General features: G+C 56.7%; 418 protein-coding genes and 2 pseudogenes (2 of these 420 running past the window's edge). 212 read left to right on the forward strand and 208 right to left on the reverse strand.

The window, feature by feature from the left end; genetic code table 11:
* Positions 1-761, forward strand: partial view of a Kdo(2)-lipid IV(A) acyltransferase gene (locus UR504_RS00260; RefSeq protein WP_274239464.1) — the 3' portion only. 241 nt of this gene lie to the left of the window's left edge; 761 of the gene's 1,002 nt are visible here — the last part of the coding sequence; its start codon lies off the left edge, out of view; its stop codon occupies positions 759-761.
* A gap of 44 nt (positions 762-805) precedes the next feature.
* Here the strand turns inward: UR504_RS00260 and UR504_RS00265 are convergent, their stop codons facing one another.
* Together UR504_RS00265 and UR504_RS00270 are read right to left on the reverse strand one after the other, a co-directional pair.
* On the reverse strand, positions 806-2,491 hold the full coding sequence (locus UR504_RS00265) for an NAD-dependent malic enzyme (protein WP_271367979.1): 1,686 nt from the start codon (positions 2,489-2,491) through the stop codon (positions 806-808).
* A gap of 32 nt (positions 2,492-2,523) precedes the next feature.
* Complete coding sequence (locus UR504_RS00270) at positions 2,524-3,471, reverse strand: AEC family transporter (RefSeq protein WP_302235439.1); 948 nt, start codon at positions 3,469-3,471, stop codon at positions 2,524-2,526.
* 406 nt (positions 3,472-3,877) lie between these two features.
* Between UR504_RS00270 and UR504_RS00275 the strand changes: the two genes are divergently transcribed.
* Both UR504_RS00275 and UR504_RS00280 read left to right on the forward strand, forming a co-directional pair.
* Positions 3,878-5,209, forward strand: coding sequence for a 2-hydroxycarboxylate transporter family protein (locus UR504_RS00275; RefSeq protein ID WP_302235440.1), 1,332 nt, complete (start codon positions 3,878-3,880; stop codon positions 5,207-5,209).
* A 121-nt stretch (positions 5,210-5,330) separates the two neighbouring features.
* Positions 5,331-5,972 carry a DNA-binding protein gene (locus tag UR504_RS00280; protein WP_302235441.1) on the forward strand — a complete coding sequence of 214 codons (642 nt, stop codon included), beginning with the start codon at positions 5,331-5,333 and terminating at the stop codon, positions 5,970-5,972.
* Here UR504_RS00280 and UR504_RS00285 read toward each other — a convergent pair.
* A complete protein-coding gene (locus tag UR504_RS00285) occupies positions 5,965-6,264 on the reverse strand; it encodes an ArsR/SmtB family transcription factor (RefSeq protein ID WP_149366980.1) in 300 nt (99 codons plus the stop codon). The two genes, UR504_RS00280 and UR504_RS00285, sit on opposite strands and share 8 nt — an antisense overlap.
* Before the next feature lie 160 nt (positions 6,265-6,424).
* Here UR504_RS00285 and fusA point away from each other — a divergent pair, with 160 nt between their 5' ends.
* Positions 6,425-8,524, forward strand: coding sequence for an elongation factor G (gene fusA, locus UR504_RS00290; RefSeq protein ID WP_127731047.1), 2,100 nt, complete (start codon positions 6,425-6,427; stop codon positions 8,522-8,524).
* A gap of 35 nt (positions 8,525-8,559) precedes the next feature.
* Here the strand turns inward: fusA and UR504_RS00295 are convergent, their stop codons facing one another.
* Entirely contained in the window at positions 8,560-9,132 is a 573-nt protein-coding gene (locus UR504_RS00295) for a flavin reductase family protein (RefSeq protein WP_127731045.1), read from the reverse strand.
* 108 nt (positions 9,133-9,240) lie between these two features.
* Between UR504_RS00295 and nhoA the strand changes: the two genes are divergently transcribed.
* Positions 9,241-10,086 carry an N-hydroxyarylamine O-acetyltransferase gene (gene nhoA / locus UR504_RS00300; RefSeq protein WP_302235442.1) on the forward strand — a complete coding sequence of 282 codons (846 nt, stop codon included), beginning with the start codon at positions 9,241-9,243 and terminating at the stop codon, positions 10,084-10,086.
* Positions 10,087-10,120: 34 nt separating this feature from the next.
* Here nhoA and UR504_RS00305 read toward each other — a convergent pair whose 3' ends face one another.
* The gene (locus UR504_RS00305) at positions 10,121-10,714 is read right to left on the reverse strand and encodes a TetR family transcriptional regulator (protein ID WP_115875218.1); all 594 of its coding nucleotides are present in this window, start codon (positions 10,712-10,714) and stop codon (positions 10,121-10,123) included.
* Between the two features lie 116 nt (positions 10,715-10,830).
* On the opposite strand from UR504_RS00305, the gene UR504_RS00310 reads away from it, so the two are divergent.
* Positions 10,831-12,318, forward strand: coding sequence for an MFS transporter (locus UR504_RS00310; protein ID WP_302235443.1), 1,488 nt, complete (start codon positions 10,831-10,833; stop codon positions 12,316-12,318).
* Positions 12,319-12,407: 89 nt separating this feature from the next.
* Positions 12,408-14,291 (forward strand): annotated as a pseudogene (locus UR504_RS00315) (potassium transporter Kup).
* A gap of 16 nt (positions 14,292-14,307) precedes the next feature.
* Here the strand turns inward: UR504_RS00315 and UR504_RS00320 are convergent.
* From UR504_RS00320 to UR504_RS00350, 7 genes are read right to left on the reverse strand one after another with little or no spacing between them, the layout of a single operon-like run.
* Positions 14,308-15,534 (reverse strand): Zn-dependent hydrolase, encoded by a 1,227-nt coding sequence (locus UR504_RS00320; protein ID WP_320739130.1) that lies wholly within the window; start codon positions 15,532-15,534, stop codon positions 14,308-14,310.
* A complete protein-coding gene (locus UR504_RS00325; protein WP_249575988.1) occupies positions 15,531-16,013 on the reverse strand; it encodes an L-2-amino-thiazoline-4-carboxylic acid hydrolase in 483 nt (160 codons plus the stop codon). Before UR504_RS00325 ends, UR504_RS00320 begins: the two co-directional genes overlap by 4 nt.
* Before the next feature lie 17 nt (positions 16,014-16,030).
* Positions 16,031-17,188: a branched-chain amino acid ABC transporter substrate-binding protein gene (locus UR504_RS00330; protein WP_302235445.1), complete on the reverse strand. Its 1,158-nt coding sequence runs from the start codon at positions 17,186-17,188 to the stop codon at positions 16,031-16,033.
* 28 nt (positions 17,189-17,216) lie between these two features.
* Positions 17,217-17,936 carry an ABC transporter ATP-binding protein gene (locus UR504_RS00335; protein WP_302235446.1) on the reverse strand — a complete coding sequence of 240 codons (720 nt, stop codon included), beginning with the start codon at positions 17,934-17,936 and terminating at the stop codon, positions 17,217-17,219.
* The gene (locus tag UR504_RS00340; RefSeq protein WP_302235447.1) at positions 17,929-18,696 is read right to left on the reverse strand and encodes an ABC transporter ATP-binding protein; all 768 of its coding nucleotides are present in this window, start codon (positions 18,694-18,696) and stop codon (positions 17,929-17,931) included. The genes UR504_RS00335 and UR504_RS00340 overlap by 8 nt, the downstream gene beginning before the upstream one ends.
* Entirely contained in the window at positions 18,693-19,799 is a 1,107-nt protein-coding gene (locus tag UR504_RS00345) for a branched-chain amino acid ABC transporter permease (RefSeq protein WP_302235448.1), read from the reverse strand. Before UR504_RS00345 ends, UR504_RS00340 begins: the two co-directional genes overlap by 4 nt.
* An 8-nt stretch (positions 19,800-19,807) precedes the next feature.
* Entirely contained in the window at positions 19,808-20,758 is a 951-nt protein-coding gene (locus UR504_RS00350) for a branched-chain amino acid ABC transporter permease (protein WP_302235449.1), read from the reverse strand.
* Positions 20,759-20,928: 170 nt separating this feature from the next.
* Here UR504_RS00350 and UR504_RS00355 point away from each other — a divergent pair, with 170 nt between their 5' ends.
* Positions 20,929-21,873, forward strand: a complete 945-nt coding sequence (locus UR504_RS00355) for a LysR substrate-binding domain-containing protein (protein ID WP_115875199.1) — start codon at positions 20,929-20,931, stop codon at positions 21,871-21,873.
* Positions 21,874-21,926: 53 nt separating this feature from the next.
* Here the strand turns inward: UR504_RS00355 and UR504_RS00360 are convergent, their stop codons facing one another.
* Both UR504_RS00360 and yddG read right to left on the reverse strand, forming a co-directional pair.
* Positions 21,927-23,036 (reverse strand): porin OmpC, encoded by a 1,110-nt coding sequence (locus tag UR504_RS00360; protein WP_115875197.1) that lies wholly within the window; start codon positions 23,034-23,036, stop codon positions 21,927-21,929.
* A gap of 630 nt (positions 23,037-23,666) precedes the next feature.
* Positions 23,667-24,545 (reverse strand): aromatic amino acid DMT transporter YddG, encoded by an 879-nt coding sequence (yddG, locus tag UR504_RS00365; RefSeq protein ID WP_115875195.1) that lies wholly within the window; start codon positions 24,543-24,545, stop codon positions 23,667-23,669.
* Positions 24,546-24,766: 221 nt separating this feature from the next.
* Here yddG and fdnG point away from each other — a divergent pair, with 221 nt between their 5' ends.
* The 3 genes from fdnG to fdnI are packed head-to-tail and all read left to right on the forward strand — an operon-like array spanning position 24,767 to position 29,359.
* Entirely contained in the window at positions 24,767-27,814 is a 3,048-nt protein-coding gene (gene fdnG / locus UR504_RS00370) for a formate dehydrogenase-N subunit alpha (RefSeq protein ID WP_302235450.1), read from the forward strand.
* 11 nt (positions 27,815-27,825) lie between these two features.
* Positions 27,826-28,710, forward strand: coding sequence for a formate dehydrogenase subunit beta (fdxH, locus tag UR504_RS00375; protein ID WP_302235451.1), 885 nt, complete (start codon positions 27,826-27,828; stop codon positions 28,708-28,710).
* Entirely contained in the window at positions 28,703-29,359 is a 657-nt protein-coding gene (gene fdnI / locus UR504_RS00380; RefSeq protein WP_302235452.1) for a formate dehydrogenase-N subunit gamma, read from the forward strand. The genes fdxH and fdnI overlap by 8 nt, the downstream gene beginning before the upstream one ends.
* 58 nt (positions 29,360-29,417) lie before the next feature.
* Here fdnI and ppk2 read toward each other — a convergent pair whose 3' ends face one another.
* Entirely contained in the window at positions 29,418-30,236 is an 819-nt protein-coding gene (gene ppk2 / locus UR504_RS00385) for a polyphosphate kinase 2 (protein WP_302235453.1), read from the reverse strand.
* 338 nt (positions 30,237-30,574) lie between these two features.
* Here ppk2 and UR504_RS00390 point away from each other — a divergent pair, with 338 nt between their 5' ends.
* Both UR504_RS00390 and araJ read left to right on the forward strand, forming a co-directional pair.
* Entirely contained in the window at positions 30,575-31,081 is a 507-nt protein-coding gene (locus UR504_RS00390; RefSeq protein ID WP_302235454.1) for a YbjP/YqhG family protein, read from the forward strand.
* A 188-nt stretch (positions 31,082-31,269) separates the two neighbouring features.
* Positions 31,270-32,445, forward strand: coding sequence for an MFS transporter AraJ (araJ, locus tag UR504_RS00395; RefSeq protein ID WP_302235455.1), 1,176 nt, complete (start codon positions 31,270-31,272; stop codon positions 32,443-32,445).
* A 6-nt stretch (positions 32,446-32,451) separates the two neighbouring features.
* On the opposite strand, the gene UR504_RS00400 is transcribed toward araJ, so the two are convergent.
* From UR504_RS00400 to UR504_RS00455, 12 genes are all read right to left on the reverse strand, one after another.
* Complete coding sequence (locus tag UR504_RS00400) at positions 32,452-33,543, reverse strand: alkylhydroperoxidase domain protein (RefSeq protein WP_320739131.1); 1,092 nt, start codon at positions 33,541-33,543, stop codon at positions 32,452-32,454.
* 10 nt (positions 33,544-33,553) lie between these two features.
* A complete protein-coding gene (locus UR504_RS00405; RefSeq protein ID WP_302235457.1) occupies positions 33,554-34,543 on the reverse strand; it encodes a putative FMN-dependent luciferase-like monooxygenase in 990 nt (329 codons plus the stop codon).
* Complete coding sequence (locus tag UR504_RS00410) at positions 34,540-36,147, reverse strand: ABC transporter ATP-binding protein (protein WP_320739132.1); 1,608 nt, start codon at positions 36,145-36,147, stop codon at positions 34,540-34,542. The genes UR504_RS00405 and UR504_RS00410 overlap by 4 nt, the downstream gene beginning before the upstream one ends.
* Complete coding sequence (locus tag UR504_RS00415; RefSeq protein WP_302235459.1) at positions 36,144-36,995, reverse strand: ABC transporter permease; 852 nt, start codon at positions 36,993-36,995, stop codon at positions 36,144-36,146. The genes UR504_RS00410 and UR504_RS00415 overlap by 4 nt, the downstream gene beginning before the upstream one ends.
* The gene (locus UR504_RS00420) at positions 36,992-37,936 is read right to left on the reverse strand and encodes an ABC transporter permease (RefSeq protein WP_302235460.1); all 945 of its coding nucleotides are present in this window, start codon (positions 37,934-37,936) and stop codon (positions 36,992-36,994) included. The genes UR504_RS00415 and UR504_RS00420 overlap by 4 nt, the downstream gene beginning before the upstream one ends.
* 10 nt (positions 37,937-37,946) lie before the next feature.
* Positions 37,947-39,566 (reverse strand): TIGR04028 family ABC transporter substrate-binding protein, encoded by a 1,620-nt coding sequence (locus UR504_RS00425; protein ID WP_302235461.1) that lies wholly within the window; start codon positions 39,564-39,566, stop codon positions 37,947-37,949.
* Between the two features lie 150 nt (positions 39,567-39,716).
* On the reverse strand, positions 39,717-40,727 hold the full coding sequence (gene adhP / locus UR504_RS00430; RefSeq protein WP_115875167.1) for an alcohol dehydrogenase AdhP: 1,011 nt from the start codon (positions 40,725-40,727) through the stop codon (positions 39,717-39,719).
* A gap of 198 nt (positions 40,728-40,925) precedes the next feature.
* Complete coding sequence (locus tag UR504_RS00435) at positions 40,926-42,638, reverse strand: ABC-F family ATP-binding cassette domain-containing protein (protein ID WP_320739133.1); 1,713 nt, start codon at positions 42,636-42,638, stop codon at positions 40,926-40,928.
* 382 nt (positions 42,639-43,020) lie between these two features.
* The gene (locus UR504_RS00440) at positions 43,021-44,718 is read right to left on the reverse strand and encodes an NAD-dependent malic enzyme (RefSeq protein ID WP_023335794.1); all 1,698 of its coding nucleotides are present in this window, start codon (positions 44,716-44,718) and stop codon (positions 43,021-43,023) included.
* Between the two features lie 176 nt (positions 44,719-44,894).
* Positions 44,895-45,032, reverse strand: a complete 138-nt coding sequence (sra, locus tag UR504_RS00445) for a stationary-phase-induced ribosome-associated protein (protein ID WP_008501714.1) — start codon at positions 45,030-45,032, stop codon at positions 44,895-44,897.
* Positions 45,033-45,127: 95 nt separating this feature from the next.
* A complete protein-coding gene (gene bdm, locus UR504_RS00450; RefSeq protein WP_013096534.1) occupies positions 45,128-45,343 on the reverse strand; it encodes a biofilm-dependent modulation protein in 216 nt (71 codons plus the stop codon).
* A gap of 232 nt (positions 45,344-45,575) precedes the next feature.
* On the reverse strand, positions 45,576-46,427 hold the full coding sequence (locus tag UR504_RS00455) for a Vmh family MBL fold metallo-hydrolase (protein WP_271367940.1): 852 nt from the start codon (positions 46,425-46,427) through the stop codon (positions 45,576-45,578).
* Between the two features lie 110 nt (positions 46,428-46,537).
* On the opposite strand from UR504_RS00455, the gene UR504_RS00460 reads away from it, so the two are divergent.
* Positions 46,538-47,413 (forward strand): LysR family transcriptional regulator, encoded by an 876-nt coding sequence (locus UR504_RS00460; protein WP_302235513.1) that lies wholly within the window; start codon positions 46,538-46,540, stop codon positions 47,411-47,413.
* 19 nt (positions 47,414-47,432) lie between these two features.
* On the opposite strand, the gene UR504_RS00465 is transcribed toward UR504_RS00460, so the two are convergent.
* On the reverse strand, positions 47,433-48,392 hold the full coding sequence (locus tag UR504_RS00465; RefSeq protein ID WP_302235514.1) for a hypothetical protein: 960 nt from the start codon (positions 48,390-48,392) through the stop codon (positions 47,433-47,435).
* Between the two features lie 115 nt (positions 48,393-48,507).
* Here UR504_RS00465 and UR504_RS00470 point away from each other — a divergent pair, with 115 nt between their 5' ends.
* Positions 48,508-48,936, forward strand: coding sequence for an OsmC family protein (locus UR504_RS00470; RefSeq protein WP_302235515.1), 429 nt, complete (start codon positions 48,508-48,510; stop codon positions 48,934-48,936).
* A 23-nt stretch (positions 48,937-48,959) separates the two neighbouring features.
* Here UR504_RS00470 and UR504_RS00475 read toward each other — a convergent pair whose 3' ends face one another.
* Positions 48,960-49,865 (reverse strand): LysR family transcriptional regulator, encoded by a 906-nt coding sequence (locus UR504_RS00475; RefSeq protein WP_302235516.1) that lies wholly within the window; start codon positions 49,863-49,865, stop codon positions 48,960-48,962.
* A gap of 115 nt (positions 49,866-49,980) precedes the next feature.
* Here UR504_RS00475 and UR504_RS00480 point away from each other — a divergent pair, with 115 nt between their 5' ends.
* The gene (locus UR504_RS00480) at positions 49,981-50,730 is read left to right on the forward strand and encodes an SDR family NAD(P)-dependent oxidoreductase (RefSeq protein ID WP_008501706.1); all 750 of its coding nucleotides are present in this window, start codon (positions 49,981-49,983) and stop codon (positions 50,728-50,730) included.
* Here UR504_RS00480 and UR504_RS00485 read toward each other — a convergent pair.
* Genes UR504_RS00485 through UR504_RS00515 form a run of 7 tightly spaced genes read right to left on the reverse strand, consistent with a single transcriptional unit; the run spans position 50,727 to position 57,560 of the window.
* Positions 50,727-51,656, reverse strand: coding sequence for an ABC transporter ATP-binding protein (locus UR504_RS00485; protein WP_302235517.1), 930 nt, complete (start codon positions 51,654-51,656; stop codon positions 50,727-50,729). The two genes, UR504_RS00480 and UR504_RS00485, sit on opposite strands and share 4 nt — an antisense overlap.
* Positions 51,649-52,635, reverse strand: a complete 987-nt coding sequence (locus tag UR504_RS00490) for an ABC transporter ATP-binding protein (RefSeq protein ID WP_302235518.1) — start codon at positions 52,633-52,635, stop codon at positions 51,649-51,651. Before UR504_RS00490 ends, UR504_RS00485 begins: the two co-directional genes overlap by 8 nt.
* Entirely contained in the window at positions 52,635-53,528 is an 894-nt protein-coding gene (ddpC, locus tag UR504_RS00495) for a D,D-dipeptide ABC transporter permease (RefSeq protein WP_302235519.1), read from the reverse strand. The genes UR504_RS00490 and ddpC overlap by 1 nt, the downstream gene beginning before the upstream one ends.
* Positions 53,525-54,547 (reverse strand): ABC transporter permease, encoded by a 1,023-nt coding sequence (locus UR504_RS00500; protein ID WP_008501701.1) that lies wholly within the window; start codon positions 54,545-54,547, stop codon positions 53,525-53,527. The genes ddpC and UR504_RS00500 overlap by 4 nt, the downstream gene beginning before the upstream one ends.
* Before the next feature lie 22 nt (positions 54,548-54,569).
* A complete protein-coding gene (locus UR504_RS00505) occupies positions 54,570-56,102 on the reverse strand; it encodes an ABC transporter substrate-binding protein (RefSeq protein WP_302235520.1) in 1,533 nt (510 codons plus the stop codon).
* Positions 56,103-56,117: 15 nt separating this feature from the next.
* Complete coding sequence (ddpX, locus tag UR504_RS00510) at positions 56,118-56,693, reverse strand: D-alanyl-D-alanine dipeptidase (RefSeq protein WP_111963605.1); 576 nt, start codon at positions 56,691-56,693, stop codon at positions 56,118-56,120.
* Between the two features lie 12 nt (positions 56,694-56,705).
* The gene (locus tag UR504_RS00515) at positions 56,706-57,560 is read right to left on the reverse strand and encodes a MurR/RpiR family transcriptional regulator (protein ID WP_302235521.1); all 855 of its coding nucleotides are present in this window, start codon (positions 57,558-57,560) and stop codon (positions 56,706-56,708) included.
* Between the two features lie 266 nt (positions 57,561-57,826).
* On the opposite strand from UR504_RS00515, the gene UR504_RS00520 reads away from it, so the two are divergent.
* The 15 genes from UR504_RS00520 to dsbG all read left to right on the forward strand — a co-directional run bounded on the left by UR504_RS00520 (position 57,827) and on the right by dsbG (position 74,525).
* Positions 57,827-59,308, forward strand: a complete 1,482-nt coding sequence (locus UR504_RS00520) for an alpha/beta hydrolase (RefSeq protein WP_302235522.1) — start codon at positions 57,827-57,829, stop codon at positions 59,306-59,308.
* A 94-nt stretch (positions 59,309-59,402) separates the two neighbouring features.
* A complete protein-coding gene (locus UR504_RS00525; protein WP_302235523.1) occupies positions 59,403-60,614 on the forward strand; it encodes a diguanylate phosphodiesterase in 1,212 nt (403 codons plus the stop codon).
* An 88-nt stretch (positions 60,615-60,702) separates the two neighbouring features.
* A complete protein-coding gene (locus UR504_RS00530) occupies positions 60,703-61,593 on the forward strand; it encodes an aminoimidazole riboside kinase (RefSeq protein WP_111963601.1) in 891 nt (296 codons plus the stop codon).
* A gap of 173 nt (positions 61,594-61,766) precedes the next feature.
* A complete protein-coding gene (locus UR504_RS00535; protein WP_149366951.1) occupies positions 61,767-63,284 on the forward strand; it encodes a carbohydrate porin in 1,518 nt (505 codons plus the stop codon).
* Between the two features lie 66 nt (positions 63,285-63,350).
* Positions 63,351-64,721 (forward strand): sucrose-specific PTS transporter subunit IIBC, encoded by a 1,371-nt coding sequence (locus UR504_RS00540; RefSeq protein WP_023619263.1) that lies wholly within the window; start codon positions 63,351-63,353, stop codon positions 64,719-64,721.
* Complete coding sequence (locus UR504_RS00545) at positions 64,721-66,127, forward strand: sucrose-6-phosphate hydrolase (protein ID WP_320739136.1); 1,407 nt, start codon at positions 64,721-64,723, stop codon at positions 66,125-66,127. Before UR504_RS00540 ends, UR504_RS00545 begins: the two co-directional genes overlap by 1 nt.
* Positions 66,128-66,155: 28 nt before the next feature.
* A complete protein-coding gene (locus UR504_RS00550) occupies positions 66,156-67,172 on the forward strand; it encodes a LacI family DNA-binding transcriptional regulator (protein ID WP_136194898.1) in 1,017 nt (338 codons plus the stop codon).
* Positions 67,173-67,261: 89 nt separating this feature from the next.
* Complete coding sequence (locus tag UR504_RS00555) at positions 67,262-68,812, forward strand: methyl-accepting chemotaxis protein (protein WP_302235525.1); 1,551 nt, start codon at positions 67,262-67,264, stop codon at positions 68,810-68,812.
* A gap of 117 nt (positions 68,813-68,929) precedes the next feature.
* On the forward strand, positions 68,930-69,442 hold the full coding sequence (locus tag UR504_RS00560; RefSeq protein ID WP_271367917.1) for an AAA family ATPase: 513 nt from the start codon (positions 68,930-68,932) through the stop codon (positions 69,440-69,442).
* Between the two features lie 149 nt (positions 69,443-69,591).
* Positions 69,592-70,011, forward strand: a complete 420-nt coding sequence (locus tag UR504_RS00565) for a hypothetical protein (RefSeq protein WP_023327517.1) — start codon at positions 69,592-69,594, stop codon at positions 70,009-70,011.
* Positions 70,012-70,016: 5 nt separating this feature from the next.
* Positions 70,017-70,577 (forward strand): RNA polymerase sigma factor, encoded by a 561-nt coding sequence (locus tag UR504_RS00570; protein WP_271368229.1) that lies wholly within the window; start codon positions 70,017-70,019, stop codon positions 70,575-70,577.
* An 87-nt stretch (positions 70,578-70,664) separates the two neighbouring features.
* On the forward strand, positions 70,665-71,033 hold the full coding sequence (locus tag UR504_RS00575; protein WP_111963594.1) for a hypothetical protein: 369 nt from the start codon (positions 70,665-70,667) through the stop codon (positions 71,031-71,033).
* A 48-nt stretch (positions 71,034-71,081) separates the two neighbouring features.
* Complete coding sequence (locus UR504_RS00580) at positions 71,082-73,106, forward strand: protein-disulfide reductase DsbD family protein (RefSeq protein ID WP_302235526.1); 2,025 nt, start codon at positions 71,082-71,084, stop codon at positions 73,104-73,106.
* A gap of 7 nt (positions 73,107-73,113) precedes the next feature.
* Complete coding sequence (locus UR504_RS00585; RefSeq protein ID WP_115875118.1) at positions 73,114-73,725, forward strand: DsbA family protein; 612 nt, start codon at positions 73,114-73,116, stop codon at positions 73,723-73,725.
* Positions 73,726-73,766: 41 nt separating this feature from the next.
* Positions 73,767-74,525, forward strand: coding sequence for a thiol:disulfide interchange protein DsbG (gene dsbG, locus UR504_RS00590; RefSeq protein WP_320739137.1), 759 nt, complete (start codon positions 73,767-73,769; stop codon positions 74,523-74,525).
* Between the two features lie 39 nt (positions 74,526-74,564).
* On the opposite strand, the gene UR504_RS00595 is transcribed toward dsbG, so the two are convergent.
* The 9 genes from UR504_RS00595 to UR504_RS00635 form a co-directional block, all read right to left on the reverse strand.
* The gene (locus UR504_RS00595) at positions 74,565-75,857 is read right to left on the reverse strand and encodes a glycoside hydrolase family 10 protein (protein WP_302235528.1); all 1,293 of its coding nucleotides are present in this window, start codon (positions 75,855-75,857) and stop codon (positions 74,565-74,567) included.
* Between the two features lie 7 nt (positions 75,858-75,864).
* The gene (locus tag UR504_RS00600) at positions 75,865-76,152 is read right to left on the reverse strand and encodes a VF530 family protein (protein WP_302235529.1); all 288 of its coding nucleotides are present in this window, start codon (positions 76,150-76,152) and stop codon (positions 75,865-75,867) included.
* Between the two features lie 94 nt (positions 76,153-76,246).
* On the reverse strand, positions 76,247-78,421 hold the full coding sequence (locus UR504_RS00605) for a glycoside hydrolase family 2 protein (protein ID WP_320739139.1): 2,175 nt from the start codon (positions 78,419-78,421) through the stop codon (positions 76,247-76,249).
* On the reverse strand, positions 78,418-81,084 hold the full coding sequence (locus UR504_RS00610; RefSeq protein ID WP_320739141.1) for a response regulator: 2,667 nt from the start codon (positions 81,082-81,084) through the stop codon (positions 78,418-78,420). Before UR504_RS00610 ends, UR504_RS00605 begins: the two co-directional genes overlap by 4 nt.
* 10 nt (positions 81,085-81,094) lie before the next feature.
* Positions 81,095-81,520: a globin gene (locus UR504_RS00615; RefSeq protein WP_008501676.1), complete on the reverse strand. Its 426-nt coding sequence runs from the start codon at positions 81,518-81,520 to the stop codon at positions 81,095-81,097.
* Positions 81,517-82,911, reverse strand: coding sequence for a DUF3131 domain-containing protein (locus tag UR504_RS00620; protein WP_320739143.1), 1,395 nt, complete (start codon positions 82,909-82,911; stop codon positions 81,517-81,519). Before UR504_RS00620 ends, UR504_RS00615 begins: the two co-directional genes overlap by 4 nt.
* Complete coding sequence (locus tag UR504_RS00625; RefSeq protein ID WP_127730957.1) at positions 82,896-84,443, reverse strand: DUF3131 domain-containing protein; 1,548 nt, start codon at positions 84,441-84,443, stop codon at positions 82,896-82,898. Before UR504_RS00625 ends, UR504_RS00620 begins: the two co-directional genes overlap by 16 nt.
* Complete coding sequence (locus UR504_RS00630; RefSeq protein ID WP_320739144.1) at positions 84,440-85,759, reverse strand: DUF3131 domain-containing protein; 1,320 nt, start codon at positions 85,757-85,759, stop codon at positions 84,440-84,442. The genes UR504_RS00625 and UR504_RS00630 overlap by 4 nt, the downstream gene beginning before the upstream one ends.
* On the reverse strand, positions 85,756-87,573 hold the full coding sequence (locus UR504_RS00635; RefSeq protein ID WP_302235534.1) for a glycosyltransferase: 1,818 nt from the start codon (positions 87,571-87,573) through the stop codon (positions 85,756-85,758). Before UR504_RS00635 ends, UR504_RS00630 begins: the two co-directional genes overlap by 4 nt.
* A gap of 280 nt (positions 87,574-87,853) precedes the next feature.
* On the opposite strand from UR504_RS00635, the gene opgC reads away from it, so the two are divergent.
* Genes opgC through UR504_RS00660 form a run of 5 tightly spaced genes read left to right on the forward strand, consistent with a single transcriptional unit; the run spans position 87,854 to position 91,960 of the window.
* On the forward strand, positions 87,854-89,071 hold the full coding sequence (gene opgC, locus UR504_RS00640) for an OpgC domain-containing protein (protein WP_302235535.1): 1,218 nt from the start codon (positions 87,854-87,856) through the stop codon (positions 89,069-89,071).
* 11 nt (positions 89,072-89,082) lie between these two features.
* On the forward strand, positions 89,083-89,982 hold the full coding sequence (locus tag UR504_RS00645; RefSeq protein WP_115876070.1) for a hypothetical protein: 900 nt from the start codon (positions 89,083-89,085) through the stop codon (positions 89,980-89,982).
* Positions 89,983-89,991: 9 nt separating this feature from the next.
* Complete coding sequence (locus tag UR504_RS00650; RefSeq protein WP_302235536.1) at positions 89,992-91,206, forward strand: PP2C family protein-serine/threonine phosphatase; 1,215 nt, start codon at positions 89,992-89,994, stop codon at positions 91,204-91,206.
* Positions 91,196-91,534 (forward strand): STAS domain-containing protein, encoded by a 339-nt coding sequence (locus UR504_RS00655; protein WP_023292380.1) that lies wholly within the window; start codon positions 91,196-91,198, stop codon positions 91,532-91,534. Before UR504_RS00650 ends, UR504_RS00655 begins: the two co-directional genes overlap by 11 nt.
* Complete coding sequence (locus tag UR504_RS00660) at positions 91,535-91,960, forward strand: ATP-binding protein (protein WP_115875096.1); 426 nt, start codon at positions 91,535-91,537, stop codon at positions 91,958-91,960.
* A gap of 25 nt (positions 91,961-91,985) precedes the next feature.
* Here UR504_RS00660 and UR504_RS00665 read toward each other — a convergent pair whose 3' ends face one another.
* Positions 91,986-93,476 carry a UbiD family decarboxylase gene (locus UR504_RS00665; protein WP_302235537.1) on the reverse strand — a complete coding sequence of 497 codons (1,491 nt, stop codon included), beginning with the start codon at positions 93,474-93,476 and terminating at the stop codon, positions 91,986-91,988.
* A gap of 112 nt (positions 93,477-93,588) precedes the next feature.
* Here UR504_RS00665 and UR504_RS00670 point away from each other — a divergent pair, with 112 nt between their 5' ends.
* A complete protein-coding gene (locus UR504_RS00670) occupies positions 93,589-94,473 on the forward strand; it encodes a LysR substrate-binding domain-containing protein (RefSeq protein WP_271367893.1) in 885 nt (294 codons plus the stop codon).
* Here the strand turns inward: UR504_RS00670 and UR504_RS00675 are convergent.
* From UR504_RS00675 to UR504_RS00690, 4 genes are all read right to left on the reverse strand, one after another.
* Entirely contained in the window at positions 94,464-95,375 is a 912-nt protein-coding gene (locus UR504_RS00675; protein ID WP_302235538.1) for a LysR family transcriptional regulator, read from the reverse strand. The two genes, UR504_RS00670 and UR504_RS00675, sit on opposite strands and share 10 nt — an antisense overlap.
* Before the next feature lies 1 nt (position 95,376).
* Positions 95,377-96,363, reverse strand: coding sequence for an MBL fold metallo-hydrolase (locus UR504_RS00680; protein WP_271367891.1), 987 nt, complete (start codon positions 96,361-96,363; stop codon positions 95,377-95,379).
* A 141-nt stretch (positions 96,364-96,504) separates the two neighbouring features.
* Positions 96,505-97,254 carry a 5'-nucleotidase, lipoprotein e(P4) family gene (locus tag UR504_RS00685; RefSeq protein WP_414464874.1) on the reverse strand — a complete coding sequence of 250 codons (750 nt, stop codon included), beginning with the start codon at positions 97,252-97,254 and terminating at the stop codon, positions 96,505-96,507.
* 99 nt (positions 97,255-97,353) lie between these two features.
* Positions 97,354-97,881, reverse strand: coding sequence for a GNAT family N-acetyltransferase (locus UR504_RS00690; protein ID WP_111963574.1), 528 nt, complete (start codon positions 97,879-97,881; stop codon positions 97,354-97,356).
* A gap of 132 nt (positions 97,882-98,013) precedes the next feature.
* Between UR504_RS00690 and treZ the strand changes: the two genes are divergently transcribed.
* The 3 genes from treZ to glgX are packed head-to-tail and all read left to right on the forward strand — an operon-like array spanning position 98,014 to position 104,357.
* The gene (treZ, locus tag UR504_RS00695) at positions 98,014-99,801 is read left to right on the forward strand and encodes a malto-oligosyltrehalose trehalohydrolase (RefSeq protein WP_302235540.1); all 1,788 of its coding nucleotides are present in this window, start codon (positions 98,014-98,016) and stop codon (positions 99,799-99,801) included.
* Positions 99,798-102,266 carry a malto-oligosyltrehalose synthase gene (treY, locus tag UR504_RS00700; protein ID WP_302235541.1) on the forward strand — a complete coding sequence of 823 codons (2,469 nt, stop codon included), beginning with the start codon at positions 99,798-99,800 and terminating at the stop codon, positions 102,264-102,266. Before treZ ends, treY begins: the two co-directional genes overlap by 4 nt.
* 15 nt (positions 102,267-102,281) lie before the next feature.
* The gene (gene glgX / locus UR504_RS00705) at positions 102,282-104,357 is read left to right on the forward strand and encodes a glycogen debranching protein GlgX (RefSeq protein WP_302235542.1); all 2,076 of its coding nucleotides are present in this window, start codon (positions 102,282-102,284) and stop codon (positions 104,355-104,357) included.
* On the opposite strand, the gene UR504_RS00710 is transcribed toward glgX, so the two are convergent.
* On the reverse strand, positions 104,358-104,903 hold the full coding sequence (locus UR504_RS00710; RefSeq protein WP_024908533.1) for a winged helix DNA-binding protein: 546 nt from the start codon (positions 104,901-104,903) through the stop codon (positions 104,358-104,360). It abuts the gene before it with no gap.
* A gap of 200 nt (positions 104,904-105,103) precedes the next feature.
* Between UR504_RS00710 and UR504_RS00715 the strand changes: the two genes are divergently transcribed.
* From UR504_RS00715 to UR504_RS00740, 6 genes are all read left to right on the forward strand, one after another.
* On the forward strand, positions 105,104-105,826 hold the full coding sequence (locus UR504_RS00715) for a DUF969 domain-containing protein (protein ID WP_023327494.1): 723 nt from the start codon (positions 105,104-105,106) through the stop codon (positions 105,824-105,826).
* Positions 105,823-106,809: a DUF979 domain-containing protein gene (locus tag UR504_RS00720; RefSeq protein WP_302235543.1), complete on the forward strand. Its 987-nt coding sequence runs from the start codon at positions 105,823-105,825 to the stop codon at positions 106,807-106,809. Before UR504_RS00715 ends, UR504_RS00720 begins: the two co-directional genes overlap by 4 nt.
* 9 nt (positions 106,810-106,818) lie before the next feature.
* Positions 106,819-107,814 (forward strand): DUF2891 domain-containing protein, encoded by a 996-nt coding sequence (locus UR504_RS00725; protein WP_302235544.1) that lies wholly within the window; start codon positions 106,819-106,821, stop codon positions 107,812-107,814.
* 92 nt (positions 107,815-107,906) lie between these two features.
* On the forward strand, positions 107,907-108,092 hold the full coding sequence (locus UR504_RS00730) for a polymorphic toxin type 44 domain-containing protein (RefSeq protein WP_302235552.1): 186 nt from the start codon (positions 107,907-107,909) through the stop codon (positions 108,090-108,092).
* A 73-nt stretch (positions 108,093-108,165) separates the two neighbouring features.
* Positions 108,166-108,600, forward strand: a complete 435-nt coding sequence (locus UR504_RS00735; RefSeq protein WP_111963567.1) for a hypothetical protein — start codon at positions 108,166-108,168, stop codon at positions 108,598-108,600.
* Positions 108,601-108,621: 21 nt separating this feature from the next.
* Positions 108,622-109,107, forward strand: a complete 486-nt coding sequence (locus tag UR504_RS00740; RefSeq protein WP_045354100.1) for an Hcp family type VI secretion system effector — start codon at positions 108,622-108,624, stop codon at positions 109,105-109,107.
* Positions 109,108-109,145: 38 nt separating this feature from the next.
* Here the strand turns inward: UR504_RS00740 and UR504_RS00745 are convergent, their stop codons facing one another.
* Complete coding sequence (locus UR504_RS00745) at positions 109,146-110,549, reverse strand: MFS transporter (protein ID WP_302235018.1); 1,404 nt, start codon at positions 110,547-110,549, stop codon at positions 109,146-109,148.
* A 117-nt stretch (positions 110,550-110,666) separates the two neighbouring features.
* On the opposite strand from UR504_RS00745, the gene UR504_RS00750 reads away from it, so the two are divergent.
* Positions 110,667-111,572, forward strand: a complete 906-nt coding sequence (locus UR504_RS00750) for a LysR family transcriptional regulator (protein WP_127730920.1) — start codon at positions 110,667-110,669, stop codon at positions 111,570-111,572.
* A 4-nt stretch (positions 111,573-111,576) separates the two neighbouring features.
* Here UR504_RS00750 and UR504_RS00755 read toward each other — a convergent pair whose 3' ends face one another.
* Both UR504_RS00755 and UR504_RS00760 read right to left on the reverse strand, forming a co-directional pair.
* Positions 111,577-113,031, reverse strand: coding sequence for a Cu(+)/Ag(+) sensor histidine kinase (locus tag UR504_RS00755; RefSeq protein WP_302235017.1), 1,455 nt, complete (start codon positions 113,029-113,031; stop codon positions 111,577-111,579).
* Positions 113,021-113,704, reverse strand: coding sequence for a copper/silver response regulator transcription factor (locus UR504_RS00760; protein ID WP_127730916.1), 684 nt, complete (start codon positions 113,702-113,704; stop codon positions 113,021-113,023). The genes UR504_RS00755 and UR504_RS00760 overlap by 11 nt, the downstream gene beginning before the upstream one ends.
* 162 nt (positions 113,705-113,866) lie before the next feature.
* Here UR504_RS00760 and UR504_RS00765 point away from each other — a divergent pair, with 162 nt between their 5' ends.
* From UR504_RS00765 to yjjJ, 5 genes are read left to right on the forward strand one after another with little or no spacing between them, the layout of a single operon-like run.
* Positions 113,867-115,252, forward strand: a complete 1,386-nt coding sequence (locus tag UR504_RS00765; protein ID WP_302235014.1) for an efflux transporter outer membrane subunit — start codon at positions 113,867-113,869, stop codon at positions 115,250-115,252.
* Positions 115,253-115,280: 28 nt separating this feature from the next.
* Entirely contained in the window at positions 115,281-115,619 is a 339-nt protein-coding gene (cusF, locus tag UR504_RS00770) for a cation efflux system protein CusF (RefSeq protein WP_302235013.1), read from the forward strand.
* 11 nt (positions 115,620-115,630) lie between these two features.
* The gene (locus tag UR504_RS00775; protein WP_302235012.1) at positions 115,631-116,881 is read left to right on the forward strand and encodes an efflux RND transporter periplasmic adaptor subunit; all 1,251 of its coding nucleotides are present in this window, start codon (positions 115,631-115,633) and stop codon (positions 116,879-116,881) included.
* Between the two features lie 10 nt (positions 116,882-116,891).
* A complete protein-coding gene (silA, locus tag UR504_RS00780) occupies positions 116,892-120,068 on the forward strand; it encodes a Cu(+)/Ag(+) efflux RND transporter permease subunit SilA (RefSeq protein WP_302235046.1) in 3,177 nt (1,058 codons plus the stop codon).
* A 44-nt stretch (positions 120,069-120,112) separates the two neighbouring features.
* A complete protein-coding gene (gene yjjJ / locus UR504_RS00785) occupies positions 120,113-121,417 on the forward strand; it encodes a type II toxin-antitoxin system HipA family toxin YjjJ (protein ID WP_320739151.1) in 1,305 nt (434 codons plus the stop codon).
* A gap of 476 nt (positions 121,418-121,893) precedes the next feature.
* Here the strand turns inward: yjjJ and UR504_RS00790 are convergent, their stop codons facing one another.
* Positions 121,894-122,802, reverse strand: a complete 909-nt coding sequence (locus UR504_RS00790) for a LysR family transcriptional regulator (RefSeq protein WP_320739152.1) — start codon at positions 122,800-122,802, stop codon at positions 121,894-121,896.
* A 94-nt stretch (positions 122,803-122,896) separates the two neighbouring features.
* Between UR504_RS00790 and UR504_RS00795 the strand changes: the two genes are divergently transcribed.
* The 4 genes from UR504_RS00795 to UR504_RS00810 all read left to right on the forward strand — a co-directional run bounded on the left by UR504_RS00795 (position 122,897) and on the right by UR504_RS00810 (position 125,351).
* On the forward strand, positions 122,897-123,859 hold the full coding sequence (locus UR504_RS00795; RefSeq protein WP_320739154.1) for an NAD(P)H-binding protein: 963 nt from the start codon (positions 122,897-122,899) through the stop codon (positions 123,857-123,859).
* 70 nt (positions 123,860-123,929) lie between these two features.
* A complete protein-coding gene (locus UR504_RS00800) occupies positions 123,930-124,373 on the forward strand; it encodes a PACE efflux transporter (protein ID WP_115875069.1) in 444 nt (147 codons plus the stop codon).
* A gap of 94 nt (positions 124,374-124,467) precedes the next feature.
* A complete protein-coding gene (locus UR504_RS00805; protein WP_115875068.1) occupies positions 124,468-124,839 on the forward strand; it encodes a VOC family protein in 372 nt (123 codons plus the stop codon).
* Between the two features lie 149 nt (positions 124,840-124,988).
* Positions 124,989-125,351: a DUF4406 domain-containing protein gene (locus tag UR504_RS00810; protein WP_115875067.1), complete on the forward strand. Its 363-nt coding sequence runs from the start codon at positions 124,989-124,991 to the stop codon at positions 125,349-125,351.
* 38 nt (positions 125,352-125,389) lie between these two features.
* Here the strand turns inward: UR504_RS00810 and UR504_RS00815 are convergent, their stop codons facing one another.
* Complete coding sequence (locus tag UR504_RS00815; RefSeq protein ID WP_302235044.1) at positions 125,390-126,163, reverse strand: DeoR/GlpR family DNA-binding transcription regulator; 774 nt, start codon at positions 126,161-126,163, stop codon at positions 125,390-125,392.
* Between the two features lie 86 nt (positions 126,164-126,249).
* On the opposite strand from UR504_RS00815, the gene UR504_RS00820 reads away from it, so the two are divergent.
* Positions 126,250-126,834: a GDP-mannose pyrophosphatase gene (locus tag UR504_RS00820; RefSeq protein ID WP_127730894.1), complete on the forward strand. Its 585-nt coding sequence runs from the start codon at positions 126,250-126,252 to the stop codon at positions 126,832-126,834.
* 305 nt (positions 126,835-127,139) lie between these two features.
* Positions 127,140-127,832 carry a helix-turn-helix transcriptional regulator gene (locus tag UR504_RS00825; protein WP_127730892.1) on the forward strand — a complete coding sequence of 231 codons (693 nt, stop codon included), beginning with the start codon at positions 127,140-127,142 and terminating at the stop codon, positions 127,830-127,832.
* A gap of 14 nt (positions 127,833-127,846) precedes the next feature.
* Here UR504_RS00825 and UR504_RS00830 read toward each other — a convergent pair whose 3' ends face one another.
* Positions 127,847-128,485, reverse strand: a complete 639-nt coding sequence (locus tag UR504_RS00830) for an acyl-homoserine-lactone synthase (protein ID WP_127730890.1) — start codon at positions 128,483-128,485, stop codon at positions 127,847-127,849.
* Between the two features lie 436 nt (positions 128,486-128,921).
* Between UR504_RS00830 and tam the strand changes: the two genes are divergently transcribed.
* On the forward strand, positions 128,922-129,680 hold the full coding sequence (gene tam / locus UR504_RS00835; protein WP_111964735.1) for a trans-aconitate 2-methyltransferase: 759 nt from the start codon (positions 128,922-128,924) through the stop codon (positions 129,678-129,680).
* Positions 129,681-129,685: 5 nt separating this feature from the next.
* Here the strand turns inward: tam and UR504_RS00840 are convergent, their stop codons facing one another.
* The 8 genes from UR504_RS00840 to UR504_RS00875 form a co-directional block, all read right to left on the reverse strand.
* Positions 129,686-130,876, reverse strand: a complete 1,191-nt coding sequence (locus UR504_RS00840) for a cytochrome c biogenesis protein/redoxin (protein WP_302235006.1) — start codon at positions 130,874-130,876, stop codon at positions 129,686-129,688.
* A 137-nt stretch (positions 130,877-131,013) separates the two neighbouring features.
* Positions 131,014-132,315: an ATP-binding protein gene (locus UR504_RS00845; RefSeq protein WP_320739155.1), complete on the reverse strand. Its 1,302-nt coding sequence runs from the start codon at positions 132,313-132,315 to the stop codon at positions 131,014-131,016.
* Positions 132,315-133,052 (reverse strand): response regulator, encoded by a 738-nt coding sequence (locus UR504_RS00850; RefSeq protein ID WP_274243159.1) that lies wholly within the window; start codon positions 133,050-133,052, stop codon positions 132,315-132,317. Before UR504_RS00850 ends, UR504_RS00845 begins: the two co-directional genes overlap by 1 nt.
* A 44-nt stretch (positions 133,053-133,096) precedes the next feature.
* Positions 133,097-134,092: an alpha/beta fold hydrolase gene (locus UR504_RS00855; protein ID WP_274243157.1), complete on the reverse strand. Its 996-nt coding sequence runs from the start codon at positions 134,090-134,092 to the stop codon at positions 133,097-133,099.
* Between the two features lie 145 nt (positions 134,093-134,237).
* The gene (locus UR504_RS00860) at positions 134,238-134,678 is read right to left on the reverse strand and encodes a GNAT family N-acetyltransferase (RefSeq protein WP_302235001.1); all 441 of its coding nucleotides are present in this window, start codon (positions 134,676-134,678) and stop codon (positions 134,238-134,240) included.
* Between the two features lie 12 nt (positions 134,679-134,690).
* Complete coding sequence (locus UR504_RS00865; RefSeq protein ID WP_288461606.1) at positions 134,691-135,161, reverse strand: GNAT family N-acetyltransferase; 471 nt, start codon at positions 135,159-135,161, stop codon at positions 134,691-134,693.
* A gap of 11 nt (positions 135,162-135,172) precedes the next feature.
* Positions 135,173-135,760: a hypothetical protein gene (locus tag UR504_RS00870; RefSeq protein WP_302234998.1), complete on the reverse strand. Its 588-nt coding sequence runs from the start codon at positions 135,758-135,760 to the stop codon at positions 135,173-135,175.
* A complete protein-coding gene (locus tag UR504_RS00875) occupies positions 135,760-136,722 on the reverse strand; it encodes a hypothetical protein (RefSeq protein WP_032674783.1) in 963 nt (320 codons plus the stop codon). Before UR504_RS00875 ends, UR504_RS00870 begins: the two co-directional genes overlap by 1 nt.
* A 176-nt stretch (positions 136,723-136,898) precedes the next feature.
* On the opposite strand from UR504_RS00875, the gene UR504_RS00880 reads away from it, so the two are divergent.
* The gene (locus UR504_RS00880; protein WP_115875058.1) at positions 136,899-137,447 is read left to right on the forward strand and encodes a GNAT family N-acetyltransferase; all 549 of its coding nucleotides are present in this window, start codon (positions 136,899-136,901) and stop codon (positions 137,445-137,447) included.
* Here the strand turns inward: UR504_RS00880 and UR504_RS00885 are convergent.
* From UR504_RS00885 to sad, 9 genes are all read right to left on the reverse strand, one after another.
* Positions 137,435-138,349 (reverse strand): bestrophin family protein, encoded by a 915-nt coding sequence (locus UR504_RS00885; RefSeq protein WP_111964594.1) that lies wholly within the window; start codon positions 138,347-138,349, stop codon positions 137,435-137,437. The genes UR504_RS00880 and UR504_RS00885 overlap by 13 nt on opposite strands.
* A gap of 201 nt (positions 138,350-138,550) precedes the next feature.
* Positions 138,551-140,002, reverse strand: a complete 1,452-nt coding sequence (locus tag UR504_RS00890; RefSeq protein ID WP_302234991.1) for a tagaturonate reductase — start codon at positions 140,000-140,002, stop codon at positions 138,551-138,553.
* A gap of 117 nt (positions 140,003-140,119) precedes the next feature.
* Positions 140,120-140,647, reverse strand: coding sequence for a GNAT family N-acetyltransferase (locus UR504_RS00895; protein WP_111964596.1), 528 nt, complete (start codon positions 140,645-140,647; stop codon positions 140,120-140,122).
* Between the two features lie 82 nt (positions 140,648-140,729).
* Positions 140,730-141,695, reverse strand: coding sequence for a sensor domain-containing diguanylate cyclase (locus UR504_RS00900; RefSeq protein WP_302234989.1), 966 nt, complete (start codon positions 141,693-141,695; stop codon positions 140,730-140,732).
* Positions 141,696-141,814: 119 nt separating this feature from the next.
* Positions 141,815-143,254 (reverse strand): diguanylate cyclase, encoded by a 1,440-nt coding sequence (locus UR504_RS00905; protein ID WP_274243138.1) that lies wholly within the window; start codon positions 143,252-143,254, stop codon positions 141,815-141,817.
* Positions 143,255-143,367: 113 nt separating this feature from the next.
* Positions 143,368-143,724: a DUF4186 domain-containing protein gene (locus UR504_RS00910; protein WP_302234987.1), complete on the reverse strand. Its 357-nt coding sequence runs from the start codon at positions 143,722-143,724 to the stop codon at positions 143,368-143,370.
* Positions 143,724-144,650: a glutaminase B gene (gene glsB, locus UR504_RS00915; RefSeq protein ID WP_111964600.1), complete on the reverse strand. Its 927-nt coding sequence runs from the start codon at positions 144,648-144,650 to the stop codon at positions 143,724-143,726. The genes UR504_RS00910 and glsB overlap by 1 nt, the downstream gene beginning before the upstream one ends.
* A 62-nt stretch (positions 144,651-144,712) precedes the next feature.
* Entirely contained in the window at positions 144,713-146,302 is a 1,590-nt protein-coding gene (locus tag UR504_RS00920; protein ID WP_271367870.1) for a methyl-accepting chemotaxis protein, read from the reverse strand.
* A gap of 111 nt (positions 146,303-146,413) precedes the next feature.
* A complete protein-coding gene (gene sad, locus UR504_RS00925; RefSeq protein ID WP_302234984.1) occupies positions 146,414-147,802 on the reverse strand; it encodes a succinate-semialdehyde dehydrogenase in 1,389 nt (462 codons plus the stop codon).
* 98 nt (positions 147,803-147,900) lie between these two features.
* Here sad and ptrR point away from each other — a divergent pair, with 98 nt between their 5' ends.
* Entirely contained in the window at positions 147,901-148,779 is an 879-nt protein-coding gene (ptrR, locus tag UR504_RS00930; RefSeq protein WP_127730867.1) for a putrescine utilization regulator PtrR, read from the forward strand.
* Here ptrR and UR504_RS00935 read toward each other — a convergent pair.
* From UR504_RS00935 to UR504_RS00945, 3 genes are all read right to left on the reverse strand, one after another.
* Positions 148,733-149,215, reverse strand: coding sequence for a GNAT family N-acetyltransferase (locus UR504_RS00935; RefSeq protein WP_111964604.1), 483 nt, complete (start codon positions 149,213-149,215; stop codon positions 148,733-148,735). The two genes, ptrR and UR504_RS00935, sit on opposite strands and share 47 nt — an antisense overlap.
* 91 nt (positions 149,216-149,306) lie before the next feature.
* A complete protein-coding gene (locus tag UR504_RS00940; RefSeq protein ID WP_111964605.1) occupies positions 149,307-150,098 on the reverse strand; it encodes a PhzF family phenazine biosynthesis protein in 792 nt (263 codons plus the stop codon).
* A 27-nt stretch (positions 150,099-150,125) separates the two neighbouring features.
* The gene (locus UR504_RS00945) at positions 150,126-150,914 is read right to left on the reverse strand and encodes a PhzF family phenazine biosynthesis protein (RefSeq protein WP_302234980.1); all 789 of its coding nucleotides are present in this window, start codon (positions 150,912-150,914) and stop codon (positions 150,126-150,128) included.
* A gap of 177 nt (positions 150,915-151,091) precedes the next feature.
* Between UR504_RS00945 and UR504_RS00950 the strand changes: the two genes are divergently transcribed.
* Positions 151,092-152,288, forward strand: coding sequence for a sugar transporter (locus tag UR504_RS00950; protein WP_302234978.1), 1,197 nt, complete (start codon positions 151,092-151,094; stop codon positions 152,286-152,288).
* Positions 152,289-152,332: 44 nt separating this feature from the next.
* On the opposite strand, the gene UR504_RS00955 is transcribed toward UR504_RS00950, so the two are convergent.
* A complete protein-coding gene (locus UR504_RS00955; RefSeq protein WP_302234977.1) occupies positions 152,333-152,998 on the reverse strand; it encodes a MarC family NAAT transporter in 666 nt (221 codons plus the stop codon).
* Positions 152,999-153,253: 255 nt separating this feature from the next.
* Between UR504_RS00955 and marR the strand changes: the two genes are divergently transcribed.
* The 3 genes from marR to marB are packed head-to-tail and all read left to right on the forward strand — an operon-like array spanning position 153,254 to position 154,342.
* Positions 153,254-153,688 carry a multiple antibiotic resistance transcriptional regulator MarR gene (gene marR / locus UR504_RS00960; protein ID WP_111964608.1) on the forward strand — a complete coding sequence of 145 codons (435 nt, stop codon included), beginning with the start codon at positions 153,254-153,256 and terminating at the stop codon, positions 153,686-153,688.
* 21 nt (positions 153,689-153,709) lie between these two features.
* Positions 153,710-154,090, forward strand: a complete 381-nt coding sequence (gene marA, locus UR504_RS00965; protein ID WP_008502237.1) for an MDR efflux pump AcrAB transcriptional activator MarA — start codon at positions 153,710-153,712, stop codon at positions 154,088-154,090.
* A 33-nt stretch (positions 154,091-154,123) separates the two neighbouring features.
* On the forward strand, positions 154,124-154,342 hold the full coding sequence (gene marB, locus UR504_RS00970; RefSeq protein ID WP_302234975.1) for a multiple antibiotic resistance protein MarB: 219 nt from the start codon (positions 154,124-154,126) through the stop codon (positions 154,340-154,342).
* A gap of 32 nt (positions 154,343-154,374) precedes the next feature.
* Here marB and eamA read toward each other — a convergent pair whose 3' ends face one another.
* Positions 154,375-155,280, reverse strand: a complete 906-nt coding sequence (eamA, locus tag UR504_RS00975) for an O-acetylserine/cysteine exporter (RefSeq protein WP_302234973.1) — start codon at positions 155,278-155,280, stop codon at positions 154,375-154,377.
* Between the two features lie 194 nt (positions 155,281-155,474).
* On the opposite strand from eamA, the gene ydeE reads away from it, so the two are divergent.
* On the forward strand, positions 155,475-156,668 hold the full coding sequence (gene ydeE, locus UR504_RS00980; protein ID WP_127730855.1) for an efflux MFS transporter YdeE: 1,194 nt from the start codon (positions 155,475-155,477) through the stop codon (positions 156,666-156,668).
* A gap of 46 nt (positions 156,669-156,714) precedes the next feature.
* Here ydeE and zinT read toward each other — a convergent pair whose 3' ends face one another.
* From zinT to UR504_RS01020, 8 genes are all read right to left on the reverse strand, one after another.
* On the reverse strand, positions 156,715-157,356 hold the full coding sequence (gene zinT / locus UR504_RS00985; RefSeq protein WP_271367864.1) for a metal-binding protein ZinT: 642 nt from the start codon (positions 157,354-157,356) through the stop codon (positions 156,715-156,717).
* 52 nt (positions 157,357-157,408) lie between these two features.
* Positions 157,409-158,107, reverse strand: coding sequence for an urea ABC transporter ATP-binding subunit UrtE (gene urtE / locus UR504_RS00990; protein ID WP_111964612.1), 699 nt, complete (start codon positions 158,105-158,107; stop codon positions 157,409-157,411).
* A gap of 9 nt (positions 158,108-158,116) precedes the next feature.
* Complete coding sequence (gene urtD / locus UR504_RS00995) at positions 158,117-158,914, reverse strand: urea ABC transporter ATP-binding protein UrtD (protein ID WP_302234968.1); 798 nt, start codon at positions 158,912-158,914, stop codon at positions 158,117-158,119.
* Positions 158,914-159,987 (reverse strand): urea ABC transporter permease subunit UrtC, encoded by a 1,074-nt coding sequence (gene urtC, locus UR504_RS01000; RefSeq protein ID WP_115875044.1) that lies wholly within the window; start codon positions 159,985-159,987, stop codon positions 158,914-158,916. Before urtC ends, urtD begins: the two co-directional genes overlap by 1 nt.
* Positions 159,987-161,561, reverse strand: a complete 1,575-nt coding sequence (gene urtB / locus UR504_RS01005) for an urea ABC transporter permease subunit UrtB (RefSeq protein ID WP_302234966.1) — start codon at positions 161,559-161,561, stop codon at positions 159,987-159,989. The genes urtC and urtB overlap by 1 nt, the downstream gene beginning before the upstream one ends.
* 24 nt (positions 161,562-161,585) lie before the next feature.
* On the reverse strand, positions 161,586-162,857 hold the full coding sequence (urtA, locus tag UR504_RS01010) for an urea ABC transporter substrate-binding protein (protein ID WP_047958573.1): 1,272 nt from the start codon (positions 162,855-162,857) through the stop codon (positions 161,586-161,588).
* A 203-nt stretch (positions 162,858-163,060) separates the two neighbouring features.
* Complete coding sequence (locus UR504_RS01015) at positions 163,061-164,164, reverse strand: cobalamin-independent methionine synthase II family protein (protein ID WP_127730846.1); 1,104 nt, start codon at positions 164,162-164,164, stop codon at positions 163,061-163,063.
* A 156-nt stretch (positions 164,165-164,320) separates the two neighbouring features.
* The gene (locus UR504_RS01020) at positions 164,321-164,734 is read right to left on the reverse strand and encodes a rhodanese-like domain-containing protein (RefSeq protein ID WP_127730844.1); all 414 of its coding nucleotides are present in this window, start codon (positions 164,732-164,734) and stop codon (positions 164,321-164,323) included.
* 73 nt (positions 164,735-164,807) lie between these two features.
* On the opposite strand from UR504_RS01020, the gene ftrA reads away from it, so the two are divergent.
* Both ftrA and UR504_RS01030 read left to right on the forward strand, forming a co-directional pair.
* A complete protein-coding gene (ftrA, locus tag UR504_RS01025) occupies positions 164,808-165,815 on the forward strand; it encodes a transcriptional regulator FtrA (protein WP_133294401.1) in 1,008 nt (335 codons plus the stop codon).
* Positions 165,816-165,855: 40 nt separating this feature from the next.
* Positions 165,856-166,392 (forward strand): dihydrofolate reductase family protein, encoded by a 537-nt coding sequence (locus tag UR504_RS01030; RefSeq protein WP_136194852.1) that lies wholly within the window; start codon positions 165,856-165,858, stop codon positions 166,390-166,392.
* 163 nt (positions 166,393-166,555) lie between these two features.
* On the opposite strand, the gene UR504_RS01035 is transcribed toward UR504_RS01030, so the two are convergent.
* Complete coding sequence (locus tag UR504_RS01035) at positions 166,556-166,918, reverse strand: hypothetical protein (RefSeq protein ID WP_274243106.1); 363 nt, start codon at positions 166,916-166,918, stop codon at positions 166,556-166,558.
* 244 nt (positions 166,919-167,162) lie between these two features.
* Between UR504_RS01035 and UR504_RS01040 the strand changes: the two genes are divergently transcribed.
* Positions 167,163-167,393 (forward strand): DUF2554 family protein, encoded by a 231-nt coding sequence (locus UR504_RS01040; RefSeq protein WP_115876065.1) that lies wholly within the window; start codon positions 167,163-167,165, stop codon positions 167,391-167,393.
* Here the strand turns inward: UR504_RS01040 and UR504_RS01045 are convergent, their stop codons facing one another.
* Both UR504_RS01045 and UR504_RS01050 read right to left on the reverse strand, forming a co-directional pair.
* Positions 167,394-169,358, reverse strand: a complete 1,965-nt coding sequence (locus UR504_RS01045; protein WP_252092916.1) for a peptidase U32 family protein — start codon at positions 169,356-169,358, stop codon at positions 167,394-167,396. It abuts the gene before it with no gap.
* A gap of 80 nt (positions 169,359-169,438) precedes the next feature.
* Positions 169,439-169,966, reverse strand: coding sequence for a helix-turn-helix domain-containing protein (locus UR504_RS01050; protein WP_111964622.1), 528 nt, complete (start codon positions 169,964-169,966; stop codon positions 169,439-169,441).
* 92 nt (positions 169,967-170,058) lie between these two features.
* On the opposite strand from UR504_RS01050, the gene UR504_RS01055 reads away from it, so the two are divergent.
* Entirely contained in the window at positions 170,059-171,225 is a 1,167-nt protein-coding gene (locus UR504_RS01055) for a benzoate/H(+) symporter BenE family transporter (protein ID WP_320739168.1), read from the forward strand.
* Here the strand turns inward: UR504_RS01055 and UR504_RS01060 are convergent.
* Complete coding sequence (locus tag UR504_RS01060) at positions 171,205-172,077, reverse strand: helix-turn-helix transcriptional regulator (RefSeq protein ID WP_271367854.1); 873 nt, start codon at positions 172,075-172,077, stop codon at positions 171,205-171,207. The genes UR504_RS01055 and UR504_RS01060 overlap by 21 nt on opposite strands.
* Before the next feature lie 173 nt (positions 172,078-172,250).
* Between UR504_RS01060 and UR504_RS01065 the strand changes: the two genes are divergently transcribed.
* Positions 172,251-173,147, forward strand: coding sequence for a DMT family transporter (locus tag UR504_RS01065; protein ID WP_320739169.1), 897 nt, complete (start codon positions 172,251-172,253; stop codon positions 173,145-173,147).
* A gap of 34 nt (positions 173,148-173,181) precedes the next feature.
* On the opposite strand, the gene UR504_RS01070 is transcribed toward UR504_RS01065, so the two are convergent.
* The gene (locus UR504_RS01070) at positions 173,182-173,856 is read right to left on the reverse strand and encodes a DUF3313 domain-containing protein (protein WP_111964626.1); all 675 of its coding nucleotides are present in this window, start codon (positions 173,854-173,856) and stop codon (positions 173,182-173,184) included.
* A 135-nt stretch (positions 173,857-173,991) separates the two neighbouring features.
* A complete protein-coding gene (locus UR504_RS01075) occupies positions 173,992-175,587 on the reverse strand; it encodes an ABC transporter substrate-binding protein (RefSeq protein ID WP_320739511.1) in 1,596 nt (531 codons plus the stop codon).
* A 111-nt stretch (positions 175,588-175,698) separates the two neighbouring features.
* Here UR504_RS01075 and pepT point away from each other — a divergent pair, with 111 nt between their 5' ends.
* Entirely contained in the window at positions 175,699-176,928 is a 1,230-nt protein-coding gene (pepT, locus tag UR504_RS01080; RefSeq protein WP_149366883.1) for a peptidase T, read from the forward strand.
* Here the strand turns inward: pepT and tehB are convergent.
* Positions 176,925-177,518 (reverse strand): tellurite resistance methyltransferase TehB, encoded by a 594-nt coding sequence (gene tehB, locus UR504_RS01085; protein WP_111964629.1) that lies wholly within the window; start codon positions 177,516-177,518, stop codon positions 176,925-176,927. The two genes, pepT and tehB, sit on opposite strands and share 4 nt — an antisense overlap.
* A gap of 133 nt (positions 177,519-177,651) precedes the next feature.
* On the opposite strand from tehB, the gene ydcK reads away from it, so the two are divergent.
* Positions 177,652-178,632 (forward strand): YdcK family protein, encoded by a 981-nt coding sequence (ydcK, locus tag UR504_RS01090; RefSeq protein WP_320739170.1) that lies wholly within the window; start codon positions 177,652-177,654, stop codon positions 178,630-178,632.
* Here the strand turns inward: ydcK and rimL are convergent.
* The 4 genes from rimL to UR504_RS01110 form a co-directional block, all read right to left on the reverse strand.
* Positions 178,627-179,175: a 50S ribosomal protein L7/L12-serine acetyltransferase gene (gene rimL, locus UR504_RS01095; RefSeq protein ID WP_249576076.1), complete on the reverse strand. Its 549-nt coding sequence runs from the start codon at positions 179,173-179,175 to the stop codon at positions 178,627-178,629. The two genes, ydcK and rimL, sit on opposite strands and share 6 nt — an antisense overlap.
* A 45-nt stretch (positions 179,176-179,220) precedes the next feature.
* The gene (locus tag UR504_RS01100; RefSeq protein WP_127730822.1) at positions 179,221-180,876 is read right to left on the reverse strand and encodes a glucan biosynthesis protein D; all 1,656 of its coding nucleotides are present in this window, start codon (positions 180,874-180,876) and stop codon (positions 179,221-179,223) included.
* Between the two features lie 242 nt (positions 180,877-181,118).
* Complete coding sequence (locus tag UR504_RS01105) at positions 181,119-181,892, reverse strand: transporter substrate-binding domain-containing protein (RefSeq protein WP_021242531.1); 774 nt, start codon at positions 181,890-181,892, stop codon at positions 181,119-181,121.
* An 11-nt stretch (positions 181,893-181,903) separates the two neighbouring features.
* Entirely contained in the window at positions 181,904-183,073 is a 1,170-nt protein-coding gene (locus UR504_RS01110; RefSeq protein WP_274243099.1) for a pyridoxal phosphate-dependent aminotransferase, read from the reverse strand.
* Positions 183,074-183,187: 114 nt separating this feature from the next.
* Between UR504_RS01110 and UR504_RS01115 the strand changes: the two genes are divergently transcribed.
* Positions 183,188-184,030, forward strand: coding sequence for a LysR family transcriptional regulator (locus tag UR504_RS01115; protein WP_320739172.1), 843 nt, complete (start codon positions 183,188-183,190; stop codon positions 184,028-184,030).
* Here UR504_RS01115 and UR504_RS01120 read toward each other — a convergent pair.
* Together UR504_RS01120 and UR504_RS01125 are read right to left on the reverse strand one after the other, a co-directional pair.
* Positions 184,017-185,522, reverse strand: a complete 1,506-nt coding sequence (locus UR504_RS01120) for a carboxylesterase/lipase family protein (RefSeq protein WP_320739173.1) — start codon at positions 185,520-185,522, stop codon at positions 184,017-184,019. The two genes, UR504_RS01115 and UR504_RS01120, sit on opposite strands and share 14 nt — an antisense overlap.
* Positions 185,523-185,565: 43 nt before the next feature.
* A complete protein-coding gene (locus UR504_RS01125; protein WP_320739174.1) occupies positions 185,566-186,909 on the reverse strand; it encodes a VOC family protein in 1,344 nt (447 codons plus the stop codon).
* A gap of 528 nt (positions 186,910-187,437) precedes the next feature.
* Between UR504_RS01125 and UR504_RS01130 the strand changes: the two genes are divergently transcribed.
* The 8 genes from UR504_RS01130 to UR504_RS01165 all read left to right on the forward strand — a co-directional run bounded on the left by UR504_RS01130 (position 187,438) and on the right by UR504_RS01165 (position 193,976).
* A complete protein-coding gene (locus tag UR504_RS01130) occupies positions 187,438-187,623 on the forward strand; it encodes a general stress protein (RefSeq protein ID WP_004150795.1) in 186 nt (61 codons plus the stop codon).
* Positions 187,624-187,717: 94 nt separating this feature from the next.
* Positions 187,718-188,212: a ferritin-like domain-containing protein gene (locus UR504_RS01135; RefSeq protein WP_320739176.1), complete on the forward strand. Its 495-nt coding sequence runs from the start codon at positions 187,718-187,720 to the stop codon at positions 188,210-188,212.
* 23 nt (positions 188,213-188,235) lie between these two features.
* Positions 188,236-188,439: a hypothetical protein gene (locus UR504_RS01140; protein ID WP_111964639.1), complete on the forward strand. Its 204-nt coding sequence runs from the start codon at positions 188,236-188,238 to the stop codon at positions 188,437-188,439.
* A gap of 25 nt (positions 188,440-188,464) precedes the next feature.
* Complete coding sequence (locus UR504_RS01145) at positions 188,465-188,971, forward strand: ferritin-like domain-containing protein (protein WP_014883791.1); 507 nt, start codon at positions 188,465-188,467, stop codon at positions 188,969-188,971.
* A gap of 17 nt (positions 188,972-188,988) precedes the next feature.
* Positions 188,989-189,861 carry a manganese catalase family protein gene (locus tag UR504_RS01150; RefSeq protein ID WP_008502274.1) on the forward strand — a complete coding sequence of 291 codons (873 nt, stop codon included), beginning with the start codon at positions 188,989-188,991 and terminating at the stop codon, positions 189,859-189,861.
* A gap of 67 nt (positions 189,862-189,928) precedes the next feature.
* Positions 189,929-191,332, forward strand: a complete 1,404-nt coding sequence (locus UR504_RS01155) for a cytochrome ubiquinol oxidase subunit I (protein ID WP_143345098.1) — start codon at positions 189,929-189,931, stop codon at positions 191,330-191,332.
* The gene (cydB, locus tag UR504_RS01160; RefSeq protein ID WP_320739180.1) at positions 191,332-192,342 is read left to right on the forward strand and encodes a cytochrome d ubiquinol oxidase subunit II; all 1,011 of its coding nucleotides are present in this window, start codon (positions 191,332-191,334) and stop codon (positions 192,340-192,342) included. Before UR504_RS01155 ends, cydB begins: the two co-directional genes overlap by 1 nt.
* An 8-nt stretch (positions 192,343-192,350) precedes the next feature.
* Entirely contained in the window at positions 192,351-193,976 is a 1,626-nt protein-coding gene (locus UR504_RS01165) for an alpha-amylase family protein (protein WP_320739182.1), read from the forward strand.
* Here the strand turns inward: UR504_RS01165 and UR504_RS01170 are convergent, their stop codons facing one another.
* The 4 genes from UR504_RS01170 to UR504_RS01185 are packed head-to-tail and all read right to left on the reverse strand — an operon-like array spanning position 193,977 to position 196,470.
* Positions 193,977-194,963, reverse strand: coding sequence for an SDR family oxidoreductase (locus UR504_RS01170; protein WP_320739184.1), 987 nt, complete (start codon positions 194,961-194,963; stop codon positions 193,977-193,979).
* A 17-nt stretch (positions 194,964-194,980) separates the two neighbouring features.
* The gene (locus UR504_RS01175; RefSeq protein WP_133294380.1) at positions 194,981-195,499 is read right to left on the reverse strand and encodes a 2-oxo-tetronate isomerase; all 519 of its coding nucleotides are present in this window, start codon (positions 195,497-195,499) and stop codon (positions 194,981-194,983) included.
* Positions 195,500-195,510: 11 nt separating this feature from the next.
* Complete coding sequence (locus tag UR504_RS01180) at positions 195,511-195,957, reverse strand: DUF421 domain-containing protein (protein ID WP_127730802.1); 447 nt, start codon at positions 195,955-195,957, stop codon at positions 195,511-195,513.
* Between the two features lie 9 nt (positions 195,958-195,966).
* Positions 195,967-196,470 (reverse strand): hypothetical protein, encoded by a 504-nt coding sequence (locus UR504_RS01185; protein ID WP_127730800.1) that lies wholly within the window; start codon positions 196,468-196,470, stop codon positions 195,967-195,969.
* A gap of 138 nt (positions 196,471-196,608) precedes the next feature.
* Here UR504_RS01185 and UR504_RS01190 point away from each other — a divergent pair, with 138 nt between their 5' ends.
* The 4 genes from UR504_RS01190 to UR504_RS01205 all read left to right on the forward strand — a co-directional run bounded on the left by UR504_RS01190 (position 196,609) and on the right by UR504_RS01205 (position 201,689).
* On the forward strand, positions 196,609-196,998 hold the full coding sequence (locus UR504_RS01190; protein WP_045910503.1) for a YdeI family stress tolerance OB fold protein: 390 nt from the start codon (positions 196,609-196,611) through the stop codon (positions 196,996-196,998).
* 64 nt (positions 196,999-197,062) lie between these two features.
* On the forward strand, positions 197,063-197,947 hold the full coding sequence (locus UR504_RS01195; RefSeq protein WP_021242539.1) for an SDR family oxidoreductase: 885 nt from the start codon (positions 197,063-197,065) through the stop codon (positions 197,945-197,947).
* Between the two features lie 180 nt (positions 197,948-198,127).
* A complete protein-coding gene (locus UR504_RS01200) occupies positions 198,128-199,051 on the forward strand; it encodes a LysR substrate-binding domain-containing protein (RefSeq protein WP_302234947.1) in 924 nt (307 codons plus the stop codon).
* A gap of 256 nt (positions 199,052-199,307) precedes the next feature.
* Positions 199,308-201,689, forward strand: a complete 2,382-nt coding sequence (locus UR504_RS01205; protein ID WP_320739187.1) for a glucose/quinate/shikimate family membrane-bound PQQ-dependent dehydrogenase — start codon at positions 199,308-199,310, stop codon at positions 201,687-201,689.
* Between the two features lie 103 nt (positions 201,690-201,792).
* On the opposite strand, the gene UR504_RS01210 is transcribed toward UR504_RS01205, so the two are convergent.
* The 6 genes from UR504_RS01210 to UR504_RS01235 all read right to left on the reverse strand — a co-directional run bounded on the left by UR504_RS01210 (position 201,793) and on the right by UR504_RS01235 (position 208,587).
* Entirely contained in the window at positions 201,793-203,487 is a 1,695-nt protein-coding gene (locus UR504_RS01210; RefSeq protein WP_320739189.1) for a methyl-accepting chemotaxis protein, read from the reverse strand.
* A gap of 160 nt (positions 203,488-203,647) precedes the next feature.
* Positions 203,648-204,766: an S-(hydroxymethyl)glutathione dehydrogenase/class III alcohol dehydrogenase gene (locus UR504_RS01215; protein ID WP_021242543.1), complete on the reverse strand. Its 1,119-nt coding sequence runs from the start codon at positions 204,764-204,766 to the stop codon at positions 203,648-203,650.
* Between the two features lie 30 nt (positions 204,767-204,796).
* On the reverse strand, positions 204,797-205,072 hold the full coding sequence (locus tag UR504_RS01220; RefSeq protein WP_021242544.1) for a metal/formaldehyde-sensitive transcriptional repressor: 276 nt from the start codon (positions 205,070-205,072) through the stop codon (positions 204,797-204,799).
* A gap of 100 nt (positions 205,073-205,172) precedes the next feature.
* Positions 205,173-205,943 (reverse strand): SDR family NAD(P)-dependent oxidoreductase, encoded by a 771-nt coding sequence (locus UR504_RS01225; protein ID WP_136194840.1) that lies wholly within the window; start codon positions 205,941-205,943, stop codon positions 205,173-205,175.
* Between the two features lie 55 nt (positions 205,944-205,998).
* Positions 205,999-207,150 (reverse strand): arabinose transporter, encoded by a 1,152-nt coding sequence (locus UR504_RS01230; RefSeq protein ID WP_302234945.1) that lies wholly within the window; start codon positions 207,148-207,150, stop codon positions 205,999-206,001.
* A 114-nt stretch (positions 207,151-207,264) separates the two neighbouring features.
* Complete coding sequence (locus tag UR504_RS01235) at positions 207,265-208,587, reverse strand: amidohydrolase family protein (RefSeq protein WP_302234944.1); 1,323 nt, start codon at positions 208,585-208,587, stop codon at positions 207,265-207,267.
* 169 nt (positions 208,588-208,756) lie between these two features.
* Between UR504_RS01235 and UR504_RS01240 the strand changes: the two genes are divergently transcribed.
* Positions 208,757-209,662: a LysR family transcriptional regulator gene (locus UR504_RS01240; protein ID WP_223582211.1), complete on the forward strand. Its 906-nt coding sequence runs from the start codon at positions 208,757-208,759 to the stop codon at positions 209,660-209,662.
* Here UR504_RS01240 and UR504_RS01245 read toward each other — a convergent pair.
* Positions 209,575-210,546, reverse strand: coding sequence for a LysR family transcriptional regulator (locus UR504_RS01245; RefSeq protein ID WP_320739192.1), 972 nt, complete (start codon positions 210,544-210,546; stop codon positions 209,575-209,577). The two genes, UR504_RS01240 and UR504_RS01245, sit on opposite strands and share 88 nt — an antisense overlap.
* A 90-nt stretch (positions 210,547-210,636) precedes the next feature.
* On the opposite strand from UR504_RS01245, the gene UR504_RS01250 reads away from it, so the two are divergent.
* The 3 genes from UR504_RS01250 to UR504_RS01260 all read left to right on the forward strand — a co-directional run bounded on the left by UR504_RS01250 (position 210,637) and on the right by UR504_RS01260 (position 212,298).
* Positions 210,637-211,113 carry a GNAT family N-acetyltransferase gene (locus UR504_RS01250; RefSeq protein ID WP_111964655.1) on the forward strand — a complete coding sequence of 159 codons (477 nt, stop codon included), beginning with the start codon at positions 210,637-210,639 and terminating at the stop codon, positions 211,111-211,113.
* A gap of 124 nt (positions 211,114-211,237) precedes the next feature.
* On the forward strand, positions 211,238-211,906 hold the full coding sequence (locus UR504_RS01255; RefSeq protein WP_008502293.1) for an epoxyqueuosine reductase QueH: 669 nt from the start codon (positions 211,238-211,240) through the stop codon (positions 211,904-211,906).
* Between the two features lie 119 nt (positions 211,907-212,025).
* The gene (locus tag UR504_RS01260; protein ID WP_023311651.1) at positions 212,026-212,298 is read left to right on the forward strand and encodes a DUF883 family protein; all 273 of its coding nucleotides are present in this window, start codon (positions 212,026-212,028) and stop codon (positions 212,296-212,298) included.
* A 29-nt stretch (positions 212,299-212,327) separates the two neighbouring features.
* On the opposite strand, the gene UR504_RS01265 is transcribed toward UR504_RS01260, so the two are convergent.
* Positions 212,328-213,791 (reverse strand): EAL domain-containing protein, encoded by a 1,464-nt coding sequence (locus tag UR504_RS01265; RefSeq protein WP_115875016.1) that lies wholly within the window; start codon positions 213,789-213,791, stop codon positions 212,328-212,330.
* Between the two features lie 276 nt (positions 213,792-214,067).
* Here UR504_RS01265 and UR504_RS01270 point away from each other — a divergent pair, with 276 nt between their 5' ends.
* Positions 214,068-214,952: a MarR family transcriptional regulator gene (locus UR504_RS01270; protein WP_320739193.1), complete on the forward strand. Its 885-nt coding sequence runs from the start codon at positions 214,068-214,070 to the stop codon at positions 214,950-214,952.
* A gap of 35 nt (positions 214,953-214,987) precedes the next feature.
* On the opposite strand, the gene UR504_RS01275 is transcribed toward UR504_RS01270, so the two are convergent.
* The 4 genes from UR504_RS01275 to UR504_RS01290 all read right to left on the reverse strand — a co-directional run bounded on the left by UR504_RS01275 (position 214,988) and on the right by UR504_RS01290 (position 237,982).
* Positions 214,988-216,163, reverse strand: a complete 1,176-nt coding sequence (locus UR504_RS01275) for an HlyD family type I secretion periplasmic adaptor subunit (protein WP_115875014.1) — start codon at positions 216,161-216,163, stop codon at positions 214,988-214,990.
* Positions 216,160-218,340 (reverse strand): type I secretion system permease/ATPase, encoded by a 2,181-nt coding sequence (locus UR504_RS01280; protein ID WP_320739195.1) that lies wholly within the window; start codon positions 218,338-218,340, stop codon positions 216,160-216,162. The genes UR504_RS01275 and UR504_RS01280 overlap by 4 nt, the downstream gene beginning before the upstream one ends.
* Positions 218,341-218,517: 177 nt before the next feature.
* Entirely contained in the window at positions 218,518-236,523 is an 18,006-nt protein-coding gene (locus tag UR504_RS01285; RefSeq protein WP_320739197.1) for an Ig-like domain-containing protein, read from the reverse strand.
* A gap of 121 nt (positions 236,524-236,644) precedes the next feature.
* Positions 236,645-237,982: a TolC family outer membrane protein gene (locus tag UR504_RS01290; protein WP_320739198.1), complete on the reverse strand. Its 1,338-nt coding sequence runs from the start codon at positions 237,980-237,982 to the stop codon at positions 236,645-236,647.
* A 740-nt stretch (positions 237,983-238,722) separates the two neighbouring features.
* On the opposite strand from UR504_RS01290, the gene UR504_RS01295 reads away from it, so the two are divergent.
* Together UR504_RS01295 and UR504_RS01300 are read left to right on the forward strand one after the other, a co-directional pair.
* A complete protein-coding gene (locus UR504_RS01295; RefSeq protein WP_115875010.1) occupies positions 238,723-239,466 on the forward strand; it encodes a DeoR/GlpR family DNA-binding transcription regulator in 744 nt (247 codons plus the stop codon).
* Positions 239,467-239,479: 13 nt separating this feature from the next.
* A complete protein-coding gene (locus UR504_RS01300; RefSeq protein ID WP_320739200.1) occupies positions 239,480-240,547 on the forward strand; it encodes an oxidoreductase in 1,068 nt (355 codons plus the stop codon).
* Positions 240,548-240,591: 44 nt separating this feature from the next.
* Here the strand turns inward: UR504_RS01300 and cybB are convergent, their stop codons facing one another.
* Complete coding sequence (gene cybB, locus UR504_RS01305; protein WP_115875008.1) at positions 240,592-241,122, reverse strand: cytochrome b561; 531 nt, start codon at positions 241,120-241,122, stop codon at positions 240,592-240,594.
* 189 nt (positions 241,123-241,311) lie between these two features.
* Between cybB and gap the strand changes: the two genes are divergently transcribed.
* The gene (gene gap, locus UR504_RS01310; RefSeq protein WP_023311641.1) at positions 241,312-242,313 is read left to right on the forward strand and encodes a type I glyceraldehyde-3-phosphate dehydrogenase; all 1,002 of its coding nucleotides are present in this window, start codon (positions 241,312-241,314) and stop codon (positions 242,311-242,313) included.
* Positions 242,314-242,368: 55 nt separating this feature from the next.
* On the opposite strand, the gene UR504_RS01315 is transcribed toward gap, so the two are convergent.
* Entirely contained in the window at positions 242,369-243,163 is a 795-nt protein-coding gene (locus UR504_RS01315; protein WP_274243086.1) for a YdcF family protein, read from the reverse strand.
* A gap of 328 nt (positions 243,164-243,491) precedes the next feature.
* Here UR504_RS01315 and UR504_RS01320 point away from each other — a divergent pair, with 328 nt between their 5' ends.
* The 5 genes from UR504_RS01320 (at position 243,492) to UR504_RS01340 (ending at position 249,838) form a co-directional block, all read left to right on the forward strand.
* Positions 243,492-244,811, forward strand: coding sequence for an MFS transporter (locus UR504_RS01320; protein ID WP_274243085.1), 1,320 nt, complete (start codon positions 243,492-243,494; stop codon positions 244,809-244,811).
* A 158-nt stretch (positions 244,812-244,969) separates the two neighbouring features.
* On the forward strand, positions 244,970-246,622 hold the full coding sequence (locus UR504_RS01325; protein WP_320739202.1) for an MFS transporter: 1,653 nt from the start codon (positions 244,970-244,972) through the stop codon (positions 246,620-246,622).
* Between the two features lie 22 nt (positions 246,623-246,644).
* The gene (locus tag UR504_RS01330) at positions 246,645-247,724 is read left to right on the forward strand and encodes an HlyD family secretion protein (protein ID WP_239632472.1); all 1,080 of its coding nucleotides are present in this window, start codon (positions 246,645-246,647) and stop codon (positions 247,722-247,724) included.
* A complete protein-coding gene (locus tag UR504_RS01335; protein ID WP_320739204.1) occupies positions 247,724-249,103 on the forward strand; it encodes an efflux transporter outer membrane subunit in 1,380 nt (459 codons plus the stop codon). Before UR504_RS01330 ends, UR504_RS01335 begins: the two co-directional genes overlap by 1 nt.
* A gap of 75 nt (positions 249,104-249,178) precedes the next feature.
* Complete coding sequence (locus UR504_RS01340; RefSeq protein ID WP_271367830.1) at positions 249,179-249,838, forward strand: O-methyltransferase; 660 nt, start codon at positions 249,179-249,181, stop codon at positions 249,836-249,838.
* A gap of 69 nt (positions 249,839-249,907) precedes the next feature.
* Here the strand turns inward: UR504_RS01340 and hrpA are convergent, their stop codons facing one another.
* Positions 249,908-253,810, reverse strand: a complete 3,903-nt coding sequence (gene hrpA / locus UR504_RS01345; protein WP_320739205.1) for an ATP-dependent RNA helicase HrpA — start codon at positions 253,808-253,810, stop codon at positions 249,908-249,910.
* 205 nt (positions 253,811-254,015) lie between these two features.
* On the opposite strand from hrpA, the gene azoR reads away from it, so the two are divergent.
* Positions 254,016-254,621: an FMN-dependent NADH-azoreductase gene (gene azoR / locus UR504_RS01350; protein WP_008502313.1), complete on the forward strand. Its 606-nt coding sequence runs from the start codon at positions 254,016-254,018 to the stop codon at positions 254,619-254,621.
* 90 nt (positions 254,622-254,711) lie between these two features.
* The gene (locus UR504_RS01355) at positions 254,712-255,398 is read left to right on the forward strand and encodes an RluA family pseudouridine synthase (protein WP_271367828.1); all 687 of its coding nucleotides are present in this window, start codon (positions 254,712-254,714) and stop codon (positions 255,396-255,398) included.
* Between the two features lie 7 nt (positions 255,399-255,405).
* On the opposite strand, the gene UR504_RS01360 is transcribed toward UR504_RS01355, so the two are convergent.
* Positions 255,406-255,945, reverse strand: a complete 540-nt coding sequence (locus tag UR504_RS01360; protein WP_115875000.1) for a DUF2058 domain-containing protein — start codon at positions 255,943-255,945, stop codon at positions 255,406-255,408.
* A 141-nt stretch (positions 255,946-256,086) separates the two neighbouring features.
* Here UR504_RS01360 and UR504_RS01365 point away from each other — a divergent pair, with 141 nt between their 5' ends.
* From UR504_RS01365 to UR504_RS01375, 3 genes are all read left to right on the forward strand, one after another.
* The gene (locus tag UR504_RS01365) at positions 256,087-256,563 is read left to right on the forward strand and encodes a GNAT family N-acetyltransferase (protein WP_127730749.1); all 477 of its coding nucleotides are present in this window, start codon (positions 256,087-256,089) and stop codon (positions 256,561-256,563) included.
* A 123-nt stretch (positions 256,564-256,686) separates the two neighbouring features.
* Positions 256,687-257,661 carry a DUF1852 domain-containing protein gene (locus tag UR504_RS01370; protein ID WP_320739207.1) on the forward strand — a complete coding sequence of 325 codons (975 nt, stop codon included), beginning with the start codon at positions 256,687-256,689 and terminating at the stop codon, positions 257,659-257,661.
* 23 nt (positions 257,662-257,684) lie between these two features.
* Positions 257,685-258,713 carry a methionine synthase gene (locus UR504_RS01375; protein WP_111964677.1) on the forward strand — a complete coding sequence of 343 codons (1,029 nt, stop codon included), beginning with the start codon at positions 257,685-257,687 and terminating at the stop codon, positions 258,711-258,713.
* A 4-nt stretch (positions 258,714-258,717) separates the two neighbouring features.
* Here the strand turns inward: UR504_RS01375 and UR504_RS01380 are convergent, their stop codons facing one another.
* Positions 258,718-259,650 (reverse strand): LysR family transcriptional regulator, encoded by a 933-nt coding sequence (locus UR504_RS01380; RefSeq protein WP_274243076.1) that lies wholly within the window; start codon positions 259,648-259,650, stop codon positions 258,718-258,720.
* Between the two features lie 95 nt (positions 259,651-259,745).
* Between UR504_RS01380 and UR504_RS01385 the strand changes: the two genes are divergently transcribed.
* Both UR504_RS01385 and UR504_RS01390 read left to right on the forward strand, forming a co-directional pair.
* Entirely contained in the window at positions 259,746-260,180 is a 435-nt protein-coding gene (locus tag UR504_RS01385) for a DMT family transporter (RefSeq protein WP_143345074.1), read from the forward strand.
* 3 nt (positions 260,181-260,183) lie between these two features.
* Positions 260,184-260,642, forward strand: coding sequence for a DMT family transporter (locus tag UR504_RS01390; RefSeq protein WP_115874995.1), 459 nt, complete (start codon positions 260,184-260,186; stop codon positions 260,640-260,642).
* Between the two features lie 2 nt (positions 260,643-260,644).
* Here the strand turns inward: UR504_RS01390 and UR504_RS01395 are convergent, their stop codons facing one another.
* Genes UR504_RS01395 through UR504_RS01430 form a run of 8 tightly spaced genes read right to left on the reverse strand, consistent with a single transcriptional unit; the run spans position 260,645 to position 266,516 of the window.
* Positions 260,645-261,172 (reverse strand): DUF3833 domain-containing protein, encoded by a 528-nt coding sequence (locus UR504_RS01395; protein ID WP_274243075.1) that lies wholly within the window; start codon positions 261,170-261,172, stop codon positions 260,645-260,647.
* Positions 261,169-261,690 carry a hypothetical protein gene (locus UR504_RS01400; RefSeq protein ID WP_274243074.1) on the reverse strand — a complete coding sequence of 174 codons (522 nt, stop codon included), beginning with the start codon at positions 261,688-261,690 and terminating at the stop codon, positions 261,169-261,171. Before UR504_RS01400 ends, UR504_RS01395 begins: the two co-directional genes overlap by 4 nt.
* Positions 261,687-262,172, reverse strand: a complete 486-nt coding sequence (locus UR504_RS01405) for a DUF2878 domain-containing protein (RefSeq protein WP_111966720.1) — start codon at positions 262,170-262,172, stop codon at positions 261,687-261,689. Before UR504_RS01405 ends, UR504_RS01400 begins: the two co-directional genes overlap by 4 nt.
* Positions 262,169-263,389: a cyclopropane-fatty-acyl-phospholipid synthase family protein gene (locus UR504_RS01410; protein WP_320739211.1), complete on the reverse strand. Its 1,221-nt coding sequence runs from the start codon at positions 263,387-263,389 to the stop codon at positions 262,169-262,171. The genes UR504_RS01405 and UR504_RS01410 overlap by 4 nt, the downstream gene beginning before the upstream one ends.
* Positions 263,386-264,108, reverse strand: coding sequence for a DUF1365 domain-containing protein (locus UR504_RS01415; RefSeq protein WP_320739213.1), 723 nt, complete (start codon positions 264,106-264,108; stop codon positions 263,386-263,388). The genes UR504_RS01410 and UR504_RS01415 overlap by 4 nt, the downstream gene beginning before the upstream one ends.
* A gap of 1 nt (position 264,109) precedes the next feature.
* Positions 264,110-265,369 carry an NAD(P)/FAD-dependent oxidoreductase gene (locus tag UR504_RS01420; protein WP_302234911.1) on the reverse strand — a complete coding sequence of 420 codons (1,260 nt, stop codon included), beginning with the start codon at positions 265,367-265,369 and terminating at the stop codon, positions 264,110-264,112.
* Complete coding sequence (locus UR504_RS01425; protein ID WP_127730732.1) at positions 265,366-266,085, reverse strand: SDR family NAD(P)-dependent oxidoreductase; 720 nt, start codon at positions 266,083-266,085, stop codon at positions 265,366-265,368. Before UR504_RS01425 ends, UR504_RS01420 begins: the two co-directional genes overlap by 4 nt.
* The gene (locus UR504_RS01430; RefSeq protein ID WP_127730730.1) at positions 266,082-266,516 is read right to left on the reverse strand and encodes a nuclear transport factor 2 family protein; all 435 of its coding nucleotides are present in this window, start codon (positions 266,514-266,516) and stop codon (positions 266,082-266,084) included. The genes UR504_RS01425 and UR504_RS01430 overlap by 4 nt, the downstream gene beginning before the upstream one ends.
* A gap of 257 nt (positions 266,517-266,773) precedes the next feature.
* On the opposite strand from UR504_RS01430, the gene UR504_RS01435 reads away from it, so the two are divergent.
* Both UR504_RS01435 and UR504_RS01440 read left to right on the forward strand, forming a co-directional pair.
* On the forward strand, positions 266,774-266,971 hold the full coding sequence (locus UR504_RS01435) for a hypothetical protein (protein ID WP_023311615.1): 198 nt from the start codon (positions 266,774-266,776) through the stop codon (positions 266,969-266,971).
* A 1-nt stretch (position 266,972) separates the two neighbouring features.
* The gene (locus UR504_RS01440) at positions 266,973-267,761 is read left to right on the forward strand and encodes a hypothetical protein (RefSeq protein ID WP_115874987.1); all 789 of its coding nucleotides are present in this window, start codon (positions 266,973-266,975) and stop codon (positions 267,759-267,761) included.
* Between the two features lie 67 nt (positions 267,762-267,828).
* Here UR504_RS01440 and UR504_RS01445 read toward each other — a convergent pair whose 3' ends face one another.
* Both UR504_RS01445 and UR504_RS01450 read right to left on the reverse strand, forming a co-directional pair.
* The gene (locus UR504_RS01445; RefSeq protein ID WP_127730728.1) at positions 267,829-268,230 is read right to left on the reverse strand and encodes a VOC family protein; all 402 of its coding nucleotides are present in this window, start codon (positions 268,228-268,230) and stop codon (positions 267,829-267,831) included.
* 69 nt (positions 268,231-268,299) lie between these two features.
* Positions 268,300-268,638 carry a winged helix-turn-helix transcriptional regulator gene (locus UR504_RS01450; RefSeq protein WP_115874985.1) on the reverse strand — a complete coding sequence of 113 codons (339 nt, stop codon included), beginning with the start codon at positions 268,636-268,638 and terminating at the stop codon, positions 268,300-268,302.
* Between the two features lie 90 nt (positions 268,639-268,728).
* Here UR504_RS01450 and UR504_RS01455 point away from each other — a divergent pair, with 90 nt between their 5' ends.
* Positions 268,729-269,508 carry an SDR family oxidoreductase gene (locus UR504_RS01455; RefSeq protein ID WP_049121983.1) on the forward strand — a complete coding sequence of 260 codons (780 nt, stop codon included), beginning with the start codon at positions 268,729-268,731 and terminating at the stop codon, positions 269,506-269,508.
* A gap of 49 nt (positions 269,509-269,557) precedes the next feature.
* Here the strand turns inward: UR504_RS01455 and UR504_RS01460 are convergent, their stop codons facing one another.
* Positions 269,558-270,136: a TetR/AcrR family transcriptional regulator gene (locus UR504_RS01460; protein ID WP_302234910.1), complete on the reverse strand. Its 579-nt coding sequence runs from the start codon at positions 270,134-270,136 to the stop codon at positions 269,558-269,560.
* Between the two features lie 103 nt (positions 270,137-270,239).
* Here UR504_RS01460 and UR504_RS01465 point away from each other — a divergent pair, with 103 nt between their 5' ends.
* Complete coding sequence (locus tag UR504_RS01465; RefSeq protein WP_111964691.1) at positions 270,240-270,707, forward strand: DUF1348 family protein; 468 nt, start codon at positions 270,240-270,242, stop codon at positions 270,705-270,707.
* A gap of 39 nt (positions 270,708-270,746) precedes the next feature.
* On the opposite strand, the gene UR504_RS01470 is transcribed toward UR504_RS01465, so the two are convergent.
* The 3 genes from UR504_RS01470 to UR504_RS01480 form a co-directional block, all read right to left on the reverse strand.
* The gene (locus UR504_RS01470; RefSeq protein ID WP_302234908.1) at positions 270,747-271,286 is read right to left on the reverse strand and encodes an ester cyclase; all 540 of its coding nucleotides are present in this window, start codon (positions 271,284-271,286) and stop codon (positions 270,747-270,749) included.
* A 65-nt stretch (positions 271,287-271,351) separates the two neighbouring features.
* On the reverse strand, positions 271,352-272,071 hold the full coding sequence (locus UR504_RS01475; RefSeq protein ID WP_302234907.1) for an SDR family oxidoreductase: 720 nt from the start codon (positions 272,069-272,071) through the stop codon (positions 271,352-271,354).
* The gene (locus UR504_RS01480) at positions 272,068-273,183 is read right to left on the reverse strand and encodes an alkene reductase (protein ID WP_302234906.1); all 1,116 of its coding nucleotides are present in this window, start codon (positions 273,181-273,183) and stop codon (positions 272,068-272,070) included. Before UR504_RS01480 ends, UR504_RS01475 begins: the two co-directional genes overlap by 4 nt.
* A gap of 99 nt (positions 273,184-273,282) precedes the next feature.
* Here UR504_RS01480 and UR504_RS01485 point away from each other — a divergent pair, with 99 nt between their 5' ends.
* From UR504_RS01485 to UR504_RS01515, 7 genes are all read left to right on the forward strand, one after another.
* On the forward strand, positions 273,283-274,194 hold the full coding sequence (locus UR504_RS01485) for a LysR family transcriptional regulator (protein WP_136194814.1): 912 nt from the start codon (positions 273,283-273,285) through the stop codon (positions 274,192-274,194).
* Positions 274,195-274,326: 132 nt separating this feature from the next.
* The gene (locus tag UR504_RS01490) at positions 274,327-274,941 is read left to right on the forward strand and encodes a TetR/AcrR family transcriptional regulator (protein WP_127730714.1); all 615 of its coding nucleotides are present in this window, start codon (positions 274,327-274,329) and stop codon (positions 274,939-274,941) included.
* 74 nt (positions 274,942-275,015) lie between these two features.
* Entirely contained in the window at positions 275,016-276,125 is a 1,110-nt protein-coding gene (locus tag UR504_RS01495; protein WP_302234904.1) for an efflux RND transporter periplasmic adaptor subunit, read from the forward strand.
* Positions 276,122-279,211 carry an efflux RND transporter permease subunit gene (locus UR504_RS01500; RefSeq protein WP_320739220.1) on the forward strand — a complete coding sequence of 1,030 codons (3,090 nt, stop codon included), beginning with the start codon at positions 276,122-276,124 and terminating at the stop codon, positions 279,209-279,211. Before UR504_RS01495 ends, UR504_RS01500 begins: the two co-directional genes overlap by 4 nt.
* A gap of 34 nt (positions 279,212-279,245) precedes the next feature.
* Positions 279,246-279,839 carry a TetR/AcrR family transcriptional regulator gene (locus tag UR504_RS01505; RefSeq protein WP_111964699.1) on the forward strand — a complete coding sequence of 198 codons (594 nt, stop codon included), beginning with the start codon at positions 279,246-279,248 and terminating at the stop codon, positions 279,837-279,839.
* 74 nt (positions 279,840-279,913) lie between these two features.
* A complete protein-coding gene (locus UR504_RS01510) occupies positions 279,914-280,513 on the forward strand; it encodes an NAD(P)H-dependent oxidoreductase (RefSeq protein WP_320739221.1) in 600 nt (199 codons plus the stop codon).
* 299 nt (positions 280,514-280,812) lie between these two features.
* Positions 280,813-281,355, forward strand: a complete 543-nt coding sequence (locus tag UR504_RS01515; RefSeq protein WP_274243064.1) for a cysteine hydrolase family protein — start codon at positions 280,813-280,815, stop codon at positions 281,353-281,355.
* A 65-nt stretch (positions 281,356-281,420) separates the two neighbouring features.
* Here the strand turns inward: UR504_RS01515 and UR504_RS01520 are convergent, their stop codons facing one another.
* Both UR504_RS01520 and UR504_RS01525 read right to left on the reverse strand, forming a co-directional pair.
* Positions 281,421-281,897 carry a WbuC family cupin fold metalloprotein gene (locus UR504_RS01520; protein WP_274243063.1) on the reverse strand — a complete coding sequence of 159 codons (477 nt, stop codon included), beginning with the start codon at positions 281,895-281,897 and terminating at the stop codon, positions 281,421-281,423.
* Between the two features lie 136 nt (positions 281,898-282,033).
* On the reverse strand, positions 282,034-282,819 hold the full coding sequence (locus UR504_RS01525; protein ID WP_320717839.1) for a phosphotransferase family protein: 786 nt from the start codon (positions 282,817-282,819) through the stop codon (positions 282,034-282,036).
* A gap of 183 nt (positions 282,820-283,002) precedes the next feature.
* Between UR504_RS01525 and UR504_RS01530 the strand changes: the two genes are divergently transcribed.
* Positions 283,003-283,473, forward strand: coding sequence for a hypothetical protein (locus tag UR504_RS01530; protein WP_136194807.1), 471 nt, complete (start codon positions 283,003-283,005; stop codon positions 283,471-283,473).
* A 47-nt stretch (positions 283,474-283,520) separates the two neighbouring features.
* Here the strand turns inward: UR504_RS01530 and UR504_RS01535 are convergent, their stop codons facing one another.
* Both UR504_RS01535 and UR504_RS01540 read right to left on the reverse strand, forming a co-directional pair.
* On the reverse strand, positions 283,521-284,444 hold the full coding sequence (locus tag UR504_RS01535; RefSeq protein WP_111964705.1) for a LysR substrate-binding domain-containing protein: 924 nt from the start codon (positions 284,442-284,444) through the stop codon (positions 283,521-283,523).
* Between the two features lie 24 nt (positions 284,445-284,468).
* Positions 284,469-285,005, reverse strand: a complete 537-nt coding sequence (locus UR504_RS01540; protein ID WP_320739223.1) for a MarR family transcriptional regulator — start codon at positions 285,003-285,005, stop codon at positions 284,469-284,471.
* A gap of 133 nt (positions 285,006-285,138) precedes the next feature.
* Between UR504_RS01540 and UR504_RS01545 the strand changes: the two genes are divergently transcribed.
* The 3 genes from UR504_RS01545 (at position 285,139) to UR504_RS01555 (ending at position 289,013) form a co-directional block, all read left to right on the forward strand.
* Positions 285,139-286,296, forward strand: a complete 1,158-nt coding sequence (locus UR504_RS01545) for an MFS transporter (RefSeq protein WP_302234892.1) — start codon at positions 285,139-285,141, stop codon at positions 286,294-286,296.
* 82 nt (positions 286,297-286,378) lie between these two features.
* Positions 286,379-286,816: a VOC family protein gene (locus UR504_RS01550; protein ID WP_271367812.1), complete on the forward strand. Its 438-nt coding sequence runs from the start codon at positions 286,379-286,381 to the stop codon at positions 286,814-286,816.
* A gap of 376 nt (positions 286,817-287,192) precedes the next feature.
* A complete protein-coding gene (locus UR504_RS01555; protein ID WP_302234891.1) occupies positions 287,193-289,013 on the forward strand; it encodes an ATP-dependent nuclease in 1,821 nt (606 codons plus the stop codon).
* Positions 289,014-289,334: 321 nt separating this feature from the next.
* Here the strand turns inward: UR504_RS01555 and UR504_RS01560 are convergent, their stop codons facing one another.
* Positions 289,335-289,817 carry a glutathione peroxidase gene (locus UR504_RS01560; protein ID WP_274243058.1) on the reverse strand — a complete coding sequence of 161 codons (483 nt, stop codon included), beginning with the start codon at positions 289,815-289,817 and terminating at the stop codon, positions 289,335-289,337.
* 137 nt (positions 289,818-289,954) lie between these two features.
* On the opposite strand from UR504_RS01560, the gene UR504_RS01565 reads away from it, so the two are divergent.
* Positions 289,955-291,196: a serine hydrolase domain-containing protein gene (locus UR504_RS01565; protein ID WP_302234889.1), complete on the forward strand. Its 1,242-nt coding sequence runs from the start codon at positions 289,955-289,957 to the stop codon at positions 291,194-291,196.
* Positions 291,197-291,206: 10 nt separating this feature from the next.
* Here the strand turns inward: UR504_RS01565 and UR504_RS01570 are convergent, their stop codons facing one another.
* From UR504_RS01570 to paaA, 14 genes are all read right to left on the reverse strand, one after another.
* Complete coding sequence (locus UR504_RS01570) at positions 291,207-291,956, reverse strand: SDR family oxidoreductase (protein ID WP_302234888.1); 750 nt, start codon at positions 291,954-291,956, stop codon at positions 291,207-291,209.
* Positions 291,957-292,058: 102 nt separating this feature from the next.
* Positions 292,059-292,655 carry a phenylacetic acid degradation protein PaaY gene (paaY, locus tag UR504_RS01575; protein ID WP_025757959.1) on the reverse strand — a complete coding sequence of 199 codons (597 nt, stop codon included), beginning with the start codon at positions 292,653-292,655 and terminating at the stop codon, positions 292,059-292,061.
* Between the two features lie 9 nt (positions 292,656-292,664).
* Positions 292,665-293,600, reverse strand: a complete 936-nt coding sequence (paaX, locus tag UR504_RS01580; RefSeq protein ID WP_320739226.1) for a phenylacetic acid degradation operon negative regulatory protein PaaX — start codon at positions 293,598-293,600, stop codon at positions 292,665-292,667.
* A gap of 102 nt (positions 293,601-293,702) precedes the next feature.
* Positions 293,703-295,019: a phenylacetate--CoA ligase PaaK gene (paaK, locus tag UR504_RS01585; RefSeq protein ID WP_136194799.1), complete on the reverse strand. Its 1,317-nt coding sequence runs from the start codon at positions 295,017-295,019 to the stop codon at positions 293,703-293,705.
* A gap of 27 nt (positions 295,020-295,046) precedes the next feature.
* Complete coding sequence (pcaF, locus tag UR504_RS01590) at positions 295,047-296,252, reverse strand: 3-oxoadipyl-CoA thiolase (RefSeq protein ID WP_320739228.1); 1,206 nt, start codon at positions 296,250-296,252, stop codon at positions 295,047-295,049.
* Positions 296,252-296,674 (reverse strand): hydroxyphenylacetyl-CoA thioesterase PaaI, encoded by a 423-nt coding sequence (gene paaI / locus UR504_RS01595; protein WP_115874962.1) that lies wholly within the window; start codon positions 296,672-296,674, stop codon positions 296,252-296,254. The genes pcaF and paaI overlap by 1 nt, the downstream gene beginning before the upstream one ends.
* Positions 296,664-298,088: a 3-hydroxyacyl-CoA dehydrogenase PaaH gene (gene paaH / locus UR504_RS01600; protein ID WP_320739230.1), complete on the reverse strand. Its 1,425-nt coding sequence runs from the start codon at positions 298,086-298,088 to the stop codon at positions 296,664-296,666. The genes paaI and paaH overlap by 11 nt, the downstream gene beginning before the upstream one ends.
* 1 nt (position 298,089) lies before the next feature.
* Positions 298,090-298,878, reverse strand: a complete 789-nt coding sequence (gene paaG / locus UR504_RS01605; RefSeq protein WP_320739513.1) for a 2-(1,2-epoxy-1,2-dihydrophenyl)acetyl-CoA isomerase PaaG — start codon at positions 298,876-298,878, stop codon at positions 298,090-298,092.
* Entirely contained in the window at positions 298,878-299,645 is a 768-nt protein-coding gene (paaF, locus tag UR504_RS01610) for a 2,3-dehydroadipyl-CoA hydratase PaaF (protein ID WP_320739232.1), read from the reverse strand. Before paaF ends, paaG begins: the two co-directional genes overlap by 1 nt.
* Entirely contained in the window at positions 299,642-300,712 is a 1,071-nt protein-coding gene (gene paaE, locus UR504_RS01615; protein WP_274243051.1) for a 1,2-phenylacetyl-CoA epoxidase subunit PaaE, read from the reverse strand. Before paaE ends, paaF begins: the two co-directional genes overlap by 4 nt.
* 7 nt (positions 300,713-300,719) lie before the next feature.
* Positions 300,720-301,217 carry a 1,2-phenylacetyl-CoA epoxidase subunit PaaD gene (paaD, locus tag UR504_RS01620; protein ID WP_274243050.1) on the reverse strand — a complete coding sequence of 166 codons (498 nt, stop codon included), beginning with the start codon at positions 301,215-301,217 and terminating at the stop codon, positions 300,720-300,722.
* Positions 301,218-301,228: 11 nt separating this feature from the next.
* On the reverse strand, positions 301,229-301,975 hold the full coding sequence (gene paaC, locus UR504_RS01625; RefSeq protein WP_320739234.1) for a 1,2-phenylacetyl-CoA epoxidase subunit PaaC: 747 nt from the start codon (positions 301,973-301,975) through the stop codon (positions 301,229-301,231).
* Between the two features lie 8 nt (positions 301,976-301,983).
* Positions 301,984-302,271, reverse strand: coding sequence for a 1,2-phenylacetyl-CoA epoxidase subunit PaaB (gene paaB, locus UR504_RS01630; protein ID WP_003857353.1), 288 nt, complete (start codon positions 302,269-302,271; stop codon positions 301,984-301,986).
* Between the two features lie 12 nt (positions 302,272-302,283).
* A complete protein-coding gene (gene paaA, locus UR504_RS01635; protein ID WP_320739235.1) occupies positions 302,284-303,213 on the reverse strand; it encodes a 1,2-phenylacetyl-CoA epoxidase subunit PaaA in 930 nt (309 codons plus the stop codon).
* A gap of 282 nt (positions 303,214-303,495) precedes the next feature.
* Here paaA and paaZ point away from each other — a divergent pair, with 282 nt between their 5' ends.
* The 3 genes from paaZ to UR504_RS01650 all read left to right on the forward strand — a co-directional run bounded on the left by paaZ (position 303,496) and on the right by UR504_RS01650 (position 309,635).
* Entirely contained in the window at positions 303,496-305,538 is a 2,043-nt protein-coding gene (paaZ, locus tag UR504_RS01640) for a phenylacetic acid degradation bifunctional protein PaaZ (RefSeq protein ID WP_320717823.1), read from the forward strand.
* Positions 305,539-306,136: 598 nt separating this feature from the next.
* Positions 306,137-308,410, forward strand: a complete 2,274-nt coding sequence (gene tynA / locus UR504_RS01645; RefSeq protein WP_320739237.1) for a primary-amine oxidase — start codon at positions 306,137-306,139, stop codon at positions 308,408-308,410.
* Positions 308,411-308,528: 118 nt separating this feature from the next.
* Positions 308,529-309,635 carry a GGDEF domain-containing protein gene (locus UR504_RS01650; protein WP_302234874.1) on the forward strand — a complete coding sequence of 369 codons (1,107 nt, stop codon included), beginning with the start codon at positions 308,529-308,531 and terminating at the stop codon, positions 309,633-309,635.
* A 39-nt stretch (positions 309,636-309,674) separates the two neighbouring features.
* Here the strand turns inward: UR504_RS01650 and UR504_RS01655 are convergent, their stop codons facing one another.
* A complete protein-coding gene (locus UR504_RS01655) occupies positions 309,675-311,174 on the reverse strand; it encodes an aldehyde dehydrogenase family protein (RefSeq protein ID WP_302234873.1) in 1,500 nt (499 codons plus the stop codon).
* 241 nt (positions 311,175-311,415) lie between these two features.
* Here UR504_RS01655 and feaR point away from each other — a divergent pair, with 241 nt between their 5' ends.
* Complete coding sequence (gene feaR / locus UR504_RS01660) at positions 311,416-312,324, forward strand: transcriptional regulator FeaR (RefSeq protein ID WP_320739515.1); 909 nt, start codon at positions 311,416-311,418, stop codon at positions 312,322-312,324.
* Here the strand turns inward: feaR and UR504_RS01665 are convergent, their stop codons facing one another.
* The 3 genes from UR504_RS01665 to UR504_RS01675 are packed head-to-tail and all read right to left on the reverse strand — an operon-like array spanning position 312,325 to position 315,477.
* On the reverse strand, positions 312,325-312,642 hold the full coding sequence (locus tag UR504_RS01665; RefSeq protein ID WP_302234872.1) for a YdbL family protein: 318 nt from the start codon (positions 312,640-312,642) through the stop codon (positions 312,325-312,327). It lies immediately after the preceding gene.
* A 7-nt stretch (positions 312,643-312,649) separates the two neighbouring features.
* Positions 312,650-312,841: a YnbE family lipoprotein gene (locus UR504_RS01670; protein ID WP_014169918.1), complete on the reverse strand. Its 192-nt coding sequence runs from the start codon at positions 312,839-312,841 to the stop codon at positions 312,650-312,652.
* Entirely contained in the window at positions 312,838-315,477 is a 2,640-nt protein-coding gene (locus UR504_RS01675) for a YdbH family protein (protein ID WP_302234871.1), read from the reverse strand. The genes UR504_RS01670 and UR504_RS01675 overlap by 4 nt, the downstream gene beginning before the upstream one ends.
* A gap of 210 nt (positions 315,478-315,687) precedes the next feature.
* Here UR504_RS01675 and UR504_RS01680 point away from each other — a divergent pair, with 210 nt between their 5' ends.
* Positions 315,688-316,677, forward strand: coding sequence for a 2-hydroxyacid dehydrogenase (locus tag UR504_RS01680; RefSeq protein ID WP_127730659.1), 990 nt, complete (start codon positions 315,688-315,690; stop codon positions 316,675-316,677).
* A gap of 19 nt (positions 316,678-316,696) precedes the next feature.
* Here UR504_RS01680 and UR504_RS01685 read toward each other — a convergent pair whose 3' ends face one another.
* Positions 316,697-317,905, reverse strand: a complete 1,209-nt coding sequence (locus tag UR504_RS01685) for an MFS transporter (protein ID WP_302234870.1) — start codon at positions 317,903-317,905, stop codon at positions 316,697-316,699.
* A gap of 456 nt (positions 317,906-318,361) precedes the next feature.
* Here UR504_RS01685 and UR504_RS01690 point away from each other — a divergent pair, with 456 nt between their 5' ends.
* Positions 318,362-319,033: an MgtC family protein gene (locus UR504_RS01690; protein WP_115874943.1), complete on the forward strand. Its 672-nt coding sequence runs from the start codon at positions 318,362-318,364 to the stop codon at positions 319,031-319,033.
* A gap of 60 nt (positions 319,034-319,093) precedes the next feature.
* On the opposite strand, the gene UR504_RS01695 is transcribed toward UR504_RS01690, so the two are convergent.
* Both UR504_RS01695 and dcp read right to left on the reverse strand, forming a co-directional pair.
* Positions 319,094-321,676, reverse strand: coding sequence for an EAL domain-containing protein (locus tag UR504_RS01695; RefSeq protein ID WP_302234868.1), 2,583 nt, complete (start codon positions 321,674-321,676; stop codon positions 319,094-319,096).
* Positions 321,677-321,991: 315 nt separating this feature from the next.
* Positions 321,992-324,025, reverse strand: coding sequence for a peptidyl-dipeptidase Dcp (dcp, locus tag UR504_RS01700; RefSeq protein WP_302234866.1), 2,034 nt, complete (start codon positions 324,023-324,025; stop codon positions 321,992-321,994).
* A gap of 142 nt (positions 324,026-324,167) precedes the next feature.
* Between dcp and ydfG the strand changes: the two genes are divergently transcribed.
* Positions 324,168-324,914 (forward strand): bifunctional NADP-dependent 3-hydroxy acid dehydrogenase/3-hydroxypropionate dehydrogenase YdfG, encoded by a 747-nt coding sequence (gene ydfG / locus UR504_RS01705; RefSeq protein WP_023292548.1) that lies wholly within the window; start codon positions 324,168-324,170, stop codon positions 324,912-324,914.
* 91 nt (positions 324,915-325,005) lie between these two features.
* Positions 325,006-325,692 (forward strand): GntR family transcriptional regulator, encoded by a 687-nt coding sequence (locus UR504_RS01710; protein WP_014883681.1) that lies wholly within the window; start codon positions 325,006-325,008, stop codon positions 325,690-325,692.
* A 33-nt stretch (positions 325,693-325,725) separates the two neighbouring features.
* Here the strand turns inward: UR504_RS01710 and UR504_RS01715 are convergent, their stop codons facing one another.
* Positions 325,726-326,157 carry a universal stress protein gene (locus UR504_RS01715; protein ID WP_111965759.1) on the reverse strand — a complete coding sequence of 144 codons (432 nt, stop codon included), beginning with the start codon at positions 326,155-326,157 and terminating at the stop codon, positions 325,726-325,728.
* 287 nt (positions 326,158-326,444) lie between these two features.
* On the opposite strand from UR504_RS01715, the gene ydfZ reads away from it, so the two are divergent.
* Positions 326,445-326,648, forward strand: a complete 204-nt coding sequence (ydfZ, locus tag UR504_RS01720) for a putative selenium delivery protein YdfZ (RefSeq protein WP_014883679.1) — start codon at positions 326,445-326,447, stop codon at positions 326,646-326,648.
* A 43-nt stretch (positions 326,649-326,691) separates the two neighbouring features.
* On the opposite strand, the gene UR504_RS01725 is transcribed toward ydfZ, so the two are convergent.
* From UR504_RS01725 to UR504_RS01745, 5 genes are all read right to left on the reverse strand, one after another.
* A complete protein-coding gene (locus tag UR504_RS01725) occupies positions 326,692-328,155 on the reverse strand; it encodes a mannitol dehydrogenase family protein (protein ID WP_320739242.1) in 1,464 nt (487 codons plus the stop codon).
* Between the two features lie 220 nt (positions 328,156-328,375).
* Positions 328,376-329,743, reverse strand: a complete 1,368-nt coding sequence (locus tag UR504_RS01730) for an MFS transporter (RefSeq protein WP_127730647.1) — start codon at positions 329,741-329,743, stop codon at positions 328,376-328,378.
* Between the two features lie 72 nt (positions 329,744-329,815).
* The gene (locus UR504_RS01735) at positions 329,816-330,835 is read right to left on the reverse strand and encodes a Zn-dependent oxidoreductase (RefSeq protein WP_320739244.1); all 1,020 of its coding nucleotides are present in this window, start codon (positions 330,833-330,835) and stop codon (positions 329,816-329,818) included.
* 14 nt (positions 330,836-330,849) lie between these two features.
* Positions 330,850-332,064 carry a D-mannonate dehydratase ManD gene (gene manD / locus UR504_RS01740; protein ID WP_320739246.1) on the reverse strand — a complete coding sequence of 405 codons (1,215 nt, stop codon included), beginning with the start codon at positions 332,062-332,064 and terminating at the stop codon, positions 330,850-330,852.
* A 111-nt stretch (positions 332,065-332,175) separates the two neighbouring features.
* Positions 332,176-332,502 carry a YnfA family protein gene (locus UR504_RS01745; protein ID WP_320739248.1) on the reverse strand — a complete coding sequence of 109 codons (327 nt, stop codon included), beginning with the start codon at positions 332,500-332,502 and terminating at the stop codon, positions 332,176-332,178.
* A gap of 152 nt (positions 332,503-332,654) precedes the next feature.
* On the opposite strand from UR504_RS01745, the gene UR504_RS01750 reads away from it, so the two are divergent.
* Together UR504_RS01750 and speG are read left to right on the forward strand one after the other, a co-directional pair.
* On the forward strand, positions 332,655-332,993 hold the full coding sequence (locus UR504_RS01750) for a DUF1283 family protein (protein WP_008502414.1): 339 nt from the start codon (positions 332,655-332,657) through the stop codon (positions 332,991-332,993).
* Entirely contained in the window at positions 332,993-333,553 is a 561-nt protein-coding gene (gene speG / locus UR504_RS01755; protein ID WP_048030664.1) for a spermidine N1-acetyltransferase, read from the forward strand. Before UR504_RS01750 ends, speG begins: the two co-directional genes overlap by 1 nt.
* Before the next feature lie 17 nt (positions 333,554-333,570).
* On the opposite strand, the gene UR504_RS01760 is transcribed toward speG, so the two are convergent.
* A complete protein-coding gene (locus tag UR504_RS01760) occupies positions 333,571-334,281 on the reverse strand; it encodes a YnfC family lipoprotein (RefSeq protein WP_320739250.1) in 711 nt (236 codons plus the stop codon).
* Positions 334,282-334,344: 63 nt separating this feature from the next.
* On the opposite strand from UR504_RS01760, the gene UR504_RS01765 reads away from it, so the two are divergent.
* From UR504_RS01765 to UR504_RS01790, 6 genes are all read left to right on the forward strand, one after another.
* Positions 334,345-335,133, forward strand: a complete 789-nt coding sequence (locus UR504_RS01765) for a hypothetical protein (protein WP_320739253.1) — start codon at positions 334,345-334,347, stop codon at positions 335,131-335,133.
* Between the two features lie 131 nt (positions 335,134-335,264).
* Entirely contained in the window at positions 335,265-335,534 is a 270-nt protein-coding gene (locus UR504_RS01770; protein ID WP_021241220.1) for a DUF1161 domain-containing protein, read from the forward strand.
* Positions 335,535-335,665: 131 nt separating this feature from the next.
* Positions 335,666-338,104 (forward strand): selenate/tellurate reductase subunit YnfE, encoded by a 2,439-nt coding sequence (gene ynfE / locus UR504_RS01775; protein ID WP_320739255.1) that lies wholly within the window; start codon positions 335,666-335,668, stop codon positions 338,102-338,104.
* Positions 338,105-338,197: 93 nt separating this feature from the next.
* Complete coding sequence (dmsD, locus tag UR504_RS01780) at positions 338,198-338,812, forward strand: Tat proofreading chaperone DmsD (RefSeq protein WP_302234855.1); 615 nt, start codon at positions 338,198-338,200, stop codon at positions 338,810-338,812.
* A gap of 155 nt (positions 338,813-338,967) precedes the next feature.
* The gene (locus UR504_RS01785; protein WP_249577030.1) at positions 338,968-339,537 is read left to right on the forward strand and encodes a hypothetical protein; all 570 of its coding nucleotides are present in this window, start codon (positions 338,968-338,970) and stop codon (positions 339,535-339,537) included.
* Positions 339,538-339,789: 252 nt separating this feature from the next.
* Positions 339,790-340,014, forward strand: a complete 225-nt coding sequence (locus tag UR504_RS01790; protein ID WP_111965748.1) for a hypothetical protein — start codon at positions 339,790-339,792, stop codon at positions 340,012-340,014.
* 126 nt (positions 340,015-340,140) lie between these two features.
* On the opposite strand, the gene UR504_RS01795 is transcribed toward UR504_RS01790, so the two are convergent.
* The gene (locus tag UR504_RS01795) at positions 340,141-341,877 is read right to left on the reverse strand and encodes a SulP family inorganic anion transporter (RefSeq protein ID WP_111965747.1); all 1,737 of its coding nucleotides are present in this window, start codon (positions 341,875-341,877) and stop codon (positions 340,141-340,143) included.
* Between the two features lie 479 nt (positions 341,878-342,356).
* On the reverse strand, positions 342,357-342,782 hold the full coding sequence (locus UR504_RS01800; RefSeq protein ID WP_302234854.1) for a VOC family protein: 426 nt from the start codon (positions 342,780-342,782) through the stop codon (positions 342,357-342,359).
* Between the two features lie 257 nt (positions 342,783-343,039).
* Here UR504_RS01800 and UR504_RS01805 point away from each other — a divergent pair, with 257 nt between their 5' ends.
* Complete coding sequence (locus UR504_RS01805; RefSeq protein WP_223582071.1) at positions 343,040-343,588, forward strand: hypothetical protein; 549 nt, start codon at positions 343,040-343,042, stop codon at positions 343,586-343,588.
* A gap of 107 nt (positions 343,589-343,695) precedes the next feature.
* Here the strand turns inward: UR504_RS01805 and UR504_RS01810 are convergent, their stop codons facing one another.
* Entirely contained in the window at positions 343,696-344,532 is an 837-nt protein-coding gene (locus UR504_RS01810) for a MipA/OmpV family protein (RefSeq protein ID WP_302234853.1), read from the reverse strand.
* Between the two features lie 203 nt (positions 344,533-344,735).
* Between UR504_RS01810 and UR504_RS01815 the strand changes: the two genes are divergently transcribed.
* The 3 genes from UR504_RS01815 (at position 344,736) to UR504_RS01825 (ending at position 347,418) form a co-directional block, all read left to right on the forward strand.
* Positions 344,736-345,413: a response regulator transcription factor gene (locus tag UR504_RS01815; RefSeq protein ID WP_111965744.1), complete on the forward strand. Its 678-nt coding sequence runs from the start codon at positions 344,736-344,738 to the stop codon at positions 345,411-345,413.
* Positions 345,413-346,801 (forward strand): sensor histidine kinase, encoded by a 1,389-nt coding sequence (locus UR504_RS01820; protein WP_136194777.1) that lies wholly within the window; start codon positions 345,413-345,415, stop codon positions 346,799-346,801. The genes UR504_RS01815 and UR504_RS01820 overlap by 1 nt, the downstream gene beginning before the upstream one ends.
* A gap of 137 nt (positions 346,802-346,938) precedes the next feature.
* The gene (locus UR504_RS01825; RefSeq protein ID WP_029739386.1) at positions 346,939-347,418 is read left to right on the forward strand and encodes an RrF2 family transcriptional regulator; all 480 of its coding nucleotides are present in this window, start codon (positions 346,939-346,941) and stop codon (positions 347,416-347,418) included.
* Between the two features lie 67 nt (positions 347,419-347,485).
* Here the strand turns inward: UR504_RS01825 and oqxB are convergent, their stop codons facing one another.
* Positions 347,486-350,641, reverse strand: a complete 3,156-nt coding sequence (gene oqxB / locus UR504_RS01830) for a multidrug efflux RND transporter permease subunit OqxB (RefSeq protein WP_111965742.1) — start codon at positions 350,639-350,641, stop codon at positions 347,486-347,488.
* Between the two features lie 24 nt (positions 350,642-350,665).
* Positions 350,666-351,841 carry an efflux RND transporter periplasmic adaptor subunit gene (locus UR504_RS01835; RefSeq protein ID WP_302234851.1) on the reverse strand — a complete coding sequence of 392 codons (1,176 nt, stop codon included), beginning with the start codon at positions 351,839-351,841 and terminating at the stop codon, positions 350,666-350,668.
* Positions 351,842-352,178: 337 nt separating this feature from the next.
* Here UR504_RS01835 and UR504_RS01840 point away from each other — a divergent pair, with 337 nt between their 5' ends.
* The 3 genes from UR504_RS01840 to asd all read left to right on the forward strand — a co-directional run bounded on the left by UR504_RS01840 (position 352,179) and on the right by asd (position 354,344).
* Positions 352,179-352,532: a helix-turn-helix domain-containing protein gene (locus UR504_RS01840; RefSeq protein WP_115874926.1), complete on the forward strand. Its 354-nt coding sequence runs from the start codon at positions 352,179-352,181 to the stop codon at positions 352,530-352,532.
* Positions 352,533-352,602: 70 nt separating this feature from the next.
* On the forward strand, positions 352,603-352,920 hold the full coding sequence (locus tag UR504_RS01845) for a YebG family protein (protein ID WP_274243028.1): 318 nt from the start codon (positions 352,603-352,605) through the stop codon (positions 352,918-352,920).
* A gap of 305 nt (positions 352,921-353,225) precedes the next feature.
* Entirely contained in the window at positions 353,226-354,344 is a 1,119-nt protein-coding gene (asd, locus tag UR504_RS01850) for an aspartate-semialdehyde dehydrogenase (RefSeq protein WP_302234849.1), read from the forward strand.
* Between the two features lie 54 nt (positions 354,345-354,398).
* Here asd and UR504_RS01855 read toward each other — a convergent pair whose 3' ends face one another.
* Positions 354,399-354,959, reverse strand: a complete 561-nt coding sequence (locus tag UR504_RS01855; protein ID WP_252092830.1) for a TetR/AcrR family transcriptional regulator — start codon at positions 354,957-354,959, stop codon at positions 354,399-354,401.
* Between the two features lie 9 nt (positions 354,960-354,968).
* On the opposite strand from UR504_RS01855, the gene UR504_RS01860 reads away from it, so the two are divergent.
* The 8 genes from UR504_RS01860 to clcB all read left to right on the forward strand — a co-directional run bounded on the left by UR504_RS01860 (position 354,969) and on the right by clcB (position 362,308).
* Entirely contained in the window at positions 354,969-355,523 is a 555-nt protein-coding gene (locus UR504_RS01860) for a VOC family protein (protein WP_274243027.1), read from the forward strand.
* Positions 355,524-355,666: 143 nt separating this feature from the next.
* Positions 355,667-356,290 carry a glutathione S-transferase family protein gene (locus UR504_RS01865; RefSeq protein ID WP_045910392.1) on the forward strand — a complete coding sequence of 208 codons (624 nt, stop codon included), beginning with the start codon at positions 355,667-355,669 and terminating at the stop codon, positions 356,288-356,290.
* 158 nt (positions 356,291-356,448) lie between these two features.
* Complete coding sequence (locus UR504_RS01870) at positions 356,449-357,186, forward strand: YoaK family protein (RefSeq protein WP_274243024.1); 738 nt, start codon at positions 356,449-356,451, stop codon at positions 357,184-357,186.
* Between the two features lie 276 nt (positions 357,187-357,462).
* Complete coding sequence (gene osmY, locus UR504_RS01875) at positions 357,463-358,173, forward strand: osmoprotectant ABC transporter permease OsmY (protein WP_302234846.1); 711 nt, start codon at positions 357,463-357,465, stop codon at positions 358,171-358,173.
* Positions 358,174-358,191: 18 nt separating this feature from the next.
* On the forward strand, positions 358,192-359,091 hold the full coding sequence (gene osmX, locus UR504_RS01880; protein WP_274243020.1) for an osmoprotectant ABC transporter substrate-binding protein OsmX: 900 nt from the start codon (positions 358,192-358,194) through the stop codon (positions 359,089-359,091).
* An 8-nt stretch (positions 359,092-359,099) separates the two neighbouring features.
* The gene (gene osmW / locus UR504_RS01885; protein WP_274243018.1) at positions 359,100-359,747 is read left to right on the forward strand and encodes an osmoprotectant ABC transporter permease OsmW; all 648 of its coding nucleotides are present in this window, start codon (positions 359,100-359,102) and stop codon (positions 359,745-359,747) included.
* Entirely contained in the window at positions 359,747-360,895 is a 1,149-nt protein-coding gene (gene osmV / locus UR504_RS01890; RefSeq protein WP_149366791.1) for an osmoprotectant ABC transporter ATP-binding protein OsmV, read from the forward strand. Before osmW ends, osmV begins: the two co-directional genes overlap by 1 nt.
* Positions 360,896-360,997: 102 nt before the next feature.
* A complete protein-coding gene (clcB, locus tag UR504_RS01895) occupies positions 360,998-362,308 on the forward strand; it encodes a voltage-gated ClC-type chloride channel ClcB (protein WP_115874917.1) in 1,311 nt (436 codons plus the stop codon).
* Here the strand turns inward: clcB and bioD are convergent.
* The 3 genes from bioD to UR504_RS01910 form a co-directional block, all read right to left on the reverse strand.
* Positions 362,243-362,938 carry a dethiobiotin synthase gene (gene bioD / locus UR504_RS01900; RefSeq protein ID WP_115874916.1) on the reverse strand — a complete coding sequence of 232 codons (696 nt, stop codon included), beginning with the start codon at positions 362,936-362,938 and terminating at the stop codon, positions 362,243-362,245. The genes clcB and bioD overlap by 66 nt on opposite strands.
* A gap of 130 nt (positions 362,939-363,068) precedes the next feature.
* The gene (gene mlc / locus UR504_RS01905; protein WP_111965729.1) at positions 363,069-364,289 is read right to left on the reverse strand and encodes a sugar metabolism global transcriptional regulator Mlc; all 1,221 of its coding nucleotides are present in this window, start codon (positions 364,287-364,289) and stop codon (positions 363,069-363,071) included.
* 94 nt (positions 364,290-364,383) lie between these two features.
* Entirely contained in the window at positions 364,384-365,316 is a 933-nt protein-coding gene (locus tag UR504_RS01910) for a LysR family transcriptional regulator (protein ID WP_127730601.1), read from the reverse strand.
* Between the two features lie 121 nt (positions 365,317-365,437).
* Between UR504_RS01910 and UR504_RS01915 the strand changes: the two genes are divergently transcribed.
* Positions 365,438-366,691 (forward strand): MFS transporter, encoded by a 1,254-nt coding sequence (locus tag UR504_RS01915; RefSeq protein ID WP_111965727.1) that lies wholly within the window; start codon positions 365,438-365,440, stop codon positions 366,689-366,691.
* Positions 366,692-366,766: 75 nt separating this feature from the next.
* On the opposite strand, the gene UR504_RS01920 is transcribed toward UR504_RS01915, so the two are convergent.
* Positions 366,767-368,158 carry an APC family permease gene (locus UR504_RS01920; RefSeq protein WP_045284883.1) on the reverse strand — a complete coding sequence of 464 codons (1,392 nt, stop codon included), beginning with the start codon at positions 368,156-368,158 and terminating at the stop codon, positions 366,767-366,769.
* A gap of 356 nt (positions 368,159-368,514) precedes the next feature.
* Positions 368,515-369,933, reverse strand: coding sequence for a glutamine synthetase family protein (locus tag UR504_RS01925; RefSeq protein ID WP_048956333.1), 1,419 nt, complete (start codon positions 369,931-369,933; stop codon positions 368,515-368,517).
* A 214-nt stretch (positions 369,934-370,147) separates the two neighbouring features.
* Here UR504_RS01925 and puuD point away from each other — a divergent pair, with 214 nt between their 5' ends.
* From puuD to UR504_RS01965, 8 genes are all read left to right on the forward strand, one after another.
* Positions 370,148-370,912, forward strand: a complete 765-nt coding sequence (gene puuD, locus UR504_RS01930) for a gamma-glutamyl-gamma-aminobutyrate hydrolase (RefSeq protein ID WP_320739263.1) — start codon at positions 370,148-370,150, stop codon at positions 370,910-370,912.
* A gap of 25 nt (positions 370,913-370,937) precedes the next feature.
* Complete coding sequence (puuR, locus tag UR504_RS01935) at positions 370,938-371,495, forward strand: HTH-type transcriptional regulator PuuR (protein WP_008502454.1); 558 nt, start codon at positions 370,938-370,940, stop codon at positions 371,493-371,495.
* 153 nt (positions 371,496-371,648) lie between these two features.
* A complete protein-coding gene (gene puuC, locus UR504_RS01940) occupies positions 371,649-373,142 on the forward strand; it encodes an aldehyde dehydrogenase PuuC (RefSeq protein WP_320739265.1) in 1,494 nt (497 codons plus the stop codon).
* The gene (locus tag UR504_RS01945; RefSeq protein WP_274243007.1) at positions 373,139-374,419 is read left to right on the forward strand and encodes an NAD(P)/FAD-dependent oxidoreductase; all 1,281 of its coding nucleotides are present in this window, start codon (positions 373,139-373,141) and stop codon (positions 374,417-374,419) included. Before puuC ends, UR504_RS01945 begins: the two co-directional genes overlap by 4 nt.
* A 25-nt stretch (positions 374,420-374,444) precedes the next feature.
* Positions 374,445-375,716, forward strand: coding sequence for a 4-aminobutyrate transaminase (gene puuE / locus UR504_RS01950; protein ID WP_320739266.1), 1,272 nt, complete (start codon positions 374,445-374,447; stop codon positions 375,714-375,716).
* 151 nt (positions 375,717-375,867) lie between these two features.
* Positions 375,868-377,355: a carboxypeptidase M32 gene (locus tag UR504_RS01955; protein WP_302234841.1), complete on the forward strand. Its 1,488-nt coding sequence runs from the start codon at positions 375,868-375,870 to the stop codon at positions 377,353-377,355.
* Positions 377,356-377,585: 230 nt separating this feature from the next.
* A complete protein-coding gene (gene asr, locus UR504_RS01960; protein ID WP_032668244.1) occupies positions 377,586-377,960 on the forward strand; it encodes an acid resistance repetitive basic protein Asr in 375 nt (124 codons plus the stop codon).
* Positions 377,961-378,239: 279 nt separating this feature from the next.
* The gene (locus UR504_RS01965; protein ID WP_127730589.1) at positions 378,240-379,061 is read left to right on the forward strand and encodes a trypsin-like serine peptidase; all 822 of its coding nucleotides are present in this window, start codon (positions 378,240-378,242) and stop codon (positions 379,059-379,061) included.
* A gap of 1 nt (position 379,062) precedes the next feature.
* Here UR504_RS01965 and UR504_RS01970 read toward each other — a convergent pair whose 3' ends face one another.
* The 3 genes from UR504_RS01970 to mdtJ form a co-directional block, all read right to left on the reverse strand.
* Complete coding sequence (locus tag UR504_RS01970; RefSeq protein WP_302234837.1) at positions 379,063-381,225, reverse strand: bifunctional diguanylate cyclase/phosphodiesterase; 2,163 nt, start codon at positions 381,223-381,225, stop codon at positions 379,063-379,065.
* Between the two features lie 83 nt (positions 381,226-381,308).
* Positions 381,309-381,638 (reverse strand): multidrug/spermidine efflux SMR transporter subunit MdtI, encoded by a 330-nt coding sequence (mdtI, locus tag UR504_RS01975; RefSeq protein WP_045910373.1) that lies wholly within the window; start codon positions 381,636-381,638, stop codon positions 381,309-381,311.
* A complete protein-coding gene (gene mdtJ, locus UR504_RS01980; protein WP_029739354.1) occupies positions 381,625-381,987 on the reverse strand; it encodes a multidrug/spermidine efflux SMR transporter subunit MdtJ in 363 nt (120 codons plus the stop codon). The genes mdtI and mdtJ overlap by 14 nt, the downstream gene beginning before the upstream one ends.
* Positions 381,988-382,408: 421 nt before the next feature.
* Between mdtJ and UR504_RS01985 the strand changes: the two genes are divergently transcribed.
* Positions 382,409-383,443, forward strand: coding sequence for an AI-2E family transporter (locus UR504_RS01985; protein WP_111965717.1), 1,035 nt, complete (start codon positions 382,409-382,411; stop codon positions 383,441-383,443).
* 3 nt (positions 383,444-383,446) lie between these two features.
* Here UR504_RS01985 and UR504_RS01990 read toward each other — a convergent pair whose 3' ends face one another.
* On the reverse strand, positions 383,447-384,394 hold the full coding sequence (locus tag UR504_RS01990; RefSeq protein ID WP_320739268.1) for a zinc-dependent alcohol dehydrogenase family protein: 948 nt from the start codon (positions 384,392-384,394) through the stop codon (positions 383,447-383,449).
* Between the two features lie 25 nt (positions 384,395-384,419).
* Positions 384,420-385,445, reverse strand: a complete 1,026-nt coding sequence (locus tag UR504_RS01995) for an LLM class flavin-dependent oxidoreductase (protein ID WP_274242998.1) — start codon at positions 385,443-385,445, stop codon at positions 384,420-384,422.
* 178 nt (positions 385,446-385,623) lie between these two features.
* Here UR504_RS01995 and yajD point away from each other — a divergent pair, with 178 nt between their 5' ends.
* On the forward strand, positions 385,624-385,971 hold the full coding sequence (gene yajD, locus UR504_RS02000; RefSeq protein ID WP_023617218.1) for an HNH nuclease YajD: 348 nt from the start codon (positions 385,624-385,626) through the stop codon (positions 385,969-385,971).
* Between the two features lie 37 nt (positions 385,972-386,008).
* On the opposite strand, the gene UR504_RS02005 is transcribed toward yajD, so the two are convergent.
* Positions 386,009-386,794, reverse strand: coding sequence for a MipA/OmpV family protein (locus UR504_RS02005; protein WP_274242997.1), 786 nt, complete (start codon positions 386,792-386,794; stop codon positions 386,009-386,011).
* A gap of 123 nt (positions 386,795-386,917) precedes the next feature.
* Between UR504_RS02005 and UR504_RS02010 the strand changes: the two genes are divergently transcribed.
* The 4 genes from UR504_RS02010 to UR504_RS02025 all read left to right on the forward strand — a co-directional run bounded on the left by UR504_RS02010 (position 386,918) and on the right by UR504_RS02025 (position 393,107).
* A complete protein-coding gene (locus UR504_RS02010; RefSeq protein WP_127730582.1) occupies positions 386,918-387,613 on the forward strand; it encodes a response regulator in 696 nt (231 codons plus the stop codon).
* The gene (locus tag UR504_RS02015; protein WP_320739269.1) at positions 387,610-388,806 is read left to right on the forward strand and encodes a sensor histidine kinase; all 1,197 of its coding nucleotides are present in this window, start codon (positions 387,610-387,612) and stop codon (positions 388,804-388,806) included. Before UR504_RS02010 ends, UR504_RS02015 begins: the two co-directional genes overlap by 4 nt.
* Positions 388,807-388,884: 78 nt before the next feature.
* A complete protein-coding gene (locus UR504_RS02020; protein WP_320739271.1) occupies positions 388,885-390,033 on the forward strand; it encodes an efflux RND transporter periplasmic adaptor subunit in 1,149 nt (382 codons plus the stop codon).
* Complete coding sequence (locus UR504_RS02025; protein WP_320739272.1) at positions 390,030-393,107, forward strand: efflux RND transporter permease subunit; 3,078 nt, start codon at positions 390,030-390,032, stop codon at positions 393,105-393,107. Before UR504_RS02020 ends, UR504_RS02025 begins: the two co-directional genes overlap by 4 nt.
* Positions 393,108-393,129: 22 nt before the next feature.
* On the opposite strand, the gene UR504_RS02030 is transcribed toward UR504_RS02025, so the two are convergent.
* Positions 393,130-393,897: an arylamine N-acetyltransferase family protein gene (locus UR504_RS02030; protein WP_111965710.1), complete on the reverse strand. Its 768-nt coding sequence runs from the start codon at positions 393,895-393,897 to the stop codon at positions 393,130-393,132.
* A 96-nt stretch (positions 393,898-393,993) separates the two neighbouring features.
* Here UR504_RS02030 and UR504_RS02035 point away from each other — a divergent pair, with 96 nt between their 5' ends.
* A complete protein-coding gene (locus UR504_RS02035; protein WP_320739273.1) occupies positions 393,994-395,448 on the forward strand; it encodes a PLP-dependent aminotransferase family protein in 1,455 nt (484 codons plus the stop codon).
* On the opposite strand, the gene UR504_RS02040 is transcribed toward UR504_RS02035, so the two are convergent.
* Complete coding sequence (locus UR504_RS02040; RefSeq protein ID WP_115876059.1) at positions 395,420-396,304, reverse strand: LysR family transcriptional regulator; 885 nt, start codon at positions 396,302-396,304, stop codon at positions 395,420-395,422. The two genes, UR504_RS02035 and UR504_RS02040, sit on opposite strands and share 29 nt — an antisense overlap.
* 135 nt (positions 396,305-396,439) lie before the next feature.
* On the opposite strand from UR504_RS02040, the gene UR504_RS02045 reads away from it, so the two are divergent.
* Complete coding sequence (locus UR504_RS02045; protein ID WP_320739275.1) at positions 396,440-397,420, forward strand: nitronate monooxygenase; 981 nt, start codon at positions 396,440-396,442, stop codon at positions 397,418-397,420.
* A 40-nt stretch (positions 397,421-397,460) separates the two neighbouring features.
* On the opposite strand, the gene UR504_RS02050 is transcribed toward UR504_RS02045, so the two are convergent.
* Positions 397,461-398,516: an SDR family oxidoreductase gene (locus tag UR504_RS02050; protein WP_320739276.1), complete on the reverse strand. Its 1,056-nt coding sequence runs from the start codon at positions 398,514-398,516 to the stop codon at positions 397,461-397,463.
* Between the two features lie 97 nt (positions 398,517-398,613).
* On the opposite strand from UR504_RS02050, the gene UR504_RS02055 reads away from it, so the two are divergent.
* A complete protein-coding gene (locus tag UR504_RS02055) occupies positions 398,614-399,501 on the forward strand; it encodes a LysR family transcriptional regulator (RefSeq protein ID WP_274242981.1) in 888 nt (295 codons plus the stop codon).
* An 82-nt stretch (positions 399,502-399,583) separates the two neighbouring features.
* Complete coding sequence (locus tag UR504_RS02060; RefSeq protein ID WP_274242979.1) at positions 399,584-399,853, forward strand: hypothetical protein; 270 nt, start codon at positions 399,584-399,586, stop codon at positions 399,851-399,853.
* 12 nt (positions 399,854-399,865) lie between these two features.
* Here the strand turns inward: UR504_RS02060 and umuC are convergent, their stop codons facing one another.
* The 3 genes from umuC to UR504_RS02075 all read right to left on the reverse strand — a co-directional run bounded on the left by umuC (position 399,866) and on the right by UR504_RS02075 (position 402,572).
* Positions 399,866-401,128 carry a translesion error-prone DNA polymerase V subunit UmuC gene (umuC, locus tag UR504_RS02065; protein ID WP_320739277.1) on the reverse strand — a complete coding sequence of 421 codons (1,263 nt, stop codon included), beginning with the start codon at positions 401,126-401,128 and terminating at the stop codon, positions 399,866-399,868.
* Positions 401,112-401,546: a translesion error-prone DNA polymerase V autoproteolytic subunit gene (gene umuD, locus UR504_RS02070; RefSeq protein WP_115874894.1), complete on the reverse strand. Its 435-nt coding sequence runs from the start codon at positions 401,544-401,546 to the stop codon at positions 401,112-401,114. The genes umuC and umuD overlap by 17 nt, the downstream gene beginning before the upstream one ends.
* 159 nt (positions 401,547-401,705) lie before the next feature.
* Positions 401,706-402,572 carry an aldo/keto reductase family oxidoreductase gene (locus tag UR504_RS02075; protein ID WP_274242976.1) on the reverse strand — a complete coding sequence of 289 codons (867 nt, stop codon included), beginning with the start codon at positions 402,570-402,572 and terminating at the stop codon, positions 401,706-401,708.
* 144 nt (positions 402,573-402,716) lie between these two features.
* Here UR504_RS02075 and tcp point away from each other — a divergent pair, with 144 nt between their 5' ends.
* Complete coding sequence (gene tcp / locus UR504_RS02080; protein WP_320739280.1) at positions 402,717-404,378, forward strand: methyl-accepting chemotaxis citrate transducer; 1,662 nt, start codon at positions 402,717-402,719, stop codon at positions 404,376-404,378.
* Positions 404,379-404,405: 27 nt separating this feature from the next.
* Here the strand turns inward: tcp and smrA are convergent, their stop codons facing one another.
* A complete protein-coding gene (gene smrA / locus UR504_RS02085) occupies positions 404,406-404,969 on the reverse strand; it encodes a DNA endonuclease SmrA (protein WP_320739281.1) in 564 nt (187 codons plus the stop codon).
* Between the two features lie 355 nt (positions 404,970-405,324).
* Positions 405,325-406,236, reverse strand: coding sequence for a LysR family transcriptional regulator (locus UR504_RS02090; protein ID WP_111965698.1), 912 nt, complete (start codon positions 406,234-406,236; stop codon positions 405,325-405,327).
* Positions 406,237-406,411: 175 nt separating this feature from the next.
* Here UR504_RS02090 and UR504_RS02095 point away from each other — a divergent pair, with 175 nt between their 5' ends.
* The 8 genes and pseudogenes from UR504_RS02095 to UR504_RS02130 all read left to right on the forward strand — a co-directional run bounded on the left by UR504_RS02095 (position 406,412) and on the right by UR504_RS02130 (position 414,100).
* Positions 406,412-407,722, forward strand: coding sequence for a M20 family metallo-hydrolase (locus UR504_RS02095; protein ID WP_320739282.1), 1,311 nt, complete (start codon positions 406,412-406,414; stop codon positions 407,720-407,722).
* Positions 407,722-409,167, forward strand: coding sequence for a M20 family metallopeptidase (locus UR504_RS02100; protein WP_320739283.1), 1,446 nt, complete (start codon positions 407,722-407,724; stop codon positions 409,165-409,167). The genes UR504_RS02095 and UR504_RS02100 overlap by 1 nt, the downstream gene beginning before the upstream one ends.
* A gap of 41 nt (positions 409,168-409,208) precedes the next feature.
* Complete coding sequence (gene abgT, locus UR504_RS02105) at positions 409,209-410,735, forward strand: p-aminobenzoyl-glutamate transporter (protein ID WP_223582000.1); 1,527 nt, start codon at positions 409,209-409,211, stop codon at positions 410,733-410,735.
* A gap of 10 nt (positions 410,736-410,745) precedes the next feature.
* On the forward strand, positions 410,746-411,261 hold the full coding sequence (gene ogt, locus UR504_RS02110; RefSeq protein WP_115874888.1) for a methylated-DNA--[protein]-cysteine S-methyltransferase: 516 nt from the start codon (positions 410,746-410,748) through the stop codon (positions 411,259-411,261).
* 183 nt (positions 411,262-411,444) lie between these two features.
* The gene (fnr, locus tag UR504_RS02115; protein ID WP_006174991.1) at positions 411,445-412,197 is read left to right on the forward strand and encodes a fumarate/nitrate reduction transcriptional regulator Fnr; all 753 of its coding nucleotides are present in this window, start codon (positions 411,445-411,447) and stop codon (positions 412,195-412,197) included.
* Positions 412,198-412,343: 146 nt separating this feature from the next.
* Positions 412,344-412,526: a hypothetical protein gene (locus tag UR504_RS02120; protein ID WP_014883604.1), complete on the forward strand. Its 183-nt coding sequence runs from the start codon at positions 412,344-412,346 to the stop codon at positions 412,524-412,526.
* Positions 412,527-412,846: 320 nt separating this feature from the next.
* Positions 412,847-413,518: pseudogene (locus UR504_RS02125) on the forward strand (SOS response-associated peptidase).
* Positions 413,519-413,794: 276 nt separating this feature from the next.
* A complete protein-coding gene (locus UR504_RS02130; protein WP_111965693.1) occupies positions 413,795-414,100 on the forward strand; it encodes a transposase in 306 nt (101 codons plus the stop codon).
* A 431-nt stretch (positions 414,101-414,531) separates the two neighbouring features.
* On the opposite strand, the gene UR504_RS02135 is transcribed toward UR504_RS02130, so the two are convergent.
* Positions 414,532-414,870 carry a hypothetical protein gene (locus UR504_RS02135; protein ID WP_320739285.1) on the reverse strand — a complete coding sequence of 113 codons (339 nt, stop codon included), beginning with the start codon at positions 414,868-414,870 and terminating at the stop codon, positions 414,532-414,534.
* Between the two features lie 819 nt (positions 414,871-415,689).
* On the opposite strand from UR504_RS02135, the gene uspE reads away from it, so the two are divergent.
* Positions 415,690-416,640, forward strand: a complete 951-nt coding sequence (gene uspE / locus UR504_RS02140; protein ID WP_032640084.1) for a universal stress protein UspE — start codon at positions 415,690-415,692, stop codon at positions 416,638-416,640.
* A 64-nt stretch (positions 416,641-416,704) separates the two neighbouring features.
* Here uspE and pntB read toward each other — a convergent pair whose 3' ends face one another.
* Together pntB and pntA are read right to left on the reverse strand one after the other, a co-directional pair.
* A complete protein-coding gene (gene pntB / locus UR504_RS02145; RefSeq protein WP_032668239.1) occupies positions 416,705-418,093 on the reverse strand; it encodes a Re/Si-specific NAD(P)(+) transhydrogenase subunit beta in 1,389 nt (462 codons plus the stop codon).
* Positions 418,094-418,103: 10 nt separating this feature from the next.
* A complete protein-coding gene (gene pntA / locus UR504_RS02150; protein WP_115874887.1) occupies positions 418,104-419,633 on the reverse strand; it encodes a Re/Si-specific NAD(P)(+) transhydrogenase subunit alpha in 1,530 nt (509 codons plus the stop codon).
* A 535-nt stretch (positions 419,634-420,168) separates the two neighbouring features.
* Between pntA and ydgH the strand changes: the two genes are divergently transcribed.
* The 7 genes from ydgH to tus all read left to right on the forward strand — a co-directional run bounded on the left by ydgH (position 420,169) and on the right by tus (position 427,146).
* Positions 420,169-421,113 carry a DUF1471 family protein YdgH gene (gene ydgH / locus UR504_RS02155; RefSeq protein ID WP_111965689.1) on the forward strand — a complete coding sequence of 315 codons (945 nt, stop codon included), beginning with the start codon at positions 420,169-420,171 and terminating at the stop codon, positions 421,111-421,113.
* A gap of 186 nt (positions 421,114-421,299) precedes the next feature.
* Complete coding sequence (locus tag UR504_RS02160) at positions 421,300-422,682, forward strand: amino acid permease (RefSeq protein WP_302234814.1); 1,383 nt, start codon at positions 421,300-421,302, stop codon at positions 422,680-422,682.
* Positions 422,683-422,721: 39 nt separating this feature from the next.
* A complete protein-coding gene (folM, locus tag UR504_RS02165; RefSeq protein WP_111965687.1) occupies positions 422,722-423,444 on the forward strand; it encodes a dihydromonapterin reductase in 723 nt (240 codons plus the stop codon).
* Positions 423,445-423,554: 110 nt separating this feature from the next.
* Complete coding sequence (rstA, locus tag UR504_RS02170) at positions 423,555-424,271, forward strand: two-component system response regulator RstA (protein ID WP_302234813.1); 717 nt, start codon at positions 423,555-423,557, stop codon at positions 424,269-424,271.
* 237 nt (positions 424,272-424,508) lie between these two features.
* Complete coding sequence (locus UR504_RS02175) at positions 424,509-424,769, forward strand: hypothetical protein (RefSeq protein ID WP_302234812.1); 261 nt, start codon at positions 424,509-424,511, stop codon at positions 424,767-424,769.
* A gap of 75 nt (positions 424,770-424,844) precedes the next feature.
* Positions 424,845-426,143 (forward strand): two-component system sensor histidine kinase RstB, encoded by a 1,299-nt coding sequence (gene rstB, locus UR504_RS02180; protein WP_045910344.1) that lies wholly within the window; start codon positions 424,845-424,847, stop codon positions 426,141-426,143.
* Between the two features lie 73 nt (positions 426,144-426,216).
* On the forward strand, positions 426,217-427,146 hold the full coding sequence (gene tus, locus UR504_RS02185) for a DNA replication terminus site-binding protein (protein ID WP_302234811.1): 930 nt from the start codon (positions 426,217-426,219) through the stop codon (positions 427,144-427,146).
* Here the strand turns inward: tus and fumC are convergent, their stop codons facing one another.
* Together fumC and fumA are read right to left on the reverse strand one after the other, a co-directional pair.
* Entirely contained in the window at positions 427,147-428,541 is a 1,395-nt protein-coding gene (gene fumC, locus UR504_RS02190) for a class II fumarate hydratase (protein WP_302234810.1), read from the reverse strand.
* Positions 428,542-428,723: 182 nt separating this feature from the next.
* Positions 428,724-430,370: a class I fumarate hydratase FumA gene (fumA, locus tag UR504_RS02195; RefSeq protein WP_024909338.1), complete on the reverse strand. Its 1,647-nt coding sequence runs from the start codon at positions 430,368-430,370 to the stop codon at positions 428,724-428,726.
* A gap of 199 nt (positions 430,371-430,569) precedes the next feature.
* Here fumA and manA point away from each other — a divergent pair, with 199 nt between their 5' ends.
* Both manA and UR504_RS02205 read left to right on the forward strand, forming a co-directional pair.
* The gene (gene manA, locus UR504_RS02200; protein ID WP_302234809.1) at positions 430,570-431,745 is read left to right on the forward strand and encodes a mannose-6-phosphate isomerase; all 1,176 of its coding nucleotides are present in this window, start codon (positions 430,570-430,572) and stop codon (positions 431,743-431,745) included.
* 99 nt (positions 431,746-431,844) lie between these two features.
* Positions 431,845-433,377: a YdgA family protein gene (locus UR504_RS02205; RefSeq protein ID WP_149366763.1), complete on the forward strand. Its 1,533-nt coding sequence runs from the start codon at positions 431,845-431,847 to the stop codon at positions 433,375-433,377.
* Positions 433,378-433,415: 38 nt separating this feature from the next.
* Here UR504_RS02205 and UR504_RS02210 read toward each other — a convergent pair whose 3' ends face one another.
* Positions 433,416-434,270 (reverse strand): alpha/beta fold hydrolase, encoded by an 855-nt coding sequence (locus UR504_RS02210; protein ID WP_302234808.1) that lies wholly within the window; start codon positions 434,268-434,270, stop codon positions 433,416-433,418.
* A gap of 15 nt (positions 434,271-434,285) precedes the next feature.
* Positions 434,286-435,266: an MBL fold metallo-hydrolase gene (locus UR504_RS02215; protein WP_302234807.1), complete on the reverse strand. Its 981-nt coding sequence runs from the start codon at positions 435,264-435,266 to the stop codon at positions 434,286-434,288.
* Positions 435,267-435,374: 108 nt separating this feature from the next.
* Between UR504_RS02215 and UR504_RS02220 the strand changes: the two genes are divergently transcribed.
* Complete coding sequence (locus UR504_RS02220; protein ID WP_302234806.1) at positions 435,375-436,271, forward strand: LysR family transcriptional regulator; 897 nt, start codon at positions 435,375-435,377, stop codon at positions 436,269-436,271.
* 2 nt (positions 436,272-436,273) lie between these two features.
* On the opposite strand, the gene UR504_RS02225 is transcribed toward UR504_RS02220, so the two are convergent.
* On the reverse strand, positions 436,274-437,302 hold the full coding sequence (locus UR504_RS02225; protein WP_320739288.1) for a Mal regulon transcriptional regulator MalI: 1,029 nt from the start codon (positions 437,300-437,302) through the stop codon (positions 436,274-436,276).
* A gap of 178 nt (positions 437,303-437,480) precedes the next feature.
* Here UR504_RS02225 and malX point away from each other — a divergent pair, with 178 nt between their 5' ends.
* From malX to add, 3 genes are all read left to right on the forward strand, one after another.
* Complete coding sequence (malX, locus tag UR504_RS02230) at positions 437,481-439,073, forward strand: maltose/glucose-specific PTS transporter subunit IIBC (RefSeq protein WP_133294255.1); 1,593 nt, start codon at positions 437,481-437,483, stop codon at positions 439,071-439,073.
* 48 nt (positions 439,074-439,121) lie between these two features.
* Positions 439,122-440,294, forward strand: coding sequence for a MalY/PatB family protein (locus UR504_RS02235; protein WP_302234804.1), 1,173 nt, complete (start codon positions 439,122-439,124; stop codon positions 440,292-440,294).
* A 96-nt stretch (positions 440,295-440,390) separates the two neighbouring features.
* Positions 440,391-441,392 (forward strand): adenosine deaminase, encoded by a 1,002-nt coding sequence (add, locus tag UR504_RS02240; RefSeq protein WP_115874874.1) that lies wholly within the window; start codon positions 440,391-440,393, stop codon positions 441,390-441,392.
* Between the two features lie 52 nt (positions 441,393-441,444).
* Here add and UR504_RS02245 read toward each other — a convergent pair whose 3' ends face one another.
* Positions 441,445-442,485, reverse strand: coding sequence for an oxidoreductase (locus UR504_RS02245; RefSeq protein ID WP_111965672.1), 1,041 nt, complete (start codon positions 442,483-442,485; stop codon positions 441,445-441,447).
* A gap of 243 nt (positions 442,486-442,728) precedes the next feature.
* Between UR504_RS02245 and blr the strand changes: the two genes are divergently transcribed.
* From blr to gstA, 12 genes are all read left to right on the forward strand, one after another.
* A complete protein-coding gene (blr, locus tag UR504_RS02250; protein WP_168112406.1) occupies positions 442,729-442,854 on the forward strand; it encodes a division septum protein Blr in 126 nt (41 codons plus the stop codon).
* 231 nt (positions 442,855-443,085) lie between these two features.
* Positions 443,086-443,301, forward strand: coding sequence for a transcription modulator YdgT (ydgT, locus tag UR504_RS02255; protein WP_013096896.1), 216 nt, complete (start codon positions 443,086-443,088; stop codon positions 443,299-443,301).
* A gap of 86 nt (positions 443,302-443,387) precedes the next feature.
* A complete protein-coding gene (locus UR504_RS02260; protein ID WP_115874872.1) occupies positions 443,388-443,828 on the forward strand; it encodes a DUF2569 domain-containing protein in 441 nt (146 codons plus the stop codon).
* Positions 443,829-443,904: 76 nt separating this feature from the next.
* Complete coding sequence (gene rsxA, locus UR504_RS02265; protein ID WP_063438368.1) at positions 443,905-444,486, forward strand: electron transport complex subunit RsxA; 582 nt, start codon at positions 443,905-443,907, stop codon at positions 444,484-444,486.
* The gene (rsxB, locus tag UR504_RS02270) at positions 444,486-445,064 is read left to right on the forward strand and encodes an electron transport complex subunit RsxB (RefSeq protein ID WP_320739292.1); all 579 of its coding nucleotides are present in this window, start codon (positions 444,486-444,488) and stop codon (positions 445,062-445,064) included. Before rsxA ends, rsxB begins: the two co-directional genes overlap by 1 nt.
* Positions 445,057-447,078 (forward strand): electron transport complex subunit RsxC, encoded by a 2,022-nt coding sequence (gene rsxC / locus UR504_RS02275; RefSeq protein ID WP_302234803.1) that lies wholly within the window; start codon positions 445,057-445,059, stop codon positions 447,076-447,078. The genes rsxB and rsxC overlap by 8 nt, the downstream gene beginning before the upstream one ends.
* Positions 447,079-448,131 (forward strand): electron transport complex subunit RsxD, encoded by a 1,053-nt coding sequence (rsxD, locus tag UR504_RS02280; RefSeq protein WP_302234802.1) that lies wholly within the window; start codon positions 447,079-447,081, stop codon positions 448,129-448,131.
* A 10-nt stretch (positions 448,132-448,141) separates the two neighbouring features.
* A complete protein-coding gene (rsxG, locus tag UR504_RS02285; RefSeq protein WP_302234801.1) occupies positions 448,142-448,762 on the forward strand; it encodes an electron transport complex subunit RsxG in 621 nt (206 codons plus the stop codon).
* 2 nt (positions 448,763-448,764) lie between these two features.
* Complete coding sequence (locus UR504_RS02290) at positions 448,765-449,451, forward strand: electron transport complex subunit E (protein WP_023617347.1); 687 nt, start codon at positions 448,765-448,767, stop codon at positions 449,449-449,451.
* Positions 449,448-450,083 (forward strand): endonuclease III, encoded by a 636-nt coding sequence (gene nth, locus UR504_RS02295; protein ID WP_008500570.1) that lies wholly within the window; start codon positions 449,448-449,450, stop codon positions 450,081-450,083. The genes UR504_RS02290 and nth overlap by 4 nt, the downstream gene beginning before the upstream one ends.
* Before the next feature lie 591 nt (positions 450,084-450,674).
* Entirely contained in the window at positions 450,675-452,183 is a 1,509-nt protein-coding gene (gene dtpA / locus UR504_RS02300; RefSeq protein ID WP_302234800.1) for a dipeptide/tripeptide permease DtpA, read from the forward strand.
* Positions 452,184-452,288: 105 nt separating this feature from the next.
* Positions 452,289-452,894, forward strand: coding sequence for a glutathione transferase GstA (gene gstA / locus UR504_RS02305; RefSeq protein WP_223581976.1), 606 nt, complete (start codon positions 452,289-452,291; stop codon positions 452,892-452,894).
* Between the two features lie 87 nt (positions 452,895-452,981).
* On the opposite strand, the gene pdxY is transcribed toward gstA, so the two are convergent.
* The 5 genes from pdxY to anmK all read right to left on the reverse strand — a co-directional run bounded on the left by pdxY (position 452,982) and on the right by anmK (position 457,565).
* The gene (gene pdxY / locus UR504_RS02310; RefSeq protein ID WP_271367738.1) at positions 452,982-453,842 is read right to left on the reverse strand and encodes a pyridoxal kinase PdxY; all 861 of its coding nucleotides are present in this window, start codon (positions 453,840-453,842) and stop codon (positions 452,982-452,984) included.
* Positions 453,843-453,908: 66 nt separating this feature from the next.
* Positions 453,909-455,183 (reverse strand): tyrosine--tRNA ligase, encoded by a 1,275-nt coding sequence (gene tyrS / locus UR504_RS02315; RefSeq protein ID WP_080327312.1) that lies wholly within the window; start codon positions 455,181-455,183, stop codon positions 453,909-453,911.
* A 126-nt stretch (positions 455,184-455,309) separates the two neighbouring features.
* Entirely contained in the window at positions 455,310-455,966 is a 657-nt protein-coding gene (gene pdxH, locus UR504_RS02320) for a pyridoxamine 5'-phosphate oxidase (RefSeq protein ID WP_302234798.1), read from the reverse strand.
* A gap of 57 nt (positions 455,967-456,023) precedes the next feature.
* Entirely contained in the window at positions 456,024-456,347 is a 324-nt protein-coding gene (gene mliC / locus UR504_RS02325; protein ID WP_023335447.1) for a C-type lysozyme inhibitor, read from the reverse strand.
* A 93-nt stretch (positions 456,348-456,440) separates the two neighbouring features.
* Positions 456,441-457,565: an anhydro-N-acetylmuramic acid kinase gene (gene anmK, locus UR504_RS02330; RefSeq protein WP_111965663.1), complete on the reverse strand. Its 1,125-nt coding sequence runs from the start codon at positions 457,563-457,565 to the stop codon at positions 456,441-456,443.
* 254 nt (positions 457,566-457,819) lie between these two features.
* Between anmK and slyB the strand changes: the two genes are divergently transcribed.
* On the forward strand, positions 457,820-458,287 hold the full coding sequence (gene slyB, locus UR504_RS02335; RefSeq protein WP_047348789.1) for an outer membrane lipoprotein SlyB: 468 nt from the start codon (positions 457,820-457,822) through the stop codon (positions 458,285-458,287).
* Positions 458,288-458,484: 197 nt separating this feature from the next.
* Positions 458,485-459,846 (forward strand): GGDEF domain-containing protein, encoded by a 1,362-nt coding sequence (locus UR504_RS02340; protein ID WP_302234797.1) that lies wholly within the window; start codon positions 458,485-458,487, stop codon positions 459,844-459,846.
* Between the two features lie 35 nt (positions 459,847-459,881).
* Here the strand turns inward: UR504_RS02340 and slyA are convergent, their stop codons facing one another.
* Positions 459,882-460,322 (reverse strand): transcriptional regulator SlyA, encoded by a 441-nt coding sequence (slyA, locus tag UR504_RS02345; RefSeq protein WP_111965661.1) that lies wholly within the window; start codon positions 460,320-460,322, stop codon positions 459,882-459,884.
* Positions 460,323-460,508: 186 nt separating this feature from the next.
* Between slyA and UR504_RS02350 the strand changes: the two genes are divergently transcribed.
* Both UR504_RS02350 and UR504_RS02355 read left to right on the forward strand, forming a co-directional pair.
* Entirely contained in the window at positions 460,509-460,745 is a 237-nt protein-coding gene (locus UR504_RS02350) for a DUF1656 domain-containing protein (RefSeq protein WP_111965660.1), read from the forward strand.
* A gap of 2 nt (positions 460,746-460,747) precedes the next feature.
* Positions 460,748-461,373, forward strand: partial view of an HlyD family secretion protein gene (locus UR504_RS02355; protein ID WP_302234796.1) — the 5' portion only. 235 nt of this gene lie beyond the right edge of the window; the window shows 626 of its 861 coding nt (coding positions 1-626); the start codon lies at positions 460,748-460,750; the stop codon falls past the right edge of the window.

Genomic DNA, 461,373 nt, shown 5'->3' on the forward strand with positions numbered 1-461,373 from the left:
GTAATTTTGAATCGGTAGGAATGGGGGTAATCGAAACCGGGATGGCGTGGTTCTGGCCTGCATGGCGAGTGCGGAAATGCTTTACCGTAACGGGTTATGAGCACATGGAGAAAGCCAGAGCGCAAGGAAAGGGCGTGGTGCTGGTGGGAATGCATTTTCTGACGCTTGAGCTGGGCGCGCGGATATTTGGCATGCTTAACCCCGGTATCGGGGTTTATCGTCCTAATAATAATGCCCTGCTGGACTGGCTTCAGACGCGCGGGCGCCTGCGCTCCAACAAAACCATGCTCGATCGCCATGATTTAAAGGGCATGATCCGTTCGCTGAAGCAGAATGAAATTTTGTGGTACGCCCCGGACCACGACTATGGCAAAACCAACAGCGTGTTTGTGCCGTTCTTCGCGGTGCCGGATGCCGCGACGACGGCGGGCAGCTATATGCTGGTCAAAAGCGCTAACCCTGCCGTCATACCCTTTGTGCCGCGGCGCAGGGCGAATGGCACCGGCTACGAGCTGATTATTCTGGAAGATATCAGTGAGGCGTTGCAGGGCGGCGATAAAGAAGCCGTGGCGACGCAGATGAACAAGGCAATTGAGCAGGCCGTACGCATGGCGCCTGAACAATATATGTGGCTGCACCGTCGCTTCAAAACGCGACCTGAAGGTGTACCTGACCGTTATGCTCGCCAGAAACTGGCGGCTACACGGGGTGATATTCTCTCCGCCAGCGAATTTTCTGACCGCTCAGGCGTACAGCACTAAACCCTCAGCGATGCCCTCACCCTGCGGTGAGGGCATGACCAGCGCTACAGCGCAGAACGGCGGTACGGCGCATAGTCTGCCTGCCACCAGGTCTTCTCAATGCGCGCCATCAGGGTTTCATCATCTAAAGACGGCGCCACGCCTTGTTCAATGGCGGCCCGGGCGACGGCGACGGCAATCTGGCGTGAAACCGTTTCAATCTGATCTACCGGCGGCAGCAGTCCGCCTCTTTCCGTGGTCACCAGTGGAGACTGTGCGGCCAGGCTGCGGCTTGCTGCCATCAGCATCTCTTCTGTCACCCGGCACGCGTTGCAGGCCAGCACGCCAAGCCCCAGACCAGGGAAAATATAGGCGTTGTTACACTGGGCGATCTCGTAGTGCGTATTCTCCCAGAATACCGGAGCGAACGGGCTGCCGGTGGCCACCAGCGCGGCACCCTGTGTCCAGGCGATAAGATCCTGCGGCTGGGCTTCCGCCCGCGAGGTCGGGTTCGAGAGCGGCATGATGATGGGGCGCGGACAATGGCGATGCATCTCTTTGACGATCTCTTCGCTGAACAGCCCAGGCTGGCCTGAAACGCCGATCATCACCGTGGGATGCGCGTTCTTCACCACGTCCAGAAGGGAAATATTCTTCGCGTCCACCTGCCAGCTGCAAACGGCATCGCGCGCGGTAAGCAGGTTTTTCTGGAAATCGAGCAGGTTTGTCATGTCGTCGGTCAGCAGGCCGAAGCGATCGACCATAAAGATCCGGCTGCGGGCTTCGGACTCGGCCAGGCCGTCGTCCACCATCAGCGCCACAATTTTTTCAGCGATCCCGCACCCGGCAGAGCCGCTGCCCAAAAAGACCACGCGCTGATCGCGAATGCGCGTACCCGCGGCATGGGCCGCAGCCATCAGCGTACCGGCGGTGACGGCTGCCGTGCCCTGGATGTCATCATTGAAACAGCACAGCTGGTTGCGGTAGCGCTGGAGAAGTCGCGTGGCGTTTTTCTGCGCAAAGTCTTCAAACTGCAGGAGAACGTTGGGCCAGCGCGCTTTAACGGTGCTGACAAACATATCCATAAACTCAGCGTACTGGTCGTCGCTGATGCGCGGGTGGCGCCAGCCCATGTACATCGGGTCGTCGAGGTGTTGCTGATTATTGGTGCCGACATCCAGCATAATCGGAAGGGTAGAGGCCGGGTGGATCCCTCCGCAGGCGGTATAAAGCGACAGCTTGCCAATTGGAATGCCCATCCCGCCGATACCCTGATCGCCAAGCCCTAAAATACGTTCCCCGTCCGTTACCACTATCACGCGAACGTCGTTACGCGAAAAGCTTTGCAGCATCTCATCAATACGATGGCGGTTAGGCCATGAAATAAACAGGCCGCGCGCGCGTCGATAAATCGTGGAGAAATGCTCGCAGGCTTCACCGACCGTCGGGGTATAGATAATCGGTAACGTCTCTTTCAGATGCGAACGCAAGAGGTTATAAAAGAGAGTTTCATTGGTGTCCTGAATATTTCGCAGGTAAACATGACGCGAAATATCGCTTTTAAAATGGCAGAACTGCACCCAGGCGCGCTCGGTTTGCTCTTCAATGGTTTCAACGTTATGCGGCAATAATCCATGCAGATTAAAATTATCACGCTCTTCTTTAATAAATGCGAGGCCTTTATTTAGTAGCGGGTTTTCCAGCAATACGGCACCGTTATAGGGGGTGTACAGAACTTCTTTCCGGGACATGGTTAACTCCTGAATTTTTTTAACAAAACAGATTAAGAGATTAAATAAATCATGATGCCTTCGGTCACGACCCCGATGGCCGTGCCAATTAATATGGAAGAGGATGCGGTATCAATATAGGTATCGCTGCGCAACGCAAACATCCCCGCCGCAATCGCGGAAGGTGTTGCGCCAATAATTACGACCTGCTGTAGTAAGGTATGGCTCAGGCCAAAGGCGAGCCCGGCGGCGGCCATCATTGCTGGCTGAATTAAGTTTTTAATACTGATATTGGTAAATGTCTGCACGTTCAGTTTTGGACGTTCGCCGTAAAACAGCAGGCCGAGGGCAAACAGGGACAGTCCGCCTGAAACTTTGCCAACCATCTCAATAGGCATGCTGAGAATAGCAGGGATTTGCACGCCGGCCAGGCTGAGCAATACGCCGGAGACCGGGATCCAGACGATAGGGTTGCGTGCCGCTTTGATGAGGTTTTGCACGATCATCGCGCCCGGATGCAGCGCCTCCAGGCCATCATGACCGCTTTTATCACCCATACGAATCAGGACGATAGTCAGGGGGATCATGATAACGCTGGTAATAATATTGCCGATCAGCACGCCGATAAATCCTTCCGGCCCAATCAATACCGCCAGAACCGGTGCGCCAAAGTAGGCCATATCAGGAAAGGCGCAAACCAGAGACTGAATGGCGCTGGTTTTGATATCGTGGTGAAAAACGTAGCGTGAAATAAATAAGGTCAGCAAATACGATCCCATTAAACCGACCACCAAAACGGCCATAAAGGTCAGGTTCTTAATTTTATTTGGATCGGTATGCAATGCACCAATAAAAAGATGAAAAGGAAGGGCGAAACGAATCACCACGGTTGCCATGACGTTTGCATCTTCACGCCGGGAATATCCCAACTTTCCACTTAGCCATCCAAGTAACATAATAAAGACGAGTGGAAACAGTGACTGTAATAGTAATGAAGGCATAGTATTTCCTGTAGGGTATTTTATGTGTTTTATTGCAGCGCTAATCTAGCGCTTAGAAAGCAGGGCAGGAGTGACAAGGGTCACACTCTCTCTGGTTTAATTAATTTCAAAAAGATTGCATTAGTTGAATAACTAATGCTTTCGTCAAATATTGATAAGGCGCAAGAAAGCGATGCTGGTCATCATAAATAACTTTAGTTACTTAATGATGAATTAAGTTATTTAAAGATAAAGGGCCGTATTGTTCACATTTCTCCCGGCAGGCTCGTGATAATTTCATATTGAGCCTGGTTTAAGAAAAGGCCATCTAAGTCATTATTTATATTTAAAAACATTTATTCGTATCAGGAATAGCTCCAGTTTATTCCTTTCTCTGTATATCCGAACACAATTTTCAGGTGATTATATGAAAGATAATCCTGTACCGACTTCTGAGCTGTCTACCTCGCGTTTCGCCTTTGGGCTCAACAATACCGAGGTGGGCACGGTCCCGTTGATGCTGTTCGTCGGGATTGCCGCCATTGTGGCGACGTCCGCCTGGGCAGGGCTGCTGCCGAAAAATATGATTGGCGGACTGGCGGTCATCATGACCCTTGGTTTTGCGTTTGCCAAAGTGGGGCGTCAAATCCCGGTACTGAAAGATATCGGCGGCCCGGCGATCCTGTGCCTGATGGTCCCCTCCGTGCTGGTCTATTTTGGCGTATTCGGGAAACATACCCTTGATACCGTGCATCTGCTGATGAAAGAGGCGAACCTGCTCTATTTCGTCATCGCCTGCCTGGTGGTCGGCAGTATTCTGGGGATGAACCGGGTGCTGCTGATCCAGGGCATGATGCGCATGTTTGTTCCGCTGGTGGCGGGGACATTGATGGCCGTGCTGAGCGGCCTCATTGTGGGCTCACTGTTTGGTTATACGCCTTACCACACCTTCTTCTTCATCATTGTGCCCATCATTGGCGGCGGGATCGGCGAGGGGATTTTGCCGCTGTCCCTGGCCTATTCGGCAATACTGGGGCAGACGCCGGACGTCTACGTTGCGCAGCTGGCTCCCGCTGCGGTCGTTGGGAATATCTTCGCCATTATTTGTGCGGGCTCGCTGGCGCGACTCGGCGCGAAACGTCCTGCGCTTTCGGGAAATGGCATGCTCACGCGGAGTAAAGACGACGCCAGCCTGTTTGCCGGGGCGCAAAGCACGCAGCAGACGGATTTTCATCTGATGGGCGGCGGGTTACTGATGGTGTGCGCGTTTTTCATCGTCGGCGGACTGTTTGAAAAACTGGTGCACATTCCCGGCCCGGTGCTGATGATCCTGATTGCCGTTCTGTGTAAATACTTCAGGGTGATCCCGGCCTCAATGGAGCAGGGCGCGCACAGCTGCTATAAATTCGTTTCGGCTGCGCTGGTCTGGCCGCTGATGATCGGCCTCGGGATGCTATACGTGCCGCTTGAGAGCGTGGTGTCGGTATTCTCGGTGGGATACGTGGTGGTATGCGGTTCGGTTGTGATTGCGATGGCGCTGAGCGGCTACGTTATTGCGTCGCGTCTGAATATGTATCCTGTGGAAGCGGCCATTGTGACCTGCTGCCACAGCGGGCTGGGCGGAACGGGGGACGTGGCCATTTTGTCCGCGTCTAACCGGATGTCGCTCATGCCGTTCGCGCAGATCGCCACCCGCATCGGCGGCGCGTCGACGGTGATTTTCGCCACGCTTCTGATGGGCTGGATTATGGCGCACTGATCCGAAACGTCAGGATACTGAATCGCAACGACATTTACAGAGTGTCGCTGCGGTTCAGTCCTTTATAAAACTCACCGCGCTGTATAGAATTACCGCAGCCACAGCGACGGGATACCACACGATGACCGGAAGAGTTGATTATCAGATTGAAAAATATCTCCTGACCGAAGCCGCCGAACCGGAGCGCCTGACGCGCCAGTGGGCGGAGGTGCTGGAGGAGTGCCGTGAGCAACAGTCCGGTGCGGAGGATCGTCTGCGTCTCGCGCTGCTTAATGTGGATTATGTCACCAGCTTCGAGCTGCCGTTCAGGCTGCTCCTCACCCGCGCGCCCCAGCTGATTGACGCTGTCAGAAAAGAGCTTCAGCTCAGTCAGAAAAATGTTCTGTTTAACGGCAAGCGCTTTGGCTGCGTCTATAGCCTTAAAAGGGATCTGGACGGCATACCTGACGAGTTTACCTATCAGCTGAAGACGCGGATCCAGCGCAGTGACGCTACGGGCGCGACGGAAGCGTCTTACCGACAAATTGCCCAGCAGGTGAAAGCGCCAAAAGAACGCCTCAAGCTGGCGCTGGACAACGGGCTGTCTGTAACCGCGCTTGACGGGCTTTTCTGGTTTGGCATTCAGCGCATCGCGGCCGATGTACAACGGATACGCAAAACAGGGATGCGGATAGTGACGTCCAACGCCGAGGTGTTCGATACGCTGACCAAAACAACCCGGCAGGTCCCGGTCTATCGCCTGGAAGGGACTCAAATTACTTAACCTGCAGCAGGATCGCCATCAGTCCCGGAAAGCGGGTATCCAGATCGTCTCGTCGCAATGAAATCATGTTTTCGCGTCCCTGCGGACGCTGCCAGATGACCCCGCTGTCGCGCAGTACGCGCCAGTGATGGGTCATCGTGGACTTCACCACATCTTCCGGGCGCAGCGCGTTACAGCTCAGTTCGCTGCCGTCGGCCAGCCGGCGAATTATCGCAAGCCGGAGCGGGTTGCCGAGGGCAAACAGCACATTTTCCAGCAGTATTTGTTCAGTTTCAGGGTGGTTAGGGATCATCGTTTTCCTGCGTATGGCGTCAGATTGAGCTATATCAACAATAGGTCAACCCTTAAAAAATAGTTCGATAATACTCGTACAATAGGACTATTATAGCAAACGAACGAATGCACGACCATCCTGGTCGTCACAGACAAGTCATAAGACTTAAGGAAATATCATGCCCCGACCCATCCCTCTCGAACGTTATCGCAACATCGGTATCTCCGCGCATATCGATGCCGGTAAAACCACTACCACTGAGCGCATCCTGTTTTATACCGGGATGAGCCACAAGCTGGGTGAAGTACACGATGGCGCGGCAACCACAGACTGGATGGCGCAGGAGCAAGAGCGCGGGATCACGATCACCTCGGCGGCCGTCAGCTGCTTCTGGCCGGGTATGGACAGAGGATATGAACCGCACCGGATCAACATCATCGACACCCCGGGGCACGTGGATTTCACCATTGAAGTGGAACGTTCCATGCGCGTGCTCGACGGCGCCGTGATGGTGTATGACTCCGTGGGCGGCGTGCAGCCGCAGTCGGAAACCGTCTGGCGTCAGGCCAATAAATATCACGTTCCGCGTCTGGCCTTCGTTAACAAAATGGACCGTCCGGGTGCCGATTTCTTCCGCGTCGTGCGGATGATGCAGGAACGCCTGAAGGCCAATCCGGTGCCGATTGTCATCCCGGTAGGCGCAGAAGATCGTTTCACCGGCGTGGTGGATCTCATCAAGATGCGCACTATTCTGTGGGACGATGCGACGCAGGGCATGGTGTTTACCTATGCGCCCGTGCCGGACGATTTAGTCAGCACCGCCCAGGAGTGGCGTGAAAAAATGGTCTCTGCGGCAGCGGAAGCCAGCGATGAACTGATGGACAAATACCTGGAAACGGGCGACCTGTCGGAAGCGGAAATCATCAAAGGGCTGCGTATTCGCACTATCTCGGGCGAAATCCAGCCGATGCTGTGCGGCAGCGCGTTCAAAAATAAAGGCGTGCAGCGCATGCTCGATGCGGTGATTGAGCTTATGCCGTCGCCGCTGGACGTGCCTGCTATTGATGGCGTGGATGAAAAAGGGCAGCACGCGGAGCGTCATCCGAGCGATGATGAGCCGTTCTCGGCCCTGGCGTTCAAGCTGATGAGCGACCCGTACGTTGGTCAGCTGACCTTTATCCGCGTGTACTCGGGCGTGCTGCGTAAAGGCGACGCGGTGTATAACCCGGTGAAAGGGAAGAAAGAGCGTATCGGGCGTATCGTGCTGATGCATGCCAACGATCGTCACGAGGTGGACGAACTGCGCGCGGGGGATATCGCGGCCTGCGTGGGGCTGAAAGACGTGACCACCGGTGACACGCTCACCGATCCGAACGCCGTCATTACGCTTGAGCGCATGGAGTTCCCGGATCCGGTGATTTCGCTGGCGATTGAGCCGAAAACCAAAGGCGATCAGGAGAAAATGGGGATCGCGCTGCAGCGTCTGGCGGCGGAAGATCCGTCTTTCCGCCTGCATACTGACGAAGAGTCCGGCCAGACCATTATCTCCGGGATGGGTGAGCTACATCTTGAGATCATCGTCGACCGCATGAAGCGTGAGTTTGGCGTCGAGGCGAACATTGGTCGTCCGCAGGTAACCTACCGCGAAACCCTGCGTAAAACGGTGAAGGATATCGAAGGCAAATTTGTCCGTCAGTCCGGCGGCAAAGGGCAGTACGGCCATGTGGTGCTGAGCCTGGAGCCGCTGGAGCCTGGAAGTGGTTTTAAATTTGAAGATGCCACCAAGGGCGGCGTGGTTCCGCGCGAGTATATTCCGTCCGTTGAGAAAGGGCTGCGGGAAGCGATGAACAGCGGCGTGCTGGCCGGCTATCCGGTTGTAGACGTCAAAGCGACGCTGACGTTTGGCTCGTATCATGACGTTGACTCCTCGGAGATGGCGTTCCGCATGGCGGCGATCCTCGGCTTTAAAGAGGGCGCCCGCAGGGCGGACCCGGTGATCCTTGAGCCGATCATGCATGTGGAGGTGGAAACGCCGGAAGAGTACGCCGGTAACATCATGGGCGATCTCTCTTCCCGTCGCGGTATGGTGCAGGGGATGGCGGAGCAGTACGGCAGCCAGATTATTCGCGCTGACGTGCCGCTGGCCGAGATGTTTGGCTATGCCACGACATTGCGCTCGATGTCCCAGGGACGCGCGACGTATACGATGGAGTTCCATCATTTTGCGGAAGCCCCGCGGAATGTTGCGGATGAGATTATTGCGCGTCGTGCGAAGTAATACGGTCACCCTCTCCCAACAGGGGGAGGGTTTTCTCAATCCAGCGCCTTCACCATCTTCCCGCTCGCCACAAACGTCCCGGCCCCAAGATGATGCAGGGTATTCAGCTTATCCCCGTCAAACTGCCAGCGTCCGGCGACAAACGCGCGTTCATCAGCTGCCGCTGAAACCACTTCACCAAACAGCGTATCGTATTTTTCTGCCGCGGAGGTGACGGGTAGTAACCGACACTCCATCCACGCCAGACATTTTTCTTCAATCATCGGCAGGCCAAGCTCAGGACCGTTCACCACCGGGATCCCGTAGCAGTTGAATTTGTCTTCATCGCGCCCGCTGACGCTACCGACCGCGTATGTCCAGTTGGCCGCCGCCACGCCGGGGATGACGATGCCAAACTTCCCGCTGCGCTCGATCAGCTCGCGTGACCAGGTACTTTTATCCACGACGATCGCGATGCGCGGCGGTTCAAACTCAACGGGCATTGACCATGCGGCGGCCATCACGTTACGTCTGTCGAGGCTTTCATCCCGACTGGTGATAAGCACAGTAGGGCCGTGGTTCAGCAGACGGCTGGCATGACGTAATTCAACAGGGCGAAAGTGGCTCATAGGATCTCCTCATCTACACCGATGATTATGGCGAAAAAGCACGTAAATCAAAGTGAGTGGGTAAAATTAGTTTATAAACAGAACATCACAATCAAAGGAAACTGATGCATGTCCCCATTCCTGACCGCCTTTTTCGCCCGCATCGGCTGGACGCAGCCGACACGGGTGGATATCGATACCCTGCGCGCGCTGCATTTACATCACAACTGTGCGATCCCTTTTGAGAATATCGATGTCGTTCTGCCGCGCGAAATCCAGCTTGACGATCGGTGCCTCGTTGACAAGCTGGTCACCGCACATCGCGGAGGCTACTGCTTTGAGCAAAACGGCCTGTTCGAGCGCGTATTGCGTGAGGTCGGATTTACGGTGCGCAGCGTGCTGGGACGCGTGGTATTAGCGAGTCCGCCGCAAATGCCGCCGCGCACGCATCGCCTGCTGCTGGTTGAGCTTAACGGTGAGCGCTGGATAGCCGATGTCGGGTTTGGCGGCCAGACGCTGACGGCGCCGATTCGCCTGCTCGCTAATGAAGAACAGGAGACGCCGCACGGGCTGTACCGTCTGCTGAGCGAGGGCAACGACTGGGTGCTGCAGTTCCGTCACCACGAGCACTGGCAGTCGATGTACCAGTTTGACCTGACGACGCAGTATTTCAGCGATTACGTGATGGGGAATTTCTGGTCGGCGCACTGGCCGCAGTCGCATTTCCGTCATCATCTGTTGATGTGTCGCCATCTGCCGGACGGCGGCAAGCTGACGCTGACCAACTTCAACTTTACCCACTGGCAGAATGGCCATGTGGAGGAGCAGATCCATTTGCCGGATGCCGAGGCGCTTTACCAGTTGATGCAGGAACGCTTTGGACTGGGCGTTGACGATGCAAAACACGGATTTTCCCTGGCGGAGCTAACGGCGGTAATGGCGGGCTTTGATACACATCCTCAGGCCGGGAAATAATGCGCAAAGAGGGGGCTGTTGGCCCCCGACAACTTCACTTCTGAGACGGGGGAGTAAATAACTCGAGGGTGATTAATTTATCCAGATGATTGTTAAACGCGGTTTCATCCATTTCGGGCATGTTTAAGATATACATCCCGTCAAGACCGCATACCAGGCCAATCAAGCGCCAGGCGATATTTTCTGCCCGATCGCCAGGACGAAATACCCCGGCCTCCGTTCCCGCGCCGATCAGCGCCACCGTTTCCTGATGCCACATTTCCATGGTCATCACATAGGCGCCTTTGATATCGGCATCGCGGCTGGCCAGGATCTGCGCTTCGCGCCACAGGCGAATATAGGGCTCGAACCTGCCGTCATCGCTGCCGAGCATGGCATGAAGCTGCTCCCGCCATCCCGCCTGTTTACCCGCGACATCCGCATCTAACAGCTCGCGAATTAACCGTACGAAGGCCAGCGATTTTAGCTCTCCGCCAGAGGTAAAATGATGGTGAACCTGTCCGGTCGCAACCCCGGCTTCAGCCGCAACGCGGCGTACCGTCATTGCCGCCAGTCCTTCGGCCAGCGCCACGCGCATGGCGGCCTGTAAGATGGCTTCGCGCCGTTCATCCTTGCTCAGATATCGCATCGTTACTCACTCTCAATGGGAACGAAACGAGTGTAACAAAAAGCTGGACACGCGTTCAACTTTACGTAGGATCGCAATCTGGACATGTGTCCAGGTTTAAACTGAAAAGGAAATTTATGTTTCGTCAGTGGTTAGCGTTAGTGATTATCGTGCTGGTGTATATCCCGGTCGCGATTGACGCGACGGTGCTGCACGTGGCGGCGCCAACATTGAGCATGACGCTGGGCGCCAGCGGTAACGAATTATTGTGGATCATCGATATCTACTCGCTGGTGATGGCGGGTATGGTGCTGCCGATGGGCGCCCTGGGGGATCGGATTGGTTTTAAACGACTGCTAATGATTGGCAGCACGCTGTTTGGCCTGTCGTCGCTGGCGGCAGCGTTTGCCCCTTCAGCAGGATGGCTGATCGCGGCGCGCGCCTCGCTGGCGATCGGTGCTGCAATGATCATTCCTGCCACCCTGGCGGGGATCCGCACGCTGTTTACCGACGCGAAAGATCGCAACATCGCGCTCGGCGTCTGGGCGGCGGTCGGTTCCGGCGGGGCGGCGTTTGGCCCGCTGATCGGCGGTATGCTGCTGGAGCATTTTTACTGGGGATCGGTGTTTTTAATCAACGTGCCGATTGTGCTGGTGGTGGTTTCGCTGGCCGCGCGTTTTGTCCCTCCTCAGCAGGGACGCCCGGAGCAGCCGCTGAATATCAGCCATGCCATCATGCTGATCGTGGCGATTTTGCTACTGGTCTACAGCGCCAAAACCGCGCTAAAAGGCGCGCTGTCGCCGTGGCTGGTAGCTTCCGCGCTGGTGACCGGCTCGGTGCTGCTGTTTATCTTCGTGCGTATTCAGCTGCGCGCCCGCGTGCCGATGATCGACATGCGCCTGTTCTGTCACCGCATCATTCTGAGCGGCGTGGTGATGGCGATGACCGCCATGATTGCCCTGGTCGGGTTTGAGCTGCTGATGGCCCAGGAGCTGCAGTTTGTTCACGGCTTTACGCCGTTTGAAGCGGGCATGTTTATGCTGCCGGTGATGGTCGCCAGCGGGTTCAGCGGGCCGATCGCGGGCGTGCTGGTTGGGCGTTTGGGGCTACGCATCGTCGCGGCCGGCGGCATGGGGCTCAGCGCCGTCAGTTTTATCGGCCTGTCGACGCTCGACTTCAGCACGCAGCAGTGGCAGGCGTGGGGGCTGATGGTGCTGCTCGGCTTCAGTGCCGCCAGCGCGCTGCTGGCTTCGACCTCGGCAATTATGGCTGCCGCGCCGAAGGAGAAAGCCGCCGCAGCGGGGGCGATTGAAACCATGTCCTATGAGCTGGGGGCCGGGTTGGGGATTGCCATTTTTGGTCTGCTGTTGACCCGCAGCTTCTCGGCGTCGATTGAGCTGCCGCAGGGGCTGAACGCCTCACTCGTCGACAAAGCCTCGTCATCGATTGGTGAAGCAATGAAGGTGGCGCAGAACCTGACGCCGTCTTTGGCTGAGCCAGTGATTGAGGCGGCGAAAAGCGCGTTTATTACCTCCCACAGCGTGGCGCTGGGCAGCGCGGGCGGAATGCTGCTGTTGCTGGCAGTGGGGATCTGGTTTAGCCTGGCGAAGGTCAATCCGCAGTAAACAGCGCAGTAAAACAGGGCGAGCGGTTGGCGCGGGCGGGGCTGATGGGCTATGTTTTTTACAGGATTATCTGACTCTTGCTGGAAAATATGAGCTCTCGCCACAGCAGTGATGCGTCCCAACCGCTTTCCCGGTTAACCCTGCTTGCGGGGGGCGCGCTGGGCGTCGTTTTTGGTGATATCGGTACCAGCCCGCTTTATACCTTCCGGACGGTGCTTTCGCTCTCAGAGCATGACCCTACGCCAGGCGTCATCCTGGGCCTGCTCTCTCTTATTACCTGGACGCTTATCCTGGTAACGTCCATCAAGTATGCCGCCTTCGCCATGCGAATTGATAATCATGGTGAGGGGGGCATTATGGCCCTGATGTCGCTTCTGGTGGAAAAAGGCAAAGGCGGTCGCTGGGTCATTTTTGCTGCCCTCATCGGCGCCGCGTTAATTTACGGAGATGGCGCGATAACCCCAGCCATCTCCGTGCTTTCCGCTCTGGAAGGGCTGGAGATGGTCATTCCGGAGTCCCAGCCGTACATATTACCCCTGACGGTGGCGGTGTTACTGGCGCTGTTCCTGATCCAGCCTTTTGGTACCGCCCGCATAGGGAAGATATTTGGCCCGGTAATGGCGCTGTGGTTTCTGGCGATTGCGGTCCTGGGCGTGCGGGGGATTGTTCAGCACCCCTCGGTATTGCTGGCTCTCAATCCTGCGTACGGCATCGCGTTTTTGTTTTCGAACGGGTACACCAGTTTCCTGGTCCTGGGCGGCGTATTTCTCTGCGTGACGGGGGCCGAGGCGCTGTATGCCGACATGGGGCATTTTGGTAAAAAGCCCATCTGGCTTGCCTGGTACGGCATCGTCTTTCCTTCGCTGCTGCTCAACTATGCTGGTCAGTCAGCGCTGATTCTGGCCGGTGCCGACAGCAAACAAAATCTATTCTATACGCTCTGTCCGCCAGCCCTGCAGGTACCGCTCATCATTCTTGCCGCGCTGGCGACGATCATCGCCAGTCAGGCGATTATTACCGGCGCTTTTTCCATGACGCGTCAGGCGATTCAGCTCGGCTGGCTACCTCGATTACGCATCAAGCAGACGGCGGCAGAAAGCTACGGTCAAATTTATATCGGGATAATCAACTGGCTGCTGATGGTAGTAACCATCGGGCTGGTGGTGTTCTTTAAATCCTCAGATAAGCTTGCCGCGGCGTACGGCATTGCCGTGTCATTAACCATGCTGATGACTACGGGGCTGTTGTTTGTGGCGATGCGGGAAGTGTGGCGCTGGAGCCTGGCCAGCAGCGCGGTTATTGCCCTCTGTTTTCTGGTAATTGATGCCACATTCTTATTTGCCAATCTGATTAAGGTCCTGGAGGGCGGCTATATACCGCTGCTGATGGCCGCAGCTATTTGTACGGTGATGCTGATTTGGCACCGCGGCGTTAAGGCGGTATCCGCATCGGTGGGCGAGAAGGGCGTCAGCGTGGATGCGTTCTTTGCCCAGCTTCAGCAAAAGACGGTGCCCAGAGTGGCGGGATCTGCCGTCTTTTTGACCCGCACGCAGAACAATATCCCGCCGGTAATGCGCTGGCACGTCGCGCGAAACCGGGCGCTACAGCAGGACGTGTTGTCGCTGACCATTGATATTCTCAACGTTCCCTACGTCGGGGAAGAGCAGCGTATCAGGGTGGAATAGCGCGCGCCGGGCTACTGGCACGGCGTTGCACAGTATGGCTTTATGGAACACCCGGACATCCCGCGTTTGTTGCAGGGCGTCAGCGAGATTAACGCGCTTTTCGCCACCGATGACGCCACCTGGTATGTCGGGCATGAAACCATTGTGGCAGGCGAAGGCGGGTCCGGTATGGCGGCCTGGCAACGGCACATATTTGCCTTCATGAAGCGCAACTGCACGCACGTCATCAACCACTACCATCTTCCCAGCGATCGGGTGGTTGAAATTAGCCGACGCGTTGCCGTCTAGTGTCGCTCGCGCCGTTCTAGCTCTCCTGGGCCGCGGACAGGACGCTATGCAGCAGCACGTTCGCCCCTTTCTCGGACCACTCAGGGAGGATCCTCTCCGCTTCGTTATGGCTGACGCCTTTCACGCAGGGGATAAAGATCATGCTGGCGGGCGCAATTTTGCTGACATAGCAGGCGTCGTGTCCTGCACCGGAGACCATCGGTTTCGACGAATAGCCCAGTTCTGCCACGGCCTTCTCCGAACGCGCCAGGCATTCGGCATCAAACGCGATGGGCGCGTAGTCAAAAATGCGTTCAACGGTAGCCGCCACGCCGCGCAGGCTCAGGCTTTCAGCCACCTTATGCAGCGCCGCCTCCATGGCTTCCAGCGCCGTTCGCACCGGATGGCGAAACTCCACGCTGCATACCACGCGAGACGGCACGACGTTGCGCGAGTTTGGCGTAACCTGCGCCATACCGATCGTCGCACGTCCGTCCGGCGCATGCCGATAGCCGATATCTTCCACCTTCAACGCCAGCTCGGCGAAGGCGGTCAGCGCGTCGCGGCGGCTGTGCATCGGCGTCGTTCCTGCATGGGCGGCAAATCCGTCCAGCGTCAGAGTAAACCAGCGCTGGCCCATGGCCGCGCGGACGAGCCCGATATCCAGACCTTCGTCTTCCAGAATCGGGCCCTGTTCGATGTGCAGCTCGTAGCAGGCGTGAACCGGAAACGCGCGGGCAGGGGCTTCACCCCAGTAGCCGATGTTATCCAGGGCTTCACCTACGGTGATACCGTCGATATCCGCGCGGGCATGGGCGTAGGCTTCGCTAAATTGCCCCGTCCAGACACCTGATGAGAGCATGGCTGGCGCAAAGCGCGCGCCTTCTTCGTTAGTCCAGTTCACCAGCACAACGTCACGCTCGGTCTCAACGTTATTATCGTTAAGGGTTCGCAGCAGCTCCAGCCCGGCCAGCACGCCGTAAACACCGTCGTAGTTCCCTCCCAGCGGCTGGGTATCCACGTGCGAACCGGTCATGACTGGGGCAAGCTGCGGTTTTTTCCCGGCGCGACGGATAAACATATTGCCCATGCTGTCGACGTCACAGGTAAAACCGGCATCCAGCGCCCAGTCGCGCAGCAGGTTGCGCGCAATACGATCTTCCTCGCTCAATGCCAGACGGGTGACGCCACCGGCGGGCGTGCCGCCGATCTGCGCCATCATCTCAAGCGTTGACCACAGCCTTTCGGCGTTGACGCGGATCATGTCTTGTCCTTAGTGCTGCGGTAGCGGAAATCACAGCACGCGCCGCCCTGCATAATGGTGGTGGTGCGGGTTAGCTCTACGTCGGGCGCATAGCCAACGATAAATTTTTCATCGCGCGCGCAGGAGAGCAGGTGACCAATCTCGCCCAGCCCCATCTCGTGATACATCTCCGCGTAGCGACAGCGGGTGACGTTGTAGTTGTACTGCTGGTCGTCGGCGTCGATCACCTTGACCTCCAGGGCATTATCTTTCTCCCACAGATACTGCAGGGCGATAAAGCTTTTTACGTCCGCGCCGTTGGGTTCTTTGCTGGCAAACGCTTTGCCTGCGTCAATTGCGGCCTGCTCAATAGCCTCGCCAATCACCGCCTGGGCGCGGGCTTTCCCTATCTCGCGCACCAGGATTTCATAAATTGGCTTAATAATTTCGGCTTCAATTTTGCGGCGGGCGAGAATGCCCAGCTCGTTATTATCACTCATCACATTGCCTCGCTGCGTTACTTCGCTTTTGTGCCACCCAGCACGGTCTGCGGCTGCCATTTGCCGTCGACAACCTTATAGACCGTGAACGACGGCGATTTCAGGTTACCTTCTTTATCAAATGCGATCTGTCCGGTGACGCCGGAATAGCTGATGGCGCGCAGGGCTGGCAGATAGTCTGAGGGCTCAACGGAGTTTGCTTTTTCCATTGCCGCAACCAGCACGCGGGTAGCGTCATAGGCGAACGGGGCGTGCAGTTCGATATGAGTGTGGTAGCGGGACTGATAGGCCTGTTCGAATGCCTTTCCACCCGGCATCTGGTCAACGGGCAGGCCCGGCTCCAGTGCCACAACGCCTTCGCCTTCTTTCTGTGCCAGCTGCAGGAACGTCTGGCTGACGAATCCGCCTGCGCCCATCAGCGTGGCGTTCATGCCCAGCTGTTTGATGCGACGGGCCAGCGGTGCGGCCTGGCTGTCGACGCCGCCGAAGAAGATCAGATCGGCGTTTTTACTGCGGATGGCGGTCAGCACGGCGCTGAAATCGACCGTTTTGTCATCCACGTACTGACGATCGACAATTTTCACGCCCTGCGCTTCAAGCGATTTTATAAACTGGTCTGCCAGACCCTGACCGAATGCGGTACGGTCATCGATCACCGCAATCCGTTTGGCTTTCAGGGTATTTACCGCGTACTGGCCGGCGAGCTGGCCGCCGTCATCGTCGTGGCCCATCACGCGGAAGCTGGTGTCAAAACCCTGTTTGGTATAGGCGTGACCTGTCGCGACCGGTGCCACCTGGGCGATGCCCGCATCGTGATAAACGCGGGCCGCTGGAATGCTGGTGCCGGTGTTCCAGTGACCGACCACGCCCGCCACGCCGCTGTCCACCAGACGCTGTGCGACGGCTACGGCGGTGCGCGGGTCAGACTGATCGTCTTCGGACTGCAGCTTGAAGGTCACCGCTTTGCCGCCGATGGTCGGGTGCTGCTTGTTAATGTCGTCAATTGCCAGCTGCGCGCCGTTCTCCAGATCTTTACCGATACGGGCAGACGGGCCGGTCAGCGGCCCCGCCAGACCGATGAGCACGGTTTCACCGTCGGCGGCCCACGCGGACGTGGAGGCAAAACTACCGAGCAGAATAGCGGCGCTGAGCGCACTGATTTTTACTGTTTTCATGGTATTTCCCTGATGTTGGCTGGTGTGGTTAAACGGGCATTTCGCCCAAATAAATCTGTGCAATCTGGTCGTCGTTAAGCAGCGCTTTCGATTCGCCATGATGAACAATGCTGCCGCTGTCCATCACCCACGCGCTGTCGGTCACTTCCAGCGCGAGCCGGGCGTTTTGTTCGATGAGCAGCAGGGCGACGCCGCGCTCGCGCAGCCCGGCGATGACGGCAAAAATGTTCTCGACCATCTTCGGGGCAAGGCCCATCGACGGTTCGTCGAGGATCAGCAGGCGCGGGCGGCTGAGCAGGGCGCGGTTAAGGGCCAGCAGCTGTTGCTCACCGCCGGACAGCAGGCCGGCAAGCTGATGCTGGCGTTCGCCAAGGCGCGGGAAGCGCTCGAACACCTCGTTCATCTCACGCTTGACGGTGACAGTGTCACGCCTGAGCCAGGCGCCCATCTGCAGGTTTTCCAGTACCGTCATGCGGGAGAAGATCCCGCGGCCTTCCGGGACCATCACCAGTCCGTCGCGAAGCAGGGCCTCCGGGCTCTGTTTACGCACCGCTTTACCGCTGAATTCAATACTGCCGCTAAAACTTTCCAGCCCGGTAATGGCGCGTACGGTGGAGCTTTTCCCCGCGCCGTTCGCACCGATCAGCGTAGCCTGTTCGCCCTCGCGCAGGGTAAAGGAGACATCGCGTACGGCCTGAATGCCGCCGTAATGCACGTCCAGACGTTCTACCTTAAGTAATTCAGACATGAGCGTGACCTCCAAGCCAGGCGGCGATCACTGCCGGGTCGCGCCGCACGCTCTCCGGCGTGCCGCTGGCAAGCGTTTTGCCGTAATCAAGGACCGTCAGGCGGTCGCTGATGCCCATCACCAGCTTGACGTCATGTTCAATCATCAGCAGGGTTTTGCCGTCATCGCGGATGCGGATGAGCAGTTCGCCGAGCGCCACTTTTTCCGCCGCGTTCATCCCGGCGGCGGGCTCGTCCAGCGCCAGCAGCAGCGGATCCGTTGCCAGCGCGCGGGCGATCTCAAGGCGACGCTGATGACCATAGGCCAGATCGCAGGCGCGATAGTGGGCGAACTGCGCAATGCCGGTGTACTCCAGCCAGTGCCAGGCCAGTTCGCGGGTCTGCTTTTCTTCCTCGCGAGCGTGTTTGTGGCGGCTCAGCGCGGCCCACAGACCGTTACGGGTGCGCACGTGGCGGCCCACCATCACGTTTTCCAGCACCGACATCTCGTTGAAGAGGCGAACGTTCTGGAAGGTGCGCGCAATTCCTGCGGCGGTGACTTTCTCAATGTGCTTTGGAAAATAGGGCTTATCGGCAATGGAAAATTCGCCGCTGTCCGCCGGATAAAGCCCGGTGATCAGGTTAAAACAGGTGGTTTTTCCCGCCCCGTTAGGACCAATCAGGCCGTAGATCTCGCCCTTGTTCACGGTAATGGAAACGTCATCCACGGCGGTAAGGCCGCCGAAGCGTTTTGTCATGTTGCGTACGGTTAACAGGCTCATGCTTTCGCCTCCTTGTGGTGTACCGGCCAGATCCCGGACGGACGCACCAGCATCACCAGCACCAGTGCCAGACCATAAAACAGCTGACGCAGCACTTCCGGGTCAATCAGCACCGTACCGAACAGCGCCTGCTGAACCGGCGCTGCCTGGCTGCGCAGCAGTTCCGGCAGGGCGGTAAGCAGTACCGCGCCGAGGATCACCCCCGGAATGTGCCCCATACCGCCCAGCACCACCATCGCCAGTACGGCAATGGATTCCTGTAACGTGAAGGATTCCGGGGAGACAAATCCCTGAAACGCGCCGAAAAGCGCACCCGCTACGCCGCCAAAGGAGGCCCCCATCGCAAAGGCGAGCAGCTTATAGTTACGCACGTTGATGCCCATCGCGCGGGCTACATCTTCATCCTCGCGGATAGCGTGCCAGGCGCGACCAATACGGGAATGCTGCAGGCGCAGGCAGACAAAAATAATTGCCACAATCACCAGCATCAGCAGGTAGTACCACAGCCACAGGGCGGGTACTTTGAAACCAAACCAGTGGTAGACGCCGCTAAACTTCAGGCCGAACAGGTTCAGCGTATCCACTCCGGTTATGCCCTTTGCGCCGTTGGTGATGTTCACGGGACGGTCTAGGTTGCGCATCAGGATGCGGATAATTTCGCCGAAGCCAAGGGTCACTATCGCCAGGTAGTCTCCGCGTAGCTTCAGCGTGGGCGCTCCAAGTAAAATGCCGCAGACGGCCGCGACGAGCGCAGCCAAAGGAATAATCAGCAGATATGACGTGTGCAGCCCGTCCGGGAACCAGACGCCAAGAACAGGAAACACCTCCAGCAGGTGTGGGGAGGCCATCAGCGCAGCGAGATAAGCGCCAACCGCGTAAAAGGCGATAAAGCCCATGTCCAGCAGGCCGGTATAGCCCACCACAATATTGAGCCCCAGAGCCAGCATGATGTAGAGCAGGGCGAAGTCGATAACGCGCACCCAGTAGTTGCCGCCAAGCTGCGTGGCCACCACGGGAGCAACCAGCAGCGCGAGGCAGAACAGGCTCATGCCTGACCAGAATTTGCGCGTCGTCGCCGGAGTCTGGAGTTGAAGTGTTGTCATGGTATTCCTTACGCCCTTTGCGCCACGCGCTCGCCCAGCAGGCCAGCCGGACGGAAGACCAGCACCAGAATCAGCACCATAAAGGCAAAGACATCCTGATAGTTGCTGCCAAATACGCCGTGGGTCAGTTCACCCAGGTAGCCCGCGCCCAGCGCTTCGATAATGCCGAGCAGTATCCCGCCGATCATGGCGCCACGAATGTTGCCAATGCCCCCCAGCACGGCGGCGGTAAAGGCCTTGATCCCGGGCAAAAAGCCCATCGAGAAGCTGGCGTTGCCGTAGTTGCTCGCCATCATTACGCCTGCCAGCGCGGCGAACACGCCGCCAATGGTAAACGTCAGGGTGATAATGGCGTTTGGGTTAACCCCCATCAGCGTGGCCACGCGCGGGTTTTCCGCCACGGCGCGCATGCCGCGCCCCAGACGGGTGTATTCCACCAGCAGCCACAGCCCGGTCATCACAGCCAGCGCCAGCGCCACGGTGACAATTCCGGTAACGGTCACGATGGCGGGCGGGTGCGCTTCGCTGCCGGACGTGACGGCGATAGGGTCCATCGGCAGGATCTGCGGGAACATCAGCGGGTTGCGCGTCCAGATAATCATCGCCACGGTTTGCAGCAGGACGGAGACGCCGATACCCGAGATCAGTGGCGCCAGGCGCGGTGCGTTGCGCAGTCGACGGTAGGCAAAGCGTTCAACGGCCATTGCCAGCACGGCGCAAACGGCCATGGCAATCACCAGGGCAACGCCAAGCTGCAACAGCAGCGGCATGTGTGGAAAGGTGGTATTCAGGGCGTTTATGGCGGAGAGCGTGGTGAGCGCACCGACCATCAGAATATCGCCGTGAGCAAAGTTAATAATGCGCAAGATGCCATACACCATGGTATAGCCCAGCGCGATCAGCGCGTAGATGCTGCCCAGCATCACACCGTTGATCAGTTGTTGTATGAGTGTATCCAACGTCCGTACCCGCAAAGTGCTCGTTCTGCGGCTACCATCCAATAAATGAATTAAATTGTAAAATACGCATCTATTATTTCTTATGATAAATAAATATTGTTTTATCTCTATGATTTATATGAAAATAGTTAATGCCTGCTTTTGGGTGAAAAGCCTAAAGAAATCAACATATGAATAAAACAGAACAATTGGCGAGCCTGGCGGCGTATGCAGAAAGCCGACTGGCAAACGATCCGCCGCTTCGGGCCGTACGTGCGTTCGAGGCCATCGCCCGGCTGGGCAGCGTCACGCTGGCCGCGCAGGAGCTGGACATCTCTCCGTCGGCCGTTAGCCATCAGCTCAGGGTGCTTGAAGGGTATCTGCAAATGCCGCTCACGGAGCGTCAGGGGCGCAGGCTGGTGCTGAGCCAGCACGGGCGGGAATACTACCGCTCTATCCGCGCGGCGTTTAACGTGTTGCGCCAGGCAACGGAGCACCTGGCGGAGCAGGCGCAAACGCGTCAGGTCACCATCAGCCTGATCCCACTTTTTGGTATGGGGTGGTTTATCCCACGTTTGCCTGCGTTTATGCGCGCCAATCCGCAAACAGAGATCAACGTGGTGTATGCCAACCATCGTAACTATCTGAGCGACGCGTCGGATATGTCGATTCGTTTTGGCAACGGGCAGTGGGCGGGCTATCAAAGCGAAAAGCTGATTTCCGGTCAGATGGTCCCGGTGTGCAGCCGCGCGTTTTTGCGCATTCATGGCCATATCGACACGCCCGAGCAACTGCTGCAAATGCCGCTGCTGCACGATGAGGAGCGCACCACATGGGCGCAGTGGTTTGTACAGCAGGGGGTGAAGCGCCCCGTGCGCCGCAGCGGTCCGATGTTTGAGGACGGTCTGCTGACGCTGGCGGGCGTTCAGGCTGGTCTGGGGTGTGCGTTAATGCGTGAGCCGCTGATTGCGCCTTATCTTGAGAGCGGCGAACTGGTGAAGATATTTGACCTGCCGATTGATGACGGGCGCGACTATTATCTCTGCGTGCGTACTGACTCAGAGATGACTGAAGACGGCAAGCTGCTGCAAAACTGGCTGCGTCGGGCGGCGGGTGGGGAGTCGTCTGGCGGGTAAAAGAGGGAGATAAAAAAGCCAGCTTGTGCAGCTGGCTTTTGTACAGACAAGATTTAGAACTGGTAGGTCAGACCCAGCGCAACGATGTTGTCGGTACCGATGCCTGCCTGGCGAGTGAACTGGTTATCGTCGAGCAGGTTGATTTTGTAATCCACGTAGGTGGACATGTTTTTGTTAAAATAGTAGGTCGTGCCAACATCGATGTATTTAACCAGATCCTGGTCGCCGAAGTTTTCGATGTCTTTACCTTTAGACTGCAGGTAGGCGATGGATGGGCGCAGGCCAAAGTCGAACTGATACTGAGCCACAACTTCGAAGTTTTGCGCCTTGTTTGCAAAGCCGTAGATGTCGCTGCGATTACCGTTAGAGGTACCGAAGCGGGTTGCGTTATAGGTCTGAGAGTACTGTGCCGCGAGGTAAATGTTGTTCGCGTCGTATTTCACACCACCACTGTATACTTCTGCGCGGTCGCCTTCACCGTATACGCCAGCCGCATTCTGGTCAGCGGTACGACGGGAAGAGGACATTGCACCACCTACGCTGAAGCCTTCGCCCAGATCGTAAGTCAGGGACGCGCCGTAGCCGTCACCGTTCTGGTTCAGCAGGCTGCGGCCGCTGGTGTTTTCACCGCTTACGCTGCCGTTTTTGCCCTGGTACTGCAGAGCAAAGTTCAGGCCGTCAACCAGACCAAAGAAGTCCTGGTTACGGTAGGTCGCAACGCCGTTAGCACGAGACTGCAGGAAGTTGTCGGCACCGTAGGTGTCACCGCCGAATTCTGGCAGAACGTCGGTCCAGGAAGTCACGTCGTAAATTACGCCGTAGTTACGACCGTAATCAAAGGAGCCTGCTTCCGCGAACTTCAGACCTGCAAACGCCACACGGGTCCAGGACTGGTTGTCGCCTTCGTCTTTGTTACCCTGAATCTGGTATTCCCACTGGCCGTAGCCGGACAGCCGATCGTTAACCTGGGTTTCGCCCTTGAAGCCGATACGCATGTAGGTTTTATCGCCATCTGCGCCAGCGTCATCAGAGAAATAGTGCAGACCTGTTACTTTACCGTACAGATCCAGCTTGTTACCGTCTTTGTTGTAAATTTCGGCAGCATTAACAACGCCTGCTGCCAGCATGGAAGTGACTGCCACTGCAACTAATTTAAGTTTCATCTTAAATATTCCTTATAATTTTTTTCAGTATTTCCTGAACCACTGTGAACGATTTCTAAACGAGGCTGTTCGTCAATGGCATGCTATTTTTAAGAATCTCGTAGTCTTATTTCAATAATAAGTTTCAAAATATTAGAGATAATTTCAATTAGTGTGATCTCGATCGTGCGAAAAGGCGATTATTCAAACAATATGGCCGGAATTTATACGATTAATGGTTATTTAGTCAGTGGGATTATTGCTTTTAAGATAATTTCTGATGGTTTTAGTCTATTGTGTTAAATTTCGCAATTTCCGAGGGTTTGGTGGGGGCGATATCGCCTGTTTCTCCTTAAAAACAATGGGTTGATTTAATTTTCCAACGTCTATTTCGTATATTTCATTAAAACGGCCAGGGCTGAATTATTGCAGGTAATGCTATCCAGAGCGTTAATGTTTATTACTGACTAATTTCACTTGGTTGTCAGTTTATGTCAGCTCGCTTCAGGTAACTTTACAGAAGGCGCTCAATATAAACCGAACTTAAACAGACGCTCTATTATTATGATAAATATTCTGAGGAGCGATCATATTTTAAATTTATGTTAATTATGTTGCCGGGTTGAAATTAACCCGGCCGCTGGAGAGGCGCTATTGTCTTGTTGCGTACCAGCAGAGCAACGACCCGGCGCAGACCATTAGCGCCCCTTGCCAGAACGAGAATGAAAGGGGGGAGCTTAGCACCGCGGCGGCAAGCGCGGCAGAGAGCACAGGGGTAAAATAGGATACGGCAGCCAGAACCGTGACGTTCCCGTGCAGGATGCCAATATTCCATGCGGCGTAACCAAACCCAAGCGCGATCCCGCACATGACGAGCTTCACCACCACCGGAAGCGTGAACACCATCTCGGGCTGATCGCTCAGAAAATATTTTACCCACAGGCTCAGCGCGGTCAGCAAAACAAACAGGGTAATACCGTTTTGTCCTTTCGCAAATTTGCTGGTGACGGTGCAATAGGCGGCCCAGATAAAGGCCCCGGCAAACGCCAGCGCGTAGCTCAGAGGGCTGGAAACGACATTGCGGGTTATTTCCTCAAGGTGTAATCCTTCTTCGCCGCCCAATACCCAGCAGACGCCCAGCAGCGAAATGACCAGGCCGGGGAGCACCCACAGGGTAGACTTTTGCCCGTTGAACAAAATCGCAAATACGATCGTCAGGCTTGGCCAAAGGTAATTCACCATACCCACTTCAATCGCCTGAGCGCGCGTTGCGGCATAGCCCAGCGACAGCGCCAGACATATTTCGTAGCTGACAAATAAAACGCTGCCGGCAATAAGATAGCGGAGTGAAAACCGCCTGAGATCAGGAAATCCTACCGTCACCAAACACAGTAATCCGCTGAGGGTGTAGATCATCGCCGCACCGCCTACCGGCCCAAGCCCCTCACTCACGCTGCGAATAAGGCCGACCATGGTGCTCCATAACAATATCGCCGCCAGCCCAATAAGCGTTGCTCTCTTTCTGTCCATTACTTCGTCATCGCAATAAAAATCAGAGGGAAAATGTATCGCAATCATCCTGATGCTGTCGTGAATTATTCTCTTAAACCGTTAATCAAAAAGGGGTAATGAAATGTTCCGGGGTTGACTATTAAGGGGGGGAAGGCAGATGACCTTGATTTGACGCAAAAAAATCAGGGGCTTTGCTGTTAGTTTGCGGCGCGAAATGTTTTCAGATAACGAGGACAACAATGGACGTCAGCCGCAGACAATTTTTTAAAATCTGCGCGGGCGGTATGGCCGGAACAACGGCAGCCATGCTGGGATTTGCCCCCAAAATGGCGCTGGCTCAGGCACGCAACTATAAGCTGCTGCGCGCGAAAGAGATCCGTAACACCTGCACATACTGCTCCGTGGGTTGTGGGCTTTTAATGTATAGCCTGGGCGATGGTGCGAAGAACGCCAGAGAAGCGATTTACCACATTGAAGGGGATCCGGATCATCCGGTGAGCCGCGGGGCGTTATGCCCGAAAGGGGCGGGGCTGCTGGACTACGTTCACAGCGAAAACCGCCTGCGCTACCCGGAATACCGCGCGCCGGGTTCTGATAAATGGCAGCGTATCTCCTGGGATGAGGCCTTCTCCCGTATAGCAGCGTTAATGAAAGCCGACCGCGATGCCAACTTTATTGAAAAGAACGCGCAGGGCGTAACGGTCAACCGCTGGCTTTCCACCGGGATGCTGTGTGCCTCTGCGGCCAGTAATGAAACCGGCATGCTGACGCAAAAGTTTGTGCGCTCTCTCGGCATGCTGGCGGTAGACAACCAGGCGCGCGTCTGACACGGACCAACGGTAGCAAGTCTTGCTCCAACATTTGGTCGCGGTGCGATGACCAACCACTGGGTTGATATCAAAAACGCGAATGTCGTGGTGGTGATGGGCGGTAACGCCGCTGAAGCCCATCCGGTGGGGTTCCGCTGGGCGATGGAAGCGAAAAACAACAACGATGCGACGCTTATCGTCGTCGATCCGCGCTTTACGCGTACGGCATCGGTGGCCGATATCTATGCGCCGATCCGCTCCGGTACGGACATTACGTTCCTGTCCGGCGTGCTGCTGTACCTGATCGAAAACAACAAAATCAACGTGGAATACGTTAAGCACTACACCAACGCGAACCTGCTGGTGCGGGATGATTTTGCCTTCGATGGCGGGCTGTTTAGCGGCTATGACGCCGAAAAACGCCAGTACGATAAAACGTCCTGGAACTATCAGTTCGATGAAAACGGCTATGCGATGCGCGATGAAACGCTCACACATCCGCGCTGCGTGTGGAACCTGCTGAAGCAGCACGTCTCCCGCTATACGCCGGACGTCGTGGAGAACATCTGCGGCACGCCGAAAGCGGACTTCCTGAAGGTGTGTGAAGTGCTGGCCTCCACCAGCGCCGCCGACAGAACTACCACGTTCCTGTACGCGCTGGGCTGGACGCAGCACACCGTGGGCGCGCAGAACATCCGCACCATGGCGATGATCCAGCTGCTGCTCGGCAATATGGGGATGGCCGGTGGCGGCGTGAACGCGCTGCGCGGTCATTCCAATATTCAGGGCTTAACCGACCTCGGCCTGCTCTCGACCAGCCTGCCGGGCTACCTGACGCTACCGTCTGAAAAGCAGACGGATCTGCAAACGTATCTTGAGGCCAATACGCCAAAAGCGACGCTGCCGGATCAGGTGAACTACTGGAGCAACTATCCGAAGTTCTACGTCAGCCTGATGAAATCCTTCTACGGCGATGCGGCGCAGAAAGAGAACGACTGGGGCTTTGAGTGGCTGCCGAAGTGGGATCAGGCTTATGACGTCATCAAGTATTTCAACATGATGGATAAGGGCGACGTCACGGGGTATATCTGCCAGGGCTTTAACCCGGTAGCCTCCTTCCCGGACAAGAACAAAGTCGTTCGCAGCCTGAGCAAGCTGAAGTACATGGTCGTTATCGATCCGCTGGTGACCGAGACCTCCACCTTCTGGCAGAACCACGGGGAATCAAACGATGTCGATCCGGCGTCGATTCAGACCGAAGTGTTCCGCCTGCCGTCCACCTGCTTTGCGGAAGAGGACGGCTCTATTGCCAACTCTGGCCGCTGGCTGCAGTGGCACTGGAAAGGGCAGGACGCGCCGGGCGAAGCGCGTAACGACGGCGAGATCCTCGCCGGGATTTACCACCGCCTGCGCGAGATGTACCGCACCGAAGGCGGTAAAGGCGCGGAGCCGCTGCTGAAGATGAGCTGGAGCTACAAGCAGCCCGATCGTCCTGAGTCAGAGGAAGTCGCCAAAGAGAATAACGGCGTGGCGCTGGCGGATCTGTATGACCCGAGCGGCAACCTGGTGGCGAAAAAAGGCCAGCTGCTGAACAGCTTTGCGCTGCTGCGCGATGACGGCACCACGGCATCGTCCTGCTGGATCTACACCGGCAGCTGGACGGAGCAGGGTAACCAGATGGCCAACCGCGACAATGCCGACCCGTCAGGTCTGGGCAACACCCTGGGCTGGGCATGGGCGTGGCCGCTGAATCGTCGCGTGCTGTACAACCGTGCATCGGCGGATATTAACGGCAAGCCGTGGGATCCGAAACGCATGCTGATCCAGTGGAACGGGGCGAAATGGACGGGGAATGATATCCCTGACTACAACACCGCCGCGCCGGGCAGCAGCACCGGGCCGTTTATCATGCAGCCGGAAGGGCTGGGACGCCTGTTTGCGCTCAACAAGCTGGCGGAAGGGCCGTTCCCGGAGCATTACGAGCCGATGGAAACGCCACTGGGGACCAACCCGCTGCACCCGAACGTGGTCTCCAGCCCGGTGGTGCGTATCTACGAAGACGACGCGCTGCGTCTCGGCAAAAAGGACAAATTCCCGTACGTGGGAACGACCTACCGCCTGACCGAGCATTTCCATACCTGGACCAAGCACGCGCGGCTTAACGCCATCGCGCAGCCGGAACAGTTTGTGGAGATAAGCGAGACGCTGGCGAAGGCGAAAGGCATTGCCAACGGCGATCGCGTGAAGGTGAGCAGCAAGCGCGGCTTTATCCGCGCGGTGGCGGTGGTCACCCGCCGCCTGCAGTCGCTGAACGTGCACGGCCAGCAGGTGGAAACCGTCGGTATCCCGCTGCACTGGGGCTTTGAAGGCGTGGCGCAGAAAGGCTACATCGCCAATACCCTGACGCCAAACGTTGGGGATTCCAACTCGCAAACGCCGGAGTACAAGGCGTTTCTGGTCAACATCGAGAAAGCGTAAGGAGCGATTCAATGGCGATGGAAACACAAGACGTTATCAAACGCTCCGCGACTAACCCGATAACGCCCGCGCCCCGCGCGCGGGACTACAAGGCAGAGGTCGCCAAGCTTATCGACGTCTCCTCCTGCGTGGGCTGTAAGGCCTGCCAGGTGGCGTGCTCGGAGTGGAACGACATCCGCGACGAGGTGGGGCACTGCGTTGGGGTCTACGACAATCCGGCGGATCTGAGCGCCAAATCCTGGACGGTGATGCGCTTTAGCGAAACCGACCAGAACGGCAGGCTGGAGTGGCTCATCCGCAAAGACGGCTGCATGCACTGTGAAGACCCGGGCTGCCTGAAGGCGTGCCCGTCTGCCGGCGCGATTATTCAGTACGCCAACGGGATAGTCGATTTCCAGCAGGACAACTGCATCGGCTGCGGGTACTGCATTGCGGGGTGTCCGTTTAATGTCCCGCGCCTCAATAAAGAGGATAACCGGGTATACAAATGCACCCTGTGCGTGGACCGCGTCAGCGTCGGGCAGGAGCCTGCCTGCGTGAAGACCTGTCCGACCGGGGCTATCCACTTCGGCACCAAAAAAGAGATGCTGGACGTGGCGCAGGCGCGGGTCGACAAGCTGAAAGCGCGCGGCTACGAGAATGCGGGCATTTATAACCCGCAGGGCGTGGGCGGTACGCACGTGATGTATGTGCTGCACCATAGCGACCAGCCCGAGCTGTACCACAACTTGCCGAAGGATCCGGCGATCGATACCTCCATTAACCTGTGGAAAGGGGCGCTCAAGCCGCTCTCCGCGGCGGGCTTTATCGCCACCTTCGCCGGGCTGATTTATCACTACATCGGTATCGGGCCAAACAAAGAGGTGGACGAGGACGAGGAGGAACATCATGAGTAAGTCGAAAATGATAGTGCGCACCAAATTTGTCGATCGCGCCTGTCACTGGACAATAGTTATCTGCTTCTTCCTGGTGGCGGTATCGGGAATTTCGTTCTTCTTCCCGACGCTGCAGTGGCTTACCGAAACCTTCGGTACGCCGCAGATGGGGCGCATTCTGCACCCGTTCTTCGGCGTGCTGATTTTCGTGGTGCTGATGTTTATGTTCGTGCGCTTCGTCCACCACAACATCCCGGACAAGCAGGATATCCCGTGGGTGAAAGGGATCGTCGAAGTCCTGAAGGGCAACGAGCACAAAGTCGCGAAGGTGGGGAAATACAATGCCGGGCAAAAGATGATGTTCTGGACCATCATGAGCATGGTTTTTGTGCTGCTGGTGACCGGGGTAATCATCTGGCGACCGTATTTTGCGCATTATTTCCCGATTCAGGTGGTGCGCTACGCGCTGCTGATCCACGCCACGTCTGCCATCATTCTGATTCATGCCATCCTGATCCACATGTATATGGCGTTCTGGGTAAAAGGGTCAATCAAAGGGATGATTGAAGGGAAGGTTAGCCGCCGCTGGGCGCAGAAACACCATCCGCGCTGGTATCGTGATGTGGAACGGCTGGAAGCGAAACAGGAAAGTACGGAAGGGATTAAGTAAAACCTGCGCCGTCGGCTTTGCCCGGCGGCGCTGCGCTTGCGCGGGCCTACTCTTTAAATCAGAACCTCTCTTCCACATAGCGGAACGGGTATTTCGTGGGTTTGACTTTGCCGATTTTGCGCTTCGGTAAATCCACCTTGTCGATGTGAATTTCTTTATACGGTATCTGCGAAAGCAGATGCGAAATAATATTCAGGCGCACGCGTTTTTTATCTTCAGAGCGTGCCACAAACCACGGCGCCCAGGCGGTATCGGTGGCTTCAAACATGGCGTCGCGCGCAAGGGTATACTCATCCCACAGGTTAAAGGATTTAATATCCATCGGTGATAGCTTCCAGATTTTACGACCATCGTTAATACGGTCGCGCAGGCGCCGCTCCTGCTCTTTCGGCGTCACCTCCAGCCAGTACTTCAGCAGGATAATTCCGGCATCGACCATCGCTTTTTCCATAACCGGCGCGCCGTCCAAAAATTTCTCTGCCTGTTCTTCCGTGCAGAACCCCATCACCCGTTCCACGCCCGCGCGGTTATACCAGCTGCGATCGAAGATCACGATTTCGCCAGCCGAAGGCAGATGCGGCACATAGCGCTGGAAGTAGAGCTGGCTTTTTTCCTTTTCCGTCGGGGCAGGGAGCGCAACAACGCGAAACACGCGCGGGCTGACGCGCTCGGTGATCGCTTTAATGGTACCGCCTTTGCCGGCACCGTCGCGACCTTCAAAAACAATACACACTTTTAACCCTTTGGCGACGACCCACTGCTGGAGCTTAACCAGTTCAACGTGCAGGCGGCGGAGCTCTTTTTCATACTCTTTGGTCTTAAGCGGTGCATTCGTTACGACATCAACAGCGACAGGGGCTTTCTTTTTGCTTCCCATGATTGTCATCCTCAGGTTGTCCGGCGTGGAAAAAGCGAGGCCGCACTATGAAGTGTAATCCACCTGATATTAAACGTATTGTTTTTAGGTAATTAATGTCACGACACTTTTTTAAGCAGATACAGAGGTATTAACGAAGGTGCTTAGCACCTGTTTCCCTATGCAGATGCAATAAAATCAGCACATTTAATCCCACGCTCTATATGTGGTTAATGTGATAATTTCATTCTTATTTACTTAAAGGAACTAAGAATGAGTTGGAATAAAGACGCTGCGGTTTCTTATCTCCTTCACACGCTCTGGGGTGCTCTCATAGTGAATGTGCTGAGGATGCACTGATGAAAAGAATATTTTTATCATTCGTTATGTTGCTGGTGGGATGTAGTTCGGCTGCCAATCTAGAACGTAGCGCACAAGACGCTACTGAATCATTTTATAAATCCTATCTTTCCGTATTCGGCAGCGATGAAGCCAGGCCTTATGCTGCCGATGAACTGCACAAATATATTTCTGCTGATACTATTGCTCGTATCAATGCTATTCAGGAAATCTCTGAACAAGAGTTAATAGAGTCTGACTATTTTACGTATACACAAGATTACTCCCGTGAATGGATACCTGCGTTACGAGTGGAAAACGCCAGACCATTTTTAAACGGTGAAGCAGTCCAGGTTTTTGAAGGGGCGGGTAACGGGAGAAGCATTCACCTGGAGGTATTTCTTCGTCGTGAAGATGATGCATGGAAAATTTACCGCGTTCGTGACGTAACGAACAATCACGAGCACCCAATTTTCAATGCTGGCGCGATTACACGCGCTAAAGCAGCGGCAGAAAGCACACCGTAAAAGCCAGACCTTAAACCCTTTAAAGCCCTGACGCCTGCCGGGGCTTTTTGTTTTCCATTGCCCCGTGTCGCGGTTGGAGAAAACTCCTGAATTAATGGATTAACCTGTCAGCCATCTGATTTGAACTGGCTCACCATACAAGATTATTCAATAATGCCCGCTGCGAGTGATTAACCCGTGGTTGAGGTATGAAAAAGACAATATTTTCGTTGGCGCTTGGTACATTTGGCCTGGGCATGGCCGAATTTGGCATTATGGGCGTGTTAACCGAGCTGGCGCATGACACCGGTATTTCGATTCCCTCCGCCGGGAATATGATCTCGTTTTACGCCTTCGGCGTGGTGATTGGCGCCCCGATTGTGGCGCTATTCTCAGGCAGGTTCTCGTTAAAAACTACGCTGCTGTTTCTGGTTGCCCTGTGCGCGGTCGGGAACGCTCTGTTTACGTTTTCTACGTCATATTTCTGGCTGGCGGCCGGGCGCCTGATTTCCGGTTTCCCGCACGGCGCCATTTTCGGCGTCGGGGCGATTATTCTTTCTAAAATCGCGCCGCCGGGTAAGGTGACGGTCGCGGTGGCCGGGATGATCGCCGGAATGACCGTCGCCAACCTGGTGGGTGTGCCGCTCGGCACCTGGCTGGGGCATCAGTTCAGCTGGCGTTATACCTTTTTCCTGATAGCCCTGTTCGATGCGCTGGTGATCCTCTCGGTGCTGATCTGGGTGCCGAACATCCGCGACACATCGGAAATTAAATTAACCGAGCAGTTCCACTTTCTGAAAAAACCAGAACCCTGGCTGATTTTTGCCGCCACCATGTTTGGCAATGCCGGTGTGTTCGCGTGGTTCAGCTTCGTTAAGCCGTTTATGGTCAACGTCTCCGGTTTTTCAGAAGGGGTGATGACGGCCATCATGATGCTAATGGGGCTTGGCATGGTGTTGGGCAATTTGCTGAGCGGCAAGCTCTCGGGACGCTTTAGCCCGCTGCGCATTGCGGCGACCACCGACATGGTGATTGTCGCCTCGCTGCTGTTGCTTTTCGCCTGTGGCGAACTGAAAACGGCCTCGCTGGTCATGGGTTTTATCTGCTGTGCCGGGCTGTTTGCGCTCTCTGCGCCGCTACAAATTCTGCTTCTGCAAAATGCGAAGGGTGGTGAGATGCTGGGTGCCGCGGGCGGGCAGATGGCGTTTAATCTCGGCAGCGCGATCGGGGCATATTTTGGCGGGATGATGATTACCCTCGGCTTTAGCTGGCGCTACGTCACGCTGCCTGCGGCGATACTCTCGTTCTCGGCCATGAGCGCGCTGTTGATCTACGGTTACCTGCGGGCCAGACGGGCTCAGGCTAACGCTCGCGCGCTAGCCTGATCGAATTCAGGCAAGCCAGGGCTCGCCCAGGGTCAGCATCAGGCGGTTGGCCCAGGCGAAGAACGCGGCGGACTGCACCAGGTCAAGCTGGGCTAAGGTGTCCAGCCCCTCTTTTTCAAGCGCGGCAAGGTGCAGCGGCGTGGCGGCAGGCGGAGTAACCGACAGCGCCGCCGCAAAATTTATCTCCGCCTGCCAGCGCGCAGATTGTCCCTCGCTCAGGGATTGTCCTGGACGCACGGCCAGCAGGGCCTCTACCGCAGCGTCATCCTTTGACAGCTGGCTGGCTTTCCGCGCATGGACAGATGCGCAGTAGATGCAGCCGTTAATTTTACTGGCGACCGTTGCGGCCAGCTCGCGCTCGGCGCGCGGCAATCCTCCCGGCGTATAAAAAATCCCTTTATCCGTTAGCGTGCGCTGTTCAAGCACCGGCAGGTTGCGGCCCAGCAGGCGGAAATAGTCGGAATCGGTGTGGCCAAACTTCGCCAGGATCGCAACCTCGTCATCACGAAAATCCGCCAGCGGTTTGGCGGCGATCCACGGTTCCCAGCCCAGTTCCTGCTGGGTGAAGGCGACGGGAGCCGCCTTGCCGGTGGCCGTGGTTGCGGTCGTGTGCCAGACGCCTGCCGCCACCGGGGCATCGCTTGTGGCGACTGGCCTGTCGTTCAGCAGCCGCAGCCCGGCAATCAGTCGGCTCTGGAAGCTGACAAAGGCGATCAGCTGCGCCAGGGTCACGATATCTTCTTTGCTCCATCCCGCCTGGGTCAGCGCCTTTAACGATGCGGGCGAAGCTTCAACGGGTGAGAAGGTCAGCAGGCGCGCGAAGTTCAGCGCCGGGGTCAGACGGTCGGAGGTCGGGTCCGCCAGGCCAAACCCCGCATAGTGCGCGGCCAGCGCCTCCGCGTTGTGCCACCTCGCGACTTTTGCCGCGACGGCGAAGCGCTCGTCCAGCGCAAAAACGCTGTCCTGCTGGGTAAATAAGATTTCGTAGCTGCCCTGCGCGTGTCTCGTGGCGGCGTCCCGCGTGGCGCGCGCCTCTGCCAGAGGGGAACCGGGTTTAATTTCCGCCAGCTCGGCGAGAATGTCGTGACTTAATGACATAGGTGTCTCCTCAAAGGATGTGGGGGGCAATATGTTCGGCGATCAGTTCGATAGAGCGCAGCGTGTCGCGATGGGTGGGCTCGACCGAATGGACCTGGAATGAGATGTCCGTGGCGCGCTGGAGAACGGAATCGGCCTGCAGCGAACGCAGCACCGTCTCGGGCGAACCGATGTGGGCGTCGAACTGGCGACGAAAATCTGTGACGGTGTCACCTTTAACCGCGTGCCCGGCGGCGCGATGCTGCTGGGCCTGTTTCGTGAGGCCCGGCGTCGCAACTTTCAGCGCATAGTCATCGCTGTCGGCGACGAACGCGGTACGGGAAGCCAGAATGCGCGGTGCGATGCCCGCGGGCAGCGCCTCAAGGTAGGCATCCACAATCGGGTTCTGGATCGCGTCGAGCGTTAAATCCAACTGGTCTGCCGGGCGCGGCTGCGTGCGGGAGAGCATCAAACCGTGTCCAGCCCGCGCGGCGCGAACGGCGCCGTCGACGGAAAAGGTGGCAATCCAGATCCGGTCAGCCAGCTGTGGCGCTGGCGGGTAAAGGTGGTTATCCGGATGGGTGAGCGAATCCCCGCGCCAGGCGCTCTGGATCACATGTAGATGGTCAGCAAAGGCCGCGCCGCGCTGTTCGAACGTCAGTCCGAACGGCAGGAAAGAGGTCGGCGTGCCGCCCGAACCAAAACCGACTTCGAGACGTCCATCGGCGAGTAAATCCAGCACCGCGGCATCTTCTGCGACGCGCAGCGGGTTTTCCATCGGCAGGGTAATGATGGCCGTGCCGAGTCGAATGGTTTCGGTATGCGCCGCAACGTGTGCCAGAAACAGCAGCGGTGACGGCAGACCGCCTTCACTTTCATGGAAGTGGTGCTGAGCAATCCAGGCGCTGTCAAAACCGTGGCGTTCGGCGTGGCGGATCTGTTCGGTTGCCAGACGATAGCGCTCCTTCGGCGTGGCGTCGTCAAGCAGGCGGGTGAAAAATCCCAGGCGTTTTCGCGTCATGCGAACTCCTCCGTAGCGGGTGAAAAATGGGGAATGGCAGCAATCAGCTCGCGGGTATAGTCGTTTTGTGGCGACGTGAATAAGGTTTCGACGTCACCGTGTTCGACCACCTGACCGCTGCGCAACACCGTGACGCTGTGGGCGATCCGGCGAACGGTGGAGAGATCGTGCGTGATGAACAGGTAGGTTAATCCCAGCTGCTGCTGCAGCTGCTGAAGCAGTGCCAGGATCTGCGCCTGCACGGTGACGTCCAGCGCGGAGGTGGCTTCGTCCAGCACCAGAATAGTCGGCTCCAGAATCAGCGCCCGGGCGATGGCCACGCGCTGGCGCTGACCGCCTGATAGCTCCCTGGCGGTGCGGGTCAGGAGTTCGGTAGGCAGGGCAACCCGCTGCGCCACGATTTCCACCCGGACCTTTCGCTCAGCCTTCGCGAGGCGGGAAAAGTTCTTCAGGGGCTCTTCGATGATGTCAAACAGCGTCTGACGCGGATCGAGAGAGGCGAACGGGTTCTGGTAAACAAACTGGATCTTCTGGCGCAGCTGACGACGGGCCTCGCGGCTGAGCGCGGTGGCATCAATGTCATCAATAATGACCTGTCCGCTGTCGGCCTGTTCAAAACCCAGCAAAATACGGGCGAGGGTGGTTTTCCCGGAGCCGGATTCACCGACCAGCGCGTGCGTGCTGCCGCGTCTGACGTCAAACGTCACCCGATCCAGCGCCTGAAGCTGATGATCTTTGCCCAGCGAGAACCGTTTGCTGATGGCGCGGGCGCGAATGGCCGGTGACGCGAGCGGCAGGTCGGCTACCGGGGCGATGGTCAGGCGCTGGCCCTGGAGATCGCTCAGCAGCTGGCGGGTGTAGGCGTGCTGCGGCGTGCGAACGATGTCGGCGGTGTCGCCGTGCTCCTGAACCTCACCATGGCGAAAAACCAGCAGCCTGTCCGCGCGCTGAGCGGCCAGCGCCAGATCGTGGGTGACAAACAGAACGGCAGTACCCGATTCCCGGCGCAGGATATCCAGCAGATCAAGAATGCGTTTTTGCACCGTCACGTCCAGCGCGCTGGTGGGCTCATCGGCAATGATGACGTCCGGACGCAGCGCTATCGCGATGGCAATCAACACGCGCTGTTTCATTCCGCCGGAGAGCTGGTGCGGATACTGCGTCATGCGCTGTTCGGGGTGGCTCAGGCCGACCTTTGTCAGCAGGGCAAGCACCAGCTCGTCGCGTTGGGCGCGAGTCACCTTCTGGTGCAGCTGAATAATTTCCCCGACCTGACCACCGATCGTCTTCACCGGGTTGAGTGAATTACCCGGATCCTGCGGAACCAGGCTGATTCGCGCCCCGCGCAGGGTATCGAGACGCTTCGCTGACCACCGGCTAATCTCCTCGCCGTTGAGCACGATTTTCCCCGCATCGCGACGGGCGTTATCCGCCAGCAGGCCAATGATCGCCTGTGCCGTGGTCGTTTTGCCGGATCCGGATTCGCCGACAAACGCCAGCATTTCCCCTCGCCTGAGGGTGAAGCTGACGTTATGCACCACCTCGCGCCACTGGCGCGCGGTACGGTAGCTGATGGTCAGGTTTTCTACCGAGAGTACGGTCATTTCAGGCCTCCGCTGAACTGCTGGCTGATACGGTTGGTGGCAAGCACGACGGCGATGACGACCACGCCGGGGAAGGTGGTTAGCCACCAGGCGGTAGAGAGATAGTTACGGCCTTCGGCGATCAATAAGCCCCATTCCGGCACGGGCGGCGGGGTGCCGTAGCCGAGAAAGCTCAGCGTGGAGAGGGCCAGAATGGCCTGACCAAACTGCAGCGTGGCAAAGGCGAGAACGGCGGTTAAGGCGTTGGGCAGGATGTGTCGCCACAGCACCGCCAGGAACGTCCCGCCGCTGCCGAACGCCGCCTCGACGTAATCCGTATGGCGGATGCGCACCACTTCACCGCGCGCGAGGCGGGCGAAGCTGGCAATGGAGGCCACGCCGACGGCAATGGCGGCGTTAACGGTGCCAAACCCGAGCAGAATAATGACCGTCAGCGAGAGCAGCAGAGACGGAATGGACAACAGCACGTCGACAAAACGCATAAGGAAAGACTCGACGCGTCCGGCGAACGCCCCGGCGACAACCCCCAGACCTGTGCCGACCACCAGCCCCATCGTGACGGCAGCGAGCGCCGCGCTCAGGGAGTGGGATGCACCGTACACAATACGGGTGTAAACATCGCGGCCAAGCTGATCGGTGCCGAGCCAGTGTCCCGCCTGCGGCGCAAGACGTTGCGCTCCGGCGATGCCCTCAATCGGGCTGTAGTGGGTTAACAGGCCGGGCGCCACGGCGGCGAAAATCGCAATGATAATTACCGCCCATGCCAGCCACAGTCCGGGCTGCCACGCGACGCCCTGCCAGCCGGGAACGCGTTTTCGCGCGGCGGCAGCGTAATCGACCAGGCTCATGATGCACCTCCGGTAACGGTTTGCAGACGGGGATCCAGCAGCGGCATAAGCAGGTCCACCAGCAGGTTGATCAGGACAAAGCCGAGGGCGGAAATCATCACTACCGCCTGAAGTACGGCAATATCCTGGTTATTCACCGCCTGCTGGGTCAGCTGCCCGAGCCCGCTGCGGCCAAAAACGGTTTCGGTGATCAGCGCCCCGGCAATCAGCTCGCCCAGCAGCAGCCCGGCAATGTTCAGGACAGGCAGCAGGGCGTTGCGGGTCACGTGACGCCACAGCACGGCGGTTTCACTCAGCCCTTTGGCCCGGGCTACCGCAACAAACGGCTGCGTCGCCACCTGGTCGAGGCTGCGCATCAGGATTTGTGCCAGCGGGGCGGAGATCGGGATCGCGACGGTCACGATCGGCAGGATCAGCCCCTGCAGCGGCGTCGGGTTAATGACCGGGATCAGCCGCAGCTGGAAAGAAAAGAGCTGGATGAGGGCAATCCCCAGCCAGAACGTCGGTAAGGAGATAAACAGGACCGGCAGAGACTGGAGGGTATTACTCAGCCAGCGCAGACCCGGCAGACGCGACGCAAAGGCCAGCGCAAACGCCAGCAGAACCGCGATTAAAAAGGCGGGCAGGGCGAGGCTCAGGGTATCCGGCAGATTGCTGGCAATCAGCTCGCTGACCGGCGCCCCGGCCTGTAACGAATAGCCGAAATCCCCGCGCAGCATCGCCAGCAGCGTATGGCCGTATTGCTGCCACAGCGGGCTGTCCGCGCCGTAGGCCACGCGCATCTCCTCAATTTGCGCCGGGCTTAAGCCCAGGTCCGGGTTCTGAAATTTAATCAGCACCGCGTCGCCCGGCAGCACCTGGAGCAACACGAACGAGAGGGTAAAGGCGACCCACAGTACCAGCAGCCCGTGCCCAAAGCGTTGAAGAAGTGCGTGGCGCATCGTCAGCTCCTCAGTGTTTCTCAATCCACGCGCCGTAGAACGACGGGCGGCCGACCGCTTCAAAATTGACGCCTTTTAGCCAAGGCGCACCGGCAAAGACCTGCGGCTCCTCGAAAATTGGAATGACGTAGGCGTTATCCAGCAGGTAGCGCTGGGCGTCGCCGGTCAGCTGCAGGCGTTTTTGCGGATCGACCTCTGAGGAGATATTTACCAGCAGCGCATTCAGCTTGTCGTCACGGAAGCTTTTGACCTTGTCGCTGGAACCGCCTTTTTGCAGCAGCGCGTCGCGGTTAGCGGGGTAGAACATGCTTTTCACCACGTCAGGATCGGCGCGTCCCACTTCGGAGACGGTTAACGGGGTTTTCAGCGGATCAAGGTTATCCAGCGTGCGGCTGCCAGCGTCACCAGCTTTCACGCTCAGCGCCACGCCCACCTGGCGCCACTGCTGGGCAACCAGCTGCAGCACCTCTTTGTTTTGCGGCTGCGGCAGGGATTCGTACACCGTCAGCGCCAGCCGTTGCCCGTCTTTGGCGCGGATCCCGTCGCTGCCCGCTTTCCAGCCCGCCTCGTCCAGCAGCTGGTTGGCTTTAGCCGGGTCAAAGGTCAATTTATCGCTGAGATCGACAAAGCCGGCTGCAGAATCGGCAATCACCGACTTCGCCTGCGGATAGTTGGCCGAGAAGAGGGTCTCGACCACCTGTTTTGCGTTGGTGGCATGCAGCAGCGCCTGGCGGACGCGAATATCGGAGACCAGCGGGTTATCCGGGCGGAAGCTAATGCTGTCGTTCACCCCGCGGGTCGGGGCGGCGTAGATTTTATAGCCCTGATCGGTCGCCTGCTTTTCGTCATACGCCTGGACCTGGCGAATAAAGTCGGCCTGACCGGCCAGCAGGGCGCCGACGCGCACGCTGTCTTCCTGGGTCACGATAAACTTGATGCCGTCCAGATTGGCCGGCCCCTGCTGCGTCAGGTTTTTCGGTCCCCACTGGTAGTCCTTACGCGCTTCCAGCGTCACTTCGCGACCCAGCTTCTCGTCCTTCACCACAAACGGGCCGGAGCCAATGATATGCCGGGCGTCACCCAGCTCTTCAAAGTTGCGCTTCAGCGTGCTGAGCGAGACCAGGCCCGAGCCAATCGTGGCGGTGCCCTGCAGGAATCCCGGCGACGGTTTTTTGAAGTAGAACTTCACGGTCAGCGGGTCGACCACTTCGCTGCGATCGTAGTTATTGATCACTTCTGACACCGGAAGACGCTGCGCTTTGTTACCTAAGCCGTAGGTATCAAAGTTCTTCGCTACGGCGTTGGCGTCCAGCGGCGTGCCGTCGGAGAAGGTGATGCCGGGACGCAGCTTAAATGTGTATTCGGTTTTATCGGCGTTGGTGGTCCAGCTTTCGGCTACCCAGGGCTCCACCTGTAACGTTTTCGGGTTCTGCCACGTCAGTTTGTCGGTGATCTGGTTCAGAATGCCGCCGTTCGGGTAGAAGCCGCCGGCAGGCGGGTAAAGGTTGGTATGCGCCTGTTGCTCCAGATAAATCAGCGTGCCGCCTTTGACGGGCGCATCTGCTGCCCACGCTGCGGTGGTCGTCAGAATCAACGCCGTCAGCAGCGGCAGACGAAATGGGGTTTGCATGGTGAATTCCTTTGTTATCTTCTTGTTAGCGTCGGATTCATCATCGGGCGCGGGGGAAAACAAGGGAACAAAGGAATTAAGATAAGGATTGCCGGAAAATGGCTATAAAAAAACCGCCCCTGTCAGGAGCGGTAATTGAACGGTGGGTGATTATGAACGCAGGTCAATCACCATACGGCCACGGATCTGGCCCTGTTCCATCTCTTTAAAGATGGCGTTGATGTCCTCGATAGGACGCATCGTGACTTTCGGCACGACCTTGCCTTCAGCGGCGAACTGGAACGCTTCCTGCAGATCCTGACGGGTGCCAACCAGCGAACCCACCACCTGAATACCGTCCAGCACCAGACGCGGAATATCCAGGCTCATCGCTTCCGGCGGCAGGCCAACCGCGACCACGCGGCCACCGGCACGTACGGCATCTACCGCCGAGTTGAAGGCGGCTTTTGCGACGGCAGTGACGACTGCAGCATGCGCGCCGCCGGTTTTCTCCTGCACAATTTTAGCGGCATCTTCGCTGCGGGAGTTGATGGTGAGATCCGCACCCATGCTGGCCGCCAGCTTCAGCTGTTCGTCGTTAACGTCAAGGGCGATGACTTTGGCGTTAAAGACGTTTTTGGCGTACTGCAGCGCGAGGTTGCCCAGACCGCCCAGACCGTAAATCGCAATCCACTGGCCTGGTTTGATTTCGGATACCTTCACCGCTTTGTAGGTGGTGACACCGGCGCAGGTAATGCTGCTGGCCGCCGCCGAATCCAGACCGTCCGGCACTTTTACCGCATAATCCGCGGTGACGATGCACTCTTCCGCCATGCCGCCGTCAACGGAGTAACCGGCGTTTTTCACGTCACGGCACAGGGTTTCGTTGCCGGTATTACAATATTCGCAGTGCCCGCAGCCTTCAAAGAACCAGGCCACGCTTGCGCGGTCGCCGACTTTCAGCGATTTCACGCCTGGGCCGACTTCTTTTACGATACCAATCCCTTCATGGCCCAGGATAACCCCGGTTTTATCGCCAAAATCACCGTTCTTCACGTGGAGGTCGGTATGGCATACGCCACAGCACTCCATCTTCAGCAGAGCTTCCCCGTGCTTTAGCGGGCGCAAGGTTTTTTCGGTGACATTAACCTGATGATCCTGAGTGACAACAGCAGCCTTCATGTGTATCTCCTTGTTCATGATGAGTATCTGCATAGCAGGTGTAATACTCCTCAAGGATTAGTGGTTTGGCGCTGTAATGCAAGGCAACGGCAACATAATGTCATTATTTAATCCATTTTCAGAATAAGAATACGGCGTTCCTCTAATAATTTAGGGGGAAAATACTGGCCCGGCGAGAGAGACTCGCCGGGCGCAGACTTACAGCTGTGCTTCTATCTCCTTAATCTCTTTACGCCATTGAGCCTGCAGCTGCGGCTTTTGATGCTTAGGCTTACGCGCCAGATCGTCTTCCAGCAGCGTTTCCAGTGCGACCAGCCGTTCGAGCAGATCGTCATACGGCGAGGATTGAACCGCCGAAGCGGTGATAGCAGGTGCGGTGGATGTCACCAGCCCCGCGCTTTCACGCAGACGCTCAAAGACCGCTTCTGCATCGTGCCACTCGCTCAGCTTTTCCTCTTCAATCAGCCAGAAACGGTTGCAGCTTTGGCTAATTAACTGTCGGTCATGGCTGACCAGCAGAACGCCGCCTTCAAACTGCTGAAGGGTTTGCGCCAGCGCCTCTTTGCCTTCCATGTCAAGGTGGTTAGTTGGCTCATCCAGCATCAGCAGGCTGTAGCGGGCAAGCGTCAGGCCCACGAACAGCAGGCGCGAACGCTCGCCGCCGCTGAGCGTGCTGACTTTCTGCCCGTGGCGGGACCACGGGAACCCGGCGCTTATCAGGGCCATTTTGCGATTCTGCGGATCCGGTGCGAAAGGCTCCAGCGCGTCGAGAAGCGTGGCGTTGTCTGCAAGCTGATGAAGCGTCTTGTCGTAGTAGCCAGGCGACACGCGCGGATGGATTTTCAGCCCGCTTTCCGCCGGTTCATCCGTAAAATGTCGCCAGATAAGCTTCATCAGTGACGATTTGCCGCAGCCGTTACGACCAACAATCGCCACGCGATCGCCGCTTTTCAGCCGCGCCGTTTCGATGTTAAACAGCGGCGGTAGCCCAGGCGCGGGCGGGACGCCGAGGTTTTCCATCTCCAGTAGACGGTCCGCCCGCAGCGCGTCGCCGCGCAGAGTTAACGTCCACGGGCTGCCCGCCGTGAGCGCGGTCTGGCTCTCTTTGAGCCGTTCGACCTGTTTTTCCATCTGTTTGGCTTTGCGGGCCAGGTCTTCGTTGTCGTAAACCTTGCCCCAGGTCGCCAGACGTTTGGCGCTTGCGGTTACGCGGTCGATCTCCTTTTGCTCCGCCTTATGGCGCTGCGCGTCGCTTTCATCTTTGGCGTCAAGCGCCTGCCGTGCTGCCGTACAGGGAAGGGCAAAGTAGTGCAGCGTTTTATCGCGCAGGATCCAGCTACCGTTGGTGACGGCATCCAGCAGCTGTCTGTCATGCGAGACCAGCACAAAGCTACCCGACCAGTTCTGTAGAAAGTATTCCAGCCAGAGCATGGTCGGCAAATCAAGGTGGTTGCTGGGTTCATCGAGCAGAAGCAGGTCTGGCTCGTGAATCAACGCTCGCGCCAGCAGCAGGCGGGTGTGCTGTCCGCCGCTCAGCGTGGAGGATTGCAGCAACATATCCTGCGGCGTGAAGCCCATGCTTGCCAGCAGCGTTTCGGCTTTCCAGCGCAGGCTGTCCCGTTCAGTTGAGGGCAACTGGGCCAGGACGGCATCCAGCATGGTCAGCGGAAAAATAGCGTCCGGGAGATGTTGCTCCACGCGCGCCATAAGGCAGTGCCCGGCCAACGCTACCGTTCCGGCCGCAGGGGAATCCGTGCCGTCCAGCACCTTCAGCAGCGTACTTTTGCCGCAGCCGTTGTCGCCCAGCAGACCAATGCGGTCGCCTTTTTTCAGCGTAAAGGAGAGTGAGTCGAAGAGCGTGCCAAACGCCGTATCAACGCGTAAAGATTGTGCAGTGAGTAAAGTGCTCATTGTTGCTTACCCAAGAGTTACAGGCATGTTTATGCCTCGTCAAACATCGCTGACGATAACTCAGTAAGCCCGAGAGAAGGGATTTCAGGGGTTGGTGTCTTCGCTCAAGCAGAAGTTATCGCAGCACGATACCGATAACGCTTGAGCTGGTGCGATCACCAAATGTATGTGAAACATTGAAAATTTCACGATACAGCATAATTGGCCTCCTTATATATTCAGTGGGTTAATGGATGAATGGAGTGTAGCGGGGGAAAAGGGGTTTGGCTAGTGGGTATTCGATGGTGCGGTCTGTTGCCCTCACCCTGACCCTCTCCCACAGGGAGAGGGAAAACACCCGGCCCGTAGGCCCGGTAAGCGAAGTGCCACCGGGCGGAGCGGATTAAATCGACGTACGGCGATAGCTGCGGTATTCAGGCTTCCAGAAGTTGTCGTCGATGGCCTGCTGCAGCGCGTCGGCAGAGGTTTTCACCGCCACGCCCTGCTGCTGCGCCATTTTACCTACCGCAAACGCGATCGCGCGCGACACCTTGTGAATGTCCTTCAGCTCCGGCAGCACCAGCCCTTCACCGTTGTTGACCAGCGGAGAGTAGCCCGCGAGGGTTTCGCTCGCCGACATCAGCATCTCATCGGTAATGCGGGACGCACCGGAGGCGATTACGCCCAGTCCAATGCCCGGGAAGATATAGGAGTTGTTGCACTGCGCAATCGGATAGGTTTTATCCTTCCACACCACCGGGTCGAATGGACTGCCGGTCGCAACCAGCGCGTTACCTTCGGTCCAGGCAATGATGTCCTGCGGCGTTGCCTCCACGCGCGAGGTCGGGTTGGAAAGTGGCATCACGATAGGGCGCTCGCAGTGCTTGTGCATCTCGCGAATAATCTCTTCGGTGAAGAGACCGGTTTGCCCGGAAACGCCGATCAGAATATCCGGCTTCACGTTGCGCACCACGTCCAGCAGGGAAAGGACTTCGTTGTCGGTATCCCAGTTTTTCAGGTTTTCGCGTTTCTGCACCAGCTTCGTCTGGAACGGCAGCAGGTTCGGCATGCCGTCGGTCAGCAGGCCGAAACGGTCAACCATAAAGACGCGGGAGCGGGCCAGCTCTTCGCTTAAGCCTTCGCGCTGCGTCTGGGCGATAATCTGCTCGGCAATACCGCAGCCCGCAGAGCCTGCGCCCAGGAAGACGATTTTCTGGTAGCTCAGCTGGCTCCCGGCTGCGCGGCTGGCGGCGATAAGCGTACCCACCGTCACGGCTGCGGTGCCCTGGATATCGTCGTTAAAGGAGCAGATCTCATCGCGATAGCGGTTCAGCAGCGGCATCGCGTTTTTCTGCGCGAAGTCTTCAAACTGCAGCAGAACGTCCGGCCACCGGTGCTTCACTGCCTGGATGAAGTCGTCGACAAACTGATAGTACTCGTCGTCGGTAATACGCGGATGGCGCCAGCCCATATAGAGCGGGTCGTTGAGCAACTGCTGGTTGTTGGTGCCGACGTCCAGCACGACCGGCAGGGTATACGCCGGGCTGATGCCGCCGCAGGCAGTATAGAGAGAGAGTTTACCGATTGGGATCCCCATCCCGCCAATGCCCTGGTCGCCGAGGCCGAGAATACGTTCGCCGTCGGTCACCACAATGACTTTGATATTGTGGTTCGGCACGTTCTGCAGAATATCGTCCATGTTGTGACGGTTCTGATAGGAGATGAATACCCCGCGGGAGCGACGGTAGATCTCTGAGAAGCGCTCGCAGGCCGCACCCACCGTAGGGGTGTAGATCACCGGCATCATCTCTTCGAGATGGTTCTGCACCAGGCGATAGAAGAGGGTTTCGTTGGTGTCCTGAATGTTGCGCAGGTAAATGTGTTTGTCGATTTCAGTTTTGAAACCCTGGTACTGGATCCACGCGCGCTCTGCCTGTTCTTCGATGGTTTCAACCACTTCTGGCAGTAAACCCAGCAGGTTAAAGCTGCTGCGCTCTTCCATACTGAAGGCGCTGCCTTTGTTGAGCAGGGGGAATTCGAGTAAAACCGGTCCGGCGTATGGGATGTATAAGGAACGATGTTTTTTCAGTTTGTTGTCCATGTCACTCACTCTTTTTATGAAGATCCGTCCCTGACACTGCTGTTTGTCATCTTTCTGGCCTGTGCGATGGGGTGCGGTCCGGCGGTATTATAAAGGAGCTAAATATTAATTACCGCAACACATAAACAAAAACACCACCGGGATTACCGATGGTGTTCTGGATCTCAGTCTGGAACTTACTTGCCGGCGTGGCGTTTTCTGCCTGTGGCGTGCGTGACTTGCGTTTCGTGGTCGCCTTCAATCACCACTTTACGCTGATTCGAAAGCTTGTAGTTCAGTCCCAGAATATGGCGTGCCTGACGGTTCGATTTCATGTTAACTCCTCAATCCTGTTGATAGTTTTAAGGACCAGTTTGCTTACGCAAACGAAATGTAACCCCTTAGGTTGCAGATCCAGCTTAGCAGGTTTTTACAAGGGTGCGTTTTGCCCGCTGACGACGTAGTTAATGGTCTGCTGGTAGATGTCACTGAGGATGTCATTATCTGTGGATTCCACCCACTTGGTCAGTTCCATCAAAATGTCATCTTCAGTCACAGCACCGTGCTCGGCGTGAAGACCCTGCGCAATCGCGTTAACGAGTTCAGGTTGTGCTGCTGCGGTATTAGCCGGGTAATAAGTAAACATGCTGCCTCCGTGTCGTTTTCTGTTTAATGGTACGGCTCGCAAAAAATTTAATTCATAAACAGAATGGCAAATATTTTCCCGGTTGTGGTTCAGATTCATCTTAGAAATAAAAATGACATAAGTGCATGCTTTTATGCGCTTTTGAAATGTGGGGGTTAATCGAAGTGCTGTTGAGAGGATATTATAACGGTGCTCCTGCTATCACGAAAATATAGCAGGAGCAGAATTTAAATTACCACTTCATTTCGCCGGTATTCACCTTAGCGCTTAATTCCAGCGAGCTCTCTTCAGCCAGATTCGGATACTGTTTTTTCAGGGTGCTGATGACGCCCGCAGAATCTTTATGAACGGATAAGGCCTTTTCAAAGCGCTGGAGATAGTCACGGGTAAAATCAATCGCACCCGTCCCGGCTGGCGGGGTACCCAGATAGTGACCCGGGATCACGCGCTCGGGTTTGTGCGCCGCCATGTTCACCAGCGTTTCCTGCCACTGCTTACGGCTTTCCGCTGTCTGGGTGTCCGCCGTCCAGACGTGAATCCCCCAGGCTACGCCAGTGCCGCCGAGGATGGTCTTTGCGGACGGGATCCATACATAGGCCGCATAGCTGTCAGGCTGTTCGATGTCGATCTTCTCCCCGTCAACCATAAACGTGGTGGAGGCGAGCACCTGCGGGACGACCAGCTCGGTCGGTGCGCCGTCTTTCATCTGTGGACCCCAGAAGGCGAGCTTGGCGTCTTTGGTGGCCTTGATGTGGTCAACCACGTGCTGCGTGGCCACCACTTTGGCGTTTGGGAAGGCTTTGACCAGCGGCTGCAGGCCAAAATAGAAATCCGGATCGCCGGAGGTGATCACAATCTTATTCAGGGTTTTACCGCTGCGGCGAATTTTCTCTACCAGCGCTTCGCCATCCTTCACGCTGAACTGCGCGTCAAACAGTACAGCTTCTTTCGGGCCGGAAACCAGCGTGGAGGAGACAGCGAAAATGCCTTTCTCCTGCGGGTTATAGGTATCAATGTTCAGCGGCGCGGCAAAAACAGCGGGTGTGAAAAGGGTGGAAAGCAGGGCAAGGTGAGTGAATTTCATGCTGTTGTCTCGGTTGTTCAGGAATGTCTTTATTGTACGGATATTTGCATTTGCCAGAATTCCTGAAACAAGACATGCTTAGTTTCATAAATCGAGCAAATGGAGCTTATATGGACCGCGTTATTGCCGCTCAGGTTTACAACCGGATATGCGAGCTGGGGAGTTTGAGCGCTGCAGCCCGCGCGCTGGGTATTTCCCGACCGATGGTCAGCCGGTACCTTGAACAGATGGAGAAGTGGGCGGGCACGCGGCTGGTAAACCGCTCCACGCGCAAGCTGACGCTGACCGCGGCTGGGGAAAAGGTGCTGCAAAAAACGCGGACCCTCTCGCAGATCTCGCAGGAAATTGAAGGCCAGTCGGAAAAAGATCTTCCGTCCGGCACCCTGCGGGTGGCCTGCGCGCACTTTACCGCCATGCATCTGATTGCGCCGGTGCTGCCCGGTCTGCTCTCGCGTTACCCGCAGCTGCGCATCGAGCTTGACGTGAATAACCACCCGGTCAGCCTGGTGGGAGAGCGCATTGATGTCGCCGTACGTATTACCGATAACCCTGAACCCGGCATGATTGCCCGCCGGCTGGGGGAGTGCCGCTCGGTGCTTTGCGCCTCGCCGGAGTATCTGGCACAACACGGTATCCCCTTCAGCCCCGAAGAGTTAGCCCGGCATAACTGCCTGCACTATAGCTTTTTTGCCGGGCAGTCCTGGCACTTCCTGACGCCGGAAGGAGAAGGCCTGAGCGTGGCAGTCAGCGGCAACCTGAGCGCCAGCATCTCTTCGCTGTTGATGGACGCGGCGATTAAGCACTGCGGTATTGCCATGCTGCCGGAGCGCGAGGCGCGTGCCGCGCTGGATCAGGGATTGCTGGTGTCGGTACTCGAGGCTCTGGAGCCGAAACCGCTTGCCATCCATGGCATTTATCAGTCACGGGAATATCAGCCTGCCGCGCTGCGCGTGTTCCTCGACGAACTGGCCCGCTTCCTGGCTTAAGAGCAGGGTTGACGGGTGATTATTTTGCCTTTAGCCAGGGAGAGGACGTGCTCCAGAAAATAATATCCGCCCCGAGATAATTTTCCGCGAACCGATCAAATTCTGCTTTGGTGAAGGGCTTGCCGGTCTCAGGATTTTTATAGGTCAGGGTCGGTTCCTGAACCGCCATGGCGATGAGCGGCAGCGTCTGTTTATTTTTATGGAAGAAGGGATAGGCATTCTTCATGTGTGCCTTGCGGTTGGGAACAATATCCGGCCCACCCAGACCGACATTGTTGGCGCTGGCATACGTAAACAGACGCCCCATGTAGTTGTGGTCATTATCCCACTCGCACGGCCAGAAGTTCACGTATTGCACCACGTGTGATTTCTTAAAAGCCTTTCGCGCAAAGGCCAGATTTTCCATTTCTCCAGCGAAATAGCTGTCGCAGGTAAACCCGGCGGGCGGATTTTTTTCGTCGAGATCGATGGCGGTTTCGGGCAGGTTTACGCCATACACCTCACCATCAAAGCGTTTCGCGAGGGCGGCCAGCAAAGCCTGGTAGCGCTGACGCACGGCGGGATCCCACTGACGCGCCACCCATCCTGAACCGACTGGCTTCCCTTCGCCGGAGTTATCGAACTGCGGTGCAATCCCCCCACCGTATTGCTTATCGTGCATCAGATAGTCCGGCACGTAGCGGGCGTCCGCCTCAAAGAAACGATCCTGGATTTGAATAAAGAGTTTTTTTCCGGCGGCCTTAACGCGCGCCAGATCCTGTTCTATCCTCGAGAAGTCATAGTTGTCTTTTTCGGGTTCCAGCAGGCGCCAGTTGTAAACGATCTGCACGCCGCCGATATCGCTTCGCGCAACGAGCGGAAACACCGCGTCGAGCTCGCCGGAGCTGGTATAGATAAAATTCTCCGGCGTTTTCGCCAGTGAAGAAAGCGATACCGCCAGTGTGGTGACGGCAACGGCCATCCTGATTTTTAGCGCCATATCATTATCCTTTTTGTTGGTACAGCAGGTGAAAGTCCTGGAATTGTCTGTGTTCCAGGGTGGGTCAGATGCGTAGTCTATACTTAACCCTTTGTAAGCCAAAAGGAGAGCAAGAATGACTATTCATAAGCACGGTTCGGCACACTGGTCTGGCGACATTAAGCGCGGTAAAGGAACGGTTTCCACCGAGAGCGGCGTTCTCAATCAGCAGCCTTATGGTTTCAATACCCGCTTTGAGGGCGAAAAGGGAACCAACCCCGAAGAGCTGATTGGCGCGGCACATGCGGCCTGCTTCTCGATGGCGCTGTCGCTGATGCTCGGGGAAGCGGGCTATACCGCCGACGCCATTGATACCACGGCGGACGTCTCTCTGGATAAAACCGACGGCGGCTTTGCGATTACGAAGGTTGCCCTGAAAAGCAAGGTCACCGTTCCAGGCATCGCCCCCCAGCAGTTCGACGGTATTATTCAGAAAGCCAAAGCAGGCTGTCCGGTATCGCAGCTCCTGAAAGCTGAGATTACGCTGGACTATAAGCTTAACTAAGCCACAGCCGGGTTTGCGCCCGGCTATCCCTTCAGCGCGGCGGGAAACACCTCCGCCAGCCACGCAATAAACACCTTAAGACGGTGCGTCAGATGCCGGTTCTGCGGGTAAACCACATGAAACGGATAGGCAGCAGGGCGCCAGTCGCTCAGGATCGCCGTCAGCGTACCCGCCCGTAAATACGCGTTTGCCGAATACTCAAACGTCTGAACGATCCCCAATCCCGCTGCGGCAGCCGCCAGATGGGCATTACTTTCGTTTACGCCGAGATAATGCGGAATATTGATTTCCAGCGTCTCGCCGTTTTCTCTGAAGCGAAAAGGAAACGCCCGCCCGGTGACGGGCGAAAGGTAGCTAATGAGCTTGTGGCCGTTGCATAGCTCCTGCGGATAGGCCGGAACGCCGTGATTTTTCAGGTAACCCGGCGTCGCGCAGGTGACCATTTCGGCGTTGCCAATATGGCGGGCGATGAGGGTCGAGTCGTTCAGCGGGCCGCCGCGGATGACGCAGTCTACGTTACCGCTGATGAGATCCACCGGACGATCGGCTACTCCAAGGTCGATGCGGATTTCCGGATAACGCTGCATAAAATCCGGCAGCAGGGGGATAAGCACGTCGCGGGCGGTGGATCCGCCTATATCAACCCGCAGATGCCCTTTTGGCGTCGCGCGGGAAATGCGAAACGCGGTGTCGATGTCTTCGATATCTATCAAGACCCTGAGCGCTTTTTCATAGTATTCCGTCCCTTCAGGCGTCGCGACCACACGGCGAGTCGTCCGGTGCAGGAGACGTATCTCCAGATGCGCCTCAAGTGATTTGACCAGCTTGCTCAGGGTGGCGATCGGCATATTCAGCGAGTCCGCCGCGCGGGTAAAGCTGCCGGTTTCCACCACCCGGGTAAAAGCGCGCATCGCCATTAGCTGGTCCATGAGGTTTCCCCGATTATTTCTGTATGTGAATAGTCATTTTCATTTTTGCTGGTTTTTCACTAATCCTGCAAGGGATAAAGTTTGTCCAACGCAAACCCAACAAAAGGTAAATGACATGAACACGACTCTTTCAGGAAAAATTGCACTGGTCACCGGCGGCAGCACCGGCATTGGTCTTGCCACGGCGCAGGAGCTGGCAGCGCAGGGCGCGAAGGTGTATATCACCGGACGCCGTCAGGCCGAGCTTGACGCGGCGGTCGCAGAAATTGCTTCAACGGCAGTGGGCATTCGCGCGGACGTGTCAAAACTGGCGGATCTGGACGAGGTCTATGCCCGGATAGCCAAAGAAGAAGGCCGCCTCGATATTCTGTTCGCCAATGCGGGTGGCGGGGATATGCTGCCGCTGGGCGCGATCACCGAAGAGCAGTTTGACCGGATTTTTGGCACCAACGTCCGCGGGGTGCTGTTTACGGTGCAGAAGGCGTTGCCTCTGCTCTCCGCCGGATCCTCGATTATTCTGACCGGCTCGACGGTCTCCATTAAGGGGACGGCAAACTTTAGCGTCTACAGCGCCAGCAAGGCCGCCGTGCGCAACTTTGCCCGCTCCTGGGCGCTGGATTTGCAGGGCCGTGGGATCCGCGTCAACGTGGTCAGCCCGGGCCCGATCAAAACCCCTGGCCTCGGCGATCTGGTGCCGGAAGAACACCGTCAGGGGCTGTACGACGCGCTGGCCGCTCAGGTGCCGCTGGGCCGTTTAGGCGCGCCGGGCGAGGTGGGGAAAGCGGTGGCGTTTCTGGCCTCCGATGCGGCCAGCTTTATTAACGCCACCGAGCTGTTCGTGGACGGCGGGATGGCGCAAATTTAACCCAGACTTCGCCAGCAGCGGACGTCACGGCCCTCGCGAGAGGGCTGTAACGGCTGGGGCTGTTCGCACCCCTGCGCGGCCATCGGGCATCGGTCACGGAAAAAACAGCCTTCGGGCAGGCGGCGGTTGCCGGGAAGCTCCGTTTTGCGTAAGGCCAGCGTCTCATCCAGCGGTTCACCGGTGCGGGGAACAGAGTCGAGCAGCAGACGGGTGTAAGGATGGCGCGGCTCGCCAAGCACCTGCGCGGCGCTGCCCAGCTCCACAATCTGCCCAAGGTACATCACCGCCACGCGGTCGCTCATGTGCCTGACCACCGAGACGTTATGTGAGATCAACACGTAGGTCAGATTACGCTGCTGTTGCAGGGTCACCAGCAGGTTGAGGATCTGCGCCTGCACGGAGATATCCAGCGCGCTGGTGGGTTCATCGAGCACGATGATATCCGGATCGGACGAGAGCGCCCGGGCGATGGCAATGCGCTGGCGCTGCCCGCCGGAGAAGGCGTGCGGAAGCCGGTCGAGATATTCCGGGCGAATGCCCACCTGCAGCGCCAGGTTTTCAGCCAGCTGACGGCGTTCACGCTCGCTGCTGCGCTTTTGCACCCATACCGGCTCGGTGATAATGCGCCAGACGGGCAGGCGCGGGTCGAGCGAGGAGAGCGGATCCTGAAACACCATCTGCATGCCGCCCGCATGGTGCGCCCGCTGGCAGGCGCCGGTGCTGGGCTTAAGCATGCCCATCAGCAGCTGGGCCAGCGTGCTTTTCCCGCAGCCCGATTCCCCGACGATACCGAGCGTTTCTCCCCGACGGATCTCAAGGTCGAGCCCGTTAAGCGCATGGACCTTTTCCGTCACGCGCCCCAGCCAGTTTTTACGCGCTGCAAAATTGACGTGCACGCTATCCAGTTCCAGCAGTACATCAGACATGGGCTTTCTCCCGTTGTGGATACCAGCAGGCGGCCTGTTGGCCTTCTGCGCCAGTGGGCGCTAAGCGCGGCGTTTCGCTGCATTTCGCCCCGGCGGCAAAGCAGCGCTCGCGGAACGCGCATCCCGGCGGAAGCTGGCTGAGGTTGGGGACCGTGCCGGGGATGGCGGGAAGCGGGGCACGCGGCTGGCCGTGCTCCGGTGCGCACTGCAGCAGGCCGATGGAGTAGGGATGCACAGGCTGGTGGATCAGCGTTTGCGTGGCACCGCTCTCGATCACGCTGCCCGCATACATCACGTACATCCTGTCGCAGAGCTGCGACACCACGGCCATATCGTGGCTGATAAACAGCACCGAGGTGCCGCTGGCCCGTGCCTTGTGCTTCAGCAGGCGCAGCACCTGCAGCTGGACGGTGACGTCCAGCGCGGTGGTCGGTTCGTCGGCGATAATCAGCTCCGGCTCGCAGGAGAAGGCAAGGGCGATCATCACCCGCTGGCGCATCCCGCCCGACAGCTCAAACGGATAGCGGGCAATGACCGCTTTCGCATCCGGGATTTGCATCTCTTCCAGAAGGGTAATCGCCTTCTGCTGCGCCTCACGCCGGGAAATCGGCTGATGCTGGCGGATCACCTCGACCATCTGTTTGCCAATTCGCCGCGTCGGGTTGAGGGCGGTCATGGGCTCCTGAAAAATCATCGCGACCTTTGCGCCGCGCCACTGGCGAAGCTGTTTCTCGGATGCCGTCAGGACATTTTCGCCGAGTAATTTCACCTGACCATGATGAATGCGGTAGCTGCCTTCCGGCAGCAGACGCATGGCGAGCATGGCGGTCACCGATTTACCCGAACCGGATTCGCCCACCACGCCGACAATTTCACCCCTGCCGATCTCCAGCGAGACGTGGTTCAGCGCGTGAACCTCGCCGCGAAAAATCGGGAAGCTCAGATGCAGGTCTTCAATCTTGAGTACCGGATCGGTCATCACTGTTTACCTCCCGATTTCGGATCCAGCAGATCGCGGATACCGTCGCCAAACAGGTTAAAGCCCACGGCGGTTATCAAAATCGCCGCACCGGGAAACGCGCAGTACCACCACTGGTCCAGAACGTAGTTACGGCCGACGGCCACCATCGCGCCCCATTCGGCGGTCGGCTGCTGCGCCCCCAGGCCAATAAACCCCAGTGTGGCGGCCATGAGGATGGCGCTGCCGATGTCCAGCGACGCCTGCACAATCAGCGGCGGCAGGGCGTTGCGCAGGATGTGCCAGCGGATCAAATGCCAGCGGGAGGCGCCAAAGGTGCGGGCGGCCTGCACGTAGGTAAACTGGCGCACCACCAGGGTTTGCCCGCGTGCCAGGCGGACGTAAAACGGAATGCGGACAATCGCAATCGCCAGCATGGCGTTAAACAGGCTCGGCCCGAGCGCGGCGGCCAGCGCCATGGTCAGCACCAGGGAAGGTATCGAGAGCATAATGTCCATCACCCGCATGATGACGGCGTCGCCGCGCCCGCCCAGCACGCCGGACAGACAGCCCAGCAGCGAGCCGATGCCGCCCGCAATCATCACCACCGCCAGCCCGGCGGTAATGGACTGCTGGCTGCCCGCCAGCACGCGGCTGAACAGATCGCGACCCACCTCGTCGGTACCAAACCAGTGCTGCGCGGACGGCGCCTGCAGGCGGGCGGTCAGATCCAGCGCGTTCGGGTCGTGCGGCACTATCCACGGCGCGGCCACCATAATGAAAAGCATCACGAGCATAATGACGCCGCCAACGATCGTGAGCGGGCTTTGACGCAGCATCCAGAACAGCTTTGCCCAGTTGATGCGTTGTCCGGCGGTTTTAGCCGGGGCGGGCGTTTCCTGCGTTAACATCATTCGGCACCTCCGCGCCCGATTCGCGGGTCAATCCACAGGTAAAGCAGATCGACCACCAGATTAACCAGCACGTAGGCCAGCGAAACCACGACGGCAAAGCCCATCACGGCGGGGAAATCGAGCGCCTGAATGGACGTCACCACCCAGGCGCCCATGCCAGGCCAGGCAAAGACGGTTTCGGTCAGCACGGCGCCATACAGCAGATCCCCCAGCGCCAGCCCGAGCACGGTAATCGACGGGATCATCGCATTCGGCAGGGCGTAGCGCAGGACGATATACCAGCCGGGCAGGCCGCTGGCGCGGGCAGTGCGAATGTAGTCCTCGCTAAGCTGCTCCAGCATCGCCGAGCGAACCTGGCGTGCGACGATGCCCAGGTGGACAAACGCCAGCGTCAGCGAGGGTAAAATCAGGTGCTGCAGCGCGTTGAAAAAGACCTCGCCGTTGCCCTCCAGCAGCGCGTCCAGCAGATAAAAGCCGGTGACGTGCGTCGGCGGGTCGAGCCAGTCGTCCAGCCTGCCGCCGCCCGGGAGGATCTGCAGGTGCCCGTAGAACAGCACGATGACGCCCAGCCCGAGCCAGAAGGCCGGCGTTGAGATCCCGGTCATCGCCATTAAACGCACCAGGTGATCCAGCCAGCGGTTGCGGTAGACCGCCGACAAAATCCCCAGCGGCACGCCGATGACCAGCGCCAGCAGCAGAGAACAAAAGGCCAGCTCCAGCGTGGCGGGGAAAAAGGCCTTCAGGTCTTCCGCAACCGGACGACCGGTACGGATGGACGTGCCTAAATCGCCGTGGGCCAGGGCGTCCACGTAGCGGCCAAACTGAACGTACAGCGGCTGGTCCAGCCCTAGCTGCTGGCGGATGTTCTGCACGATGTCGTCGCTGGCGCGATCGCCGGCCAGCAGACGTGCCGGATCGCCGGGGATCAGGTGCGAAATAATAAAGGTGATAATACAGACACCGGCCACCACCAGGAGTAACCCCCAGCAGCGCTGGCGCACTATGCTCCAGAACGTCATACGCTTTCCCCCGGCGAAACGGTTACTTGCTCATGGTGGCGATGTTGAACACCTGCTCGAGCATCGGATTAAAGGTGAAGCCTTTGACCTCTTTGTTCATCGCCAGCTGGTAGTTCTTCTGGAACAGATAAACGTAGGCCGCTTCGTCGATAACCACCTTTTGCGCCTGCTGGTAATCTTTGGTGCGTTCCGCCTGGTCGGTGGTTTTCAGCGCGGCCTGCAGCAGGGAATCGACCTCTTTGTTCTCATAGAACGAGCGGTTGCCCGGCAGCCCTTTTTTATCCGATTCGAACCAGTAGTTCATGAACATATACGGGTCGGCAAAGTCCGGGCTCCAGTTGCCGATGGCGATGTCGTAATCGCCTTTGCCGACGCGGTCGCGCATGGTGGCGTTGGCCAGTTTCTCCAGCTTGACGTTAATGCCGATCTTGCCAAGGCTGGCCTGGGTTGAGAGGGCGATAGGCTCCCAGTTTGGATCGTTGTCCGAGTAGAGGAAGGTCAGGCTGGCGGGCTTGTCTTTGACCTTCTCCAGGGCTGCTTTAGCTTTGGCCTCGTCGAGGCTGTACTGCATAGCCGCGGCGTCAAAACCCCACATGCCTTCCGGGATCGGGCCGCGCATTTGCTTGCCGTTGCCGCTCAGAATGCCTTTCACCATCCCCTGATAGTCCGTCGCCCAGGAGACCGCGCGGCGTAAATCCACCTGATTGAGCGGCGCTTTGCTGTTGTTGAGGTAGAGGTAGGTCACGCGCAGGGACGGGTATTCGGCAACGGCGACTTTGCCTTCCTGCTTCAGGGCCGCCAGCTGATCGACCGGCAGGGAGTCGGCAATGTCCAGATCGCCGCGGGAAAGCTGCAGACGGCGCGACGCGCTCTCACCGATAATTTTTACCGAGACGCGCTTGAAGTGCGGCTTGTCGCCAGACCAGTGCGGGTTTGGCACCAGCACCAGCTGCTGGCCTTTCTGCCAGCTTTTCAGCATAAACGGCCCGGAACCGGCGGTGTTTTGCGCCAGAAAACCGCGCGCATCGTCTGCGGCATTGGCCCTCAGCACCGCCGGGTTAATGATGGACGCCCCGTCGTTTGCCAGGGTGTAGAGGAAAGGCGCGAACGGCTGGCTGAGGGTGAACTTCACCGTATGGTCATCAACGGCATCTATTTTCAGATCTTTCGGGAAGGCTTCAGACGGCCCCTGGCTGAGCTTCAGCAGGCGCTCAAAGGAGAGTTTGACCGCCTCGGCGGTAACCGGCGTGCCGTCAGAGAATTTGGCGTTATCCGCCAGGGTGAAGGTCCACTCTTTCTGGTCGTCGGAAGCTTTCCAGCCCGTCGACAGATCGCCTTCCACCTCGGTAGAGCCTGGCTTGTACTTGACCAGACGCTGGTAGGACGGATAGGTGACGGTCCAGTCGTTGTTATCAATGGTGATGGCCGGATCGAGCGTTTGCGGGTCGGCGGCTTTACCGATCGCCAGCATGTCTTTCGGGACGGCAGCCAGCGCCAGCGGTGCGCTCAGGGCCAGCGTGGCGGCAATGATGGTCGAGAGAAGCGATGTTTTCATGGCAGTGCTCCAGGTTCAAAGAGAGGTGTGCGTCAGGGGAAAACAGGCAAAACGGTCGTCAAGCAGCGGGTAGCTGGCGGCGTTCGGCAGTTCGAAGTGCCACCATTCGCTGCTGATACCCACAAAACCGCCGCCAAACATGATGGCGTTCAGCAGCAGACGGTTACGCTGGGCGTGCGGCGGTACGGAGGGGTGATACGGATGCGATCGGTCATGCATTTCGTCAAAACCGGCGCCCATATCCAGCACGGCGTTATGTTCGTCCATCAGGGTGACGTCGATGGCCGTGCCGCGGCTGTGGTTGGAGCCAATCGCCACGTCGACCACGTATTCCGGGTTGGGGCAGGCCTCCCACAGCTGAGCCTGCGCCTGCTGCGGCCGATAGGCGTCGTAGACCACCAGCTTCAGCCCGGCCAGCGTGGCAATGCTGATGGCTTTTGCCAGCGCGGTAGCGGCATCGGTATGCAGCAGGCACAGCGCCTCCTGATAGATCGGACGGCCGGTGATGTTGTCGGCGGTGGCGTATTTCAGATCGATATGCAGCGTGGGGAACGTCTTCGCCACATCAATCAGTTCACTCTCTACGGGCATAGCTCCGCTCCTTTAGCGTTCGAATTGACCAAACTCTTGTTGTAATTGTCGGTTTACCGCCAGACGAGCCGGAAGCGCATCACCCAGCGCTTCCACCACGCCCGACAGCAGCAGGTTGAACAGGCAGCTTACGGGGGCAAGTGAATCCCAGAAATGACCGGTATCGGTTTTCACCTGCAGCAAATCCATCGGGTAATCCCGCGCCCACGGGCACCAGATGTCGGTGATTAAGGCCAGCGGAATGCCCTTCTCGCTCGCGACGCGGCAGTACTGGCGCGCCATTGCGGAGTAGGTACGCGTATCTGTCAGCACGACATAAGGGTGCGAGAACCCCGAGTTCAGGGATTCCACCCAACTGCCGGATGCCCCTTCGGAGTAGCTCACCCGCGGGCGGAGGTATTCAAGGTGGCTGAAGAAGGCGTTGGCGATCCCGCGCGTGGACTGGATCCCCAGCACAAAGACCGCGTCCGCGTGGGCCAGATGGTCTACCACCTGGCGGAAGGCGTCCGTTTGCGCCAGCTGGTACACCTGCGTGATGGCATCCACTTCCAGCGACAGGGCGTGCTGAAGGCGGCTGGAAAGAGGGCGCTGCTGCTGCCAGGAGTCGAGCCGCTCGTTCATGCCCCAGGGCTGATACGGATCGCGCAGGCTTTTTTTGGCATCTTCCAGGTTGCGGTACCCCAGCTTGCGCAGGAAGCGTCCGACGGTAATTCCGCTGGTCCCGCTCGCCTGACCCACACTTTCCGCCGTTTCAAACGGGATTTGCGCGGCGTGCGCCAGCAGCCAGCTTCCGACCCGCTTTTCGCTGGGCGTGAGCTGGCTGAACGTCGCTTCGATACGGCTCAGCATCTCAGGTTTCGTCGTCATACCGCCTCGCTGTTAACAGGCTGTCAATGGTCGAATTTGTGTTACCCGGTTAACAATGCATGACGCGTGCCATATTCACAGGCGGGCGAAAACCCGCTGAGCAGTAAACTTCATGCAATATTTAGTTAACCAATGATCAACATTTGTGCAGCGTAGTTCACTTTTGGTGCACTGGCTGAGCGGGCAGGTATGAATTTGGTGAATACGTCAGTCCGTTCACATTTTTGATAAGATAGATGTACTGTGAATATAAAAGGGATCCCGGCATGGCAAATCTGCCCTGGCGAGTCAGCGTGCGCCTGATCGCGCTTGCAAAGAAAACAGGAATGGTCGTGGGGATCGTACTGGTCGTCCTGCTGGCGGTGCGGGTCTATCTCTCGCAGAAGGGACCGGAACTGCACCTGTGGCACACCTGGCGGGCCGATGAGATGTCCGCGCGCGAGATGGACAACGCCGACTTTGCCGGGTATCAGGCCCGGGAAAAGGCGATTTTCACCGCTCTGGATAACGCGGTGACGGCGAAAACAGCGGGCGAGGAACAAACCCCGTTAAACCGCTATTACCGCCAGAGCCTGGTGTGGCCCGGTCAGTTTGCCCCCGATGCCAACCGCTCCTTTGTGCTGATGCCGGCCGGAAAGCCATGCGGCGCGGTGGTGTTGCTGCACGGGCTGACGGATTCGCCTTACAGCGTCAGGCGTCTTGCCGTGAACTATCAACAGCACGGCTTTGTGGCCGTGGTCCCGCGTCTACCCGGGCACGGCACCGCGCCCGGTGCGCTGACGGACGTTGACTGGGAAATGTGGCTGGCGGCGACGCGTCTTGCGGTGCGGGAAGCCACGCGCCTGGCGGGTGAGGCTGTGCCTTTGCATCTGGTGGGCTACTCCAACGGCGGGGCGCTGGCGATGAAATATACCCTCGATGCGCTTGACACTTCTGCGCTGCGTAAACCCCAGCAGGTGATCCTGCTCTCACCGATGATCGGCGTGACGTCCTTTGCGCGCTTTGCCGGTTTCGCCGGGTTACCGGCGCTGCTGCCGGCGTTTGCTAAAGCAGCCTGGCTGAATATTGCGCCGGAATATAACCCGTATAAATACAATTCTTTCCCGGTTAACGCCGCTCGCCAGTCTTGGCTGCTGACGAAGGCCCTGCAGGAGCAGATTGGCCGTGAGGCGCGGGAAAACAGGCTGGCGAATTTGCCGCCGGTGCTGGCGTTCCAGTCGGTCATGGATTCTACGGTCAGCACCCGCGCGGTGGTGACCGGCCTGTTTGACCAGCTTCCGGCAAACGGCAGCGAGCTGGTGGTGTTTGACATCAATCAGGCAGCCAGCTTCCGTCCGCTGTTCAAACCGTCGTCGTGGACGGCAACCTCGGCGCTGCTGCCGGTTGCGCAAAGGCGTTACAGTGTCACTGTTATCACCAATGCCGGCGAGCACAGTTTCTCGACGGTGGCGAAAATCACTCCAGCAGGCAGCACGCAGGAGACGGTCGTGCCGCTTGCGCAGTCCTGGCCGCAGGATGTCTATTCCCTGTCGCACGTTGCGGTGCCGTTCCCGCCGGATGACGATCTTTATGGTCGTGAACCTGCAGTGAAAAACCGCTACGGCATCAGCCTCGGGACGATTGCGCTCTGGGGAGAAACGTCCGTGTTGAGCGTCGGAAAAGAGGCGCTGATGCGGGTCACCTCGAACCCGTTCTACGACTATATGCAGGAGAGGATCGACAGCCGGATTGGCGACGGGGGAAAGTAACGTTCCTTTGTGGTGTGAATAAGTTAGGTCGCATTGATTAAGTATGTTAAATAGTAGCTTCAAAGCACCTCTCTTTCTCATCGGAACCCATTTTGTGCTGACGACTCTGATCTACCGAAGCCAGTTGAATTTATCACGCCCGACCACTGAACTGCGGGAGCTGGTGGAGCGCGCCAGGGGCCGCAATGCAAAACTGAATATCACCGGCGTCCTCCTTGCTAAAGGGAACGACGTTCTGCAGATCCTCGAAGGGTCGGAAGAGAGTGTGGTCAAACTGTTCCACACCATCCGTGAGGACAAGCGGCACAGCGGGGTGGTTGAACTGCTGCGGGACTATGGTCCGCGCAGACGCTTCGAAAACGTCGGTATGCTGCTGTTCGATCTGCAAATGCAGTCGCCGAAAGAGGTGCTGCAGTCGGTGCTGCGCTACAGCAAGCTGGAGAGCTATCTGACCTCCGACGATCGGGTGTTCAAATTTATTCAGACCTTTATAACCGGTAAACGTCCGGCCCCGTCGGGGGCACGCTACACCCCGGACAAATGGACGCTCTCGACCGAAACGTTACCCTTTGGTGAGCATCTGGGCCTGATTGTCGGACAAACCTGCCAGTTTGCGCTGCAGCCTATTGTTGAGCCCTCGGAAGGGAAGATCAGCTCCCTTGAGGCGCTTATCCGTGGCAACGACGGCGGCAGCCCGGAGCATTTCTTCAGCACTGTCAACCCGGACAACGTCTACGAAGTCGATCTCCAGACAAAAGCGTATGCCTTTGCGCTGGCGGAAAAGCTGGGCATTGGCAGCCATAAAATCGCGGTAAACCTGCTTCCCATGTCGCTGGTTAATGTCCCTGGCGCGGTGGAATTTCTGGTCAATCAGATTAAAAAGCATGGCCTTCAGCCGGAGCAGGTGGTCATTGAAGTCACTGAAAACGAGATGATCTCCGGGTTCAACCAGTTTAACAGCGCCATCAAGCAGCTTCGCGGCGAGGGGATTGGCCTGGCGATCGATGATTTTGGTTCGGGCTATGCCGGGCTTTCGCTGCTGACCCGCTTCCAGCCGGACAAGATTAAAATCGACCGCGAAATTGTCAGCAACATCCACCTGAGCGGCCCGAAGCAGGCGATCGTGCGCTCCATCATCAGCTGTTGCTCCGATCTGGAAATCACCCTGGTGGCTGAAGGTATTGAGAAAATAGAAGAGTGGTGCTGGCTTGAATCCGCCGGTATCCGTCGTTTCCAGGGCTTCCTGTTTGCCCGGCCGCAGCTAAATGGCGTTGGTGATATTCACTGGCCTCATCTGGTGCGTTAAGCCAATTTTCCCTCCCGTTGTTTCCCCTTTGCCCGGCCTGTGCTTAAATAGCTAAAACGGTTTAACATAGTTTAGCTAAGAGGATCACATGAAGAAAATCTGGGTACTTGGCGATGCGGTAGTGGATTTACTGCCAGATGGAGAAGGCAGATTGCTGCAGTGTCCCGGCGGCGCACCGGCAAACGTTGCGGTCGGTATTGCCCGGCTCGGCGGCCAGAGCGCCTTTATCGGCAGGGTTGGCGACGATCCTTTCGGGCGCTTTATGGCGAAAACGCTCGCTGACGAGCGGGTTGACGTGACGTGGATGCGCCTTGACCCGGCGCACCGCACCTCAACGGTAGTGGTCGATCTCGACGACCACGGCGAGCGCTCGTTTACGTTCATGGTGCGCCCGAGCGCCGATCTGTTTCTGGAACCCGCCGATCTGCCACCGTTTAGCGCCGGAGAGTGGCTGCACGTCTGCTCCATCGCGCTAAGCGCCGAGCCGAGCCGTACTGCGACATTTGAGGCAATGGCCGCCATCCGTGAAGCGGGCGGTTACGTCAGCTTCGACCCCAATATTCGCCCGGACCTCTGGCCGGATGAGAACGCACTGCATGGCTGCCTGGAGCAGGCCCTGCAAAGCGCCGACGTGGTGAAACTTTCGGTAGAAGAGCTGGCCTTTTTCACCGGCAGCGCGGAGGTCAACGTCGGTCTGGAAGTGCTGATGCAGCGCTGCCCGGCGCGTCTGGTGCTGGTCACTCAGGGTAAAGAGGGCGTCATCGCCTGGCATGACGGCGCCGTGGAGCACTATCCGGCAACGCCTGTGGAGTGTGTCGATACCACCGGCGCGGGCGATGCCTTCGTGGCGGGACTGCTCTACGGGCTGGCTGCCGGGCAGGACCTGACGCCGGTCATCGCCTTAGCCCAGCGCTGCGGCGCATTAGCCACCACGGCCAAAGGGGCGATGACCGCCTTGCCGTGGCAGCACGAACTGTAATTCCTCCCTTCACAGGCCGCCATCCGGCGGCCTGAATTGTCGCCTCGATCACACTTACTAAAACGGTTTAGCAAAAAAGATTGCCGATCCAAAATTCACAGGTTTAGTATCACCAACCTAAACCGGTTTAGCAATTTAGCACGTTTAATGACTTCTTTTAGGGATGCGACAAAATGTATAAAAAACGTAGACTTGCCGTGATGATAGGCATGCTGGCCGGAAGTACCTCTGTTTTTGCCCAAACGGATATGACAAGTATCGAAGCGCGTCTTGCCGCGATGGAGCAGCGCCTCCAGGCGGCGGAAACGCGTGCGCAGGTGGCTGAAAAACGCGCCGCCGATGCGGAACAAAAAACGCAGCAGCTGGTTGCCGCTCAGCAGCAGACGCAAACGACAACTCAGGCGGTAGCGCAGCGCACCACCGCGCTGGAGAAGAAGGCGGATCAGACCGGCGGGTTTGAGTTCCACGGCTATGCCCGCTCTGGCCTGCTGATGAACGATGCCGCCTCCAGCAGCAAAAGCGGCCCTTACCTGACCCCAGCTGGTGAAACCGGCGGTGCGGTGGGGCGTCTGGGTAACGAAGCCGACACCTACGTCGAGCTGAACCTGGAGCACAAGCAAACCCTGGACAACGGGGCGACCACGCGCTTTAAAGCGATGCTGGCCGACGGTCAGAGAACCTATAACGACTGGTCAGCCGATACCAGCGATCTCAATATTCGTCAGGCCTTCGCGGAGCTGGGCAACCTGCCTGATTTTACCGGCGCGCTGAAGGGGAGTACCTTCTGGGCGGGTAAACGCTTCGACCGCGACAACTTTGACATTCACTGGCTGGACTCCGACGTGGTGTTCCTGGCCGGTACCGGCGGCGGCGTCTACGACGTGAAATGGAACGATTCGCTGCGCAGTAACTTCTCCATCTACGGCCGCAACTTCGGCAGCGTGGAGCAGACCGACAACAACGTTCAGAACTATATCCTCAGCATGAACCACTTCGCCGGCCCGTTCCAGCTGATGGTGAGCGGCCTGCGGGCGAAGGATAACGACGACCGTAAAGACACTAACGGCGATCTGATTAAAACGGATGCCGCCAATCACGGCGTTCATGCCCTGGTGGGCTTGCATAATGACAGCTTCTACGGCCTGCGCGAAGGGACCGCCAAAACGGCGCTGCTGTATGGTCACGGGCTGGGTGCGGAGGTGAAAAGCATCGGCTCCGACGGCGCGCTGCTGTCTGAGGCGGATACCTGGCGCTTCGCAAGTTACGGTGTCACGCCGATCGGCGGTGGCTGGAGCGTTGCGCCCGCCGTTCTGGCACAGAGCAGTAAAGATCGCTACGTCAAGGGCGATAGCTATGAGTGGGTAACGCTCAATACCCGCCTGATCAAAGAGGTCACCCAGAATTTCGCGCTGGCGTTTGAGGGAAGCTATCAGTACATGGATTTAAATCCGGAAGGCTACAAGGATCGCAACGCCGTCAACGGCAGTTTCTACAAGCTGACCTTTGCGCCAACCTTAAAAGCGAGCAAAATCGGCGATTTCTTCAGCCGTCCTGAGCTGCGCCTGTTTGCCACCTGGATGGACTGGAGCAGCAAACTGGATCATTACGCCAGCGATGATGCCTTTGGCAGCAGCGGCTTCAACGCCGGCGGGGAATGGAACTTTGGGGTCCAGATGGAAACCTGGTTTTAACCCATCACGCTCCCGCCTGGCGGGAGCGTTTCGTACATCATAAAAAGAAGTCAGGCAGAGGTATCTATGGATTTTAATCAAATCGCCCGCGAGCTTATTCCGCTGCTCGGTGGCAAGGAAAATATCGCCAGCGCGGCGCACTGCGCAACGCGTCTTCGTCTGGTGCTGGTCGATGACGCGCTGGCGGATCAGCAGGCCATCGGCAAGGTCGACGGCGTAAAAGGCTGCTTCCGTAACGCCGGGCAGATGCAGGTGATTTTTGGTACGGGCGTGGTCAACAAGGTTTATGCCGCGTTTATTCAGGCGGCCGGGATAAGTGAGTCCAGCAAGTCGGAAGCCGCAGATCTGGCGGCGCGCAAGCTGAACCCGTTCCAGCGCATTGCCCGTCTGCTCTCCAACATCTTTGTGCCAATCATCCCCGCGATTGTGGCGTCCGGTCTGCTGATGGGCCTTCTCGGCATGGTGAAAACCTACGGCTGGGTCAATGCGGATAACGCCATCTACATCATGCTGGACATGTGCAGCTCCGCGGCGTTCATCATCCTGCCTATTCTGATTGGCTTCACCGCCGCGCGCGAATTTGGCGGTAACCCGTACCTCGGCGCGACGCTGGGCGGCATTCTGACCCACCCGGCGCTGACCAACGCCTGGGGCGTGGCGTCGGGTTTCCACACCATGAACTTCTTCGGCCTTGAGATTGCGATGATTGGCTATCAGGGCACGGTATTCCCGGTGCTGCTGGCCGTCTGGTTTATGAGCATCGTCGAGAAAAACCTGCGCCGCGCGATCCCGGATGCGTTAGACCTGATCCTGACCCCGTTCCTCACCGTCGTTATCTCCGGCTTTATCGCCTTGCTGATTATCGGCCCGGCGGGGCGCGCTCTGGGGGACGGTATCTCCTTTATTCTGAGCACGCTGATCGCCCACGCGGGCTGGCTGGCCGGACTGCTGTTCGGCGGGCTTTACTCGGTAATTGTGATCACCGGTATTCACCACAGCTTCCACGCGATTGAAGCCGGGCTGCTGGGTAACCCGTCGATTGGCGTTAACTTCCTGCTGCCGATCTGGGCCATGGCGAACGTGGCGCAGGGCGGCGCCTGTCTGGCGGTGTGGTTCAAAACCAAAGATGCCAAAATCAAAGCCATTACCTTACCGTCGGCGTTCTCTGCGATGCTGGGCATCACCGAAGCGGCCATTTTTGGTATCAACCTGCGCTTCGTTAAGCCGTTTATCGCCGCGCTGATTGGCGGTGCGGTGGGCGGGGCCTGGGTGGTCTCCGTACATGTATACATGACTGCCGTCGGGCTGACCGCCATCCCGGGCATGGCCATCGTGCAGGCCAGCTCGCTGCTGAACTATATTATCGGCATGGTGATTGCCTTCGGCGTGGCGTTTACCGTCTCGCTGCTGCTGAAATATAAAACGGATTCTGAATAATGACGTTACCTTCCCGCTGGCCTGCGATCCTGCAGGCCGTTATGAAAGGTCAGCCGCGGGCGCTGGCGGACAGCCATTATCCGCAGTGGCATCCCGCGCCGGTGACGGGGCTGATGAACGACCCGAACGGGTTTATCTGGTTTGCCGGCCGCTACCACCTGTTCTATCAGTGGAACCCGCTGGACTGCGAGCATCGCTTCAAGTGCTGGGGGCACTGGAGCTCTGCGGACCTCGTGCACTGGCGGCATGAGCCGCTGGCGCTGATGCCCGACGAAGAGTATGACCGCAACGGCTGCTACTCCGGCAGCGCCGTGGATAACCAGGGCGTCCTGACGCTTTGCTACACCGGCAACGTCAAGTTCGATGACGGCAGCCGCACCGCCTGGCAGTGCCTGGCCGTGGGGCAGCCGGACGGGACCTTTACGAAGCTGGGGCCGGTGCTGGCGCTGCCGGAAGGCTACACCGGACACGTGCGCGACCCGAAGGTGTGGCAGCACGAAGGGGAGTGGTACATGGTGCTCGGCGCGCAGGATGTGCAAAAGCGCGGCAAGGTGCTGCTCTTTAAGTCAGCCGATTTGCACGCCTGGACGTCCTGCGGGGAGATCGCCGGTCACGGGGTTAACGGCCTGACGAACTCGGGGTATATGTGGGAGTGTCCGGACCTGTTTGCCCTCGACGGAACGCATGTTCTGATCAGCTGCCCGCAGGGGCTGGCGCGCGAGCCGCATCGCTACCTCAATACCTATCCGGCTACCTGGATGAGCGGGGCATTTGACTATGCAAACGCCGCATTCGATCACGGCGAGCTTCACGAGCTGGATGCGGGGTTTGAGTTTTACGCCCCGCAAACCACGCTGGCGGAAGACGGTCGCCGCATTCTGATCGGCTGGATGGGCGTACCGGACGGGGAAGAGATGCTTCAGCCCACCCGGGCGCACGGCTGGATGCACCAGATGACCTGCCCGCGCGAATTACGGTACCGCGACGGCAGGCTCTGGCAGACCCCGGTGCGCGAGCTGGCGGCGCTGCGTGAAGATGAGCAGCGCTGGCAGGGGCGCGCTCTCGAGGCGCCTGAACTGGACGCGACGCGCCTGGAGTTTGAGCTTAGCGCCGCGCGCGTGAACGTCGATTTTGCCGGCGCGCTGCGTCTTATGGTCGATGAGCAGGGCGTGCGTCTGGAACGCGCGAGCCTGAAAACCGGTGAAACGCTGACCCGCTACTGGCAGGGCGACGTCACTCATTTACGCGTTCTCTGCGACCGCTCCAGCGTCGAAATCTTCATTAACCACGGCGAAGGAGTGATGAGCAGCCGCTATTTTCCTGACCATCCGGCCCGGGTGCGGTTCGAAGGTGCGTCCGATATCACATTACGCTACTGGTCGCTGCGCGCCTGCATGATAGAATGAGGGTTTTGGCAGCCGGATCTAAGTCGTTGTGAGAAAAACAAAACGCGTCACCATTAAAGACATCGCGGAGCTGGCGGGCGTGTCAAAAGCCACCGCCAGCCTGGTCCTGAACGGGCGCAGCAAAGAGCTTCGCGTGGCGGAAGAGACGCGCGAGCGCGTGCTGGCGATTGCAAAAGAGCACCACTATCAGCCCAGCATTCACGCCCGGTCACTGCGCGATAACCGCAGCCACACCGTTGGTCTGGTGGTCCCGGAGATCACCAACTACGGTTTTGCCGTTTTTTCTCACGAGCTGGAAACGCTGTGCCGCGAGGCGGGCGTTCAGCTGCTGATCTCCTGCAGCGATGAAAACCCAGGGCAGGAGACGGTGGTGGTGAACAACATGGTGGCGCGTCAGGTGGACGGGCTGATTGTGGCTTCCAGCATGCTCAACGATGCGGACTACCATAAGCTCAGCGAGCAGCTGCCGGTGGTCCTGTTTGACCGTCACATCAACGACAGCGCGCTGCCGCTGGTGATCACCGATTCCATTACCCCGACGACCGAACTGGTGGCTGACATTGCGCGCCAGCATCCTGATGAGTTCTACTTTCTCGGCGGCCAGCCCCGCTTATCCCCGACGCGCGACCGTCTGGAAGGGTTTAAGCAAGGGCTGCGTGAGGCCGGCGTGGAGCTGCGCCCCGAGTGGATCATTCACGGCAACTATCACCCGAGCTCCGGATACGAGATGTTTGCTGAACTCTGCGCCCGCCTGGGGCGTCCGCCGAAAGCGCTGTTCGCCGCCGCCTGCGGGCTGCTGGAAGGGGTGCTGCGCTATATGGGCCAACATAACCTGCTGCAAAGCGATATCAGGTTAGCCAGTTTTGACGATCACTATCTTTACGATTCGCTGACGATCCCGGTGGATACCATCCGCCAGGATAACCGACAGCTGGCGTGGCACTGCTTTGATTTGATTAGCAAACTGATCGAGGGGGAGACCCCGGAACCGTTGCAACGCAAGCTATCTGCCACCCTGCAGCGGCGCTATAAGTCATCTAAATAGCCCGACTGGATACTTCAATAACTTTAATTAATTTAAGTTTTGGAAGCGCCGATAACCATAAGGAATAATTCTCCTTGAGGTATTGGTTTATGTCGTTGAAAAAGTCGTCCCTGATTGTCCTGTTCTCGCTGCTTTTCTTCTTTGTTGTCAGCACCGTCACCAGCGTTGGCCTCATCATTAAAAGTAATAATTCGCTGGATAACGTCAACAAAGAGATCCAGGTTGTGTTGTCCATTATTGATCCCATCAACCACAGCCGTACGCTACGCGTGAGGGTTATGGAGTATGTGAAGATGGTGGAAGCGGGTAATACTGCCGGCGAGGCTGCCAAGCTTACCGCCGTGAAAGAGGCGCTGACCAAAGCGGACCACGCCTTTGCGGCCTTTATGGCGTCGCCGCGTCTGCCGGATGAAGCGCCGCTGGTGACAGCCTATCAGGACGGCTGGCAAAACTACCGCAACCAGGGGCTGGCGCCGCTGATCGACGCCGCCGAGGCGCACGATGTGGCTAAATTCAACGCGCTGATCCCGGAAGTCTCCCGCCTTGACCGCCAGTACGAGATCGTTCTCGACCAGGTGCTTTCCGTCCACCAGAAATACGCCAAAAGCCTGAACGAAGATGCGAGCAGTAACTTCGTCTCTGGCCTGGCGATCGTTGCCGCTATCGCCAGCCTGTTTGTGGTGGTGATTATCGCCGTTAGCCTGCTGATGAAGCGCTTTGTCTTTGCGCCGATCAACCTGGCGCGCGAGCACTGCAGCCAGATTGCGGCAGGCAAGCTGGACATTCCGGTGCCGGTGAAGGGGAGCGCACATAACGAAATCGATCATCTTATGGGCTCGATGGAGCAGATGCGTCAGGCGCTGCTGGCGACCATCGCCCAGGTGCGCGATGCGAGCCATACCGTGACGCACGCCGCCCAGGAGATTGCCTCCGGAAATATCGACCTGGCGTCACGCACCGAACAGCAGGCTTCGGCGTTAACCCAGACGGCGGCCAGCATGGAAGAGCTGAGCGCGACGGTGGCGAACAATACCGACAACGTTTATCAGGCCGGTAAACTGGTGCAGGACGCGGTGAAAAATGCCCACACCGGTGAAGCGGTGACCCGTGAAGTCATCGACACGATGAATACCATCGCGGCGAACTCGAAGCGCATCGAAGACATTACCAGCGTGATTAACAGCATCGCCTTCCAGACCAACATCCTGGCGCTGAACGCGGCGGTTGAAGCGGCGCGCGCCGGTACCCAGGGACGCGGCTTTGCGGTCGTGGCCAGCGAAGTGCGCACCCTCGCGCAGAAAAGCGCGGTGGCGGCGAAAGATATCGAAAGCCTGATCGCGCAGTCGGTATCCAGCGTGAAAAACGGTGCGGAGCTGGTGAGCCGCTCGGGCGAGGTGATTGACTCGATCATTACGTCGGTGAATAAAGTGAATACGCTGATGGAGCAGATCTCCGTCGCATCTGAAGAGCAGAGCCGCGGGATCGGCCAGGTCGGGCAGGCGGTGACCGAAATGGACGGCGTGACCCAGCAGAACGCCGCGCTGGTGCAGCAGTCCGCCGCCGCAGCAGCCTCGCTGGAAGAGCAGGCGCAGCAGCTTTCACGGAGTATTTCGAGTTTTAGGTTGCCGGTGCAGGCTTGATTGAATGAGGGAGGCTCCGCAAGGAGCCTTTTTGTACCTGGCATAACCGTAACTGTATAATTCAGGAGGTCTCTACAGGCAGCACAAATCTAAAATTAACTATCACCAGGGAAAGTTATGTTAATCATTTTTAGTGGGCTACCCGGCAGCGGTAAAAGTACCGTTGCAAAAATTGTTGCTCAAAGGCTGGGGGCTGTTTATCTGCGGGTTGATACCGTTGAGCAGGCCATTCGTTCAGTTTCTGAACCCGGCCAGAAAACGGGTCCGGAGGGCTATTTTGCCCTCTATGGCTTAGCAAGTGAGAATCTTAAGCTGGGCTCCACCGTTGTGACCGATTCCGTTAATGATATTAACCTTGTGCGAGATGCTTTCCGCAATATTGCTCTGTCGTTGAAGGTGCCTTTCCTGGAAGTTGAAATTGTCTGCTCAGACGAAAAAGAACATCGTTTTCGCGTAGAGAACAGAGTCTCTGATATCCCAGGGCTCACGCCTCCTGACTGGGAACAGGTTAAAAACCGTGAGTACGAAACCTGGGAAAGAGAACATCTCATATTGGATACCGCCCTGTTATCAGCTGCAGAGTGTGCAGATAAAATCCTGGAAATTAAGAACGCTCTAAACCGGCCTTAAACGGTGAACAAGCGCCAGCAATGGCTTTCACGGGGCGTGTGAAAATACGCTCCCCGCAAAATTATTCATTCCCCCAAGCAATATTTGCCTCCCTCATCCGTCTACCTCATCACAAGCCATAATCAGTTACTGCAAACGAGGTAAACACCATGAGAGATTTTGAAATGCACGGCAGAGGTCACGGCCGCGGATTCGGTCGCCACCGTATGGGCAAGGGCTTAGTCATCGGCGCGGTGATTTTCATCGTGCTCGGCCTGCTGGTGATGTCCCTGTGGAACGCCTTGCTCCCGGCCATCCTCGGCGTGAAGGCCATCGGATTCTGGCAGGCGCTGGGGATTCTGGTGCTGAGCCGCATTCTGTTTGGCGGCTTAGGTTTCCGCCCCGGGATGTTTGGCGCGCACCGCCGGATGCACGAGCGCTGGATGAACATGACGCCCGAACAGCGCGAGGCGTTTATTCAGCAGCGTCGCGAAGGGTTTGGTCGCCACGGTCGCGGGCACTGCGGCTGGCACGGTCATCGTGACGATAAGCGCGATGACGCTACGCCAAAAGCGCCGGATGCAGAGTGAGCGAGATGAAAGCCGGGGAGACGGGCGGATCCATGCTGATGTCGGCGCTCAATGCCTGCCGCGCCCGGCTGAAAGCCTTCATTCGCGGACGGATCTCCGTGCGCGATGATGCCGACGACATTTTGCAGGAAGTGACGTATCAGCTGATGAAAGTGGAGCAGCCGGTCGAAAACGTCGCCGCCTGGCTGTTCCGCGCGGCGCGTAACGAGATGACCGACCGGGCGCGCAAAAAGCGTGAGGTGTCGCTCTCCGGCTATTTTATGGGCGAAGACGACGAGGGTTTTCCGGAAGACGAGCTGGCCGAAACCCTGTTCGGCGTACCGCACACGCCGGAAGAGGAGTACCTCAAGACGCTGCTGTGGGAAGAACTGGGGCAGGCGCTGTCTGAACTTCCTCCGCCGCAGCGGGAGGTATTTGAAAAGACCGAGCTCCACGGCTACAGCATCAAAATGCTGGCAGAGGAGACCGGCGCCAGCGAACAGGCGCTGTTATCCCGCAAGCACAAGGCGGTGCTATTTCTGCGCACGCGGCTGCGGGACGTCTATGACGCGCTGACGGGCGAATAGCGGCGACAGACAAAACCTTACACTTCCGGCACTTGTAGATTCATCACTATCGTTTATGATCGGGGCGTCTCGTCACTCTGGAATGTTATGCGCAACCGTCAGCTCCTCGGAAAATGGCTTTTGATTATCACCTGTCTCGCGATGGCGCTTTGCCTCGTGCAGCGTGCGGTGATGCTCAACCATTTTTTACAGGGACTGGAACCGCAGATTTCACTGAGTGCAGATGCCCCAACGCAAACCAGCACCGAGCAGTCCGGGCCATCGCCCTGTCAGCTAGGCGCGCACTCGCTTCTCTGCGCCCAGCCGCTGTTTTTCGACGGCGCGCTGCCGGCCATTATTATCTTCTTCGCGCTGCTGCAGCTGTTTACGCAAGGGCGGGCAATGGCTCCTGCGCAACAGTCCGTTCAGGCACCGCCTCCCCGAATACACCTGAAAAACTGCGTTTTCCGTGAATGAAAAACATCGTCACCACACGATAATTTTTCACTGTTCACGGAGTACAACATGGTTAACCTCTTCAGGGGATTCGTCTTCCTGTGGCTGTCCTGCATCGGCATTGCCCATGCGGCGGACACCGGCTGGCTGGTCTCCCCTCAAAACGATCACGCCCGCATCCGCTTTCAGGCGGAGAGGGAACAAACGCACATTAAGGGCCTGCTCACCGTTGAGCTAAAGCCCGGCTGGAAAACCTACTGGCGATCGCCGGGCGAGGGCGGCGTGGCGCCGAGAATCAGCTGGCCGGAAGGCGTAACGGACAGCTGGTCCTGGCCGGTGCCGTCGCGCTTCGACATCTCCGGCATGACCACGCAGGGCTATCACGATAAGGTGACGATCCCGATTACGCTCGACGGAGCGAAGGGCGACACGCTCGACGGGACGCTGACGCTCTCTACGTGCAGCAACGTCTGCCTGCTGACGGACTACCCGCTGCACCTCGATTTTACCCAGCCGGTGGATGAGGGCTTCCGCAGCGCCTTCGAGCAAGCGATGCGCGCCGTGCCGGGCGCGTCTGGCGTATCCACGGATCTCTCCGCCTGGCTCTCTGGCGACAAGCTGGTGATTACCGGCACCACGGACGGGAAGTGGGACAATCCGGGGATCTACTTTGATCCGCTGGAGGGCGATATTCTGCCCGGCGAGCCGGTTATTAAACATGACGGCACTGCGCTTCGGGTGACGGTACCCGTGACCGACGAATGGGGAGACAAACCCGCCTCGCTGGCAGGCAAAAGGCTGTCGTTTGTGCTGACCAACGGCGATCGGGCGCAGCAAACCACCATGACCGTTGGGACAACGCCCGAAGAGACCTCCGCGCCGGGCGGGACGGGAAAAATGGTGCTCTTTGCGCTGCTGGGCGGGCTGATCCTGAACCTGATGCCCTGCGTGCTGCCGGTGATGGGCATGAAGCTTAACAGCATCCTTCAGGCGGGATCGGACAGGCGTACCATCCGGCTACGCTTCCTCGCCACCAGCGCCGGGATCCTCACCTCCTTTATGCTGCTGGCCGGGATGGTCACCGCGCTGAAGCTGGCCGGAGCGTCGCTGGGGTGGGGCATTCAGTTCCAGAACCCGTGGTTTATCGGCCTGATGGTCGCCGTGACCTTCCTGTTTGCGCAGAACCTGTTTGGAGCATTTGAAATGCTGCTGCCTTCTTCTGCCGCAGGACGGCTGGCGACGGCAGGGGGATCGGGGATCGGCGGCAGCTTTTGCGAAGGGATGTTCGCCACTCTGCTGGCGACGCCGTGCTCCGCGCCGTTCCTCGGTACGGCGGTTGCCTTTGCCCTTGGCGCGCCGCTGCACGCCCTGTGGCTGATCTTCCTGATGCTCGGCGTGGGCATGAGTCTGCCGTGGCTGTTCGTTGCCCTGGTGCCGAAAACGGCCATGCTGCTGCCAAAACCCGGCCGCTGGATGAACACGCTCAGGGTCATCCTCGGCCTGATGATGCTGGCCTCCAGCCTCTGGCTGGCGACGCTGTTGAGCGTGCATCTGGGCGAGGCGGTCAGCCAGATCGTGATGCTGGGGCTGACTGCCGTCGCGCTGGTGCTGTTTGCGCTAAAGGGGCAAAAATCTTCGCCGCTGTTCTGGCTGGTGGTCATCGCGCTGTCGGCGTTCGGCGGGTATCAGGTGCGCGGTCTGCTTAACGCGCCGCCTGACGCTCCGGCACAAAACGTTGCGCAGACTATCCCGTGGCAGCCGCTCAGCGAAGAGGGTATCGAGAACGCGCTGGCGCAGGGGAAACGGGTGTTTGTGGATATCTCCGCGGACTGGTGCGTGACGTGCAAAGTTAACGAGCACCGCGTACTCAGCCAGCCGGACGTGATTGCCGCGCTGCGCCAGCCGGACGTGGTGGCCCTGCGCGGGGACTGGAGCCAGCCGTCCGCGTTTATCGCGGATTTTCTGGCGAAGCGAAACCGCTACGCCATTCCGTTTAACGCGGTGTATGGCCCCGGCCTGCCTGATGGCGAGATCCTCTCGCCGCTGCTGGACAAGCGCACCCTGGTCACCACCCTGAACAAAGCAAAAGGCTAACTGTGTCATGAAAAAATTCCTTATTACGCTGCTGCTCCTGCTGGCCCCGGTTCAGGTATTTGCCGCCCAGCCGCTGACGCCGGACCAGGAGCAGCGCGCGCAGAAGACGATCGCTGATTTCCTGTTTAACGATCCAAACTCCCCGCGCATCGGCGCGAAAAACCCAAAGCTCACCCTGGTGGTGTTTACCGACTACAACTGCCCGTACTGTAAAAAATTCGATCCGTACCTGGAGAAGATTGTCGAAAAACATCCGGACGTGGCGGTAGTCTTTAAGTTTTTACCTTTCCGTTCGGAAAGTTCGCTGACCGCCGCACGAGACGCGCTAACCGTCTGGCGTGCGCATCCTGAGCAGTTTATGAAGCTGAACCACACCCTGATGGCGAAAAAGGGGTACCACGATGACGCCAGCATTCAGGAGGCGCAAAAGCGGGCGGGCGTGAGCGTGACGACGCCGGACGAGGAGAGTTTTCTGACGATCAGGCGCAGCCTCATTGTGGCGGAAAAAATGGGGATCCAGGGCACGCCCGCCACGCTTATCGGCGAGGGGCTGCTTCCCGGCTGGGTGCCGTTCGAACAGTTCGACGAAATGGTCAGTGAAGCACTGAAAAACCGCTAACCTGAAGGGGGCGGAATGCCCCCGACAAACCGGAGAGGGAAATGAAAAAATTACTGTTACTTTCGGCGCTGGCGACGTCAGGGCTGGTACAGGCGGCTGAAGCCATACCGGACGTGGTGAAGCAGTTCAGCGAGCAGCAGCAGATCAAAATCATCAAGAAGCTGGATGCTCCCGGCGGGGCGCCAGCCTGGCTCGGGCAGTATCAGGATATGGGCGTGACGCTCTTTCTCACGCCGGACGGCAAGCACGTGATCTCAGGTTATCTTTATGATGACAAAGGGAAGAACCTCAGCGAGGGCTACTTCCAGAAAGAGATCTACGCCCCAATGGGACGCGAGATGTGGAAGAACCTCAGCGCGGCGCATCCCCTGAAGGAAGGGGCGGATAGTGCCCCGCGTAAGGTCTTTGTCTTTGCCGATCCGTTCTGTCCGTACTGCAAGCAGTTCTGGTCCGAAGCGCAGCCGTGGGTGAAGGCCGGCAAGGTTCAGCTTAACACGCTGCTGGTGGCGTTTCTCAACCCCAACAGCGGACGTAACGCCTCAGCGATTCTGAATGCGAAAGATCCGGTTTCGGCCTGGCGCGAATACGAGCTTTCCGGTGGGAAAAAATTGCCAAAACCTGAAGGGGACGCTTCCCGCGAAACGGTAGCGATCCTGCAAAAACATCAGGCGCTGATGGACAGCCTGGGCGCAAACGCCACGCCGGCCATTTACTATCTGAATGCGGAAAACGAGCTGCAGCAGGTGATGGGTATGCCGGATGCCCAGCAGCTTGAGGCGATGTTCGGGCCGAAGCCGTAAAAAAACAGGCAGAAACGGGCGTTTCTGCCTGATCGTTACTTAGCTACCCCAGCGTCCACGGAGGTAATTTACTGCCTGCTGGGTCTGCGGCTGGTTCAGGTAATCTTCCCGGAACAGGATGGTGCCGTTGACGTTGGGCAGCGAATCGTTGAGATCGAGCTGCTTTTTCAACTCCGGCACGCCGCCCTGAACCGTCCAGTCCGGCTCGTTTCTCGACGGTTCGCCCACCTTGTAGAACGCAATGCCGATATACAGGCGCGTGTGGGTCGGCTTCACCACGTCGGCCCACCATCTGGTCAGCACGTCGTAGCGCGCGGCATCCCGCGAGAAGGGCCAGTAAATCTGCGGCGCGATGTAGTCCAGCAGGCCCTGCTGCACCCACTGACGCGTATCGGCGTAGGATTCATCATAGGCCGCGGCGCCGCGGGTGTCGGAGCCTGCCGGGTCAAAGGATCGGTTGCGCCACACGCCCGCCGGGCTGACGCCAAACTCCACGTTGGGTTTTGTCTGCTTGATCGCGCGGGAGACCTGGACAATAAGCTGCTGCGTGTTGTGTCTTCGCCAGTCGGCTTTTGAGGCAAACCCCTGGCCGTACTGCCGCCAGGTCTGCGAATCATTCAGCGCGGAACCCGGCGATTCGGCATAGAAGTAATCATCAAACTGCACGCCGTCTACCGGGTAGTTCGCCACCACTTCGGTCACCACTTTGGTTATCCAGTCCCGCACGTCGGGAATGCCCGGGTCGAGCACAAAGCGGTCGCCCGAGATGCGGACCCATTCCGGGTGCTGGACATAAACGCTGGACGGGGTCTGATAGGCGGTCCGGTTAAGGGCGGCGATGGTGGACGGCTTGGTGTTGGTCGATACGCGATAGGGGTTAAACCAGGCATGGACCTTCATGCCGCGCCTGTGCGCTTCATCAAGCATAAACTGCAGCGGGTCGTATCCCGGATACTCACCGATGTTGCCGGTCAGCATATCTGACCACGGTAAAATTTTAGATGACCAGAGGGCCGTGCTGTCCGGCTTCACCTGGAAAAATACCGTGTTGATGCCGAGCTGCTTAAGGTTGTCGAGCTTTGCAATCAGCGCCTGCTTTTGCATCGCGATGCGCTGGTCCGCGCTGCGGCCATTCACCGAGGCCACCGGGGGCCAGTCGAGACGCGAGACGGTCGCCAGCCAGATCCCGCGCATCGGCTCGTTTGCCTGCGGCGTCGGTTTATTGACGGTGGGGAGAGGGGTAACCAGTGATTTGGGTGGTTTTGAGGAGCAGCTTACAAGTAAAAGCGCGCAGGCAGCCAGCGCACCAATCCGTTTTACGTGTCGCGTCATTTGCGTATTAGCTCTTGATAATCCTGCTGTTGGCCCAGGGATTAAATGCGGGCGCCGCCTGCTCTGTATTTCCCTCATCATCGAGAGAGTCCAGATACAGGGCTTCAACCTCCGCGCGCGCCCACGGGGTACGGCGCAGAAATTTCAGGCTCGATTTAACGCTGGGGTCTTTTCTGAAACAGTTAATTTTGATTCGGTCGCCCAATTCGCTCCAGCCATATTTCGCCACCAGGTCGTTGACCATCATCTCCAGCGTTACGCCATGCAAAGGATCTTTGGAAATATGTGCAGTCATAGGCGTCCGGATGTCTCGATTTTTAGGTGATTGGGATAAACGCTGAAAGGGTACAAGAAAGCAGGGGAAGCGGCAATTTTCCTTTTCCCCTCGCTCATCTTATAACGGATTCCGTGCGCTGATTTTCACCGATAATTTTTCCCGCGCTGTTTTCAATCGTAAACCGAATCGACACGTCGTCCTGGCCCTCGGGCGTGGCCGTAAGCGTTTTAACCATCGCTCCCGAATCTGCTGCGATCGTCATCGTCGTCGTGCCTTTTGCCAGCACCTTGTCGCGCTGCGTGATGCGCCAGCTCAGGCGGCATTCGCGGCACGGTTTCCAGGTGTCGTTGATGGCCCACAGACGCACGCTCCCCGCCGCCCCGGATTGCCACTGCGCCGTCACCGGTTCAATGGACGGCAAAACAGGCTGGTAGGCGCGTTTTAAGGCATAAAACCCGGCTTTAGGCTTACGCAGGTAGTCCACCACGCCCCAGTTGATGGAGGGCCAGGTTTCTACAAACATGAAGTGGAACAGGGCCGTCACCGGCTGGTAGCGTTGTCGACGGTAGCTCTCTGCCGCCGTGGCCACCAGCTGAGACTGGTACGCCTGAGTATTGCGGATCATCGCCTGAATGTTCTTCCCGCGCAGAATACCGGCAAACTTAAAGGTCTGGAAGGGCTGAAAATTATGGTATTTCCAGACGGTCCAGCCGGGATCGTCAGCGGCGGTCGTTTTGGGCCAGAGCGACGCCGGCGGGATGATGGTTTTTAGCGTCGATAAGCGGGGAAGCGCCTGCGCGCCGAACTCGGTGATGATCCCCGTTTTGGCCGGAGCAAGCAGGTCGCGTACGGTACCAAAGTACCAGCCCGCCCAGTAATGCTCCTCAACGGCGGAGAAGCGGTGCACGATGCGCGAGGTATCTTCGGCAAGCGTATCCGCCACCTTTTGCGTGAGCTCGCGATTCAGATCTTTATTCCAGTCCGGGAAGCGTTTTTCCATCCACGGCGAATTCCACGGCGGTTCGTTATGCCCGCCCCAGACGATAATGGCGGGAGAATTACCGAACTGTTCGATCATCTCCCGCGTCTGTCGAACCGCATTTTCCGTGAAAGCCGCACTGTTGTTGTAGCCCCACTGCAGCGGAACATCCTGCCAGATCATCATCCCCATCTCATCGGCCACGTCATACAGCGCGCGCCCGGCAACGTGTCCGTGCACGCGTATGGCATTGGCGTTCATGGCTTCCACCAGACGAAGATCGCGACGGTATTTTTCTCGCGTCATGGTGCTGAGCCAGGGGGAGCCGATGTAATTGCTGCCCTTAATGAAAAGGCGTTTGTCGTTAATGAGCCAGCCCTTATTGTCGGGCTGCTCGACGATCTTGCGCAGCCCGGTGCGGGTGACCGCCGTATCCATCAGGCCGTTTTCATCCCGCAATGCCACGCGAATGGTATACAGGTGGGGTTTTCCGGTACCGACGGGCCACCACAGTTTTGCCTTCGGCATAGGCAGCGTCACCTGCACGGAATGGGCGCCGCTTTCGAGGGTAACCGGAAAGTCAGCCTGGAAGCGCTTGCCGCTGAAATTGGCGGGCGTGGCGGTGAGACGCACGGTCGCCGGGCCCTGGCCGAGCGCGCGATAGCGAATATCTGCTTTCAGCGCGGGGTGCGTCAGCCCCTGTGACCAGTCTGGTCGCAGGATGGTCTCATCCAGGGTAGCGCCCCGGCTAAGATGCAGCCTCACCGGTGCCCAGATGCCGCCCGAGTTGGCGTCCTGTCCTTGCGGCGACCAGGCCCCGCCGGGACGCGTGTCATGCTGGTTAAGGATCCCTTTCATGAGCGTTTTATGCAGCGGCCAGACCTTATTGGGATCTTCGTAAGGGCTGTCCACCCTGACCACCAGTCGGTTGTGACGTTGTAACGCCTGGCTGGCATCCAGCGAAAAGCGCTGAAAATAGCCCTCATGTTGGCCGAGCGGCTGGCCGTTCAGGGTGACCTCGGCCAGGTAATCGACGCCGTCAAAAACCAGGGTGCTCATTACGTCGGGCGGCTGCACGGGCAGGGAAAAGGCGTGCTTGTACCACAGCGCGCCCTGATGATCGTATCCGGCGCTGTACCAGTTGGCGGGGACCTGAAGCGGGCGCCAGCCTGATGCAGCAGGATGCGCACTATTATTGGCGTCCTGAACCTGCCATTCTCCGGCCAGAGACCAGCTGACCGGCGTAGAGTTCGCCACCGTATGGGTGGTCAACAGGGCAAAGAGCAGCGCGCAGTTGCGAGCAATCATGCGTTTACCCCGCGCGCGTTGAGCCACGCCATCAGGCGCAGCGATTCCTTCTGAAGCTGCTGGTTTAGCGTCGCAAGCTGTTGCCCCTCCAGCGTGTGCGCCTCGCTCTCCAGCACCTGTAGCTGCTGTGCGAGCGTGCTGAAGTCCAGGGTGACGGCTTCTCCTCGCAGCTTGTGGGCCGCGCGGCGCAGCGCTTCACGATCGTCGCTGTCGATAGCCAGGGTGATGGTCTTCATGGCCTCCTCCAGCCCTTCGCCAAACAGGGCCAGCAGCTCCTGAACCAGAGCAGGGTCGTCAGCACACTGCTTCAGCAGGCGTGCTTCATCCGGGAAGTCGGAAGGGGCATCGTGGCGCGGAAGCACGCGAGCAATCTCTTCAGCGAGACGCTCCTGGCTGATGGGTTTGGCAATGTAGCCGTCGAAACCCATCTGAAGACAGCGCTCTTTATCCCCCTGCATGGCGTGTGCCGTCATGGCGACGGTGGGCTGAGCCGGTCCGGGCCGGGCGCGTTCTTCTTCGCGCAGCAGGCGAATGGCGGTTTCACCGTCCATCTCAGGCATCTGAAGATCGATCAGCAAAACGTCCCACACGCCCGCGCGCCAGCGTTCCAGCAGCGCGACGCCATTATCGACGATCTGACAGGTGTGGCCGAGCCGCTCGAGCAGGCGCGCGGCGACCTTCTGGTTGACCAGATTATCTTCCGCAAGCAGGACCCTGAGCCCGGCTGTGTCCGGCGCGACGGTGGGCGCGGGCGCGCTTTCACTCACCGTCTTCGGCGCACGTTCAAACGCCGCGGCAATCGCCTGATGCAATTCATTCTGGGCGATAGGTTTATGCAGGTAGTTCTGGATACCGATCCGCTTCAGCATATTGATATCAAAATGTCGGCTCATGGAGCTCAGCATGATGATGTGGCTCTCAGCAACCTGCGGCAGCACCGAAAGTTCGAGAGCCAGCGACACGCCGTCCATATCCGGCATCTGCGCGTCCAGCAGGATCAGGGGCCATGCCGTTCCGGTTTTAACCCGGTTGATGGCCTCGCTGGCGTTATTAACGCAGGTGGGTTTCAGCCCCATCTGGCTAAGCATGGCGGCCAATAGCCGCAGGTTGGTCGCGTTATCATCAACCACCAGCACGGGCTCCCCGTTAAAGCGATGGCTATGCCGGCGTTCCTCCGGGCCAGGCGCCTGGGCCGCAAGCGGCAGCGCGAAGGAAAATTCGCTGCCTTTTCCCGGCTCGCTGGACACCGTTAATTCGCCGCCCATCGCTGCGACCAGTCGCGCAGAGATGGTTAGCCCGAGCCCCGTACCGCCATAGCGGCGCGTGGTTGAGTTATCCGCCTGGCTGAAGGCTTCAAAAATGGCTTTCTGCTTATCTGAAGGTATGCCAATGCCGCTGTCGCGCACGCGAAAACGCCAGCGTTCCGCGCTATCGCCGGGTTCAACAATGAGGATCACTTCTCCCTGATGGGTAAACTTCAGCGCGTTGCCCAGCAGATTGGTCAGGACCTGGCGCAGCCGCGCGCCGTCGACCAGCAGCACGTCGGGGACGTCGGGCGCAATATCAACCAGCAGCTCGATGCCTTTTTCGCTCGCCCCCGGCATGTGCGGGCGAATAAGTGACTGAATAAAGGGCCGGACCGGGACGGGCTCCGCCTCCAGCTCCACTTTGCCGGCTTCGATTCGGGAAAAGTCGAGAATATCGTTGATGATGTGCAGCAAAGACTGGGCAGAACTCATCACCAGCGTCAGGTAATCGCGCTGATCGGCGCTGAGCGCCGTATCCAGGCACAGTTGGGTCATGCCAATAATGCCGTTCATTGGCGTGCGAATTTCATGGCTCATATTCGCCAGGAACGCGCTTTTTGCCTCGTTGGCTTTTTGTGCCTCAATGGCCGAGGCGAACGCCTGAATTTCAGCCTCCTTGCGGCGCGTAATATCCTGCAGCGTGCCAATCACGCGCTCGGCGTTTCCCTCAATAGAGAGCGTGACCACCTGGCCGGAGAGCAGCATCCAGCGCAGTCCTTCGGTAGGGTGATGCACGCGAATTTCACATTCAAAGACCGGGCGATGATCCTGCTTCGAAGCCTGTAGAGCCTTGCGCAGCGCTGCGCGATCGTCCTCGTGAACCTGGTTAAGTAAAAAACGCACCGGATATCGCCACTGGGTGCGCGACTGGCCCAGCATGGCAAGCAGGGTATCGTTGACCTGGAGCGTGTCGCCGGAAACCTGCCAGTCCCAGATCCCGATATGGATGGATTCCGCCGTCAGCAGAAAATCGTCATGCAGCTGGTGCCGCGCCCGCTGCGCTTCATCCAGCTCGGTAATATCGCTGTGCAGGCTGACAATGCCGCCGTCCGCAAGGCGCTGGTGCTGGACGAAGATGCGCCGCTGGCCCGCCTGCCGCACTTCGCAGTGTTTATCCTGCCGACAGTTGCGCACGATCGACTCGCGCAGCGTCTGACGCAGGCCAGGGTCGACGTTGTAAACGGCGTCGATAAAGCGTTCCGCCAGCGACTCCAGCGTTGTGCCCGCCTTCAGCCACGGGGTGATGACCGGATAAAACAGGGCCACGTTGTGATTCCAGGCCTGCAGGCGTTCCTCGCGGTCATAAATCATGACGGCCGCCGGCAGCGCGTTAAGATCGTTCGTGAATGCGCTCATCGTGATCCTCCTACGCGCGGTAGTGCAGTTCTGCCTGTCGGCGCAGGTATTCCAGCCCGGGCGCGATCGCCATGGCCCAGGCCGTCAGGATCTCATCGTCGCACTGCGGATCGCGCAGGCTCACCGTGTTCAACATCGCTTCGCGCCACAGGGCGAAAAAACGCGGGGGGAGGTGGAGACCGTCGTCGCTTTGCTCCCGCGCCAGGCGCTCGAGAAAATCAGGCACGATTAACGCGCCGTCTACCGCAAGCATGGCGAAGAAACTCTTAAACAGAGTCTGCTGACCCTCGCTATCCGGCAGGCGAGAAAAATGCTGCTCCGTCTCGGGCGACATATGAACGAAGGCGTCATAGAACGTCTGGAAAAACGCCGTTTTATCATTATCCGGAAAGACGCGGTTCAGGCTGGATTCAAACAGATCGCGGTAAAATTTCACGGCGTCCTCCTTACGGCGTTTTCGCCCGGTAGACAGTGCCCGACGGGCGTATAGTCATCTGCCACACGGCGCGTAAAGTAGCTCTCTTTTTTGGCCCGGCGGGCGTCAAACAGGGGGCCCGCGTTGTGTTTGAAGAACAGGGCTTCCAGCACCGTGGCATTGGTGGAAAGGGTGAGCGCAGCGTTAGTATCGCCCGTGGCTTCCTGGCGGCCTTCGTACCAGCCTTTCTGCGGATCGTTAAGGTGTTTTGTGACCGTCATCAGCACGTCGGTGTACGGAGTGTCCCACAGGGCCCACAGGGCAAAGACCGCTTTGGTCGACACCTGCGCGAAACGGGTGTAGTCCCGACCATCGTCACCGACAGAGTTCCAGGCATAGCCGTTTCCCCAAACCGTATCCTGGATATGCCAGGGCGCCTGAGAGAGCGAGAAATCTGCCCTGGCCGTCAGGATCTTATCGGTCTCCCAGCGGCTCTTCTGGCTCAGCCAGACGTTTTCGGCCTGCTTGCGCAGGTGCTTTTGCCGATCGGCCGCAACGCCTTCGGGTTCCCAGCCAAACTCCAGGCCCGGCAGCATATAGGGAAGGGTGGCGATCAGGGAGGGCTGCCAGGTGGTGCGCGGATCCCGGGCATCGACGGCCAGACGCCGCTGGGCGATGATGACGTGGTGCGCCGGGGGCGTAAACGCTTTCTCCGGGGAAAACCCCCACAGCTGAAACGCCGTTGCGGCATATTCGCTCTCGCCCAGGCGCAGCTCCTCGCGCACCACCGGCTGGCCGTTTTGCAGGGAAGATGACCACAGTTCGCCTTCGCTGTCGATGACCGGACAGAAATTCCAGCGCAGGATGATTTTATCCAGGTATTCGCTGTACTGCGGTTCCCGCTCTGCGGTGAGGCGCAGGGCGAGCATCAGACGCGCCATATCGCGTGCGGACCAGCCATTTTTAACGGGCTTGCCGCTAAAGTCGATCGGCGTCGCCGTCTGGCTGGAATAGAGTCGACCCGGCGTCCGGGCCTCGGTCAGCATCAGGCGGTTGAGGGTGCCCATCAGCCGCGTCAGGCGAGCGTCATATTCGGCGTCGTCAATCAGCCCTAGCTCTTTTGCCGCCAGCAGGGCGATAAGCGTGTCGCCCATTTGCCAGAGCGTGACGCGGGGCTGTTTGTCGCTCCCGTTGACCAGCCCCGTTTGCGGCTGGGTATTATTGACGAAATAGCGCCAGGCGATCGCCGCCCACGTCCGCTCTTCCGGCGTCAGGGCGGCAATACGCGCGCTGGAGTGCCACCCGCCGTTGATGAGCCAGCGCCAGCCTGCTCCCTGATGTCCAAACAGCGCAAAGACGATCGCGCCTGCGAGGAGTAATCCCGCGAGCCCTCTGGCTATGGTTTTAAGCATTGCGCAGTCACCGGAGGCAGTTTAACGGGCTCGTCCACGCTGCATGACGCGCACTGACAGGCCTGGCAGGCGGGTTTGGTGCGTTGCGTGACGCCGGTCCGGTCGCACCAGCTTTTTACGGCTGGTGTGCTGGTCAGGAACGGACGGCTGCGCAGCGCGTTGTTCTCTTCAAACTGATCGAGCAGCTTTTGATCCCACAGGGACGGGGCAAAATCCTTGCTCTTCGGATTGTCGGTGTTGAAGGCCAGCAGTTTTCCCTCTTTTTTGAACAACAGTGCCTCCAGCATGATGCCGTTGTTGTTCGCGGTGAACTCTTTGATCGGGCCGTCACCGTTTTCATACAGCCCTTCGTAGTAGCCTTTTCCCTCTTCGTTGGCATTCTCAATGGTATTCAGCAGGCGGTCGGTATAAGGTGAGTTCCACAGCACCCACATGCCCAGCGCCGCCTTCAGCGAAATCGCGGCAGCGTTAGGGACGAACTGTCCCTTATCGGTAATGGTGTTCCAGTTGTACCCGTCGCTGAAGACGGTGTCATAGACGAAGTAAGGGGCCTTATCGAGCTGGTGCTCGGAGCGCGCGGTGAGGACGCCGGTAATGGTATAGCGGTTCTCCTGAGCCTGATAAACGCGGTCGGCAAAGTTTTTCATCCACGTCAGGGAGTAGTCGCGCGGGGCGTTATCCCGGTCGGTCGGTTTGTCAAAGCCGAACTCCAGCCCGTAGAGCAGGTAGGATTCCGTCACCACGTAGTTATGCTGCGACGTGTTGCGCGGGTCGCGCGTATCGTACGGGACCAGCACGCAGTAGATCTCGGCCAGCTCGTAAGGCTGCGGACGGCTGGCTTTGCAGGTATTAAACCCCCACAGCTGGAAACCGGCCGCGCCGTACTCTTCATAGCCCAGTCGACCTTCCTGAACGTACTTCGGCTGGCCGTTCTCCAGATAGGCCCCGTACAGCGTGCCGCAGGGGTCGATCGCGTGGCTGAAATCCCAGCCGAGCACCACGTTATCAATGCTGTTGCCGTATTCCGGATAACGCTCTTTGATGATTTTCAGCCAGACCAGCATTCGCCCGATATCCAGCGCCGAGAAGCCAATTTCGCCGGGCTTGTTGGTGTAGTCCACCTTCTGGCCGCTGATGGTGTTATAGGCCTTGTTGGGCAGCTCGTTGCGGAACAGTACCAGGGTGTTTAACGTGGCGAGAAACTTCAGCATCCGGCGGTCAAATTCCGCTTTATCAACGATCCCGAGTTCGCGCGCCGCCGTCAGGGCGGCCAGATAGGAGGCGCTGTCCCACATGGTGGTGGAGGGATATTTGTTGACCGCATTCACCAGGCCCGTCGTGGGCTGATAGTTGGTGACGAAATACTGCCAGGCGTTTTTCGCGATGGTCATCTCCCGGGCGGTCAGCTCGCCGCTGCGCGGGGAGTAACCTGATGCAGGGAGCTCGGTATCCGCACGCACGGTCGATAGCGCCAGCCAGCAGATCGTTATTCCCGTGAGCAGGTGGAAAAGGATCGGGGATCGTGGCTTCATGGCGTTGCTCCTGCTGAGGGGGAAGTGTAGAGGCAGGCCAGACAGAGCATCTGGCCATGCGCGATGTAAGACAGACTTTCCAGCACAATGGCATTGGTATCGGCGTCTACGACGGCATTGACGCTGTTGTTGAGATTTATCCCGCGCTGCCAGCCTTTACCCGGCACCTGAAGGGCCAGAACCTGCTGGCGCAGCGCTTCGCTCCAGCTGTTGCGGAAAAGGGCATACCAGGCAAACGCGGTGCGGGTGGAGGTAATCGCCACTTTCTCCGGCACCTCGTCGCGCAGGTTACGCGCCTGTACCGGCTGCCTGTCCGGCAGATCGTTAACGTAATCCGGCGCCGGTTCGGCATAATCCGTGCTGATCGGCGGTTTTGGCGCGCGCAGGCCGTGGCGCCGCTGCTGGATCTGCATAATTCGCCACGCAATTTCAGCGCTCTGCGCGTCAAAGCCCAGCTCAAGACCGGTTAACAGGTAGGGGAGACTGATCAGCGAAGTTTGCTTGCCCCAGGGCGTACGTAGCCCTTCATCGGGCACCATTACGCCATCCAGATCGATCATCTTTTGCCCTTCTGGCGGGTTGGTCACCGCGAGTCCTGCCGCGCTGTCAATCAGGCGCAGCGTATGGCTGGCATAGAGACGGTAGCCAAAGCTGTCCCGCTGTTCATCATCGGTCAGCGTCCAGTGATGGAGCGGCACGGCTGCCTGACTTTGAGCGCTATTTTCAATCAGAGCGCCGGTGTTCCAGAGGCTAAACAGATCGTGGATAGCCGCCGCGTGCTGGGGATAGCGCCACAGCAGGGTCTGTAATGCCGTCAGCAGCCGGCTCAGACCGATTGCGGAGGCGTCAGGCTTGCCCAGGATCTTGAGCGTGTCCGCATGGTAATAGGCGGCGGGGAGACCTTTGTCATTGAGCGGCAGTTGCCCCAGCGTGAACACGGCGGTGCTGACCCTCTCGTCAAACTCATCGGCGGAAATAATGTTGAGCTGCTCTGCGGCAGCGGTCGCAAAGAGGTAGCTTCCCACGCTCCAGAGGCTCAGCCAGGGTTCACCGTCGCTGGCGTTCGCCAGCCCGTTTGGCTGAGTATTATTCACGTAGTATTGCCAGGCGACCCGCGCCCAGATGGCTTCGTCATAGGTCAGCGCCCGTTTTGTGGGCAGCGGCGGAAAGTCTTTACTGAGCGCGATGCCGCCGCTGCTTTCCACGCGCGTGGGCATCTGTTTCTCCACCCAGACCACAATGGCAAAGCCGATCAGGAAGCCGAGCAAAATGGTGAGGTAGCTGCGCGCGGGCAGCAGGGCATCACGTATCCTCATTGGGTGACCTCGTCCTCTTCAGCGGGCGTCCACATGGCCGCGAAAATCAGCGGCAGCATGGCGGCGATGTTCACCCCTCCCCAGAAAATATTGATGACGTAGCCGGAGGGATCGTCCACCTGTCCACGCGCCACCTGGATACCGCCCCAGATAAGCCCTGCGAGGGTCAGTACCACGATGGCAATCTGCGGCTTCACCAGGTAGAGAAAACGGCCCGTCTGCCGCTCTTTTGGCGTGACGTGAAATTTGATCTGCTCGCCCCGCAGCACCGTATTGAGCGCGCGCAGGTTCATGGAAAAGAAGGAGAGGTATGAGGCCCTGCCGTCCCAGGCCGAGATCCCCCAGGTGCCGAACATAAAGGCCAGCTCGGAGAAAATAAAAAACGGCAGAAAATGCAGATAGAACGGCGTCGACCAGGCGGACACCGGCGGAATGCCGGTGAACAGATACATAATCGGTGAAATCAAAAACACCGTGTTCCATACGCAGGCCATGTATGACCAGAAGGTGGTGGCATACATCAGCGTCTGGGGCAGAGAGAGCCTGAAGCGGCGACGGCTGAAGATGTTGTCATGAAACAAAATATCCAGCGAGCCGGCGGCGTACTTAAAGCGCTGGATCATCCAGGTGAGCATATCCTGCGGAGAGAGCATCTTCGACTCAACCCGCGGATGCATAACCGAGCGCCAGCGTCGTGCGGCGTCACCGTGCAGCAGCACCGAGGTGTAAATATCTTCCGAGACGTGGAATTTGTAGGGGGTAAGCTCGGTGTCAAACGCCACGTGCGGACGCATTGCATTCTGCAGCGCGTCCCGGGTCTCCTCATCGCGAATATCGCGCGTGTGACGATGGATCTCCTCTTCGACGGACCAGACGTAGCTTCTCAGCGCGGCCTGCATGACCGCCTCGCGACGGTGAATGGACGCCGCGCCACAGCAGAAAGCCGCGTTCGCCCAGTTGCGCCGCCGCAGGATCACGTCATAGAACATGCGCGGATCGTTAAAAAACGGGTCGCGGCCTATCGTGACCGGGCCAATACACTTTTGAATCAGCCAGCCCAGACCGTAGCCCACTTTTCCGGCTTTTCGCTGGCCCCAGCGCGACAGGTTTTCTCCTTCCGGAAGATCGAAGAACCACTGCGGCGTCTGTACCCAGGCCACGTCCGGATCGCGAAAATAGCCCAGCGTATGGCTGAGCAGGGTGGGAAATACGCGGGTATCGGCGTCGCAGATAACAATAAAATCGCCGTCGGTTTGCTCAAGCCCGTTGCGCAGGTTGCCGGCCTTAAAGCCGATGTTGGTCTGGCGAGTGATATAGTTAACGCCTTCCTCTTCGCAAACGGCTTTCATCTCCGGGCGGCGGCCGTCATCAAGCACGTGGATGCGGTAGTCAATCGGGAACGGGTACGCCATCTTCAGGGCATCGCGAATGGACAGCCTGACCAGCTCGGTGTCTTCCGAGTAGGTGGCAATGAACAGATCCACCTTTACGGGACGGGGCTCAACGGCCTCCTCAGGCGACAGACATTCGTTAATTTCGCCGGGCGGCGGACTTTGAGGAGGATCCTGTTCTTTCCACAAATTGATGGTAAACAGCACGGTGCCAATCCACGCCAGGGTTTCGGCGAGGACCAGCGGAATGGCATACCATAATGCGTCAGTATTCAGGGAGGCGGTCCAGCGCCAGTAAATATAATTGGCACCCAGAATAAGCGCCGCGACCGCCAACACCTGCCAGGTCATCATTACCCAGCGCGGTGTTGTTAACGGTTCCGGAGGACGACGATGTTCAAAACGGGAAAAATAAAAATCCATAGTTCCGGCGTTCCTGATTCCGTGAAAATGCAGACCCATTCTGCTGCGCAGACAGTTGCCCAAAAGCGAAAGAAAATAGCGATTAAACAAGATTTAAGATAAGTGTAGAACGCCGAATAAAAGTGTCCAGCCACGTTTTTATTAATATTTAGCGGTGGTTAATTCAGCTTAAATTCTGCTTAATATCTTTCATCTGCTGACGATAAATTGCGGTTACTATTCCTTTAGGCTATCTACTTTATTTAGACCTTAATTTTCGTTTTCAGGCAAAGGACACCCTATGAGCCATGTTGCGCCGTCGGTTGCGCAAGAAGATGACGCTAAATCAACAGCATGGAGGTATGCCGTTGCAGGTGCCAGGGACCTGAGAATCGACTTTATGCGCGGCATTGCCCTCGTCATGATGGTCGTGGCGCATACGGAGGTGATGTCGGTATTCAATATATTCTCCTGGGAGCGTTTTGGGTTAACAACCGGTGCAGAAGGTTTTGTTATTCTCTCGGGGTTTATGCTGGGCATGCTGAACCGCGCGCGTTTGCAAAAAGTGGTTTTGCTCACGGTTTCCTGGGGGCTTTATCTCAGAGCGTGGAAAATATATCGTGTAAATATCATTATCATAGTGTCCTTTATTCTCCTGGCCTATATCCCGCATATTAACGTTTTCGAGGTCACCCATTTTACCGACCGTTTTTCGGGTGAAAGCTGGTCGCTTTATCCTGTTACGCCGCAAATTAAAGAGACCTGGTTCAACATTATCCTCTATTTGCAGATCGGCCCTCATCAGACGCAAATTCTGGGGCTGTATATCTTTTTGCTGCTACTCAGCCCGCTATTTTTGGGGATGCTGCAGAAAGGAAAGGTCTGGTGGCTGCTGGGGCTGTCGCTGCTGGTGTACGGCCTGTGGCAGCGCTGGCCGCTTCGGCTGACGCCGTCGGAATTTGAATTTGCCTTCCCGCTGCTCGCCTGGCAGTTCATCTTTGTGCTGGGCATGGCCAGCGGCTGGTATAAAGCCGAACTGCTCTCTTTCGCCCGGACGCCGCCGGGGAAAGGGGTGGTAGTGGCGCTGGTCATGGTGTCGCTGGTGCTGGGATTTGTCGCCCAGAACCATACCAACCCGTTTATGCCGCCCGCGCTGCTGATGCACGTCATCCCGCCTGACAGCTTCAATTCGTTTTATCACACCTGGGCGGCGAAGAACGGGCTGGGCCCGGTGAGGGTGTTAAACGATATCGCCCTGATGGTCACCGTCTACCTGGTGCTGACGTATGGCTGGACGCCGCTCAATCGCCTGCTGGGATGGTTCCTGATCCCGCTCGGCCAGCACTCGCTTTATACCTTTATTTTGCATGTGTACGTGGTGCTGCTGGTGAGCCAGTTCATCACCTTCGACTTATGGCGTCATGCCTGGATAGAGAACACGTTAGTGCATGCGGCGGCACTGGGTATTTTGTGGCTGATGGCAAAATACGACGTCGGCGCACGCTGGATACCTAACTAAGGATGGCGGTTATGCGCGAAAAATGGCTTCTGGCGGGCGTGCTGCTCGCCGCGATACCCGCCGCGGAGGCGGCGCAAAGCAGTGAAAATGAATCCCTGCGCGATAAGAACGGTGAACCCGTTCAGGCAGGCGTATTTACCAGCCGCTGGGGGCGCCTGTTCTCGGGTAACGACAAGAAATTCTCAGGTGCGCTGAGCTTTAGCTCGGGACTGAAAGAGCAGTGGATGAGCATTCCGAACAGTTCAGACACCGCCACGGAAAAGAAAAAGTTTAACCAGACGCTAAATCTCAGCCTTCAGTATTCCCCCTACAGCTTCTGGTTTGCCAACATTACGTCCCGACTGCCGGTCAGAGACACCAGCCGCTACACCGCCGATTTTCGCTACAGCTTCGGCTACGATGACTGGCACGCCAACACCGTCAGTCTGGTTTACAGCAACTACGGCGATAACCATTTCTGGACGTCGGGCAGCCGGAGACACACCTATTTCGAACAGGGCGCCTTCACGCTGGCCTATAAGTTTTCGCTACCGAAACCGGTTGAAAACACGCTCCTGATTAATAAAGGGGATTCCATCATTTGCCAGGTCGGGTACAGCTGGGTGCCGCGCTACTACGATCTCAGCAGCGATGACATTCGCAAAAATAAAAACGTCATGCTCGGCGGCTGCGGCTACACCTTCAAACAACATTTCTTCGTTCGCGCGACGGCATTCTGGTTCCCGGACAGCAGCCAGCAGCAGCCCTGGAACGGCGATTACAGCTACAGCTTCGGTTATGCCGGCTATACGCCGGGTTCGTTCTCCATCCAGTACGCGAACTATGCGGGGACGCGCTATCCGGGGCACGGAAACGGGAATGCAAAATTCAGAGAAGGGACCGTGAGCCTCATCTGGTTCTTACCGCTATAGGAGGGATACATGTCGGCGCTGCACGTGTTAATCGTTGAAGATTCGCTGATTTATCGTCGGTTACTCTCCAGAATGCTCACCCAGTGGGGGTATATCGTGAGCGAGGCGGAAAACGGCGTCGCCGCGCTGGAAATACTGTCCAGCCAGCCGATCAGCATGGTGATAAGCGACTGGGACATGCCGGAAATGGACGGGCTCACGCTGTGTCAGACCATACGCAACCGTCAGTTTGGCCACTATGTGTATATCATTCTTTTGACGGCCCGCGAGAATGCAGGGGATTTAACGCTGGGCTTTGATGCCGGGGCGGACGACTTTTTAAGCAAGCCGGTCGAGCAGGATGAACTGCGGGCGCGGCTCCACGCCGGGGGCCGTATTTTGACCCTGGAGGCGACCCTCGCGGCGCACAACAAGCGCCTGAGTGAAGCGTTGCATCAGATTGAACAGGATCTTGAACTCGCGGCGCGCGTTCAGCACTCGGTGCTGCCTTCGCACCGCTTACGTTTTGGGAACTACTTTTCCGACTGGCTTTTCATGCCGTCAGCCTGGGTCTCGGGGGATGTGTTCAATATTTTTCCGCTGGATTCTCACGTTGGGTTCTATTGCGTGGATGTGTCCGGTCACGGCGTGGGGGCCGCGATGATGTCCCTCGCGGTGGCGCGTCAGTTCTTACATGGCCGGGTGGTAGACCGTTTTTTGTTTACCGATCGGGGCGGCATTCAGTCGCCTGCGGAGGTGATCAGGATCCTGAACAGCCGCTTTTGCAGTGAAGAGAGCGACATTACCAGCTATTTCACCATTATCTACGGGGTGATCGACCCCGAGAGCGGACGAGGGGTGTTGTGTCAGGCCGGGCATCCTACTCCCGTCATTGTGAACGCAGACAGCGCCGTCACGTCCGTGGGCAACGGCGGCCCGCCGGTCGGGCTGATGCCTGACCTCAGCTGGGAGGACGTCGCGTTTACCCTCAATTCGGGGGATCGCTTATGCTTATTCAGTGACGGTATTACGGAGTGTGAGAACGTCAGCGGCGAGCAGTTTGGCCCGCAGCGTCTCGAACGCTGGCTTCATGACCATGCCCGACTTCCGGTTGACCAGCTCCTGCCGCGGTTCGGTGACCACCTGACCGGCTGGCGCAACGCAAATCGTGATGAACCGACCGCCTTAACCGATGACGTTTCACTGCTCGTGATCGAGCGTCAGGGAGAACAAAATGATTATTAACACCGAACGACTACCGCACGCCAACATTCTCACGCCCGCGGTCCGGCGGCTGGATGCCTCCGTTGCCGCGACGTTTAAAGCTTCCGTGACGGAGGAAATTGGCGACGATCGCAAGGCCTTGATTGTCGACTTCAGCAAAGTGGATTTTATCGACAGCAGCGGGCTGGGAATGCTGGTGTCGTTGTTTAAGCTGATGAACGGGAAAGGCGACATGGCGCTGTGCTCCCTGAACCCCGGGATAATGAATATGTTCACCCTGACCCGCATGGATCGCATATTCCGTATCTATCCGGATAAAAGCAGCGCGCTTGCGCAGCTGGGGCAGTAGATGCAGACGCCGGTGCAGGCAGAATTTCCGGCGGTGCTCGGTTCCCTGACGCCGCTGGCCGGCTGGCTGGAAGAGCGGCTGAGGGCGCTTCCCGTAGATGACGAGTGGCGTTTCGCGCTCGATCTCGCCGTCTGTGAGGTGGCGACGAATATCATCCGCCACGCGCTGCATGAGGATGCCTCGCACGCATTCAGCGTACGGTTCGACATCCGCGACAGCGATGTCTGCATTGTTTTTACCGACGCGGGTGACGCGTTCCCGCTGGAGCGGCTTGAGGCCGCCAGGCGAGACCGTTTTTGTGAAATCTCGCCGCTGCTGGAGAGCGGCAGGGGGCTGATGCTCATTTTGCTGAGCGTCGATCGTTTCACTGTGGAACGCGTGACGGGTGAAAACATCGCCACGCTTGAAAAGAAAATTAGCGTATGACCCGCGGGCCATACGCGTGGTGTTTTTATTTCGCGTTGCCAGCAAACAGCTCCGGCGCCCACGGACGCGGATCCACCTCCATAAACGGCGCGCGCTCGAAGCGGTCCTTCAGCGCCCACGGCACCGTGCAGTCGAAGATCGTCTTGCAGGAAATGCCGTTACCGCGAATCGAGGTGCTGTAATCCGGCGACTGGGACGGATCCAGCTGGTGGCCGCGGATCCCCGGAATATTAGTGATGCTGACATCGCCCTGCATGCGGGTGGTCATCGCCCACAGGATGTCGTCGCTGTCGAAAATATCCACGTCTTCGTCGACAATAATAATGTTTTTCAGCTCCGAATAGGTGGCTAAGGCGATGAGCGCCGCCTGGCCCTGGCGTCCTTCGTCTGACGGCTGGCGTTTTTTCACCTGCAATATCCCGAGGAACTTGCCGCCGCCCGCGGTATGCGCATAGACGTTCTGCAGGAAGCCCGGAATCGCCTCTTCAACGGCATTACGGATGCTGGCCTCGGTCGGCAATCCGGCCAGCGTGGTATGTTCTTCCCCAGGTCCCACCAGCGTCTGCAGGATCGCGTGGTTTCGCATGGTCACGGCTTTCACTTTGATCACCGGCAGGGAGGGATTCGCCTCGCCGCAGTAGCCCGGGAACTCCGGCATCGCGTGGCCGGTGTTGGTGTGCTGATCCTCTCTCACGCGCACGCCCGGAAGCAGTTCGCCTTCGATGATGATTTCCGCCCGCGCGATGGCTTTCTCTTTGACCGCCACGCCCTGCACCAGCTCGACCGGCTGCTGGCGCAGCGCTCCGGCGACGCCCAGCTCGTTGTAGCCAAACGGCGTGGTAGGGGCCTCAAAGCACGCGCCGATATAGATGGCGGGATCGAGCCCCATGTTGATCGTCACCGGCAGCGGTTTTTCGGCATCCTCAGCCTTTTTGCGGAACACTTCGATGTGGCGCCCGGCGGCAAGGAACATGGAAAGCTCGTCGCGCTCCTGGACGCAGAGCCGGTGAATGGTGACATCCGTCAGCGAGCTGTCTTCCGGATCGCTTGCCAGCACCAGTCCCAGACAGAAGAACGGACCCGCATCAATCGGCGTGTTGGTCGGGGCCGGAAGCAGCTTGCGCAGATCGAAGTCAGGATCGTCAGCGTAGAAGACCTGTTCCTGACAGGGAGCCTGCGCGGCCGGAACGACAACCGGCGCGACCGGCTTTTTCACCGCCTGGCCGACGTGTTTTGCCAGTTCAGAAGGCTCGCAGCCTAACAGCAGCGCCGCGCGCTCGCGGCTGGCATGCATGCCCACCAGGATGCGGGAGTGCGGATAGCCCTTAATGCTGTTGAACATCATGGCCGGGCCCGTGCGGGTTGGGCGTTTGACCGTGCCGCCTGCGCCGATATGGCGATAGACGCCCGCCAGTTCGGCGTTGGGGTCGACCGGACGATCGGTTTCAATATACTGCCCGTCGTGGCGCTGCAGTAAGGCGATGGCGCTGCGGAGATCGTTAATCTTGTTTTCCATATTTTCCTCCCTCGGTTGAATCCCTCCATTTTATGGCAATGACCAATAGCATCAATTGCATCATTACTGTTAAATTGATAAGTAAATTCATATCAATATAAGGAGGCGTCTCGTGCAGTTTCGTCAGATGCGCCACTTCATCGTCGTGGCCGAAGAGCTCCATATGCACCGGGCCGCCGAGCGTCTGAACATGGCGCAACCGGCGCTGAGCCAGCAGATAAAGGCGCTGGAAGAACGTTTAGGCGTCACGCTTTTCAGCCGTGCGAACCGCCGCTTAACCCTGACGCCCGCGGGCGAAGCGTTCCTGGTAAAAGCCAGGCTTGCCATCTCGCTGACCGAGCAGGCGGTGCTGGACGCCAGACAGACGGCAAGGGGCGAGCAGGGCGTGTTAAACCTCGGGTGCGTGTCGAGCGCGATGTTCGACGGCAGGCTGCCCGCCGCGCTTCGCCAGATGCACAGCCGCTGGCCGGCCATTACTATGTCGCTGATGACCGGAAACGTGCAGACGCTCTACGCCGCCGTGCAGAGCAACCAGCTGGATGTGGCCATCATTCGCGCGCCGCTGCCGTCGCTGCCGGACGATCTGCAAAGCCGCCCGTTTGCCTCGGAGAAAACGGTGCTGGCGCTGTATCGTCAGCATCCGCTGGCCGGATCCGCCGCGCTGACGCTTTCGTCGGTGAAAGGCGAAAAATGGATCTCCCTGCGCGATCCGGAGGGAATGGGGCTGGAGCAGTACTTCTATGATGCCTGCAGCGGAGCGGGCTTTCAGCCGGACGTAGTGCAGAATGCGACCGACGTGCCCACGGTGATAAGCCTGGTTTCGGCGGGGTTTGGGCTGGCGCTGCTCCCCGCGTCGGCAAAGGCGGTGAGCGTCGAGAATGTCGTCTACGTGGACATCCTCGACCGGCTGCGGGAGAGTGAACTCACCCTGGTTTGCCACCGGATTATTCGCTCAGAAGTGCTTAAAAAGTTTCTGGCAACGCTCGATCACACCTGACGTCCGGCGGCCCGCAGCAGCTGTTCGCGCAGCCAGGCATTCGCCGGATCCTGGCTGTTTTTCGGATGCCAGTACATGTTGATGGTAATCGGCTGGAGCGGCAGAGGTGGTGCAAAGAGATCCAGCGTGCAGGCAAACTGCTTCAGCATCCGTTCCGGCAGGGTGCACACCAGGTCCGTACCGGCAATAAGTGCTGGCGCCACGGCATAGCTCTGGGTGGACATGGCGACGTGTCGCTGGTAGCCCAGCCCGGCGAGGGTTTGGTCAACAAAGCCGGTAAACGGATCCCCCGCCGACGACACCACCAGATGGGAAAGCGCGCAGTAGCTTTCCAGATCTAACGGACCCGTTCCGCGCGGGTGGCCTTTACGCTGGGCGGTGGCAAACGCGTCGTCAAGGAGTTTGCGCCTCACCCATCCCTCATGGGCTCCTGCGCTCACGCCAATGTAGATATCCACATCGCCGTTTTCCAGCTGCTGCGGCAGGTCAGCTATCTCCGGCAGGGCGAAGCGCAGGCGGATACCGGGGGCATCGGTTCTAATCTGGTTAAGCAGCCCGGTGCCGAGCATCAGCGCCGGATTCTCATGCAGCGCGATAACAAAGGTCCGGCTGCTGGTTTGCGCATCAAACGCGGTGGGCGCAAACATCGCGCTGATGCCGCGCAGCACGCTTGCCACCTGCGGCCTGAGCGCTTCCGCTCGCGGCGTGGGCAATACCCCGCGTCCATGCGGGGAGGGAATAAACAGCGGTTCGCCAAACAGCGTGCGCAGACGCGCCAGACGGGCGGACAGCGCGGGCTGGCTGATGCCCAGCCGCGCGGCCGCATGGGTGATATTCCTGTCCTGAAGCAGGGCGTCCAGCGTCAGGATCAGGTCTATGTCCATATCAGAGATGGGCGTCATCCTATTTCGCGCTGCTGGCGTCACGGTTGGTATAGGTCACAGGGACCCAGGCATAGCCGCCTTTCTCGCCTTTCGTCACATAGCCGATGCCCGGGAAAGGCAGGTGCGGGGCGGCAACCAGGTCCTTGTTTTTCACAAAGTCAGCGAACGCATGCTCGCGAACGCTTGCCGCTTTGTTCTCATCTTCATCGTAGGTGATGGTCACCGCAGGCTGCGGAAACTGAACCGCCGCGGCATGAATGATGTCGCCGACAAAGGTGATCTTCTCGCCTTTGCTCGTCAGCGTGTAGAAGGCTGAGCCCGGCGTGTGGCCGGGATGAACCGTGCCGGTCAGCCCCGGTAGAATCTCCGATGTGCCGCTAAACGGCACCACTTTTCCCGCATCCAGATAGGGTTTTAAGGTCTTCTGCGCGACGTCAAAGTAGTTCTTGCCGTAGCCGGTTTTCTTCTGATTGTCGTCGTTAAAGAAAAAGTCGATATCCGGTTTGCCAACGAAAACGCGCGCGTTGCTGAACACCACCTTGCCATCCTTCACCAGACCACCGGCATGATCGGAGTGGGCGTGGGTCAGCAGGACTTCAGTAATGTCCTCGGGTTTTATCCCCTGCGTGGCGAGGCTTTCAACCAGACGTCCGCCGGTATCAGGGCCAAAGAGCTGGCCCGAGCCGGTATCCACCAGGATTTTATGTCCGGGTATCGCAATCAGAAAAGCGTTGATGGAGACCTCAGCCGGGTTGGTCTGAAAGTTTTTCGCGAGCAGCGCATCAATGTTTTGCGGCGTTGTCCGGCGCAGCAGCTTGTGCAGATCCTGCGCGACGGTCCCGTCGGTAAACGAGGTGACCAGAACGTCGCCGACCTGCACGCTGTAACCGCCCGCCGGTTGTTTAACGACGTGCTGGGGCGTCTCCGCCGAGGCCTGGAGCGCAGGGTAAAAAAGCAGTGAACTGGAAATCAGCGTGGAAAGAGCAAGTTTTTTCACGGTAAGCATACGAGTCTCCTTTGAAAGTGCTCATCTTACTGCTCCGTAAAATTATAAGAACCTGCCCAGAAATGATAGGACCTATAAACGGGATGGATAGGAAACCGAAGGGCCGGGAAGGCGCGCGATAGCTTTCCCGGCCCGTAGACATTATTTTTTCAGCGGCGCGTTCCAGCTGTCCGGCGTGGCTTTGGACCAGGAGCCATAAGCGGCATTAGGCAGCACAATCCAGTCGTTGCCGAAGTGTTCGGCGCTGGCTTCAACCAGCTCACGCTGCTGTTCGCTCGGCTTTTTATTTTTAAACTGTACGGCGAAGTCCGGCAGGCTGTCGCCGAACAGCATCACGATCTGCTGCTTTTTGAGAATGCTCTGGCGGCGCTCTTCCTTGCTGACCGTATCCAGCAGCACGCTTTCGTCAGACACCTGCGGCAGGCCGAGAGCATTTAACGTCTTCAGCGTGTCGGCTTTGTTTTCCTGCATACGATCCGAAACGTAGTAGATGCGGACTTTGCTTTGATTCACGTGGTCAAGAAACGCTTTCGCACCGGGAATTAAGCCGGGTTTACCCTGTTTCTCCCAGTCGCTCCAGGTGTCCCATTTCGTATAGTCGTGACACTGCTCCGCGTCGCGCACCAGCAGAGGGGTGTTATCCAGCACCGTTTCGTCGAGGTCCATCACCACGGCGTAGTTTTCGGGCGTTTTCAGATCCTTTAACTTTTCGTTGAAACGCTCGGTGGCAAACCGATAGGTTTGCAGCTGAAGGGCCATAATCTCTGCCGATTTCTGCTGATAGCGCAGCGCCATTTCGTACGCTTTCGGTTCGCACAGGTCGCGCCCGGCAGCCGTCGCGGTTGCCGCTGCACTCAAACCCGGTAATGCCAGCAGTAATGCCTTAGCCATTGAATTCACGCTTTTTTCCTCAACACCCTGGTTAAAATCCCGAAAGCGTAATGAAATTCAGTGACAGAAATATGACCGCGATGTGGCAATGTGTTTCCGCTAGACCAGCATGTAATACCAGAACAGGGCGACCTCGTCTTTTTCAGGTAGGGCGTTGTAGAGATAACGATCGTATCCGCCCAGGGTGAACCCGTAGTTACGGTAAAACAGACAGGCAGAGACGTTCACATTTTGTGTTTCAAGCCGTAATCCCGGCGCGTTTACGCTGCGGGCCCACACGTGCGCGGCGGCCATCAATTTTTGCGCGGCGCCGGTTCTGCGTTTCGTGCGATCCACGGCTATGTAATCCACCGAGATAAACTTATTCCAGCCGATTGACGCGGTAATAAATCCGGCTAATTCACCGTCGTCCGTTTCCGCCACAAGAAATATGGCGTCCGGATTAACGCAGTGGTTTTCAAGCGTTTGAATGTCGAGTTCGTAGGTTTTTATCCAGGGCTCGGCGACGGCTTCGATATGCAAATCACAATGGATAAAGGGCTCTCGCGCAATGTGGCTAATGGTGAAAGAAAAGTCACAACATTCAAGACGGACGAGGTCCGTATTTAATCCTTTTCGAATCTGCATAGTATTCCCGTTAGTGAGTTATTTCATAAAGAATAGACGAAGCGGTTAAATCCGCTGAGCTCACGCACTTTTAATCCTGAACTAAGCTTGTACTTCGTTCCGCGTAAAATGTGGGTCATTCGAGGACAATGAATGGAATTCAGGACATTTCAAAAGCAGTGGGGTGCTGAGTTTATTTCCGATGACGTTGTACGTTTTCGCGTCTGGGCAGAAGGACAGAAAGAACTTACGCTACGTCTTGCCGCCACCGACGTGCCGATGACGGCAACAGGCGGCGGCTGGTTCCAGGCAGACGTCCCCGGCGTCACGCACGGTGCAGAATATCAGTTTGTTCTTCAGGACGGCATGGCGGTGCCCGATCCCGCCTCGCGGGCGCAAAAGGGCGACGTTAACGGCCCCTCGGTGGTGATCGATCCCCGACGTTACCAGCCGGTCAACCGCGACTGGGCAGGGCGTCCGTGGGAAGAGACGGTCATTTACGAACTGCACATCGGCACTTTTACTCCGGAGGGCACCTTCCGGGCGGCCATCGACAAGCTGCCGTATCTGGCAGAACTCGGGATTACCCAGCTTGAAGTGATGCCCGTCTCCCAGTTTGGCGGTTCCCGCGGCTGGGGATATGACGGCGTGCTGCTGTATGCCCCACACTCAGCGTACGGCACGCCGGAGGATTTCCACGCGTTTATCGACGCCGCGCACGGGCTGGGGCTTTCCGTGGTGCTGGATATCGTGCTCAACCACTTTGGGCCCGAAGGAAACTATCTGCCTCTGCTGTCGCCCGCTTTTTTCGATGCACAGCGGATGACACCGTGGGGCAACGGCATCGCCTACGAGCGCGAGCCGGTGAGGCAGTACATCACCGATGCGCCGCTTTACTGGCTGACGGAGTATCGTCTGGACGGCCTACGCTTTGATGCCATCGACCAGATTAAGGACGGCTCGGACACCCATGTTCTCGAGGAGATTGCCACCCGGATCCGCGAGACCATTCCGCACCGTCACGTTCACCTGACCACGGAAGACAGCCGCAACGTGATTTTCCTGCATCCGCGCGATGAACAGGGCAACGCGCCGCTGTTTACCGGCGAGTGGAACGATGATTTTCACAACGCTGCCCACGTGTTTGCCACCGGCGAGACCCACGCGTATTACCAGGATTTTGCCTTTGAGCCTGAGAAGAAGTTCGCCCGGGCGCTGGCGGAAGGGTTTGTCTACCAGGGCGAGTTGTCTCTGCAAACCGGAGAATCTCGCGGGGTGGAGTGCCGCACGCAGCCGCCGCAGTTCTTCGTCGATTTTATTCAAAACCACGATCAGACAGGCAATCGCGCCCAGGGCGAGCGGCTTATCCCCCTCGCGGGTGCCGACAAGACGCGGGTGCTGCTTGCCGCGCTGCTGCTTTCCCCGCATATCCCGCTGCTGTTTATGGGCGAGGAGTTTGGTGAAACGCATCCGTTCCTGTTCTTCACCGATTTTCACGGCGATCTGGCAAAGGCGGTACGGGAAGGGCGTGCGAAAGAGTTTACGGGCCATGCCGGGCACGATGAAACCGTTCCGGATCCGAACGACGTGAACACCTTTGTTCGCTCAAAGCTCGACTGGCATAAGATTGCCACCGACGAGGGCAAAACGTGGCTGCGCTACACGCGCAATCTGTTGACGCTGCGCCATCGCCATATCGTTCCGCTTCTGCATCCGCTCGGTGCCGTTGAGGGCCATGTGCTCAAGACCGCGCCCGGCATGGTTGCGGTGTGCTGGCGCTTCCCGTCGGGTACGCTCTCACTGGCGCTTAATATCGGCATTAAGCCCGTCGCGCTGCCCGCTATGGCGGGGGAGACGCGTTTTGCCTCGCCGGAGGTCACTGACGTTTTACCCCCGAACGGTATTGTCGTTCGCTTTGCTGATGGAGAAGCATCGTTATGATCCCTTCCGCCACGTACCGAATTCAGTTCCGTAACGGCATGACCTTTGACCGCGTTGTGGCGCTGGTGCCGTATATGAAGGACCTCGGCATCAGCCACCTTTACGCGTCGCCCGTGTTCACTGCCACGACGGGGTCTACCCACGGCTATGACGTGACCAACCCGAATGAAATCGACCCCGCGATTGGCGGACGAGAAGGCTTTGACCGCATGGCCGCGGCGCTTAAGCAGGCCGGTATGGGGCTGATTCTGGATATCGTCCCTAACCACATGTCCACCTCGCTGGAAAACCTCTGGTGGCTGGACGTGATTGAATACGGCCAGCAGAGCCGCTATTTCCGCTACTTCGATATCGACGGGTCGCGACCGCTGACGCTGCCGTTTCTTGGCGATACCTTTGAGGCGGAGCTGGAGAAGGGAGCTATCACCTTAAAACGTGACCCTGTCACGAAAAAGGCCGCGCTGGTTTACTACGACGCCGAGTATCCGCTCAACCCGGGCACGTACAGCGAGGAGAAGAGCATAGCCGAACTGCACGACGCGCAAAGCTGGCGGCTGATGTCCTGGCGGGAGGCGCCGAAGCAGCTCTCATGGCGGCGCTTCTTTGAGATAACCGGGCTGGTCGGCGTTCGGGTTGAAGATGACGCAGTCTTCGACGATACGCACCGGCTGATCCTTGAGCTGGTCCACGCGGGCGTGGTGGATGGCCTGCGCATTGACCATGTCGACGGTCTGGCGGATCCGCTGGGCTATCTGCAGCGCCTGCGGCAGGCGGCCGGGCCCGACTGCTACATCACGGTCGAAAAGATTCTCGCCAAAGGGGAACAGCTCTCCGCTGACTGGCCGGTATCCGGCACCACCGGCTACGAGTTTATCGCCTCGCTGGCGGAAGTGCTGGTTGACGACAGTAGCCTGGGGCGTCTGGAGAAAATCCACGACGAGACGCTGGGCATCACGGTCGATCGACATGCGGAACTGCGCGATGCCAAAGGCCTGATGGCCGATCGCAATTTTGAGGGTGAATTCACCACGCTGCTAAACATTGCTGAGGATCTGGCCCGTCGCAATGAGGTTGCGCTGCCGCGCGAGGAAATCCGTCACGCGCTGCGCGAACTGCTTATTGCGTTTCCGGTCTACCGCACCTACGGCACCCGGGAAGGATTAACCCCGCCGGACGTGGCGCTGCTTAATCGCGTGGTCGCCAGCGTGGAGACGTCTGAAGCCGCGCTCAGCCTGATCGTGCGCATTCTTACCGGCGATCTGCCGGAAGATTGCCGCGAGAGCGCCGCGCTGTTCAGGACCCGCTTCCAGCAGCTGACCGGGCCGCTGATGGCGAAGTCCGTTGAAGACACGCTCTTCTTTCGCCACAACCTTGAGCTTGCGCTCAACGAAGTGGGCGCCGACCCGACGCCGCGCGCGTTTTCATTATCCCGCTTCCACCAGGAGATGCGCATTCGTCTGGCCCGTCAGCCCGATGCGCTGCTGGGCACCTCCACGCACGATACCAAGCGCGGGGAGGATGCCCGCGCGCGCCTTTACACCCTGACGGAAGCCCCGGAACGCTGGGGGGAAAATCTGGCCCGCTGGCGGCAGATGAACCAGACCCAGGTGCGTTTTCTCAATGACGGTACCGCGCCGAACGCCGCCGATACGTGGATGATCTACCAGGCGCTGGCGGGCGTCTGGCCCGCCACGCTGTCACCGGACGACGCCGACGGGCTGAAATCACTGCAAGAACGCTTCCTCGGCTTCCTCGAGAAAGCGCTGCGCGAGGCGAAACAGCGCACCGACTGGATTGACAGCAACGAGAGCTACGAGAGCGTGGTGTTGAGCTACGCGCGGCACCTGCTTTCGCCGGACAACGCCCCGTTCCTGCATGATTTCAGCGAGGCGATGCAGCCCTTTATCCGCGCGGGGCTGATGAACAGCCTCAGCCAGACGGTGATTAAGCTGACGGCGCCCGGCGTGCCGGATATCTATCAGGGCAGCGAGGCGCTTAACTTCAGCCTGGTCGACCCGGATAACCGACGCGAGCCGAACTTTCCGGTCCTGGTGCAGCACCTCAGCGTGGCGGATGCCACGGTGTTTGACAGCCCGGCATGCTGGCGGGACGGCAGGGTGAAGCAGTTTGTTACCGCCACGCTGCTGCGGCTTCGACCGCACTACGACGCGCTTTTCCGCTACGGCGACTGGCTGCCGCTTAAGGTCACCGGCGACCGCGAGGAGAACCTGATTGTGTATGCGCGCGTTAAGGACGACGAGGCGCTGATCGTTGCCGTGCCGCGTCTGGTTTTTGGCGTCACCGATAATCATCAGCTGTGGATCAATACCACGGTCGCGTTACCCGACGAACTGGCCGGTAAGCGCTATCGGGATCTGTTCAGCGGCGAAAGCCGCATGCTGCAAGAAACGCTGGCGTTAACGTCAGAAAAGGGATGTGTACTGGTTCTGCTTACCTGCGAATAATCGTGGAGAACGAAAATGGCAAAGGATACAACGTTTGAAATTCGGGCCGGTCATGGCCAGCAGTTGGGTGCGAATTATGACGGAAAAGGGGTCAACTTCGCGCTGTTCTCCGCTCACGCTGAACGGGTGGAGCTCTGTCTGTTTGACCCGTCCGGGAAAAAGGAAATCGCCCGGCTGGAGCTGCCGGAGTATACCCATGAGGTCTGGCACGGCTATGTGCCCGATCTGAAGCCGGGTGCGCTGTACGGCTATCGCGTCTACGGCCCCTACGACCCGGAAAATGGTCATCGCTTCAACCCGCATAAGCTGCTTATCGACCCTTACGCTCGCGAACTGATGGGTGACATCGACTGGAACGACGCCCATTTCGGCTATGAGCTGGGGCATGACGAGCTGGATTTGAGCTTTGATACCCGCGACAGCGCGCCGTTTACGCCGAAATGCAGGGTCATCGACCCGAACGCCTTTGACTGGCAGGACAACAGCCGGCCGAACGTGCCCTGGCCGCATACCGTTGTCTATGAGAGCCACGTGAAAGGGTTTACCCAGATGAACCCGGCCATTCCGCCCGAGCTGCGGGGCACGTTTGAGGGGATGGGGCACAAAGTCTCGGTCGACTATATCAAAAGCCTCGGCATTACCTCGGTGGAGCTGCTGCCGGTTCACTGGTTTCCGGACGATCAGCACCTGCTCGACCGCGGCCTGAAGAACTTCTGGGGCTATAACACGCTGGGCTTTTTTGCCCCTGCGTCACGCTACTACGGCCCGGCGGGGATCCAGGGCTTTCGCGATATGGTGCGCGCCTATCATGACGCGGGCATCGAGGTCATTCTGGACGTGGTGTACAACCACACGGCGGAAGGGAACGAGCTTGGCCCCACGCTCTCGTTTAAGGGGATTGATAACTACAGCTATTACCGCACGCTCCCGGACCAGCACCGGTATTACATCAACGACACCGGGACGGGAAACACGGTCAACACCTCACACCCGCGCGTGCTGCAGATGGTGATGGATTCCCTGCGCTACTGGGCGGAATCGATGCACATCGACGGTTTTCGCTTCGACCTCGGGACGATCCTGGGCCGCGAGCCCGAAGGGTTTGACCCGCGCGGCGGTTTCTTCGACGCCGTGACTCAGGATCCGGTGTTATCCCGACTGAAGCTGATTGGTGAACCCTGGGATATCGGCCCCGGCGGGTATCAGGTCGGCGGTTTCCCGCCGGGCTGGGGTGAGTGGAACGACAAATACCGCGACACCGTTCGCGAGTACTGGAAGGGGGACAACGTCTCCACGGACTTTGCCGCGCGCCTGCTCGGTTCCGGCGATCTGTACGATCTGCGCGGACGTCGTCCGTGGGCCAGCGTCAACTTTATCACCGCCCACGACGGCTTTACGCTGAATGACCTGGTGTCGTACAACGAAAAGCACAACGCCGACAACGGTGAGGACAATAACGACGGGCATAACGATAACCGCTCGTACAACTACGGCGAGGAAGGGCCAACCGAGAATCCGGATATTATTGCTACCCGCGAACGGCAGAAACGTAATTTCCTGACCACGCTGCTGTTCTCCCACGGCACGCCGATGCTGCTGGCGGGGGACGAGTTTGGCCGTACGCAGAAGGGGAACAACAACGGCTACTGCCAGGACAGTGAGATCTCGTGGATCGACTGGAAGGGGCTCTCCGAAAACGACGCTGCGCTGCGCGAGTTTACCCGTCGTCTCATTACCCTTCGCGCGCAACAGCCGCTGCTGCGCCGTGAAAGCTGGCGCGACGGGCTGGAGATCCGCTGGTTCAATGCCGGGGGCGGCCCACAGCAGGCCGAGCAGTGGGATGAAGGCTCAACCCTCGGGGTCTCCATCAGCAGGCCGGATCTCAGGCAGGAGGACGGTATCTGGCACGACGTGCTGATGCTGTTCAACCCGTTTGAAGGCACCGTGCCGTTCCAGATCCCGCAATTTGGCGAAGGGGGATGGGTGCTGGAGCTGTCTACGGCGGATGACGCTGCCACCGGGACAGCGATCACCGAAACCATTGAGTACGAACTGGCCGGGCGAAGCATTACGCTGTTCCGGCGTCCTTAATTACAGTGACGCCGCCGCCCGGGCGGCGGTGTCATACAGGGATGAGATCGTGCGTAACAGCTGCGCGGTCTCGCCAATCGACTTCCCGGCAATGCCGCTCTCCGCGTGGATCGCAATCAGACACGCTTCCCGCACGTCCCGGTATTTCATGCACAGCGCTTTCCCTTCCTCCGTGGTAGAGAAAAAAAGCTCTTTACCCGCTTTCTCGCTCGTCACGTAGCCTGCTTTGACCAGCTTTTTCAGGGCATAGGTCACCACGTGGGTGTCTTCCACGTTGAGGACGAAGCAGATATCGGCCAGCTTTTTCTTGCGGTCGCGGTGGTTCACGTGATGCAGCAGCGAAACGTCAAAGGCGCCCATATCGGGCTCGCCGGCAGCCGTCATGCAGCGCACCATCCATTTGTTAAACGCGTTGCTGGTCATGATCAGCGCATATTCCAGCTCTGATAACTCCGCGCAGCGCTCGGATACCAGATGGCGGGAAGAGACGATCCGGCCATCGTTGATATCGTCGCGATCGGGTGAAGCACTCTTTTCTGAGGTCATAACGTTCCTTAGCCAGAAATGTAAACTCATCGATAAAATAAGAACATTTTATTGATAATTTGTTTACATGTTTTTGAGGTTCAGATATAGCTTTTTAGCGCAGGTTTTGCGAAGCCTGCCAACAAAACACAACATCGCTCGCCGCAAATTAAAAAAATAGCCGTCGGCGCGCAACGCTCACTTTCGATAGGGTAAACGTTATGGACGGTACTACGCTGCTGCCGCTGATCGGGATACCGATCGTGGTTATTGGTTTTGCACTGCGCTTCAACCCGCTGCTGGTGGTCGTGGTGGCAGGGCTGGCGACGGGTCTGCTGGTCGGCATGGATTTCGGCATGCTGCTGGAAACCTTTGGCGAGAAGTTCGTCAATAGCCGATCGCTGGCCACCTTCATCCTGATCCTGCCGGTGATTGGTCTGCTGGAATATTACGGGCTAAAAGAGCGCGCCCAGGCCTGGGTGGCGAAGATCGCCAGCGCCACCTCGGCGCGTATTCTGATGCTCTATTTTGTCGCCCGTGAAGGCACCGCCGCGCTGGGCCTGATGTCGCTGGGCGGTCATGCCCAGACTGTGCGCCCGCTCCTGGCGCCGATGGCCGAAGGGGCGGCGCTGAACGAATATGGCGAGCTGCCGCAGCACATTCGCGACAAAATCAAAGCCCACGCTGCCGCGTGCGACAACATCGCGGTCTTCTTTGGGGAAGATATCTTTATTGCCTTCGGGGCGGTGCTGCTGATCGACGCGTTCCTGAAAGAGAATGGTATTCAGGGCATTGAACCGCTGCATATCGGCCTGTGGGCCATTCCAACCGCCATTGCGGCATTAGTTATTCATATGACGCGCCTGCTGCGCCTCGATGCAAGCATCCGCCGCGACGTAATGGCCTGGCGTGCAGAGCAGGGTACGCAGGAGGCTGCGCAATGATGACGCTTATCACCATTAACCGCGTGTACTACCTGATTGGCTTTGTCGTGATGCTGCTGGTTGTGATGACCCTGCGCGATCGCGCTAATCCAAAGCGTTTTACCACCGCGCTGTTCTGGTTCTTGTTTGGCGGGATCTTTCTGTTTGGCGATCTGATGGTTCAGGAGCTGGGGAAATCGCTGGCGTACCGGATAATCGGCGGCGGCGTTATCGTTATCGCGCTGCTGGCGGGTTTTGGCCTCGTCGGGAAAGGGCACTATAAAATGTCGACCGAGGAGGAGCGCGTCGCGTCGTCAAACCGGCTTAAAAACTGGCTGTTCCTGCCCGCGCTGATGATCCCGGTGGTGACGGTGCTGGGCACGTTATTCCTGAAGGGCGTTTCGATCGGCGGCGTGTTTCTGCTCGATCAGAAACAGCTGACCCTGGCGGCGCTGTGCGTGGCCTGCGTCGCGGCGCTCCTCACCGGCTGGTGGCTGACCAAAGGCACGCCGTTGCATGCCGTTCGTCAGTCTCGTCGTCTTGTCGATACCATCGGCTGGGCGGTGATCCTGCCGCAGATGCTGGCCATGCTCGGCGGCGTGTTCGTGGTGGCCAACACCGGCGACTCGGTACAGAAGGTGGTGAGCCTGTTTGTGAACCCGGATAGCCGCTTCATGCTGGTGGTCATTTACTGCGTGGGTATGGCGCTGTTTACCATGATCATGGGTAATGCCTTTGCGGCCTTCCCGGTGTTAAGTGCCGGTATCGCCTTGCCGTTTCTAATCAACGTGCATCACGGCAACCCGGCGCCGCTGCTGGCGATTGGCATGTACGCGGGCTACTGCGGCACGCTGATGACGCCGATGGCCGCGAACTTCAATATCGTTCCCGCCGCGCTGCTGGAGCTGAAGGACAAATATCAGGTGATCAAGATCCAGATCCCGACCGCGTTAACCCTGCTTGTGGTGAACGTGTTGTTAATGTATTTCCTCGTGTTTCGCTAAGGAGCTGTCATGGAATTAACGCAACATCAGGCCGACGCGTTTGCCCGCATGCCTTTGACCTATTTGCGCCAGGAATACCCGAACCACATCATGCACCTGCTGAATGATGATGGTGACGTTCTGCCGCCGCGCGAGCTGCATCCCATTTTCTACGGTTGTTTTGACTGGCATTCGGCGGTGCACGGCTACTGGCTGCTGCTGCGCTGCGTGCGGCTCTATCCAGAATTACCTTGCCGGGACGCGATCGTCGCGCTTTTTGACGAGCACATAACCGAAGAGAACGTGGCGAAGGAGCTGGCCTATTTCACCGCGCCGTTCCGCGCCTCGTTTGAGCGGCCGTATGGCTACGGCTGGCTGCTTGCGCTGGCCCAGGAGCTGAAACAGTCGTCGCTGCCGCAGGCCGCGGGCTGGTATCAGATGCTGGAGCCGTTAACTCAGGACATTCGCAACCGGCTGGCGGATTACCTCGGCAAGCTCACCTACCCGATCCGCGTCGGGACGCACTACAACACGGCGTTTGCCCTCGCGCTGGCGCTCGATTACGGTCGCGCAGTGGGAGACAAGGCGCTTGAACAGGCGATTGTGGCAGCGGCGGAGCGGTTTTATCTCGCCGACACGCGCTATCCGGCACACTATGAACCCGGCGGAGACGAGTATATTTCCGGCGCGCTGACGGAGGCGCTGCTGATGAGCAAAGTGTCTGAAGACTTCCCGGCCTGGTTTGACGCGTTTCTCCCGGAGGTGGGTGCCGTTACGGCTCTGATGAATCCGGCGAAAGTGAGCGATCGCACCGACCCGAAAATTGCCCATCTCGACGGGCTAAACCTCAGCCGCGCCTGGTGCATGAAGCATATTGCTAAAGCGCTTCCTGCCAGCCACCCGGCGCAACCAGCATTGCGCGAGGCGGTGACGAAACATCTGGCCGCAAGCGTCAAGCATGTGGTCGGCAGCCACTACAGCGGCGGGCACTGGCTGGCGAGCTTTGCGCTACTGGCGCTGGAGTAAACAAACGCGCTGTCTTTCTTGCCGGGTGGCGCTGCGCTTACCCGGCCTGCATTGTGCAACCCTTGCCTGCGGCCGTGCAGGGCACAGCCTAAATTTGGTTTTATCAAAAAGTAAGAAATAAGGGGCCGTGGGATTACAAGCAAGGACACCCGGAGTTAGCAAATTTTGAGAACTTCAATTATGGTTCGGCTGGTTATGCTGCCGGGATACCATCAGAAACGCTATTGATGGGTGCTGGATGGGCGCAGGAAAATGCTAAAACCTCCAAAAAGAAATAGGGGCACTGGTATCAAAAACCGCCTTATGGGGATGATCCTCACGATCAGTTTTGGATAAGGCAAGGTATAGAATATGCAAAGAAATACGGTTATTAAACGGCTTCATTGCTTACTCACAACGATTCTATTGCTCGTTGTTTGTGGGTTTCTGACATATCAATACTATTTTAATGCACCTCCTCACGATAGTTTTGTCAGCAAACAGAAACTCTCTGATACCGTCACGCTGTACATAACTAAGTATGATGATGGAGGCGCTACGGTGTCGGATGTTTACCGCTTCTATTTAGATAAAGACAACAGCGGGAACATTATGAAAGCCCTTGAAGATCGATCACCATTCCTTGAAGCCAATACAAGCAATTTTACTGCTTCAGCTTATGGGAACACGGTAAATGTAAAAATCACCGGCAAGGTTTATTCATTCACTAATTCTGATCTGTTCTATGCAGATGGTGTAGCGATCATGCCTGTAATTAACCTCATAGCCAATGGAATAAGAGATTAATTAACATAAGGAGTTATAGAAATGGCTGTACCAGTACACCTCTTTTTGAAAGACGATGGCGGAGCAATGATCCGTGGCGGTTCTGATGTTGCAGACCGTGAAGGAAGTATAGAGCTCAGAGATCTGATTCATAACCTGAGCATTCCAACAGATGATGCAACGGGTAAACTTACAGGTACAAGGCAACACTCTGCTTTCAGTCTAACAAAAGCAATTGATTCATCTTCACCCTATCTATACAAAGCTGTGGCTACAGGTCAAACGCTTCATAGTGCTGAATTAAAGTTCTACCACATCAATGATGCTGGTCAGGAAGTGGAATACTTCAATATCCTTATGGAAGGGGTGAAGGTCATTTCAATAACTCCAATAATGCATGATACAAGAGATTGTCCCGGTACTGGTCACATGGAAAATGTATCTTTGCGATATGCAAAAATCACATGGAAAATTCTGGACGGAAATATTCAGTACACTGATGCTTGGAACGAACGCCCTGCAGCGTAGGCGTAAAAACGAGCAGCGCCGAGAGGCGCTGCAACAATTTACGCGGATGCCCGAACCGCAGGGCGCAGCCTGCTCAGGCTAAATACCACCGAACCCGTCGAGGCGATGACGGCTAACCACAGTGCAACCTGGATAGCATGTTGATGGTCCCATCCTGCCGCTGCTCCCAGCAGCACCCCCACCGCGGCGGCACCGAGACACTGGCCGAATGTCCTGACGATAGAAAGCACGCCAGAGGCATAGCTGGCATATTCCCGCGCCACGTTAGAGAGCATTTCCCGGTTATTGGGACTCTGGAAGCAGCCAAACCCAATCCCACAAACCAGGCTGCGCAGGCAGATATTCCATACGGAAGGATTTGCCGGCAACGTCGCCAGCAGGACCAGCCCACCAACAAACACGATCAGCCCGAGGGTCGAGATCAGCGGCGCGGAAATGGTATCCGCCCAGCGACCCGCGTGCGGCGCGATCAGTACGATGCCAATCGGCCACGGGGTGAATAGCAGCGCGGACATTACAGGGCTGTAGCCATATACGCTCTGAAACAGGAACGGCAGCGCGACAAACGTGATCCCCTGGCTCACAAACGAGGCCAGCGAGGTCAGCGCGGCGAGGGTGAAGCGCCCGTTTCTGAACATCACCGGCGGCAGTAACGGATGTTGCGCACGCCGGATCCGCCAGGTAAAGGCGAAGGCGCTGACCAGCGCGAGAACGCCCCAGAAGATGGCCTGCGCGCTAATCTGTTGCGCCACGTGCTGAAGGCTGTCGGCCAGCATGATCGCGGAACCTAGCAGGACGGCGGAGAGAACGGCGCCCGGCGCGTCAAAGGGAGTTCGGTCCACGGCCGATTCCCGCGGCAAGGCCCGCCATGCCAGCAGCAGGGCGATGCTGCCCGGAATGAGGTTAATGGCGAACAGCCATTGCCAGCTCAGGGCGTCCAGTATTGTTCCTCCGAGCACAGGAGCAATCGCCGTGCTGGAGGCGATAAGCAGGGCGTGCAGCCCCAGAATGCGGCCAAGCAGTCGGCCAGGAAAAACCGAACGCAGGATCGCCGGGGCGATACTCAGGGTCGCCGCCCCGCCGATGCCCTGCAGGATCCGCATCCCGGTTAACATTTCCGGCGTTGTTGCCAGCGCGCAGCCGAGTGAGGTGAGCGTAAAGGTGGCAAGCCCGCTCAGAAAGACCGGGCGATAGCCCACGCGCGCCGCCAGCGCGGCGAAAATAGCCAGCGTCATTGCCGCTGACAGCAGGTAGCCGTTAGCGAACCAGACCGCAACGTTCGCGGGGACCTGCATCGCCCTTGCCATAGAGGGGAGCGCGATGTTGATCATGGTGCCGTCAAAGACGCCCATCAGCGTGGTGGTCATAACGGCGGCCAGGACCCGGGCGCGTTCATGCCCGGGTAAACCTTCATCGCCGGGCAGGTTTGAAAATAGCGTCATCGTCGTTACTCCGGATAAGAATCGTGATGACGAAACTATAATCATGCGGTATATAGGGCGGAAGACGCAGCATTTGCACTTAATCATTGCACATAACGCCATATCTGAGGAGCAACCGTGTCCGATCCTGATTTTAACCTTCTGGTTGCGCTCGACGTTTTGCTGGCAGAAGCCAGCGTGGCGGGCGCGGCGCGACGTTTAAGCCTGAGCACCTCCGCCATGAGCCGCACCTTGAGCCGGCTGCGGGAGGTGACCGGCGATCCGATCCTGGTGCGGGCCGGACGTCATATGGTGCTGACGCCCTGGGCCGAAGCCACCCGGGACCGCGCCAGAAGCGCCGTCTACGAGGCAAGGGCGGTTCTGCAGCCCTCCACCGACACGCTGAAGGTGGAAAATCTCGAACGGTTGTTCACCATCCGGGCCAACGACGGTTTTGTGGTGGCATTTGGGCCACTACTTATTGCGGCGGTGGCGGAGGTGGCGCCCGACGTCTGTATTCGTTTTTCGCCGAAACCTGAAAAAACGTCGCGCTATTTGCGCGAGGGGCTTGTCGATCTGGAGATTGGCGTGCAGAACAATATGGGGCCTGAAATACGGCTGCAAAGGCTCTTTCAGGATCGGTTTGTTGGCGCGGTGCGCAAGGGGCATCCGCTGTCATTACGGCATGATGTCAGCCTTGACGATTATATCGCCTGGGGCCATGTGGTGGCCTCTCCGAACGGATCGTTGCATGGGTCTGTCGATGACGCGCTGGCAGAACGGGGGATGAAACGCAAGATCGCCAGCGTGGTGCCCGGCTTTCCGACGGCGTTATCCGTGGCGCTGGCCTCCGATCTGATTGCCATGGTGCCTGCGTTGTACCTGCTCAATCAGGCGATGACCGAGCGCGTACACGTCTTTGAACTGCCCTTTAAGACCAGGACCATCACGGTGTCACAGATGTGGCACCCGCGCATGGAGCAGGACCCGGCGCACCGGTGGCTCAGAGAGAAAGTGCTGGAGGTGTGCCGTTCCGTGCGCTGAGCGCTCAGGCAACCTTTCCCGGCACGGTGAGGATGAAGCGCGTCGACACCGCATCCGATTCCACGCGGACTTTTCCGTGGTGCGCCGTGACGATGGACTTCACGATGGCAAGCCCAATGCCGCTGCCTTCGCCTTTACGCTGCCTGGACGGATCGACGCGATAAAAACGGTCAAACAGCTTCGACAGATGCGCCTGCGGGATCGGCGTACCGGGGTTTTCTGTCACCAGCTCAACGTCGTTATCCTGTGTTCTGATGGAGACCGTTACCGTTTTCCCTTCCGGCGTATAGCGCAGGGCGTTGGAGAGCAGATTATTGATTGCTCTTCTGAACATCTGCGGATCGCCTTCTATCAGGCAGGGCATTCCATTAAATTTCAGCGCGATGTGGCGTTCATCCGCCCAGGCTTCGAAGAAATCAAACACCTTCATGACCTCGGCGCTTAAATCAAACATCACCCGATCCGGGATAAGCTGATTATTATCCGCCTGCGCAAGGAACAGCATGTCGCTGACCATGCGGGTCATCCGGTTGTACTCTTCGAGGCTGGAGTACAACACATCCTCCAGCTCCTTTGGAGAACGGTTCTGACTCAGCGCGATTTCGGTTTGCGTCACCAGGTTGGTGATGGGAGTTCTGATTTCGTGCGCGATGTCGGCGGAAAAGTTAGCCTGACGGGTAAAAACATCTTCAATCTTTTCGATCATCTGGTTGAAGGAGATGACCAGCTGCTCCAGCTCAACGGGGACGCGGGACGGCTCCAGCCGCGCGTCAAGATTTTCGGAAGTGATGTTTTTAATGGCGTTGCTGACGTTACGCAGGGGCAAATGTCCCTGGCGCACGGCGATGCGGATGACAAGAATAATCAGCAGGCTGATAACGGCGGCAATCGCCAGAAGGTTTTTTTTCAGCGCCTCAAGGTAGTGCAGATGAAAATTAATGGAGAGCCCGATCAGCATCACGTAGCCCTGCGTTTTGCCCTGCAGCCTCGCCGTGCCTGAGGAGGCGATAATCCGGTACGTTTCCATTTTCATGTCGGACCCGGCGTGCATGGGGTTGGCCGGGTCTTCTACCGTCCAGAGAAACACATCCTGTGCACGACGGTGTTCGCTAAAGTTCGCCGTGTTCATCGCCGGGCGCAGTGCCGCTCCTTGCGCCGAGCTGAACAGAGTATTGCCCTGCGGATCCAGAAGCAGGACGGCCACGTTGCGGTAGCTGGCGATCGACTCTTTGATCTTGCTGATTTTCTTTTGGTCAGGATCGGCCGGTGACTGCAGGATGCGGTGCATCGCGGTGCTGATTTGCTGCAGGTCGCTGATATCCTGCTCGGCGAAGTGCTTCTCGACGGAATGCAGCATAAACCAGGTAAAGGCGAAAAAGGCCAGTATCGTGGAGAGGCTGATAAAAAAGGTCAGCCGCAGCGCAAGCGAGAACGGGCGTCGGAGGGGCTTAACGCGCATCCGGCACCTCCAGCATATAGCCCACGCCGCGCACCGTCTGGATCAGCTTCGGTTCAAAGTCATTATCGATCTTTGCGCGCAGCCGCTTTACCGCAACGTCAATCGCGTTCGTGTCGCTGTCAAAGTTCATGTCCCATACCTGGGAGGCAATCAGGGAGCGGGGCAATACTTCCCCCTGATGGCGCATGAAAAACTCCAGCAGGCTGAACTCTTTGCTGGTTAACAGGATGCGGCTTCCGGCACGGCTGACCTTTCTCGAAACAAGGTCAACCGTCAGGTCAGCCGCCTGAAGCTGGCTTTCCGCGATCACCGTATTTCCGCGCCTCAACAGCGTCCTGACCCGGGCGAGCAGCTCGGCAAAGGCGAAAGGCTTAATCAGATAGTCATCCGCGCCCAGCTCAAGCCCCTTAACCCGGTGTTCAATCGTACCGAGAGCCGTCAGAAGCAGTATGGGCATCCCTTTGCCGGCAGAGCGGAGCATGCGGACAATGTCCCAGCCGTTCACATCGGGCAGCATGATATCCAGAATCAGCAGATCGTATTCAGCGGTCATGGCGAGATGGTAGCCGTTGAGGCCATTAACAGCGTGGTCCACGACAAACCCCGCTTCAGTGAGCCCCTTGCTGAGGTATTCACCGGTTTTCATTTCATCTTCAACGATCAGTATTTTCATCTTGCTCCCCTGACTGGCTGCTGATGACATTCTATGGAGCCCGCAACCGTTCACTATGACTTACGTTAAAAATGACAACATTGTCATTATCCCGTCACCCGTCAAACAGGAAGCGTTCAGTAGAGTAGCCCTAAAAATACTCTGGACTTCATTTGAACCGCTATGTTCCTGTTAAAACGACTCAGCATCAGTACGGTATTTATCCTGGCGGGCTGCGTCTCGCTGGCCCCCGAATACCAGCGCCCGGCATCACCGGTACCCCAGCAGTTTTCACTTTCGCGCAACGGCCTGACGTCCGCGATGGTGGGGTATCAGGACACCGGCTGGCGCAACTTTTTCGTCGACCCGCAGGTAGCCGGGCTGATTACGGAAGCGCTGAACAATAATCGCGATGTAAAAATGGCCGCCCTGAAGGTTGAAGAGGCGCGGGCGCAGTTCAGCGTGACGGATGCGGATCGTTATCCGCAGCTGAATGGATCCGCGGGTATCACGTACAGCGGGGGACTGAAAAGTGACAAACCGACTTCGCAGCAGTACGACGCGGGCCTTGCGCTTAGCTATGAACTCGACTTCTTCGGCAAGCTGAAGAACATGAGCGAGGCCGGCCGACAAAACTATTTCGCCAGCGAAGAGGCCCGTCGCGCGGTGCATATTCTGCTCGTCTCTAACGTTTCCCAGAGCTATTTCAACCAGCAGCTGGCGTATAAACAGCTGCGTATTGCGCGGGAAACGCTGACAAATTACCAGCAGTCTTATGCGTTCGTTGAGCAGCAGCTGGTGACGGGCAGTACGAACGTCCTGGCGCTGGAACAGGCCCGGGGACAGATCGAAAGCACGCAGGCAGATATTGCGAAACGAGAGGGAGAGCTGGCGCAGGCCAATAATGCCCTGCAGCTGGTCCTCGGCACGTATCGCGCGCTCCCGGGCGACAGCGGCATGAATGCCAGCGACGTTGCGCCGGTAAAACTGCCTCCCCATCTTTCCTCAGCAATACTGCTGCAGCGCCCGGATATTATGGAGGCGGAATACCAGCTTAAAGCGGCCGATGCGAATATTGGCGCCGCGCGTGCCGCCTTTTTCCCGTCCATATCACTAACCAGCGGGCTTTCCACAGGTAGTACGGAATTATCCAGCCTGTTCACGTCAGGGAGCGGGATGTGGAATTTTATTCCTAAAATAGACATTCCCATTTTCAATGCGGGCAGGAATAAGGCCAACCTGAAGCTGGCCGAAATTCGCCAGCAGCAGTCGGTTATTAATTACGAACAAAAAATACAGGCCGCATTCAAACAGGTTGCCGACGCGCTCGCGCTGCGGGACAGCATCAACCAGCAGCTTGCTGCGCAGCAGCGGTATCTTGATTCCCTCCGCATTACTCTTCAACGTGCAGGAGGGTTATATTCCAGCGGTGCAGTCAGCTATATCGAAGTTCTGGACGCGGAACGTTCTCTTTTCGCTACACAGCAAAATATTCTCGACCTTATTTATGCCCGACAGGTTAATGAAATTAATCTCTTCACCGCGCTGGGCGGCGGTTGGGTCGAATAACCTCATTTAATTAAACAGGAAAATAAGCATGCGCAATTCTCTTAAGGCTCTTGTATTTGGTGCAATTACTATGTTTTCTGCCAGTCTCCAGGCTGAGGTTCATCAGCACGAGGGGATGAATTCTACCAGCGAAGCGACCTCAGAGCAGCTCATCACCGCGACCGGCATCGTGAAGGACATTGATCTGACGAACAAAAAAGTGACGATTTCTCATGAAGCCATCCCGGAAATTGGCTGGCCCGCGATGACCATGCGTTTCACCTTTATTCAGGCTGACGAGAGCATCAACGCCTTAAAGGTCGGCAGTCACGTTGATTTTTCATTTGTTCAGCAGGGCAATATCTCTTTACTAAAGAGCATTAAATAGCGAGAAACGGCATGGCCTCATTCAAAATAAAATATGCTGCCATGATAGTCAGCAGCCTTATTGCGGGAGGGCTGATATCCGTGACGGCTTTGCAGGCGTTTCATTCATCTGAAAAAACAGCAAATAGCGTTGCGGAAAGAAAGGTCCTTTTCTGGTATGACCCGATGAAGCCTGACGTGAAATTCGACAAGCCCGGTAAATCACCGTTTATGGATATGGATCTGGTCCCGAAATATGCGGACGAAAATAACGATAAAAGCGGTGACGGTATCCGTATCGATCCGACCCAGGTCCAGAATTTAGGATTAAAAACGCAAAAGGTGACGCGCGGAACGCTGAATTATGCCCAGACGCTCCCGGCCAACGTCAGCTATAACGACTATCAGTTTGTCATTGTGCAGGCGCGCGCGGAAGGGTTCGTTGAGAAAGTCTACCCGCTGACGATCGGCGATAAGGTGAAGAAAGGAACGCCGCTGATTGATATTACCATTCCGGACTGGGTCGAAGCGCAGAGCGAGTTCCTGTTGCTCTCCGGCACCGGCGGAACGCCGACGCAAATCAAAGGGGTTCTGGAACGGCTTAGGCTGGCGGGTATGCCGGATGAGGATATTCAGAGGTTGCGTGCGACCCGCACGATCCAGACCCGGTTTACCATCAGGGCGCCGATCGACGGGGTGATTACGGCCTTTGACCTCCGTACCGGGATGAATATTTCGAAAGATAAGGTCGTGGCACAAATTCAGGGGATGGATCCGGTCTGGATCGGTGCGGCGGTCCCTGAGTCCATTGCTTATCTGCTGAAAGATACCTCGCAGTTTGCTATTTCGATACCGGCCTGGCCGGATAAATCCTTCCCGGTTGAAAAATGGAGTCTTCTGCCGAGCGTGGATCCAACCACCCGTACGCTGCAACTGCGCCTGCAGGTCTCCAACAGGGATGAGCTGCTGAAACCGGGCATGAATGCCTACCTGAAGCTTAATACCCACAGTCAGGAAATGCTGCTGATTCCGTCTCAGGCCGTTATCGATACCGGCAAAGAGCAGCGCGTTATTACCGTTGACGCTAACGGGAATTTTGTACCGAAAAGGATCCACGTTCTGCATGAATCTCAGCAGCAGTCCGGCATTGGTAGCGGGCTGGAGGAGGGGGAGTCGGTGGTGGTCAGCGGTCTGTTTCTGATTGACTCGGAGGCCAATATTACCGGTGCGCTGGAGCGCATGCGCCACGCTGAAACCCCTGACGACGCCCATTCTGGCCATTAAGGAGACGATGATGATTGAATGGATTATCCGACGGTCAGTCGCCAATCGTTTCCTGGTCATGATGGGGGCGCTGTTCCTCAGCGTCTGGGGCACATGGACGATTATCAACACGCCGGTCGATGCCTTACCCGACCTGTCTGACGTGCAGGTGATTATCAAAACCCGCTATCCCGGCCAGGCCCCGCAGATTGTTGAAAACCAGGTGACCTATCCACTCACCACCACCATGCTGTCGGTTCCCGGCGCAAAGACAGTGCGCGGCTTTTCGCAGTTTGGTGATTCGTACGTGTACGTCATTTTCGAAGATGGCACCGATTTGTACTGGGCCCGTTCGCGCGTGCTGGAGTACCTGAATCAGGTTCAGGGCAAACTCCCTGCCGGCGTGAACTCGGAAATCGGCCCGGACGCCACGGGCGTAGGCTGGATATTTGAGTATGCGCTGGTGGGCCGCAGCGGAAAACACGATCTCGCCGAGCTGCGATCATTGCAGGACTGGTTCCTGAAGTTTGAGCTAAAAACTATCCCGAACGTAGCCGAGGTGGCCTCCGTCGGCGGCGTGGTGAAGCAGTATCAGATTCAGGTTGACCCGTTAAAGCTGGCGCAGTTCGGCGTCAGCCTGCCGGAGGTTAAGCAGGCCCTTGAGTCGTCTAATCAGGAAGCGGGGGGATCGTCCGTAGAACTCGCGGAAGCGGAATATATGGTCCGGGCCAGCGGCTATCTGCAGACCATTGATGATTTCAATCACATCGTCCTGAAAACCGGTGAGAACGGCGTGCCGATTTACCTGCGTGATGTTGCCCGCGTACAAACCGGGCCGGAAATGCGGCGCGGTATTGCCGAGCTGAACGGGCAGGGGGAAGTTGCTGGTGGGGTGGTGATCCTGCGCTCAGGCAAAAATGCGCGCGAGGTCATAACGGCGGTGAAAGACAAGCTGGAGACGCTGAAGGCCAGCCTGCCGGAAGGCGTTGAGGTTGTGACTACCTACGATCGCAGCCAGCTCATCGACCGGGCCATTGATAACCTGAGCGGCAAGCTTCTCGAAGAGTTTATCGTGGTGGCCATCGTCTGCGCGTTGTTCCTCTGGCACATTCGCTCGGCGCTGGTGGCAATTATCTCTCTGCCGCTTGGCCTATGTATTGCCTTTATCGTTATGCATTTCCAGGGGCTGAACGCTAATATCATGTCGCTGGGAGGCATTGGCATTGCCGTCGGCGCGATGGTGGATGCCGCCATCGTGATGATTGAAAATGCGCATAAACGGCTGGAAGAGTGGGACCACCGCCACCCGGGGGAGCCGATTGACAACGTCACCCGCTGGAAGGTCATCACCAACGCCTCTGTAGAGGTTGGCCCCGCGCTGTTTATCAGCCTGCTGATCATCACCTTGTCGTTCATTCCCATCTTTACCCTCGAGGGACAGGAAGGGCGGCTGTTTGGTCCACTGGCCTTCACCAAAACGTACGCCATGGCAGGGGCGGCCGCGCTGGCCATCATCGTGATCCCCATTCTGATGGGATTCTGGATCCGGGGTAAAATCCCCGCCGAGACCAGTAACCCATTGAACAGGTTGCTTATTAAAGCCTACCATCCGCTTCTGATTAGGGTGCTCCACTGGCCTAAAACAACCCTGCTGATTGCGGCTTTATCCATCTTCACGGTGATCTGGCCACTTAGCCAGGTGGGCGGCGAGTTCCTGCCAAAGATAAATGAAGGTGACCTGCTGTATATGCCGTCGACGTTGCCTGGAGTATCTCCGGCAGAAGCGGCCGCGCTCTTACAGACCATGGACAAGTTAATAAAAACAGTCCCTGAAGTGGCCTCTGTCTTCGGCAAGACCGGCAAAGCCGAAACGGCAACGGATTCCGCGCCGCTCGAAATGGTCGAAACCACCATTCAGCTTAAGCCTGAGAATGAGTGGCGACCCGGAATGACGATTGACAAGATCGTTGACGAACTCGACAAGACCGTTCGTTTACCTGGCCTGGCGAATCTCTGGGTTCCGCCCATCCGCAACCGCATCGATATGCTTTCAACCGGGATTAAAAGCCCCATTGGCATCAAGGTGTCAGGTACCGTTCTGGCTGATATCGACGCCACGGCGCAGAGCATTGAAGCGGTAGCTAAAACGGTGCCGGGCGTGGTGTCAGCCCTGGCTGAACGTCTGGGAGGCGGGCGCTACATTAACGTTGATATCAACCGGGAAAAAGCCTCCCGCTACGGGATGACGGTGGGCGACGTGCAGCTGTTCGTCTCCACGGCCATCGGCGGGGCGACGGTGGGAGAAACGGTGGAAGGCGTCGCACGGTATCCGATTAATATTCGCTATCCTCAGGACTACCGAAACAGCCCGACCGCGCTGAGGCAGATGCCGATCCTGACGCCGATGAAACAGCAGATCACGCTGGGTGATGTGGCGGATATCAACGTGGTTTCCGGCCCCACGATGCTAAAAACGGAGAATGCCCGACCTGCAAGCTGGATTTATATTGATGCCCGTGGCAGGGATATGGTGTCCGTAGTGAACGACATTAAAACGGCCATCAGTCAGAACGTAAAGCTGAGACCGGGTACCAGCGTGTCATTCTCCGGACAGTTCGAACTGCTCGAGCACGCCAACAAGAAACTGAAGCTAATGGTACCGATGACGGTGATGATCATCTTCATTCTGCTGTATCTGGCATTCCGTCGCGTGGATGAAGCGTTGCTGATCCTGATGAGCCTGCCGTTCGCCCTGGTCGGGGGGATATGGTTCCTGTACTGGCAGGGCTTCCATATGTCTGTGGCAACCGGCACCGGCTTTATCGCTCTGGCCGGGGTGGCGGCAGAATTTGGGGTGGTCATGCTGATGTATTTGCGTCATGCCGTTGAAGCGCATCCGACGTTATCCCATCGGGAAACCTTCACCGTACAGGGACTTGATGACGCCCTTTATCATGGCGCCGTGCTGCGCGTGCGGCCAAAGGCGATGACCGTCGCGGTGATTATTGCCGGTCTGCTGCCCATTTTGTGGGGAACCGGTGCCGGATCAGAAGTCATGAGCCGGATAGCGGCGCCAATGATTGGCGGCATGATCACGGCTCCGCTGCTATCGCTGTTTATTATCCCTGCGGCGTATAAGTTGATTTGGTTGCGCAGGCTTAAAGCAAAGGCAGCCGCTGCAGAACATGACAGAGGGGTCAACACCTGATAAATTAGCTATTCAATAACTTATTCAATAAGCGATTCAATGCCATGAAAAATCGATCCGAAACGCTACGACAACTGCTGAGGCAAGGCCCTGTATCGGTAAGGCAACTCACTGATATAATGAGTATTAGCCAGCCTACCGTTTCGCGATCGATTAAAGCACTTGGCGATGAGGTTGTTCGCGTTGGCTCCGGTCCATCTATTCACTATGTGCTACGCGATCCACATCGTGGATTCAGTTCTGCCCCGGTCTACCGCATTACGGAAGAGGGGCAGATTAAACCGCTGGGCAAACTCGTACCGGTTTATCCAGACGGATTTGTCATGGAGCAAACGGACAATATATGCCTTCACAGCGACGGGTTGCCGTGGTGGTTGTTTGACATGCGGCCTCAGGGATACCTTGGCCGCGCGTATGCTTCCCGATTTTCATCCGAGCTTGGCCTGCCGGCAAATCCAGAAAACTGGACAGACTCCGATGTTATCAGGGCGCTGCTGGCCCATGGGCATGATGCAGTAGGGAACCTGATAATTGGTGAACAAGCTCGGAATCATTTTATTGAGATGCCGTCGCCAGTTGCAGTGGACCGGGCAACCGCATATCCGTCACTGGCGCAGGCCGTTAGCGCCGGCGATGTACCGGGTTCCTCCGCAGGCGGCGAGCAGCCAAAATTCTGTACTTACACAAAACGTGGTCACGTTATTGTGAAATTCACGGCACCGGACGATAACCCTGTCAGTGAGCGCTGGCGAGACCTTCTGCTGGCGGAACACCTGGCGTTAAACGTGCTTGGCGTCGAAACAGAAGTGTTTGATTTTGGTGGGCAGCGCTTCCTTGAGATCCCGCGGTTCGACCGCACTGGACCACTTGGTCGTAAGGGACTCTTTTCATTACGTGCGCTAGAGGCAGAGTTTGTCGGTCGGGCAAGAGAAACCTGGCCAGTACTGGTGAACGAGCTGGCAAAGCAGGGCTGTGTTCACCCGGATGCGGTCGTCAGTACGGCAAGACTTTGGACGTTTGGCATGCTGATCGGCAATACCGATATGCACCACGGCAATCTGTCGTTTATCAGTTCCCATGTTCGGCCTTACGATCTTGCGCCAGCCTATGACATGCTGCCTATGGGCTTTGCGCCGAAGTCAGGTGGCGGAATGGTGAATACGCTTCGCCCGGTTGCGCTGATCGACGCGATCGAAACAGGAATCTGGCATGAGTCGCTGGAGCTGGCTGAGTGCTTTTATGCACTGGCCAACGGTTGCAGCCGTTTTTCTGCCAATTTTGCGCCATGTCTTGCAGCATTACGCAGCCATCTGGACGAGGCGAGAATAAAGTTGTCTCGTCTTGGATAATAAGTACGGGCTTTTTACGGGGGCATGCTTAGTCCGAAAAGAGCAGGGTGAACAGCATCGTCGCGAGATGGCAATGAATTAATCCACAGAGAAGTCTCGCGTTGAGCGACGTTGCTGATACGCTCCTTAAAAGTGGGGCATTTTTTATGGGTAAAGCCGGAATATCACTGATGGGAATGATGCTGGGGTTACGGTAATAACTTATTTAACATAATATACATTATGCGCACCTATATGAAATAAGGGGAAATCTGGCGTTTTGTGGTCATCGTTAGCCTGGATGCCGATGGACTATTAAAGCGTCTTAGCTGACCATCTTATGTGCATCCAGCTTTTGCTCAACATCTCAACCAAAGGCCGTGTTGAATACGCTCATCTGCCGCATCAGAACTTTGAACTGAACTTACGCATTTCACATTCCTTAAAACGCAGATAGCACGCCAGTTTGACGGTACTGTTCTTCCCAGCCTTATTATTTACCGTTTTGTCCTGTTGATATAAGCCTGCAAACCCTCCGCAAGATAATCAAACACCGTTTTACAGGCCTGGCTGTGGCGTAAATCTTCATGCATGACCAACCAGGTGTCGAGATGAAATGCAAAGAAATCAGGCATGACCCTCTGTAACGGCGGAGAAAAATCGGCCAGTTGTACCTGGCACATACCGATACCGGCTCCTGCACGAATGAGGTTTAATTGTGCAATATCACTGTCACTCCTCACGGTAAACAATTCACGGTTTAGCTGTGGATGTTGTTTAAGTGCCTGTAAAATAAAGGGAGTCGTATTATCGAAACCCACGAGCGTATGGGTGAATAACTCATCAATACTTTCCGGAGCACCACATCGTGACAGATAGGCTGGCGCGGCATGAAGACCTATTTCAACCCTGCCCATCCGACGTGCAATCAGTTGCTCCTGCACCGGCGTGGCCATGCGTACGGCAATATCCGCTTCCCGGTTCAGTAAATCCTGAACGCGATTAGACAGAACCAGTTCAATAACTATCTGCGGGTATTCTTCCTTTATTTGTGCGATCACTGGAGGCAGAACCTCCGTGCCGATGATTTCACTGGCGGCGACGCGCACAATGCCTCGTAATCCGGTTGCGCCGGAACTGAAACTGGCTGCCGACCGCTCAATCATCATGGCCGTATTTTCCATCGCCTGCGCATGGCCCTTCAGCTCAACGGCTGCATCCGTGGCCTGTAATCCTGTCTGCGAACGGGTGAATAAAACAAGCCCCAGGGCTGACTCCAGCGCCGCAATATGGCGTCCGGCGGTTGGCTGAGTAATGGCAAGCATGCGTGCGGCCCCTGACAAAGACCCTTCCCTCATCACGGCCAGAAAGGTGCGATACCATTCCCACGGGATATTTAGCTTCATACAAAAATGAATACCTGCTGGCTTATATTATGCAATTACATTTAGCCCGTGCGGTCATTATGATGTCAAGCAGATATCCAATAAGGGTCAAACGATGAAAAACACAAATAAGGTACTGATACTGGGCGCAACGGGTGGGATCGGTGGCGAAATAGCCCGCAAATTGATCCGTGACGAATGGGATGTGCGTGCATTGCGCCGCAGCGCTCCGAAAACTGACGATCGCAACAAAAGCATTTCGTGGATAAGCGGTGATGCGCAGAATGCAGAACAGGTTGAGGCAGCGGCGTCCGAATGCAGCGTTATTGTCCATGCCGTAAACCCGCCGGGTTATCGAAACTGGGAACAGCTGGTTTTGCCCATGCTGCATAACACCATAAATGCAGCGGAGCGAATCGGTGCGTTAATCGTTCTGCCGGGCACGATTTATAACTACGGCCCGGATGCTTTTCCCCTCTTACGCGAGGATTCTCCTCAGAATCCGTTTACCCGAAAAGGCTCTATACGGGTGCAAATGGAGCAGGAACTCGCAGACTATGCGCAGCGTGGCGGAAAGGTGCTGATTTTACGTGCAGGTGACTTTTTGGGTCCCCATGCAGGCAATAACTGGTTTTCGCAGGGATTGGTCAAACCGGGGCAACCACCGAAGATAATTCAAAACCCCGGGAAAACCGGCGCAGGCCACCAGTGGGCTTATCTGCCGGATGTCGCCGAAACGCTCGTTGCACTGCTGTCGCGTCGGGAGGAACTCGAACCGTTTGCCAGTTTCCATATGCGCGGGCATTGGGATCCTGACGGGACAGCGATGACTGCCGCCATAAAGCACGTCGCGGAGCGTGCCGGTATTCAGGCGAAGGTGAAATCGTTTCCCTGGTGGCTTATCTCGGCGATAAGCCCCTTTAATACCACACTTCATGAAATGCAGGAGATGCGTTATCTCTGGGAGCAGTCAATAGAAATGGATAATTCAAAACTGATTTCCTTTTTGGGCCATGAGCCCCAGACCGCTCTTATTGAAGCTGTACATTCCACATTAGCGGGCCTGGGCTGCATTTAACATAACCTGTATGAAAAGGTTGAACGATGTCTGATATACTTCAGCTTTTGAAAAACGCAGCCCTAAGCAAATGGAAATTGAATTAAATAAAAGTGTTAAAGAGAGAATTTTCCACGCAGTCATTTTTGAAGTGATGGCCAACATTATTATCGCGCTGTCTCTTGCCTGGCTGATGAACGTGTCGGTACTCCAGTCGGGCTCGTTGTCCGTGATATCAGCCCTTACCGCAACGGTCTGGAATTTTATTTTTAATAAACTCTTCGACTCGCTGCAGAAAAAATACCGCTTTCAACGGACGTTTCTCATTCGAGCGATCCATGCGGTAGGTTTCGAAACGGGACTCATCATCACCCTAATTCCTGTCGCGATGGTTATGCTGAATCTTACAGTGACTGAGGCATTTTTTGTTGAGATCGGTCTTGTACTGTTTTTCCTGCCGTACACGTTACTGTTTAACTGGATTTACGACTACCTGCGCTGGACATTTGTTGGGCGGAAACGGTCTGCTATGTAGAGAGATACCTGTCACATTGACACGCCTTTTATCGTATTCGACTCCTCTCACCTTCTATACTCTTCATTTCTCTATCTCTTTTGAGGAGTCGATAATGTTCGATCATGTGAAATTCGGCGTCAGCGATTATGAAACAAGTAAAACTTTCTTCCTCGAGGCACTTCGCCCGCTTGGAGTAAAAATCATCGATGAAGGCGCGCCGGAGTATGGTGTTGAAATGAGCTCAGGGGACGTTTCACTTTGCCTTTTCCATACAAATGACAAACCCGCGCCCCTGCATCTGGCGTTTGTGGCTAATACGCGTCAGCAGGTTGATGATTTTTACCATGCCGCGCTGCGCGCTGGCGGACGTGATAACGGCGGGCCGGGATTGCGTTCGTACGGTGAAAATTATTATGCCGCTTTTGTCATCTCACCTGATGGACATAACATCGAGGCCGTGTGCCATACGCCGGAGAGCGAGTAGCTCAACGGGTCTTTCAGAACCCGTAAAACGATTTACTCATGCGGTTTTCTGCACGATACTGCACGAAAAGCTGTATTTCTGGCCAGTGATGTCGTAAAGTCTCGTCTGTAAATGTGCATTTTCATGCAACAACTCTGACAGAGGTATTTATGACACAACAGTTGATTTTAATTGCCGGTCCCTATCGCAGCGGAACCGATGGCGTTCAGGCACGAATTGATGAGAATCTGGCGCGTCTCGAAAGCGCAGCATTAGCCGTATACCAGCGTGGCCACATTCCGGTCATCGGTGAATGGCTTGCGTTGCCGCTGGCAAAAGCCGCAGGCTCAATAACGGTGGGTGATGAAATCAGCGAAGCGATGCTGTACCCCGTTGCTCACCGGCTCATCGCTAAATGCGATGCGATTTATCGTATTGCCGGTGCGTCTAAAGGCGCCGATATGGATATTGAAGTAGCCCGAAAATATGGTCTCATCGTTTATACCGCGCTTGAGAACATTCCAGAAGCTTAATCCGGGACGCCAGCCAGCCCGTGGTCAAAGGCTGGCTGTCAGAGGGTGTCACGATCTGAGGTCAGCACGACGGATACGCCCTTTTCCGATACCGCGCGGATCCAGTCCTTATCTGTACCGTCTTCAACGACGATGGTATTTACCGAAGACACATCGCCAATCACAAACGAAGACGCGGTGTTGATCTTTTCCGGAGAAGCCAGAACAACCGTCTCCGCGGCTCTGCTGGAAAATGCACGTTTGATGCATGCCTCTTCGAAATCACCGGTTGTCAGCCCCGCGTCAGGATGAATGCCGGTCACGCCCATAAAGAATAGGTCCGCATGTATATTCGCTATGCCTTCGATGGCCGCAGCGCCGACCGCAACAATTGAATGTTTATACAAGCGTCCGCCGATCAAAATCACCTCAATGGAAGGATGATCAACGAGCCCCAGAGCAATGCTCGGGCTGTGCGTCACCACGGTGATGCGCAAGTCAGGAGGGAAAAACGTAATCAGCTCGGAGGTTGTCGTGCCACCGTCGACAATCACCACCTGGCCTGATGAAATTAGCTGTGCCCCTTTTCGGGCCACCCTTTTTTTCGCATCCATCTTCACGGATTGCCGTTCGGCAAACGGAGCAATAGCGGAAGATGACGGCAGCGCGCCGCCGTGAACACGCTGCAAACGCCCTTCTGCCGCCAGCTCGCGCAGATCGCGCCGGATGGTGTCTTCAGAGACGTCAAAGAGAATGCTGAGCGCTTTTGACTGTACCTGACCTTCGGCACCCAGCTTCTCAAGGATCAATTGTTTTCGCTGACTGGTGAGCATGGTGAATTCCTGATGTTGCATGTTTTATCCTGAACATGCATGATGATGCTGTTTATGATCATTACTCTACGTAAGGAGGGACATTCGTGCAATCAAAACGTGCAGATGTGCGCATCATCGACAGTGAAACCCTGTCAGACAACTGGTACATCCTCAAAAAATACACCTTTGACCTGCAGCGGCGTGATGGTGAATGGCAGCGCCAGCATCGGGAAGTCTATGACCGTGGCAACGGCGCGACGATTCTACTCTATAACCGTGAGAAAAAGACGGTGATCCTGACGCGCCAGTTCCGCTTCCCTGTCTTTATCAACGGCCATGAAGACGATTTAATTGAGGCAGCAGCAGGATTGCTGGACAACATGGATCCCGAAAGCCGCATTAAAGCAGAAGCGGAAGAAGAGACCGGATTTCACGTTTCGCGCGTGCAGAAAATCTTTGAAGCCTATATGAGCCCAGGCTCCGTCACGGAGAAACTCTACTTTTATCTTGCCGAGTACCAACCACATGACAGAACCAGCGCAGGCGGCGGGATCAAGGCTGAAGGAGAAGATATCGACGTGCTGGAAATGACCCTTGAAGAGGCTTTACGCAGCATTGAAACGGGCAAGATTGTCGACGGTAAAACCATCATGCTGCTGTATCATGTTGCCCTTAAAGGTATTCTGTAACCTACTGGTTTAAATCCTGATTTATAGACGTATGTAAACGGTACGCTGGTACGTTACGCGTAAGAAAAGGGAAAACCTCCTAAATTTTGCAGCCTACTATATTTAGTGAACGATTTCGCAATTCGATAAAATCATCAACAATTCCCTGAGTCATCTGCATTTACCATTCAAAAATGCCAAACGTTCACAAGGCTGCCCGCTGAGGTAGCCTGTCTTATCTGTTGTCTGGATTAAAATGCGACTCGCTACGGATAACGAAGCATATTATACTTGCTCCTCCATTCGAACAGGAGGCAGCATCTCACGTGAAGGATACATATTACAACGACATAACGATCAATACGCTAATTCAGAGTGAGCTTGACGCGTTTTTTGAGGATTTCAAAGGGATCGTCTTCGCCTACGCTATTATGAACAAGAAAGATCCTTCACAGATGAGGATAATCAATAATAGCCCTGAGTGGTTTAATATCTACCTTGAAAGAAAATACCAGTTCATTGACCCTGTCATTATTAGGGCTTTGCGCTGTGTTGAAGATTTTTTCTGGGAAAGTGATGTCGTGCTGTCGGATGGTTATAACCTGACACGCATTTTCGACGAAAGTGTCCAGTATGATATTTACCAGGGACAGACGTTTCCTCTGCATGACTATCTGAATAATCTTGTTGTCTTATCCGTCATCAGTCCTAAGCATTCTGGCATTGACATAGAGAAGTATCGGCCGCAATTTCTACGCTTCCTTGTTCAGTTACATCAGAAGACACTCAATCTGTATAGTCAGCATCAGCAGAAAAAGAATGTTTTCTTGTCGCCACGTGAGCGCCAAATCCTTAAATGGGTCAGTGCCGGGAAAACGTACGCAGAAATTGCTGTTATTTTATCTATTGCTGAGCGCACCGTTAAATTCCATATGGGCAATATAATGAAAAAACTCGGTGTGAATAATGCCAGACACGCAATAAAACTTGGAACGGAACTCCGGTTACTGGAGGAGTAAGCCTCAGCCACTGGTTATAAATGGTGTAGATGCTCGAGCATTTCGCGAAGCCAGTGACTGGATTTATCTTTGCTAATAATGTCTTCAATAATGCCTATGCTGGCAGGCATGTAAATATAGTAAATAACCTCCCCTTTTTCAGAAACACCGCGCTGAATAACCTCAACTTTCCAGTTGGCATGGCGAAATATGGCATACATACCACGGCTGGCTACTGCGTACATCCCATGATATTTATTCTTAATGCAATAAATAATCATTGCAAGAAACAATGCTTTACTGGCGGGCACGCCCTGCAGGCTTGCGGAGTCTCGTGTTTCTTTATCTAAAAATAAACGACTCACTTCACAGCAGGGAACATCTGCTGGAAAAACAATGGGATTATCGAAATAGTTGTGAAAGATCTCGCTTATCATTGTCGGCTGCGTTGCGTTAATAAATCGCGCGCCGCATAGCAGCTGCCCATCATACATACCCAGTAAGTATGTCGTGTTATGGGAATCAAATTGATCCTTTTCCATACCTTCGACGCATTCCACCTTCCAGTCGAGTCGGTCCCGAAAAGTTTTTCTTCTGAGTCTGTAGAGTTCGCGCGCTAATGCTGGTGGTAAATCATCGTAGTCGTGTAAAAAAAATTCAATGACAGAATTCATTCTCATGTTCCTGATAATAACACCTGAAACTAGTTTCACCTGTCTCTTAGGACAGCTTTCATTGTGCCGCATATTCCCTATACTTAAAAAGTACCTGACCACGAAGTTCTCGCAAAACTAAGCGGTCAGGAGGTCAAAGACCTATGAAACACCAGGGATATACCCATCGATTATTATCTAATATTTAAAGTTTCGGGTACAGAACATAAGAAGCACTTTGCCGATAAAATATTAAAAAACAATAATCATAAAATTATTACAATAAAAACATTGCCCCTTAATCCTTTAAGGGGTAATATTTCTATTTGCTTATTTTTTTCCTCTCTTTTGTTTCACAGAATCTGCGGAATTCATCTGCCCTTAACCTCTCCCGTACCGCTTTGAAGGCGCCTGCCTGTGCTATTCTTGCAGAAGCATGCCAAACGGAGAATTGATGATGGCCGACTGGAACCCTTCTCTTTACCTGCAATTTGGCGCAGAAAGAACGCGTCCAGCTGCAGAACTGCTCGCCAGAATTCCTCTGGATGAGATCGCTACCATCGCCGATCTGGGCTGTGGACCAGGAAACAGCACGGCGCTGTTGAAGCATCGCTGGCCTTCTGCTCACATTACCGGGGTCGATAACTCCCCTGCCATGCTTGAGGAAGCACGCGCAGCCTTACCTGACTGCCACTTTATTGAGGCCGATATCCGTCAGTACAAGCCTGGCCAGCCGCTGGGCCTGATTTATGCCAACGCGTCGCTGCAATGGGTTCCGGACCATTACGATCTCCTGCCGCATCTTGTCTCCCTGCTTAAGCTAAATGGCGTACTGGCGATCCAGATGCCTGACAACTGGCTGGAACCGACCCATGTGGCGATGCGTGAAGTGGCGCTTGAGCAAGACTACCCAGACCGTGGCCGCGAGCCTCTTCCAGGCGTACATGCTTATTACGATATTCTGTCGGAGGCTGGCTGTGACGTGGATATCTGGCGGACGACCTATTATCACAAAATGAGTTCTCATCAGGCCATTATTGACTGGGTAAGCGCCACCGGCCTGCGGCCCTGGCTCCAGGAACTGAATGAAAGCGAGCAGAAACGTTTCCTGAAACGCTACCATGAACTGCTGGAAGAGCAGTATCCGCTTCAGGAAAACGGGCAGATACTGCTGGCTTTCCCCCGGTTGTTTATCGTGGCTCAACGCCAGCCCTGAACGGGCTATGACCGGGCTTCTTTGAGCAACTGCTGGATAACCTTTTCCTGTTGCTCATAGTCACCCTCGCCAAAGGCGGTATAGCGCAGCTGCCCTTTGGCATCAAAAAAGTAATGCGCTGGCCAGTACTGGTTGCCGAAAGCATTCCAGATTTTATAGTTGTTATCCGTGACCACCCGATACGGCAGTTGCCATTTATTCACCGCATTTTTAACCGACGAAAGCGGTTTTTCCCAGGGGTATTCCGGGGTGTGAACTCCGATCACCACCAGACCCTGCGGTTGGTACTTAGTGGCCCACTCCCGCACCTGGGGGAGCGTATGCTGGCAATTAATGCAGTCCCACGTCCAGAAATCAATAAGTACAACCTTCCCGCGTAACGATTCAGACGTGACAGGGTCACCGTTCACCCACCCTGTTCCACCGTTGAGCGAAGGCAGCTGACTGCTGGGCTCTGTCATCACTACCGGCTCAAGCTTCACCGGCGTGGCTGTGGGTTTCGTCAGATTTAAAATCGCGGTTTCAAGACGGTCCGAGACGCCGTTTGCCCCTTTAAGCAGCGAAGTCATCCCCGTCGCGTTAAATGCGACGGTCGCTAACATCACAACGCCTGCACCCTGTCGCAGCTTTTCCATTAGCGCCGATTTTGCCCTTAAAGGTGCCATCAGCGTGCGGCCTCCAATGACGAGTAATCCCAGCATCATTGCGCATCCGCTGCCATAGGCGGCCAGCAGAGCGCCGGTGGTAATAGCGGAATGCCCCGCAATGTTAATGCCGAAAATCGCACCCAGAATGGGACCGGCGCAGGGAGACCAGAGCAGTCCTACAGCAAGCCCGGCCAGAAAAGCCGATGCCATTCCGCGCGTTTGCCCGCTTCGGGTGTTGAGAACATTACCCGCGCTGACGGCCGGTCCCGCAATACGCTGGGCGAAAGACGGAAAAATTAAGGCTAGCGCGGCAGTGGCCAGAATGACGAGCGCGATCCAGCGCCCGACAATAGTTGCCTCTGCGATCCACTCGCTGGCGACGGTGACGGCCATCGCCACAAGGGTGAACATCACGATCATCCCCGCCAGCAGGGCCAGAATATGCCGACGCTGGCCCTGGAAACCGGCGAACAAAAGTGGAATAACCGGGAGCGTACACGGGCTGAGCAGGCTTATCATCCCACCCAGAAAAGCGATTACCAGAAACATAGAAACCTCACAATACAAGTCCTGCGACGCTGCAGTGAGGCTATTTCAGCGTGCGGATGTGTTCAGGATATGTGTAAATGCGAGGGTTTTGTCTGGATCTGTATCGCCCAGGTAGGGAGATACAAAGCCGTACAATTTTACTCACGGCGCGGTAGCGTAATGGAGACGTCCAGCCCGCCCCCGTTACGGTTCGCCAGCCTGAGCTTTCCTTCCAGCTGAGCGGTGAGCTGCGCGGCGATCGCCAGTCCGAGTCCTGTCCCGCCAGTCTCGCGGTTGCGCGAGGTTTCAACCCGATAAAACGGCTGTAATACTGCCTCAAGCTCGGCTTCGGGGATCCCCGGTCCATCGTCCACAATGTGAATAATGACCTCGCTGTCTGATGAATCGTCTATTGAAATCGCAGCATGCTCGCCGAATTTGAGGGCGTTATCCAGCAGATTGGTCATCACCCGGCGAAGCGCCTGCGGCCGCGTGACGATGGGCAAGCGGGCTTCGCCTGCCTGAAAGTGCACGTTTTTACCAATGTCCTGGTAATCGCAGGCGATGCTGTTGATCCAGGCGTTCAGCTCCAGCTTAAGCGACGTCTCCTCCAGTGATTCCGATGACCGGGCATACGCAATGCCCTCCCGCACCAGACGAGACATGTTTTCAAGGTCGTTCAGGAGCTTGTCGCGAAGTTCAGGCTCTCCGGCCATTTCGACTCGCAGCTTCATGCGGGTAATGGGCGTCTGGAGATCGTGAGAAATCGAGGCCAGGATCTGCGCGCGTTCCCGGAGATAAGACTGAATGCGCGCCTGCATGGCGTTGAAGGCATGCGCTGCCCGCTGCACCTCAAGCGGCCCTTTTTCCGTCATTGGCGTGCTGGCCGCCGGATCCAGCGCATCCACCGCGCGGGTAAAGTGTGAAAAAGGCCGCACGACCTGCCGCACGGCTATCCAGGAGCAGACAGCCAGAACCAGCAGCTGCAGGATGAGAACGACCGGTAGCCAGCTGGCGACGGGCGGCATGCGCGGGATCAGGTCAATGGTCAACGGTGCGCCATCGCGTAACGTAAGATGGGCCTGAATATGCGAAATGGCGCCGGGAACCGCGGTAAAGCTAAGCGGGTAATGCGCGGCAAGCGTCGCGTTTAAGGTTCGGATAGCATCTTGCGAACGCTTATCCGTCGGCGCTGCGCCTGGTTCCCCTGTGCCCAGAATATAACGATAGTTACCCCGTTCAAGCCGAGGCAGCCAGGCTGCACGTTCGCTGGCCGGTAAGCGGTCTAATATGGAGACGCTGGTTGCGACATCGTTTTCCAGATTACCGAGCATCACCGTGCGGGCGCTGTGCATGCGTTCAACCATGACCAGCGTCAGGCTCAGGGCGTTAGCCAGCAGCAGACCGGCCAGCACGACGAGCAGCAAACGGGCCAGCAGCGAGCGTGGCCAGAGCCTCATTAGTTAACCTCTTTGATGGTCACCGGCATCGTAAAAACGTAGCCTTCGCTGCGCACGGTTTTGATATAAGCGGGCATGCGGGCATCTTCGTTGAGACGCTGGCGAACCCGGCTAACCAGCAGGTCGATTGAGCGTTCGAACAGCTCGGCGTCTCGCCCCTGCGTCAGGTTGAGCAGCTGGTCACGGGTCAGCACGCGCTGCGGATGGTCAAGGAAAACGCGCAGCAGCCGATACTCCGCGCCGCTGAGCGCCACAATTACCCCTTCCGGATCGATTAAGTGGCGAGCGACGGTATCGAGCTGCCATTCACCAAACATCACTAGCCGCCCTGCTTCCGTCACCTGTAGATTGGGCGGCATCGTGCGAAAACGCCGTAAAATCGCTTTGATACGCGCCAGCAGCTCGCGGGCGACAAATGGTTTCACCACGTAGTCATCCGCGCCCATCTCCAGACCCAGGATCCTGTCCGTCTCCTCGTTGCGCGCCGTCAGCATCAGGATGGGGAGATCTTTATGTTTCCCGACGCGCAGCTCTCGACACAGCGTAAGGCCGTCATCGCCGGGCATCATGACATCCAGCACAACCAGGTCGATATGCTGTTTATCCAGCACGATGCGCATCTCTTTGCCGTTGGCCGCGCCCGTCGCGCGATAACCAGACTTAGCAAGGTAATCGACAATCAGTTCACGAATATCCCTGTCGTCATCGACGACAAGGATATGATCAATATGCTCCACCGAAATCTCCAGACCGAAGGGTAACGTACTGAAAATAGCACATTTCAGAGTTTGTCAGCGTCAACAACGGCCTTAACAAAATCCTGCGGATCTTCCTGAGGCGGGTTGTGCCCTACGGTGGCCCCAAAAGTGCGGTGCTCGTACTTACCGGTAAATTTACCCGCATAGGCCTGCGGTGCAGGATGCGGCGCGCCGTTGTTCCCACCTTCGATGGTGATCGTTGGAACGGTGATATTCGGCAGCGTGGCCAGTTTCTGCTCGTAGCTGTCGTATTTGCGCTCACCTTTTTCCAGCCCTAAGCGCCAGCGATAGTTGCTGAGCGTCACGGCGACGTGGTCCGGATTGTCGAGGGATTTGGCGCTGGCGTTAAAGACAGCATCGCTAAATTTCCAGTCAGGCGATGCCTGAGACCAGATTAAACGGGCGAAGTCATGCGTGTTTTTCGCATAGCCCTCAGCACCGCGCGCGGTGGCGAAGTAGAACTGATACCACCACTGCTGCTCCGCTTTTGGCGGCAACGGCTGTTTGCCAATCTGCTGGCTGCTGATGAGATACCCGCTCACTGAAACAAGTGACTTAACGCGCTCGGGCCACAGCGCCGCAACGATATCTGCCGTTCGGGCACCCCAGTCATATCCTGCAAATACCGCCTGCTTAATATTCAGGGCGTCCATCAGGTTCACAATATCTTTCGCCATGGCTGAAGGCTGGCCGTTGCGCGGCGTTTTGGCTGACAGGAAGCGCGTGGTGCCGTAGCCTCGCAGAGAAGGCACAATCACCCGATAGCCTTTTGCCGCCAGTGCGGGTGCAACCTCGGCGTAGCTGTGAATATCATAGGGCCAGCCGTGCAGTAAAATAACCGGCTGACCGTCTTTCGGGCCGAGGTCGACATAACCGACGTTCAGATCGCCGGCGTTAATTTGCTGCGGATGATCAAAGGCGGCCGCGACATTCGTGCCGGTGACTTCGGCCTGACAGGACATCACGGTGCCAAGAGAAATGGTCAGTGCAAGGGTCGAGTATGCGAGTTTGCTAAACATGTTGATATCTCCGGTTGATTACAATTCACGGGGATATAACAACACTGCAGTGTATAGCGGATATGTGCGAAAGCGGGTTTATTGCAAGCCTGTGTATGTATCCGGGACCTTGATACAGTGTGATACAAACACAGGTGCTGGAGTCTTAGATGGAGAGACGATAGCGGACGTAATCGTCAGCCTCACCGTATTTGTCATAGAGTTTACGCGCCGGGTTGTTCTCCCGGGTGACCCAGTACAGTTTTGACCAGCCTTCGCGCTTGCCTTCCTCAATCAGGGCGTCAATGAGCGCTTTACCTGCTCCCGCCCCGCGTTCATCGGCATCAACAAACAGATCTTCCAGGTAGCAGATGGGCGCGGTAGACCAGGTTCCTTCATGCAGAATACACATCGCGAAACCGATGACCTTTTGGTCCTTCTCGACCACCCGGCAGAACATCGGTGAATGCGCTGAGAGCGCCCTTTCCCACGTCGCTGCGGTGACGGGTTCCTCGAGGTAGCAATCATAAAAATGGGTATAGCCATCCCACAGCGGTCGCCATTGGGAATAATCGTTTTCGCATAGAGGTCTTACCGTGACGGCCATGTGTTCCTCACATTACAAGTCGATCGCCATTTCAAAACAGCGTAAATCAGCCCCCGCCATACGCGAATGATGATAGTTTTCGCGCAGCGTGATAAACCCCAGCGTCTGATAAAACGACTGTGCGTTAGGGGTTGCATCCAGCCTCAGACGGGTTATCCCCCGGCTACGGGCTTCATTTTTGAGCGCCTCGATAATCCGGGTCGCCATGCCTTTACCGAATGCCGCGGGCAAGGTGAATATCGCCTCCAGACAGTGGGTATCCAGATCCAGATAGCCGGTCGCCGCAACGTCGCCCTTTTCATCTTCCACCACGTAAAAAGGGTATTCAATGACCATCTGCCGATAGCGTTCGGGCATGAGATCCGGCGTCCAGCGCGCAATGACGTCGGCATCGTAACTGGTTTTACAGCCGTGACGAATCGCCTGGTTGCGAATGTTCCAGAGTGTTTCGGCTTCCTGCGGCGTGGCTTTTCGTAATGTCATAACCTCCCCCTTTAACGGCTTTTTAGCCGCATTTCCCGTGCCAGTCTGGCAAGACGCTGAGTACGACAATAGAGCGTAAATAGAACAAAGCCGCTGCCGTTCATCACCACCCGACAAAGTAACAGCGCGAAAGATGCAATGACGTGTGGCCAGAGGCTTCCATCATGAGAAAGCATGACATGTAGAACCTGAACGAGGGTCGTTATCAGCAGGATGATGAACAACCCCATAAAGCCCGACAATCCCGACGTCTTTCCACGAGCCAGTAGTACGCTTGTCACAATGAGCGCGCCTGTCATCGTCAATGATGGTAAGAAAAAGCTCAATGCATGATGTAAAGGTGACAAACCCTGCAACGTGCTGAGAAAAGGCAAAAGGTTTAGCGCAAACGCCACTAAAAACAGAGGTAACAGCATAGCTACCGGGTAAGGATTTTGACGCGGAAGCTCGCTGAGGGGGCGCGAAAAATACCGTTCCAGCTCGGGAGTGGAATTATCCAGAAGGCGGGTATCACGACGAGCAATAGCCTCCTCTATATCTTTACCATGTTGCAGGAGATCCTGGAAAACCCGTCCGGTTAACAAACTCAAAAACTTCATCAGAATACCGCCAGTGACTGAATGGTACCGATAATGTATTTACCGGTCCGTGGTAAGTTACTGGGCGCTGCAATAACGCCGCTCACCGCACTTCCTGCCAATGCTGCGGCACTTGTTACCACTTGCCCAAGTTGTCGAGTGAGTTCTACCTGAACCGGCCCGGTTGGAAAGCGTTTCGGATAAAGACCCGCGCGGATAAGAGCCTTGATTTCTTTGTTGCTTATACCGGGGTTTTGCGCGCGAATTATCAATTCGGTCAAACGAGCACGATCCTGACGAGGATAGCTTTTTAACCATTCAGTGGCTTTCAAGGAAGATATGGATTTCATTGCACGCCAGGTGGTAACGGCTTCTTTTAATGCCCCACCTGCACTTGCTAACGAAATTACATCCAGTGATGTGGAGGTGGCGACGTACCATTCTTGCGTATCGAGCCATGCAACATTTCCGCCACCGTTTTCAACCAGATCATAAATTCGATAAAGACCGTTAACACATTGTAATCCGGTAGCGAGAGTACCAGCGTAGCCGATAGCCACTAAAACACCACTGCCTCCTGCGGTAAGAGGTGTTGCTGCCGTGCCTGCAAGCATTACACCTCCAGTAATGATCATCGCGCCACAGGATAGTACAGTCGACGCAAGCTCAGTACCCATGGATGTCGATGTCACAGCGTCAGTCAATGATTTACCTACGCTGGAGGTGGATGGCTGCGAGTTCGCTTTCGTTACAATTACGTGGGTTACAATACCACTTTGGCCATTAGGATGACGCTGACCAGAGCGAACCAGGTAGCGTTGAGTACCATCAGAATAAATGATACCGGCCTGAGCAAATTCGCGATTACAGTCCATGGCGGAACCCAGTGCTTTGAAATCGAAATCTGCAGCCCCTAAACCTGCCATTCGCGCATAATCATAACCGGGGAGATTGGTCTCAGGATTCATTCCAGGCAAAACCATACATTATTCCTTATGTGGGTAGGTAAGTTAGCCCAACTAATCTGATGGTAGTCGAACGCTCAGCAGAGCAAAATTTTGGTAGTAAATACGTTACAACGCAACTAAACAGAACGTCATATAGATGAAAATACCAGAACGCAAACAAAAGCATAACGCCTAAAAAGGGAGATCAGCGCATGACGATACCGACGCTCACGACAGAACGCTTACTGCTGAAACCGCTGGTAGCGGAAGATGCCGTCCAGATACAAAAGCTATATCCGCGCTGGGAGATTGTCCGTTATATGGTCTCCTCCGTGCCCTGGCCCTACCCGGATAACGGCGCGGAAAACTATGTCAACAACGTGGCGCTGCCGGATATGGCAAAAGGGATTGCCTGGTTCTGGAGCATCCGGCGACGCGATATGCCGGATGAATTGATGGGCATTATTTGCCTGTACGACGTCGAGGACAACAACCGCGGGTTCTGGCTCGCGCCGGAATTTCAGGGGCACGGATATATGCGCGAAGCCAGTATTGCCGCGACGGATTACTGGTTCAATACGCTAAATAAACCCGTATTGCGCGCACCGAAAGCCGCCGCGAACAGCCGCTCCCGGCGTATTTCAGACAGTAGCGGCATGCGGCTTATCAGGACGGAAAAGAAAGCCTACGTCAGCGGGATGCTGGACTCCGAGCTGTGGGAGATCACCCGCGACGAGTGGAACGCCCGTCAGGTCAGCTGATAGTGCTTATCCGGCATCAGCCTTTCCGGAATGTTCTCTTCATCGTTCATCTGCAGCAGATCGCGTTCCATCATGTTGCAGATGGCGTCCAGCGGCAGGTCATTATCTTCGGTGCCAAACGGATCTTCCAGCTCTTCCGCAAGGGTGTCCAGCGAGATAAAGGTGTAGGAGATCAGCGCCGAAACGAAGGGCGTCATGTAGTGCAGGTCCACAACCAGCGCGAAAGGCAGCATGATGCAGAACAGATATACCGTGCGGTGCAAAATCAGCGTATAGGCAAACGGTACCGGCGTGGTTGCAATGCGCTCGCAGCCGGAAAGGACGATAGACATGTCGTTCAGACGATTGTTCAGGCTATGGAACAGAATGTCTGAGAGTTGCCCGTTTCGCCGCCGCACGGCCAGCCACTCCCCCATGATCAGTAAAATACGGTTCGCCGGTGAGTTGGCGCTCATCACGTGACGTAAATCATCCGCAGCAAGATAGCGAGAGAGTTGCTCGGCGTTCAGCTCCCGGCGCAGGGTCATGCGCAGGCAGTTGGCAAAAGCAATCTGCAGGCGGACAAATTCGCCCAGGTGCTTATCGTCAGGCAAGGTGTTTTTTACCTCGCGAAACAGCGAGCGTGCCGCTATCATCAGCTGCCCCCAGAGCAGCCTCGCCTCGACGTAGCGTGAATAACAGGCGTTGTTTCTGAAACCCAGAAAGATAGCGATCGCCACGCCGAGAATGCTAAATGGCGCCACGGTAAATTTGATACCGAGCGACGTATACCACGGTAACATCAGGATAACGGCGATAGAGAGCAGGAAGTTGAGCAGCAATCGGGTATAGATCTTGGGAAGTACCGAACCGTGCCAGACAAAAATCAATTGTAGCCAGTGCTGTTTAGGACGAACGATCATAGTGAGTTTCAGGAAAGAAAAGAGCGAGGCTATTAAACGTGATCCCCGTCACCGTTGCAAGCATGTTAACGGAACATTGCATTCTCTCCCCTGAGTAACGAAAACCGCACGGTGCTGCATGTGCTTTTTAAAAACAAAGCCAATAGTATGTTGTAACTAAATAATGTCGTATTCAAACCCGGCCGAAGCCGGGTGAACCTATTAACAAAGCGGTTTAGCCGCGGTGCGCATGCCCTTAAGCAGAATGGCATCCAGATCCAGCGTCACCTGGTCGACAAGACCGTTCACCTGCGTCAGATCCTGTTCCCAGTGCTCTCTCACGCTAAGCACCGACTGCACCAGTTCACGGGTGCTCAGCTGCCGATCGCGGTGCTGCGCCCACAGCTGCTGATAACGTTCCAGCCAGCATGCATCATCCTGCACCGGATAGTTCTCCCCGTTACGTTCCGCGCGATAAAAAGCGATCAGTGCGGCCAGAGCAAACGTCAGGCGTGCTGGTAATTCCCCCGTTGCCTTCTGCCCTGCCAGCAGCTGCGGCAGGATGCGGGTGCGGTATTTGGTCATGCCGTTAAGCGCGATGGAGAGCAGCTGGTGTCGGATGTAGGGGTTGCGAAAACGTCCAGTTACCGCACTGGCGAAAGTTTCCAGCTCGTCACGCGGCAGATCGAGGACCGGAATAATCTCCTGATAAATCGCTTTTTCGACGAACGCGCAGACCTCGGCATCATTCATCGCCTCGCCTACCGTATCCAGCCCGGCCAGGAACGCGACCGGCACCAGCGCCGTGTGCGCGCCGTTCAGGATGGCGACTTTGCGCTCTTTGTAAGGCCTGATGTCATCGACAATCAGCACGTTTAACGGGTACTTATCCAGACGAAGCTCGTGCGCAAGGGATGCTGGCCCCTGGATAACGAACAGATAGAAATGTTCAGCCGTGTCCAGGAACCGATCGTGATAACCCAGCTCAGCTTCAAGCGCAGCCGCTTCATCGCGCGGGTAACCGGTCACGATACGGTCTACCAGCGTCGAGCAGAAGCAGTTGGCGTCGTTTAGCCACCGGATAAAGGCCGCAGGCAGCGCCCATTCCTGCGCATAGCGCAGAACGAGTTCACGTAAGGCATCTCCGTTGTAGTCAATCAGTTCGCACGGGATGATGATCCAGCCTTTATCCGGCGCGCCGTTAAAGTGGCTGAAGCGCTCAAACAGTAGTCGCGTCAGCTTCGCCGGATAGCTCACTGCAGGGGCATCGTCGAATTTGTCACCTGCGTGGTAGCTAATACCCGCTTCGGTGGTATTCGAGAAAACAAACCGCATATCCGGATTGCGAGCCAGTTTCAGAAACGCGTCATAGTCTTCGTAGACGCTGATTTCACGGTTAACGGAGCGGATAAGACGGCTCTCGCTCACCGCTTCCCCCTGCCCGTTCAGGCCACGAACGATAGTGGTATAGAGACCATCCTGAGTGCTCAGCGACGGTGGAAAATCGCTCTGAATAGGACGGACGATAACCACGCCGGCATTAAGATCGGTATGTTCATTTAGCAGGTCGATTTGCCAGTCGACAAACGCACGCAGGAAGTTGCCTTCACCAAACTGAATGATGCGTTCTGGGTATTGAGCACCGGGAAAATCACGACGGTTGAGCGTGTTCACAAGGGGTTCCTTTTATGATTAGTCATACAGCCTGATAGGATTGGTACGATAACTTATCAAAACTTAACGACCAGAAACCCTGTTTTGATCAATACGTCGCGTAGTTGTGCAGAATATTTACAGGAACTTATAAAACACGGACGTGGCCGTCATGGCACCGTCCGGCATCAGCGCGTAGCGCGGGATCTCACCAACCTTTTGCCAGCCGGCACGCTGGTAGAAGGTTTCGGCCCCGCTGCCGGTGGAGGTATCAAGCACCAGAACCGAAATATCTCTGGCCCGGGCCTCAGCTTCCAGCGCTTCCATCAATGCCATCGCGGCCCCTTTCCGGCGCGCTTTCTCATGAACCAGCAGCTTTGCCACATCGGCCCGATGCGGCTGGTTTTCCGGCTGGTCTGTGATCAGCTGCACCGTTCCGATGACGCCGTCCTGCGCATCGACGCAGACAAGCACCAGCCGCTCGCCTCGCGCTACGCTTTCGGCAATACCGCGCCAGAAAATACGGGCCTTATCCAGGCTATAAGGGAGCATAAAGCTGACGGATGCCCCGCCGTTTACGCAGTTTTCGAGGATCCCGGCCAGCGCATCAATATGGGTAAGAATTTCGTCTCGGGTGAGGTTTTTGATTTGCAGTGAGGTATTCATTGTTTTTCCTTACGTTGAATACCATCACTGTGCATTTAACATCTTCTTAACGCAAACGGATCGAACATACGCTTTTGTTATGTCACCGGGCGCGCTGGCGCTGCTGTTTCATGGCATACATCTTTTCATCGGCATCTTTTAACCACTGCTGCAGGTCGTTGCCGTTATGATCGAATTCGCTAAGCCCCCATGAGAAATGAAGCGACCAGGGATGCAGCTTGCGGGCGTTATAACTTTCTACCTGCTCGGCGAGATACTGCATGGCAATCCAGGCCCCCTGCTCATCCGTATCCGCAAACAGCACGGCGAACTCGTCCCCGCCAAAACGCACCAGTAGATCTGCTTCACGGAAAGAGCTGCGCATCAGTTGCGCCATGGCTTTCAGCGCCTTATCTCCCTCTTCATGGCCGTAGCGATCGTTAATCTCCTTAAAACGATCCAAATCCAGCCAGCCAAGGGTCAGCGGCTCAGCCCGGCGCCGGGCAACGGAAAGCGTGAAACGTACAAGCTGATTAAAGCCCCGACGGTTGAATAACCCGGTTAATTCATCCGTGGTCGCCGCACTGATGGCAGCAAATTCATCTTCCGCCAGCGCGCCCAGGTCCCCCAGCACGGCGAGGTCGGACGCTGAAAATTCACGGGGAGCGTAATCAATCAGGCACAGCGAGCCCACGCTCGCGCCGTCACGCAGGCGCAGCGGGAAGCCCGCGTAAAACCGCACGCGCGGCTCACCGGCCACCAGCGGATTATCCGCAAAGCGATCGTCCTGAAGCATATCCCCCACCACCAGCGGCGCTTCGGTGAGTATCGTATGTCCACAGAATGAGATGTTACGCGGAACGGCGCTCGGTGCCTGACCATCAGCCGACTTGACGATCAACGAATGCTCATCGATAAGATTGACCATCGCCAGCGGCACCTGGAAAAAGCGTTTTGCCAGACGCGTTAAGCGGTCAAACGCCGGGGAACTGTCAATCTCAAGCAAACCAGACTCGCGCAGCGAGTTGAGACGTTCCGTTTCATTTTCAGGGGTTGCAGGTTCTTTCATAATGTCTCCTGACGTAAAGCGTTACTAAAAGCGTAGCTTAAACAGAGACATTGTCAGTGTTCTGACGTCCTGTTAAGCCGCTTACTATTCACGTCAATGCCTTATGACGATTAACGCAGCTATGTTTCACTCCCGGAAGGCGTAGCAATTTGCTCGTCCGCCACCCGGGCGCTGGTACGGTTTCGACCCGCTTTTTTTGAACGATAGAGATGATCGTCCGCCTCGGCCATGAGCTTGTTGAAGACCTCGGTCAACTGCCATGACTCTGCCTTTCCACTTCCGAGGCCAATACTGACCGTCAGATAGAGGGTCTGGTGACGCCATGTAAAAGGATGGCTGGCCACGGTGGACCGGATACGTTCAGCCAGTTCAAAACCGTGCTGCGCGTCGCCTGAATTAACTACCACCGCGAACTCTTCCCCGCCCATGCGCGCCACCATGCCGTCTTCACCGACAACCTGCTGAACCTGTCGGGCAAACGACGCCAGCACGCGGTCTCCGCACTCGTGGCCGTAGTTATCATTAATGCTTTTGAAATAATCAATATCCAACAGCATGACGGTCAGAAAACGTGTATGCCGGTAGGTTTCTTCCTGCTTTAACGCCTCATAAAGCCCGGAACGCGAATAGACGTGCGTTAAGAAGTCATAATCCGCCCGCAGGGAAACCTGACGGATCAGGGAGTTAATCGCCGCCATGCTGACGGAGACCATCACCGGACAGATCGCCATCGTGGCGATCCCCAGCCGGGCTGAAAACATCATTGGGGTGGTAAACGGCGTCGCCACGGCAATGTTAATAATCGAGTTGGCGACCAGAATAATTTCAGTGGCGCCCGTGATAAACGTTAGCAGACAGGTCGCAGGCAATGAGTAACGAACCGCACACCAGATAAGTGCAGGCAGAGGAAACGAGAGGCTCCCCGCTCCGCCAATCACCACCGAAGCGACCACCGAGACGATCAGCGCAATCACAGGCAGCAACTGCTCCAGACGTAACCTGAGTTCATGCCCGGGCATGCATAACGTGAGCATACAAGGCACAACAAGCACGCCGGTTGAGAACTGCTCGCTAAACCAGTCGGCAAACAGCGGCCAGAAGGTGTGACTGTCAATCCCAACCGACCCCACCGCGCCGAGGAAGGCACAAAGCAGCGCGGCAATCAGGCAGTAGTTAAACAGGCGTAATGCGTTAAGCGGATCCGGGGTTTTCTTCATTAGCCGCTTGTCGCGCTGAATCAGCACGGCGACGGCAACGATAAAGATCATGTTAGACAGGTTGATCACCACTGAAGCGATACCCCAGTTGGTCGTCACCGCGTCGTACAACAGCATCGCGACATAACATACCGCATAGTAGTGCAGGCGATTCAGGTAAACATAGCGGGCGAAGATCCCTGCCATGACGCCATTCAGCGGCCAGAACAGAGAGAGGGCCTCAACGAGCCGTAACTCCGCGCCCACAAAATAGAATAAGGTGGTGAGGATAAAGATCGTCGATGCATTTCGCAGCGGCGTGTCAACCTGGAACGGCCTGAAGGCAGTAAGAGCAGAACGCATTAAATATCATTCCATATGAAAGCTTACGGCAATTATTGCGGTCGTCAGCACGATTGGGACTAACTTAGGATGCATCTATAACACAAATAACACAGGAGCATAACTCGTCAAATTTAGGCGTTCATTTGCAACACCAGCCAGTGGTGAATGACGCCGACAATATAATTTTGCTGCTGCGCAGTGAGCGTCACACCCTGTGGAATGTTATGCCATTTTGCCAGACAGCCCCGACAACAGGTGGCCGTGGCATGCTGGGCGATAAACACCGGGTGTCCGCGCATGGGCGTCTGCTTGCCGTCGTTTGCAGGTTGTGCAGGCGCAAGGCGCTTTTCGACAAAATCCGCGGCATGCTGGTCAATGGTTTCGGGGCCTTTGTCCCAGCAGTACTGTCGTTCCTTATCGCCTAAGCGAAAGCGCGAGCGAAATGTCGATCGCGCCAGGCGGGAAAAAAGAGGATCCAGATCGGACATCAGTATACGGAACGTCCCAGACGCTGGGTCAGTTTCTCCAGAACCGCGACACCGGCAAGCGAATTTCCCGTTTCATCCAGTTCCGGGCTCCAGACGGCAATCGCCATTTCGTGCGGCACAATCGCCACGACTCCGCCGCCAACGCCCGATTTAGCTGGCAATCCAACGCGCCAGGCAAACTCACCGGCGTTTTGATACATCCCGCTGGTGGCCATCAGCGCGTTAACCTGGCGAGCCTGTAGAGGAGAAACCACTTCCTGATCGAGATGCGGCGCATGACCCTGATGCGCAAGGAACAGGAACGTCTGAGCCAGCTCAACGCAGCTCATTTTCAGGGCGCAGTAATGGAAGTAGTTTTGCAGGACGGTCGCCACGTCGTTGTGGAAATTACCGAAGGATTTCATCAGCCACGCGATAGCCGCGTTACGGGCGGAGTGTTCAAACTCCGAGCGCGCTACCAGCGCATCATAGGCAATATCGTCAACGCCCGAGAGCTGACGAACAATCTCAAGCATTCGCTGGCGCGGAGCGCTGAGGCGGCTTTGCAGCATATCGCAGACCACCAGCGCCCCGGCATTGATGAAGGGGTTTCGCGGTTTCCCCTGTTCAATTTCGAGCTGAAGCAGCGAGTTAAAAGGCTGGCCGGAAGGATCTTTACCCACGCGCTGCCAAATCTCTTCTTCTTCGTACTGGCGCATCGCTGCAACCAGACTCAGCACTTTCGAAATGGACTGAATGGAAAAACGTTCAGTGGCATCGCCTGCCTGGAATCGTTGTCCGTCTATGGTACAGATAGCGATGCCCAGCTTATTCCCGCTTACCGAGGCAAGGGCCGGAATATAGTCGGCAACCTTCCCCTTTCCAATTAACGGACGAACCTGCGCCAGAATCTCGTCCAACATCTCATTATGGATGACCGCAGCCACACTTTGCTCCTTGCCCTCAGGCTAAAACGGGCTGCGAGTATAACAGAGGCTTATGTATTACGTCAGGCGCTAAGACGAAAACGCGAAACGGCCTGCAATAAAAGATCGGATTGCTTTTGCAGCCGCTCTGAGGCATCCGAGGCGTCTGAGACCAGCAAATCCGTCTGACGGGAGACCTGATTCAGCGCCTGAAGCTGACGCGTCATCTGGTGAATACTCTCTCCCTGGCTGAGCGTGGCGGTGGAGATCTCATTAAGCAAACTGCTTAGATTGCCCACCAGCCCGGTGACCTGCTGGAGATTCTCTTCCATCAGGGTGACGGCGCGGGAACCGTCTTCAATGCCCTGCAGCGAGCGGTTGATCAGCTCCTGTATGGTCTGCGTCGAGTGGCTGCTCTTTCTGGCCAAAAGACCGACCTCCCGGGCGACGACGGCAAACCCGCGTCCCTGGTTTCCTGCATGGGCAGCTTCGATGGCGGCATTGAGCGCCAGGATGTTGGTCTGAAACGCCACGCTGTCGATCATCGCCACGATCCCGCGCATCTCAGACGATCGGTCGACGATCGCCTGCATGGACGCGTTTACGGTTAACATTATCTGGTCTCCGCCCACGGCGGCCTGGCGCGCCTCATCGGCCCGCGAGCTGGCGAGCCTGGCATAGCCGGTATTCCCTTCCACATGGCTTTCCAGCGACGCGATATGCGCCGTCACATCCTCAAGCTCTTTCGCCTGACGCGCTGACTGCTGATACAGCTTCTGGTTACCCTCCGCCAGGGAGCCGATGTTTTCCACCATCGTGGCGGTGGCATGGCTGACCTGCGTCACCAGCTGCTGCAGGCCGTGCTGCATCGTGGCGATACTGTCGCTGAGCTGCCCTATCTCCCGGTTGAAGCGCATGACGTTGGGCGGCGTGCCGGAGAGATCCCCTGCTGCCAGCCGGTTGATATGCGCGATGAGCCGACGAAGCGGCGTAATCACCCATCTCGACATGCCGAACCACACGATAACCGCGATGGCGAGCAACAGCACAGGCGCAAACAGGAACAACGTTTGCAGGCCGGATAGCTGTGCCATGAGGCTCTGGCGCCCCTGCATGGCCAGCTTCTCGCTTGCCTGCTGATAGCGCGCATAGTTGTCGTTAAAATCCGTCTGAAACGCCTGCGCCGGGACGGCAAAAAAAGCGTCGATGGTGTTGGTTTTGACCAGACCTTCAGCCTGCTCTTCGATCGCGCCGTAGAAAAGTTGATAGCTGTTCACCAGCGCGTCGTCTTTCGGCGGATTCAGCGCCAGCCAGGCCTTCCACGCCTGCTGAGACACCGTCAGCGCCTTTTGCGCATCATCCATCAGGCTATGCCAGCTCCCGTCGGATCCGGTCTCTTTATCCTGCATAAACCAGACGCCGGACCGGTTAAGCAGGTCGCTTGCCGCCAGCAGGGAAACACGGGCCTGATCCAGCTTGCTCTGCTGCTGCCATGCCAGAAGGTTTTGCTGCTCGTTGCGCTGGGCGTCGTTCAGGGAGGCGTTAAGCAGAAATGACGAGGAGAGCTGCAGCGCGGAGAAAAGGCCAATAATACAAAAGATCCCCGTCAACAGGCCAAAGTGACGGGGAGTAAGACGCTGCGCAATACGGCGAAAAATTTGCGTTAGGTTCATAATTAGCTTCATTTACAAGGCGTTAGACGCGAGCGAGTCTACGAAATGAAAATGACAGAACCATTGCAGATTAGTGACAACGGCCCTCGTGCTGAGGGCCGAAATTAAGGATTACACGCGATCCTTCCATACCGTCTGCGCGTTACAGAACTCGTGCAACCCAAAGTGGGAAAGCTCGCGTCCAAAGCCGCTTTTCTTCACGCCACCGAAGGCCACGCGCGCATCGCTGGCGCTATAGCCGTTGATAAACACGCCGCCGCACTCCAGCTCGCGCGAGAATTTATCCGCAAGCTCTGCGTCAGCGGTGAAGACCGTCGCAGACAGGCCAAAGTCGCTGTCGTTGGCAAGCGTCAGGGCGTGATCCGCGTCTTTCGCGACCGTAATGGCCGCGACCGGACCAAACAGCTCCTGACGGAAGGCCGTCATCGACGGGGTAACGTTCGCCAGCACGGTTGGCGCGTAATAGTTCCCCTCACCGCCGATCTTCTCTCCGCCCAGCAGCAGCGTTGCCCCTTCTGCAAGCGTCGCCTGCACCTGCTGATGCAGTTCATCGCGCAGGTCAAACCGCGCCATCGGGCCCAGGTAGTTCTTTTCTTCTTCCGGCGCGCCCATCTTTAACGCAGCAACCGCATCGACAAAGCGCTGTGTAAAGTTCTTCGCAATACCCTCTTCCACAATGAAGCGTTTGGCCGCCGCGCACACCTGCCCGGTATTCTGATAGCGACCCGCCACCGCCGCCTTCACGGCAAGATCCAGGTCGGCATCGTTGAGGACGATGAACGGGTCTGAGCCACCCAGCTCAAGCACGCATTTTTTCAGCGCGGCCCCCGCCTGAGCACCAATGGCTGCCCCGGCACGCACGCTGCCGGTGACGGTCACCGCCGCAATACGACGATCGTTAATCGCCTGGCTGACGCCGTCATTGGTGGCGTTCACCCAGCCGAACACGCCTTCTGGGAAACCCGCATCCGCAAAGATCTGCGCGATAAGATCCGCAGAGCCGAGCACGTTGGGGGCGTGTTTGAGCAGATAGCTGTTACCGGCCAGCAGAATTGGCACCGCGCCGCGCAGCACCTGCCAGAGCGGGAAGTTCCACGGCATCACCGCGAGGATCGGCCCCAGCGGACGGTATTCAATGACCGCGTTCTGGTTTTCCACCAGCGTAGGCTCCGCACGCAGCATCGCCGGGCCGTGCTCGGCATACCAGTCGCACAGACCCGCGGATTTTGCCACTTCCGCCCGCGCCTGCAGGATGGGTTTGCCCATTTCACGGGAGATCGTCTGCGCCATCTCTTCGGCGCGGTGTCGCAGCGCTGCGCCGAGATCGCGCAGCTTTTGCGCCCTATGGGCAACGCTTTCACGACGCCACTGGCGGTACCCCGCGTCGGACTGAGAAATTGCGCGGTCAACCTGTTCCGGCGTCGCCCAAGGCCAGGTTGAGAGGGTTTCACCCGTGGCCGGACTGACAGAGAAGGCATGTGTAGCAGATGAATAAGTCATGTTGTTCTCCACGTGTTTCGGTTGATTAATTGTGGCTCACTCTGCTATTTCTTAAAAATGAATAATACTAACCACCTTATTCACGAAACGAGAACATTATGGATTTAACCCAGCTTGAAATGTTTAACGCCGTCGCACTGACGGGCAGTATCACCCAGGCGGCGCAGAAGGTGCATCGCGTGCCGTCTAACCTGACGACCCGCATTCGCCAGCTGGAAGCCGATCTTGGCGTTGAGCTGTTTATTCGTGAGAACCAACGTTTGCGTTTATCCCCGGCCGGGCATAACTTCCTGCGCTACAGCAAGCAAATCCTCGCCCTGGTGGATGAAGCGCGCATGGTTGTAGCGGGAGATGAGCCGCAGGGGTTATTTGCCCTCGGCGCGCTGGAAAGTACCGCAGCCGTGCGTATTCCTGAAACGCTGGCGCAGTTTAACCAGCGCTATCCGCGCATCCAGTTTGCCCTTTCTACCGGGCCATCCGGAACGATGATCGATGGCGTACTGGAGGGAACCCTCAGCGCCGCCTTCGTCGACGGGCCGCTGTCGCACCCGGAGCTGGAAGGCATGCCGGTCTATCGGGAGGAGATGATGCTGGTCACGCCTGCCGGGCACGCGGAGGTCGCACGCGCCGCGCAGGTTAGCGGCAGCGACGTTTACGCTTTTCGCGCCAACTGCTCGTACCGTCGACACCTGGAGAGCTGGTTTCATGCTGACCGCGCCGCGCCCGGCCGCATTCATGAGATGGAGTCCTATCACGGCATGCTCGCCTGCGTTATCGCGGGCGCAGGCATCGCGCTGATGCCGCGCTCAATGCTGGAGAGTATGCCTGGGCATCATCAGATTGAAGCCTGGCCGCTGGCGGAAAACTGGCGCTGGCTCACCACCTGGCTGGTGTGGCGACGCGGGGCGATGACCCGCCAGCTGGAGGCCTTTATAGCGCTGCTAAACGAACGTCTTCAACCAGCGCCTTCTCCATAAACAGGCTGAGCGGGTCGTCAACGTACGGGGCAAACGCCGGGCGTAAATCGTATCCGCACTGTTCATAAAGACGCACCGCGGCGCGCTGTTTAATACCGGTCTCCAGCCGTACCGTGTGGCAATGACGGCTCAGGGCCTCATCTTCCAGGGCGGCCAGCAGCGTCTCGCCGAGATGCTGCCCGCGATGGGCCGGATCGATATAAACCCGCTTCATCTCGCCCGTTCCGTCGCCGTTGAGCACGATTGCGCCGCAGCCAACGGCCTGAAGCTGCTGGTCGCGAATGATCATCAGGATCAGCGAGGCTTCCGGCAGCGAAGCCAGATCGAGCAGATGATTACTTTCAGCGGGATAGAGTTCGCTCTGATAGCGGTCAAGCGCCGCGATCAGGCTAAGAATATCCGGGTGACGTGCAGATTCAGAGGTAATGGAATACATGGCAGGCTCCTTGCTTTTTTATGAGGCTAAATTTCAACATAGCGCAGGCCTGCCAGGGTGCTTCATAGTATTAACTTATCGCTCCGCCCTGTTAGCGCAAAAAGACACGCCCTTTCAGATACAGGGTGGCCTGACCGCCGATCAGCACGCGATCGCCCTTCAGCTCGCAGCGCAGATCTCCGCCACGGTGTGACACCTGGCGGGCATTGAGCGACGTTTTGCCCAACTTTTCGCTCCAGTAAGGGATCAGCATGCTGTGGGCAGATCCGGTGACCGGGTCTTCCGGCACCCCTTCGCCCGGGCAGAAGAAGCGGCTGACGAAGTCATATTCTTCTCCCGGCGCCGTCACGCAGACCATTTTATCCAGCGGAAGCAGCGCCCCAATATCCGGCGTTAACGCTTCCACCTGCTGCTGGCTCTCCAGCACCACCAGGTAATCACGTCCGACGCGCACCTCTTTTGCCTCAGTGATGCCCAGCGCGCTAAACAGCAGCGCAGGTGGGTTCTCGACAACCTCCGTTGACCACGCCGGGAAGTTCAGCGTCAGCCAGTCGCCGCTGCGTTTCACCGTCAGCTCGCCCACGAAGCGGGTGGTGAAGGTGATTTCAGTGTGCGGATAGTCGAGGTATTCGAAAATAACGTGCGATGCGGCCAGCGTAGCATGACCGCAGAGGTTAATTTCATCCAGCGTGGTGAACCAGCGCAGCTCAAACCCGCCGTCGGTGCGCACGAAAAAGGCGGTTTCAGACTGGTTATGCTGCTGCGCCATTTTGAGCAGCGTCTCGTCAGGCAGCCACTCTTCCAGAGGACATACCGCTGCCGCGTTGCCGCCAAAGGTTTTGTCGCTGAAGGCATCCACCAGATAAAAATCAATTTCCTGCATTGTCTCTTCCTCTCTTGTTATGGGTATTTAGCGCAGAAAAACTGTGCCTTTCAGATAAAGTGAAGCCTGTCCGCTCATCAGCACGCGCGAGCCTTTCAGCTCACAGCGCACGTCGCCGCCGCGCGCGGAAACCTGACGGGCAAGCATGGCTGTTTTCCCCAGCTGTTCACCCCAGTACGGGATCAGCATCGTGTGCGCGGAGCCGGTGACCGGGTCTTCCGGAACGGAAACGCCGGGGGAGAAAAAGCGGCTGACAAAATCGTATTCCCCCTCGCCGCGCGCCGTCACGCTTACCTTATGCTCGCCCGGCGTCATCGCCGAAAAGTGTGGCGCAAGCGCCTCGACCTGCTGGCGATTTTCCAGCACGATCAGCCATGCGCGCCCCTTACGGGCTTCAACGTAGCGGCTGATACCCAGCGCCGAGAGCATCTCCGGCGGAGGTGTCTCTTGATGGGTTGGACATGCCGGGAAGTCCAGCGTCATCCATTCCCCCTCCCGGGTTACCGTCAGGCGGCCAGAGGCGGTGTCAAAGTGGATCCGCGAGTCGGGGTAATCCAGTTCATTAAACAGAACGTACGCAGCGGCAAGGGTGGCGTGGCCGCAGAGATTGACCTCTGTAAGCGTGGTAAACCAGCGTAGCTCAATGCCCCCTTTAGTGCAGACGAAAAAAGCCGTTTCCGACTGATTATGCTGCTGCGCCATCTTCATCAAGGTCTCATCGGGCAACCATTCCTTGAGCGGACAAACGGCAGCCGGGTTGCCGCCGAACGTGATATCGCTGAACGCATCGATCAGATAAAAATCAATCTCCTGCATTGTCTTACCGCCTGTTTTTATTGTGTTGTTCTTTTATATTCAATGAAAACAGCGTTCCCGGCTACCGCTTTCATAAGGTAAATATTGAGATCTGCATCACATAATGGTTGAGTTTTCGCCGTTCAACGTTTTAAGATCGTCTCCTCTTCTTTTCAGCAACGAATCTCCGACATCCCTATGACAACGAACACAGTTTCCCGCAGGGTTGCGTGGCTACGCGTGGTCACGCTGGCCATTGCCGCGTTTATTTTTAACACCACAGAATTTGTTCCGGTTGGGCTGTTGTCTGACATCGCTGAAAGTTTTCAGATGGAAACGGCTCAGGTAGGCATTATGTTGACCATCTACGCCTGGGTAGTGGCGCTGATGTCCTTGCCGTTTATGCTGCTGACCAGCCAGATGGAGCGACGCAGGCTGTTGATCGGCCTGTTTGTCTTGTTTATTGCAAGCCACGTACTGTCGTTTATGGCGTGGAATTTTACGGTGCTGGTCATTAGCCGCATCGGCATTGCCTTTGCCCATGCGGTGTTCTGGTCGATCACCGCCTCGCTGGCTATTCGACTCGCACCGGCGGGTAAACGCGCCCAGGCGCTGAGCCTGATTGCCACCGGTACCGCACTGGCGATGGTGCTGGGTCTCCCGATTGGCCGCATCGTGGGGCAATACTTCGGCTGGCGTACCACCTTCTTCGCTATCGGCATGGGCGCGCTGGTGACGCTGGTGTGTCTGATTAAACTTCTGCCCGCGCTGCCGAGCGAACATTCCGGCTCGCTGAAAAGCCTGCCGCTGCTGATGCGTCGCCCTGCGCTGCTGAGTATCTACCTGCTGACCGCCATCGTCGTGACGGCACACTACACGGCGTACAGCTACATTGAACCGTTTGTGCAGGTGGTGGCGGGCTTTAGCGCCAACTTTGCCACCGTATTACTGCTGATCCTCGGCGGCGCGGGCATTATTAGCAGCGTGCTGTTCGGCAAGCTGGGTAACCGGCATGCCTCGACGCTGGTGAGCTGCGCTATTGGTCTGCTGCTGGCCTGCCTGCTGTTGCTGATGCCTGCCGCGGGCAGCGAAAGCAATCTGGCAATCCTCAGCCTGTTCTGGGGCGTGGCGATCATGATTATTGGCTTGGGCATGCAGGTGAAGGTCCTGGCCCTGGCACCGGATGCAACGGATGTCGCCATGTCGCTGTTCTCGGGGATTTTCAATCTCGGCATTGGCGCGGGTGCGCTGGTGGGAAATCAGGTCATACTGCACGTGTCGATGTCGGCGATTGGCTATCTGGGTGCCATTCCGGCACTGGTGGCGCTGATCTGGTCAGTGCTCATCTTCCGTAAGTGGCCGGTGGCGCTGGAGGAACAGGGGCAGCACGGGTAAGGTTTATTTATGCCGGGCAGCGCTGCGCCTACCCGGCAATCACATCAATGATAGGTCTTAATAATCTCCAGCACGCCGTTAATAATAAACTGCACGCCCATACAGACCAGTAAGAAGCCCATCAGACGAGAAATCGCCTCGATACCGCCCTTGCCTACCCAGCGCATAATGGCGCCGGAGCTGCGCAGCGACGCCCACACGATAACCCCGATAATCGCAAAAATCAGCGGCGGTGCCACCGTCAGCACCCAGTCCGGGAAGGTTGCGCTGTCGCGCACCGTCGACGCGGAGCTGATGATCATCGCGATGGTCCCCGGCCCCGCCGTACTGGGCATGGCAATCGGCACAAAGGCGATATTCGCACTCGGTTCGGTTTCCAGCTCTTCCGATTTGCTGGTCGCTTCCGGCGACTCATGCGCTTTTTGCGCCGGGAACAACATGCGGAAACCAATGAAGGCCACAATCAGCCCACCGGCGATACGCAGGCCAGGGATGGAAATCCCGAAGGTATTCATCACCACCTGTCCGGCGTAATAAGCCACCATCATGATGGCAAAGACATACACCGAGGCAATCATCGACTGATGGTTGCGCTCGGCGCTGTTCATGTTCCCTGCCAGCCCGAGGAACAGCGCTACCGTCGTTAACGGGTTAGCCAACGGCAGCAAGACCACCAGCCCAAGGCTGATTGCTTTTATTAAATCCAACATAGTGCGTTGTCGTCCTTATCCATATTTAACACAGCAATTATAGGGGGAAAGTGTGACATTCAGCCATGGGCGTAACGTAACGATTATTTTCCTTCTGAAAAGATAACAGGAAGTTATCTCTATGATTTGAAACACCTTAAAAAAAGTTCATGAAACGTTTTAGCAATTCGTGGCATCGGCTGATTCATTCAGTTGACTTATACTTGCCTGAGCAATAATATCTGCCGTGACTAACTACTTGCCAGGGCAACCATTGTGAAAAGCACCAGTGATATCTTTAACGACGTTGTTCCGCTGGGTCGTCTTATTCATATGGTCAATCAGAAAAAAGATCGCCTGCTCAATGACTACCTGTCACCGCTGGATATCACCGCAACACAGTTCAAAGTGCTGTGTTCCATTCGCTGCGAAGTGTGTATCACGCCGGTTGAGCTCAAAAAGGTGCTCTCTGTCGATCTGGGTGCGTTAACCCGCATGCTCGATCGTCTCGTCTGCAAAGGATGGATAGAACGAAGCCCTAACCCGAATGACAAACGCGGCGTACTGGTGAAGCTAACCAGCGATGGCGCGGCCATGTGCGAGAAATGTCATCAATTAGTAGGACAAACACTGCATCAGGAACTAACAAAAAACTTAACGGCAGATGAAGTGGCAACCCTTGAGCTTCTGCTGAAGAAAATCCTGCCGTAAACAGAAAAAAGAGGTATGACGATGTCCAGACGCAATACTGACGCTATCACCATTCATAGCATTTTGGACTGGATCGAGGATAACCTGGAATCGCCGCTCTCCCTTGAAAAAGTGTCAGAGCGTTCGGGTTACTCCAAATGGCACCTGCAACGGATGTTCAAAAAAGAGACCGGCCATTCATTAGGTCAATATATTCGCAGCCGCAAGCTGACGGAAATTGCCCAGAAACTGAAAGAAAGCAACGAGCCGATCCTTTATCTGGCGGAGCGTTACGGCTTTGAATCGCAGCAAACCCTGACGCGTACTTTCAAAAACTATTTTGACGTGCCGCCTCATAAGTACCGAATCACGAGCGTGCCGGGCGAATCCCGATACCTGTATCCGTTAAAACACTGTAGTTAATTATCGCCTGTAACAGACGTAACCGAGGAAATCATGAAAGCTATCGCCTCCGCCGCCCTCGCCTTGCTGGTGCTGCTCTCCAGCCAGACCTTCGCGGAGCAAACCCCTCGTGCAACGCAGCAAAATAATCCTGATTCGATGATTTTGCCGTCAGCACATGACCAGTCGCCTTATGATTTCAACCACATGGGTGCTGGTAGCGACAAATCCGACGAATTAGGCGTGCCTTATTATAATCAGCACGGCTTCTGATTCGTTTTTGCCCCGCAGACGCGGGGCTTTTTTTATGCCTTTTCGCTTACCCGCGTCGCCCGACGCACCCGCAGACCAAAGACGTTAATATACAGCCCGGCCATGATCAGCACGGCGCCCAACAGCTGCAGCGCGCTCAGCGTTTCATCCAGCAATATCGCCGCACTGGCAAGTCCTACCACCGGCACCAGCAGGGATAACGGCGCGACGCGCCAGGTTTCATAACGCCCCAGCAGCGATCCCCAGATCCCGTAGCCCACAATGGTGGCGACAAAGGCCAGATAGACAAGAGAAAGGATCGTGGTCATATCAATGTCGACAAGGCTGTTCAGCATCACCGCCGGACCGTCCAGAATGCACGACGCCAGCAGAAACGGGATAACCGGGATCAGCGCACTCCAGACCACCAGCGACATCACCGCCGGGCGCGCCTCGTGCTGCATGATCAGCTTGTTGAAGATATTCCCGCAGGCCCAGCTCAGCCCCGCCGCCAACGTCAGCATAAACCCGAGCAGCGCCACGTGCTGACCATTCAGGCTGGCCTCGATCAGCACCAGCACGCCGAACACCGCCAGGGTGATCCCCGCCAGCTGTTTGCCCTGCAGGCGCTCGCCAAACACAAACGCCCCGAGAATAATGGTAAAGAACGCCTGCACCTGTAACACCAGCGAGGCAAGACCCGCCGGCATACCGAACTTGATGGCGCAAAAGAGAAACGCGAACTGGCCAAAGCTAATGGTCAGACCGTAGCCCAGCAGCAGTTTAAAGGGGATCTTTGGACGCGCCACAAAGAAGATGGCCGGAAACGCGACCAGCATAAAGCGTAAGCCGGCCAGCATCAGCGGCGGCATGTTGTGCAACCCCAGCTTAATGACCACAAAATTGAGCCCCCATACTACGACCACCAGCAAAGCCAGCAGCCCGTCTTTACGCGTCATACCCTGCCCCTGAATTATTAATAATTTGTTAACACTTCAAGGTAACAGAAAAAAGCACGCTGCGAGAAGATCATTAATTCTGGCAGGCAGCTGAAGCACTTAGGGATAAATCAGGCGCTATACAAGCCCCTTATGTCATGGTAATCCTGTTAACACACATCTAATAAAAGCATAAGCAACTGTCGGGCAGGAATATGAAACCATCTCTCAGGCGCTCAACCGCAGCGCTGCTGGCATCGTCTTTGTTGTTAACCATCGGTAGAGGGGCAACGCTGCCGTTCATGACCATTTATCTCACGCGCGTCTACAGCATGAGCGTTGAGAATATTGGTTATGCCCTGACCGTGGCGCTGACCATTGGCGTGGTATTCAGCCTGGGATTTGGCATTCTGGCCGATAAGTTTGATAAAAAACGCTACATGCTGATCGCGATTGTGGCGTTTATCGCCGGCTTTGTGGCGATCCCGCTGGTCAATAACGTCACGCTGGTGGTGCTGTTCTTTGCGCTGATCAACTGCGCCTACTCCGTCTTTTCGACGGTGCTGAAAGCCTGGTTCTCCGACGTGCTCACCTCCAGCCAGAAGGCGCGGGTCTTCTCGCTTAACTACAGCTTCCTGAACATTGGCTGGACGGTCGGCCCGCCGATTGGCACCCTGCTGGTGATGTACAGCCTGCAGCTGCCGTTCTGGCTGGCGGCCTTTTGCGCCGCCCTGCCGCTGGGCTTTATCCATTTCTTTGTACAGAAAAGCGTGGCGTTAGATACCGCAGAGGAGAAGACGCCGTGGCAGCCGTCGGTATTGCTGAAAGACCGCGCGCTGTTCTGGTACACGCTCTCTGGCCTGCTGGCGTCGTACGTGGGCGGGTCTTTCGCGAGCTGTATTTCACAATACGTTCTGGCCGCGCATGCGGACAGTGATTTCGCCGAAAAGGTGGTCGCCGTGGTGTTGCCCGTCAACGCCGCCGTGGTGGTGACGCTGCAATATGCGCTGGGCCGCAAGATCTCAGCCAGCAATATTCGCCCGCTGATGACCCTCGCCACCCTGTTTTTTATCCTGGGGCTGGGCGGCTTTATGCTCTCCGGGGAAAACCTGGTTTACTGGGGCATCGCTGCCGCCATTTTCACGCTGGGGGAGATTATCTATGCGCCGGGTGAATACATGCTGATCGACAACATTGCCCCACCGGGTATGAAGGCGAGCTATTTCTCCGCCCAGGCGCTGGGCTGGCTCGGCGCGGCGGCAAACCCGATGATCACCGGTATTATCCTGACCAATCTGCCGCACTGGTCCTTGTTTGCGATCATGATGGTCGCCATCGTCATGGCCTGGCTGATGATTCTGCGTGGGATGAGCGTGAAGGCCTGGTGCGAGTCACCCAAAGCGGCGTAGCGAATGCAGGCCGGGTAAGGGAAAGCCGCCACCCGGCAATAAAGCATCAGTGGTGCAACATCTCCTCCACCACCTGCTCTTTGTACATCTCATTCGGGTAATAGGTCGGCCAGTTATCCATCTCTTTCAGCAGTGCCTCGTGGGAGGTATTGCCCATGAAAATGTGGAAGTGCGAAGAGGCCTTCGGCCCGATGGTGTGGTCGCTGAACTGCACAAATTTCGGCGCCTTGCTGCTGGCGTCCTTACACTCAAACAGATAGCGAACGCCTTTCTTACCTGACGCGTAGGTCAGTATTTTGTAGCCGCTGTAATTATACTGACAGCGGCTGACCGCTTTGCCCTGATGGAATTCCATCACGTTATTTTCGATGCCGATGGCATCTACGTCCGTCGCATAGCCCGTGCGGTAGTAGGCTTTCACCTCGTCAAAGGATTTGCTTTTATCCTTCTGCGCTTTCTGCTTAAAGACCGGATCCAGCGAACCATCGAGCAGGAACGGATAGACCGACTGCCAGGTCCCGTCCCAGTCAGACAATGCTCTGTCCTTCACGTCCTTATCCTCAAACACGCCGTTCGCCGCCTTCTGTTCCGCTTCGGTCATCTGATGGCCGTGCGAATGAGCAAACAGCTGGCCGCTGACCAGCAGCGCCCCCAGAGTCATGGCAAATTTTCCAATATATTCAGCCAAGATAACATCCTCATTCCGTTTTATAAGAATGAGGATGTTATAATATAACATTTCAGATCGCAACCAGGCCGCGAACGCCCTCCTGCTCCATGTTTTCACCCCGCCCGCGCTGAATAATCGTGCCGCGCGACATCAGCAGATAGCTGTCGGCCAGCTCGGCGGCAAAGTCGTAAAACTGCTCCACCAGCAGGATCGCCATGTCGCCTCTGCTTGCCAGAGTACGGATCACGTGGCCGATCTCTTTAATAACGGAAGGCTGTATGCCTTCGGTCGGTTCATCCAGGATCAGCAGCTGCGGACGGCTCGCCAGCGCGCGACCAATCGCCAGCTGCTGCTGTTGCCCGCCGGAGAGATCGCCCCCGCGACGATGCTTCATCTCTTTGAGCACCGGGAACAGCTGCCAGATCTCCTCCGGCACCTGCTTCGCCTCGCGTGCGGAAAATCGCGACAGCCCCATCAGAAGATTTTCCTCTACGCTCAGGCGCGGGAAAATCTCTCGGCCCTGCGGGACATACGCCACGCCAGACTGCACCCGCTGGTGCGGTTTGCTATGGGTGATCGTTTTTCCCTGCCAGATAACCTCCCCGGTTTTGGCCGGGATCAGCCCCATCAGACACTTCAGCAGCGTGGTTTTCCCTACGCCGTTGCGCCCCAGCAGGCAGGTGACTTCGCCGGTTACAGCCTCAAAGCTGACGCCGCGCAGGATATGGCTGCCGCCGTAATATTGATTCAGTTCATTAACCTGTAACATCATCGCTCCTTAACGTCCCAGATAGACCTCAATCACCTGCTCGTTGGCCTGCACCTCGCGAAGTGAACCTTCCGCCAGCACGCGCCCCTGATGCAGCACCGTGACGCGATCGGCGATGGTTTCGACAAAGCCCATATCGTGCTCAACAACCATCAGGGAATGCTTGCCTGCCAGCGTTTTGAACAGCTCTGCGGTGTATTCGGTTTCCGCGTCGGTCATCCCGGCTGCGGGTTCATCCAGCAGCAGAAGATGCGGGTCCTGCACCAGCAGCATGCCGATCTCCAGAAACTGCTTTTGTCCATGGGAAAGCAGCCCGGCGCGGCGGTCGCGCTCGCCGGTCAGCCGAAGTAAAACCAGCATCTCATCGATCCGGTCGCGCTGCGCGCCGTTGAGTTTTGCCCGCAGGCTCGCCCAGACGGACTTATCGCTTTTCATCGCGATCTCCAGGTTTTCCCACACCGTCAGCGCTTCAAAGACCGTGGGCTTCTGGAATTTACGCCCGATGCCCTGGCGGGCGATGGCCGCAGGCTCCAGCGCTGTCAGGTCGATGGACTGGTCGTAAATCGCCCTGCCGCTCTCTGGACGCGTTTTGCCGGTGATGACGTCCATCAGCGTGGTTTTACCGGCCCCGTTGGGACCGATCACGCAGCGCAGCTCGCCCACGCCGATATTCAGCGAGAGATCGGTCAGGGCCTGAAATCCGTCAAAATTAACGTTAATGGATTCAAGCTGAAGTACAGGATCAGTCTGGTCCCGGTAGCGATCGCCGGGCAGCTGGCGGGTGAATAACCCTTCGGCTGGCTGCATTATTTTTCTCCCTTACGAAACAGTCCGTAGACGCCGCGCGGTAAAAACAGCGTAACGGCGATAAAAATCAGCCCCAGAAACAGCTGCCAGTATTCCGGCATCGCGACGGTGAAGAAACTTTTCGCCCCGTTCACCAGCGCCGCGCCAATCACCGGCCCCACCAGCGTGCCGCGCCCACCCAGCGCCACCCAGATGGCGGCCTCTATCGAGTTTGTCGGCGACATTTCGCCCGGGTTGATAATGCCCACCTGCGGGACATAGAGCGCCCCCGCCAGACCGCACAGCACGGCAGAGAGCGTCCACACCAGCAGCTTGAACCCGCGCGGATCGTAGCCGCAAAACGTCAGGCGGTTTTCGGCGTCGCGAACGGCGGTCAGAATGCGGCCAAACTTGCTCTTCGCCAGCGCAAATCCGCAGCCCAGGGCCAGGAGCAGCAACAGCACGGTCGCCAGAAACAGCGCGATACGAGTCGTCGTTTCCGTTACCGTAAACCCGAGCAGCGTGGTGAAGCCGGTAAAGCCGTTATTGCCGCCAAAGCCGGTTTCGTTGCGAAAGAACAACAGCATCCCGGCATAGGTCAGCGCCTGGGTCATGATCGAAAAATAGACCCCTTTGATCTTCGAGCGGAAGGCGAACCAGCCAAACACCAACGCCAGCAGCCCCGGCACCAGCACAATTAGCACCAGCGCCCAGGTAAAATGCTGGGTTCCCCACCAGAACCACGGCAGCTCGCTCCAGGAAAGAAACGACATAAACGCGGGCAGACCGTCACCCGCGGCCTGGCGCATCAGGTACATGCCCATCGCGTAGCCGCCCAGGGCGAAAAAGATGCCGTGCCCGAGAGAGAGCATCCCGGCGTAGCCCCATACCAGATCCAGCGCCACCGCAACGATGGCATAGCAGAGGATCTTGCCAGTCAGCGTCAGCATCCAGGTTGACAGCGCCAGCGGATGCGTCGCAGGCAGTAAGGCGAAAAACGGCAATATCAGCAAGCACACCACCAGCAGGCTGCCTGCAATATACGTAGTGCGTGGCGCTTTGCGCGCCAGCGTTAAGGTCAGCGGCTGGCTCATCAGTCAATCACCCTCCCTTTCAGCGCAAACAGCCCCTGCGGGCGTTTTTGAATAAACAGCACGATCGCCACCAGAATCACGATCTTGCCCAGCACCGCCCCCATCTGTGGTTCAAGGATTTTATTAAAGATCCCCAGACCAAACGCCGCGGCCACGCTGCCAGCCAGCTGGCCTACGCCTCCGAGCACCACCACAAGGAAGGAGTCGATGATATAGCCCTGGCCCAGCTCCGGCCCGACGTTACCGAGCTGCGATAACGCCACGCCGCCTAAACCCGCAATCCCGGAGCCAAGCCCGAACGCCAGCATATCGACGCGCCCTGTCGGTACCCCGCAGCAGGCGGCCATGCTGCGGTTTTGCGTCACCGCCCGCACGTTGAGCCCCAGACGGGTTTTATTCAGAATGAGCCAGGTAAAGAACAGCACCAGCAGCACGAAGCCCAGCACCACAATGCGGTTCCACGGCAGCGTCAGGTTGGCAAAAACCTGCACCCCGCCGGAGAGCCAGGCCGGGTTCGCCACCTCGAGGTTCTGGGCGCCAAAGGTCATGCGCACCAGCTGGATGAGCATCAGGCTGATGCCCCACGTCGCCAGCAGCGTTTCCAGCGGACGACCGTACAGATGACGGATCACCGTGCGCTCCAGCACCATTCCAATGCCCGCCGTCAGGCAGAACGCGACCGGCAAGGCGATAACGGGATAGAGCGCCAGCCACTGGGGCGCAAGCCCGGCCATCACCTGCTGCACCATCCAGGTGGCATATGCCCCCAGCATCAGCATCTCGCCGTGCGCCATATTAATGACGCCCAGCAGGCCGTAGGTGATAGCCAGCCCCAGCGCGGCCAGCAGCAGCACCGACCCGAGGGAGAGCCCCATAAACGCCTGGCCCAGCAGATCGCCCCACATCAGCCGATGCTGTATCTGGCTAAGACTCTCTCCTGCGGCCGCGCGCACGCCGCCATCCGGCTCAGTGTCTGGCTGGGTAAACGGAGTGAGCCTCGACTGTACGTCCGGATCGTCGGACTGACCTAATAGTTCGACGGCCTTGCGGCGCACTTCCGGCTGCGGGCTTGCCAGCTGGAGGTTCGCGACCGCCAGCAGCAGCGCCTGACGCGCCACGGCGTCCGTTTCATCGTTCACACGTTTTTCCAGAAAAGCGAGCATACCGGGCTGGGCATCGCGCTGCAGCTGACGCGCAGCCGTCCGCCTATCGGTGACACTGTCACTCACCAGCTGATGGGTGGCGATGGCGGTCGCAGCCAGCACGCGCAGCCGGTTCGTCAGACGAACGGCTTTGGTTGGCGCTTCTGCCGCACGGGCGTCCCCAAGCGACACCATTTGCCCGTTACGCTGCGCAAAGGCGTGCTTTTGACTGTCGGCATACAGATTTTCCTTCTGCAGGGACTGAAGCAGCGGAAGCCTGGCGGCATCCGGCGCGGCGGCCCACTGCGTCAACAAATCCGCCTGCTGGCTACGGCTGGCGGCAACAAAAAGATCGGCATCCGATGCCTGCACCATCCCTGGCAGCAGTCCGGAAAGCCATACAATAGCGATGAACATGCGCATGGCGTTCATGACGTTTCTCCCTGCGGTAATGGCTTAGTTGCTGGCGGTTTTCATCGGCTGGTCGGGCTTTTTGTCATTTCCGGCGATGAACGGGCTCCACGGCTGGGCGCGTACCGGCTGTTCCGTCTGCCATACCACGTTGAACTGGCCGTTACCTTCGATTTCACCGATCATGACCGGCTTATGCAGATGATGGTTGGTGGCATCCATGGTAAGCGTAAAGCCTGACGGCGCCTTAAAGGACTGACCGGCCATCGCCGCACGGACTTTATCCACGTCGGTAGTCCCCGCTTTTTCCACCGCCTGCGCCCACATATGGATGCCCACATAGGTAGCTTCCATCGGGTCGTTGGTCACCACGGTATCGGCGTTCGGCAGCTTGTGCGCCTTCGCATAGGCTTTGTAATCCGCGACGAAGGCCTGGTTGGTCGGGTTATCCACGGATTCAAAGTAGTTCCACGCGGCCAGGTTGCCGACCAGCGGTTTGGTGTCGATACCGCGCAGCTCTTCTTCGCCCACGGAGAACGCCACCACCGGCACGTCGGTCGCCTTCAGACCCTGGTTCGCCAGCTCTTTGTAGAACGGCACGTTGGAGTCGCCGTTGATGGTCGACACCACGGCGGTTTTGCCACCCGCGGAGAATTTCTTGATGTTGGCGACGATGGTCTGGTAGTCGCTATGGCCGAACGGGGTGTAAACCTCTTCGATATCCTTATCCTCCACCCCTTTCGAATGCAGGAACGCGCGCAGGATCTTGTTGGTGGTGCGCGGATAAACGTAGTCAGTACCCAGCAGGAAGAAGCGTTTCGCCGCGCCGCCGTCTTCGCTCATCAGGTATTCAACCGCCGGGATGGCCTGCTGGTTCGGCGCCGCGCCGGTATAGAACACGTTTGGCGACATTTCCTCGCCTTCATACTGCACCGGATAGAACAGCAGGCCGTTCAGCTCCTCAAAGACCGGCAGTACGGATTTGCGCGAAACCGAGGTCCAGCAGCCGAATACCACCGCCACTTTATCCTGGCTCAGCAGCTGTCGGGCCTTCTCGGCAAACAGCGGCCAGTTTGAGGCCGGATCCACCACTACCGGCTCCAGTTTCTTGCCCAGCACGCCGCCTTTGGCGTTGATCTCATCGATGGTCATCAGGGCGACATCTTTAAGCGGGGTCTCGGAGATAGCCATCGTGCCGGAAAGAGAATGCATGATCCCCACTTTGATGGTATCGGCCGCCTGCACGCCAAAACTCATTCCCATCGCCACGACGGACGCGGATAACGCAAAGGCTTTTAATAAGGTACGACGGTGCATATTTTCACTCCTGAAAAAGAACGCTGTGCGAAAACGTCCGTTACGGCGTGGACGCTGAAATAAATGTGTCAGCGAAGCAGGAGCAAAAAGAATGCCAGAATGGAGATAGCGCTATTTCCGGGAGGGGAGCGCAGGATGTAAAGAGAACGTCTCAGAATGGCACAGCGCTGCACTTTTATAATGCAGCGCTGAGGAGGAAGGTTTTACCAGACTTCGCTGGCGATCTGCGTCACCAGCCGGACTTTTTCCCACTGCTGGGTTTCGCTCAGGCTGTTGCCCTCTTCGGTCGAGGCAAAGCCGCACTGCGGGCTGAGGCAAATTTGCTCTTTCGCCACGTATTTCGCCGCCTCTTCCAGACGGGCTTTGATTCCCTCCGGATTCTCCAGCTCGCCGTTTTTCGTGGTGATAAGACCCAGCACCACCTGCTGCTTGCCCGGGCGAACAAAGCGCAATGGCGCGAAATCCCCGCTGCGGTCGTTATCGTATTCCAGGAAGAAGGCATCAACGTTGACCGTTCCGAACAGCACTTCCGCCACCGGCTCGTAGCCGCCTTCGGAAATCCAGGTGGAGCGGAAGTTACCGCGGCAGACGTGCAGCCCGATGGTCAGATCGTCCGGCTTGCCCTCCAGCGCCTTGTTCAGGACGCGGGCATAGATACGTGCAAGCTCATCGGCATCGTCGCCGCGCTCGCGGATCTGACGACGCTGATCGTCCGAACAGAGGTAGGCCCATACGGTATCGTCCAGCTGCAGGTAACGGCAGCCTGCATCATAGAATGCGCGAATCGCGTCGCGCCAGGTGGTCGCCAGATCGTCGAAATAGACGTTCAGGTCCGGATACACCGTCGCATCAATGTCTTTGCGACCGCCGCGGAAATGCAGCACGCTCGGGCTGGGAATGGTCATTTTTGGCTGGGCGTTACCGCTGATGCTTTTCAGATAGCGGAAATCGTCCAGCATCGGGTGCTCGCCAAAGCCCAGTTTGCCGGTGACGCGCACGCCGTGGGCTTTGGTTTGCACGCCGTTAAACTGGATGCCCTGCTGCGAATCGTAACGCTCAACGCCCTGCAGACCGTCGAAGAAGTCGAAGTGCCACCAGGCACGGCGAAACTCACCGTCGGTCACGACATGCAGGCCGCACGCGCACTGCTGCTCAACGACGTGGCGAATGGCTTCGTCCTCCACCGCGCGAAGCTGTCTCGCGTCAATCTCGCCGCTGGCAAATTGCAGGCGAGCCTGCTTGATGGCATCCGGACGTAAAAAACTGCCGACTACGTCGGCGCGGTACGGGGCGTGGTGTCGTTGCATGGAAATCTCCTCAGTCTGCCGGCAATAATTGCCCGCAGTGATAATTCATTATTTGAACTTTTAGACTTCTGGATGTCTAAATGTCCAAAAACAATGTCATACCTCCCCGGTGCCGGCAAACGAGAAAATTTCACGGGTCTTGAAAAAAATTCATCTTCACAGCGCGGCAGTGGTTTCGCTGCTTGCAAACGCGTAGCGTTCATCTTCCCAGCCGGTGACCCCACCGAGCATGATTTTGACCGGCAGCCCGAGACGCGCCAGCTTCAGCGCGGCTCTGTCCGCGCCGTTACAGTGCGGCCCCGCGCAGTAGACGACGAACAGCGTCCCTTCAGGCCATTGGGCCATGCGCTCAGCGGTCATCTGGCTCCACGGCATATGCAGAGCGCCCGGCACATGGCGACGGGCAAACTGCTCCGGGCTCCCCACCACGTGCAGCAAAACAAAGTCCTGCTCATTATTGGCGATGGCGTGATGCACATCGGCGCAGTCGGTTTCTACGCTCAGGCGACGCAGAAAATGGGTGACGGCTTCCTGCGGCTCGGCAGCCGGAAATTCAGTAACATAGCTCATGATCCTTCCTCATCTTTGGCGTTTGTGTTAACACTACTCTATCCAGAAATTCAGCACGTGAATGCGCTCGCTTATGCCAGAAAACAGCAAAAAGATGACAAACTTAAGACAAATTGCCCGCCCGCAGGTGGTGGTGCTGGCCTATGACGGCCTGTGTACCTTTGAGTTTGGCGTAGCGGTGGAGATCTTCGGTCTGCCACGTCCCGAGCTGGGCGATGAATGGTATCGTTTTGCGGTGGCGAGCGTGGATAGCGGTGAACTTCGGGCAACAGGCGGGATCCGTATCGTCACCGATGGTGATTTAAGCCTGCTTGCGTCTGCGGACCTGATTGTGGTTCCCGGCTGGCGTGGGCTGGACTCGCCGGTTCCGGACGCACTCAGCGAGGCATTACGTCAGGCCAGCGCGCGAGGATGCCAGCTGCTGTCCATCTGTTCGGGCGTATTTGTGCTGGCCGCTACGGGGCTGCTCAACGGGCGCAAAGCCACGACGCACTGGCGCTACATTGAGACGCTTAAAGCCCGCTACCCTGACATCGACGTGGTTGAGGATGTGCTCTACCAGGACGAAGGCGATATCCTGACTTCTGCAGGCAGCGCGGCGGGGATCGATCTCTGCCTTCACGTTGTACGAAGGGATTATGGAATGGAAACCGCTAACAGCGTGGCGCGGCGGCTGGTCATTCCCCCACACCGGGATGGCTCTCAGCCGCAACAGCTGAGCCGCCCGGTGGCGCAGCTGCGGGAAAGCCAGCGCCTCGGCCAGCTGTTTGATTTTCTGCACACGCATCTTACCGAGCCGCACAGCGTCGACTCGCTGGCGCGTCGTGTCGGTATGAGTCAGCGCACGTTTCTTCGTCGCTTCGAGGCGGCAACAGGAACGACGCCTGCCCGCTGGTTACTCAATGAGCGCCTGCTGCGGGCGAAAGATTATCTGGAAAGCAGTCGTTTAAGTATCGACAGCATCGCGGAACAGACCGGGTTTGGCCAGGCATCGACGCTGCGTCATCACTTTCGCCAGCAGTTCGCGATTTCCCCGGCCCAGTACCGCAAACAATTTTCTCATTCCGCTACAGCCCGCTGAGGCGTCAGTCTTTTGGTTTCGCAGGAATACGGAGAACCTTATGGTCACCACACACGTTTTTATCGCAACCAGTCTTGATGGTTACATCGCCCGACACAATGATGATATCGACTGGCTCCTGCAGCGCGATGATCCGACTGAAGATCATGGCTATGCGGCGTTCATCGCGGACAAAGAGTGGATAGTGATGGGCAGAGGCAGCTATGAGAAAGTGCTGACCTTTGACGCATGGCCTTATGACCGGCCCGTGCTGGTGCTCTCCAGACAGCTGGCCGACACGCCCGTGCCCGACGCGCTGAAGGGAAAAGTACAATTTTCAGGGCGCACGCCAAAGGAGGTGCTCGACTACCTGGCGTTGCAGAACGTCCATCGCGTCTATCTCGATGGCGGGCAGGTGATACAGTCGTTCCTGCGAGAAGGACTGGTGGCCGATATGGTGATCACAACCGTTCCTGTCCTGCTCGGTTCGGGAAAATCGCTGTTTGGCGCCCTGCCAGAGGATATCGATTTGACGCTGGTATCCAGCCGCAGCTTCCCTTCGGGTCTGGTACAGTCGCACTATCGACTGCTGTCATAAAACGACGGTAAACACTGCGCAAAAAAAAACCGCCAAAAAATGGCGGTAAATGCTTGCATGGATAGATTTGTATTTTGGTCTCTACGTCCCGACACTCCATGGCCGGGCTGCGGATCCCATACAACCTAACACCCGTTGTCTTAACGAAGGTTAAACAGTCTTATTAACCTGCATGAGTATTGATCTGCAAATAACGCATAAGGCCCTGTTCAGCGCTCTGTTTTGCGTCATCATTTATGGCTTCAAGATAAAATGACCGCGCCACTCCATAAGGTGCTTTATCAGAGGGGTACGCCGCAAACTGGAATGTTTTTCCTATCGTCTGCTGGGTGCAGTCTAATTCCCAACGCACATCGTTAATTTTTTTACTGTTACAGGTAACGGCTCCATAATCGCTGGTCAAATAGGAACCAACGCGAATTTCTGCTGATTGTATATATTCTGGTTTGTTATCACCAGCATAACGAATCCCTGCAACGGCCCCAACAGCAACCGTCAGAAGCGCAAGCGCAATTATTTTTTTCATTTATTAATGACCCGTTCCTTAGCCAGAGATTAACTATTATATAAGATTTATCCTTAATGCAAATATCCGATTATGGACCAGAAATGGCAATTTACAAACATTCATGACTTTTTAGGAAATGTCCTGGACAATTTTCCGGACACACATTATTTGACAATCTCTTTTCACGAGTTTGAATTATTAAATAATAACACTAAAAAATAATCGGCATGATTACCCCGCAATGTCATTCGGCGGCGATCTCATGATTAAAAAAGGCTTATCTCTCGTCATGCTTATCTGTGCACTCTTTTCAGGCCAGCTTATGGCCGGGCACAAAGGACACGAATATTTATGGGTCAAGAATGTGGCGCATCAGCTTCGTCATGAAGCCGACAGCGATGAGTTACGAAGCGCTGCGGAAGAGTCGGCGGAGGGTTTGCGCGAACACCACCTGTGGCAGAAATCGCGCAAACCGGATACCCACGTTCGGTAATTAACTGCCCTTGCGTTTAGGCAGAGTTTTCATCAGATCGTCCGGACTGACGGACGCCACAATACTGCCCGGCTGCGGCATTTTGAAGATGTGGTTTTTCATCTTGCCAATCACATGCATTTCGCAAGGACGGCAGTCGAACTTGAGAGTCAGAACTTCATCACCGTTTACAAGCTGCATGGGGGTTGCCTTCCAGCTCTTAATATTCCCTTTCGCCTGCTTAGGGCAAAGGTTAAACGCAAAGCGCAGGCAGTGCTTGGTGATCATCACCGGCACATCGCCCTTCTCTTCATGCGCTTCATAAGCCGCGTCGATCAGCTGCACGCCGTGGCGATGATAGAATTCACGCGCTTTATGGTTATAAACGTTGGCCAGGAAGGATAAATGTGTCTCCGGGTATACGGGTGCAGGTACGGCTTCCGCTTTACGGCTAGCGCGCGGATACTGCGCCAGGCGCGCGGCATCCAGCATCTCTGCCGTTTCACGACGGAACTGATTAAGCAGGCTGTTCGGCACGAACAGGGCATCCGGCAGACTGACCTCAACGTTGCGGGCGTAGTAAATCGTCTGGCCAAGCTTCGCCACCCCATCCTTCAGGCTGTTGAGCGCTTTTTCCGCGTTGTTTGCCACCTCGAACAGGCCATCGAGCGTATGCGTTACGCTGATGCCGTCTTCACAGGTCATGGTCAGAATCAGCTGCTCTTCCCAACCGCCCAGCTCAATGTCCACAGCGATACGACGTTCGCTGGAGGTTTTCAGCAGCGCCTGCTGCCAGTTATGATCGAGGTTACGGTTAAGCGCCGCGTTCGGCCGCGCCTTGTAGAGATCGGCGGGCATTTCATTCGGCCAGACGCGGTAGCGGTTCTCGCCGGTTTTCTCGACCGTGTTGGCGCGGAAGCCTACGACCTCACGCTTAATCATCACGTTAAGGCCATCGCCGTTCGCCAGCGGTTCCGTCACCTGGACATCAAGGTGATCTTTCGCCACTTTCAGCACTTCACCCACCGGTAAACCGATAAACTTCGGTGAGTCAAACGCGCCGATATCCCCTTTACGGGCATTAACGAAATAGTCCGTGCTGCCACGGTGGAACGTTTTGTCCGTCGACGGAACAAAGAAATGCTCGGTGCGCCCGGCGGACGCGCGCGCCAGATCGCCGCGATCTTCGATAATGGCGTCGAGCATCTGGCGATAGTGCGCGGTGATGTTCTTCACGTAGCTCATATCTTTGTAGCGCCCTTCAATCTTGAAGGAACGCACGCCCGCGTCGATCAGCGCGCCCAGGTTGGCCGTCTGATCGTTATCCTTCATGGAGAGTAGGTGTTTTTCGAACGCCACGACGCGGCCCTGATCGTCTTTCAGGGTATACGGCAGACGGCAGGCCTGAGAGCAGTCGCCGCGGTTGGCGCTGCGGCCCGTCTGCGCGTGGGAAATATTACACTGACCGGAATAGGCGACGCACAGCGCGCCGTGGATAAAGAATTCAATCGTCGCGTCTGTCGCCTGGTGAATATCGCGGATCTGATTCAGGTTCAGCTCACGCGCCAGAACGATCTGCGAAAAGCCGACGTCAGAGAGAAACTTCGCCTTCTCTACCGTGCGGATATCACACTGGGTACTGGCATGCAGTTCAATGGGGGGAATATCCAGTTCCAGCACGCCCATATCCTGAACAATCAGGGCATCCACCCCGGCCTGGTAGAGATCGGTAATCAGACGTTGCGCAGGCTCCAGCTCATCATCATGAAGAATGGTGTTCAGGGTCACGAACACTTTCGCCCCGAAACGGTGGGCGAACGGCACCAGTTCAGCAATATCGCTCAGGCTGTTGCTGGCGTTATGGCGGGCACCGAAGCCTGGGCCACCAATGTAGACGGCATCTGCGCCATGAAGGATCGCTTCACGGGCAATGGCGGCGTCGCGGGCCGGGCTTAAAAGTTCAAGATGATGGGATTGCAGGCGCATACTTCGTCGTTATCCGTTATGGTCAAAATGGCGGCTATTGTAGTCAGAAGTATGCGTCAGCGAAACAGTTTTGCGTAGCGTCAGCGGGGATAATGAATCAGGGAGTGAAAATGCACCGTCCGGTCGCTGCTGTTGCGGTAGGCGTGCGGTTTATCGCCTGCGAAACGGATGCCCGAATCGGCAGAAATCGTCTGCCATTTGCCGCCAAGCTTCATCTCCAGCTCGCCGCTAACTACGACGACATGTTCTATTACCCCGGCCTCATGCGGCGTGGATTCGCTCAGCGCGCCGGGTGCCAGCGTGATGGAGAAATAATCAAACCCGAGCGTCTCGTCCCACGGAAAGAGCGGCTTGACGACCATCGCCTGCTGCTGGGGGTCAAATACCGCCTGCCGGTCCGCCTCTGGGGTGATGAACGCGGAAAACGGCACGTTCAGCCCGGTGGCAATTTTCCACAGCGTCGACACCGTCGGGCTGGATTCATTGCGCTCGATTTGCCCGAGCATGGCTTTTGACACGCCGGTCTCGTCCGCGAGCTTCGACAAACTCCAGCCGCGCGCCTGGCGCAGCGTTTTCAGCGTTGTTGCAAGGTGTAGTGTGATATCCATGTTCCCTCCTGGTGACGATCAGCATACCACTTGTACGCTATAGCGCACAGTGCTACCTTACTCCGGACGTTATAACGCACAATGGAGTTTTCATGCGCCCTTCCTCTCACTTTATTCCGGTCGCACTGGCTGGATTTGTCGCCGTTCTGGTCGGTTACGCCAGCTCGGCCGCCATCATCTGGCAGGCCGCCGCCGCGGCAGGCGCCAGCGCACAGCAGATTGCGGGCTGGATGACCGCGCTGGGAATTGGAATGGGCGTCAGCACGCTGGCGCTTTCCTGGTGGTACAAAGCGCCCGTACTGACCGCCTGGTCGACGCCCGGCGCGGCGCTGCTCGCCACCAGCCTGCACGGGATCACGCTGGCAGAAACCATCGGCGTGTTCATCTTTGCTAACGCGCTTATTTTGCTCTGCGGCATTACCGGGCTTTTCGCCCGTCTGATGAAGCTGATCCCACATTCGCTTGCTGCCGCCATGCTGGCAGGGGTATTGCTGCAGTTTGGCCTCCACGCGTTTGCGCATCTTGAGGGGCACTTTCTGCTGTGCGGCAGCATGATTGCGGCGTGGCTAATCGCAAAAGCGCTGTCGCCGCGCTATGCCATCGTGGTCACGCTGCTGGTGGGCGGGATTGTGGCATGGGCGGCAGGTGACGTTGTCACGGATAAACTCACCCTTTCTCTGGTAATGCCCGAATTTATTGCACCCGCCTTCACCTTCACCAGCCTGGTGAGTATTGGCTTGCCCTTCTTCCTCGTGACCATGGCATCGCAAAACGCGCCGGGGTTCGCCACGATGAAAGCCTCCGGTTACCCGCTGGCGGTCTCACCGCTCATCATCGTCACGGGAGGGCTGGCGCTGCTGTTTTCTCCGTTTGGCGTCTTTTCCATCTGCATTGCGGCTATAACCGCCGCCATTTGTCAAAGCCCGGATGCACACCCGGATGCGGGTAAACGCTGGCTGGCGGCCATCGCTGCGGGAGGGTTTTACCTGCTGGCGGGAATTTTCGGGGGCTCCATTACCGGGCTGATGGCCGCGCTGCCGCTCAGCTGGATCCAAACGCTGGCCGGTCTGGCGCTGCTGGGCACCATCAGCGGGAGTTTATATCAGGCGTTGAATCATGAAGCGGAGCGCGACGCGGCTATCGTCACGTTTCTGATGACCGCAAGCGGCGTGACAATCCTGGGCATCGGTTCGGCATTCTGGGGACTGGTGCTGGGCGGGATGTGCTACGCCCTGTTTTCACGCCCTCGCCGCACGTAGCTGCGAAGGCGTCATGCCCGTCGCGCTGCGAAAGCGGTTGCTGAAGTGGCTTGCGGAGTTGAACCCGCAGGCAAGCGCGATGTCCGTCAGCGGCGTCGTCGTATGCTGGACGAGGGCCTTAGCTTTATCCATTCGCCTCTGCATCACGTACTGATGCGGCGCCAGCCCCGTTGACTGGCGGAACATGCGGGCAAAGTGGTATTCGCTGAGCGCGGCCTGCGCCGCCAGCTCGGCCAGCGTCAGGGGCTGGCCCAGGTTCTCTTCAATAAAGGCCAGCACGTTGCGCAGCACGAATGGCGATAGCCCTCCGGTGACGACCGGCAGCTTCCACTGCACGTTAGAGTAGTTTTGCAGCAGATGGGTCAGCAGCAGCGTGGAGGCCGTGCTCAGGGTGAGCTGGTTGGCGTGCTGCTGCCAGTCGCAGCCGAGCAAAAACTGGCGATACAGCGCGGTGATCTTCGGATCGCTACCAAAAATGCGCTCGTCCAGGGTCAGCGAAAGCGGGCGCTTGTCCCAGATTTTTTCCCCCACGTCGCGCAGGTGTTCATCGGTGCAGTAGAGATGCACAAACGAAAGGTCATCGCGGATATCCCACGTTGATTCGCTCTCTTTGGGCATCAGACAGAAACGGTCCGGCCCCCCACCGTTCTTCCAGCCGCCCGGCGTTTTTTGATAGCTTTCGTAGCCGTCCGCCACGTACAGGCTGAGGGTATGATGGTTACTTTTTACCGTTATCGTATCGTGCTTGTTGTACCACGCTGCCAGCTGAATACCCGAATTCAGCGAGACGGTTTCCCGCAGGACTGCATTCTGTTGGCAAAGCGTTTCAAAGGTATCGTAAGCGTGAGACATAACCGTTAGCGCATAATTGATGGGAATATCAGTCTAAGAAGAGTTGCCCCCCGTTGCCAGTCCCGCCGGAAGAAAAAAGCGCAAGATTTTGCAAGTCACCCGCAACCCGGTGAAAGCCCGTCGCGAGTTTCAGCGCCATACTGCGGGCTTCCGCGGTTTGAGAAGAGACAACTATGAACGCATTATTATATGGACTCGTGGTCATTATCTGGGGAACCACCTGGATTGCGATTTTCCTGCAGCAGGGCCCCGTCGCGGCGCCGGTGTCGATTTTCTGGCGCTTCGCCGTCGCCAGCCTCACGATGATGGCGGTGTTAATCGCCCTGCGCCGCCTGCGCAAGCTGGCGCTGCGGGATCACCTTTTTTGCCTGCTTCAGGGATGCTGCGTTTTCTGCTTTAACTTCTGGTGTTTTTACACCGCAGCCTCGCACATTAATACCGGGCTGGAGTCGGTGATCTTCTCAATGGCCGTGCTCTATAACGCCATCAACAGCTTTATTTTTTTCGGGCAGCGCCCGCCAGCGCGCTTCTGGACGGCGGCGGCGCTGGGCCTGTTCGGGATCGTCACACTCTTCTGGGACGATCTGCTGGCCAGCGGCTGGAGCGCATCGCTCCTGACCGGGATTGGCCTCTCCGCGCTCGGTACCTACGGCTTCTCGCTGGGCAATATGATCAGCATGCGCCATCAGCGCAGAGGCCTGGAAACCATGACCACCAACGCCTGGGCGATGCTCTACGGCACGCTGGTGATGGGCTGCATTGCGCTGTTCAGAGGCGATAGCTTCGCGCCAGAGTGGACCATCAGCTACATTGGCGCGCTGCTCTATCTGGCTGTATTTGGTTCGGTGATTGCCTTTGGCGCCTACTTCACGCTGGTGGGACGCATTGGCCCGGGCAAAGCGGCCTACAGTACGCTGCTCTTCCCGCTGGTGGCGCTGACCATCTCTACGGTGTATGAAGGCTACGTCTGGCATATCAACGGTATCGTGGGGTTATTGCTGATTCTGGGGGGAAATATGGTGATGTTTACCAAACCAGAAACCTGGTTCAGACGCATACGAATGGCGTAAATAAAAAGGCCTGCATTACGCAGGCCGTTTTATTTTATTTCGCGGTCTTTTTCACATCAAACATGGTGGCGTCCGTCGCCATGTCATCAACAACCTGCTTCAGGGTTGCAAAGGTCATCGGCGTACTTTCGTTGTTCAGATCTTTACCTTCGCCTTTGCGCACCACCTTCATGACCGGTTTGTTGGTAGCCGCATCGATCAGTTCGCCTTCAAAGAAGAGATGCGTATCCATGGTGCGATGCCCGGTTGCCATCTGCGTACCTGCTACCACCAGCGCGACCGGCACCACTTCATAGAACTGCAGACCTTCTTTCTGCGAACTCACCCCGGTAATCGCGCCGCGGAAAATCAGGCTATGTTTACCCGGCGTGGTCACAATCGGCTTACGCGTGCCAATCGCCGTTTTCATTTTGGTATTGGTGTAGTTCAACAGCTCATCAAGCGTTTTTTGCCCAATTTGCGTGGTTGGTTTTGGCGTTGGATAATACGTAATCGGTGTCCAGAGAATACTGTCGTAATTAGCTTCGTTATAGGAAGGATCAACCCAACGCAGCGTTGGTTTACCCGTCGCAGACGTTGTCTGCTGCAATCCTGAATAGTCTTTTAAAAAGCCAGAATATTGTTCGGGAGCTGCGACTTTCGAAGAACAGCCCGCTAACGCCAACAGACCAGTAAGCACTGCAACTTTAAAAAAAGTTTGAGTACGCATGATAGTTTTCCATGTTATCTGCAAGTATGCATTTGAAGTTATAGCAAAAGACCGGCGGGTTTGTTGTGACAAAAAATGATGCGGAGAGCACAAATTGCGAAAAGACTGCCCGGAGGCGTGCCGGGCAGTGAAAAATTACTGATTTATATCCAGTTGCCAGAACAGATGTTTGCCAAACGGGTCAATTTCATAGCCCGTCACCTCCTTGCGCACCGGTTCGAAAATGGTTGAATGCGCAATCATTACCGCGGGCATCTGGTCATGCATCATCTGCTGCGCCTCTTTATATAGCGCCACGCGCTTATCGCGATCGGTCGTTGATTTTGCTTCCGCAATAATTTTATCAAAGGGCTTATAGCACCATTTCGCCGAATTTGACCCACCGTTTGCCGAGGTGCAGGTAAATAGCGGGCCGAAGAAGTTGTCCGGATCGCCCGTTGCCGTCGTCCAGCCCATCAGCGCGGCCTGATGCTCTCCGCCCTTCACGCGTTTCAAATACTCGCCCCATTCGTAGGTAACGATTTTGGTCTGCACGCCTATTTTCGCCCAGTCCGCCTGAATCATCTCCGCCATGCGTTTCGCATTCGGGTTATAGGGACGCTGCACCGGCATCGCCCATAAATCGATGCTAACGCCGCTGGCAAAACCGGCCTCTTTCAGCAGCGCTTTGGCTTTTTCAGGGTCGTAGTCGTAATCCTTAAGCTCGCTGTCTGCGCTCCATACGCCCGGCGGCAGCAGGTTCTTCGCAGCGGTGCCGGTACCGTGGAACACCGCATCAATAATGGCTGGTTTATTGATGGCCATCGCCAGCGCCTGACGGACCTTCACGTTATCCAGCGGCGGCTTCTGCGTGTTGAACGCCAGGAAGCCGGTATTCAGCCCGGCTTTGCTCATCAGGTTGATGTCTTTGTTGGCCTTCATGCGCGGCAGATCCGCCGGGTTCGGGAACGGCATCACCTGACATTCGTTCTTCTCAATTTTGGCAAACCGCACGGAGGCATCCGGTGTGATGCTAAACACCAGCCGATCCAGCTTCGATTTCCCCTGCCAGTAGTCGGCAAACGCCGTAAACAGGATCCGCGAATCCTTCTGATACTGCGCCAGCTTAAACGGCCCGGTGCCTATAGGCTCCATATCCACCTTCTCCGGCGTGCCCGCTTTGAGCATCGCGTCGGCATATTCCGCGGACAGGATCGAGGCAAAATACCATGCCAGATCGGCGACAAACGGCGCTTCCGGGTGCGCCAGGGTAAAGCGCACGGTGTGGTCATCAACTTTATCAATGCTCGTTATCAGGCTGCCAAACTCCAGACTTTCAAAGTTGGAGTAGCTGCCGTTAGAGACGTTGTGGTAGGGATGATTCACGTCTTTTTGTCGCATAAACGAGAAGATCACGTCGTCGGCGTTAAAGTCACGGGTCGGCGTGAAGGATTTATTGCTCTGGAACTTCACGCCCTTGCGCAGATGGAAGGTGTAAACCTTGCCGTCGTCGCTCACCTCCCAGCGCTCCGCCAGGCTCGGCACCAGCTCCGTGGTACCAGGTTTGAAATCGACCAGACGGTTATAGACCGGCACGGCGCTGGCGTCGACGCTGGTTCCCGAGGTGTATAGCTGAGGGTTAAAGTTTTCCGGCGATCCTTCGGAGCAATACACCAGCGTTTTCGCAGCGACAGCGGAACTGACCGTGAGTGCCGCGAGCGCCAATGTGAAAGTTGTGAGTTTGCTTGTCATCATTTATTCCTGTCTTTTTAATTCGACGGCTAATTAATTCTTTTGCCATTTCATAAATAACATTAAAGTGATGTGGCAAACACCTGAAAAATAAATAAGGAATAAATCACTATGGGCTCGCCGCTTTCCAGACAATTAACGCACCGTTTTTTCCGCTATCTCGCGATCACCAGCCAGAGCGATCCCAAAGTCAAAACCCTGCCCTCAACGCCGGGCCAGCATGACATGGCGCGCGAGCTGGCGCAGGAGCTGGCACAGCTGGGGTTAGACGACATTGTGATAGATGAATTCGCCACGGTGACGGCGGTTAAAAAAGGCAACGTGCCCGGTGCACCGCGCATCGGTTTTATTACCCATATTGATACCGTCGACGTGGGACTTTCACCGGATATTCATCCACAAATATTAACGTTTACCGGTGAAGATCTCTGTCTGAATAAAGAGAAAGACATCTGGCTGCGGGTTAACGAGCACCCTGAAATTCTGGCTTATCCGAACGAGGAGATTATTTTCAGCGACGGAACCAGCGTATTGGGCGCCGATAATAAATCGGCGGTCACGGTGGTCATGACGGTGCTGGAAAACCTCACGGCGGAGCATCGGCATGGGGATATCGTCGTGGCGTTTGTGCCTGACGAAGAGATCGGCCTGAACGGTGCCAAGGCGCTGGATCTTAAGCGCTTCGACGTCGACTTTGCCTGGACCATCGACTGCTGCGAGCTGGGTGAAATTGTTTACGAGAATTTTAATGCGGCCGCCGCGGAGATCCGCTTTACCGGCATAACGGCGCACCCGATGTCCGCCAAAGGCGTGCTGGTGAATCCCCTGCTGATGGCGACTGATTACATCAGCCATTTTGACCGCCAGCAAACGCCGGAGTGCACCGAGGGACGTGAAGGCTATATCTGGTTTAACGGCATTCAGGCCGGACAGAACGAGGCCGTTCTTAAGGCCAATATCCGCGACTTTGACAAGGACAGCTTTGCCGCGCGCAAGCAGCAGATTGCCGACGTGGCCGCACTGATTGCCGCCCAATATCCGACGGCCAGAGTGGACTATCGCATTGAAGATACCTACAGCAATATCAGCAATGCGATTGGTGAAGACCGGCGCGCTATCGATCTGATGTTCGAGGCGATGGAATCGCTCGGCATCACGCCGAAACCGACGCCGATGCGCGGCGGCACCGACGGCGCGGCGCTCTCGGCAAAAGGGCTACTCACGCCGAACTTCTTCACCGGGGCGCATAACTTCCACTCGAAGTTTGAATTCCTGCCGCTGTCGTCGTTCGAAGCGTCTTACAACACGGCCCTGCAGATCTGCCTGCTGGCCGCCCGTTAAGCGGGCTTGCGCGCCAGCATCGTGGCAAAGCGCAGCTTGATGCGGTTACCGTTTTCATCGGTGCGGTGCAGTTCGCCAACGTCTTCGTTGTATTTGAGCAACTCCCAGCCTTCATAGTAGTTGCTCAGCTCACCGCTCTTGAACGCAAACGGGAAGCCGACGGTGCACGGGTAATCCACCGTGTCCATCGCGGCAACAATCAGGTTGTAGCCGCCAGGCCTGGTGCAGCGCTGCATATTAGCGATAAGACCCGGGATGGTTTTTGACTCCAGGAACATCAGCACCACGGTGGAAAGAATGAAATCGTACTCGCCGTCAAAACTCAGGTTGTTGAGATCTTTAATCGCCGTGTGGAGGTTATCGATCCCTTCTTCCGCCTTAATGCGCTCGATATTATCGATGCTCATCGGGTTCTTGTCCCACGCGGTGACATCGTGGCCGTTAGCTGCAAGATAGAGGCTGTTACGGCCGTTGCCGCAGCCCAGATCCAGCGTTTTACCGGGTTTCACAATCTCCGCGCTGTACAGCACTTCTGAATGGGTACGGGTTAAGCCGTATTTCTCTGTGAAGTAATTCTCATCGACAGTCATTGTTTTCCTGCGTTCTCATAAAGTGAAAGTGCATCCTGGATGCTATTTTAAGGCGTTTACCGTCTGGTTGCCAGCCGCTCGAAATGCGAAAACTTTGCTACGTTTAGTGAAGACGCTTATCAGAGACATGAAGATGAACAAATATCGCCTCAGCGACGAGACCCGCCTCTGGCAATGGAAAAATGGCGAAACTACCCACGCCACTACGCTGCGGCAGATTATCGCCACGGCGGACTTTAACGACGTGACTGTCGGGACGAGAGGCGGCTGGATTGACGATGAGCGCGCCCTCGCGCAGGACGGCCACTGCTGGATCTACGATGAAAACAGCGTGGTGTTCGCCGGAGCGACCGTGTCCGGCAACGCGCGTCTTACCCTGCCGTGCGTCGTGAGCCATGATGCCCGTATCGGTGACAGCTGCTGGCTGGACGGCGCAGAGGTCAGCCACGGGGCGCGAATAAGTGACAACGTCACCATTCAGCAATCCTGCGTGCGGGGCGAGTGTCATATCTACGGCGAAGCGCGCGTGCTGCATCACAGCGTGGTCATTGCTGCCAAAGGGCTGACGCCGGACCATGAGCAGATCCTACAAATCTACGACAAGGCGACGGTGAGCCAGTCGAGGATTGTGCACCAGGCGCAAATCTACGGCGAGGCGATGGTTAATTTTGCCTTTGTTGAACACCGGGCCGAAGTCTTCGACAACGCGATCCTGGAGGGAAACGAACTGAACAACGTCTGGGTGTGCGACTGCGCTAAAGTCTATGGTAACGCCCGCGTGATAGCCGGCTTTGACGACGATGCCATCCCGACGGTGCGCTACAGCTCGCAGATTGCGGAGAATGCCGTGGTCGAAGGCAACTGCGTCATCAAGCATCACGTCCTGATTGGCGGGCAGGCCTGGCTGCGCGGCGGGCCGATCATGCTGGATGATAAAGTGGTGATTCAGGGGCGCGCGCGCATCAGCGGGGATGTGCTGATCGAACATCGGGTTGAAATCACCGACGATGCGGTTATTGAAGCATTTGCCGGCGAGAGCATTCACCTGCGCGGCGAAAAAGTGATTAACGGTGACCAGCGCATCACCCGTACGCCGCTGCTGGGTGCGTTATAGGGTATAAATTCTGCCGTAGATATTCACGTCTTCAAAGCGGCCATTCAGGTATTCCGCTTCCCGCAAGCACCCTTCCAGCGTAAAACCGTTGCGTACGGCAACGCTGTTGCTGTGCTGATTCGCCACCCGACATTTGATCACAAAACGACGGATCTCACCGCGCTCAGCGTAGTAGCGCATAAACGCCTGCAGCGACCGGGAGAGAATACCCTGCCCCTGGTGGGCTTCATCCAGCCAGTAGCCGATGTACCCGGCCTTGTTGGTCGGTTCAATGGTGTTGAACGACAGGACGCCAACCAGCGCATCATCCTTGAAGATCAAAAACATTTTGGCGTAGCCGCGCTGGTGCAGCATCTGGTTACTCTGCACGTTGCGGCGGGTATCCTCTTCGCTGCCTACGTGCTGCGCCCAGTCAAAGGCGGTTTGCAGAAAGATTCTGTTTTTGACGACGAGATTGTGCAGGTCGGCGGTATAGCGCTCTTCGACGGCGCGAAGCTCGAGAGCGTCAGATACCGGGATAATTTCGGATTTTACTGCGGTCATTGCCCCTCACCCTAACCCTCTCCCGGAGGGAGAGGGAATCGATCGTTAACGCATTACCCTGTCGTCAACGTAGTTACGTTTATCCGGCGCCGGTGGGAAATACTGGTACAGCCAGGTTTCACTGATGGCGTCGCCCTGGCAGCGCAGGAACAGACGCATATCCACCGGCTCCGTCGAATCCGACGTCGGGTACCAGTCAAAGAGAATGCGATAGCCGTCAAACGGCTCAACGTAGAGGATCTCCACCTGCTTCGCTTCACCGCTTGAGAGCGTAATCACCGGCTCGATGCCTTTTGGCGCAGCGGCCTTCAGATCGCCGCCGACAAAATCTATCGCAAAGCGACGGGCCCATACTTTCGGGTAGTTTTCGCCCGGCGCCCAGCCTTCCGGGAAGCCGCCCATGCCGGTGCGGGTGGCGTAGACGTTGGCCAGCGGGGAGCGCACAGGCGGCATCGCGCTCCAGTAGAGGCGATACTTGAAGTCCAGCTCGTCGCCCGCTTTGACGGCTTTTTCCGGCTGCCAGAAGCAAACCACGTTATCCAGCGTTTCACCGGTGGTCGGGATCTCCATCAGGCCAACCGCGCCTTTACCCCAGTCGTTACGCGGTTCCACCCACAGGCTTGGACGCTTGTTGTACCACCCCATCACGTCCTGATAGTGCGAGAAATCGCGATCGAGCTGCAGCAGACCGAACCCTTTCGGGTTTTTGTCCATATAGGCATTGAACTGCAGCTTCTGCGGGTTGTTCAGCGGACGACAGATCCACTCCCCGTTGCCGCGCCACATCGCCAGGCGGTCGGAGTCATGAATTTGCGGGTGAATGGTGTCACACATGCGGCGTTCATTATTACCGCAGCTGAACATGCTGGTCATCGGCGCAATGCCGAGCTGCTTGATGTCCTTACGCGCGTAGAGGTGGTTTTCCACCTCCATGATCACCTGGCTCTTCTCGCAGTGGATCACGAATTTATAGGCACCCGTGATGCTCGGGCTGTCGAGCAGCGTATAAACGGTAAAGGTCGTGTCGCCTGGCTTGACGGTTTCAAACCAGAAGGAGGTAAAGTCCGGGAACTCTTCCGGCGTGTCGGTAAAGGTGTCTACCGCCAGACCGCGGGCGGAAAGGCCGTACTGGTAGGTGTCATCCACCGCGCGGAAGTAGCTCGCGCCCAGGAAGGAGACGATATCGCGACGCGCCAGCTCCGGCGCCTTAAAGGCGCGGAAGCCCGCAAAGCCGAGATCGCTTTGCCCTTCCAGCTGTTTGGTATCCACGCCCGTTTCACCGTAGCTGAACAGCTCAGGACGGAAGTGGATCTCGCGCGCCATAGAGGTCGACTGGTCCAGCGAGAACATCCGCACGCGACGGCGGAACCCCATTCCCATATGGAAGAACTGCACGTCCAGCTGACGCCCTTCAATGTTGTTCCACAGAGACTGCTTTTCATCGTAGCGGATGGCGTTGTACGCCTGCGGCGTCATGGTCGCCAGCGTCTCCGGCAGCGGGCGCGGCGCGCCACCCCACGGGGTTTTTGCCAGGTCATGCGCCATGGATTGCAGTACGGAGAAGTCAAAACGACGGCTCTGGCCGTCAGCAATGTCAGAGTCGGCGGCGTATGCCGCTTTGGAAAACAGGGAGGCAAGGCCGGATGTGCCGCTCAGGGCTGCCACTGCCAGCGAGCCTTTTAGAAAACGTCTGCGATTCATGCCTGGAAAAACGTCCTTATGGTCGTGTGAATGTGTTCCGCGCTCGGCGAAATGACGGCAAGAAAGAACGCACAGCCTAAACAAAAATGGTTAAGAATCCAATTGTTGGCCGGTGATTATATGAACAAAGTGAGAAATATTTTCTGTCGACCAGAACGGCCCGAAAGTGGTGTAAAGAAAGCCTGGAAAATGTGTAGAAAAATGCCCCGGCGCGACATCGTTCACCGGGGCCAAAGAGGCGGTTATTTTACGCTGACATCGATACCCGGGAAGTACTTATCAGCGAGTTTGGCGATCGTGCCGTCGGCACGTACTTTATCAATTGCGGCGTCAAGCTGCTTTTTGGTGGCCTCGTCACCTTTACGCAACCCAAAGCCGATCCCACTGCCGAGGATAGTGTCGTCAGACACCGGCTTGCCGATGAAGCCAAACCCTTTCCCCTGCGGCTTGCTGAGGAAACCTGCCTGCCCGGCCGCGGACATGACCAGCGAGGCGTCGATACGGCCATTCAGCAGATCGCCCCAGGCCATATTCTGATCTTTATAAGACACCACGGTGACACCCTGCTTTTCCCAGTGCTCTTTGGCATAGGTTTCCTGAATGGAGCCCTGCAGCACGCCGATGGTTTTCCCCTTCAGCCCTTCAGGCGTCGCCTCGACCGCCGTACCGGCCTTGCCGACCAGCTGCGACGGAATACGGTAGATAGGTTGGGTAAAATCAATGCTCTTGCGGCGCTGCTCGGTGATATTCATCGCCGAGTTGATGGCGTCGAATTTCTTTGCCACCAGGCCCGGAATCAGCGCATCAAACGAGGTTTCCACCCAGCTGCACTTCAGCGCTGCCGCTTTACAGATGGCGTTCCCCAGCTCAACGTCAAACCCTTCCAGTTCGCCTGCCGCATTGCGGCTTTCAAACGGCGGATATTCGGCTTCCAGACCGTAACGCAGCTCGGACGCTGCGAATGAGGAAAAGGTACACAGCAATCCCATGCCGACAACTAGCGCGCGTAATTTCATTTCAAAACTCCTTAGCGTGGTTTAACCCGACACAGGGCCTGGGCACCTGCCCGTAACGTCGCCTCATCTTTCGCAAAAGAGAGACGAATCAATTTATTATCCGTACCGTCCGCATAAAACGCCGACAGCGGAATGGTGGCAACACCGTACTCAACGATCAGCCGTTTCACCAGATCGCTGTCGCGCTCGTCGCTGAACTGGCTGTAGTCCGCCAGCATGAAGAACGATCCGGCGCTGGGCAGCAGCGTGAACGGCGAATCGGCCAGCAGACTCTGCAGCAGATCGCGCTTGCGCTGGTAAAACGCCGACAGCGACAGCCAGGTTTGCGGGTCGACCATATGTTCAGCAAACGCGTGCTGCATTGGCGTATCGGCAGAGAACATTAAAAATTGATGGACTTTACAAATCTCGTCCATCAGCACCGCCGGTGCAACACAGTAACCCACGCGCCAGCCGGTGACGTGATAGGTTTTTCCGAAAGAAGAAATAATCACGCTACGCTCTGCCAGCTGCGGGTGCGTGGCCATCCCGTGGTGCGGCTCACCGTCAAACACCACGTGTTCGTACACTTCGTCAGACAAAATAATGATGTCAGTATTGCGGGTCAGCGCCGCCAGCTGCTGCAGATCGTCGGCGGAGAAGACCTGACCGCTCGGGTTGTGCGGCGTATTGATGATAATCATGCGCGTGCGCGGGGAGATGGCAGCCCGGACCTCATCCCAGTTGACGGCAAAATCCGGCACGGTCAACTTGATGGCAATTGGGGTTGCCCCCTGCAGACGGACAATCGGCGCGTAGCTGTCAAAAGAGGGCTCAAAGTAAATCACCTCATCACCCGGGTGCACCAGCCCGCTGATTGCAGAATAGAGCCCTTCGCTGGCGCTGGCGGTCACCAGGACCTCGCCGGCCGGGTCATACCGCGTGCCGTAAAGCGTGGCAATTTTATCGGCAATGCGCTCTTTGAGCGGCTGCAGGCCTGTCATCGCCGCATACTGGTTATGCCCCGACTCCATTGCGCGGGTGACGCCCGCAATCAGCTTCGGGTCGCAGGAAAAATTTGGTGCGCCCTGAGAAAGGTTAATCGCGTTATGCTGCGCCGAGAGCTGGCCGATAACGGTAAAAATGGTGGTGCCCACATCGGGCAGTTTGGAGCGCGTCTGCACTGGCGTTCGTAAAGTCATCCTCTTTCCCTTCTCATGGACAATGCATAACAATTCAAACAACATCTCTGTTGTCGGGACAATCGAATTGTTGTCATAATAGCCATGAGAAAAATGCATAGCTGAGGGTTTTCCATGTCGCGCCGTTCGCTCCCGCTCAATGCCATCGACGCATTTTTAGTCACCGCGCGTCACCTGAATCTGACCCATGCTGCCGCAGAACTTTGCCTGACGCAGGGGGCCGTGAGCCGCAAGATCGCGTCCCTTGAAGCGTGGTTTGGCTTTCCGCTTTTTGAACGCCACGCGCGCGGCCTGCGCCTCTCTTCGCAGGGCAGCGCCCTGCTTCCGGAGCTGCAGTCTGCTTTTGAACAATTGCTGACCGTGGCCGACCAGGCCCGGAGCCAGCAGACCGTGATCCGGCTCAAGGCGCCCACCTGCGCCATGCGCTGGCTGGTGCCGCGCCTGCTGGAGGTGGAGCGTGAGCAGCCGGATCTGCAGATCGCCCTGACCACCACCACCGATCATAACGTCAATTTCAAAACCGAATCTTACGACGCGGCCATCGTGTTCGGCACGCACATGAGCGCAGGCGACATGCTGTTCGAAGAGGCGCTCACCCCGGTGATAAGCCCGGTGCGGGCGGGTGCAACGCTGGGATCGCTGACGTTCCTGCACCCCACAAGGGATAAGACAGACTGGTCGCTGTGGCTAACGAAACAGGAAGGTCCGGGCTTTGCCATGCACAAAAATCAACACTTCGACACGATGGATCTCGCGATTACGGCCGCCATTCAGGGGCTGGGCGTTGCCATTGCCGACGAAACGCTGGTGGCCGAAGATGTCCGCACGGGAAGACTGATACGGCCTTATGAAACCAGCATAAAAACCGGCGCGAGCTACCGGCTGGTGCTGCGCGAAACGCCAGGCGAGGAAAACGGACTGGCGGCGTTTCGCGCATGTTTGCTTAATCGAGGCTGACGTGGTGCTTCATCACCCGTTTGAAGAGGCTCATGCGGGCGCGCATAAAGCGGTTTTCAAGCCGAAAACCTGCATGTTTATTCACGCCAATGCGTAACAAAACGTCCCGCCCTTTTCGGCATGCGGGCCAGTGCGTCGGCCCGGGCAGGATCTCGCGAGGACCAGCGTCACGCGCAAAGCTCACCCAGTAATCGGCCACGTGGGCAGCAAACTGCAGATCCCGTTCGTTGACGTACTGACGTGAAGGCTCTACCTGACCTAACGTATCAAAGACATAGGGAACCTCGTTGCCGTGCCAGGCACCGTTGATATAGGTGGCATGTTCCGCTTCCGCGACATAGTCAAACCAGTAACGCCAGCACAATCCGCCGACGCGCTGCTGAGCCTGCATCACGACGTAGCCCATCGTGGTGAACGCCATGTCGCGGCACACCTGCCTGCCCAGCTCTTCATCGCCTTTGACGCCCGGATAGAGCAGCTTAATCAACCCCAGTCCGAAGCGCCGCTCCCGGCGGAGCTTCTGGATTTGCCCGGCGAGATCGATGCCAAACACCGCCATCACGCTGGCCTCATCGCTGTTCGACCCAATCATTACCGGTACGGGATGCTGGCGGGCCGCGAAAAAGACGTCCAGCATCGCTTCGGGCAGAACGCAGTCCCCGACGATGGGCGCCGGTGCGACGTTCAGCGGCGCGGTTAACGGCCAGAACGCCTCGGGAGGAATGGCGCGCAGCTGCTCAGCAGTCGCCTTCTCCAGGCCAAAATGGGCGGCCAGCGCCTCCCCTTTTTGCAGCGCCTGCTCGCGCGGCGTGTCCGGCAAGGTATACCCGCTTTGCACAATCGCCTTGTGGAACAAGCCAGCCGCCAGGGGCGATGCCAGCAGAGAGAGCACGCTGCGCGCGCCGGCGGATTCGCCAAACAGGGTCACATTGTCAGGATCTCCACTAAATGCGGCGATATTCTCCCGCACCCATTCGAGGGCCGCGATCTGATCCAGCAGGGCAAAATTATGCACCACGCGATCTTCCTCGCCTTCCAGCGCGGGATGGGCGAAAAAGCCGAGATGGCCGAGACGGTAGTTGATCGTCACGACAACAACGCCGCGCGTTGCCAGCGCTTTGCCGCTATAGGGCGGTAAGCCCCCCGCGCCAATGGTAAAGCCACCACCGTGCAGCCAGACCATAACCGGAAGCGCCCCGGCGCGCTCTTTGGGGGACCAGACGTTCAGATAAAGACAGTCTTCTGAGAACTGGCCGGGATCGCCCCCGCCCAGCTCCTGACAATATTCGCTGCTTTGCCAGCTTGAGGCCGAAAAGGCGGTGGCCTCGCGAACGCCATCCCACGGTTCAGGCGGCCGCGGGGAGCGCCAACGCCACTCGCCCACGGGCGGTGCGGCGTAGGGAATGCCGCACCAGACGTGGACATTTTCATCGGTTAAACCAGAGAGTGCGCCCTGGCGCGTTTCAACCACAGGGGCGGAAGGATTTTGCATAACGACCTTATTTTTTCCATCACACCCCAGCAGAGTAACGATTTCAGAGCAAACCGCAACGCTGTTTGCTGCGGGTTTCAGCCTCCTGATAGAGCGCAAACTCGTCATACACCGGGCAGCCGAGCGCGTCTTCAAACGCATCGCGGCTGGCGTTACCATGGCTGCGGGCCTGGGTTTCATTCCCGAGATTGGACTGGAAAATCCCCGCGGCGCTAACCGGGAGGAAATCTTCGTAGGTGATCGGCTGGGCAACCACCCATCCGCGCTCGATCAGCGGCTGCGGATCGTCTCCCGGCCGGAACGCATGGCGATGCGCTTCACCCGCAGGCGTCAGACGGTAGCGGAAATACGCCAGCTCCTGACGGCGCATCAACAGTTCGCTGTCCGGGAAGGCGCTAAAGATCTCGCGCAGATGCAGCTGATGGGTCAGGTTATCTTTGCCGGTGCCTGCCTGGGCAAGCAGGCTATCGTACAGTTCCCGGCCTTTCGGGGTCAGCGCCACGCCGCGCTGTTCAATCTCACCGAAGCGCGCGGTGTGGGTGCCCTTATGTTCCCCGGCAAACAGCACCGGCTCTTCCAGCGCCTTGAAGCTGGTTTGACGCAGCAGGACGGGCACCTCGCGACGCGGCGGGCCTTCTATCAGAATTTTCGGCTCGATACCGTACTTCGGCATCAGCTCCTGCACCCGATCAATATCCAGCGTGCGCGGGGTGAGGTGGTTAATGTGGCAGCCGGGGAAGCAGACCACGTCGGCAATCAGGCGATGCTCGTTGTGCAGCGCAAGATAGGTTTCCTGATCGACCGTCGCGTGACGGTGCCAGCGGAAGGTTTCCAGCGCTTCCTGCACAAACTCGTGCGCCTGCTCGTCAGTAAACTGCCCTTCCGATTCATACAGATCGAGAAGCGCCAGACAGCGCGGGGTGAAGATGTTCCGGTGAGAGAGGATTTCCGCCGCCCGTTCGCGCAGCGCGACGTTTTCAATCAGCTCAAGGCGCAGCAGCGAAGTAAAGATGCGGAACGGATTACGGCACAGCGCCGCATCATCGATCGGGCGAAACGCCGTTGAGTGAACCGGCACCCCCGCCTGGGAGAGATCGTAATAGCTGACCGGGTACATGCCCATGATGGCAAACATACGGCGCAGGGTTGAAAGCTCTTGCGCACTGCCAACGCGAATTGCCCCGTGACGCTCCACGTTCAGGCGCACAAGCTCATCGGCGTTTGCCAGTTGTTCATGTAATAGTGGATTATTTTCCAGCACCGCCAGGTTTACGTCCGCTACCAGTTCAAGCAAGGTGCCGTACTGCGGAACTTCCTGCTGGTACATCGCCGACATAGCCTGCGAAAAGTGTTCCCGAATGTCATCAGCCGTGATGGTGTTCGCCATGATGTCATGCCTCCAGTGAATATTACCTGGAGTGTAGAGAAACCCGTTCCTTCCGGGGGGAAAGATTTCTGATTTGTGATCTTAAGACGACAGTGGTCAAACCGTGTGCGGCTGGCCTCTGAACAAGCCTCAACGAAACCGCCCTTTCGTGCCCGACGCTTTTTATCCAGGATTTTCCTTATAATTATTTAGGGTTTCGCTTTCTAGCTATAAAGGAGTATTTTTTATTTTCCTCTGACTGCAAATTAACCAATTTTAACGCGTCATTATTTTTATCCTCACCTTTCAAATTTTTAGCTCAAAGTTAGGAATAATCTGAACGGTTGTTTACAAGTCCTTCCTGTCTATCCATATTTCCAAAGCAAGCGAAGCGCAAATTTACAAATATTTAAAAACAACGCAGCCGTAAATAGCAAAACGCATTTGACGGTTCTCACACAGCGACTAGAGTTATTACTCGAACGACGAGTGATACGGAATATTTTCGTATCGTACTGACATAACCAATATATGACTATGAGGTTTAATATGGCAGAGCATCGTGGTGGTTCCGGTAATTTCGCTGAAGACCGTGAAAAAGCATCAGAAGCTGGACGTAAAGGTGGCCAGCACAGCGGTGGTAATTTTAAAAACGATCCGCAACGCGCATCTGAAGCGGGTAAGAAAGGGGGACAGAACAGTCACGGCGGAGGCCGTAAGTCTGATAACTCCTGATCTTATTTAGTACTCTTTTAATAAAACCAGAGAGCATGCTGCGGGCTGAAAAGCTCGCAGTACCCTTTCTTTATTTTACCGGAGCGTAATTATTATGAATATGAAAAGTGTTGAGGATGTATTTATTCATCTTCTCTCGGATACCTACAGTGCGGAAAAGCAGCTGACTCGCGCGCTTAGCAAGCTTGCCCGCGCCGCGTCCAGCGAGAAGCTGAGCGTAGCCTTTACCGCGCACCTGGAGGAGACGCAGGGTCAGATCGAACGTATCGACCAGATCGTCGAACAGGAAGAAGGAATTAAGATTAAACGCATGAAGTGCGTGGCGATGGAAGGCTTAATTGAAGAAGCCAATGAAGTGATCGAAAGCACCGAAAAAAATGAAGTGCGTGATGCTGCCTTAATTGCCGCTGCGCAAAAAGTCGAGCATTACGAAATAGCCAGCTACGGTACCCTTGCCACATTAGCAGAACAACTGGGCTATAAAAAAGCCGTTAAGCTTCTTGCCGAAACGCTGGAAGAAGAAAAAGAGACCGACCTGAAACTCACCGACCTGGCCGTAGGCAATATTAACCAAAAAGCGCAGAAATGACGCTATAACACAGGTTAAATAAAATGAGCATCAGTCCCAGGACAATTAAACGGTGCCATTTAGCGGCAGCAATAATATGGTTCATTCTCGCTATTCCTTCCGTAATATGGTGGAAGAACAGCGTGCTATGGGTCATTATCATCAGTATTTATGCCAATATTGTCGGCCATTTATCTGGCTACAGTGCCGCACGTGCCGATCAGGCTGCTGAAAGTGAGAACAAATAAGCGAACCCCTAATGAGGATACAATGATGAATCACGTAGAACACTACCATGACTGGCTACGCGATGCCCATGCAATGGAAAAGCAAGCCGAATCAATGCTGGAATCCATGGCCAGCCGTATCGATAATTATCCTGATGTTCGCGCCAGAATTGAGCAACATATTAATGAGACAAAACGGCAAATCACATTGCTGGAGGAAATCCTCGACCGTAATGATATTTCTCGTTCGGTCTTAAAAGACTCGATGAGCAAAATGGCGGCGCTGGGACAATCCATCGGCGGCATGTTCCCTTCCGACGAAATCGTGAAGGGCTCGATCAGCGGCTATGTTTTCGAACAGTTTGAAATCGCCTGCTATACCTCCCTGCTCGCGGCGGCGAAAAAAGCGGGCGATACCGCTTCAATACCCGCTATTGAGACGATCCTCGCCGAAGAGCGCGAAATGGCCGACTGGCTGATTCGTCATATCCCGCAAACGACGGAACAGTTCCTGCTGCGTTCAGACGCGTCGGGTGTCGAAGCGAAAAAATAACCCACAGGAGAGTGAGCATGTTTCGACACGTCAAACAGCTGCAATACACGGTTCGCGTCGCCGAACCGAATCCCGGCCTTGCCAACCTTTTACTGGAACAATTTGGCGGGCCGCAGGGTGAACTGGCCGCCGCCTGCCGGTACTTTACGCAAGGGTTGAGCGATGACGATCCGGGCCGTAAGGATATGCTGATGGATATCGCAACCGAGGAGTTAAGCCACCTCGAAATTATCGGCACCCTGGTCGGCATGCTGAATAAAGGTGCCAAGGGGGCGCTGGCGGAAGGGGTGGAAAATGAGGCCGAGCTGTATCGCTCCATGACCGAAAACGGGAATGACAGCCACATCACCTCCCTGCTCTACGGCGGCGGCACTCCGCTCACCAACTCAGCGGGCGTGCCCTGGACGGCGGCCTACGTCGACACCATTGGCGAGCCGACGGCAGATCTGCGTTCGAACGTGGCGGCCGAAGCCAGAGCCAAAATCATCTATGAACGGCTGATCAACGTGACCGACGATCCCGGCGTTAAGGACGCGCTGGCGTTTCTGATGACGCGTGAGGCGGCGCATCAGCTCTCCTTTGAGAAGGCGCTGCAGTCCATCCGTAATAATTTCCCGCCGGGAAAACTGCCGCCAATCGAGGAATTCACCAACAAGTACTACAATATGTCTGAAGGTGGAGAGGTTCGCGGAAGCTGGAACAGCGATAAACATTTCGATTACGTTGAGTCCCCCCAGCCTGCGGTGGATGGCGGCGATGGCAGTGCCAGCGTGACGCTCACAACCGAGCAGGCAACCCTGGTTAAGGCGATGTCTGCCCGCACGAAGTCCGATCCACATTCCGACCCGCTGACCGGTGCCGAGCTGGGTGCCGGTAAGACTAAACCGTAATCGGTTTGCCGGGCAGTCCTGAACTGCCCGGCAAGTCGCGTGCCCCATCGTCTCAGAGGTACGGACCATGTTCGAACTCGATGCATTTCATCTGGCCAGAATTCAGTTCGCTTTTACCGTCTCGTTCCATATCCTTTTTCCCGCGATCACCATCGGCCTCGCCAGCTATCTGGTGGTGCTGGAAGGCATGTGGCTGCGCACCAAAAACGACGTCTGGCGATCGCTATACCACTTCTGGTTAAAGATATTTGCCGTTAACTTCGGCATGGGCGTCGTTTCCGGGCTGGTTATGGCGTATCAGTTTGGCACCAACTGGAGCGGGTTCTCCCAGTTCGCGGGCAGCATTACCGGCCCACTTCTGACCTATGAAGTGTTAACCGCCTTCTTCCTGGAGGCCGGATTCCTCGGCGTGATGATGTTCGGCTGGAACAAGGTCGGCCCGGGGCTGCACTTCTTTTCGACCTGCATGGTGGCGCTCGGCACGCTAATGTCGACCTTCTGGATCCTCGCCTCCAACAGCTGGATGCATACGCCGCAGGGTTTCACTATCGAAAATGGGCAGGTTATCCCGCAGGACTGGCTGGCCATCGTCTTTAACCCCTCCTTCCCTTACCGTCTTATTCATATGGCTATCGCCGCGTTCCTGAGCAGCGCGCTGTTTGTCGGCGCGTCGGGCGCCTGGCACCTGCTGCGCGGGAACGATACGCCAGCCGTTCGCACCATGTTTTCGATGGCGATGTGGATGGCGCTGCTGGTCGCGCCCATTCAGGCGGTGGTGGGCGATATGCACGGCCTGAACACGCTTGAGCATCAGCCGGCGAAAATCGCCGCTATTGAGGGGCACTGGGAAAATCCGCCCGGCGAGGCCACCCCGCTGCTGCTGTTTGGCCTGCCGGATATGGAGGAGGAGCGCACCAAATACGGCCTGGAGATCCCCGCGCTTGGCAGCCTGATTCTGACGCACAGCCTGGATAAACAGGTCCCCGCGCTGAAAGACTTCCCGAAAGAGGATCGCCCAAACTCTACCATCGTTTTCTGGTCGTTCCGCGTGATGGTCGGGATGGGGCTGCTGATGATTACCCTCGGTCTGGTCAGCCTCTGGCTGCGCTATCGCCATCGACTTTACCACTCGCGTCCGTTCCACTGGTTTGCCCTCTGCATGGGGCCTGCCGGGCTGCTGGCGCTGCTCGCCGGCTGGGTGACCACCGAAGTGGGCCGTCAGCCGTGGGTTGTCTATGGCTACCTGCGCACCATCGACGCGGTATCGCTGCACAGCACCCTGCAGATGAGCATCAGCCTGCTGGCGTTCTTCGTTGTCTACTCATCCGTATTTGGCGTGGGCTATGTTTATCTTATCCGGCTGATTAAGAAAGGTCCTCAGCCCGTCGATACGCTGACGTCAAACACCTCGGGCACGCCTGCCCGTCCGCTGTCTGCCGCGGAGTCTGTTCCGGAAGAGGAGAGAATCTGATGGGCGTCGATATCTCGGTGATTTGGTTTGCCATCATCGTGTTTGCCACGCTGATGTATATCATTATGGACGGCTTCGACCTGGGGATTGGCCTGCTGTTTAACTTCGTGGGCGATGCGAAAGAGCGCGATGTGATGGTCAACAGCGTCGCGCCCGTCTGGGACGGCAACGAGACATGGCTGGTGCTCGGCGGCGCGGGGCTTTTCGGCGCGTTTCCGCTGGCCTATGCGGTCATTATTGATGCGCTGACGATCCCGCTCACCGCAATGCTGATCGGCCTCATCTTTCGCGGCGTCGCCTTTGAGTTCCGCTTCAAAGCCACCCCTTCACACCGTAAATTCTGGGACTACTCCTTTGCCGGCGGCTCCCTGCTCGCTACCTTCAGCCAGGGCGTGGTGGTGGGCGCCGTGATCAACGGCTTTGACGTGGAGGGCCGACGCTATGTCGGCTCGGCGCTGGACTGGCTCACCCCCTTCAACCTGTTCTGCGGCATCGGGCTGGTCGTCGCCTACACGCTGCTGGGCACCACCTGGCTCATTATGAAAAGCGAAGGCGCGCTGCAACAGCGCATGCGCGAGCTGACCCGCCACGTGCTGCTGGGCCTGATGGTAGTTATCGCGGTAGTCAGCGTCTGGACGCCGCTCGGCTGGCAGTACGTCGCCGACCGCTGGTTTACCCTGCCCAACTTCTTCTGGTTCCTGCCGGTTCCGCTGCTGGTCGGGATCTTCAGCGTGCTGATCTGGCGCCTGACCCGCAATCCGGACAGCCACGCGCGCCCTTTCCTCCTGACGCTGGGGCTGATCTTCCTCGGGTTCAGCGGGCTGGGCATCAGCCTCTGGCCGAACATTATTCCGCCGCGTATCACTCTGTGGGAGGCCGCGGCCCCGCCTGCCAGCCAGCTGTTTATGCTGGTCGGGACGTTACTGATTATTCCGGTGATCCTGGTGTACACCGCCTGGAGCTATTACGTGTTCCGGGGCAAGGTTTCGGATACTGAAGGCTATCACTGAGGAACGCTATGACGGACTGGCATACACGGGCCATTATTTACCAGATTGATACCGCACTCTTTTATGACCTGAACGGCGATGGCTGCGGGGACATCGCCGGGATAGCGGCCAAGCTGCGCTACATTCGCCGCATGGGGGCGACGGTTATCTGGATCACCCCGTTTTACCTCACGCCCTTTCTTGATGAAGGCTATGACGTCAGCGACCATCTCCAGGTGGACCCTCGATTCGGAAAGCTGGCCGATATCATCGCCTTTATCGAACAGGCCCGCGAGCTGGGCATGCAGGTCATTATCGAGCTGCTGATCCAGCACACCTCCGACGCGCATCCCTGGTTCCAGCAGGCCCGCCGCAACCCGGCGTCACCCTACCGGGATTACTACCTCTGGTCAGATAGTGACGAGGACGATACGCCCCCCATGTTTCCCGGCGTCGAAAAGAGCATCTGGAGCTGGGACGACGAGGCGGGACAATACTACCGGCACATGTTCTATCGCCACGAACCGGACCTGAACCTGACCTCGCCCGCGGTGCTGAAAGAGATTGAGAACATCATCCTCTTCTGGCTCAAGCTGGGCGTATCGGGGTTCCGCCTGGATGCCGCCTCCCACCTGACCACCCAGGCGGGAAAAGGTGATGAAAAAAAGGGCCTGTGGATCCTCGAGCATATGCGTCGTCTTATCGAGCAACACAACCCGGACGCGATCCTGCTGGGTGAGGTCGATGTCGAGGTGGAGGCCTATCAGGACTACTTTGGCAATAATGACCGCCTGAATCTGGTGCTCAACTTCTGGCTCAACAAGTATTTTTACGTCAGCCTGGCCCGCAAAAGCGCCCGTCCGCTGCGCAACGCGGTGAAGAAGATGATCGTCCCGCCCGATTCATGCTGTTTTGCCAACTGGCTGCGCAATCACGACGAGCTGGATCTGGAGGGCATCAGCCAGAAAGACAAACAGTTTGTCCTCGATACCTTCGCCCCTGATGAGGAGATGAACGTCTACCAGCGCGGGATCCGCCGCCGCCTGGCGCCGATGCTCAATGGCGATCTGAAGCGGCTGGCGTTCTGCCACGCGGTACTCTTTTCCCTGCCCGGCGTTCCGGTGATGCGCTATGGCGATGAGATCGGCATGGGGGATGACCTCGATCTGGAGGAGCGCTACGCTGTGCGCACCCCGATGCAGTGGGCGGGATCGCAAGGCGGCGGTTTTTCGGCTGCCGACCCGAAAAAATTTATCGCGCCGATTATCGACCGCGGCCCTTATCGCTATCAGAAAATCAACGTCGCCGATTCGCTCCTCCACCGCAACTCGCTTCTGCACCGGATCATTGATATCGCCAATACCCGTTCGGAGTTCCCCGAAATCGCCGTTGCGCCCTTTCGGCTCCTCACGATCGATAATGACGCGGTGCTGGGAATCTATTACGAGACCGAAGAACGCAGCATCCTGACCTTTGTTAACTTCAGCGACCAGCCGGTACGGTTCACCGTCAAGGGGATCCGCAACGCCACCTGGACCGCCTGTCTTGCGGACAAACGCTACGATGACGCGCTGGTTTGCGGTAAAACCGTTGAGCTCAGCCTTGGCGGCTACGGCTATCGCTGGTTCTGGACGCACCGCAGCGCGCTGCGCTGATTACGGTTTCCGGCGGGTGAGCAAACGCGTCAACACAATACCCGCCAACGCCAGCCCCCCTAACGCCACTTTGCCCGGCATACCGGAGGTCACGGACGACGCGCGGGTTTTCGCTTCATCAGTGAAACGGCCATGGATTTTGTGCAGGTCGTTAACCGGCTGGTCGAGATAATCCCGACGGTCCGGCGCGTTCATATCGTCGGTCATCTGGCCTTCCCAGGCTTTCTTCACCATCAGCCTGTCCAGAAAACCCGGGAAGAGGAACTGCCCGACAATCGACTGAATGGTGCTGCTGCCAACCCACAGCTCGCGCACCGGCTTTTGCGCCACCCTGAAGATGGCGCTGGCGGCGACTTCAGGCTCGAACACCGGCGGTACCGGGCGCATTGCCCACGCGAACTTGTTCCTTGCCCATTCAAACTGCGGCGTGTTAAGCCCCGGCATCTGCACCATCGAAAGCTGAACCCGGCTGTTTTCATGCATCAGCTCGGTACGCACTGCATCGGTAAACCCGCGGATCGCCGCTTTGGCCCCGCAGTAGGCGGACTGCAGGGGAATGGAACGGTAGGCCAGCGCGGACCCTACCTGGATAATCACGCCCCTGTCGCGCGGAACCATGAGCTCGAGAGCCGCGCGGGTACCGTTCACGTAGCCGAGGTACGTCACCTCAGTCACGCGACGAAACTCGTCCGGCGTAAGGGTGCGAAACGGCGCCAGCACGGCCCCCATGGCGTTGTTCACCCAGACATCAATCGCGCCGAGGCGATACTCAATCTCGTTAGCCGCATCCACCACCGCCTGACTGTCGGCGACGTCAGCCTGCACGGCGTGTGCATTTACGCCGAAGCGGCGCAGCTCTTCCTGGGTTGAGTGCAGGCTGGCCTCATCGCGGGCGATAAGGCCGACATCGTAACCTGCTTTTGCGAAGCGCAGCGCCGTGGCTTTTCCCACGCCCGCCGTCCCACCGGTAATTACTATGACAGCCATAGAACCTCCACGTAAACTCAACCGTTATGCCCGTCCGACAATGCTGTCACCAGCTCGGCCAGCGAAAAATGCACCGCTTTTTCCACCACGTCCTGACAGTCTCCGGAAAACAGTACGGTGCGGGTTTGCGTCTCGCCGCGAATGTTCCACGCAAAGCAGACCGTCCCCGCCGCCGTGCCATCGTCGCCCCCTTCCGGGCCAGCATAGCCGCTGATGGCGATACTGATATCAGCCTGGGCGATGTCGCGGATGCTGGCGGCCATCTCGGTCACCGTCTGCTCACTGACCGCGGTATACCGCGCGAGCGTCTCAGGACGAACGCCGAGGATCCGTGCTTTGGCTTCGTCGCTGAATACGACCAGGCCAACATCATAAAAATCGGCCGTGTTCTCTTCGGCACAAAGTGCTACCGATAGCTTTCCGCCGGTACAGGATTCCGCCGTGGTTAAGCGAAGCCCGAGATCGGTTAATTTGCTCGCCAGTTTTTTCGTCAGTTCACCCACGGTATAATTGTTGTCGTGAAAAAGATTGCTCATCTTTGCGCCTCTTATTTCTCGAATGGAATGATTGAAATATGTCCATTGCGCTCCAGTATGGCATATTTAATTTGGCTTATTTCGTTAATACCATTATTTTGACGCGCTGACACCAGAATATCATCGCAAGAGACATCGACCTTTTTGAGTTTATCAGCCAGGGGTACGCCGTTTTCCACAAGAATCACGGGAGTGCCGTCCAGAATATTCTCCACCGGGGAAAAATACTTCTTCATAAGGCCAAAAATAATATCCACTACCACCAGGGTGGTAATCGTAATCATCGCACCGGTGACGGAAAAATCTTGCCCGAGAAGCGCCTGCTGAGTAGCTTCACTAATTATCAGGAGCAGAATGAGATCGAAGCTGGTCATCTGCAGCAGCGCACGCCGCCCGGCCACTTTAAAAACCACCACGAGGAACAGATAAATCGCCAGCGCACGAAAGACCATATCCATATCAGCCTCCTAGGGGTAAATAAATTGCCAGAAGGTTATCTCCGGCTCGCTGTTAATACGGATGGTTGTGTTCCATTTACCGGCTCTCGAAGGCGTGGTGAAGAATAACACCGCGAAGCGGTCTGACTTTTTCAGGTTGTTATAGACAAAATAGAGGGTCTTGCCCCGGCTGAACATGCTGTCAGGCTGCGGCCAGACGCTGCCAGGCTCGTAAACATCGTTGCTCTCGCTGGCCATACTGAGAACATACTTACCCTCTGATTGCACCGGGAACGCCAGCTCCATTCGCGTCTCCGTCTCCCGTCGGCCAAACCGTTCATAGCTTATGGTCAGTGATTTTGCGGAATTGGTTTTGACCGTATCGCTGACCCACCCGCTTGAAAACAGACCGGCGATAGCCGCGATGATAATAGCCAGCAGAACAATAAAACCCACCTGACGAAACGCGTATTCAAACGTCAGCAAGCGAAAACTCTCATCTATCCCGGGCAACTTTTCATTTTCACGCTTCATGGTCATCGTCACCGTTTCGCTTATTATCCGATAAGTTTGATTTCTCACGCGAATGTTTTTAGGACTTATCACATTTGCCACATAAAGAAATAGCAACAATACTTAATAAGTCAAGACACCCAAAATGAAGGATATCCGATGAAATTATCGCTTATTTCCGCTTTTATGATATTTCTGGTTCCGGCCGCCTTCGCAGATAATAACGGCGGGTTACAAAAAGGTGAAGCTCCGCCGCCACCCCATGCGCTGGATAGCGGATATCGCGGAACCGATGACGCGCGTATTATGACCATCGATCAGGCAAAACAACTGCACGACGGTGCGACCATTTCACTGCGCGGTAATCTTATTGACGGTAGCGGCGATAAGTTTGTATTTCAGGATAAAACCGGAAAAATCGACGTTATTATTCCCCAGGCAGTCTTCGATGGCAGAACGGTAAAACCCGACCAGATGATCAGCATCAACGGTTCGCTTGATAAAAAATCATCTCCTGCCGTCGTCCGCGTCGATCGTTTGCAGAAATAATTCAGCGAAGCGTTAACGCTGCAGTTATCCATCAAATCTCACCCCTTGGCTTAAGGAGTCAGCTATGAGTGATACCCAACAACGTACGAACGCTTATCCGCAGCCCCCGTTCCCGGAACAGCCACAAACGCCACCGGGACTGGCATCCGAAATGCAGCCTGTACCCGACCACGGGGAAACCAGCTACAAAGGGCATGGCCGCCTGGCCGGTAAAAAAGCGCTGATCACCGGCGGTGACTCGGGTATCGGTCGCGCAGTGGCCATCGCCTATGCCCGTGAAGGCGCTGACGTGGCGATTAACTATCTGCCTGAAGAGGAAAAAGACGCCGCGGAGGTCATCGACCTGATCAAAGCCGAAGGCCGGAACGCCGTCGCGCTGCCGGGGGACGTTCGGGACGAAACCTTCTGCCAGAACCTGGTCGAAGAAGCCGTCTCGAAGCTGGGCGGGCTGGATATTCTGGTCAACAACGCCGGTCGCCAGCAGTTCCGTGAATCCCTTGAAGAGCTGACTACCGAAGATTTTGACGCGACGTTTAAAACCAACGTATATGCCCCTTTCTGGATCACGAAGGCGGCGCTGCGGCACCTGAAGGCCTCGTCCGTTATCATTAATACCTCCTCCGTTCAGGCCGTGAAGCCAAGCCCGGTGCTGCTGGACTACGCCCAGACCAAAGCCTGTCTGGCGGTATTTACCAAATCCTTAGCCAAGCAGCTGGGTCCGAAAGGCATTCGCGTCAACGCGGTCGCTCCCGGCCCATACTGGACGGTGCTGCAGTCCAGCGGCGGCCAGCCGATGGAAAAAGTGAAGGAGTTTGGCGGCGATACGCCGCTGGGACGTCCGGGTCAGCCCGTCGAGATCGCCCCGCTGTACGTCACGCTGGCCTCGGATGAATGTTCGTTTACGTCCGGCCAGGTGTGGTGTTCTGACGGCGGTGACGGCGTAATCTAACCGCTTAACCCTTTCCCCTCAGCAATGAGCAATAAATGAACAAGGACGTTCGCTCTTATTCCCCGCCGAAAAACATGTTGTAACTCAAACAGATCAAATGTTAAAAATATTTTGCTATCAGGTTATCAAAATTAAATAACTTAACTTGTCACCCGCATCGCTCTGTTTTTAACATCGCCTATGGAAAAAAATGGTCTGTTCAGTCAGCGCATACGTTTGCGCCATTTGCATACATTTGTGGCCGTCGCTCAACAGGGAACGCTGGGGCGTGCGGCTGAAACTCTTAACCTGAGCCAGCCTGCGCTCTCAAAAACCCTCAACGAGCTTGAACAGCTAACCGGCGCCCGTCTTTTTGACCGCGGTCGGCTGGGGGCGCAGCTTACCATCGTGGGCGAACAGTTCCTTACGCACGCCGTTAAGGTGCTGGATGCGCTCAATACCGCAGGCCAGTCCCTGCACCGAAAAGAAGAACACACCAGCGAGGTCGTCCGCGTCGGGGCCTTGCCCACCGCCGCGCTCGGCATTCTTCCGCCGGTGATTGGCCAGTTCCACAAGCAGCAACGGCATACCACGATTCAGGTTGCCACCATGAATAACACCATGCTGCTCGCGGGGCTGAAATCGTGCGAGCTGGATATTGGTATCGGCCGCATGTCCGACCCTGAACTGATGGTGGGTCTCAATTACGAACTGCTGTTCCTGGAGTCCCTGAAGCTGGTGGTTCGTCCCGATCACCCGCTGCTGCAGGACACGGTGACGTTAAGCCGCGTCATGGAGTGGCCGGTGGTGGTGTGCCCCAAAGGGACCGTCCCGCGCCAGACCGCCGAAACCTTGCTGCAAATGCAGGGGTGTACGCTGCCCTCAGGGTGTATCGAAACGCTGTCAGCCTCGCTTTCACGCCAGCTTACGCTGGATTATGACTACGTCTGGTTCGTCCCTTCCGGGGCGGTAAAAGATGATTTACGCCAGGCAACGCTGATCGCGCTGCCGATTACCTCCCCTGGCCCCGGTGAACCTATCGGCATACTGACCCGCGTCGACACCCCACTCTCAACGGGTGCGCAGACGCTGCTGAGCGCCATCCGTAAATCAATGCCGGTTTAGAACCTTTTTGCCCCTCGCCCTGACCCTCTCCCCTCAGGGGCGAGGGGGTTGACCTGTGCGTTAATCAAATAATGCGGAATAAATCATTAACAATTGCTTAAAACAATTTAACAGTTTTATCATAGCGGCGAATTCACCAAATGGTTCGCAAATTATTTGATATAAACGAATTCACCGGTATTAACCATCAATCCCACCGCATTTATTACCCAACTGGTACATACCCGACACAGCGGGGGGAGCTAAGGAGACAGAAATGGCATTTGGCAGCGCGCCGCGCGGGATACCTCGTATTCTGCAGTGGCTTCTTGCCGGACTGATGATGCTCATCGGTCTGGCCGTCGGCGGGTTGGGCTTAAAGCTCGCCACCGTGGGCGGAAGTAGTTACTTCCTGATAATGGGCGTGGTAATGGTGATTGCCGCGATCCTGATTTTCCTCAACCGCACCAGCGGGATTGTGCTTTACGGCATCGCGTTTATCGCCTCGCTATTCTGGGCGGTAAGCGATGCGGGTTGGGATTTCTGGCCGCTCTTCTCCCGCCTGTTTACCTTTGCCGTACTGGCGTTCCTGTGCGCCATCGTCTGGCCCTTCCTGCGCACGGCAAACTACGCTGCACCGAACAAGACGCCCGCCTTTGGCGTCGCGGCCCTGCTCGCGGTGGCCATGCTGGCCAGCCTGGGCTGGATGTTTAAGCCTCAGACCCTCGTGGCTGCCAACGAGCCCGTTCCGGTGAAACCCGTCGCCCCTGGCGAGCAGCAAAAGAACTGGGAGCACTGGGGCAATACCACCCACGGCGACCGTTTCGCCGCGCTGGACCAGATTAACAAGCAAAACGTCCGCGATCTGAAAGTCGCGTGGGTTGCGCACACCGGCGATATTCCGCAGAGCAACGGCTCGGGTGCGGAAGATCAGAACACCCCTCTGCAGATTGGCGACACGCTGTACGTCTGTACCCCATACAGTAAAGTTGTGGCGCTGGACGTGGATTCCGGTAAAGAAAAATGGCGCTACGATTCCAAAGCCACGGCCCCTAACTGGCAGCGCTGTCGCGGTCTGGGCTATTTTGAAGACCACTCCAGCGTGACAACGTCACAGGCAGAAACGCAGCCTGCGGCATGCCCTCGCCGCCTGTTCCTGCCCACTACCGATGCCCGTCTGATTGCGATCAACGCGGATACCGGCAAGGTCTGCGACGACTTCGGCGACCATGGCACCGTGGATCTGAGCGTCGGCATGGGTGAGATTAAGCCCGGATATTATCAGCAAACCTCCACGCCGCTGGTTGCCGGGAACGTTGTCGTCGTCGGCGGTCGCGTCGCGGATAACTACTCAACCGGCGAGCCGCCGGGCGTTGTGCGCGCCTACGACGTTCACACCGGTAAGCTGGCCTGGGCGTGGGATCCGGGTAATCCGAACCTGACCGGCCTGCCGCCGGAAGGCCAGACCTACACCCGCGGTACGCCGAACGTCTGGTCAGCGATGTCTTACGACGCCAAACTGAATCTAATCTACCTGCCAACCGGCAACGCCACGCCAGACTTCTGGGCGGGAGAGCGTACCGCGCTGGACGATAAGTACAGTTCATCCATCGTCGCCGTCGACGCGGCCACCGGTCAGGTTCGCTGGCATTTCCAGACTACCCACCACGACCTGTGGGACTTCGACCTGCCTTCCCAGCCGCTGCTGTACGACCTGCCTGACGGTAAGGGCGGCACCACGCCTGTGCTGGTGCAGACCAGCAAGCAGGGCATGATCTTCATGCTTAACCGCGAAACCGGTAAGCCGGTCGCGAAGGTAGAGGAACGCCCTGTCCCGGCGGGTAACGTTGAAGGTGAACGCTATTCCCCGACCCAGCCGTACTCCGTCGGCATGCCGATGATTGGCAACCAGACGCTGACCGAATCCGACATGTGGGGCGCGACGCCTGTCGACCTGCTGCTGTGCCGCATTCAGTTTAAAGAGATGCGTCATCAGGGCGTCTTCACCCCTCCTGGTCTCGATCGTTCCCTGCAGTTCCCTGGCTCACTCGGCGGGATGAACTGGGGCAGCGTCTCAGTTGACCCGAACAACAGCCTGATGTTCGTCAACGATATGCGCCTGGGTCTGGCAAACTATATGGTGCCGCGCGCGAACGTGGCGAAAAATGCCAGCGGCATTGAGATGGGGATAGTTCCAATGGACGGCACGCCGTTCGGCGCGATGCGTGAACGCTTCCTGTCGCCGCTGGGTATTCCGTGCCAGAAGCCACCGTTTGGCACCATGTCAGCCGTTGACCTGAAAACCGGCAAGCTGGTGTGGCAGGTTCCTGTCGGCACGGTGGAAGATACCGGCCCGCTGGGCATTCGCATGCACATGCCAATACCGATCGGTATGCCGACCCTGGGCGCGTCGCTCTCTACCCAGTCCGGCCTGCTGTTCTTTGCCGGTACCCAGGATTTCTACCTGCGCGCGTTTGATACCGCCACCGGGAAAGAGATCTGGAAAGACCGCCTGCCGGTTGGCAGCCAGTCCGGCCCGATGACCTACGTGTCGCCGAAAACCGGTAAGCAGTACATCATCATTAACGCCGGTGGCGCCCGCCAGTCGCCGGATCGCGGTGATTACGTTATCGCGTACGCATTACCCGATAAGAAATAAGATGTGAAAAAGGGACCGAAAGGTCCCTTTTTTGTAGGTCAGTTTTTGTAGGTCAGTTTTTGTAGGTCGGGTAAGCGAAGCGCCACCCGACACGGCTGTCGACTCAGAACGTCTCCCAGTTGTCCCCGCTATCTGCAACCGCCAGACGTAGTGCAGCCGGTTTTACCGCTGCGGAGTTCTGCGGTTGAGTACGCCCCTGTGTCTTGCTGCTCAACCGAAATGCGCCGACCGCCTCGGTCAGACGCGCGCCCTGTTCTTCCAGAGACGCCGCCGCCGCGGAGGCTTCCTCCACCAGCGAGGCGTTCTGCTGGGTCACTTTATCCATCTCGGAAATCGCCTGGCTCACCTGCACGATACCGCGGCTCTGCTCATCGGACGCTGCGGCAATCTCCAGCATGATGTCAGTCACGCGTTTAACCGCTTCGACGATTTCATTCATAGTGTTACCGGCGGCGACAACTTCACCGGAACCCTGGTCGATCAGCGATACGGATTCGTTGATCAGGCTTTCGATCTCTTTTGCGGCATTCGCACTGCGGCTTGCCAGGGTGCGCACTTCACTTGCCACCACGGCAAATCCGCGCCCCTGCTCGCCCGCCCGCGCCGCTTCTACCGCCGCGTTAAGCGCCAGGATATTGGTCTGGAAGGCAATGCTGTTAATCACGGCGGTGATTTCAGAGATCTTCTTCGAGCTGCTGGAGATATTGCCCATGGTTTTCACCACGCCGGAAACCATCTGACCGCCGCGACTGGCCTTACCGGAGGCATCTTCCGCCAGCTTGCTGGCATGATGGGCGTTATCGGCGTTCTGCTTCACCGTCGCGGTCAGCTGTTCCATGCTGGCGGCGGTTTGCTCGATGGCGGCAGCCTGCTGCTCGGTGCGGGAAGAGAGGTCGGTGTTACCGGCAGAGATCTCGCTGGTGCCGCGGTAAATCTCCTCCGCCCCCTGACGCACGGTGCCGACCGTTTTTTCAAGCGAGTGCTGCATGGTTTGCAGATCGCGCGTCAGGCGGCCAATTTCGCTGCGCCCCGCCACGTCGTCCGGCATCGTCAGGTCGCCCTTAGCGATATTCTCGATACGTTTCGCTGCACGCTGAAGCGGATTGATTACTGTGCGGCGCAGCACGACAAAGGTCATCGCCGTCAGCACCAGCGCCAGCGCAAACGCGCCCACCATAAACATCAGGCCCAGCTGCGTGCGGCTGTGCGCCTGCGCCGTTAGCGCATTGGCACGGTCGGTACGGATTTTAATTGCCTTCAGCAGTACGGCGTTGTAAGCGTCGTCCAGCGGACGCGCCGTTTCGTTTTCATGGTTGATAATCGCCTCGAACATGCCGTTTTTGGCGAATTTCACCATCGGCTGCATGCCCGCGATATAGGCGTCATACCGGGTCTTCAGCTCCGCATCCAGCGCTGCGCCCTCGGCGGTACGCACGGCGCGATTCATGTAGGCGGTAAAGCTATCCTGAGACTGCTTAATGCGTGTTTCCGCCTCGCTGATGTTCTGCTTCATCGCATCCATCTCCGCGATTCGGCTTGCCGCACCGGCGTGGATCAGATTAATACGCGCGGTTCGCAGATGGTTTGAGCTGTTCGACAGCCCCATACGCACCTGAATTTCGGATGTGACATCCTGCTGATCGTTATCGGCCTGCAGCAGGAAATACCCTGCCAGACCCGAGCTCAAGGCAAACAGAAGAATAATGCCACCGAGAATGGAGGAAAACAGCGGAACCAGCCTGATGTGATGCAAGAAGCCCAGCTTGCGCTGCGCCAGCATCGAAGTAGTGTTGTCCATGACCGTCGACTCTCTTGTAGGTAAGATGCGTAAAAACACGCCTGTTAAATAGTCATCGGCACGGCAGAGATTTAGATTACGGCTAAAAACGCCGCACTGGTCACACTTTAGAGAAGATTATTAAAGAAATGCCAGCGGCGAAAAACCGCTGGCAGAAGAGTTACTTGTCGCCGAAATGGATAACGGTACGGATGGATTTTCCTTCGTGCATCAAATCGAACGCCTCGTTAATCTGCTCCAGCGGTAAGCGGTGGGTAATGAACGGATCGAGCTGAATCTTGCCGACCATAGCATCTTCAACCATACCCGGAAGCTGTGTACGCCCCTTCACGCCGCCAAACGCGGAACCGCGCCATACGCGCCCGGTGACCAGCTGGAATGGACGGGTTTTAATCTCCTGGCCTGCTCCGGCCACGCCAATAATGATGCTCTCGCCCCAGCCTTTGTGGCAGCACTCCAGCGCGGAACGCATCACGTTGACGTTGCCGATACACTCGAAGCTGAAGTCCACGCCGCCGTCGGTCATCTCAACGATGACGTCCTGAATCGGCTTCTCGTGATCTTTCGGGTTCACGAAATCGGTCGCGCCCATTTCACCCGCCAGCCTGAATTTCTCCGGGTTGGTGTCGACCGCGATGATACGACCGGCTTTCGCCTGAACCGCACCCTGAATCACCGCCAGACCAATGCCGCCGAGACCGAACACCGCCACGGTATCGCCCTCTTTAACTTTTGCCGTGTTGTGCACCGCGCCGATGCCGGTGGTTACGCCGCAGCCCAGCAGGCAGACTTTGTCCAGCGGCGCCTGCGGGTTCACCTTCGCCAGCGAGATCTCCGCGCAAACGGTGTATTCGCTGAAGGTGCTGGTGCCCATGTAGTGATAAACCGGCTCGCCGTTATACGAGAAACGGGTGGTACCGTCCGGCATCAGCCCTTTCCCCTGAGTGGCGCGCACCGCCTGGCAGAGGTTAGTTTTGCCGGATTTACAGAACTTACACTCGCCGCATTCCGCGGTGTACAGCGGGATCACGTGATCCCCTGGCTTCAGGCTGGTCACGCCCTCGCCCACTTCCACCACAATCCCGCCGCCTTCATGACCGAGTACCGCCGGGAAAACGCCTTCCGGATCGTCGCCCGAGAGCGTAAACGCATCGGTATGACATACGCCGGTATGGGTAATTTTGATCAGCACTTCACCTTTCTTTGGCGGTGCCACGTCAATTTCAACGATTTTGAGCGGCTGGCCAGGGCCAAATGCAACTGCAGCGCGAGATTTCATATGTCTTCCCTTCTTGTCAGGTATGTGGATTTATTTTAGATAAGAGCGCAGTAAATGGCCGACTTCCGCCATGCGTACGGCACGCTGATCCGGCGTGGTTTCCCCCGCTACCAGTTCATCTTTGAGGTGAATCTCAACCATTTCGCCCATCAGGCCATTGGCAGCCCCGCGCACGGCGGCAATTTGCTGCAGGATAGCCAGACAGGGATCGCCCGACTCCAGCGCGCGTTCAAGGGCATCAACCTGGCCCCGAATGCGCCGGACGCGGGTAAGAATACGTTTTTTATCTTCGGGTGAATGCGGCATACGCCCTCCTGATACTATAGGGGGGTATGGTACATTTATTATTAATATAATGTAAACACTCTTTTTTTATAGTTAACACACATTTTGTTAACGTTACGTATTACTCCGGCAGCGCTATCCCTGAAATCTCAGTACAAATATCAATGAGACGATCCTGCAATGCCGCATTGAGAGCCTGTGGATTAGCGGCCATGCGCTTCATGTGGTAGAAATATTTGCCCGTCACATCAGCCGCAGAATCATGGCTGGCTGCGAGCCATGCCTGAGTGAGATGTGCCAGGTCCATATCGTCCGGAGCGTGCGGCCCACCCATTTTTGTCGGCACCCAGCCAGGCTCCAGGCTGTTGATCCGCACGTTACGCCAGCGACGCGCCAGAGCAAAAGCCAGCATAGCGTCATGTAATTTGCTCTCAGCATAGGCGTCAGCACCATTCCAGCGACGTTTTTGCCACAGAATATCATCCAGGTTTGCCCGGGCATGATGATGCATACCCGAACTCAGATAGACGAGGCGCTGCGGACGTTCAATCAACGCGGTAAGTATGTAAGCCGAGAGCGTGTTGATCGCGAAAACATGCGGCAGCCCGTCGCGGGTCACGCGATAGGCTTCGTTGTAGCCAACGGCAGCATTGTGGATCACGGCATCGAAATGCCCCAGGTCGTTGACGCATAAAGCCGTTTCCCTGGCACCGGCAATGGTCTCCAGGTCACCTACAACGACGGCTTCAGCCTGGGGTAAGGCGCGCAGTGCATCTTCAGCACGGTTGGCATTACGCGCGTGCAATACAACCTGATGTCCTTGTTGAACCAGCAGTTCGGCTGCCATCAGGCCGAGGCCTGTAGACGAACCGGAGATGAAAATGCGTGACATATAATTTCTCCAGATTATTGAACCGACAGCAAGGGCTACCGGCTCGGATGTTTATTCAGGATTGCTGCATGCGAGACGCGCTCGCAATCAGCGCCCCCAGCAGCGCACAGACTGCACCAGACAGATATACAGCGGCATAACTAAACTGGCCGGCGATCAGGCCAGCTACAGGCCCGGCGATTCCATAAGCGATATCCAGAAAGGCAACGAATGCGCCCATTGCACTGCCGCGGTTGGCTTGTGGAACGCGTCTTAAGGCTTCAACGCCCAGCGCGGGGAATACCAGCGCACAGCCCAACCCGGTGACCAAAGCGCCGGCAAGCGCCCCCCCTTCGTTTGAGCCCAGCCACAACATTGCCTGACCGAGAGCTTCAACCACCAGGGACCATACCGCAACGCGGTAGCCGCCCAGCCGATCTGGCAGATGCCCGAAGGCGAGGCGAACAAAAATAAAACCGAGGCCAAAGGCAGTCATTACCAGTCCAGCGTTCTGCCAGTGATGTGCTGCAAAGTACAATGAGGCAAAAGCGGTAAGCCCGGAAAGCCCGACACCCTGCAGCATCAATCCCAGACCTTCGCGCCAGATGCGCCCTACTACGCGATGGAATGGCAGCCGCGGACCTCCTGGCGATCTATATGATGTAGTACCTAATGCAATCAGCGTGGCCAATAGCGGTGAAGCAATACAGGCAATCATCGCCGTCGCGAGGCTGTAATGCTGATAAAACGCCATTCCAACAGGAGCACCGATTGAAAGTGCCGCAAACATAGCGATGCCAGTCCACGACATAGACATCCCGGCGCGCTGAGGGCCAACGGAGGCAATTGCCCATGACACGCATCCAGTCACGAACTGGCTTTCGCCAAACCCGGCCATCAGACGCCCTGCGATAACAATGCAAAGTGTGGCTGTGGGTGAAAGGTCCGTTGCTGAAGCGACCAGATAGAGTCCTCCAGCCAGCGCCGAAAGGATCGCGCCCTGAAGCGCGGAACATTTGCCGCCCTTCTGGTCGGTAATCCGTCCGGCGTAGCCGCGAGTGAGCACCGTTGCCAGGAACTGGATGCCTATTACCAGTCCCACCACGACGTTGCTAAAGCCGAGATGGCCGTGGATGAACAAAGGAATCACCGGCAACGGCAGTCCGACGGCCAGATAGCCAAAAAATAGCGCGGCGATAATGCCCGTTGCCGGGCGGGGAAGAAGCACGGGCAGAGTATTATCCTCCGCTAGCCGCTTTATGACGTGGGCTTCCATCAAATTCTCCTTGATGATACAGGCGTGAGAGAGTTGAACGGCCCGGAGTGTCGGGCCGCTCAGTTATCAAGATGCTGTAAAGAGATCGGCGTGATAGCCGCTGGCTTTGAGCAGGTAATCGCGAGAGCGGATGATCTCCGCACTCAGCGACGCCAGATCGATGCCCGTTAATTTGCCCGCACGCTTGCGCAGCTGGCCAGCCACCATCACGGTATCCACATCAGACCGTTCAATCGCCTGCACAACAGTGCCGATCGCGTTGGTAACGGGGAAAACGGCGACGCCGTTAGTACGAATCATGATAATGTCGGCCTGCTTTCCTGGCGTAAGGGTCCCAATCTGGTCCTCAAGTCCGGCCGCTCGCGCGCCATTCACAGTTGCCGCCTTAAGGACCGCCTCTGCCGTAATGGGAGATGGCACGTTCTCCTCGCAACGGAAGCGACGGTAGCGCATAGCCGATCGCTGCTGACCGAACAGCGCGTGCATTTCTCCGAACATATCGCTGCCAAACGCCGTATCCAGGTCGATGCCCAGCGCAGGGGTTAAGCCGATATCAACAGCCTGCTGGTAAGCAAAGGTTTCATCGTCGAAACCAAATAACGCATCCGAACGTGGATTGACCGTGACGTTGACCCGTGCATCGGCCAGCAGCTTCCACGTATCCTGAGGAACTCTTGAGCAGTGATTGAAGATGTTATCCGTGCCCAGTACGCCCGGTCTGGCAAACTCAGGGCCAAGGCTAGCGAGATCGCCGATGAATTCAGTCAGAATGCGCATGTCGAGCTTGCGTGCGATCTCCCACCAGGCAAGATTAAGCTGACCAAACAGACCAACCTGCACAAGGCTGTCATTTGTATTCCAGCTTCGCGACAGTCGCTCCAAATCGGCAGGCAAATGCGCCGATGGAGCTTCTTTATCCATTGCCGCACCAACCATATGTAACGCACGGATGCCGCTCTCCTTTAGAGCATCTAGTGCTGCATCAGTGTGCTCGGGGCTGCGCGAGTTGTGGCAGGCATCAATAATGGTCGTGATACCAGCGTCCAGTGAGGCAAGTGCCGTGAGCATGGTACTCAGGTACATGTCCAGTGGACGATAGTGTTTGCCCAGTTTCTCTGCGACGACATCAATGTAAGCAAAAAGATCGTCGGCGTCCGGCATCATGCGGCGCATAACCCCAAGCCACGCGTGGTGATGGGCATCAATCAGGCCGGGCATAACAATATGATCGGTGGCGTCAATCACATGGGCTTCATCCGCATGCAGATCCGGGCCGACAGCCGCTATCCGGTCGTCCTGCACAAGCACATCGCCCACGGAGAGATTGGGTACGTCAGCATCCAGGGTCAGGATGATGCCGCCTTTAAAAAGTGTGCGCATCGTTGTCATTTCATGTTCCTCAGGGTTAAGTGGTGCCGTTCGTTGCGCGGTTCGCCAGGGCGACGATCGTGAAAATTGCTCTTCGCAACGAATTGGCTGACACAATAGGTTGCGCGCCATCTTTGATAAAGGTAGCTTTATTCAAATTATATTTGCATAAAGTCAAAGGTGAGCGGGAATGAGTTTTGACGGACGGTTACTGTCAGGATTAAGCGTGTTGGCCGCGGTGGTAGAGGCGGGCAGCTTCAGCCGCGCTGGTGAGGTGCTGGGGCTGTCAGCGTCTGGCGTCAGCAGATCGATAGACAGGCTTGAAGAGAGGCTAGGCGTGCGCTTGCTGAACCGGACTACGCGTACCTTGAACCTGACGAATGAAGGTCGGGCTTTGTATGAGCGCGCCGCGCCACATCTGGAAGGTATCGAAGTTGCAGCAAGCTACGTCTCCGGTGCCGCCGTGGCTGTTCGGGGTACATTAAGGGTCAGCCTTAATCCAATATTTGCCCGACATATTTTGGCGCCGAACCTGCCGCTGTTACGCGAACGTCATCCGGAACTGGAACTGACAGTGGTCCAGCAACCGGACGTCGGGGATTTAGTGACGGAGGGAATAGATGTTGCGGTGCGTTTTGGGCCGCAACTCCCCTCGACTATTACGTCAAAATTGTTGTTAAAGACGCGCGTGCTGACGGTAGCATCACCGGCCTATCTGGAACGGCATGGGCGACCGGGGCATCCTGAAGCGTTGAAGAGTCATGAGTGCATCCAGTTTATCGATCCTCGCCGCGGTAAGCCGTTCGAATGGGAATTCCGCCGTGGTCGGGAAGTTCTGACGGTTGAAACCCGTGGCCATCTCACCACAACCGATGTCGATCTGATGGTTCAGTCCTGCGTAAGTGGCGTTGGCATTGCCCAGGTGCTTTCACTCAGCGTTGAACAGCTGATCGCTGACGGAATGCTGGTCGAAATTTTTCCGGAATGGCCGGGCGAAACCTATCCTCTCTATATCACGCGGCCTTCACGTCGACTTCCTCCCGCCGCAGTCGAAGCCTTTATGGAATTTTGCGCCAGCATTTGCAGCTCCTCCTGAAGCCAGCGCGTTGCGCCCCGCTGGCCGCTGCGCTTATGCGAGTAAATTTTCACTTCAAACGTGCGTATCGAAAACGGTAAAGCAAAAATCCTCAGGTCTGCTGCCGCAACCAGCTTCTCAGCGGCGTAACGAGGGATCGCCATCAGCAGGTCGCTTTCCGCTACGATAAACGGTGCGCTGAGCATTGACGGCGTTTTGATCGCGATTTGCCGGGTATAGCCTAGCTGCTCAAGCCGTACGTCAAGAACGCCCTGCTTCTCATTCCATGGGGTCACCACCAGATGTCGGGCCGCGAGATAATCCTCCAGCGTCAGACGCGTCCGCCGCGCGTTGCTGATGACCACATACTCATCTTCAAACCAGTCGATCTCTTCCAGTTCCGGGTGTTGGATATCATCCTGAGTGCTGAAGCCCAGCGCCAAATCCACCTCGCCCGCCAGCAGTTCCGTCAGCGCCGGACTGTGCGGCAGATAGCGCAATTCAAAGCGTAACCCAGGGGCAGTAAGCTGCAGACTGTGCATCAGAGCCGGAAAAATGCAAAGCGCGGTAAAGTCCGTTATCGCAATCTGCAGGCTCTCCGTACTGCTGGCCGCATCAAACTCCGGCTGCGGGGTCAGTTCATGATTAAGGAACGAGAGTGCGGAAGCAATCGAAGGTGCGAGCTGAGAGGCATAAACGCTGGGGGACATACGATGCCCTGCGCGGAAAAACAGCGGGTCATTCAGGCTGGCGCGCAGGCGCGACAGCGCATGGCTGAGCGCGGATGTGCTCATCGCCAGCTCGTCAGCGGCCAGCCGAACGGAACGGTGGCGGTAGATCGCGTCGAAAACGGGCAGCAGGTTTAAATCAAGCCGTCTCAGGGCCGGATGCATAATATTCATCATATGTTGATTTCATTGCACTTAATTCTTCGGACAATACTCCGTATGCTTAACGCCATCAATCAAGACGCACGCTAAAAAGCAGGAAAAACAATGAGCATCACCCTTCGTCAGGCACGCCCCGAAGATGCGGCGGCCATTTACGCCATGATTTACGAGCTGGCGGTGTATGAAAAAGCCCCGGAAGAAGTAGTTACCACGCCGGAGGAGATCCGGGAAACGCTCTTTGGCGCAGGTACAAAAACCGAAGCGTTGATCGCGGAGTGTGAAGGCAAGATCGCCGGCTATGCCGTGTTCTTCACCAGCTATTCAACCTGGCTTGGCCGCAACGGGATTTATATGGAAGACCTTTACGTTTCCCCGGAATATCGCGGTAAAGGCGCGGGAAGAGCGCTGCTGAAACATATTGCTCAGCTCGCGGTAAAACGGCAGTGTGGCCGCCTTGAATGGAGCGTGCTGGACTGGAACCAGCCCGCCATCGATTTTTATCTGAGCATTGGCGCGCTGCCGCAGTCCGAATGGGTGCGATACCGTCTTGACGGAGAAGCGTTGCTCAAATTTGCCGAATAGCGGCACGTCATACCCGAGAAGATCCCGCCCCGCGGGATCGCTCTTTCCTGCGTCGATCCCGTCTCAACAGATTCTGAATTTATGCTACCCTTCCATAAATTTCATAAACATAGTGCAGAACGTCATGACGACAGCCCCTTTTATCCGCCCTCAACTCACCTTGCCAAACGGCGCTGACAAACTGCTGCTGCACTCCTGCTGCGCCCCCTGCTCGGGTGAAGTGATGGAGGCCATCCAGGCGTCGGGCATTGAGTACACCATTTTCTTCTATAACCCCAATATCCATCCGCAAAAGGAATACCTCATTCGTAAAGAGGAGAATATACGCTTTGCGGAAAAACACGGCGTGCCGTTTGTTGATGCCGATTACGACACCGATAACTGGTTTGAACGCGCGAAAGGCATGGAATGGGAACCCGAGCGCGGCGTCCGCTGCACCATGTGCTTCGATATGCGTTTCGAGCGTACGGCGCTCTATGCGGCAGAGAATGGATTCAGCGTCATCAGCAGCTCGCTCGGGATCTCCCGCTGGAAGAACATGCAGCAGATAAACGACTGCGGCCAGCGTGCGGCCGCGCGCTATCCGGGTATGGTTTACTGGGACTATAACTGGCGCAAACAGGGCGGCTCTTCACGCATGATTGAGATCAGCAAGCGGGAACAGTTTTACCAGCAGGAATACTGCGGCTGCGTTTATTCGCTCAGAGACAGTAACCTGCACCGTAAGTCACAGGGCCGCCCGCTGATCCGCATCGGGAAACTGTTTTACGGTCAGGATGACAATGAGAAATAACGGGTTCCGGATATAGAGATATATCCGAAAACCGCCCTTTAAGGTGCCGAATTTAGCGTTGCGTCTCCCGTATCCACAAAGAACGGCTATCCTTTAATTATCAACAAAAGGAGGCAAAAATGTCTGATTTCGGTACTGATAAAAACACCCAGTTTGCTGAAGATAAAGCAAAAAATAAATTTGATGAACTAGCAGGCTCAGCGCAGCAGCAGTTTGGTGAATTCGTTGATTCACCAAAGCATCAGGTAAAAGGTGCAGCTAAAAAATATGCCGCGCAGGCCAGCGATGCCGTTTCCGATGTAACAGAAGCGGTCAGAAATAATCCCCTCACCGGCCTCGTCGCCGCGGGTGCTGTCGGTATTGTTCTCGGTCTGTTGCTGGGTCGAAAATAACAAAAGCCCCTTCGGGGCTTTATTTTTACCTAACTAAACAATCTTACCATACGGTCTAACTCTTCCTCTTTCACGGCCCGCGATAAATAATACCCCTGAAAATTCTTGACGCCCAGCGCGACTAATTTTTCAAACTTTTCTTCACTGTCAACCCCCTCGGCAATACAGTCCGTTCCGGTCATATCGCTATAAAGCTGTATCGCTTTAATCAGGTTATAGTCATTGTCGTTTGCCACAAAATGCTCAACGATGTCCCGATCCAGCTTAAGTCCATCAAAATGCACCTGGCGCACCGGGAACATGGTTTGATGATTTGAGAAGCAGTCATCCAGATACAATCGACACCCTGTATTACGTAAATGCCGCATGGTTTCAGGGATCCTTTTGTCCTTCGTTACGTCAATATCCTCTGCAAATTCAAAGACCAGCTTTTCGGCCCACTGCGGTTTGAGCAGCATATCGATGGCTTTGCGTGCCATATCAGGCAATGCATTTCCGGAAGCCAGGCGAGGCGGGATGTTCACAGAAAAATAATATTTCCCGTTATACTTATTAATACCCGAAACGGCGGCATGGATGACTAACGCTGTTATTTTTAACCATATCTCATGATTTGAGATGTCCGTGAGAAAACTGGCTGGCTTGACAATTTTACCATTTTTATTCCAGCGAATAAGTATTTCAAAACCTACGCCCTTTTTGTCACGATCGGTAATAATCTGATAGGCAGGGAAGATCTCTCTTTTAAGTAGCGCATTAAATATTTCTGTTTCCTTATCCGTGAATTCTGTTTTCTGGCGCTGATGTTTAATTCGCCCTTCCGCTTTTAAATTATGCGGATCGTGTAGCCATCGCTTAATTAAGTTTAATTTGAGCACACCCTCCTTCCGATGGGTATAAACCGTTTTATTCGACAACCCCATTCTTTCGCACATTTCTTTTACTGACATACCGCGATAGAAATTTAATAAAACATCAATCTCTCTTTTTGTTAGCCACTTTACGTTTTCCTGGGAAGAGTTATCCCGGTAACGATCGCGTAATAAGTACGAACGGTCCTTAAATACATTATGGTGCGTATGAATAAAGGTTATAATATCTGAAACGCGGGCTATACGAATCAATGATAACTGATAACTATTATTTAAAAGACTGCCCAGGGTGCGATACAGCCAGCCATCCGGTATGTCACCATACAGGGTGACACGTCTAATAACGGGAAGTGTATTGAGCACGGATGCCAGACGCTTCAGGCTTTCCAGGAGATTCACGACCCCCTTACCAAGAAAGACAACGATATGAGCATTTTGATTTATAAGGATATTTTCCATATCCCGCTCGGATATCTCATCCCCCTCAAAGTGCAGATGCGAAGCCTCTATTTCGTACTGGCTTAGGATCAGACGATATCCCTGGAACGTAAAACCGCAGGCTGAAATGACAAATTTTTGTTCATCGCACGCCCCATTTCTGTGAGAAATTTTGTGGGTCATAAACTGCTCCTGGGCACTAACGCACCTTTTCCATTTGTGAATACGTAAAATTTACCGCACCTTTTATAATCATTAATTTTACAATACAGCCACAGGGTACGAAACAATTATCAGCTGAACTCACCGGAACATCTTTGCGTTAATCACCGCGGTTTAAATATACTTTTCTTTTCAAATAACCCCGACAAACATCTCATTCTCAGGGTATAATGAAAATTCCGAAAAAGAAGACTGGATACTTCATCTATCGGTTCATTCAAATACGAGAAAAATGCTATGGATAATCATATCTCATCCAGGGCCTTGCTACATCGAAGGGATGTTATAAAGAGCAATCCGCGATTCGGTGAGGCAATATTAGAGCACTACACAATTAATGACACCATCTACAAAAAACAACCTTTGTTCTACAAGACAATGCTGCAGGAATCACGATTCAATATTATTCTCTCCATGTGTTGCTTTATTTTTGGAAATCAGGCCGAGTCAGTTTCAGAGATTAAAGAGTTATGTTCTCGCTATAAGATAGCCAGCCCTAACAGCGTTATTGCGATCATTACGATACTCAGAACCACCGGGCGCATCAGAACCTGGCGCTGCACGGAAGACCGACGTAAAACGAGAATCGCGCCAACTGAAAAAGGTCTCAATGAACTTAAGCGTTATATGTCCGGTGCTTTTTTGCCCGTCAGCATTCTTTACCCAGCATTTAACATTAATGTTAACCTGCTGGATAATGATATTTCGAGAAACAACTTTTTTCGCCGTGCGGCTGAATATCTTTTTCGGGGATTAACGTTCCGAAAGGTGCTGCCAGAAGTGGGATTATTTATCGATAAAGATGGCGGGCGTATGATTATGCTTTATCTTTACCTGCAGGCCATGAAAAACAAATCTGCCCATGGTGCCGTCATTGAATACTCAGCAAGCACGCTAGCAAAAGAATTTTTTGTTTCGCGCATTCACGTCAACCGAATTATTAAATCGGCACAAGAGGCGGGTTATCTTAAAGATCGTGGTGATGGTCGAATGTCGATATACCCGGCGTTTTTCGAACTTGTCGAAAATTATGCCGGATTATATTTTGCGTATGTTACCCATTACATCAACGTCGTACCTAAAGAGCGACGCCACGCTCAAAACATGACGTCAACCGTATAATTCACCAGGCGTTCGGTGTTCCGAACGCCCTTAACCTATCGTTCCCGCAGCGCCTCTTTTGCCTTGTTCAGCGGTTTCAACAGATAATCCAGAATGGTTTTGCTGCCGGTTTTAATGTCTACGGTAGCTATCATGCCCGGAAAGACCGGGAATTCCTGACCTTGCTTATTGGTCAGATGGTTACTGTCGGTACGGATATAGACGCGATAGTAATAAACATCTCTTTTCACCTCATCCTGCAGGGTGTCCGGCGAAATCATGGTCACTTCCCCTTCCAGCCCGCCGTAAATGGAGTAGTCATAAGCCGTCACTTTTACCAGCGCCTTCTGTCCGGGATGGATAAACGCCACATCGCGCGGCGAAATTTTCGCTTCAATCACCATCTGATCGTCAAGCGGAACCAGACTCATCAGCTTGCCGTTCGGCGGGATGACGCCTCCCACGGTCGTAACGTCGATATCCTTCACGATCCCGCGAACCGGGGCATTGAAGGTCAGCCGGGTCAGAGAGTCTTCCCGGCCCTTCATCACCGAACGCTGGGCTTCAATCTCCGCATTGGCTTTCGCCAGCTCTTCACGGGCGCGAACGTAATACTGGTTTTTCATCTCGGTGATTTTGTTCTCAAGCTCATTTTTCTGACGCTCAAGACGCAGCACCTCCACCTTGCTGGCCGCTCCCTGGGTCACCAGCGGACGGGTCAACGACAGTTCGCGCTGCACCAGCTCGGCCCCCTGACGCAAACCGGCCAGTCCTTTTTCGAGGCTTTCACGACGGGACTGGTAGAGCGCCGTTTCCTGTTTGACCAGCTCAACGTCGTCATCCAGCTCTTCCGGAAACGCGAGTTCCGTGTCGTTCACCTCGGCCTTCAGGCGCGCCGCCGTTGCCAGCGCCGCATTCAGACGAGACTCGCTCTCCAGCACGCTCGACTCGGTTTTCGTCCGGTCAAGCTGCGCGAGCTGCTGGCCGCGTTCCACAATGTCGCCTTCGCGCACCATCAGGCTGTGGATAATGCCGCCTTCCAGGGACTGAATGACCTGCTCATGCGAAGACGGTATCACCTTACCGCTGCCGGTGGTCACCTCATCCAGATGGAACAGGCTTGCCCAGGCGATAAACACCGCCAGCAGGGCAAACAGCGACCATGCCACCAGGGTAGAGCGCGGCAGGCGAGGCTCCTTCAGCCGGCTATTGAAACGAGACAAATCATTCATGCCGCGCCCTCCTCTGCAACCGCCGCCGGCTTCATGGTCACGGTGCGCTGTGCTGCTTTTTGCGGTGCCATACCGTGCTGGTGCAGGATAGCGTCGCGCGGTCCATCCATCACCACCTTGCCGTTTTCCAGCACGATGATGCGATCGACCAGGTCCAGAATCGGCAGGCGATGCGTCGCCACGACCAGCGTCCGGCGTTTACCCAGCCATTTGTGAAGATGCTGAATAAACTGCTTCTCGCTCATTTCGTCCAGCCAGGCGGTAGGCTCGTCCAGCAGCAGGATATTTGGCGAGGTGATCAGGGCGCGCGCCAGCAGCAGCGCCTGACGCTGTCCGCCGGAGAGGCCCGTTCCGCCCTCGTTGATGACGGTGTTCAGCCCCATTTTCTGCTTGCGCACAAACTCCAGCGCGCCGCTGTTGACCAGCGCCTTATGAATTTCGTCATCGGTGGCGAGCGGGTTCCCCATCAGGATGTTGTCCCGCACGGAGCCAAAGAACAGCCGGGCCTGCTGGCTAAGCAGCTGCATATCCCGACGTACATCGGCCGGGTCGAGGTGATTGAGCGCAATATCGTCCAGCAGAATGCTGCCCTGCTGCGGCTCCTGCATGCCCGCCAGAAGCTGTAACAGCGTGCTTTTCCCGGAACCATTGCGTCCAAGCACCGCCACGCGCTCCCCGGCGCGGATCTGCAGCTTGCTGATGTTGAGCACGGTGAGTTTCTCTTCCTCGTCGTAGTAAAACCCAACGTCCTCAAGCGAATAGTCGCCGCGCAGGTGGGCCTTGTGCACCTTCTTGCCGTGCTGCGGATCGTCAATCGGACGCTGCATCAGATCGTCCAGCCCCTTGCGGGCCACTTTCGCCGACTGCCAGCGCGAGAGCACGCCTGAGATCTGCGACAGCGGCGCAATGGTCCGCGACGCCAGAATCGAGGTCCCGACCAGCGCACCGGTGGTCATATCGCCGCTGATGACCAGATAACACCCCACCAGCAGCACTACCGCATAAACGATGGACTGCACCTCCTGCGTCCAGGTGAGCAGCAGGCCCGTCAGCCAGCGCTGCTTCATGCCGACGCTGGCAGCGACGTCGTTGGTATTATTCCACTGGTTCTGGAAACGCTGTTCGGCGCGCATCAGCTTGATGTCTTCAATGCCCTGCACCGCTTCCACCAGCGTCGCGTTACGGATGGCGGATTCGCGCATCCCTTCGCTGGAGAGTTTCCCCAGCGGGCGCTGTACCAGCAGGCCCGGGATGAGCAGCAGCGGCACGGCGAGCAGAACCACCAGCACCAGCGGACCGCCAATCATCCACAGAATGAAGACGAACAGCAGGAAGAACGGCAGATCGGAAATCGCCGCAATGGTGGTGGAGGTGATCAGCTCGCGCACCGACTCCAGCTCGCGGATCTGCGCGATAAACGATCCGGTTGATTTCGAGCGCGCGCCGTTTTTAATCCGCAGCGCGTGGGCAAAAACGCGTTCAGAGATACGCAGATCGGCGCGCTTGCCCACTACGTCAGAAATATGCACCCGCAGCATACGCATGATGAATTCGAACACGATGGCAATCATCACGCCGCCAAACAGCACCCACAGCGTGGCCTCCGACTGCGACGGCACCACCCTGTCGTACACCTGCATGGAGAAGACCATGCCTGAGAGCGCCAGCACGTTGGCGACCAGCGCCACCAGCATAATGTCGCTGTAGCGTCGCCAGTCCTTCAGCGCCAGCTGCCAGAACCAGTTTTTCTCGTACGGTTTGATGTAGTCATCCACGCGGGCATCCGGCGTGGATTCGAGCGGGCGCAGCACCATCAGGCCCTTTAACCGCGACCCGATCTCCTCGCGCGTCAGCGTCGTCTCCAGCCCCGCATCGCCGCTGAACTGCAGGCTGACGTTGCCTTCGTTGTCCATGCGGTTGATCACCGCAATCTGCCCGCCGGTGAATTCCGCCAGCAGCGGCAGACGCCACGGATCGAGGGATACCGCTTCCGCCGCCACCACACGCATCCCCAGCCCAAGCTGGCGCGCCATCTCCTCCAGCACCAGCTGGCGCGGAGACTGGCTTTCATGGTTAATCGTGACCCGAACATGCTCCGCGGAAAAATCCAGCCGGTAGTGCTTCGCGATGATGAGCATGCCCTGCAGCCAGGGTTCGTACTGTGGATGTGTCTTCATAAGGCTACGTCCTGTCCAGAGCGGTAATTCCGCCCTGAAATGATACCTTTACGGGATGATTAAAAAACGAACGCTTTCTAAACGAGCCCGCAAAATAATCTTGTGAAATATAGGGTTATGACTATTCGTGTAAAGAAATGCCAAAAGGCCGCGGGGATCGCTCCCCGCGGCGTTGTTTTACGCAATTAACAGCTGATGGTTCGCCAGCAGCGTCGCCAGATCCGTCTGCACGCCGTTCAGGGTCACCAGAGTGGTCGGCGAGAACTGGCCGCCCGTACCGTCCAGGTCAACCTGGATCTCGGTATTGCTGCCGTTCTGCACCACGCGGATGTAATCGCTGATATTACCCGCGCTGCTGTCCAGCGTGGCCACGCCGTTCACATAGCTCGCCGAGCCCGTGCCGGTATAGCCGCTGCCGGAGAGCAGATCGCGCAGGTCAATACGATCCGTGTCCGCTGTCCCTTCCCAGGTCCCGACCGTAAAGCCGTTCACCACGTCGTGACCGTTACCGCCCGTCGCATCCGACGCGTTGATCAGCTTGTAGAGCAACGTATCGTGACCGCCGCTGCCGATGTTGAAGGTGTCATTTCCGCCGCGGCCTTCGAACTGGTTATCACCGCTGTTGCCGGTGATGACGTCGTCGAAATCCGAACCGTTAATCCCTTCAATGTTCAGCAGACGCGTGGTGCCGAACCCGGTGTCCTGCGCGGTTGAGAGGCGCAGGTCAACGGTTACGCCAGACGTCGCATTGCGGTAATCCACCACGTCCATCCCACCGGTGTTGCTCCAGGTGTCATAGTCGGAATGGGTATTCCATCCGCCGGAACCGTTGTAGGTATAGGTGCCGTTTTCCGCGATAAAGGTGTCGTTATACCCGGTCCCGGTGATAGTCCCGCTGTGGCCACCGGTGGCGGCTTCGGCCGTCAGAACGTAGCCCTCTTTGCCGTTGCCCGCTTCCAGACCGCTCCAGGTGACGTTATCCGACACGCCGTTGGTGATCTTCAGGATCTCAGCCGAATAGGTTTCATTCGGATCAAGCCCGTAGAAGCTCACCAGCGCAGAGGTATCGTTCGAACCGATACCGGACTGGGCGTTGATGATCTGCGAGGCCACCAGCACGCCCGCGGCGTTGTACAGATTGACCGTGTTGCCGTAGTAGGCGTTGATGCCCTCGCTGTCGACAATGTGCAGATGCATCGCGGTGCCGTCAGCAATGGTTTTGCTGTTTTGCACCAGCACCACCTTGCCGTTCTGCTGAGAAACCAGCAGGTCCTGCGCGCCGTCCCAGTTGTAGTCCACAGCCGCCACGCCGGTGACGTTCGCCAGGCCTGAAGCCAGCTGGCTTGAGGTCCAGGTAGAGCCGTAACCGTTGTTGGTGAACAGGGTCGCCGTCTGCGAGCCGCCGTAGGTGCTGAGCTTGACGATGTCCATCTGTCCGTCGCCGTTCCAGTCCACCGCCACAGACAAATAGCCCGCCGCTGCGTTAGAGGCTTCTACCGCGCTCTTGGTGGCCGAGAGCTTCCCGGTGCCGTCGTTGTAGTAGATCACCCCGCCGTTGTTGTTGTAGCTGCTGCCCAGGTACAGATCCATGTAGCCATCGCCGTTGAAGTCCGCCCACGTCATGGATGCCGCCGTGGTGGTATTCGAGGCGTTTGCCACAAACACGTTCGTCAGGTTCTGACCGATGGAGAGCGTGCCGTTACCGTTGTTGTTGATCACGGTTAACGAGTACGCGCCGCTGCGGTTGGTGTGCTGGACAATATCCACCGTGCCGTCGTTGTTCAGGTCGACGCCGGAGATTTCGCGCCCGGAATCAAACTGGCCGTAGAAACCGCCTTCCCCACCGGTGCCGTCCGGCGACAGGACACCCTTGTTGTTCACCAGATAGGTCAGGGAATCCATACCGGCATCGCCGTACGCCAGATCCAGATACCCATCCCCGGTTTTATCGTACGCAATCACGCCGCCGTACCAGATGGTAGTACCCATTGCCAGCTGGCTGGCGTTATAGGTGCTGCCATCGTAGGTCCACATCACCTGCGTTGACCCGGCGTAGGTATTTTCCGTCGCGAAAATGTCCTGCGTGCCGTTACGGTCAAAGTCGGCGGCGGTCTGGCTCACCACGTAGTAGTTACGGGTGTTGGTCAGCGTATTGCCGGCATAGGTCGAGCTATCGCTGCTGGAGTATGACTGGCCGTTAGCGATGATATTCCACAGACCGCTGCTGTTCATGCCGAGGGTCATGGTGGAGTTGTTGCTGTTCCCCGCCGTGGTTGCCCAGTCGGTATTCACCGAGGTGGTATCAATCACCAGGCTGCCGGTCGCCGTACCGGTGGTATTGCCGTTACCCGCGCTGCTCTTCACCTGCGCGGTCACGCTGTAGCTTGCCACGCTCAGCGCATCGCCGTCCGGGATCTGCAGATACCAGGTGTTGTGATCCGGGTCGACTACCACCGCACCGCCGGTCTGGGAGGTGTAGGTTTTGCCGTTCACCGTCACCACCAGATATTCGCCGTTCACCAGGTCAGCGGAGACGGTACCGCTGACGATCGGCGTAGTGTCCGACGTGGTCTGCGCGGTGATCGCCGCCGTGGTGGTCGGGATGCTGGTATCGACGTTCAGCACAAAGCCGTCGGATTCCGTGTAGTTACCGGCCCTGTCGGTGACGCGCACGATATAGGTGTGATTCCCGTCGCTCAGGCCGTTGTCCTGGAAGGACCAGCTCGCACTGCCGTTCATGGTCACCTGGCCGAGCAGAACCCCGTCACGGTAGAGCTGCACGATCTCGCCGTCGTCCGGGGCGCGGTTCAGCGTCCCGTTGATCAGCGGCGAGTTATCGTCCGTTGCCACCGCGCTGCCAAAGGTGCCCTGACGCTCGCCTTCGCCGTCGGTGTAGCTCACGACCGTGCCAACCGTGGTCGGCGGCGTGGTGTCTACCGTGACGATCTGAGACGCGGTGGAACCCACGTTGCCCGCCTGGTCGATAATCCGCACCTGGTAGGTGTAGTCGCCGTCAGGCAGATCGCGGGTATCGGTGTAGCTCCAGCGCTGGTTGGTGACCGTGGTATCGAGCCACGTATTCCCGCCGTCCAGGCTGATCTGTACGCGCTCGTCGCTTGCCAGCGCGCTGCCCAGCGAACCGTTAATGGTCAGCGTGGTGTCCATGGTGATGAAATCACTGCCGGACTGGCCGGTATCTTCGCTGATGCTGTCGATGGTGACGCCGTACTGCGGCGCCTGGGTATCCACCGTCACCGCCTGCGAGGTGGTTGCCCCAACGTTCCCCGCCAGATCGACGACCCGTACCTGATAGTTATGGCTGCCGTCGGTCAGAGTACGCGTGTCGCTGTAGCTCCACTGCGTGCCGCTCACGGTGGCGTATACCCAGGTGCTGCCGCCGTCCATGCTCACCTGCACGAATTCACCCGCGCCGAGTTCTGCGCCGAGCGTTCCGTGCAGCGTGTACGAGGTCGAACTGGTCAGGAAGTCGTTATTGTCGAAGCCGGTATCCACGGTGATGTTATCCACGGTCACCGTAATCGCCGCATCCGGGGCGACCGTATCGACGGTCACCTGCTGATGGGCGCTGGCCCCGACGTTGCCGGCCGCATCCACCACGCGAACGTAGTAGTCATAGGTCTGGTTACCCAGCGTGCGGCCGTCCACGTAGTACCAGCTGTTGCCGGTGACAATCACGTTCTGCCAGGTGACGCCGCCGTCGATGCTGATCTGGGCGTATTCGCCGTCGGCAAGCGTCGCGCCGAGCGAGCCGTGCAGCGTCAGGGACGTGTCGCGAGTGATAAAGTCGCTGCTGCTCAGGCCGGTATCGTCGCTGATGCTGTCGATGGCGATCGTTTTGCTAGCGTCCGGCGCAACGGTATCAATGGTCACCACCTGAGAGGCGGTGGCGCTGATGTTGCCCGCATCGTCAATCACGCGCAGCTGGTAGTTGTAATCTCCGTCGGCCAGCGTGCGGCCATCGACGTACGTCCAGCTCAGGCCGCTGACGCTGACGTCGGTCCAGGTGACGCCGCCGTCAAGGCTGATCTGCGCGTGGTCGCCGCTGCCCAGCGCCGCGCCCAGCGTGCCTTTAAGGCTGATCTGGTTGTCGCTGGTGATAAAGTCGCTGCCGGACAGGCCGGTATCCTGCGTAATGGAATCCACGGTAATGGTGGTTGCCGCAGGCTTCGTCAGATCAATCACCACGTCCTGGCTGTCCGTTGCCCCCACGTTGCCCGCGTTATCAATCACGCGGACCTGGTACTGATACGTACCGTTCGTCAGGGTGCGGCCATCGGCGTAGCGCCAGGTGGTGCCGGTCACGGTCAGGTCAATCCAGGTGACGCCGCCGTCGAGGCTGATCTGCGCCTTCTCGTTATTGCCGAGCTGCGCGGTCAGCGAGCCGTTGACGACGACCTGGCTGTCGTTGGTGATGAAATCCGTTGCGCTCAGGCCGGTATCGTTTTGCAGCGAATCAATACTTATCCCCATCGACGGCGCGGTGAGATCCACCGTGACGGTATGGTTATCGCTGGCGCTGTTGCCGATGGTGTTGCTCACCAGGGCGTTAATCACGTACGAGCCGCCGTCTGCCAGCGCGGTCACGTCAGCGCTGCCCACCGTGTAGCTCCAGGTGCCGTCATTCTGGACGGTAGCCGCATAGGTTTTACCGTTCAGCGTGATGGTCACCGTCTGGCCTGCAGGCGCGTCGGTGGTACCGCTGATGACCAGCGGCGTGCCGTGCTCGGCGGCGTTGACGATGTCGTCCTGCGCAAAGGTGTTGATGGTGATGGTTGGGACATCGCCGTTCAGCGTCACGCCGTGCGTTGCGCTGCCCGGGTTGCCCGCCTTATCGTTCACCGAAGCGGTGATGGTGTACTCCCCGTCGCTCAGGCCGAGGAAATCACGGCCCGGCACGAAGACCGACCACGATCCGTCCGCCCCGACGGTCGCCTGATAGCTGTGCCCGTTGAAGGAGACGGTCACCGTCTGGCCCTGTTCCGCCGTGGTCGTACCACGGATCGTCTGGCCCGCCAGCTGCTCCGCGCTGTTGACGATATCGTCATCGGCCACGGTGCTGATGGTCACGGTTGGCGCAACGGTGTCTACCGTTAAGGTGTGCGTGGTCTGGCCGTTGTTACCGGCTTTGTCGTTGACCGAGGCGGTCACCGTCAGCGCGCCCTGGCTAAGGGCAGCCAGATCGGCTGCCGGCACGTCGAGCGTCCAGGTGCCATCGCTGCCGACAAGCGCAGTATAGGTTTTGCCGCCCAGCGTCACGGTAACGGTCTGACCCGCCTCCGCGCTGGAAGAACCGTGCACGGTCAGCGGCTGCTGCGCTTCCGCGGCGTTCAGCATGTCGTCAACCGACAGCGTCCCAATGCTCACCACCGGCGCAGTGGTATCCACGCTGATAGTATGCGTTGCGGAGGCGCTGTTGCCCGCGCTGTCCTGCGCCGACACGGACACCTGATAGCTGGCGCCATCGGCCAGGGCGCTGACGTCTGCAACCGGTACGGTAGTCGTCCAGGTACCGTCGCTCTGAATGGTGGCCGTATAGCTCTTGCCGTTCAGGGTCACGGTGACCTGGGTGCCGCTGGCGAACTGCGCGCTGGAGCCGTTAATCACCAGTGACGAACCGGCTTCAGCCGCGTTGATGACGTCGTCACCGCTAACGGTGTTCACCGTCAGCGCCACGGAGGCGGTGTTGACCACCACGTCATGGGTCTGGGTGCTGCTGTTACCCGCGCTGTCGGTAATGGTCGCGCTGAGGGTCACAGTGCCGTCGGTCAGGGCGGAAATCACGCTGGCCGGAACGCCCACGCTCCAGTTGCCGCTGGCGTCAACGGTGGTGGTGTACTGGTGCGAACCGAGGGTGATAACCACTTTATCCCCGACGTTCGCGCCGGTTGCCGACCCGCTGACGATCTGCGCCTGGCCGTGCTCCACGCTGTTAATGACGTCATCGCCCGCGACAACGTTAAAGCTGACGGTCGGCGGCGTGGTATCAAGCGTAATTGTTTTGCCCGCGCTGCCCGGGTTACCCGCGGCGTCGCTCACGCTCGCCTGCACGGTGTAGCCGTTATCCGCCAGCGTGGAGAGGTCGCTGCCCGGAACGTTAACGCTCCAGATGCCGCCCTGCTGCACCTGCGCGGTATAGCTCTTACCGCCCAGCGTCACGGTGACCGTCTGACCGACTTCCGCCGTAGTGGTGCCGGAGATGGCAACGCCCGCAGCCGCTTCGCTGGCATTAATCACGTTATCGCCTTCGACCGTATCAATGGTCACGGTTGGCGCAGTCGCGTCCACGCTGTACTCACGCCCCGCCGACGCGCTGTTGCCGTGCGCGTTGGTGACGCTCACCTGCACGCTGGCATCGCCGTCCTTCAGGCCCGCGAGATCCGCAGACGGCACGGTGGCCGTCCAGTTGCCGTCGGCGTCCACCTTCGCGGCGTAAGTCTTGCCGCCGAAGGTGATGGTGACGGTCTGGTTTTCCTCCACGTTCGAGGTGCTGCCGGACAGCACCAGATCCGCGCCTTTCTCCGCCGCGTTAATCACGTCGTCGGTGGCAATCGCATCGATGCTGATAGCCACCGCCGCCAGGTCGACGGTCACGTCATGGCTGATGGTCACCGGGTTGCCCGCCGCGCTCTGACCTGCAACGGTCACGGTGACCGTGCCTGCTGCGAAGGCCGCGACGTCTGCCGCCGGGATCGCCGCGCTCCAGGAACCGTCTGCCAGCACGGAGGCCGCATAGGTTTTGCCATTGACGGTCACGGTGAGCGTTGTGCCTGCCGCCAGCCCGTCGCTGGTGCCGGAGACGATCAGGTTTTGAGTATGTTCGATGCTGTTGATCACATCGTCGCCCGCCACGGTATCAACGCGCAGGCCCGGCAGGCTGGCGTCGATAACGATTTCGCGCTCGCCGGTCCCGGTGTTGCCATGGCCGTTGGTGACGGTGGCTGACACCGTCAGGTCACCGTTGCCCAGCGCCGTCAGGACGGACTCCGGCACGTTCACGGACCAGGTCAGATCGCTCTGCACCGTCGCGGTGTAGGTGTTGCCGCCAATGGTCACGGTGACGGTATTGCCCGCCTCCGCGTTCGTTACCTTGCCGCTGAGGGTCTGGCCCGCGGCCACTTCCGCCGCGTTGATGACGTTATCGCCCGCCACGGTGTTGATGGTGACGGTCGGCAGCGCGGTATCCACCAGCAGGTTCGCGGTGTTGCTCACGCTGTTGCCCACGCCATTGGTGGCGCTCGCGCTCAGGGTGTAATTCGCTTCGCCCAGACCCGCCAGATCCGCCGCCGGAACGGTCAGGCTCCAGATGCCGTCTGCCGCCGTCGTGGCCGCGTAGTTTTTACCGTTCAGGGTCACGGTCACCACGGTGCCTTCCGCCAGGTTGGCGCTGGTGCCGCTGACGCTCAGGTCCTGACCTTTTTCTACCGCGTTCAGCACGTTATCGCCGCTGATGGCGTTGAAGCTGACCGAAGGCAGACCGGTATCGACGGTCACGTTATGGCTGCCGCTACCGGTGTTGCCCGCCGCGTCGGTAACCGACGCGGTGACGGTCACGGTGCCGTCGCTGAGGCCGGAAATCACGCTCGCCGGGACGCCCACGCTCCAGTTCCCCGCCGCGTCCAGCACGGTGGTGTACGTCTGGCCGCCGATGGTGACGGTGACCTTATCGCCCGCAGCCGCGCCGGTGGCGGTGCCGCTGATGATGTGCGCCTGGCTGTGTTCTGCGAGGTTAATGACATCGTCGCCCGCCACGGTATTGATGGTCACCGCAGGAACGGTGACGTCCACCGTCAGAGTGTGATCAACCGACGCCGGGTTGCCCGCCTTGTCGCTTACCGATGCGGTAACGGTCACGCTGCCGTCCGTCAGGGCCGCAACATCGGCCGCCGGGACGTTGAGCGTCCAGCTGCCGTCCGCGCTGACGGTTGTGGTGTAGTCTTTGCCGTTCAGCGACACGGTCACCGTCTGGCCAGCTTCTGCAGAGCTGGTACCGGACACGGTCAGATCGCTCTTCGCTTCGGCGGCATTCAGAATATCGTCCGTCGCCAGGGTATTAATCGTGACGGTCGGCGCGGTGGCATCCACGCTGTACTCACGTCCCGCCGAGGCGCTGTTGCCGTTGACGTTGGTGACGCTCACCTGCACGCTGGCATCGCCGTCCTTCAGGCCAGCCAGATCCGCAGACGGTACGGTCCAGGTCCAGCTGCCGCTGTCGTCCACCGTGGTGGTGTAGATTTTGCCGTTCAGGCTGATGGTCACGGTCTGCCCGGCTTCCACGTTGGTGGTCGCACCGGACAGCACCAGATCCGCGCCCTTCTCCGCCGCGTTAATCACGTCGTCGGTCGCAATCGCATTGATGCTGATGGCAACGGTCGCCAGATCTACCGTCACATCATGGCTGATGGTAATCGGGTTACCCGCTGAGCTGTCGCCGGTCACGCTGATTTTGACGGTGCCTTCCGGCCACGCGCTCACGTCGGTAGACGGAACAGCCGCACTCCAGGTGCCGTCCGCCAGCACCGTGGCCGCATAGTCTTTACCGTTGACGGTGACGGTCAGCGCCGTGCCCGGCGCCAGCCCGTCGCTGGAACCGGTAACGATCAGGTTCTGCGCGTGCTCGATGGTGTTGATCACGTCATCACCCGCGACGGTGTCGACGCGCAGTCCCGGCAGGTTAGCGTCTATAGCGATCTCGCGCTCGCCGGTGCCGGTGTTGCCGTGGCCGTTGGTGACGGTCGCCGTTACGCTCAGGCTGCCGTTACCCAGCGCGGTCAGCACGTCAGACGGCACGTTGACGGACCAGGTCAGATCGCTCTGCACCGTCGCGGTGTAGGTGTTGCCGCCAATGGTCACGGTGACGGTGTTGCCCGCTTCGGCATTCGCCACGGTGCCGCTCAGGGTCTGGCCTGCCGCCACTTCCGCCGCGTTAATGACGTTATCGCCCGCCACGGTGTTGATGGTGACCGTTGGCAGCGCGGTGTCCACCAGCAGGTTCGCGGTGTTGCTCACGCTGTTGCCCACCCCGTTGGTAGCGCTCGCGTTCAGGGTGTAGTTGGCCTGACCCAGACCCGCCAGATCCGCCGCCGGAACCGTCAGGCTCCAGGTGCCGTCTGCCGCCGTCGTGGCCGCGTAGTTTTTGCCGTTCAGGGTCACGGTCACCACGGTGCCTTCCGCGAGGTTGGCGCTGGTGCCGCTGACGCTCAGGTCCTGACCTTTCTCCACCGCGTTCAGCACGTTATCGCCGCTGATGGCGTTGAAGCTGACCGAAGGCAGACCGGTATCGACGGTCACGTTATGGCTGCCGGTACCGGTGTTGCCCGCCGAGTCGGTAACCGACGCGGTGACGGTCACGGTGCCGTCGCTGAGGCCGGAAATCACGCTTGCAGGTACGCCCACGCTCCAGTTCCCCGCCGCGTCCAGCACGGTGGTGTACGTCTGGCCGCCGATGGTGACGGTGACCTTATCGCCCGCAGCCGCGCCGGTGGCGGTGCCGCTGATGATTTGCGCCTGGCCGTGTTCTGCGATGTTAATCACGTCATCGCCCGCCACGGTATTGATGGTCACCGCCGGGACGGTGATATCTACCGCCAGGTTGTGATCCACCGACGCCGGGTTGCCCGCCTTGTCGCTTACCGATGCGGTAACGGTCACGCTGCCGTCCGTCAGGGCCGCAACATCGGCCGCCGGGACGTTGAGCGTCCAGCTGCCGTCCGCGCTGACGGTTGTGGTGTAGTCTTTGCCGTTCAGCGACACGGTCACCGTCTGGCCCGCTTCGGCGGTGCTGGTGCCGGAAACCGTCAGATCGCTCTTCGCTTCGGTGGCATTGAGAATGTCGTCCGTCGCCAGGGTATTGATGGTCACGGACGGTGCGGTCGCATCCACGCTGTACTCGCGGCCCGCCGAGGCGCTGTTGCCGTTGACGTTGGTGACGCTCACCTGCACGCTGGCGTCGCCGTCTTTCAGACCCGCCAGATCGGCCGCTGGCACCGTGGTCGTCCACTTGCCGTCGGCGCCTACGGTCGCGGTGTAGCTTTTGCCGCCGAAGATGATGGTGACGGTCTGGTTTTCTTCGACGTTTGAGGTAGTGCCTGAGAGCACCAGATCCGCGCCCTTCTCGGCCGCGTTAATCACGTCATCGGTGGCGATGGCGTCAATGCTGATGGCAACGCTCGCCAGATCCACCGTTACATCGTGGCTGATGGAAACCGGGTTACCGGCGCTGCTCTGGCCGGCAACGGTCACGGTAACCGTGCCTGCACTCAATGCGCCGACGTCCGCGGCCGGGATCGCCGCGCTCCAGGTGCCGTCCGCCAGCACGGTCGCCGGATAGGTCTTGCCGTTTACGGTCACGGTCAGCGCCGCGCCTGCCACCAGCCCGTCGCTGGAACCGGTGATAATCAGGTTCTGCCCGTGTTCGATGCTGTTGATCACGTCGTCACCCGCCACGGTATCCACGCGCAGGCCCGGCAGGTTAGCGTCGATCGTGATATCGCGCTCAGCGGATCCGCTGTTGCCGACGCCGTTGGTCACGCTGGCTGACACCGTCAAATCGCCGTTGCCCAGCGCCGTCAGAACAGATTCAGGCACATCGACGGACCAGGTGAGATCGCTCTGCACCGTTGCGGTGTAGATGTTACCGCCAATGGTCACGGTCACGGTGTTGCCCGCTTCGGCATTCACCACCTTACCGCTGATGGTCTGACCGGCTGCCAGCTCTGCCGCGTTAATGACGTCGTCGCCCGCAATGGTGTTAACGATCACGCCCGGCAGAACGGACTCCACGTTCACGGTGTGAGACGCGCTGGTGCTGTTACCGACGCCGTCCGTCGCCGAGGCGGTGACGGTGTAAAGCGCCTCGCCCAACTGACCGACTTCGCTCGCCGGAACGGTGGTGGTCCATTTTCCGTTATCGTCCACCTGCGCACTGTACGCTTTGCCGTTGAGCATCACGGTCACCACCGCGCCTGCCGCCAGGCCGGAAGCCGTACCGGAGAGGGTCAGATCCTGGGTTTTCTCAGTATTGTTGATTACATCGTCACCGGAAACGGTGTCAATGGTCAGCCCCGGCGCGGTCAGGTTCACCTCTACGCCGTGCGTGGCGCTGTTGCTGTTGCCGGCTTTATCGGTCAGCGCCGCGGTGATGGTGTAATCCCCGGCGGCCAGCGCGGTGACGTCCGCCGCAGGCACGCCAACGCTCCAGTTGCCGGAGGCGTCGAGAGTGGCGGTGTACGATTTGCCATTGAGGGTGACGGTGACCACGTCGCCCGCCGCCGCGCCGGTCACGGAACCGGTGACAATCAGGGCCTGCGCATGCTCGGCGCTGTTGATCACGTCGTCGTCGGACACGGTGTGAATGGTCAACTGTGGAACGGTGGTATCCACCAGCACGTCGCGATCCGCGGAGGCCGGGTTGCCCGCTTTATCCGATACGGCGGCGCTGACGGTGTAGTTCCCGTCGGCAATCGCGCCCAGATCGGCGGACGGTACGGTCACGCTCCAGCTGCCGTTAGCCTCAACGGTGGTGGTGTAGTCCACGCCGTTCAGGGTCACGGTGACGGTCTGACCCGCTTCGGCGTTGGTGACGCCGTTAATCACCAGATCCTGCTGCGCTTCGGCCGCATTGATAATGTTGTTGTCGCTGACGATCTCGATAGACACCGTCGGCGCGGTCGCGTCCACGCTGTACTCGCGGCCCGCGGACGCGCTGTTGCCGTTCACGTTGGTGACGCTCACCTGCACGTTGGCATCGCCGTCCTTCAGGCCGCCCAAATCGGCAGACGGCACGGTAGCCGTCCAGTTGCCGTCGGCATCGACCGTCGCGGTGTACGACTTACCGCCGAAGGTGATGGTGACGGTCTGGTTTTCTTCCACGTTGGTGGTGGAGCCGGACAGCACCAGGTCCGCGCCTTTCTCCGCCGCGTTAATCACGTCGTCAGAGGCAATCGGGTCAATGCTGATGGCGACTGCCGCCAGATCCACCTTCACGTCATGGCTGATGGAAACCGGATTGCCCGCCGCGCTCTGGCCGTCCACGGTCACGGTGACCGTGCCCGCATTCAGCGCGCTGACGTCTGCCGCCGGAATGGCCGCCGTCCAGGTCCCGTCCGCCAGCACGGTTGCGGCGTAGGTTTTACCATTGACGGTCACCGTTAACGCCGCGCCCGCTGCCAGGCCTTCGCTGGAGCCGGTGATAATCAGGTTTTGAGCGTGCTCGATGCTGTTGATGACATCGTCGCCCGCCACGGTATCGACGCGCAGGCCCGGCAGGTTGGCGTCGATGCTGATGTCGCGCTCGCCGGTGCCGGTGTTGCCGTGGCCGTTGGTGACGCTGGCTGACACGGTCAGATCGCCGTTCCCGATGGCGGTTAAGACCGTGGACGGCACGTTGACCGACCAGCTCAGATCGTCCTGAACCGTCGCCGTATAAGTATTGCCACCGATGGTAACGGTGACAGTGTCACCGCTCGCCGCGCCGCTCACTTTCCCGCTCAGGGTCTGTCCGGCAGCCACTTCCGCCGCGTTAATAACGTCGTCCGTGGCGACCGGGTTGATGGTGACCTGCGGCAGCGCGCTGTCGACCAGCACGCTATGGCCGGTGCCCGCGCTGTTGCCCGCGGTGTCGGTTACGCTCGCCGTCACCACGTAGCTCGCTTCGCCCAGCGCGGAGACGTTTGCCGCCGGAACGGTCACGCTCCAGTTCCCGCTCGCGTCGGCGGTGGCCGTATAGCTGATGCCGTTCAGCGTCACCGTAATGGCGGTTCCTTCCGGCTGGTTGCTGGTGCCGGACACCTGCAGATCCTGGCCTTTCTCGGTCGCGTTGATCACGTCGTCAGCCGCCAGGGTATTGATGGCAATGACCGGCGCGGTCAGGGAGACGTCAAACTCGTGCGTCGCGGTGGTGCTGTTACCGGCTTTGTCGGTGAGGGTCGCAGAAATCGTCTGCTCACCGTTGACCAGCGCGCCCACGTCCGCCGCCGGAACGCCCACGCTCCAGTTGCCGGAAGTATCCAGCATGGCGGTGTAATCTTTACCATTCAGGGTCACGGTGATCGCGTCACCCGCCTGCGCGCCCGTCACCTTACCGGAGACGATCAGCGCCTGGCCGTGCTCGGCAATATTGATGATGTCATCGCCCGCAACGATGTTGAAGCTAATCTGCGGTACGGTGGTGTCGACCAGCACCGAGGAGCCCGCGCTGGCCGGGTTACCTGCTTTATCGGACACGGATGCCGTGACCGCGGCGCTGCCGTCGGTGATGCCCGCCAGATCCGCCGCAGGCACGTCGAGCGTCCAGCTGCCGTCCGCCTGCACCTGCGCGCTGTATTGATTGCCGTTGAAGGTCACGGTGACCGTCTGGCCCGCTTCGGCAGTAGAGGTCCCGCTCAGGGTCAGATCCTGCGCCGCCTCTGCCGCATTCAGCATGTTATCGCCGCTGATAGCGTTAATGGTCACCGTCGGCGCGGTGGTGTCGACGCTGAACTCATGCGCCGAAGACGCGGCATTGCCGTTCACGTTGATGACGCTGACCTGAACGCTGGCGTCACCGTCTTTCAGGCCGCTCAGATCGGCAGCCGGAACGGTCCAGGTCCAGTCGCCGTTGCCATCCACCGTCGTGGTGTAGGTTTTCCCTGCGAAGGTGATGGTCACGGTCTGGCCCGCTTCAACACCGGAAGTGGTGCCGGACAGCACCAAATCCTGGCCTTTTTCCGCCGCGTTAAGCACGTTGTCGTCGGTCACGCTGTTGATGGTGATGGCGACCGGCGCGAGATCGACGTCCACGACGGTCCCGATGGTTACCGGGTTGCCAGAAGCATCCTGCGCGCTTGCCTTGATATCCAGCGATCCATCCGCCCACTGGGACACGTCCGCTGCAGGTACCGCTGCCTGCCAGGTGCCGTCCGCCAGCACCGTTGCGGAATAGGCTTTGCCGTTGATGGTCACGGTCACGGCGCTGCCCGCCGCCAGATCGGTGCTGGTGCCGGATACAATCAGGTTCTGAGCGTGTTCAATCACGTTGATCACGTCGTCGCCTGCGACCGTATCAATACGCAGTCCCGGAAGCTGGGCGTCGATGGTGAAGTCGAGCGAAGAAGAGCCGGTATTGCCGTGCGCGTTGGTGACGCTGGCCGATACGGTGAGATCCCCGTTGCCGAGCGCGGTGAACTGGCTCTCGCTTAACGGCAGGCTCCAGGTCAGATCGTCCTGCACGGTAGTCGTGTATGTCTGGCCGCCAAGGATAATCGTGACAGTGTCACCTGGCGCCGCGTTCGTGACTTTGCCGGACAGGGTTTGCCCTGCCGCCACTTCCGCCGCGTTAACGATATTGTCGCCCGCCAGCGTGTTAATCGTCACCACCGGCAGCGAGCTGTCTACCAGCACATCGTGTGAGGCTGAGGCGCTGTTGCCTACGCTATCGGTGACGTTCGCCGTCACGGTGTAATTCGCTTCGCCCAGCGCCAGCACGTTTGCCGCCGGTACGGTCACGCTCCAGTTGCCGCTGGCGTCAGCGGTGGCCGTGTACTGAATGCCGTTCAGGGTCACCGTAATAGTCGTGCCTTCCGGCTGGTTGCTGGTGCCGGAAATCTGCAGATCTTCGCCTTTCTCGGTCGCGTTAATCACGTCGTCCGCCGCCAGCGTGTTGATACCGATGACGGGCGTCACGGTATTCACCACCACATCCAGCGAACTGCTTCCGGTATTGCCGGATCTGTCGGTCACGGAGACGTCAACTGTCCAGGTGCCGTCAGCCAGCCCCTGCACGACGGACGCCGGCAGGCCAAGGCTCCAGTTGCCCGCCGCATCCACCACGGTGGTGTAATCGATGCTGTTAATGGTGATGGTCACCAAATCGCCCGCTGCCGCGCCGGTGACGGAGCCGCTCAGGACCTGCGCCTGTGAATGGGCGAGCTGGTTAACGGTGTTGGTGTCGGTGACAAAGCTGTTGATGGTCACCTGCGGCACGGTCGCGTCCACCAGCCCCACGCGGTCGGCGCTGCTGGTGTTGCCCGCCACGTCGCTCACGGTGGCCGTCACGGTAACGATGCCATCGTTGAGGGCACCGACATCAGCCGCCGGGACGCTCAGCTGCCAGGTACCGTCCGTCTGGACCGTAGTCTGATACGTTTTGCCGTTCAGCGTCACGGTAACCGTCTGGCCCGGTTCCGCACTGCTGCTACCGCTTAACAGTAAATCCTGCTGCGCTTCAGCCGCGTTGATGATGTTATCGGCGGTCAGGTTATCGAGCGTAATCGCCGGCGGCAGCGTATCCACCGTGACCACGCGCGACGCGTCGGCACTGTTGCCGTTGACGTTAGTGACGCTGACGCTCACCTGCGCGCGCCCGTCAATCAGGGTTTCCATGGCGCTGGCGGGCACGGTCAGGCTCCAGGAGCCGTCCTGCTGCACCAGCGCGGTGAAGGTCTGGTCGGCGAATTTAACCACCACGGTCTGCCCCGCCTCCACTCCCTGCGTCTGGCCGGAAAGGGTTAAATCGGCGCCTTTTTCTGCGGCATTCAGCAGGTCGTCGCCGGAGACGGTATCAATGGTGACCGCCACGGCGTTCAGATCCAGTTCAATCGGGTGTTCAGCCGCAACGGTGTTGCCCCAGGCATCTACCGCGCTGACGCTAACCGTGATGTCTCCCGCGCTCCAGGCCTGCAGGTCCGCCGCCGGGACGCCGATCTGCCAGTTGCCGCTGGCGTTAACCGCGGTAACGTAATCAACGTTGTTGATGGTAACGGTAATCTGCGTGCCGGCAGCCAGATGGGTGCTGGAGCCGGTGACGCTCAGATCCTGCTGCTGTTCGATCGCGTTGATGACGTCATCGCCGGAAATGGTGTTTACGCGCAGGCCCGGCAGTTCAGCATTGATATTGATATCGCGCTCGCCGGTGCCGGTATTGCCGTGCCCGTTGGTCACCGACGCGGTAAAGGTTAAATCCCCGTCGCCGAAGGCCTGAAGATCCGCTGACGGAATTTTCACGCTCCAGGTCAGGTCGCTGCCAACCGTTGCGGTGTAGCTCTTGCCGCCCACGGTGACAGATACGGTATCGCCCGCCGCCGCGCCGGTGACGCGACCGCTGAGGGTTTGATCGACGCCCGCTTCGGCGTTATTGACTAGGTTGTCGCCCGCAAAGGTGTTGATAATGACCTGCGGAAGTACGGTATCCACCAGCAGCGTCGCCCCGGCAGAGCCGCTGTTACCCACGCTGTCGGTACCGCTGACGCTGACGGTGTAAAGGGTGTTCGCCAGATTCAGCACGTCGGAAACCGGCACCTGGACCGCCCAGATACCGTTTTCAACGGTGGCCTGATAGCTGACGTTGTTCAGCGTCACGGTGATGGCGCTGCCGTCAGGCAGGTTGCTGGTGCCGGTGAGGCTCAGCGGCTGCATTGCCTCCTGAGCATTCAGCACGTTGTCCTGGCTGATGGCGTCAATCGTAAATTCTGGCGGGTTTCCGCTCAGCGTAATATCGTGCGTGGCGCTGCCGGTGTTGCCTGCCGCGTCGGTCACGGAAACTGAAATCGTATGGTTACCTTCTCCCAACGCACCCAGCACGGACGCCGGAACGCCTACGCTCCAGCTGCCGTCCGCCAGCACCACGCCGGTGAAAGACTGTCCGCCAACGGTCACGGTGACCACATCGCCTGCCGACGCGCCGCTCGCCTGCCCGGAAATAATCTGCGCCTGCCCCTGCTCACTGATATTGAGGGTATCGTCGCCCGCCACGGTATCAATAGTGACGACCGGCGCGGTGGTATCAACCGTGAAATCTCCCGTCACGGACGTACCGTTGCCCGCTTTGTCGCTAACGTTAACCGTCAGAGTGTGATTGCCCTCGTTGAGCGCCTGCACGTCGTTCGCTGCAAGCGTGACGGACCAGGTGCCGTCGCTACCCACCGTAGCGTTATAGTTTTTACCGTTCAGCGTGACCGTGACGATCTGACCGGCTTCCGCATTCGTTTTACCGGTCAGGGTCAGCGGCTGATTGTGCTCAGCCGCATTAATGATGTTGTCCTGCGCGAGGGTATCGATAGAGAGGGTTGGTGCGGTGGTATCCACGCCGATCGTCTGGCTGCCGCTCACGGTATTACCCGCCGCGTCTTTGCCGCTGACGTTAATCGTCCAGGTGCCGTCGCCCAGCGCCTGCGCGTCTGCTGCAGGCACGTTCACGCTCCACGCGCCGTCTGCCCCGACTTCAGCCGCGTAGGTTTTGCCGTTCAGCGTTACGGTAAGTACGGTACCCTGCGCCAGGTTTTTGCTGGCTCCGGAAACCGTAAAGCCCGCGGATTGTTCGCTGGCGTTCAGCACGTTATCGCCCGCCGTGGTGGCAAGCGTAATGGCGGCATCGGCGGTTGAAACCGTCACGGTGATACTGCCCGCAGAGGTGGTTTTACTGCCGTCGATTTGCACGACCGACCAGGTGTGCTCCCCGTCCGTCTGGGTCGGTAACATTACCGTCCACGTGCCGTCTTTGCCGACCATCGTGCTCGCAATGGTGCTGCCGCTGCTGTCTTTAACCTGGATGGTCGCGCCTGGCTGACCGGTACCGCTAAAGGTTGGGTTGCTGTCGTCCGTGATCTCGTTTGCGCTCAGCACGCCCTGCTTGTCACCCGCTTTATCCGACAGCAGGAAGGTTGGCGTGGCGCTTTCCACCTCTTTGGTATTATCAATAACTTTTGTCTTAGTTTCGCCGTCGCCGCCGTTTGCCAGCAGCGCCCCGATGGCACCGCCACCTAATGCAGCTCCCGCAATCCAGCCCCACGGCGCGTCGCTTAAGACGCTTTCCTGTTCAAGGAAAGGTTGAATGCTGCTAATCGGTGTGGCCTGCGCGGTTAACTCGGTCACCGCAGCACCTGACGCGTCCCCGGCATCGGCAAAAGAAATATGCGTCAGTTCCTGACGATCGTTGAATACCAGCTCTGACTGAGTATGCGTTTCAGGATCTTCAACAAAATAGTTATTGCAGCGAATAACGCTGCCATCTTTCATATAAATGAGAAGGTCTTTACCCTGGCGGACATAGCGCACCACATCCTGAGCAGAACCCTGGATTTCAATAACGCTCGGGGATGAAATAGAGACCGACAGATTTCCTTCGCCGGTTAATTTCGTTTTCTCCGCCGTTTTGCGAATGATGACATCAACAACTTTTATGTTACTCATATTCTTCTCCTTGCAGGTGTACGGATTCCTGTGGATATGTCCACCAGATGGATGTAGCTATCCCTGGGAAAAAACACCCATTATTTTCAGTCTTACTTTGCGCAAAACTGCGCGTCTTTTATTAACTCAAATCGGGTAATTTTGCGGCAGCGTTTTTCTCTATTCCAACAAGCGGCATTAAATTATCAACCGCGGAAGCATAATTAATTGCCGAACTCCAGCCATCATACTCAGCGATTATTTTCGCCGAAGTAGCCTGCCAGACATCCTGCTCAACGCTGAGCAGATCGTTAATGCTCCGCTTGCTCAGGGTGTACTCATTTTTATAAACATCCCGGGCGCGCAGGGCATTTTCCAGCTGCTGCTTCCCGGCCTCCATTCTTCCCCGTGCGCCGGTCCAGTCCGCCTGCGCGACGGAGGCTTTTTGCAGGACGTCAAAACGCGCCTGATCGACCTGAGAGGAGGCCATCGCCCGTGCTCCTTCAGCCTGCCGCACTCGTGCGGAAACTGCGCCCCCCTGATAAAGCGGTGCGTCAATATTGAGCTGGATCTGGTCGTCCCAGTACGAACGGTTGTCCGATTCATAACGGGTGCGCCCACCCTTCAGGCTTAACGTCGGCCAGTGCTGGGACTTCGCCGTTTCCACGCCGTACTGGGCAGAGCGCTCCATGTTTTGCGCGGCCATAACCGCCGGTATCAGCGAGTAATCAATGCGGTTGAGCGAATCAGGTTCAACCGCGAGGTTTGCAGGTACAGGCGAATAGTTTTCTGCCTGCATACCGGTTAATACCGCAAGCCGCGCGCGGGCGCTGTTTAAGGCGGCCTGATACTGCGCGACCGTCGCCTGCATGCCGGCAATACGCGTGCGGGTCTGGAGCTCATCGGAGGTCGAGCTCACGCCCGCATCGGCACGCAGCTTTGCCAGCTGCTCAACGTTTTTCAGCGCCTGAACGTTCTCCTTTGCCGCCTGCAGCAGATCGGCATAGCGTTTGACCTCGACGTAGCTCAGCGCCGTTTTTTCCGCCACGTCAGAGAGCATGCCCATCAGCTGATAGCGATAGCTATCGCGCTGGGCGGAAGACTGGCTGATGCTGTTATTAGTCTTGCCAAAATCGTACAGCAGCTGCGTCAGGCTCAGCCCCCAGGCGGCCGAATTTTTCAGCGACCCGCTGGAATCGGTGGTCTGGCTGTGCCCTGTACTCCCGTTCAACGATATTTGCGGCATCCAGCCGCTGCGCGCTTCATCTATTTGTGCCTGGCCAATACCCAATTGTGCGGCCTGCTGACTAATAGACGGATCGCGATCGATAGCAAAAAGAATACTTTCTTTTAAGGTTGTCGTGGCAACCGGGGCAATGCCCACCTGACTGCTATTGGCGTACGCCGTATTTATGGCTAATGAAATGAATGCCAGTGCTGCTGTAAATCGGCGTAACATAGGCTTTCGTAATATCGTCATTGTTATCTCCCTGACTCTGAGTGACACTGAAGCAATTACCCAAAAAGAGGTATAGATAATTAGACAAATATCTTATTTAGCATCCTTGCCGTATTTTAGGTAAAACTCCCCCATACCCATTTCCTCTGGAGATGAGATCTGCCTGCGTCTTATTTAAATTAAGAATTTACTTATTTCCTAAAGTGGTTAGCAGCATAACAAAATGTGTTATAGGCCACTACACCCCCAATGTTAAGGCGGTGTTACAATTAAGAAAAAACATGGGGTTTCTGGACAAAACTCTTAAAATGACCTTTCAGATGAAACATATAAACCGACTGTTATTTAAGGAAAATTCTTAATTTGCTCCCTGCACATTTTTGCGTTAATTTCCGCTCGGGTCAGACACAAAGATTTTCAAAGAAGTGTCAATTTAAGTAGCCAAACAGGCCCAATTAAAATTTAATGCCATTAATAAACTAATTAAAGCAATTAAAAACCGAACTATCACCATTTAACAGAATTAAAACCCAGACAATGATGGTGCAGTGGTTACATAACCCAAACTGTTAAATAAAACATAACAATAACATTATGATTAACATTCAAAACGGCTTGCTTATACCTTTTTAATAAAATTTTAATAATCACGCATCTGAATCATCACCGCACTCCCCGACATCAAAACGACATTGCCCTTTTCTCTGCGTTAAAATGCTGTATTATGCAAACTATTGCGACATTTTGCAGGATTGTACCCCATGCACAAAACCGCTCGTCAACGCTACGTTCTGGATATCCTGAGCGAGCAAGGCCAGGCCAGCATCACCGAGCTGGCCGAAAAGCTGCAGGTTTCAGCCGATACCATCCGTCGGGATCTGACCGACCTGGAGAACCAGGGCCTGGCGCAGAAGAACCACGGCGGAGCCATCGCGTTGAATCTCTCCGCCATGAACCGTCAGGGCCGCAATACGCTGCTGCCGGAGACCAAACAGCGCCTGGGTAAGCAGGTCGCACAGCAGGTTCCACCGGGCTCCACCCTTTTTCTGGATGCCGGGAGCACGGTGATGGCCGTCGCCACCTTTCTTCAGGGGCCGCTCACCGTCATTACCACGTCGCTGGATATCGCCCAGCACTTTAGCGACCGGGAAGACGTTGAGCTGATCCTGCTCGGCGGCAAATGGGACCACCAGCAGCGCCTGTTTGCCGGAAGCGCCACGTTATCTTTGCTGTCCCGTTATCGGGCAGATATCGCCATCCTCGGGGCGTGCGCCATTCATGCCGAACTCGGTCTGAGCGCCGGTAAAGAAGCGGATGCCGAGGTTAAACGCGCAATGCTGGACGCAAGCCACGTGCACTGGATTGTCGCCGATCATCTGAAAATTAACCGCTGCGAGCCGTATCTGGTTTCCGGGTTATCCAACATTCAACAACTCTTTTTAGATCGTCCCTGGCCTGAGCTTGGGGACCCTGGCGCATTGCAGGTCACGGTGTGCGCGAATTAACGTGGAGAAGGTCATGAGTAAAGTTCAAACAATCAACATTGCGCTGATCGGGTATGGATTTGTCGGGAAAACCTTCCATGCCCCGCTGATCCAGTCTGTGGACGGGCTTAAGCTGGCAGTTGTCTCTTCTCGCGATGAAGACAAGGTAAAACGCGATCTGCCGGACGTACAGGTGGTCGCCACCCCTGAAGAGGCTATTCAGCATCCTGATGTTGACCTGGTGGTGATTGCCTCCCCCAACGCCACGCACGCCCCGCTGGCGACGCTGGCCCTGAACTCGGGTAAACACGTGGTCGTGGATAAGCCTTTCACCCTCGACATGCAGGAAGCCCGCGACCTGATTGCGCTGGCGGAGGAAAAGCAGCTGCTGCTCTCCGTCTTCCACAACCGCCGCTGGGACAGCGATTTCCTCGGCATTAAGCAGGTTATTGAGCAAGGCACGCTCGGCAAGGTCAAACACCTTGAATCGCACATTGACCGCTTCCGCCCGGAAGTGCGCGTGCGCTGGCGCGAGCAGAATGTCCCCGGGAGCGGCCTGTGGTTTGACCTGGGGCCTCATCTTATCGACCAGACGCTACAGCTCTTTGGCCTGCCGCAGTCGGTTCAGGGGAATATCGCGACGCTGCGCGACGGCGCAGAAGTTAACGACTGGGCGCACGTAGTCTTAAACTACCCGGAGCATAAGGTGATTCTGCACGCCAGCATGCTGGTGGCAGGCGGTACGGCGCGCTTTGCCGTCCACGGGGACAAGGGCAGCGTGGTGAAGGCCAGAATCGATCAGCAGGAAGCACAGCTGCTCGCAGGGGTGACTCCAGGCAGTGAAACCTGGGGCGAAGACAGCGACAGTATGGTGTTCTTTGGGGCCGACGGCACACCGCAGACGATCCCTACCCCGAAAGGCGATCAGCGACAGTACTATATTAACGTGCGTGATGCACTACGCGGGGAAATCGCCAATCCTGTCCATCCTGTTGAGGCATTAGCGGTGATGGCCGTGCTGGAAGCGGCGGTGAAGTCGTCGGAGACGGGGTCAACTCAGGGGCTGGCGTTAACTGCCGAAGAGCGTGCTTTGCTGGGTTAAAAAACAAGCCGGGTGACGCATCGCCACCCGGCAAGCGTTAAAGACTACGAACGCTTTTTCGGCATCATGCGCAGAAGGGTATTATCTTTCCAGAAATAGTGGTGCATCAGCGCCGCCGCGGCGTGCAGGCCAATCACAAAATAGCCCAGATTTGCCAGCGTTTCGTGCCACTCTTTCAGCACATCAACCAGGTCAAAATTTGACTCTGCCGCATGCGGCATCGCCAGGCCAAAAGCAAACCAGTCGCTGCCCCGGTTATACATCATCACAATGCCAATCAGCGGCAGCGCAATAAACAGCAGATAAACCACCAGATGCCCCAGATGGGACATCCCCGTCACCATCGCTTTTGGCTTCGGTTCAATCGGTGGCGCGCGGAACTTCAGGCGAACCAGAAGACGCGTTACCATCAGCACCAGGATACCGATCCCGCATGAGACGTGGATCATGTTGATCGCCGGGCGCGCGGTGCGCGGGAAGAAACCTCTGAACTCCATGGCGCAGTAGGCGACGATGATTAACAGAAACACCAGCCAGTGGATGCCGATTTGCAGGCTTGTATATTTAGTGCGCATGTGATTTCTCGATTAAAAACAGTTACCGCGCCAACATAATCCCCTTTCCTTAAAAATTCATTAACTTTTCTGTATGGTTTTTCAAATACTTCCTCCCGCATGAAGCATCTTCAATTGCTGCCCTGCCCGTGATGGTCTAAGCCTGGATGAGTTCAAACTGTCGCATCGACACGTTTACAGGAGAGCACCATGAGTAAAATTGGCATTAACGGCTTTGGACGCATTGGGCGCCTTGTACTGCGTCGCCTTCTTGAAACCCAGGACAGTAATACCGTCGTCGCCATCAACGACCTCACCTCCCCGAAAGTGCTGGCCTACCTGCTCAGGCATGATTCCAACTACGGTGGCTTCCCGTGGAGCGTGGACTTCACCGAGGATGCGCTGATTGTGGACGGTAAAACCATTGCGGTGTACGCCGAGAAAGAGGCGAAGCACATTCCGTGGAAAGCCGCAGGCGTGGATATCGTCGTGGAGTGCACCGGCTTTTATACTTCTGAAGAGAAATCACGGGCGCACCTGGACGCCGGCGCGAAGAAAGTGCTGATTTCTGCGCCTGCGGGTGACATGAAAACTATCGTCTACAGCGTTAATGACGACACCATTGACGCCAGTGATACCATCATCTCCGTCGCCTCCTGCACCACCAACTGCCTCGCTCCGCTGGCGAAAGCCCTGAACGATGCGTTTGAAATTAAGGTGGGCACCATGACCACCATTCACGCCTATACCGGTACGCAGGCGCTGGTAGATGGCCCGCGTGGGAAAGACCTTCGCGCCTCCCGGGCGGCGGCAGAGAACATTATTCCGCACACCACGGGTGCCGCCAAAGCCATTGGCCTGGTGATCCCTGCGCTCAGCGGCAAACTTAAGGGCCACGCGCAGCGCGTGCCGGTAAAAACGGGTTCGGTAACCGAGCTGGTGGCCATTCTGGGCAAGAAAGTCACCGTTGAGGAGATCAACGCCGCGCTGAAAAAGGCGACGCAGGGCAATAAATCGTTTGGGTATACCGACGAAGAAATTGTGTCGTCAGATGTGATTGGCTCGCACTATGGTTCGGTGTTTGACGCCACGCAGACGGAGGTGTCAGAGGCGGGAGAACTTCAGCTGGTGAAAGCCGTTGCCTGGTATGACAACGAATACGGTTTCGTCACTCAACTGGTGCGGACGCTGGATAAGTTTGCGGCGCTGTGATTTTTTCCCCTCATCCTAACCCTCTCCCCATTGGGGCGAGGGAATTGTTCCGTGCTCAGATGATTTTTCGCGTCACCTTCAGGACCGGATCCTGCTGCAGCTGTTTCCATGCGGCCATGACGGCCTCGGGGAATTCAACGTGAGCAATATAATCCCGCCCGGCCGGGCCATAGCCGTTTGCGTCATCATACAGGCGCGGTAGTTCCCCCAGAACGAGAGAAAGATAGCGGTCAACGGGCCACAGCGCGGTGTAGCCCTCACCGAATTCCACGCCATCTTTTCCGTTTTGCAGCGTTGGCGTAAACCCGGGATGGCTTGTCCACTCCGGTGAATCGGGCTCATCACGACACACGCGGGCAAACGTCGCCATCGTGCGGCGCTGCATCGTCGGATCCTGCACCACCAGCACCCGCCCGGTCGTTCGATGACGCTGTTTCAGCATGTTCCAGCTAAAGCGCGCGTTTTCACCGCAGTTGGTGGATTGATCCTCAACCCACAGATGCGCCTGCGGGATCTGCCAGAACTCCCGCGCAATGTCGGCAAGAATGCTTGCTTCGGCCCGCCCTGCGACCGGTACGGTGTGGTAACGCGGATGACTGGCGATGGCAGCATATAAAAAGCTGGTCGAATGCCCGATGCCGCCGCTAATCAGTAGCGGGACTTCTCTCTGCGCGGCAAAACGGCAGGCCGCGTCAATGGTTGGGATCACCGCGTTTCCAGCCAGAATCACCGCATCAATCTCCGGGGACTGACGCGTCACGCTCAGTTCGTCCTGCGCCAGCCATGCGCCGACAGTATTGATGGCCGCCAGCGTGGCATCCGCCAGAAGGGGAAAATGGGGGTGAACCATGATGAACTCCTCATGTTGTTGAAGCGCCGAATTTATCATTTTCTGAAATAACCAGAAACATCCAAAAATCATCGGGTTGCACCTGCCTATTATGCTTTTGATTCCCAGCCTTACAAAACATTGTATTGTTCAGGCGTTATGAAAAAGCACCCGGCGCTGCTTATTTCACCGTGATCTGACCAGTTTTATCCCCCCTGCGCTTGCCAAAAGCAACATCCAACCCTAAGTTGCTTAACAATTTCACAACCTTTTTCATCATCACAGGTTGCACCTGAAGCGCGCCAGGTGACACCTCTCTCTCATCATCAACGTGGCGGGGTTTCAGGTCATGACAGAACATGAAAGTACGACGACGGTATTACGAAAAAATAAAAAGGTATTAATCGCCAGCCTTACCGGGAGCGCCATTGAATGGTTTGACTATTTTCTCTACGGTACGGCGGCCGCGCTGGTCTTCAATAAGATCTTTTTCCCGATGGTCGATCCGGTGATCGGGCTCATTCTCTCGTATCTCTCTTTCTCATTAACCTTTTTTATTCGCCCCATTGGCGGGGTACTTTTCGCCCACATTGGCGACCGCATCGGACGTAAAAAAACCCTCGTGCTGACCCTCTCTTTGATGGGAGGTGCAACCGTTATGATTGGCCTGCTGCCCACATATGAGATGATCGGCCTGTGGGCCCCTGCTCTGCTGATCCTGATGCGCATCATTCAGGGGATGGGCATCGGCGGTGAATGGGCCGGCGCGCTGCTGCTGGCCTATGAATACGCGCCAGAAAAACGTAAAGGCTTCTTCGGCAGCATTCCTCAGGCGGGCGTCACCATCGGCATGCTGATGGCAACCTTTATCGTTTCGCTGATGACACTGTTCAGCGAGGAGGATTTTCTCTCCTGGGGCTGGCGTATCCCGTTCCTGCTGAGTTCGGTTCTGGTGTTGCTCGGCCTGTGGATCCGCAAGGATATTGATGAAACGCCCGATTTTAAGAGAGTCAAAGCGTCCGGTCAGGTGGCTAAGGCCCCGCTGCGCGATACGCTGAAGCATCACTGGCGTGAAGTGCTGATCGCCGCCGGTCTGAAGGTGGTTGAAACCGCCCCCTTCTACATCTTCTCTACGTTTGTAGTGAGCTATGCCACCAGCACGCTGACCTATCAAAAATCACAGGCGCTGGAAGCCGTGACGCTGGGAGCTCTGGTAGCGACCATTATGATCCCGCTGATGGGGTTGCTCTCCGATAAAATAGGCCGTCAGCGCATGTACGCAATCAGCGTCTTCGTGCTGGGCCTGTTTATCGTACCGTGGTTTATGCTGCTCAATACCGGTACAACCTGGGGCATCGTGCTCGCGACGGTCATCGCCTTTGGCGTGCTGTGGGCCCCTGTCACGGCGGTGCTCGGCACGCTGTGCTCTGAAATTTTTAGTGCAAACGTGCGCTACACCGGCATTACGCTCGGCTATCAGCTGGGTGCCGCGCTGGCAGGCGGTACCGCCCCGCTGATTGCGACCGGCCTGCTGGCGAAATACGACGGCGACTGGGTGCCGGTGGCCTGGTATCTTGCCGTCACGGTAACCATTTCCTTAATCGCGATTTTCTGCGCCAGCCGCGTTAAGCGTGCAACACTCATCCAGGCGCAGCCCGAACGTCTCTGACCGTTCCCGGCCCGTCCTGCGGGCCGCTCTTTTTCCTTAAATTTCCCTTCACCATTTGATTAACATGCGTAAATCATATTCACTTGAATTATCATTTGCGGCAGACGTAGAATCGCTAGCCCGCTAATTATTCAATCATTTCTAAGGTAAACGACGTTATGCGCCTGCCCGAACGCGACCCTTATGCTCCTCGCGAGTGGCAGCCACATGAGAAACCCGCCCTGCTGGGTTCGCCCTCCACGCCCGAACACAGTACGCCAAAACGCATTGCCTACGGCGTAGTGGGCCTGCTGGTCTGCCTGACGGGGGCGCTGGGGAATGCGGTGGTGACCGCCAACCTGCAAAATTTGCAGGGGACATTCGGCGCCTGGTCGACTGAAATCGCGTGGCTGCCCGCGGTCTATGTGATGACCAACATCTCCATTAACCTGCTGCTGGTCAAATTCCGCCAGCAGTACGGTCTGCGGGCCTTTACGGAAGGGTTTCTGGTGCTGTACGTGCTGGTCACCTTTTTCCACCTGTTCGTTAACGATCTCAGCTCGGCGCTGATGGTTCGCGCCGCGCACGGCATGGTGGCCGCCGCGCTCAGCTCGCTGGGGATTTATTACCAGATCCAGGCCTGGCCTGCGAAGCACCGCCTGAAGGCGCTGACCATTGGCATCACCGGGTCGTCGCTCGCCATCCCGCTGGCGCGCCTGTTTTCAACCGAGCTGCTGCAGCTGGACGAGTGGCGCGGGCTCTATTTCTTCGAGCTGGGGCTGGCGCTGATCTCCCTGGCCTGCGTGATAGCCTTAAAACTGCCGCCGGGCGACCGGCGCAAGGTATTCGAGAAAAAAGACTTTATCACCTTCTTTTTAATGGCCCCCGGGATGGCCCTGCTCTGCGCCGTACTCTCGTTAGGCCGCCTTGACTGGTGGTTCGAAGCGCCGTGGATTGGCTGGTCGCTGGCGCTATCGCTGGTGCTGATTGTGGTGGCCATCGTCTTTGAACATAACCGCACTAACCCGCTGCTGAACACCCGCTGGCTGTCGAGCGGCAGCATCGTCCGCCTGGGGCTGATTATGCTGCTGATCCGTATCGTGCTGGCCGAGCAGAACACCGGCGTCATCGGCTGGCTACAGTACGTGGGCTTGCAGAACGAGCAGATGACGCACCTGGCGTGGTCTATTTTCGCCGGGATCGTCTGCGGGATCGTCACCAGCTGTCTCACCATCAAGCCGACGAAACTGGCGTGGCCAATCATTACCTCCCTGGCGCTGATGATTGTTGCCTCGCTGCTGGACAGCCAGTCCAACAACCTGACCCGCCCGGATCAGCTGATGGTAAGCCAGTTCCTGCTGGGATTCGGCAGCGCCTTCTTCCTGGCGCCCGCCATGCTGGCCGCCATTGGCGGCGTGATCGCCGACCCGCGTAACCTGGTCAGCTTCTCGGTGATGTTTGGCATGAGCCAGAACCTCGGCGGCCTGCTGGGCTCCGCGATCCTCGGCACCTTCCAGACCTGGCGCGAGAAGTACCACTCCAGCCTGCTGGCGGACCAGCTCACCACGCTCAACCCGCTGGTCAACGAGCGAATTCAGCTTTATACCCAGATGTACAAAAGCCTGATTGGCGACAGCGCGCTGCTGGGCACCCAGGCAATAACGCAGCTGCAAACGGTCACCGCGCTGGAGGCGAATATTCTGGCTTACAACGATACTTATCTGCTGACGGCGAGCATCGCTGCCGCCACGCTGGTCTGGATTTTATGGCGCTTGCTGCGCCTGCGCATCACTGCCCGTCTGGCGCTGAAGAACGCCACCGGCAACAAATAATTGATAGAGTTCTGGAGAGTTTATGAGTCAGCAGGATGCCGCCAAAGAGCAGGCCAACACCCGCAAAAATGTGCGCATTGTTTCCGTTTTTACCGCCGCCGCCATCGGTATTGTTGGCGTGCTGGTGATCCTTTACGCGTGGCAGCTGCCGCCGTTCACCCGTCATGCGCAGTTTACCGATAATGCCTACGTGCGCGGTCAGACGACGTTTATAAGCCCGCAGGTAAACGGCTATATCACCGAGGTGAAGGTTCAGGACTTTGAGCAGGTCAAAAAAGGCGACCTGCTGCTGCAGATTGATGACCGTATCTACCGTCAGCGCGTGCACCAGGCCGAGGCGCAGCTGGCGATGAAAATTGCCGCCCTGAATAACAACCTGCAGCAGCGTAAAAGCGCCGAAGCCGTCATCGCCAAAAATGACGCCGCGCTGAAAAATGCCCGCGCCCAGAGCCTGAAAAGCCAGGCGGATTTAAAGCGGGTGAAAGAGCTGACGTCCGACGGCTCGCTTTCCATTCGCGAGCGCGACGCGGCGCTGGCCAGTGCCGCCCAGGGCAGTGCCGACATCGACCAGGCGAAAGCCGCCCTTGAGATGTCGCGTCAGGATCTGCAGACGGTGATTGTGAACCGCGGCGCGCTGGAGGCGGATGTCGAAAACGCGAAAGCGGCGCTTGAGCTGGCGCAGATTGACCTGCAAAACACCCGCATCATCGCCCCGCGCGACGGCCAGCTCGGCCAGATCGCCGTGCGTCTCGGGGCGTACGTGACCGCCGGAACCCATCTCACCACCCTTGTGCCTCCTCAGCACTGGGTCATTGCGAATATTAAAGAGACTCAGCTCGCAGAGCTGCGCGTCGGCCAGCCGGTGAAGTTCACCGTAGATGCCCTGAACAACAAAGCGTATCAGGGCCGCGTGGAGAGTATTTCCCCGGCGACCGGCGTGGAGTTCAGCGCCATCACGCCGGACAACGCCACCGGCAACTTTGTCAAAATTGCCCAGCGTATTCCGGTGCGTATTGAGGTGCTCGGTAAGCCTGAGGACTCCGCCCTGCTGCGTCCGGGCATGTCGGTACAGGTGACCATTGATACGCGGGAGGCGAAGTAATGATCCTTCGTCCGATTGCCGCGCTGGCGGCGGCGGTCATGCTGGCCGGATGCCAGTCCGTCGACGTAAAACCGGCGCAGCCGACGCTGCAAATTCCTGCGCAGTGGCGCACCGTCTCTGGCCCTGCCAGCCCGGCGGAGCAGCTCTGGTGGCGCAATTTTCATGACAACCACCTCAACCGCTATGTGGATCAGGCGCTTAAGAATAACAGCGACGTGCTGATCGCCCGCGAACGAATTAACGAGTATCAGGCGCGTGTCTATGCAGCTGACGGGAGCCTGTTTCCTTCGCTTGACGCGGGCGTAACCGGGACGCGCGCCCGTTCGCAGTCCGCCGCGACCGGACTGCCGGTCTACGGCACGCTGTACAGAGGTAGCCTGACGGCGAGCTATGACGTGGATATCTGGGGCGTCAACCGCAGCACGGCCAATGCCGCCGAGGCTTCGCTGGCGGCGCAAAAAGCCGCCGCTGCCGCCGCGGATTTGACCGTCGCGTCTTCCGTTGCATCAGGGTATGTCACCCTGCTCTCGCTTGACGAACAGCTGCGCGTGACCGAATCCACCCTGAAATCACGCGAAGAGGCGTTTAACCTCGCGAAACGTCAGTTTGAGACGGGCTACAGCTCGCGCCTGGAGCTAATGCAGTCGGATTCCGAACTGCGCTCAACGCGGGCGCAGGTGCCCGTGCTGCAGCACCAGATTGCGCAGCAGGAGAATGCCCTCAGCCTGCTGCTGGGAAGCAATCCCGGCGAGGTGGCGCGCAGTGAACGCTATGAGACGCTGACGCCGCTGACGCTGCCGTCGCAGCTGCCTTCTGCGCTCCTGAACCGCAGGCCGGATATCGTCCAGGCCGAACGCCAGCTGGTGGCGGCGGATGCCTCGCTCGCGGCGTCGCGCGCCAGCCTGCTGCCGTCGATCAACCTGACCGCCAGCGGATCGGTTCAGGATCGCACTCTTTCCGGCCTGCTGGACAACCCGCTTCAGCTCTGGAGCGTCGGGGGCAGTATTCTCGCCCCGCTGCTGAACCGCCAGGCGCTGAATGCGCAGGTGGATATTTCTCAGTCCCAGCGTAACCAGGTGCTCTACGCCTATGAAAAAACCGTGCGTAACGCGTTTGCCGAAGTGAACAACAGCCTTGATGCGATAAGTCGCTATCAGGAACAGCTGACGGAGCTGCTTGCCCAGCAGGAGGTGGCCCAGGAGACGCTGCGCATTGCGCAGAACCGCAATCGCAACGGCTACTCCTCGTATCTTGACGTGCTGGACGCCCAGCGCACGCTGTACTCGGTTCAGACCAGCGTCGTGCAGGTGAAAAACAACCTGCTGCTGGCGCAGATTGATTTGTATAAAGCGCTGGGCGGCGGCTGGAATAGCGCGTAAACCCGGTTTGGGCGCTGATGCCATCACCCCGGCCCTCTCCCACACGGAGAGGGAGAAAACCCAAGGAGTCAATCTATGCAACAAAAATGGTCTGCCGTAGATAATTACATGATTTCTTCTCTTATCTCTGACGATGACGTACTGAATCTGGTTCTGGAAAACAACAAACGCGCCGGGCTCCCCGAGCACGACGTAGCGGCCAATCAGGGGCAGCTGCTGGCGCTGTTCGTGCGCATGACGCAGGCAAGACGTATTCTTGAGATTGGGACGCTGGGTGCCTACAGCTCAATCTGGATGGCGCGCGCGCTGCCGCCGGACGGTAAGCTGATTACGCTTGAGGCCGATCCGACGCATGCCGGGGTTGCCCGCCAGAATATTCACCTCGCGGGGCTAGACGAACGCATTGAATTAATTGAAGGCCCGGCCCTGAGCTCGCTGGAGAATTTCGGCGAGGTTCCGCCGTTCGACCTGATCTTTATTGATGCCGATAAGCCAAACAATCCCGGCTATCTGGAGTGGGCGCTGCACTACTCCCGCCCCGGCACGGTAATTATCGGCGATAATGTGGTGCGTGACGGCGAGGTAATCAACGGGGAAAGCGACGACGCGCGCGTGCTGGGGGTGCGGCGTTTTATTGAGATGATAGGGGATAATCCGCGTTTAACCGCCACCGCGCTGCAAACGGTGGGGGTTAAGGGATGGGATGGGTTTACGCTGGCGATTGTGAACGGGTGAAAATTGTGCGGGCTGATGCCCTCACCCCGACCCTCTCCCACAGGGAGAGGGAGAAAACCCGGCAAGGGTTTAACCGGAAATCTGCTCCATCGCCTGCAGAATACGCTTATCCGAAATCGGATACGGCGTACCGAGCTGCTGGGCAAAGAAGCTGACGCGCAGCTCCTCGATCATCCAGCGGATCGCCTGCACGTCTTCATCGTCGCGGCGGGCAGGCGGCAGTTTGTTGAGCCACTGCTGCCACGCCTGCTGGACGCTCTCCACTTTCAGCATCTGCGCGCGATCGCGGTGCGGATCGATGGCCATCTTCTCCAGCCGTTTTTCAATCGCCTGCAGATAGCGCAGCGTATCGCCGAGACGATTGAAGCCGTTGCCGGTCACAAAGCCACGGTACACCAGTCCCGCCATCTGCGCTTTAACATCCGACAGCCCCAGCGCCATGGTCATATCCACGCGCCCCTTCAGGCGCTTGTTGATATTGAACACGGTGGTGAGGATCTGCTCGACCTGTTTGGCAATCTCCACCACGGTGTCGTTCAGCTCCGCACGCACCTTTTCATGCAGCTGGGCAAAGCCCTCTTCCGTCCAGACCGGGCCGCCCGCCTCGTGGATCAGTTTGTCCACGCCGCAGGAGATGCAGTCGTCAATCAGATCCAGCACCTTGCCGTACGGGTTAAAGTAGAGCCCCAGCTTGGCCTTGTTCGGCAGCTTCTCGTGCAGATACTTGATCGGCGACGGGATGTTGAGCAGCAGCAGGCGACGCAGCCCGCGCCACATCATCTGCTGCTGTTCCTGCGGGTTATCAAACAGTTTGATCGCCACGCTGTCGCGCTCGTCCACCAGCGCAGGCCAGGCTTTCACCTTATAATTGCCGCGCTTCTGCTCGTAGCTTTCCGGAAGCTGGCCAAAGCTCCAGATATGCAGCCCGCTCTGCTCGATGCCGTCGTCGGCCACCGCAGAGAGCGTCTCCTGGACTTTGCCTTTCAGCGCCTCTTTCAGCTCGCTCAGCGAACGCCCTTCCAGCAGCTTTTTGTTTTTATCGTCCACCACGCGGAAGGTGATTTTCAGGTGATCGGGCACCTGATCCCAGTTCCAGTCGTCGCGGTCGATGGTCGTCCCAGTCATGCGGCGGAATTCACGCTCCAGCGCGTCCAGCAGCGGCAGCTCCAGCGGCGTGACGCGGCCCAAAAACGCTTCCGCGTAGTTTGGCGCAGGCACAAAGTTGCGGCGCACCGGTTTCGGCAGGGATTTGATCAGCGCAATCACCAGCTCGCGGCGCAGGCCGGGGATTTGCCACTCGAACCCGCTCTCGTCCACCTGGTTTAACAGCGGCAGCGGAATGTGGACGGTCACGCCGTCCGCGTCTGCCCCTGGCTCAAACTGATAGGTCAGACGCAGCTTGAGGTTGCCCTGATGCCAGAAGTTCGGGTAGTCGAGCTTGCTGACCGACTCCGCTCCCTCTTTAATCAGCATGCTCTTTTCAAAGTTGAGCAGGTCCGGCGTCTCTTTGCTGGCCTTCTTCCACCAGCTGTCGAAGTGGCGGGCAGAGATAACATCGTGGCTGATGCGCTGGTCGTAAAACTCGAACAGCGCTTCATCATCCACCAGGATGTCGCGGCGGCGCGATTTATGCTCCAGCTCTTCCACTTCGGCGCGCAGCTTCAGGTTTTCACGGAAGAAGGCGTGCCGCGTCTGCCAGTCACCCTCCACCAGCGCGTGGCGGATAAACAGCTCGCGGCACAGGGCCGGATCGATCTGGCTGTAGTTGACCTTACGCGCGGCGACCACCGGCAGGCCGTAAACGGTCACTTTCTCGGTCGCCATCACCGCGCCCTGCGCGCGCTCCCAGTGCGGTTCACTGTACGAGCGCTTAAGCAGATGCTGCGCCACCGGCTCCACCCATTCCGGATCGATACGGGCCGCAATGCGTCCCCACAGGCGGCTGGTTTCCACCAGCTCCGCGACCATGGTCCACTTCGGCGGCTTCTTGAAAAGGCCGGAACCCGGGAAGATGGCGAAACGGGCGTTGCGCGCGCCGGTATACTCCTGCTTCTCGGCGTCCTTCATTCCAATGTGGGACAGCAGGCCGGTCAGCAGCGCGATATGGATTTCGCGGTACTCCGCCGGTTCGCTGTTCACCGGAATGCCCAGCTCTTTCACCACCTGGCGCAGCTGGGTGTAGATATCCTGCCACTCGCGCACGCGCAGGTAGTTGAGGAAATCCACGCGGCACTGGCGGCGGAACTGGTTCGAGGAGAGCGCTTTCTGCTGCTCGCCGAGGTAGTTCCACAGGTTCACGAAGGCGAGGAAATCGGACTCTTTGTCGTGGAAGCGGCGGTGCTTTTCGTCCGACGCCTGCTGTTTGTCCATCGGACGCTCGCGCGGGTCCTGAATGGAGAGAGCAGAGGTGATGATCATCGCCTCGCGCACGCAGCCGTGCTTTTGCGCTTCCAGAACCATGCGCGCCAGACGCGGGTCGACCGGGAGCTGGCTGAGCTGGCGGCCCAGCGGCGTCAGCTTATAAACCGTCGCCTGCTCGTCGGTGGTAATCGCCCCGAGCTCTTCCAGCAGACGCACGCCGTCCTGAATGTTGCGTTTGTCCGGCGCTTCGACGAACGGAAACGCCGCGATGTCGCCCAGCCCCAGGGCGGTCATCTGCAGGATAACGGACGCCAGGTTGGTGCGCAGAATTTCCGGGTCGGTGAATTCCGGGCGCGACAGGAAATCGTCTTCGGAATAGAGACGAATACAGATCCCTTCCGACACGCGGCCGCAGCGGCCCTTACGCTGGTTAGCGGATGCCTGGGAGACCGGCTCAATCGGCAGCCGCTGGACCTTCGTGCGGTAGCTGTAGCGGCTGATGCGGGCCGTGCCCGGGTCGATAACGTATTTAATCCCCGGCACGGTCAGCGAGGTTTCCGCCACGTTGGTCGCCAGAACGATACGTCGCCCGCCGTGCGGCTGGAAGACGCGGTTCTGCTCGCTGTTGGACAGACGGGCGTACAGCGGCAGGATCTCGGTATGGCGCAGGTCGCGCTTGCTGAGCGCATCGGCGGTGTCGCGGATTTCGCGCTCGCCGCTCATGAAGATCAGAATGTCGCCCGCGCTTTCGTTACCCAGCTCGTCAACGGCATCAAAAATGGCCTGCAGCTGGTCGCGCTCGGTATCATCCGCCTCTTCCACAATCGGGCGATAGCGCACTTCCACGGGGTACGTGCGTCCTGACACCTCGACGATCGGCGCATTGTTGAAGTGCTTCGAGAAGCGCTCCGGATCGATGGTCGCGGAGGTGATGATGATTTTCAGATCCGGGCGGCGCGGCAGCAGCTCTTTCAGGTAGCCGAGCAGGAAATCGATGTTCAGGCTGCGCTCGTGCGCTTCGTCAATGATGATGGTGTCGTACTGCATCAGCAGGCGATCCTGCTGGATTTCCGCCAGCAGAATACCGTCGGTCATCAGCTTGACCATGGTGTTATCGCTAACGTGGTCGCTGAAACGGACCTTGTAGCCGATGCAGCCGCCCGGCTCCGTCTGCAGCTCTTCGGCAATACGGTTGGCAACGGTGCGCGCCGCCAGACGACGCGGCTGGGTGTGGCCAATCAGGCCTTTGATCCCGCGGCCCAGCTCCATACAGATTTTCGGCAGCTGGGTGGTTTTCCCCGAACCGGTTTCACCCGCGACAATCACCACCTGGTGGTCGCGGACGGCCTCAAGGATGTCCTGTTTTTTCTGGCTGACGGGCAGGTTTTCCGGGTAGGTAATCGCCGGGCGCGCGGCTTCGCGCAGCAAGACTTTCCCTGCCGCCTGTTCAATCTCTTTCGCCATCTCCTGGTAAATGGCCTGCTGAGCATCAGGATTTTTAACCTTCTTAACGCCGTGCAGACGGCGGGCGAAACGCTGTTTGTCGCGCAGCATCAGAGAATCGAGCAGTTGCAGGAGCATCGGGAAGGTGAATTTTTGTTGTTCTGTCATAGTGTTAAAGGGCAGTACACGCCCTGATAAATTCTCTTTTTAATGATTGCTATAGAGTACCACACTGACGCCTTTCGCGCCTTATTCAAAAAATTCGAACATAGGCTTCGATATATTGCGCTATCTCTATGGCAGGATTGTGAATAGAGTGTCAACAAGCAACGGGGCAACCCCCTTCAATCAAATGCAAAAACAGGAATCACCCATGAGCAAAGTATTAGTTTTGAAATCCAGTATTCTGGCAGGGTACTCTCAGTCTGGTCAGCTGTCTGATTACTTCGTTGAACAGTGGCGTGAACAGCATTCTGCTGACGAAATCACCGTGCGTGACCTGGCTGCAAACCCAATTCCTGTGCTGGATGGCGAGCTGGTTGGCGCGCTGCGCCCAAGCGATGCGCCGCTGAGCCCACGTCAGCAGGAAGCCCTGGCGCTCTCTGACGAGCTGATTGCCGAGCTGCAGGCGCACGACGTTATCGTCATCAACGCCCCAATGTACAACTTCAACATCCCTACCCAGCTGAAGAACTACTTCGACCTGGTAGCACGCGCTGGCGTAACCTTCCGTTACACTGAGAATGGCCCTGAAGGTCTGGTGAAAGGCAAACGTGCGATCGTACTGACCAGCCGTGGCGGCATTCATAAAGACACCCCAACCGACCTGGTTGCGCCGTACCTGAGCCTGTTCCTGGGCTTCATCGGCATCACTGACGTGAACTTCGTGTTCGCAGAAGGCATCGCCTACGGTCCTGAAGTGGCGACCAAAGCGCAGACCGACGCGAAAGCCGCTATCGACAGCCTGGTTGCAGCGTAAGACTTCACCCTCTCACCGCCCGGTGGGAGGGTTTTTCTTTTCTCCCGCATTTCGTTATCATCCGCTCCCACTCTCCAGCCGGGCGGCCTGATGTCTGCGATCATTGATTCTTTTATTGCCCCACCGTGTCACGATGACATTCAGATCCTCTGGCAGGATGAACATCTGCTGCTGATCGATAAGCCTTCCGGCCTGCTCAGCCTCTCGGGCAAAAACCCGCAAAACCTTGATTCCGTTCACTATCGTCTGGTCCAGACCTTCCCCGGCTGCACGCTGGTACACCGCCTGGACTTCGGCACGTCCGGGCTGATGGTGGTTGCGCGCAATAAGGCCATCAACGCGGCACTGTGCCAGCAGTTCAGCCAGCGTAGCGTGGAGAAAGTCTACAGCGCCCTGCTTTGCGGACATGTGGAAAATGACGAAGGTGTAATCGATGCGCCGATTGCCAAAGACCCGGCGCTGTTCCCGCTGATGTCGATCTGCGCCATCACCGGGAAACCCGCCCGCTCCCGCTACCGGGTGATGGAACGGTTTTATCAGGAGACGGGACTGCCGTTAACGCGGGTTGAACTTACTCCGGAGACCGGGCGAACCCATCAGCTGCGTATTCACTGCCAGCGGCTGGGGCACCCGATTCTGGGCTGCGATCTGTATGGTGGTCTTGACGTACCGGGCGCTGAAGGAACGCCCCGGCTGATGCTGCATGCCAGCGAGCTGAATTTTATTCATCCCGTGAGCGGAGAGCCGGTTAACGCCCGTCACGCCGCCCCGTTCTGAACGCGTTTTACCACATCAAATCGTCAGGGATTTTGAAGTCCGCGTACGGATCGTCTTCGTCCTGCTCTTCCTGGCTGAGCGCGCTGTTTAACACGATGCTGTCGGCATCGCGCTGGGCAATTTTATCGGCCACCACCGCCGGGATAATTGCGTATTCGCAGTCGCCGCTGGCGTTAATCACCAGACGGGCAATCGCCAGACGACCGTTGATCAGCTGAGCCTGGGTTTGCTTGTCGACGTCGATTTTTTTGATCAGATTACCGTCGGTGAAATTAAAGGTGATGTTGCCTTTCGCCACGGTGATGCGATTCATCTCAATCAGCTGCTTCACCTGCGCCTTAAACTCTTTCGCCATCACGGCCTGCTTCTGCTGCTCGCTCAGCAGCTTGTCACGCTCGATCTGCGCCTTCTTGTTCTCTTCTACCGCTTCCCGAGCCTCACGCGCCTGAACGCGTGATTTCTTTGCCGTGCGCTGCACTTTCGCCGCTTTCTTGCTGCTGACCAGGCCCGCTTTCAGCATCTGCTCTTGTAAGGTGAGTTTTGTCATGATTGTTTCTAAACCGGTTGGAAATTTTGGGGATTATAGCGTCATTAAGGGCGTGCCGAAACATAAGTAAAACATAGGACGGTTCACCTTAACCGTCTGATAATTTGACGCCTGCAAAATAAAACACAATGGAACACTCCAATGATAACGATTCAAAAAGCCGACCTGCACTCTTCTGAATCCCTGAGTCTGATTGAAAAATTATCATCAGAACTGGCGAACATTACCGGGGATGGCGGTACGCGTCATTTTAACGTCGACTCGATGATGGCCGAACGCGCCCTGTGGTTGGTCGCCAGGAATGAAACAGGTGATGCCGTTGGATGTGCCGCACTACGACCACTTTCCGAACAGGTTGCCGAGCTGAAACGCATGTATTCCGACAGGAGCGAGCCGGGTATTGGTAAGGTTTTACTGGCTTTTCTTGAAGCGTCGGCACAGCGTTTAGGTTATAGCGAAATCTGGCTAGAAACCCGACACGTTAATGCTCGTGCGGTGAAATTCTATGAGCGAAATGGCTACCGCGTAATTGACAACTATGGTCCCTACATCGGCAGGCAAGAAGCCGTCTGCTTAGCAAAAAAACTGGCACTAAACGGGAGTCGTGGGAATTTGTGATCAACATCATGAACTTCCCTCATGTTGCAGTGAAATTAAGTCACTTCCCCTGCGCCGCGGGCTCAGGCATAAATTATGCATTGGTAACTTCTTAGCAACATGAACTTAGGATGCATAACCACAATGAGCAAAGCTTTCACATATACCCTTAAGCGCAGTTGCTTCGATGAGAATTACAACCCGTCTGAAAATACGCGTACGACCACCAACTTTGCCAACCTGGCGCGCGGGGAAAAACGTCAGGAAAACCTGCGCAATACGCTGGTGATGATAAACAACCGCTTCAACGCTCTGGCGCGCTGGGATAACCCAAACGCCGATCGCTATGCGGTTGAGCTTGAAATCATCTCTGTCGATTTGAACATTGGCGCGGAAAAGCCGTTCCCGGCTATTGAGATACTGCAAACCACTATTGTCGACAAGAAAAACAACCTGCGCATCCCTGGCATCGTCGGGAATAACTTCTCGTCTTACGTGCGGGATTATGATTTCAGCGTCCTGCTGCTGGAGCACAACAAGAACCAGCAGCACTTCAGCATCCCGGAAAAGTTTGGCGAACTGCACGGTAATATTTTCCGCCATTTTGTGAGTTCACAGGAATACAAAGAGAACTTCACAAAAGGACCGGTGATTTGCCTGAGCGTCTCCAGCAAAGATACCTATCGCCGCACCGGCAACCAGCACCCCGTGCTGGGCGTTGAGTATCAGCCGGACGGCGAATCGCTAACGGAGCAGTACTTCGCGAAGATGGGCCTGAGCGTCCGCTACTTTATGCCGGAACACAGCGTGGCGCCGTTCGCCTTCTTCTTCACCGGGGATTTGCTGAGTGATTACTCCGATCTCGAACTGATTGCCACCATCAGCACGATGGAGACGTTCCAGAAGATCTATCGCCCGGAGATTTATAACGCCAACTCGGCGGCCGGGCTGTGCTACCGACCGGATCTGAACCAGCAGGATCACTCCTTAACCAAAATTGTGTATGACCGGGAAGAGCGAAGCCGTTTGGCGATTGAACAGGGTCGGTTTACCGAAGAATACTTTATTAAGCCTTACAAACACATTCTTGAGCAGTGGTCTGATAACTACACGCTTTAATACTTTAAAAAAGGTCTTTTATTATGAAAACATTGCTCCCGACTTCTACCGCTGGCAGCCTGCCAAAGCCGACCTGGCTTGCGCAACCTGAAACGCTGTGGTCACCCTGGAAATTACAGGATCAGGAACTGCTGGCGGGCAAGCAGGATGCGCTGCGCCTGTCTCTGGATGAGCAGATCCGTGCGGGAATCGATATCGTCAGCGACGGGGAACAGACCCGCCAGCACTTCGTCACCACCTTTATTGAACACCTGAGCGGCGTTGATTTTGAGAACCGCCAGACGGTGCGCATTCGTAACCGTTATGACGCCAGCGTGCCGACCGTAGTTTCTGCGGTTGCGCGCCAGAAACCGGTCTTCGTCGACGATGCCAGGTACCTGCGCCAGCTTACGGACAAGCCGATCAAATGGGCCCTGCCGGGGCCGATGACCATGATCGACACCCTCTACGACGCGCACTATAAAAGCCGCGAAAAGCTGGCCTGGGAATTCGCCAAAATCCTCAACCAGGAAGCGCGTGAGTTAGAGGCCGCGGGCGTGGATATTATCCAGTTCGACGAACCGGCGTTTAACGTCTTTTTTGACGAGGTCAACGACTGGGGCATCGCCGCGCTGGAACGCGCCATTGAAGGGCTGAAGTGCGAGACCGCGGTACACATTTGCTACGGCTACGGCATCAAGGCCAATACCGACTGGAAAAAGACGCTCGGATCCGAGTGGCGCCAGTACGAAGAGGCCTTCCCTAAGCTGCAGACCTCTAACATCGACATCATCTCCCTGGAGTGCCACAACTCCCGCGTGCCGATGGATCTGCTTGAGCTGATCCGAGGCAAAAAAGTGATGGTTGGCGCGATTGACGTAGCAACCAACACGGTTGAAACGCCGGAGGAAGTGGCCGATACGCTGCGTAAAGCGCTGCAGTTTGTCGATGCGGACAAGCTTTATCCGTCAACCAACTGCGGCATGGCTCCCCTCTCCCGTCAGGTTGCTAACGGCAAGCTGAGAGCACTCAGCGCTGGCGCAGAGATTATCCGCAAAGAGCTTGGCGCGTAATCCCTTACGTTTGCCAGTAAAGCGGCGTACCAAAACGCTCAACGTAATAATCAATTACCGCCCTGACGTTCAGGGGCGGATGTCGGGCATCAGGGTAGATCGCCGCGATCGCCTGCTGTTCCGTATTGATGGCGCACTCCAGCGCGGGCAGGAGCGGAATCAGCTCACCGCGCTGGAGCTGCTCGCTCACCAGCCAGTCCGGGAACAGCACGATCCCCATCCCGCCAAGCGCCGCAGCCAGCAGCGCTTCCGCATTATTCGAGGTCATCAATGGCGTTACGGGATAGTGTCTCCACGCCTCGCCTGCACTGCGCAACAGCCAGCGGTTGGGCCCTGACGATCCGCGATAGACCAGACAGTGATGGTGGTTAAGATCGTCCGGTCCTTCAGGCGCACCGTGTCTACGCACGTAATCTGGCGACGCGGCCAGATGATACACCTGCTGCCCGAACACCCGCGCGTGAAAAGATGAGTCCGTTAGCACGCCAATCCGGAAGATCACGTCGGCGGCATCGCGGTGCGGGTCGATAAAATCATCGGTCAGCGTCAGCTCTACGTTCAGGCGGGGATAGCGTTCCGACAGGCCGGGAAGGCCGGGCGCAATGTGCTTCTGGCCGAAAAACACCGGTCCGTTAATGCGGATCGCACCGGACGGTTCCACCGCACGCGCGTCCAGCTCCCGTCGCGCCTCTTCCAGGTTTTCCGCCATTGACCGGGCGTAGCGGATAAACAGATGACCGCTTTCCGTGGGAATGACGGCCCGCGTATTGCGATAGAAAAGCTGCTGCCCGAGCGCATCCTCAAGCTGGTGGATCACGCGCGATATCTGCGAGGCCGAAATGCCCTGCCGCCGCGCCACGACTGAGAAATTCTGCGCTTCATACACGTCGATGAAGATCAGCAGCGTGCGAATGTTGATATTGCTGGCGTCAACCATTAATGCATTTCTCGCAAAGGTGTTTCCACCATTATGGCATTTTTCTCACTGGACAACCCACGTAATCTTCTTCGCCTGAAAACGGAGGAAGAAGAATGCAGTTGGTTTTGATTTTACTGGTGATTGCTGGCGGGATGGGCCTCTCCGTCGAGGCGGGCCTGCTGGGACCGCTGGGGGGAAAGGTCGGGGATTTATGGGCGACGTTCAGCATTTTTGGCGTCGGCGCCGCGCTGACGTTTCTGCTGATGCTGTTTTTCAGCCCGCGCAACAGCCCGTCGTTTTTCGCACAGCCCGGCTGGCAGCTGCTCGGCGGCGTGCTCGGTCCGGTATACGTGGTCATCCTGACCGTGGCGACACCCACCATCGGCATCGCCATGACCATGATTGGCATTCTGGCCGGCCAGGTCTTTAAAAGCCTGATCATTGACCACTATGGTCTGCTGGGTTCGCCGCACAGGAAGATAAACGCAAAGCGCATTATTGCACTGGGGTTCATTATTGCGGCACTGGTTCTGGTCGCACAGGGGTAACGTATGACACTGATTATGATTCTTCTGGCCGTCTGCGGCGGCGCGACGCTGAGCATTCAGGCCGCCATTAACGGCCAGCTCGGCAGCAGCGTGGGCGTATTCAAAAGCGCGTTTCTGACCTTTTCCGTCGGCGCGCTGGTGACCGCCCTGCTGATTTTCTTCTTTGAGCCTAAGCAGGCCGTCAGCCTGCTGGACGTGCCGAAATGGCAGCTTCTCGGGGCAATGTTTGGCGTGCCTTATATTGTGATTATGGTCGTGGCGGTGCAGCGCATCGGCACCGCCGTCGCCACGGTGGCGGTCATATTCGGCCAGCTCGCCATGAGCATGTTGATTGATAACTTTGGCTGGCTGGGTAATGCCGCTATTCCCTTTTCGCCGAGCCGTCTGGGGGCGGTAGTCTGCCTGGGTATTGCTCTCTGGTTCATCTACTCGAGCAGTAAAATTCACAGCACCCGCGACTAGACTCATGTCTTACGGGTAAAGAACAGCGTTACCGTGGCGACGGTGACGCCCAGTTTCTTCATCTCGGTTTTATTAAACAGATGGTTCTCATCCTGCAGGTACATCCAGTCGTCAAAGTTCAGTAGCCACGTGCTCCCGTTGGCCTTCACGTTCATGCTGTAATGCCAGTTGAACGCGTTGCCTGCGGCCTGCCCCGTTGCTAGCCCTTCAATATCCCCCGCCGTGCCCTCATAGCGATCGTTCCCCAGGCGCCGGATATGCCAGACCCGCTGCTGCTTCTCACCGTCGTCATAAACGAAGTGCTCGTTGAGCGTCAGCGTATCGCCAATCACATCCCCGGCAATCTCAACGTGAAAGCGACGGATCTGCTTGCCGCTGCGATCCTGCACCATCCCCCACGCTTCAGTTTTACCCTGGAAGTAGTGGAAGATATCCAGCCGCGGCTGCTGCTGGCGGTACTCGGTCACCTCCGTGCTACAGCCCGCCAGAAGCATCGTCAATGCCAGCGCCATCATCAGGAAACGTTTCATTTTTGGCCTCCGATTAACTGCTGACGCAGTTCAGGGTATTGCGTGCGGGGATCGAGCCAGATGGCCAGAAAGCGGGTGCTGAACGCTTCTGACTGGCGTGGTCCCAGGGGAATAAAGGTTTTCTGAAGGGTCGGGTCGCGATACCAGAACTGCCCCTGCTTATCGTTGAGAACAAACGCCAGCTGTGAGCCCTGTCGGACATCGGGCCACAGCGACCGGAGCATCCGCAGCCAGGCTTCGCTTTGCGGTTCCTGCGCCAGGATCCCCTGCGCCTGCCACTGGTCGCGGGTTGCCTCGACCAGCTCATCGCGATCGATGTCGCGCGCATAGGTAATTATCAGCGCCTGATCCTGGTTCTCCCGACCGTAACGCCCATCCGGCGTACGCAGCTGGGAGGTGTAGACGGTGAACGGCCCCCAGGTGAGCGTGGCATCGCCCACCTTACGCCACGCCAGCCAGTCGGCGGCCTGGGCCGCAGACATGGCGATCAGCCAAAGCAGCAAAATCGCAGCTCTCATTTTTGTCTCCCCATCAGCAGGTGGAAAAACAGCATCAACACCAGCCAACCCGGTGCCATCCAGCTGACGACGATAAAGGTCGGCTCCAGAAACGTGATGGCATCCAGCCGCTCGCCAATCAGGTACGCCACCGGGCCTCCCACGGCGGCCAGCAGGGTCAGCAGCCAGCCGGGCAACGTGGTGGTGCGCGTCAGCTGCGTCCAGACGGTGGCGAACATCAGCCACAATGCCACCATCCATAGCGGCATCAGAGACTCGCCCGTGAAGGCTATCAGTCCCGTCAGCGCCCAGAGCGTATCCAGCAAACTGCCCGCCGCGGCCAGCCCGATGGCGTAAAAACGATATACAGACGGCAAGAGCAGGCACGCCAGGATCGCCAGCGCGAGCCAGATAATCAGGCCCTTTTCGCGAAAGAGCACCACCAGCGTCCAGTAAAGATCGAACGCGACAGCCAGCAGAAAGACCTGAAGATATCGTTTCATACGCGCTCGGCGGTCAGCTGCACCACGCTGATGGTGCGGGCGTTAAACCCGGCTTCGCAGTAGCCAAAGTAGTACAGCCACATGCGGCGAAACCGCTCATCAAAGCCGAGCTTTTCAATCTCCTGCCAGGCGTGGACAAAGCGCTGCCGCCAGTGCGCCAGCGTGCGGGCGTAGTCCGGCCCCATGTCGAACAGATTGCGCACCACGAAATCGGTGTGGCGCGTCATCAGCTCGTTCATCGCGGTGATGCTCGGCAGGAAGCCGCCGGGGAAGATGTAGCGCTGGATAAAATCGACGCTTTTGCTGTAGTCGCGATAGCGCTGGTCCTGAATCGTGATGGCCTGAATCGCCATCCGTCCTCCCGGGCGCAGCCGCGCCTGGCAGGTACGGAAGAACGTGGGCAGATAGCGCTGACCGACGGCTTCAATCATCTCTATCGAGACCAGCTTGTCGTACTGTCCGGTGAGGTCGCGATAGTCGCAGAGCAGCACCTCGACCCGATCCTGCAGTCCGGCGCGCGCAATTCGCTCGGTCGCCCAGACGTATTGCTCCCGCGACAGCGTGGTGGTAGTCACCCGACAGCCATAATGACGGGCCGCGTATTCCGCCATCGCGCCCCAGCCGGTACCGATTTCCAGCAGGTGGTCATTCGGTTCTAGCATTAACTGGTCACACAGGCGCGCCATTTTGGCCTGCTGGGCCGCCGTCAGATCCTGCTCGTCCTCCGTAAACAAGGCGCTGGAATAGAGCAGCTCTTTATCCAGAAAATGGGCATAGAAGGTATTGCCCAGATCGTAGTGAGCGGCAATATTTTCACGCGCCTGCGCGCGGGAGTTACGCCGCGTCCAGTGGCGCAGACGCTCCAGCGGCCTGCCGAACAGGCGGAACCCGTTTTCCAGACGGCCAAGCACCTCGCCGTTGAGCGCCAGCAGTTCCAGAAGCGGCGTAAGGTGCATGGTTTCCCATTCACCGTCCATCCAGGCTTCTGCGGCAGCAAGGCTACCGCCCGTTAAAACTCGCCAGTAAACGCCGGGCGTGAGGATTTGTACGTCGGCGTGCAGCGCGGAGGATGTCTCGCCAAAATGGAAGGTCTGCGCCCCTTCACGCAGGGTGAGCGAGCCGCCGCGGATACCGCTTAACAGACGAAAAAGCAGCCAGCGCGCGATGCGCACGTTGCGCGGGATATCGGGTTCTAACGCAAAGACGGGATCGGTCATGAGCGTTCACTCCTGCTGACGGGGTGGTTATACAGCGGCACGCGCTTGAGCCAGAGCCGCAGCGCCTGCCAGTAAATGGCAAAAACAGTTTTCAGGGTCATGAGCGGGATACGCACCAAAAGCCCACGCAGCGCGGGGCGCGTCAAAGGCTCCCGGCGCAGCGCCAGCGTGGCGTCAAAGACCTTCGCTTCCTGATGATTTTCAATGTGCATATGCAGTGTGTTATCCGGGTCGTTAAAGCGCCAGTGGTAGATCATGTCCATTGGATTGAAGGGGGAAACGTGAAACGCTTTTTCCATGGGCTGTGCATTCTGTCCGTTGACGGCATAGTAATGACGTTCATTCCACGGCGTGTTTCGGACCTCCGCCAGCACCCAGCGCAGCGTCTCCTTCTCGTCATAGCAGTAGTAAAAGTTGACCGGATTGAAATGAAAGCCGAAATAGCGCAGCTGCGTCAGGAGCATGACCCGCCCGTCCGGACGTTCTCCGGTCAGGCTCTCCAGCCTGCTGAGCACGTTCTCCTTAAGCGGCGTGCCGAGCGGATAGTCCGCGTCGTGGAACGAGGCGGCGGCAAAGCGATTGTGCCGTACGCCGACGGACGGCAGCAGCGGCAGTTCATCGAGATCCAGCCAGGCCATAAAGACGCTGTAGCTGAATTCGTGGTTTTTCGGCTGGAGGCGGCGGTGGCGTAATACGCCGTGGTAGAGGCAGCTGTTCATCTCACTTCCCCTCTCCGGCCGCTATCGCATTGACCACGTCCAGCGCGCTGCGCACGCCATCCTCATGAAAACCGTTGTACCAGTAGGCCCCGCAGTACCAGCTCCGGTTATGACCGTTGATCTCGCCGCGCCGCGCCTGCGCCCGCCAGCTTTGCGGGTTAAACAGCGGATGTTCATAAACGAAGCGTTGCAGAACGAAGCGTTCATCTACCGGTGCGTCAGGGTTCAGGGTGACGCAGAACAGCGGACTGCCCGCAGGCAGCCCCTGCAGAATGTTCATGTTGTAGGTAACACAGGCGCTGGCCTGCTCCTGCGCGCTCAGGCGGTAGTTCCAGCTCGCCCACGCCCGCGGCCGCACCGGCAGCCAGCGCGAGTCGCTGTGCAACACCACCTCGTTGCGCTGCCAGCCAATATCGCCCAGCACCTCGCGCTCTGCGGAGGTGGGATCGTCAAGCATCGCCAGAGCACTGGCGGAGTGGCAGGCAAAAATCACCCGATCGAAAGTATGGCTGCCGTTTTCAAGCTGAAGCGTAACCCCGTCCTCGTGGCGGCTCACCCGCTGCACCGGTGAATTGAGATGCAGCGTCAGCCGATCGCCTAATTTGTCCAGCATCGCGCGGATATACTCTCGCGAGCCGCCCGGCACCACGTACCACTGCGGGCGATGGGTGATATCCAGCAGCCCGTGATTCTGGAAGAAACGTAAGAAAAGCGGCAGCGGGAAGCGCTTCATCTCCTGCAGCGAGGATGACCAGATGGCGGCTCCCATCGGCAAAATATAGTGGCGCGCAAAAAACGGCGTAAAGCCGTGCTGGTCCAGAAACGTCTGCAGCGTGGCGTTCGGGTCCACCTCCCCGTCCAGCGCCTGTTTTGCCAGACGATTGAAGCGGACGATCTCGCCAAGCAGACGCCAGAACGCCGGATTCACCAGGTTGCGACGCTGGGCAAACAGCGACGTCAGGGTGTGACCGTTGTACTCCAGCCCCGTTTCGGGGTTGTGTACCGAAAAGCTCATCTGCGTTTTATGCCCGCTGATGCCCAGCTCGCTGAGCAGGCCCATAAAGCGCGGATAGGTGCGGTCGTTGTAGACGATAAAACCGGTATCGATCGCGTATGTGCCCTGGGGCGTCGTCACGTCAACCGTTGCGGTATGGCCGCCCGGTGTGGATCCCGCTTCAAACAGGGTCACCTGATGATGCCCGGCCAGGCGCCAGGCGCAGGTCAGTCCGGCAATGCCGCTGCCGATAATTGCAATGTTCATGAACGCACCATCCTGCGCAGCAGCGTGCGCTGTAGAAACGCAGGCAGCCCGGAGAGCAGCCGCAAAATGAAGCCAAACCCGGACGGAAACGCGATGTGCATTTTCCCAGCCGCCAGCCCGATACGGATCGCCTTCACCGCCTCGTCGACGGTCACCCTGCCCGGCATGGCGAAATCGTTTTTTTGCGTCAGGGGCGTATCGACAAAGCCCGGGGAAACAACCGTCACGGCAATGCCTTTTGGCTCCCAGTCCAGGCGCAGGCTTTCGGCAAACCAGCTCAGCGCGGCTTTAGACGCGCCATAGGCCTCAGCACGCGGGAAGGGAAGCCAGTGGGCCATCGAACTCACCAGCACCACGCGGTTACCGGCAACCAGCTGCGGCTGTAGCGCCTCAAGGCAGTTCACCGGCCCGAGGAAATTGGTGTTCATGACCCGCTCTACCAGCGCTGCGTCCACCACGCCCTGGTCGAGATATTCGCAGGTACCGGCGCAGAGAATAATCAGATCGGCGTAACTGCCGGTCAGCGCCTGGCGACAGGCGTCCCGGTCCGTCATATCGAACAGACGAACGGTAAGATTGGGGCAGGTCTGATGCAGCGCTTCCAGACGCGCCGGATCGCGCCCGCAGGCAATCACATGGTAGCCGTCAGCGGCAAAGGATTTTGCCAGCCCGGCGCCAATGCCCGAGCTTGCGCCGGTAATCAGCACCGTCTTCATGATTTAACCCTCCGCTTCACGCCGCGTACCGCCCAGCCCAGCAGCGGGAGATGTTCGTAGATCATCTCTCCCGCATCGTAGTAGTCGCGCTGGCGCGTGATGAGATCGTTTTCCGTCTCCACCACCGAGCACCCCGGCAGATCGAGCGGCTCACCTCCGGCAATGCGCGGATGCGACCAGTGCATCACCCAGGTGACAACAAACCGGTTCCCACTGCACAGCGGCGTATCGATAGAAAAACGGCAGTTCTCGACGTTGGCCAGCAGATGGGTGAAATAGCGCTGGAGCGCAAAAATACCGTCATGCTCGCCGAACGGATCGACAAGCGTGGCGTTTGAATGGTAAAGCCCGACCAGCGCGGACGGCGGCTGGCTATCCAGTGCGGCGTAGTACTCAACAAACCGACTCACGACAGAGGGCAAAGTGCTCATGGGTCACATCCTGGCTGTAAACAACGTGGCGTAATCGCATACTTAAAACTTACACAATTAACGTTATTTGTCCAAGTTTGTGCAAATTTATTTTTTATTACTTATAAATATCAACAACTTGATAACTCAATCATTTGACGTTTTTGTAGGCCAGGTAAGGCGTAGCCGCCACCCGGCTTTCACTTTCAGGTTATCCTTAAGGCAAATTCAGCGGTCATCTTCCAGGCTTATCCTTTTTATTCATAAGGATGCCTGACATGAAACGTTTCTTTCTCTCCCTTTTCTCCAGCCCGGAATCCTTACTGCAGGTGATGAGCCAGCAGGAAATTATTGAAGCCGTCGAAGATGGCGACCGCATCATTATCGACCAGGACGGGAACGCCTCCGTTAACTACAAAAGCAACGAGGTGCGGCAGGATTTTCTGCGTCACGTCAACATGCTGAAGAGGGCCTGATATGGGAACGGCGATATTTATGGTGCTGATGGTCTGCGGGTACTGGTACACCAGCCGCGACCTGTCGACCCGCTTTAAAATCAAGCGTTCCTTCGGTTGGGATGTCTATTTTCTCGTTGCACTTTACGGCTGTATTTTCGTTTTGCAGGGGGTGATTGCTACGGGGCTGCTCTGGCTGCTGCTGCTCGCCCTTTCCGCCGCCAATAACGCTTTTCACTTTGCCTCACCGAAATACACCGACTGGCAAATCGACTTTATGAACTGGAGTTTTTTGGGCATCCAGGCGCCGGTTGTCGTGATGCTGGCGTTCGCCATCCTGTTTTGCCTCTACCGCTCTAACTGGGCAGGCAGCGCCAGGCTGGACGGCGAAAGCCGGAAAAAGCTCTACAAACGTCTGGCGCAGTCGAGCGGTATCGAACAGCTGCTATACCAGTGTATGGAACAAGGCGAGCTGGCGCAGGTCACGCTCCGCTCGAGACGGATTTACGTCGGCATGATCCACACCGCGACGCTGGAATATGAAAAAACGGCCAATATCGTGCTGATCCCGATGTTGAGCGGGTACCGGGATGCGAAGACGATGAACCTGCGCATCGAGAATAATTACAGCAGGTGGTATGCGGAGCATGACATTACGCTCGACTCTGAACCCCGCAGCGCCATGTCATTCCGCAAGGTGATTTTACTCAATCAGATTGAGAGCATCTCGCTGTTCGATCCCGCAAGCGCCAGCGCGCTGTCGCTGGCACAGCGGGACGAGAGCCCTGGCCCTAAAGAGACATCCCCATAATTTTGAGTACGCTCTGCTGGGAAGCGTACAGGACAAAAGGCGAATGACACATTATTTGCGGTGGTATTCACGGTTGCGCAGTCTGATAAAGATCCCAGCGGTTGCCGTAAATATCTTCAAACACCGCCACCGTACCGTACTCTTCCTGACGAGGTTCTTCGCAGAAATGAACGCCTTTTGCCTTCATGGCATGGTAATCGCGCCAAAAATCATCCGTCTGAAGGAACAGGAAAACTCTGCCGCCGCATTGATTACCGATAAAACCTTCCTGCCTCTCGTTAGAGGCACGAGCCAGCAGGATATTGCAGTCGCTTTCCGGGTTGGGTGAGACGACTACCCAGCGTTTTCCCGGTTGGGGCGTATCCTCTACGAGGGTAAACCCCAGCTTGTCGGTGTAGTACTCAATGGCGCGATCGTAGTCATCAACCACAATAGCTACGCAGCCAAGGCATCGTTTCTGTGTTCTCATTTTTTCGTTTCCTTTGCACAAATGGGTTACGGATAACGCTATTCCATTGAAGCGTGCTGACCGCCAGGCTTACAGGCTTGCGTAAGCCTCACGTTTTTCTGCCCATTTCAGCATGGCATCAAGCGCCGGGCATAATGCCTGCCCCCAATCGGTGAGGCGATACTCTACTTTCGGTGGCACTTGAGGGTAAACCATCCGCGAAACGATACCGTCGGACTCGAGTTGTCGAAGTTGCTGCGCCAGCATCTTTTGGGAAATACCGGGGATCAGTTTTTCGAAATCAGAATAGCGCTGCACTTTTCCGTCGAAAAGATGAAAAAGAATAATTAATTTCCAGCGCCCTTCCAGCAACCGTAATACTTGCTCCACGCCGCTTGCGGCAGATTCCGGACTATATAACTTACTCATAATTTAGTAACTCACTTTTTCGTGCGTACTTGTCAATTACTCAGTCTATGTTGAATATACCTGTACTGTAAATAATGGGAGCGAAAGTCCATGTCATTAGATATTGATTTTAAAGGCAAGCGCGTGCTTGTTACCGCTGGCACGAAAGGGCTCGGCAAAGCAGTCGTCGGACTTTTAAAACAACTCGGTGCAACGGTATTTACCACGGCGCGCCACGATCCAGACGTAAATATCGCGGATACTTTCGTAGCCGCTGATCTTACTACGGTCGCTGGATGTGCCTCAGTCGCATCCGCAGTGCAGGAACAGATGGGAGGTGTCGACGTAATTATCCATGTTGCAGGCGGTTCAACCTCACCCGGTGGCGGTTTTGCTGCACTTGGCGAAGACGAGTGGCAGCAGGAGCTCAATCTTAATTTGTTACCTGCAGTACGCTTAGATCGCGCCCTGCTTCCCGGAATGCTTGAGCAGGGAAATGGGGTGATTATTCACGTGACGTCTATCCAGCGCGAACTGCCTTTACCGGATTCAACAACGGGTTATGCGGCGGCTAAGGCAGCCCTCTCAACCTACAGTAAAAGTCTTTCAAAGGAAGTCTCGCCGAAAGGTGTTCGGGTGGTGCGCGTTGCCCCCGGCTGGATCGAAACTGAAGCGGCAGTGGCACTGGCGGAGAGACTGGCAAAGCAGGCAGGCACAGACTATGAAGGTGGCAAACAGATCATTATGAAGGCGTTAGGTGGAATACCGCTCGGACGCCCTGCCCGACCGATTGAGGTTGCCAACCTCATCGTCTTCCTTGCTTCATCGCATGCTGCGAGTATCACAGGTACTGAATTTGTGATTGATGGCGGCACCATTCCAACAGTGTAACGCGGATGCTTAATCGACCTGGTGCAAGAGTTGATTAAGCACCGGAATCTCACTGGCCGGTCAGTTCCGCTAAGACCCTTTTTAACGCATTTATTATCGTTTCTGTATCCATGCCCATTTGCGCATGAATAATTGCGCCGTCAATGAGCAACATGATTTCATTGACGACGCGCTCATCAGCAATCTTCGTCAGCAACGCAATAATCTTCTTTGTTTCGATTTTATGATCGCGGCAAATCTCTTTTATTTCGCTTTCAATCTCTTCGGATTTGGCTTCCGCGCTGGCGTTAATAAACGCGCAGCCGTGGAACTCGGGCGAAATAAACCATTCATAAAGGGTAGCCGATAGAGCGTCCGCAGGCGTCTGGCCTTCAACGAGATATCGACGAAGCGTGGCCTCAAACCAGTTAATCCATATTTCATGTCGATAGTGTAAATAGGCTAGAATAAGCAAGCTCTTACTCGGAAAATGGCGATAAAACGTCACCTTAGTCACTTTCGATGCTTTAATCAGCGTGTCCACCCCCGTCGCCCTGAAGCCAGTGGAATAAAAAAGATCGTGCGCCGTGAGTAATATTTTATCTCTGACGCTGATTTTTGTCTCGTTACCTGCGGGTTCGGTTTTCATTTTTTCGACAGTCTCAAAAAGAGTGTTGACAGCGTTATTTTTCAGGCATAGATTACCGCAAGTAGACAGACCTGTCTACATAAATCACACTGAGGTAATCGCCATGAACACTCGTCCTCCTTTACCGCCGTTCACTCGTGAAAGCGCCATCGAAAAAGTCAGGCTGGCAGAAGATGGCTGGAACAGCCGCGATCCGGCGAAAGTCGCGCTTGCCTATACGCTGGACACCCAATGGCGTAACCGCGCAGAGTTCGCCACCAACCGTGAAGAAGCCCAGGCGTTTCTGGAGCGGAAATGGAAAAAAGAGCTGGAGTATCGTCTGATTAAAGAGCTCTGGGCATTTACGGATAACCGGATCGCGGTGCGCTATGCCTATGAATGGCATGATGATTCCGGCAACTGGTTCCGCTCTTACGGCAATGAAAACTGGGAGTTTGAGCCGGACGGCCTGATGAAGCGCCGCTTTGCCTGTGTAAACGATATGCCGATAAAAGAATCCGAGCGGCTGTTCCACTGGCCGCTGGGCAGACGCCCGGACGATCACCCTTCGCTGAGCGATCTTGGCTTATAGGATTTTCGCATCACTCCGGGCCGCCCCGGAGTGGTGACTTTACAGCGCGCCGAGCTGTTTCATCAGCGTCAGGTTGTCCTCAATGTGCCAGTTTGCCGCAATCTTACCGTCAGCGACTTCATAAATATCGGTGGCGATAAAATCTATTTTCTGCCCCTGTCCTTTCAGCTTGCCAAATGTCCCGGTGAAGGTGCCGTGAAAATGTAGATGCGAAACTACGCGATCGCCTGAAATAATCATTTGCTCAACGTCACAACGCAAATCAGGAACGGCTGCCCGAAACGCCCTGGAAGCTAAAATAGCGCCCTCGGGACCTTGCTTACGTCCTTCCGGGGGCGTTTTATCAATAAAGTTTACTGCCAGGGCATCACGCGCCAGAGTTTCATTACCGGTGTTCCAGAACGTGGCATATTTTCTGGCAGCAGTTTCATTCGCCTTTAATTGTGCCTGTGACAGACTGTTATCCACAATAAGCAGTTTCGGCTGCAGCCATTCCCCCTGCGAGGAAATAGCATTGCCCGACAGACCGGCAAAAATAAGCGCCGCGATAGCGGGACGAAAACACGTCGTATATTTCATGTTGTTTCTCAATAGAGTATTACGTCACCCGCAGACGAAGACCTGCGGACCAATTTAAATGAGGGTCAGTTAATTAACGCCCCGCCCTCAATATCAATAATCGATCCCGTCACAAAGGGATTATCAATGGCGAAAAGATATCCCTGCGCGATGTCCTCAGCCCTTCCCCAGGCCTTGGCTGGCAGGGTTTCCGCCGCGCCGGCGAGCATTTTTTCCCGCGCGGCGGCGTCCATCCCCGCATACGCTTCCGTGTCGGTCAGCCCCGGACTGACGACGTTGACGCGCAGCGGTGAAAGCTCTTTCGCCAGCACTTTTGTCGCAGCCTCAATGGCGGCATTCATCGTTGTTTTTACGATGGCGCCCGCCACGGTGCGGCGCGCCACGAAACCGCTGGTGAACGTCAACGTACCGCGGGGGGCAATATTCCCGCTGAGATAGCGGGCGACATTGAGGCTTCCCCAGAATTTTGTATCAAAGGCCTGCCTTGCCGCACGGAGATCCAGTCCGGAAAGCAACCCGCCCGGCGCCTGTGAACCCGCCGTGACGACAACATTATTGACCTCGCCCAGCGTTTCACAGAGCGCAACAAGCTCTTCCTCACGGCTGATGTCCAGCACGAGGGTGTGAACGGACGCGGCGTGGGCGCTCAGCCGCTGTCGCGCGGCGTCCAGTTTTGCGCTGTCGCGTCCGGCAAGAATAATCTCCTCACCGCGCCCGGCAAGCAGGCTGCCCAAGGCGAAACCGATGCCGGAAGCGCCGCCGATAATTAAAGTTTTACGGGTCATAATGTTTCCTCCTGTAGAGCGTACGTTGGGTAATCGGTATATCCCGTGCCGGTACCGCCAAACAGCGTGGCGGGGTCGCGCACCTGGGCAAGAGGCAGCTGGTTTGCCAGCCGGTGGGGCAAATCGGGGTTGGCAATAAACGGTCGGCCGAAGGCAATCAAATCGGCATAGCCGGCAGCAAGGATCTTTTCTGCTTTATCAAGGTCATAGTTACCCGCGACGATAAGAGTTCCGCTGAAGGTCTCGCGAAGGGACTGACGGAAATGATCGGGTACCTGAGGGGCATCATCCCAGTCGGCTTCCGCCAGGTGGATGAATGCAATACCTTTTTGTTCACACCAGGCCGCAAGCGCAAGTATGGCTTCAGAGACCTGCGGGTCGTTCATCCCGCGCTGGGTAATAAATGGGGAAAGGCGGATGCCCGTGCGCTCGTGACCAATGGCCTCGGCAATAGCGCTTAACACCTCCTGGGCAAAACGGATGCGGTTCACCAGCGTACCGCCGTACTCATCCGTGCGTTTGTTGGAGGTTTGGCGCAGGAACTGGTCTATCAGATACCCGTTTCCGCCGTGGACCTCGACACCATCAAACCCGGCCTGAACGGCATTCAAAGCGGCCTGGCGATAGTCCGCGACGATGTTCTGAATGTCCTTGCGCGAGAGCGTTCTCGGCTGCGGGCAGTCAACCATCTGGCCTTCCCCACGCTCATTCACCACCCACACCTGCGCATCCGGGGCCAGCGCTGACGGGGCGACGGGCTGACCATCCTGGTGAAAACTGGCGTGCGACATTCGCCCGACGTGCCAGAGTTGCGAAAAAATCACTCCGCCCGCCTGATGCACGGCGCCCGTCGTGAGTTGCCATCCCGAAACCTGTTCAGGCGAATGGATGCCGGGTGTCCATGAGTATCCCTGGCCCTGAGGCGAAATCTGCGTGGCTTCCGTGATGATTAATCCCGCGCTGGCACGCTGCCGGTAATACTCTGCCATCAGAGCGGAGGGGATATTTCCCGGCTGAAGGGAGCGTGCGCGGGTCATCGGCGCCATGACGATACGATTTTTCAGGTCCAGCGAACCCAGCCTGTAGCGTTCAAAAAGTGAGGTACGTTGCATGATTTTATCCCTTATGGTTTGGATAAAATCACTTTACAGTCCGCATCTGATTTTGATAATTACGCTAAAAGCAGATGCACTTTTCGGAAAATATGAATAATGGGTAAACTCGAAGACATGGCTTTACTGGTGGAAGTTGCCGAGGCCGGAAGTCTTTCCGCCGCCGGACGACGCCTGTCGCTTTCCCCCGCGACCATGACGGCCAGGCTGAAGGCGATTGAGGAGCGTTACCAGACGCGCCTGTTTCACCGCTCAACGCGATCCCTCACCCTGACCCGCGCCGGGGAAGAGTTTTACCATGCCGCGCTGCGCGTGCTGGAAGAGATGCATCATGCCGAGTCGTTACTGACGCAAAAAGAGGGCGTGCTCAGCGGCAATATTCGCCTTTCCGCGCCCTCGGATTTTGGCAGACAGTATCTTAGCCCCGCCGTCATTGATTTTTCCCGGCGCCATCCTGACGTTAAATTTTTCATTTCGTTAAGAGAACACGTTGAGGATCTGGTCGCTAACCGGCTGGATATGAGCGTGCGTTTTGGCAACCTGCCGGACAGCAGTCTTGTCGTCAGAAACATCCGCCCGAACCGTCGGGTGCTGGTCGCCTCCGGAGAATATCTTAACGACCGCGGCGTCCCCGCCACGTTTGCCGATTTAGCCCGGCACCGGTGCCTGGCGCTGGAATCGCAGGGCGTGGTGATGAATGAATGGCGCTTTGAAACTAATGGTGAGGAAAGCATTGTTCGCGTTGAGCCCGCCATGGTGTGCGACGACGGAGCATTGCTTCGTCAGTGGGCGCTCAGCGGAGCGGGCATCGCGGGGAAATCGTGGTGGGACGTCAAAGACGACGTTGAAACCGGAAGGCTCACGGTGCTGTTTGCCGACAGCTTCACCGGGTTTAGCCGATACGATCGCAAAGATGTCGGGCTGCAGCTTGTTTACCCCCAGCGCAAACTGCAGCCGCTTCAGGTCACGGCGTTTAGCCAGTTTTTTCTCGACTGGCTTAAAAAACATTAACGTAAAAACAGTGATACACTTACTCCACCTGGCCGATTGTCCCGTCTTTACGACGTAAGACAGCACAATAGTAACCAAAGTACAAAATGGTCACTCGTTGCCAACCCTGGCCCGTCACGCTAAGCTTAAATAATGACTAAAAATATGAATCCCCCATCAGCACGCGGTCCCCTTGACCACGCTGTCAGAGAGCAAATCGTCGAAGCGGCCTTTGAGCACTTCGGTCACTACGGCTATGAAAAAACCACCGTCGCCGAGCTGGCTAAATCCATAGGTTTTTCAAAATCCTACATTTATAAGTTTTTCGATTCTAAACAGGCTATTGGCGAGGTGATCTGCGCTAACCGCCTGGAGCTGATCATGGCGGCGGTGCTTTCCGCCATTGAGGATGCGCCGTCAGCAAGCGAAAAACTCCGCCGTCTTTTCAAGGCGCTCACCGAGGCCGGAAGCGAGCTGTTTTTCCACGATCGTAAGCTTTACGACATCGCCGCCGTCGCCGCGCGCGAGCAGTGGCCGTCGACAGAGCGGTATGCAGAAAGCCTGATGAAGCTGATTGAGAGCATCATTATTGAAGGCAGGCAGGCCGGAGAGTTTGAAAGAAAAACGCCGCTGGATGAGGTCACTCAGGCTATCCACATGGTGATGTGTCCTTTTATTAATCCCGTTCAGCTGCAGTACAATCTCGAAATGGCTCCCACCGCGGCGGTGCTTCTCTCTTCACTCATTTTAAGAAGCCTTGCCCCCTAATTTGTGACTATTGACATTTTTGGTCACCAGTCAGAGAATGCGGAAACCGTCCTGTTACGTCGAAAAGGTTTCCCATGCTCAGGCTCACTCCAGCCCGCGTTGCCGTTTGTCTCATGCCGTTTGCCCTGGTGGCATGCGGCGATATTTCCGCAAGTGACGATCCGCGTACAAAGCCACCGCTTGTCCGATCCGCATCCGTCGAGCTTGCGAACAATAGCGCCCGCACCTTCACGGGCGTGGTGGTCGCAAGAACGCAAAGCGATTTAGGTTTCAGAGTTCAGGGCAAAATCCTTGAGCGACTGGTTGATACGGGCCAGACCGTCAAACAGGGTCAGCCCTTGCTGCGCCTGGATCCGGTTGACCTGAAATTACAGGCTCAGGCGCAGCAGCGCGCGGTGGATGCGGCCCAGGCGCGGGCGAGAAAAGCCACCAGCGATGAGGCGCGCTATCGCGGACTTGTGGCGTCCGGCGCCGTTTCTGCCTCGGAGTACGATCAGATTAAAGCGGCGGCCGATACGGCCAGGGCGGATCTCAGCGCCGCCCGCGCGCAGGCCAACGTGGCGCAAAACGCCACGGGATATGCCGTCCTGCTGGCGGATTCAGACGGCGTGGTGATGGAGACGCTCGCCGAGCCGGGTCAGGTCGTCAGTGCCGGACAGGTGACGATCAGGCTCGCCAGAGCGGGACAGCGTGAAGCGCTCGTGCAGCTTCCGGAAACATTGCGCCCTGCTGTCGGCAGCGAAGCGCAGGCCACGCTTTATGGCAATGAAAAACACCCGGTCACCGCAACGCTTCGCCTGCTTTCTGACTCGGCCGATGCCGCGACCCGCACGTATGAAGCCCGCTACGTGCTGGATGGCCTGCTGGCGAACGCGCCGCTGGGGGCGACCGTCACGCTGAACATTCAGGATAATAAAGCGGAAGTTCAGGTCATGCAGGTCCCGCTGGCCTCACTCTATGATGCAGGAAAAGGTCCCGGCGTCTGGCGCATTTCCGCCCAGCCCACAAAGGTCGCATGGACGCCCGTCAGGGTGCTGAGCGTGGGTGAAGATGCCGTGCAGGTCACGGGCGGCGTGAAACCCGGTGAGAAGATTGTTGCGCTAGGCGCACATCTTCTGCACGAAGGTGAGGTCGTCAGGCTCGCGAAACAACGCAATAACGCCCTGGCGGAGAACACGCCATGAGCGGAAGCCGCTTCAACCTGTCCGCGCTGGCCGTCCGCGAACGTTCCATCACGCTGTTTCTGATCGTTCTGGTGACGATTGCCGGAATTTACGCCTTTTTTGGGCTCGGCCGCGCGGAAGATCCGCCCTTCACGGTGAAGCAAATGACGGTGATAACCGTCTGGCCGGGTGCGACCGCGCAGGAGATCCAGGATCAGGTCGCGGAGCCGCTGGAAAAGCGCCTGCAGGAACTCAAGTGGTATGACCGTACCGAAACCTATACCCGCCCCGGCATGGCATTTATCACGCTGTCGTTGCAGGACAAAACCCCGCCAGCCGAAGTGCAGGAGGAGTTCTATCAGGCGCGGAAGAAGCTTGGAGATGAATCGCAGCGTCTCCCGGCGGGCGTCATCGGCCCGATGATCAATGACGAATTCTCGGATGTCACCTTTGCCCTCTTTGCCCTGAAAGCAAAAGGCGAACCGCAGCGGCAGCTGGTACGCGATGCCGAAGGCCTGCGCCAGCAGATTCTGCACGTTCCCGGCGTGAAGAAAGTGAACATTATCGGCGAACAGGCCGAGCGGATTTATGTCGCCTTCTCCCACGACCGCCTGGCGACGATAGGGCTCTCACCCCAGGATATTTTCAATGCCCTCAACAGCCAGAACGCGTTGACCGCGGCGGGTTCGATTGAGACCCGAGGAGCGCAGATTTTTATCCGCCTTGACGGCGCGTTCGATGAACTGCAGAAAATCCGCGATACGCCTTTTGTCGCTCAGGGCAAAACCCTCAAGCTGTCCGATGTGGCAACGGTTGAGCGAGGCTACGAAGATCCCCCGACGATGCTGATACGCAATCAGCATGAACCCGCCCTTCTGCTGGGCATCGTAATGCGCGAAGGCTGGAACGGTCTGGCGCTGGGTAAAGCGCTGGATGCGGAAACGGCAAAAATTAATGATAGCCTGCCGCTTGGCATGTCCCTGACCAAAGTCACCGATCAGTCCGTCAATATTCGCTCGTCGGTCGATGAGTTTATGATCAAATTCTTTGTCGCACTGCTTGTGGTCATGGTGGTTTGTTTTGTCAGCATGGGCTGGCGCGTGGGGGTAGTCGTTGCGGCGGCGGTCCCGCTGACGCTGGCGGTCGTCTTCGTGGTGATGGAGGCCGCGGGAATAAACTTTGACCGCGTCACGCTGGGCTCCCTGATCCTCGCCCTCGGCCTGCTGGTTGACGATGCCATTATCGCCATCGAAATGATGGTGGTGAAGATGGAGGAAGGTTACGACAGAATCAAAGCCTCAGCCTACGCCTGGAGCCATACCGCCGCGCCCATGCTGGCCGGAACCCTGGTGACGGCGATTGGCTTTATGCCGAATGGGTTTGCCCAGTCGACCGCCGGGGAATACACCAGCAATATGTTCTGGATTGTCGGCCTCGCCCTGATTGCATCGTGGTTTGTCGCGGTGGTGTTCACGCCCTATCTTGGGGTGAAGATCCTGCCGGCGATCCCCAAAGTAGAAGGGGGTCATGCCGCCATCTATAACACGCCCCGCTATAACCGTTTTCGCCAGCTGCTTGGCCGCGTTATCGCCAGAAAGTGGCGCGTGGCCGGCTCCGTGGTTGCCATTTTCATTCTGGCCGTGCTCGGCATGGGGCTGGTAAAAAAACAGTTTTTCCCGACCTCCGATCGCCCGGAAGTGCTGGTTGAAGTACAGATGCCCTACGGCACCTCGATTGCGCAAACCAGCGCCGCCACCGCAAAAATAGAAGCGTGGCTGGGCCAGCAGCCGGAAGCCAAAATCGTCACGGCCTATATTGGTCAGGGTTCGCCCCGTTTTTATCTGGCAATGGCGCCTGAACTGCCCGATCCCTCTTTTGCGAAAATCGTGATCCTGACGGACAGCGAGACGTCACGCGAGGCGCTTAAGTTCAGGCTCAGGGAGGCCGTCGCCAGCGGTCTTGCGCCCGAAGCCCGCGTGCGGGTGACGCAGCTGGTATTCGGCCCTTACTCGCCCTTCCCGGTTGCCTGGCGCGTGTCGGGGCCGGATGTCAAACAGGTGCAGGACATCGCCGAACGGGTGAAAGCCGTGCTCCAGGCAAGCCCGATGATGCGAACCGTCAACACCGACTGGGGGTCACGCGTTCCCGTCCTGCATTTCACTCTCGATCAAAACCGCCTGCAGGCGACCGGCTTAACCTCCAGCGCCGTTGCCGATCAGCTTCAGTTTCTGCTTTCAGGCGTGCCAGTCACCTCCGTGCGGGAAGATATTCGATCGGTAGACGTCATTGCCCGCGCGGCGGGCGATATCCGTCTTGACCCGGCAAAAATCGAAGGCTTTACCCTGGTCGGCAATGCGGGACAGCGCGTGCCGCTGTCTCAAATCGGCAAGATAGAGGTCGGCATGGAAGACCCGGTCCTGCGCCGTCGCGATCGCACCCCGACAATTACCGTGCGGGGCGATATTGCCGACAATCTTCAGCCACCGGACGTGTCGGTCGCCATCATGAAGCAGCTCCAGCCGATCGTTGATGCGCTGCCGGCCGGATACCGTATTGACATGGCGGGTTCGATTGAGGAATCGGGCAAAGCGACGCAGGCGATGTTACCGCTGTTCCCGATCATGATAGCCCTGACGCTGCTGATCATCATTTTGCAGGTGCGCTCACTCTCCGCGATGGTGATGGTGTTCTTAACCGCGCCGCTGGGGCTGATTGGCGTCGTGCCGACCCTGCTGATATTTAATCAGCCGTTTGGCATTAACGCGCTGGTCGGTCTGATCGCCCTTTCCGGCATTCTGATGCGCAATACGCTGATCCTGATCGGTCAAATCGATCATAACCAGAAGGACGGCCTCGAGCCGTTCCAGGCGGTGGTTGAAGCGACTGTCCAGCGCGCACGCCCGGTCTTACTGACCGCCATGGCGGCCGTGCTGGCGTTCATTCCCCTGACGCATTCGGTATTCTGGGGCACGCTGGCCTGGACGCTGATCGGTGGAACGCTGGGCGGGACGATTATTACGCTCGTCTTCCTGCCCGCGATGTATGCGATCTGGTTTCGGATCCGCCCCGCGGAACAACGCGTGCAGCACGTTGCTGAAAACGTGTAAACTACCATGAGTAGATAACACTTCTGAGGAAAGTATGGTTGTTAAGCGCTTAAGAAAAGAGGATCGCCGCGTGCAGCTGCTGGAGGTTGCGCGAGGGATCGTGCGTCAGCAAGGCACGGAGGCGCTGACGCTTGGCTACCTGGCCGAGCGGGCCAACGTGACCAAACCTATCCCCTACGACCACTTTGGCGATCGTGAAGGGTTGCTGATGGCGCTGTACAAGGATTATAGCGATCGGCAGCTGGCGAAATTCCGCGAGACGCTGGCGGTCGACAGCAAAACGCTGGAGAAGACGATCCGCTTTTTCAGCGCGGCCTATATCGACTGTGCGATTGCCGCCGGGCCTGAAACCGGGCCAATCGCCGCGGCGCTGTCCGGTTCTCGCGCGCTGCAGACGTTTCGGGAAGCATGCGTGGCCGAATGTGCCGACTGCCTGCGCACCGCGCTTTCCCCTTTTATCGTCTTAAAAGGCGTTCAGGGGGAAGCGGTACTGACGGCTATTATTGGCGCGGCGGAGGCGCTCAGCACCGCGGCGGGCAACGGCGTGCTCGCCCGGAACGTGGCGGAAGATACGCTCAGCGGCGCCATGACCGGGGTGCTGGAGACTTACGCGAATAGCACAAAATGATCGCCGGGGGCGGATTGACACCTAAGTTACCAATAGTAATATAGGCGTCACTTCTCCCCCATCTGGAGGTCGCTATGTCTGCAACACATTCCATTAAAAACGCGCTGATCGTGACGGCACACCCGATCGACAATTCGTTATCCCATACGCTGGCAGCCCGTATTGCCGGGAAATTACGCGAGGAAGGTACGCAGGTTGAGTTCGCCGATCTGCATGCTGAAGGGTTTAATCCGTCGATGACCCGCGCCGATCTTGATTTGTATCACGGCAATCCGAGCGCCCTTCCCGACGATATTCTGCGCGAGCAGCAGCGCGTCGAGCGCGCGGATATGCTGGTATTCGTCTTCCCGGTGTACTGGTGGTCGGTTCCCGCGCTGTTGAAAGGCTGGTTCGATCGCGTGTTAACCCTGAACTGGGCGTATAAGGTGGCCGACGACGGCCGGATTGTGGGCAACTTACGGGATGTTCCCGTCCGCCTGATTGCCACTGGCGGTAGCGATCGGACCGGATTTGATAAACACGGCTATTCGACGGCGATTCAGACGCAGATTATCGAAGGCGTATTTGGCTTCTGCGGGTTGAAGAACGTCAAGCTCGATATCCTTTACCAGGCAGACACGGCGACGCCTGCCCAGGTTGAGGATTTTCTGCAGGGGCTCGATAACCTTGCATAATCAAAGTCTTCTATCCTAAAAAATGTGCAACGCTTACGGCACACCTACTTAAGTTGGTGTGTTGAAGCGCATATTTCACCTGCGCTATAACTGAACGTACTTTTTCGCCAATCGCGAAATAAAAACAAAGGTCACTACATGGTTAAGTCAGTTCAGCCAACAACCACCCTCACCACCACCGGAACCTTCGGCGGTGCGAGCGTATCTGTAGCAAACGACTGACAAACAGAACCTCACTCCCCGCCGACATGGACGGGGAAATCTCTCTCCGTTCACCACCCTCTGAATGGAGAAAGAAAATGGTTTCATCGGACAATGCTCTCTTGATTATCGACATGCAGCAGGGCCTCTTTCGGGGCCCGGTTTCCCCCAGTTCCGCCGATGCCGTTCTGGCCAATATCCGTCTGTTAATCAACAACGCGCGACACGCTCAGGCGCCCGTCTTTTTTGCCCGCCATATTGGACCAGATGATTCACCGCTCTCAGAGAAGGGGCCGTTAACACAGCTCATACCCGAGCTGGACGTCCAGGAGCAGGATGTGGTTTTCACCAAGCGCTATCCCAGCTGTTTTCGGGATACCGAATTGCTGCGAGAACTTATTCAGAGAGGCATCAAACAGCTGGTCATTGCCGGGATGAAAACAGAGTTTTGTGTCGATACGACCTGCCGGGCCGCACCGGAGCTGGGTTTCAGGACGGTATTGATTTCAGATGCGCATACCACAGTGGATAATGACTATTTATCCGCCAGCGATATTATCGCCCATCACAACAGCACTCTGGCAGGCCCGTTTGTGACGCTGTCGACTGCTCGTGACTGGCTTTTTAGTAAGGTGAGTTGACTCAGGTGAGCGCTTATCTCTTTGCCCGGCTCGCCTTTCCGCGCGCCGGGCACATAAGAGAATAATTACAGGGTAAACCCACCGTCACCCACCTGTGCCTGCGCGTACCATTTCATCAGTTTCCCGGTGCCGAGCTCGTTTTCTGCAGGTGACCATGGGGCGGTATCGTGCTCGGGCACGGGCTGATACCCCCCGTGCTTAACCTCAAAAATGACGCCGCCTTTATCCAGCGACAGCACGGCATGCCAGGTACCGGCATCCATCTCCAGCACCTTGCACTCTTCGCCTAATACGACGCGCCGGGTCACGCTACCGCTGTCATCAAAGTTCAACACCAGAAAGCGACCGCTCAGCGCCGTCAGCAGTTCAAAGGTGTGCGGATGGCGATGGGGACGAACATAGGTGCCGGGCTCCATTGCAATGGCCAGGCGCTGCACCGGGTCGCTAAGCTCAGGATGTAAATTGCGATGCGCGCGTAAGCGAGGGGAATTAGCCGCCTGCTCGCTTTGCTGCTGCAGGTCACTGAAAGTAATTTGTTTCATATACACCTTTGTGGATGGGATCAGCGGACGGCAACCCGATTGCCGCAGGACGTTATACCATCCTGAAAAGCCGATGAGCTATGGCGTTTGTGAAACAAAACGCTGCAACGTTTTGGCATGCTCTGTTACAGCGTGCTCAAAGCAGTGTGATGGACTCATCCAGCCAGCCGGGGAGATGTTCTCTGTACCAGCTCAGGTAGCGATGAAAATCACTCTTTTTCCTTTCGTGCAGAAGTAATACGACTTCAGTCACTATCCATGCCTTAGCGAGAGCAATCTCTCTGGCTAACCTGCCTGTGGCCAAATGCGTGGCAAAAACACAGTAGCGCTCGGCAAGCTCTGAAATGCTTTGTTTTGAGCCCATCCCCTTCACCAGCGGAGCAAGGTCAATGGCCGGGCTGCCTGTGCCGAACCTTTCCCAGTCGAAGAGCACCGCATCGCCGTTTTCTCTTCTGCCCCAGTTGCCCGCATTGGTATCACCAGAAATTAAACCTTCCTGACTAAACAAAACGCTGCCCGCCTGCTGAAAACATCGCATCTGCTGCTCGGCGCGGACGGGTAATTCCAAAAGAGATAAGGATTTTTCAAGCGCTGACTCAGACCAGGTATGGCTTTGATAAATCCATCCCGGTTCGGCAGGATAATCGTGAAGGCGGGAAAGTCGTTTCAGTATGTCGTCCCCTGTAACCTCTTCCTGGGAGATCTTATGAGGAACGTATTCGAGCGTCAGGCTGCGTCGATGGGTATCTGCGTGCAACAGTCGAGGGGATTCAATAACGCCACAGAGTGGATCTGCTGCATGTTCATAAAAGCTGTATTCAACATCACTAACAGGGCATTTCTCTATTACCTGGTTGCCATGTTGATCTGCAATCAATTGGACTTTTGCTGCCCCCATTCTGGACAGGTTTTCGCCAGCCATACCATCCTCAGCCACTCGTTTGGTTACAGAACGTAAGTATAGCGTGATGTGTCAACATTCGAGGTTGAGTAAAACTCACATTGATTCCCACTATTTATCGTTTTTAAAAAGTGATTGCCCTGAATACCATCCCCTCATCCCTGGGATAGAAAAAAAATATTACTAAGCTTGTATGGAGCACCTATGACTCTCGATGTTTTATTCCCTGTAATAAATATTATCTCGCCGCGTAAATTTAGCGGCGATGCAAATATGCATGAGTTAATAACATTACTTTCAGCAGAAAAAGAAAGTTCAGAAGCGCTTTCGCCTTTCTTGCATCGACTGCATCTTCTGTCTTTCGCCCAAAGCAATCCGGGTAACGCTGAAGAGTTGCTCTCAGCGCATTTGCCCAAAGAAGATGGTCTCCTTCCGCTGCTTGACTTTGCGGACTGGCCAAGGGTGCATTACGCCGCGTCAGGCGAAGTTCAGACGGCTGAATCTGAGGAGTACTTCCGTGAAATGACATCGGCTGCCAATCTGTTACGCTCTGCGCTGATCGAAGCTGAACGCGCAAAGGGAACGCCTGCGCTTTATATACTGGATAAATTACTCAACCTGAACAGCGCCCTGCCGGATAGATATAAAAAGATGGCAAATATCCCCTACGCATAAATACGTTCAATATGCGGAATATCTCGCAATTCATATTCCGCTATTTATTAAACCCGCTTTTCATTGAAATCAATACAGACGATATCCAAAGAAGGCACCACTGGCGCATTAAGGTTAAGCCAGGCCAGCAACCGTTCAATGCTCTCTCCTCTGAGCGAACTTTTGGGCCAGACAAGATAGTAGCCGTCACCGGTTGCGATGGCTTCCCTGAAGGGCAATGCAAGCAGCCCGCTTTTCAGGGCTTCCAGCGTGAGTCGAAGATCGGCTATAGCAACACCATGTCCGTGCATGGCCGCAAGGCTTCCCTGCTCCAGGGTGTCGAACACGATCCCGCCGCTCATGTCGAGTCCGGGGAATAAGCCCGTCCTTTTAAGCCAGCGTCGCCAGTCTCGTCGGTCCGGTGAGGGGTGGATAAGCTCGCACTGGGCAAGCTGATGCCGCGCAGACTCCAGCAAAGACGGGGTACAAACCGGAATAAGCCATTCACTGAAGAGCAGCCTGCTTTCTGTCGACTCGCCGAAATAGCCATTACCGAGGAGGATCGCGCAATCGTAAGGTTCCCGGCTGAAGTCAACCGTGTCGAAGTCCATCCAGACGCTGGCAATTTCGATTTTCGGCTTCGCATGGTTCTCGCGAAAGGATTTAAGCACATTCAGAAGCCATCGCATCGTCAGGGAGCTTGGTGCTTTGAGTCGCAGAAGGTGGTTTTCACTTTTAAATGCGCGACAGGCCCACTCAATATTCGAGAAACTTTCGCTAAGCTGACCGGCCAGAATACGCCCGGCGTCGCTGACCTCCACTCTCGGCCCCTGTCGTTTAAACAGCTCGCAGTCGAACCACATTTCTAGCGTCTGGACATGCCTGCTGACCGCACCCGGCGTGATATTCAGGACTTCAGCCGCTTTGCTGAAGGAGTTCAGCCGTGCGGCAACTTCAAACGCGCGCAGCGCATACAGTGGCGGTAAAGACATACGTTCCCTTTCTGTAAGGTGTAATCATGCAGTTTTTGTATTATCGGCACTCAGTGACTTGTCGCCCAATTCCTCAGATGGGAACGTCAGCAGCAATTCCCTCAGCAGGGACTCTAGCTGCGCGCGCTGCGCGTCCGACAAGTTGCTCAGTAGCGCATTCTGCGTTTCCGTGTGCACGACCAGCGCCTGTTCGATAAGAGCCTGCCCGTGCGGCGTCAGGCTGACGAGCGAGCGGCGCTTGTCATCGGGATCGGCAATCCGCCTGATAAGCCCTTGTTGTTCAAGACGGTTGAGCCGGTTCGTTATCGCCCCTGAGGTGATCAACAGCGATGTATACAGCTGCGTGGGCGAAAGGCAGTACGGCTCCCCGGCGCGACGCAGCGTGGCGAGGACGTCAAACTCGCCCTCGCGAAAGCCAAACTGCGCCATCGCCTCCGCCCATTCTTTTCCAAGATGCTTCATCAGCCGGAGCATTCGGCCAAAAATTTTCATCGACGAGGCGTCCAGCTCCGGCATGGCGCGGCCCCACTGGCCGACGACGAAATCTACATGGTCTTTCATTTTCACCTCTAATGGGGTGGGTATTTATCCTGTTGTGCGGTACATCTTACGCAAAAACACATTTTATCTTAACGTTAAGATAAATGCTCGCGGCGATTTGCCCGGGCCATTCACAACCGAAAAGGATCTCCTGTTGAAACGCACATCGCCATTACTCTTCGCCGTTATCGCTTTTATCGTCGGGCTGAACCTGCGCCCCATTCTGGCCTCGGTCGGACCACTTTTCTCCGTGCTGCAGCGCGAAGCGGGACTGACCGCTACGCAATTTAGCCTGCTGACCACCCTGCCGGTGGCGATGATGGGACTCGCCGCCCTGTGTGGTCCCTGGCTTTTGGCCACAGTCGGCGCCGTACGGGGAACTATGTTCGGGCTGTTCATCCTTCTTGCGGCCTGTTTATTACGCGGGTTTAGCGCCTCACAGGAGAGTCTTATGGGCACCGCGTTACTCGGCGGGGCCAGCATAGGCACTATCCAGGCGTTAATGCCCGCCCTGATAAAAAAGGAGTATACGCAAACGGCCAGCACGATTATGTCGCTATTCAGCACGGGCATTATGGCCGGAGCTGCAGTCGCCGCCGCCAGCGCCGAGCCGCTGTTTTCATGGCTCACGCTCAAGCCCGCACTGGCTATGGCAGGGCTGTTAGCGCTGCTGGCGTTGATAATGTGGTTAACTCTGGTTAAGCATCCTCAGGGGGAAAAACCAGCACGCGAAACCGTTACGCTCTCGTCCTCCCGTACGGCACTACTGTTGTTCTTTTTCGGCGTGGGAACGGGAGCCTATACGCTGGTACTGGCCTGGCTGCCCCCGCTCTATATTCAGGCGGGATGGACCGCACGCAGCAGCGGCTACATGCTGGCCTGGCTGACGTTAACCGAGGTTGTTGCAGGGTTTGTCGTCTCCGCGCTGATTGGTAAATTCCCCGATCGCCGCGTGCCGCTGATCGCCGTATTGTTGCTGCTGCTGGCGGGACTCCTGTGCCTGGTCTTTTCGCCGGGTACAACGCCCGTCTTATCCACGCTGCTGCTTGGCACCGGGATCGGCGCCCTCTTCCCGCTGTCGCTTATCGTCACGTTCGATCATGCGCGAACGCCCGCGCAGGCCGGGAAGTTACTGTCTAAAGTTCAGGGAGGTGGATATATGATTGCCGCGCTTATGCCGTTAATTGCGGGGATCGTTCGCGACAGTTCGGTCTCGCTGACCAGCGCATGGTTGATCATGAGTGCGGGAGTCGTGCTGCTGATCGTCATCGCGCTGAATTTTAAACCCGTCGTGGACGTTCAGGCACGGTGAATGCGATACCAAAATTGAGAGTCGTATTTCAGCCGATCGTGAGATAATTTCAGGGTGAATTTCACCTCATTCAGGAGTGGATATGTTGCAGACGTTACCGGGTATTGATGTCTTGTTCGTCGCCGGGTTCGGGCCCATATCGCGGGATACGGAGTCCAGCGCCGCGTTTTATGTCCAGACACTCGGCCTTCCGCTGAGGCGGATGGAGGGGAACAGCGAATATCTGCTCACTGAAGAGGGCCAGCTGGAAGGCGTGAAGCATTTTGCCGTCTGGCCGCTCGCACAGGCGGCTGCGTCCTGTTTTGGAGAAGAACTGTGGCCCACGGAGCACCCGATACCGCAGGGATGGATTGAGTACGAAGTACAGGATCTGGACTCGGCTACCCGCGTTCTGAGCGAAAAAGGCTATCGGTTGCTGGTGGCTAACCGTATAGAGCCGTGGGGGCAAACCGTCACTCGCCTGCTCAGCCCGGAAGGTTTGCTTACCGGGCTGACGATTACGCCGTGGCTGCGGGGGTAATGGGTTTTATCCTGGCGCGATGCAGACTTGGATGAGGATAATGTCTGCTTTGAGCGAAGAGCGGACATGCGTAAGCATGGGCTATGTATGAAAGTTAATCACGAAGTAACTAAACTCTGTTATTGCGGTGATGAAGTCGAATGTGATTGAAAGCATTCGGTGCCGAAAACTCGCGAGCTAGGTATTGGGCTGAGAGTACCTATAAGGGTATAGCTTATTCTACATGACACTAGAAATCGAATTCGTAGCATCTTGTACAATAATTGCAGCATTTAATAAAATCGCACACACATCACATTTTTAAGCGTTCCCCGAGCATCGATTCAAAGAATATGTTAATGAGATAACTCCCTTTTTATCTAAACACAGCTAAAATATGAAACTAATTCGCATTGATATTCAAAACTTTAGAGGCATATCTTCTGCTTCAATCAATCTTGAGAATTTTACAACTTTAATTGGTTCAAATAACATTGGAAAATCGACAATACTTAAAGCAATTAAAATTCTTGTTGATACGACCAACCCCACCTCTGAAGATTGGCCATTCCGTACAGCAAGTAATGATGAGATGATCATCACCGGTACGTTTTATGATATTCAAGACTCTGAAAGATCGAAGCCCGCAATATCTAATTTAATTCATGATGGTGAATTAAAAATTCGAGTCAGGACCAAATGGGATTATGATAATGAATGTATGGGCGTTCCTTCTTATGAAGCTTATTATAATAAAGAAAGCATAGAAGATTTCACGACATCAATCGTTGCAGCAAGATCTATTCCATGGCTTTTTGATATTATTAGCGAACTTAATTGCAATAACAGCAAAGCCTACAAAGAAATGCAAAATGATGTTATTGGCATAATTAAAGAACGATACCCTGAAAAAGTCACATCTGATTTGTGTTGGACGTCAGATGGTATTAATTTTAAAAATAGCTTACAACAAGCATTACCACACGTTCTATACATCCCTGCATGCTTTAAAATTGAGGATGATCTTAAATCTCAAAAAGGTACTCCGTTTGGGTTTTTATTTTCAAATAGAGTATACCCTGTTTTACAGGCTGATTCATCATTCGAACAATATACATCCTCACTTGACCAGCTACATAAAAAAATGAAAGGTGAATTGGATGGCGAACTTATCGAAGGACTTCAGGAGTTAATGGAATCAATTACTGATTCTCTTAACCAAGTTATGGATCTGAAATCCAAAGTAAAATTGAGCCTCACTGATATAGATATTAATGCTGCATTGATGAAAGCAGCGACGTTAGTTATTGAAGATAAATTAGAAACTCAACTTGAGTATCAGGGAAGTGGGGTTCAAAGGGCTCTGGCATATGCACTTTTAGAATCTAATGCATTGTTCGAAGTGACTGAATCTCAAAGGTCTACTATAATTTTATACGAAGAGCCAGAGTTATACATCCATCCGCATTTAATGAGATTATTAAGAGATAAACTTAGAGATAAATCTTCAAATTCCTCTTATCAAGTTATCGTCAGTACTCATTCACCTTTTTTAATTGATATCGCTGAAAATCCATCTTCCCTAAAACTCATAAAAGATAATAATGAGGGAAAAAGGACGGTACATGAAATTGATGATTCAATTTTTCATGTAGGTGAAGAATATGATGAAAGGGAAATGCTTAGAGCAGCATTAGATTTTCACCCGACTGTATGTGAAGCATTTTTTGCCAAGCGAGTTGTTGTTGTGGAAGGTGACACCGAAGTTGCCATACTTAGATTTTCATCTGAGTTATGCGACAAATTAGGGATAAGTAAGGATTTAATTAAAGATACAACCATAGTCTCCGCAGGAGGAAAGTGGACGATACTAGCTATAGCAAGAATTTTATCCAAACTGAGTATACCTTTCAAAGTTGTCCATGACACCGACCGCAAAGGAATGACAGAAGAGCAAATTGCAAATATTTCTGCTATTAATGCTTTCCGAGCAAATGACAAAATTAGAGATATCGTTGGTGATGCTAATGTATTTCGTGTAAATGACACATTTGAACATCTGCTATGGGACCCTGTGATTGATGGCAATGCTCCATCTGAAGGTGGAAAACCCTTCAATGCATGGAAAAGGGTTCGCTCTTATATTGATGGTTCTATTGCTTTAAACCCAATCTGCGAGGGTAAACTACGATCTGTTCTTCAATTTATTTACGAATAATGGTCGATACAGTTATCGCATGCCGGTATTTTTACCGGCATGCACTGTAGCAATATTCTCAGTACTCGAAAGTTTGTTTTATCTGAGCACTTAAGCAGCATGATGAGAATGGATAGTTTTATGAGCAGGTGTAAGTATCTCAGCAAAAAGAGCCATCAACTTTTAGAGAGTCTCTGGAACTCCAACTTCCGCTGCTGGCACAAAGCAGTCATAAGGAAAGGCAGTAAGATCTTCCACAATCGAGGGGCGTCCGTTGCCAGCTTCCATATAATTCATTTTCGTTAGCACTGGATTTGTGGAATGCTCCAGTCACCACAGCACCTAACTCCGCAAAGCCTCAACAATCGCCCCCTCCATTTTCTCTGGGGTAGTCATCGGAGCAAAGCGCTTCAGTGGTTTACCGTCGCGTCCGATAAGAAACTTAGTAAAGTTCCACTTAATTCGCTCACCCAGCACGCCGGGTAATTCGTTTTTCAGATAACGAAACAGCGGATGCGCTGCGCTACCGTTAACCTCAACCTTCTCGAACATCGGGAAACTCACGCCGTAGTTGATGTAACAGGTTTTCGAGATTTCGTCGGCGCCGCCGGGTTCCTGTTTACCGAACTGGTTGCAGGGGAAGCCCAGCACCACTAACCCCCGATCGGCGTACTTCTTGTACAGCGCTTCAAGACCAGCATATTGCGGCGTGAAGCCACACTGGCTGGCGGTATTCACGACCAAAACCACCTTTCCGGCATAGTCGGCCATAGAGGTAAGCTGTCCATCCAGACGGGTGGCAGTAAGTTGATAAAAGCGAGTCATACAAAAATCCCTCAAAGCTGGCCGAAAAGTCACGGTGACCATCCACAGGGCCGTCACCGTGTAGAAAGTTTACATTCAAGCAGGCTATTTGTGATACATTCCTGGCGCGCCAATGACCACCACACTCGCTATCAGGTATGCAGAACATAACAAAAAAATTTCGCTGGCTTCTGCTTACTCTCCCACTCCTCAGCGGTTGTGGCACGCTTTCACAAATGTCCTCCCCGGAAGGTACTCAGGAACTTCTCACCCATGATTCGCTGGATGGCGACGTTGACAGCGTGGTGCGTCACTACATGGCGCAAAAATCCGTTCCGGGAATGACGGTCGCGGTCATTCATAATCACGGCTCACCGCAGTTTTACACCTGGGGCGTAACCGATGCGGTCAATCGTTATCCGGTCAGGCCCGACACCCTGTTTGCACTCGGCTCGCTCAGCAAAGGGATCACGGCGGAAGTGGTGGCTTGTCTGGTCAATGAAGGGCAACTGAACTGGAACGATAGCCTGGCAACATTATTACCGCCAGGTACCCCGCTTAGCGCGGATGCACAAAAAATCACCCTGCTTGAACTGGTAACCCACACCTCCGGCCTGCCGCGTCAGAATATGGATGTTCCGATGCTTGGAAAATTCATCAGCTATTTAAGCACGGGCGATAATTTCTACGGCGAGTTGGATAGCGATAACGTGCTGCGTTACCTCGCCGAATGGCAAGCGCCAAAGAATAAAGTGCCGCAATACTCCAATACCGGCTACGCGCTGATCGGCTATATCCTGAAACACAAAACAGGCGAAGATATCCAGAGTTTAGCCTCGCGCTATATTTTCCATCCGCTGCAAATGGCTAACAGCAGCTTTACGCCACAGCAGCTAAAAGGATACCCGCAGCGCGCCCTCGGCCACGCGGGCGATCAGCCGAAATTCATCCCGCGCGGACAGCTCACGCCGGACTGGCATTTTTCCAACAACATGGTGGCGGCAGCGAGCTTATACAGCAACGCCGAAGATCTGGCGGCCTATGCGCGCTATCACGTATCGACGACCCACAATCCCTTGCTGGACAGCGTCTTTGCCGAAGTCAGAAATACCGATATTCAACGTCCCGACGGGGTACAGGGTATTGCCTGGACCACCGACTTTATCGGTCTGGAAAAAATCACCTATCAGGTCGGCTATATCGGCGGCTACTCCAGCTTTATCGGTTATGACAAAGAAAAAGGCAATGCGGTGGTGGTGCTGCAAAATACCTTTAACTGGAGTAATTACATTGGCATCGCGCTGTTGATGGATATGGCGAAAAAAGACAGCCTTATTATCTCTGGCAACCGTTTAGCAAATAATGGGATGCCTGAACGCGTTTATCAGCAATTACGGTGAGTGCCCGCCGTCAGATTAAGGCCTGATGCGCCAGATCTTCACGAGTCGGCCCCTGAAAGTAGATGGTACTAATATGGCAACTTCGAGGCTGAGTCAGCACAAAACGCATCGTTTCCCAGATGGACCGTCCATTCACCAGACGCTCCCCCATTCTTGTTTGACGATCGACATGTGCATCGAAACCGGTCAGTTCAAAATCAGGCGGATATAACCCGGTTACCCGAATATTTTCTTTGGATAAGTGTGCTGACAGTTTCGTTAGAAAGCCGCTTAGCCCGTGTTTACTGGCAAAAAAAGCGGGATGGGCAATGGAATCTGTAAAGTTCGGAATACCGCATGCGGATATAATCGCAATGATGTCTGCGCCGTCTGAGCGTCGCAATCCTGAAAGCAGAGCCTGGGTGAGCAGGATTGAACCTGTCAGGCCTGAACTGACGGTATTGACGATTTCAGAGCTCGATTGTTCGTCTATTGTTCCTGACAGCCACTGAGCAGCATTCAGTATTAAAATATCGATTGGCCTGTCTGAATGTAAGACTTGCGAAGAGAACTGAGAAACGGATTCCGGCTGGGCTAAATCACAGAGATACCCTCTTGCCATACCCCCTTCAGCCGCGATGAGGGCGCAAGTTTTTTCTATATCCTCCTCGCGACGGGCGCTAAAATCAACGTCAACGCCCTCTCGCGCCAGCCAGACGCAAAGCGCCTGACCAAATCCCCCGCCGCCGCCCGTGATAACAGCGCGTTTTCCTCTCAGCATAACTCTGCGTCCTTTATCGTGATGAGTCTGTGTCGGAGGATTTATAGCATGATGAGGCGGGGTCACATCTTCCCGTTAGTGCCCTGGCGCAGACTTCCCGTCCTACACCGCCGACTTCGGCCTTAAATTCTCATCAAACGTCAGCCGCTTCCGTTCAGGCTCAACTTCGCGCAGCGGTTCAACCTGATGCATCGTCAGCTTGCAGCGCTCAACCAGCACCTGGTATTCCCGCGTGCCCTGCTGCTTCCAGGCGAGCTCCTGCTCGCTCAGCTCGCGAATCGCTTTGGCCGGGCTGCCGATAATCAAATGGTTGGCGGGCATCTCCGCTTTCGCCTTCACGAACGCAGCCGCGCCGACGATGCTGTTTTCACCAATGACCGCCCCGTCCATCACCACCGCGTTCATGCCCACCAGCGCATTGCGGCGGATCACGCAGCCGTGAAGAATGGCGCTGTGGCCGATATGCCCGTCCTCTTCCACCACCGTGTCCTGCTCCGGGAAGCCGTGCATCACGCAATTATCCTGAATGTTCGCCCCGTCTTTCACCACGATACGGCCAAAATCACCGCGCAGGCTGGCGTTAGGACCAACATAAACGCCTTTGCCCAGAATCACGTCGCCAATCAGCACCGCCGTTGGGTGAACGTAGCTCTCGTCAGGTACCACCGGCGTCAGGCCGTCAATTTGATAAACAGGCATCTTCCCTCCTTATGCGCTTGTGAGACCACCAAAGCGCTGATAGTAGAGCGTGCCGGGCACGGGCAGTTCGCCGACGGAGGTTTCGCCCTTCTCGCTGACAAACTCCAGCGCTCCCGGCGCGACACGCTGATAGATATTTATGCAGAGCTGTCGGGCGCTTTGCCCCGCCCAGTGCGCGGGCAGTAACTCTTCCGGCAGCAGCGGATCCTTCAGCACCACGCGACGATAAAAGTGAATCAGCAGCAGCTGGATCTGGAAGCAGCGTTCCGGCGTCAGCTCCTCGGACGCGGCCTCTTTCATCAGCGGCAGCAGCGGACGGAACGAATTGATAAAGGACTCGTACATCGCGTTTTGCTCGGTTAACTGCCAGCACTCTTCCACGCGTGAACGCAGCGCGGCGCGGGAGAGCGCCAGCGGCGAGTGGGCTTCAAAGAAAATCACGTTTTCCGCCACCCCAGCATCGTGAAGCAGGGACTGCACGTCCGCAAGATGCTGCGACGGCGAGGCCATCAGGCTTGGCGCCAGCGTGCCAAACCCCTGCCAGATCAGCTGCTTTTTGACGTCGGCAAGGGTGGTTTTGTCCAGCCCTTCTGAGAGCAGCAATAGCCATTTTCCGTCCCAGGCGGGCAGTTCCGCGCGGTAGATCTTATTCTCCGCGCGACGCGTCAGGCGCAGCCCCTTATCGCTCAGGCGGTAAAAGCTACGACGCCCGATGCGCGAGACGTCCAGCCAGCCCTCTTTGTTGAGGCGAAACAGCGCGGTACGCACGAACCGTTCGCCAAACCCCATGCCTTCCAGTAAGGCAGCCAGGCTGCCGAGCCAAATCTCACCGCCGCGATGGGAAAGCGCGTCACCGTATAACGAGGAGATAAGCGAGGTCCCGCTGACGGGAACGGAGCTGACCGCGTGCTGGATAAAGGCGTCGAGTTTATTCATGTGATTCATTCTGTTGTTATTTTTGTCCTGGATGAATCATAGCATAGGATTCTGGGATAGCCCTTCACCCTAACCCCCTCCCTTTGGAAGAGGGCCGGGGTGAGAGGAAACTTAACCGTTGGCCGCCGCTTTACGCAAATCAAACACCCGGCAGGCTTTTCCCTCCGAGCGCGGGATGCTGCCGCAGTTCACGATCGTCACGTCGGTGGAAATCCCCACCATCGACTTAATGCGGTGGCGCAGCTGGTGGCACACCTGACAACGCTGCTCGTGGGTCAGCGTGAGGCTGCTCTCTTTTAGCTCCACCTTCACGGAAAGTGAATCAAGATGTCCGCGACGGTTCACCTCCAGCTGGTAGTGCGGCGAAAGATGTTCGAACTTCACGATCTCCTCTTCCAGCTGCGACGGGAAGACGTTGACGCCGCGGATGATCAGCATATCGTCGCTGCGGCCGCTGATCCGGTCCATACGGCGCATGCTGCGCGCGGTGGCCGGGAGCAGGCGCGTCAGGTCGCGGGTGCGGTAGCGGATCACCGGCAGCGCCTCTTTGGTCAGCGTGGTGAACAGCAGCTCGCCCTGCTGGCCGTCATCCAGCGGCGTGCCGTCGTTCGGGTTGACGATCTCAGGGTAGAAATGATCTTCCCAGATGGTCGGGCCGTCGACGGTTTCGATACACTCCATCGCCACGCCCGGCCCCATCACTTCGGAAAGGCCATAGATGTCCAGCGCCGTAATGCCCAAGCGTTTTTCAATTTCGCGGCGCATGGCCTGCGTCCACGGCTCGGCGCCGAAGACGCCCACGCGCAGGGAACAGCCGCTGGCATCGCCGCCCATCTGGCGCTCCAGCTCCTCAATCAGGTTGAGGCAGTAGGATGGTGTCACCATGATCATGTCCGGCTGGAAATCACGGATCAGCTGCGCCTGTTTCTCCGTCTGGCCGCCGGACATCGGGATCACCGTCGCGCCTAAACGCTCGGCCCCGTAGTGCGCCCCCAGCCCGCCGGTAAACAGGCCGTAGCCATACGCCACGTGAATTTTGTCCTTCGCGCTGCCGCCCGCCGCGCGCAGGGAGCGGGCCACCAGATTGGCCCAGTTATCGATGTCGCCCTGCGTATAGCCGACAACGGTCGGTTTGCCGGTGGTGCCGGAAGACGCGTGAATGCGCACCACCTGCTCCATCGGCACGGCAAAGGTATCGAACGGATAGTTATCCCGCAGGTCCTGCTTGGTGGTGCACGGGAATTTGCGGATATCCGCCAGCTCTTTGAAATCGTCAGGGTGAACGCCCGCGGCGTCAAACTTGCGTTTGTACATCGGCACGTTGTTGTAGGCGTGATGCAGCGTCCATTTCAGACGCTCTGTCTGCAGCGCCTGTAACTCGTCAAGGGAGGCCGTTTCAATCGGATCAAGCTTTGTTGTATTTGTCATTGTAGGGTACTCACATTGTTTTTATGCTCAAACACGCTCAAGGATCATGGCAATGCCCTGACCCACACCGATGCACATCGTACACAGCGCGTAGCGCCCGCCGCGTCGGTGCAGTTCATTACTCGCGGCCAGCACCAGCCTGGCGCCGCTCATGCCCAGCGGGTGGCCCAGCGCAATCGCGCCACCGTTCGGGTTAACGTGCGCGGCATCATCCGGCAGGCCCAACTGACGCAGCACGCCCAGCGCCTGCGCGGCGAAAGCTTCGTTAAGCTCGATGACGTCCATATCGTTAATGCTGAGTCCGGCGCGCTCCAGCACCCTGCGGGTGGCCGGCACCGGGCCGAGCCCCATCAGACGTGGCTCCACGCCTGCCGTCGCCATCGCCACGATCCGCGTGCGCGGAACTAACCCCTGCGCCAGCGCCATCTTCTCGCTGGCGACGATCAGCGCCGCAGCGCCGTCGTTGACCCCGGAGGCATTCCCCGCCGTGACCACCCCGTTCTTACGGAACGGCGTTTTCAGCCCGGCAAGCTGTTCAAGCGTGGTGTCCGCCCGCGGATGTTCATCCACGCTGAACGCTGTGACCGCCCCTTTTTTACCCGGCACCTGCACCGGCACGATCTCCTGCGCCAGAATGCCGTTCTGCTGTGCCAGCGCGGTACGCTGCTGGCTGCGCAGGGCGAACGCGTCCTGATCGGCACGGCTGATATTTAACAATTCAGCTACATTCTCTGCCGTTTCCGGCATACTGTCAGTTCCGAATTGCTGATGCATGAGCGGATTCACAAATCGCCAGCCGATGGTGGTATCAAAGATCTCCGCCTGACGCTGAAACGCGGCGGTGGCTTTGCCCATCACGAACGGCGCGCGGGACATCGACTCCACGCCGCCCGCGATCAGCAGGTCGCCGTCGCCCGCCTTAATGGTGCGGGCGGCAAAACCAATCGCGTCCAGCCCGGAACCGCACAGGCGGTTAATGGTGGTCCCGGACACCGTCTCCGGCAGCCCGGCCAGCAGCGACGACATGCGCGCTACGTTGCGGTTATCTTCCCCCGCCTGGTTGGCGCAGCCGAAAATCACGTCGTCGATCCGCTCCAGGTCGAGCTGCGGGTAGCGGGCCAGCAGCGCGCGCAGCGGAGCGGCACCCAGATCGTCGGTTCGGACTGCGGAAAGCGCGCCGCCGTAGCGACCCACCGGGGTTCGAACGCCATCACAAATAAATGCGTCACGCATCAGGCTTCTCCTGTCACGCTGCCGCCGATGCGGTGAGATTTTCCGCGAAAAAGGGCGACTGTTTTCTGTTGTTGGTTCTGGATTTCAATGTCGTACACGCCGGTCAGCTTGCCCTGATGCTTCACCCGCGCGGTGGCGGTGAGCGTGTCCCCGGCGAAGCCCGGACGCAGAAAATCAATCGAGCAGCCGGAAGCCACCGCCGCCAGCCCCTGGCTGTTGCAGGCGTAGGCAAAAGCGGTGTCAGCCAGCGAAAACAGCTGGCCGCCGTGGCAGGTTTTGTGGCCGTTCAGCATCTGCGGGGTGATGGTCATGGTGACCACCGCGTAGCCCTCGTCCATCTCGACAATGTCCATCCCCATCGCCTGAGCGCAGGCGTCCCGTTCGAACATGGTGCGGGCGTTATGCCAGGCGTTATGACTCATAGCTACTCTCCAGAAGCGCGCGCTGGCGCAGCAGTGAACAGGGGCGATAGCGCTCTTCGCCGTAATGGCGCTGCAGGTTCTCCAGCAGCGTCAGCAGGCGCTGCCAGCCCAGGCGCTCGCCCCAGGCGATCGGCCCGCTCGGGTAGTTCACGCCCAGGCGCATGGCCGTGTCGATATCCTTCTCGCTGGCGACCCCTTTTTGCAGGGCATCCAGCGCTTCGTTGGCAATCATCGCCAGCGTTCGCCAGATCAGCAGGCCGGGATAATCGGCAATTCGCACCACCCGGTGTCCCTGCTGTTGCAGGTAGCGGATGGCTTTTTGCGTTGCGGTATGCGGGTTGCTGACCGCGGCGGCAATGACCGCCACGTCACGCTCGATGCGGTCTACCACCACTACCGGGCCGTTAAGCCGCAGCGCCAGCGCCTGCGCGGTCTCTCCCTGCGTTTCAATCAGGTACACATCATCAATTTCTGTGACACCGTCACGTCTTTTTTCCACGCGCATCGGGCTATAGCTGTCGTTCACCGACTCAACCCACTGCACGTCAGGTTTGTCGCCCTGCCAGTCGTACACGCCCTTCCCGCTTTTCTTGCCCAGCCTTCCAGCCAGCACCAGTTCCTGCTGAACCAGCGAAGGCAGAAAACGACGCTCCTGCCAGAAGGCGTTAAATACCGAGCAGGTCACCGCAAAATTAACGTCCTGACCAATCATGTCGGTCAGTTCCAGCGGCCCCATCGGGAAGCCGCCGCCTTCGCGCAGGGCGGCATCAATCACCTCCGGCGACGCGACCTGCTCTTCCAGCGCGCGCCAGGCTTCAGAATAAAACGGACGGGCGACGCGGTTGACGATGAACCCCGGCGTTGACTGGCAGCGAACGGGCTGTTTGCCCCAGTTCAGCGCCAGCTCGCACAGCGCGTTGGCCACTTCCGGGGAGGTCGCCAGCCCGCTGACCACCTCCACCAGCTTCATTACCGGCGCCGGGTTAAAGAAATGCAGCCCTGCGACGCGCTCCGGGTGGTGGACGTCCGCCGCAATCGCCGTGACGGAGATGGAGGAGGTATTGCTGGTCAGCACCGTCTGCGGCGGGCAGATCTCAGCCAGCTGGGCAAACAGCGTCTTTTTCACCTCCAGCCGCTCGGAGGCCGCTTCAATCACCAGATCGGCCGCGGAGAGCGCGTCGATCTCCGTGACGGGAACAAGCCGGGCAAGGGTCTGGCTCACGGCATCGGCGGAGAGTTTTCCGCGCGTCACACGGGAGGCCAGACGCTGGCGGATCCCGTCGATGGCGCGTGATATCGCATCGCTGGAAATGTCATAGAGCAGCACCTGATGCCCGTGGCTGGACGCCACTTCGGCAATCCCGGCACCCATCGTGCCGCTGCCGATCACGGCGACCGTACGTATGTTCAGCATCTTATTTCCCCGTAAAGTTCGGCGCGCGCTTCGCGAGGAAGGCGCTGACGCCCTCGCGGTAGTCGTCGCTGCGCCCGGCCAGGCGCTGATAGTCGCGCTCGAGATCGAGCTGAGCGTCCAGAGTATTGGTTTCCGCGGCGTTGATCGCCTGCTTGATCAGCCCCAGGCCGAAGGTCGGCTGCGACGCAAAATGCAGGGCCATCTGCTGTGCCGTGGTGGAGAGCTGCTCGTCATCCACCACCTGCCAGATCATGCCCCACGCCTGCGCCTGTTCGGCGCTGAGTTTGTCCCCGAGCAGCGCCAGCCCCATGGCGCGGGCGCGTCCGGCCACGCGCGGCAGCAGCCAGGTGCCGCCGCAGTCCGGCACCAGGCCGAGCTTGCTGAAGGCCATCACGAAGCTGGCGGAACGCGCCGCAATCACCATGTCGCACCCGAGCGCCAGCGTAGCGCCCGCGCCCGCCGCCACGCCGTTAACGGCACAGATGACGGGCTTCGGCAGCTTTGCCAGGCGGCGCACCAGCGGGTTGTAGAAGGTTTCAACCGACATGCCCAGATCCGGCGCCGGGCCGTTAGGGTCGACGTTGCGGTCGTTGAGGTCCTGACCGGCGCAAAAGCCGCGTCCTGCCCCGGTGAGCAGCAGGCAGCGGATAGTGTCATCGCGCTCGGCCTGTTTCAGACACTCGGCCAGCTGCTGGTGCATCACGTCGTTAAAGCTGTTCAGACGCTCCGGACGGTTCAGCGTAATGGTCATCACGCCCTGTTCTACATGACTGAGAATAAATTCCACAATTAGCGTCCTTTAAAGTCGGGAGTGCGTTTTTGTAGGAAGGCGTTGATGCCTTCCCGGCGGTCTTCGGTGGCAGAAAGCAGCGTAAACAGCTGGCGCTCCTGGGCCAGACCGGACTGAAGCGGCACCTCCTGAGACTGGCGCAGCGCCTGTTTGGCTGCCTGTAAAGCCAGCGGCGAGTGGCGCCCCATCAGGGCCGCCTGCTTCAGGGCATACTCCAGCGTCAGCGCTGCCGGGAAAACATCGCTCACCAGCCCGGCGCTCAGCGCCTGCTCGGCGGAAATGCTCTCGCCGGTCAGCACCATTTTGCTGGCCAGCGATTTCCCGACGCTGCGGATAAGACGCTGGGTGCCGCCCGCGCCGGGCATGATGCCGAGCGTGATTTCCGGCAGGCCGAAACGGGCGTTGTCACCGGCAATCACCACGTCGCACAGCAGCGCCAGCTCGCAGCCTGCGCCCAGCGCGAAGCCGTTCACGGCGGCGATCAGCGGTTTACTGAACGTATTGATGCGTGACCACAGCTGCGGGCGAATATCGTTTAGCGTTGCGGGCAGGTCTTTCTCCGCCATTTCGTTGAGATCGGCCCCGGCGGCAAAGCAGCGCTCGCTGCCGTAAATCACGCAGACGGAAATCTCGGCATCCACGGCGGCGGCCTCAAGCTGTTCCGCAAGCTGGGTCAACAGCGCATTATTCAGAGCGTTGCGCGCCGCCGGACGGTTTAGCGTCAGCTGCAGCACGCGGCCATTACGGGTAACAATCAGTTCGCTCATGCCATCCCCTTCGCGTCGAAGTCGACGATCACGTCGGCGGTTAACGGCAGCGACTGGCAGCTGAGCACATACCCGGCCGCCAGCTCGTCCGGCTCCAGACTGTAGTTGGTTGCCATGTCCACCTTCCCGCGCAGCACTTTGCATTTACAGGTGGCGCAGACGCCGCCCTTACAGGCATAAGGCAGATCCGCCCCCTGACGCAGGGCGGCATCGAGAATGCTTTCGTCGTCCGCCGTCAGGGTGATTTCACGGTCGCGCCCGTCCTGGCGAACGGTCACTTTTTGTCCATCCGCCTGCACGTGCGCCGCGCGCTTAACGGTGATACCGGAGGTGTTAAAGCGCTCAAGGTGAATGGATTTGTCCGGCATCCCCAGCGCCTTCAGCGTGGCTTCCGCGTCGTCCATCATTGCGGACGGGCCGCAGATAAACGCCTCGTCGTACTGGCGGAAGTTGATCAGGGTTTTCGCCAGCGCCTGCAGCTTTTCCCCGTCGATGCGGCCATACAGCAGGTCGCTGTCCAGCCGCTCCTGGCTGAAGATGGAGACCAGCTGCAGGCGCTGCGGGTATTTGTCCTTCAGGTCCGCCAGCGCCTGGCGGAACATCATGCTCTGGCTGCTGCGGTTGCCGTAGATCAGGGTGAAATGGCTGTTCGGTTCGGTCTCAAGCGTCGCGGAGATAATCGCCAGCATCGGAGTGATCCCGGAGCCTGCCGCAATTGCCAGATAGTGGCCTTCGCGTTCGGCCCGCGGCTGGTAGCCAAACTGCCCCTGAGGAACCATTACCTCCAGCGCCATGCCCGCTTTGATCTCATCCCGGGCATAGCGGGAAAAGCGCCCGCCTTCAATCGCCTTGACCGCCACGCTGATTTCGCCCGGGGCGGTACTCCGGCAGATGGAGTAGCAGCGGCGCAGCTCGTCACCGCCAAGCTTCGTTTTTAACGTCAGGTGCTGGCCTGGGCGGAAGCGGTAGGCCTCCTGCAGCGCCTGCGGCACCGCAAAGGTGATGGTTACCGCGTCGCGGGTTTCGGGTTCCACTTTTGCCACTGTTAATGAATGAAACGTTGTCATGGCAGCCTCAAATGCATTTGAAATAGTCGAAGGGCTCACGGCAGGAATTGCAGCGGTAGAGCGCTTTGCAGGCCGTCGAACCAAATTCACTGATAAGCGCGGTGTCTGTGCTGGCGCAGCGCGGGCAGCTCACCTCGGCTGGGACGTGTGCGTGACAGCTATGCCCCACCGGCGGACTGATGCCGTACGCCCGCAGGCGCTCGCGCGCGTCGGCGGTCATCCAGTCTGTGGTCCACGCAGGTTCAAGCTGGAGCACAATGTGCACGGGAGTGAAGCCGCGTTTAGTCATCGCCTCACGGATCGCCCCCAGCAGATGTTCCGTTGCCGGGCAGCCCGAGTAGGTGGGCGTGAAGCCGATGACCCAGCCTTCCCCCTGCGCCTTCACGCTGCGCACCATGCCTAAATCGGTGATGGTTAACACCGGCACTTCCGGATCGGGGATCTGGCCTAACAGCGCCCAGATCTGCGGGATTTGCGCGGGCGCGATGTCGACGAGGCGTTGCATAGCGTTCTCCTTTACCACTGCTGACCGGGATACGCGCGCTGGAGATACTGCATTTCCGCCAGCATCGGGCCCAGATGTTCGGTATGCAGCCCCCTCTTACCCCCGGTGCGGTACGCCACCTCTGCGGGAACCTGCAGGCAGGCTTCATTCAGACCGGCAAAGACTTCGCTTTCCCACGGCTGGCGCAGGACGCGCGGGTCAACCGCCACGCCGGCATCAATCAATTCCAGCTCAACGTCATCCGCCTCAAACAGCTCCGCCGTAAAACGCCACAGGCTATCGATGGCCTGCTGCATTTTTTGCGCGGACGTTTCGGTCCCGTCGCCCAGACGCACCAGCCAGCCGCGGCTGAAGCGCAGGTGGTAGCGCGCCTCTTTAATTGCCTTGGCGGCAATGGCGGCAAGCTGGCCGTCGCGGCTATGGGTCAGGCGTTCGTACAGCGCCACGTTCCAGGCATCCATCAGGTACTGGCGGGCAATGGTGTCGGCGAAGCTGCCGTTCGGCTGCTCCACCAGCAGCACGTTGCGGAACTGGCGCTCGTCTCGGCCAAACGCCAGCATGTCTTCATCGCCCTGGCCTTCCAGCTCCGCGGCATAGGTCAGGAAATTGCGCGCCTTCCCCAGCAGGTCGAGACCGATATTGGCGAGCGCGAGGTCGATTTCCAGCTCCGGCGCGTGGCCGCACCAGGCGCCGAGACGCTGGGAAAGCACCAGACCGTTGTCGCCCAGACGCAGGGCATAGGCAGTCACTGAATTCATTCTTTGCCTCACATATGCTCGATGCCGTCGGGGATGGTGTAGAACGTCGGATGGCGGTAAACCTTGCTTTCTGCCGGGTCGAAGAACTCGCCGCTCTCTTCCGGCTGGGAGGCGACAATCTCGCTCGCCTTAACCACCCAGATAGAACAGCCTTCACTGCGGCGGGTGTAGGCATCACGCGCATTTTCCAGCGCCATGCGATCGTCGGCGGCATGCAGACTGCCAACGTGACGGTGGGATAACCCCTGTTTGCTGCGTACGAACACTTCGTACAGCGGCCAGTAGACATTGCTCATGGTTGTTTCCTCTTACGCGGCCTGACGGGCGCGCTGTTTTTCGGCGTGCGCCAGCGCGGCTTCCCGCACCCACGCGCCCTCTTCCCAGGCTTTACGTTTCGCGGCCAGACGTTCGTGGTTGCAGATGCCGCGCCCGTTAATGACCTCGTCAAACTCCTGCCAGTCGATCTCGCCGAAGCGATAATGACCGCTCTTTTCATCAAAACGCAGGTCGGGATCGGGCACCGTCATGCCCAGCATTTCCACCTGCGGCACCGTGTTGTCGACAAAACGCTGGCGCAGCTCGTCGTTGCCGAAGCGTTTGATTTTCCACGCCAGGCTGCGGGCGCTGTTCGGCGAATTGTCGTCGTTCGGCCCGAACATCATCAGCGCCGGCCACCAGAAGCGGTTGATGGCATCCTGGAGCATCTGGCGCTGGGCCTCGCTGCCCTGCGCCAGCACCATGCAGGCCTCAAAGCCCTGACGCTGGTGGAAGCTCTCTTCTTTACAGATTTTCACCATCGCGCGGGCATACGGACCATAGGAAGTGCGGCACAGCGCCACCTGGTTGACGATGGCCGCGCCGTCCACCAGCCAGCCGATCACGCCGATATCGGCCCAGCTCAGGGTCGGATAGTTGAAGATGGAGGAGTATTTCATCTTGCCGTCGAGCATCTTCTGGTAGATGTCTTCCCGCGCGCAGCCCAGCGTTTCCGCCGCGCTGTAGAGGTAAAGCCCGTGTCCGGCTTCGTCCTGCACCTTCGCCAGCAGGATCGCTTTTCGGCGCAGCGTCGGGGCGCGGGCGATCCAGTTCCCTTCCGGCAGCATGCCGACAATTTCGGAGTGCGCATGCTGGCCAATCTGACGGATCAACGTCTTACGGTAGGCGTCAGGCATCCAGTCCTGAGGCTCAATCGCCGTCTCCTGCGCTATGCGCTGCTCAAACCGTTGTTCTTGCGTCACGTCATCACCTTTATGATTCGTTAGTTTGCAAATTAAAGCGTAATGTTGAATCACTTTTTTTAAAAGTTACACAAAGGTTAAATATAACCCCAAGAATTGTTTCCTGATTCTGTGACGTTGCTCGCAAGCCTTTTGCTGAAAGCCTTGATAAACGGGCCTTTGTATTCTGAAATTCATCCAGCCAGATCACATCATTAACAATTCATTAAAAACGCCGCTTGATTTTTATGATTCATGATTAAACTATTAATGAGCAAATCACGTAACATTTGGAGATAAGCGATGCAGCAGTTAGCCAGCTTCTTGTCCGGTTCCTGGCAGTCTGGCCGGGGCCGCGAACGCACTATTCATCACGCCATCAGTGGCGAAGCGCTGTGGAGCGTGACCAGCGAAGGGCTGGATATGGCGGCCGCCCGCCGCTATGCGATTGATCGCGGCGGCGAAGCGCTTCACGAGATGACCTTTATCGAACGTGCGGCCATGCTGAAGGCGGTGGCAAAGCACCTGCTTAGCGAAAAAGAGACGTTTTATGCCCTGTCCGCACAGACCGGGGCGACTAAAGCAGACAGCTGGGTGGACATTGAAGGCGGGATCGGCACCCTTTTCACTTACGCCAGCCTGGGCAGCCGCGAGCTGCCGGATGACACCGTGTGGCCGGAAGACGAGTTAATCCCGCTGTCGAAAGAAGGCGGCTTTGCGGCGCGCCACGTCCTGACCTCAAAATCCGGGGTGGCGGTGCACATCAACGCCTTTAACTTCCCCTGCTGGGGGATGCTGGAAAAGCTGGCGCCGACCTGGCTTGCCGGCATGCCCGCCATCATCAAACCCGCCACCGCCACCGCGCAGGTGACGCAGGCGATGGTGAAATCCATCGTCGACAGCGGGCTGGTGCCGGACGGTGCCATCAGCCTGATCTGCGGCGGCGCGGGCGATCTGCTCGACCAGCTCGACAGCCAGGACGTGGTGACCTTTACAGGCTCCGCCAGCACCGGGCAAAGCCTTCGCGTGCACCCGAATATTGTGGCGAATGCCATTCCGTTCACCATGGAGGCCGACTCCCTGAACTGCTGCGTGCTGGGGGAAGACGTCACCCCTGAGCAGCCGGAATTTGCCCTGTTCATCCGGGAAGTGGTCCGCGAGATGACCGCCAAAGCCGGGCAGAAATGTACGGCCATTCGCCGCATTATCGTCCCGCAGAGCCAGATTGACGCCGTGAGCCAGGCGCTGATTGCCCGGCTGGAAAAGGTGTTGGTGGGCGACCCGACGCAGGAAGGGGTAAAGATGGGTGCGCTGGTCAACGCCGAACAGCGTGCGGACGTGCAGGAGAAAGTGGATCACCTGATCGCCGCAGGCTGCCAGGTCCGCCTGGGTGGCAAAGCGGATTTGCAGGCCGCGGGCGCGTTCTTCCCGCCGACGCTGCTGTTCTGCCCGCAGCCGGATGAAACTCCGGCAGTGCACTCAACCGAAGCCTTTGGCCCGGTTGCGACGCTGATGCCGTATCGCAATGCACAGCACGCAATGCAGCTTGCCCGCGCGGGCGGCGGCAGTCTGGCGGGCACGCTGGTCACCGCAGACCTGGACATTGCCCGCCAGTTTATTCTCGGCGCGGCGCGCGCCCACGGGCGTATTCAGATCCTCAACGAGGAAGCCTCGAAAGAGTCCACCGGCCACGGCTCCCCGCTTCCTCAGCTGGTGCACGGCGGCCCGGGTCGCGCGGGCGGCGGCGAAGAGCTGGGCGGCCTGCGTGCGGTGAAGCACTACCTGCAGCGCACCGCGATTCAGGGCAGTCCGACCATGCTGGCCGCCATCGGCAAGCAGTGGGTGCGTGGCGCAACGGTGCAGGAAGATCGCGTGCATCCGTTCCGCAAATACTTTGAGGAGCTACAGCCGGGCGACAGCCTGCTGACGCCGCGCCGTACCCTCACGGAAGCGGACATCGTGAACTTTGCCTGCCTGAGCGGCGATCACTTCTACGCCCATATGGACAAGATCGGCGCGGCAGAGTCGATCTTTGGCGAGCGCGTGGTGCACGGCTACTTCCTGATCTCCGCCGCGGCGGGACTGTTCGTTGATGCGGGCGTCGGGCCGGTGATTGCCAACTACGGCATGGAAAACCTGCGCTTTATCGAGCCGGTCAAACCGGGCGATACCATTCAGGTGCGTCTGACCTGCAAGCGCAAAACGCTGAAGAAACAGCGCACCGCCGAGGAAAAACCGACCGGCGTGGTGGAATGGGCGGTTGAGATCTTCAACCAGCACCAGCAGGCCGTGGCGCTTTACTCCATTCTGACGCTGGTGGCGCGCCAGCAGGGAGATTTCAGCTAACGCCCCTCACCCTGACCCTCTCCCCAAAGGGGGAGGAATCCCTGTAATTTTTTTAACCAGAAGCGATAAATTGCTTCAGGAAAATTAATGGCTTACAGCGATACCCTGGTCCGGCTGTAAATCGCCGAAGCGTTTCCGTAAGGCCGGGGCGAGGCGCAGGGATGCGCCGAGAGGGCGTGGCCTGCAGGGATGCAGGCTCATGCCCGACCCGATAGCCTGAAGGAATAAGCTGAGGGCACCGCGAAGCGGCGATTTACCGCCGGGAGCCCGGGTCGCCAGGGCGGCGGCGATTGAGCCGCCCTGGCACGTTCACTGGTCATGTCGTGACAGAGTAGCAAGGAACATGAAGTGAACGGAATGACCACTACAGCCGTATGTTCCCCCTCACCCCAGCCCTCTCCCTCAAGGGAGAGGGGGTCGCCTGTGCTGACATCATTTGTGGGGAGAGGAAATGGCCCGGCATGTGATGTATCCCCGCTCTTTTTTTAACCTGGCAAGACTGGCAAATAATCTGGCAGATGCAGGCAAACGCTTTTCTCAGGCGCCTGTCAGGATAAGGCTGTCACAACACAATAAACACAACAAGATGAGGTCTACGATGGGAAGCAATTCTTCTTTTTCTGCCCGTAGAACGGCGCTGGCTGTGGCCGTTGCGCTGTGTTGCGCCTGGCAATCCCCTGTTTTCGCCCACGGCAGCGAGGCGCATATGGTCCCGATGGACAAAACGCTGCAGGACTTTGGCGCCGACGTTCAGTGGGATGATTACGCACAGATGTTCATCATTGCGAAAGACGGTGCCTTCGTGAAGGTCAAACCGGGTGCCAAAACCGCCATCGTCAACGGCAAAACCCTCAGGCTCGAGGTGCCGGTGGTGATGAAAGGCAAGAAAGCCTTTATTTCCGATACCTTTATCAACGATGTTTTCCAGTCCGGCCTTGACCAGACCTTCCAGGTTGAAAAACGCCCTCACCCGTTAAACGCGCTAACGGCGGACGAAATTAAGCAGGCCGTTGAGATTGTGAAAGCCTCGGCGGACTTTAAGCCTAATACCCGCTTTACCCAGATTGCCCTTGCAGAGCCAGAGAAAGCCAAAGTGTGGGACTTTGTGCTTAACGGTACGGCGGTGGATGCCCCGCGTCAGGCAAAGATTGTGATGCTCGATGGAAAGCACGTTATCGAAAGCCTGGTGGATCTGAAGGATAAAAAAATCCTGCGCTGGGAGCCGGTGAAAGACGCGCACGGCATGGTGCTGCTGGATGATTTCACCGCGGTACAGCAGATCGTTAACGAGAGTACGGAATTTGCCGAGGTGCTTAAAAAACACGGCATCACCGACCCGAAAAAAGTGATTACCACGCCGCTGACCGTCGGCTATTTCGACGGTAAAGACGGCCTGAAGCAGGAAGATCGCCTGCTGAAGGTGGTGAGCTATCTGGATGTGGGCGACGGCAACTACTGGGCGCACCCGATTGAAAACCTGGTGGCCGTGGTCGATCTTGAGCAGAAGAAAATCCAGAAGATTGAGGAAGGTGCCGTTGTTCCGGTTCCGATGACGCCGCGCCCCTACGATGGCCGCGATCGTATAGAAACGCCGAAAAAACCGCTCGACATCATCGAGCCGGAAGGTAAGAACTACACCATTACCGGCGATATGGTGCACTGGCAGAACTGGGATTTCCACCTGAGCCTGGACTCTCGCGTCGGTCCGATGATTTCAACCGTCACGTATAACGACAACGGTAAAAAGCGCCAGATTATGTATCAGGGGTCGCTCGGCGGCATGATCGTTCCTTACGGCGATCCGGACGTGGGCTGGTACTTTAAAGCCTATCTCGACTCCGGCGACTACGGTATGGGCACCCTGACCTCACCGCTGGTACGCGGTAAAGACGTGCCGTCCAACGCCGTGATGCTCAATGAAACCATTCCGGATTACACCGGCGCGCCGATGGAGATCCCGCGCGCGATCGCCATTTTCGAACGCTACGCGGGGCCGGAATACAAACATCAGGAGATGGGTCAGCCAAACGTCAGCACCGAGCGCCGCGAGCTGGTGGTGCGCTGGGTGAGTACCGTGGGCAACTACGATTACATCTTCGACTGGGTGTTCCATGAAAATGGCACCATCGGCATTGACGCCGGCGCGACGGGTATCGAAGCGGTGAAAGGCGTGCAGGCAAAAACCATGCACGATGCCACCGCCAAAGACGATACAAAATACGGCACGCTGATCGACCACAACATCGTGGGCACCACGCACCAGCACATCTACAACTTCCGTCTTGATATGGATGTGGACGGCATCAACAACAAGCTGGTGGCTATGGATCCGGAGGTGAAGCCGAATACCGCCGGTGGACCTCGCACCAGCACCATGCAGATCAATCAGTATGATATTGATACCGAGCAGCAGGCGGCGCAGAAGTTCGACCCGGGCACGATTCGCCTGCTGAGCAACACAAGTAAAGAGAACCGCATGGGTAACCCGGTCTCGTACCAGATCATCCCTTACGCGGGCGGTACGCACCCGGTGGCGACCGGCGCGAAATTTGCCCCGGACGAGTGGATTTACCATCGCCTGAGCTTTATGGACAAACAGCTGTGGGTGACCCGCTACCACCCTGATGAGCTCTACCCGGAAGGGAAATTCCCTAACCGCTCCGTACACGACACGGGCCTCGGGCAGTACAGCAAGGATAACGAGTCGCTCAACGATCGGGACGACGTAGTCTGGATGACCACCGGCACCACCCACGTGGCGCGCGCGGAAGAGTGGCCGATCATGCCAACGGAATGGGTGCATACCCTGCTTAAGCCGTGGAACTTCTTCGACGAGACGCCAACGCTCGGGAAGAAAAAAGACGAAAAATAACCACCCGCCGGGCAATAGCCCGGTTTTTTTTGCCCTGACGTTTGAGGATCGTCCTGGCTTGCTTATAGTTACAGATATCTCATCGACATGATTTATCCCCCGGACGGGAAAGGGCTTTATGGAAAAAAGAAAAAAACCGTCGCTGGAACGGGCGACCTGGCCAACGCGCCATGCCATGGTCATGCACGGGCTGGCGATGAACCTGCCGTGGCTGGCCTTCGTCAATATCAGCTTTGCGGTGATGATTCTGCTGCGACACGTTCTGCTTAAGCCCAGCGATCCCCTTTATCCCCACTCGCCCCAGCTGACGAGAATGGTTGATGCCTCCATGCTCGGTATTATCATCCTCTCGGCCGCGCTGATCCTCATGGCCTGGCGGCGTATCGCCGGTATCAGCGTTGTGTTGTTTATCTGTAGCGCCATCTGGTCGGTCTCCTGCTTCTGGTTTATCACCCAGCTGCTGCTCCCGCACGTCTGGCCGCTGTGCGTTATTCTGTTACTCGCCGGTTTGACGGCGCTCTATTTCTACCCTGAAGGGCTGCTCGCCTTTGTGCTCCCGCTCTGGATCACCCTGCCGATAGCAAGCTGGATACGAAACGATGGCCTCAACCTACACTTCGTTGTTATCTGGAGCGTGTTTACGCTGATCTTGATCTTCGGGCGTTTCATTCTGCTGAGCTGGTTTGACGAAGCCTGGCGACGTAACCAGCAAAATCAGCTGCTTATTTCGCGGCTGGACGCGCTGGCGCATCAGGACCCGTTAACCAAAACCGCCAATCGCCGGAAAATGGAGGTGGTGCTGGAGAACGCGGTTGAGCAGAAAAAAACCTTCTCGGTGATCATGCTGGATATCGACTACTTCAAGCGCTACAACGATACCTACGGGCACCAGGCGGGCGACGACTGTCTGACGCGCGTGGCGCGCGTGCTGAAGCAGTCCGTGCGCACGCCTGACGATGTGGTGTCACGCTACGGCGGCGAAGAGTTTCTGGTGATTCTGTTTAATTGCCCGGAGAACATCGCGGAAAAGGTTGCCCTGCGTATTCAGGACGGCCTGCGTACGGAAGCCATACCGCACGGCGCCTCGACGGTCAGCGACCATGTCACCGTGAGCATGGGGATTGCGAGCATGGCCGAGGGGTTAGCGGGCACCGAGATCATCGCCCGCGCCGATGCGGCGCTGTATCGGGCGAAGGAGGCCGGGCGGGATCGGTGGTCGCTGTAGATAAAAGCCGGGTGGCGCTGCGCTTACCCGGCTTGCTTTTTAATACCGCACGCACACCGACTTGGTTTCACACCAGCCGTCCAGCCAGTCCGGGCCAAAATCGCGTCCGGTACCGGACTGCTTCATGCCGCCGAACGGCAGGTTGGCGTCGATCAGCGTATGGCTATTCACCCACACGGTGCCCGCCTGCAGCCGGTCGGTATACTCCAGCGCCTTGCTGATATTCTGCGTCCAGACGCTGGCCGTCAGGCCATATTCGGTGTCGTTTGCCAGCTGGAGCGCCTCTTCCCCGTCGGCGACGCGCACAAGGTTGACCACCGGGCCAAACACCTCTTCGCGGGTCAGGCGCAGCGAGGCATCCGGGTTGACCACCAGCGTAGGTGAAACGTAATAGCCTTTGCCTTCCGGCCCCCGGTTACCGACGATCAGCTCCGCGTGGCGCGACTTCGCCTCATCGAGGAAGGTCTGCACCTTGTCGCAATGCGCGCGCGACACCAGCGGGTTAATAAACGCCTCCGGCGACATGCCTGGCCCGACGCTCAGGGATTTCACCGCCTGTTCAAACCCGCTGACCAGCGTGTCAAAAAGCGGCGCCTCAATGTAGATGCGCGAGCTCGCCGCGCACACCTGCCCCTGGTTCAGGAAGCTGCCGGTCATCAGGCCTTCGATCACCCACGCAGGGTCCGCATCCTTGAGCACAATTGCCGGGTTTTTCCCGCCCAGCTCCAGGGTCACGCCGGTTAGCGTGTCCGCCGCCGCGCGGGCAATTTGCTTACCCGTCGCCGTTGAGCCGGTGAAGCTCACCTTCGCGATATGCGGATGCGAGGTCAGCGCCGCGCCACACACCGCGCCGCTCCCGGTCACCACGTTGAACACCCCATCCGGGATGCCCGCTTCACTGGCCAGTTCCGCCACGCGCAGCATGGTCAGCGGCGTGGTTTCAGACGGCTTAATGACGATAGAGCAGCCAGCTGCCAGCGCTGGCATCACTTTCCACATGCCGATCATCAGCGGGAAGTTCCAGGGCACAATCCCGGCCACCACGCCTACCGGCTCTTTACGCGTCCACGCCTGATAGCGGGCGCCCTGCGGCAGCGGGATAGAAAGATCGAGAGTTTTACCCGAAATTTTGGTGGTCAACCCGGCGGTATAGCGCATCCAGTTCAGGGTGCAGCCGACTTCAAACATACGGGAAATGTTGATGGATTTGCCCTGCTCCAGCGTTTCAAGCTGGGCCAGCTCCTCGCTGTGCTGTTCCACCAGATCGGCGAAATGGAGCAGGATCCGCTCGCGCTCCGCCGGGAGTTTTCCGGCCCAGGTGCGGGCCACAAAGGCGCGCCAGCCGGACATGACGGCACGATCAACGTCATCGACGCTGGCATCGGCAGTCGAGGCAATCACCTCGCCCGTAGCCGGGTTGTAGACGTTCAGCCGCTTTTCACTGTCCGACGCGGCCTGACGCCCTTCAATCCACAGGCCATGATGTCGGTCTAAAAACTGCTGCACGGCAGGCTGAATAGCCACCTGTGATTCAGACATAGGATACTCCTTCGTTATTCTTCGCAGGGTGTTCATCCAGTCTAAGAGGGGTTTTGCATTCTCGCTTTTGTCTCTGTGACATTCGCTTTGCCACCTGTGACAGGCTCCGCAAATCGCGATAATTGCCGCTTATATCGCTGTAACCGGTGAGTGTTCTTTCCTATAGTCAGCCTCATAGCTCTGACAAAATGCAACACAAATGCAACAATGCGAAAACGTTGACGGTGCAGTGAGAGAAACGATGGCGTGTGCAAGCGAGCAGGAACAGTATCAGCATTGGCTGGCGCAAATTAACCAGGTTTGCGGGCGTTTTAACGCGCAGCCCACCGGGGGTAAATTCTACGGCGAGCTGGAGACCAGCTATGCGCGCAGTCTGAAGCTCAGTACCGTGACCGCGGGTGGCGTTAACCTGTTCCGCTCCAGTCAGGAGATCAAACAGAGTAACGATGCCTGGTTCTATACCGTGTTCCAGCTCGAAGGGAGTGCAGAAATTGAGCAGGATGACCGTCGCGCGCTGCTCAGAACCGGCGATATCACGCTGATTGACGCGTCGCGTCCCTGTTCAATCAACTGGCAGGAAAAATCCCGCCAGATTTCGCTCCTGGTTCCGCGTCAGATTATTGAGCAGCAGTGTCGTTTCCAGGAGATAAACTGCGCGACCGCCCTTTCCCGCACCTTACCCACGGTGCAGCTGAGCCATCGCCTGTTGATGGAGAGTATGAGCAATGCCGACCTGAGCGATCGTGAAAGCGAAGCCGCGCTCGAAGCGATGATCTGCCTGCTGCGCCCCGCTTTCCAGCAGCGTGAAATCATTCAGCCGCGCAAGGAGCGCCAGTTCCAGCATGTGGTGGCGCTGATTGACGACCATATTCAGTCTGAATCGCTGCGTCCTGAATGGATTGCCGCCGAGAGCGGTATGTCCGTGCGCAGCCTCTACCGCATGTTTGCCGAAAAGGGGCTGGTGGTGGCGCAGTACATTAAAAACCGTCGTCTGGATCTCTGCGCGCAGGTGCTGCGCTCGGCCGGGGATGATGAAAAGCTGGCGGGCATTGGCTACAGCTGGGGGTTTACCGACCATAGCCATTTTTCAACGGCGTTTAAGCAGCGTTTTGGCGTCTCGCCGGGTGAATACCGCAGGCGCTACCGCTAGCTACTTTCTGAGCCATTTTCCGTTAATACCCTTCACGTACTCGCCCGGATGCGCGCGGGCAACTAGTTTTTGCCCTGCCATTTTGGCCACTTCATCGATCGGCAAATTATTGCTGTCAGCCAGCTTCTGGTAGCTTTCCGTGCGCGCCGCGTTGATGCGATTGACCAGCGCCAGCGTTTCGGCGTCCTGCTGAATCGGGGCAAGATAACCGCTGAGGGTTTCCCCCACGCGCCCCTGCGCCCGGGCATCGTTCAGGGTGAGCGCAGCCGCCTGCACGTTCATCCCCAGCGCCAGTAAAATCAGTGCTACTCGTTTCATGGCGTCCTCAGAACAGATCGCTGCGCGATTTAAGCAGGGTTTCGACGTCTTTATCGACCTTAATGTGGATCTCATGTTCGATTTTGACATTCATATTGATGGTAATCGGCTCCTTTGGCGCAGCGACTTCAATACGCGGCGTACAGCCGGTCAGTAGCGCGGCAACGGCAACGGTGAGCACACCAGCCATCTTTTTCATTGTTGTTCCTCACTTTCCTTGCCGGTCAAACTGCGGGGAGCAGGTATCGCCGCATGTTGCTCAAACCAGGTTTGCAGGTTGTCCCCAAAGCGCAGGCTACGCCAGAGGGTAAAGACATTCTCGTCATGGGTATAGTTCAGGTTGACGGAGCTGCTTTTGCCATCCACCCGGCTGTTCCCCTTGATGGTCGCCTGCATGGTTAATTCACCCAGATTATCTAAATTGATTCTCGTCCACGAACGCGAAATTTCCATATAGCGGAGCCAGTTAATCGCGGCACCCGCAACCATATTATCTTTAACGATGGCGTCGGCCGTATCTTTGTCGATGCGCAGCGTCATTGGGCCCGGGTTGGTCAGCCAGCCATCTTTAATGATCCATTTTTCATTATCCAGCCAGAACGGCAGCGCCCCGCTGACTGGCCCCGACATGGCAAACTGTTTCGGATTAACGGCGCTAATCAGCTCGCTCGAAGAGATATTATCCACCCGCAGCAGGGCCGGATCGTGCTGCGGCATCCGCAGCTGCTGCATGGTGATCTTCCCGCCGAGGGTTTCTACCTTCACGTTGGTGAGCAGCAGCGGATTGTCCTCCGTCCAGGGATAGTCCCCCTGTAGATCGGCAGTAATGTTGCGCGCGGTCACCAGGTTTACCACTTCGCCAATGCGCAGCGTCACCGGTCCGCGCGTGCCCAGAGACCAGGTTCCGTCGCTGAAGCGGAACGGCAGCACAAAATCGACGCCGTTAATCTGGTTATCCGGCATCCAGGCGCTGCCGGATTTCAGCACGCCGTGCCCGCCCGCCTCAAAGCCCTGATCGGCCGCCGCCGAGAAGGCGACCTGCGCGTAAAGCTCCCCGTCGCGCAGCGTCATTTTCCAGTCCGGCGGGATCAGCGGCTGGAATACGGTGAGAGACTGTTTCGGCCACCAGGCCTGCCCGCGCAGGCGCACGCCATCCCAGCGCCCGTTTACCTGTACCGGACCGATTTTGTCCGCGTGGAGGTCGCCCTTAAACTGAAAAATAGTCGGGTCGGTGCCGTCGACGCTAAAGGTCAGGACCGATGGCGGCAACACGCTGCCGCCGGAGAAACGGGTTTGCCCGGCGTTAAGCGACAGCGCGCCGCTGAAGGTCGGTTTTTCGGGGTCACGTAACCAGCGCACCGGTTGATCCAGCACCAGGCGAGGCCTGCTGACCTCCATCGTGCCGTACTGGAGCTTGTCAAAACCGGTGGAGAGCGCCGTCAGCTCAATAAGATTGTCGCGCCACTCGCCTTTCCCGGCGACATCCCAGCGGGCATGCATCGGCGTAAAACCGCCTTTTCCCCAGTAGCGCCACTGCCACAGGCCGTTATCGGGTAAGAAGTCGCTGGCCTGACCGTCCAGGTGGAGTTCAAAATCGCCCATCTCGTTTTCATGGGCGCGCAGAATCGCCTGCAGACGGCCGTCCACCCCCTTCTGGGTGAGCTTCACGCCCGCCAGCGGCCAGCGGATTTCATCGATATCGAGCGAGTCAATGATGCGCCCGCGCGAGCGAAGCAGCGCGCCCGGCTCAAAGGCCAGCTGCGGTTCATACAGGCTGCCGGTCAACGTTGCGGGCAATTTGGCGTAAAGAATGAGATCGTTTTGCTTCGCCTCGCCGCTCAGGTGCAGAGGCATGTCGCTGTTTTCCATGCTGAGCCTGCCTGGCCCGATATTCAGTACCGCGTTCCCTTTCCCCGCATCACCGTGGGTAAGCACATTCAGCCGTCCGGTCAGGGTGGTTTTCTCCAGCCCCTGCTGCCAGTTGTCGGCGCGAAGGGACACCCGCCCGCTCAGCGGCATACCCGAGAGATTCCAATTCCAGCGCCCGTCGCTAATGTTCAGCTGTTCCGCCGTGATCTGCCACGGCAGGTCGAGCAGCGGATCGGGATTGTCCCGCGCCATCACCACCAGCTGTCCCTGATTGTCTTCCCAGTCCAGATCGGCATCGACCAGAGACGTCAACTGTGGCACGTTAAAGGTCGCGACCGCGTGGCCTTTCACCGGTACGCCATCCGGTACCAGCGGCAGGGTAAATTCGCCCACCAGCTTAATCGGCTGCGGCTGGTCCGGGAGCTGTACATCGAACTGGCTGACCGAGAGCGTCTGACCGCGAAGCGTGCCTTTAATGCTGACCTGCTCGCCTTTATAGGCGATCTCCTGACTGGACGGGGTCAGCGACGCACGCAGCTCGCCCTGCCACTGCTGCCACGGAGAGAGCGTCAGACGGTGAATCGTGAGCCAGGTATTGGGTAATACTGCCTGCCATTGCGCGAGCGTTTTCGGGGCGACCGTTGAGGGCGCTGACTGGGGAATTTTGCTCAGACAGACGGAATTTAAATCCAGCGCGCCGATATCCAGCTTCCAGCGGCTCGGATGTGACAGCGTCACGTTATCGATGCGGGCAATTTCGCAGTCTTCAACCAGATAGCGAAGATCGGGGATCACCAGCGCGTGGCGGGTCAGTTTCGGGCTCTCTTCGAACGCGATGCGCGTCCCCACGGGCAGCCAGATCCCGGCGAGCGTCGGGACCCACTGGGCGAGCGTCATCAGCAGCGTCAGCGGCAACAGTATGAACAGCAGTAAAAGCGCAAGAGCGGCTTTGTATTTACCCTTCATGGGCAGTTAATATCCTGATTTAGCGAAAGAATTAAGCCGGCAATGCCGATCATTGTCGCATGTTTAGCCAGTCAGTTGAAGGGAATGCCATTTTTAAGGATAGATGCTCTAGAATAATTGATAGAACTTATTGAATTCAATAATATTTTAGAAATTGTAAGATAATTTTAATCATGCTAACGTGAATGCAAAATCACTGGAGAAAGTCTTATGAAACTCGCGGTATATAGCACAAAGCAGTACGACAAAAAGTATCTGCAACATGTTAACGAGGCTTACGGGTTTGAGCTTGAATTTTTCGACTTTCTGCTGTCCGAAAAAACCGCCAAAACGGCGCACGGCTGTGAAGGCGTCTGCATTTTCGTAAACGATGACGGCAGTCGCCCGGTGCTGGAAGAGTTGAAAAGACAAGGGGTGAAGTACATCGCCCTGCGCTGTGCGGGCTTTAACAACGTGGATCTCGATGCGGCGAAAGAGCTGGGTCTGAAGGTGGTGCGCGTTCCGGCGTACTCCCCGGAAGCGGTGGCTGAACATGCGATTGGCATGATGATGTCGCTTAACCGTCGTATTCACCGCGCTTATCAGCGTACCCGTGACGCTAACTTCTCGCTGGAAGGACTGACCGGCTTTACCATGTACGGCAAAACCGCCGGCGTGATCGGCACCGGTAAAATTGGCGTGGCTGCCCTGCGCATTCTGAAAGGCTTTGGCATGCGTCTGCTGGCGTTCGATCCGTACCCGAGCGCCGCAGCGCTGGATCTGGGCGTGGAATATGTCGACCTGCCGACGCTGTTCTCGCAGTCCGACGTGATCTCCCTGCACTGCCCGCTGACGCCGGAGAACTACCACCTGCTTAACCAGGCGGCGTTTGACCAGATGAAGGATGGCGTGATGATCATCAACACCAGCCGCGGCGGGCTGGTTGATTCTCAGGCCGCTATCGAAGCGCTGAAGACCCAGAAAATTGGCGCGCTGGGGATGGACGTGTATGAGAACGAACGCGATCTGTTCTTTGAAGACAAGTCGAATGATGTGATCCAGGACGACGTATTCCGTCGCCTCTCTGCCTGCCATAACGTGCTGTTTACCGGCCACCAGGCGTTTCTGACTGCCGAAGCGCTGATCAGCATTTCAGAAACCACGCTGGGGAACCTGCAGCAGCTGGAAAAAGGCGAAGCGTGCCCTAACGAACTGGCATAAGCGTGACGCCGGGTGGCGGCTATGCCCCACCCGGCGTACTGTCCGTTTCCCAGCTCCGGTGCGCAACGCGCCACCAGAGCAGGACGGCCACCAGCGCAATCGCGCTCAGGACACTGAATGCCGTGGCAAATGAGTAATGACCGGCAATCGTGCCGGTTAACGCCGGGCTCATGGATGCCCCAATCCCCTGCATCAGCATCACCACACTCTGCCCGGCATTGACGTGCCCGCTCCCGCGCAACAGCACCACGATAAACGACGGTACCACGACGCCCAGGATCCCTGCGGCCAGCCCGTCGAGAATTTGTACCGGGATCATCATGAGCGGCGCGTCCGTAGACGCCGCCAGCGCGGCGCGCACCGGCATCACCAGCAGCGCCAGCATAATCAAGCGCCAGTAGCCGTAGCGGTCTATTCGGTGGGCGACCCAGATGGCGACGGGGATCATCACGGCCTGAGAGATGATAACGGTGCCCGCCGCGTACAAACCGGGGTTGATCGATGCGGGTGCCGCGGCCACCCTCATGCTCAGCATCGGCAGCAGCGCGGCGTTCGCCAGATGAAACAGCAGCAGCGTCAGGCCTGTCACAAACAGCGCCCGGTTTTTCATCAGCACTGCAAAACCGGGAACCGGCAGGCTCGCTGAAGAGGAGAGCCCCCTCGCCGCGTCGTTATCAATATCCCGGTTGCGAATGGCAAGCAGCGCGCAGAGCGTTAACAGCGTGGTACAGGTCATCAGCAGGAAAATCCCGCCGACGCCCCAGTACCAGGCAATGCCGCCTGCAATCAGTGCGGTAACAAAGTTGCCGCCGTGATTGAACGCTTCGTTTCTACCCATCTGCGCGCTGAACCCGCTCTGGCCGGTCAGACCCAGCGTAATCCCGGCGATCAGCGGGCCGACAAACGCCGCACAGATACCGGTGACGATTTGCGACACGGCGACAACGCCGCTCTGCTGGCTAAACCAGAGCAGGAGCGTGCTAAGGGTGATGAGCAGGCACACCAGCGCTAGCACGGTCCGCTTGCTGCGTGAGGTGTCGGTGATGAATCCCGCCGGCAGCGTGGCCAGTAATCCCGCCAGCCCACCGGCCGTCATCAGGATGCCGATATCATCAGGGGTCCAGTGGCGTTCGGTCAGGAAAATACCGAGAAAAGGCCCCAGGCCATCGCGGACATCCGCGATGAAAAAACTTGTCAGGCACAATGCCCGCAGCGAACGAAGAGACATACTTCCTGCCTTTGTCTGTTATCGCCTGTAAAAAAGGAAATGTAGTATAGCGGGTATTTTTTAAAATCAGATGACGTCTTAAAAAATATGCCTTGCGAACTTAAACAATTCATAACGGAGGCTGTTTTTTTGCTTTACTCATTATTTCGCCTGACTATACTGGCAATAAATTTTCACAGGAGACCTTCGTTGGAAAGTCATTTTATCGTCGATACGAAGGTAAGCTAGCGCAATTTTCTCGCTGCTTACCTGAAAGGGTGGGCAGCAATCCTCTTTAAGCGATTGTATCCCGAAATAGTAAAACCACTCAATTTGTGGGGCATCGCATGTTCATGTTTACACATTCACTCTTTCCGCCACCGTCGTCCTGACACGTTTAGCATTTAAACGGCGTTATGATGTGCTTAGCAAAGCACTGACGCTTATTATTTATTAACGTTTACAGGCGACAGGCTGATGTTCCCTTATATCTCTCATCTGCTCGCAGCGATGCTGCTGGGCGCAATTATTGGCGCGGAAAGACAGTGGCGCCAGCGTATGGCCGGACTTCGTACCAATGCACTGGTTGCCACGGGCGCGGCAGTGTTCATCTTAAGCTCGGTATCCACCTCTCCTGATAGCCCGGGGCGCATCGCAGCACAAATCGTCTCCGGTATCGGCTTTCTTGGCGCAGGCGTCATTATGCGTGAAGGAATGAATATTCGTGGTCTGAACACCGCCGCCACGCTGTGGTGCTCGGCCGGAATTGGCGTGCTATGTGGTTTAGGCCAGTTCTGGAATGCCGCCATGGCCAGCTTAATTATTCTCTGCGCCAACATATTGCTTCGCGAAGCCGCGCAGCGGATTAATCAGCTGCCCGTGCTCCATGAAGGCGAAAAAAGCTATGTTCTGAAAATCACCTGTGCTGACGAGCATGAAGATGCGGTGCGGCAGAGCATCGTTAATATGGCGAAAGAGTTGACGTTAAGTCTGAAAGCGATTTATTCCGCCACGGCTCAGGCTGAGGGAAAAACCGAAATTCGGGCTGAGGTGATTACCCGTGAGGAATACCGAAAATTACTCGAACTGATTATGGGCAATATGGGCGGGAATAAAATTATCGCGTCCGTTAGCTGTCACGCAATGTAAATACTCAACCGGGCGAGAAGCCCGGTTTTTCAGTTACGCTTCCCTGAGTGAAAACGCGATTTAGAGATTTACTCTGCTTGCGTTTAAATTTAAGTCCGTAATGGCGACCGGTTTTCCAAGCAGGTAGCCCTGAACCTCATCACATTTATTTTCTTTAAGAAAAGCAAGCTGTTCGACGGTCTCCACCCCTTCTGCGGTTACCGCCATGGAATAGGCTTTCCCCAGGTCGATAATTTTCTCCACGACTGACTGGTTCTGCGGCGAGTCACCCAGGGTAAAAATAAAGCTCTTGTCGAGCTTAAGCCCATCAAACTGAAACTTCCGCAGATAGCTCAGAGAGGCGTAGCCGGTTCCGAAATCGTCAATCAGAATGCGCACGCCCATTTTTTTGAGAGACTTCATGGTCTGCAGCGTTTTTTCAGGATCGGAAAGCGTTACGTTTTCCGTCACTTCTATTTCCAGGCGGTTGGATTCAAGCCCTGTTTCGCGAAGTAGCTCTTTAATCCTTTCAGCAAGATCGCTTGCCTGGAATTCGATAGCAGAAATATTTACGGATACCGATAATCCCGGCAATTTTTCTTTCGTTTCCGCACACGCTTTGCGTATGACCCAGTTGCTCAGGCTAATAATAAGCCCGGTTTCTTCTGCCAGCGGAATAAACTGGTCGGGCATTATGGTCCCCCGAGTCGGGTGCTGCCAGCGTACCAGCGCTTCGACGGCCTCTATTTTAGAATACCGGAGGTTATAACGGGGCTGGTAAACCAGGCAGAGTTGTTCTTCGCGAATCGCGGTCTTCAGCTCTAATTCCAGTTTCCTGCGTTCGGTCAGCTTTTCCGACATATCCGGGCGATAATAGACCCATCGGTTTCTGCCGGATTGCTTTGCCTGATACAGCGCAATATCTGCATAGCGTAGAAGATCGTTTGCGCTGCTGCTATCCCGGGGAGCCTGTGCAATGCCCATGCTTACGCCTATCGCTACCTCATTCCCTTCAATGGAAAAAGGTCGGTTCAGTTCTTGCACGATGCGGCGACATACCTCTTCAATCTGGTCTTGCTGGCTGGTGTTGCCGAGGAGAATCATAAATTCATCCCCTCCCTGCCGTGCGACAAAATCACCTCGTCGAACGCAATATTTAAGACGTGAAGCGACCTCACCGAGCAGAGCATCCCCAGTGGAGTGCCCAAAAATATCATTGACGGGTTTAAACTTGTCTAAATCGAGGCAAATCATGGCAAAGGGATAATGGTTAAGGTCTTCTTTTGCCAGCTGGCCTGCCAGAAATTCCTTAATATGATAGCGGTTCGGCAGACCGGTTAATTCATCATGACGTGACAGAAACTCCACACGTTTTGTTGCTTCAACTTCCTGAGAGACATCGGTTGCCGCGCCTCGCAAAACCACCGCTCCATCAGGCTGAGCAGAAAATTTTGCCAGGAGCGTGCAATATGACGTGGTTTGATGCGCGTGAGTATAAGGACAGTTTTTAAATTCAAAGCGCTCAGTTAAGTCCCGCTGGCTGGCACAGGCATGTGATAACCCGCTTGTCGACGGAAAGAGTTCATCCAGGCTGCGGCCTATCCATTTGCTATTTTCATATCCCGTTATTGTAGTAAAACGACCTGACAGCCATGTTATCTTTAACGATAAATCTGTTTCCCAGAACCAGTCGCTGGTTGTTTCACTGACGTCCCGGAATCGTTTTTCACTCGTAATTAGATTTAATCGCGCCTGCTCTAGGAGAAAGCTATTTTCGTCAAGCATTCTCGCCTTGTGCATAATATGACGCATTAATATTAGCGTCATTGATACCGTCAGAACGACTGAAAGAATGAGTAATGGCAAAAAATAAATTATCAACGCCTGGCCGGGATTTTCACCGTCCCAGATAATTTGCACATCACCATTCTGGGTACTTAAGGTAAATTCCGTCTGATTATTTATTTGAGAAGTCACTGTAGACGGTGAGGTACGAACATTCAGAATGCCGGCATCCTGCCCAATCGTGAGGAGTTTTTTAGCCGTTAACTTATCTATAAACACCATTGTCGAAGGTTTCCCCGGTAAGGGTTGCACGCTCGTATCATCGCCGGTCGTTATCCATTCGGCAGAAACAATGGCCGGGACCGAATTGATAAGCGTTAGTACAGAAACCGGCAATCCATTTTTTATGCTTATCTCATGCAGTAAACGGTCTTTGGTTGATTTGTCTAACCAGCGCTCCAGATCCTGAAGCTTCAGTTTCCCGTCAACCACGCTGTATCGCGTGCTCCCTTCCGGAGAGAGAACAAACACCCCTTCGTAGCCAAAGTTGTCATACAGGGACTTGCCCAGATTCTGCTTATCCCATGCCCAGTGAACGTCTGTGGTCAGATGAAGATGTTTGTAGGCATCTCCCCACTCGGCATTGTCTTTCAAATGACTTCGCATGTTTTCCTGGCGGGTATCCAGGGCCTTCCTTAGCAAAAATTCATCGTGCTTGTCGCTGATTTCATTAACATTATCTTTTATTATGAGCAGGGAAATTATTGCTGCAATAAAAATACTTATCAACAACGTTACTATATAGCTAAAAGTTTTATTTATCAGGCCTTTAGAAGGCTCGGTATCCGTGAAGCCCGGATTGTTCAGAGGTAGGGTCATCTTTCGCCTTCTTGACTGCTACTGCGTCGATTCTTATGCCATTTTCATTTATCGGCACAAAATAATAAAAATTTATAGCTAAAAATTCGCAGTTAAAAGATTTTTTATTTTTACAATCCAGATCAAAGTATTAATTATTCACTCACTTACAGACTACACTTGGAAATTATATATACCGGTAGAAGCGAGTTTTAATCTCACATTTTTTATTTATAAAGAATGCCTGTTAAAACTTTTTTGCTGAAGCATTTACCAGCAAGATGAAATTAAAAAACCGGGCGTAAAGCCCGGCTCTTTTTTCTGACGAAACTGTCGCTATTCGCTCAACCCGCGATTCTCCAGCATCGGTTCAATCTTCGGATCGCGCCCGCGCCAGCTGCGATAAAGTTCAGCCAGATCCGTGCTGTTACCACGAGACAAAATCGCCTCGCGGAATTTTTGCCCGTTTTCACGAGTTAAGCCGCCCTGCTCGACAAACCATTGATAGCCATCATCCGCCAGCATCTGCGTCCACAGGTAGGCGTAATACCCCGCCGCGTACCCGCCGCCGAAAATATGGGCAAAATAGCTGCTGCGGTAGCGCGGCGGTACGGCGGGCAGATCCAGCCCTTCTTTTTTCAACGCTGCCGCTTCAAAGCCTTCAACGTCCGAAACGGCCTCGCCGATGCCGTGCCAGTTCATGTCCAGCAGCGCGGCAGCCAGCAGCTCCGTCATGTCATAACCCTTGTTGAAATGGGTCGCGTTGAGCATGCTTTCCCGCAGCGCGTCCGGCATCGGCTCCCCGGTTTCGTAATGGCGCGCATAATGGGTAAACACCTGTGGATGGCTGGCCCAGTGCTCGTTGATTTGCGACGGAAACTCAACGAAATCACGCGGCGTATTGGTGCCGGAAAGCGTGGCGAAACGCTGGCTGGCAAAAAGACCGTGCAGCGTATGGCCAAACTCGTGGAACAGGGTGATCACGTCATCCCACGAGAGAAGCGCGATCCCGCCATTCGTCGGTTTTTGGTAGTTACAGACGTTGTAGATAACCGGACGGGCAGCAAACTCGAAGGATTGTTCGACGAAATTCCCCATCCAGGCCCCGCCCTGCTTGGAGTCGCGGGCAAAGAAGTCGCCGTAAAACAGCGCCATGCCCTCACCGGTGTGGTCGAGAATTTCCCATACGCGGACGTCCGGATGATACACCGGGATATCAAAGCGCTCGACGAAGCGAATACCAAACAGCTGGCTGGCGGCCCAGAAAACGCCATCCTGCAGCACGGTATTGAGCGCAAAGTAGGGCCTGATCTGCGACTCATCAAGGGCATATTTTGCCTGGCGCACGCGCTCGGCATAAAACGCCCAGTCCCAGGCCTGGACGGTGAAATCGCCCTGCTCATCGTCAATGACTTTCTGAATGTCGGCCTGCTCGCGTTCCGCGCGGGCGCGCGCGGCAGGCACAATGCCGCGCATAAATTCCAGCGCGGCGGCCGGGGTTTTCGCCATCTGATCGGCGATGCTCCAGCTGGCGTAATCCTCAAAGCCCAGCAGGCGGGCTTGCCGCGCGCGCAGCGCCGTCAGACGAAGGATCAGCTCGCGAGTGTCGTTTTCATCCCCTTTCTGGGTGCGCGTCCAGCCTGCGTTGAAAAGGTTTTCGCGGGTCTGACGATTGCGCAGCGCGGAAAGCGCGGGCTGCTGAGTGGTGTTCAGAAGCGGGATCAGCCAGCGATCGTTCAGCCCTCGCTCCGCGGCAGCCTGCGCGGCGTCCGCGATTTCACCGGCGCTGAGCCCGTCAAGCTGGTGCGCGTAATCCACCACCAGCCCACCCGTTTTATCGGCAGCCAGCAGGCGCTGGTTAAACTGGCTGGTCAGGGAGGCAGCCTCGGTATTCAGTGCCTTCAGCTCGGCCTTTTCCGTCTCATTCAGACGCGCACCGGCCAGAATAAACCGCTGATACGTCTCCTCGACCAGACGACGGGATTCGGCGTCCAGCGCGGCACGGTCCTGCCAGACGCTTTCCACGCGGGCGAACAGCACATCATTCAGCCAGATATCGTTTGCCAGCGCGGCAAGCTCGGTGGAGAACTGTTCTTCCAGCTCCTGTAAATACGGATTGGTGTGCGCGGAAGTCATGGCGAAGAACACGCTGCTGACGCGCGCGAGCAAAGCGCCGCTTTTCTCCAGCGCCAGCACGGTGTTCGTGAAGTCAGGCGCCGCGGCCTGAGAGACAATAGCGTTAATGTCCGCCCGCTTCTGGCGAAGGGCTTCATCGAAGGCTGGACGATAGTGGCTGTCGTCGATCTTATCAAAATGGGGTGCCTGGTAAGGCAGCAGGCTGATTTCAAAAAAAGGATTCGTGGCCGTCATCTTTCGCTCCTGAGTACGGGTATCCTCCCAGAGTAGGCCAGGCCGCCATCCCCTGCAACGCCGTCATACAAATGTTGCCTTAACGCACCCTCTGCGGCCGTGCTATGTTAGTACAACACAAAAAGCGTTGAGGAACAGTGAGATGATTATTTTAGTTACCGGGGCAACGGCAGGTTTTGGTGAAAGCATCACGCGTCGCTTCGTCGCCAACGGGCACAAGGTTATTGCGACCGGCCGTCGTCAGGAACGTCTGCAGGAGCTGAAGGACGAATTAGGCGACAGCATCCTGACCGCGCAGCTGGACGTGCGTAACCGCGCGGCGATTGAAGAGATGATTGCTAACCTGCCCGCCGAGTGGCGCGCCATCGACGTGCTGGTCAACAATGCCGGTCTGGCGCTGGGCATGGAGCCCGCCCATAAAGCCAGCGTGGAAGACTGGGAAAACATGATCGACACCAACAATAAAGGGCTGGTCTATATGACCCGCGCGGTGCTGCCGGGCATGGTTGAACGTAATCGCGGCCACATTATCAATATCGGCTCCACCGCCGGAAGCTGGCCTTATGCGGGCGGCAACGTCTACGGCGCGACGAAAGCGTTTGTGCGCCAGTTCAGCCTTAACCTGCGGACCGATCTGCACGGCACCGCCATTCGCGTCACCGACATCGAGCCGGGCCTCGTGGGCGGCACCGAGTTTTCCAACGTGCGCTTCAAGGGCGATGACGCGAAAGCAGACAAAACCTACGAAAACGCTAACGCCCTGACGCCGGAAGATGTCACCGAAACGGTCTGGTGGGTGGCGACGCTGCCAAAACACGTCAACATCAATACAGTAGAAATGATGCCGGTCAGCCAGAGTTTTGCCGGACTGAGCGTCCATCGCGGCTAAATCAGCCCTTCCCGGCCTGCGGGCCGGGTCTGTTTCGGTCTATAAAAGAATGGTAGTATGTTCAGGCTAACTCTCTGAGAAATGACAACTCATGGCCGCTGAATCGCAACTCAACCCCACCCAGCCCGTAAACCAGCAAATCTATCGCATTTTGCGACGTGATATAGTCCATTGCCTGATCCCTCCGGGAACGCCGCTTTCTGAAAAAGAGGTGTCCGTGCGTTTTGACGTTTCCCGTCAGCCGGTGCGTGAAGCGTTTATTAAGCTTGCTGAAAACGGTCTGATTCAGATCCGCCCGCAGCGCGGCAGCTACGTGAACAAAATTTCACTCTCTCAGGTGCGCAACGGCTGTTTTGTTCGCCAGGCCATTGAGTGCGCGGTGGCGCGCCGTGCCGCAACGCTCATCAACGACAACCAGTGTTATCTGCTGGAGCAAAACCTGCATCAGCAGCGAATTGCGATTGACCGTAAGCAGCTGAATGATTTCTTCCAGCTTGATGATGAATTCCACCAGAAACTGGCGCAGATTGCGGATTGCCAGCTTGCCTGGGACACCATCGAAAACATCAAGGCCACCATCGACCGCGTGCGTTATATGAGCCTCGATCACGTCTCCCCGCCGGAAATGCTGCTCCGACAGCATCATGATATTTTCAGCGCGCTGGAAAAACGCGACCCGGACGGCGTGGAAAAAGCGATGACGCTGCATCTGCAGGAAATTAGCGAATCCGTGCAGCTGATTCGTCAGGAAAATAGCGAGTGGTTTAGCGAAGAGTAATATTCGCCGCCCCTTTCGGACGCGGCGATGGGTTTAGCGAACGACTAACACCGGAATAGTGGCGTAGCGCAGGATAGATTCCGCATTTGACCCCAGCAGATGGGTGCTGATGCCCGGATTTTTCGACCCGATGACGATCGCGTCATATTCCCCTTCTTTGCTCAGCCTGATGATTTCATCGCGGACGTTGCCAAAGCGAACCAGGCTGTCAATTTTCTCCGGCGAAATATCGAAAAGTCTTTTTAACGCGTTCATCTTTTTACCGGATTCCTCCGTCATATACTCTTCGAACTTTTTAATATCGGCGTTAAATCCACGCAGCAGGGATCGGCTGCTGGCCGGCAGAATATTGACCAGGGTAATCGAGGCGCCCTCCGCCTTCGCAAGGTTTGCCGCGTGGCGAACCGCTTTGTCGCTCAAATCCATTTCAAACACATCAACAGGCATCAAAATCTTCTTATACATAAGCCTGACTCCTTATTCCGATGAAAGGGTTATTTCCTGTACCCAGAATGGCATCAGGAATATAAACCAACCCTCAACGCTTCCCTGCTGAAACTATCATTTAATGAAAATAACGGTCTGCTTTGTAAATTGCTGTAGTGAACCGTCAGCGCCCGGCACAATAAAGAAAAAAGTGTGAGTTTGATCAAAAACAAAAACATGTGATGCAGACAGGCGTATTTATATGCTCCGTGAACGGCACCCCTGAAATAACGCCGTAACGAACAGGTTAGAGAGGAGAAAATACCATGATGACATACGACCGTAACCGCAATGCAATCACCACCGGCAGCCGCGTCATGATTAGCGGCACGGGCAAAACTGGCGTGATTAAAGCGATCCACAGCGACGGGCTGGATGCCGCGCAGGTGCGCCGCAGCAAAACGGTTGAAGTGGAAGGATGCGAAGGTAAGTTCGAACCGATTGAGCTGATTCGCCTGGGTATGCACTAAACGGTGCGCGGACATGCCGCCGCGCACGGCGGCATGTGCTGAATTACCGTTGAGACACGTACTGCTCCACGGTCGCTTTCGCTCCCTTTTGCAGCAGCGTCAGGTAGGCCTTCATCACCGCGTCAACAAAGACGGCTTCACGCGGTAACTCCTTGCCAAAGATGGCTTCAAGGCCGAGCAGCGCCCTGACCCGGCTTTCCCCTTCCGCACTGCCCTTCACCGTCGCCTGAATCACAGCCAGCTGCGGGTCGCTTACGTCAATCGCGTTGCCCTGCTCGTCCACGCCGCCGACATAGCGCATCCAGCCTGCCACGCCCAGTGCAAGCAGCGGGAAAGGCTTCTGATGCACCAGGTGCCAGCGCACGGAATCCAGCATGCGCTGCGGAAGCTTCTGGCTGCCGTCCATCGCAATTTGCCAGGTCCGATGGCGCAGGGCCGGGTTGCTGTAGCGGGCAATCAGGAGATCGGCATAACGTCCTAAATCGACGCCTTTGACCTTCAGCGTGGGCGCCTGCTCGTTGAGCATCAGCGCGTGCGCGGCGCGGCGGTAGTTCTTATCTTCCATGCAGTCGTTGATATGCTGATAGCCCGCCAGATAGCCCAGGTACGCCAGGAACGAGTGGCTGCCGTTGAGCATGCGCAGCTTCATCTCTTCAAACGGGATCACGTCCGACACCAGCTCGGCTCCGGCTTTTTCCCACGCAGGCCGACCCGCCACAAAGTTATCTTCGATCACCCACTGGCGGAACGGTTCACAGGCCACCGCCGCCGGATCGCGCACGCCGGTCAGCCGTTCGATTTTATCCAGCGTATCGGGAGTGACCGCGGGCACGATGCGATCCACCATAGTTGACGGGAAGGTGACGTGGGATTCGATCCAGTCCGCCAGTTCACCGTTTACCGCTCGGGCGTACGCGCAGGTGACATTTCGCATCACGTGACCGTTCTCCGGCATGTTGTCGCAGGACATCACGCTAAACGCCGGCAGACCCGCCGCCTTACGGCGCGCGAGCGCTTCCACGACGACACCCGGCGCGGATGTTGGCTGGTGCGGGTTTTGCAGGTCTGCGACGATAAACGGATGATCGAGCATCAGTTGCCCGGTCGCCGGTGAGTGACAGTACCCCTTCTCAGTGATGGTCAGCGAGACAATCGCCACCTGCGGTTCGCACATCGCCGCCAGCACCGTCTCCAGCCCGTCAACCTGCGCATGCAGCGCCTTTTTGACCACGCCCACCACGCGGGAAGTCCACGCATCGGCAGACATCTCCGCCACGGTATAGAGATTATCCTGGGCCTTCAGATCGACAATCTGCTGCTCGCCGCCAATCAGGTTAACTTCACAATAGCCCCAGTCGCTGCCGTGTTCAGCGGCAAGGATGTCGGCGTACACCGCCTGGTGCGCCCGGTGAAATGCGCCGAAGCCTAAATGTACAATGCGTGCTTTGAGGCTGTCGCGATCGTACTGAGGCAGCGTCGCGTTGGCCTGTAATAACGTGTTTTCCATGATTAAGACTCGTTAATTAGAAAGCTGTGGATCGCTGCCGCTCTTTTTGAAGCGGCAGCGCCTGCTGACTACACCAACTAGAATGGCAGCTGGAGTAAAAAGAGAACTGCCATCAACCATACCGATACTGCCGTTTGATTTTTTGATATATATTAACTTTTGCTCATCTGGTGTGACATAAAAATAAAGTTGTGTGACAGGTCACGCAGGCTGTAAACCACTAGCGTCGCGAAGAGACAGCACCGTAACCCACACTCTCTTCTGGCGCAGACTCGGCTGCGTCATGCGCCGCGCTCAAATCACGGTCGCACACTTCCGGCATCAGGATCGCCGAGACCAGCCCGATCGCGGAATAGGCCACCAGCATGGCAACAATGGGCCACCAGGAGCCGGTCATATTGCAGATGATCCCTGCCAGCACCGGACCAAAGCCCACCGCCACCAGACCGCCCGCCTCTTTGGAGATGGCCATACGCGTAAAGCGATTTCGCGAGCCAAACATCTCCGCCATAGTGATATTTTCCAGCGCAAACAGCCCCAGCACGGCGAAGTTATGGATAACGATGATAGAGAGCATGATCGTCCCCGGCGCATAGCTCTTATCGACGATGATCGACAGCATCGGGTAGGCGAGCAGAATGGCGGAGATATTGAGAATAATATACGGCAGACGGCGCCCCACTTTATCGGAAAGCCAGCCCAGCAGCGGGATGGAGATAAACCCGAGAATGGAGCTTACCATCAGCGCATCGGTCGGGATGGCCTTATCGAACAGCAGCGTCTGGACCAGATACCCGGCAAGGAACGTCTGGATCAGACCCGAATTACCCGCCTGACCAAACCGCAGGCCGGTCGCCAGCCAGAAGGATTTGCTTTTCACCATCGAACCCAGCGACGTATCCGGCTGCACGCTTTGTGCGTCGTTTACTTTCTCAAAGACCGGGCTCTCCTTGAGATTCATACGCAGCCAGATGGCGAAGATCATCACCACGACGCTGGCGAGGAACGGCACGCGCCAGCCCCAGGCAATCAGCTCTTCTCGATCGAGAGCAAAGAACATCACCGCCCAGATCGCCGTGGCGCTTAGCGTCCCGCAGTTCGTGCCCATCGCCACCAGCGAGGAGATGATGCCGCGTTTCCCTTTTGGCGCGTACTCCGCCAGCATGGTCCCGGCCCCGGAGATCTCCGCCCCGGCGCCCAGGCCCTGAATGATGCGCAGCGTCACCAGCAGAACCGGGGCAAAAATACCGATCTGCGCGTAGGTCGGCAGGACGCCAATCAGCGTGGTGCAGATCCCCATCATGGTGATGGTGATGAACAGCACCTTCTTACGGCCAATGCTGTCGCCCATTCTGCCGAAGATAAAGGCGCCGACAATGCGTGCGATATAGCCTGCGCCGTAGGTCCCCATCGCCAGGATCAGCGCCATCGCGGCGGACTGTTCCGGGAAGAAGATCTCATGAAAGACCAGGGCGGCCCCCAGCGAGTAAAGCTGAAAGTCCATAAACTCCAGAGCGGTGCCCAGCCAGCCGGAAACGGCGGCTTTCACCAGATCGGAGGTGGTTCTTTGAGGTTGTGCTTGCGTCATAATGGCTATCTCTGAAAGGTAAGATGCGTACCACCAGAGCCTGTCTCCGCAGGCTCTTAACCGCGTATTTGATTATTGGCCGAACGTGAGTAAGACCTTGCAGCACTGCCGCTGGTCTTTTTCAAACAGTTCGATGGCGTCTGTTACATGGTGATAGTCAAAGGTATGGGTGATCAGTTTTTCCGGGTCGATCAGCCCCTTCTTCAGCCAGTCGATGACGACCGGGAATTTATTGGCATTGAGGCGCGAGGAGAAGATCGCCAGCTCTTTGCCGGTGATGCCCTGCTGAACAATCTGGCTCGGCTCGCTGGAAAAGCCCATCAGCACGATGCGCGCTGCCGGAGAGGCCAGGGTTATCGCTTCCTGCAAAATAGCTGGATGGCAGGCGGCATCAATGATTAACGTCGGTTTAATGCCCTTTTCGTCCAGCGCGGCCTGCAGCGACTGCTCGCCGTTATTAAAGACCCAATCCGCGCCGCTGCGCCGGGCCATCGCCAGGCGCTCGTCTATCCGGTCAACCACGATAACCTGCTTCACCTGATAGACGCCTTTCAGCGCCTGCACGGTGACCAGCCCCATCGGACCTGCGCCGTAAATCAGCGCGACGTCCTGCCCGGTGGGACTGGCCTGCCCCGTCACGTTGGCGGCGATGGTGAAGGGCTCAACCATGACGGCGTGTTTATCAGGAATGTCATCCGGAATGGGCCAGGCATTTTGTGCAGGTACTGCCGCATATTCGCTGAAGCCGCCGTCACGGTGAACGCCCAGCACCACCAGCGAGGTGCAGACGTTCGGTTTTCCCACGGAGCACGGGTAGCAGTGCCCGCAGCTGATCACCGGGTCAACCGAGACGCGCTGGCCCAGGCGGGCAGTATCAACTCCCTCGCCTACGGCGTCGATCGCGCCAAAGAACTCATGGCCAATGACGCGTGGGTACTTAGCAAACGGGTTATGCCCGCGGTAAATGTGGCTGTCTGAACCGCAAATCCCGGCCAGTTTAACCTTGACGCGCACTTCGCCTGCGCCTGGTTCCGGGCGTGGCCGCTCTTCAATCACCAGTTGGTTTGGCTGCTGAATCACTACGCTTTTCATCGTTCTCTCCTCGCTTACCAGTTCCACAGCGTGCCGTCTTCGAGACGGGCGACCGGCAGATAGGCCGGATCGTAGGGGTATTTCGCCGCCAGCTTTTCATCAAACTCGATGCCCAGCCCCGGTTTATCCCCCGGATGCATATAGCCGTTATCAAAGCGCCAGCTGTGCGGGAAGACCTCCAGCATCTGTTCGGAGTAGCCCATAAATTCCTGCACGCCAAAGTTCGGCACCCACAGGTCGAAATGCAGCGCGGCGGCGTGGCACACGGGCGAGAGATCGGACGGACCGTGCGAACCGGTACGCACCTGGTAGAGCGAGGCGAAGTCCGCGATGCGACGCATCCCGGTGATCCCGCCCGCGTGGGTAATGGTGGTGCGGATATAGTCGATGAGCTGCTCTTCGATGAGCTGCTTGCAGTCCCAGATGCTGTTAAACACTTCCCCCACGGCAATCGGCGTGACGGTATGCTGGCGGATCAGGCGGAAGCAGGCTTGGTTTTCCGCAGGCGTTGGGTCTTCCATCCAGAACATGCGGAATTCCTCGATGCTCTTGCCGAAGCGCGCCGCTTCGATGGGCGTCAGGCGGTGGTGCATGTCATGCAGAAGATGTTCATTGAAGCCGAATTTACTGCGCACCGCGTCGAACAGCTTCGGCGTGAAATCGAGGTATTTTTCGGTGGACCAGAGCTGCTCTTCCGGCCAGTCGCCTTTGGTCGCAGGCTCGTAGGCCAGCCCCTTCCCTTTGGCCATGCCGTAGGTGGTTTTCATGCCCGGCACGCCGCACTGCACGCGGATCGCCTTAAAGCCCATCTCTTTATGGCGGGCGTAATCTTCCAGCACGTCGTCAATGGTGTGGCCGGTGGTATGGCAATAGACCATCACCCCTTCCCGGGAGGCGCCGCCCAGCAGCTGGTATAGCGGCATGTTGGCCGCTTTGGCTTTGATATCCCACAGCGCCATATCCACGGCGGAGATGGCCGACATGGTAACCGGACCGCGACGCCAGTAGGCGCCTTTATAGAAAAACTGCCAGAGGTCTTCGATGCGGTGCGCATCGCGGCCAATCAGCTGCGGGCAAAGGTGATCCTTCAGGTATGAGGCCACGGAGAGCTCGCGCCCGTTTAGCGTAGCGTCACCGAGACCGACAATCCCCTCATCGGTGGTGATTTTAAGGGTGACAAAGTTCCGCCCCGGGCAGGTAACAAACACGTCAGCCGCGACAATCTTCATAATTCTTTTCCTTACATCGCTCGTTGTGATGCGGGAAATTTACGCAACTACACTACTACCATACAAGTATAAAGATCATAAAATCAGCTAACGGTCACAAAAACCGGGGGCTCAGGCGCGCCCCCATCCCACCACAATAATCAGCATACCGCACAGGGCAATCAGCGCCCCGGCCCAGTCATAGACGCTGAGCTTGACGCCGTCCACGACGCGCAACCACAGCAGCGCTGTACACACATAAACACCACCGTAAGCCGCGTAAACGCGACCACTGGCCGCCGGATGCAGCGTTAACAGCCAGACAAACAGGGCAAGCGCGACGCCCGCCGGGATCAAAAGCAGTGCGCTTCCCCCCTTTTTCAGCCAGAGCCAGGGCAGGAAGCAGCCGATGATTTCGCATAGCGCGGTGGCAAAAAAAAGCAGTGTCGTTTTAAGCATATTTCACGTCAGGTGAGGATTTATTTAACCATCATACCTGATGATGCTCTTTACTTTTCCATACTTGCCCCGCGGGTATGCCGTCATTTCGCATTAGTGTAGAATCTGTACGGGGTAACCTGATTACCTGCACCCATTTAAAAGGAAACGCTATGACCACATTAAGCAAACGCCTTTGTCTGACAGCCCTGCTGGCGCTGTCATCGTTCGCCTTTGCCGCCTCTGCGACAGCGGAAACCAGCAAGCTCATTATTGAGTCTGGTGACAGCGCGCAAAGCCGCCAGAACGCCGCTATGGACAAAGAACAATGGAATGACACCCGTAGCCTTCGCCAGAAGGTCAACAAACGTGCCGAAAAAGAGTGGGACAAAGAAGATGTTGCTTTTGACGCACGCGATAAGTGTCAGCAAAGTGCAAACGTCAATGCCTACTGGGAGCCAAACACCCTGCGCTGCCTGGATCGCCGCACTGGCCGCACGGTAGCCCCGTAATGTCGGTGTCCTGCGACGTCAAACTCCGTCCGCTGGAGCGTGAAGACCTGCGCTTTGTGCACCAGCTCGACAACAATGCCAGCGTAATGCGCTACTGGTTCGAAGAGCCTTACGAGGCGTTTGTCGAGCTGTCCGATCTCTACGATAAACACATTCACGATCAGAGTGAACGTCGTTTTGTAGTGGAGTGTGAAGGTGAAAAAGCCGGGCTGGTGGAGCTGGTTGAGATCAACCACGTTCACCGTCGGGCGGAGTTCCAGATCATCATTTCCCCTGAGCATCAGGGAAAAGGCCTTGCGTCACGGGCGGCTAAGCTGGCAATGGATTACGGATTCAACGTTCTGAATCTCTACAAGCTTTACCTGATTGTGGATAAAGAGAACGAGAAAGCGATCCATATCTACCGCAAGCTGGGCTTTATGGTGGAAGGCGAGCTGATTCACGAGTTCTTTATTAACGGTGAATACCGCAATACCATTCGCATGTGCATTTTCCAGCATCAGCACCTGGCCGGACATAAACCGTCTGGCGCCAGCCTGCTGAAACCGACCGCGCAGTAACCTGCGCGGTTTTATTCTCAGTAGTATTCAATCGTATTTTTGATGGTGTACTTGCGCTCAACGGCGGGTTTGACGCTGTCGTCCGTGATCGTCAGATCGCAGCTCACCGGGTTATTGTGGCGGTCGTAATCGCAGCTCTGCTTCACGTTGCCCAGCGGCTTGTCGTTCAACATGCTCACGGCCGAGTAATCCATTCTTTTGCGAAGATCTTTAGACGGCGTCGACTGAACGGACAGGTGCTGATCCCCGGAAACGGTGGTTTTGCCCAGCGGGTAGCCATCCGCGTCGTAGCGATACTTCACTTCCATCTCTTTGCCGTGCGCCGCCACCACAAAACCGTTGTCGTCGGTATCCCACGTTATCCCGGCTGACGGCAGTTCGGCCAGCTGGCATTTCCCCTGCAACTTCACTTTGCGCTGCTGGGTTTCAGCGTCAAGATAGTAATTGGCATCCAGCACCAGCGCCACGCCGGTGTTGGCCTCCAGGTCGTGCAGCTCCAGCGTATCGAAACACCCTTCCGCCGACACGGTGCCGGTGACGCGTTTGGACACTTCGCCTTTCTCGTTGAACAGCGTCTGGGTAAAGTCTTTGACCGGGCCGCGCAGCGGGTCAAAATCAAACTCGTTTGAAAAACTCGCCATCTCGGGCGTAAACGACAGCGGCGCGGAGCTGTTGTCGCACCCCACCAGTGTTGCTGCCAGTAGCGTTATCGCTGCGTATATCTTCACATTCATTTCCGTACAGGGAGATTATTCCCAATCATATTAGCAAATACAGCGGCTTACGCGATAGTGAAAACGAATCATCTGAACGCGGAGAAAACCGGCTTCGCCCACGCAGACGGGAAACCAGGCTATATTTTATGGGGAACGGTCAACGCTAAAGGATATATTATGACGGGCATTTCAAAAGAGATTGAATATCACAAAATGAACTTCCTGAATCATCCGTTATTTAATTATCTCAATGACGATACATTATCTCTTGATGAGCGCCTGAGGTTTTTACCCTATATTTCACATTTTGTCATGAGCTTTGCCGATATTAATAAATATATTTTGCCGTTTGCGACGCCCGCCAATGCGCTGGAACGGGCAGTGAATACCCATGCGAGGGAGGATGCCGAACACTGGCCCTGGTTTCTAAACGATCTGCAGACCAGCGGGCAAAATTCCGCCGCTAGCCTCACAGAACACCTGAGCTTTCTGTGGTCTGATAACCTGATTAACAGCCGAAAGCTGACTTACCATTTAATTCAGGCCCTTCACAATCAAAGCGCCAAAATGCGTTTAATTGTGATTGAAGTCATGGAGGCAACCGGCAATGCGACATTTGATACGTTGGCATCCATAACAAAGGGCACGGATAAACAGCTGGAATACTGCGGTCATTTACATTTGAGTCATGAGACTGGACATTCAATGGGGAGCGAGGATGAAATTGTAGATACCCTGAATTTAACGGAAGAGGAAAGAAATAAAGCCAGCCAGATGATTGCTGAGTGCTTTAATGCGTTTCATCGTTTTTTTGATGAAATATTTGAGAATGTCTCACCAGAGCATTCTCGTTCGATTAAATGATAGCGGCTCGCCGCGCGGGGGAGCCAGCTACGCGTAACAGCATTAAGATTAATCAGAAAATTACAGATAAAAACATAGACTTACGCCTCCCCTGCTACACTAACTCAACACACAGAGAAAAGGAGCTACAGATGAAACGGTTACCCTGGATTACCGCCCTGCTGTTAATGAGTGCCTCGACGGCCGCGCTGGCGGCACCGGATTCCTGCGAGCGCGTGAAAAGCGACATTCAGCAGAAGATCGTCAACAACGGCGTGCCTGAGTCAGGTTTTACGCTGAACATCGTGCCGAACGACCAGGCCGACCAGCCGGGCACGCAGGTGGTGGGCCACTGCGCTAACGACACGTTTAAGATTTTGTACACCCGCACTGGCAGCGGTGCGGCAGCTGAACCTCAGTAATTGAGCTTCAATCCACTTTGATTTGATAAGGATTAATATTTAGTCTCCCCAAATTAGTGACACTCACCCCATCATTAGCCCGGATATCATTTCGGGAAAAATAATACGCAATTATAATGATGGGGTGAGCCATGTCCGATGCTGAAAATCACGGCGGAATTAGCCGTCGAACTCTCGTGAAATCTACGGCGATAGGTTCTCTGGCGCTTGCCGCTGGTGGGATCTCGCTTCCATTTGGTCTTAAAAGCGCTGCCGCCGCGGTGAAGGGCGCCGTCCAGCCCCCTGAAGATACCGTCGTGTGGGGCGCCTGCTCTGTCAACTGCGGCAGCCGCTGTGCGCTGCGTCTGCACGTGCGTGACAACGAAGTGTACTGGGTCGAAACGGACAACACCGGCGAGGATGTGTATGGCGATCACCAGGTGCGCGCCTGCCTGCGCGGACGTTCAATCCGCCGCCGCATCAATCACCCTGACCGTCTGAACTACCCGATGAAGCGCGTGGGCAAACGCGGCGAAGGCAGGTTTGAACGCATCACGTGGGATGAAGCGCTCGACACTATCACCGCCAGCCTGAAAGACGTGGTGGCTAAATATGGCAACGAAGCGGTGTATATCAACTACTCTTCCGGAATTGTCGGCGGCAATATCACCCGCTCTTCCCCTTACGCTTCGCTGGTGGCGCGCCTGATGAACTGCTACGGCGGTTTCCTGAGCCACTACGGCACCTACAGCACGGCGCAAATTGCCTGCGCGATGCCCTACACCTATGGCAGCAACGACGGCAACAGCACCTCGGATATCGAAAACACTAAACTGGTGGTGATGTTCGGCAATAACCCGGCGGAAACGCGCATGAGCGGCGGCGGGATTACATACTATCTTGAGCAGGCCCGCGAGCGGTCCAACGCGCGCATGATTGTTATCGACCCGCGCTACACCGACACGGCAGCCGGACGCGAAGATGAATGGATCCCGATCCGTCCTGGAACCGATGCCGCGCTGGTGGCGGGTATTGCCTGGGTATTAATCGACGAAAACCTGGTCGACCAGCCGTTCCTGGACAAATACTGCGTTGGCTACGACCAAAAAACGCTGCCGGAAGGCGCGCCCGCTAACGGTCACTACAAAGCGTATATTCTCGGCCAGGGCGATGACCACACGGCGAAAACGCCGGAGTGGGCCTCACGCATCACCGGCATTCCCGCAGAACGCATCGTTAAGCTTGCCCGGGAAATTGGCTCCGCGAAGCCGGCCTATATCTGTCAGGGCTGGGGACCCCAGCGTCAGGCGAACGGCGAGCTGACCTCGCGCGCCATCGCGATGCTGCCGATCCTCACCGGAAACGTGGGGATCAACGGCGGGAACAGCGGCGCGCGAGAGTCGACCTACACCATCACCATTGAGCGTATGCCGCTGCCGGATAACCCGGTCAAAACGCAAATCTCCTGCTTCAGCTGGACGGACGCCATCGCCCGCGGGCCGGAAATGACCGCCCTGCGCGACGGCGTACGCGGAAAGGATAAGCTGGACGTGCCGATTAAGTTCATCTGGAACTACGCGGGCAATACCATCATCAACCAGCACTCCGATATCAATAAAACCCACGATATCCTGCAGGATGAAAGCAAGTGCGAAATGATTGTGGTCATCGATAACTTCATGACGTCGTCAGCGAAATACGCCGATATTATCCTGCCGGACCTGATGACCGTCGAGCAGGAAGACATCATTCCTAACGATTATGCGGGCAATATGGGCTACCTGATTTTCCTCCAGCCCGTGACTGCGCCGAAGTTTGAGCGCAAGCCCATCTACTGGATCATGAGCGAAGTGGCGAAACGCCTCGGGCCGGATATCCATCAGAAATTTACCGAAGGACGCACGCAGGAGCAGTGGCTGCAGTATCTGTATGCCAAAATGCTCGAAAAAGACCCTCAGCTGCCGTCCTATAACGAGCTGAAAAAAATGGGCATTTACAAGCGTAAAGATCCGAACGGACATTTTGTGGCCTATAAAAAGTTCCGCGAAAACCCGGATGCCAATCCGCTGAAAACGCCTTCGGGCAAGATTGAGATTTACTCCAGCAAGCTGGCGGAGATTGCGGCCACCTGGGAGCTTGAAAAAGATGAGACCATCAGCCCTCTGCCCGTCTATGCCTCGACCTTTGACGGCTGGGATGCGCCCGAGCGCGCGCGGTTCCCGCTGCAGCTGTTTGGCTTCCACTTCAAAGCCCGTACCCACTCAAGCTACGGTAACGTCGACGTGCTTAAAGCAGCCTGCCGCCAGGAGGTCTGGCTTAATCCTGTTGATGCCGAAAAACGCGGTATTAAGAACGGGGATACGGTGCGCGTGTTTAACGATCGCGGTGAGGTGAGAATTGAAGCGAAAGTCACGCCGCGCATCATGCCCGGCGTGAGCGCCATGGGCCAGGGTGCCTGGCACGACGCCAACATGAACGGCGATCGTATCGACCACGGCTCATGCATCAACACGCTTACCACGCACCGCCCGTCGCCGCTGGCAAAAGGCAACCCGCAGCACACCAATCTGGTGCAGATCGAGAAGGTCTAAAAAGTGAAGCGCATGACCGTTGTTTATTCTATGGTCTATAAATTGGTTTAACACAGTCGCGCGGGCGAAATCCGCGCGAGCAAGGAAGATGTAATGAAAGACGTCTCACAGCGTGAATCGTTCGCGTTCAGCGCCCGGGTGCTGGGCGCGCTGTTTTATTTTGCACCCGACAGCGAGCAGGCTGCTCCGCTGGTCCAGGCCCTAACCGCGGGCGACTGGGTTCAGGACTGGCCTCTGCTGCCGGAAACGCTGCAGCCCATTGCCGAATCCTTTGCCTCGCCTGCCGACGAGCCGCTGACGGACGCGTGGCAACGGCTGTTTATTGGCCCTTACGCCCTGCCCGCTCCACCGTGGGGCTCCGTCTGGCTCGACCGCGAATCCGTGCTGTTCGGCGACTCGACCCTCGCCCTGCGTCAGTGGATGCGGGAGAACAATATCGCGTTTGAGATGCAGCAGAACGAACCGGAAGACCACTTTGGGACATTGCTGCTGCTGGCAGCGTGGCTTGCCGAGAATGGTCGCGATGCTGAGTGCGATCGGCTTCTGGCGTGGCACCTGCTGCCGTGGAGCACCCGCTTCCTGTCCGTGTTTGTCGACAACGCCGGGCATCCGTTTTATACCGCGCTGGGCAGGCTTGCGCAGTTGACGCTCGCGGACTGGCGATCGAGGCTGCTTATTCCGGTTGCGGAAAAGACGCTGTATCGATAAGGAGTGTGGCTTGCTCGAGGATGGCGGGCAAGCTACGGTCAAAAGAGGAGACTTAAAAAATTTAACTCGAAACAGGAGGCATATTGAATTTAATAATATAAAATAGCTTTTCCTGGTAAGGTCAACACTTTCGTTTGATACATAAAAACAAAACCATGAATAAAAATTATTCCTTCGAAGACAAGCGTAAGAAATTACTTGTTACAGCCGTGATATTGATCGTTTTAGGTGGGTGGCTCTGGTATATGTCATGGGCATCTGGCATCTCCCATAATACAATATTAAAAAAATCCGTTCCTGAATGGATAACATATATTTCTTTTGGCGTTTTGACTGGAATAATTTTTGTTATGCGCGCTTTTTATCTGCGCACTTTCAACAAAACATTTGAATATTTTGCCAATGCTTTTTTTAGCGGCTTTTGCCTTGGGTTTGTATTGAGCTTAAATTGTTATGATATTTATGTCTATCTCTTCCCGGACAAAATAATTGGCTATGAATCTGAATATGAGGTTGTCTTTCCGGGTCCTTCGAGAGGTAAGTATAGCCATTGTGAAGCGGGTCTCTGGTTAAAAGATCAGAACACCAACAGATGGGTTCAGCTCTGTACAAACAAAGAGTATCTGCACAGCCACCGTAAGCAGGGAATGACTGGAGTGTGGGTAACGGCCCGCGTTAATAATATTGGAAGTTACATTGTGAATTATGAGTTTATTTATTTGTAGGCACGACCCTATCTATTTTTGTCCCGGTGAAAATGAATGGTGGCGCTCGAGGTCCGCTCCTTGCTTGTAGCCGCCAGCCAGATACTTCGCACCACAAATTGCGCATTCACAGCGGAGAAACCGGCTATGGGCAGGACCATCTCAAAATCGAATCAGGATAAAACCTCCCGTATACCCACAAATTTAGTGGTAGATACGTGACGACTGTTCATCTATTCTGCTTTTTCAGCGAGCAAGCCGGAGTCATTTTTAATGGATAATCCCATATTTCTGAAAACCATCATTATCTTTATTCTCGTCCTGTGGGTAATAGACGTAGTCAGGAGAAAGAAAAAAAAGCGTTATGACTCCGCTATAGCAGAGGCTAATGCCAGAGAACGCTATGAATGGCGCTATCTCAGATGGGGTTGGCAGGCAATACGAGTGGCGGCGGCAGGGTATATCTTTGTTCAGCTGATTCAGTTTTTACTGAGATAGATGGAAGAAGAAGGTAAAACGGGCAAGGAACATCTCACTGTCCAGGCCAACAGTAGTTGAGCCTCGGTGGAAGAAATTGTGAGCGTTCCCTGCTCCCTGCCTGCGAGTAGCATGCGTTACAAGCCTTTAACCAGTATTTGGTTGTGTATCACCGACTGATTCCCCCTCACTCGCACTCTCTTTACTTTGAATGAACCGAAGTGCCAGGTAGAGGTCTGGCGCCAGAATCATGTCATCATCATTCATTGTTGGCCGACTCTCTTTAAACCAGCGGGTTAACTCCGTTTTCCTGCCCGCGAGGATTAATTTAATCTGTCGACCTTTCAGATCGCGCTTTAACTCATTAATGGTTGCCAGAACGCTGATGTCTGAATAGGTGAAGCAGGCAACGGCATCAATGACCACCCATTTAGGCTGTAAGGCTGCCCCATCAACCAGGTTCAAAACCCGACGTTTAAAATAAGCCACGTTAAAATAGGTCAACGGCGAGTTAAATCGATACATCAGCACGCCCGGGACCATTTTAATATCGTTAGTATTTCCTAATGAGTGAATCATTCCATCGTCGTCAGTGCCCAGCAGGTGCTCAGAGGGACGAAACACTGTACGAAGGAATTGTAATAACCCAAGCAACACCGCAAGGCCGATCCCCTGGATAACGCCGATAATTAAAACGCAGCCAAACGTGAAAAAGGCCAGACGAAATGCCTGCTTATTTCTGCGCCTCAGGTTCCATAGTCCACGTAAATCAATTAATGACCACGAGGCATACATTAGAACTATACCTAACGCAGATACCGGAATGTATTGTAATGGCTGAGTGAAAAACACCACGACAATACCAATGATCAAAGCTGCGACCACCGAAACCAGCTGGCTTTTCCCCCCAACTGAATCATTAACTGCGGTCCGGGAATCGGCGCCACTGATTGCAAACCCCTGAGATAATCCCGACATAATATTCGCAATACCCAGTGCTCTGAACTCTGCATCAGCATTAATTTCATAGCCATTTTTCGCGGCGAAACTGCGGGCGGTCAGCATCAGGCTGACAAAACTGACCAACGCCAGGTTCAGCGCCGGGATCACTAAATCACGCATCGGACCGGGCTGGAACGCCCCCCAGTTAACGACGGGTAAACCGGGCTGGAAGCCTTCACCCCCAATCGTGGCAATTCCATACTGTTGCGCAGAGGTCACCCATACCAGCGCCGTTGTTATCACAATAGCAATTAAAGGCGCTGGCCACTGGCTGCGATACGTTTTAATCGCCATTAAAATAATTAACGTAAAAAGGGATATCCCTACGGTTAATAAATGGCTATCTGAAAGTCGGCCTGGCAAGGCGATTATTTTTTCAATAACCTGCGCCTCATCAAGCTTAATCCCCAACACCTTGCCTAGTTGCCCGACAATAATCGTCACCGCTACGCCGTTAAGCAGGCCGGTAAGAATGGGATGAGAAAGCAGATCGGCAAGTGCGCCCAGGCGGAATTTACTGGCAAGCAGGCACCACCCGCCCATCATCAATGTCATGATAATTGTCAGCTGCCAGTGTAGTTCGGGATTCCCCGCAGAAAGCGGAAACACGACGGCCGCAATCACCGCGCATGTCGTTGCATCTGGGCCCACAATAAGCTGGCGTGAAGAGCCAAACAGTGCGTAAGCTATCATTGGTAAAACGCAGGAATAGAGCCCTACAATTGCCCCAACACCCGCCAGCTCAGCGTAAGCAATTGCAACAGGTAGCGCTACAGCCGCAACGGATAATCCGGCTTTAACATCATGTTTTAGCCAGCTTTTATCGTAGGCTAACAAATTCTGTAAACCTGGCATGTAGTTTAACAATAGTTTTCCGAACACATTCTTCTCCGGACAGGGATATTTGCCACGTCATGCTGGCACACTTCTCAGTGAGGTTCTGGCTTTCAAATGCTCCGGACTGAGGCCGCCGGATCTCAGTTCCTGATAAAACTACAGCCATCGTACTTTTCTGACTGGTATTAAACATAGTTCATAAACTACCCCTTAGCCGGGGTTGGCCTGGCCGGACGCTGCAGTGCTGCACGCTGGCAATCTCACCTTCTCTCATATCGTCTGGAATAGCGATGTCATAGAGTCGAGAAAACTATAGTCATGAGCCTATGAATCTATGATACATACGTCAGACAGATCGGCGAGTATAAAAGGCCAGCGTCCACTCCTCGCTCAAAACTGCTTCAGCAACTATGGAACAACAGCGTTATTTTCACAATTTGCGGTAGACACCTTTATTGATAAAGCTTTATTGCACGGCTGATTTCGTCACCGCTAAACATCCCAAAATTTCATCCATGGAGTAACTATTGTTCCTTTGAATTTTCATCTGCTTCCGGCGAATAGTGCTGAAAAACACATGCCAGCTTATTCCCGTCAGGATCGCGAAGATAGGCAACATAAAAATCGGGGCCGTACGCGGTTCGTGTCCCTGGCGCGCCTTCATTTTTCCCTCCTGCAAGAAGTCCTGCTGCATGGAAACGTCTGACAAGGTCCGCGTTATCTGCACGGAATGCGAACATTGTCCCGTTTCCCACCGTTGCGGGATGCCCGTCAAAAGGAGGGCAAATACAGAAGCTGAATCCCTCATCCGGATGATTTTCATCTCCCCACATTGCCCAGTTCTCTGTCCAGGCAGGCAAACGTGAATAGCCAAGCACGTTAAAAACAGCGTCATAAAACGCCACGGAGCGCTGAAGGTCATTAGTACCTATGGTGATATATGTCAGCATCTTGTCACCTCCTCTTTGCCGTTTATCTGAGCAGACATTATACCTGGGGCTATGAATTAAGGGGCCATAAAAAAGCGGATTTTGAGCATTGTAAGCGTGTGGGCGAAATGGTTTGCTGAACATGTTCTGTAAGGCGATCTCATCCCCCGCCCCATTACGTGAGTATCTCAAGTTTCCGTATATATGCTAAAATTTTTGCAACTGCAGATCGAAAATCACCCTTTAAAATTTCAGTACGTTAGCCAAAGCGAGCGAATATGGATAATATTCCACATAAGCAGATAGTCCTGAAAAGATACCCCGCATGGCTTTGGTGCGGAAGTTTTTATCTGGCGACATTGAATTGCTCTGCAGATGAAATAAATCTGTATTCAATTAACACTGGCTCATACGTTTATCATCTGACAAATAATCACGGACAATACACGGAGAACTTTGAAAACAAGTTTATATCCGTGGAGCGGAAATTCTCGGATACGTCGAAATATAGTGTTGTGCTAGGCACAATGAAAAACAGCTTTAATGACAGATGTCTGGCCGCCGGTGTAAGAAGAGACTGGGCTGGATGGAATAACGGTTGGGTTTTTAAGGGAATCTATGGATATGTAGGCGAATTTTTCTTTGATACTTTCGATGATTGTGGCGACCATGGTTCATACCATGATTTTAAAAAAGTAACAGGGATAGGTTTTTCTCCCTACATATATCATGGATTTCAGTATAATTTTACGTCTTATTTTGGTATGGATGTGGGTATTATCATCCCCTCCGTTTTTGTCATCACGGCCCAATGGAGCTTTAGATAAATCCGTCAACCATGTGTGCAGTGCTGTAACTGTCTGTAAGGGAAACCGCCCCACCGTCTCAACCGGAGGGGCTTAAATTACCGCTGGTGCACGCTCAAAACCACAAGCTAAAAACTATACGTCACCTTCAAACTCCCCGTGGGTGACGTTTTGCGTTGCACGATCGGGCTGTCCGCTGCATCCCCCGTCAGCTGCGTCACACCCGCTGAGGCAAGTACGCTCCAGCGCGAGGAGAGCTTGTGGGTCCAGTCAAGGTTCATCGACCAGGCATAAATCCCGGCCCCGGCGTCATGTCGGGCAAAACCCGATGCGGCCGATTGGGCGGCGTTTACCCCGTAGTACGTCTGCATATACTTGTCCGATCCCCAACTGCCGGTCAGCGCCAGCGCCACCTCATTTTTTGGTGAGGTGTAGAACGGGCTGGAAATGCCAAAATGTACCGCTTCACCGTTGTCTCTTTCAGAAACCGGTACCTCAGCCTGCAGCTGCAGGTGAAGCCAGTCGGTCACCTTGTACTCAAGCCCGGGCACCACGATAGCCGAGCCTTTAATCTCCCCCATTCCTCGCAGCTCGTCGCTGCCGGTGCCGATCGAATCGCTGCTCACGTCTTTATCTTTACGGCCCGTTCTATAGCTCAGCGCTGCGCTGTAGTCCAGGTTGCCGATGTTGTTACCGTAACCGATCCCTCGCGTGGTGCCGATAAAGAAGCCATTTTCCATGGAATAATCCACTACCTGAGCCGCTGAGACGCGGGTTTTATCTGAACCCGAATAGCGTGGTCCTACGTCCACGCCGCCCCCCAGGGTTAAGACGTTACCCTGCCGCTGTTCTCCCGCCAGTACAGGCGTAGCCAGTAACGCCAGAACGACGCCCGGGACGATGGTTTTCAGGCAGCGGCCCGAAAGTAAATGAGGGAACGTATGACACAGTTCGATGTTTCTCATTAAGGAAGTCCTTATGGATTCAAATGATGACGATGCATGCGGTTAACCGCCAGAACGCCCATTTTGAATACTCACCCTAAGGTTCTTATGAGCCGAAAATGAAGAAACGCTGAAGCGCAAGCAGGTGCTGTAAACCAGGCTGATTTCCTGATACCGTTTTTTTCTTAAGATGTTCTTCATTCACGGTTGATACCGTTACCAATGTGAAAATTCTACTAATCGAAGACGACCTGGATCTCGGCAATGGCGTACGTATCGCTCTCTCAGATCAAGGGTTTGACGTCATATGGGTTCGCCGTAAAGAGGATGCGCTGCATCAGCTTGACGTCTGCGTGCCGGAACTTATTTTGCTCGACCTCGGCCTGCCCGACGGAGATGGCATGAGCCTTATGACGCGTTTGCGTCAGCAGCTCAAGGGGATCCCGGTCATCATCCTGACGGCGCGAGGGACATTGCAGGATCGCCTGCGGGGGTTGGATGCCGGCGCGGACGACTATCTCGTCAAACCTTTTATTCTCGCCGAGCTGCTGGCGCGAGTGAGGGCTCTTGCACGGCGCAGCTACGGTTTTGAGAATGAGGCGATAGAAATTCGCGGGCTCTCTCTTCATATACCGACGCGTCGCGTGACGGTGAGCGCGCGCCATATCGATTTAACGGCCAGTGAATACGCGCTGCTGGAGACGTTGATGCTGCGCGCGGACCGCGTGCTGACCCGGCGGTTTCTGGAAGAAAGGATATTCGGCAACAAAGAGAACCTCAGCAACGCGCTCGACGTGCATATGGGAAATTTACGGCGAAAAATCGGCGACGGCTATGTGCGAACGGTCCGGGGCGTCGGGTACGTTATTGATACCGTCTCAATACAGAAGGTGACCGGTTGATGCAAAACGTCTGGTATCACCTGAGGCGACCGACGCTGGTACGGCGAATTATCATCGCCCAGATGCTGCTGCTTACCCTGCTGTGGTGTCTTTTTTTAACCTTCATTCTGTGGGAGGACCTGCGTAGCCCTCCTATCATCACGGGCAGCAAAACGTACGAAACCGTTTTTACCCTGGCTGAGCGTATGGACGGGCGCCCGCAGGACCGTACCGCCGTGCTGGAGGCCTTCAGCAAGGCGCTGCGTGAAGGTTACGGCGGAGGGGAAGATCCCCTGCTGTCGATTAACCTCATCGTTCGCAAAAATAATACCGTTATTTTTTCATCCGACGGAGCACCCGCAGGGGTAACAAATACCCGACAAGGTGAAATGGAGCACGTTCAAAGTGAGGGTCGCATCTGGACCAGCCGAACCCTGAAATCGCCCCACTCCGACGTGGAGGTAACCCTTTTCACCCCTGCCAGCGGCTGGAACTTCTTTATCTACCTGAACTCGCGCGGATACTACATTCTGCCGCTGCTGGTTTGTTTCCCTTTTCTGCTGTTTCCCGCATGGCTCTCCATCCGCATTGCGATGCGTCCGTGGAATAAGGTGGTCAATGAAATTACGTTACGCACGCCGGACGATCTCTCTCCGTTAAAAGCCGTACCGAAGCACAGAGAGCTTCGCCAGATGGTGGACGCGATCAATGACTTCCTTGCCCGGGTGCGAGAAAGCGCGGAAAGGGAGCGGGTTTTCATCGCGGATGCCGCACACGAGCTGCGTACGCCCCTCGCGGCGATGCGCATCAACGTGGAGGCGCTGCAGTCCTGGGTCATCAGCGAAAGCCAGCAGGAGCTGCTTGCCGGCGTGATCCGCAGCAACAGCCGCGCCGCGCGTCTCGTCAATCAGCTTCTGCTGATGATGCACAGTGAAGCGAGTATTGATACGGTCATGGAGCCCGTGCCGCTGACGACGCTCGTCCAGGAGCGCATGGCCGAGCTGGAACCCTTAGCGTCTGCGCGCAGGATCGAGCTGGAATTCTTTGCCGAGGATGAAGTCTGGATCCCCGGCGCCAGGGAACGCCTGGTGTCGTTGATTGATAATCTCATTGAGAATGCCGTGAAGTACAGCCCCGAGGGCGGGCGGATTCAGGTCGACGTGCGGGCGGGCGATCGCGTCGTCCAGCTGCGCGTCTCCGATGCGGGCCCGGGTATTCCTGTCGAGCTGCAGGAGCGCGTGTTCGACCGCTTTTTCCGCGATCCTAATCAGGTGCAGAGCGGCAGCGGGCTGGGGCTTGCCATCGTTAAAGCGGTGGCGCAGCAACACAACAGCAGCGTAAACCTGACAACCTCTGCAGAAGGTGGCCTCCTGGTGACGGTAGACTTCCCGAACCGCACGTTTAGCTAAAGCAGAACAGGGGGTTTGATCGCAAATGCCGCAGATTGCTTCAAAAAAATTACCGTGTTTGTTATATTGTTGTTTATTGCTTATTCACCTCTGCGGTGCCAAAAAGAACAAGATTCACCGCAACCCAGGACAGAGAAATGTTAGATTACCGCTTCCCGACAGCTTTGCAGATGGTTCTCAGCGTAGCGATGGCGGAGCAATTGGGTGAACGTTCGACGAGTGCGATTCTGGCCTACGGTCTGGAAGCGAACCCGAGCTTCATCCGCAAATTGATGGTTCCGCTGACGCGAGATGGCATTATCGTCTCAACGCTTGGCCGTAACGGCTCCATTCATCTTGGTCGCCCGCCGGAAGAGATCACCCTGCGCGACATCTACCTTTCGGTCATCGAAGATAAAAAGCTGTGGGCCTCCCGCCCTGACGTGCCGGCCCGCTGCGTGGTCAGCGCCAACGCCTGCTGGTACTTCAAATCAATTTCTGAAGAAGCCGAAGAGGCTTCGTTAGCAGTACTGGCCCGCCATACCGTGGCAAGCGCCCTGGAAGCAGTGAAAAACGCCGACAGCAGCGGATGGGATCCACTCCCCGACCTTATTGCCCAGTATCAAAAAACGTCATAACGTTTTACCTGATGCGAAAAAAAACCGCCTTCACTATGAAGGCGGTTTTTTGTTATCGGCAACGTCCTTATGCGGGCAGAACGTCCCTTTCCTCTTTTTTCCCGCGCGTCACGAACTTACGCAGCGTCACGTAGAACACCGGCGTCAGGAACAGACCAAACAGCGTCACCCCAAGCATGCCGGAGAATACCGTGATCCCCGTGACGCCGCGCACTTCTGCGCCAGCGCCGTGACCGAGGATCAGTGGAATGGTCCCGGCGATAAAGGCGATGGAGGTCATCACAATCGGGCGTAAACGCAGGCGGCAAGCCTCCAGCGCGGCCTCCATGATGCCTTTGCCCTGAATTTCAAGCTCGCGGGCAAACTCTACGATAAGAATGGCGTTTTTACAGGCCAGCCCCATCAGCACCACCAGCCCCACCTGCACGAAGACGTTGTTATCGCCCCCGGTCAGCCAGACGCCAAACAGTGCGGAGAGCATGGTCATCGGCACGATGAGGATCACCGCCAGCGGCAGCGTCCAGCTTTCATACAGCGCCGCCAGCACCAGGAACGCCAGCAGCACCGCCACCGGGAAGACGATCAGCGCCGTATTGCCCTGAGTGGCCTGCTGGAAGCTCAGATCCGTCCATTCAATGTTCATCCCGTTTGGCAGGATCTGCTTAGACATCGCGTCCAGCTGCGTCATCGCCTGCGCAGATGAGAGCACGCGCGGGTCGGCATCGCCAATCAGGTCCGCCGCCGGGTAGCCGTTGTAACGGATCACCGGATCCGGCCCGTAGGTGGTCGTGATTTTCACCATACTGCCAATCGGCACCATTTCGCCCTGGCTGTTGCGGGTGCGCAGATTCGCAATATCTTCGACGCTGTCGCGGAACTGCCCGTCGGCCTGCGCCATCACGCGCCAGGTTCGTCCGAACTGGTTGAAGTCATTGACGTACGACGAGCCCAGATAGGTTTGCAGCGTCCCGAAAAGATCGGTCAGCGACACGCCCTGCGCTTTCGCCTTATCGCGGTCAACCTGGACGTCCAGCTGCGGAACGTTAGCCTGGTAGGTTGAGATCGGGAAATGCATTCCCGGGGTCTGCATAATCGCACCGGACATGGTGTTCACCGCGTTCTGCAGCGCGCCATAGCCCAGACCGCCGCGATCCTGGATGTACAGGGAATAGCCCGACCCCTGACCCAGCCCTAAAATCGGCGGCGGCAGAATGGAGAAGCCAAAGCCTTCCTGGATTTGCGCGATTTTCGCATTAATTTCCGCATTAATTTCCGCAGCGGAATGTTTACGCTGATCGAACGGCTTCAGGCCAAAGAACACCGTACCGGTATTCGGCGTATTGGTGAACTGCAGCGCGTTCAGCCCCGGAAACGCGACCGCATAGTCCACGCCTTCGGTATTCATCCCGATTTCGCTCATTTTGCGGATCACCGCGTCGGTACGCGCCAGCGAAGAGCCTTCCGGCATCTTCACACCGCCAATCAGGTAAAGCTTGTCCTGCGTCGGAATAAACCCGCCGGGCACCGCTTTAAACATGACGCCTGCGGCACAGAGCAGCAGCAGATAAACCACGAATACCGCGCCGCGTCGTCCCAGCGTTTTACCCACCAGTCCCTGATAGCCGTTTGAGCTGCGGAGGAAAAAGCGGTTAAACGGACGGAAAATCCAGCCGAACAGACGATCGATAAGCCGGGTCGGGAAATCCTTCGGCGCGCCGTGCGGCTTTAACAGCAGTGCCGCCAGCGCCGGAGAGAGCGTCAGCGAGTTAATAGCGGAGATCACCGTCGATATCGCGATCGTCACCGCAAACTGCTTGTAGAACTGACCGGTAACGCCCGAGAGAAACGCCATCGGCACAAATACCGCGCACAGCACCAGCGCAATCGCGATAATCGGCCCGGACACTTCACGCATCGCCTGGTGCGCGGCCGCAAGCGGCGCAAGCCCCTCTTCTATGTTTCGCTCGACGTTTTCCACCACCACGATGGCGTCGTCCACCACAATACCGATGGCGAGCACCAGCCCGAACAGGCTGAGGGTATTCAGCGAGAAGCCGAGCAGGTAAAGAATGCTGAAGGTACCCACCACCGACACCGGCACCGCGATCAGCGGAATGATCGACGCGCGCCAGGTTTGCAGGAACAGAATGACCACCAGCACGACCAGCACCACGGCTTCCAGCAGCGTTTGCACCACCGCACGGATCGAATCGCGCACAAAGACCGTCGGATCGTAAGGTGCCGCCCACTTCATGTCCGCCGGGAAGCGCGTCGACAGTTCGTCCATTTTCGCGCGCACCGCGTTAGACAGATCGATGGCGTTCGCCCCCGGTGACTGGAAGATACCAATCCCGACCGCATCTTTATTGTTCAGCTGGGAACGCAGAGCATAGCTCCCGGAGCCCATTTCAATCCGCGCCACGTCGCGCAGGCGGACGACAGTACCGTCCTGCGTCGTTTTCAGGACAATATTGCCAAACTCTTCTTCGGTGTGCAGACGCCCCTGGGCGTTAATGGAGATCAGGAAATCACTCTCTTTCGGCAGCGGCTCGGCGCCAAGCTGACCGGCGGAGACCTGTACGTTTTGCTCCTGCATCGCCGTGACCACGTCCGAAGCGGTCAGCCCGCGCGCCGCCACCTTATTTGGGTCCAGCCACACGCGCATCGCGTATTCGCCTGAGCCGAAAATCTGGATCTGGCCGACGCCGGGCAGACGCGCCAGCTCGTCCTTCACCTTCAGCGTGGCGTAGTTGCGCATATACAGCGAATCGTACTTACCGTTTGGCGAAAACAGATGCACCACCAGCGTCAGCGTGGGCGACTGCTTCTGGGTGGTAATGCCCAGACGCCGCACGTCTTCCGGCAGACGCGCCTCGGCCTGCGCGACGCGGTTTTGCACCTGAACCTGCGCCTGATCGGGGTCAGTCCCCGGACGGAAGGTGACGGTGGTCACCAGCACGCCGTCCGAGCCCGCGACGGATTTCATATACATCATGTTCTCAACGCCGTTGATCGCCTCTTCCAGCGGCGTCGCCACGGTCTCGGCAATCACTTTCGGGTTAGCGCCCGGGTACTCCGCACGCACCTGCACGCTTGGCGGCACGACGTCAGGATATTCGCTCACCGGCAACAGCGGGATGGCGATTAACCCTGTGATAAAAATCAGAATCGACAGGACGGCAGCAAAGATCGGCCTGTCGATGAAAAAGCGGGAAAAGTCCATGGGTTGGATTCTCAGGTCAAGGGATCAGTTGAGGGCGCTGGTGGCGGTCATGGCAACGGTTTTGGCGTTAACCGGCATACCCGGCATAAACACTTTCTGTAAACCCTCGACGATGACTTTGTCGCCAGGATTCAGCCCCTGCCGCACGATGCGTAAACCGTCTGCCAGACGACCCGGCGTAATGTCGCGACGCTGCGCTTTCCCCTCTTTATCGACGATATAAACGTATTTACGATCCTGATCGGTCAGCACCGCCTTGTCGTCAATCAGCGTGGCTTTGAATTCCGCGCTGCCCGGCAGGCGTACGCGGGCAAACAGTCCCGGCGTGAACTGACGCTGTGAGTTATCCAGCAGCGCGCGCATGCGGATTGTCCCGGTGCTCGGCGTGAGCTGGTTATCCAGGAAATCCACTTTGCCCAGATGGGGATAACCCTCCTCGCCCGTCAGGCCAATCTCAACCGGCAGCGCCGTGTGATTGCTGGACGCCCCCTGCCCGCTGCGGGCCAGATTTTGGTAATGAAGATAGGTTGACTCGTCCACGTCAAAGTAGACGTACACCGTCTTCTGCGAGACCAGCGTGGTGAGGACGCTGGCGGTATCGCCCGCAGTCACCAGGTTCCCGCTGGTGATCAGCGCCCGGCTGGCGCGACCGTCGATAGGCGCGGTCACTTTGGTGAAGTCCAGGTTGAGCTGGGCTGCGTCAACCGCCGCCTGCGCGGCGCGAATGTCGGCCTGCGCCTGAACGGCAGCCGAGCGACGCTGCTCCCACTCTTCCCGTGAGACCAGATGGGTATTGATCAGCTTATCGGTACGGTTAGCCTCACTTTGCGCCAGGCTGGCCTGCGTTTTGGCTCTTGCCAGGTTCGCCTGCGCCTGTTCCAGCGCGGCGCGATAGGTACGGTCATCAATGGTGAACAGCACCTCGCCCTTCTTCACTTCCTGGCCGTCGGTGTAATTCACCTTATCAATGTAGCCGGAAACGCGCGGGCGCAGCTGAACGCTCTCCACCGCTTCAATCCGGCCGTTAAAGCTATCCCACTGGCTAATCGATTTCACCACCACGTCAGCGGCACTCACGGCAGGCGCAGGTGGCGCGGCATTTTGCGCGACGCTGTTATCGCATCCGACGAGCAGCACGGAGAGCAATATTGCCCCCAGCGCGCTCAGAGGAGAGTTACCCCAGGTTTTTTGCAGGCTCATTATTTTTATTCCAGTAATTGTCGCCACCGGGCAAGACGCAGCAGGAGGCACCGCGCCACTTCCTTTGTCCGGTGGCTGTCTTCAGGCCATTTGTGTCGTTCATCGCCACAAAACTGTAACAGTTGCGAATACACTATTCGCGGCGATTGTAGGAAGGCACTTAACTAAGTGCAAGAATAATTGTTGCACTTTATGTGCTATTTGAGCGGATGTGAAAAGACCCGTTTCGGTCAGGGATTTAAATGCAACAATAAAACTTGCAATTACTGAAAAAACGCGCCACCTTTAAATGCAACAGACAAAGATACTTTTTCATCCGCTGCGTGGGGGTAACCAGATGAACACTGGCGCATTTATGCATGATTTACTCGACTGGATCGACAACAACCTGGACAGTCGCCTGGACATTGAGACCGTCGCCAGGCGTTCCGGCTACTCGAAATGGCACCTCCAGCGCCTGTTCAAAGAGCATACGGGCTATCCCCTCGCCGGGTATATTCGTGCGCAAAAGCTGCAAAAATCGGTTGAGCGGTTATCCCACAGCGACGAACCGATTCTGAACGTGGCGATCGCGCTGGGCTTTGACTCCCAGCAGTCCTTCAACCGCAGCTTTAAGCGTCAGTATGGTCAGGCGCCTGGGGCATGGCGGCGCAGTATAGGTGGCCCCGAAACGCAGCAGCTTCGCCAGTAATGCATATTTTGCTGCAACATCGATCTGTTGCTGATATACTGTATATAAACACAGTATAGCGAGGTGCACGATGGCTGTTGAAACAAAATTTGTTGTCGTAAGAAAAGGTGAAGAGAAAATGACATTTGCCAGTAAGAAAGAGGCTGACGCTCACGACAAGCTGCTTGATATGGCCGACGCGTTCACCGACTGGCTGTTGCAAAGCGGAATGCAGATGGATGAAACGCAGGCTGAAAACCTTGGCCTGTATCTCGCCGAGCAGAAAGAGACCGTGCAGCATATTCTTCGTACCAGCAAGCTTCCCGATCTCACTACTCCAGCGGTAGCGGATAAAACAGAATCCGATGCGGCTGACACGAAAAAAATCAGGGCTGTGAAGGCGGCCTGATTGTCTGAACAATCATCACCAATTTTGAACTATTCACCAGGCCCGGCAGCCAATTCCGGGCTCCCCCTTTGCCAGAGATTCGCTTCTTAATAATTGCTCTTTCATTCTTAATTGACAGTCATTGCACGTCATGCCTGCGATCGTTTTTTAACTGATGGCTTCATCAGGTATAAATATTGCTGATGTCTTATGAAACATTTTAATAATGAAGGAATTAGCTGCAGTTCGTAGTGATCTTCATGTTTGGATGAGATATAACCTGCTGCGAAAATTAACATTCTTGTAACGTTGATAAGGCTAAACAAATGAAGCAGGTTGGTATTGTTGGTTGGCGAGGAATGGTTGGTTCTGTTTTATTACAGAGAATGGTCGAAGAGAACGACTTCGACGATATCTCAGCGCATTTTTACAGTACTTCAAGCGCCGGGGCCGCCGGTCCAGTCATTGGCGGCGTCAGCTATACACTCAAAGATGCTAATTCCATCAGTGACCTGGCCGAAATGGATATCATCATTACCTGTCAGGGCGGTGATTACACAAAAGCAATCTATCCTGCTTTGATTAATTGTGGCTGGCAAGGCTACTGGATTGACGCGGCCTCAGCGCTACGGATGGATGAGAAAGCCTGCATTATTCTCGACCCCGTCAATCGCCCCACGATTGATCGTGCCGTTAAAGAGGGAATTAAACTTTTTGTCGGTGGCAACTGTTCCATCACGCTGAGTCTTATGGGGCTGGCAGGGTTGATTAAGGCTGACCTGATCGAATGGATGAGCGTTATGACCTATCAGTCTGCATCAGGTGCGGGAGCGCAATATGTCAGGGAATTAATTGTTCAAAGTGCCTGGATCAGTGAGCATTTTTCCTCTGATGAACTGGCATCATCAGGTTCAGTGCTGCCTTTAGTCAATAAAGTCAGTGCGTTAATTAACAGCGCTGACATGCCGATACAGAATTTCGGCGCGCCTTTAATGGGCAGCATTATACCGTGGATTGACAGCGATTTAGGGGATGGTAATAGCCGTGAAGAGTGGAAAGGTGAAGCCGAAACAAACAAAATTCTTGGTTTGTCTCCTGGTGCGATCCCGGTAAATGGATTGTGTATTCGTGTTGGCGTGATACGCTGCCACAGCGCCGCAATCACCATGAAGCTCAGGCGTGACGTCAGCGAAGAAGAATTTGCAGCGTTAGTGACGCATTCTCATCCCTGGGTTAACTATGTGCCCAATAACAAGGTTGAAAGCGTCAGTAAATTGACCCCGGCTTATATCAGCGGTTCGCTTCAGGTTGGTATTGGCCGTTACAAGAAAATGTCTCTCAACAACGATCCAATATATTCGGTTCTGACGGTTGGCGATCAGCTATTGTGGGGAGCGGCGGAGCCCTTGCGCCGCATGTTGAATATTCTGCTGGGCAAAATCTAAGACATATTTTCTGAATAAAAGCATCTATTGAACAGGTGCTTTTATTGTATTGTCTCAGCAGGTTCGTGCCAACGCCACCAAAATCATTTCACGCGCGTGACGCAATACCGATTTTATTTCGCCTGCCGGGATATCAGCGAGCCCCAGTCCGCGTAGCAGGAATATGCCTTCTACAGCGAGAAACGCGTGCCTGACATCGGCCATATCCTCTCCAGCCTCGCGTAGCGGTTCGAGGAGTGTGCGATACAGGTTGCGAACGGGCGCCAGCATACCTGGCGCATGCACGAGAGCCGTAATAAGAAACGCCGCCATCTGTGTTACAGCATCCTCTTCCTCCAGTGCTTCCTCGATGTGTGCAAGAATTAATTCTCGTGGCCCTGCGGCGGTAGCTGTAAGACGCTGACCGACTGCCTGCTGGAAACGCGTCACTTCGCGCTCAAGCACGGCGTATATCAGGCCATCCTTTGATGAAAAGGTATACACAAGGCCGCCTTTACTGATGCCAGCACGTTCCGCGACGGCATCCAGCGTAAATACGCGCCCTCCAGACTCAAGGATGATGCTTTCAGCAGCATCTAAAACCTGCTCCCGATCGATTTCTTTTTTGCGCGTCACGATTTCCCCTTGCTTAATTCGACTGATCAGTCGGATAATGTTTTCGACTGGCCAGTCACATTAGCACTGCAAGCCTTGCCCGACAAGATTGCAATGCGTTCATTCCCTGATAAACCTATGAAAGGCAAGAAAATGAATGAATTATTACCCTCTGCAGCACTCGCACATTTTGTGATGAAAGTGAACGATGTTGATGCCAGCTATGCATTTTACCAGGGGCTAGGCCTGCGTGCGCTCGACAAATTTCCGGGCATGGCGATTATTGAGTTACGCGGCGGCACCCATTTGTTGTTGACCGAAAAGGATGTGCCTGAAACGCAGAGTCTGCATATCAGCCGCGTTGGTCAGCGGCCAGATTTTGCTGCAGAAAAAATTGATCTCATGATCGCGGGCCATTCCAGATCGGAACTTGAAACGTATCGAACTGGCCTCATCGCAAAGGGATATTCAGCTCAGGAAATTGCGCAGGAAACGCTATTTGGACATCATTATTTTTCCCTGCAGGATCCGGATGGAAACGGTATAAGTTTCTACACCAGCCACTCTAGCCAACAGCCTGTTTAAATCAGTTTTAGACTGCGAAGTGCTCTCCGAAAGTGCTTCGCACTACTACCTTCAGCTGCCCCCACCAAATTTTGCCCCAGCCTCTGACGCACAACGGGTGTATTGTTTTTAGACAATTCATTCCTCTAAAGGACACCTGCGCAATGATCACCATCCTCGGCAAAACCACCTCCATCAACGTTCGTAAAGTGCTCTGGACCTGCGAAGAAGCGGGCATAGCCTATCAGCAGGAAGATTACGGCAGCGGTTTTGCCTCGACGGAAACGGATGCCTTCCGCGCACTGAACCCCAACGCCATGGTGCCGGTGTTGATTGATGGTGATTTCGTGTTGTGGGAGTCCAATTCCATCTGCCGTTATCTGGCGCGCAAGGCCGAACGTCACGATCTGCTGCCCGCAGAACCGCAGGCCTGTGCCAACGTAGAGCGCTGGATGGACTGGCAGGCCACTGAATTTAACAACGCCTGGCGCTATGTCTTCCCGGCGCTGGGGCGTAAAAACCCGGCCTTTAACGACCCCGAGCGTATTGCGGCAGGAATCAAGGAGTGGAACCACTGCATCACCATTCTGGAACAACAGCTGCAGCGCACCGGGGCCTTTGCAGCGGGCGAGACGTTTACCCTCGCTGACGTGGTGCTTGGGCTGTCGGTGAATCGCTGGAAAATGACGCCGTTTGATAAGCCAGACGTGCCCGCCATTGAGGCCTGGTTCGAGCGCCTTAACCAGCGTCCGGCATTTTTGCGTCACGGCAATAACGGCATGGTGTAAAACTTAATGCCTGAATGAATACCGCAACGAGGCTGTTTTTTTAATTACGAAACCCTGATTGTCGCCAGAGGGAATAATAATTAAGCCATATCCTGGACAGCCCGTTGCACCGCTTTGCTAGCCTGAATAGTCAGGCAAAGCTCAACCCGGAGGTATTCTTGCTGATTAAACTCAAAAAAGAACGAACGCATCAGGAGGATCGCCGGCTTGCTCTCTGGCTGGCGACCTCAGCAGGTTTGCTGAACGCCATCGCCCTCGGGGCATTTGGCTTTTTCCCCTCACACATGACCGGCAACACCTCACAATTATCCAGCGAAGTTTCTTCTACCGATCTGAGCGATATTATTTTCTTCGGCTCGATAATTCTCTCTTTTGTGGCTGGCGCCATTATTGCGCGCACGATCGTCATATGGGGTATTATCCATAACGTCAGGCTGGTTTTTTGCCAAATCCTTTTTGTCGAGGGGATATTACTGACCGGCGTTTCCTTTTACGAAATGTATTTCCATGCGCTCACCAGCAATCGCGAGATTATTCTTTTTCTCTGCTTTCTGATGGGCATTCATAATTCCACCTCCACGCAACTTTCCGGCGGACGGGTAAGATCGACGCACATTACCGGCACGCTAACGGACGCGGGGATTTCCCTGGCCTCCGTCATGGTGGCGATGCTGCGCAGGGATTACTCCAAAGATACGGCGGCGCAAAAAAGCCAGCTAAAAACCCACTTAACCACCCTATTTTCATTCATTACGGGCGGTATTGCGGGGCTGCTGCTGTTCAGATGGATTGGCTTCAACGCCATGCTGGCGCTGGGGTTGATGCTTGCGGTTGTCGCCGTGGTATCAATTATCACCGTCTCGTCGCGGGTTCGACGAGTGCGTGCCACTCTATGAAGATAATGCCATGTTTTCAGTGTAAGAGCTCTTTAGATGTGACGTTGTCACATCTAAAAATTCGCTTTAGGACTATTCTGCCCGCCACACAATCAGGCCTTACGCCGTAAGGCCTGGCTTAAGGTTGTCACTGTTTTCATAGGGTTACTGATTTTACCCCTTCGCTGGAACCCTTCCCAAACGCTTGCTATAGGTGAAATACCCCTGCCGAAACATGGCATAACAACAGGCAACCGGTGGTTGCTATAACGCATGCGCACAGGGAGACACACCGCAATGCACCCTTTACTCAAACGTTCGCTGCTGTTTGTCGGCGCCATTATCGTGGTTCTCGCCCTCCTCGTCTGGGGGATCGGGCTGGAGACCCTCAGAGCGCGTCAGGTTGACCTGATCTATCTCGGGCAACAGCATATGATTCTGGTTTTCTCATCAATGTTCTTTGCCCTGCTGGTGGGTATTCCGGCGGGTATTCTGCTGAGCCGCCCGGCCGCGCGAGGTATCGCCGAATATGTGATGCAAATCTTCAACGTAGGCAACACGCTGCCGCCGCTGGCCGTGCTGGCACTGGCGATGGTGGTGATCGGCATTGGCGATAAGCCCGCCATTATCGCCCTATTCCTCGCCTCGCTGCTGCCGATCGTGCGTAATACTTATGCCGGGCTATGCTCGGTCCCGCCGTCGCTGCTGGAAGCGGCAAACGGCATCGGGATGACCAAATGGCAGCGTCTGCGCCAGGTTGAGCTGCCAGCCGCCTGGCCGGTGATGCTCTCCGGCATTCGCATTGCGACCGCCATTAACGTTGGTACCGCGCCGCTGGCGTTCCTGATTGGCGCCAGCAGCTACGGCGAGCTAATTTTCCCCGGCATTTATCTGAACGATTTCCCGACCCTGATCCTCGGCGCGGCGGCCACCGCCCTGTTCGCCCTGATCCTCGATACCCTGCTGGCGGCGCTGGGTCGCGTGATGAGTCCCCATCTCCCCCGATAACAATAACAAGGAGCTTTTATGAGACTGATATCCGGCCTGGCGGCGCTGTGTGCCGCGGCGCTGTTCACCGGCCAGACCATCGCGGCCCCGCTGATTCTGGCGACCAAGAGCTTTACCGAGCAGCACATTCTCTCGGCGATGACCGTGCAGTACCTGCAGAAGAAAGGATTCCAGGTGCAGCCGCAAACCAATATCGCCACGGTGATCTCCCGCAACGCGATGATCAACAAGCAGATTGATATGACCTGGGAGTACACCGGCACGTCATTAATCATCTTTAACCACATCAACAAGCGCATGTCGCCCCAAGAGTCTTACGAGACGGTGAAACGCCTGGACGCGAAGCACGGTCTGGTCTGGCTCAAGCCCGCCGACATGAACAACACCTATGCGTTCGCCATGCAGCGCAAGCGCGCAGAGGCGGAACATATCAACACCATGTCGGAGATGGTGGCAAAGATTGAGCAGGTCCGTAAAACCGATCCGGACAAAAACTGGCTGCTGGGCTTAGACCTGGAATTTGCCGGACGCAGCGACGGCATGAAGCCGCTTCAGGCGGCCTACAAGATGGACCTGGACCGCCCGCAGATCCGTCAGATGGACCCCGGTCTGGTCTATAACGCGGTGCGCGACGGCTTCGTCGACGCCGGGCTGATTTATACCACCGACGGGCGCGTGAAGGGCTTCGACCTAAAGGTGCTGGAAGATGATAAAGGCTTCTTCCCGAGCTACGCGGTGACGCCGGTGGTGCGTAAAGACACGCTGGAGGCCAACCCCGGCCTGGAAGAGGCGCTCAACACCCTCTCGGCCCAGCTCAACAACGACGTTATCACCGAGCTGAACAAGAAGGTGGATATCGACCATCAGTCACCGCAGCAGGTCGCCCGCGATTTCCTGCGTAGCAAACAGCTGCTCTAGGAGGCGCTATGGAGACGATTCACTACATTCTGGACAACTGGGAATACCTCCTAACCCTGACGCTGCAGCACCTGTGGCTGGTGGCGCTGGCCGTGGGCTTAGCCATTCTCATCGGCGTACCGCTGGGCATTCTGATTGTTCGCCACAAGTGGCTGGCAACGCTGGTGCTGGGGATTGCCACCATCGTGCTGACCATTCCGTCCATTGCGCTGTTTGGCCTGATGATCCCGCTGTTTTCGCTGATCGGTCAGGGAATTGGCGCCCTGCCCGCGATCACGGCGGTATTTCTCTACTCGCTGCTGCCGATTGTGCGTAACACCCATACGGCGCTCGACAGCCTGCCGCCCGGCCTGCGTGAAGCCGGACGCGGTATCGGCATGACCTTCTGGCAGCGCCTGCGCTGGGTCGAAATCCCGATGGCGCTGCCGGTGATTTTCGGCGGGATCCGCACCGCCGTGGTGATGAACATCGGCGTGATGGCGATTGCCGCGGTGATCGGCGCGGGCGGTCTGGGCCTGCTGCTGCTCAACGGCATCGGCGGAAGCGATATTCGCATGCTGATTGCGGGCGCGCTGATGATTTGTCTTTTAGCGATTGTGCTCGACTGGCTGCTGCACCGTCTGCAGGTGGTTCTGACTCCGAAGGGGATTCGATAATGATAAAACTGGAAAACCTCACCAAACAATTTTCTCAGAAGCACGGCCAGACCTTTAAGGCCGTCGACAACGTCAACCTGAACGTACCCGAAGGGGAAATGTGTGTGCTACTGGGCCCGTCCGGCTGCGGGAAGACCACCACCCTGAAGATGATTAACCGCCTCATTACCCCAAGCAGCGGGACGATCCTGATCAACGGCGAAGACACCAGCGGGATGGACACCGTCACCCTGCGCCGCAACATTGGCTACGTGATCCAGCAGATTGGCCTGTTCCCGAACATGACCATCGAAGAGAACATTACCGTTGTGCCGCGCATGCTGGGCTGGGATAAAGCACGCTGTAAAACCCGCGCCGAAGAGCTGATGGATATGGTGGCACTGGATCCGCATAAGTTCCTGAATCGCTATCCGCGCGAGATGTCCGGCGGCCAGCAGCAGCGCATCGGCGTGATCCGCGCCCTGGCGGCAGATCCTCCGGTGCTGCTGATGGATGAGCCCTTCGGCGCGGTTGACCCGATTAACCGCGAGGTGATCCAGAACCAGTTCCTGGAGATGCAGCGCAAGCTGAAAAAAACCGTCATGCTGGTGAGCCACGATATCGACGAAGCCCTGAAGCTCGGCGATCGTATCGCGGTATTCCGTCAGGGGAAAATCGTGCAGTGCGCCAGCCCGGATGAACTGCTGGCGAAACCGGCGAACGAGTTTGTCGGCTCGTTTGTCGGTCAGGACCGCACCCTGAAGCGCCTGCTGCTGGTATCGGCGGGCGACGTCACCGACCAGCAGCCGACCATTACGGTGCGGGGCTCTACTCCGCTTCCCGAAGCCTTTGCGACCATGGATGATAATGATATTCGCGCGATTACCGTAGTCGACGAGCACGGCAAGCCGCTGGGCTTTGTGAAGCGTCGCGAAGCGCGTAACGCCAGCGGGACCTGCGCCGACATCCTGCATCCGTTCCGCATGACCGGCAAGGCGGAAGACAACCTGCGCGTGGTGCTGTCACGCCTGTATGAGAGCAACACCAGCTGGATGCCGATCGTAGATGAGGACGGGCGCTACAACGGCGAGATTTCTCAGGACTATATTGCCGAGTATCTGAGTTCAGGTCGTACGCGCCGGGCGCTGAATATTCACACCGACAGCTAACCTTTCTGGCCGGGCATCGCCCGGCTTTTCCGCACGCATACCTTTTGCTACCCCCGCGATTTGCCGCCACAATATTGTATCGTCCCCGTTTACTCGCGACTCATGCAACGTCTTCATACGTACCCCGACATCCGCGCGATGTTTCGCCGACTGCTGATTGCCACCGTCACCGGCGTGCTGGCCGCGCTGGCCGTTGCGGTGTTCCGCCACAGCATGTATCTGCTGGAGTGGCTGCTTCTCAGCAACGACAGCGGCAGCCTGGTGAATGCCGCCGCCTCGCTCTCACCCTGGCGGCGCGCGCTGACGCCCGCGCTGGGCGGGCTGGCTGCCGGGCTGCTGCTCTGGGGATGGCAGCGGCTGACCGCCCAGCGGCCTCATGCCCCTACCGATTACATGGAAGCGCTGGAGACGGGCGACGGTCAGTTTGACTACGGCGCCAGCCTGGTTAAATCCCTTGCCTCACTGCTGGTCGTCGCCAGCGGAAGCGCCATCGGGCGTGAAGGGGCGATGATCCTGCTTGCCGCCCTCGCCGCCTCCTTTTTTGCCCGGCGCTTTACGCCCAAATCTGAATGGAAGTTATGGATCGCCTGCGGCGCCGCGGCCGGGATGGCCAGCGCCTACCATGCTCCGTTAGCCGGAAGCCTGTTTATTGCGGAGATTCTGTTTGGCACCCTGATGCTGGCCTCGCTCGGCCCCGTCATTATCGCGGCGGTGGTGGCGCTGCTCACCACGCAGCTCCTGGCGCCGGGTACCGGCACGCTCTACGCGGTCCATTTGAGCGGCACACTCACCGCAGCCGATTATGCCCTGCTGGTCTCCATGGGGCTGCTGGCAGGGCTTTGCGGACCGCTGCTGATGGGGTTGATGGCATTCAGCCACGCTCTTTTCCTGCGCCTCAAACTTTCGCCGCCGTGGCAATTAGCGCTGGGCGGTACGATCGTTGGGCTGCTGTCTCTTCTGACGCCGAAGGTGTGGGGGAACGGCTACAGCGTGGTTCAGGCTTTTCTGCTCGCGCCGCCGCTGCTGTCGGTGATTGCCGGGGTGTTCATCTGTAAATTGCTGGCAGTGCTGGCGAGCAGCGGGTCGGGCGCGCCGGGCGGGGTGTTCACGCCGACGCTGTTTGTCGGCATGGCGACGGGCATGCTGTTTGCACAGCTTTTCGCGCTGTGGCTGCCGGGTTCTGAAACGGCTATTTTGCTGGGGCTGGCAGGGATGGCAACGCTACTCGCCGCGACCACGCATGCGCCCATTATGTCGGCACTGATGGTCTGTGAAATGACCGGACAGTATTTTTTACTGCCCGGCCTGCTGGTCGCCTGCGTGGTGGCGTCCGTATTGTCGCGGACGTTACGCCACGACTCTGTCTACGGTCAGCACGCCACCGAGGGCAGAGAGATCGATGTAGTGCGCTAGCTCGCGCTGCTCGGCGCGTGGCAAATAAGGCAGCTCGCCGACTAATGGGCCAGGCAGTTTGGTGCTCAGCACGTCAATAATCTCGGCGTAGTGCGCCAGGCCCGGGTTGATGCGGTTTGCCACCCAGCCAATCAGCGGCAGGCCGTCATTGGCAATCGCCTGCGCCGTCAGCAGCGCGTGGTTGATGCACCCTTCCTGGATCCCTACCACCATTACCACCGGAAGCTGCTCCTGCACAACCCATTCAGACAGCGGGCGCAAATCATTCATCAGGCTGCGCCAGCCGCCCGTCCCTTCAACCACTACGTGGTCAACCTTCTCGCTCAGGTTCGCCAGTCCGTCGGACAACAGGGGATAATTAATCAGGCCGCTGTGCGCTACGCTGCTCTCCTCTTCGCTTAACGCAATGGGATTGACCGCGTGATAAGGCAGTTCCAGTGACGAGACGCTTTGCAGCACCAGGGCGTCTTTATTACGCAATCCTTCTGGCGTCTCTTTACTGCCTTTTGCGACCGGTTTGTACCCTGCCACGCGTTTACCGCTTGCTGCCAGCGCCTGCAGCAATGCGCGGGATACGACGGTCTTGCCGACAGAGGTATCTGTACCAGTAACAAAGAAACGCTTAAGCATGACTCACTCCACCTCTTGGGTATGCTTCGAAAATATAAACCAGGTAAATAATTCAGTGGAGGAAGTCTACGGGATGCGTACGCTACCCGGCTTGAGATAGCGCAATTTTTCTTACATCAGCGGAAAAGAGTTAACCCTGTAGCAGGCGGATCAACAGCGAGCCGTTATACATGGCATCTTTGACCAGCGCCGCGCCTGCCATCGTGCCCTGGTTGGAAAACTGGGTGCTTTCTACCGCAATATTTTTGCTGTAGGCGGGAAGCGACTGCTGATGGATACAGGCCGAGATCGCCGGGAAGAGGATTTCCGCCGCCTGGCTCAGCGGTGAGCCAATGAGGATTTTTTGCGGGTTGAAGAGGTTCACCATAATGGCCAGAATGCGGCCAACGTTATTCCCTACTCCAGTAATAATGTCCTTCGCCAGCAGATCGCCCTGGCGCGCGGCGGCGCAGAGGGAATCCACCGTTAAGGGCTGTCCGTGCAGCGAGGAGCTCATGGACTGGCTGAGCCGGACCTGCGCCAGTTCCAGCACGCTTTCCACGCTGGCAATGGTCTCGAGACAGCCGTGGTTCCCGCAGTAGCAGCGCTTGCCGTACGGGTCGACCTGGGTGTGGCCGATTTCCACCAGGCTGCTGCTTCCGGCGTGAAGAAGTCGTCCATCGGTAATCACGCCCGCCCCGACGTTATGGTCGATAACCACCTGGATCACATCCCGCGCGCCGCGGGATGCGCCGAACAGCGCTTCCGCCATCGTCCAGGCGCTGATGTCATGCTGAATATAGACCGGCACGCCGGTATGGTTTTTCAGCACCTCTCCCAGCGGCATCTCTTTCACATCGTCGTAGAACGGCATGCGGTGAACAATACCATTTTCGGTATCAATAATGCCCGGCATGGTGATGGCGATCGCCGTTAAGCGTTCAAGGCGCTGCTGATGGCGGATAAAGAAGCGATCGATGTGCGAGACAATCGCCTCAAGGAGCGACTCCTCGGCGTTGAGCGGCAGTTCAAGACGGTCTTCCACCACCAGCTTGCTGCTCAGGTCGCGCAGCGCAAGGAAGATCTCGCCGCGGCTGATGCGCAGCGACAGGTAGTGCCAGGCTTCCGTCTCCACCACCAGCCCAACGGCCGGACGGCCACGGCTGCCCGGCTCCTGAATTTCCGTCTCCTGAACCAGGTGCGCTTCCAGCATCTCGCGGACTATCTTGGTGATACTGGCAGGTGCCAGCTGTGCCAGGCGCGAAAGATCGATACGCGAAACCGGACCAAGCTGATCAATCAGGCGATACACCGCGCCAGCGTTGGTCTGCTTAATCTGATCAATATGCCCTGGCTGACTATCCGCGACCACCTCGTACTCCCTTATTTTCGAGCTTCGAAATAAACTGTTGGCTATGGTGAAGCACTTGTATGGCTGCCGTCAAATATTTACTTAGCCATGTGATTTACCGCACATTTTTGCCCACTTTTGCCTGAAAATGCTGCCCGGCGGAGGCGTTCATCAACTGCTGTTTGAAACGCTGCGCGGCGTGGCTCTGTTCTCGATGTTTTGACCAGACCAGCCACATCTCTGAAACGGCATCCTCTTCGGCAATGGTTACCCAGCGCATTTCGCGCAGTTGTACCCGTTTAAAGGAGGCTGGAAGAATAGAGACGCCCAGCCCGGCGGCGACCAGGCCGATAATCGTCATCGCTTCCCCGACTTCCTGGGTGATCACCGGGGCAAGATCGTAGCGGCGCATCAGCCCCAGGATATCGTCATACAGACCCGTTCCGACCTGCGGGTCAAAAAAGACAAACGGCTCTTTTGCCAGCTCTGCCAGCGAAACCGCCGGACGCGACGACAGCGGGTGATCGTGCGGGATCATGGCCATCAGCGGCTCGCGCAGGATCACCTCCCACGCCAGCGAGTCCGGCAGCTGGGTATTACGCATCAGCCCCAAATCCAGCGAACCTTCATTTAGCGGCGCAATCTGCTCGCGGGTATTGATCTCGCGCGTTTGAATGTGAACATCCGGGAAATGGCGGCGGAATGACGACAGGGTTTCCGAGACGGCGCTGATAAACGGCGCGGACGAGGTAAACCCGATGCGCAACTCTCCGGCTTCCCCGAGATAGAGCCGTTCTGCCCGGGCGGCGGCGTCATCGACCATGCTCAGAATTTGTCGGCTGTCGTTCAGAAACTGCTTACCCGCCGCCGTCAGGCTCACGCTGCGGTTGGTGCGGGCCAGCAGGCGCGCCCCGACCTGCTGCTCCAGGATCTGAATCTGCTGGCTTAACGGTGGCTGAGAGATGTTTAGCCGTGCCGCCGCGCGGCCAAAATGCAGCTCTTCGGCGACGGCGACAAAGTAGCGGAGATGACGCAGCTCGATATTCATATTTATAAAGTATCATTTAAGATTATTAATATATTAGACGGAATATTTACATTTTCCTACCCTTAACAGGTGGTCATACCCGTCACCAGAAATCACGGGGATGTTTAAGCAAGGAAACTGTGTGAGTCGTACAACTACTATTGATATCGATCCGGCCAGAGATATCAATGATTTACCCGCAGCATCGCAGCCGGTTCAGTTCATTAAACGTGGTACTCCCCAATTTATGCGCGTCACGCTGGCGCTCTTTTCCGCCGGTCTGGCAACCTTCGCCCTGCTCTATTGCGTACAGCCGATCCTGCCCGTTCTCTCCCATGAGTTTGGCGTATCGCCTGCCAGCAGCAGCGTTTCACTCTCTATTTCTACCGGCATGCTGGCGATTGGCCTGCTCTTTACCGGGCCGCTGTCCGACGCCATTGGCCGTAAACCGGTGATGGTAACCGCGCTGATGCTGGCCTCGGTCTGTACGTTACTCTCGACCATGATGACCAGCTGGCACGGTATTCTGGTGATGCGCGCGCTGATTGGGCTCTCGCTTAGCGGCGTGGCGGCGGTCGGGATGACCTATCTCAGCGAGGAGATCCACCCGAGCTTTGTTGCCTTCTCTATGGGGCTTTACATCAGCGGGAACTCGATTGGCGGAATGAGCGGACGTCTGCTGAGCGGGGTATTCACGGACTTCTTTAACTGGCGTATTGCGCTGGCAGTCATCGGGTGTTTTGCGCTGGCATCTGCCCTGATGTTCTGGAAAATTCTGCCGGAATCGCGTCATTTCCGCCCGACATCGCTGCGTCCGAAAACGCTGTTTATCAATTTCCGTCTGCACTGGCGCGACAAGGGGCTGCCGCGCCTGTTCCTGACCGGCTTCCTGCTGATGGGCTCGTTCGTCACGCTGTTTAACTATATTGGCTACCGCCTGATGCTCTCGCCGTGGCATCTGAGCCAGGCGGTGGTCGGCCTGCTTTCCGTGGCGTACCTTACCGGCACCTGGAGCTCGCCGAAGGCCGGGGCGATGACCGCACGCTATGGCCGCGGCCCGGTCATGCTGTTCTTCACGGCGATGATGCTGGTCGGCCTGTTGCTGACGCTCTTCTCCTCCCTGTGGCTGATTTTTGCCGGCATGCTGCTCTTCTCCGCAGGGTTCTTCGCCGCGCATTCGGTCGCCAGCAGCTGGATTGGACCGCGCGCCCGTCGCGCCAAAGGTCAGGCATCGTCGCTGTATCTGTTTAGCTATTACCTGGGATCCAGCATCGCCGGGACGCTCGGCGGTGTCTTCTGGCATAACTACGGCTGGAACGGCGTGGGCGGGTTTATCGCGCTGATGCTGTGCGCCGCGCTGCTGGTTGGCGCAAGTCTTCATAAACGTCTGAGATAATACGCCTGCGGGCTGATGTCCGTTAAGACGCGCCATCCACAAAAACGGCACCAGCGTACTGGTGCCGTTTCACGTTCAGGAATCCCAGGCCTGCTCTATCTTACCGGCTTCAAACTGCGGAGGCGGTTTGCGGAAACGGCGCGTGAGCCACGTCAGGTAAAGGATCCCCAGTGCCGCCCAGATGAGGCCAAGCGTCAGGGACGTCGCTTCGAGGTTTATCCACAGCACGCCGACCGTGACGGCACCGATGAGCGGCAGCAGGAGATAGTGGAAACGATCTTTCCACGTTTTGTTCAGCCCCTTACGCCGCCAGAAATGGTTGTACACCGAGAGATTAACAAACGTAAACGCCACCAGCGCGCCAAAATTGATCAGCGCCGTCGCGGTCACGAGATCGAAGTACAGGGCCGACAGCGCCACTATCCCAACCATAATGACGTTCAGGGCCGGCGTACGCCATTTCGGATGCACGTAGCCAAACACCCGCTCCGGAAACACGTTGTCACGCCCCATCACATACAGTAAGCGCGAGACGCTGGCGTGCGAGGCCAGGCCTGAAGCGAGCGTATTCACAAACGTGGTACACAGAAACACCGACTGGAAGAGCTTGCCGCCCACGTACAGCGCTATTTCCGGCAGCGCGGCGTCCGGGTTCTTGAAGCGCGCGATCGTCGGGAAAAAGAGTTGCATGAAAAACGAGGCAACAATGAATATCAGCCCGCCATACAGAGCGGTGAGGAAAATCGCTTTAGGGATCACCCGCGCCGCGTTTGGCGTCTCTTCCGACAGCGTGGTGACCGCGTCAAAGCCGAGGAAAGAGAAGCAGACGATAGTCGCGCCGGTAATAATCGGGATCAGATGTGCGTTCTCGCTGATAAACGGCTGGAGCGACCAGACGGTGCCGACGCCCTCCCCCTTGTGCAGACCGTGCACCACGAGTATGACAAACACCACCATGATGGCGATCTGCACCAGCACAAACAGGGTGTTAAAGTTGGCGACCAGATTCACACTCTTGAGGTTCGCCAGCGTCAGGATCGTTACAAACCCCACCACCCAAACCCACGGCGGGACTTCAGGGAACAGCGCGGAAAGGTAGATCTTCGCCAGCAGCACGTTAATCATCGGCAGGAAGAGATAATCCAGCAGCGATGACCAGCCGACCATAAAACCTAAATGGGGTCCGATCGATTTCTGCGTGTAGGTGTACGCAGAGCCTGCTTCCGGGAACTGTCGTACCAGTTTGCCGTAGCTGATGGCGGTAAACATGACGCCAGCCAGCGCCAGGAGATACGAGGCGGGCACGTGGCCGTTGCTGATACCGGACACAATGCCGAAGGTATCAAACACGGTCATGGGGGTGAGATAAGCCAGCCCCATCATCACCACCTGCCAGAGCTTAAGGGAACTGCGCAGCCGGGTTCTTCCGGCCATGCCCGGCGAGTCAAGAGAGGTGTTAGTCGCCATAAACCGTCCCCCCCATGCTTACCGTGGTTTGCAATCGCGCTGTCCTTAACGCAAACCTGCTTAGCAAAGGGGGAAGTTGTAAAGAACACACGCGATCGTACCAGCGCACCGTCTCTGGCTCGCACTCACAGCAGGCGCCTGACTGGCCCCCTTCGCCCTGCGGATAGTTGAACATCTGCATCATTTCCTACCTCGTCACACAGTGTCGTTAAGAAAATCCCTGTGCCGCCTGCGCTCCATAACGCGACTCCCGGGAGATAGCTGGCGTGCCAGCAAACAGTTAGGCCAGGCTCCGCGCAGGCCGTTTGGTGATACGTATGGGATGAAACAAAGCGGCCCCTTACCGGGGCACGTCATCAGGCGTTTTTCAGCATCCACTCAATTTCCGTTTCGGTAATCAGGCGTTCAAACTGCAGTAATTCATCGTTTTTGCAGGCGTGATAGACGTGGCAGAAGCGTTCGCCCAGCCGCTCGCGGAGGTTATCGTTTTGCATAAATTCCCACAGCGCATCGCTCTGACGGATCGGGAACGGCAGTCCGTCCTGCTCCAGACCATTGCCTTCCACTTCTTCCTGCAGCGGTAAATCGTTATCCAGGCCATGTAAAATGCCGGCAAAAATCGCCGCCATCACCAGATACGGATTCGCGTCAGCGCCCGCTACCCGGTACTCGACCCGATGGTTATGGCGATCGCCGCAGGGGATACGCAGGGCAACGGTGCGATTATTGTGTCCCCATGACGCCTGCGTCGGCACGTACATTCCCGGCTGGAAACGGCGGTAGGAGTTGACGTTCGGTGCCAGCAGCGCCATGGACGCAGGCATCAGGTCGATCATCCCGGCCAGCGCGCGTTTCAGCAGCGCGGAATCCTCGCCGCTGGCGTCTGCGAGCACGTTTTCGCCTCGGTTGTTTTGCATGCTGATATGGATGTGCATCCCGCTGCCCGCATGTTCTTCATACGGCTTTGCCATAAACGTGGCGTGCATCTTATGTTTTTCTGCCATCTGCCTGACGAGACGTTTTAGCGCCAGCGCATCATCGCAGGCATCGAGCACGTTTTCCGTATGGTGCAGATTTATCTCAAACTGGCCCGGGGAGGCCTCAGCCACTGCTCCGTCGGCGGGGATCAGCTGCAGCTGCGCCAGTTCGTCAATGTCGTTCAGCACGTCAGCAAAGTGGTTCAGATTATCAACCGAGTAGACCTGACTCTGCGTGTTGCGCACGTCGGTGCCCGGCGCGCAGGGTGGCTGCAGATAGCCGTCGGCATCGCGTTTACGGTCAAGTAAATAGAACTCCAGCTCTACCGCTACCACGGGGAACAGGCCGCGCTGGCGCAGCTGCTGCCAGAGTCGGTTGAGTACGTTCCGCGGCTCAACGTCAAAGGGAGCGCCATCTTCATCGACCATGGTGAGCTGCACCTGACCAATGTATTCCGGGTCGGCGGCGGACGGCGTCAGGGTGCCCGGTACCGGCACGCAGATACAGTCCGGCTCGCCGAGCTCCTGTCCCAGGCCCGCCTCTTCCACGACGTTACCCAAAATGTCCATGGCGAAAACCGATGCCGGGAAATAGCAGCCTTTTTCAAGTTTGCTCAGTCCGGCAACCGGGATGCGCTTGCCGCGAAAACAGCCGTTCAGGTCGGTCAGGAGGACATCAATAAACTGGGTGTCAGGATACTTTTCTAAATAGCGCTTCACTTCCTGCGTAAAGGCGCTGCCCCGCCTCTCATCCGTGTGCTGCACAAAGTTCTCAACTTCTACGATATTGGTTTCCATGATTTACCACCGTTTTTGGGATTTGCGTTCGCTGCTCTGGACTGTCAAATATAATGTCCACTCTATCGAATCTGTATGCAAATAAATTGTTTGTCAAATGTTAAATTAAGTTTGCAAAAGGCAGATCCCGTTGCTAGATTGAGAAAATATTGAACGAAAAGGCCGTTTTTCAGGCGATAATGGCCTAAATTTAGTCCACTTTGTGAGGGCGATCATGGAAAATATAATGAACAAGCCAGTTATTGGCGTGGTGATGTGTAGAAACAGGCTTAAGGGTCATGAGACCCAGACCCTGCAAGAAAAGTACCTGAATGCCATTATTAACGCGGGGGGTTTACCGATTGCCTTACCGCATGCGCTGGCAGAGCCAGAGCTGCTTACCGCTCTGCTCCCAACCCTGGACGGGATTTACCTGCCGGGCAGCCCAAGTAACGTGCAGCAGCACCTTTATGGTGAAAACGGCGATGAGCCTAACGCCGATCCCGGGCGAGATCTTCTGAGTATGGCGCTGATTGCCGCCGCGCTCGAAAGGCGCATCCCCATTTTCGCCATCTGCCGGGGGCTGCAGGAGCTGGTTGTTGCGACGGGGGGGACGCTGTATCGCCGCCTGTTCGAGCAGAACGACCTGCTCGAGCACCGGGAAGATCCTGAACTGCCGGTTGAGCTACAATACGCTCCGTCTCATGAAGTTCAGGTTCAGGAGGGAGGACTGCTGTCTCAATTAATACCAGGCTGTAACACATTTTGGGTAAACTCGTTACACGGGCAAGGTGCACGGACGTTAGGACCACGGCTTCGCGTGGAGGCCCGCTCGACGGATGGGCTGGTCGAGGCGGTCAGCGTTCATGACCACCCTTTTGCCCTCGGCGTGCAATGGCACCCCGAATGGAACAGCAGCGAGTACGCCCTGTCCCGTATGTTGTTTGAAGGTTTTATCACCGCCTGTCAAAGCCACATTGCCGAGAAGCAGCGGCTTTGACCACTACCGTAAAGGAAATGCAACTATGAGCGATGACGGACTGGCGCCAGGGAAACGTCTGTCTGAGATCCGCCAGCAGCTGGGTCTCTCGCAGCGGCGTGCCGCCGAACTGTCTGGGTTAACACACAGTGCCATCAGCACCATTGAGCAGGACAAAGTCAGTCCTGCTATCAGTACGCTGCAAAAGCTACTGAAAGTTTATGGGCTGTCGCTCTCGGAATTCTTTTCGGAACCGGAAAAACCTGATGAACCGCAGGTGGTTATTAATCAGGAAGACCTTATCGAAATAGGCAGTCAGGGGGTTTCGATGAAGCTGGTTCATAACGGAAATCCGAACCGTACGCTGGCGATGATTTTTGAAACTTACCAGCCTGGAACCACGACCGGAGAGAGGATCAAACACCAGGGTGAGGAGATCGGTACGATACTGGAAGGTGAAATATTGCTGACCATTAATGGCCAGCAATATCACCTGGTTGCGGGGCAAAGCTATGCCATCAATACCGGCATACCGCACAGCTTCAGCAACACCTCGGCAGGCATCTGCCGCATTATCAGTGCCCACACCCCTACCACGTTCTAATTACCACTCAGTCCCGGCGTAAGCGCGCTTACGCCGGAACACATAAAAACGATCTCGGCATTTAACGGGTTAATTCCCGGGATGCCCCACGGCTTCGTATTGCCTGAAACGGCCATGCCTTTATTTATCTGATTGCGAAAGAAAGGAGTGAATATGCATTTTCAGCACCTGACTTACTGGCAGGATAAAGCAAAAAACAGCGCCATTGAGACCCGGTTATTTATTAACGGTGCCTATTGTGACGCCGCCGATAATGCCACGTTTGAAACCGTCAATCCCGCGATCCAAAAGACGCTGGCGAACGTCGCCCGGGGCAAGCAGGCGGACGTGGACCGTGCGGTTCAGGCCGCGCGCGAGGTATTTGAGCGCGGTGACTGGTCGCAGGCGTCCCCGGCGCAGCGCAAGGCCGTGCTAAATAAGCTCGCCGATTTAATGGAACGCCATAGCGAAGAGCTGGCCTTACTGGAAACGCTGGACACCGGTAAACCCATCCGCCACAGCCTGCGCGACGATATTCCCGGCGCGGCGCGCGCCATTCGCTGGTACGCCGAAGCGGCGGATAAAGTCTACGGCGAAGTGGCGCCTACGGGTCCGGGCGAGCTGGCGATGATCGTGCGCGAGCCCATCGGGGTTGTCGCGGCCATCGTCCCCTGGAACTTCCCTCTGCTGCTGGCCTGCTGGAAGCTGGGCCCGGCGCTGATCGCGGGCAATAGCGTGGTATTAAAACCGTCGGAGAAATCCCCCCTCACCGCCCTGCGGCTGGCCGGGCTGGCGAAAGAGGCGGGCCTGCCGGACGGCGTGCTGAACGTGATAAGCGGTTACGGCCACGAAGCGGGCCAGGCGCTGGCATTGCATCCGGAGGTTGAAGTGCTGACGTTTACCGGCTCTACCCGTACCGGCAAGCAGCTGTTGAAGGACGCAGGCGAAAGTAACATGAAGCGCGTCTGGCTGGAGGCTGGCGGCAAGAGCGCCAACATTATCTTTGCCGACTGTCCGGACCTGGACAAGGCCGTGAGCGCGACCGCCGCCGGGATTTTTTATAACCAGGGTCAAGTCTGTATCGCCGGTACCCGTCTGCTGCTCGAAGACAGCATCGCCGATGAGTTCCTGGCCAGGCTAAAAGCGCAGGCTCGTCACTGGCAGCCGGGCGATCCGCTCGACCCCGACAGCACGATGGGCATGCTCATCGACGCTGCGCACGCCGATACCGTCCACACGTTCATTCGCGAGGGAACCCGGAAAGGCACGCTGCTGCTGGACGGGCGGGAACAATCATGGCCTTGCGCAGTCGGTCCAACCATTTTTGTCGACATCGACCCCGCCTCCCCGCTGTGCCGGGAAGAAATTTTCGGACCGGTGCTGGTCGTCACCCGTTTTAAATCCGAAGAGGAAGCCTTAACGCTGGCCAACGACAGTGAATACGGGCTTGGCGCGGCGGTATGGACCCGCGATCTTTCCCGCGCGCACCGCATGAGCCGCCGCCTGAAGGCCGGCTCGGTCTTCGTCAATAACTATAACGACGGTGATATGACCGTTCCCTTTGGCGGCTATAAGCAGAGCGGCAACGGTCGCGATAAGTCCCTGCACGCGCTGGAAAAATTTACCGAACTGAAAACCATCTGGATTGCCCTGGAGCCTCAATCATGACCGAACATACCACCAGCTACTACGCGGCCAGCGCGAACGCTTACGAACCCTTCCCGACGCTTAACGAGTCGATCAGCTGTGACGTGTGCGTGGTGGGCGGCGGCTATACCGGCCTCTCCTCCGCGCTGCATCTCGCCGAAATGGGCTATGACGTGGTGCTCCTTGAAGGGGCGCGCATCGGCTTCGGCGCCAGCGGACGCAACGGCGGCCAGCTGGTTAACTCCTACAGCCGCGATATCGACGTGATCGAGAAAAACTACGGGCCCGATGCCGCCAGAATGCTCGGGAGCATGATGTTTGAAGGCGGGGAAATCATCCGGGAACGCATCCAGCGCTATCAGATCCAGTGCGACTATCGTCCCGGCGGGCTGTTTGTGGCGCTTAACCATAAGCAGCTGGAGACGCTGGAGGAGCAAAAAGCCAACTGGGAACGCTACGGCAACACGCAGCTGGAGTTGCTGGACGCCAGCGCCATTCGCCGGGAAGTCGACAGCGAACGCTATACCGGCGCGCTGCTGGACCGCAGCGGTGGGCATATTCATCCGCTGAACCTGGCGATCGGTGAAGCGGACGCCATTCGCCTGAACGGCGGGCGGGTATATGAGCAGTCCCCGGTGACCGCCATTCAGCACACCAGCCCGGCCGTGGTGAGCACGCAGCATGGCCAGGTGACGGCCCGCTACGTGATCGTCGCCGGGAATGCCTATCTCGGCGATAAGATCGAACCGGAACTGGCAAAACGCAGCATGCCCTGCGGCACCCAGGTTGTAACCACCGCCCCGCTGGCGGAAGAGGTCGCCCGCACGCTGATCCCCAATAACTACTGCGTGGAAGATTGTAACTACCTGCTGGATTACTACCGTCTCACCGCCGACAACCGCCTGCTGTACGGCGGTGGCGTAGTGTATGGCGCGCGCGATCCGGACGATGTCGAGCGCCTGGTGATGCCAAAGCTGCTGAAAACCTTCCCTCAGCTGGCAGGCGTCAAAATCGACTACCGCTGGACGGGCAACTTCCTGCTGACCCTGTCCCGTATGCCGCAGTTTGGTCGTCTGGATAAAAACATCTATTACATGCAGGGCTACAGCGGCCACGGCGTGACCTGCACCCACCTGGCCGGACGGCTGATCTCGGAACTGTTGCGCGGCGACGCCGAGCGCTTTGATGCGTTTGCTAACCTCCCGCACTACCCCTTCCCGGGCGGCCGCAGCCTGCGGATTCCATTTACGGCGATGGGCGCGGCGTACTACAGCCTGCGCGATCGTCTTGGCGTATGATCGTTTCGACAAAAGGGTATCTGACATGAGTAACCAGGAATTTCATCAGCGCAGACTTTCTGCCACCCCGCGCGGCGTAGGCGTAATGTGTGATTTCTTTGCCCGCACGGCGGAGAATGCCACGCTTACCGACGTGGAAGGCAACGACTATATTGATTTCGCCGCCGGGATCGCGGTACTGAACACCGGCCATCGCCATCCTGAACTGGTGGCCGCAGTGGAAAAACAGCTTCACCAGTTCACCCACACGGCCTACCAGATTGTGCCGTATGAAAGCTACGTTTCATTAGCCGAAAAGCTTAACGAGCTGGCCCCGGTGCAGAGCCCGGCCAAAACGGCGTTCTTCACAACGGGCGCGGAAGCGGTAGAAAATGCCATTAAAATCGCCCGGGCCCACACCGGCAGACCGGGCGTGATTGCCTTCGGGGGAGGCTTTCACGGCCGCACCTATATGACCATGGCGTTAACCGGCAAGGTCGCGCCTTACAAGCTGGGATTTGGCCCCTTCCCGGGGTCGGTTTATCACGTGCCGTATCCCTCCGAGCTGCACGGCATCACGACGCAGGATGCCATCACGGCGATAGAGCGCCTGTTCAAAGCGGATATTGAGGCGAAACAAGTAGCGGCGATTATTTTTGAACCCATCCAGGGTGAAGGCGGATTCAACGTCGCCCCACCAGAGCTGGTGTCCGCCATCCGCCGCATCTGTGATGAGCACGGGATCGTGATGATTGCCGACGAAGTGCAGAGCGGCTTCGCCCGAACGGGTAAGCTGTTTGCCATGGAACACTACGCGGACAAACCCGACCTGATGACGATGGCTAAAAGCCTGGCAGGCGGAATGCCGCTGTCCGGCGTGGTGGGCCGCGCCGAAATCATGGACGCGCCGGCTCCCGGCGGCCTGGGGGGAACCTATGCCGGCAACCCGCTTGCGGTGGCCGCCGCGCACGCGGTGCTGAAGATTATCGACAACGAGTCACTGTGCGCGCGCGCCCGTCAGCTTGGCGATCGGCTGAAAGCCACGCTGGAGGAGATTCAGGGCACCTTCCCTGCGCTCGTGGCGATAAGGGGAAGAGGATCGATGATCGCGGCGGAGTTTTTTGATCCCGAGAGCCGTGAACCGTCGGCCGCCATCGCGCAGGCGATCCAGCAAAAGGCGCTCGCCCAGGGCCTGCTGCTGTTGATCTGCGGCCAGTACGGCAACGTGATCCGCTTCCTTTATCCGCTGACCATTCCGGATGCTCAGTTCAACCAGGCGCTGGCAATCCTGCAACAGGTTATGCGCGATAAGTCCTGAGTGCCCACCGAAAACCGTCTCCCGGAATGCCCGGGACGGTTTTCTACGGAGGAGATCGGCACAGATTTCCTCCGTGTGGGAAATGTTGGGGAATTTGCTCGGTTTCATTGTATGCTCCCTGAAACACATCCCCGGCATGAGGAAATAAGAATTGCAAAAAACATCAGCCTATCAGTCACTTGTGAAAACCTTCCAGCGTCTCTCCCGCTTCTCGCACCTCTCCTCCATCGCCAGCTGGGACATGTTCACCATGATGCCGCCCGGCGGCAGCGCCGCGCGCGGCGAGGCGCTGGCAGAGATGAGCGTCCTGCAGCACCAGCTCCTGACCGATAAAAAAGTCGGCGACCTGTTAGCGGCGGCGGCAGGAGAAGATCTGAATGACGTCGAACAGGCCAACCTGCGCGAAATGACGCGCCACTACCAGCAGGCGACCCTGCTGCCGGAATCGCTGGTGGAAGCCAAATCCCTGGCGGGCAGCAGGTGTGAACACGCCTGGCGTACTCAGCGCCCCGCCAACGACTGGCAGGGCTTTTCCGCCAACCTGAAAGAGGTGGTTAAACTCAGCCGCGAAGAGGCTCGCCTGCGGGCTGAAGCCAAAGGCTGTACGCCGTACGACGCGCTGCTGGACATTTTTGAACCCGACATGACCAGCGCGCGTCTGGACGTTCTGTTCGCCGACATGAAGTCCTGGTTGCCGGACCTGCTGGCAAGCGTGGTGGAAAAACAGGCTCAGCGGTCATTTATTCCCCCGCAGGGTCCCTTCCCGACGGCAACACAGCGTGAACTGGGCCTGGAAGCCATGAAGATGCTCGGCTTCGATTTTAACGGCGGTCGCCTCGACGTGAGTGCGCACCCGTTCTGCGGCGGCGTACCGGAAGACGTGCGCATCACCACGCGCTACGACGAGGATGAACTGCTCAGCGCGCTGTTTGGCGTAATCCACGAAACCGGACACGCGCGCTACGAACAAAACCTGCCGCGCGCGTGGGCAGGACAGCCGATTGCGCTGGCCCGCTCAACCGCGATCCATGAATCGCAGAGCCTGTTCTTTGAGATGCAGCTGGGACGGAGTGAAGCCTTCCTCAAACATCTTCTCCCTGCGGTGCACGCTCGTTTTGGCAGCCAGGCGGCGTTCAGCGAAGAGAACTTTATTGCCTGGAACCAGCGCGTGAAGCCGGGCTATATCCGCGTCGATGCGGACGAAGTGAGCTACCCGGCGCACGTGGTGCTGCGCTATGAGATTGAGCGGGCGCTGATCAACGGCGAGATTGGGGTAGACGATATTCCCGCCCTGTGGGACGAGAAAATGCAGGCCTGGCTCGGGTTGTCCACCAAAGACAACTACCGCAACGGCTGCATGCAGGATATCCACTGGACCGACGGCGGTTTTGGCTACTTCCCGTCATATACGCTGGGGGCCATGTATGCCGCACAGCTGTTCCACGCCGCGAAAACGGCGCTTCCGGGTCTGCAGGCCTCCATCGCTGAGGGCGATTTTTCCGCACTCTTTGAGTGGCTGCGCCAGAACATCTGGCAGCACGGCAGTCGCTTCAGCACGTCGCAGTTAATCACCCAGGCGACGGGTGAAGATCTGAATATCCGTTACTTCCGCGAGCATCTGACCTCCCGTTATTTGTAATCTGTTTGGCCGGGGGTGAGGGACCTCAGGTAAAAGAGCCGTATGTTCCCCCTCACCCCAGCCCGTACCCCCTCATGGGAGAGGGAGCCGTCTGTGCAGGACCCCGGCAATGTACATATGGTTACACGCCGATACCAATCACTCACGGAAACCCCGAATTTACAGGGATATAGTTATTTCAACGGCCCCGCAGTGGGGTTAAATGAAAAACCAAATTCGAGGGTATGAACATGAAAAAAGTATTAGCTCTGGTTGTTGCCGCTGCTATGGGTCTGTCTTCTGCTGCGTTCGCTGCTGAAACCACTGCTGCACCGGCTGCTGCGGCACCTGCTGCAACGACCACCGCGGCGCCAGCAAAAACTGTCCATCACAAGAAACATCATAAAGCCGCTAAACCGGCTGTAGAGCAGAAAGCTCAGGCTGCTAAAAAGCACCACAAAAAAGCGACCAAACCGGCTGTAGAACAGAAAGCTCAGGCTGCTAAAAAGCATCACAAAAAAGCGACCAAACCGGCTGTAGAACAGAAAGCTCAGGCTGCTAAAAAGCATCACAAAAAAGCAGTAAAACACGAAGCTGCTAAACCAGCTGCACAGCCAGCTGCGTAAGAGTACAAGCTTAACCGTGCACTTCGGGGCACGTTGGTAAACCGGCGCTGAACCGGACAGGTTCCGCGCCGTTTTTTTTATCCGGAGGGCGTATGCTGCGACGCTATCGGTTTGAGCTGATTCTGATCCTGCTTATTTTATGCGCGCTCATTGCCAGCCATTTTTATCTTTCCTGATTGTAGCACGCTGATTTTACTCCCACTTTAGCGCTGTCCCGTCTATAGTATTTTCATAGGGTTCACTTTTAATAATCATAATTACCCCCCACCAGAGTGAGATATGCGTAAATCTGTTGTGTTGTTACTGGGAACGTTTGGTCTTTTTTCTGGATTCTCACATGCGGATGATGGCGGTGATGACACCATTAGCGCGAAAGAGCTCAAGACGCTTTTTTTCAATCATGACGACCGCACGCGCGTCACCGATCCCACCCAGGCGCCCTGGGATGCTATAGGTCAACTGGAAACCGCCAGCGGTAACTTATGTACTGCGACGTTGATCACCCCTCAGCTTGCCCTGACGGCAGGCCACTGTCTGTTAACGCCGCCAAACGGCAAGCCGGATAAAGCGGTGGCCTTGCGGTTTGTGTCGCAAAAAGGGACCTGGCGCTATGAAATCCACGGTATTGAAGGCCGTGTCGATCCGTCTCTCGGCAAACGCCTGAAGCCGGATGGTGACGGCTGGATCGTGCCACCGGCGGCCGCCTCATGGGACTTTGGCCTGATCGTTTTGCGCTACCCCCCTTCCGGCATTACGCCGCTGCCGTTATTTGACGGCGACAAAGACGCACTCACCGCCGCCCTGAAAGCCGCTGACCGAAAGGTGACGCAGTCCGGCTATCCTGTCGACCATCTGGATACGCTTTACACCCACACCGACTGTATTGTGACGGGCTGGGCGCAAAACAGCGTACTTTCGCACCAGTGCGATACGTTGCCGGGTGACAGTGGCTCACCGCTAATGCTGAAAACAGATAACGGCTGGCAGTTGATTGGCGTGCAGAGCTCTGCACCGGCGGCGAAAGATCGCTGGCGCGCAGATAACCGGGCCTTGTCCGTGACCGGTTTTCGCGACAAGCTGGAAGCGCTGGCACAGCAATAAATCAGCATCGTCTGACCTGATGCAGTGCCCTGATTGACTCAATCGGCATCGGCTGGCTGAACCAAAAACCCTGCAGTTGATCGCAGCCAGCCAGCCGCAGCAGTTTCATTTGCTTCTCGGTTTCCACCCCTTCGGCGACCACCGCCATCCCCAGCGCGTTGGCGATCCGCACCGTGCCGCTCACCAGCGCGGCTGCCTGTTCATCGTTGTCCACCAGCCCGGCCAGGGATTTATCGATCTTGATGGTGTCGAAGTTAAAACGCCGCAAATAGCCAATGCTGGAATAGCCGGTGCCAAAGTCATCCAGCGCCACCGCGGTACCCAGCGCTTTAAGATTGGCTATTGCCATGCGGGCACGATCCGGATTTTCCAGCACATAGCTCTCCGTTACCTCAAGCTGCAGCCGGTGGGCCGGGAAACGGGTACTCTCCAGCACGCTGGCCACTTTGTCTTCGAAGGCGGGATCGCGAAATTGCGCGGGAGAGATATTAACGGAAAGCTTTAAGTCACCGTATGGCTGGAGATCCTGACAGGCGCGCTGCAACACAAACTGGCCCAGTTTGTAAATCAGACCGCTGGTCTCCGCGATGGCGATGAAGGTATCCGGGCCCAGCGGCCCTTCCGGGCGACGCGGCCAGCGGACCAACGCTTCGACGCTGCTCATTGTCTGAGTGCGGGCGTCAACGATCGGCTGATACCAGACCTCAAACTCATCGCGCTCCAGACCGCTACGGATCTGATTTTCAATCGCCAGCTTGCGTTCCCGGACGCTGTTCAGCTCCGCATCGTAGTGGGTAATCCGCCCTTTCCCACTCATTTTGGCGTGATACATGGCAATATCGGCGCGGCGAAACAGTTCTGAGCTGGTGCATTCAATCAGAGTTCCGCTGGCGATACCGATGCTGGCCCCGATATGGATCGTGCGTTCCCCCAGCTGAACCGGGGTGGCGAGGAAATCCAGCACCGAAACGGCAAAGGCGGTGGCTCGGGCCTCTGCATCATCACCGCCGATTGTCATGGCAAACTCATCCCCGCCCATGCGGGCCAGCATCCCGCCCGGCGGCACCCGTTCACTCAGCGTTTTCGCAATCGCCACGATGAGATCGTCCCCCACGCTGTGGCCGTAGATATCATTCACATCTTTAAAACCATCCAGATCGATAAACACCACGCTTTTGACGTCGATATCTCCGCGTAAGCTCACCCGATCCAGCGCCTCGATAAGCGCTCGCCGGTTCGGCAGATGGCTTAACCAGTCCGTTCTGGCCACCAGACGTGCCTGGCTTTCTCCTCGCGCAAGCTTGTACAGCCCCACGCTGCTCACCAGAATAAAGAGCAGGATCAGGGCCGATGCCAGCACAACAATCTGCGTGATATCAGAGGATGCCGCCCGGGCGGCCTGCGCCCCCGGAAGCCGCGCCTGCCAGTTCAGATAGCCCAGCAGCTCCCCAGCCGAACTGCGCAGCGGCATACTCATCTCGTTAACTTTATCGGGCGTAAAGTGAAGGTTATCGATCTGAAAGGTCGCCCCCAGGTCGGATAAGATTCTGGCGTTCAGATGACGGGTAATCACCAGATAGCGGCGCGTTCCGTCGGTAACCTGTAATCTTCCGACCATTGGGCGAATCAGCCCAATGCCCACAAAGGCAACGCCGCTTCGCGTTTTGCTGATCCCGGCATAGATATTTTTATCGCCTGATAAGACGCGCGCGTGCTGAGCAATAAGGGCTTTCAGCCCCTTACCGAAAAAATCGAGATTCGTCTCCTGAAAAGGCTGACTTTTAAACGATCCCCAGAGGACGTTGAAATGTTCATCCAGCACGAAGGTGCCGTCATAGAGGTTATTAATTTTAAAGCCGGTGCCCCAGGTGTCGTAGAGCCAGTCGGTATTAAGCGTGGGACGGTAGGCTTCCCGCACAGCATCGTCCCAGACGGCGTTGTCAAGCACCAGAGATGAGACGCGGTTAACCGATGTCTGAATAGCCCCCTGCACGGAAAGCGCCGTGCGGTGTTCATCAATTTCATTGGTTTTGGTGCTGATAAGATTCAGGGAAAGATAGAGGAGTGCGACGACGGAAATGATTAAGCCGATGCCCGCCATAAAGACCATGGCAAACAACGTTCTCGCATTGGGAATATTGCGCCAGCTTAATGTGCGATACATCAGCCATCCTCTTCATGTTTTGCTTTTCTAAGCGTAATACAGGCAGCGAATTTCGCTGCCTGTAAAGGATGGCTTTATGACCGTCAGGCGAGTTTTATCATGATCATGCCGGCAAGAAGCAGGATGAGCCCCATCCAGCCCTTGTTATTTAAGCGCTGGCCGAAGAGCACCCAGCCTGCAGCCAGCGTGGCGGCGATACCAAAACCGCCCCACAACGCATAGGCGACCGAAAGATCGATACCTTTTACCGCCTGGGACAGCGCGCTGAACGCCCCCAGAACCGCCGCAATTGACATCAGGCCGTAGAATTTACGACGAAAACCATCGGAGAATTTCAGCAGAACGTTCGCCAGGATCTCAAGCACGATGGCGAACCCCAGCCAGGCCGCATGAACCCACTCAAACTGTTGCATGGTTCTGCTCCTTCTGCTGTTTGCCAGGTTTACGGGTACCGGACTTAATCAGCACAATACCCGCGACCAGCGTCGTTAAACCGGCGACCTTCATTGTTGTTAATGTTTCGTCAAATATCAGCACGCTGAACAGCGTAATCAACAAAATACCGATCCCCTCCCACAGGGCATACGCGACGCCCAGCGCAATTTTTTTCACTGCAAACGAGAGGAAAATATAAGACAGTGAAATCATCACCAGCATCAAAATAAAACCGGTGTTGCCATCGCTGACGCTTGCCCACTTCATAGACAGCGTGCCGGTAATTTCAGCGATAATAGCCAGCGCTAATAAAATCCAGTAAAACATGTTTTTCTCCTGCTTGAGAATATAATCCATCGTGGCCCGCTGCGTGCAGCAAACCCAAAAATACGAATTGAAATCAGACAGCTAAGCGCTTAGCGCCAGCTCAGGCAGAAGAAATGACTATAGTGCGGTGCGCCAGTGTTGCTCACCAGAAAGCAGGCAGAAAGAAGTGGAGTATACAGCAGTATTGTTTGAAGAGTACGTCCTGAACATATTGTCCATAAAATTACAATTATCCGCGTTGTTGCTTCTCGTCTTTGCGGATGAAAATTGTCCTCGGTAGTTAAACACACCGAATTTGTACCATAAGCCAGGATTTTACTCAAAGTCTTTGCAATTCTTTACCCACTCCGTTTGATTTTGGTTAGTTTATTGCAAAGCCTTTCACCTTTATTATAAATATAAAGAAAATTTCGGAGTCACCATGGCTAAACCCATCATTACCCTGAACGGGTTAAAAATTGTCATCATGCTGGGCATGCTGGTGATCATATTGACAGGCGTGCGCTTCGCCGCCGACATTATTGTGCCCTTTATTCTGGCCCTGTTTATTGCGGTGATCCTCAACCCGCTGGTGCAGCGCATGACGCGGCTACGCATTCCGCGCGTGCTGGCCATCACGCTGCTTATCAGCATCATTATTGTGGCGATGGTACTGCTGGTGGCTTATCTGGGTACCTCGCTCAATGAACTGGCGCGAACGCTGCCAAAATACCGCTCTTCGCTGGCTATCCCCCTGCTGCAGCTAGAACCCTGGCTGCAGCGGGCGGGTATCGAAGTCTCGGTGGAAGAACTGCTGAAATATATCGACCCCAACGCGGCGATGACGATCGTCACCAGCCTGCTGGCGCAGCTTTCCAATGCCATGACCTCCATTTTCCTGCTGTTTTTAACGGTGGTTTTCATGCTGCTGGAGGTGCCGCAGCTGCCAGCAAAGCTGCAGCAGATGATGGTCCGTCCGGTCGAAGGAATGGGGGCGATTCAACGCGCGCTGGACAGCGTTTCCCGCTATCTGGTGCTGAAAACCGCCATTAGCCTGGTGACGGGCGTTGTCGTCTGGTTGATGCTTCTGGCGCTGGACGTTCGCTTTGCATTTGTCTGGGGGTTGCTGGCGTTTGCGCTCAACTACATTCCCAACATTGGCTCCGTGCTGGCGGCGATCCCCCCTATCCTCCAGGTGCTGGTTTTCAGCGGGCTTTATGACGCGCTGATCCTGCTTGCCGGATACCTGGTCATCAATCTTGTGTTCGGTAACATTCTTGAGCCACGCATGATGGGTCGCGGCCTGGGGCTCTCCACGCTGGTGGTCTTTTTGTCCCTGATATTCTGGGGCTGGCTGCTCGGGCCCGTTGGGATGCTGCTCTCCGTCCCGCTAACCATTATCGTCAAGATTGGTCTGGAACAGACGGCAGGCGGGCAAAGTATCGCCGTGCTGCTGAGCGATATGAGCCATAAATAGCGCTCAGTCCTCCATCGACAGGAGGGGCTTGCGGGTCCTTCCACCTTCACGATAAGCGCTGAGCGCCCTCTGCCACTCCGCCAGCGGGTACACCGTAACGTCGCTGTACTCACTGCCAGGCAACCTCAGCCAGATGCGCTCGAACTCCGCGCGCCACGCCTCAACGCCGAGCGCATCCAGACCGTTTCGGATATGGAACCACGCCACGCGCGGCGCAGGCCGCCGCTGTGTGAAGGCTTGCCCGGAGAGCAGCCCGTAGCAGACAAACATGCCCTGCTCGGGCATCACGCTGAGGATCGCTTCCGCAAGCGGTCCGCCGGTGGCATCGTAGACGATATCGCTACGGGCGGCGACGATGCCGATTCTGTTTGCGTCATGCTGCGCGACAGGCGTGATGCCCATCGCTTCCAGCCGTTCAGCATGCACGGCAGAACGGTGAATGCCATACACCGCTTCCGCCCCCGCCTGACGCGCCCACTGCCCCAGCAGAATGGCGCAATCCGATCCGGCAGCCGTGAGCAAGACCCGCTTTCCACGAGGCGGGTAGCGGGTCAGCATCATCTGCGCCGCCAGCGGGTTGATATAGGCCCGTGCGGCCAGATGTGCGGCGACGGTGTCCGGAACGGGTATCGCATACTCTGCCGGGCAATCAACATAGCGCTGCCAGGTTCCCTGACCGCGCAGCGGCAGGACTCGCTGACCCACAAGATGCTTAAACGAGGCGGGCGCCTCGATGACAACCCCAACACCCTCATACCCCGCGACCGCCGGTAACGGGGTTCGGTGGCGATAGGCACCGGTGATGGGGATAAGATCGGACGCGTTCACCGGAGAAAATAGCATCCGCACGCGGAGCTGTCCCGGCGCAAGCGCGCCCGGGGGCGTGATTTCAGGTTGCAGAACGGTTTCTGGCTCGCCAAAACGGCGATACCAGAGGGCCAGATTTTCCATTACGATCTCAAGGCTGATAGCGGAACTACTCGCGCCAGCCCATTGCCGGTGCGACATGCTTGAGAATAGACTCAATCACGTGCGCATTATAATCCACACCCAGCTGGTTCGGTACGGTCAGTAAGAGCGTATCGGCTTCGGCAATTGCCTCGTCCTTTTTCAGCTGTTCAACCAGCTTGTCCGGCTCCGCGGCATAGCTGCGCCCGAAGATGGCGCGCGTTTTCTCATCGAGGTAACCCACGCTATCGCTGTCGTTGCGGCTGGCACCGAAATACATCCGGTCACGGTCGTCCATCAGCGCAAAAATACTGCGGCTGACCGACACCCGCGGCTCGCGCGTATGCCCTGCGTCTTTCCAGGCCTGACGGTACGCGCGGATCTGTTTTGCCTGCTGAATATGGAACGGCTCACCGGTTTCATCGTCCTTCAGCGTTGAGCTTTGCAGGTTCATTCCAAGCTTTGCGGCCCATACGGCCGTCGCATTGGAACCGGCGCCCCACCAGATACGCTCGCGCAGCCCTTCAGAATACGGCTCCAGGCGCAGCAGCCCCGGCGGATTCGGGAACATTGGCTGCGGGTTCGGTTTGGCAAACCCTTCCCCACGCAGCACCTCAAGCAGCACCTCGGTATGACGGCGCGCCATGTCCGACTCGTTTTCCCCTTCCTGCGGGACATAGCCGAAATGACGCCAGCCATCAATAACCTGCTCCGGGGAGCCGCGGCTGATGCCGAGCTGCAGGCGACCGCCGGAAATCAAATCCGCCGCGCCCGCATCCTCGGCCATGTACATCGGGTTTTCGTAACGCATGTCGATCACGCCGGTGCCGATTTCGATGGTTTTCGTTTTTGCACCAATAGCGGCCAGCAGAGGGAACGGCGAGCTAAGCTGTCGGGCGAAGTGGTGCACGCGGAAATAGGCGCCGTCTGCCCCCAGTTCCTCAGCCGCCACGGCTAAATCAATAGACTGCAGCAGCGTGTCTGCCGCCGAGCGCGTGCTCGACTGCGGCGAAGGCGTCCAGTGACCAAAGGATAAAAATCCGATCTTTTTCATAACCATTTTTCCTGATAATACGTTGCGTTCTGTCCACTTTACGCATTACCCGATAAGAATAAATGCCGTTTATTTAACGGAAAGCATCAAATAAATTGACAGAATAGCGTGGTTCTTCATTCCGCCCCATAATGGGATATAATCTTCCCCACTCTTTTCATGGCAGGTAAAACCGGCAATGGCTTTGATCCCCAAAAACTACGCGCGGCTGGAAAGCGGCTATCGCGAAAAAGCATTAAAAATCTATCCATGGGTGTGTGGACGCTGCTCGCGCGAGTTTGTCTATTCCAATCTTCGCGAACTCACGGTTCACCATATCGATCACGACCATACCAACAACCCGGAAGATGGCAGCAACTGGGAGCTGTTGTGCCTGTTTTGCCACGATCACGAGCATTCGAAATACACCGAAGCGGATCGGTACGGCACCACCGTGGTCGCCGGGGAAGACGCGCAAAAAGACGTGGGCGTCGCCACGTTTAACCCGTTTGCCGATTTAAAGGCGATGATGGATAAGAAGAAGTAATCCTCTCGCCCCCTCGCTCACATCGTGATCCACGAATTTAGAATGTCCAGGTGATAGCGGCGGTTGCAGACCCCTCATTACGCCGCAGCACTATCGGGCTGTCATTTGCATGGTCGCCAAGCCAGGTATAGTCCGCGCTCAGGACCGTCCCCCAGTGGGCATCGAACTGATGGCTCCAGGTCAGGCTGGTGTCGACGCCGTAAAATCCACCCGGCGCAGCATAGCGGCGATAGCCGGTGCGGCGGCTCTGCTGCTCGCTGACCCCATACCAGGTATTCAGGTAACGGCTGTCGCCAAACAGGGCCGCAGACTGCAAGGCGATCGTGTCCTGGTTATTTTGTACCGGGATCAGCGTAACGGAGGCCTGATAGCTTGCCCCCTGGCTGTCGGTTAACGGCAGCGTCGCTTTGCCTTCCATACTCAGCCATGGCGCGGCCTGCCAGCCCACGGCAAGGCCGGTATTCAGGGTGGCATCAATGTCCCCCATCCCTTTCAGATTGTTTGCGCCCTCACGCCAGCCAGAATTTTTATCAGCCCTTCCGAAGTCGTAGCCCAGCGTGTGTTCGAAATACCAGCCGCTGTCATTTTGCAGGTCATACCCCACCCCTTTTTGCGCATCAACGAAGAAAGCGCCTTTGCGTCCCTGCAGCACAGGAACCACCTGCCACACCTGCTTGTCTGAGCCTGAGTAACGCGGGGCGTATTGCCCTCCCAGCCCGACGGTTAGGGAATCGGAAGCGGTGCCATCATCCGCCTGCGCGCCGGAAGCCACGGCCATCAGAAGCGGGACGGACATATACAGGACTTTATTTATCGCTATCATACTGCTCTCCATACGGACGCTGGCGTCTCCTGATACAGGGCGGCCACACAATGTTGGCGCAGTATGATTTGGCTGAATCAATGAATCGTCGGGATAGTGTTAAGAAATGGTCAAGGTGAACGGATGTTGTCCAGAAGAGTGCTGATTATTGAAGATGACGCCGATGCGGCTGGCGTGCTCGAAGCCTATTTACGGCGGGAAAATTACGACGTGACCATTACCGGGGACGGTCATTCCGGGCTGGATATGGCACAGCGGTGGAAGCCAGACCTCATTCTGCTGGACGTGATGCTGCCGGGGCTTAACGGCACCGAAGTGCTGGCTGGCCTGCGTCGTAAAAGCGATGTGCCGGTGATTATGGTTACGGCCATGGGGGATACTCCCGATCGCATTGGCGCCCTGCGTTACGGTGCCGATGATTACGTTGTGAAGCCTTATCATCCGGGCGAAGTGGTGGCTCGCGTACAGGCGGTGCTGCGGCGCAGCAGTAAAAAAGAGACAGACGACGAGATCCTTCGCTGGCAAACGCTGGCGGTGGATGTCGCCGCCATTGTGGCGAGCGTGGATAACGGCGACGACGCGCCCGTGATGCTCGATCTTACGCCAACGGAATTCTCGCTTCTGGCAACGCTGCTGCGCTCTCCCGCACGCCCCTTTTCCCGTCAGTACCTGCTGGAACACTGTCTGCCGGAAAGCGAGGCGCTGGAGCGCGTGGTGGACACCCATATTTATAACCTGCGTAAAAAACTCGAAGCGGCGGGCATCTCCGGCGTGCTGATCAACGTTCGCGGCGTGGGTTACAGGTTCAGACAGCCATGATAAAAAACCGGCACTCCTCTCTGTGGCGCTGGATTTGCGCGCGCATCCTGGCGCTGGCTATCGGCAGCGTGATCGTCATTGCCACCTGCATGTGGCTGCGCTATGCGGTCCAGAACTACTGGATCATGGGCAGGATGCCACCGGCGGTCCGGCAGGAATTTCTGACGCTCAGCCAGAACCCACAGGCCGATCCGGCCCGCTTCCACTCGATTGTGGATACCTGGTGGGGGCTGAGTTATTCCACGCCATCCATCGCCTCTGCGGACTGGGTTACGGTGGCCCTGCTGGTGCTGGTGATGATCCCTTTTATCGTGGTGATGGGGCTCAAACACGCCCGGCCGCTGGCGCTGCAGTTCAGCCGCCTTCGCGATGCGGCAAAGGATGTCGCCGAAGGGCAGTTTGGCCGTCAGGCTGAACTCGTCAAGGATGCGCCAGCGGAAATGGTCAGCTTTGCAAACGACTTTAACTCCATGACGGGGCAACTCGCCCGCTATGAAAAAGAGCTCCGCGCCTCGCACGTCGCGATGGCGCACGAGCTGCGCTCGCCCCTGACGGCCGCCATCGGGCGTCTGCAGGGCATGTTGGACGGCGTGTTTGATGCCAGCCCGGCACAGCTGGGCATGGTGATGAAACAGCTTCAGCATCTTAATCGCCTGACCGATGAGCTTCACCTTCTCTCGTTAGCGGACGCGGGAAATCTGGTGCTGGAAGAGCAGGCCTTTTCTCTGGATGAGCTTATTCAGGAGCGGGCGGCCTGGATCATGCCGCAGGCCGAAGCGCATCATTTTACGATTACGCTGCGTAACCCGCGTACGTGCCCGTTCAGAGGCGATGCGTTCCGCATGGGGCAGGTTGTTACCATCCTCATGGAAAATGCACTACGCTACGGGCGCGAGGGCGGACATCTTGAGGTGACGCTGCGTTACGCCAGCGGGCGTTACATCCTCGAATTCACCGATGACGGGCCGGGCGTTTCGCCCCAGTTTTTACCGGAAATGTTTAAACGCTTTAGCCGCGAGGAGCAGTCCCGCGCGCGGCATTCTGGCGGCAGCGGCCTCGGATTGTCCATCGCCCGGGCAATTTGCCAGGCGCATGGGGGTGAGATTAGCGCGTCATTATCCGAAACGGGCGGCCTCGCCGTACGCATCGTATTGCCCTGGCACCCGTCCGGTAATGAAAATATCCACTCTTGATAAAGCCTTGACAGAACGTCGAATCTTTCTCGACGTAGCGCGCATTTAATAACGCCATTCCCTTTATGGAGCGGCGTTATGTCAGACGAATTTTTTCTCTCCCTCCGCCACTGCCTGCATCATTTGTACGGCGTGGCGCGCACCCTTTCCTGGCTGCATTTTCTTCCCCTGGCCCTGCTTGCGCTGGCGATTTTTCCGCTGACCGGCTGCGGTGATAAACACGAAAACAAACCTGACCCAGTGCGTAAGGTACGCTACGTCGTCGTTGGCCCCGCCCAAACCCTTCCCGCGCTGGAAAGAACCGGTGAGATCCATGCCCACGATGAAACGACCCTGAGCTTTCGTACCGGAGGCCGGATACTGACGCGCAGCGTTGATATTGGCGACCGGATCACTGCCGGACAGCTACTGGCCACGCTTGATAATACGACCGGGAAAAACCAGCTCGACAGCGCTGAGGCCGATTATGAAAGCGCCAAAGCCTCTGCCCAGGTCGCCGCGATTAACGTCAGTCGCATGCAAAAGCTTATGCCAACGGGTGCGATAGCCCGCACGCAGCTCGACAGCGCCCGGGCTGACTGGCTTGTCGCCCGCGCGCGCTTAAAAAGCAGCGAGGCCGCGTGGCGAAATGCTCGCGAAAGCCTCGGCTGGACGCGCCTGATCGCGCCACAAGCGGGCGTCATCACGGCCGTGAGCGCCTCTGCGGGGCAGGTTGTCAGCGACGGCCAGTCCGTGCTGACGCTGGCGACCGGAGAAGATCGCGACGTGGCGTTTGATATTGCCACGCCCGATGCGATCCCACCTCTGGATAAGGCGGTTTTGCGGGTTTCCCTCCTCAGCGACCCGTCGGTACAGGCCTCTGCCGTACTGCGGGATATTACCCCGCAGGCCGATCCTCAGACCCGCACGTGGCGCGTCAGAGCCACCCTGCAAAACCCGCCGGAGGCTATGGCGCTGGGCGCCAGCGTCACCGTTACGTTGCCATCGTCATCCCCGCACGGGTACACCCTTCCCGCGTCGGCGCTGACCCGCGTCGGCGACAAACCGGCCGTTTTTGTGATCGCTTCACAGTCGCGGGCGCAGCTGCGCGCGGTAGTGCCCGCGAGCTATACGGCCACCTCCGTCATGATTGCCTCCGGCCTTGAGCCCGGCGACAGGGTGATTACGGCGGGCGTGAGCACATTACGATCCGGCGAGCCGGTGGTGCCAGGGGAGGTTCAGCCATGAGTACCGGAGCGGAAGCCAAATTTAACCTCTCCGCCTGGGCGCTTAAGAACCAGCAGATGGTCAGCTTTTTCATGCTGCTGGTGCTTGCGATGGGCGTGTTCTGCTATGAGAAGCTGCCGCGTAATGAAGATCCGGCGTTCACCATTAAAACGGCCGTCGTCTCCGCGCAGTGGCCGGGAGCCTCCGTGACGGATACCACCCGCCTGCTGACCGATACGCTTGAAAAAAAGCTGCAGGAAACGCCCTGGCTGGACTATCTCGAAAGTGAAACCCGTGCCGGGCGCACCGTTATCCACGTCAACCTCCGTGACGATACGCCCCCGCAACGCGTGCCCGATATCTGGTATCAGGTTCGCAAAAAAATGCAGGACATCGCGCCGTCCCTGCCTGACGGGGTGCAGGGGCCTGCCGTGGACGACGAGTTTGACGACACGTTCGGCACTATTTATGCCTTTATTCCCGACGGTTTTACCCTGCGGGAGGTGCGGGATCGCGTAGAGACAATACGTCGCGAGCTCATGTCCCTGCCGGATATGGGTAAGACCACCCTGCTGGGCGAACAGCAGGAGCAGTGGGTTCTCGCCTTTTCTCCGGCACGCCTGGCCGGTATGGGGCTCGATATTCAGGAAGTTGCTGACGTCCTCCGGGCGCAAAACGCGGTTGTCCCGGCTGGCGTTATGCGAACCGGGCAGGAGAACATGGCGATAAAGGTCAGCGGAGCGCTCACCACCGAAGAGAGCTTACGCGCCGTCACGCTGCACGTTAACAATCGCTATATTCCGCTGACCGATATTGCCACCGTCACCCGCGAAATCGCCGAGCCACCGGCTCCGGCCTACCGGGTGAACGGCAAGCCGGCTATCGGGCTGGCGGTGTCGATGGCACCAACAGGCAACATGCTTCGTTTCGGCGCTGCGCTGAACGCAAAAATGGCGGCCCTCAGCGCCGGGCTGCCGCACGGTATCGAGATGGTGAAAGTCGCCGATCAGTCCGCGGTGGTGAGTGACGCGGTAAGCGGGTTTATCCGGGTGCTTATCGAAGCCGTTGTTATCGTGCTGGCGGTTTCATTTGTCTCGCTGGGTTTACGGGCCGGACTGGTGGTGGCGACGGCCATTCCGCTGGTGCTCGCCATGACGTTTGCCGGCATGATGCTTGCAGGTATTGGCCTTCAGCGTATCTCGCTCGGGGCGCTGATCATCGCCCTGGGCCTGCTGGTGGATGACGCCATGATCGCCGTCGAAACGATGGTCTCCCGGCTGGAAGCGGGGGATTCCCGTCGGCACGCGGCCACCCATGCATTCAAAACGACGGCCTTCCCGATGCTCACCGGGACTCTGGTAATGATTGCCGGTTTTATTCCCGTTGGTTTTGCGGCCTCCAGCGCCGGTGAATACTGTTTTTCCCTCTTTGCGGTGGTGCTCATTGCCCTGCTCTGCTCCTGGGTTGTCGCGATCCTGTTTTCGCCGTTGACCGGCACGTGGCTGCTGCCGGAAACAGTCAGACATCACGCGGCAGAACCCGGAAGGATCGCGCGCGGGTACGGACGGCTTTTACGCCTGGCATTGCGTCACCGAGTCGCTACCGTGCTGCTCGCCCTTTCCGCGCTGGGGCTGTCAGCGTACGGCACGACGTTTATGCAGGGCGAGTTTTTCCCCGCCTCGGACCGGCCCGAGCTGCTGGTCAGCCTGACGCTTCCGGCCAACGCGTCGCAGCCGGAAACGCTCAGAGAGGTGGAAAAGCTGGAAAAAGCGCTGGCCGACAACAGCAATATCGATCGCTTTTCGACGTACGTTGGCTCAGGCGCCATCCGTTTTTACCTGCCGATGGACGTGCTGCTGGAAAATGAAAACATCGCCCAGATGGTTGTGGTCGCGAAGGATCTTGCGGCGCGGGATCGTCTGCACGCACAGCTCAACACGATCCTGGCGACGCAGTTTAGCGACATCATCACCCGCGTGTCGCCCCTTGAGCTGGGGCCTCCCGTCGGCTGGCCCATCAAATACCGGGTGAGCGGGCCGGATTATCTGCAGGTCCGGGCGTTTGCGAACCGTCTCACGGACGCGATTGGCCGGTCTTCGTTCTCACGCGACGTTAACCAGACGGCCGGAGAGCCTGAAAGGGTCATCACCCTTAAGGTGAATCAGACGGCGGCCAGGGCGGCGGGAATATCGTCCGAAAGCCTCGCCCGCACGCTGAATACCGTCTGGTCCGGCAGCGTCGTCACCTCGGTCAGGGATAATGACCGCCCTGTCGACGTGGTGCTGCGGGCCGAGGACAGCGCGCGCCACAGCACCGCCACCCTCTCCTCGCTCACGATTCAGGGGAATGACGGTAAAAAAATTCCGCTCAGCGCCGTCGCGACGCCGGTCTGGGGCGTGGACGATCCGGTCATCTGGCGCCGCCAGCGCGTGCCCTTTATCACGGTGCAAACCGATCTCGCCCCGGGGCTGAAGGCTGAAGCGGTATCCGCCGCGCTGCGTCCGACGGTGGATAAACTGCGCGCGAGCCTGCCCGCAGGTTACAGCATTGAAGAAGGCGGCGCGGTCGCCGAATCGGATAAGGGGAACAGCTCCGTCTTTACCGTTCTTCCGGTGACGCTGGTCATCATGCTTTTGCTTCTGATGCTCCAGCTGCGGAGATACTCCCGGATGCTGCTGGCGCTTCTGATGGCACCGTTTGGTTTACCAGGGATCGTGCTGGCTATGCTGCCTGGCGGAACGCCGATGGGGTTTGTTGCGCTGCTGGGCGTTATCGCCCTGGCGGGGATGATCGTGCGTAACGCGGTAATATTGATTAGCGAGGTCGATAGCAATCTTGCTCAGGGGATGGCAAATGATGCCGCGATTATGGCTGCCGCGGAGCACAGGGCCAGACCCATCTGTCTGACCGCCTGTGCCGCCATTCTGGGGATGATCCCCATCTCTCACCAGGTCTTCTGGGGCCCAATGGCCTATGCCATCATCGGCGGGCTGCTGGCTGCGACGCTGGTGACGCTGACCGTGTTACCCGCGTCGTTTAGCCTGCTGTTACAGTTGGGGGCTCAGCGCAAAGCCGCAGAAGACGGACCGCGCTGAGGCCCTACCGTTCACCGGCAGATTACGCAGCGGTTAGCGCAAAACGGTCTTTCAGGACATGGCGGATTTCATCCTCCGCCAGTTTCCGCGTTTCAGTGCCGTTCGCCGTAATGGTTTTCAGCATATCGCCCAGTAAAATCTGGCGTCCCTCCGGGCTGTGCTGCACCACCACCCGCTTCTGCACAAAGATGGCATCCGGGTGCGTGGAGTTAAGGTAGTTGGCCGGAACGAAGTCAATCCATTCCTGAGGGGTGAGATCAAAGCCGTACTGCCGGGCCCACTCTCCCTCAACCTTCGCCTCAAGCAAATACTCTCCCTCCGCGCTGCGGCTCAGGCGAAACGTGTCGAAATCCTGGGTGATTTCCACGTCAAGCGTGTCCAGCGCCATTGGCGCGCGGATGCCGTAGCTGCCGAACCCGAGATCGCAAAGCCACTGGCGGCTCTCCACCTCGGCGATGAGCGCCATATGGGTTTTCGGCCGCCGCGCGGGGTAGAACATCGGGCGCGCCGCCACGAAGCGGTAAGGTATCCCTAACGCCTCCAGCGCCATCGCAAAAAGCCCGTTAACCTCATAGCAGTAGCCGCCGCGCCCTTTCTTTAACACCTTATCGGCAATCTCGTCTGGCGCCAGCGAGACAATTTTGCCCGCCTGCACGTCCAGATTCTCAAAGGGAACGGAAAAGAGCTGATGGCGCATCAGCGCATGCAGGGTGGCCGTATCGGCAGCCGCCGGTCCGGTGTAGTTTATGCGCTTGAAATAGGTAGAGATGTTAAAATTATCGCTGTGCATACTGCCTCCTTGTCCTGAACATGCCGGACACTATAGATGGCACACATCATTGGCTGTATAGTCAGTTTCATCGAAAATTAGCCTGAACAGTTATCCATGTCTGCGCCGTACCACTCCTCTCCTCACTATCGCCGTATTGCGGTTATGCTGCGTCTTACCATTACGTCCGGCGCGCTGCGCGCCGGTGACAGGATGATCTCCGCGCGCAAACTGGCCGAACGCGAGCGCGTTAGCCTCCCGACGGCGCTGGAGGCCCTTCGCTGCCTTGAGGCTGAAGGGCTGATCGTTGCGCGTCCGCGTTCAGGCTATTACATCCGCCAGACCAGCCTCCCTCCGCGCGTGGAGCCCGCGCGTTCCTCACCCGGCCCGGTCCCCGTCACGATGTCCGCCGTGGCCCGGTCGCTGTTCAGCAGTGCAGAAGCCCGGCTGATCCCGCTGGGCGCCGCCCTGCCCGATCCCGCGTGGCTGCCGGGAGATGCGCTCCAGCGGGCGTTACACTCTGCGGGCCGTCGTCTGGACGCGCATGGACAGAGCTACAGCCTGCCTCCGGGAAGGCGGGATTTGCGAAGTAAAATTGCCGCGCGCTCTGCGCAGTGGGGAGCCCGTTTCAGCGCGGACGATCTCATTATTACCGCAGGCGCGACGCAGGCGCTCCGCCTGGCCCTGCGGGCCGTATGCCAGCCGGGAGATGTGGTGGCGATTGAGCAGCCCGCCTACTTTGGTACGCTCCTGCTGCTGGAGGATTTAGGCCTGAAGGCCTTAGCGGTCACCACCGACCCTGCAGAAGGCCTGCTGCTGGAACCGCTGGCGGACGCCATCCGCTGCCACCGCCCCGCGGCCGTTCTGGCCTCGCCCACCGTGCAAAACCCGTTGGGTGCCAGCATGCCCGTCGCGCGCAAGCAGGAACTGGTTTCTCTGCTTGAAGAAGCCGGTATTCCTCTGATTGAGGACGACGTTTACGGTGACCTGGTCGGCGAGGGGCAACGCCCTCCGGCCTGCAAGGCATTCGACCAGAACGGAAATGTGATCTACTGCAGCTCCCTGTCTAAAACGCTTGCGCCCGGGTGGCGAATCGGCTGGATTGCCGCCGGACGCTATTACCCACAGGTCTTGCAGGCCCGCATGGCCGGAGACTGGGCCGGTGCGCCGCTGCTGGAAGCGGCGACGAGCGACGTTCTGGCGAGCGGCGACTACGATCGCCATCTGCGGCGGCTGAAGCGCCGAATCGCAGAGGGCGTTCGCGCCGTCGTGGCGCAGGTCAAGGCGAGCTTTCCACCCGGTACACGCGTTAACGTGCCCGCTGCCGGTTTCCTGCTGTGGGTTGAACTGCCTCAGCGGGTCAACGCGCTGGAGGTGCACCGTCGCGCGCTGGCGCTGGGTATTGGCGTCAGCCCTGGCCCCTTGTTTTCACCTGCCGCAGAGTTAACGCACTTTCTGCGGCTGAACTGCGCAAACGAACCCACGCCCCGCCTGCTGAACGCCGTGGAACAAATTGGTGCGCTGTGCCACGAGCTGGCCGTTTTCACACAAGACTCTCCAGCCACTCGGTAAAAACCCGCACCTTGCGGGAGAGGTGACGGTGTGGATAGAGCAGTGACAGCTTGCGGTCCGGCGAGCGATAGCCTGGCAAGACTTCAACCAGAAGACCGCGGTCTATGTAAGGCTGGAGAAAAAGATTCATCCCCTGCATTAACCCCAGCCCGGCCAGGCCTGCCGCGATGTAGGCCTCGGAGTTATCCACGACAAGCTTACCGGGCAGGGTAATCTCCGCGATGCCTTCTGGCGTGGTAAACGTCCACGGATGAATGTGTCTGCTGCGGTTATTAATCCAGTTGATGGCCTGATGCTTGCGTAAATCATCCGGCGTTTCTGGCGTACCGTGTTTTGCCAGCCAGGCCGGGCTGGCGCAGGTCGTGATTTTGATGTTCCCGATTTTACGCGCAATATAATCGCCGTCCTCCAGCTCACCCACCCGCAGCACGCAGTCCAGTCCATCCCGCAGCATATCCCGACGGCGGTCAGAGCTGCTCAGAATGATGTCGATCCCGGGATGCTGACGATAAAAATCAGGCAGATTGGGTATCACCCGCAGCGTTGCAAACGAGACCGGCATATCGACTCTCAGCTGGCCATGTATTGCCCGATCCGTACCAAACGACTCCAGTAATTCGTCCGCCTGCGCCAGCAGGGGTTTACTCCGGCGATAAAAGGCTTCTCCATCCGGCGTCAGGCTAATCCGACGCGTGGTGCGCTGCAGGAGCCGCGTGCCGCTGTGTTGCTCAAGAAGCTGCAGCGCTTTGGTGACCGCCGGGCGATGGACCTGCAGATTCTCCGCCGCCTGGGTAAGACTGCCTGACTCGACAATTTCAATAAAAATTCGAATAGATTCAAAGAGGTTTATTTGCATAAGGGATGTTTTTGCCGCGAGCAGGATAAGGTGATTGTTATTAATTTTATAACAGTGATGAATATTTTTGGCTATTTTTCCTAACAATACTGCGCCCTACACTCTTCCCCATTCAAACGTAAGGGAGAGTCTGCTATGAAAAATAACCGTATTTGTCAGATCCTGGGTATCGAAAAACCTGTTATTCAGGGACCATTGTCCTGGCTTACTGACGCCCGCCTGGTCGCTGCGGTCAGCAATGCCGGAGGGCTCGGCGTGCTGGGGCCCAACGCTGGGTTAACCGCCGATACCGCGGTTTCCACGCCGGAAGAGACCGCCGAAAAAATGCGTGAAGAAATACGAAAAACCAAACGGCTGACCGAAAAACCGTTTGGTGTGAACCTGATCCCTACCGCCGTTAATGACGTCTGGACAGGGCCTATTCTTAAGGTGGTAAAAGAGGAAGGCGTCAGGGTCGTGGTGTATACGGGCTATGGGGAAGGCAGCATTATTCCCTCGCTGTTCAATGAGTTAAAAGAGGCAGGTATCGCCATTGTCTACCGCGACATCAACCCAACGCCGGAAAACACCCGTCTCGCAGAAGAAATAGGGGCAGACATTATTGTCGCCACCGGTTTTGACGAGGGCGGGACGCTACCCGCAACGGTGCTTGGCACCTTTTCCATCGTGCCGCTGATTGCCGATGCCGTGAAGCATATCCCGGTGATGGCCGCGGGCGGCATTACCGATAATCGCACCGCCAGAGCGGCGCATGCGTTAGGCGCTGAAGGCGTGTTTGCCGGTTCGGTCTTTATCAGCAGCGAAGAAAGTCGCGTGCCGCAGGGAGTCAAAGAGAAAATTGTTGCCGCCAACGGCCTGGACCTGCTGCTTTTCCGGACCGTGCCCCATTACTACCGCTCTCTACCCGGCAAGCTGGCGGAAAAACTGGCGGCGATGGATAAAGCAGGCGCAAGCAACGAAGCGCTGGGCAAGGCGATGGGAGGATTACGGGGCCTGCGCCTGGGCATGCTGGAAGATAACACCGATGAAGGCTATATTGCGCTCGGCACGGGGATTGGGAACATCCACAGCGTGAAAAGCGTGGCCGAGATCGTCAATATGTTAGCGGTTGAGTAAGCCCCAGGCGTCCTGACGGTTATCAGGACGCCCTGTGTTCTCAGGGAATAATCCGCGCGGCTCTCAGCTGCGCAAACAGGCGGAAAAACATCTCATCGGTCGCCTGCATTTGCGTAAAACCCGCCCTGCGCAGCTTGCTCCCGTCACCGAACATGTCGTAATCCCAGCTAAAGACAAAATCGGCAAACCGCCCGTCGCTCAGCTGCAGAATATCCGCTTCCACCAGCCGCTCTTCGGCAAGTTCGCGCCATACGCCGCGATAGTCGTTAAACAGCTGATGAAATGACAGCCTCACCGGCGGCGCAGAGTCCAGTTCAAACCAGCGTGCGATGCGCGGCCACAGCTCGCTCCAGCGCCAGATATCGCCATTGTTTACGTTGAAGGCCTGATTCTGTGCCGCAGGCGACGCGGCGGCCCACAGCGTGGCCTCGGCCAGCAGCCCGGCGTCGGTATGATCCACAATGCTGTGCCAGGTCTGTTCTGAACCGGGAAAACGCAGCGGTAAGCCCAACGCCTTGCACAGGGAGGCGTACAGGGTGATGCTCAGCGCAAGGTTCATGGCATTGCCCGGCACCGCGCTCCCCACCACGCCCGGCCTGATGGCATTCCAGTGCCAGCGTTTTCCCCGCTGAAACTGGCTGAGCCACGTGAGCTGTGCGGCGTTAAACTCGGCCCCCGGCACGCCGGGATCGCTTTCCCGCGCCGGGGTTTTAAACGGCCCCAGATGCGCGCCGTAGACCTTGTACCCCTGCATCAGGCTTATCGTCTGCAAAGGTGCCGCTGTTTCGAGGGTGCTGACCAGATTGCGCAGCATGGTGACGTTCGGCTCAACCATGTCCGTCCAGTTCGCCGCGTTCGCCCAGGCGCTGTAAAAGATGTGGGTGACACCGTTCAGGGAGCGCAGCGCCCGGGCGCTGTCCTGTTCATCCAGTAAATCGACCTTGACCATCGGAATGCCGTCAGGATGCGACCCGGCATGACGGCTGAGGCCAATCACCTCCCACTGATGGTTCAGGAGCGTGTTGACCAGCTGCTTGCCGACAATGCCGCTGGCGCCCGCGACCAGGGCGACGTTGTGTTGCTGCCTCTTACTCATGGTGTTTTTCCGTAAAGGGTGACAGCCACAGTGTGATATATTATTTTTTCTGCAAATACTCCCTGAAATCGATGGCACTTATAAGCAGAATCATTAAATGAATAACAAGCTCACCGCCATTTCTACCTTTCTACGCGTCGCTGAAGCAGGCTCGTTCTCAGCGGCCGCCCGTCAGACCGGGATTAAGCAGTCCGCCGTCAGTCAACAGATCGCGGCGCTTGAGGAAGCGCTTGGTGTGGTATTGCTGCACCGAACGACGCGTACGATGAAGCTGACCGAACAGGGTGAACGTTACCGGCGTGATATGCAGCTTGTGCTGGACGCCATGGGGGAAGCGGAGAGGCGTTTACATCCTGCCGATCATAGCGTTCAGGGACGCGTCCATGTCCAGTTACCGAGCGGCCTGGGCCAGATCTTTTTACCGCATCTGCTGGCGCAGCAGCGCCTGCATCCCGAACTGCAGCTGATGATTTCTCTCGATGACCGCCTTGCCGATCTGGTGACGGAGGGCGTGGATATCGCGATACGGCTGGGCAGCGAGCCTCCGCAGGCGCATGCGGCTCGCGTGCTGGGGCGTATTGAGGCGGCGCTGTTTGCCGCTCCCGATTTTCAGGCGGTACACGCCGTCAGCGCGCTGGCGACGCTCCCACACGTACGGTTCAGCGGCATTCCACTGGATGCCCCCCTGCGCCTGATTTCTGACGAGGAAACGGTCGAGGTCAACGTGAATACCGTTTTCCGTGCCAACACCAGCGACGCGCTGCTGCAGGCGCTGGAATCCGGCATGGGTATCGGCGGCATGCAGCGACCGCTCGTGGCCAGGGCGCTGCAGGCGGGCACGCTGGTACCGGTGCTGCCCAACTGGCGGTTACCCGATCGCTTCCTCTATGCCGTTTATCCTGATGCCCGCTTTATTCCGCAGCGCGTCAGAAAGGTCGTCAGCATGATTGAGCAGTTACTGCCTGAAATACTAAAGAAATGCTGATGATTCCCCCCTTAAATTACGTGCATTTTTCAACCGCCAGGAATAGAGTATTTTTACCGTATCCCCTTTTTCTGGAGCACTTATGCCGGAGTACTGTTTTTTCCAAAAAGGCCCAAACCTCATAGCACTCGAAAGCGCAAACACCGATGCGGCTGAACAGCTCATCGCCCAGGGGTTCGAAAAACAGTTCGAGGAGATCGGCGCCGCGGATGAAAAAGAGGCGCTTACTCGCCTTGCCGATATCCGTAAAAATAGTGAGATCGATCGTCATAACTTCCTGGCCGGTGCGGGCGAAATGCCGCTGATCGGCGTGCTGGCGGCTGCGGCAACCTGGTTGATTCAAAAGAAATAACGCAACGATACTCTACCTCGCCACCGGCAAATCGGCGTACCGCGTTGTATAGGCCGGTGACAACATTTCCCGCTTCATCGCCCACGGTTTCTCAATACCCTGCCCGGCAAACCATATCTTCCCTTTGCCGGAATGATTCAGGCTGTCGATCGTTTCCATCAGCGCCGCGCTGTTGGCGCGCAGGCGATTATCGTCAAACAGGTTAAGCTGGGCGACGCCGCTGCTGAAAAAGTCCGCCAGCATGACCCCGGCCTTCATATAGCGATACCCGTCGAGCCATATCCGCCCCAGCGCTTCCGTGGCGGCGCGGATGATATCGCGCGAGTCATTGGTGGGCGTCATCAGGGTGACCGAAGCCTGATTGCCGTAATAAATTTCGTTGTCCGCATGCGGGCTGGTGCGCACAAACACGCTGATAAAACGACAGTATTGATGCTCGCCGCGCAGTTTCTCTGCGGCGCGTTCCGCGTAGGCGCAAATCGCCTGGTGCATTTCCTCGTACTGCGTAATACGGTGTCCAAACGAACGGCTACAGATAATTTGCTGCTTCGTGGGGGTGAACTCCTCCAGGTCAAGGCAGGGCTCACCGCGAAGCTCGCGGGCCGTACGCTCCAGCACCACGTTAAAATGTTTGCGAATGACCCACGAGGAGGCCTCCGCCAGCTCCAGCGCCGTGGTGATCCCCATCGCGTTGAGCTTTTTCGTGATGCGTCGGCCTACCCCCCACACCTCCTCTACCGGAACCTTTTCCAGCAGTTTACGCTGGCGCTCGCGGCCTGAGAGATCGACCACGCCGCCGGTGCCGGACCACCGTTTCGCCGCATAGTTGGCCAGCTTCGCCAGCGTTTTGGTCGGGGCAATACCGACGCCAACGGTTAAGCCCGTATTTTTAAAGACCTGCGAGCGCATCTGGTGACCAAACGCTTCCAGTGACAGGCAGTGACTGACCCCTGAAACGTTCACGAACGCCTCATCAATGGAGTAAATCTCTATTGCCGGGGCGAGATCGGTCAGCGTCTGCATTACCCGACTGCTGAGATCGGCATACAGCGCATAGTTCGAGCTAAAGACGTAAACTTTTGACGGATATGGCTTTTCTTTGAATTTAAAATACGGCTCCCCCATTTTTATGTCGAACTGCTTTGCCTCCCGCGACAGTGAAATAATGCAGCCGTCGTTATTGGAAACCACCACGATGGGCTTCCCCTCCAGATCGGGGCGGAATACCCGCTCGCAGGAGGCGTAGAAGCTGTTCACATCAACCAGCGCGAACATGTTTATGCGTTTTAAGCGTGTGGGTGACGACGCCGAAGATCTGCAGCTCCTCTTCGGACTGAAAGGTAATCGGCTGATAGCAGACATTATGTGGCAACAGTCTCAGAACCGGGCGCGTCTGTAGCTCCTTCACCGTAAACTCACCGGCGACCGACGCCACGACGATATCTCCGTGTTCGGCATTTAACGAGCGGTCAACCACCAGCAGATCGCCATCGCCGATCCCCGCGCCAATCATGGAGTCTCCACTCACCTTGATAAAATAGGTCGCACTGGGGTGCCTTACTGCCAGCCGGTTAAGATCGAGACGATCCTCCACATAATCCTGTGCCGGGCTGGGGAACCCACAGGCAACACGTTCTAAAAATAAAGGTAATTCAATGATTTGTTTTGGTTGATAAGAAAAGAGAGTGTCCATAATGCCTTTCTCGCCGAATACTGTATATAAATACAGTATTACGGATTATGGACAAGGATCAAGGCCATTTCCGGAAGCGAACCCAAACGCGTTGAAGTGTCAGAAGATTTAAAACGCGCAAAGCCCGGAAGCGCATGTCGGGCTTTGCGCCTGTGACGATCAGTCCATCAGCGTATTCAATGTTTCCAGCGCGTCAGGCGGCAGCTGCAGTTCCCCCGCCGCGAGGTTTTGCCGCAGATGCGCCACGGAAGAGGTGCCCGGGATCAGCAGAATATTCGAAGAACGCTGCAGCAGCCATGCCAGCGCAACCTGCATTGCCGTGACGCCCAGTGAATCCGCGACAGCCTTCAGCCCGGAAGATTGCAGCGGCGTAAAGCCTCCCAGTGGGAAGAACGGCACATACGCAATCCCCTGCTGCGCGAGCAGATCCACCAGCGCGTCGTCACCCCGGTTCACAATGTTGTACATGTTCTGCACGCACACCACCGGCACCATCTTCTGCGCTTCTGCAACCTGGGTGGCCGTGACGTTGCTCAGGCCAATATGCCGCACCAGCCCCTGCTGCTGTAATTCTGCCAGGGTGGAGAGCGGTTCAGCAATCGACCCTTCCGCAGGCCCGTGTGCGCTAAACATGATCCGCAGATTCACCACGTCCAGCACGTCCAGCTGCAGATTACGCAGGTTGTCATGCACCGCCTGCGTCAGTTCCTGTGCGGAAAAGGCCGGCAGCCAGGCGCCTTTGTCGTTGCGACGGGCACCAATCTTGGTGACGATCGTCAGATCGTCCCGGTAAGGATGAAGCGCCTCGCGGATCAGCTGGTTGGTGATATGAGGACCATAAAAATCACTGGTATCAATATGGTTCACCCCCGCCGTCACCGCTTCGCGCAGCACGTCCAGCGCGGCCTGCTTATCCTTCGGTGGGCCAAAGACGCCCGGCCCGGCGAGCTGCATCGCACCGTAGCCCAGCCGATTAACCGTCCGCGTCCCGAGCGCGTACGTCCCGCTTTTATCAATGCTGCTCATGTTGACCTTCCTCATAAAAATGATCCGGATTTACAACAGGTTCCTCACCGGAGCCCTTAGTTAAGCGCGAGTTAAATTAAAGTTTAAATTCTATACGACGATAGTATTGGTGTACCTCTGCATCCTTTCTAACGGACGACCGCTATGCTGAAAAATCTGCACGTGATTACCGGAATTATCTTTGCCCTCACCATATTCTGTCTGCTGCAAGTTGTCACGGGAGGGTTGTTCTACTCTGCCGTCAGCAACGATCGCCATAACTTCCAGAATTCCGGCGTGCTCAACGCCCAGCAGGAAAGCCTGAGCGACAGCGTGAACACGCTGGTGAAAACGCGCGTCACCGTCACCCGCGTGGCGATCCGCTACCTGAAAAACCAGCGTGACCCGGCTTCCCTTGCGGCGATCAATAAACTGCTGGGCACCGCAGGCGACTCGCTGGCAAAAGCCGAAGCCTATAACAAAGAGTGGCAGAAACTGCCGCAGGTTAAGGGCCAGGAGGCGGCATTGACCGACGAGATGCAGAAATCCTGGAACCAGATGCATGAAGTCATGCGTTTATCAATTGAGTATCTGCGCGCCGACAACTATCAGGCCTATGGCGATCTGGACGCCCAGCAGGCACAGGACGAGATGGAAGCGGTCTATAACCGCTGGCGCGCCGAAAACAATACCCTGCTGAAGGCGGCAACCGAAGAGAACCAGAGCAGCTTCACGCAGATGCAGTGGACACTGGCGGCAATTCTGCTGGCCGTTATCGCGGTTCTGGTGGTCATCTGGCAGGGGTTACAGCACCTGCTGTTAAAACCACTCCACTCCATTATGAACCATATTCGCGCCATTGCAGGGGGCGACCTGACGCAGGAGATCGCAATCTCTGGCCGCAACGAGATGGGTCAGCTGGCCGCCGGCCTGCATGAGATGCAGCAGTCGCTGGTGACCACCGTCAGCGCCGTACGCGGAAGTACCGATTCCATCTACACCGGCGCAGGCGAAATTGCCGCAGGGAGCAACGATCTTTCCGCCCGCACCGAACAGCAGGCCGCCTCGCTCGAAGAGACCGCTGCCAGCATGGAAGAGCTGACCGCGACGGTTAAGCAGAACTCCGATAACGCCCGTCAGGCCACGCTGCTGGCGAAAAACGCCTCTGAAACGGCCGCGCGCGGCGGTCACGTCGTGGATAACGTGGTTCGCACCATGAACGAAATCGCCGACAGTTCGCAGCAAATTGCGCATATTACGAGCGTGATCGACAGCATCGCGTTCCAGACGAACATTCTGGCGCTAAACGCCGCGGTGGAAGCGGCACGCGCCGGGGAACAGGGCCGTGGTTTTGCGGTCGTTGCAGGTGAAGTCCGTACCCTGGCGAGCCGCAGCGCGCAGGCGGCGAAAGAGATCAAAGGGCTTATCGAGAACTCCGTCAGCCGGGTGAATACCGGTTCTGAGCAGGTCAGCGAGGCGGGCTCCACCATGAAGGAAATTGTCGCCGCCGTCACCCGCGTGACCGATATTATGGGCGAGATTTCCTCTGCCTCTGACGAGCAGAGCCGCGGCATTGAGCAGGTGAGCCTGGCCGTTTCGCAGATGGACAGCGTGACGCAGCAAAACGCCGCGCTGGTGCAGGAATCCGCCACGGCGGCGGCGGCGCTGGAAGATCAGTCCGAGCAGCTGCGCCAGGCGGTGGCCGCGTTTCGTCTGAACGGCAAAGAAAAAACGGTAGCCCCGCGCCCGGCCAGCGTGAAAACGCCCCAGCTGTTGCGCCCGGCAACCGCAAACGCCTCCACCGACAGCAACTGGGAAACCTTCTGAGTTTCAGGCGGGCGAGAATATCGCCCGCTAGCGGCTGCGCTTGGCGTGCCGCTCCCAGTTATCCTGTTTTGCTTCACCGGATTTACGCAGTGAAACGTAACATGCCCCGCTGCCGCCGTGATGCGGCAGCGCCACGCAGAAGGCCTGCACTTCCTCAAATTCGGTTAACCAGCGCGCCAGATAGCTGCGCACCACATTGGGATGCGAGTTTTGCTCGCGCCCTTTCCCGTGAATGATAATCAGATTGCGTAACCCGTCTCGTCCGGCCTGGCGAATAAAAGAATAGAGCATCTGACGGCAGCGTTCGGCAGGCTGACGCAGGAGGTTTAAGCTGGCCTGGCGGGCATATTTACCCGAGTGCAGCTTATCAATAACGCCCTGCTGTACCCCTTCGCGCTGGAACGCCAGCGGCTCTTCCAGGGGAAGTAGGTCAAGAAAATCCAGCGTCAGGAAGTTATCCAGCTGTTCACTATCCACCTCCTGGCGCGTCCGCGTATTGCGGCTGGGCTGCCAGTGAATATCCGGGCCACGCTTCAGCGGCTGGACATCTTCCATGGCGTCAAGAAAAAAGGATTTGTCGTCAGGGTTCATGGATATCCTCCGGCTACAACTGAGGACGGTACTATACCTGCGCCTGAGACAGGCCTCAATCACCGTTACGGGCGTCGTGCGCAACAAATATTAACCTGATGAATATATATAGTATTTATAAAATAAAGTTAAATATGACTTAACTAAAATTTCAGCAAGAATGAAATAAGTGATTTGTGTTAAATTTTCGTAAAATCAAGCACTCAATACCCTTCCATTTTGCTAAAAAGGTGTTATACCTAAATATACCTGCTTCATGGATATAATACTCAGGATTGGCGAAAGGACGCACTGCTGTGTGTACTGGAGGATCTGTCTGATGTCGGGCAGATCCTGTTTTTTTATTATCTCACTTTCACGCCACGATTATTTTTCTCGCTTCTCTCCTGAATTGCGTAATTAATGATTCAGCAAGGGGCGTCTGACGTGAATCACGGCGCTGAATTAAATAATATGCTGCTTTGGGAAGCGATTCGACAACCGGCAGCATGACCAGGCGGTGCGCCAGAAGCGGGTCACAGCCTAACTCCTGCGGCAATATGCTTAAAAAATCACTTTGCGCGACCAGGCTAATACAGGAAGAAAATGTTTCGCAGACCACACCAATTCGCGGTATTTGCGAGCGATGGCTAAATACCTCTTCTAACTGCTTATAATAACTTCCCCGCGGCGTCGGCATTGTCCAGTTATAATGCAGAAGTTCATTAATCGACGTTGCCCCCGTTGCCGGATGCCCTTCGCGACAAAATACCGCAAACGGCTTCTCGAAGAGTTTTTCAAACGTAAATTCCTGGTCGTAAGGTCCCTGATAATAGGTGTTAATGGTGAAGTCCAGCTCGCCCTGGCGTAATTCATTGATCATCGACACCAGCTGCCCTTCCATTATCCGCACCTTGACCTGCGGATGCTGCGCATGGAAGCGTGTGATAACGGCGGGCATAAGCGTGCGCGAAACGCTGGCTCCCATTCCGATGTTGATCTGCCCGGCCAGCTCACCCTGCCGCTGACGGATGTCATCCTGCGCGGCACGCAGCTCTTCCAGAATCAACCGGGCGCGCTGGTAAAAGCCCTCACCGCATTCGGTCAACGCGACGCCCTTACTCCTGCGCACGAAAAGCTGCGCCGCCATGCCCTCCTCCAGCTCTTTGATGGATTTGGTCAGCGCCGGTTGCGAAAGATTCAGCGTCCTGCTGGCACCGCGAATGCTGCCCTGACGCGCAACCTCAACAAACGCCCGGATTTGATGAAATTTAATCTGGAATGTCATAGCCCGACCGATAACCGTTGTTTATCAGAGTAAAGAAACTGTCATCTACTTTAATGGAAAGGGATGTGCGAGGGTAATTCCTGAACGGTTAAAACTGTGAAAAATCGGTTAGTGATAAGTAAAAACTATCACAGCGTGAAGCAGTTCACATATTTTAATGATGACAGGAACAGATATGGACACACTGGCGCAGTACATCCAGACGTTAACGCCGCAGCTGAGCGCGTGGCGTCGCGATTTTCACCATTTTGCGGAATCCGGCTGGGTAGAGTTTCGTACCGCCGCGAAAGTCGCGGAAATACTGGACTCGCTGGGTTACGCACTGGCGATGGGCCGCGACGTGGTCGATGCCGAAAGCCGGATGGGGTTACCCGATGACACAACCCTGGCTCATGAGTTTGCCCGCGCGCGGGCGCAGGGCGCGCCTGAAAAATGGCTGGCGCCGTTTGAAGGCGGGTTTACCGGCATTGTCGCCACCCTGAACACCGGCCGCCCGGGCCCAACCCTGGCGTTTCGCGTCGACATGGACGCCCTTGATTTAAGCGAAGCGCTTGACGACAGCCATCGCCCGTTCCGCGACGGGTTTGCCTCCTGCAATCCGGGAATGATGCACGCCTGCGCGCACGACGGCCACACCACGATTGGTCTGGGACTGGCCCAGGTGCTTAAGCAGAATGAAGCCCGGCTCAACGGCACCATTAAGCTGATCTTCCAGCCTGCCGAAGAAGGAACGCGCGGCGCGCGCGCCATGGTTGCTGCCGGGGCGCTGGATGACGTGGACTATTTCACGGCCATTCACATTGGCACCGGCGTACCTGCCGGGACGGTAATCTGCGGCAGCGATAACTTTATGGCCACCACCAAGTTCGACGTGAGCTTCACCGGCGTGGCCGCGCACGCGGGCGGTAAGCCGGAGGACGGTCGTAACGCCCTGCTCGCCGCCGCGCAGGCCGCCCTCGCCCTGCACAGCATCGCCCCGCACAGCGACGGCGCATCCCGGGTGAACGTCGGGGTGATGCAGGCGGGCAGCGGGCGCAACGTGGTCCCCGCGAATGCGCTGATTAAGGTTGAAACCCGCGGCGAAAGCGAAGCGATTAATCAGTACGTCTTTGAACGCGCGAAGGCGGTGATTACCGGCGCGGCGGCGCTCTACGGCGTGAGCGCGGAGATGCGCCTGATGGGGGCTGCCACCTCCAGCGCGCCGACATCGGCGTGGGTGGATTATCTGCGCGAACAGGCGAGCCGGGTTTCCGGGGTTGTTCACGCCATCGATAAGGTGAAAGCGCCAGCGGGCTCCGAAGACGCCACGCTGATGATGGCCCGCGTGCAGCAGAACGGCGGCATGGCGTCCTATATGGTGTTTGGCACGGATTTGAGCGCCGGGCATCACAACGAAAAATTCGACTTCGATGAGCAGGTGATGCCTGTCGCCATCGAAACGCTGGCGCGAACTGCGCTTAATTTCCCGTGGACGCGAGGTGTGTAATGCAGGAGAACTACGCTTTTATTGCCGATGCGATCGATACGCGATGTCGGACGTTAACCGATATTGCCGACGCGATCTGGGATCGCCCCGAAACCCGCTTTGAAGAGGTTTGGTCCGCCGAACGGCTGGCCAGCGAGCTGGAAGCAGAAGGCTTCACGCTGACCCGCGAGGCAGGCGGTATTCCAAATGCCTTTATCGCCAGCTTCGGCAGCGGAAAACCGGTTATCGCCCTGCTGGGCGAGTACGACGCGCTGGCCGGGTTAAGCCAGCAGGCACACTGCGCGACCGCGCAAACCGCCACGCCGGGGGCTAACGGCCACGGCTGCGGGCATAACCTCTTAGGCACCGCGGCGCTTGCGGGCGCTGTGGCGGTGAAAAGCTGGCTGGAGCAGCACGGCGGCAGCGGAACGGTACGTTTTTACGGCTGTCCCGGTGAGGAAGGCGGCTCCGGGAAAACCTTTATGGTGCGCGAAGGGCTATTTGATGACGTCGATGCCGCCGTCACCTGGCACCCGGAAGCCTTTGCCGGGATGTTTAACGTCAGCACGCTGGCGAATATTCAGGCCGCCTGGCGTTTTCACGGCGTGGCGGCGCACGCGGCCAACTCCCCCCATTTGGGACGCAGCGCTCTGGACGCCGTGACGCTGATGACCACCGGCACCAACTTCCTCAACGAACACATCATTGAGAAAGCGCGCGTCCATTACGCCATCACCGACACCGGCGGGATTTCCCCCAACGTGGTACAGGCGCAGGCCGAAGTGCTGTACCTGATCCGCGCCCCGGAGATGGCCGATGCGCAGCAGATCTACGAACGCATCGAGAAAATTGCCCAGGGCGCGGCGATGATGACCGAAACCACCGTCGAGTGTCGCTTTGATAAAGCCTGCTCAAGCTACCTGCCGAACCGCACGCTCGAGGCGGCGATGTATCGCGCCCTGCAGCACTACGGCACGCCGCAGTGGACCGAAGAAGAGCGAAAGTTTGCCCGCGAGATCCGCGCCACGCTGACGCCCAACGATCTACAAAACAGCCTGAAAAATATTGCCGCCACGGGTGGCGACGCGGGTAAAGCCTTTGCCCGTCGTCATCAGGCGACGCTGCTGGTAGATGAAGTCGCGCCTTACGCCGTCACCGACAACGTGCTGGCGGGTTCAACCGACGTGGGCGACGTCAGCTGGAAAATGCCGGTGGCCCAGTGCTTCAGCCCCTGCTTTACCGTCGGCACGCCGCTGCACACCTGGCAGCTGGTGTCTCAGGGGCGAACCTCTATTGCCCACAAAGGCATGCTGCTGGCCGGAAAAGTGATGGGCGCAACCGCGCTCAATCTGCTGCAGGACGCATCGCTGCTGAAAAAATGCCGTGAAGAGTTTGAACAGCAAATACAAGAAAAACCGTACGCGTGTCCGATCCCACGGGGCGTGACACCGTCACCTTTAAAATAAAAAAACACAACACAACACAACAACACTCCCGAGGAACGCCCATGAGTATGTCATCCATACCTTCGCATTCCCCATCCGGTAAGCTCTATGGCTGGGTTGAAAGGATCGGCAATAAAGTGCCGCACCCTTTCCTGCTGTTTATCTATCTGATTGTGATTTTGATGGTCGCCACCGCCGTGCTCTCCGCCTTTGACGTCAGCGTGCGCAGCCCGGCCGACGGCAGCCTGGTGGCGGTGAAAAACCTGCTCAGCGTTGAGGGGCTGCACTGGTTTTTACCCAACGTGATTAAGAACTTCAGCGGTTTCGCCCCGCTGGGCGCCATTCTGGCGCTAGTGCTGGGCGCCGGGCTGGCGGAACGCGTGGGCTTGCTGCCCGCGTTAATGGTGAAAATGGCTTCCCACGTCAGCGCGCGCTACGCGAGCTATATGGTGCTGTTTATCGCCTTCTTCAGCCATATCTCCTCCGACGCCGCGCTGGTGATCATGCCGCCGATGGGGGCGCTGATCTTCCTCGCCGTCGGGCGCCACCCCGTGGCGGGCCTGCTGTCGGCGATTGCGGGCGTGGGCTGTGGATTCACCGCCAATCTGCTGATCGTCACCACCGACGTGCTGCTCTCGGGCATCAGTACGGAGGCGGCGAAAACCATTGATGCGGCCATGCACGTCAGCGTGATCGACAACTGGTACTTTATGGCAAGCTCGGTCATTGTCCTGACGATTGTCGGCGGGCTGATTACCGATAAGATCGTCGAGCCGCGCCTGGGCAAATGGGAAGGCCGCAGTGATGAAAAGCTGGAGACGCTGAGCGAAACGCAGCGCTTTGGCCTGCGCGTGGCGGGCGTGGTCTCGCTGGCCTTTATCGCGCTGGTGGCGCTGATGGTGGTGCCGGAAAACGGCATATTGCGCGATCCGGTTAAACATACGGTCCTGCCTTCGCCGTTTATTCAGGGCATCGTGCCGCTGATTATTCTGTTTTTCTTTGTCGTCTCGCTCGCCTACGGTATCGCCACCGGTAAAATCCGCCGCCAGGGCGATCTGCCGCAGCTGATGATCGAGCCGATGAAAGAGATGGCGGGCTTTATCGTGATGGTGTTCCCGCTGGCCCAGTTTGTGGCGATGTTTAACTGGAGCAACATGGGCAAGTTTATGGCCGTGGGCCTGACCGACGCGCTGGAGGCTGCCGGGCTAAGCGGCGTACCGGCGTTTGTCGGCCTGGCGCTGCTGTCATCCCTGCTGTGCATGTTTATCGCCAGCGGCTCCGCCATCTGGTCGATTCTGGCCCCGATCTTCGTGCCGATGTTTATGATGCTGGGTTTTCACCCGGCGTTTGCCCAGATCCTGTTCCGTATCGCGGACTCCTCGGTGATACCGCTGGCGCCGGTCTCGCCGTTTGTTCCGCTGTTTTTAGGCTTCCTCCAGCGCTATAAACCCGAGGCCAAACTGGGTACCTACTATTCGCTGGTTTTACCCTACCCGCTTATCTTTTTAGGGGTATGGCTGGTGATGCTGGTGGCGTGGTATCTTGTCGGCCTGCCGATTGGGCCGGGAATATACCCGAGGCTGAACTAAAGGAATGAGGATGCTGAGATTACTCGAAGATAAGATTGCGACGCCGCTTGGGCCGCTGTGGGTGATCGCGGACGAGCAGTTTTGCCTGCGCGCCGTTGAGTGGGAAGAGCACAGCGACCGCATGGAAGAGCTGCTCAATATTCATTACCGCTTGCAGGGTTATGAACGTATCAGCGCCACCAACCCGGGTGGGCTGAGCGACAAGCTTGCGGCGTACTTCGAAGGCGATCTCAGCATCATTGATACTCTGCCGACCGCCACGGCTGGCACGCCTTTTCAGCGCGAAGTGTGGCAGGCGCTGCGGTCGATTCCCTGCGGGCAGGTCATGCATTACGGCCAGCTCGCGGAGCAGTTAGGTCGCGCAGGCGCTGCACGCGCGGTGGGTGCCGCTAACGGCTCTAACCCGGTCAGCATCGTGGTGCCCTGCCATCGCGTCATTGGCCGCAACGGTACCATGACAGGCTATGCCGGTGGCGTGCAGCGAAAAGAGTGGTTGCTGCGTCACGAAGGGTATCTCTTGCTCTAGTTCCCAGGCTTTTTGTGCTTAATTTTCTACCGGTTAGGCTAAAAATCCATAATCAAGCTGTGGAATTTCAAGAAGATGGCGACGCATTGTCGTCTCTTGTCCTTATTGAGGGTTTGTCAGGCTTACGTACTTACCAAAAAGATGTTAAAATTGACCAATATCAATTAAGGCTTGAGCAAACCTATGATCCCGGAAAAGCGAATTATACGACGCATTCAGTCTGGCGGTTGTGCTATCCATTGCCAGGATTGCAGCATCAGCCAGCTCTGTATCCCGTTTACCCTGAATGAGCATGAACTCGATCAGCTTGATAATATTATCGAGCGTAAGAAGCCTATTCAGAAAGGGCAGACGCTGTTTAAAGCGGGAGACGAACTGAAATCGCTCTATGCTATCCGTTCTGGCACCATCAAGAGCTACACCATCACCGAACAGGGCGATGAGCAGATCACCGGCTTCCATCTGGCGGGTGACCTGGTAGGCTTTGATGCCATCGGTACGGGCCACCACCCGAGCTTTGCTCAGGCACTCGAAACCTCGATGGTTTGCGAAATTCCGTTTGAAACCCTGGACGATCTGTCCGGCAAGATGCCTAACCTGCGTCAGCAGATGATGCGTCTGATGAGCGGTGAGATCAAAGGCGATCAGGACATGATCCTGCTGCTTTCTAAAAAGAATGCCGAAGAGCGCCTGGCCGCGTTTATCTACAACCTCTCCCGCCGCTTCGCCGAGCGTGGCTTCTCGCCGCGTGAATTCCGTCTGACGATGACGCGTGGCGATATAGGCAACTACCTGGGTCTGACCGTGGAAACCATCAGCCGTCTGCTGGGTCGTTTCCAGAAAAGCGGGATGCTGGCCGTTAAGGGTAAATACATCACTATCGAAAACGGTGAAGCGCTGGCCGTTCTTGCCGGGCACGCCCGTAACGTGGCGTAACACTCCGCATATTGATGACCAGACTGATAAATTCTTGTGATTTATTGGTCTGGTGTAATCACTTCCGTTTCAAGATATTTTCACCGTAGTACGTCCCCACACAGCGCCCGAAAGGTTCTCGTTGAGGTTATGAATTGAGAGAAAGTTTGTTTTTCGTTTCAGTCGTGATTGCCTCAGTGACCTTTATCTTCATCTGGATCATGCTTGTCGGCCCAATGAAGGGGGAAGAAAAAACCTACGTCCAGGACTCCACGACCTTTGCGATAGCAGTGATGGTGCTGCTGTTTATTGCGTTTATCGCGGTGACGACCACGGTGCTTTTCCTCTGATAAATTTTCATGACTTATAAATATGGTATGTAGACCCTTCAACATTCAATAAGTTATCAAAGAAAAATGACATTTTGGTTCGTTATCAGACGATTACGGAGAATGTAGGATAATCAAACGCCCTAAAAACTCCCCCAGCAGCTCATTTCGCCGCCCAACATCCTCCAATTTTGCGTTGCTACTTCCCGTTTCGCAACGTGTCGCTTTACCTTCTCTCCCCTCAAGTGCATATTCCCCACCGATCCGTTTGTAAGACTTTACCAGCGCGCGACTTTTTCTCCCTGCCCTTTACTTTCATTCTGACTGACTGGAGTTTTTTTATGTGTGGAAGTTTTGCACAAGCCCAACCCCGTGAAGAATACCTGCTATATCTTGCCGACGAAGACGACCATGACATCGCATACGACCCGGAGCCGATTGGCCGGTACAACGTCGCGCCCGGTACTAAAATTCTGCTGCTGAGCGAACGCGACGAGCAGCTGCATCTTGACCCGGTCCTGTGATCCTACGCGCCAGGCTGGCGGGACAAAGCACCATTGATAAACGCGCGCGTCGAAACGGTCGCCACCAGCAGCATGTTTAAACCTCTGTGGCAGTATGGCCGGGCAATCTGCTTTGCAGACGGTTGGTTTGAGTGGAAAAAGGAAGGCGACAAGAAGCAGCCCCATTTCATTCATCGGGCAGGTGGCCAGCCGATATTCATGGCAGCGGTCGGCAGCACGCCATTTGAGCGTGGTGATGAATCAGAGGGATTTCTTATCGTGATGTCTGCAGCGGATAAAGGCCTGGTCGACATTCACGACCGTCGTCCTCTGGTTCTGCGATCAGAAGCTGCCCGCAAGTGGATGCGGCAGGATATAGGCGGGAAAGAAGCTGAAGAGATTGCTGCCAACGGAGCAGTACCCGCCGACGAGTTCATCTGGAACGCCGTGACGCGCATCGCGGATAATGTGAAAAATCAGGGGCCGGAGTTAATCGACGTGATCCTATAAAGAAACAAGAGAGCCACATGACTTCCGAAATGAGAGAACAGCAGGTGTTCGGAATGCATACGTACATAACGGTTTCTTGAGTCATAGGGCGCAGGTCACGTCAGCTGGCAATAAGGCTAGTAAACGATTCGATTTTTTGCATGCGCTTTATAAGATTACGCAAATAATTCAATGTATTACACGTCATGTTAGGCTATTTTAGATTTCCCTATTTATTTGTATTGTATCTCCTATCTTCGGTTTGTATATTCATGCAGACAAACCAGGAGAATCGCCATGATTTACATTGAACGCCTTGAATTTATTCATAAAAGTGGAGACGTACTGTATCCCGTGAAAATAACCAGAAAATCATCGGGGAAAACAGCCTTCCACCTTGTGCCATTCGGTCTGGATAAGACTGTGGATCTTGTTGAGGTAGAAGATCCTTTAGAAGCCATTAGGCTGGTTATTGATGAGAGTCATTCCATTCGCTGCAGCACCCTAACCGCTACTATTACGGATAAAAATGGCAAGCGGATTAAGCGAACAGGCATATATAGCATTAACGGGGCTAACATTAGAGAATACAACGTCAGGTAATGGCGCAAAACGGGCCAGGGCATTAGCAAATTTTACCGAACTTTTAGCAGATCTGTATATTTTGTCGTATACAGCCGCGACAGCATTTATCGCTTCATCTGCCACTGCAGCTGAATGCCCTGCCCTCCAAAGTGGAGCATTCCTTTCTCTTGCTGCGTTAGTGCACGACCAGATTCCCGTTCTTTTGCAACCAAGATAGCTATCAATGCGGGGATGAAAACAATTGTCATTTGTAGTTTGTCACTGCCATTTCGATGTAATGGGGATCGCTAACTTCGGTAAATTTATCGACGTATCATGATAAAAGTTCAAGTACGTCCAAAAGTTATATGGTACGGCCTGTAAACGTTAGCCTGTCGAGCATCTCGTAAAGATACACACCATACCATTTAAATTTAATTAGCCTGGCTTAAGCTCTGGTCAGTTCGTTTTTAAAGCGGATGTTTTTTACGGTATTTTTCAATGACGTTTGGTTTACACGCGTCAACATTTTTAGGGTCGACTACGATTTTCTCAATCCCCGGATGTTCCTTCACTACTTCCTGATAAGCTTTCAGAACGTCTTCATTGAAAGGAGTAGGATCAGTTGCGTTAATCAATCCTTTTTTAATCTTAAAGTCTGGTTTTGCGGCTTCTTCTCTGAATTTAGGACTGCAAATTAGTTCGGCTTGATATGATAACAGATCATCAGACAAGGATTTCGTGTTATCAGTGGCATGAACTGAAAGGCTTACTGTAGTGATAAATAATGCAAGTACGATCTTTTTCATGAATTTTACTCGATTAAATGTGTCAGATAACTTCTATCATAAAAAGAAACATCAGACTAAGGCTGATCACCCTACTAAAATTTGGTATCATTATGATATTTATTCCTTGCACATCCTGTCCATGCGCCCTCTCCCTGGCTTACTGGGCAACGACACTAGGTAATGCCGACGAATAAAAGCGGCTAAATTTATTTCGCTGCCACAAACCTTGGCTCGTAAACGGTTTCTCTTCCCAGCAAGCGATTGCTACATAAAGTGATGCTCTGAAAGAGCAGAACTCTTGTACAACCTATCTAAGATAAAACAGCAACCTGAAAATCGCCGCGAACATGGAAAAACCGAAACGCAGCGCATCAGGACAGTATTTGTAACCGACCAGCGCTCGACAACAAAGGCAGGTTCTCTGTCCTACGGATGGAAGAATGGATTACGTAGGGCAGGAATCAGAGAACGGTCCCCATCAGTCGAGACACACCATGCCTGCTGGTCACTTTATGCATGTGCACATCCTTCGTTTGTAGCGACACCGAGGGGACATGAGGATTCACGGATGGTTTATGAGGTCGGTGCAGAGTGGAACGGTGATATGGATAAGGACCAGGTTGCTGTTATTAACAGGAGGATTCTTGTCAATATGCCCCTGACGCGCCCCCATAACGATTTGAAGCCCAAGAAAATCTTTACATTCATCATGCAGCAGTACGAACCAATAAATTTGCATGATTTATTGATCTGACAAAACCTCCCCTCTGTTTCATTCAGGATATATAGGTTACTCTTTTAATTACAGACTGTGGTGACAGTAGTAAGGAGACCTGTATGGCCAAGTATCAAAACATGCTGGTAGCTATCGATCCGAACCAGGACGATCAGCCGGCATTACGACGTGCTGTGTATTTACATCAACGGATTGGTGGCAAAATCAAAGCGTTTTTGCCGATCTATGACTTCTCGTATGAGATGACCACCCTTCTGTCGCCTGACGAGCGAACCGCTATGCGTCAGGGCGTCATCAGCCAGCGTACCGCGTGGATCCGAGAACAGGCGAAGTATTACCTGGAAGCGGGTGTTCCCATTGATATTAAAGTGGTCTGGCACAACCGACCTTTCGAAGCCATCATCCAGGAAGTTGTCGCCGGTGGGCACGATCTGCTGCTGAAGATGGCGCACCAGCACGACAAGCTGGAATCCGTGATCTTCACCCCGACCGACTGGCACCTGCTGCGCAAATGCCCTTGCCCGGTCTGGATGGTGAAAGACCAGCCGTGGCCTGAAGGCGGGAAAGCCGTTGTGGCGGTAAACCTCGCTAGCGAAGAGGATTACCACAACTCCCTGAACGAGAAGCTGGTGAAGGAGACCATCCAGCTTGCCGACCAGGTCAATCATACTGAAGTGCACCTGGTAGGTGCCTATCCGGTCACCCCTATTAACATTGCCATTGAGCTACCTGAATTTGACCCGAGCGTGTACAACGACGCGATCCGCGGTCAGCATCTGCTGGCCATGAAAGCGCTGCGCCAGAAATTTAGCATTGATGAGAAAATGACCCACGTGGAAAAAGGGCTGCCTGAAGAGGTGATCCCGGACCTGGCGGAACACCTGCAGGCGGGGATTGTGGTGCTGGGCACCATTGGCCGGACCGGTATTTCTGCCGCCTTCCTCGGCAATACCGCCGAACAGGTGATCGACCATCTGCGCTGCGACCTGCTGGTCATTAAGCCGGATGAGTACCAGACGCCGGTTGAGCTGGACGATCCGGAAGACGATTAACACCTGACGCCGCCCGACAATAAAAAAACCGCCAAATTCGGCGGTTTTTTCGTTTCAGCGCAACTTACAGCGCTTTCAGAATCGCATCCACGCTGGCTTTAGCATCGCCAAACAGCATGTGGGTATTCTCTTTGAAGAACAGCGGGTTCTGCACCCCGGCATAACCGGTATTCATAGAACGTTTGAAGACGATTACGTTCTGCGCCTTCCACACTTCCAGAACCGGCATACCGGCGATTGGGCTACCCGGATCGTCCTGTGCAGCAGGGTTAACGGTATCGTTGGCACCAATGACCAGCACGGTGTCGGTGTCGGCGAAATCATCGTTGATCTCATCCATTTCCAGCACGATGTCGTAAGGTACTTTCGCTTCCGCCAGCAGCACGTTCATGTGGCCCGGCAGACGCCCTGCCACCGGGTGAATACCAAAGCGAACCTTGATGCCCCGCGCGCGCAGCTTCTCGGTGATTTCCGCAACCGGATACTGCGCCTGTGCCACCGCCATGCCGTAGCCAGGGGTGATGATAACGGAATGCGAGTTTTTCAGCATGTCTGCGGTATCTTCCGCAGAAATTTCACGGTGCTCACCCACTTCTTCATCAGCACTGGAAGAAGAGCCATCTGTCCCGAAACCACCGGCGATTACGCTAATGAACGAACGGTTCATCGCCTTACACATGATATAAGACAGGATCGCACCGGAAGAACCCACCAGCGCACCGGTGACGATCAGCAGGTCGTTGCTCAGCATAAAGCCTGCCGCCGCTGCCGCCCAACCGGAGTAGGAGTTCAGCATTGAGACAACAACCGGCATATCCGCACCACCGATGGATGCCACCAGGTGCCAGCCGAATGCCAGCGCGATGATGGTCATTACCAGCAACGCCAGCACCTGCAGACCGACGCTTTCGGTACGCACGAAGACCACCAGCAGAACAAATGACACCACCAGCGCCGCCAGGTTCAGCTTATGACGGTTTGGCAGCATCAGCGGTTTAGAGGAGATCTTCCCGCGCAGTTTACCGAACGCGACAATGGAGCCCGTGAAGGTCACCGCACCGATGAAGATACCCAGGAACACTTCAGTCAGGTGGATATTGACCAGAATCGGTTCCAGACCCGGTTCGTGATACAGGTAGCTGTTGAAGCCCACCAGCACCGCGGCCAGACCCACAAAGCTGTGCAGAATGGCAACCAGCTCCGGCATCTCGGTCATTTCAACGCGTTTTGCCAGACGAATACCAATCGCGCCGCCGATGATCATCGCCACCAGGATCCACGCTACGTTGCCGGTATCCGGCCCGAAGATGGTGGCAATCAGCGCAATCGCCATCCCGGCGATACCAAAGTTATTCCCCTGCTGAGACGTTTCGTGTTTGGAAAGCCCCGCCAGACTGAAAATAAACAGGATTGCAGCAACAATGTATGCGGCTGTCACTAATCCTCCAGACATATGCTACCCCTTAGCCTTTACGAAACATTTTCAGCATGCGCTGAGTCACGGTGAAACCACCGAAAATATTGATACTGGCGATCAGCACCGCGATAAAGCTCAGGAAGCTGATCCAGCCGCCGTGACCAATCTGCAGTAACGCCCCCACCACGATGATCCCGGAGATGGCGTTGGTTACCGACATCAGCGGGGTATGCAGAGCATGGGAGACGTTCCACACCACGTAGTAGCCTACGACGCAGGAGAGCGCGAAGACGGTAAAATGGCCGAGGAACTCTTTTGGCGCGACGTCAGCCAGCCAGCCGAACAGAATAATTACCAGCGCCATGATCGCGTATTTACGCCACGGTGAAGCCGGTTTAGCAGGTTCTTTTGGCTCAGGCGCCGCTTTTGGTGCCGCCTGAGGCTGAGCAGAAACCTGAATAGGCGGCGCAGGCCAGGTAATTTCACCTTCACGGACCACGGTCACACCGCGCACCACCACATCGTCGAAATCAACGGTGACGTTGCCGTCTTTCTCTTTGCAGAGCAGCTTAAGCAGGTTGACGAGGTTAGTGCCGTACAGCTGAGAAGACTGCGTTGGCAGACGGCCCGGCAGATCGGTATAGCCGATCACCTTCACGCCGTTAGCGGTCGTGGTCACCTGATTCGGTACGGTATATTCACAGTTACCGCCGTTTTGGGCGGCCAGGTCGACAATCACGCTGCCCGGCTTCATGGAATCAACCATCTCACGGGTAATCAGCTTTGGCGCAGGTTTACCCGGGATAAGCGCTGTGGTGACAATAATGTCGACATCTTTCGCCTGAGCGGCGAAGAGTTCCATTTCGGCTTTGATAAAGGCTTCGGACATCACCTTCGCGTAACCATCGCCGCTGCCGGCTTCTTCCTTGAAGTCCAGCTCAAGGAATTCGGCTCCCATACTCTGAACCTGTTCCTTTACTTCAGGACGGGTGTCAAAGGCACGTACGATAGCGCCCAGGCTATTTGCCGCACCGATTGCAGCAAGGCCCGCCACGCCCGCGCCAATCACCATGACTTTCGCCGGAGGGACTTTACCCGCGGCGGTGATTTGACCGGTAAAGAAGCGACCAAACTCGTGGGCTGCTTCAACAATGGCGCGGTAGCCAGCGATGTTTGCCATGGAGCTTAAGGCATCCAGCGACTGCGCGCGCGAAATGCGCGGCACGGAGTCCATCGCCATTACGGTCACGCCACGGGCTGCCAGCTTCTCCATCAGCTCCGGGTTTTGTGCAGGCCAGATGAAGCTCACCAGGGTTGTCCCCGGATTCAACAGCGCAATCTCACCCTCTTCCGGTGCATTGACCTTCAGAATCACCTGAGACTGCCAGACGTCAGCACCGTCGACCACTTCCGCGCCAGCCTGGATAAAGGCCTCGTCATCGAAACTCGCCAGTTTGCCCGCGCCGCTTTCAACCGCGACCGTAAAACCCAGCTTAAGCAGTTGCTCCACCGTTTTCGGTGTTGCCGCTACGCGGGTTTCATTGGCTAACCGTTCTTTTGGTACCCCAATACGCATAGTTTTCCCTTCCATCGGTTCTTGATGATGGTTTATCGATAAATGCCCGCGATTTGTATCAATTTTCACCATCGCACCAGCGACGAGATATGATTAACCCCGGAAAATAAAACAGTAACAAACTGTCTATAACCTACTGAAAATAGCGCCCGTGATCTACCGCCAGAAAACACTATTTCTTACTTTATCTGTGAAAAATAAGCGATCGGCGTCACTGACAGTGATATTTACCTTAAATTCATCGCCGGAACCGATAAATCGCGCAAGCGAAGCGGTAAAAACATGATATAGCGCCGTAAGAGAACAACTTATTAACATTAAATTAACTTGTAAAAGTCATATGCTTTATCAGTTTTACTTGTCAAACGCGTGTTTTTTCAACATATCACTAAATGTTATCGAATAAGGTGATTCAGTGAGCACAGGCAGTGAAAAATGGCGCAGACAGCGACGGGTTTTAAATGCAATAATCGGGACCGTCTCAAATTAACAACAATACCAGTACATGGTTTGCGCAAGGCGAAGGATCATTTTTATGAAGCTTAAGAACACACTCCTGGCGTCCGCACTTCTTTCCGCGACCGCCCTGTCTGCGAATGCCGCAACAGAGTTAACGCCGGAGCAAGCGGCAGCGTTAAAACCTTTTGACCATACGGTCATTGTGGGTCGTTATAATTCTATTGGCGACGCCGTCGCCGCTGCATCAAAAGCTGCTGATAAAAACGGGGCGGCCTCGTTTTATGTCGTTGACCAGTCAGATTACGGCAACAGCGGTAACCTGCGCGTGACCATCGCGCTATTCAAAGACAATGCGCCAAAAGCTGACGCACCGAAAAACCGCGTGATCAACGGTGTTGTTGAACTGCCGAAAGATCAGGCGATTGAGCTGGAACCCTACGACACCGTCACCGTTCAGGGCTTTTACCGCAGCCAGCCAGAAGTGAACGATGCCATCACCAAAGCCGCGAAAGAGAAAGGAGCTTATTCTTTCTACATCGTGCGTCAGGTCGATGCTAACCAGGGTGGCAACCAGCGCATTACCGCGTTCATCTATAAAAAAGATGCGAAAAAACGTGTTCTGCAAAGCCCGGATGCCATCCCGGCGAATTCAGAAGCGGGTCGCGCGGCGATAGCGAAAGGCGGCGAAGCCGCGAAGAAAGTTGAAATTCCAGGCGTCGCAACGACGGCGGCCCCAAGCGCTGAAGTGGGTCGTTTCTTTGAAACGCAGTCCACGAAAGGTGGCCGTTACTCCGTTACGCTGCCGGACGGTACCAAAATTGAAGAGCTGAACAACGCCACTGCAGCGCAGATGGTGCCGTTCGACAGCATCAAATTTACCGGTAACTACGGCAACATGACGGAAGTCTCTTACCAGGTCGCGAAGCGTGCGGCGAAGAAAGGTGCGAAGTACTACCACATCACCCGCCAGTGGCAGGAACGTGGTAACAACGTGACCATCAGCGCCGATCTGTACAAGTAACAAAAGTCGTTTACGAAAGGCGGCGCAATGCCGCCTTTTTTTGTTACTTTTTTTGAATTTCTGCCTCACGTCATTGCATGCTTTCGTTACACTCCGTAAAATCCCGCGCCTTAGTGTGATCCACCATTTTTATGCGCCTGAGCGAAATAATTATTCTGGATTTTGACCTTTCATAACAGGAAGCCAATGGAAAAGAAACTTGGCCTGAGTGCTCTGACTGCACTCGTTTTAAGCTCAATGCTGGGTGCGGGCGTATTCAGTTTGCCGCAAAATATGGCGGCAGTCGCGAGCCCTTCTGCGCTCATCATTGGCTGGGGCATTACGGGTGTCGGAATATTGCTGCTGGCCTTCGCTATGCTGCTGCTCACCCGCATTCGCCCGGATCTGGACGGCGGTATTTTCACCTATGCGCGTGAAGGTTTCGGCGAGCTGATTGGCTTCTGTTCCGCGTGGGGATACTGGCTGTGTGCCGTTATCGCCAACGTCTCCTATCTGGTAATCGTCTTCTCGGCGCTCAGTTTCTTTACCGACACGCCTGAGTTGCGCCTCTTTGGCGACGGAAATACCTGGCAGTCTATTGTGGGTGCCTCGGTGTTATTGTGGTTCGTCCACTGGCTGGTGTTACGTGGCGTACAAACGGCCGCCAGCATCAACCTGGTGGCGACGCTCGCGAAGCTGGTTCCGCTCGGCCTGTTTATCGTTCTGGCCTTCATTGCGTTCCGTATGGACGTGTTTAAGCTTGATTTCAGCGGCGTTGCGCTGGGCGTCCCCGTCTGGGAGCAGGTGAAAAACACGATGCTGATTACCCTGTGGGTGTTCATCGGTGTAGAAGGCGCGGTCGTGGTTTCTGCCCGAGCCCGAAATAAACGCGATGTGGGCCGCGCCACGCTGCTGGCCGTACTCGCTGCGCTCGGGGTCTATCTGCTGGTAACGCTGCTGTCGCTGGGCGTGGTGGCGCGTCCTGAACTGGCTGAAATGCGTAACCCGTCAATGGCAGGGCTGATGGTGAAAATGCTCGGCCCCTGGGGCGACGTGGTGATTGCGGCTGGCCTTATCATCTCCGTCTGCGGCGCGTACCTGAGCTGGACCATCATGGCGGCTGAAGTGCCTTTCCTGGCCGCGACGCACAAAGCGTTTCCACGCCTGTTCGCCCGTCAAAACCAAAACAGCGCGCCGTCGGCATCGCTCTGGCTGACCAACATCAGCGTTCAGCTCTGTCTGGTGCTGATCTGGCTCACAGGTTCAGACTATAACACCCTGCTGACCATCGCCTCGGAGATGATTCTGGTACCCTATTTCTTAGTGGGTGCGTATCTGTTAAAAATTGCCACACGCCCGGCGCATTATGTTGTGGGTGTCGGAGCCTGTATTTACGGCCTGTGGTTGTTGTATGCTTCCGGTCCTATGCATCTGCTGCTGTCGGTGGTGCTGTACGCACCGGGTCTGCTGGTGTTTATCTATGCCCGCCGCACACATCAGCTGGAGAATGCGCTGAAACGCCGTGAGATGGCATTGATTGGACTGTTACTGGTTGCTGCCCTACCGGCAACCTGGATGTTAATGGGATAGCATCGCCTTTCCCATTGTTGAACTGTAAAGGAGAATACGATGGGAAATGCACCGCTTCGCCCAATACTGATTACCGGTGGAGGCCGCCGTATCGGCCTCGCCCTCGCCCATCACTTTCTCAACCTTCGCCATCCGGTCATTGTCAGCTACCGTACGGAATACCCGTCGATTGAAGGGTTACGCAAAGCGGGGGCGGTCTGCATTCAGGCTGATTTTTCAACCGATGAAGGCATTCTGGCTTTCGCGGAAACGGTAAAAGCCACCACGACGGGTCTGCGCGCCGTGATCCATAACGCCAGCGCATGGCGTGCCGAAAAACCCGGTACGTCACTTAGCGAAACGCTCTCCTCCATGCTGCAGATCCACGTCAATGCCCCTTATCTGCTTAACCACGCTCTGCAGGACCTGCTGCGCGGCCACGGGCACGCTGCGGGCGACATCATTCACTTCACCGATTATGTAGTGGAGCGCGGCAGCGACAAGCACATCGCCTACGCGGCCAGTAAAGCCGCGCTGGATAACATGACCCGCTCGTTTGCCCGCAAGCTCGCCCCCGAGGTGAAGGTGAATGCCATCGCCCCGGCGATGATTTTGTTTAACGAAAACGATGATGCAGAGTATCGCCAGCAGGCGCTGAATAAGTCGCTCATGAAAATCGCCCCCGGCGAGAAAGAGGTCATCGACCTCGTGGATTACCTGCTCACCAGCTGCTACGTCACCGGCAGAACCTTTGCCGTGGACGGTGGCCGTCCGCTGCGCTAGTGAAAGCGAATAACAGCCAGAATTACGGAACCGGCGTTAATTTAGAAAGATTAATGGAAGGTTAAGGTTTCGCGGTGTATGTTGGCTTTTTTCACGAAAACAGACGCTGTATGAATAAGATTGTTTATGTTGAAGACGAACCCGAAGTCGGGCAGCTGATCGCCGCCTATCTGGGTAAACATGATATGGACGTCATTGTTGAACCTCGCGGCGATCGTGCCGAAGAGGTGGTCGTCCGTGAAAACCCGGATCTGGTGCTGCTGGATATCATGTTGCCAGGCAAAGACGGCATGACGCTCTGCCGTGACCTGCGCGCCCGGTGGGAGGGCCCTATTGTCCTGCTCACCTCGCTGGACAGCGATATGAACCACATTTTGTCGCTGGAGATGGGTGCCAATGACTACATTCTGAAAACCACACCGCCTGCAGTCCTGCTCGCTCGCCTGCGCCTCCATTTACGCCAGCACGCCAGTATCGAACGCGAAGCACCGGCACCGTCTCTGACGCCGCACAAAGCGATGCGCTTCGGGACGCTGTCTATTGATCCGATTAATCGTCAGGTGCTGCTCTCTGGCGAACTTATCCCCCTTTCTACCGCAGATTTTGACCTGCTGTGGGAGCTGGCAACGCATGCCGGACAGATTATGGACCGTGACGCGCTGCTGAAAAACCTGCGTGGCGTGAGCTATGACGGAATGGACCGCAGCGTTGACGTGGCGATTTCGCGCCTGCGCAAAAAACTGCAGGATAACGCCACCGAGCCCTACCGCATTAAAACCGTGCGTAATAAGGGTTATCTGTTTGCCCCACATGCGTGGGAAACCTGAGAAGTTAACCTGACAGAAATGAAGGCATTGCGCGACGATGCCTTCTCTTTCGTATGTTTATTTTTACGTTTGCGCAACAATTTACTTGCTAAGCACGCGAACTATTCCATAATTACCTTCTCGACTCTCCTTTCTTCAGCTCGCCCCGCTCTTGCGATCGTTTTACTCATTTTCGCCGTGAAGCTTTCACGACATCTCTCCAATAAATCTTGAAATGAGGATTTAAGCCCATGACATATGTATAGCTACGGTCAGGTAGAAGCGATAAAAACCAATCTTGAGTGGATTGTTAATCAGGCAACCCTTAACCACGTCTCCCCCTCACGAACCGATCAAAAAGCGCTCTTTGACCTGCTGGAACTCATCCAGTCTTACGAAATACTGCTGGACCTCATCAGCGAATACGGGACGGATGTGATTGATACGCATATTGCCGAAGGACTGGCGGTGACCGAAAAACTCATCGCCAAGGTAAAAAACAGCGCGAAAGCCATATAACACGCTCGACAGACGTGAAAAACTCGAAGGGTTTTCATGTATATTCTGCACATAGCGTTTTTGCGGTGAGATCCAATGAAAAAGCTGTTTGTGCAGTTTTATCTTTTACTGTTTGTCTGCTTCCTGGTGATGACCATGCTGGTCGGGCTGGTTTATAAATTTACCGCCGAACGTGCGGGCAGGCAGTCGCTGGACGATCTGATGAAAAGCTCGCTCTATCTGATGCGCAGCGAGCTAAGAGAGATCCCGCCACACGACTGGGCGAAAACCCTGAAAGAGCTGGATCTGAATCTGTCATTCGATTTACGCATCGAGCCGTTGAAAGATTTCGATCTGGACCCGCCCGCCATGCAGCGTCTGCGCGACGGGGACATCGTCGCGCTGGATGAGAAATACACCTTTATCCAGCGTATTCCTCGCAGCCATTACGTGCTTGCCGTCGGGCCGGTGCCCTATCTCTATTATCTGCACCAGATGCGTCTGCTGGACATGGCGCTGATGGCCTTTATCGCCATTTCGCTCGCGTTTCCGGTCTTTATCTGGATGCGCCCCCACTGGCAGGACATGCTGAAACTGGAATCCGCCGCGCAGCGTTTTGGCGAAGGGCATTTCACCGAACGTATTCACTTCGACAGCGGTTCCAGCTTTGAACGCCTTGGCGTGGCCTTTAACCAGATGGCCGATAACATCAATGCCCTGATCGCCAGTAAAAAGCAGCTGATCGACGGGATTGCACATGAGCTGCGCACGCCGCTGGTGCGCCTGCGCTATCGTCTGGAGATGAGCGAGAATCTGACGGAAGCAGAGTCTCAGGCGCTTAACCGCGACATTGGCCAGCTCGAAGCGCTGATTGAAGAGCTGCTGACCTACGCGCGCCTCGATCGCCCGCAAAACGAACTGAACCTCAGCACGCCGGATCTGCCCGCGTGGCTGCAAACCCATATTGACGATGTTCAGAGCGTAAACCCGCAGCGCACGCTGTTGACGCGCGTCACGCCGGGTGATTACGGCGCGCTTGATATGCGCCTGATGGAGCGCGTGCTGGACAACCTGATGAACAACGCCATGCGCTACAGCGAAAGTACGCTGCAGATTGGGCTGGATTTGCAGGGAAACCAGGCCAGCCTGACGGTAGAGGATGACGGACCGGGGATTGCCCCGGAGGCACGCGAAACCGTGTTTGAACCGTTTGTCCGCCTCGATCCCAGCCGCGATCGCGCCACCGGAGGATGTGGCCTGGGGCTGGCCATTGTCTACTCTATCGCCCAGGCCATGGGCGGTACGGTGCATTGCGAGGAGAGCGAGCTCGGCGGCGCGCGCTTCTGCTTTAGCTGGCCGGTGTACCATAACATCGCCCTTCCCGTCCCTGCCTGACATCAAGCGCACGCTGGCCTGACCCGGCGTGCTGTGCTATATGATAAGTATGTTGTAACTAATGAGAGTATTTATGGCGACCTACGATCTCATCGAACGGCTGAACAGCACGTTCCGGGAAATAGAACACGAGCTGCTAACCCTGACAGAACGTTTGCAGACCTGCCGCCTGCTGGCCGCGCGCGTCTTTACCCTGCCCGAGGTGGTCAAAGGGGCCGAGCACGATCCGCTGGACACCATCGACGTGAAGCAGCACATCGGCAAGGCCGCACTGGAGCTGGCGATGAAGCACTATCGCCATCTTTTTATCCAGCAGCAGTCTGAACAGCGCAGCAGCAAGGCGGCGGTGCGGCTGCCCGGCGTGATCTGCCTGCAAACCGATGCGACAACGCGCGACGCGCTGGAAAGCCAGATTACCCATATCAACACCCTGAAAGCGGCATTTGAGAAAATCGTTACCGAAGAGTCGGGCCTGGCCCCCGCCGCCCGGTTTGAGTGGGTGCACCGTCAGCTTCCGGGGTTAATTACCCTGAATGCCTATCGCACGCTGACGGTACTACGTCATCCCGCCACGCTGCGCTTCGGCTGGGCGAATAAGCACATCATTAAAAACTTCACCCGGGATGAAATTCTGGCGCAGCTGGAAAAAAGCCTGAAGACGCCGCGCACCGTCGCGCCGTGGTCGCGTGAGCAGTGGATTGAGCGCCTCGAACAGGAGTACCACAGCATCGCCTCGCTGCCGGCGGACACGCGCCTCAAAATTAAGCGCCCGGTGAAGGTTCAGCCTATCGCCCGCGTCTGGTATTCCGGCCAGCAAAAACAGGTGCAGTATGCCTGCCCAACGCCGCTGATTGCGCTCTATGATGACGATCGGGGGGCAATAGTGCCGGATATTGGTGAATTGCTGAATTACGATGCTGAAAATGTCCAGCACCGTTACCGACCTCAGGCACAGCCGCTTCAGCTGATTATTCCGCGGCTGCACCTGTACGTAGCGAGTTGATTATTTCAGGCTGCCAACCATCGCCTCGGGACGTACCCAGGCCTCGAACTCCGCCTCCGTCAGATAGCCCAGCGCCAGGGCGGAGTCTTTAAGCGTCAGCCCCTCCTTATGCGCTTTTTTGGCGATCTCGGCGGCTTTGTCGTAGCCAATATGGGTATTGAGCGCGGTCACCAGCATCAGCGATTCGTTCAACAGCTGGCTGATGCGCTCGCGGTTTGGCTCGATCCCCACCGCGCAGTGTTCGTTAAAGCTCTCCATGCCGTCAGCCAGCAGACGAATCGATTGCAGAACGTTGTGGATCACCATCGGGCGATAGACGTTCAGCTCGAAGTTGCCTGATGCACCGCCCAGGTTAACGGCCACGTCGTTACCCAGTACCTGGCAGCAGAGCATGGTCATGGCTTCGCACTGGGTCGGGTTGACTTTACCCGGCATGATGGAGCTGCCCGGCTCGTTTTCCGGAATGCTGATTTCACCGATGCCGCAGCGCGGGCCCGAGGCCAGCCAGCGCACGTCGTTGGCGATTTTCATCAGCGACGCCGCCAGCCCTTTCAGCGCGCCGTGGATGTGGACCAGCGCATCGCAGGTCGCCAGCGCCTCGAACTTGTTGGGCGCCGTGACGAACGGCTGCCCGGTGATGTTTGCCAGCTCCTCCGCCACGCGCACCGCATACTCCGGATGGGTGTTCAACCCGGTCCCAACCGCCGTCCCGCCGAGCGCCAGCTCCGCCAGATGCGGCAGGCTGTTCTCAATATGCTTCAGGTTGTGTTCCAGCATCGCCACCCAGCCGGAAATCTCCTGGCCGAGCGTCAGCGGCGTGGCGTCCTGCAGGTGCGTACGGCCAATTTTGACGATGTCGCGGAAGGCCTGCGCCTTCTCGTTGAGCGTAGACTTCAGGACGTTGAGCTGCGGGATAAGCTGCTCGCGGATAGCAATCACCGCCGCCACGTGCATGGCCGTCGGGAAGACGTCGTTGGAACTCTGGCTTTTGTTGACGTCATCGTTCGGGTGAACCTTGCGCTCCATGCCGCGCACGCCGCCCAGCAGTTCGCTTGCCCGGTTCGCCAGCACTTCGTTCATGTTCATGTTGCTCTGGGTGCCGGAACCGGTCTGCCAGATAGCGAGAGGAAATTCATCGGGATGCTTGCCCGCCAGCACTTCGTCGGCGGCGTTGATGATGGCGGTCGCTTTGTCTGCCGTCAGCAGGCCTAAATCCTGGTTCACTTTCGCGGCCGCGCGTTTGGTGAGCGCCAGCGCCTGAATCAGCGAGACGGGCATTTTTTCAGTCGAGATACGGAAATGCTCCAGCGAACGCTGGGTTTGCGCGCCCCATAGCTTGTCGGCCGGGACGTCGATGGCGCCCATCGAGTCTTTCTCATGGCGTACCGTGGTCATTACTTTCTCCTTGATCACAAAAGAGGGATTGCTCACATGCTTAAGGGATAAGTATTGATGACTTCTGAGAAACGTTATGGCGCTTTGTGCGCTCTTTTTGATGTCGGGTGTCGGCTGCGCCTTACCCGACCTACGAAAATCCAGGCCGGGTAAGCGTCAGCGCCACCCGGCAATTTACAGATTTACTTCACACACGCCGAACACTGGGACGACTGGATCTGCTTGAAGAAGTCGTTGCCTTTGTCATCCACGAGGATGAACGCCGGGAAATCTTCCACTTCAATTTTCCAGATTGCTTCCATACCCAGTTCCGGGTATTCCACGCACTCCAGGCTCTTGATGCTGCCCTGCGCCAGAACCGCAGCCGGGCCGCCGATGCTGCCGAGGTAGAAGCCGCCGTGCTTGTGGCAGGCGTCCGTCACCTGCTGGCTGCGGTTGCCTTTCGCGAGCATGATCATGCTGCCGCCATTGGCTTGCAGCTGGTCAACGTACGAGTCCATACGGCCCGCCGTGGTTGGGCCTAACGAGCCAGAGGCGTAGCCTTCAGGCGTTTTCGCCGGGCCCGCGTAGTAGATCGGGTGATCTTTAATGTACTGCGGCAGCCCTTCGCCGTTGTCCAGACGCTCTTTCAGCTTCGCGTGCGCGATGTCGCGGCCCACGATAATCGTGCCGTTCAGGGAGAGACGGGTCGAGACCGGATACTGCGAAAGCTGCGCCAGAATCTCTTTCATCGGACGGTTCAGGTCAACGCGGACCGCTTCCCCCTCGCCCGCTTTGCGCAGCTCTTCCGGGATATATTTGCCCGGGTTGTTTTCCAGTTTTTCGATCCACACGCCTTCGCGGTTGATCTTCGCCTTGATGTTGCGATCCGCAGAGCAGGAGACGCCCATCCCGACCGGACAGGAAGCACCGTGACGCGGCAGACGGATCACGCGCACGTCGTGGGCAAAGTATTTGCCGCCAAACTGCGCGCCAAGACCCAGGTTACGCGCTTCTTCCAGAAGCTCCTGCTCAAGCTGAACGTCGCGGAACGCCTGGCCGTGCTCGTTACCTTCGGTTGGCAGGCCGTCGTAGTATTTAGTTGAGGCCAGCTTCACGGTCTTCAGCGTGCTTTCAGCCGACGTGCCGCCAATCACAAACGCGATATGGTACGGCGGGCACGCCGCGGTGCCGAGGGTGCGCATCTTCTCAACCAGGTAGTTCTTCAGCTTACCCGGGGTGAGCAGCGCTTTGGTTTCCTGATAAAGATAGGTTTTGTTGGCCGAACCGCCGCCTTTGGCGATACAGAGGAATTTGTACTCGTCCCCGTCGACGCTGTAGAGGTCAATCTGTGCAGGCAGGTTGGTGCCGGTGTTGACCTCTTTATACATGTCCAGCGCCGCGTTTTGCGAATAGCGCAGGTTGTCTTCGGTGTAGGTGTTATAAACGCCGTGTGCCAGCGCCGCTTCGTCACCGCCGCCGGTCCAGACGCGCTGCCCTTTTTTACCGACGATGATCGCCGTGCCGGTGTCCTGGCACGTTGGCAGAATGCCTTTCGCCGCGATATCGGAGTTACGCAGGAACTGCAGGGCAACGTACTTATCGTTTTCGCTGGCTTCCGGGTCGCTCAGAATATCGGCCACCTGCTGCTGATGCGCAGGACGGAGCATAAACGAGGCGTCGTGGAAAGCGTGCTGCGCCAGCAGCGTCAGCGCCTGCGGATCCACCTTGAGGATCTCTTGTCCTTCAAATTCAGAGACGGAGACGTGATCGCGGGTTAACAGGTAATACTCGGTCTGATCCTTACTGAGGGGGAAAGGATCCTGATAATGGAAGGGTTTATTCGACATTGGTCTCTCACTTACTGCTTCGGTCTGTTTATTCAGGGCAGATGTTCCGCTGCCCGGCTTAAAAGCGAGTCAGCTTATCCTACACAATTTTTTAACAAAAACTGAGACTAGTACGACTTTTTACATCCACAGGTTACTTCCATGAGGTTTATTGCTTTAATACCCGGAGTTAATTCCACAATTGAATCAGGGCTTGATAATGCAAAAACTCATTAACTCAGTGCAAAACTACGCCTGGGGAAGTAAAACTGCGTTAACGGATCTCTACGGTATCGCGAACCCGAACAACCTGCCGATGGCGGAACTGTGGATGGGTGCGCACCCGAAGAGCAGCTCAAAAATTGAAGACGCCAGCGGCCAGGTACGCAGCCTGCGAGACGTAATTGATGCCGATAAAGCCGCGCTGCTGGGTGACAAAGTCGCTCAGCGCTTTGGCGAACTGCCGTTCCTGTTTAAAGTTTTGTGCGCTGACCAGCCGCTCTCCATCCAGGTTCATCCGAACAAGAAAGCCTCAGAAATCGGGTTTGCGAAAGAGAACGCGGCGGGTATTCCGTTAGATGCTGCCGAGCGTAATTACAAAGATCCTAACCACAAGCCTGAGCTGGTGTTCGCGCTGACGCCGTTCCTGGCGATGAACGCGTTCCGCGAGTTTTCAGAAATTATCTCCCTGCTGCAGCCGGTCGCGGGTGCCCATAAAGCCATCGCGCATTTCCTTGAAAACCCGAACGCCGATGCGCTGAGCCAGCTGTTTGCCAGCCTGCTGAATATGCAGGATGAAGAGAAAACCCACGCCCTGGCGGTGCTGAAAGCCGCCCTGGACAGCCAGCAAGGTGAACCGTGGGAGACCATCCGTCTGATTTCCGAATTCTATCCGGACGACAGCGGCCTGTTCTCCCCTCTGCTGCTGAACGTGGTGAAGCTCAATCCGGGCGAAGCGATGTTCCTCTTCGCGGAAACCCCGCACGCCTACCTTCAGGGCGTGGCGCTGGAGGTGATGGCCAACTCCGATAACGTTCTGCGCGCGGGCCTGACGCCGAAATACATCGACATCCCTGAGCTGGTAGCCAACGTGAAGTTCGTGGCGAAACCTGCCGCGGAGCTGCTGACTCAGCCGGTGAAAAACGGCGCAGAGCTGGACTTCCCGATTCCGGTTGAAGATTTTGCCTTTTCCCTGCACGACCTGAGCCAGGCCGAAACCACCATCGCGCAGGAGAGCGCGGCGATCCTGTTCTGCGCCGAGGGCGAAGCGACGCTGCACAAAGGCGAACAGCGTCTGGTGCTTAAGCCCGGTGAGTCAGCCTTCGTTGCAGCCAATGAGTCTCCGGTTAGCGTAAGCGGCACCGGTCGCCTGGCGCGCGTTTTCAATAAGCTTTAACCACTTACTGAATTTTTTAACAACTCTTGCTAAGCTAGTTGCAGGCTTAATATCTCCAGGCGGTTTTTACCGCCTGGTTTCATTTTAGGGATAGTCGCAATGAAAAAATCGGTCGTAGCGGTTGGAGTGATTGTAGCGTTAGGCGTGGTCTGGACGGGTGCTTCCTGGTTTACCGGGAAACAGCTGGAAGGCCGTCTGGCTGAGATGGTGGCGCAGGCTAACGGAGAGATTAAGCGCAGCGCGCCGGAGGCGGGCCTTGAGCTGAGCTACCAGAACTATCATCGCGGCGTGTTTACCAGCCGCATGCAGCTGGTAGTGAAGCCGGTTGCCGGTGCTGCAAACGGCTGGCTGAAACCGGGCCAGAGCGTGGTGCTGGACGAGGTGGTGAGCCACGGTCCCCTGCCGCTGGCGCAGCTGAAGTCCTTTAACCTGATCCCGTCGATGGCGTCCGTCCATACCGTGCTGGTGAATAATGACGTCACCAAACCGCTTTTTGACCTGGCGAAGAATGAATCGCCTTTCGACATTAATACCCGCATTAGCTATTCCGGTGACACGAGTTCCGATATTGCTCTGAAAGCGCTGAACTACGAGAAAGAGAATGAGAAAGTCGCCTTCAGCGGCGGTCACTTCAAACTCGATGCTGACCGCGATGGAAACGTGTTCTCACTGACGGGTGAAGCGGAAAGCGGCCTGGTCAATGCCGTGAACGAATATAACCAAAAAGTTCAGCTCACCTTCAATAACCTGAAAGCCGACGGCAACAGCCGCATGACCGATTTCCAGGAGCGTATCGGCGATCAGAAACTGTCTCTCGACAAAGTCGCCATTGCTGTTGAAGGAAAAGAGATGGCCGTGCTGGAAGGCATGGACGTCAACGGAAAATCCGACGTTTCTAAAGATGGTAAGAGCATCAATACCCAGCTGGATTACACGCTGAAGAGCCTGAAAGTGCAGAATCAGGATCTGGGCACCGGCAAACTCTCGCTCAAGATCGGCAATATCGACGGTCAGGCGTGGCACGAGTTTAGCCAGAAATACAGCAAAGAGAGCCAGGCGCTGCTGACCGACGCCGCGCTGCAGCAAAACCCGGAAGTCTACCAGCAGCAGGCGATGGCGGTGCTGTTCAACAACCTGCCGATCCTGCTGAAAGGTGAGCCGGTGGTCACCGTTGCGCCGCTGAGCTGGAAAAACAGCAAAGGCGAAACCAGCTTCAACCTGTCGCTGTTCCTGAAAGATCCGGCCACCGCAACGGGTGAGCCGCAGACGCTGGCGCAGGAAGTGGATCGCAGCGTGAAGTCGCTCGACAGCAAGCTGACCATTCCGATGGATATGGCAACCGAGTTCATGACCCAGATTGCGAAGCTGGAAGGCTACGGCGATGAAGACGCCGGCAAGCTGGCGAACCAGCAGGTGAAAGGCCTGGCGGCAATGGGCCAGATGTTCCGCATCACGAAGGTGGACAACAACACGATTTCCACCAGCCTGCAGTACGCCAATGGCCAGGTCACGCTCAACGGCGACAAAATGCCGCTGGAAGACTTCGTCGGCATGTTTGGTATGCCTGCTCTGGGAATGCCGGAACCGGCTGAACCGGCAGCGCCAGCCGAACCGGCGGCACCGCAGCAGTAAACAGCAAAACCCCTCGCATGAGGGGTTTTTATTGCCCGCTAGCTTTTCCATCCCGCCAGGAAATCCAGCAGAAGCGCGTTCACTTTCTCTGGCTGCTCCTCCTGCGGAAGGTGGCCGCACTCATCGATACCATGCGCCCGCAGGTTCTCCGCCATTTCGGCCCAGACGCTTTCCATATCGAAAAGCTTGCCGACCGCATGAAAATCATTACCCCACAGCGACATTACCGGGCAGGTGATTTTCACCTCAGCGTCTGCCATATCCTGCGCAATATCCTCTGCGTTGGCGCGATAGTCAGCCATAGCGCCTCGCACGGCCCCCGGTGCCTGATACGCCCGAACATAGGTATCAAACGCCTCGCCGCTGATGGTAGACGGATCGTAGGTCCAGTCCGAGAAAAAATGGCGCAGCCAGATATTCTCCCGACCCGCAATCAGCGCTTCCGGCAGGTCTGGCACAAGATGAAACAGAAAGAACCAGTAGGCACGCGCAATCGACGCATTAAGATCGCGCGCCACAATGCGCGTTGGCACGTTATCCATCACCACCAGACGATCCACCAGCTCAGGGTAATCTTTTGCAAACCGCGTCGCCACGCGTGCGCCGCGATCGTGCCCCACCAGTACCACTTTCTGTAAGCCAAGCGCACGCATCAGTTCCCGGATGTCCCGCGCCATGTTGCGCTTATCATAGCCAGAAGCAGGTTTATCCGTTTCGCCATACCCGCGTAAATCCGGCGCAATCACGCGATAGTGCCGGGACAGTACGGGTATCTGGTAGCGCCAGGCATAGTTTGTTTCAGGAAAACCATGCAGGAGAATAACCGGTGCGCCTTCACCCTCTTCGACCACAAACTGACGGATACCGTTTGCCGTTACGGTGTAACTTTTCATGCTCGTCACCTCACTTTATTTCAGCAGAGGCACGTTGGCCGCACGTTGATAAGGACCGTAATTTACCGGATTCCAGCTATAGCCCTGCTGCCAGGCGGTGATATGCCCGATACCGGGGAAAGGCAGATGCGCTGCGGCCATCCACTCACCGTCTTTCGCCAGCGCGTTAAACTCCTGCGCCCGGGACGAGATGGCTTTTTTCGGATCGACATCAAAGCGAATAGACACTTCAGGGTGCGGGAACTGGACGGCAGGAGCATGAATCAAATCCCCAATGAAGTTGATAGCCGTCCCCTGCGACGCGAAGCGATAAACGGTACTGCCAGGCGTATGACCAGTGGCATATGCCGTCTGGACTTCCGGGATGGGCGAAGCTGGCGGGACAAAGGTTTTGAGGTGACCGGTGGCTTTATACGCAGACAGCGCATTCCTGGCGATAGCGAAATACTCCTTCGCGTTAGCCGGCGCGCTCGCTTCTTTTGCAGGGTCAAGCCAGTAGTCGGCCTCCCCCTGCGGTACGTAGACGGTGGCATTGGGGAACAGCGCCTTACCGTCTGCATCGCTCAGGCCACACACGTGGTCAAGGTGCAGGTGGGTCAGGAAAATGGTATCAACCCGATCGGGACGATACCCTGATGCGTTCATATTGCTGACCAGCTGGCCAGCCGTTTCCGACATGCAGTGGCCGCCCCCGCTGTCAATCATCACCAGGTGTTTACCGGTATTCACCAGGAAGGCGTTGAAGGCGGTAGGCATGCGTTCTGCATCAATTTTGTGTTGAGCCAACAGTTCGCGAACCTTGTCACCTGAGAGCCCGTGCAGTAGGGAAGGCGAAAGATCGTTATAGCCGTCGAAAAGCGCCGTCACCTCATATTCCCCGACCGCCAGACGATAATACCCCGGGACCTGCTGTTTCACCTGCGCGGGGGCATCTGCCCATGATGAGCTTGCAAAGAGCAGGCCGCTGAACGCCAGAACCGTTTTCAACTTTTTCATCTTCACTCCAGACTGATATTTTTTCAGGTTGTGAAGAGACTATGGCAGCGTAACGATTAATAATGTAGACATGTACTTTGATAGGTCAGCATAACGAAAAGCGATACAATGAAGCTGGAAGACGTTGAAGTGTTTGTCGAAGCCGTCAAGGCGGGTAGCCTGGCGGGCGCCGCGCGTCGGCTCTCTGTGAGCCCTATGGCGGCGTCACGGTCTCTTAATAATCTTGAGGCGGAACTGGGGGTCAGGCTGGTGCACCGCACCACGCGTTCCCTCTCACCCACCAGCGATGGGGACGTTTTTTTACCCCATGCGCAGGCGCTGCTGGAAGATAAAAATAATGCGCTGGCCGATCTGTTTCCCGAGGGGACGCATCTTACCGGACGCCTGCGCATTACCGCCTCAGCAGGGTTTGGCCGTAAGATCGTTGCTCCCATGCTGACCCGGTTTATGCAGCAACATCACGCCCTGCAGGTCGATTTACTCGCCACTGACGAACAGGTGGATATTGTCGGTAAAGGCATAGACGTGGCGTTACGCATTGCTCCGCTGCGAGACAACCGATTAGTTGCCCATCGCCTGTGTCACAACCCACGGGATCTCTGCGCCAGCGCGGCGTATCTTGCCGCAAATGGCTATCCAAAATCGTTTAACGATCTGGCGGCACATAGCTGTCTGACCACGTCAGATACCGTCCACTGGTCATTCGAACAGGGCGAACAGCGCTACAGGCAAAAGGTGTCGGGTCGATTCTCCGCGAACTCTGTTGAGGCAATTTTCGAAGCCTGCCTTGGAGGGTTGGGCATCGCCAATTTATCTCGCTGGTACGTAGAACCGGCCTTCAGAGAGGGTAAACTCGAGCGGATCGTCCTGGAGGATGCCCGGCCGGAATCGCTGGCCGTTTGGGCGGTTTATCCGACCTCCAGGCTGATCCCGGCAAAAGTACGAAAATTTGTGGAGGCACTGGAAGCCGAACTGTTGCTCAATCCGCTAACGCAACTCACCTGATACTATTTTACCGGCACCAGGCGCGCCGCCACAATCTGGTGCCCGGCCTGCACATCCGTATTTTCGATACGCTGCATGATTCTGTCCGCCAGGGTGTAACCCATCTCCCGCGCGGGGGTAGTGGCCCAGACGATCGGCAGATCGTCCAGCGCGTTTTCACCGACGTCGGCGAACGCCCCCAGCGCCACCTGGTGGCCGAAGAAGGTTTCCACCCCGCCCTCGCCGCTCTGACGCCCGGCGCGGATCAGGCCAAACCAGGCCCCCATAGCGATCACATCGTTATAGCAAATCACGGCGCTGATCGTCGGGCTGCTTCGCAGCAGCGCGCCTATCGCTTCCGCCGCCATCTTCTGGCTGGACTCACACTCCACGACCCACTCGCTGTGGAACGGCAGGCCGTATTTAATCAGCGTCGCACAGTAGCCGCCGACCCGCTCGGCGCGGGTCAGGGACGAGCTTTTCCCGCCCAGCCAGGCAATGCGCTGATGACCGCGACGAATAAGATGCTCGGTCAGCATTTGCGCGGCCTGCATGTTATCCGGACGCAGCGTATCGGCTTCGTCGAGGTAGCTGGCGCGCGAGGTAAACACCAGCGGCACGCCTTTTTCGGCGGCACGCTCGCACAGCTCGCTGCCCACGCCCGACGCCCCTGCGACGATCACCCCGTCCACCCCCTGGTTCAACAGCATATCGAGCCGGGAAAGCAGCTGATCGGCTTCGCGGCCGCCGTGAAGCAGAAAGACCATCCGCCCCTGCGCTTCAAGCGCTTCGGTTAACCCGGCCGTCAACTCCGCATAGAAAGGTGACGTCAGGTCACGAACGATCAGGCCAATCACCCCGCTTTGCCCCCCGCGCAGCGCCGACGCCTGGCGGTTACGCACAAAGCCCAACTGTTCAACCGCCTCGTTCACCCGCTGACCGGTCGCGGAAGAGATGCGCCCTTTTCCGCTCAGTACCAGAGAAACGGTGCTGACGGAAACCCCCGCCGCCAGCGCGACATCGTTGATGGTGACTTTTTTCGCTACGGCCATGTGTTGGCGTGACTCCCTGAAAATGAGATCGGTAAAACGTTTTATCAATACGTTATCTTTATACTACCAGTCAAAGCCTGAGAATGTGATTTAGCGCGCACTAAACTTTGATAAAACGTTTTATCTTCTCGCAGCATTGAGGCAGACAAACTGATTTTAACAATAAAGGAGTCGTTTTATGACGGCGAAAGCAGCACAAAAAATATCGCTGTGGGAATTTTTCCAGCAACTGGGTAAAACCTTTATGCTGCCCGTGGCACTTCTCTCGTTCTGCGGAATCATGCTGGGGATCGGCAGTTCGCTCAGCAGTAAAGACGTCATTACGCTGATCCCGTTCCTCGGTACTCCCGTGCTGCAGGCGATCTTTATCTGGATGAGTAAAGTCGGCTCCTTTGCGTTTAGCTTCCTGCCCGTCATGTTCTGTATCGCTATCCCGCTGGGCCTGGCCCGCGAGAACAAAGGCGTCGCGGCGTTTGCCGGTTTTGTGGGTTACGCGGTGATGAACCTGGCGGTTAACTTCTGGCTGACCGCGAAAGGCATTCTGCCGACCACCGACGCTGCCGTGCTGAAAGCTAACAACATTCAGAGCGTGATCGGTATCCAGTCTATTGATACCGGGATCCTCGGTGCAGTGATCGCGGGCGTGATTATCTGGATGCTGCACGAGCGCTTCCACAATATTCGTCTGCCGGATGCCCTGGCCTTCTTCGGCGGTACCCGCTTTGTGCCGATTGTGACCCTGGTGGTCATGGGTCTGTTTGGTTTGATCATTCCGCTGATCTGGCCGGTCTTTGCGATGGGCATTAACGGTATTGGCCGCATCATCAACGGCGCGGGAGATTTTGGTCCGATGATCTTCGGCACCGGCGAGCGTCTGCTCCTGCCGTTTGGCCTGCAGCATATCCTGGTGGCTCTGATTCGCTTCACCGAAGCGGGCGGCACCATGGAGGTGTGCGGTCACGATGTGAGCGGCGCGCTGACCATCTTCCAGGCGCAGCTGAGCTGCCCGACCACCCACGGCTTCTCCGAAAGCGCAACCCGCTTCCTGTCTCAGGGTAAAATGCCGGCCTTCCTCGGCGGCCTGCCGGGTGCCGCGCTGGCGATGTATCACTGCGCGCGCCCGGAAAACCGTCATAAAATTAAAGGCCTGCTGATTTCCGGTGTGATCGCCTGCGTCGTGGGCGGTACCACCGAGCCAATCGAATTCCTGTTCCTGTTCGTCGCACCGGTGCTGTACCTCATCCACGCGGTGCTGACCGGTCTGGGCTTTACCGTGATGGCGGTGCTGGGCGTTACCATCGGCAACACCGACGGCAACGTGATTGACTTCGTAGTCTTCGGGATCCTGCACGGCCTCTCCACCAAGTGGTATCTGGTCCCGGTCGTGGCGGCGATCTGGTTCGTGGTGTACTACGGCATCTTCCGCTTCGCCATCACCCGCTTTAACCTGAAAACGCCAGGCCGCGATACCGATACGGCCACCAGCGTTGAGCAGGCGGTTGCCGGTACCGTGGGCAAATCCGGCTATAACACCCCAGCAATTCTGGCAGCGCTGGGCGGTGCGGATAACATTACCTCGCTGGATAACTGCATTACCCGCCTGCGTTTGTCGGTGGCGGATATGTCAAAAGTGGACACCAACGCCCTGAAAGCCAACCGGGCCATCGGCGTGGTACAGTTAAATCAGCACAATTTGCAGGTGGTTATCGGCCCGCAGGTACAGTCAGTGAAAGATGAGCTGGCTACCCTGATGCGAACAGTAGAAGCCTGATGCCTCAGCCCCCTCTCCATGAGGGGGTTTTACGTTAAGGATTAAAGCATGTTTGATTTCTCAACCGTCGTGGATCGACACGGCACCTGGTGTACGCAGTGGGACTACGTCGCCGACCGCTTTGGCGCGGCGGATCTGCTGCCCTTCACCATCTCGGATATGGATTTCGCCACCGCCCCCTGCATTACCGACGCGCTGCATCAGCGCATTCAACACGGCGTGTTCGGTTACAGCCGCTGGAAAAACGACGAGTTTCTCGCCGCCGTCGCGCACTGGTTCCAGCAGCGTTTTAACAGCCGGATTGATACCGAAACCGTGGTTTATGGCCCCTCCGTCATCTACATGGTCTCTGAACTGATACGTCTCTGGTCAAACCCCGGCGACGGCGTGGTGATACACACCCCGGCATACGATGCGTTTTATAAGGCCATAGAGGGTAACGCGCGTCGTGTTGTGGCGGTTGAGATGGAAAAGCAGGCAGCAGGCTGGCAGGGCAATATGGCGGCCCTCGAAGCGGCGCTTGCGAAACCGGAAAACAAAATTTTGCTGCTGTGCAGTCCGCAGAATCCGACCGGCAAGGTCTGGACGCGGGATGAGCTGACGCACATGGCGGAACTGTGCGCACGCTATGACGTGGCGGTGATCAGCGATGAAATTCATATGGATATGGTGTGGGGAGAGCATCGTCACACGCCGTGGATCGCGGTGGCGCGCGGGAAATGGGCGCTTCTCACCTCCGGCTCGAAAAGCTTTAATATTCCAGCGCTGACGGGCGCTTACGGCATGATTGGCGATGAAGAGAGCCGTAACGGTTATCTCAGCGCGCTAAAAGGACGGGACGGACTCTCTTCCCCTTCCGTGCTGGCGCTTACGGCCCACATCGCGGCCTATCAGCAGGGGGAGCCGTGGCTGGATGCCCTGCGGGGTTATCTCGAAGGGAATTTGTCGTATATCGCGCAGGAAGTAAACCACGCTTTTCCGAAAATAAACTGGCAGCCGCCGGAAGCGACCTATCTGGCCTGGATCGATCTGTGCCCGCTGAACATTGACGATCGGGCGCTGCAAAAAGTGCTGATCGAACAGCAAAAAGTCGCCATCATGCCGGGATATACCTATGGAAAAGAGGGAAATGGCTTCGTACGCCTGAATGCGGGCTGCCCGCGAAGCAAGCTGGAGCAAGGGGTTCAACGCCTGATCGCCGGCATTAATACGCTTCTGTAATCAATTTGCGCAACGGAATATTCCCTTGCGCAAATAGCTTTTTACCCCGTTTTGTTTTTATAATATGGCGCACTTTAACCAGAAAAGAGTGCGACCATGATTGATACACGCCTGCCTTTAACTGATATTCATCGTCACCTTGACGGTAACATTCGTGCCCAAACCATCCTCGATCTTGGCCGCCAGTTCAATTTAACGCTTCCTGCTCAGACCCTTGAGTCCCTGATCCCTCACGTACAGGTGACCTCTAATGAACCGGACCTGGTCAGCTTCCTGAGCAAACTCGACTGGGGCGTAAAGATGCTGGCGTCGCTGGATGCCTGCCGCCGCGTGGCGTTTGAGAACATCGAAGATGCCGCCCGCAACGGCCTGCACTACGTCGAGCTGCGCTTCTCGCCGGGCTACATGGCGATGACCCACAGCCTGCCCGTTGCAGGCGTGGTGGAAGCCGTCATTGAAGGCGTGCGCGAAGGGTGTAAAACCTTCGACGTTCAGGCCCGTCTGATCGGCATCATGAGCCGTACCTTCGGTGAAGCCGCCTGCCTGCAGGAGCTGGAGGCGCTGCTGGCCCATCGCGATGCCATCACCGCCGTCGATCTCGCCGGTGACGAGCTGGGCTTCCCGGGCAGCCTGTTCCTCTCCCACTTCAACCGCGCGCGCGATGCCGGCTGGCACATTACCGTACATGCGGGCGAAGCGGCTGGCCCGGAAAGCATCTGGCAGGCCATCCGCGAGCTGGGCGCCGAGCGTATCGGTCACGGCGTGAAGGCGGTCGAAGATCGCGCGCTGATGGATTTCCTGGCGGAGCAGCGTATCGGTATTGAGTCGTGCCTGACGTCTAACATTCAGACCAGCACCGTCGCATCGCTGTCGCAGCACCCGCTGAAAACGTTCCTTGAGCACGGCGTGCTGGCCTCTCTGAACACTGACGATCCGGCGGTACAGGGGGTGGATATCATCCATGAGTACAACATCGCCGCACCGCAGGCGGGTCTGAGCCGCGAGCAGATCCGTCAGGCGCAGATCAACGGGCTGGAGAGTGCCTTCCTGACGCCTGCAGAGAAGCAGGCGCTGAAAGATAAAGTGGCTCGCGGTTAACTCCGCTGCCGGGTGGCGCTAACGCTTACCCGGCCTACTAAAATATTTAAAATTATGCCAGACAGAGCGTCGCGCGATGTTTGGCAGATTCAATACCCAACTCAATCAGCTCCATAATCTGTATCGCCTGGCTGGCCGGAACCGGATTCTCTCCCGTGCCGTTCAGCGCATCGCGGATGCCCGCATAATAGGCCGGATAGTTACCCGGTATCGTCAGAAAGGTCTCCTCGACCAGCTCCTCGCCTTCCACCCGCGTCACTACGCCGTCGCGCATATCATAGCCCCAGTCTTCCTGCGGTAAACGTTCACCGCTTTTCAGCCGGTCTTCCTGCGGATCGAGACCAAACTTCACGTAGCTCCCGCGCGTGCCGTGCATAATATAGCGGGCCGACTCTGCGGCCGCGACCATCGTACCGTGGAGCACAATCCGCCGCTGCGGGTAACTCAGCACCGCGTGGAAGTAATCGGTCGTCTGTGCTCCGGGCCTGAGCTGGGCCAGATCGACCGTCATGCTCACCGGCAGACCAAAAAGATTGACGGCCTGATCCAGCAGATGCGGGGCTAAATCGTACCAGATGCCGCTGCCCGGACCGGCCTGCTCGCGCCAGCGGTTTCGTACCTGCGGACGGAAGCGATCAAAGTGCGATTCAAAAAAGAGGATCTCCCCTAATGTGCCCTCACTGAGAAGCCTTTTTACCGTTAAAAAGTCGCTGTCCCAGCGGCGGTTATGGAACACCGACAGCAACCTGCCCAGACTCTTTGCCAGCGCATCCAACTCGCGCGCCTGAGACAACGTAACGGTAAAGGGCTTATCGACAACCACGTGCTTGCCGGCTTCCAGCGCGGCCTTTGCCAGTGGAAAGTGGGTGTCGTTCGGCGTGGGGATAACGATTAAATCAATATTCGGATCGTTGAAAAGGTGTTTTGGCTCAGAGACAACCGGCACGGAAGGCCAGTCTGTATGGACTTTAGCGGCATCGCTGCTGGATACCGCTGCTAGCGCCATTCCCGGCGTCCCGGCTATCAGAGGCGCATGAAACGTTTTACTTGCATACCCGTAGCCGATAAGCCCAACGCGGATATTATCACTCATAGTGCCATCCTCTTTTATGACGTTCTTATTTCACACTGGCTAGCCTGGCATTACCACAGATTAATAATGTGCCATATGACTTAAAATAGCAGGTCGTACGGGTTGTTTTTGTTACATAGTATTAACCTACTGATTTTGTTTAAGGGAACCGTTCCCAAAGCGCTTGCGGCCGGGGAAACGTCGCTGTAACATTTGCACCCTGTATTTAAGGATAAAGTACAACTACGAATCATGACGTCAATAATTAATCGAATCATTGAATTAGCGGGATGGATTGTCCTTGGGGTTTCGGTCATTTTGCTGGGCGTTGCCAGCCATATCGATAACTACCAGCCGCCGGAGCCTGTCACAGTCGCCCAACCCAAGTAACCGGTTACCGCAATAAAGAGTGACATAATATGTCAGTTACTTATTGCCAGCCCTGGTGAACACGGTTAACCTTCTCTTCCAGGCATCGTCTGATGCCTGAATTTCAGCAAAGAAAACTCCTAATTTCGTCGCGTTACCTGAGTGGGCTGTTTACGTCTTTATTAATCCGTTTATTATTCGAACGAATTACCTTAACTGGTATTACTCACTTTTATATGGAAACTTATTAATATGACAGTTCAGGACTATTTATTAAAATTTCGCAAGATCAATTCGCTTGAGAGCCTGGAAAAACTGTTTGACCATCTGAACTACACCCTGTCTGATAATCAGGACATCATTAATATGTATCGTGCCGCTGACCATCGCCGTGCGGAGCTGGTTTCCGGCGGTCGTTTGTTCAACGTAGGTGAAGTGCCTAAGTCCGTATGGCGCTACGTTTTATAAGAAAGTAGCCATCCGCGCGAAATGTTATATACTCTCCGCCCTGCCAACTGGCTGTAAAACATTTCGCGCAGATTATGGGAGAGTTCATGACCGCAACGCCTGGAGAACGCATTGGAGGCTGGTTAATCGCCCCACTGGCATGGCTGCTGGTTGCCTTATTAAGCGCATCACTTGCGCTGCTGCTTTATACCACCGCACTGATTACCCCTCACGCCATCCAGACCCTGATGTCGCAAAACGTGCTGAATATTGCTTTGTGGTTTGTGTCATTCGTTTTCGCGATCGGGATGTGGTACTACACGCTGTGGCTGACCATCGCCTTCTTTAAGCGCCGTAAGAATGTGCCTAAGCACTACATTATCTGGCTGCTGGTTTCGGTCCTGCTGGCGGTTAAGGCGTTTGCTTTTTCGCCCGTTTCAGACGCGCTGGCCGTTCGTCAGCTGCTTTTCCCGTTGCTGGCCGCGGCGCTGCTGGTACCCTACTTCAAGCGTTCGACGCGGGTGAAAAACACCTTCGTGAACCCGTAATAACCCTACAGATAACCTGTTGTCGCCTGCGTGTGTTTGTCCGATAATAGGCGGCTTTTTTATTTCAGGCTAAATAATGACCGATTACTTACTGCTCTTTGTCGGCACCGTGCTGGTTAACAACTTCGTTCTGGTGAAGTTCCTTGGCCTGTGTCCGTTTATGGGCGTTTCCAAAAAGCTGGAAACGGCAATGGGCATGGGGCTAGCGACGACCTTCGTCATGACGCTGGCGTCCATCTGCGCGTGGTGGATTGATACCTGGATCCTCATTCCGCTGGGGTTAACCTATCTCCGGACGCTGGCCTTTATTCTGGTTATCGCGGTGGTAGTGCAATTTACCGAAATGGTGGTGCGCAAAACCAGCCCGGCGCTCTATCGCCTGCTGGGTATCTTCCTGCCGCTGATCACTACCAACTGCGCCGTTCTCGGCGTGGCGCTGCTGAATATCAACCTTGGCCATAACTTTATGCAGTCGGCGCTGTACGGTTTTTCCGCTGCAGTCGGTTTCTCATTTGTTATGGTTCTGTTCGCGTCGATTCGCGAGCGTCTGGCGGCAGCGGATATCCCCGCCCCCTTCCGCGGTAACGCGATTGCGCTGGTGACCGCAGGTTTAATGTCTCTGGCCTTTATGGGCTTTAGTGGTCTGGTGAAGTTGTAATGAGTGCTATCTGGATTGCCATCGCCTCTATTAGCGTTCTGGGGTTGGTGTTTGGCCTTATCCTGGGTTACGCCTCCCGCCGCTTCGCGGTAGAGGACGATCCTGTTGTTGAGAAAATTGATGAGCTCCTGCCGCAAAGCCAGTGCGGGCAGTGCGGCTACCCGGGCTGCCGTCCCTACGCGGAAGCGGTAGGCATTCAGGGTGAAAAAATTAACCGCTGTGCGCCCGGCGGCGAAGCGGTGATGTTGAAAATTGCGGCCCTGCTTAACGTTGATCCGCAGCCCGTTGACGGCGATGCGGAGGTGCAGGAGCCGGTCCGCGCGCTGGCCGTGATCGACGAAGCGAACTGCATCGGCTGCACCAAATGTATTCAGGCCTGCCCGGTCGACGCCATTGTTGGCGCAACGCGCGCCATGCACACCGTGGTGGCAGACCTGTGCACCGGCTGTAACCTCTGCGTAGCACCTTGCCCGACGCAATGTATCGAGCTGCGCCCGGTTGAAACGACTATCGAAAGCTGGAAGTGGGATCTTCAAACCATTCCGGTTCGCAATATTCCTGTGGAACAACATGCTTAAGTTATTTTCTGCTTTCAGAAAAGAGAAGATTTGGGATTTTGACGGGGGTATTCACCCGCCGGAGATGAAAACCCAGTCTAACGGCACGCCGCTGCGCCAAATTCCGCTGGCAACCCGTTTCGTTATCCCGCTCAAGCAGCACATCGGCGCTGAGGGCGAGCTGTGCGTCAAACAAGGCGATACGGTCCTTCGCGGTCAGCCGCTGACCTTTGGTCGCGGACGCATGCTGCCGGTGCACGCCCCTACCTCCGGTAAAGTGGTGGCGATTGCCCCTCATACGGTAGCTCATCCTTCAGCGCTCTCAGAGCTGAGCGTGATTATTGATGCCGACGGTGAAGACCGCTGGATCGACCGTGATGGCTGGAGCGATTACCGCAGCCAGAGCCGCGAAGCACTCATCGAACGTATTCATCAGTTCGGCGTTGCCGGCCTCGGCGGCGCAGGCTTCCCGACAGGCGTCAAGCTGCGCGGCGGTGGCGATAATATTCAGACGCTGATTATCAACGCCGCCGAATGCGAACCGTACATTACCGCTGACGATCGTCTGATGCAGGACTGCGCCGCCCAGGTGGTGGAAGGCATCCGCATCCTGGCGCACATTCTGCAGCCGCGGGAAGTGCTGATCGGTATCGAAGACAATAAACCGCAGGCTATCTCGATGCTGCGCGCCGTGCTGGCCGGTAGCCACGATATCAGCCTGCGCGTCATCCCGACCAAGTACCCCTCTGGCGGTGCTAAACAGCTGACGCAAATCCTTACCGGTAAGCAGGTGCCGCACGGCGGACGCTCTTCGGATATCGGCGTGCTGATGCAGAACGTCGGCACCGCATACGCCGTGAAGCGCGCGGTGATCGACGGCGAGCCGCTGACCGAGCGCGTGGTAACGCTGACCGGGGAATCGGTCTCTCGTCCGGGCAACGTCTGGGCACGTCTGGGTACGCCGGTGCGTCACCTGCTGGAGCAGGCTGAGTTTTGCCCGGGCAGCGACCAGATGGTGATCATGGGAGGCCCGCTGATGGGCTTTACCCTGCCGTGGCTAGATGTGCCTGTAGTGAAAATTACCAACTGTCTGCTCGCCCCTTCCCCGACCGAGATGGGCGAAGAGCAGGAAGAGAAAGGCTGCATCCGCTGCAGCGCCTGCGCCGATGCCTGCCCGGCGGATCTGCTGCCGCAACAGCTGTACTGGTACAGCAAAGGGCAGCTGCACGACAAGGCAAAAGCCCATAACCTGGCCGACTGCATCGAATGCGGCGCCTGCGCCTGGGTCTGCCCAAGCAACATCCCGCTGGTGCAGTATTTCCGCCAGGAGAAGGCTGAGATTTATGCTATCTCCATGGAAGAAAAACGCGCCGCGGAAGCTAAGGCACGCTTTGAAGCGCGCCAGGCGCGACTGGAGCGCGAGAAAATCGCCCGTCAGGAGCGCCATAAGCAGGCCGCGGTTCAGCCCGGCGAGAAAGATCAGGATGCGATTAACGCCGCACTGGCGCGCGTTCGTGAGAAAAAAGCGACAGCTGCGCAGCCTGTGGTGATCCCGGCTGGCGAGAAGCCTGACAACAGTGAAGCCATCGCGGCGCGTGAAGCTCGCAAAGCCCAGGCTCGCGCCCGTCAGGCTGAAAAAGCGCAAACGGTCCAGACGGATGCCGAGGTTGACCCGCGCAAAGCCGCAGTTGAAGCGGCAATAGCCCGCGCCAAAGCGCGCAAAGCCGGCGAGCAGAACGTGGTGGTTGAGCAGGAAGCGGTCGACCCTCGCAAAGCGGCCGTTGAGGCAGCGATTGCCCGGGCCAAAGCGCGCAAGGCGGCACAGCAGACGCCAGCTGCAGAAACAGAAGCACCGGTCGACCCGCGTAAAGCCGCCGTCGAAGCGGCGATTGCCCGGGCTAAAGCCCGTAAGGCGGCGCAGCAGGAAGAGCAGCCGCAGGCCGCCAACGATGACCCGCGCAAAGCCGCCGTGGCCGCCGCCATCGCGCGCGTTCAGGCGAAGAAAGCCGCACAGCAAGCAGTTAACGAGGATTAAATGGTTTTCAGAATCGCAAGCTCCCCTTACACCCACAATCAGCGCCAGACGTCGCGCATTATGATGCTGGTCTGCCTGGCGGCGCTGCCGGGCATTGCCGTTCAGTGCTGGTTTTTCGGCTGGGGAACCCTGTTCCAGATAATCTTGGGCTGTGCCAGCGCCTTAGCGGCGGAAGCCCTTGTGCTTAAGCTGCGTAAGGCGGCTGTCTCCCGCATTCTTGCCGATAACTCCGCGCTGCTGACCGGCCTGCTTCTCGCCATCAGTATTCCGCCGTTTGCCCCGTGGTGGATGGTAGTGCTCGGCACCGTGTTTGCCGTGATCATTGCCAAACAGCTGTATGGTGGACTGGGCCATAACCCGTTTAACCCGGCGATGATTGGCTACGTGGTGCTGCTGATCTCCTTCCCGGTGCAGATGACCAGCTGGCTGCCACCGCACGAGATTGCGGCCACGGTTCCGGGTTTTATGGATGCCCTGCACGTCATCTTTACCGGCCATACGGCACTCGGTGCGGATATGAACGCCCTGCGCATGGGCGTGGACGGTATCAGCCAGGCGACGCCTCTCGATACCTTTAAAACATCCCTGCATGCCGGGCACAGCGTTGAGCAGATCATGAAGTCCGCGATCTACAGCGGCATGCTGGCGGGCGCGGGCTGGCAGTGGGTCAACCTGGCGTATCTGCTGGGCGGCCTGTTCCTGCTGCAGCAGAAAGCCATCCGCTGGTATATTCCGGTCAGCTTCCTCGTGACGCTGGCGGTGTGCGCCACGCTGGGATGGGTCTTTTCTCCTGAATCACTGGCCAGCCCGCAGATGCATTTGCTCTCCGGTGCCACCATGTTAGGAGCCTTCTTTATCCTGACGGATCCGGTGACGGCGTCAACGACTAACCGCGGCCGCCTGATCTTCGGCGCGCTGGCGGGCCTGCTGGTCTGGCTCATCCGCAGCTTTGGCGGGTACCCGGACGGTGTCGCCTTTGCCGTCCTGCTTGCCAACATTACCGTTCCGCTCATCGACTACTACACGCGCCCTCGCGTGTACGGTCATCGCTAGGGGTTTCGCCATGTTAAAAACGATGCAAAAACACGGCGTCACGCTGGCTGTCTTCGCCGCGGTGCTGACGGGGCTGACGGCACTGGTTAATGCGCTGACCAAAACGACCATCGAAGAACAGGCCTCGAAGCAGCAAAAGGCGCTGTTCGATCAGGTGATCCCGTCTGATTTCTACGATAACGATCTGCAAAAAAGCTGCTTTGTGGTAGACGCGCCGCAGCTAGGGAAAGGCCCGCACCGCCTCTTTATCGCCCGCAAAGGGGGTAAACCGGTCGGCGCGGTGATGGAAGCGACGGCGCCTGACGGCTATTCCGGCGCCATTCAGCTGCTCGTGGGCAGCGATTTCTCCGGTACCATCCTGGGCACCCGCGTGACGGAACATCATGAAACGCCGGGTCTTGGCGACAAAATTGAAACCCGTCTGAGCGACTGGATTTTGCACTTCGCCGGGAAAGTTATCCATGGCGAAGGTGACACCGCGTTTGCGGTGAAGAAAGACGGCGGCGAGTTCGACCAGTTCACCGGCGCGACCATCACGCCGCGCGCCGTGGTAAACGCCGTAAAACGAGCCGGGCTGTACGCTGAAACGCTGCCCGCGCAAATCAACAATCTTCCGGCCTGTGGGGAGTAATCATGAGCCAGGTTAAAGAGGTTATTGTCCAGGGGTTGTGGAAGAACAACTCCGCGCTGGTACAGCTTCTGGGCATGTGCCCCCTGCTGGCGGTGACATCCACCGCCACCAACGCGCTCGGTCTGGGTCTGGCAACCACGCTAGTATTGACCCTGACCAACCTCTCCATCTCTGCCCTGCGACGCTGGACGCCGTCGGAAATTCGTATTCCGATTTACGTCATGATCATTGCGTCGGTGGTCAGTATTGTTCAGATGCTGATTAACGCCTACGCGTTCGGCCTGTACCAGTCGCTCGGGATCTTTATTCCTCTTATCGTCACCAACTGTATCGTCGTTGGGCGTGCGGAAGCGTTCGCGGTGAAAAATAGCCCCGCCATGTCGGCGCTGGACGGTTTTTCCATAGGCATGGGCGCCACCTGCGCCATGTTCGTGCTGGGCTCTCTGCGCGAAATCCTCGGCAACGGTACGCTGTTCGACGGCGCAGATGCCCTGCTGGGCGGCTGGGCCAAAGCCCTGCGCGTTGAAGTGTTCCACACCGATACGCCGTTCCTGCTGGCGATGCTGCCGCCCGGCGCGTTTATTGGCCTTGGCATGATGCTGGCGATAAAATACCTGATTGATGAGAAACGTAAGCGCCGCGCGGCTGAGCGCAGCGTTCTGGAAGGGACACCCGAGAAGGCTTCATGAATAAAGAAAAGCGCATTGCGATCCTGACCCGTCTGCGGGACGAGAACCCGCACCCGACGACGGAGCTGAATTTTACCTCCCCGTTTGAGCTGCTGATCGCCGTGTTGCTCTCCGCACAGGCTACCGACGTGAGCGTCAATAAAGCCACCGCCCTACTCTATCCAGTCGCCAATACGCCGAAGGCCATGCTGGAGCTGGGCGTGGAAGGCGTGAAGTCGTATATCAAAACCATCGGCCTGTTTAACAGCAAAGCCGAGAACGTCATTAAGACCTGCCGGATCCTGCTGGAACAGCATGGAGGCGAAGTGCCGGAAGATCGCGCCGCGCTGGAAGCCTTACCGGGGGTGGGGCGTAAGACTGCCAACGTGGTGCTCAACACCGCGTTTGGCTGGCCCACTATTGCCGTAGATACGCATATTTTTCGCGTGTCTAACCGGACCAACTTCGCGCCGGGGAAAAATGTCGAGCAGGTCGAAGAGAAGCTGCTTAAAGTGGTTCCGGCTGAGTTTAAGGTTGATTGCCATCACTGGCTGATTCTGCACGGTCGTTACACGTGTATTGCCCGTAAGCCTCGCTGCGGCTCCTGTATTATTGAAGATCTCTGCGAATACAAAGAAAAAGTGTATCCCTGAATGTCACAATCCCTTACCAAAATAAGGGTTACCAGAAGCCCTTCTTTTGCCCGCTATTTGTCCGCCTTTCGTTTACCCTCACCTGTCACTTCTTCGGTTGTTTAACGCTCAAACAGGTTAATAGTTTTTTCATAGCCAAAAATTTCTATACATCTGTGATCGCGATCACCCTGATAACTTCATGTTGTATTTTTGTTGTCAAAATCAACTTAAACCCTTTGTCTGACAAGACACTCTTCTTTTTTTGCCGACGATAAGACCATCTATTTTTCAGAATATGGGCTATATCACTGCCAGAAGCGGCAAATAGCAGAACATATCGCCAAACACCGGTCCTGACGGGGCTCTGCCAGTCGAAAAAACTACCTTTATACATCGTATAAAATTTAACGCTGAATAACATTTGCATGAACCGACGATTATACCACTTCAGATATATGTAACAGATTATTACAAACGTATTGCCAGATGGGGCAGGATAGTGAACATTACCCGCCGTTTCTCCTCCCAATATAACTATAAGGCGTATGGACTACGGCCATCACGCTATGAACACCCCCGTTAATATGGGATGTAAAAAAAGAGGTATATGTGTCTACTGCAAACAATAAACCAACAGATGAAAGCGTGAGTCTTAACGCTTTTAAACAGCCTAAAGCGTTTTATCTCATCTTCTCTATCGAGTTATGGGAGCGTTTTGGTTATTACGGCCTGCAAGGGATCATGGCGGTTTACCTGGTCAAACAGCTGGGTATGTCTGAAGCTGATTCCATCACGCTGTTCTCCTCCTTCAGTGCCCTTGTCTATGGTCTGGTTGCTATCGGCGGCTGGCTGGGTGATAAAGTTCTGGGTACTAAGCGCGTCATTATGCTGGGCGCTATTGTACTGGCAATTGGCTATGGTCTGGTGGCATGGTCAGGGCACGATGCCGCTGTCGTGTATATGGGCATGGCGACGATCGCCGTGGGTAACGGTCTGTTCAAAGCGAACCCGTCTTCCCTTCTCTCTACCTGCTACAGCAAAGATGACCCGCGTCTGGACGGTGCATTTACCATGTACTACATGTCCATCAACATCGGTTCATTCTTCTCGATGCTGGCAACCCCATGGCTCGCCGCGAAATTCGGCTGGAGCGTGGCGTTTGCGCTGAGCTTCGTGGGTATGCTGATCACCGTTGTGAACTTCCTGTTCTGCCGCAGCTGGGTTAAAGACTACGGTTCAAAACCTGACTTCGAGCCTGTACACATGGGCAAACTGCTGGCGACTATCGTGGGCGTTGTTGTCCTCGCGGCAATCGCCACCTGGCTACTGCACAACCAGGGTATCGCTCGTGCCGTTCTGGGCGTAGTTGCACTGGGTATCGTGGTTATCTTTGCGAAAGAAGCGTTCGCCATGCAGGGTGCTGCCCGTCGTAAGATGATTGTGGCGTTCATTCTGATGCTGGAAGCGATTATCTTCTTCGTGCTGTACAGCCAGATGCCAACCTCACTGAACTTCTTCGCCATTCGTAACGTTGAGCACTCTATTCTGGGCATCGCATTCGAGCCGGAGCAGTATCAGGCGCTGAACCCGTTCTGGATCATGATTGGTAGCCCGATTCTGGCCGCTATCTATAACAAGATGGGTGACCGTCTGCCAATGCCGCACAAGTTCGCAATCGGTATGGTACTGTGCTCAGGCGCGTTCCTGGTGCTGCCGCTGGGTACCAAGTTTGCCACTGAAGCAGGCATCGTCTCCGTTAACTGGCTGATCCTGAGCTACGCGCTGCAGTCTATCGGCGAACTGATGATCTCCGGTCTGGGTCTGGCGATGGTTGCACAGCTGGTGCCGCAGCGTCTGATGGGCTTCATTATGGGTAGCTGGTTCCTGACCACTGCCGGTGCGGCAATCATTGCGGGTAAAATTGCGAACCTGATGGCTGTGCCTGAAAACGTCACTGACCCACTGGTCTCCCTGAACGTCTACGGTACCGTGTTCATGCAGATTGGTATCGCGACAGCGGTGATCGCTGCGCTGATGCTGCTGACCGCGCCGAAACTGAATCGTATGACTCAGGACGACGACAAGACGGCTGAAGCGACCAAAACCGCTACTGCGTAAGATTATTGAGAAACGACTGAACAGAAGCCGCTAATGCATTAGCGGCTTTTTTTTTAGCCGTTCGCGCACTAACATAGCTGAAACCTCAGCAAAAAGGAGTTACCGATGAAACTGTTCTACAAACCGGGCGCGTGCTCTCTTGCTTCCCATATCACCCTGCGCGAGAGCGGCAAAGATTTCACGCTGGATGGCGTTGATCTGATGAAAAAGCGCCTGGAAAATGGCGATGACTTTCTTGCCATTAACCCGAAAGGACAAGTTCCGGCGCTCCTGCTGGATGACGGTACTCTGCTGACCGAAGGCGTGGCGATTATGCAGTTCCTGGCCGATAGCGTGCCCGATCGCCAGCTGCTGGCACCGGTCAGTACCATTTCTCGCTATAAGACGCTGGAATGGCTGAACTACATTGCCACCGAGTTGCACAAAGGGTTTACCCCCCTGTTCCGCCCGGATACGCCGGAAGAGTTTAAGCCGACCCTGCGTGCGCTTCTTGAGAAAAAGCTGCAGTACGTTAACGAATCGCTGAAAGACGAACAGTGGATTGGCGGGTCGCGCTTCACGATTGCCGATGCGTATCTGTTCACCGTGCTGCGCTGGGCTCGTGCGGTTAAGCTGAATCTGGAAGGGTTAGACCACATTGCATCGTATATGAAACGCGTTTCAGAGCGTCCTGCGGTGGCTGCGGCGCTGAAAGCGGAAGGGTTGAACTAACCGAGCGGCCTCTGTTGCCGGGTGGCGCTGCGCTTACCCGGCCTACAAAATTCACAGCCCCTCACGCGCAGCGCCACCCGGTATCGTTTAAAGCCGTGTGGCGCTGAAATAGTGCTCCGGCTTCGCGATACGATCCTGTGCCGCAACCACCTGCAACTCATATTCCTGCATCTCTTTCGTCGCCATCATAATTTCGTATACTGCCGCAGTCACATGCTCCAGCGCATCGCGCAGCGTTGCCCCCTGAAGTAATTTCACCAGCAGCAGGCCGCTGGTCACATCCCCCACGCCCACCGGCTGGCGTTTGCCAAAATCCACCAGCGGACGGCTGATGTGCCAGGCATCGTCTTTCGTCACCAGCAGCATCTCAAAGCGATCCTGACTTAGCCCTGCGCGTGCGAGATGTTTTACCAGCACAACCTCAGGCCCCTGCGCGATCAGCTCGCGAGATGCAGTTACTGCCTCTTCTACGCTGTTAACCGGATGCTCGCAGAGGATCTCCAGTTCTACCAGGTTTGGCGCAATGATATCGCTGGCGGGCAGAGCGTGGCGGACGTGGAACTCCGCAACGCCTGGCGCCACGATGCAGCCTTTTTCCGGATGACCCATAACCGGGTCGCAGAAGTATTTTGCCGACGGATTTGCGGCTTTCACCTGGCGTACGATGCCGAGGATATGCTCCCCCTGCTCCGCTGAACCAAGATAACCGCTCAGTACGGCATCACAGCGCTTGAGCTGGTCGATATCGGCAATGCCCTGCACAACCTCGGTAAGGTGCGAAGGCGGCATCACGCAGCCGGTCCATTTGCCGTACTGCGTGTGATTGGAAAACTGGACGGTATTGAGGGGCCAGACGTTGGCGCCGAGGCGACGCATCGGGAATTCCGCTGCGCTATTGCCAGCATGTCCAAAAACGACGTGGGACTGAATGGCGAGGATGTTCTTCATTATTTTCTTACCAAACCCTGAAAAAACAAAAGGGGCGTGGTTTCCCACGCCCCTGGAGACTGTTAATTACTTCCAGCAGACAAGGCAGTAGTTTTTCTTGCCGCGACGCAGCAGGGTGTAACGGCCATACAGACGATCGCCGTCAACGAAGGTGTATTCCGGGTCGGCCTGTTTCTCACCGTTGATGGTGATCGCGTTAGACGCGATGGTTTTACGCGCCTGACCGCGGGAAGGCTGCAGTTCAGAGTCCACCAGCGCCTGCATCAGGTCAGCCCCTTTCTCCATCTCAACCATTGGCACGCCGTCCTGCGCCAGCTGTTCAAAGTCCGCTTCGCTCAGATCGCTCAGGGTGCCGTTAAACAGGCTAGCGGTAATGCGTTTTGCCGCGGCCAGACCTTCTTCACCGTGAACCAGTTTGGTCACTTCATCCGCCAGCACGTACTGCGCGCGTGGCGCTTTACCGCTGTTCTTATCTTCTTCTTCCAGCGCGTTGATCTCTGCGATATCCATGAAGGTGAAGAACTTCAGGAAGCGATAAACATCGGCATCCGCCGTGTTGATCCAGAACTGGTAGAATTTGTACGGACTGGTTTTCTTCGGATCGAGCCATACCGCGCCGCCCTCAGTCTTACCAAATTTGGTGCCGTCTGCTTTGGTAATCAGCGGAACGGTCAGACCAAACACCTGGTTCTGGTGCAGACGACGGGTCAGATCGATACCGGAGGTGATGTTGCCCCACTGGTCAGAACCGCCAATCTGCAGGGAAACGCCGTGCAGTTTGTTCAGGCAGGCAAAGTCATACCCCTGCAGCAGGTTGTAGGAGAACTCGGTAAAGGAGATACCCTGGTCGTCACGGTTCAGACGCTGCTTCACGGCCTCTTTGTTAATCATCTGGTTAACAGAGAAGTGTTTGCCGATGTCACGCAGGAAGGTCAGCACGTTCATGCTGCCAAACCAGTCGTAGTTGTTGGCGGCAATCGCGGCGTTATCACCACAGTTGAAGTCGAGGAACGGCGCAACCTGTTTGCGGATCTTATCCACCCACTCCTGCACGGTATCTTCGGTGTTCAGTTTACGCTCAGCGGCTTTAAAGCTTGGGTCACCAATCAGACCGGTCGCGCCGCCCACCAGGGCAACAGGCTTATGGCCCGCCATCTGGAAGCGTTTCAGGCATAACAATGGAACAAGATGCCCCAAATGCAAGCTGTCAGCGGTGGGATCGAAGCCGCAATAGAGCGCGATCGGGCCTTGCGCCAGTCGCTCTGCTAACGCTTCCTCGTCCGTCACCTGGGCCACGAGGCCCCGCTCTTGCAATTGTTTAATCAAGTTACTGCTTGCCATCAAATTCTCCATGTATAAACGACTGCACCTTTGCCGGTACACGACTTTTCGCCTGATGCGAAAGGACCCATAGAATAAAGCGCAAGCGCGGCGTGCGCTAGCGCTTAAATCAACAAATTTCGGGGATTACGGTGCCAGTCTGTCGATTTTCCAGCCGCCATTCTCGCGCTGGTATAAAAAGCGGTCGTGCAGGCGATGTTCGCCCCCCTGCCAGAACTCAATCTGATCTATCGGGATGCGGAAACCACCCCAGAAGCTCGGCAGCGGGATTTCACCCTGCTGGAACTTCTGCTTCAGCTCCAGGAATTTACTTTCCAGCACGCCGCGGGCAGAAATGCGGCTCGACTGTTTTGATACCCAGGCGCCAATCTGGCTGTCACGCGGGCGGCTGTGGAAATACTTCACCACTTCCAGCGTCGAAAGACGTTCCGCTCTGCCGGTCACCATGACCTGACGTTCCAGCATGTGCCACGGGAACAGCAGGCTGATACGCGGATTGTTTTCCAGATGGTGCGCTTTGCGGCTGCCAAGGTTGGTGTAGAACACCAGTCCTTTCTCGTCATAATGCTTGAGCAATACGATGCGCTGATAGGGTTGACCGTTTTCATCCACCGTCGCGACAACCATGGCCGTGGGGTCGCCGAGTTTCGCTTCGCAGGCCTGTTTCAGCCAGCGTTCAAAAAGCACGAGGGGTTCAGCGGGAAGATCCTGGCGACGCAGGCCGCCTTTGGTGTATTCACGGCGCAGATGCGCAATTTGCTGCAGTTCGTCGTTATCTGACATGGCGTTAGCTGACATTGAGAGTGGGTGGCGCTATTGTGCGCCGCCCCTGTAAAAATCTCAACGCTTCGGATTTTCAAGCTGGCAATTGTTCAGCACAATGCGGTCGCGTTTGTAGACCGTGGCGCTGTCGCCTTTCGACCAGAAGACATAGATACCGTCGGTGTAGCGGGCGCCTGAGGCTGACATGCCCTGCTTCAGCGTAAGCAATTTATTGTCGTAAACAAAACTGGCTTCCTGGCGTGGATTGTTCAGCTTCACGGTCAGCGGTTTTTCGTCGCAGCGATACTCCAGCGTATCGGTCTGCATGCGCTCAAGGAGCTGGTTGTAGACGCTGCATCCTGACAGCAACAAAGGAGCGGCAATAAGAAGAAGTTTTTTCATGGGCGTATTCCGAAGACTTTCCTGGTCCTGGAGGGCATGTCCGCCCTCCTGTTTCGTTCCATTCTAACGGCGACGCACCGCGCTGAATTTCAGTTAACTCTGATTATGACGCGGATTCGCCGGGAAAATCGCTCCAAGAACGCTCGCCTCGCGAGCACCGGTTACCGACGGCAAATTACCCGGCAGCCCGGCAATGGTGCGCCAGGCAAGCCAGGCGAAAGCCAGCGCCTCCATGTCATCCCCGCTGATGCCAGCCTCATCGGTCGTAGACACTTCGGTACCCGGCAGTAGCCCCGCAAGACGCGCCATCACCAGCGGGTTACGGCTTCCCCCGCCGCACACCAGCAGGCGTTCGCATCCGCCGCTGAGGAGCACCTGTTCGGAAATCGACACGGCCGTGAGCTCGGCAAGCGTCGCCTGGACATCCTGCGGTGCAAGCGCCGGGAATGATGCCAGCTGGCGCTCAAGCCAGCCAAAGTTGAAGTATTCACGCCCCGTACTTTTCGGTGCCGGTAAGGCAAAATAAGGGTCGCTCAGCATGGACTGCAGCAGCGGGATAATCACCTTACCCTCGCTCGCCCACTCCGCGTTTTTATCATAAGGTTGACCGCACTGACGCCAGATCCAGGCATCCATCAGCATATTGCCCGGGCCGGTATCGTAGCCGCGCACCGGCTGCCCCGGGATCAGCATCGACAGATTGGCGATCCCACCAATGTTGAGCACCATACGACGTTCTGAAGGGTGCGCCAGTAGCGCCTGATGGAACGCAGGCACCAGTGGCGCGCCCTGTCCGCCAAGGGCGATATCGCGACGACGGAAATCGCCAACCACCGTCACGCCCGTCTTCGCCACAATCTGGTTGTTATCACCGATTTGCAGCGTATGCGGGGCATCTCCTCCTGGTTCATGCCAGACCGTTTGTCCATGACACCCGATGGCCACCACATCCTGCGGGCGAAGATGTTCTTTCTGCATTAAAGCCAACACCGCATCCGCAAACAGCGCCCCCAGGCGAACATCAAGCTGTCCAAGCTGGGAGAGGGTCAGCTGCTGCCCCTGACAAATGCTCAGAATATCCTCTTTCAGTGAAATGGGGATTGGCCAGGTCAGGCTCGCCTGCTGTGCCACCATGTTTTCGTCAATGGCGGCCAGAACGACATCTACCCCATCCAGACTGGTGCCTGACATCACACCAATGTAGCGACCCGATTTCATGCGCTTTCCTTACGTTGCGTGGGCTAAGGATACCCACTCAACCATAAACGGCGCAGCTTTGCCATCCGGCGATAATATTTTTTAACAATGTCAGACGCGTAACGCGGGCGGTTCCTGTTTATCTCTCGTTAAGTCAAATTCAAGTACAATTTTCTTATTGTTAGTGCAAAGATATGAACTATGGCTCCTTATGCCATATAATTTAGCCATAACGGATGCCCCAACCGGGCGTTTTTGGTGAACAGGAGATTCAAATGATTTTACGTGTACTGGGCGTTTCGCTGATTGGTTTAACTCTGGCTGGCTGTGTGAATGACAGTTCACTCTCTGGCGACGTTTACAGCGCTTCTGAAGCGAAACAGGTTCAGAACGTAACTTACGGTACCGTTGTTAACGCACGCCCTGTACAGATCCAGGGTGGTGATGAAAACAACGTGATGGGCGCAATCGGCGGTGCCGTCCTGGGTGGTTTCCTGGGCAATACCGTCGGCGGTGGCACTGGCCGCTCGCTGGCGACGGCCGCAGGCGCCGTTGCAGGTGGTGTAGCTGGCCAGGGCGTTCAGGGCGCAATGAACAAAACTCAGGGCGTAGAGCTGGAAATTCGTAAAGACGATGGCAGCACTATCATGGTTGTCCAGAAACAAGGCAACACTCGCTTCTCTGCAGGCCAGCGCGTCGTTCTGGCAAGCAACGGAAGCCAGGTGACCGTTTCTCCACGTTAATTGAAATGGATGTGGTCATCGGACCACATCCATTTACAATATATATCACTCCCACAAATATATTTACAAAATAAATTCACCCCGCCAATTTTTAACCACATCATATATTGTTTTTGCGCAAAGTATTTAGCAGGCTAATTGATTAAACTCTCGCAATTACCTCACCTTAATTCATTATAAAGCCATTAAAAACGTATATGTTTTCTAATCATCATTCCGTAAAGGGTCGTTATACCTCGTTCTGTCTGGGTTGTATTGTTGTCATTGGCATATTACACGCCCTGTTTTCGAAAATTGCCGAATGGGTACCTAGCTTCTCGTCTCATTTGTTCCCTACGCTCACCATTTTTTTGCTGGTGTTTAACCTATTTATTGCCTTCTTTATGGCAATGAAATACTGGTGTGACCGAAAACGGTTGTATCTGGTAGCGATCGCTTTTGCCTTTGCCGGGGCGGCATCGCTGATGGTCGGAACGTTGTCCTGCTTTCCCGCCTGGCTGGACCTCTATCAGTTCAACGCTGTAAACTACAACGATGCGATGATCTTCTATATGTTCCGCCATCTTTTAATGGCGTTGCTAATAATCGTTTCGGCAATACTCTATACCACGCGCAATTGTCCTCTTTCACGACTGGCGCATATCCTTATTGTGGGCGGCGAGTTTCTCTTTACCGTCTTTGCAGTAGGGTTGGCCTGGATGTATTCCAGTCACTCTTCATTTTTATCCATTGATCTGGTGGATAATGAAACCCGTGAGTTTATGGTTCTCTGGAGCCACTTCATTAATATTGCATTAATTGCACTCTGGGTGGTGACATTAGGAACGCTGATGTTTATTACGCGCATACGCAACTTATTCTGGGTGGGCGGTAATTTTCTGTGCGTCTGCTATATCGTCACGCTCACAATGCTGTTAGCGGGTGGAAATGTCGAAGATATCTCCTGGTATCGCGCCCGCTTATTTGAGACTGTCGCCACGCTGCTGCTCATTTTTGTTCTGCTCTACGATGTTTTCAGGCTGTATCGCGACTCGCACGTCAAGTATCAGCAGTCGTACCAGAACTCAATTCGCGACCCGCTGACGCGCCTTTATAACCGCAGCTATTTTTATGAAACATTGAAGCAGGCGCTGGATATCGCCAAACCCAGCCGGCCTGTTTCCGTCATCGTAAGCGATCTCGATCGCTTCAAGCGCATCAACGACACCTATGGGCATCTTCTGGGCGACAAAGTCCTGCAGTTTGTCGCTAACCTGCTGATGGATTCCGTACGCCCGCAGGACATCGCGGCCCGTATCGGTGGTGAGGAGTTTGTTCTGATGCTGGCCAACACCTCATCAGAAGCAGCGCACCAGGTGGCGGAGCGCATACGGTTAAATCTGAGCAGCTTCGATAACACCAGCAGCGGCGGTCAACTACCGGAGCCAGTCACCATCAGCATGGGGGTGTATACGGCGACGTCACCCGCGATAGCCGCAGAAACGTGCGTGGAAAACGCCGACAAAGCGATGTATGAAGCGAAGGAGACGGGACGTAATCGTGTGGTCGTCTTTAAATAAAAAAAGGCCTTGCTGCTGCAAGGCCTTCGTGTTTATTAGTCGCGAGAATGCAGCTCATGGATGTTTTGCTCTAGGCGAGCAATAAGGCTGATGAGCATTTCCAGCTCCGCGGGTGAAACGCCTGACAGGATTTCACCGCGCGTCCTGGTGATCACGGCTTCCATTTCCGTGATGATTGGCGCCGCTTTCTCGGTGAGTTTAATCCGCTTGGCGCGACGATCGCTGGCGCAGGTTTGACGCGAGATCAACCCCTTCTCTTCCAGCTGGTCAAGCGTGCGCACCAGCGACGGTTGCTCAATCCCTATCGCTTTTGCCAGCTGAATTTGCGACTGATCGGGCGGCAGCTGATGGATGTTGTGCAGCGTGACCCAATGCGTCTGTGTGAGTTCCAGAGGTTTCAGGCGATGGTCAATCAGAGCACGCCAGACGCGTACCAACCTTGCCAGATCAGAACCTAATGGCGATTCCAATTTCATCTCCTTATAATTAGCTTGCTAAGTTATTATACTGATTTTAGAATAGTGTGCAGCATTTGTATTGCCAAAACAAATGCAATACTGCATTCATCGAACTTAAAAGTATGACTAACACTGAATTGTGATGCTTCATCATACTAAGACAAGCCAACGCGGCATTCTGTTCACTGCAAAGGATTTCTGCCCGTGACGTTTTTTCATCGCTCAGAGGGGTTGCCCCTTCAGGACCTGATCTTCGGTGCGTCAGTCTATTTTCCTCCGCTGTTTAAGGCCGTTCTGGTGGGTTTTCTGCTCTGGCTCATCGCGCATCGTCTGCTTCGCGACTGGATGTACTCCGGTGAAATCTGGCATCCCATGCTGATGGATCTTTCCCTGTTTGCCCTTTCCGTATGCCTGGGCCTTGCCGTTTTGACTGTGTGGTGAATATGTCTCTGAAAACGCTAAAGTACTTTTCCACCCTGTTTGTCCTTGCCCTCGCGCTGGTTGCGGGGTGGTGGATGTGGAATTTTTATATGCAGTCGCCCTGGACGCGTGACGGCAAAGTTCGCGCTGAACAGGTCAGCATTACTCCTCAGGTGTCGGGAAGTATCACAACGCTTTTAGTTAAGGATAACCAGTTTGTCAAAAAGGGGGACGTTTTATTCCGTATCGACGATACCCCGTACCACATTGCGATTCTGAACGCCCAGGCCCAGCTGGCAAAAGCCCAGTCGGATCTGGCAAAGGCCAACAACGAGGCCAATCGCCGCCGTCACCTGTCGCAAAACTACATCTCAGCGGAAGACTTAGATACCGCCAATATCAACGTCAAGGCAATGCAGGCTAACGTCAACGTGGCGGAGGCGACGCTGAAGCAGGCGCAGTGGCAGCTGACCCAAACCGTGATTACAGCACCTGTCGATGGATGGGTGACCAACCTCTCCGCCCGCGTGGGGAATTATGCCACCACGGGACAACCGATATTCGCCCTCGTCGACAGTCACTCCTTCTACGTCGTGGGCTATTTCGAAGAGACCAAGCTTCGGCATATTCGCGAGGGCTCGCCAGCCGC

The sequence above is a fragment of the Enterobacter sp. 241F3 genome (assembly GCF_034106785.1).
Lineage (GTDB): Bacteria > Pseudomonadota > Gammaproteobacteria > Enterobacterales > Enterobacteriaceae > Enterobacter > Enterobacter vonholyi.

Coding starts and splice junctions, on each gene's coding strand:
- UR504_RS01430 (WP_127730730.1), bottom strand. CDS start 266,516: ATGAGCACTTTGCCCTCTGTCGTGAGTCGGTTTGTTGAGTACTACGCC.
- rsxC (WP_302234803.1), top strand. CDS start 445,057: ATGCTTAAGTTATTTTCTGCTTTCAGAAAAGAGAAGATTTGGGATTTT.
- UR504_RS01985 (WP_111965717.1), top strand. CDS start 382,409: ATGGCTAAACCCATCATTACCCTGAACGGGTTAAAAATTGTCATCATG.
- UR504_RS00490 (WP_302235518.1), bottom strand. CDS start 52,635: ATGACCGATCCGGTACTCAAGATTGAAGACCTGCATCTGAGCTTCCCG.
- UR504_RS01710 (WP_014883681.1), top strand. CDS start 325,006: ATGGCCGCTGAATCGCAACTCAACCCCACCCAGCCCGTAAACCAGCAA.
- fdxH (WP_302235451.1), top strand. CDS start 27,826: ATGGCGATGGAAACACAAGACGTTATCAAACGCTCCGCGACTAACCCG.
- UR504_RS01650 (WP_302234874.1), top strand. CDS start 308,529: ATGGAAAAAAGAAAAAAACCGTCGCTGGAACGGGCGACCTGGCCAACG.
- UR504_RS00675 (WP_302235538.1), bottom strand. CDS start 95,375: ATGACGCCCATCTCTGATATGGACATAGACCTGATCCTGACGCTGGAC.
- mdtJ (WP_029739354.1), bottom strand. CDS start 381,987: ATGTTTTACTGGATTTTATTAGCGCTGGCTATTATCGCTGAAATTACC.
- UR504_RS01415 (WP_320739213.1), bottom strand. CDS start 264,108: ATGAACAGCTGCCTCTACCACGGCGTATTACGCCACCGCCGCCTCCAG.
- speG (WP_048030664.1), top strand. CDS start 332,993: ATGTCGGTGTCCTGCGACGTCAAACTCCGTCCGCTGGAGCGTGAAGAC.
- UR504_RS00795 (WP_320739154.1), top strand. CDS start 122,897: ATGAAAAACACAAATAAGGTACTGATACTGGGCGCAACGGGTGGGATC.
- UR504_RS00715 (WP_023327494.1), top strand. CDS start 105,104: ATGGACGGTACTACGCTGCTGCCGCTGATCGGGATACCGATCGTGGTT.
- sra (WP_008501714.1), bottom strand. CDS start 45,032: ATGAAATCGAACCGTCAGGCACGCCATATTCTGGGACTGAACTACAAG.
- osmX (WP_274243020.1), top strand. CDS start 358,192: ATGAGACTGATATCCGGCCTGGCGGCGCTGTGTGCCGCGGCGCTGTTC.
- araJ (WP_302235455.1), top strand. CDS start 31,270: ATGAAAAAGACAATATTTTCGTTGGCGCTTGGTACATTTGGCCTGGGC.
- UR504_RS00865 (WP_288461606.1), bottom strand. CDS start 135,161: ATGACATTACGAAAAGCCACGCCGCAGGAAGCCGAAACACTCTGGAAC.
- fumC (WP_302234810.1), bottom strand. CDS start 428,541: ATGACCACGGTACGCCATGAGAAAGACTCGATGGGCGCCATCGACGTC.
- UR504_RS02020 (WP_320739271.1), top strand. CDS start 388,885: ATGTCAGACGAATTTTTTCTCTCCCTCCGCCACTGCCTGCATCATTTG.
- cydB (WP_320739180.1), top strand. CDS start 191,332: ATGGGCGTCGATATCTCGGTGATTTGGTTTGCCATCATCGTGTTTGCC.
- UR504_RS01750 (WP_008502414.1), top strand. CDS start 332,655: ATGACCACATTAAGCAAACGCCTTTGTCTGACAGCCCTGCTGGCGCTG.
- UR504_RS01440 (WP_115874987.1), top strand. CDS start 266,973: ATGGGAACGGCGATATTTATGGTGCTGATGGTCTGCGGGTACTGGTAC.
- ppk2 (WP_302235453.1), bottom strand. CDS start 30,236: ATGGGAAGCAAAAAGAAAGCCCCTGTCGCTGTTGATGTCGTAACGAAT.
- UR504_RS00950 (WP_302234978.1), top strand. CDS start 151,092: ATGACAACGAACACAGTTTCCCGCAGGGTTGCGTGGCTACGCGTGGTC.
- tyrS (WP_080327312.1), bottom strand. CDS start 455,183: ATGGCAAGCAGTAACTTGATTAAACAATTGCAAGAGCGGGGCCTCGTG.
- UR504_RS01255 (WP_008502293.1), top strand. CDS start 211,238: ATGACGACAGCCCCTTTTATCCGCCCTCAACTCACCTTGCCAAACGGC.
- UR504_RS00720 (WP_302235543.1), top strand. CDS start 105,823: ATGATGACGCTTATCACCATTAACCGCGTGTACTACCTGATTGGCTTT.
- UR504_RS02055 (WP_274242981.1), top strand. CDS start 398,614: ATGAATAACAAGCTCACCGCCATTTCTACCTTTCTACGCGTCGCTGAA.
- UR504_RS01530 (WP_136194807.1), top strand. CDS start 283,003: ATGACTCTCGATGTTTTATTCCCTGTAATAAATATTATCTCGCCGCGT.
- UR504_RS01240 (WP_223582211.1), top strand. CDS start 208,757: ATGAGTTTTGACGGACGGTTACTGTCAGGATTAAGCGTGTTGGCCGCG.
- UR504_RS00305 (WP_115875218.1), bottom strand. CDS start 10,714: ATGCGATATCTGAGCAAGGATGAACGGCGCGAAGCCATCTTACAGGCC.
- UR504_RS01335 (WP_320739204.1), top strand. CDS start 247,724: ATGATCCTTCGTCCGATTGCCGCGCTGGCGGCGGCGGTCATGCTGGCC.
- UR504_RS01270 (WP_320739193.1), top strand. CDS start 214,068: ATGGATAATCATATCTCATCCAGGGCCTTGCTACATCGAAGGGATGTT.
- UR504_RS01525 (WP_320717839.1), bottom strand. CDS start 282,819: ATGGCTGGCGAAAACCTGTCCAGAATGGGGGCAGCAAAAGTCCAATTG.
- UR504_RS00755 (WP_302235017.1), bottom strand. CDS start 113,031: ATGCGCGTTAAGCCCCTCCGACGCCCGTTCTCGCTTGCGCTGCGGCTG.
- UR504_RS02075 (WP_274242976.1), bottom strand. CDS start 402,572: ATGAGCAGCATTGATAAAAGCGGGACGTACGCGCTCGGGACGCGGACG.
- UR504_RS01450 (WP_115874985.1), bottom strand. CDS start 268,638: ATGAGTAAGTTATATAGTCCGGAATCTGCCGCAAGCGGCGTGGAGCAA.
- UR504_RS00810 (WP_115875067.1), top strand. CDS start 124,989: ATGACACAACAGTTGATTTTAATTGCCGGTCCCTATCGCAGCGGAACC.
- UR504_RS01465 (WP_111964691.1), top strand. CDS start 270,240: ATGAACACTCGTCCTCCTTTACCGCCGTTCACTCGTGAAAGCGCCATC.
- opgC (WP_302235535.1), top strand. CDS start 87,854: ATGAGCCATGTTGCGCCGTCGGTTGCGCAAGAAGATGACGCTAAATCA.
- UR504_RS02340 (WP_302234797.1), top strand. CDS start 458,485: ATGTTTTCTAATCATCATTCCGTAAAGGGTCGTTATACCTCGTTCTGT.
- UR504_RS01340 (WP_271367830.1), top strand. CDS start 249,179: ATGCAACAAAAATGGTCTGCCGTAGATAATTACATGATTTCTTCTCTT.
- UR504_RS01165 (WP_320739182.1), top strand. CDS start 192,351: ATGACGGACTGGCATACACGGGCCATTATTTACCAGATTGATACCGCA.
- UR504_RS02045 (WP_320739275.1), top strand. CDS start 396,440: ATGAAAAATAACCGTATTTGTCAGATCCTGGGTATCGAAAAACCTGTT.
- UR504_RS01770 (WP_021241220.1), top strand. CDS start 335,265: ATGAAACGGTTACCCTGGATTACCGCCCTGCTGTTAATGAGTGCCTCG.
- UR504_RS01475 (WP_302234907.1), bottom strand. CDS start 272,071: ATGACCCGTAAAACTTTAATTATCGGCGGCGCTTCCGGCATCGGTTTC.
- manD (WP_320739246.1), bottom strand. CDS start 332,064: ATGAAGATTGTCGCGGCTGACGTGTTTGTTACCTGCCCGGGGCGGAAC.
- UR504_RS01105 (WP_021242531.1), bottom strand. CDS start 181,892: ATGAAATTACGCGCGCTAGTTGTCGGCATGGGATTGCTGTGTACCTTT.
- UR504_RS00470 (WP_302235515.1), top strand. CDS start 48,508: ATGACTATTCATAAGCACGGTTCGGCACACTGGTCTGGCGACATTAAG.
- paaC (WP_320739234.1), bottom strand. CDS start 301,975: ATGAATTCAGTGACTGCCTATGCCCTGCGTCTGGGCGACAACGGTCTG.
- feaR (WP_320739515.1), top strand. CDS start 311,416: ATGGCGTGTGCAAGCGAGCAGGAACAGTATCAGCATTGGCTGGCGCAA.
- ogt (WP_115874888.1), top strand. CDS start 410,746: ATGCTGAGATTACTCGAAGATAAGATTGCGACGCCGCTTGGGCCGCTG.
- paaY (WP_025757959.1), bottom strand. CDS start 292,655: ATGCCTGTTTATCAAATTGACGGCCTGACGCCGGTGGTACCTGACGAG.
- UR504_RS00920 (WP_271367870.1), bottom strand. CDS start 146,302: ATGAACCTAACGCAAATTTTTCGCCGTATTGCGCAGCGTCTTACTCCC.
- UR504_RS01805 (WP_223582071.1), top strand. CDS start 343,040: ATGGATAATATTCCACATAAGCAGATAGTCCTGAAAAGATACCCCGCA.
- UR504_RS02205 (WP_149366763.1), top strand. CDS start 431,845: ATGAAAAAATCGGTCGTAGCGGTTGGAGTGATTGTAGCGTTAGGCGTG.
- UR504_RS02100 (WP_320739283.1), top strand. CDS start 407,722: ATGCAGGAGAACTACGCTTTTATTGCCGATGCGATCGATACGCGATGT.
- UR504_RS01180 (WP_127730802.1), bottom strand. CDS start 195,957: ATGGATATGGTCTTTCGTGCGCTGGCGATTTATCTGTTCCTCGTGGTG.
- ydcK (WP_320739170.1), top strand. CDS start 177,652: ATGAACAAATATCGCCTCAGCGACGAGACCCGCCTCTGGCAATGGAAA.
- UR504_RS02225 (WP_320739288.1), bottom strand. CDS start 437,302: ATGGCCGTAGCGAAAAAAGTCACCATCAACGATGTCGCGCTGGCGGCG.
- UR504_RS01715 (WP_111965759.1), bottom strand. CDS start 326,157: ATGTATAAGAAGATTTTGATGCCTGTTGATGTGTTTGAAATGGATTTG.
- UR504_RS00860 (WP_302235001.1), bottom strand. CDS start 134,678: ATGGCCGTCACGGTAAGACCTCTATGCGAAAACGATTATTCCCAATGG.
- UR504_RS01845 (WP_274243028.1), top strand. CDS start 352,603: ATGGCTGTTGAAACAAAATTTGTTGTCGTAAGAAAAGGTGAAGAGAAA.
- UR504_RS01500 (WP_320739220.1), top strand. CDS start 276,122: ATGAGCGGAAGCCGCTTCAACCTGTCCGCGCTGGCCGTCCGCGAACGT.
- UR504_RS02235 (WP_302234804.1), top strand. CDS start 439,122: ATGTTTGATTTCTCAACCGTCGTGGATCGACACGGCACCTGGTGTACG.
- osmW (WP_274243018.1), top strand. CDS start 359,100: ATGGAGACGATTCACTACATTCTGGACAACTGGGAATACCTCCTAACC.
- UR504_RS00910 (WP_302234987.1), bottom strand. CDS start 143,724: ATGTCCGATCTGGATCCTCTTTTTTCCCGCCTGGCGCGATCGACATTT.
- UR504_RS01030 (WP_136194852.1), top strand. CDS start 165,856: ATGGTCACCACACACGTTTTTATCGCAACCAGTCTTGATGGTTACATC.
- UR504_RS01170 (WP_320739184.1), bottom strand. CDS start 194,963: ATGGCTGTCATAGTAATTACCGGTGGGACGGCGGGCGTGGGAAAAGCC.
- UR504_RS01445 (WP_127730728.1), bottom strand. CDS start 268,230: ATGAGAACACAGAAACGATGCCTTGGCTGCGTAGCTATTGTGGTTGAT.
- UR504_RS01275 (WP_115875014.1), bottom strand. CDS start 216,163: ATGAATGATTTGTCTCGTTTCAATAGCCGGCTGAAGGAGCCTCGCCTG.
- nth (WP_008500570.1), top strand. CDS start 449,448: ATGAATAAAGAAAAGCGCATTGCGATCCTGACCCGTCTGCGGGACGAG.
- UR504_RS00840 (WP_302235006.1), bottom strand. CDS start 130,876: ATGTTTCTGGTAATCGCTTTTCTGGGTGGGATGATAAGCCTGCTCAGC.
- UR504_RS02130 (WP_111965693.1), top strand. CDS start 413,795: ATGATTTACATTGAACGCCTTGAATTTATTCATAAAAGTGGAGACGTA.
- UR504_RS00620 (WP_320739143.1), bottom strand. CDS start 82,911: ATGCTTAAAACCATAGCCAGAGGGCTCGCGGGATTACTCCTCGCAGGC.
- oqxB (WP_111965742.1), bottom strand. CDS start 350,641: ATGGACTTTTCCCGCTTTTTCATCGACAGGCCGATCTTTGCTGCCGTC.
- UR504_RS01555 (WP_302234891.1), top strand. CDS start 287,193: ATGAAACTAATTCGCATTGATATTCAAAACTTTAGAGGCATATCTTCT.
- pepT (WP_149366883.1), top strand. CDS start 175,699: ATGGGCTCGCCGCTTTCCAGACAATTAACGCACCGTTTTTTCCGCTAT.
- paaF (WP_320739232.1), bottom strand. CDS start 299,645: ATGAGCGAACTGATTGTTACCCGTAATGGCCGCGTGCTGCAGCTGACG.
- pcaF (WP_320739228.1), bottom strand. CDS start 296,252: ATGCGTGACGCATTTATTTGTGATGGCGTTCGAACCCCGGTGGGTCGC.
- UR504_RS00460 (WP_302235513.1), top strand. CDS start 46,538: ATGGACCGCGTTATTGCCGCTCAGGTTTACAACCGGATATGCGAGCTG.
- UR504_RS01265 (WP_115875016.1), bottom strand. CDS start 213,791: ATGACCCACAAAATTTCTCACAGAAATGGGGCGTGCGATGAACAAAAA.
- UR504_RS01220 (WP_021242544.1), bottom strand. CDS start 205,072: ATGCCGCATTCACCCGAAGATAAAAAACGTATTCTTACCCGCGTCCGG.
- add (WP_115874874.1), top strand. CDS start 440,391: ATGATTGATACACGCCTGCCTTTAACTGATATTCATCGTCACCTTGAC.
- UR504_RS01570 (WP_302234888.1), bottom strand. CDS start 291,956: ATGCTGAGAGGAAAACGCGCTGTTATCACGGGCGGCGGCGGGGGATTT.
- UR504_RS00580 (WP_302235526.1), top strand. CDS start 71,082: ATGGTTAACCTCTTCAGGGGATTCGTCTTCCTGTGGCTGTCCTGCATC.
- UR504_RS00515 (WP_302235521.1), bottom strand. CDS start 57,560: ATGACGACGAAACCTGAGATGCTGAGCCGTATCGAAGCGACGTTCAGC.
- marA (WP_008502237.1), top strand. CDS start 153,710: ATGTCCAGACGCAATACTGACGCTATCACCATTCATAGCATTTTGGAC.
- UR504_RS00885 (WP_111964594.1), bottom strand. CDS start 138,349: ATGATCGTTCGTCCTAAACAGCACTGGCTACAATTGATTTTTGTCTGG.
- paaH (WP_320739230.1), bottom strand. CDS start 298,088: ATGCTGAACATACGTACGGTCGCCGTGATCGGCAGCGGCACGATGGGT.
- UR504_RS01015 (WP_127730846.1), bottom strand. CDS start 164,164: ATGCAACGACACCACGCCCCGTACCGCGCCGACGTAGTCGGCAGTTTT.
- treZ (WP_302235540.1), top strand. CDS start 98,014: ATGGAATTCAGGACATTTCAAAAGCAGTGGGGTGCTGAGTTTATTTCC.
- UR504_RS00815 (WP_302235044.1), bottom strand. CDS start 126,163: ATGCTCACCAGTCAGCGAAAACAATTGATCCTTGAGAAGCTGGGTGCC.
- osmV (WP_149366791.1), top strand. CDS start 359,747: ATGATAAAACTGGAAAACCTCACCAAACAATTTTCTCAGAAGCACGGC.
- osmY (WP_302234846.1), top strand. CDS start 357,463: ATGCACCCTTTACTCAAACGTTCGCTGCTGTTTGTCGGCGCCATTATC.
- marB (WP_302234975.1), top strand. CDS start 154,124: ATGAAAGCTATCGCCTCCGCCGCCCTCGCCTTGCTGGTGCTGCTCTCC.
- UR504_RS00355 (WP_115875199.1), top strand. CDS start 20,929: ATGAATAAAACAGAACAATTGGCGAGCCTGGCGGCGTATGCAGAAAGC.
- UR504_RS01515 (WP_274243064.1), top strand. CDS start 280,813: ATGGTTTCATCGGACAATGCTCTCTTGATTATCGACATGCAGCAGGGC.
- sad (WP_302234984.1), bottom strand. CDS start 147,802: ATGACTTATTCATCTGCTACACATGCCTTCTCTGTCAGTCCGGCCACG.
- UR504_RS00740 (WP_045354100.1), top strand. CDS start 108,622: ATGGCTGTACCAGTACACCTCTTTTTGAAAGACGATGGCGGAGCAATG.
- UR504_RS00805 (WP_115875068.1), top strand. CDS start 124,468: ATGTTCGATCATGTGAAATTCGGCGTCAGCGATTATGAAACAAGTAAA.
- UR504_RS00320 (WP_320739130.1), bottom strand. CDS start 15,534: ATGATCCGCGTCAACGCCGAAAGGCTGTGGTCAACGCTTGAGATGATG.
- anmK (WP_111965663.1), bottom strand. CDS start 457,565: ATGAAATCGGGTCGCTACATTGGTGTGATGTCAGGCACCAGTCTGGAT.
- fdnI (WP_302235452.1), top strand. CDS start 28,703: ATGAGTAAGTCGAAAATGATAGTGCGCACCAAATTTGTCGATCGCGCC.
- UR504_RS01820 (WP_136194777.1), top strand. CDS start 345,413: ATGCAAAACGTCTGGTATCACCTGAGGCGACCGACGCTGGTACGGCGA.
- UR504_RS00570 (WP_271368229.1), top strand. CDS start 70,017: ATGAAAGCCGGGGAGACGGGCGGATCCATGCTGATGTCGGCGCTCAAT.
- UR504_RS01560 (WP_274243058.1), bottom strand. CDS start 289,817: ATGACTCGCTTTTATCAACTTACTGCCACCCGTCTGGATGGACAGCTT.
- UR504_RS00270 (WP_302235439.1), bottom strand. CDS start 3,471: ATGCCTTCATTACTATTACAGTCACTGTTTCCACTCGTCTTTATTATG.
- UR504_RS01215 (WP_021242543.1), bottom strand. CDS start 204,766: ATGAAATCTCGCGCTGCAGTTGCATTTGGCCCTGGCCAGCCGCTCAAA.
- UR504_RS02175 (WP_302234812.1), top strand. CDS start 424,509: ATGTATAGCTACGGTCAGGTAGAAGCGATAAAAACCAATCTTGAGTGG.
- rstA (WP_302234813.1), top strand. CDS start 423,555: ATGAATAAGATTGTTTATGTTGAAGACGAACCCGAAGTCGGGCAGCTG.
- abgT (WP_223582000.1), top strand. CDS start 409,209: ATGAGTATGTCATCCATACCTTCGCATTCCCCATCCGGTAAGCTCTAT.
- UR504_RS01420 (WP_302234911.1), bottom strand. CDS start 265,369: ATGAACATTGCAATTATCGGCAGCGGCATTGCCGGACTGACCTGCGCC.
- UR504_RS00555 (WP_302235525.1), top strand. CDS start 67,262: ATGTCGTTGAAAAAGTCGTCCCTGATTGTCCTGTTCTCGCTGCTTTTC.
- UR504_RS02030 (WP_111965710.1), bottom strand. CDS start 393,897: ATGCACAGCGATAATTTTAACATCTCTACCTATTTCAAGCGCATAAAC.
- UR504_RS02290 (WP_023617347.1), top strand. CDS start 448,765: ATGAGCCAGGTTAAAGAGGTTATTGTCCAGGGGTTGTGGAAGAACAAC.
- adhP (WP_115875167.1), bottom strand. CDS start 40,727: ATGAAGGCTGCTGTTGTCACTCAGGATCATCAGGTTAATGTCACCGAA.
- UR504_RS01070 (WP_111964626.1), bottom strand. CDS start 173,856: ATGCGTACTCAAACTTTTTTTAAAGTTGCAGTGCTTACTGGTCTGTTG.
- treY (WP_302235541.1), top strand. CDS start 99,798: ATGATCCCTTCCGCCACGTACCGAATTCAGTTCCGTAACGGCATGACC.
- UR504_RS01435 (WP_023311615.1), top strand. CDS start 266,774: ATGAAACGTTTCTTTCTCTCCCTTTTCTCCAGCCCGGAATCCTTACTG.
- UR504_RS00595 (WP_302235528.1), bottom strand. CDS start 75,857: ATGACGCGACACGTAAAACGGATTGGTGCGCTGGCTGCCTGCGCGCTT.
- rsxG (WP_302234801.1), top strand. CDS start 448,142: ATGTTAAAAACGATGCAAAAACACGGCGTCACGCTGGCTGTCTTCGCC.
- asd (WP_302234849.1), top strand. CDS start 353,226: ATGAAGCAGGTTGGTATTGTTGGTTGGCGAGGAATGGTTGGTTCTGTT.
- UR504_RS01075 (WP_320739511.1), bottom strand. CDS start 175,587: ATGACAAGCAAACTCACAACTTTCACATTGGCGCTCGCGGCACTCACG.
- UR504_RS00745 (WP_302235018.1), bottom strand. CDS start 110,549: ATGACGCTATTTTCAAACCTGCCCGGCGATGAAGGTTTACCCGGGCAT.
- UR504_RS01205 (WP_320739187.1), top strand. CDS start 199,308: ATGGCATTTGGCAGCGCGCCGCGCGGGATACCTCGTATTCTGCAGTGG.
- UR504_RS01920 (WP_045284883.1), bottom strand. CDS start 368,158: ATGGCGACTAACACCTCTCTTGACTCGCCGGGCATGGCCGGAAGAACC.
- paaB (WP_003857353.1), bottom strand. CDS start 302,271: ATGAGCAATGTCTACTGGCCGCTGTACGAAGTGTTCGTACGCAGCAAA.
- UR504_RS01250 (WP_111964655.1), top strand. CDS start 210,637: ATGAGCATCACCCTTCGTCAGGCACGCCCCGAAGATGCGGCGGCCATT.
- paaE (WP_274243051.1), bottom strand. CDS start 300,712: ATGACAACGTTTCATTCATTAACAGTGGCAAAAGTGGAACCCGAAACC.
- UR504_RS01520 (WP_274243063.1), bottom strand. CDS start 281,897: ATGAAACAAATTACTTTCAGTGACCTGCAGCAGCAAAGCGAGCAGGCG.
- UR504_RS01670 (WP_014169918.1), bottom strand. CDS start 312,841: ATGAAAAAGATGGCTGGTGTGCTCACCGTTGCCGTTGCCGCGCTACTG.
- UR504_RS01695 (WP_302234868.1), bottom strand. CDS start 321,676: ATGACCCTACCTCTGAACAATCCGGGCTTCACGGATACCGAGCCTTCT.
- UR504_RS02215 (WP_302234807.1), bottom strand. CDS start 435,266: ATGAAAAAGTTGAAAACGGTTCTGGCGTTCAGCGGCCTGCTCTTTGCA.
- pntB (WP_032668239.1), bottom strand. CDS start 418,093: ATGTCTGGAGGATTAGTGACAGCCGCATACATTGTTGCTGCAATCCTG.
- UR504_RS00265 (WP_271367979.1), bottom strand. CDS start 2,491: ATGTCCCGGAAAGAAGTTCTGTACACCCCCTATAACGGTGCCGTATTG.
- UR504_RS01550 (WP_271367812.1), top strand. CDS start 286,379: ATGTTGCAGACGTTACCGGGTATTGATGTCTTGTTCGTCGCCGGGTTC.
- UR504_RS01995 (WP_274242998.1), bottom strand. CDS start 385,445: ATGAAAAAGATCGGATTTTTATCCTTTGGTCACTGGACGCCTTCGCCG.
- UR504_RS01380 (WP_274243076.1), bottom strand. CDS start 259,650: ATGGTTGACGCCAGCAATATCAACATTCGCACGCTGCTGATCTTCATC.
- UR504_RS00440 (WP_023335794.1), bottom strand. CDS start 44,718: ATGGACAACAAACTGAAAAAACATCGTTCCTTATACATCCCATACGCC.
- UR504_RS00660 (WP_115875096.1), top strand. CDS start 91,535: ATGCAGACGCCGGTGCAGGCAGAATTTCCGGCGGTGCTCGGTTCCCTG.
- paaX (WP_320739226.1), bottom strand. CDS start 293,600: ATGAATCACATGAATAAACTCGACGCCTTTATCCAGCACGCGGTCAGC.
- eamA (WP_302234973.1), bottom strand. CDS start 155,280: ATGACGCGTAAAGACGGGCTGCTGGCTTTGCTGGTGGTCGTAGTATGG.
- urtA (WP_047958573.1), bottom strand. CDS start 162,857: ATGCACCGTCGTACCTTATTAAAAGCCTTTGCGTTATCCGCGTCCGTC.
- UR504_RS00725 (WP_302235544.1), top strand. CDS start 106,819: ATGGAATTAACGCAACATCAGGCCGACGCGTTTGCCCGCATGCCTTTG.
- glgX (WP_302235542.1), top strand. CDS start 102,282: ATGGCAAAGGATACAACGTTTGAAATTCGGGCCGGTCATGGCCAGCAG.
- fnr (WP_006174991.1), top strand. CDS start 411,445: ATGATCCCGGAAAAGCGAATTATACGACGCATTCAGTCTGGCGGTTGT.
- UR504_RS01185 (WP_127730800.1), bottom strand. CDS start 196,470: ATGAAGCGTGAAAATGAAAAGTTGCCCGGGATAGATGAGAGTTTTCGC.
- UR504_RS01260 (WP_023311651.1), top strand. CDS start 212,026: ATGTCTGATTTCGGTACTGATAAAAACACCCAGTTTGCTGAAGATAAA.
- bdm (WP_013096534.1), bottom strand. CDS start 45,343: ATGTTTACTTATTACCCGGCTAATACCGCAGCAGCACAACCTGAACTC.
- ydgT (WP_013096896.1), top strand. CDS start 443,086: ATGACAGTTCAGGACTATTTATTAAAATTTCGCAAGATCAATTCGCTT.
- UR504_RS01470 (WP_302234908.1), bottom strand. CDS start 271,286: ATGAAATATACGACGTGTTTTCGTCCCGCTATCGCGGCGCTTATTTTT.
- UR504_RS01115 (WP_320739172.1), top strand. CDS start 183,188: ATGTCGCGCCGTTCGCTCCCGCTCAATGCCATCGACGCATTTTTAGTC.
- UR504_RS01925 (WP_048956333.1), bottom strand. CDS start 369,933: ATGGAAACCAATATCGTAGAAGTTGAGAACTTTGTGCAGCACACGGAT.
- UR504_RS01455 (WP_049121983.1), top strand. CDS start 268,729: ATGTCATTAGATATTGATTTTAAAGGCAAGCGCGTGCTTGTTACCGCT.
- paaD (WP_274243050.1), bottom strand. CDS start 301,217: ATGCAACGCCTCGTCGACATCGCGCCCGCGCAAATCCCGCAGATCTGG.
- UR504_RS00800 (WP_115875069.1), top strand. CDS start 123,930: ATGGAAATTGAATTAAATAAAAGTGTTAAAGAGAGAATTTTCCACGCA.
- UR504_RS01910 (WP_127730601.1), bottom strand. CDS start 365,316: ATGAATATCGAGCTGCGTCATCTCCGCTACTTTGTCGCCGTCGCCGAA.
- UR504_RS00340 (WP_302235447.1), bottom strand. CDS start 18,696: ATGAGCCTGTTAACCGTACGCAACATGACAAAACGCTTCGGCGGCCTT.
- slyB (WP_047348789.1), top strand. CDS start 457,820: ATGATTTTACGTGTACTGGGCGTTTCGCTGATTGGTTTAACTCTGGCT.
- UR504_RS01060 (WP_271367854.1), bottom strand. CDS start 172,077: ATGTCTCACGCTTACGATACCTTTGAAACGCTTTGCCAACAGAATGCA.
- UR504_RS00310 (WP_302235443.1), top strand. CDS start 10,831: ATGTTTCGTCAGTGGTTAGCGTTAGTGATTATCGTGCTGGTGTATATC.
- UR504_RS01400 (WP_274243074.1), bottom strand. CDS start 261,690: ATGAGAGCTGCGATTTTGCTGCTTTGGCTGATCGCCATGTCTGCGGCC.
- UR504_RS00280 (WP_302235441.1), top strand. CDS start 5,331: ATGACCGGAAGAGTTGATTATCAGATTGAAAAATATCTCCTGACCGAA.
- UR504_RS00935 (WP_111964604.1), bottom strand. CDS start 149,215: ATGTATTCCATTACCTCTGAATCTGCACGTCACCCGGATATTCTTAGC.
- dsbG (WP_320739137.1), top strand. CDS start 73,767: ATGAAAAAATTACTGTTACTTTCGGCGCTGGCGACGTCAGGGCTGGTA.
- dmsD (WP_302234855.1), top strand. CDS start 338,198: ATGAAAGACGTCTCACAGCGTGAATCGTTCGCGTTCAGCGCCCGGGTG.
- UR504_RS01410 (WP_320739211.1), bottom strand. CDS start 263,389: ATGACCGATCCCGTCTTTGCGTTAGAACCCGATATCCCGCGCAACGTG.
- UR504_RS01295 (WP_115875010.1), top strand. CDS start 238,723: ATGCACAAAACCGCTCGTCAACGCTACGTTCTGGATATCCTGAGCGAG.
- UR504_RS00610 (WP_320739141.1), bottom strand. CDS start 81,084: ATGAGCGCATTCACGAACGATCTTAACGCGCTGCCGGCGGCCGTCATG.
- UR504_RS01200 (WP_302234947.1), top strand. CDS start 198,128: ATGGAAAAAAATGGTCTGTTCAGTCAGCGCATACGTTTGCGCCATTTG.
- UR504_RS00905 (WP_274243138.1), bottom strand. CDS start 143,254: ATGCGTTCTGCTCTTACTGCCTTCAGGCCGTTCCAGGTTGACACGCCG.
- UR504_RS02245 (WP_111965672.1), bottom strand. CDS start 442,485: ATGAGTGATAATATCCGCGTTGGGCTTATCGGCTACGGGTATGCAAGT.
- UR504_RS01675 (WP_302234871.1), bottom strand. CDS start 315,477: ATGAAGGGTAAATACAAAGCCGCTCTTGCGCTTTTACTGCTGTTCATA.
- UR504_RS00465 (WP_302235514.1), bottom strand. CDS start 48,392: ATGGCGCTAAAAATCAGGATGGCCGTTGCCGTCACCACACTGGCGGTA.
- asr (WP_032668244.1), top strand. CDS start 377,586: ATGAAAAAAGTATTAGCTCTGGTTGTTGCCGCTGCTATGGGTCTGTCT.
- UR504_RS00955 (WP_302234977.1), bottom strand. CDS start 152,998: ATGTTGGATTTAATAAAAGCAATCAGCCTTGGGCTGGTGGTCTTGCTG.
- UR504_RS00405 (WP_302235457.1), bottom strand. CDS start 34,543: ATGACGCGAAAACGCCTGGGATTTTTCACCCGCCTGCTTGACGACGCC.
- rimL (WP_249576076.1), bottom strand. CDS start 179,175: ATGACCGCAGTAAAATCCGAAATTATCCCGGTATCTGACGCTCTCGAG.
- UR504_RS00560 (WP_271367917.1), top strand. CDS start 68,930: ATGTTAATCATTTTTAGTGGGCTACCCGGCAGCGGTAAAAGTACCGTT.
- UR504_RS00480 (WP_008501706.1), top strand. CDS start 49,981: ATGAACACGACTCTTTCAGGAAAAATTGCACTGGTCACCGGCGGCAGC.
- UR504_RS01540 (WP_320739223.1), bottom strand. CDS start 285,005: ATGAAAGACCATGTAGATTTCGTCGTCGGCCAGTGGGGCCGCGCCATG.
- UR504_RS00390 (WP_302235454.1), top strand. CDS start 30,575: ATGAAAAGAATATTTTTATCATTCGTTATGTTGCTGGTGGGATGTAGT.
- urtD (WP_302234968.1), bottom strand. CDS start 158,914: ATGCAGCCAGCCGAAGGGTTATTCACCCGCCAGCTGCCCGGCGATCGC.
- paaZ (WP_320717823.1), top strand. CDS start 303,496: ATGCAGCAGTTAGCCAGCTTCTTGTCCGGTTCCTGGCAGTCTGGCCGG.
- UR504_RS01320 (WP_274243085.1), top strand. CDS start 243,492: ATGACAGAACATGAAAGTACGACGACGGTATTACGAAAAAATAAAAAG.
- UR504_RS02060 (WP_274242979.1), top strand. CDS start 399,584: ATGCCGGAGTACTGTTTTTTCCAAAAAGGCCCAAACCTCATAGCACTC.
- UR504_RS01725 (WP_320739242.1), bottom strand. CDS start 328,155: ATGGAAAACACGTTATTACAGGCCAACGCGACGCTGCCTCAGTACGAT.
- UR504_RS01065 (WP_320739169.1), top strand. CDS start 172,251: ATGAACGCATTATTATATGGACTCGTGGTCATTATCTGGGGAACCACC.
- UR504_RS01235 (WP_302234944.1), bottom strand. CDS start 208,587: ATGACAACGATGCGCACACTTTTTAAAGGCGGCATCATCCTGACCCTG.
- umuC (WP_320739277.1), bottom strand. CDS start 401,128: ATGTTCGCGCTGGTTGATGTGAACAGCTTCTACGCCTCCTGCGAGCGG.
- UR504_RS00285 (WP_149366980.1), bottom strand. CDS start 6,264: ATGATCCCTAACCACCCTGAAACTGAACAAATACTGCTGGAAAATGTG.
- UR504_RS01175 (WP_133294380.1), bottom strand. CDS start 195,499: ATGAGCAATCTTTTTCACGACAACAATTATACCGTGGGTGAACTGACG.
- UR504_RS01385 (WP_143345074.1), top strand. CDS start 259,746: ATGCAGTTGGTTTTGATTTTACTGGTGATTGCTGGCGGGATGGGCCTC.
- UR504_RS01245 (WP_320739192.1), bottom strand. CDS start 210,546: ATGATGAATATTATGCATCCGGCCCTGAGACGGCTTGATTTAAACCTG.
- UR504_RS00565 (WP_023327517.1), top strand. CDS start 69,592: ATGAGAGATTTTGAAATGCACGGCAGAGGTCACGGCCGCGGATTCGGT.
- UR504_RS01685 (WP_302234870.1), bottom strand. CDS start 317,905: ATGTCTCTTCGTTCGCTGCGGGCATTGTGCCTGACAAGTTTTTTCATC.
- UR504_RS01945 (WP_274243007.1), top strand. CDS start 373,139: ATGACCGAACATACCACCAGCTACTACGCGGCCAGCGCGAACGCTTAC.
- puuR (WP_008502454.1), top strand. CDS start 370,938: ATGAGCGATGACGGACTGGCGCCAGGGAAACGTCTGTCTGAGATCCGC.
- UR504_RS01195 (WP_021242539.1), top strand. CDS start 197,063: ATGAGTGATACCCAACAACGTACGAACGCTTATCCGCAGCCCCCGTTC.
- UR504_RS00665 (WP_302235537.1), bottom strand. CDS start 93,476: ATGGAAAACAAGATTAACGATCTCCGCAGCGCCATCGCCTTACTGCAG.
- bioD (WP_115874916.1), bottom strand. CDS start 362,938: ATGCTTAAGCGTTTCTTTGTTACTGGTACAGATACCTCTGTCGGCAAG.
- tynA (WP_320739237.1), top strand. CDS start 306,137: ATGGGAAGCAATTCTTCTTTTTCTGCCCGTAGAACGGCGCTGGCTGTG.
- UR504_RS02040 (WP_115876059.1), bottom strand. CDS start 396,304: ATGCAAATAAACCTCTTTGAATCTATTCGAATTTTTATTGAAATTGTC.
- paaI (WP_115874962.1), bottom strand. CDS start 296,674: ATGAGTCATAACGCCTGGCATAACGCCCGCACCATGTTCGAACGGGAC.
- UR504_RS00400 (WP_320739131.1), bottom strand. CDS start 33,543: ATGTCATTAAGTCACGACATTCTCGCCGAGCTGGCGGAAATTAAACCC.
- UR504_RS01315 (WP_274243086.1), bottom strand. CDS start 243,163: ATGGTTCACCCCCATTTTCCCCTTCTGGCGGATGCCACGCTGGCGGCC.
- UR504_RS00945 (WP_302234980.1), bottom strand. CDS start 150,914: ATGCAGGAGATTGATTTTTATCTGATCGATGCGTTCAGCGATATCACG.
- rstB (WP_045910344.1), top strand. CDS start 424,845: ATGAAAAAGCTGTTTGTGCAGTTTTATCTTTTACTGTTTGTCTGCTTC.
- yajD (WP_023617218.1), top strand. CDS start 385,624: ATGGCTTTGATCCCCAAAAACTACGCGCGGCTGGAAAGCGGCTATCGC.
- azoR (WP_008502313.1), top strand. CDS start 254,016: ATGAGCAAAGTATTAGTTTTGAAATCCAGTATTCTGGCAGGGTACTCT.
- UR504_RS02220 (WP_302234806.1), top strand. CDS start 435,375: ATGAAGCTGGAAGACGTTGAAGTGTTTGTCGAAGCCGTCAAGGCGGGT.
- UR504_RS01390 (WP_115874995.1), top strand. CDS start 260,184: ATGACACTGATTATGATTCTTCTGGCCGTCTGCGGCGGCGCGACGCTG.
- UR504_RS01020 (WP_127730844.1), bottom strand. CDS start 164,734: ATGAGCTATGTTACTGAATTTCCGGCTGCCGAGCCGCAGGAAGCCGTC.
- UR504_RS00635 (WP_302235534.1), bottom strand. CDS start 87,573: ATGGATTTTTATTTTTCCCGTTTTGAACATCGTCGTCCTCCGGAACCG.
- UR504_RS00295 (WP_127731045.1), bottom strand. CDS start 9,132: ATGAGCCACTTTCGCCCTGTTGAATTACGTCATGCCAGCCGTCTGCTG.
- ynfE (WP_320739255.1), top strand. CDS start 335,666: ATGTCCGATGCTGAAAATCACGGCGGAATTAGCCGTCGAACTCTCGTG.
- UR504_RS00870 (WP_302234998.1), bottom strand. CDS start 135,760: ATGAAGTTTTTGAGTTTGTTAACCGGACGGGTTTTCCAGGATCTCCTG.
- UR504_RS01110 (WP_274243099.1), bottom strand. CDS start 183,073: ATGACTTTACGAACGCCAGTGCAGACGCGCTCCAAACTGCCCGATGTG.
- UR504_RS02050 (WP_320739276.1), bottom strand. CDS start 398,516: ATGAGTAAGAGGCAGCAACACAACGTCGCCCTGGTCGCGGGCGCCAGC.
- UR504_RS01375 (WP_111964677.1), top strand. CDS start 257,685: ATGAAAACATTGCTCCCGACTTCTACCGCTGGCAGCCTGCCAAAGCCG.
- UR504_RS01665 (WP_302234872.1), bottom strand. CDS start 312,642: ATGAAACGAGTAGCACTGATTTTACTGGCGCTGGGGATGAACGTGCAG.
- ydgH (WP_111965689.1), top strand. CDS start 420,169: ATGAAGCTTAAGAACACACTCCTGGCGTCCGCACTTCTTTCCGCGACC.
- ftrA (WP_133294401.1), top strand. CDS start 164,808: ATGCCAGAAAACAGCAAAAAGATGACAAACTTAAGACAAATTGCCCGC.
- ydeE (WP_127730855.1), top strand. CDS start 155,475: ATGAAACCATCTCTCAGGCGCTCAACCGCAGCGCTGCTGGCATCGTCT.
- UR504_RS00360 (WP_115875197.1), bottom strand. CDS start 23,036: ATGAAACTTAAATTAGTTGCAGTGGCAGTCACTTCCATGCTGGCAGCA.
- UR504_RS01045 (WP_252092916.1), bottom strand. CDS start 169,358: ATGCGCCTGCAATCCCATCATCTTGAACTTTTAAGCCCGGCCCGCGAC.
- UR504_RS01035 (WP_274243106.1), bottom strand. CDS start 166,918: ATGAAAAAAATAATTGCGCTTGCGCTTCTGACGGTTGCTGTTGGGGCC.
- UR504_RS01810 (WP_302234853.1), bottom strand. CDS start 344,532: ATGAGAAACATCGAACTGTGTCATACGTTCCCTCATTTACTTTCGGGC.
- ptrR (WP_127730867.1), top strand. CDS start 147,901: ATGGATTTAACCCAGCTTGAAATGTTTAACGCCGTCGCACTGACGGGC.
- folM (WP_111965687.1), top strand. CDS start 422,722: ATGGGAAATGCACCGCTTCGCCCAATACTGATTACCGGTGGAGGCCGC.
- cusF (WP_302235013.1), top strand. CDS start 115,281: ATGCGCAATTCTCTTAAGGCTCTTGTATTTGGTGCAATTACTATGTTT.
- urtC (WP_115875044.1), bottom strand. CDS start 159,987: ATGAGCCAGCCGCTGACCTTAACGCTGGCGCGCAAAGCGCCACGCACT.
- UR504_RS00330 (WP_302235445.1), bottom strand. CDS start 17,188: ATGAAAACAGTAAAAATCAGTGCGCTCAGCGCCGCTATTCTGCTCGGT.
- UR504_RS00735 (WP_111963567.1), top strand. CDS start 108,166: ATGCAAAGAAATACGGTTATTAAACGGCTTCATTGCTTACTCACAACG.
- UR504_RS00940 (WP_111964605.1), bottom strand. CDS start 150,098: ATGCAGGAAATTGATTTTTATCTGGTGGATGCCTTCAGCGACAAAACC.
- UR504_RS01155 (WP_143345098.1), top strand. CDS start 189,929: ATGTTCGAACTCGATGCATTTCATCTGGCCAGAATTCAGTTCGCTTTT.
- UR504_RS01965 (WP_127730589.1), top strand. CDS start 378,240: ATGCGTAAATCTGTTGTGTTGTTACTGGGAACGTTTGGTCTTTTTTCT.
- cybB (WP_115875008.1), bottom strand. CDS start 241,122: ATGCGCACTAAATATACAAGCCTGCAAATCGGCATCCACTGGCTGGTG.
- UR504_RS01040 (WP_115876065.1), top strand. CDS start 167,163: ATGATTAAAAAAGGCTTATCTCTCGTCATGCTTATCTGTGCACTCTTT.
- UR504_RS02090 (WP_111965698.1), bottom strand. CDS start 406,236: ATGACATTCCAGATTAAATTTCATCAAATCCGGGCGTTTGTTGAGGTT.
- dcp (WP_302234866.1), bottom strand. CDS start 324,025: ATGACGGCCACGAATCCTTTTTTTGAAATCAGCCTGCTGCCTTACCAG.
- UR504_RS00710 (WP_024908533.1), bottom strand. CDS start 104,903: ATGACCTCAGAAAAGAGTGCTTCACCCGATCGCGACGATATCAACGAT.
- UR504_RS01325 (WP_320739202.1), top strand. CDS start 244,970: ATGCGCCTGCCCGAACGCGACCCTTATGCTCCTCGCGAGTGGCAGCCA.
- UR504_RS01730 (WP_127730647.1), bottom strand. CDS start 329,743: ATGACGCAAGCACAACCTCAAAGAACCACCTCCGATCTGGTGAAAGCC.
- UR504_RS01150 (WP_008502274.1), top strand. CDS start 188,989: ATGTTTCGACACGTCAAACAGCTGCAATACACGGTTCGCGTCGCCGAA.
- UR504_RS00275 (WP_302235440.1), top strand. CDS start 3,878: ATGAAAGATAATCCTGTACCGACTTCTGAGCTGTCTACCTCGCGTTTC.
- gstA (WP_223581976.1), top strand. CDS start 452,289: ATGAAACTGTTCTACAAACCGGGCGCGTGCTCTCTTGCTTCCCATATC.
- ydfZ (WP_014883679.1), top strand. CDS start 326,445: ATGATGACATACGACCGTAACCGCAATGCAATCACCACCGGCAGCCGC.
- mdtI (WP_045910373.1), bottom strand. CDS start 381,638: ATGCAACAGTTTGAGTGGGTTCATGCGGCCTGGCTGGGGTTCGCCATC.
- mliC (WP_023335447.1), bottom strand. CDS start 456,347: ATGAAAAAACTTCTTCTTATTGCCGCTCCTTTGTTGCTGTCAGGATGC.
- UR504_RS01835 (WP_302234851.1), bottom strand. CDS start 351,841: ATGAGCCTGCAAAAAACCTGGGGTAACTCTCCTCTGAGCGCGCTGGGG.
- ddpX (WP_111963605.1), bottom strand. CDS start 56,693: ATGCCCGTAGAGAGTGAACTGATTGATGTGGCGAAGACGTTCCCCACG.
- UR504_RS01395 (WP_274243075.1), bottom strand. CDS start 261,172: ATGAAACGTTTCCTGATGATGGCGCTGGCATTGACGATGCTTCTGGCG.
- UR504_RS01365 (WP_127730749.1), top strand. CDS start 256,087: ATGATAACGATTCAAAAAGCCGACCTGCACTCTTCTGAATCCCTGAGT.
- UR504_RS01405 (WP_111966720.1), bottom strand. CDS start 262,172: ATGAAACGATATCTTCAGGTCTTTCTGCTGGCTGTCGCGTTCGATCTT.
- UR504_RS01735 (WP_320739244.1), bottom strand. CDS start 330,835: ATGAAAAGCGTAGTGATTCAGCAGCCAAACCAACTGGTGATTGAAGAG.
- fusA (WP_127731047.1), top strand. CDS start 6,425: ATGCCCCGACCCATCCCTCTCGAACGTTATCGCAACATCGGTATCTCC.
- UR504_RS00420 (WP_302235460.1), bottom strand. CDS start 37,936: ATGCGCCACGCACTTCTTCAACGCTTTGGGCACGGGCTGCTGGTACTG.
- UR504_RS00625 (WP_127730957.1), bottom strand. CDS start 84,443: ATGAAGCCACGATCCCCGATCCTTTTCCACCTGCTCACGGGAATAACG.
- UR504_RS00455 (WP_271367940.1), bottom strand. CDS start 46,427: ATGAAATTCACTCACCTTGCCCTGCTTTCCACCCTTTTCACACCCGCT.
- tcp (WP_320739280.1), top strand. CDS start 402,717: ATGCTGAAAAATCTGCACGTGATTACCGGAATTATCTTTGCCCTCACC.
- UR504_RS02010 (WP_127730582.1), top strand. CDS start 386,918: ATGTTGTCCAGAAGAGTGCTGATTATTGAAGATGACGCCGATGCGGCT.
- UR504_RS00345 (WP_302235448.1), bottom strand. CDS start 19,799: ATGACAACACTTCAACTCCAGACTCCGGCGACGACGCGCAAATTCTGG.
- UR504_RS02160 (WP_302234814.1), top strand. CDS start 421,300: ATGGAAAAGAAACTTGGCCTGAGTGCTCTGACTGCACTCGTTTTAAGC.
- UR504_RS00425 (WP_302235461.1), bottom strand. CDS start 39,566: ATGCAAACCCCATTTCGTCTGCCGCTGCTGACGGCGTTGATTCTGACG.
- UR504_RS01480 (WP_302234906.1), bottom strand. CDS start 273,183: ATGCAACGTACCTCACTTTTTGAACGCTACAGGCTGGGTTCGCTGGAC.
- UR504_RS00880 (WP_115875058.1), top strand. CDS start 136,899: ATGACGATACCGACGCTCACGACAGAACGCTTACTGCTGAAACCGCTG.
- UR504_RS00540 (WP_023619263.1), top strand. CDS start 63,351: ATGGATTTTAATCAAATCGCCCGCGAGCTTATTCCGCTGCTCGGTGGC.
- UR504_RS00435 (WP_320739133.1), bottom strand. CDS start 42,638: ATGAGCACTTTACTCACTGCACAATCTTTACGCGTTGATACGGCGTTT.
- rsxA (WP_063438368.1), top strand. CDS start 443,905: ATGACCGATTACTTACTGCTCTTTGTCGGCACCGTGCTGGTTAACAAC.
- UR504_RS00605 (WP_320739139.1), bottom strand. CDS start 78,421: ATGATTGCTCGCAACTGCGCGCTGCTCTTTGCCCTGTTGACCACCCAT.
- rsxB (WP_320739292.1), top strand. CDS start 444,486: ATGAGTGCTATCTGGATTGCCATCGCCTCTATTAGCGTTCTGGGGTTG.
- UR504_RS01140 (WP_111964639.1), top strand. CDS start 188,236: ATGAGCATCAGTCCCAGGACAATTAAACGGTGCCATTTAGCGGCAGCA.
- tus (WP_302234811.1), top strand. CDS start 426,217: ATGGCGACCTACGATCTCATCGAACGGCTGAACAGCACGTTCCGGGAA.
- hrpA (WP_320739205.1), bottom strand. CDS start 253,810: ATGACAGAACAACAAAAATTCACCTTCCCGATGCTCCTGCAACTGCTC.
- UR504_RS00765 (WP_302235014.1), top strand. CDS start 113,867: ATGTTCCTGTTAAAACGACTCAGCATCAGTACGGTATTTATCCTGGCG.
- UR504_RS01055 (WP_320739168.1), top strand. CDS start 170,059: ATGCGCCCTTCCTCTCACTTTATTCCGGTCGCACTGGCTGGATTTGTC.
- pntA (WP_115874887.1), bottom strand. CDS start 419,633: ATGCGTATTGGGGTACCAAAAGAACGGTTAGCCAATGAAACCCGCGTA.
- UR504_RS00505 (WP_302235520.1), bottom strand. CDS start 56,102: ATGAAAACATCGCTTCTCTCGACCATCATTGCCGCCACGCTGGCCCTG.
- UR504_RS02135 (WP_320739285.1), bottom strand. CDS start 414,870: ATGAAAAAGATCGTACTTGCATTATTTATCACTACAGTAAGCCTTTCA.
- UR504_RS00845 (WP_320739155.1), bottom strand. CDS start 132,315: ATGAGGCTCTGGCCACGCTCGCTGCTGGCCCGTTTGCTGCTCGTCGTG.
- UR504_RS01225 (WP_136194840.1), bottom strand. CDS start 205,943: ATGTCACGCATTTTCATCTCCGGTTCGTCTACAGGCCTCGGCCTGATG.
- UR504_RS01535 (WP_111964705.1), bottom strand. CDS start 284,444: ATGTCTTTACCGCCACTGTATGCGCTGCGCGCGTTTGAAGTTGCCGCA.
- UR504_RS01290 (WP_320739198.1), bottom strand. CDS start 237,982: ATGACGATATTACGAAAGCCTATGTTACGCCGATTTACAGCAGCACTG.
- slyA (WP_111965661.1), bottom strand. CDS start 460,322: ATGAAATTGGAATCGCCATTAGGTTCTGATCTGGCAAGGTTGGTACGC.
- paaK (WP_136194799.1), bottom strand. CDS start 295,019: ATGACAAATACAACAAAGCTTGATCCGATTGAAACGGCCTCCCTTGAC.
- UR504_RS01680 (WP_127730659.1), top strand. CDS start 315,688: ATGAAACTCGCGGTATATAGCACAAAGCAGTACGACAAAAAGTATCTG.
- UR504_RS01120 (WP_320739173.1), bottom strand. CDS start 185,522: ATGCAAAATCCTTCCGCCCCTGTGGTTGAAACGCGCCAGGGCGCACTC.
- UR504_RS01990 (WP_320739268.1), bottom strand. CDS start 384,394: ATGGAAAATCTGGCCCTCTGGTATCGCCGTTTTGGCGAGCCAGAAACC.
- UR504_RS00875 (WP_032674783.1), bottom strand. CDS start 136,722: ATGGTTTTGCCTGGAATGAATCCTGAGACCAATCTCCCCGGTTATGAT.
- UR504_RS01495 (WP_302234904.1), top strand. CDS start 275,016: ATGCTCAGGCTCACTCCAGCCCGCGTTGCCGTTTGTCTCATGCCGTTT.
- UR504_RS01785 (WP_249577030.1), top strand. CDS start 338,968: ATGAATAAAAATTATTCCTTCGAAGACAAGCGTAAGAAATTACTTGTT.
- UR504_RS01745 (WP_320739248.1), bottom strand. CDS start 332,502: ATGCTTAAAACGACACTGCTTTTTTTTGCCACCGCGCTATGCGAAATC.
- UR504_RS02005 (WP_274242997.1), bottom strand. CDS start 386,794: ATGATAGCGATAAATAAAGTCCTGTATATGTCCGTCCCGCTTCTGATG.
- silA (WP_302235046.1), top strand. CDS start 116,892: ATGATTGAATGGATTATCCGACGGTCAGTCGCCAATCGTTTCCTGGTC.
- UR504_RS01300 (WP_320739200.1), top strand. CDS start 239,480: ATGAGTAAAGTTCAAACAATCAACATTGCGCTGATCGGGTATGGATTT.
- puuE (WP_320739266.1), top strand. CDS start 374,445: ATGAGTAACCAGGAATTTCATCAGCGCAGACTTTCTGCCACCCCGCGC.
- UR504_RS01690 (WP_115874943.1), top strand. CDS start 318,362: ATGTTCCCTTATATCTCTCATCTGCTCGCAGCGATGCTGCTGGGCGCA.
- ddpC (WP_302235519.1), bottom strand. CDS start 53,528: ATGATGTTAACGCAGGAAACGCCCGCCCCGGCTAAAACCGCCGGACAA.
- UR504_RS01280 (WP_320739195.1), bottom strand. CDS start 218,340: ATGAAGACACATCCACAGTACGAACCCTGGCTGCAGGGCATGCTCATC.
- UR504_RS02210 (WP_302234808.1), bottom strand. CDS start 434,270: ATGAAAAGTTACACCGTAACGGCAAACGGTATCCGTCAGTTTGTGGTC.
- UR504_RS02025 (WP_320739272.1), top strand. CDS start 390,030: ATGAGTACCGGAGCGGAAGCCAAATTTAACCTCTCCGCCTGGGCGCTT.
- UR504_RS00335 (WP_302235446.1), bottom strand. CDS start 17,936: ATGTCTGAATTACTTAAGGTAGAACGTCTGGACGTGCATTACGGCGGC.
- puuC (WP_320739265.1), top strand. CDS start 371,649: ATGCATTTTCAGCACCTGACTTACTGGCAGGATAAAGCAAAAAACAGC.
- UR504_RS01125 (WP_320739174.1), bottom strand. CDS start 186,909: ATGGCGAACACCATCACGGCTGATGACATTCGGGAACACTTTTCGCAG.
- UR504_RS01285 (WP_320739197.1), bottom strand. CDS start 236,523: ATGAGTAACATAAAAGTTGTTGATGTCATCATTCGCAAAACGGCGGAG.
- manA (WP_302234809.1), top strand. CDS start 430,570: ATGCAAAAACTCATTAACTCAGTGCAAAACTACGCCTGGGGAAGTAAA.
- tehB (WP_111964629.1), bottom strand. CDS start 177,518: ATGACTGTCGATGAGAATTACTTCACAGAGAAATACGGCTTAACCCGT.
- gap (WP_023311641.1), top strand. CDS start 241,312: ATGAGTAAAATTGGCATTAACGGCTTTGGACGCATTGGGCGCCTTGTA.
- pdxH (WP_302234798.1), bottom strand. CDS start 455,966: ATGTCAGATAACGACGAACTGCAGCAAATTGCGCATCTGCGCCGTGAA.
- UR504_RS01330 (WP_239632472.1), top strand. CDS start 246,645: ATGAGTCAGCAGGATGCCGCCAAAGAGCAGGCCAACACCCGCAAAAAT.
- UR504_RS00830 (WP_127730890.1), bottom strand. CDS start 128,485: ATGAATTCTGTCATTGAATTTTTTTTACACGACTACGATGATTTACCA.
- UR504_RS00530 (WP_111963601.1), top strand. CDS start 60,703: ATGAAGAAAATCTGGGTACTTGGCGATGCGGTAGTGGATTTACTGCCA.
- UR504_RS00790 (WP_320739152.1), bottom strand. CDS start 122,802: ATGAAGCTAAATATCCCGTGGGAATGGTATCGCACCTTTCTGGCCGTG.
- UR504_RS01800 (WP_302234854.1), bottom strand. CDS start 342,782: ATGCTGACATATATCACCATAGGTACTAATGACCTTCAGCGCTCCGTG.
- UR504_RS01145 (WP_014883791.1), top strand. CDS start 188,465: ATGAATCACGTAGAACACTACCATGACTGGCTACGCGATGCCCATGCA.
- UR504_RS01460 (WP_302234910.1), bottom strand. CDS start 270,136: ATGAAAACCGAACCCGCAGGTAACGAGACAAAAATCAGCGTCAGAGAT.
- UR504_RS02015 (WP_320739269.1), top strand. CDS start 387,610: ATGATAAAAAACCGGCACTCCTCTCTGTGGCGCTGGATTTGCGCGCGC.
- UR504_RS01360 (WP_115875000.1), bottom strand. CDS start 255,945: ATGACAAAACTCACCTTACAAGAGCAGATGCTGAAAGCGGGCCTGGTC.
- UR504_RS01355 (WP_271367828.1), top strand. CDS start 254,712: ATGTCTGCGATCATTGATTCTTTTATTGCCCCACCGTGTCACGATGAC.
- UR504_RS01510 (WP_320739221.1), top strand. CDS start 279,914: ATGTCTGCAACACATTCCATTAAAAACGCGCTGATCGTGACGGCACAC.
- UR504_RS00685 (WP_414464874.1), bottom strand. CDS start 97,254: ATGGCTAAGGCATTACTGCTGGCATTACCGGGTTTGAGTGCAGCGGCA.
- pdxY (WP_271367738.1), bottom strand. CDS start 453,842: ATGAAGAACATCCTCGCCATTCAGTCCCACGTCGTTTTTGGACATGCT.
- fumA (WP_024909338.1), bottom strand. CDS start 430,370: ATGTCGAATAAACCCTTCCATTATCAGGATCCTTTCCCCCTCAGTAAG.
- rsxD (WP_302234802.1), top strand. CDS start 447,079: ATGGTTTTCAGAATCGCAAGCTCCCCTTACACCCACAATCAGCGCCAG.
- uspE (WP_032640084.1), top strand. CDS start 415,690: ATGGCCAAGTATCAAAACATGCTGGTAGCTATCGATCCGAACCAGGAC.
- yjjJ (WP_320739151.1), top strand. CDS start 120,113: ATGAAAAATCGATCCGAAACGCTACGACAACTGCTGAGGCAAGGCCCT.
- UR504_RS00600 (WP_302235529.1), bottom strand. CDS start 76,152: ATGACTGCACATATTTCCAAAGATCCTTTGCATGGCGTAACGCTGGAG.
- UR504_RS00325 (WP_249575988.1), bottom strand. CDS start 16,013: ATGAGTGATAATAACGAGCTGGGCATTCTCGCCCGCCGCAAAATTGAA.
- UR504_RS01210 (WP_320739189.1), bottom strand. CDS start 203,487: ATGGACAACACTACTTCGATGCTGGCGCAGCGCAAGCTGGGCTTCTTG.
- nhoA (WP_302235442.1), top strand. CDS start 9,241: ATGTCCCCATTCCTGACCGCCTTTTTCGCCCGCATCGGCTGGACGCAG.
- UR504_RS00760 (WP_127730916.1), bottom strand. CDS start 113,704: ATGAAAATACTGATCGTTGAAGATGAAATGAAAACCGGTGAATACCTC.
- UR504_RS01790 (WP_111965748.1), top strand. CDS start 339,790: ATGGATAATCCCATATTTCTGAAAACCATCATTATCTTTATTCTCGTC.
- clcB (WP_115874917.1), top strand. CDS start 360,998: ATGCAACGTCTTCATACGTACCCCGACATCCGCGCGATGTTTCGCCGA.
- UR504_RS02035 (WP_320739273.1), top strand. CDS start 393,994: ATGTCTGCGCCGTACCACTCCTCTCCTCACTATCGCCGTATTGCGGTT.
- UR504_RS00415 (WP_302235459.1), bottom strand. CDS start 36,995: ATGAGCCTGGTCGATTACGCTGCCGCCGCGCGAAAACGCGTTCCCGGC.
- UR504_RS02095 (WP_320739282.1), top strand. CDS start 406,412: ATGGACACACTGGCGCAGTACATCCAGACGTTAACGCCGCAGCTGAGC.
- UR504_RS00855 (WP_274243157.1), bottom strand. CDS start 134,092: ATGTTTAGCAAACTCGCATACTCGACCCTTGCACTGACCATTTCTCTT.
- smrA (WP_320739281.1), bottom strand. CDS start 404,969: ATGAACCCTGACGACAAATCCTTTTTTCTTGACGCCATGGAAGATGTC.
- UR504_RS00690 (WP_111963574.1), bottom strand. CDS start 97,881: ATGCAGATTCGAAAAGGATTAAATACGGACCTCGTCCGTCTTGAATGT.
- UR504_RS01485 (WP_136194814.1), top strand. CDS start 273,283: ATGGGTAAACTCGAAGACATGGCTTTACTGGTGGAAGTTGCCGAGGCC.
- UR504_RS00645 (WP_115876070.1), top strand. CDS start 89,083: ATGCGCGAAAAATGGCTTCTGGCGGGCGTGCTGCTCGCCGCGATACCC.
- UR504_RS01050 (WP_111964622.1), bottom strand. CDS start 169,966: ATGGATATCACACTACACCTTGCAACAACGCTGAAAACGCTGCGCCAG.
- UR504_RS00895 (WP_111964596.1), bottom strand. CDS start 140,647: ATGAATACCTCACTGCAAATCAAAAACCTCACCCGAGACGAAATTCTT.
- UR504_RS00545 (WP_320739136.1), top strand. CDS start 64,721: ATGACGTTACCTTCCCGCTGGCCTGCGATCCTGCAGGCCGTTATGAAA.
- UR504_RS00585 (WP_115875118.1), top strand. CDS start 73,114: ATGAAAAAATTCCTTATTACGCTGCTGCTCCTGCTGGCCCCGGTTCAG.
- UR504_RS01130 (WP_004150795.1), top strand. CDS start 187,438: ATGGCAGAGCATCGTGGTGGTTCCGGTAATTTCGCTGAAGACCGTGAA.
- ydfG (WP_023292548.1), top strand. CDS start 324,168: ATGATTATTTTAGTTACCGGGGCAACGGCAGGTTTTGGTGAAAGCATC.
- tam (WP_111964735.1), top strand. CDS start 128,922: ATGGCCGACTGGAACCCTTCTCTTTACCTGCAATTTGGCGCAGAAAGA.
- UR504_RS00775 (WP_302235012.1), top strand. CDS start 115,631: ATGGCCTCATTCAAAATAAAATATGCTGCCATGATAGTCAGCAGCCTT.
- UR504_RS01370 (WP_320739207.1), top strand. CDS start 256,687: ATGAGCAAAGCTTTCACATATACCCTTAAGCGCAGTTGCTTCGATGAG.
- malX (WP_133294255.1), top strand. CDS start 437,481: ATGACGGCGAAAGCAGCACAAAAAATATCGCTGTGGGAATTTTTCCAG.
- puuD (WP_320739263.1), top strand. CDS start 370,148: ATGGAAAATATAATGAACAAGCCAGTTATTGGCGTGGTGATGTGTAGA.
- UR504_RS01490 (WP_127730714.1), top strand. CDS start 274,327: ATGACTAAAAATATGAATCCCCCATCAGCACGCGGTCCCCTTGACCAC.
- UR504_RS01100 (WP_127730822.1), bottom strand. CDS start 180,876: ATGAATCGCAGACGTTTTCTAAAAGGCTCGCTGGCAGTGGCAGCCCTG.
- UR504_RS01655 (WP_302234873.1), bottom strand. CDS start 311,174: ATGTCTGAATCACAGGTGGCTATTCAGCCTGCCGTGCAGCAGTTTTTA.
- UR504_RS00630 (WP_320739144.1), bottom strand. CDS start 85,759: ATGAGGATACGTGATGCCCTGCTGCCCGCGCGCAGCTACCTCACCATT.
- urtE (WP_111964612.1), bottom strand. CDS start 158,107: ATGTTACAGGTTAATGAACTGAATCAATATTACGGCGGCAGCCATATC.
- UR504_RS00680 (WP_271367891.1), bottom strand. CDS start 96,363: ATGCTTACCGTGAAAAAACTTGCTCTTTCCACGCTGATTTCCAGTTCA.
- UR504_RS01565 (WP_302234889.1), top strand. CDS start 289,955: ATGCAGAACATAACAAAAAAATTTCGCTGGCTTCTGCTTACTCTCCCA.
- UR504_RS00475 (WP_302235516.1), bottom strand. CDS start 49,865: ATGGACCAGCTAATGGCGATGCGCGCTTTTACCCGGGTGGTGGAAACC.
- UR504_RS01840 (WP_115874926.1), top strand. CDS start 352,179: ATGAACACTGGCGCATTTATGCATGATTTACTCGACTGGATCGACAAC.
- UR504_RS00650 (WP_302235536.1), top strand. CDS start 89,992: ATGTCGGCGCTGCACGTGTTAATCGTTGAAGATTCGCTGATTTATCGT.
- UR504_RS00900 (WP_302234989.1), bottom strand. CDS start 141,695: ATGAAAGAACCTGCAACCCCTGAAAATGAAACGGAACGTCTCAACTCG.
- UR504_RS00410 (WP_320739132.1), bottom strand. CDS start 36,147: ATGACCGTACTCTCGGTAGAAAACCTGACCATCAGCTACCGTACCGCG.
- UR504_RS00500 (WP_008501701.1), bottom strand. CDS start 54,547: ATGACGTTCTGGAGCATAGTGCGCCAGCGCTGCTGGGGGTTACTCCTG.
- UR504_RS01425 (WP_127730732.1), bottom strand. CDS start 266,085: ATGAAGACGGTGCTGATTACCGGCGCAAGCTCGGGCATTGGCGCCGGG.
- UR504_RS01865 (WP_045910392.1), top strand. CDS start 355,667: ATGATCACCATCCTCGGCAAAACCACCTCCATCAACGTTCGTAAAGTG.
- UR504_RS02260 (WP_115874872.1), top strand. CDS start 443,388: ATGACCGCAACGCCTGGAGAACGCATTGGAGGCTGGTTAATCGCCCCA.
- UR504_RS00520 (WP_302235522.1), top strand. CDS start 57,827: ATGGCAAATCTGCCCTGGCGAGTCAGCGTGCGCCTGATCGCGCTTGCA.
- UR504_RS01135 (WP_320739176.1), top strand. CDS start 187,718: ATGAATATGAAAAGTGTTGAGGATGTATTTATTCATCTTCTCTCGGAT.
- UR504_RS01825 (WP_029739386.1), top strand. CDS start 346,939: ATGTTAGATTACCGCTTCCCGACAGCTTTGCAGATGGTTCTCAGCGTA.
- UR504_RS00655 (WP_023292380.1), top strand. CDS start 91,196: ATGATTATTAACACCGAACGACTACCGCACGCCAACATTCTCACGCCC.
- UR504_RS00485 (WP_302235517.1), bottom strand. CDS start 51,656: ATGTCTGATGTACTGCTGGAACTGGATAGCGTGCACGTCAATTTTGCA.
- UR504_RS01190 (WP_045910503.1), top strand. CDS start 196,609: ATGAAATTATCGCTTATTTCCGCTTTTATGATATTTCTGGTTCCGGCC.
- UR504_RS01970 (WP_302234837.1), bottom strand. CDS start 381,225: ATGTATCGCACATTAAGCTGGCGCAATATTCCCAATGCGAGAACGTTG.
- urtB (WP_302234966.1), bottom strand. CDS start 161,561: ATGAACGCCATGCGCATGTTCATCGCTATTGTATGGCTTTCCGGACTG.
- yddG (WP_115875195.1), bottom strand. CDS start 24,545: ATGGACAGAAAGAGAGCAACGCTTATTGGGCTGGCGGCGATATTGTTA.
- UR504_RS00535 (WP_149366951.1), top strand. CDS start 61,767: ATGTATAAAAAACGTAGACTTGCCGTGATGATAGGCATGCTGGCCGGA.
- UR504_RS00575 (WP_111963594.1), top strand. CDS start 70,665: ATGCGCAACCGTCAGCTCCTCGGAAAATGGCTTTTGATTATCACCTGT.
- UR504_RS01505 (WP_111964699.1), top strand. CDS start 279,246: ATGGTTGTTAAGCGCTTAAGAAAAGAGGATCGCCGCGTGCAGCTGCTG.
- umuD (WP_115874894.1), bottom strand. CDS start 401,546: ATGGACACTCTCTTTTCTTATCAACCAAAACAAATCATTGAATTACCT.